The following is a 454,187-nucleotide window of genomic DNA, read 5'->3' on the forward strand; positions in this document are numbered from 1 at the left end:
GATCGGTTGCCGCCCCTGGCGGCAGACCGGCGGCAGGCCACGCCAAGGCGTCTTGCCGGAAAGCCGGATGCAATCTCACCTCTACACGCCGAAAGCGATCGCGGTCTTGGTCGAACTCTTCAACGCGCGCATGCACGCCGCCGGCTCGATGCCGGTGCCGGCGCATTCGGTCGCGCTGTTGATCAGCACGCGGCTTGAGAAACCGAGCACGGTGACCTGGGCCGGACCTGGGGCAGGAGCCGGCGCGGACTGGGCCCACGCCGGCGCCAGGCCGAGCGACATCGCGAGCGCCGAGGTCAGGAGGCGAAGCAATGTCGTCAAGTCGGTCATTCCTCAGCCTCCGAAACGCATGGTTGCCGCAAGCTTCAGCGTGACGCCGGGTTCGTAGAGGACGGCGGTCGTGCTTCCGTTGAGCGGGTTGGCGTATTTGACGTCGAACAGATTGTCGGCGCGGAAGTCGAGCTTGAGATTGTCGGTCGCCTGGTAGCTGGCGAAGGCGTTGACCAGCGTGAAGTCCTTGGCCACCGCATTGCCCTTGGGCTTGCCGTTGTACTGCACTTCGCCGCCGACGGTCAGCTTGTCCTCGAGAAAGCGCAAGCCAAGCTGCGCCGTCACCTGCGAGGAGGGGATGGTGGCCAGATCGGCCCGCTCGCCTTCGTTGGAGATGGTGTGGCCGTTGATGATCGAGGCCGACAGCCCGGCATAACCCCAACCGGCGTCGTAGACGCTTTCCAGCTCGAAGCCGTCGATCTTGGCCTTGGCGAAGTTCTGGTACTGGAAGCAGATCGGAATGCCGGGGCCGAACGGGCAGCCGCTGGTCGGGTCGAAAGGCGAGAGCGTCACGCCGTCGATATAGTCGTCGACATTGTTGTTGAAATAGGCGGCCTTGAGCCGCAGCGCGTCGCCGCCCTCGATGATGTCGTTTTGCTTGTAGTTGACACCGAACTCGACGGTCTTGCCGGTCTCGGGCTTGAGGTTCGGGTTGGGCAGGAACGGGAAGCTGACGCCGGCCGGATGGTTGCCGCTGATCAGCGTCTCCGTCAGCGAGGGCGAGCGATAGCCTTCCGCATAGGTGCCATAGAATTGCAGGCCCGCCAGACCGGCGCTTTCAAAGGGCGAGATACCGACCGTGATGCGCGGCGAAATCCGGTCGCCGGACGTCTCGCGCTCGGAATCCTTCAGGCTGTAATTGTCGTAGCGCAGGCCGGCGATGACCTCGAGCCATTCCCAGGTCAGCTTGTCCTGGACGTAGGCACCGGAGACGTTACGCTTGCCTGACGGCGTGTAGAAGCTGTCTCCGCCGGCCGTGCCGCCGGTCTCGACATCGTCGCCGACCCAATCGCCGCCATAGGTCAGTTCATGCGCGATGCCGGCGGTCTCGAAGCGTGACGTGTTCCAGATGTCGATGCCGGTCGTGCCGACATCGAATGTGGACAGCGAGCCGACCGGCAGCACCACGGGCAATCCCGTGACCGGATCGAAGCGCTTCTGCGGGACAAGCGTCGTCAGGTCGAGATCCGTCTTGTTGTAGGAGGCGTTGATGTGGAGGTCGAGCCAGCTCTTGGCCTCGTCGGTGATGTTGTAGCGGGCCGTGAAGGTGTTCGACTTCAGGTCGACATCGTTGGCCGGCATGCTGCCGCTGGTCTCCGTCCATCCATCGCTGGAACCGACCCAACCGAGCTTCAATTCGCTGTTTTCGGTCGGGCGGATGGTGGTCTTGAGCAGACTGCTCAGCACATCGAAACCGGTGCCGGCAACGGTGTCGCCGCCACCGTTCTTGTAGTCGCCGTAGTCGCGATAGACGATGTTGCCGAGAACATCCCAGTTCTCGTTGATCCGGTAAGCGCCGGTGGCGCTGGTGGTCCAGCCCTTGCCGTTGCTTTCATAGCGCCCGGCCAGCGACCCGGCCCAGGTCTCCCGCGGCTTGAGGAAATCCTCTGCGTCCTTGGTGTCAAAGAAGACGACGCCGCCGATGGCGCCGGAGCCGTAGGTGTTGGCGACCGGGCCGCGGATGACGTCGACCGATTTGATGAGCTCGGGATCGACATAGAAGGTCGACTGTGTGCCGTGGTCGGAACGCTGGAAATCCTGGCGGGCGCCGTCGACGATCACGGCGACGCGGCCGAAATCCTGCAGGCCGCGGATGTTGATGCTGGAGCTGACGCGCCGCGCATCGGCCTGGACGGTGACGCCGGGCACGCCGAGCAGCATCTCGTTCGGCGTTGTCGCCATGCGGCGGTCGAGCTGTTCCTGGTCCACATGGCTGGCGGAAGCCAGCGACTGGATTGCTGTTTCGCCGGTGCGGCTGATGACGAGGATCTTGTCGAGAAGGGTTTCGTCGCCGGAAGCCTTCTCGTCTGTTTTCTTCGTTTGATCGACCCGCTGATTGGCCGCCGGCTCCGCGGCCTGCTGCGCTTGTGCGGCCGGTGCGCCGAGTGCTATCGCCGCCGCTCCGGCCATCAATACGGCGATTGCCATTGCAATCGATCGGAAGCCCGGACCCGCGCTATCGCCCGCCAGGCCCGTCCGTCCCCAAGTCACCAACCCCATGCCCCGACTCCAAATTCAGGCTCGTAGCTGGCTGGCCGGTGGCTCGCTCGCAATTTTGATCACGTCCGGCATCTTAGATGTTGACTCATTTAGTCCGGTAATGCAGTGACTAGTAAACATGACTATTCGAGTCAAGAATTGAATCGAGGCAGCCGGCAGATGGCCGGCAGAGCAAAGGGACCGACCGGATGAACACGCACAATCCCAACGATTTCCGCTATCGCGCCCGCCGTTCGGACGACGCGCAGATGCGCTACGAAAGGCTGCCGATGGCGGTGAGGACGCTGTCCAGCAACATGTTGTTCCAGGGTGAGCACGAGATCGGGATCGAGCATCATGGCGCGCTTTACCGCCTGAAGATCACCCGCCAGGGCAAGCTGATCCTCAACAAGTGATCGGCGCCGGCAGGCGGTAGACGAGTAGAGATCAGGCATCACAGGTGGACGACATGGACCAGCGCGTTAAGCCGTCGCCGGAAGAGATCCGGCGGGCAAGGCAGGACAATCCGAAAATGCGGGAGCGCGATCTCGCCGCTCAATTGGGTGTTTCGGAAGCGGAACTGGTCGCGGCGTATTGCGGCGTCGGCACTGTCCGCGTCGGGCCGCGCGTCAACGACCTGCTGACCGGCCTCGAGGCGGTCGGCGAGGTGATGGCGCTGACCCGCAACGAAAGCGCCGTGCACGAAAAGACCGGCGTCTACGACAAGGTCGTCACCGGCAATCACAACGCCATGGTGCTGGGCGAAAACATCGACCTGCGCATCTTCCCGAAAGTCTGGGCGCATGGCTTTGCCGTCGAGAAACGCGACGGCAGCGACATCCGCCGCAGCCTGCAGTTCTTCGACGCGGCGGGCGAGGCCGTGCACAAGGTGCATCTACGGCCGGCATCGAACCTCTATGCCTACCAAAAACTGGTGGCGAGCCTCGAATCGTCGAACCAGGAGCCGACCGTCGCGATCCTCCCAAGCGCCGCGGAAGGAGAGGGTGAGGCCCAGGCGTCGGCCGCGACGATCGACGATCTGCGCGACCGCTGGAGCCGGCTCACCGACGTGCATCAGTTCTTCGGCATGCTGAAGACGCTGAAGCTCAGCCGCCGCGAGGCGGTGCGCATGGTCGGCCAGGACTATGCCTGGCTGCTCGACCGTGACGCGGTGAGCGCCATGTTCCACCGCGCCGCGGAAGGCGAGATGCCGATCATGTGCTTCGTCGGCAACCGCGGCTGCATCCAGATCCACTCCGGCCCGATCAAGTCGGTTAAGCCGATGGGACCGTGGATCAATGTGCTCGACGAGACTTTCCATCTGCATCTGAGGACCGATCGCGTCCACGAAGTCTGGGCGGTGCGCAAGCCGACCAAGGACGGCCATGTCACCTCGCTCGAGGCTTATGACGCCAATGGCGGGATGATCATCCAGTTCTTCGGCAAGCGCCATGAAGGCGAAAGCGAGCGCGAAGATTGGCGCTCTCTGGCCGAGAACCTGCCCCGCATTCCCAATCCGACCGCAGCATAAGGCGAGACCAATGGGTGTTGTTTTCCGTTGTCGCGCGGCGCTTGCGCCGATGCTCGGTGCCTTGCTCGCTTTCACGGCGCTGCCCGCCGGGGCTAACGATGGTGAGGCCGTCTTCTCCGACACTTCGCGCATTGCCTCGATTGGCGGCTCGATCACCGAGATCGTCTACGCGCTCGGCGAGGAGGGGCATCTCGTCGCCCGCGATACGACGAGCCACTATCCGAAGGAGGCACTGAAGCTTCCCGATGTCGGCTATATGCGTGCGTTGTCGCCGGAGGGTGTGCTGTCGGTCAATCCGACCGGAATCCTGGTGTTGCACGGCAGCGGCCCGAAGGAAGCGGTCGACGTGCTGAAGAAGTCGAGCGTGCCTTTCATCGAGGTGCCCGAACACTACAGCCACGAAGGCATAATCGAAAAGATCCGCATCGTCGGCAAGGCGCTGGGCGTCGACTCCAAGGCCGAGAAGCTGGCAGCCGAGATGGATGCGAAGCTGACGGCGGCGGAAACGCAGACGGCGTCGATCAAGGAGCGCAAGCGTATCCTGTTCGTGTTGTCGGCACAGGGCGGCAAGATCCTTGCCGCGGGCAGCGATACGGCCGGCGACGGCATCGTCAAGCTTGCCGGCGCGGTCAACGCGGTCGAAGGTTTCTCCGGCTACAAGCAGATGTCTGACGAGGCTATCGTCACCGCCAGGCCGGACGTGATCCTGACCATGAAGAATGCCGGGCCGCCGATCTCGGAGGATGAGCTGTTCGCCAACCCGTCGATCGCTTCGACGCCGGCGGGCGCAGCCCGCAAGGTCATCAGCATGGACGGCGGCTATCTGCTTGGCTTTGGGCCGCGCACGGCCGAAGCCATCCACGATCTCGCCGTCGCGCTCTACGGCAACCGGGTCACGGACTGAGCGACGATGGCCGAACAATCTATCGGCGGGGTGGCGGGCAGGGCGATGGCAGCCGATGGCGACCGCTCGGCACGGGCAAGGTCTGTCATCCTGCTTTTGTGCCTGGCGCTCGCGCTTTGCGTGTTCCTGTCGCTGACGTCGGGCGCGTCCGATGCGTCGGCCGTCCGCGTCATCCGCGACTGGTTCACGGGCGCCATGCATGCCGACGCGGCGCTTGCGGCGCGCGACCAGCTGATTGTCTACGACATCCGCATGCCGCGCGTGCTGCTGGGCGTGCTCATCGGCGCCGCGCTCGCCGTCTGCGGCGCGGTGATGCAAGGGCTGTTCCGCAATCCGCTTGCCGATCCCGGCCTGATCGGTGTTTCGGCCGGCTCCAGCCTCGGCGCGGTGGCAATCATCGTGCTCGGCACCACATGGCTTGCGCCTGTCACGCTCGCGCTCGGCACGCTCGCGCTGCCGCTGGCGGCATTCTTCGGCGGTCTGGCGGTGACGTTGCTGCTTTATGCCATCGCCACGCGCCAGGGGCGGACGTCGGTCGCCACGATGCTGCTCGCCGGCATCGCCATCAGCGCTCTTGCCATGGCGCTGACCGGCGTCCTCATCTTCATGGCCGATGACCGGCAATTGCGCGACCTGACCTTCTGGCAGCTCGGCTCGCTTGCCGGGGCAACCTGGCCGAAGATCGGCACCGTCGGACCGGTAATCGTGCTGGCGCTGTCGGCGATGCCGTTCCTGTCGCGTGGCCTCAACGCGCTGGCACTTGGGGAGGCGACCGCGGGCCATCTCGGCATTCCGGTTCAGCGGCTGAAATACACCGCCATCGTCGCGGTGTCGGCGGCGGTCGGTGCTTCGGTCGCGGTCAGCGGCGGGATCGGATTCATCGGCATCGTCGTGCCGCATGTCCTGCGCCTGGCGATCGGCCCGGACAATCGCTACCTGCTGCCGGCGTCGGCGTTGCTCGGTTCATCGCTGCTGCTGCTCGCCGACGCGGTCGCCCGCACCATCGTCGCGCCGGCCGAGCTGCCGATCGGCATCGTCACTGCGGTCGCCGGCGCGCCGTTCTTCCTGTGGATCCTGCTGCGCAAGCGCGGCATCGTCGACCGCAAGACGTGTTGAATGACGAGTTGATCGAGAGGGTGTTCGACTGCCGCCTGAAGGTCGGCGCGCTGCCGGCCAAGAATATGCCGTTCGTGTTACCGCAATCGGCCGCTTAGGCCTGCTGCTGTGGACGGTTCTCGCCTTCGTCATCCACGGGCGGAGCGGGAGCGGAGACCCGAGGATCCATTCCGTTACATCAACCGAAGACTGCAGCGATCCAGAAGAAGCGCTGCCGCTTACGGTCGCCAGCTCTGCATCATTGCGGCGCACGAACGTCACGGCATGGATTCTAGGGTCTGCGCGCGTCGCTGCGCTTCTTGCTCCGCCCTAGAATGACGAAGTCATGGGCGCGCTCACGCCGCCGGAGCGCGCTGCTCCAGGAGGTCGATGCCGAGCAGATGGCGCACGTTCGGACGAGCGGCGACGAGGTCGGCGATCGTGTGGCGGGAAAGCACGGCGAAGAAGGCGTTGAGCGCCTCGCGCAACGCCGAATTCAGGGCGCAGCTGTCGACCAGCGGGCATTCCGCCGCGTCGTTTTCGAAGCACTCGGCCATGGCGAAGCTCTCTTCGGTGACGCGTACGACATCGAACAGGCTGATCTGCTCCGCCGCACGGCCGAGGCGCACGCCGCCATTGCGGCCGCGAACGGTCTCGACCAGGCCGGCCTCGACCAGCGGCTGCAGGATCTTGAACAGGAACAGCTCCGAAACCGAATAGGCGGCGGCGATCTCGGGGATGCGGCTCAGCCTTTCGGTGTTAGCGGCGCAATACATTAGGATGCGCATCGCATAATTGGTCTGGCGCGTGAGCCGCATGGTATCCTCGCGAAAATATTAGCTTGAGCCGAATATGGCCCATAGTTTGGAACAATTCCAGACTGGTCCGCCACATAGCTGAATAATCGTGTCAACTTTTTGTGCATGCCGGCGCGTATGGCGGCCCGATATGGCTCCTGCGCTTCGGGCGAGCGTTTCGCCGGCGCAGGTACTAGATAAGTGCAGGTGCAAACAGGGAACGGCCTTTCCATGTCACAGTCAGCTCCGGCCCTTGCGCCGGTTCGATTCGACGCCGACGCGAAGGCGAAGCTCGCGGCATTGCGGCGGACCAAATTCGTCGCCGCAGCGGCGCTCGCCCTCTGCATCCTCGTCTTCGCGCTCGCCAAGTCCTTCCAGGGCAGCCATTCTTGGCTCGGCTTTGTCGCGGCTTTCGCGGAGGCGGCGACCATTGGCGGTATCGCCGACTGGTATGCCGTGGTGGCGCTGTTCAGGCGGCCGCTCGGGCTGCCGATCCCGCACACCGCGATCATTCCGGAGAACCAGCACCGCATCGCCGACAATCTCGGCCGCTTCATCGAGGCCAATTTCCTGGCGCCGGAGCCGGTGCGCGAAAAGCTTGCCGAGGTCGACTTCGCCGCTCTGGTCGCCGACTGGCTGGCCGATGCCGAACGCGCCGCCGGCCTGTCGCGATTCGTCGCGCGGCTGGTGCCGCAGACGCTGACGGCGGTGGAGCAATCCGGCCTGCGCGACTTCGTCACCAGCCGTATGCTGGAGCAGATCGAAAAGGTGCCGCTGGCGCCTTTAGCCGCCGACCTTTTGTCGGCGCTGACCGACGATCGCCGTCACCAGAAGCTGTTCGACGAATTCACCAGGGTCGTCGGACGTTTCCTCAACGACGAGCAGGCGCTCGCGACCATGCGCGAAAAGATCCGTGAGGAATTGCCGTCGCTGTTCAACCTGTTTCGCGCCGATGCCTATCTCTTGAAGAAGATCGTCGCTTCGGCGGGTTCGTTGCTCGATGAGGTCAGGGCCGATCCCGATCACCCGATGCGCGCCGAATTCGACCGTTTTGCGCTAGGCTTCATCGAGCGGCTCAGGACCTCGAAGCAATATGCAAGGCGCGCCGAGAAGCTGAAGCGCGATTTTCTCGGTCGTCCGGAGGTGAGGGCACTGGCCGGCGATGCGTGGACAAGCCTGCGCCTGTTCATCGAGCAGGACGTCAATGCGCCGAACTCGACGATCCGCGACCACCTCGCCAACATGTTCGTCGAGGTTGGCCGGCATCTGGCCGACGACGCTCAGATCAGGGCCGACATGAACCAGGGTTTTGTCGTGGCGCTGGCCTCGTTCGTCGAGAGCCAGAAGAGCGGGGTGTCGAAATTCATCGCCGATCAGGTCAAGCGCTGGGACCTGGGGCAACTGACGCGGCTGATCGAGACGAACATCGGCAAGGACCTGCAATATATCCGTTTCAACGGCATGGTGATCGGCGGGTTTGCCGGCCTGGCGCTCTATACGGCGGAGCGGATGTTTCTCGTCAATTGACGCCAGCCCAACGCGCACTATTCTCCCCTGGAGCGGGTCACCGTCCCATGGAAACGACGAACCGCTCTATCTCTTTGTTTTACGCAATTCCGGACGGAAACCGTTTTCCTGGAATTGCTCTTGAGGGCGCCGCAAAAGCGGCAAAATGGGAGGCAGAGCATGGCAAAACAACCGGATTCCGACTCGTTCCTCGACATGTTCAGCAGGTTCGGCCGCGACCTCAAGCTGCCGAATGTCGATATCCAGCCGATCCTCGATCACCACCGCAAGAACCTCGAAGCCCTGGAAAGATCGGCGAGGGCAAGTGCTGCAGGGGCATCCTCGGTGCTGGCGAGGCAGCATGAGATGGTGCAGAATGCCATGCACGAGATCACCCGTATGGCGCAGAACTACCAGACGCCCGGCAATCCGCAGGACCTGATGACCAAGCAGGCCGAATTTGCCCGCAGGTCGTTCGAGACAACGCTGAAGAATGCCAGCGAAGTGGCTGACCTTGTGCGGAAATCCAGCACCGAATCGGTCGAAATCCTGCGCGACCGGATCAGGGACGCAATGGCGGAAATCCGGGCCGGTTATGAAAAGAAATAGGTCATTCGGCGATTTCGGATCCACCATCGACTGACATGCGATGCAACCGGTCCAAGCGCGGGCGCGTTCTCGGCTTGCCGTATAAGCATCAACTCTACCGGCGAAAATCGCGGAGCCGCGAATTGACAGAGGCTGCCGCTTCATGGTCGGGAGACGGGCATGAGTGATGGGAAAGCCGGAATGACGGAAACACGGCGGAGGACGCCGCCGACCTTCGAACAGTTGCGCACGATGTCCGGGCAGGAGCTCGGCGTGTCGGACTGGACGACGGTCGACCAGCTGCGCATCGACCAGTTCGCCGAGTGCACGGGCGACCACCAGTGGATCCATGTCGATCCCGAGCGGGCAAAACGGCAGAGCCCGTTCCGCACCACGATCGCGCATGGCTATCTGACTTTGTCGATCATCGGCGCGTTGGCGCTCGAGATGGGCATCGTGCCGGAAAACACGCAGGCGGCCTTCAACTACGGCTTCGACAAGGTGCGCTTCCTGGCGCCGGTGAAAGCCGGCGCGCGCATCAGGCTGCGTACCACGCTGCTTTCCATGGAAGATCGCGGCCCCGGCCAGTATCTGATGAAAGCCGCCAACACCGTCGAGATCGAAGGCGAGCAGAAGCCGGCGCTGACGGCAGAGACGCTGGTGATGATGTATGAGCGCCGCAAACGGGCCTAGGTTCTGCCGGGATTCGGCTCAGGCCGAGCCGAGAGTGGTGGCTTTGCGGCGGGATACCGTCATCGCTTTCTCAAGCACCCTGAAGATGCGCTGATCCCCGCACTGGGCGACGTTGAAGCGCATGAAGCGGCCGGCGCTATGCGACAGGCTGAAGGCATTGCCGGGCGCCAGCACGACATTGTCCGAGAGCGCATGGCGGGCGACATCGGCGGCGTCGATGCCGTCGGGCAGCCGGCACCACAGGAACATGCCGGCGGGCTGGTCGATCCAGGGTGCGATGCCCATCGTTTTCAGCCTGCCGGCGGTCTCGGCCATGGCGCGCGACAGGCGGGTGCGCAGCTGTTCGACATGCTTGCGGTAGCTGCCGTCTTTCAACAGCGTCAGCACAAGCTCCGCAGACAGTCGCCCGCCGCCGAAGGTCGTGGCGATCTTGAGATCGGTCAGGCCTTCCATCCAGTCGCGGGGCGCGGCGATGAAGCCGCAGCGTACCGAGGCCGACAACGTCTTGGAGAAGGAGCCGATCTGGACGACGCGCTGCAGCCCGTCGAAGGCCGCGAGCCTTGGGGCAGGGGCATGTTCGAAGTCGGCGAAGATATCGTCCTCGACGATGGTGAGTTCCGCCTGGTCGGCGAGTTTCAGCAGCCGATGCGCGGTCACCGGCGACAGGATCGCGCCGGTCGGATTGTGAATGCCGGAATTGGTGATGTAGAGGCGAGGCCGATGCTCGGCGAGCGCCTCGGCGAAGAGTTCGATATCCGGCCCCGAAGGCGTGACAGTAACGCCGACCACCTTGGCCTGATGGGCGCGCAGCAGCGCGTGAAAATTGAAATAGCAGGGATCGTCGACCAGAACCGCATCGCCGGGCTCGAGCAGGAAGCGGCACAGAAGGTCGATGGCCTGGGTGCCGCAATCCGTCAGCATGATCTGGTCGGGCGAGGCTTCGACGCCATGCTCGGCCATGCGCCGCGCCAGCAATTGACGAAGCGGCGGCAGGCCAAGCGGCGTGCCATAGTCGGCGAGCGCGACATCGTCGGCGCGAGCAGCGGTTCGCAAGGCGCGGCGCAAGGCGGCCTGCGGCATCCAGGAAGCCGGCAGCCAGCCGCAGCCGGGCTTCAACATCTCCTCGCCGGCCTCGAGCGACTGCCGCGACACCCAGAGCGGGTCGATGGCCCGGTCGAGCCGAGGGCCGATCTCGGCCAGCGACAACGGCGCAAGCTGGCCGGCGGCGTAGAAACCCGAGCCCGGGCGCGAACGGATGGTGCCTTCCGCCGCGAGGCGCTCATAGGCTTCGACCACGGTCGATTTCGAAACCTGCATGGATTTGGCCATGGCTCGTATTGACGGCAGGCGGGCTCCGGGCGTCAGCATGCGCGCCGCGATCCGCTGGCGGATTGCCGCCATGACGGTTTCGACCAGGGTTGCGCCGCTGGCATTTGGGCCCGGTGCGTCCATCTGTACTCTCCCGCGGACCATTACAGTTTTATAGAATTGTACCTCATTGTCTCTGGTAATGCCATGACCTGCCCCGGTACGGAAGCGCAAACGGAGCAGATGATGGAAAAGAGTTTTGACGGCTGGCTCAGCGGCTTCATCGGGGTGCTGATCTTCAGCGGGTCGCTGCCGGCGACGCGGGTGGCGGTGATGGATTTCGACCCGACCTTCCTGACGTCGGCTAGGGCGGCTATCGCCGGCCTTCTGGGGATCGCGATGCTGTTGCTGTTCCGCGAGAAGCGTCCGGAGCGAGGGGATCTGGTTTCGCTCGTCGTCGTTGCGCTGGGTGTCGTTGTCGGCTTCCCGTTGCTGACGGCGCTGGCGCTGAAGCATGTCACCTCGGCGCATTCCATCATTTTCGTCGGATTGTTGCCGCTGGCGACCGCGGTCTTCGGCGTGCTGTGCGGCGGCGATCGTCCCCGTCCGGCCTTCTGGCTGTTCTCCTGCATCGGCAGCGCGCTCGTGGCGGGCTTTGCCCTGTCGCAAGGCGTGACCGCTTCGCCGGTCGGCGACAGCTTGATGCTGGCTGCCATCATCGTCTGCGGACTGGGCTACGCCGAAGGAGCCAAGCTGTCGCGCCGCCTCGGCGGCTGGCAGGTGATCTGCTGGGCGCTGGTGCTGGCGCTGCCGGTCATGCTGGCGCTGACCCTTGCGACGCTGCCGCCATCCTTCGCCGGCGTCGGCTCAGGCGCGTGGATCGGCCTAGCCTATGTCTCGCTGTTCAGCATGCTGATCGGCTTCGTGTTCTGGTATCGCGGCCTCGCGCAAGGCGGCATCGCCGCCGTCGGGCAGTTGCAGCTTCTCCAGCCCTTCTTCGGCCTGGCGCTGGCGGCGAGCCTGCTGCACGAGCAGGTCAGCCCGATGATGGTGGTCGTGACGTTGGGCGTGGTCGCCTGCGTGTTCGGGGCGAAGAAGTTCGCGCGATAGGCCCCTACTGGAATTTCGTGACGACGCCGATGCCGATGCCTTCGAAACCGCCCATCGCCATCAGCGCAGCCGGCGCCTCCTCGAGGCTGATTTTCTTGCCGACCAACAGCTCAGGCTTGAGCTTGCCGGTGCGGATCATGTCCATCATCGCGGAGTAGCGGTAGGCCTGCATGCCGTGGCTGCCGAGGATTTCGAGCTCGAAGGCGATAACCTTGTCCATCGGCACTTGCGGGCGGGCATGCTCGGCCAGCATCAGCCCGACCTGAACGTGGCGGCCGCGCCGGCGCAGGTTGGCGATCGAGTTGAACGAGGTCGTCGGGTGGCCGAGCGCGTCCATCGACATATGCGCGCCGCCATTGGAGATCTGCTTGACCGTCTTGACCACGTTGGGCGTCGTCGAGGCGTTGATCGTCGCCACCGCGCCGATCTTCCTGGCGAATTCCAGCTTTTCGTCGGTGAGGTCGATGGCGATGACGTTGGCGCCCATGGCGCTGGCGATCATCACCGCCGAGAGGCCGACGCCGCCGCAGCCATGCACCGCCACCCACTCGCCGGGCGTCACCCGGCCCTGGTCGACGATGGCGCGGAAGGAGGTGACGAAGCGACAGCCGAGGCTGGCGGCGGTGGCGAATTCCATCTCTTCGGGCAGGCGCACGAGATTGGTGTCGGCATGCTCGATGCCGACATATTCGGCGAACGAGCCCCAGCCGGTGAAACCAGGCTGCGACTGGTGCTCGCAGACCTGATGGTTGCCGGAGGTGCATTCGAAGCAGCGGCCGCAGCCGACGGCGAAGGGGACCGTGACGCGATCGCCGGCCTTCCAGCGGCTGACCTGCTTGCCGGCGGCGACGACGACACCCGCCAACTCATGTCCGGGGACGTGCGGCAAGGTGATGCCGTCGTCATGGCCCATCCAGCCATGCCAGTCGCTGCGGCAAAGACCGGTAGCCTCGACCTTGATGACGACACCGTCGGCCGCCGGTTTCGGATCGGGCACGGTCTGGATCGTTGGTGCCTCACCAAATTTTTCGAAGACGACAGCTTTCATGGGGAGTCCTTCAATATGTTATTCGGCATCGATCTGGTTCTGCGGCGCAGCCTTTTGGAAGGCCGGCAGCGCCATGCAGGCGGCGTTGATGCGCGAGATTACCGGATAGGGCGCCATGTCGACGCCGAAGCGGGCGTTGTTGGTGACCTGGGCGGCGAGGCAGATATCGGCAAGGCCCGGTGCGTCGCCATGGCAAAACGTGCCGGTCTCGGGCGACGAGGCCAGAATCTTTTCAAGTGGCTGGAAGCCTTCGTTCACCCAATGCCGGAACCAGTTGACGACATCCTCGTCGCCGGCCCCGAACAAAGTGCGCAGCGAGATCAGCACGCGCAGATTGTTCACCGGGTGGATGTCGCAGGCGATCATCTGCGCCAGCATCCGGACCCGAGCGCGGCCCAGCGCGTCCCTGGGCAGCAGCGGCGGCTCTGGCTGGATCTCGTCGAGATATTCGATGATCGCGAGTGATTGGGTCAGCAACCTGCCGTCGTCCAGAACCAGCGCCGGCACCAGACCCTGCGGATTGACCGCGAGATAGGCGGGCTCGAGATGCTCTCCGTGGCGCAGATGATGCGGCACATAGGTGTAGTCCAGCTCTTTCATCGCAAGCGCGATCCGCACCCGGTATGAGGTCGAGGAGCGGTAGTAGTTGTGGAGGACGAGATCGCTCATCGCCTCGGCTGCCCGATGGTGACCTCGACGGCGCCGATGCCGTCGACGCCGCCGGTGATTTTGTCGCCGGCCTGGACCGCGCCGACGCCGGCCGGCGTGCCAGTGAAGATCAGGTCGCCGGGCTGTAGCTCGACCGCCTCGCTGCAGATCGAGACGATGTCGGCGATCGGCCAGATCAGCTCGGCAAGGTCGCCGTCCTGTTTCACCGCGCCGTTGACCGCAAGCCAGATGCGGCCTTTTTCCGGATGACCTGCTTTCGCGGCCGGAACCAGCGGACCGCAAGGCGCGGATTGGTCGAACGCTTTCGACCAATCCCAGGGACGCGCCGCCTTCTTGGCCTGATCCTGCAGGTCGCGACGCGTCAGGTCGACGCCGACGCCATAGCCCCAGACATGGGCGAGCGCATCGGCTCGCGGAACACGGAAGCCGGCCTTGCCGATGGCGGCGACCATCTCGATCTCGTGGTGCAGGTTCGAGGTAAGCGGCGGGTAGGGGATATCGGCGCCGCTGTCGACCACCGCGTCGGCGGGCTTGGTAAAGAAGAAGGGCGGGTCGCGCTCGTCATTGCCAAGCTCGCGCGCGTGCGCCGCGTAATTGCGGCCGACGCAGAAGATGCGGCGCACTGCAAACCGTTCCGCCGAACCGGCAATGGCGACCGAGGCAATCGCTGGCGGCGGAAGGACAAATTCTGGCATGGACTTTTCTCTATGTCGGCATGAATCGCCCGCACCTTCGGCCGATTTTGGCGGGTGGGCAAGACCGGACGGCTCCGCGCTCATTTGCCCTGTCGTTTCAATGCCAATGCCTTGTACCATTGGGCGATATACTATTTGCCAATAAGCTGAACATGGTCACGGGACTATCCTCTAGCCACCGAAACCGAACCGATGCCTGAACCTGTGCAATGACCGCCGTCAACGATCGCGCCCGCTTCCTGATCATCGACGATCATCCGCTGTTTCGCGAGGCGCTGCACAGCGCCGTGCAGATGGCCTATCCGGATGTCGATACGGTCGAGGCGCGTTCCATCACCGAGGCGATCGAGCTTCTCGCTGAGGCAAAGCCGTTCGATCTCGCGCTGCTCGATCTGAACATGCCCGACGTGCACGGCTTCGAGGGGCTCTTACAGCTCAGGACCCGCTATCCGCGGCTGCCGGTGGTGATCGTGTCCGGCTACGAGGAACCGAAGATCATTTCCGAGGCGCTGTCCTATGGCGCCGCCGGCTTCATCCCGAAATCGGCGAGGAAGAGCGACCTTGCCGCCGCCATCCGCTCGGTGATGGATGGCGCGGTCTATGTGCCGGAAAACTATGAGGGCCAGCCGCCGGATCCCGACAGCACCGACCGCGCCGACATGGTACAGCGCCTGGCTAAGCTGACGCCACAGCAGCTCAGGGTGCTGCAGATGCTGCGCCAGGGCATGCTCAACAAGCAGATCGCCTACGAGCTGCAAGTGGGCGAGACGACCGTCAAGGCGCATGTCTCGGAGATCCTGCGCAAGCTCAATGTGTATAGTCGCACGCAAGCGGTGATCGAAGTTTCGAAGCTCGACAACGCGGAGCTGTTCAGGGATCAGGCGGGGTTTTGACGCCGCTGTCCTAAGCCAACAGATGCGCCAGCAGCGCGCGCAGTTGCGCCGGTTTCAGCGGCTTGCGCATCAGCTCTATGCCGGCGGAGCGGGCGGCCTTGGCGACGGGTTCGGAGCCGTCGGCGGTGACGATCAGCGCCGGCACCGGCCGGCCGAGATAGTCGCGCACTTCGGCGATCGTCGCGGTGCCGAGGTCGCCGCCGTCGAGATGCTGGTCGGCGATGATGATGTCTGGCACCCAGGCGGTGTCGCCCAAGAGGTCGAGCGCATCGTCGGTCGACGTCGCGGCGCGCACGAGGCACTGCCAGCGCTCGAGCAGCGACGTCATGGCGGAGAGCACGTCGGCGTCGTTCTCGACCAGCAGCACCTTGGTGCCGAACAGGCCGTAGCCGCGCGGACGGTCCATGTCGGCGATGGCCGTCGCCGGTTCCGCTGCCGCCATGCCGACCGGCACGTCGATGTGGAAGATAGTGCCGCGCCCGACCTTGGAGGAGAAGGTCACCGGGTGACCGAGCGCTGCCGCCATGCGGCGCACGATGGCGAGGCCGAGGCCCAGCCCGGCGCCTGCAAGCCCGGCATCGGCGAGCGTCGAGGTGCCGCGATGGAATTCCTCGAACACCGCCTCGCGCTGATCCTCGGGAATGCCGCAGCCGGTGTCGGCGACGTCGATGCGTATGGTGTCGCCGCGATGCCTGGTGCCGACCAGCACGCCGCCGGAGCGGGTGTAGCGCAGCGCGTTGGAGAGGATGTTCTGCAGGATGCGGCGCAGCAGGGTGCGGTCCGAGCGCACGACGACATTGACCGGCCGGAATTTCAGCGACAGGCCCTTCTTTTCCGCTTCCGGAAGGAAGTCCGAACGCAGCGAGGAAAACAGCGCCTCCAGGCTGACGTCGCCGGCTTCGGGCTGCACCACGCCGGCGTCTAGCTTGGAGATGTCGAGCAGCGTGCGCAAAAGGTCTTCCATCGTCTCCAGCGAGCGCTCGACCTGGCGCACCAGCTTCCTGCCTTCATCGCTGATCTGGACCTCGGCCAGCGCCGAGACCGATAGATGCGCGGCATTGAGCGGCTGCAGCACGTCGTGGCTGGCGGCGGCGAGGAACCTGGTTTTGGAGAGGTTCGCCAGCTCGGCGTTTTCCTTGGCCGCGCTGAGGTCGATGTTCGACTGCTCGAGCCGGCGCAGTGTCGCGTGCAGTTCCTCGGTGCGGTTGCGCACCCGGTTCTCGAGCGAAATAGCGGTCTGGAACAGCGAGAAGGCGTTGCCCTGCTGGTCCATCGAGCGTTCCACGCGGCTGACAAGGGCCGCGTTGATCTTCTTCAGCCTTTCGAGGTCGTTGATGTCGCGAAGCGGCATCGCGTTCACTCGGCCGCCTGGCGTTCGCCGAAGGCGATGCCGGTAAAGGTCTGGTTGAGGTGCATCGAGCGGTACTGCTCGCCGTAGGTGCCGAAGCCGATGACCTTGTTGGTCCGATAGAGCTCGGAAATGTCGCGGAAGACCTGGCGGTTGCGCGCATCGAGCCGGCGCAGCACGCAGTCGAAGCCGAGGATCATGTCGATGCCGCCGAGCCTGTGCTCGACATCCTGGAGAGCGGTGCGCGTCGATTCCACCATGTTCTTCGGCTGGGCGATGGAAAGCACCACGCCGTCGTCGATGGCGCAGAAGAAGGACAGCGAGCCGTCAGGGTGCATGCGCTGGATCGAGCGGCAGTAATATTCGCCGCCGACCTTCACGACGACCGGGTGCGAGGCAAAACTCAGCGGGGTCAGCGTCTGCGGCAGGATGCCGACGGAGGCTGCATATTCTTCCGCCGCGTTGGTGGCGTTGAATTCGCGCACGATACGGTGGTCGGGGTCGGAAGCCGTCACCACCAGCTTCTCGTCGGTCGGGATGAAATTGTCGGTCTTGAAGACGTGGAAGGGGATTTCGGTCGCGACCAGCACGATGATGGCGCTGTCTGACGCAACCCTGCCGTTCGCGATCAGACTGGTCGTTTCGAATTTCAGGTCGTCGCCGGCCGAGCCGCCGATCAGCGGAATGTCGTCCAGCCCCCAATGGATGGCCGAGGTCACCGCTTCCTCGGCATAGGACAGGCCGTCGATGAAGCAGAGCGCGAATATGCCCTTGGAGCGATCGTGGCCGATGCGTCCGTGCAGCAGGCGACGCAGCGCCGCGACCTCGCCGGTGATCCTGTCCATGCCTGACGAGGAGAGGTTTTCGACCATGGTGGAGACGGTCGAAAACGATGCCGACGGCAGAAGCAGGGCAAGGATATGCCCTTCCTCCAGCCCCTGCGGCGTGATTTCGCCGGCGGTCGAGCAGCCGGCATAGGCGAGCGATGGCGCGTGCACTTCAAGCGCTTGCGCGAGCGCTGCCGCGTCGACCAGACTTTGGGAGAAGAACAAAAGCGCGAAGCCCGCGTCGACGATTGCCGCTTCGGCTGCGATGGCCCGGGCAAAGGCGTTTGGGTCGGGCTCATCCGTGGTGAGCGCCGAAAGGCCCGATGCATAGCGTGTGCTCGAACTGGCCAGCTGCCTTCTCCGCATTCCTCCGACGCTTTTTTATGCGTGTCTTTTTCTTGTTTTATGCGTGTCTTTTCTTATGGTGTCAGACACGCCTCGCGTCGAGGGCATCTTTGCCCTCAATCCGTGATTTGGCAATGGGCCGGGCGCCATGCTCAACGGCTTGCCGGCCATGACCGAAAGTACAAGGAGCGGAGCGCTGGCAGCGCTGTTTTGCCCGTTGTACGGTGCGCGAACAACGCACTGCCGAAGCATCAGAACAAGCAGGCATCGGCAACGCGATAACCAAGGTTAATACCCAGGGAGGTTGCATGTCGGACGTGTCGTTGACTGTGAATGGGAAACGGGTCAGCGGGAGCGCCGAAGACCGAACGCTGCTGGTGCATTTCCTGCGGGAAAACCTCGGTCTCACCGGAACGCATGTCGGTTGCGATACCTCGCAATGCGGCGCCTGCGTGGTGCATGTCGACGGCCGGGCGGTGAAATCCTGCTCGATGCTGGCCGTCCAGGCTTCGGGCTCGACCATCGTCACCATCGAGGGGCTGGCCAACGGCGCTGAACTGCATCCGGTGCAGGCCGCGTTCAAGGAGCATCACGGTCTGCAATGCGGCTTCTGCACGCCCGGCATGATCATGGCGGCGACCGACATGATCGCGCGTCATCCCGAGGGCCTCGACGAAGCGACGGTGCGCGCCGAGCTCGAAGGCAATATCTGCCGCTGCACGGGCTACCACAACATCGTGAAGGCGATCCTTGCCGCGTCGGAGACGATGGCGAAGGGCGCCAAGGGCAAGGCCAGGCAAGCGGCCTGAGGGCGAGTGAGTAGTCGGTAGTGAGTAGTTCAGCCTGAAAAGGCGGCTCATCTCACTACTCACTACTTTCCTACTCACTATTTTCCGGAGGAATTTCTAATGGGTATCGAAGGCGTCGGCGCCCGCGTGGCGCGCAAGGAAGACAAGAGGTTCATCACCGGCGGCGGTCGTTATGTCGACGACATGGTGGTTCCCGGCATGAAGCATGCCGTGTTCGTGCGCAGCCCGCACGCGCATGCGCAGATCAAGAAGATCGATGTGAAACAGGCGCAAGCGATGCCCGGCGTCATCGGCGTCCTGACCGGCAAGGAACTCAAGGCCGACGGCATCGGCAATTTGATCTGCGGCTGGATGATCCATTCGAAGGACGGCACGCCGATGAAGATGGGCGCCTGGTCGCCGCTCGCGGTCGACAAGGTGCGCTATGTCGGCGACGCCGTCGTCATCGTCGTCGCCGATACCAAGGGCCAGGCGCGCGACGCGGCCGAAGCGGTCGAGATCACCTATAAGGAACTGAAGGCCGTCGCCGACGCCACGAAGGCCATTCAACCCGGCGCGCCGCAGATCCATGCCGAGTCCGACAACAATTTGATCTTCGACTGGGAGATCGGCGACGCCAAGGCGACCGACACGGCGATCAAGTCGGCGGCCCATGTCACGCGCATGAAGATCGTCAACAACCGCCTGGTGCCCAACGCCATGGAGCCGCGCGCCGCGCTCGGCCACTACGACAAGGCCGAGGACCACTATACCTGCTGGACGACGTCGCAGAACCCGCACGTCGCACGGCTGGTGATGAGCGCCTTTTACAATGTCGCGCCGGAGAACAAGCTCAGGGTCATCGCGCCCGATGTCGGCGGCGGCTTCGGCTCCAAGATCTACATCTATCCCGAAGAGATCGTCTGCCTTTGGGCGTCGAAGAAGACCGGCGTTCCGGTCAAATGGGTGGCCGACCGCACCGAGAGCTTCCTCTCGGACGCGCATGGCCGCGACCATGTCTCGACGGTGGAGATGGCCTTCGACAAGGACAACCGGATCACCGGCCTCAAGGTCGACACGATAGCCAATCTCGGCGCCTATATGTCGCTGTTCTCGTCCTGCGTGCCGACCTATCTCTACGCCACGCTCCTGTCGGGCCAGTACAACATCCCGGCAATCCACGCCAATGTGCGCACCGTCTACACCAACACCGCGCCGGTCGATGCTTATCGCGGGGCAGGGCGGCCGGAGGCCACCTATCTTCTGGAGCGCACGGTGGAGACCGCCGCGCGCGAGCTCGGCGTATCGCCGGCGGAACTCAGGCGCCGGAACTTCATCACGTCCTTCCCGCACCAGACACCGGTGATCATGAACTATGACGCGGGCGACTATAACGCATCGCTCGACGCGGCTACGAAGGCCGCCGACTATGCCGGCTTCACCAGGCGCAAGGCGGACGCCGCCAAGCAAGGCAAGCTGCGCGGCATCGGCATGAGCTGCTACATTGAGGCCTGCGGGATCGCGCCGTCGGCGGCGGTCGGTTCGCTCGGCGCCGGCGTCGGCTTGTGGGAATCGGCGGAGGTGCGCGTCAATGCAGTCGGCACCATCGAGGTTCTGACCGGGTCGCACAGTCACGGCCAGGGCCATGAGACCACGTTTGCACAATTGGTCACCCAGCGCTTCGGCGTGCCGATCGACTCGGTCTCGATCGTCCACGGCGACACCGACAAGGTGCAGATGGGCATGGGCACTTACGGCTCGCGTTCCGGCGCCGTCGGCATGTCGGCTGTCGTCAAGGCGCTCGACAAGGTCGAGGTCAAGGCCAAGAAGATCGCCGCGCATCTGCTCGAAGCGGACGAGGGCGACATCGTCATCGAGAATGGCGAGGTCAAGGTTGCCGGCACCGACAAGAGCCTGCCCTGGTTCCAGGTGGCGCTTGCCTCCTATACCGCCCACAACCTGCCGGCCGGCATGGAGCCCGGCCTGAAGGAAACCGCCTTCTACGATCCGTCCAACTTCACCTTCCCGGCCGGCTGCTACATCTGCGAGGTCGAGATCGATCCGGAGACCGGAACGACGGAGATCGTCCAGTTCGTCGCCGCCGACGACTTCGGCAACATCATCAACCCGATGATCGTCGAGGGGCAGGTGCATGGCGGCATCGCCCAAGGCGTCGGCCAGGCGTTGCTCGAAGGCGCATATTATGACGGCAACGGCCAGCTGCTCACCGCAAGTTATATGGACTATACGATGCCGCGCGCGGGCGACCTGCCGTCGTTCAAGGTCTCGACCTCGAACACGCCATGTCCCGGCAATCCGCTCGGCATCAAGGGCTGCGGCGAAGCCGGCGCCATCGGCTCGCCGCCGGCGGTGATCAACGCCATCACCGATGCGCTGGGCGTCGTCGACATCGCCATGCCGGCATCGCCCGCCACGGTGTGGGCAACCATCCGCGCAACGAAGCACTGAAAAGCGAATAGCGAATAGGGAGTAGCGAATAGGGAACAAAAGCGGCGTGGATAGAGGAGGTTCTATTCGCTATTCGCTACTCCCTATTCGCTTTCTCCCGGAGGGAGAAAAACACATGTACTCAGTCAATTACCACCGCGCCGCCTCGGTCACCGAGGCCGCCAAGCTCTTGAAGAATGGCGATGCCAAGCTGCTCTCCGGCGGTATGACGCTGATCCCGGCGATGAAGACGCGGCTGGCGGCGCCTTCGGATCTGGTCGACGTGTCGCGGCTGAAGGAGCTGCAGGGCGTCAAGGTGTCCGGCAAGACGGTCACCATCGGAGCCGCGACGACGCATTACGACGTATCGAGCGACGAGAAGCTGAAGAAGGCCTGCCCGGCGCTTGCGCATATGGCATCCCTGATCGGCGATCCGGCAGTGCGCTACAAGGGCACGATCGGGGGCTCGATCGCCAACAACGATCCGGCGGCCGACTATCCGGCGGCGCTGCTGGCGCTGGGCGCGACGATCGTCACCAACAAGCGAGAGATCGCGGCGGACAAATTCTTCAAGGGCCTGTTCGAGACGGCGCTGAAGGATGGTGAGATCGTCACGGCGGTGAGCTTCACCGCTCCGGCCAAGGCGGCCTACCAGAAGTTCCGCAACCCGGCTTCGCGTTACGCCATCGTCGGCGTGTTCGTGGCCAAGGGCAAGGATGGGGCAAGGGCCGCGGTGACCGGGGCTGGCGAGGACGGCGTCTTCCGCTCCAAGGAAGTCGAGGCGGCGCTGGCAAAGAACTTCGACGTTTCGGCGCTCGACGGCCTCAAAGTGCCGGCAAAGGGCCTGATGAGCGATATCCATGCCTCCGCCGACTATCGCGCCAATCTCATCGTGGTGATGGCAAGGCGCGCGGTGGCCGCGGCCAACGCCTGAATGGCGACGCCGCGAATGAAAGAAGGGGCCGCCTCGGCCCCTTTTTCTTTGCCACAACAAAGGTTTGAGCGGAAACGCCGGTCAAATTGCAGCTTCGCACTTGCACAAAGTTATCCCGCACTGCAAAATAAATCCGGCGGGAATACCAGATGGTCCAGGGCGCGAGCAATGCTTCGCATGCGGACCTCAAGTTGCGAAGGCACGGTATGACCGACATCTCCGCAGCGTCCGTCGTCCTACCGCGGGTCGCAGCCGACAAGGAAGCCAGGGCAAGACTTGCCTATCTCGACGGCTGGCGTGGCCTGTCGATCGCCCTGGTGCTGATCGGCCATTTTTTCCCCGTCCCCGGCATCAATTTCGGTGTTCTCGGCGTCGAGTTTTTCTTTGTGCTCAGCGGCCGGCTGATGGGCGAAATCCTGTTCATCGAGCGCTTTCCGCTGAAGAAATTCTTCAAGCGCCGCTTCTCGCGCATCTATCCCGCGCTGCTTGTGTTCGTGATCGCCGCCATGATCGGCCTTACCGGAACCTACATCGGCTTCAAATGGAAGGCGGCGCTGACGGCGATGACCTTCACCTACAATTACGCCGGCATCCTCATCAACCGGGCCGGCGCGCTCGACCACATCTGGTCGCTCTGCGTCGAGGAGCATTCCTATATCCTCCTCGCGCTGATTAGCGTGGTGGTTACCGGCAGGGCGAATGTCGTGCGGCTGCTTCTGGTGCTGGCGCTGCTGGCAATGGCCAACGGCGCCATTTCGTACGGGGTTCTCGGCATGAGCTACGAGACCAGCTATTGGCGCACCGATGTGCATATCGCATCGATCCTGCTGTCCGCCGCGATCTGCCTGCTCAAGGCAGACGGTCGCCTGCCGGCTTTCCTGAAAAGCCAGCATGTGGCGCTGGGGGCCGCACTTGGCGGCGTGTTGCTGTTCCTCGATCCGGTACCGACCCCGATCCACTATCTTCTCGGCGTGCCGCTGCTGGCGCTGGCCGTCAACACGCTCGACTTCGCGGGCGGCGCCCTGACGGGGCTGCTGTCATCGCGACCGATGGTGATGCTCGGGCTATGGTCCTATTCGCTGTATCTCTGGCAGCAGCCTTTCTACAAATTCGTCGACGAGCGCGGCAGCGCGCCGATCCCGATGCTGGCGGTCGTGTTCGCCTGCGCGCTTGGGAGCTACTACATCGTCGAAAAACCCGCTCGCGGCTGGCTCAACCGCAACTGGTGACTATCAGGCCTTGCTGTTTTTCCGCGCGGCCAGGTAACGGCGAAGGCCGGCTTCGCCGCGCGGTGTCGTCCAGCGATGGTTCCAGGCGAAGGCCGGCCGCAGCAGCGGCGCCAGGAGCTTGAGGATCGGCCTCTCGACCGTCACCTGCCAGATCAGGTCGACATGCGTGCCGGTTCCCGACGGCGACAATTCGGCCCGCCACAACCCGTCGAAATCGCCGAAGGTCTTCACCACCACCAGCCGGCCGGGCTCGAGCTCGGCGGCCTCGATGATGAAGTTCAGCTCATAGGGCAGGGCGCCGCGCGCCCTGGCCCTGGCGCGCGCGCCGACGACGCCCTTGCCCTTTTTGTCGAGCGGCTCGACCTCCTTATAAGCATCGCCCCACCAGAGCGGCAGCAGCTGGGCGTCCGACAGCACGTCCCATACTTCCTGGGGGGTGCCTTCAGGGATGTCCCAGCTCTCGTCGAAGCGGAAGACATTGCTCGCCATGATGCCGCGCCCCCCAGCCAATGGAGCGGCTATATTAGCTGCGGCTTGTTTTTCTGGCCAGCAGCGTTCGAAGCGCGTTCAGGCGGCGATCGGTTTTGCGTAGTAGCGCACCGACTTCTTGCCGCCGTGGATCACCGCATCGCCCACTTCGGCGAAACCGAGTGCCGCGTGGAAGGCATCGGAAGCCGGGTTGGGCGGATCGGCATTGACCTCGCAGGTGACGATGGTGTGGCCGGCGCGCCGGGCATGCTCAAACAGATCCTCATAGAGGCGGCGGGCATGGCCGCGGCCACGCGCCTCGGCTGCGACCACCACGCGGTCGACATAGACGAAGCGCGGATAGCGCTCACGAAACCAGAGGAAGTTCGGGCTGTCGTAGCGGGCGCCTTGGTCGAAGCACATGATGAAGGCTTCAAGCGCGCCGATGCGGCGGGTGTAGAAAGCTTCGCCGAGCAGGAATGAAAGCCGTTCCGGCTCGAGCCAGGACAGCTCTGCCGCATGCTCGTTGTTGAGCACGAGGATGACGGCCTCGTCGGCGGGCGAGACGCGTTCGATCGGCAGCAATTCCTTGGTCATCGTCGTTGCCATCAGGCGCGCGCGGCCGCGATCGTTGCCGCGACCCGGGCTTCGTCGGTTAACGTGTTGCGGTATTCGCGGTCGAGATCGGCGCCGCCCATGCCGACATTCGGGTTGCGGTAGCGCATGGCGCTCGGCACGTCCGCGAGCGCGGCGAAATGCATCTCGCTCAGTCCGGTCCGCTTGCCCACCTCACCGATATTGTCGGGCGCCAGCCCGCCGCAGCCGAGGATGATGATGCGCTCGCCCGCCTGGCGAACAAGCCGTGCGAGAAGCTCGATACCTTCGACCGCCGTATCGCGCTGGCCGCTGGTCAGCACACGGCCGACCTTGCAGCGGACCAGGGCTTCGAGCGCCTCTGTCGGATCGCGGGTCATGTCGAAGGCGCGGTGGCAGGTGACGTTGAGGGGGCCGGCAGCCTCAACCAGCGCGCTCATGCGCGCCTCGTCGATGGCGCCGTCGGCGGTCAGGCAGCCGACGACGACGCCGGCCACGCCAAGCTCGCGAAGCGCTTCGACATCGGCCAGCATCGAGCGGTATTCGGCCTCGCTGTAGAGGAAGTCGCCGCCGCGCGGCCGCACGATGACATGGAAGGGAATGGTTGCGCGTTGAAGCGCGGCGCGCACCGTGCCGAGGCTCGGCGTGATGCCGCCTTCGATCAGGCTGGCGCAGAGCTCGACCCGGTCGGCGCCAGCAGCCTGCGCGGCCAGCAGCCCGTCAATGCCTTCGACGCAGATTTCGATCAGGGGTTTTTGCGCGTCCGCCACCGGTTTCCATCCATGCTTTCGAGGAGATGACCAGCCCTAGCATCGGACGGATCGTCGCGAAAGCCGCAACGATCGGTCCAGCCGTGGAAGTCGCTTGACAATCCATAACTACAAAGTTATGGATGATTCATAACTGAGAAGTTATTGATTGGTGCGGACCCTATCGGCCGCAAGAACCCGAGGAGACGGATGATGGAAGCCAGATTGAAGAACCCGGTTATGCTCATTCCCGGCGCGATGCAGGCGCTGCTTGCGCTCGACAAGTCGACCGAAGCCGGCGATGTGCCCTATGTCACGCGCAAGCTCATTCATCTTCGCGCCAGCCAGATCAATGCCTGCGCCGTCTGCGTCGACATGCACGCGCGTGAGCTGAAGAAGGCAGGCGAAAAGGACGAGCGGATCTTTGCCGTGTCCGCATGGCGCGAAACGCCTTACTTCACCGATGCCGAACGTGCGGCTCTTGCACTCGCCGAGGCCGCCACGCGGCTGGCCGACCGCTCCGACGCCGTACCTGATGACGTCTGGGATGAGGCCGCCCGCCACTATGACGACAAGGCGCTCGCCGCCCTGGTGATCCAGATCGCCCTGATCAACGCCTTCAACCGCCTGAACGCCACCACGCGGCAACCCGTTGGGGCCTGGGGGTGAGGCAACAACAAACGGGCGCCCGCTCGGTAGCGGACGCCTGCCGGCTTACTGCTTGAGGATCGTGTTCTTGGTGCCCTGTTCGACTTGGTCGATCACCAACAGCTTCACCGGGTCGGTGCCGATGTTGGTGGCCTGGTGCCAATGACCGATCATCTCGACGATGAAGTCGCCGGTCTTGTAGGTGTTGCTGGCCCCGGTCTCGACATTGGAGACCTTGAGCGTTCCTTGCTCGACATAGGCATAGCGCGGGAAGGGGTGCTTGTGCACCGGCAAGGTCGCCCCGGGCGCGATCTGATACGACGACACCTGAACCTCGACATTCTTCTGCGGCAGCGTGATCGGCTGGCCGGACGCGGTCGTCGTCTTCGACGCCAGCGGTGTCACCACGACTGGAGTGTTCGAGCTGTCCAGGGCGTTTGCGTTGGTCGTGAAAAATGCCGCCGCCAAAAGCAGCGCCGAAGCCAGCATGTTGCGCATCGAGTCCTCCCTTGCCGCCAGCTTGGCTTGGCAGGCGCTGAGGCGCAAGCTCCGGATGGCGGAATAGCTAATGCTTCGCCGGCGCGGGTTTGGGCGGCCGGAGCAGCAAAGCGAGCGGCACGAGCGCTGCCGTCGCCACCGCGCAATAGAAGAAAACATCGACATAGGCGAGCAGCGACGCCTGGCGGCCGATCTCCTGTCCGATCCAGCCGACGGCCTGCTGCCTGGCTTCGACCAGTGGCGAGCCCTCGGCGACGAAATGGTCCGTCACCTGGCGAAGCGTCTGCTGATAGGCCGCGCTCGACTGCGCGGTGTGGCCGACGAGCACCGACTGATGGAGCTGGGCGTTCTGGGCAATCACCGTGTTGGACAGCGACACGCCGATGCTGCCGCCGATGTTGCGCGCGACATTGATCAGTGACGATGCCTGATCCGTCTTTTGCGGCGGCAGCCCGACATAGGCGGCAGTCGAGATCGGAATGAACAGGAACGGTAGTCCGATCATCAGGAAGACGCGCGCATAGGCGAAGAAACCGAAGCTGGCGTCGGGCGTCAGCGAGGTCATGTGCCAGAGCGCGACCGCGACGACCGACATGCCCATCATGATGAGATAGCGCGGCTGAACGATACCGGCCGCAAAGCCCGAGATCGGCATTAGCATAAGCATGGCGATGCCGCCCGGCATCATCGACAGGCCCGAAAGGGTGGCGGTGTAGTCGAAGGTCGTCTGCTGCAGCTGCGGCAACAACTGCGTGGTGCTGAAAAGCACCGCGCCCACCGCCATCATGACCAGGAAGGACATGCCGAACTGCCGCGTGAAAAGCAGGCGGATGTCGACGATCGGGTCGCGCCGCGTCCACTCCCAAGGGACGAGCAGCAGGAACGACACCGCCGAGACCACCGCGAAAATGGTGATGAAAATCGAGGCGAACCAGTCGTTTCGCTGGCCCTCGTCGAGGAAGACCTCGAGGCAGCCGAGCGCCAGTGCCACCAGGATGAAGCCGATCCAGTCGACCTTCAGTCCCTTGCTCAATCGCTCTCGGCGTTCGCGTTCGAGAATGTCGGGCTCGACCACCAGCCATTGCACGAGCGTCAGCGACAGGATGCCGAACGGCACATTGATGAAGAAGATCCAATGCCAGGAGAAATTGTCCGTCAGCCAGCCGCCGATGGTCGGCCCGACCGTTGGCGCGACGATGACGGCAATGCCGTAGAGCGCAAAGGCCTGGGAGCGCTTCTCCGGCGGAAAAGTGTCGGCGAGGATCGATTGCTCGCTCGGCGCCATGCCGCCGCCACCGAGGCCCTGCAGGATGCGGAAGGCGATCAGCGTCGGGAGGTTGGGGGCCAGTCCGCACAGCAGCGATGCGAGCGTGAAGGTCGCCACGCAGATCATGTAGTAGCGCTTGCGACCAATGACGCTGGTGAGCCAGCCGCTGACCGGGATGATCACGGAATTGGCGACGAGATAGGTGGTGATCACCCACGTGCTCTCGTCCATGCCGGCGGCCAGGCTGCCGGCGATGTTGCGCAGCGCGACATTGGCGATCGAGGTATCCAACACCAGCATGAAGGTCGCGATCGAGACGACGATCGCGATCAGCCAGGGGTTACGGCCGCCGGCCGCGGAACGGCTTTCGCCGCCCTGGGTTACCGCCGCATCGCTCATCGCACCTTGACCGTCGGCACCACCGACATGCCGGGACCGAGATAGACGTTTGGCGGCTGGTCGAAGACGATCTTGACCGGCACGCGCTGCACGACCTTGACGAAATTGCCGGTGGCGTTTTCGGCCGGGAGCAGGCTGAACGCCGTGCCGCTGCCGGCCTGGACGCTGTCGATATGGCCATGGAAGGTCTTTTCCGGATAGGCGTCGATCGCGATGTCTACGGGCTGGCCCGGCCGCATCAGATCGAGTTGCGTCTCCTTGAAATTCGCCTTCACCCAGACATCCTCGGGTACGAACATCATCAGCACCTGGCCCGGCTGCGCATAGGTGCCTTTCGCCGCCGTGATGTTGGTGGCATGGCCGGCGACGGGTGCCGTGATGGTCGTGCGGGTGAGGGTGGTCCTAGCCTGGTCTTCGGTGGCCTCAGCCTGCTGCAGCTTGGCCTCGGCGCTCTTCTCCTGCGCCCGCAGGACTGCAAGTTGGCTCTTTTCGGCCTCTGCATTGGCATTGGCGGTATCGAGTGCCGCCTGGTCCTGACGCAAGGTCGACGCGGCCTGCTGCGCCTGTTGTTGCGTCGCCGTGCCCTTGGCCAGGAGCTCGCGGTTGCGCTGGTCCTCGGACTTGGCGAAGTCGAGCGCGGCCTGCGCCTGCGCCACCTGCTTCCCGGCGGCATCGATCTTGGCGTTCTGCGCCACGGTCTGGGCCTGCACATTGGCAATGTCGGCCCGCGCCGCCGCGACGCCGGCTTCCGCCTGTTTGAGCGAGGCCTGAAAATCGCTGTCGTCGATACGCAGAAGCACGGCGCCGGCTTCGACCGGCTGATTGTCGGTGACGGCAACGTCGGTGATACGCCCGTTGATTTCAGCGCCGATCGTCACCGTGCGCGCGTCGATAAAGGCGTCGTCGGTCCATTCATACTGACGTGCGTTGATCGACCAGATCACCACCGCCGCGATGACCAGCAAGACGAGGGTCGCGACGATCGCGGCTATATACGGATGGCGCCTGACGAGGCCGGGTGCGTTGCCGTCGGACGGGGTGTCATCCGTCTGCTTGACTTCTACGCGCTTGTCATCGCCCCGTGTTTCCGGACCGCTCTGCTGATCGGACCGCGGCAGCGCCCGCGGTTCATCGGCGGGAGCGGTTTCGCGCTCGTTTTTTTCAGGTTTCGCGTCCAAGGCAACGGATCCAGATAACGTCGGCCCCCTCGCAGCAGGCTCAACGGGCGGTTTCCGCAAAGGTTCCTGCCGCCGGGGCGGCAGCTGGGTCTAGCGGTGAGGGCGCGGCCTTGCTGCAGCAGGAGGTGATCCTGGCGCCTTGCCGGCTGTCAGCCCGCCATCCAGCCGCCATCCACCATCAGGTTTATGCCGGTGACGTAGCTCGCCATATCGCTGGCGAGGAACAGCGCTGCGCCGGCGACATCGTTCGGATGCCCGAGCCTCGGCCAAGGCGTGCGGCGGCGCGAATAGTCGAGCGCGTCCGGGTCGTTGGCGACGCCCGGCTTGCCGGTGATGATCTTGCCGGGAGCGATCGCGTTGCAGACGATCAGGTCGTCGGCATGATCGACAGCGATCTGGCGCGTCATCTGCACGATGCCGCCCTTGCTCACCGAATAGGGCAGATCGCCGGGGCAGGCGACCATGCCGTGCTGCGAGGAGATGTTGATGATGCGGCCACGCACGTCAATGACCGGGGCCTGGGTCAGCATCTGCGTGACGGCGCGTTTGTTGCAGTAGAAAAAACCCGTCAGGTTGACGCCGATGACGCGGTGCCATTGTTCCGGCGTGGTCTCGATCAGGTTGGTGCTGGTATAGATCGCGGCGTTGTTGACCATGACGTCGAGTCGCCCGAACTGCGCGACCGTCGCGCCGACCAGCGCGTCGACGGCGTTCCAGTCCGAGATGTCGGTCTTGACGTAGATGCCGGTGCCGCCGGCCGAGCGGATCATGTCGACGGTGTCTTGGCCGCCCTCGATCGGCTGCTCCACCGTGTCGGCGACGACGATGTTGGCGCCCTCGGCCGCGAATTTCAGCGCGATCGCGCGGCCGATGCCGGAGCTCGCTCCGGTGACGATGGCGGTTTTGTCTGCAAGCAAGGCCATGGTCTTCATCTCTCCCGGGTGACGATCTTTCCCTGCGCCGGGCCGACCAGCCTGCCTTGGCGCACGATCTCGCGACCGCGCAGGAAGACATTGGTGAGCCGCGCCTTGACGGTCCAGCCGTCAAAGGGCGTATAGCCGGCCCGCGACACCTGATCGGCATTGGCGATCGTGGTGGATTGGCGCGGGTCGAGTACCAGCAAATCGGCATCGTAACCGGCGGCGATGCAACCCTTGCGCCGGCCGAGGCCGAAGCGCTCGGCCGGATTGCGGGAGCACATGCGCACCAGGTCGGGCAGGGCGATGAGCCCTTCGTCGACCAGTCGCAGCATGGTGGGAAGCAGCGTCTGCAATCCGGGCAGCCCGCCTGGAATGTCGGCGAAAGCCGGGTAGGCTGCTGCCTTCTCGGCCGGCGCATGCGGGGCGTGATCGGTGGCGACGATGTCGATCAGTCCAGCGCCCAGCGCGGCGCGCAGCGCGTCGATATCGTGCGGAGACCGCAGCGGCGGCGAGGCCTTTAGATTGGCGCCTTGCGCCCCGTAATCCTGCGCCGTGAAAAACAGGTTCTGCGGCGTCGTCTCGACGCTGGCGTCGGCCATGCTGCGCAGCCGGCTCCAGGTCTTGACACCCAATTCGGAATTGATCTGCCGGACGTGGATCCTGGCCTGGGCCGAGGCGGCTGCGACAAGGGCGCGAGCGATGCCGCCGGCTTCCGCCAGCGGCGGCCGGCTGTCCAGGAAGGCCGCGATGGTGCCCGTGCGATCGCGCGCCATGCTGCCGGTGAGGATCGATTGATCGCCGGGCGAGATGCCGATCAAGGTGTCGGCGTCCGCGAACGCCTTGAGCGCTTCGGCGACGGCGTCGAGCGTTTCGAACAGAAAGGCTTCCGGCACATCGGCGGTGAACAACTCGAACGAGACGGGTGCCAGGTCGAGCAGGTGAGGGACAAGCGAGAGGTCGCGGCTGACCACGGCCTGCAGGCCGACATCGACATGGAGACGGCCTTCAGCGATCGCCATCTTGTCCGCGAGTTGCTCCGAGGTGGCCGTCCACGGCTCGTCGGTCGGCATGTCGAGCACCGTCGTCACGCCGCCGAGGGCCGCGGCATGCGTTCCGGAGGAAAAATCCTCCTTGTGGGTCAGCCCAGGCTCGCGCAGATGCGCATGCGCATCGACCAGGCCGGGCAGCAGGAAGCTGCCGGATGCGTCGACGACCGTCCTGGCTTCAGCAGATTCGCCCGGAGCGATGAGTGCCGCGACCTTGCCTGCGGCGATGCCGACGTCGGTGCGGCTGAGGCCATCGGCGCTTACCACCGTCGCTCCGCGGATCAGCGTCTCGAACATCAGCTGCGCTGTTCGAAGCGTGCGTGGTTCGCGTGCCAGAAGCGTGCAATGTCCTCGCGACGCATGAAGGCGGCGCCGTCACTCTTCTGAACGTGCTCGATCACCTCGCGCAGGCCCGAAGCCCGGTTGGGCTGGCCCATCCAGCGGGCGTGGATGCCGATCGTCAGCATGCGGCCGCCGGCCTCGTCGGCTTCACCGAGCATATAGTCGATGGCCGAGCGGCAGTCCTCGGCGAAGTCGCGCGGATTGCTGTAGCCGGGCGCCACCAGATAGCGGCTGTCGTTGAGCGTCTTGGAATAGGGAACGACGAGGATCTCCGTGCCCCGGTGGTCGAGGAAATAGGGCAGGTCGTCATTGCAGGGATCGGAGTGGTAGAGGAAGCCGCCTTCGTCGACCAGCAGGTCGCGCGTGTTGACGCTTGGCAGCGAGCGGCAGTTCCAGCCAAGGGGACGCTTGCCGAGCAGCTTCTCGTAAAGCGCGATCGCTTCATGCAGATGGCGCTCTTCCTCGCTGAGCTCCATCGTCGTGTAGTCGATCCAGCGCAGGCCGTGGCCGAGCAGATCGTGCCGACGGTTCTTCATCCATTCCACGAAAGGCGGGTTGCGCTCCAGCGCCACGGCGCAGGCGGAGATGGTGACCGGGATGTCATAGCGGTCGAACAGCCTGGCCAGGCGCCAGACGCCGGCGCGGCTGCCATATTCGAAATGCGTCTCGGTGCCGAGGTCGCGCACCGGCGGGCTCGAGGCAAGGTTGTATTCGCCCCAATTGTCGTTGCGGCCGTCTTCCGCCCAGGAATATTCCGAGCCTTCCTCGTAGTTCAGCACGAGATTGATGGCGAGCTTGACGCCGCCCGGCCAAACGACGAACGGTGGGTGCGGGCCGTAGCCGACAAAGTCGCGCGGCTGCCGCGCTTGCAGCGGATCGATCGGCATCGGTCATCCTCCTTCGACTTGGTTTGGCTCAGCTTTCGTTGGCGGCAATCCAGTCCATGTAGTCGTGGAACGCTTGCCTGCCGGGACGCGGCCGCCAAGTGGTGTCGCGCAGGATGCGGGCGATGTCATAGGCGCCCCACATGCCGCCTTTCAGTCTCACATCCTGGACGATATTGGCGTCATCTCCGGGCGTCACCTCGGCCTTCAGTTCCGGCACGCGTTCTCTTGCCCAGCCGATGATCTCGCCGATGGTCTGGCTGGAACCGGAGCCGATGTTGTAGTGGCGGTAATTGAGGTGCTGAGCATCGATCAGCGCCAGGATCGCGGCGGCAACGTCGGTCGAGGCGACATAATCGCCGACGGGCTCCAGGCTGTTCGGCCGGATCGTCTCGCCGGCCAAAGCCATGTGCGCGACGCGGTTGGGGACATGGCGAAAGTTGCGGCTCTCGGTCGCGCGGTCCATCGGGCCGTAGACGGAAGCAAGCCGCACCGAGACCGCCGACAGGTTAAACAGGTCGGCATAGCGGTTGGTGACCATCTCGGAGGCGAATTTCGAGATGCCGTAGAGCGTCAAAGGCGCGACATAGCCGTCTTCGGGCAGCGGCTCGCCGCTCCAGTCAGGCCCGTTGTGGCGGTAGACGGAACCGGAACTGACATAGACGAAGCGTTTCAGGTCGGGATTCGTGCGCGCCCAGTCCAGCATCCGCACGGTGCCCATGAGATTGACGTCGACGATGCGGGCCGGGTCTTCGGCCTCCGGCTGGCGTTTTGCTTCCGAGGCGCTGCCGCGCGAGATCGGCGTGATCGTCGCGCCATGCACGATTGCCGTGATGCCTTGCTCGTCGAGCGTCGCGGACCAGGCCGCCGGGTCGAGGATGTCGGCGGCGATCACCGTGAGCCGATCGCGCACCGGAGCGAAATGCCTTTCGGCCGCGGCGTCGAGGCCGGACCGGTCGAGGATTACGGCGCGGGCCAGAGGGTCACGGTCGAGCCATGCGCGCGCGACCACGCTCATGACGAAGCCGGTGCCGCCGGTGACGAGCAGGGTCATGGGAACTCCTTTGAAAACACGGGTTCAGCGCGTCGCATAGCCGCCGTCCACGAGCATGTCGGATCCGGTGACGAAGGATGCATCGGAGGAAAGCAGGAAAGCCGCCGCCGCGGCGATCTCGTCGGGCTCGGCGATGCGGTTGAGCAGATGGGCAGGACCGAGGCCGGCATTGGCTGCTTCGAAATCGGCAAACCGGCGCAGCAGCCGTGTCGTTGCCACGGCGCCCGGCGAAAGGCTGTTGACGCGGACCCTTTCGGCCGCGTGATCGACGGCCATTGCCTTGGCGAGGTGGATCAGCCCGGCCTTGGCGGCGCAATAGGCGACGGCCCTGGTGGTGGCGACACGTCCGAATTGCGAGCCGATGAAGACGACCGAGCCGCCGCCGCTGGCCGCGATCAGCGGCACGGCGAACTTGCTCATCAGGAAGGCGCCGGTCAGGCCGACATCGATCTCGTGCCGCCATGCGCTTTCGTCGAGGTTGACGACGGTGGCGCTGGTCGAAGGCGCGGCGGCATTGTGCACCAGCCCGTCGAGCCGGCCGAACTTTTGTTCCGCGAAATCAACGGCCGATCTGGCGGCGTCGATCTTCGTCACGTCGCACTGGCAAGCGGCCGCGGAAGACCCGAGCGCTTCGGCAAGTTTTGTCGCCGGCTCCAGATCGTAATCGGCGCAGACGACCTTCGCGCCCTCTACAATGCAGCGTCGGGCAATCGCCGCGCCAATGCCGCTCGCCGCACCGGCAATCAGGATGACACTGCCTTCAAGGCGATTCATCGCTTTATCCATCATCAGACCCGCTCCTCGATCGCCTGCATGGCAGTCAGCGTGACTGGACGGCGCAGAAGATTGTAGCAGGCGGCTAAAGTCACCAGCACGGCGCCACCTCCCAGAAGCAGGAACATGGCCGGCGCGCCCATATGCTCCATCAAGCCGGCGGAAATGCCGGGCGTCGCGACATTGCCGATCGAATAGAGCAGGAGCAGCGTGCCGGAAGCGCCGACCATGTGCCGGCTGTGCAATTGCGAGGCGCCGAACGCCATCGCCACGGGATAGACGGTCAGCGCCGTGCAGCCATAGACAAAGAACAGCACGAAGAGCAGCGGCACCGAAGAATTGCCGACCCAGGCGATCATGGCGCAGAGCGTGACGGACAGGACGCCTTGGATAAGCAGTATGATGCGCCGTTCAAATCTGTCCGACAACCAGCCGACGGGCGTCTGCGCGAGCATGCCGGCGATGCTTATGGTCGTGACCAGTCCGACCGTCGTTGCCGCCGACAGCCCGATCTGCGTGCCGTAGATCGGCGTCAGGACGAAGATGTTCATGTTGGTGATGCCACCCTGGAAGATGGCAACGACCGTCACCGGCGCCAGCCGGAAGAGCGCCAGCGGGCCAAGCCGTTTGACCGGCCTTGCTGAACTCGTGTGCTCCGGATCGGCGGCCGGCAGCGCCGGCCAGCGGCCGCCGAGGAATTTGGAGATCAACGCCAGAAGCACGGTCACCGCCGCGACCGGAAACAGGTGCGGCGACTGCGGGCCGACCAGGCCGACAAGGAGCTGCCCGAGCAGCACCGCGATCGCCGTCGTCAGCATGTAGAGCGAGAACAGCGCGCCGCGATTGTGCTGCTCGGCATAGAGGTTGATCCAGCTTTCGCAGACCACGAACAGCGACGCCATTGCCATGCCGCCGAGCAGGCGGAAGCAGATCCAACTCGGCAGGAAGTCGGTAAAGACGAAGCCGCAAGCCGCCAGCAGCGCCAGCCCCAGGATCACCACGAAGGTCCGCTCGTGCCCGTACTGGGCGACAGCCGGGCGCGTGACCAGGCACCCGATGAGGAACCCCACGGGATAGGCGGTGAGCACGATCTGTACGACTTGCGGAGAAATGCCGGGCTTGCCGAGATGAAGCGAGACGGCGGTGGTCAGCATGGCGCTGCCGATGCAGGCCAGGCAGATGCCGACCATGATCGGCAGCATGGCGCGGGACCGCTCTGCATTTTGCCAGAACCGCGCCGCGGATTGAGCGATCGACCTCATGGATGCGGCTGCGGTGGCTCCCTGGCGGCACCGTTGACCGACGGCAGCCCGAACGGAAGCTACACTCTGCCGTGACTGCCACAAACGAAGATTGGCGCGGCTATGGCCATAATTTTTTTGGCCATGCCGGCGAAGGAAAGCGGCATCTCGGCGCGCGGCGGGCTTTACAGCCGTTTTGCACCCTCCTTACCATAGGCAAAGGCCAAAAGCCTGGGAACCAGCGGAAGGGAACAGCATGACGATCGAACGCCTCGAAAACGGACCGCGCTTCTGCCGGGTGCTCCGCTACAACGGCACCGTCTATGTGGCCGGCCTGACCGCGGATGACCTTTCCGGCGACACCACCAGCCAGACCAAGCAGATCCTCGCCAAGATCGACGCGCTTCTGGCCAAGGCCGGCAGCGACAAGTCGAAGCTGCTCAGCGCGCAGATTTGGCTTAGGGACATCGCCGATTTCGAGATGATGAACACGGCCTGGGACGCCTGGATCGACAGGAGCGCCATGCCGGTGCGCGCGACGGTGGAAGCGCGCCTTGCCGGCGACCAGTATCGCGTCGAGATCATGGTGACGGCGGCTGTCGGCTGAGCCGGTCGGCGGGGGTACGCCAATGCATGAGCTGGCGATCAAAGGCGGGCGCGTGGCGCTCGACGACGGCTGGGCCGAGTGCGACATCGGCATCGATTATGGCCGCATCGCCGCCATCGGCAAGGGTCTATCCGGCAACAGGATGATCGACGCCAGCGGGCAATGGGTGATGCCGGGCGGTATCGACGCGCATTGCCATCTCGACCAGCCGGTCTGGGGCGGAGCGGGCAATGCCGACGATTTCGAGTCGGGCACAATCTCCGCGGCTTTCGGCGGAACGACCTGCATCGTTCCGTTCGGCATGCCTGGACAGGACATGACGACAGTCGGCGCCATCGACCGCGCGCTGGAGCGTGCGGCGGGACGCGCGGTGATCGATTACGGGCTGCATGCCGTGGTCACCATGGGCACCGGCGCGGATGTCGAAGCCCAGCTCAACCAGCTAGCCGGGCGCGGCATCGCCTCGGTCAAGCTGTTCATGACCTATCAGGGTTTTGCCGTCGACGACGACCTGTTCTTCAGAGTGCTGGATACCGCGAGGGGCCTTGGCTGGATCGTCATGGTCCATGCCGAGAACGACGCCGCGATCCGGCGCACGCGCCAGCGGCTGATCGATCTCGGCCGCACCGATATCCGCTACCATGTGGTCGCGCACAGCGAGACGATGGAGCGCGAGGCCACGCATCGCGCGCTGGCCTTCGCCGAGATGACCGGCGCGCGCATGACCATCGTCCATGTCTCGTCCTGGCAATCGGCGGAGGAAGTGGCGCGGGCGCGGGCGCGTGGTGTCGATGCCGTTGCCGAGACCTGTCCGCAATATCTCTTCGTCGGCGCTGCCGATCTCGACCGCCCTGCGGTCGACGCGGCGCGCTTCGTCTTCTCGCCGCCGCCGCGCTCGCCGCGCAGCCATGAACATCTGTGGCAGGAGCTGATCAATGGCGGCATCGACCTCTGGTCGTCGGACCATTCGCCCTACTATTTCGCCGACAAGATCGGCCGATCCGAGACGCCCGGCTTCACCACGACGCTGAGCGGCATTCCTGGTATCGAGACGCGCCTGCCGCTGCTGTTTTCGGAAGGGCTGCTGACCGGCCGCCTGACGCTCGAACGATATCTCGACCTCACCTCGCGCAATGCTGCCTCGATCTATGGCTTCGCCCACGCCAAGGGCAGCATAAAGGTCGGGCTCGACGCGGATCTGGCGCTGTGGGATCCGACGGCGCGCTGGACACTCGGGCACAAGGCGCTGCATTCGCGTGTCGATTTCACGCCCTATGAGGGCAGGAGCGTCACCGGCAAGCCGACCACCATTCTGGTGCGCGGGGTGCCGGTGGTTGCCGGCGGCAAATTGCAGGCAGCGCCCGGGTTCGGGCGTTTTGTGGCGCGGACCGCCGCCGATCCGGCGCATCTGAGAAAACCAGTCGAGGATTGGACACCATGGCTCGATGCTTGACCATTGCCGTTTGCCAGACCGGCCCGATCCAGCGCAGCGCCACGCGCGCCGAGACGGTCGGGCGGCTGGTGCATCTCTTGGAGAAAGCTGCTGCGGCAGGCGCCGAGATCGCGGTGTTTCCGGAAATGGCGCTCACCACTTTCTTCCCGCGCTGGCGCATCGACGACCAGAGTGAAATAGACGCGTTCTTCGAAGCCTCGATGCCGGGGCCGGAGACGCAGCGGCTTTACGATGCCGCCGCGCGCCTGAAGGTCGGTTTCGCGCTGGGCTATTGCGAGCTGGCGCATGAAGAGGGGCGCACCCGTCACTTCAACACGATGGACTTGGTCGGGCCGGACGGCGCATTCATCGGCCGCTACCGCAAGATGCATGTGCCGGGCTCGAGCGAGCCGGAGGCAGGCACCACAACGCATCTCGAACGCCGCTACTTCGAACCGGGCAATCTCGGCTTTCCGGTCTTCGACTATCGCGGCGTTCGCGTCGGCCTCGCGATCTGCAACGACCGCCGCTGGCCGGAAACCTATCGCATGCTCTGCCTCAACGGCGCCGAGGTGGCGCTGCTCGGCTACAACACGCCGCTGCTGCTCGATGAAGCGCCCGCGCTGGCGCATCTGAGGATGTTCCACAACCATTTGCCGATGCAGGCCGGCGCCTACCAGAACACGCTCTGGATCGGCGCCGCCGCCAAGGCCGGCCTGGAAGACGGGCAGGCGCTGATCGGCGGCTCCTGCATCATCGCGCCGACCGGCGAGATTGCCGCGCAGGCAATGTCGCTCGACGACGAGGTCATCGTGCATCGCGCCGATCTCGATCTGATCGAGGTCTGCCGGAAGGTGAATTTCAACTTCGCGCTCTATCGCCGACCGGATCAGTACAAGCGCATCGCGGAACCGGTCTGAGATCGGCATAGCGATGGGCCTAACCGAAACCAGGACGCCGCCCTCGATCGAACCGCTTTCGCTCAGCGAGATCGTCGAGAACGGTCTTTGCATCGGCTGCGGCCTCTGCCGGTCGATCGCCGGTGCCGGCGACGTCGAGATGGTGATGACGCCGGAAGGGCGCGAGCGGCCGGTGGCGATGCAGGCGCTGGACAAGCCGACATTGGCAAAGATCAACGCCGTCTGCCCGGGAACGCGCATCGCCGGTCCATCGCCGGCACAAATGGATGAAGCCGCGTTGACGAACACGGTATGGGGACGGGTCGAGCGGCTTGTGCTCGGCTCCGCCGCAGATCCCACGGTGCGATTTATCGGTTCCGGCGGCGGGACGCTGACGGCGCTCGGGCAATTCCTGCTGAGCTCCGGTCGGGTCAAGTTCGTGCTCCACGTCGCGGCGTCGCGTTCCATGCCGATGCGCACGGAACGCCAGCTGAGCTTCGACCCCGCCTCGGTGCTCGAAGGCGCCGGCTCGCGCTATGGGCCGGCGGCGACCCTGGTCGATTTCAACGACATTCTCGATCGCGGCGAGCCCTTCGCGCTGATCGCCAAGCCTTGCGACATCACCGCCGTGCGCAATCTGGCGCGGCTCGATCCGCGCGTTGACGAATATATGCGCTATGCGCTCGCCTTCGTCTGCGGCGGCGCCTCGGACCTGACGAAGTCAGAGCAGGTGCTGCAGCGCTTCGGATTGAGCGAGGACGAGTTGGCGCTCTTCCGCTACCGGGGCCACGGCAACCCCGGCCTCAACCGGATCGAAACCGGGGACGGCCGCGCCTTCGAGATCAGCTACCGGCAGCTCTGGGAAGACGAGGACAAATGGATGATCCAGCCGCGCTGCAAGATATGCCCTGATGCGATCGGCCAGGTGGCGGATATCGCTGTCTCCGATGCCTGGCTGAATGGCGGACCGGCCGTCGAGGACGAGGCGCTCAACGGCATCATCGTGCGGACAAAGCGCGGACTGGAGCTTTTCGATGCCGCGGTCGAAGCCGGCGCGCTGGAGATCAAGCGCGAGACCGGCATTGCCGAAATCGGCGAATTGCAGTCGCATCAGGTGCGCAAGCGCCGCGCGGTCTGGGCGCGGCTCAGAGGCATGGAGATTGCCGGCAAGCCGGTGCCTTTCGTCACCGACCTCTCGTTGAGGAATTGCGCCCTACAGAACTCGCTGGCCGAGAATCTGGCCGAAGGGCGGGGCGCACGCGACCGTGCCAGACGTGGACGCCTCGGCGAGCCGCCTGCCGTGCCGCGCAAAGCAATTTTGAAGGATGGCCGTCCATGAGCGAGCAGACCGAAGTCATAATCATCGGTGGTGGCATGGCTGGCGCGGGCGCTGCTTTCGAGCTTTCGCGCGGCAGGAAGGTCGTGCTGCTCGAGCGGGAGAGCCACTGCGGCTATCACACCACGGGCCGCTCGGCCGCGAGCTTTACCGAAAACTACGGCAACGGCGTCATCCGCCGCATCGTGCTGGCAAGCCGGGCGTTTCTCACCGAGCCGCCGACGGGTTTTTGCGACTATCCGCTGCTCAGCGAGCGCGGCATGATCACGGTGGCGCGCGCCGATCAGCTCGACCTCTTGCGTGAGGACCTGGCGGCGGCGCAGGCCCTGGTCCCCTCGATCGTCGCGATGACGCCGGACGAGGCGATCGCGCGCGTGCCGGTGCTGCGCCGGGATTATCTCGCCGGCGCCTATATCGAACCGCATTCGATGGACATCGACGTCAACGGCCTGCACCAGGGTTTTTTGCGCGGCGCGCGGGCGCGCGGCACGCGCATCGTCACCAAGGCCGGGGTGAGAGGCATCGGCCGGCACGGCGGGCAATGGCGGGTCGAGACCGAAGCTGAGACATTCCTCGCGCGGCTGATCGTCAACGCGGCCGGCGCCTGGGGCGACGAGATCGCGATGATGGCCGGCGTCCGTCCTGTCGGCCTCGAGCCGAAGCGCCGCACCGCCTTCAACGTTCCGGCGCCGGCCGGCCTCGATATCGCCGACTGGCCGCTGGTCAATGATGTCGGCGCGGAATTCTATTTCAAGCCGGATGCCGGGCAGTTGTTCGTCTCGCCGGCCGACGCGACGCCGTCGGCGCCGATGGACGCCTATGCCGAAGACATCGATCTCGCGATCGGCGCCGAGCGTCTCGAACGGGCGACCACGATCGAAGTGCAGCGCGTGTCTCGTTCCTGGGCAGGCTTGCGGACCTTCGTCGCCGACGGTTCGCCGGTGGTCGGGCCCGATGATGAGTTTCCGGATTTCGTCTGGCTGGTCGGGCAGGGCGGCTACGGCATCAAGACCTCGCCGGCGCTGTCGCGCGTCTGCGCCAGCCTGATCGCCGGCGGCGGCCTGCCGGACGACGTCGCAAGGCAGGGTGTGTCTCTTGCGGAACTCACGCCGCATCGGCTGCGCGGCGCTGGGTCCCAATCCAGGCAGGTCGCGTCATGAGCCATGGCGTGTTGACGGTCGGCGGCAGGCTGGCCGGGCGTCTGCTGGAAACGCTCAAGCAAGCCACGACCGATGCGCCGGGGATTACACGCGTCGCTTACGGACCGGGGGAGCGCTTCGCCCATGATCTCGTGCGCGCGGAAGCGCAAAAGCTTGGTGCTGTTGCGCGCACCGATGCCGCCGGCAATCTCTATTTGACGCTAAAAGGCCGTGACCCTGACCTGCCGGCGATCGTCGTCGGCTCGCATCTCGACAGCGTGGCGCATGGCGGCAATTTCGACGGTGCGGCCGGCGTCGTGGCCGGCCTGGCGGTGATGGCCGAACTGATCGGGCAGGGGATCCAGTTGCCGCGCGACCTGATCGTGCTGGCGACGCGCGCCGAGGAAGCCGTCTGGTTTCCGCTGTCCTATCCGGGCAGCCAGGCGGCGCTTGGCCTGCTGGAGCCGCGGGCGCTCGAAGCCAGGCGCTCCGACAGCGGCCGCACGCTTGCGGAGCACATGCTGGAGGAAGGCTTCGACCCAGATGCTGTGCGGCGCGGCGTGCCGGGGATTGATGCTAGCCGGATCGCGGCCTTCGTCGAAGTGCATATCGAGCAGGGACCGCGCCTGGTCGCCGCCGGAGCGCCGGTCGGTATCGTCACCGGGATCGCCGGCGGCTTCCGCTATGTCGATGCGAAATGCCTCGGCGCCTATGGTCACTCCGGCGCCGAGCCGCGCTTCGCTCGGCATGACAGCGTGCTTGGCTTTGCCGATCTGATCGCGGGTTTGGAGGCGGAGTGGGACGCGCTCGAACGCGAGGGGCATGAGGCCACCATCACCTTCGGCCGCGTGCAGTCCGACCCCACGCAGCATGGCGGCAGCCGCGTTCTGGGCGAGCTCGGTTTCACGCTCGATGTGCGTAGCGCGGAAGCAGCCGTTCTCGATCGAATCGAAAATCGGCTTCAGACCATTTTCGCTGAGGTCGGCGCCAAACGCGGTGTCACCTTCGAGGCCGGGCCGCGCTTCACCTGGGAGCCGGCAACCATGTCGCCGGCGCTGATCGCAAGGTTCGACCGCGCCGCCACAGAATTGCAGATGAGAGCCCCGCATGTGCCGAGTGGGGCGGGGCACGATGCCGCGACCTTTGCCGGCGCGGGCATCCCGACCGCGATGCTTTTCGTGCGCAACGAGAACGGCAGCCACAATCCGCATGAAGCGATGGAGATCGCCGACCTCGACCAGGCGATCCGGCTGCTTCTGCGTTTCGTCACCGACTTCGACAACTCTCCGGACCAGTCATGAATCTCGCCGCCACCGCCTTGCTCATCATCGATCTGCAGAACGAATACCGCCCCGATGCGGCCTGGCCGGTCATCGGATATGACGCGGTGCTCGCCAACGCCGCCGCGCTGATCCAAGCCGCCCGCGAGGCGGGCGTGCCGGTCATCCATGCGCAGGCCTGGGTGAAGCCGGAAGAGCGTGAAGGCTATGCGCGGCAGGAAGAAATCCTCACCGAGGAATTCCGCTCCGCTGTCGCGGGCAGCGACGGCGCTTCGATCTGCACCGAGGTGGCGGCGCTGCCCGGCGACATCGTCATCCACAAGCATTGGCCGAGCGCCTTTCGCCGCACCGATCTTTCGAAGCGGCTCGCCGCGCTCGGCATCGAGAACTTGATCGTCGCAGGCGTGCTCACCGACAGCTGCGTGACAGAAAGCGTCTTCGACGCGGTCTACCAGGGCTTTCGCGTCTGGCTCGTCAAGGAAGCCTGCGGCAGCATGACGGAGGCGATGCACCGTACCGGCATGCTCGACATGGCGAACCGGCTCTACGGGGGCGGCATCCTGCGCATGCCGGAGGTGCTGAAGGCGGCCGCCGGTCAACCATTCGACGGCTGGCAATGCACGCGGCCGGTGGAGTTCGCCTACACGCTGGAGAGCGTCGATCGGCTCTATGAAGCGCTGTGATCGGCGCCGCAGCCGCAGGCGCCCCTGACAACCATCTTTGACGACGAGGGCTTGAGAACCGCGCCGGGCAGCGCTCCGGTCGCCCTGCCGCCGCGCCAGACCGATACGCCGTTGACGAAGACATGCTCGATGCCGGTGGCGGGCCGGCGCGGCTCATCGAAAGTTGCGGTGTCGATGATCGTCTCCGGATCGAAGATCACGAGGTCGGCGAAGTTGTCTTCGGCCAGCAGCCCGCGCCGCGCGATGCCGAATTCCCGCGCCGGCAGCCCGGTCATGCGGAACACGGCTTCCTCCAGGCTGAACAGGCCGACATCGCGAACGTAGTGTCCGAGCACGCGCGGAAACGTGCCCCACAGGCGCGGATGCGGGTGGATGTCGTGTGGCAGACCGTCCGAGCCGATCATCGTGCGCGGATGCGCGATGATGTTGCGGACGTCGGTCTCGTCGAGCTGGAAGTAGACCGCGCCCGCCGGCAGCAGGCGCTCGCCCGCCTCGCGCTCCGTGCAGTTCCATTCGCGGGCAATGTCGGCGATCTCTCGCCTCGCCATCTCCGGATGCGGATCGGACCAGGTGATGAGGATCTTCAGACCGGTGTCGCAGCGCTCCAGCCGAAGCACCGTCGAGCTTGCGGCATAGGGATAGACATCCATGCCGATGTCCATCGTCTCGCGCGCCCGGTCGATCCTTGCCAGCGAGGGCCGGCTCTTGCCGAAATTGGCGCGGCCGGTGCACTGATGATGCGAGATGAAAAGCTTGCCGCCGGCATGGCCGGCGATCTCGATCGCTTCCTCGATCGCCTCGTCCATGGTCTCGAAATAGTTGCGGGTGTGGGTGACATAGGGGCCGCCGAGCTGGGCAGCGGTCGCAGCCAGCGCCTTGACCTCCTCTGTCGATGAGTTGACGGCCGGCGGATAGTCGAGCCCGGTGCTAAGCCCGAATGCGCCTTCGGCCATGGCCTCTGCCACCGCCTCTTGCATCAACGCTGTTTCCGCTTCATTGGCCGAACGGTCGGTCACCTGCATGCAGCGCTGGCGCAGCGTGGTGTGGCCGACAAGCAGGGCCGCGTTGGTGGCGATGCCGCGTCGTTTCAGTTCGGCGACATAGTCGGCGAAGCGATCGAAGCGAAAATTCTCGCGGCCGCCGACCAGTGTGAAGGGTGGCGGCGGTGTCCTGTCGAGCAGCAGCGGCGCGAGGCTGACCCCACAATTGCCGGCAATCACCGTCGTCACGCCCTGGCTGATCTTCGGGTCCATGCCGCGCGGGGAAAGCAGGGCGCCGTCGTCATGGGTGTGCACGTCGATGAAGCCGGGCGCGACCACCTTGCCCCTGGCGTCGATTTCCTCGACGCCTTGCGCGTCGTCCAGCCGGCCGATCGCCGCGATCCTGTCGCCGGTAACGGCGACGTCGGCCCCGAAGGGTTTCGACCCGTCGCCAGCGATCAGCGTCGCGCCACGGATGACGAGATCATAGGGCATCAAGCAGTTTCCAACTCTTTTGTTGGAGCATGATCTTTTCCGAAAACCGGTTCCCACTTTTTTGCGTTCGCTGACCTTCGGTTCGGGACCATGCTCTAGCCTTCCGGATTGGCGGCGATCTCCTCGCGGCGGCGCGCAACATAGGCGTCGAGCTCCTCGCGGATCGCGGCATCCATGACCGGTTCCTCGTAATCATGGAGCGCCTGCTGCCAGAGTTCGGTCGCCCTTTCCAGCGCGTCCTTGCCGCCGGCTTCCTCCCAGGCGCCATGGTTCTGCCAATTGGACAGCATCGGTTGGTAGAAGGCGGTGGTATAGCGCGACATCGTGTGCTCGGCGCCGAAGAAATGGCCGCCGGCCGGCACCGACTTGATCGCCTCGAAGCCGAGGTCATCCTCCTGGAACGGCAAGGGCCGCAGGAACTCCATCACGTTCTGCAGGATCTCGACGTCGAGGACGAGCTTTTCGTAGGACGCCGTCAGGCCGCCCTCCAGCCAGCCGGCCGCGTGATAGATCAAATTGGCGCCGCCGAGCACGGCGCCCCAGGTCGCCATCTCGGTCTCGTAGGCCGCCTGCAGGTCGACGACATTGGAGGCATTCGCATTGGAGGTGCGATAGGGCAGATTGTAGCGCCGCGCCAATTGCCCGGCGATGATGTTGGCCTTGGCGTTTTCCGGCGTGCCGAAAGCCGGGGCGCCCGACTTCATGTCGACATTGGAGGTGAAGGCACCGTACATCACCGGCGTGCCCGGGTTGACGAGCTGCGTCAGCACCACGCCGAACAACGCTTCGGCGTTTTGCTGGCAAAGGGCTGCGGCAAGCGTCACCGGCGTCATCGCGCCCATCAGCGTGAAGGGCGTGACGGTCACCGGCTGGCCGTGCTCCGCCATCGCGATCAGCCCTTCCGCCATCGCATCGTCGAACAGGCGCGGCGAGTTGATCGAGATGATCGTCGTCACGCCGGGCGAGGCCCGCATCTCCTCGACGCTGATGCCGCGCGCGATCGCCATCATGTTGATGCCGTCCATGGCCCTGGCGCGGCCGATCGCGGTGCAATGGAAGGAGAGGTCACTCAGCATCAGGTTTGCGTGATAGGTGTCGAGATGGCGCTCGTTGGCCGGCAGCTCCATCGGCGCCACCACCTGGTTGCCGATGATGTGGATGGCGTTGAAGTGGTGCGCCAGCCGGATGAAGTTCTGGTAGTCGGGGAGATTGCCCTGGCGGCGGCCATTGATCCGGTCATGCACGTTGGGCGGACCGGCGACCAGTCCGAAGACCAGCGAATTGTCGCCGAGATGGACCTGCTTTTCAGGGTTGCGGCTGGTCAGCGTGAAGGATGATGGAACCGCGCGCAGCGCCTCGGTCACCAGGCTTTCATCGATCCTGATGGTCTTTTCCTCGCGATCGACGATGGCGCCGGCCGCGGCGAAAAGGTCCATCACCTTCTCGCTCATGACGCGGATGCCGAGCTCCGACAGGATGCGCATCGACGTCTTGTGCAGTTGTTCCATGCGGTCGTCATCGAGGAGCTGCATCGGCGGGTAGGGGTTCTTCACACTCTGCCACGGCAGCTGCGCGATGCCGCCGCCGCTGCGTCCGAGCTTCGATCTGCGGCCGCCGCCGCGCCTGTCCTGTGTCATCGGACTACTCCCTCCCGGCCTTCAATAGCCGCGTTCCGGATTGACTATATTTTCCAGCGGCTCGCCTTTGCGGTAGCGCGCCAGATTGTCGGCGAACATGCGCACCGACTTGATGTCCCAGCCGTCATAGACCGCCGCGCAATGCGGCGTGACCACGACATTGTCGTAGCTCCAGAGCGGATGCTCCGCAGGCAGCGGCTCGGTTGCGAAGACGTCGAGCGCCGCGCCCTTGATCCGCCCGTTGTCGAGCGCGCTCAACAATGCGGCTTCCTCGACGACACCCCCGCGCGAGATGTCGATGAGGACGGCCGACGGCTTCATCGCGGCAAAGGCGGCCTCGCCAAGCAGGCCGCGGGTGGTGGGCAGCAAAGGCACGCAGCAGACGATGAAATCGGCGCGGCCAATCAATGCCAGCAGCGCGTCGGGACCATGAACTTCGTCCAGCGACGGCATCGGCTTTGGCCGCGCACGGATGCCAAGCGTACGCATGCCCATCGCCTGCGCGCGGCGCGCGACGGCCTCGCCGGTCTTGCCGAGGCCGACGATGAGGACGGTCTTGCCCTCGATCGGCTCGACGCGGCCGCCGCCCCATTGGCGAGCCTCTTGCCGACGCTCGAAGCCACGCAGGTCGAGCGAGAAGGAGAGCATGGCGCCGAGCGCATATTCGGCCAGCATGCCGGCCGCGACGCCTGCGGAATTGGTCACCGTCACCCGCGTCGGATCCCAACGCCCGAGATGGTCGGTGCCGGAACCGCCGATCGACACCCATCTCACTGTCCGGCTCTCGGTGAGGGCCTGGCGCGGGAAGCGCGGCGTCCCGTCGAAGCGGATGGAGTAGACCACCTCCGTGGCGGTCCGATCGATCAGCGCTGGAAGGCCGGCATAGGTGTCGCAGGGATGAACCTCGAGGTCCGGATGCGTTTCGGCGAGCACGGCAAGCGCGCTGGCCGGCTTGTCAGTGTGCAGGATGACGGTTGGGCGCGCCGACATCGCGACCTCAATTGCGGCCGATATGATCAGCGGCGCTGCCGAGCGCGGCAAGCAGAGCCTGCCCGTTCTCCAGCGTCGCATTCTCATGCGGGGCGCGCAGGTTCAGCCAGCGCCTGTCACTGGTGCGGACCGCAAGCACCGCCTTCATCGCCGGGATCAGGCCGGCGTCCTGAATCACCTTCCTGAACGCCTTGATGGCGGCATCCGCCTCGGTGACATCCTCGCCTTTGCGGGCCGCGTCGTAGAGGCGGCGGATGGCGGCGGCGTTCAGATTGACCGTCGCCGAAATGCAGCCGGCAGCGCCGCTGGCGAGACCCTTGATGAGCTGCGCCTCGGAACTCGGAAAGACCGAAATATCGGGCGCGGCTGCGATGACGGCGGCGGTGTTGTTCCAGTCGCCGGCGCTGTCCTTATAGGCGACGACGGTGTCCGGAAAGGCCTTGCTCAGCCTGGCTGTCAGCGCCGGGCTGACCGGCACGCCCGAATTCTGCGGGATGTGGTAGAGGATCACGCGCATCGAAGGCTTTGCCACTTTCTCGATCAACTCGCTGTAATAGCGTGCCTGCCCGTTGTCGCCGGCGCCGGTGTAGAAGAAGGACGGCAGCACCATGACCGCGGCGCAGCCGAGGCCGACGGCATGCGCCGACAGCTCGATCGTTTCGGGCAGCGCGGTGACGCCGGTACCGGGCATCAGCCGGCTTGGCGCGATGCCGGCCTCGACCAGCCATTCCAGCGCTTGCATGCGCTCACTGAGCGACATCGACAGCGCTTCACCTGTCGTGCCGAAGGGCGAGAGGAAATGCGCGCCCTGGCCGAGTACCCATTTGGCGTGGGATATCCAGAGATCGCGCGCGATGCGGCCGTCGTCTTCGAACGGCGTCAGGATCGGGGCGATGGTTCCTTGCGGGCGGGTCATGAATTTCCTCTATGCATGATGCTGGTCGGTGTGCTTGGCCACCGCCGCCACGGTGCGGGCGAAATGGGCCGAGGCGGTGATGTCGAAGAGTATGTCGAAACCTGTCGGCGAACGGAACGTCACGGCCTCGATATGGCCGACCCGCGTCTGGGCGATGTCGTCGGCGCCGAACTTTTCGGCTCTCAGGTCCAGCGCGCAAAGCATGCTCATCGCTTCGGCGAGGCGAGAACCGGAAAGCCGCATCCATGCCCAGCCTTCCTCGCGCCATGACGAGTGGCCTTTCGGCCCTGCAGCGGCCTGCCAGGCGGCTTTGACTTTGGCGAGCCGCTCGCCCGCGTCCTCGGCGAGAAGCAGGATATCCTCGCTGCCGAGGCGCAGGACCCGCATGCCGCGATGGTCGCCGATGCGGTTGACGGCGGGCAGCGTGACGCCCTGCGCGGCGAGCCAGGCGGCGCTGCCGCCGCCTTTCAGGCCGAAACGCGGGCTGTCCGTGAGATCGCTCAGCGCCAGCGTGCCCGAAATCAGGTTTGTGCCATAGGCGGCGCCGCCGGGCATGAAGGGGTAGATGCGGGTCGCGGTGCCGGCGGAAGTGGCCATCTACATCTCCTGCCGGGCATTGGTCGGGTCGAAGAAGGCGTGGGCGACGACCGGAGCCTCCACCAACTCGCCGTTGCGGCACTTCACCGTCACGCGGCTGCCTTCCGCCTGGTCGTCGACATGGACATAGGCGAGCGCAATGTGATGCCCAAGCGACGGCGAGTATCCGACCGACGTGATCTGGCCGACAGGTGCGCCGCCGCGCAGCAGCAGGCAGCTTTCGCCGGGAATGTTGCGGGCGCCCGCGGGGAATTTTAGGCCGACCAGCTTGCGGGTCTGCCCGAGCCTCGCGCGCATCTCGATGGAGCGCTTGCCGACGAAGAACGGCTTCTTCTTCGAGACCGCCCAGCCGAAGCCCAGTTCATCGGGCGTGGTGATCGCGTCCGTGTCCTGGCCGATCAGGATATGGCCTTTCTCCAGGCGCAACATGCGCGACGCTTCCAGTCCGTAGGGCCGCAGGCCATGCGGTCGGCCCGCCGCCATCACCGCATCCCAGAGGCTGGGGGCCAGGCTCGAAGGGCAATGCAATTCGTAGCTGAGCTCGCCGGTGAAGCCGATGCGCATCACCCGCACAGGGACGCCGGCGACGATGCCTTCGCGGCCACTCAGATAAGGGAAGGCGTCGCGGCTGAAATCGATGTCGCTGTCCAGCGCCTGAAGAACCGTGCGCGCCTTGGGTCCGGTGACGTTCAGGCCGCAGAAGGCGCCGGTGAGGTTGAGCACGTCGACCTTCAGCCGCCACTCGGCATTCCAGAACAGCATGTCGGCATAGACGCGCGCGACGGCGCCGGTCGTCGCCGTCACATAGAACTGGTCCTCGGCCATCCGGTAGGCGACGCCATCGTCGACCACCGAGCCCATCTCGTTGAGCATCAGGCAGTAGCGGACGCGACCCACGGGCTGGTTGGCATGCGCCATCGTGTAGAGGCGGTCGAGGAATTCGCCGGCGTCCGGCCCGCGGATCTCCAGCTTGCCGAGCGTCGAGACGTCGAGCAGGCCGACGCCTTCGCGCACGGCAAGGATTTCCTCGCGGACCGCTTCCTGCGCGCTGCTCGCGTCGCCGTAGTAATAGGGTCGCCACCATGCGCCGATCGGCTTCATCGCGGCGTTCAGCGCGATGTGCTTTGCGTGCAGCGCGGTGCGGCGCTCCAGCACCTCGTGGTGGCCCGCGAGCACGCCGAGGGTCTCCGGCCCAACCGGAGGACGCGCCGTGGTGATGCCGATTTCGCCGACCGTGCGGCCGGTCGCCTCGGCGACGATCCGGGCAGTCGCCAGGGCCGAATGACGTCCCTGGCTCGGGCCCATGCCGACGGTGGTGAAGCGCTTGACCAACTCGATCTCGCGATAGCCTTCCTTGGTCGCATTCAGCAGATCCTTGACCTGCAGGTCCTCGTCGAAGTCGACGAAGTCGCGTCCCTTGGGATCGGCGACGATCGGCTGCACATAGCGCGGCCGAGCGGTCTTCGAACTGGCCGCCGGAGGCTCATCTGCAACCGCATGACCAAGCCGCGATAGCGCGGCTGCCGCCGCGCGCCGGCCGCTGGCGATTGCGTCCTCCAGGTCGTCCGCTCCGGCAACGGCACCTGCGAGATGGACAGAGCCTTCGGGAAGCGTGAGCGTCATCGCTTCCGTGCCGGCATCGTAGGCGACCTTGCCGCCGGCCTGACACGGCAACTGCCATGCCGGCGCCTGGCCGATCGAAACCGTCAGCAGGTCGCAAGCGATCCAGCTTCCGCCGACACGGACGCGGGCGAGATGGCGATTTCCAGCCGTGCCTTCCGCTGCCTCGATGGCTGCGCCTTTCCGAATGGCGACGCCCCTATCTCGCAATTCGGATTCCAACGGGTCGGCCTCACCAGCCGATCTCGGGTCGACAAGCTCGGCTACCGACACGCCTGCATCCAGCAGATCGAGCGCCGTCCGATAGCCATCGTCATTGGCCGCCAGCACCACGGCGCTGTCGCCGGGCCGCACGCCATAGTGGCGGATCAGCCGCTGGGCGGCGCCGCCGAGCATGATCCCCGGCAGATCGTTGTTGCGGAAAACGGCCGGCTGCTCGATGGCGCCGGTCGCAAGGATCACCTCCCGTGCACGGGTGCGATGAAGCCGGTTGCCTTCGATCAACGGCAGCCAGTTGTCTTCGTACCAGCCATTGCAGACGGTCTCGGTCAGCACCCTCACATTGGGGAGCGCCGCAAGCCGCGACGTCAGGCCCGACAGCACCACCGGGTCGTAGCGGCCATAGCTCAGCGCGCCGCCGATCTCCGGGTTTTCGTCGCCCAGCACCACATCGGCGCCGGCCTCGGCGGCGGCAATCGCCGCGCTCAGTCCCGCCGGGCCGGCACCGACGACGAGCAGGTCGCAATGCAAATGCGTCTTGTCGAAATGCCGATGCGGAGCCTTGGTGTCGACCACACCCAGGCCTGCCTTGCGGCGGATGATCGGCTCCCAGAGTTTCAGCCAGCTGTCGCGGCGCGGACCCATGAAGGTGCGATAGTAGAAGCCGACCGGCAGGAAGCGGCCGAACCTGTCCATGATGGCGTCGCGGTCGCGCTCGAGCGAGCCGTTGACGTTCTGCGCGCGGACCCGCAGCCCTTCGCTGATCGGCGTGCGCTCGGCGGCGGCGTTCGGTTCGGACGGCAATTGCACCAGCGCGTTGGAGTCGGCTCCGGTCATCGACAGGATGCCGCGCGGACGGTGATACTTGAACGAGCGTGACAGCACCCACTGGCCGGAAGCGGCGAGCGCGCTGGCGATGCTGTCGCCTTCATAGCCTTCGAAGGCCTTGCCCTCGAAGGTGAAGCGGATAGGGCGGCTCCGATCGATGCGGCTTCCGAAAGGGGCGGGCAGCCGGTTCATGCTCGGTCCCGCAGTTCGGACGTGTCGAAGGTGCGGATGATCTCGTTGCTGACCAGATCGCGCTCAGCCAGGAAGAAATAGTTGCTCGGCACGTGCCGCCACCACTCGACCACGAGACCCCGGCGGTTTTCGGCGCGGAACAGATGGCGCGACCATTCCATGTCGGCGGTTCCGTTCGGATCAGGCCGCGCGCGCACCGGCCCGAAGGACTGGAATTCGTCGATGTTGCGCGGGCCATTCATGGGACAGTTCAAAAGCTTCATCGTCAATGGCTCGCCGCCGTCGCGCCCATTTCATTGAGCAGCCGGAAGGTTTCGAAGCGCTCCAATGCAAATGGTTTCAGGATATCGGGCACGCGGCTATCGGCGATGGTCTGGGCCATGCGCTTTCCCGCGACGGGCGTCGCCTTGAAGCCCCAGGTGCCCCAGCCGCAATCGAGCCACAGATTGGCGAGCGGGCTCGCGCCCATGATCGGGCTGTAGTCCGGCGTCATGTCGGTGATGCCGGCCCATTGCCTGAGCAGGCGCACGCCCTGCAGGAAGGGGAAGAGGTGAACGGCGCCTTCGGCAAGGTGCTCCTTCATGTCGAGCGTCGAGCGCGTCGAATAAAGCTGGTAGGGATCGGAGCCGCCGCCGATGACGACCTCGCCACGCGAGGACTGCACGAGATAGGTGTGCAGCGAGACGGACGACACCAGCGTGTGCAGCCATGGTTTCAAAGGCTGGGTCACCATCGCCTGCAGCGGATAGCAGCGGATGGGAAGCTCGACGCCGGCCATAAGCGCGACGTCGTAATTCATGCCGCCGGTGGCGATCAGCACCTGGCCGCAGGCGACGCGGCCCCTGTTTGTTTTGACCGCCTGGACCCGGTCGCCGACGACTTCGAAGCCCTGCACTTCGGTGCGCTGGTGGATCTCGGCGCCACGCCGCGATGCCTGGGCGGCATAGCCCCAGGCAACGGCATCGTGGCGCGCCGTTCCGCCGTCGGCATGCCAGAGCCCGCCGAGGATTTCGAGCGCGCCGCCATAGTCCATGTTGATGAGCGGGCAGAGTTCCTCGACGCCCTTCTGGTCGACGACTTCGGTGCGCGTGCCCATATGCTTGCCCATCTCGGCGCGCATGTGAAAGCTGCGCATCGTCGCCTCGGTATGCGCAAGCGTGAGCTGGCCGCGCTGCGAGAACATGACGTTGAAGTCGAGCTCTTGCGACAGGCGCTCGAACAGCTCGACGCCTTCCTTGTAGAAGGCGATGCCTTCCGGCGTGATGTAGTTGGAGCGGATGGTGGTGGTGTTGCGCGCCGTGTTGCCGCCAGCTAGGTAGCCTTTCTCCAGCACTGCCACGCTCTTTATGCCGTGATATTTGGCAAGATGGTGCGCGCAGGACAGTCCATGCCCGCCGCCACCGATGATGACGACGTCGTAGGCCGGCTTCAGCTCGGGCGTGGCGGGGATGTCGCCGCTGACCGGATAGTCCCGGCTGAGACCGTATTTCAGAAGCCTGAGGGGCATTGCGCGCTCAGCTCGAAATCTTGGGAGGATCGTAGAGCAGCGCCGCGAGATCGGAAAAGCGGCTGTCGCGGTCGTCGAGCGAGAGCACCGCGTCGCGGATCGCCGCAGCGCGGCCCGGTCCCAGAACCGGTGCCGCGAACTCCATGTATTTGGCCTCGACATCCCGCGCTGTCATCGGCGCTTCCGGTCCGCCGCGCGCATGTACGTCGCCTGACATCAGCACGCGTCCATCGTTGGTCGAGATGACGACGTCGGCCCAGCGGCCGGCCGGGAAGCGGACGCTGTGGCGCTCGGATTCGGTCACCGTGATGCGGGTGAGCAAGTCCGCGACCGCGGCGTCTCCGAGGCCGGCGCCGGAAATATGCTCCAAGCCGATGCGCCCATGAATGACGAAGGTCGCGACGGCGAAGCGCAGGCTGTATTGCGCCTTCGAGGTGGTGTCCGGCATGCCGTCGAACAGCGTGGCCGCATAGTGGAAGCTGTTGACCTGGACATGAGCGATGTCGGAGGGGCCAAGATTGTGCGCCAGGCAAAGTCCGCGCACCGCGTCGATCGCCGCATGCGCCCAGCGGCAGATCGGATAGGGCTTCACATATTGATGCAGCGACTGCCAGAAGACGCCGAGATCCTGCCAGTGCGTCGCGACGTCCGGCGCCTCGACGGTGATCGCCGGCGCGCCGGTGAAGCCGCGTTCGGCAAGCACCGCCGCCGAAAGGCCGACGAGGGCACCGGGGCCGGAACCGTCATGCAGCATCGTCGGCGTGGCGATCTCGCGCATCATCTGGCTGCGCGGGCCGTGATACTCGGCGATGCCGAGCGCCTCGCGCAATTGCGTTTCGTCGAACCGCCGCAGGCGTGCCGCCACCGCGGCGACACCCAAAGCGTTCCAGGCACCGGAAGTGTGGTAATCGCTCACAGTCGCATGCAACGCGATGCCGGCCCGGCCGGCGATTTCGTAGCCGATGACCAGGGACGCCAGTGCCTCCGGTCCGGTAAGGTCGGGCCTCGCCTCCGCGAGCGCGGCAAGCGCCGGCACCACCGCGACGCCGATATGGCCTTTGGTGGGGCTGTAACCGTCGTGGCCGTCGAGGTTGTCGATCTGCGTGGCAACGGCGTAAGCCGCGCCGGCAATGCTGGCACGACGTCCGTCGAACAGCATGCGGGCCGAGTATTGCGGATCGTTCGAACCATAGAGCAGGGGGGCGGCATCGCGGGCGATCCGCCCTGCTTCCATCGGCCCGGCCGCAATGGCGATGCCGAGCGTGTCGAGCAGAAGGTAGCGTGCCTGTTCCAGAACCGGCTGGGGGAAGACGGAAGCGGGACGCCGCAGCACGAAATCGGCAAGGCGCGTGAATGTATCGGAACTGACGACAGGCCCCTCACGCCGGTATGACGGCACAGCCACCTGCTTATCTCCCCTGTCTCTCCACAACATCAATAAATTGGGTTCATCGTGCAGGCACGCGATTAGTTTGGCGGCTTTGGCCAAAAATATTGATGCCATGTCGCCTGTCTGTGATTGAATGGCCGGTTGCCCGTGCGATAGCTATGGCGAATGCTAGAGCGGTTCACCGTTTCACGGAAACGGCGAACTGCCCTATCGATTTGTTTTGACGCAATTCCGGACGGAAGGCCACGGCGGAGGCGCCGAGCCCAACCGCTCACACTTTTCCTGGAATTGCTCTTTAGGAGACCGGGATGAAGCCGCCACCCCCCTTGAACTATATCCGCTCGTTCGAGAGCTCGGCCCGGCATTTGAGCTTCACCACGGCGGCCAAGGAACTGGGCTACACCCAGGCGGCGGTCAGCACGCATGTGCGTGCCCTCGAACACTATATCGGCCGTCAGCTGTTCATACGCTATCCGCGCAGCCTGAAGCTGACTGAGATGGGAGAGGCGTTCCTGCCGACGCTGCGCCAGGCGCTCGACCAGATCGACCAGGCGACCGAAGCGATCGTCGCTTCCTCGCGCAACCGCACCGTGGTCGTTTCCTGCCCGATGAGCCTTGTCGAGAACTGGCTCGCCGGCTGCATGGCCGCCTTCCGCAAGAAGCATCCCGAGATCGAGATCGTGCTGCATGGCACGATCTGGGAGGACATCAGCGAGCAGATCGCCGACATCACCATCTCGACGCGGCGCTTCGACGACCGGCCGCCTTCGGCGATCCCGCTCTGGAACGACGAACTGGTTCTCCTGTGCGCGCCCGGCATGCTCGAAGGCGAGCATGCGCTGAAGACGCCGCAGGACATGCTCAAGGTGGACTGGATCTTCGTGCATGGCCGCCAGGAATACTGGCAGGTGGTGACCGAGGCGCTCGGCGTCGACATGGAGGACCATGACAAGGGCCTGTCGACGAATGCCTCCAACATCGCGCTCGAGCTCGCCGCCATGGGGGCCGGCCTGGTCGCCACGCAGCGCTCCCTGTCACACGCCTATATGGATCGCGGGCTGCTCGTCGAGCCGTTCCCCGTCAGGCCGCCAAGCCCCTGGAATTACTATCTTACCGAGAGCCAGCTTTCGAAGGGAAACATCGCGCGCACGGTCAAGGAATGGATACTTTCCAGGGCCAGGGAAGACGCCGCGCGGCCTTAGAATGATCACCGCCCTCAAAAATTTGACGGGCCAATGGCGTTGTTTTTTTAGGCCATCAATGCCGGTTTTCTGCGGTTTGTGAAGGGCCGAGCCCTTCCGGGATTTTTGCATCGCCCCTAACATGCGCAGCCGCAAGGGGAACGTAACGGGCAAAAAGCCCTGAACCGGAGAACAATGATGACAATGTTCAAGAGCAACGGTGACCGCGTCCCGGCGGTCATCGAAAGCTACGCAGCCGAAGTCAAAAGAGGCGGCATGGACCGCCGCGAATTCCTGGCCATGGCAAGCGTGATGGGCGCTTCCACGGCGCTCGCCTACTCGATGGCAGGGATCGAGCCGGCCAAGGCCGCCGCGATCGTGCCCGGCAAGAAGGGCGGCATCCTGAAGATGCAGATGATCATCAAGGACATGAAGGATCCGCGCGCCTGGGACTGGTCGGAAATCGCCAACGTCATGCGCCAGTGCAACGACTACATGATCCGCTACACCACCGACTTCACCTTCGAGGGCCATCTGGTCGAGAGCTGGGAGGTGAGCGACGACGCCACGGAATACACGCTGCATCTGCGCAAGGGCGTGAAATGGTCGAATGGCGACGACTTCAACGCCGACGACATCGCCTACAACATCGAACGCTGGTGCGATAAGGCGGCCGAGGGCAATTCGATGGCCGGGCGCATGGGCTCGCTGATCGATGCCGCCACCAAGAAGGCCGCCGCCGGCGCCATCACCAAGGTCGACGAACACACGGTGAAGCTGAAATGCCACCAGTCGGACGTCACCATCATCCCCGGCTTTTCCGATTATCCGGCGGTCATAGTCCACCGCGACTTCGACAAGAATGGCGCCGACATGCTCAAGACGCCCGGCACCGGCCCGTATGAGCTGATCTCGTATAAGGTCGGCGAGTCGGCCTCGGTCCGGCGGCGCAAGGACTTCACCTGGTTCGGCGGCGAGCCTTATCTCGACGGCGTCGACTGGACCGACTACGGATCGGACGCGTCCAACCCCGCCATCGGCAGCGCCTTCGAGGCCGGTGAGATCGACTGCAACTACCAGACGGTCGGCGGCACGGTCGATCTCTATGACAGCATGGGCCTGGTCAAGGAACAGGTGGTCACCGCCGGCACGATCGTGCTGCGCACCAACGTGACCAACAAGCCTTACGACGACAAGCGGGTACGCAACGCGATCCAGCTCGCGGTCGACAATGAGACGGTGCTGAAGCTCGGCTATAGCGGGCTTGGACAGGTCGCCGAAAACCACCATGTCTGCCCGATCCATCCGGAATATTACGCGCTGCCGAAAGTCCCGCGCGACCTGGCGAAGGCCAAGGCGCTGATGGCCGAGGCCGGCCAGGCGGATCACGAGTTCGAGTTGATTTCCTACGATGCGGACTATGTGAAGGACCCGGCCGACGTCGTCGCCGCGCAGATGCGCGATGCCGGATTCAAGGTCAAGCGCACCATCATTCCGGGCTCCTCGTTCTGGAACGACTGGACAAAATATCCATGGTCGACCACCGACTGGGGCATGCGCCCGCTCGGTGTCCAGGTGCTGGCGATCGCCTATCGCAGCGGCGAGGCATGGAACGAGTCAGGCTATGCCAATCCGGACTTCGACAAGAAGCTCAACGCGGCGATGGCCATCGCCGACCCCGAGAAGCGCAAGGAAATGATGAAGGAGGTGGAGTTCATCCTGCAGGACTCCGGTATCCTCGTGCAGGCGTTCTGGCGCTCGCTTTATCGTCACCATGCCACCTATGTGAAGAACCTCGGCATGCATCAGACATTCGAACTGCAGCTGGACAAGGTCTGGCTGGACAAGGCCTGAACCGGGCAGATCAAAGCAAAGGTTCAGGGGCGCGTGTTGCGCCCCTGAGTTAGCCGGCGACTGCGATTGATCAGTCAGCTAAATGAAATCCCAAAGCGCTGCCAGGGAGCGCGAACAAGTCGCCGAAACAAGGGAAGAAAGCTCAATATGCGTACTCATGCACAAGCCGTTGTCATTGGCGGTGGTCTGATCGGCTGCTCGATCCTCTATCATCTCGCCAAGTTCGGCTGGACGGATGTCGTGCTGCTGGAACGCAGCGAGCTGACCTCGGGTTCGACATGGCACGCGGCAGCCAACATCCACGGCCTGCATGATTCCACCAATATCAGCCGGCTGCAGCATTACACGATGGCGCTCTACAAGGAGCTGGAAGCCGAGACCGGCCAGGGCTGCGGCATCTTCCAGCCGGGCTCACTCTATCTCGCCCAGACAGAGGCGCGCGAGCATCAGCTGCGGCTGCAGGAAGCCAAGGCGCGGCGCTACAAGATGAATTTCTACGAAGTCGCGCGCGACGAAGCGGAACGGCTGCATCCGCTGGTCGATTTCGACGGCATACGCTGCATCATGTATGAGCCGGAGGGCGGCAATGTCGATCCATCGGGCGTGACGGCGGCTTATGCCGCGGGTGCACGCCAGCGCGGCGCGGAGATCCATCGCTTCACGCCGGTCACCGCGACCGAGGCGCAAGCGGACGGCAGCTGGATCGTGCGCACGCCGAAGGGCGACATCCGAACGCAATGGGTGGTCAATGCCGCCGGCCTGTGGGGAAGGGAGGTCGCCGCCATGGCCGGGCTGCAACTGCCGCTGATCCCGACCGAGCATCAGTATTTCGTCACCGAGACCATCCCGGAAATCGCCTCGATGGGCCGGCGCCTGCCGTCGGTCGCCGATCGCGACGGCGAATATTATCTGCGCCAGGAGGGACTCGGCCTCCTCATCGGCGCTTACGAGCGCAACATGAAATTCTGGGCCGAGGAAGGCACCCCGCTGGACTTCGGCCACGAGCTGTTTCCCGACGACCTCGATCGTATCGAAGAGAACATGATGCGCGCTGTTCAGCGCGTTCCCGCGGCCGCCACCGCAGGCGTCAAGAAGGTGATCAACGGCCCGATGATCTGGTCGCCGGACAGCGCGGTGCTGTTCGGGCCGGTGCCGGAACTCAGCAACTATTTCTGCTGCAACGGCATTATCCCCGGCTTCTCGCAATCGGGCGGCATGGGCAAGCTCGCGGCCGAATGGATGATCGAGGGCGAGCCGACGCTAGACATGTTCGGCTGGGACATGGCGCGCTTCGGCCATTGGGCCGGCAAGGCCTTCACCAAGGCCCGCGTGCAGGACCAGTACAGCCACCGCTTCAAGATCCATTTCCCGAATGAGGAGCGCGCCGCCGGCCGCCCGGTGCGGACCCGGCCCGCCTACGAAATGCAGAAGGAGATGGGCGCCGTCTTCGGCCTCAATTTCGGCTGGGAGCATCCGCTGTGGTTCGCCGCGGAAGGCGAGCCGCGCGAGGAAACGATCGGCTTCACGCGGCAGAACTGGTGGGGGCCGGTCGGCCGCGAAGCCCGCATGCTGCGCGAGCATGCCGGCATCATCGACATCTCCAATTTCGCCAAATACGAGGTGAAGGGCCCGGGCGCGGAAACCTGGCTGAACGCGCTCTTCGCCAATCGCATGCCGACCAAGGTCGGCAATTCCTGCCTGACGCCGCTGATCGGCAAACGCGGTGGCATTGCCGGCGATTTCACCGTGACCAGGCTGGCGGAGGATGAGTTCATGGTGATCGGCTCGGGCATGGCCGAGCGCTTCCACCAGCGTTTCTTCAAATCGGTGCCGTTGCCGCAAGGCACGACCTTCCGGTCGCGCACCGAGGATCTCGGCGGCTTCAACGTCGCCGGGCCGAAATCGCGCGAACTCCTGCAGCGGCTGACCAATGACGATCTGTCGAACGAAGCCTTCCCGTTCATGCGCTCGCGCCAGATCACGGTCGCCGGCGTCGATGTGGTGGCGCTGAGGGTCTCCTTCACCGGTGATCTCGGCTGGGAGCTGCACTGCAAGGCCGGCAACCAGGTCGAGCTCTACAGCGCGCTGCTTAAGGCAGGCAGCGAAGTCGGTGCCGGGCCGGTCGGCTCACGGGCGCTGATGTCGCTGCGCGTCGAAAAGGGGTACGGCAGCTGGAGCCGCGAGTACTCGCCGGAGTACTGGCCGCAAGAGGTTCAGCTCGACCGCCTGATCAAGACGGACAAGGAATTCCTCAACCGCGAGGCCTATCTCGCCGTCGCCGGCAAGCCGGCGCGCGATCAGCTGATCATGCTTTCCGTGTCGGCCAAGGATGCCGACGCCACCGGCGGCGAGCCGATCTTCCTGCCGGACGGCACGCCGATCGGCCAGGTGTCGTCGGGCGCCTATGGCTATTTCGTCGAGCAGTCGCTGGCGATGGGCTATGTCAAGGCAGGAACCGCCAAGGCCGGCGACAAGGTGACCGTCGCCATTCTTGGCAGGCCGCATGAAGCAGTGCTGCTCGCGCATCCGCCCTTCGACCCTGAGGGCAGGCGGCTGCGGTCGTAGCCGAGGCGCGGCGGCTTGGAGATCGGCATTCGAGAGGGATTTCTATTTAACAAAAAGGGGAATCGCATGATCAGACGGCATCTGCTGGGCACCATGTTTGCCCTGGTCCTCACCTCCTCCGCGCAAGCGGCGGACATCAAGGTCGTCAATGACGATGCCTGGTTCGCCGAAGGCCCGATCTGGTATCAGGACAAGCTCTTTTACGTCGAATATGGCCGCGGCACGGTCACCACCTGGGACGGTAAGAAGAACGACATCTTCTGGAAGATGGATGGCTGCGGCCCATCGGCCGTGCTGCCGACGACGACCGGCGAATTTCTCGTCACCTGCTATGACAACAACACGATCGGCCGCATCTCGGCCGACGGCAAGACGCTGCCGGCCTATGACAAGGACACGGACGGCAAGCCGTTCAGCGGACCGAACGATTTTGCGCCCGACAAGGACGGCGGCGTCTATTTCACCGGCTCGGGCAAGGGCGGCCCGCTGATCGATGCTTCGGCCTACTACATCGGCAAGGACGGCAGCGTGAAGAAGGTCGCCGGCGACCTGCACAATGCCAATGGCCTCGTCATGTCGAATGACGGGAAGGTCCTCTATCTGGTCGAGACCGAGGACAACAGGATCATCGAATTCGACGTCCAGCCCGACCACAGCCTGTTGAACCGCCGCGTCTTCCTGCGGCTCGACGATCTCTTCCCGAACCAGCCACATATCTGGCCCGATGGGATCAAGATGGACAAGGCGGGCGAGATGTATATCGGCCAGAGCCCGCGCTCGCTCGATGCGCCGGGCAAGATCATCGTCGTCGACAAGGACGCCAAGCTTTTGCGCACGCTTTCCGTGCCGTCGCCATCGATGCCGAACTTCGCCTTCGGGCCGGACGAGAAGGTGCTTTACGTGATGGCGCTCGATCAGATTGACGCAGCACCTTGGCACGGCAAGGTCTACGAGGTTCCGAACAAGTGAGGTTCGCCCGCGGCCCGGCGGCGGCTCAGCCGCCGAACCGGCCCAGCCAGTGGCGGGCGAGGTCGGAGCGCCGGCAGACCCAGATGTCGGGATGGGCGGTGATCTTGTCGAGGAAGCGTTCCAGGCCGATCATGCGGCCGGGACGCGCCGCCAGCCGGCAATGCAGCGACACGGTCATCATGCGCGGGTTCGTCCGGCCTTCCTTCAGCAGCCAGTCGACGCCGTCGCTGACATAGTCGAAGAACTGGCCGCCGGTCTCCAGGCCGGAGCCGCGCGAGAATCGGCTGTCGTTGTTGTCGAAGCTGTGCGGCACGACCAGATGCCGCTTTGCACCGACATCGACGAAATAGGGCAGGTCGTCATTGTAGTCGTCGCAGTCGAACAGGAAGCCGCCATGCTCGGCCACCAGCCTTCTCGTGTTGAGGCTTGGCCGGCCGGTGTACCAGCCGAGCGGATCGATGCCGGTGATCTTCCGCACCGTATCCACCGTCATGGCGATATGCTGGCGCTCTTCCTCTTCGCTGAGCGGCGCGTAGTCGATCCAGCGCCAGCCGTGGCAGACGATGTCGCTGCCAAGTGCGGCGATCGCCTTGCCCGCTGCCGGATTGAGCTCCAGCGCGCGCCCGACGACGTAAAAGGTGGGGATGACGCCCTTGTCCTGGAACAGCGAGATGAGCCGCCAGACGCCGACGCGCGAACCGTATTCATAGAGCGATTCCATGTTGCGGTTGCGCAAGCCGGGCACGGCCGGCGACACGGCAAGGTCGGACAGGATCGCTTCGGAAACACTGTCGCCTTCGCCGATCGAGTATTCCGCGCCTTCCTCGTAGTTGACGACGATGTTGAGCGCCAGCTTCGCGCCGCCGGGCCACTCGGCCTCTGGGGGCCGCTCGCCATAGCCGATGAAATCGCGGGCAGGCAAATACGGCGTATCTGACGTCACGTCTTGAAATCCCCTCGGGTGAAGCCTTTACCAGGATTGCCGGCCGCGCATGGCGGTCAGGACACGTAGCGTGCGGTCCATGACGTCCTGCTGCCCGACCGTCATGCGCAGGCAGTCGGTGAGGCCGTAACCGGAGAGGCCGCGCACGATGATGTCGGCACCGCGCAGGGCGTGGTCGGCTGCCGCCGCTGCCGCCGCGTCGGCAAAGCGGACCAGCACGAAATTCGTCCGGCTCTCGGCAACTTCGTATCCGGCCGCTTTCAAGCCTTGCGCGAAGCGGTCGCGAATGTCTGCGGTGTGCGTTACGGTCTCGCGCATATAGGCCTGGTCCTCGATGGCCGCGACAGCCATGGCGAGGCTTGCGGTCGAGACCTGGTTGGAATTTTGCATCTTGCGCACTTCGGCGGCGATTGGGGGCGCAAAGAGCCCCCAGCCGATGCGCGCGCCGGCCAGTCCGTAAGCCTTGGACAAGGTGCGCAGGACGACGGTGTCGCCGCGCCCGGCAAGCGCAAAGATTGCTTGCGGATCCTGGTCGTCGAATTCGCCATAGGCCTGATCGATCAGCAGAAGAACGTCCCCTGGAAGCGCTGCGCGCAGGCGCAGCAGTTCGGCGTTATGGATGCGCGTACCGGTCGGGTTGCCCGGATTGCAGACGAAGACGATGCGCGTCGCCGGCGTGACCGCCGTCAGGACGGCGTCGATCGAGACCTCATAGTCGCGCTCCGCGGCCTTGACGTAGGTGGCCCCGACGCGCGCGGCCGCCGAGGCGGCAAAATTATAGGCATAGTCCGTGCCCAGCACTTCCGCGCCGGGACCGGCGAAGGCCGCGATGGTGCAGGCGATCAGTTCCATCGAGCCCGCGCCGCACAGGATAAGGTCACGCTCGACCCCATAGGCCCTGGCGATGGCATCGCGCAGCACTGTCCAGTCCGGGTCGGGATAAAGGTGGCTGCGCGCCACGGCGTCCCGGCCGGCCTCGATGGCGCTTGGGCTAGGCGGGAAAGCGCTCTCATTTTGGGCCAATGTCGGCCGGTCATAGCCACCGAAATTCGCCAGCGCGAAAGCGGACATGGCCTCGATATGGGCGGTGGCTTTCAGGGGCACGGCATGCAGGTCCGGCTATCAACTTTGTCGGCGAGGTTTTGCTAACAAGGAGGCTAAGGCAGGGCGGCCAAGCCGCAAAGCAAAATTCGCCGGCACAATGGCTATGGGAATTTGGCCCATTTGGGTGGGATAGCGGCAGTTCTGCAGCAACTCCTCGCGACGCGGCCGCTCCACACTTTGCCCCCTGGTTCAATGCCTCAGCATATCCCGGTTGAAGGTGATTATAGGTGGCTTCCACCCGCCGCCACCCGGCATGTCCAAGGATGCGTCACGGAAACTCCGCTCGACTTCGGCGGTATAGGTGCCGTCGTTCTCGAAGCGGTCCCAGACAATGAAGCCAATAATGAGCGCGATGACGACCAAGGGCCAACGCATCGGACAGTCCCTCAAATGCCCGATCGATATTATCTGCCTGCGGATCAAGAGATACAAGCGTCTGCTAATATAAGTTAGCTATGCCCGACATCGGCCTCGGGCCGACCGGGACTGAGGCCTGTCCAGCCAACGCGCAAGTCCTAGTTCCAAAACCTCGGCGCGGTTGGTTCATTCATGTCCAGCATTCCCCAATGGCGGTAGGACTGGCGCGCCCTTATGATCGAACAATCGAAAGTCTTGGAAACCAAGTTGACGGACCGGTAGCATCGAGGTTGACGATCTAATCGCGCTGTCGTTCGTCGTGTCAGGCGAAACCTAGCGGTTTCGGACGCCGAATCATCCAGTTCGGCTTCAACGAAGCTTGTTTTCCGCGGGATCGCGTGTCAGCCGATGAGGATTATAGCCTCACCCGCTGGGAAAGGGCTGGACGCCTTGTCCTTAAACCCTACTCACGCACAGCTTTCTCAAGTCCGGTTGCTAGCCCTGCCAAGAGCCTGGAAGACAGTTCACGGGACCGCTCGATGTTCCGGCGGTTCTTCTCGATGAGTTCCTGGGTTTCCTTGACACGGATCAGGCTTTGCCGCTCCCTTTCATCGAGGTGCTTCGCCAGCTTTTTGGTGTCGTCGATCTGCTGCATGACAATGACCGCTTTCAAATCGGGGACGCGTCCGCCTGCGTAGAAACTCGCGAGGACCGGAAACTGTTCCCTTGCCAGAAGGCGACTACGAGCGCGAATGCGAGAGCTACAGCGACTTGTAATATTATTACGCTTGCGAAACGACAGGTCCGGCGGCTTCGGCTTCCGGGCCTTTTCGTTCGCGGGCCTCGATGGTTATGCGACTGCCTCGTCATTCTAATCGATGATGAAACCCATCATTGCCCGATGTAAACTAGGCGCAACCATTTCGGGTGAGGGCGTTTTCCATGAAACTCATCATCTTTGGCATAGCAATCGTATTGGCCGCCACCGGAGCAGCCGTTGCGAAAGAGAAGAAAAAGGTTGCCACCGCTCAGGCTGCGACCTCGTGTTCCGCAGCGCATCTTAAGGCTAGGAACAAGACGACCCCGAAACTGGATTGCAAATCGACGGGCACCGTTGTTGCGCGACCGTCAAATGGGGCCGCAAATTTCCTGGACCATCCGCACTTAGGGTACGACACCAATCCCTGGATCCGAACTGGCTATTGACGGCGGCTTCGGCTCCGGGCCGTTTCATTTGTAGCCGCAGATGTAGCCCAGAACGAAATTTGCCAGGAATTTGGCTGCAGGTCGTTACAAGCTAAGTGCTTGAAAGACTTGGCTCCCCGGGCCGGATTCGAACCAGCGACCAACCGGTTAACAGCCGGTTGCTCTACCACTGAGCTACCGGGGAACGGAGGCTCTAACGTGAGTGGCGCAGCCTATAGCAAACACCTTTCACCTTTGCAAAGAAGCAATTTGCAATTTTTCTCCAGTTTTTAATGCGGCTATTTGTGGCATCGTTTCGGCATGCCCACATATGAACGGCTTCACACCGGCACGGAACAAAGCTGTCGGCTATCGCCTTTTTTGGTATGGCTTCGCCATCAGATGGGATTTGGTTTTGAATGACGGCAGCTGACGATGACAGCGCCCCGGCGCGCAAGATTTCGATCTTCGGCCGCGAATTCGCGATGCCACGCTCGCGCGGCTTGCGAATCGTGATTGGCATGCTGCTCACCCTTGGCGGAATTCTGGGTTTTCTGCCGATACTCGGTTTCTGGATGATTCCGCTCGGGCTCCTGGTGCTGTCCTATGAATTCGCGATGATCCGGCGCCATCGGCGGCGATTCGTCGTCTGGTGGGAACGCCGGCGGCGTCCCGACCGATGAGCCTGCGGCGGCGGCCCGGCGGCTCCGCCAGAGCGTTCCCCGACCCCTCACAACCGATTGAACCACCACTTTGGCCGCCGCATGCGAAAGCGTCGGGAATGACGCGCTGGCGCTTGACGACCTTTGAGCGCCAACATAATGAGGTCGCTCGGAACGCCGGGAGCATGCGAGGCCTCGTGGCGGAGTGGTTACGCAGAGGACTGCAAATCCTTGCACCCCGGTTCGATTCCGGGCGAGGCCTCCAGATGCTTGCGGGCTCCAGCGCTGTCGTGCTGGAGCGGGGGTTCCAGTTGAAGTTGAGCCGCGCGTTTGGCGCGGGGAGCGGATTGTTGGGACATGAACGCTGATTTCTCCGAACGCCGCGTGAAGATGGTCGACGGCCAGGTCCGCACCACCGATGTGACCAGCGCGCCGCTCATCGAAGCGATGCTGAGCATCCCGCGCGAGGCCTTTGTCGGCGCCGGGCAGCAGGATCTTGCCTATATCGACGAGGACATCCGCATCGCGGACGGCGCCAATGGCGGCGGCGCGCGTTATCTGATGGAGCCGTCGCCGCTCGCAAAGCTTTTGCAGCTGGCTGAAATCGACGCCGGTGATTCGGTGCTCGATGTCGGTTGCGGCTCCGGATATTCCGCCGCATTGCTGTCCCGGCTCGCGCGTTCCGTCGTCGCGCTGGAGAGCGATCCCGCGCTGGCGGAGGCCGCCAAATCCACGCTTGCCAGCCTTGGCTGCCAGAACGTCACGGTGGTGACCGGGCCGCTGCCGCAAGGGCACGCCGCCAACGGGCCTTATAACGTCATCTTCATCGGCGGCAGCGCCGAGGAAGTGCCGCCGGCATTGCTCGACCAGCTTGCGGAAGAAGGACGCCTGGTTGTGGTCGAAGGGCAAGGCAACTCTGGGGTAGCCCGGCTGTTTTTCAAGGCAGGAGGGGTTGTAACCGGAAGGCGGGCCTTTAATGCGGCAATTAAGCCACTACCGGGCTTCGAACGTGCCCACGCGTTTGAATTCTGAGCGTTTTTGCCTTGCAGCGAAGGCGCTGTCATGATCGCTTGCGCCTGACAATCGTTGCTGATCGGTTGACCGAAAGTTCGGGAGGCAGTCAGCGGGGGAACGATAAACAACGCGGCGCTGGCCGATCCGTAAGGGTAGGCCGACGTGGCGTGGTTCCCATGCAAAACGAATGAGGGAAATAACGTGCCGTTTGTACGTAAGACCATTTTAGCAGCGACGCTCGTCTCCGCGACCGCGCTGTCGCCGCTAGCCGCATCGGCCGAAACCATCACGGGCGCTCTCGCCAAAGCCTATCAGTACAACTCGCAGCTCAACGCCGCCCGCGCTGGCGTGCGCGTCACCGATGAGGGCGTGGCCATCGCCAAGTCGGGCTGGCGCCCGACCGTCACTGGTTCGAGCAGCATCGACTACACAAGCACACATATTCAGGGCACCACCCAAAACCTGACCACCGGCAGCTTCGGTATTCAGATCAACCAGACGCTGTTCGATGGCTTTCAGACCAAGAACAACGTCGCCGCCGCCGAATCGCAGGTGAAGGCTTCGGTCGAAAGCCTGCGCAACACCGAAGAGAACATCCTGTTCAACGCGGCGAGCGCCTATATGGATGTGATTCGCGACCGCCAGGTCGCCGCGCTGACCGCACAGAACCTGCAGTTCCTGACCGAGCAGGCGCGCGCTGCCCGTTCACGTTTCGAGGTTGGCGAGGGCACCCGCACCGACGTCGCCCAGGCCGATGCCTCACGCGCAACCGCCGTGGCGCAGTTGAGCGCCGCCCGCGCGACGGCGCTGGCGAGCGCTGCGACCTATCATCAGATCGTCGGCGATGAACCCGGCAAGCTCAAGGCGGCCTCGCCGTTGGCCAGGCTGTTGCCGGGGAATCTCGATTCCGCGCTGGCTGTGGCTTCGGCTGAGCATCCGGCGATCCTTTCGACCCAGCATCTCGTCGACGCCGCGGCGTTTTCGGTGAAATCCTCGGAAGGCGCGTTGCTGCCGCAGGTGACTGCCTCGGCAGGCATTTCGGACAACTACAGCCATTCCTCGCCTGCTTCGGCCAGCCGCCCCAACGGCAGCTCGACTTCGGCCAATATCGGCGCCACGCTGACCATTCCGATCTATTCGGGCGGCCGGACCTCGGCGATTGTGCGGCAAGATAAGGAATCGCTCAGCCAGGCTCGCATCCAGGTCGACGTCAGCCGTGATCAGGTGCGCCAGGCCGTGGTCTCGGCCTGGACGCAATATGTCGCCGCACGCGAAAGCGTGGATGCCAACAGGCAGGTTATCGACGCAGCGCAACTGGCGCTCAACGGCGTCATCGAGGAGCGCAATGTCGGCCAGCGCACCACGCTGGACGTGTTGAACGCACAGAACGCCGTCATCACCGCCAAGATCAACCAGGCGAGTTCCGAACGCGACGTGGTCGTGGCGAGCTACGCCATCCTGTCGGCGATGGGACACCTGTCGGTTGATCGGCTGGGCCTTGCGGTCACCAAGTACAGGCCGGAAGAGCATTACAACGCCGTCAAGGACAAGTGGTACGGCCTGCGCACGCCTGACGGGCGCTGATATCCGACACCGCGCTTGCGACAAACGCCGCGTATCCGATGGATGCGCGGCGTTTGCCTTTCTGCCTGGCTCCAGGGCTCCAAGCCGCCTAATCTGTTGAAATCCAAGGAGTCCCCAGATTGGGGATTCTCGGATCGCGATCGGTCGGTTACGCTGTCGGTATTGATTCGAATTCCGGCCCGGGCAGGAACGGAATTCTTGAACAGCTCAAGTTCTTGAACAGGTCAAGTTCTTGAACAGGTCACTAGGGCGGCGGATGTGACGATGGCGACGGCAAGCAGCGCGCAGCGCGAACCTTCCATGGAAGAGATACTGGCTTCCATCCGAAGGATCATCGAAGACAGCGACACCGGGCGCAAGCAGCCGGCCGAAGCCGGTGAGCTGCGCCAGGATCTGGAACCGGCCGCGGTTACCGTGCCCCCAGCTACCGTGCCAAATGTCGAGGTCGACGCCTTTCGTTCCGAATTGCATGCCGACGCCGGCCCCCGCAAGCCGTTGACGCTGGCGGAAGTCCAGGCGCAGCTTGCAGCGACCGATCCGGTGCTTGCGCGCGCCGATGCTCGCCCCGAGCCGGTGAAGGCAGCGCCGGCGACCCTGGCGGAGGTCGGTGACAGGAGCGCCGTCGAGCCGAGCGCGCCGGCGGCCGCGAGCAAGCCGGCCGCGGCAAACACGCCACAGGCCGCCGAAACCATTGTCGCCGATTGGCGGCGCGAAATCGCAGCGGCCGGAGGCGGCACGGTCACCGCCAAACCGGCCGTCCGGGCCCCGGAAGCTGCGCCGTGGGTCGAGATCGAGAAGCCCGAGATCGAGAAGGAAGAGCCGACGGCGGACGCTTCTGCGCATGCCGGCGCTTCCCAGGCATCCGCACCGGAGGCTCAGCCGGCTCGACCAACGATCCTTTCCGAGCATACGGGCAGACAGGTTGCCGCTGCCTTCGGCGAGCTTTCCGACGCTTTTGCCAGCCGTGGCAAGAAGAGCTTCGATGACATGGCCGAGGAGATGCTGCGGCCGATGCTGCAGGATTGGCTCGACAACAACCTGCCGACGCTGGTCGAAAGGCTGGTGCGCGAGGAGATCGAGCGCGTGGCGCGCGGGGCGCAGTAAGCTGCCGCAACACGCAGGCCGACAAGCACCGCCTCGGGGCGGTGCTTTTTTGTTTGAGGCTGCTTAGGGGGAGCGCTGCCGTCCCGCCCGGCCGGCATTGCCGCTGGTCGCGGGCAGGCCTATCTGTGGGAGTGATCGCTGCTCTCGCGGTTGACTCGGCCAAGACCTTCCGATTTACACCGGACGCTTGTTCCCGACAGTTCGGACTTCCTCCATGCTTGAAAAGACCTACGACGCCAAAACCGTCGAGCCGAAGATCGCCAAAATCTGGGAAGAGGCCGATGCCTTCCGGGCCGGCGCCGGCGCGGAGGAGGGGGCGGAAGCCTTCACCATCGTCATCCCGCCGCCGAACGTCACCGGTTCGCTGCATATGGGGCATGCGCTCAACAACACGCTGCAGGACGTTCTCGTGCGCTTCGAGCGCATGCGCGGCAAGAACGTGCTTTGGCAGCCCGGCATGGATCACGCCGGCATCGCCACGCAGATGGTGGTCGAGCGCCAGCTCATGGAAAAGCAGATCCACCGCCGCGACCTCACGCGTGAACAGTTCATCGAAAAAGTCTGGGAGTGGAAGGCCGAATCCGGCGGCGCGATCTTCAACCAGCTGAAGCGGCTCGGCGCTTCGGCCGACTGGTCGCGCGAACGTTTCACCATGGACGAAGGCCTGTCCAAGGCTGTGCTGGAAGTCTTCGTCACGCTCTACAAGGAAGGCCTCATCTACAAGGACAAGCGCCTTGTGAACTGGGACCCGAAGCTGCTCACTGCCATTTCCGACCTCGAGGTCGAGCAGCACGAGGTCAACGGCAATCTCTGGCACTTCCGCTATCCGATCGAAGGCGAGGCGTTCGACCCGCAGAACCCGAAGACCTTCATCACGGTCGCCACGACGCGTCCCGAGACGATGCTCGGCGACACGGCCGTGGCCGTGCATCCGGATGACGAGCGCTTCGCCGATCTGGTCGGCCGCAACGTCGTGCTGCCGATCGTCGGCCGCAAGATACCGATCGTCGCCGACGAGTATTCCGATCCTGAAAAAGGGTCCGGCGCGGTCAAGATCACGCCGGCGCACGACTTCAACGATTTCGAGGTCGGCAAGCGCCACAAGCTGCCGGCGATCAATATCCTGACGGTCGAAGCGGCCATCAAGCTGAAGGACAATGAGGACTTCCTCGCCGGCCTCGAGGCCACGCCGGAGCGCCAGGCCGTCTGGGACGAGCTCGACGGGCTCGACCGTTTCGCCGCGCGCAAGAAGATCGTCGATCTGATGGAAGCGGGCGGGTTCCTCGACAAGGTCGAGCCGCACCGGCACGCCGTGCCGCATGGCGACCGCGGCGGCGTGCCGATCGAGCCGTTCCTGACCGAGCAGTGGTATGCCAATGCGGCGGAGCTGGCCAAGCCGGCGATCGCCTCGGTGCGCGATGGCCGTACCAACTTCGTGCCGAAGAACTGGGAAAAGACCTATTTCGACTGGATGGAGAACATCCAGCCCTGGTGCATTTCGCGCCAGCTCTGGTGGGGCCACCAGATCCCGGCCTGGTACGGGCCGGATGGGCGTGTCTTCGTCGAAAAGACCGAGGAAGAGGCACTCGCTGCGGCAATTGAATACTATCTGGCGCTGGAAGGGCCGTGGAAGGCCTGGGTCGAGGACAAGCTCGAGAATTTTCAGCCGGGCGAGATCCTGACTCGCGACGAGGACGTGCTCGACACCTGGTTCTCCTCGGCGCTGTGGCCGTTCTCGACGCTCGGCTGGCCCGACCATACACCGGAGCTCAAGACCTATTACCAGACCGACGTGCTGGTGACCGGCTTCGACATCATCTTCTTCTGGGTCGCCCGCATGATGATGATGGGCCTGCACTTCATGCGCGAGGAGCCGTTCCACACCGTCTATGTGCACGCGCTGGTGCGCGACAAGAACGGGCAGAAGATGTCGAAGTCGAAAGGCAACGTCATCGATCCGCTCGACCTGATCGACGAATACGGCGCCGACGCCCTGCGCTTCACGCTGACCGTGATGGCGGCGCAGGGACGCGACGTGAAGCTCGATCCGGCGCGCATCGCCGGCTACCGCAATTTCGGCACCAAGCTGTGGAACGCGACGCGCTTTGCCGAGATGAACGAGGTCGCGCGCAACGACGATTTCTGGCTGAACGACGCCAAGCTGCCGGTCAACCGCTGGATCCTGACGGAACTGACGCGGGCGGCGGACGCGGTCACCGAAGGCATCACCAGCTACCGCTTCAACGAGGCGGCGACTGCTGCCTACCGCTTCGTCTGGAACCTGTTCTGCGACTGGTATCTGGAACTGTTGAAGCCGGTGTTCATGGGCACGGACGAGGCCGCCAAGGCCGAGAGCCGGGCCTGCGTCGCCTTCGTGCTCGACGAGATCTACAAGCTCCTACATCCGATGATGCCGTTCATGACCGAGGAGTTGTGGGCGCAGACCGCGGGCGAGGGCAAGGAGCGCTCCTCGTTGCTTTGCCATGCCGCCTGGCCGTCGCCCGACTTCGAGGACGAAGAGGCCGCCGCCGACATCAACTGGCTGGTCGACCTTGTCTCGGGCATCCGCTCGGTGCGCTCTGAAATGAACGTGCCGCCGGCGGCGATCGCGCCGCTGATGGTGATCGGCGCCAACACCCTCACGCAAGAGCGGCTGGAGCGTCACGCCCAGGCGATCAAGCGGCTGGCGCGCGTCGGCGATATCGCGCTCGCCGATGCGCCGCCCAAGGGTTCGGCCCAGATCGTGCTCAACGAGGCGACGGTGAGCCTGCCGCTCGGCAGCCTGATCGACCTCCAGGCCGAGGCCGCGCGGCTGCAGAAGGAACTGGCGAAGGTCACCGAAGAGATCGCCCGCCTGCACAAGAAGCTTTCCAACGAGAAGTTCGTCGCCAACGCGCCGGAAGAAGTGGTCGAGGCCGAGCGCGAGAAACTCGCCGAATATCGCGAGGCGCAGGAGAAGCTTTCGGTGGCTTTGAGCCGGGTCCGCGACGCCGGCTGAGCGGCGAGATTCGCCCTCGCCGGAGAGGCGCTTTCCGGTACGTTAGCTGCCTCGAAAACAGGCGTTCCGCTACGTTAATTTTGACGTAAACGGAAAGTTTGCGCCCCATTGTTGCCATAATGTAACAATTGGGCCTTTCAGCCCTAAAATCGGCTGTTTTTGCCCTGTTTTGGGTGGTTTCTTCAGGTTTTTCCGATCGGTTGGCGCAATTTGGCCGTCAATTGCGGCGCCGAGCACCATGGCAAAATACGAGCTGTCAAGGTGTACGTGTACAGCTCTTGAAATCATTGTTGCGTCGTTAACCCGAATTGGTTCTAGCTTGAGCCACTTGTATTTGGGGAGGGATTTCCATGAACATTTTGCGGCTCAAAGCTCTGGCGGGGGCAGGCTGCTTTTCGATTGCTCTGCTCGGCGCGGTGATGCACCCGGCTCACGCCGGCGGTCTGGAGCGCGGCGGCTACGACATCGATTTGCTTTTCGATCCGGCTCCGTTCGCTACGGAAGCTGAAGCGACCTATGTGATGCCGAACCGTAAGCTCAAGAACGCGGTGGACACCAGTGGTGCCGGTCTGACGGTTAGCAGCACGGCGAATGACAGCGAGGACTACTGGGTCCCGCGCATCGGTGCGAAGGCTCAGATTGTCCAAGGCGTCGACTGCATGGTCGATTATTCGCAGCCTTGGGGTGCGCACACCGCCCCCGGCATTTGGAATGGCTCGTACTCAAACATCGAAACCGACATCAAGAGCAACAACTACGCCGCGACCTGCTCCTACAAGATGGACGCGGGCAAGGGGCAACTTCGGTTCATCGGTGGTGTGTTCTACCAAGAAGTTTATGGCTTCAAGGAAAGTTACGCGAGCCCGCTCTTTGGAACAGTACATGGCCGAGTGGATCTGGACAGCAGCGGGTGGGGTTGGCGGGCTGGCATCGCTTACGAAATCCCGGATATCGCACTACGCGCCAGCCTCGTTTACAACTCTCAGGTAAAGCTGGACAATATCGACGGCACACTGAACGTCGGTGGCAGAGTTACGAACATTTATGCCCCCAGCCAGTCCATGCCGGATTCACTGGAATTGAAACTGCAATCTGGTATCGCGCCAGGTTGGCTTGCTTTCGGTTCGATCAAGTGGGTGAACTGGAGCGTTCTGCAGATTGTTCCGATTTGTACGGATGGCTCGAAGGCGTTCGGCTTCGCTTGTAACAGCGGAGTGACGAACCCGAGCATCCGGCCAACGTCGCTTGACTTGATGTATCGCGACGGCTGGACCGTCTCCGGCGGTATCGGCCACAAGTTTAACGATCAGTGGAGTGCCGCGGGTCAGTTGACGTGGGATCGCGGTACCTCGCATGGCTACGGCTCGCAGACTGACACCTGGACGCTGGGTGGTGGCGTCGCCTACACGCCTCGGCCCAACATCGAACTCCGCCTCGCCGGTGCGATCGGCGTCATGACGAGCGGGCACTCGGGTACGCTGACCGACGAGAACGGTTACACGGCCGGTACCGATGTCAGCTATGACTTCGGCAACGATCTGGTCACTGCGATTTCGGGCGGTCTCAAGATCAAGTTCTAAGTTTCTGCAAATTCGAGAAAAGGCCGGGCACCGCCCGGTCTTTTTTTGTTTTGCAATCAACAGTCTGGTCCGACTGGCCCACCCAATGTTGCAGATTCGCCGCACAACCGGCGCCCGATATGATTGTGACGTTTTGGCAACAGTTTATGAACAACCCCCGCGCTAAAAGGCTTGCCGAGGGAACTGCCCATTTCCCGCCATAAACCCGGAGCACCCGAGATAGGTCTCGGGATGCGTGCCAGGTTGGCCCGGCGATGGGACCGGCCGCGGGGTGTGCGGCAAGGACGAGTATGGACGCCAGGGAAATCTCCAAGGCCAAGCTGCCCAGCCGCTACGTGACCGAAGGTCCGGCGCGCGCGCCGCATCGCTCGTATCTCTATGCCATGGGCCTGTCGGCGGCCGAGATCGCGCAGCCTTTGGTCGGCGTCGCCAGCTGCTGGAACGAAGCGGCCCCCTGCAACATCTCGCTGATGCGCCAGGCGCAAGTGGTCAAGAAAGGCGTTGCGGCCGCCAGCGGCACGCCGCGCGAGTTCTGCACCATCACCGTTACCGACGGCATCGCCATGGGCCACCAGGGCATGAAGTCGTCGCTGGTGTCGCGCGAGGTGATCGCCGATTCGGTCGAGCTCACCATGCGCGGCCATTGCTATGATGCGCTTGTCGGGCTCGCCGGCTGCGACAAGTCGCTGCCCGGCATGATGATGGCGATGGTTCGCCTCAACGTGCCGTCGATCTTCATCTATGGCGGCTCGATCCTGCCCGGCAACTATCGCGGCCGGCAGATCACCGTGCAGGACGTGTTCGAAGCGGTCGGCCAGCATTCGGTCGGCACGATCAGCGATGAAGAGTTGCTGGAGATCGAGCAGGCGGCGTGCCCGTCGGCGGGCTCGTGCGGCGCCCAGTTCACCGCCAACACCATGGCGACCGTCGCCGAGGCGATCGGCCTTGCGCTGCCCTATTCCTGCGGCGCGCCGGCGCCCTACGAGATGCGCGACCGCTTCAATTTCGCCTCCGGCGAAAAGGTGATGGAGCTGATCGCCAAGAACATCCGGCCGCGCGACATCGTCACCCGCAAGGCGCTGGAAAACGCGGCGACGGTGGTGTCCGCCACCGGCGGTTCGACCAATGCGGCATTGCACCTGCCGGCGATCGCGCATGAAGCCGGCATCAAGTTCGACCTGTTCGACGTGGCCGCGATCTTCGAGAAGACACCCTATATCGCCGACCTCAAGCCGGGCGGCAAATATGTCGCCAAGGATATGTTCGAGGCCGGCGGCATTCCGCTCTTGATGAAGACGCTGCTCGACCACGGCTATCTGCATGGCGACTGCATGACGGTCACTGGCCGCACTTTGGCCGAAAATATGGAGCACGTTTCCTGGAATGAGAGCCAGGATGTTGTGCGTCCCGCCGATCGGCCAATCACCAAGACAGGCGGCGTTGTGGGCTTGAAGGGCAACCTTGCCCCCGAAGGCGCGATCGTGAAGGTCGCGGGCATGTCGGAACTGAAATTCTCAGGCCCGGCGCGTTGCTTCGATTCGGAAGAGGAGTGCTTCGAAGCGGTCACGCAGCGCAACTACCAGGAAGGCGAGGTTCTCGTCATCCGCTACGAGGGGCCGCGCGGCGGTCCGGGCATGCGCGAGATGCTGTCGACGACGGCGGCGCTCTATGGCCAGGGCATGGGCGGCAAGGTGGCGTTGATCACCGACGGACGCTTCTCCGGCGCCACGCGCGGCTTCTGCATCGGCCATGTCGGGCCGGAGGCGGCGGTCGGCGGGCCGATCGGGCTGATCAAGGATGGCGACGTGATCTCGATCGATGCCGAGAAAGGCACGATCGAGGTGGCCCTGTCGGACGCCGAGCTGGCGGCCCGGGCAAAGAGTTGGAAGGCGCGCAAGACCGACTATCAGTCCGGCGCGATCTGGAAATATGCGCAGACCGTAGGGTCGGCCCGCGACGGCGCGGTAACCCATCCGGGTGCCGCCAAAGAAACGCACTGCTATGCGGACATCTGAGGTGTTGAGGTCGTCTGTCTTTTCGGCACTGGTCGCTCTTGCGACCTTGGGCGCCGTAGGGCAGGCCATGGCCTTCGACGACAAGGTGTTCGACGACAAGACCGGGGTGAAGCCGCAGTCGAGCCCGTGGGCGGTGTTCCAGTTCGGCTTCTCCGCCTACAAGAGCGGCCACAAGGACCAGGCGGTCGAGGCCTATAAATACGCCGCCGAGAACGGCCAGATCGGCGCCACCTGGAAGCTTGCACGCATGTATGCCGAGGGTGACGGCGTGACGCGCGACGATTATGCCGCCTTCAAGTTCTTCTCGGAAATCGTCGATCAGGATGTCGAGCCCGGCTCGCCGGAAGAAAGCTATGTGTCGGACGCGCTGGTGGCGCTCGGCGACTATCTGCGCAAAGGCATTCCAGGCACCCCGGTCGAGGAAAACGACGTTGCGGCGCAGGAATATTACATGCGCGCCGCCGCCAACTACCGCAATCCGAACGCCCAGTTCGAGATCGGCCAAATGTTCCTCAAGGGCGAGGGCGGCGTGAAGGCCAGTGTCAAGCAGGCCGGCCGCTGGTTGCAACTGGCGGCCGAGAAGGGCCATGCCGGCGCGCAGGCGACGCTCGGCAATCTTCTGTTCCAGAGCGGCAAGGTCGTGCGAGGCCTGGCGATGATGACGGCGGCGCTGCAGCGGGCTCCGGCGGTCGATCAGCCCTGGATCCGCAACATGCAGGAAGAGGCTTTCGCCGCGGCCGGCGAGGCCGATCGCCGGACCGCGATCTCGCTCGCCGACGACATCCTGACCAAGGGCAACAACGGCGACCAGTAAGCGCCGAATAATCTCCCCCTGAGATCAGCAGCGTATCAGTTCTCGGTCGGCTCCGTGGGCGCCGGGCCGGGCGTCGGAGTCGAGATCGATGTCGGGTGCGGTTTGGGCGCTTCTCCCGCACATTCGTCCTTGATCCTGGTCCAGGACGTGTTGTTGAGAACCATGTCGCAGCGGGCGAGGTGGCTCTCGCCGGCCAGCGTCAGGCACGCCGTCTCGCCGACATTGAAAGATTTGCCGTTGGCAAGACAGGTTGGCGCCGCCAACAACGGCGCCGGCACGGCAAGCGCCAAAGCAAGGCCGACCGGCCAGAAAAGAAATCGGATCGCCATTCAACCCCCACAGCAACCCGCATCAAAGACTGGATTTGTGGCGATATCAGGGTCCAGGGAAGCTTGAAATTCTCAGGCCGGCCGCAGCCTTAGATCGATCGCGACCGGCACGTGGTCGGAAGGCTTTTCCCAGGCGCGGACGTGCTTTTCCACCGAGGCCGACGAGAAACGGTTGGCGGCTTCCGGTGAGAGCAAGAGGTGGTCGATGCGGATGCCGTTGTTCTTCTGCCAAGCGCCGGCCTGATAGTCCCAGAAGGTGTAGACGCCGGCCGAGTCGGTCACGGCGCGCACCGCTTCGGTGAAGCCGAGATTCTTCAGCCGGCGAAAGGCTTGCCTTGTCTGCGGCTGGAACAGCGCGTCGCCGAGCCAACTTTCGGGAAACCGGGCATCGGCCGGCTCCGGGATGACATTGTAGTCGCCGGCCAGCACCAGCGCCTCCTCGAGCCGCAGCCGCTCCTGCGCCCAGCGCTCCAGCCGCGCCATCCAGGCCAGCTTGTAGGAAAACTTCCGTTCATCGTCGATCGGGTTGCCGTTGGGCAGATAGAGGGAAGCGACGCGCAAGGCGCCCTGGTCGGTCGAAAAGACGCCTTCGATGAAGCGGGCATGGTCGTCGGCATCGTCGCCCGGCAAGCCGCGGTTGACCTCGTCGAAAGGCAGCTTCGACAGGATGGCGACGCCGTTGAAGCTCTTCTGGCCGTTGGTCTCGACATTATAGCCCAGCGCTTCGATCTCGGCGCGGGGAAACAGTTCGTCGACCGACTTGATTTCCTGCAGGCAGACGATGTCCGGCGCGCTCTCGGTCAGCCAATGGGTGAGGTTGCCGATGCGGGCGCGAACGCCGTTGATGTTCCAGGTAACGATCTTCATGCAGGCCTCAATCTTGTTCCGGCGCAAGGCGCTCGACGAGGCCGATCGTATTGCCTGCACGGACCTTTAGAAAGGCCATCCATTCGCATTCCTGCCATGGTCAAAGCGACAGCCATGGCTATCCGGTTGCACCGGTTCAAGCTTTGCGAAGTTTCAGCCGATCAGATGGAGAAGCTGGTGCCGCAGCCACAGGAAGCGACCGCGTTCGGATTCCTGATCTGGAAGGACTGGCCCATCAGGTCGTCGACGAAGTCGATCACCGAGCCGCCCATATAGACCAGCGACAGGTCGTCGATCAGGATGGTCGCGCCGTCCTTCTCGATGGCGACATCGTCGTCATTGCGGTCGCCGACGAGATCGAATTTGTAGGAAAAGCCGGAGCAGCCACCGCCTTCGACGGAGACGCGCAGAGCCGTCTTGCCCGGTTCGCCGGAGACGATCCTGGCAATCCGCTTTGCCGCGGCGTCGGTCATTTCGACCTTCATGGAAGTCTTTGCATCCGCGCCCATCGGCGTCACCTTGCTTTCGGTTTCCTATGATAGGTATGAAGCGGGCGCGGGCAAGTCAACTGGTGGGTGAATGGGCGAGGATGCTCTTGGCGACATCGGCTTCGGCTATCGGCCGCGCGCTGTCTATGCGAGCGACCCGGCGCGCTCGCGCGGACGCCTGTTCGACGAGCCCGAAAGCCCGACCCGCACGCCGTTCCAGCGCGACCGCGACCGCATCATCCATTCCACCGCCTTTCGCCGGCTGAAGCACAAGACCCAGGTCTTCGTGGCGCATGAGGGCGACCACTACCGCACGCGGCTGACGCATTCGATCGAGGTGGCGCAGATCGCCCGCGCGCTGGCGCGGGCCTTGCGCGGCGACGAGGATCTCGCCGAAGCAATCGCCTTGGTCCACGATTTCGGCCACACGCCGTTTGGCCACACGGGCGAAGATGCGCTCAACGAAAAAATGGCCGCCTGGGGCGGCTTCGATCACAACGCGCAGTCGCTGCGCGTGGTCACAAGGCTCGAACGGCGCTATGCCGAATTCGACGGGCTGAATCTCACCTGGGAAACGCTGGAGGGGCTGGTCAAGCACAACGGCCCGCTGACCGACGCGAGCGGGAAGGGGCTCAAGGGCCCGGTGCCGCAGGCGATCCGCGACTATTCGGAGCTGCATGACCTCGAGCTCGACCGCTTCGCCGGCATCGAGGCGCAATGCGCCGCCATCGCCGACGACATCGCCTACAACACCCATGACATCGACGACGGCCTGCGCGCCGGCTTCCTGACGCTGGACATGCTGAGGGAGGTTGGCCTGCCGGGCTCGATCCTGAACGGCGTGCGCGCAAAATATCCTCAGCTTGACGACGTCCGCACCGGCCACGAGCTGATGCGGCGGCAGATCACCTTGATGGTCGAGGATGTCATCACATCGACCGCGGCCAATATCGAGCGCCTGAAACCCGACAGCGCGGACGCGGTGCGAACAGCGGGCGAAACCTTGGTGACCTTTTCGGCAGGCATGGCTACGGCCGAGAAGGAATTGAAGGCCTTCCTCTACAAGCATCTTTACCGGCATCCGGAAGTGATGCGGGTGCGGGCCGACGCCGAGCGGATCGTGCGCGAGCTGTTCGACGTCTATTTCGCCGATCCACGCGCCATGCCGGATGGCTGGCGCGAGGGGCTCGACAGGGCCGAGGATCGCATCAAGGCGCGCAGCGTCGCCGACTTCCTGGCCGGCATGACCGACACCTATGCGCTCAAGGAACATCGTCGTCTGTTTGACCATACGCCCGATTTGAGCTAGGGCGAGCCTCGATTTTGCCGGCCATTGAGCCGGTCGCCTCTTAAAGCCCAGAGCACTTCCAATGAATATCTTCGCCGATTTCAACGCGCGGACCGTAAAAGCCGTCCAAGCCCTTGATCTGAAAGACAAGGAGGGGGCCGCGCCTGACCTGTCGCGCATCACGGTCGAGCCGCCGCGCGATGCAAGCCATGGCGATCTCGCCACCAACGCTGCGATGGTGTTGGCCAAGCCCACCGGCCAGAACCCGCGCGCGCTTGCCGAAAAACTGGCCGAAGCGATCCGCGCCGATGCCGACGTTGCCTCGACCGATGTCGCCGGGCCGGGCTTTGTCAATCTCAGGCTCAAGGACGCGTTCTGGCACAGGCATCTGGCAGCGCTGCTTGGCGAGGGGCGCAACTATGGCCGCTCGAACATCGGCGGCGGCCGCAAGGCCAATGTCGAATACGTCTCGGCCAATCCGACCGGCCCCATGCATGTCGGCCATTGCCGTGGCGCCGTAGTCGGGGACACTTTAGCCAACCTGATGGCTTTCGCCGGCTACGACGTCACCAAGGAATATGTCATCAACGACGCCGGCTCGCAGATCGACGTGCTCGGCCGCTCGGCGCTGCTGCGCTATCGCGAGGCGCTCGGCGAAGACATTGGCGAGATCCCATCCGGCCTCTATCCGGGCGACTATCTGGTCCCGGTGGGCAAGGCGCTGGCCGAGGAGTTCGGCCTCGGCCTGCTGGAGATGCCGGAAGAGGAAGCGCTGGCGATCGTCAAGGACCGCACGGTCGATGCGATGATGGTGATGATTCGCGAGGATCTGGCGCTGCTCAACGTGCATCACGACGTGTTCTTCTCCGAGCGCACGCTGCATGCCGACAATGCCAAGAAGATCCGGGCGGCGATCGCCGACCTGACGCTGAAGGGCCATATCTACAAGGGCAAGCTGCCGCCGCCGAAAGGCGAGAAGCCAGACGATTGGGAAGACCGCGAGCAGACGCTGTTCCGCTCGACGGCGGTCGGCGACGACATGGACCGGGCGCTGGTCAAGTCGGACGGCTCGTTCACCTATTTCGCCGCCGACGTCGCCTATCTCAAGGACAAGGTCGACCGCGGCTTCATCGATCTGATCTATGTGCTCGGCGCCGACCATGGCGGTTATGTGAAACGGCTCGAAGCGCTCGCCCGCGCGGTTGCCGGCGATACCGTCAAGCTCACCGTGTTGCTTTGCCAACTTGTAAAGCTGTTCCGCGACGGCGAGCCGGTCCGAATGTCGAAGCGGTCCGGCGATTTCGTCACCTTGCGCGACGTGGTGGAGGAGGTCGGCCGCGACCCGATCCGTTTCATGATGCTTTACCGCAAGAACGACGCGCCGCTCGATTTCGACTTCGCCAAGGTGACCGAGCAGTCGAAGGACAATCCGGTGTTCTACGTGCAATACGCGTCGGCGCGCTGCCACTCGGTTTTCCGGCAGGCGAGCGAGCAGCTGGGCGAGGCGAATTTCGATCGCAACCGGCTCACGGCCTCCGTGGCGGCGCTGGCCGACGAAGGCGAAATCGCGCTGATCCGGAAGCTGGCCGAATATCCACGACTGATCGAATCCGCTGCGCTTTCGCTGGAGCCGCACCGGCTGGCATTCTACCTCTACGATCTGGCTTCCGGCTTCCATGCACAATGGAATCGCGGCCACGACAACCCGGACTTACGTTTTGTTAAGGTTAACGACCGAGAATCAACCTATGCCAGACTAGGGCTGGTGCAGGCTGTTTCGGATGTCTTGACCTCCGGCCTGACGCTGATCGGGGCAGACGCGCCCACCGAAATGCGTTAGGTTTAACTAAAAAACCTGTCACCTTTTGCCCACATTGCGCTGGTAAGGGCCAACCCTGCGCGACGTCCATGGCGTCCGACTGTGTGCGAGTTCGGGAACAATAATGGCAGACAGAACCCCGCTGAAAGTAGCCGACCACAACGATATCGCCGCCGACGATCCGTTCGCGGAACTGACCCGGATCATGGGTTTCGACCCGCGCCAGCCGGTCAGGCAGCCGGCTCCCGTGGCCGAGAAAGCCGTGCCGGCTGACCAAGCTCCCGAGGCGGACGATTTCGACATCGACCTCGAGAAGGAGTTGATGGGCGAGTTCGATTCCGTCGAGGAAAGCGAGCCGGTCGCGCAGCAGGCTGTCGTACATCAGATCAGGCGGGAGCCGGCCTTCGAGGCTGCCAGCGTCGCCGCGAATGACGACGAGCTGACCGCGTCCTTCGAGCAGGATTTCGTCTTTGACGATGCGGCGGACCATGCCGACTTCGCCGTGGCTCGCGCACCGGAGCCGCATTTCGCTGCGGCGCCGCAAGTTGCCCCGGAGCCGGACTTCGCGCCAGAGCCGCATTTCGCACCGGAACCGGAAATCGCTCCCGAGCCGGAAGTCGCTTTTGACGACGATTTCGACAAGGCGGTCGCCAGTTCGCTCGATGTCCCGGCGCTCGAGGATGATCTTCCGATCGATCAGGAGATGGCGACTTCGCTGGACCAGGATTTCCAGATCGACCATCACAACCCGGCCGAACATCATGAGCCTGCCGACACCCGTCAGGATGCCGTCGAAGCCGTGCAAGCCGCGAGCGAAGGCGCGTTCGACGCCGATTTCGACAATGCGGTCCAGATGTCGCTCGAAGACGAGCTGTCGTTTGAGAGCCACGAGCAGGAGCAGCATGCGCAATCCGCCGAGCCGGTCGAGGCTTACGCGGCAACGCCGGTGGTTTCCGAAGGTGAGTTTGCCGGTCATTTCGACCAGGCGACGACCGATGTCGAGATGGATCCCGGTCAGGACATGAATCTCGGCCAGGAACAGGGTTTTCAGGAGCCGGAGCTGTCGCTTGACGATGAGCCGGAACCCATGGTCGAGGCGTCGACCGGGATGGCGCATTTTGCCGACGAGCCCGAGCCCGAGCTTGTCGCGTCCGACCCTGCCGCCGCGCTGACCCTCGAGGACGATTTCGAACTGAGCTTCCGCGATGCGCTGAACGAGGAGCCGCAAGCTCCGGCCGTCGAGCCGGCCGCCGTGTTGCAGCCGGCCATGGTCGAGCGGGCTCCCGTCGTCGCCGATGCGGTTCCGCCGGTCACGGCCGCAGAGCCGGCGAAGCCGGCCAGCGAGCGTAGCCTGGAGGACGAGCTCAATGCGCTGCTTGGCGCCATGACCGCGCGGCCGATGCCGGTGATCAAGGAGCCTGTTCCCGCGCCGCGGCTGGTTGCGCAACCTGCGGGCTACGAAAGCGAGAAGGCCGAGGCCGACGATCTCGATTGGGATCTCGATGAGCACCAGCCGGTGCAGAACGACCAGGGCGTTCAGCCGGTCGAGAGCGGCTTGGACGACCTGCTCGCCGGCGAGCTCGACCGCCAGGATTTTGCAACCCCGGCCAAGGCTGAGCCTTCCAGGATCGAGCCGGACGTTGATTTCGACGACGACGCTTTCGGCGCCGCTTTCGCCAAGAGCATAGAGGCCGAGCAAGAGGCCGCTGCCAGGGCGAAGTCTCCGGCAAATTCGCCCGACTGGCTGCATTCAACGTCCGTCGAGCAGACAAAGTCGTGGAGCCGCTCGACCCCGACCGCCGCTCCGCCTGTGCAAGCTTCGTTCGCGGCACAGCCGGCGCCGTCGGCTTCGCTGCAGACGGCCGCGCCTTCAGCATCAGCGCAGATGACGGCGCCTGTCTACCGCAACGAACCGGCACCGGATTATTCCGCCTATGCCGAGCCGACGCAGGCCCCGATGTCTACGACCCAGCCCTCCCAGCATGACGACGTACCGGACGTCGAGACGGTCGATGTCCCGGAGCGCGTGGTCGCGCTCGCCGACGACCTCGACATTCCGGAGCTCAGCTTCGAAGAGGACCAGCCGGCGGCAACCGCATACGACGATCTCGACGCGGAATTCGCCAGCCTGCTCACCGACATGAACGCGACCGAGATCGCATCGGCGCCCGCGCAGAGCCGGGGCTATGATGATGAATCCTACAGTGCCGGCTTCAACGGCTACGACCGTCGCGACCTGCGCGCCGAGGCTCCGGCGGCTCCAGCCGCCCCGGCTTCGTTCGCGGCCGCGAACGATTACGACACCGACGATCTGCCCGGCAGCCGGCCGGTTTCGCAGTCGGACGAGTTCGCCAACGACGAACTCGACTACGATCCCGAGCTCGAAGAGGCGATGGCGATCCCCGGGCTTGCCGAGCGCGAGGCGGCACAGCCGCGCCGGCGCGGTACGATGATCGCGGCGCTCGTCGGCGCCGTGGTGGTTCTCGGCGGCCTTGGCGCGCTGGCCTTCTCCTTCGGCGGCAAGGGCGGCAGCGAGACTCCGGTGATCGTCAAGGCCGACAATTCGCCGATCAAGGTGAAGCCCGAAAATCCGGGCGGCACGGTGGTGCCGAACCAGGACAACAAGGTTTATGACGCGGTGGCCAAGGGTGGCGGCGCCGCCAAGCCCGCCGAGCCGGTGCAGCAGAAGCTGGTGAATACCACCGAGCAGCCCGTGGACCTGGCATCGAAGGAGCCGCCGCCGAGCCGGGTCGTCGACCTTTCACCCAACGATGCCGACGCCTCGGCTGGTGCCAATGCCGCCGACAAACCAGACGCAGCGTTGCCTGGCGTCGCGCAAGCGGCAGCGCCCGAAAGCGCCCAGCCGGCAAGCGCGCAACCGGCAGCGCCGGCGCCGAAGTCGGAAGACCGTATCGCCCAGGTGCTGCAGCAGGATGCGGACAACGGGGCCAGCAACGACGTCGTCGCCGTCGCGCCACGCAAAGTGAAGACCATGATGGTGAAGCCTGACGGCTCGCTGGTGCCGCGCGAGGATCCGGCTCCGGCCGCGCCGAAGGTCGCGGCGGCCGAGCCGAGCGATCCGGCACCGCAGCATGTCGCGCCGGCTTCCGATGGCCAGCAGACGGGAACCGTGGCTGCCGGCACGGACCAGGCCGATGCACCGGCTGTCAAGCCGGTGAAGCCCGCGAAGAAGACTGAAGCCAAGGCGCAGTCAGCCAACACGCCGGCAGCGGTGCCGGTGGCGCCAGCGCGTCCGTCCGACCAGCCGGTCGATATCGTCGGCGAGGTCAAGCCGGACCAGGTCGCTTCCATCGATCCGGCCGTGGCAGCCGGTGGCGGCTCGTGGTCGATGCAGATCGCCTCGCAGCCGACGGTCGAAAGCGCGCAGTCGACCTATCAGGACCTGCAGCGCCGCTATGGCAGCGTTCTTTCCGGCCGCACGGCCAGCATCGTCAAGGCGGAAGTCGCGGGCAAGGGCACGTTCTACCGTGTTCGCGTTCCGGCGAAGTCGCGCAACGATGCGATCGCGCTCTGCACCAGCTACAAGGCGGCCGGCGGCAACTGCTTCGTATCGCGCTGATCGACCTATCTTTGTTAGATGCAATTCCGGACGGAAAGCTACGGCGAAGTCGCCGAGCCCAACCGCTCCACACTTTCCCCGGAACTGCTCCGACTCTCGAAGCCGGCGCCGCCGCAAGGCCGCGCCGGCTTTTCGTTGTGGGCTTTGGCGAGCCGCAGGGCAGGGGTGATTCCCTTTGCCCGGCCAAAGCCTTAAGCTTGTGTGCATGAGCGAATCAAAATCCATGATCCTCGGCTGTGCCGGGAAATCCCTCACCGAGGACGAAATCCGCTTCTATCGCGACGAACGTCCGTGGGGCTTCATCCTGTTTGCGCGCAATATCGGCGAGGCCGAGCAGATCCGTGACCTCGTCGCCTCGATGCGCGACAGTGTCGGTCGCCCGGACGCTCCGGTCTTCATCGACCAGGAAGGCGGCAGGGTGCAGCGCCTGCGTCCGCCGCTGGCGCCGAACTATCCGGCCGGCGGCGCGCTTGGCGCGTTGTGGCGCGACGATCGTGAGGCCGGCCGCCGCGCCGCCTGGCTGCTGGCGCGGCTGCATGCCTTCGATCTCTCCCGCCTGGGCATCACCGCCGACTGCCTGCCGGTGCTCGACGTTCCGGTCGAAGGGGCCAGCGACGTCATCGGCGCGCGCGCCTATGGCAAGGAGCCTAATGCCGTGATCGAGCTTGGCCGGGCTTCGGCCGAGGGGCTGATGTCCGGCGGTGTGCTGCCGGTGATGAAGCATATTCCCGGCCACGGTCGCGCCTTCGCTGACACGCATTTCGCGCTGCCGATCGTCGATACGCCGCTCGAGGAGCTGCGCCGGCATGATTTCGCCCCGTTCAAGGCGCTCAACGAGCTGCCGATGGCGATGACCGCGCATGTCGTCTACAGCGCCATCGACCCCGATAATCCGGCGACGACTTCCGCCAAGGTCGTCAATCAGGTGATCCGCGGCGAGATCGGCTTCGACGGGCTTCTGATGAGCGACGACACCTCGATGAAGGCACTTTCTGGGGATTTCCCGACAAAGGCGGCCTCGATCCTTGCGGCCGGCTGCGATCTCGTCCTTCACTGCAACGGCGTTTTCGAGGAGATGTCCGGGATCGCGTCGCGCACGACGGCGCTCACGGCCAAGTCCTTGCAGCGCGCGGAGCGGGCGCTGACCTATATAAAGAACCGCGACGTCGCCGACGAAATCGCGATACGCGCTGAATTTGCCACCTATTTCGAAGCGGTGGCCTGAACCGAAGGGACGAAAGGCAAGTGGCGGAGACATTGGAAAGCAAGGCCGCGAAGGCCGCACCGATGGACCGTCTGTGGGCCGAGAACGATGATTCACGCCTGACCGGCGACCCGTCGCTGGTCGTCGATGTGGCGGGCTTCGAAGGACCGCTCGACCTTCTGCTGCATCTTGCCCGCAACCAGAAGGTCGATCTGGCGCGCATTTCTATCCTGGCGCTCGCGGAGCAGTATTTGGCCTTCATCGAGAAGGTGCGGGCGCTCAGGCTGGAGCTTGCCGCCGACTATCTGGTGATGGCGGCGTGGCTCGCCTTCCTGAAGTCGAAGCTCCTGATCCCGAAACAGCCGGGCGAGGAGGGCGAAAGCGGCGAGGAACTGGCGGCGGTGCTGCAATTCCGGCTGAAGCGTCTTGAAGCCATGCGCGACGCCTCGGCGCGACTGGTCAACCGCAACCGCCTCGGCCGCGATGTCTTTGCGCGCGGCCTGCCGGAAATGGTCATCATCGAGAAGCGCAACAGCTTTTCGGCCTCGCTCTATGATCTGCTCACCGCCTACGCGCAGCAGCGCCAGAAGCAGGCCATCAACAATGTGACGATCGCCCGGCGCGCCGTGTGGTCGTTGAAGGACGCGCGTGAGGTGCTGGCAAGGCTGATCGGCTCGATCAGCGACTGGACGGCGCTCGACAGTTTTCTGATCGAATATCTGGTGGCGGCGCCGGAAGAGAAGCGCACGGCGATGGCCAGTTCCTTCGCGGCGACGCTTGAAATGGTGCGCGAGGGCAAACTGGAAGTGCGGCAGGATCAGGTGTTCGCGCCGATCTATCTGCGCGGCCGCGCGCAAAGTGTCAGGGCAGTCGAGGTAATATCATGAGCGAACGCGCCAACGCTTCGGTCGTCCCGTTCAAGGTCGAGGACGAACCTGAAGACGATATGGCCGAGCAGGGTTCCATCGAAAACCCCGCCGAGCGGCTGCAGTTGTCGGAAGCCGTGCGCATGGCCGAGGCGATCATTTTCGCCAGCGCCGAGCCGGTGAGCGAAAAGCAGCTTGCCGCGCGCCTGCCGGAGGGCGTGAACATCGCCGCCGCAATGGCGGACCTGCAGGAAATCTATGCCAAGCGCGGCGTCAACCTGGTGCGTGTCGGCGATGCCTGGGCCTTCCGCACCGCCGGCGATCTGGCTTTCCTGATGAGCCGGGACTCCGTCCAGCAAAGAAAGCTCTCGCGCGCGGCGCTCGAAGTGCTGGCGATCATCGCCTATCACCAGCCGGTCACGCGCGCCGAAATCGAAGACATCAGAGGCGTGGAGACGTCCAAAGGTACGCTGGACACGCTCCTGGAAACGGAATGGGTCAGGATGCGCGGCCGCCGCCGTACGCCCGGGCGGCCGGTGACCTATGGCACCACCGACGCCTTCCTCGACCATTTCGCCCTGGAGGAGATCCGCGATCTGCCCGGCATGGAAGAGCTGAAGGGCGCGGGATTGCTGTCGACGCGCATGCCGGCCAATTTCTCGATGCCGGTCCCGCCGGTCGATCCCGATGCGCTGACCGAGGACGAGGACGCGTTGACCGATATCGACCTCGAGGAGCTCGGGCTGCTGACGCCGCGCGTCACGGAAGATTGACCACGAAGCCGGCGCAGGATGGTTGATTAGCAAGGCCTGCGCGGATTCGTAGCAAGGCGCTCACGCCGAAAGTGCGTGACATCGGCTAGCCATTTTTATCAACTTCATTGCGGTTGTGTTTGAATCCCCGAGCGAAAACGCATAGATCATCGCCAGGGAAAACATTCGAGAGAGATTTGCAATGGGTTCATTTTCGATTTGGCACTGGATGATCGTGCTGGTCATCGTGTTGCTGGTCTTCGGCCGCGGCAAGATCCCCGAGCTGATGGGCGACATGGCCAAGGGCATCAAGAGCTTCAAGAAGGGCATGGCTGACGACGACACCGCGGAGGACAAGCGCACCGTCGAACATCGTGCCGACGAGACCGTTTCGTCGGTCAAGGAAAAGGCCAGCAAGAGCTGAGCTCAGTTGTTGCTTTGAGCATGCCGTTGTCCCAAAGCCGCGTCACATTTTTGGGCGGCATGCTCTGGTTGGAATAGATTGCCATGTTCGAAGTCGGTTGGAGCGAACTGCTGGTGATCGCGGTCGTCATGATCGTGGTCGTCGGGCCGAAGGATTTGCCCAATATGCTGCGCACCTTCGGCCGCACGGCGGCGAAACTGCGAGCCATGGCAGGCGACTTCCAGAAGCAGTTCAACGACGCGCTGAAGGAAGCCGAACTCGATGACGTCAAGAATTCGATAGACAGCCTTCGCGGCCTCAATCCGTTGAACGAGGTGCGCAAGCAGCTCAATCCATTCGAGCAGGCGGCGGCCGATGTGCGGTCCGGTGTCGATACGATGATGAAGCCCAAGCCGGCCGCCGATCCGGCTGCGCCGGCAGCATCGACGCCGCAGGCCGCCGAGCCGCTGAAAAATGGCGCGACGGATATGCCCGGCGTCAATGCATCCGAGGCAGCCCCGGCGGCGCCGATCTTCCCGGCCATGACCGACGCGTCCGTCGCCGCAACGGCTTCGGAAACCGCCGCGCCGGCCAAGCCGGCGAAAAAGGTGGCTACCGCCAAGGCAGGGACGACCGGCGCCGCGGCGAAAACGGCAGCGGCGTCGAAGGCTGCCGATAATGCGCCGGCCAAATCCTCGCCGGCTCCGGCCAAAGCCGCCGCGCCCGCCAGGAAGGCCGCGCCCAAGGCTGAGGCAAAGCCCACCCCTGCGAAGAAGCCGGCCGCGAAGAAGACAACCGACAGCAAGAAGACGGCGGGAGCCGCCAAGTGAGCGTTTCGGACAAGGAAAAGGAAGAAATCGAGAAATCGTCCGCGCCGCTGATCGAACATCTCATCGAGCTGCGCCGCCGTCTGATCTGGTCGCTGGGCGGTTTTTTCGTCGCCTTTCTCGTCTGCTTCTTCTTTGCCAAGCGGCTTTTCAACCTTTTGGTCGTACCGTTCAAATGGGCGACGCAATGGGCAGGGCTCGACCCGCACAAGGTCGAGCTGATCTATACCGCGCCGCAGGAGTTCTTCTTCACCCAGGTGAAGCTTGCCATGTTCGGCGGCATGGTGATCGCCTTCCCGCTGATCGCCACGCAGATCTACAAATTCATCGCGCCGGGCCTCTACAAGAACGAGCGCAGCGCCTTCCTGCCGTTCCTGATCGCGTCGCCCATCCTGTTCCTGATGGGCGCCTCGCTGGTCTATTTCTTCTTCACCCCGATGGTGATGTGGTTCTTCCTCGCCATGCAGCAGGCCGGCACCAACGACCAGGTGCAGATCTCCCTGCTGCCGAAAGTGTCGGAATATCTCAGCTTGATCATGACGCTGATCTTCTCCTTCGGCCTGGTGTTCCAGCTGCCGGTGGTGACCAGCCTTTTGACGCGTGTCGGCATATTGTCGTCGCAGGCGCTGGCCGAGAAGCGCAAATGGGCGATTGTCCTTTCCTTCGTGGTTGCCGCGGTGCTGACGCCGCCAGATCCGCTGAGCCAGTGCGGCCTCGCCATCCCGACCATCATTCTCTACGAGGTCGCCATCTGGTCCTCGCGTATGATCGAACGTAGCCAGGCGCGTGATCGTCTGGCACGCGAGCAGCAGGATGCCGGGGCGACAGTGGCTGAAAAGGCGGCCGACACCTCGTCGACGCAAACGCCGAGCTAAGCAAAAGGCCGGAAAAACACGGTCGGCTCAGCCGCCGTCTTGCATCGCCGACAGATGCGGTTTACGCCCTCGATCCTTAAAGCGCGTCGCGCTGAACGGATTCAGGCGACGCGCTTTAAGTCTTTTTTTGATGCATGTCGTTGTCCCAGAACCGCTGCACACTTCTGGGCGACATGCGTTGCTTTGAGGATCGACCATGCTTGATATCAAATGGATTCGCGACAACCCGAAGGCCCTTGTCGAAGCGCTGGTCAAGCGCTCGTGGTCGGCGGGCGACGCGCAGTCCACGGTCGACGATCTGGTCGCCAAGGACGAGGCGCGGCGCGAGCATCTGACAGAGTTGCAAGTCAAGCAGGAGCGCCGCAACGCCGCCTCGAAGGAGATCGGCAATGCCATGCGTTCGGGCGATGCAGCGCTTGCCGAGAAGCTCAAGGGCGAAGTCAGCGAGATCAAGGCGTTCATCCAGAACGGCGAGGCGCGCGAGCGCGAGCTCGACAAGGCGCTGAACGACGCGCTCGCGGTGCTGCCCAACGTGCCGCTGGAGGATGTGCCGGTCGGCAAGGACGAGCATGACAATGTCGTCAAGCGCATCGTCGGCGAGGTGCCGACGCGTGCGAACTGGGTGAAGGAGCATTTCGAGATCGGCGAAGCGCTCGGCATGATGGATTTCGAGCGGGCGGCGAAACTGTCGGGCTCGCGCTTCACCGTGCTGAAAAGCCAGCTGGCGCGCATGGAGCGCGCGCTCGGCCAGTTCATGCTCGACCTGCACACGACCGAGCATGGGTACGAGGAGATCATCCCGCCGTTGATGGTGCGCGACGAGGTGCTGTTCGGCACCAACCAGCTGCCGAAATTCGAGGAAGACCTGTTCTTCACGCCGCATGGCGATGGTCGGCTTGGCCTCATCCCCACGGCGGAAGTGCCGCTCACCAACCTCGTGCGCGAAGAGATCACCGCGCATGAGAAGCTGCCGTTGCGCTACACGGCGCTGACGCCATGCTTCCGCTCGGAAGCGGGCTCGGCCGGCCGCGACACGCGCGGCATGCTGCGCCAGCACCAGTTCTACAAGGTCGAGCTGGTCTCGATCACCGACCAGGAAAGCTCGCTCGCCGAGCATGAGCGCATGACGCAATGCGCCGAGGAGGTGCTGAAGCGGCTCGGCCTGCCGTTCCGCACGGTGACGCTCTGCACCGGCGACATGGGTTTCGGCGCGCGCAAGACCTACGACATCGAGGTCTGGCTGCCCGGCCAGAACGCCTATCGCGAAATCTCGTCCTGCTCGGTCTGCGGCGATTTCCAGGCCAGGCGCATGGATGCCCGCTACAAGGACAAGGACGGCAAGGGCAACCGCTTCGTCCACACGCTCAACGGCTCGGGCACCGCGGTCGGCCGCGCTCTTATAGCTGTCATCGAAAACTACCAGAATGAAGATGGCAGCGTAACCATTCCTGAAGTGCTGCGGCCTTACATGGGTGGTCTCGCCAAAATCGGTCCAAAGTGAATCCATGCGCATTCTCCTGACCAACGATGACGGCATTCACGCCGAGGGGCTGGCGTCGCTCGAACGCATCGCCCGCACGATGTCGGATGATGTCTGGGTGGTCGCGCCGGAGCAGGACCAGTCCGGCTACGCGCATTCGCTGTCGATCTCGGAGCCGCTCAGGCTGCGCAAGATCGGCGAGAAGCATTACGCCGTGCGCGGCACGCCGACCGACTGCGTCATCATGGGCACGAAGAAGATCCTGCCCGGACCGCCGGACCTCATCCTGTCCGGCGTCAATTCCGGCGCCAACATCGCCGACGACGTCACTTATTCCGGTACGGTTGCAGGCGCCATGGAAGGCGCGCTGCTCGGGGTTCGCTCGATCGCGGTGAGCCAGGCCTATTCCTATGTCGGCGAGGATCGCGTCGTTCCTTACGAGACGACCGAGGCGCTGGCGCCGGCGCTGCTCAAGAGACTGGTGGAAACGCCGCTGCCGGATGGCGTGCTGCTCAATGTCAATTTCCCGAACTGCGCGCCCGACGAAGTGGAGGGCACCGTCGTCACCTCGCAAGGCAAGCTGGTGCACAGCCTGTGGGTCGACGAACGGCGTGACGGGCGCGGCCTGCCTTATTACTGGCTGCGCTTCGGCCGCGAGCCGGTCGAAGGCAAGAAGGGTACCGACCTCTACGCGCTGCGCAACCGGCTGGTGTCGGTGACACCGCTGCAACTCGACCTCACCGCCCATGAACTCCGCGACCAACTGACCAAGGCATTGGCATAAGCAAGGTTTTCGCATGAACATCGCCATCGACGACCGCGAAGGGTTTGCCGCTTTTCTGCTGAGGCTGCGGGGCAGGGGCACGGCGCCGAAGGCGCTGGTCGCCGCCTTCGAGGCGACGCCGCGGCGCGGTTTCCTGTCGGCCCAATTCCACGCGATCGCCTGGTCGGACGGCATGCTCCCGATCGAATGCGGCGAGGCGATTGAGGGCGCCGATCTGCAGGCGGCCGTGATCGCCGCACTCCACATCGAGCCGGGCAACCGGGTGCTCGAGATAGGCACCGGTTCGGGCTATACGGCCGCGGTCATGTCGAGGCTTGCGGCGCGCATCATCACCATCGACCGCTACAAGACCCTGACCGAGCAGGCAAAGCAGCGCTTCGAGGCGCTTGCCATCAGCAACGTCATCGTCCGCCAGGCCGACGGTTCCAATGGCTTGCCCAACGAAGGACCATTCGACCGCATCGTCGCCTGGGCCGCCTTCGAAAGCCTGCCGCGCTTCCTGCTCGACCAGCTTTCGAGCGGCGGCGTCGTCATCGCGCCGATCGGACCGGAGGAAGGTGAGCAGGTGCTGGCCAAGCTCACCAAGGTTGGCAGCCGCTTCGAGCGCGAGGACATCGGCATGGTCAGGCTGCAGCCGATCCTGCGCAGCGTTGCCGCGGTGATCTAATGCATGTCGCCCAGAAGTGTGCAGCGGTTCTGGGACAACGACATGCATCAAAACAAAGACCTAAAGCGCGTCGCCTGAATTCGGTTCAGCGCGACGCGCTTTAACGGGCCTGACGGCCCTTCGCCAAAATTTTCCCCAATGTTTTAAGAAAATTTTCGCCGGATTCTAATGGGTTAACCGGCCAGTAACATTAACGCGCTTTAATCATGACCAGTTTGTACCGGGTCTGTGCGGGTTAATGCGATGCAATTCAACGTTTTGAAGGCAAACAGTCGCAATCTGGCGCGAGGCTGCGCCGTCTTGATGATTGCCGGCGCGGCGGCGGGGTGCAGTTCCCAGTCGATGCGCTTCAATGGTGTCGATGACGTCTTCACGTCATCCACCAACAATCAGCGCGCCATCATCAACAAGCAGAATGTCGACCAGCCCTATCCGGGCGACACCGTCGCGCCGGCGCCGGTCGACGGCGCACACACACAGTCGGTGAGCCGCTCTAGCCTCGAGCCGGTCACGGCGCAGCAACTGCCGCCGCCCTCGCAGCCTGCCGCTGCGCCGGCCAGGCCGATGCGCACGGCATCAGCCCCAGCCCTTGCGCCGGCTCCGGCGCTTGCTCCCGCGCCGCATGTCGACAAGACGACCACCGGCACGGTTGCGCCGGCCAAGCCGTTCAAGACCGCCGAGCCCGATGCTGTGCGCAATGCAAGCGCGGCACCGCATGCGACCGAGATCGTGGTCCGGGACGGCGAGACGCTATCGGGCCTGGCGGCGCGCTACAAGGTGCCGGCCGACGCCATCGCCAAGGTCAACGGGATCGATCCGAAGAAGGGCATCAGGTCCGGCCAGAAGATCGTCATTCCCGCCTATGCCTATTCGAGCAAGGCGGAGCCGAAGGTCGCCGAAGGCCAGCCGGTCAATACCCCGAAGCAGCCCACCGGCGCTCCCGAGAAGGTCGCGGTGCTGCCGCAGCAGCCAAAGATCAAGGACGGCAAGTCGGCCGCCCAGGTCGACACCTCGGCAGCGGCCACGGGTTCCAAGAATCCAAAGCCCGCACCGCAGGTCGCCGAGGCCAAGCCGGCCGGCGCCGGAGGCACCTATACTGTCCAGCAGGGCGACTCGCTGTCGTCGATCGCCAGGAAGACCGGCGTCAGCGTCGTGGCGCTGAAGCAGGCCAACGGCATGCAGGCCGGCCTGCTCAAGATCGGCCAGACGCTCAAGGTCCCGGCTGGCGGTGCCGTCGTGGCGGCTGCCAAGCCCGCGGTTGATCCGGTGACGACGGCGACGACGCCGCCGCCGGCGAAGACCACCGAGACGCTCGCCTCCTACACGCCGCCGAAGAAGGACGCCAAGGTCATCCAGCAGGCCGAAGACGACGATGCGGTGGCGCCCGACGCGACCGGCATCGGCAAGATGCGCTGGCCGGTGCGCGGCCGCGTGATCTCCGGCTTCGGCTCCGGCAAGGACGGCGTCGACATCGCGGTGCCGGAAGGAACGCCGATCAAGGCGGCCGAGAACGGCGTCGTCATCTATGCCGGCGACGGCCTCAAGGAGTTCGGCAACACCGTGCTGGTGCGGCACGAGAACGGCCTGGTCACCGTTTACGGCCACGCAAGCTCGATCGAGGTGCAGCGCGGCCAGAAGGTCAAGCGCGGCCAGGAGATCGCGCTGTCCGGCATGACCGGCACCACAGACTCGCCGAAGCTGCACTTCGAAGTGCGCAAGAACTCGGCCCCGGTCGATCCGACCGGCTATCTCGAATAGAACAAGAACCTTTGCGGGCCGCCTGACCTCCAGTCCGGCCCGCCGTCTTCAGCCCGCTCCGAAAGGGGCGGGCTTTTTCAGTGGTTCGCGGCTGGAAGAGCCGTATCGGACAAGACGTCGATACCGATCGGCACAAGTCTCTCAGACCCTTGTCGATCCAGTAAAGAAGCCTTCCAGCTCAGCGAAGCCCATGGCTTCTTGCGAAAACCGGAAGGTTCCTTCCGATCTCATCTCACGGGCGGCGCGGACGAAGCTCCCGAAAGCGAGCCGTGCCAGCGCCGAGCCGACGCTTATCCGCTTGACGCCAGCCTCCGCCAGTTCGGCCAGGCCAAATGTGGCGCCGGGCATGCCCATCACGATATTGACGGGTTTCGTTACGGCACCGCAAACAGTACGGATCAGGCCCAGGTCATGCAGGCCGGGCGCATAGAGCACGTCGGCGCCTGCTCTTTCGAAGGCTTGCAATCTTCGAATGGTGTCGTCCAGGTCGGGACGCCCCCACAAGAAGTTCTCGCAGCGTGCCGTCAACACGAAATCTTGCGACAGCGCGCGCCCCGCCTGTGCTGCCGCCTCGATTCTCTCGACCGCAAGCGTGAAGTCATAGATCGGATCGTCGCGCCTCCCGGTGTGATCTTCAAGCGAACATCCGGCCAGCCCGATGTCGGCGGCGGCCTGAATCGTCTCGGCAGCGCTTTCGGGGCTGTCGCCGAAGCCTTTCTCTAGGTCAGCGGAAACCGGGAGCGGCGTCGCGGCTACAATGGCCCGACAGTGGTCCATCGTATCCTCCTTGGAGACCTGTCCCTCGGCGAGGCCAAGGGAGAACGCCATGCCAGCGCTGGTGGTGGCAAGAGCGCGAAAGCCCATGGCCGCCAGAATTCGCGCAGTGCCGGCGTCCCATGGGTTGGGAATGATGAATGCTCCCGGTTCCTCATGGAGCTTGCGAAACGTTGCGCCCTTGCTTTCCAATTGTTGTTCCTCTCCAGGCACATCAGGCCTTTGGAACAATGACATGGAGGTTGGAACAAATAAAGAACAAATGTACCCGACCGCCGGTTTGGCGATAGACAGGCCGTTTCGGATGATGGTGATCAGTCTTTCAGCGGTTTGCCGAGGCGACCGGCGAGGTCCTGCGTGAATTGCCAGGCGACGCGGCCGGAGCGGCTGCCGCGCGTCGTTGCCCATTCCAGCGCCTCGGCGCGCAACTGCCCGGGGTCGATCGACAGGCCGTGATAGCGGACATAACCGTCGATCATGTCGAGATATTCGTCCTGCGAGCATTTGTGAAAGCCGAGCCATAGGCCGAAACGGTCGGAAAGCGAGACTTTTTCCTCGACCGCCTCCGAAGGGTTGATGGCAGTCGAGCGCTCGTTGTCGATCATGTCGCGCGGCAGCAGGTGGCGCCGGTTGGATGTGGCGTAGAAGATCACGTTGGCGGGCCGGCCTTCGACGCCGCCTTCGAGCGCCGCCTTCAGCGACTTGTAGGAAGTGTCGTCATGGTCGAAGGAGAGGTCGTCGCAAAACAGGATGAAGCGGTAGGGCGCCGCTTTCAAGAGACCCATCAGCTTGGGCAGCGTGTCGATGTCCTCGCGGTGGATCTCGATCAGCTTCAGCGGCCGGTCGAGCTTGTCCGAGGCGTTCACGGTGGCATGCACGGCCTTGACCAGGGATGATTTGCCCATGCCGCGCGCGCCCCACAACAGCACGTTGTTGGCCGCATAACCGGACGCGAAGCGCTCGGTGTTGTCGAGCAGGATGTCGCGCACGCGGTCGACGCCGCGGATCAAGCCGATGTCGACGCGGTTGACCTTGCGCACCGGCTCCAGATAGCCGGGTTCAGCCTGCCAGACGAAGCATTCGGCGACGCCGAGATCGGTCTGCGGAACGGGCGGCGGGGCGAGGCGGGACACCGCCTCGATCAGACGGTCGAGTTTCTTGTTCAGGGCATCGAGACTGTCGGTCATATCAGGTCTTTTTTGTTCGGGCATGTCGGGCGTAGGAGCAGGTTCGATGGCGGCGCTGCAAGAACCAACTTCAAGCTTTTGTTGGAACATGAACTTCCGGCGATCCGCAGCCGCCACTGCTGCGACGCTCTAGCACGCTGCAAACAGCTGGAAAAGCAACGGATTTGCCGGGTGGCGGAGTTGCATTGGCAACTTTACCGACTATATTCCGGCCAAATTTCGCGGGGCCGCCTCTGGCGGTATTTCACCATCCAGGAGTTTCTTGATGTTCGTTACACCGGCATACGCCCAGGGCATCGGCGCCTCGCCAGACATGTTCATCTCGATTTTGCCATTTGTCCTGATTTTCGTGATCATGTATTTTCTGATCATCCGGCCGCAGCGCGCGCAGCTGAAGAAGCGCCAGGAGATGCTCTCGGCGGTGCGCCGCGGCGATACGGTGGTGACCGGCGGTGGCTTCGTCGGCAAGGTGACCAAGGTGATCGACGACAACGAGCTGGAGGTCGACCTTGGCGGCGGAACCAAGGTGACGGCGCTGCGCTCGACGATCTCTGATGTCCGCGTCAAGGGCGAGCCGGTGGCGAACCAGAACGCCAAGAAGTAAGCGAAATCCCGGCGGCGATAGCCGCGCAGGATTCTGACGAACGGCGGCATATGGTCTATCTTTCGCGCCTGAAGGTCATTTTGATCGGGCTTGCCCTGATCGCGATGGTCTTCGGCGCGTCGAATGCTTTTGCTTCGATATCCGGGACGCATATTTTGCTTCGCCTGGATACGGATGAGTTGATCAACCGCCGGCTGGAAGCAACACGCGACCAGATCAGGATGCTGCTGCGTGACGTCCAACCGAGGATCAACTTCGGCGGCCTTGCCGTGTCGGGCCCCACGGTTCAACTGCGCATTGGCGATCCCGCGCAAGTCGAGGCTGCCAAAGCGGCACTCAAGGCAGTGGTCGATCCCATCGCCGGCAAGGAAGGTCCGGTCCAGGAATTTGCGCTGGACGACAGCGAGCCCGGCCTGCTGAAATTCATGATGACAGACGCCGGCGCGAACTATCGCATGTCGGCCGCGCTCGCGCAGTCGATCGAGGTCATCAAAAATCGTCTGCACGAACTCGGCATCGCCGATTCCGCGATCCAATTGATGGACGAGGGCATACTTGTTCAGGCGCCAGGCGCTGCGGATTTGCTCAGCTTGGCGCGAACCCTTGCGCGGCCCGGTCGGCTGAGTTTTCAGCTGGTCGACACGTCGATGCCGGTGAATGATGCAATCAACGGCCGGCCGCCAGCGGGATCGTCGGTGCTTTATAGCATGGACGATCCGCCGGTCCCCTATCTTGTCGAAAACCGGGTCATCGTTTCCGGTGACCATGTGCTGGACGCTAGGGCAGCACTGGCCGGTGAGCCTGTCGTCGCATTCCGGCTCGATTCCAGGGGTACCGAGCGTTTCAAATGGGCGACGACACAGTATGTAGGCAAGCCGTTTGCAATGATTTTGGATGGTCAGGTCATTTCCGCCCCGATCATTCGAGAACCCATCGAGGGCGGCACTGGCCAGATATCGGGAAGCTTTACCGACCTGGAAGCCAAGACGATCGCCTTGCTGATGCGCACCGGCGCGCTGCCGGCGCGATTGACAATCGTCGAGGAAGCACGATAGGGCCGGCCGTGGTCGAAATGACGATGATAGACGACAACCGAGCCGATGGCGGAACGCTGCCGCTTGTACGCCTGAACGGATAAGAACGAATGCTCTATTTCTCGCGCCTCAAGATGATCCTGATCTGGCTCGCCGTGGCCATCACAGTGATCCTCGCCGCGCCCAACCTTTTCCCGGCAAGCATGCTGGCGCAGCTGCCGAGCTGGGTGCCGAAGCGGCAGATGACGCTCGGCCTCGACCTTCAGGGCGGCTCGCACATCCTGCTCCAGATGGATCAGAACGACCTGATCAAGGCGCAATTGGAGACGGCGCGTGATGAAATCCGGACGCTGCTGCGCGAGGCCAAGATTCAATATACAGCACTTGGTGGAACGGGCCGAACCGTGCAGGTTCGCATCACGGATCCGACCCAGATCGATGCAGCCAAGACAGCGTTGAAGCCGCTGACGGCTCCCGTCGCTGCCGGCTTGTTCTCAGGCGGCTCCGTCCAGGAAATGGCACTGAATGATTCCGAAGCTGGCCTGCTTAAATTCACTGTTACCGACGCGGGCATAAAATTTCGCACCTCGTCCGCGCTGGCGCAGTCGATCGAAGTCGTGGAACGTCGCGTCAACGAATTGGGCACCACAGAGCCGATCGTGCAGCGGCAGGGAGATGACCGCGTCCTGGTCCAGGTGCCGGGCCTGCAGGACCCGCAAAGGTTGAAGGAGATCATCGGCCAGACCGCCAAGCTGACCTTCCAGATGGTCGACGAGTCGATGCCGGCGCAGGATGCGCTGAAGAATCGTCCGCCAAGCGGGTCATCTGTTCTCTATTCGCAGGACGATCCGCCGGTTCCCTACCTGATCGAAAACCGCGTTCTCGTTTCAGGCGAAGACCTTGCCAAGGCGTCGGCAACCTATGATTCTCGGAACAACGAGCCGGTCGTTTCATTCACCTTCAACTCGAGAGGAGCGACCCGGTTCGGCCAAGCGACAGCTGCGAATGTCGGTAAGCGGTTCGCTATCATTCTTGACAATCAGGTCATTTCCGCGCCGCAAATTCGCGAACCAATTCTCGGTGGTTCCGGCCAGATTTCCGGCAATTTCACCGCCGAAAGCGCGAACGATCTTGCCGTTCTTCTGCGTGCAGGTGCGCTGCCGGCAAAGCTGACGGTGATCGAAGAGCGCACCGTCGGTCCGGGCCTCGGCCAGGACTCTATCCATGCCGGCAAGGTCGCAGGCATCATCGGCTCTATCCTCGTGGTCGCCTTCATGTTCGTGGCCTATGGCTTCCTTGGCTTCCTCGCCAACATCGCGCTCGCGGTCCATGTGGCGATGATCGTGGCGATCCTGTCGCTGCTGGGCGCCACGCTCACTCTGCCTGGTATCGCCGGTATCGTGCTCACCATCGGCATGGCGGTGGACTCCAACGTTCTGATCTATGAACGCATCCGCGAGGAGCGACGAAACGGCCGCTCGGTGATCCAGGCGATCGACAGCGGCTTCTCCAAGGCTCTGGCGACCATCGTCGACTCCAACGTCACCTCTCTGATCGCCACCGTGGTGCTGTTCTGGCTAGGCACGGGTCCGGTCAAGGGCTTCGCCATCACCTACGCCATCGGCATTTTGACCACGGTCTTCACCGCCTTCACCTTCACCCGCATGCTGGTGTCGATCTGGCTGCGCCGCGCACGCCCGAAGGAATTGCCGCGCGCGCCGGTCACGTTCATTCCGCCGGGTACCAAGATCCCGTTCATGGGCATCCGCCGCTGGACGTTCGCTCTGTCCAGCCTGTTGTCGATCCTGTCGGTCGTCGGTTTCCTGACCATCGACATCAATTACGGTATCGACTTCAAGGGCGGCTCGATGATCGAGGTGCAGTCCAAGCAGGGCGACGCCAATCTCGGCGACATCCGCAACAGGCTGTCCGAGCTCAACATCGGCGAGATCCAGGTGCAGCAGTTCGGCGCGCCGAACGACGTCCTGATCCGCGTCGGCACGCAGGACGCCGGCGAGAATGCCGAGCAGACCGTCATCGACAAGGTGCGGGGCGAACTGCAGGACCAGTATGATTTCCGCCGCGTCGAAGTGGTGGGGCCGACGGTTTCCGGCGAACTGGCTAAGCAGGGCACGATCGCCATGCTGATCGCGCTGGTCGGCATCCTGCTCTATGTCTGGTTCCGTTTTGAATGGCAGTTCGCGGTCGGCGCCATCATCGCCACCGTGCACGATGTGGTGATGACGATCGGCTTCTTCGTCCTGACAGGGCTGGAGTTCAACCAGTCATCGCTGGCGGCGATCCTGACCATCATCGGCTATTCGCTGAACGACACGATCGTGGTCTATGACCGCGTCCGCGAGGATCTGCGAAAATACAAGAAGATGCCGCTGCCGCAGCTCTTGAACAACGCCATCAACGAGACGCTGTCGAGAACCACGCTGACTTCGGTGACGACGATCCTGGCGCTGTTGGCGCTCGTGATGTTCGGCGGCGAGGTGATCCGTTCGTTCACGATGGCGATGCTGTTCGGCGTGGTGTTCGGCACCTATTCGTCGATCTTCATCGCCGCGCCGCTGCTGATCCTGTTCCGGTTGCGGCAACAGGCCGGGACCGCCGAGGAGACGAAACCGGCGAACGGCAAGGCCGTGGCGACCTGACGCCGTTAGATCAGGAGGGCGCTTCGTTGAACCGTCATCCTGATCTATCTTTTGTTGGAGCATGATCTTTTCCGAAAACCGGTTCCCACTTTTCAGGATCATGCTTTAGAGCCGGATGACTTCAGGTCTGTTCGACCTGAAATCGGAACCCGGCTCTAAATCCAAGAGATAGAGCAATATGTCGTCCGAAAGCCGCTCCACACATTTGGGCATCATGCTCTAGACCCATGGCCAAAGGCATCATCATCCGCGAGGCGCATTTCCCCGGCAAGGCGCCGATCGAGGCCTATGGCAATGGCGGCTTTCGCTTTGCCGACATGTCGCATCGCGGGTCGTTGCTCGTCCTGCCGTCGGGCATCCATGGCTGGGAGCCGGCCGATCCGCTGGCGCTGAAGGCCTCGGACTTCGACAGGCTGTTCGCCGAGGCCGGCAAGGTGGAGATCCTGCTGGTCGGCATGGGCAAGGAACTGCGGCCGCTGCCGGCGGCGCTGCGCGCCGCGCTCAAGGAGGCCGGCATCTCGGCCGACCCGATGTCGACGGGAGCGGCGGTACGAACCTACAATGTGCTCCTGGCCGAAGACCGCGCCGTAGCCGCCGCGCTGATCGCCGTCGATTGAATGGCCGGCACGTCCAACATCGTCAAGAATGGCGACATCGTCATGGATGCGGTGCGCGCCGCCGACCATGACCGGTATCTGTCGGCGCTATACGCGCCGGCCGACAGACGCGACGCGCTGCTTGCGCTCTATGCCTTCAACGCCGAAATCGCCGGCGTGCGCGATCGCATCCACGAGCCACTGCCGGGCGAGGTCAGGCTGCAATGGTGGCGCGACGTCATCGCGACCGACGGGGATGCCGAGACAGGTCACCCGACCGCCGACGCCCTGCGCGCAACGATCACCGCCCACCGGTTGCCCAAGGCTGCTTTCGAGAACATGCTCGAGGCGCGGATCTTCGATCTCTATAACGACCCGATGCCGTCGCGCACCGACCTCGAGGGTTATTGCGGCGAAACGGCCGCAGCACTTATCCAGCTTGCGGCGATAGTGCTCGATCCGCTTGCTGCGCCAAGCTTTGCCGAACTGGCGGGACGGGCCGGTTGCGCGCAGGCCATCACCGGCCTGTTGTTGCTCTTGCCACTCCATCGTCGGCGCGGACAGTGTTTCGTGCCCGCCGATATCCTCTCGGCGGCCGGCACAACGCCGGACGAGTTCGTCAAAGGAGAGGGCGGGGCTGCCGCCGAGCGCGCGGTTGCGGCGATGATCGCGCTGGCACGGGAGCATCTCAACGCCTTCGAGAAAGGCGCGCCGGCGCTTCCCGTTGCACTGCGGCCGGCCTTCCTCCCGCTGGCGCTGACCCGCACCTATCTCGGCAGGATGGAGAAAGCGGGCAGGTCGCCGCTCAGCACGATCGCGACGCTCTCCATCCTGTGCCGGCACTGGTTGCTCTTGCGTCATGCGATGCGGGGCTGGACGCCCCTTTGACGTAAACGTCAATCATGCTAGGGGTTCTTTCGCGTGGACTCGCGTCAAAGAAATGCGGGCCGCCGGAGGAGCCGCCTTTCCATGAGCCTGCCAGTCCTGGTCGTTCTTGTCGTGTTCGGCATCGCGTTGTCCGTCGCGGCCGTGCATTTCACTGGCGGCACTACAACCGCGACGCTTGCCACTGCCAATCAGGCGCTCGCACGTTTTGCCGAGGATTTTCCCGATGAAACGCCGGGCGCTGTGCGGCTGACAGCCGACAACCATGCCGCATTTCTCGAACTCGGTCCGCAGCGCTGCGGCATCGTCCACAGCATCGGCGACTGTTTTCTGACGCGCATCGTCGCGCCGCGGGATGTTCTGGCGTTGACGAGGGAAGGCAACGTGGTGTCGCTCAAGCTGAATGATTTCACCTGGAAAGGCGGCAGGTTCGTCTTCGCCGACGAGGCCGGCGCGGTGGCGGTGGCGGCAGCGCTGCAAGGCCACGATCAGATCCGAGAGGCTGCGTGATGAACGAGTATAATTTCCCGCAGGTCACCCAGCTTGCCATTCCGTTCTTCGTCGCGGCGATCCTGATCGAGCTGTGGCTGGTGCGCACCGGCCGCGCCAAGGGATCGTTCGAGACGCGCGACACGCTGGCCAGCCTGATGATGGGAACGGGCAATGTCGTCGCCGGCCTGTTGCTCGGCGTCGTGGCCTATTGGGCGCTGCTGTGGTTGTGGCAATTCCGCTTCTTCAATCTTGGCCTGTCGATATGGGTGTTCGCCGCGGCCTTCCTGCTCGATGACCTGCGCTACTATGTCTATCACCGCATCGCGCACCGGGTGCGCTGGGTGTGGGCCGAGCACGTCAACCACCATTCCAGCCAGCACTACAACCTCTCGACGGCGCTGAGGCAAAGCTGGACGAGCCTGTTCACCTTCATGTTCGTGCTGCAGGCGCCGCTGGTGCTGCTCGGCTTCCATCCGGCGGTGATCGCCTTCGTTTTCGGCTTCAACCTTGTCTGGCAGTTCTGGATCCACACCGAAACGATCGGCAAGATGTGGAGCTGGTTCGAATTCATCTTCAACACGCCCTCGCACCACCGCGTCCACCACGCCACCAATCCGCGCTATCTCGACGCCAACTACGCCGGAACGCTGATCATCTGGGACCGCATGTTCGGCACCTTCGTCGAGGAACTGGAGGAAGACCGGCCGCGCTACGGCATCGTCAAGAACATCGGCACCTTCAATCCGCTGAAGGTGGCGTTCCACGAATGGATCGGCATGTTCAAGGATGCGGTGGCGCCGGGGCTGACGCTCGGCCAGCGGTTGAATTATCTCATCCAGCCGCCGGGCTGGAGCCATGACGGCTCGCGCGACACGTCGCAGACGCTGAAGGCGGCCTATGTGCGGAGGAATCCGGGAGAAGCGGGTAAGCCGGGATTGCCGGGGGCGGGTGCAGAGCCGGCGGAGTAGGCCGCCCTCAGGCTGGGTCGCTCGCATCGTCAGCTGAAGAACCGCTTGCGCCTCTTGTCCGCTGGCCGAAGAGCTCTCGCAACCGGGCGTCGACTTCTTCCACTGGGACGCTTGGCCTCTTGTCCTCGATGGAAGCCTTCACCCGCGCTCGGATCGATGCCATGCGCTCGGCATGCTCCTCCTCTTCGCGCTGGAAGGCACGAAGAGCGGCGCGGATAACCTCGCTCGCCGACCCGAAGGAGCCGTCCTCGACCTTTTCGCGGATCATGCGCGCCATAGCAGGCGTAACGGTGATGGATAATTTTTCGGCGGATTCCATCGAATGGCCTCCATGCATATAACGTAGGATGATATCCTACTTAATATGGTCGTCCAACCCGAACCGAAAAGCTTATTCCGCAGCTTCCGCCTGCGCGGGCAGCCCCAGCCACACCCTGCAATCGGCCAGCGCGCGCGAGGTGATGGCGTGGCGTTTGGCGACGGTCTTGTCCTTGCCGCGCAGGCGCTTGCCTTCGGCCTTCGGCGCTTCCACCGGGGCGAACAGGCCGAAATTGACGTTCATCGGCTGGAAGGAGCGTTTGCCGGGCTCGTCGTCCGAGACGATGTGACCGCCGGTAATGTGGTTGAGCAGCGCGCCGAAGGCGGTTGTGGACGGAGGCAGCGACGGCGCCTGGCCGAGCCGCTCGGCGGCGGCGAAGCGGCCGGCAAGCAGGCCGATGGCAGCACTTTCGACATAACCTTCGCAGCCGGTAATCTGGCCGGCGAAGCGCAGACCCGGCCGCGATTTGAGCTGCAGCGAGGGATCGAGCAGCGTCGGCGAATTGATATAGGTGTTGCGGTGCAGGCCGCCGAGGCGGGCGAAGTCGGCGTTTTCGAGACCCGGAATGGTGCGGAAGATGCGCACCTGTTCGGCATGCTTCAGCTTGGTCTGGAAACCGACCATGTTGTAGAGCGTGCCCAGCGCATTGTCCTGGCGAAGCTGCACCACCGCATAGGCTTTGACCGAAGGATTGTGGGCGTTGGTCAGCCCCATCGGCTTCATCGGCCCGTAGCGCAGCGTCTCGACACCGCGCTCGGCCATCACCTCGATCGGCAGGCAGCCGTCGAAATAGGGCGTGCCTTCCCACTCTTTGAACTCGGTCTTTTGCCCCTCCAGCAGCGCCGTCACGAAGGCGAAGTACTGGTCCTTGTCCATCGGGCAGTTGATGTAGTCCTTGCCGGTGCCGCCGGGACCGACCTTGTCGTAGCGCGACTGGAACCAGCAAATGTTCATGTCGATCGTGTCGAAATGCACGATCGGCGCGATCGCGTCGAAGAAGGCGAGCGCATCGGCGCCTGTGGCTTCCGCGATCGACTGGGCCAGCGAAGGCGCGGTCAGCGGACCGGTGGCGATGATCGCCTGGTCCCAGTCCGCGGGCGGCAGTCCAGGAACTTCCTCGCGCTGGATCGTGATCAGCGGATGCGCCTCGATCTTGGCGGTCACCGCATCGGAAAAGCCGTCGCGGTCGACGGCCAGCGCGCCGCCGGCGGGAACCTGGTTGGCGTCGCCGGCGCTCATGATCAGTGAGCCCGCCAGCCGCATTTCGGCGTGGAGCAGGCCGACGGCATTGGCCGCGGCGTCGTCCGAGCGGAAGGAGTTGGAGCAGACGAGCTCGGCCAGACCATCGGTCTTGTGCGCGTCGGTGCCGCGCACGGGGCGCATTTCATGCAGCACCACGGGGATTCCGGCCTCGGCGATCTGCCATGCGGCCTCGGAGCCGGCGAGGCCGCCGCCGATGACGTGTACGGGATTTTTGTTCATGGGCGCCGGAATAGTCGCTTGGCGGCCCGATTGCAATTGCCGGGCGGCAAAGGGCGGGGCGGGAAGCAGGCGCTCGCTATTTGTTGTTGCGCAATTCCGGACGGAAGGCTCGGCGAGGTCGCCCAGCTCAAACGCTGCACACTTTCCTGGAATTGCTCTGAAAAACAACAACACCCGCCGGGGGAGGAGGTCCGGCGGGTGTCGTTTTGAGGGTCGATCCTCGGGAGGAGGTGAAGATCGACCTTATTCGTCATTGCCGGGGAGGAGGTCGGCTTTGACGAAATTCTTTTCGCCGTTTGAGGACGAAAAATCTTTTCGCCTTTGAGAAGGGGCGAAACCTTCTGGAGAACAACGCCCGCCGGGGGAGGAGGTCCGGCGGGCGCCGTTTCAGTGGTCAACCCTCGGGAGGAGGTGAAGGCTGACCGTATCCGTCAGGGTCGGGGAGGAGGTCGACCCTGGCGAAATTCCTGGTTAGATCGCCTTGCGGGCGACCATCTTGATCTCGTCGCGAACGATGCCGAGATCGTGGAGCTGGCGGTTCGAAAGCCGACCCAGCTCGGTAACGGTGTCGCGGTAAACGCGCCAGTTACGATAGCTGCGGATCAGGTTCATTGTCTTACTCTCTTCAAAATTGGTTCGGACCATTCGCGGTCCGAAGCGGGTTAGACCGCCTTGCGAGCGACGTAGTGGATGTCGCTGCGGCTGATGCCGAGGTCGGTCAGTTCACGGTTCGACAGGCGGCTCAGCTCGGAAACGGTGTCCCGGTAGCGGCGCCAGTTGCGGTAGTTGCGGATCAGGTTCATGGTAGTTCTCGTTTCGTCTTTGGTTCGGATCATTCCGTTTGTGTACGAACAGAAAATAGGTGGGGTCATATCGATTTAAAAGTGCCATTGGCGCATGGCAGCAATGCAAATTGTGCAATGCAGCATTAATGGGCGTTCACGCCTGCGTCACAAAGAAGGCCGAACCGGAAAATGCCGCTGCGTCAATGGTTTGGCGGTTCCGGCTAACGAAATGACCGGGCTCGGGGAAAAGCATGGCGAGCTACGCGAAACGGGTGGGAACGGATATCGCCCGCTGGCGGGACGCAGGACTGATCGATCCCGCCACCGCGGAGGCATTGACGCGCGACGTCGCCGCCAATGAACGCGCGTCGCTGAGTTTCGGTTCGATCCTGGCGATGATGGCAGCGCTTCTGTTCGGCGCCGCGATCCTGATTTTCGTCGCCGCCAACTGGGACATCATCCCGCGCCTCGTGCGCGTGGCAGCGCTTTTTGCGGTCATCCTCGCCGGCTATGTCGGCGGCGCGGTGCTGAAGACGCGCGACCATGCTGCGATCGGCGAGGCGCTGTGGATCGTTGCCGCCGCGGCCTTCGGCGGATCGATCGCGCTCATCGGCCAGATGTACCACCTTTCGGGCGACGAGGCCGCGGCGCTGGTCACCTGGTGCGCCGGCACGGCGCTGGCGGCCGCGGCGCTGCGCTCGAACCCGCTGACGGTGGCGGCGATCGGCATTGCCGACGCCTGGCTGGTCCTCAAGGGGTTCGGCTTCTACTGGCGTGCGGAAACTCCGCGTCTCTTCATCGTCATGGCGATCGTCCTGTTCGCCATTTCGTTCTGGACGCGCAGCCAGGCCGCGCGCCACCTGCTCGTTCTGTCGGTCATTCTCTATCTGGTTCTGCTGGCGACGGATCACGATACGCTGCCAGTGGCTGTGTCGCTGGCAACCGTCTCGGCGCTGCTCTTTGCCGCGTCGGTCTTTGCGGGCGATCCGATCGACAGGCTCCTTCAGCTTGGCGGCCGGCTGCCCTTGCACGCCTTGCTCGGCTTCCTCTCCGGCATGGCAATCATCCAGTTCGATCTGGCGGATGAGAGCACTTACAACAGTGGGTTCGCCATTGCCTCGATCGTAGCACTTGCCGGCATCGTCGCGGCAATCATGCTGGCGGGCCGCGAGAGCAGGGGGCTGCGCTGGCTGGCCTATGCCGGCTTCGCCTTGGAGCTCGCCATCATCTACAGCGTAACATTGCAGTCGATGCTGGATACGGCCGGCTTTTTCCTGGCGGCGGCGGTGCTGCTCGGCGTACTGGCGCTGGTCATCATCCGCATAGAGAAGCGCATGAAGGCGCCTGCCGAGACAGGAGCAGCGGCATGACCGGCAAGAAGCTGATCATCTCGGCGCTGGTGCTGGCGCTTGTCCAGATCGGCTTTCTCAGCTGGATCATTGCCGGCCGCGCCGCGATCCTGCGCAACGGCAAGGAGGTGCTGCTGAAAGTCCAGCCCGTCGATCCGCGCGATCTCCTGCGTGGCGACTATATCTCGCTGAACAACAACATTTCGCGGATCCCGGTGAAGCTGATCGCCAACGTCCCGCAAGGCGCGTTTTCCAGCGACGACAGCTCGATCATGGTGCGATTGAAGAAGGGCGACGACGGCTACTGGCAGCCGACGGCGGCCTGGTTCGGCAAGGCGCCGGTCCCGGCCAGCGCGGACGAGGCGGATATCGCCGGGCATGTCACGGCAGGCTGGGACTTGCGCAGCCCCGACATGACCATCGCGCCGGACTACGGGATCGACCGCTTCTACCTGCCGGAAGGCGAAGGCATGGCGATCCAGGACGACATGCGCGTGCGCCCGTTCGGCATCAAGCTCGCGCTCTCGGCCGCCGGCACGGCGCAGATCAAGGCGCTGATGGACGGCGACAAGACGCTGTTCGAGGAGCCGCTGTACTGAATTACCAGAACCAAAGCGTCTTCATGCTTTTCAGGAAGACGTCGGTTATCGGGTAGCCTGATTTGTCTCCAAGAACGGAATCGATGCCGCATTTGGGGCAGATAGCTGTCGTCCCACGTCCGGCTTCATCTTCATCAACCCATTCTTGGATATCAGAGGGAGGATAGACGGAAAGGCAAAAGAAACATCCGCAGATTAGGCTGCTCTCCACCTCTTGCCTATGGTTGGAGCTGTGTTTGTGGGCTTGCCTGAGTTCCTCAGGGATTTCCATCATCGAAGCGACATCGGCTAAGGGTGGCCTGCCACCCGAAGCTCGAAGAGCGAAGGGTGGTGCGGATGAAGGGACTCGAACCCCCACGCCTTTCGGCACTGGAACCTAAATCCAGGGCGTCTACCAATTCCGCCACATCCGCTTTCCCCGGCAATCCCATGTAGCCATCATTCTGTCAATGTCGGCGTCCACGTCATGCTTATTCGGCTAAAGCGCGTCGCGCTGAACCGGATTCAGGCGACGCGCTTTAAGTCTTTGTTTTGATGCATGTCGTTGTCCCAGAACCGCTGCTCACTTCTGGGCGACATGCATTAGACGCGAAGATAGTTGAAAATTAGCCTAGCCTGTGACAAAAGGCGTGTCGAATGTGACGGAACGTGAATTTCCGCATTTGCAAGATGTGAAAATTTATAGGAAAAACAAAGACTTCTTCGCATTTGGCAAAGCGTAGTTCAGGAGAGTTTGAACCGCATCAGCGGTCAAATCGCCAGGTTCCGTACCAAAAGCCATTTCCGGCAACATCATACCGGCAGGCTGTAAACGGCTAAGACCGTTTGGCAGTCTCATTGTTGAAAACAAAGGTTCTAGGATGCAGGTCACCGAAACGCTCAACTCCGGTCTCAAGCGCGAGATCAAGATCACCGTGCCGGCCGGTGACATGGAAGCCAAGCTGATGGCGCGGCTGACGGATGCCCGCGACAAGGTGCGGATCAACGGCTTCCGCCCGGGCAAGGTGCCGGTGCAGCACCTGCGCAAGATGTACGGCAAGTCGTTCATGGCCGAAGTCGTCAACGAGATCCTCAACGACTCGACCCGTTCGATCATCTCCGGGCGCGGCGAGAAGGCCGCCATGCAGCCCGAAGTGATCATGACCGAGGACGAGAAAGAGGCCGAGAAGATCCTGGCCGGCGGCTCCGACTTCGAATTCAGCCTCAACTACGAGGTCATCCCGGCGATAGAGATCAAGGACTTTTCCGACATCAAGGTGACGCGTCAGGTCTATGACGTGCCGGAATCGGAAGTCGACGATCAGGTCAAGCGCGTTGCCGAATCGGCGCGCAGCTATGAGCCGAAGACCGGCAAGGCCGCCGAGGGCGACCGCGTGACCATCGACTATCTCGGCAAGATCGACGGCGAGGCTTTCGCCGGTGGCGCCGGCACCGACCAGCCGCTGGTGCTCGGCTCCAAGGAGTTCATCCCGGGCTTCGAGGATCAGCTGATCGGCGCGAACGCCGGCGATGAGAGGCAGGTCACGGTTACGTTCCCGGAAAACTACCAGGCGGCGCACCTGGCCGGCAAGGAAGCCACCTTCGACGTCACCGTCAAGGAAGTGGCGAAGCCCGGCGAACTCGAACTCAATGACGAGACGGCCAAGAATCTCGGCCTGGAATCGCTCGAGCGCCTGCGCGAGATCGTACGCGGCCAGATCGAGAACCAGTTCGGCTCGATGACCCGCCAGAAGGTGAAGCGCCAGCTGCTCGACCAGCTCGATTCCGCCTATTCCTTCGAAGCGCCCTCGAAGCTCGTCGAAGCCGAGTTCAATAACATCTGGGCTCAGGTCAACCGCGACCTCGAAGCCGCCGGCCGTACTTTCACCGACGAAGAGACGACGGAAGAAGAGGCGCGCGCCGAATATATGCGCCTTGCCGAGCGTCGCGTGCGCCTCGGCCTGGTTCTGGCCGAGATCGGCGAGAAGGCCGGCGTCACCGTGTCGGACGAGGAGCTGCAGCGCGGCCTGTTCGAGCAGGTGCGCCGCTTCCCGGCCAACCAGCAGCAGGAAGCCTTCGAGTTCTATCGCAGCAACCCGGAAGCCATCAACGCGCTGCGGGCGCCGATGTTCGAAGAGAAGGTCGTCGACTATCTGCTTGGCCAGATCTCGGTCGACGACGTCAAGGTCGGCAAGGACGAGCTGATGGCCGACGACGAGGAGGCCGAAACCGCGACCAAGGCGAAGCCGGCCAAGAAGGCTTCCTCGAAGAAGGCCGAAGCCAAGACGAGTGAAGCAAAGGCAGGCGAAGCCACAGACGAGGCGGAAGAGCCGAAGAAGAAGGCCGCGCCGAAGAAGAAGGCTGCCAAGGAAGCCGAGTAACAGGTTTCAGCACCGCGATTTCGAAAGGCCGCCTCCGGGCGGCCTTTTTCATTACGGCCTATGTCATTGTGGCGGCGCGGCAACACACACAACTTGTCTTGATGGTCTGCCGCTGGCGATACCAACCGTTGAACATTATCTGTCTTCGATGGCGTTCGCGGATGTGTGGAGGCACTTGTGAGGCTGGGGTTCTTGATAAGAGGCGTGGTTATTGCCCCGGCGCTCTTGCTGGCAGCGATCGTCGGGGGCGTCCGCGCCGAGCCGGACTCCGCAGCGTTCTTGCTGGCGGCGGCCGAAGGAGGTGACCGGACTGGGCCGGATCTCGGCAACTGGCGCGTAGACACCGGCGGCGACGGCCAGATCACGGCATCGCTGCATGCCATCAACAAGCTCATCACAGGGGGCGGCGCGCTGGGTTATAGTCCGGTGCTGACACTGGCCTGCCGGCCGGATGGCGATCCGCGCTGGAGCGAGTGGCTGAAGATCAGCGATTCCGTTTCGGCTAGCCGCAAGATCACCATGTCGGTCATCGTCGATGGCGGCAGCAAAACCGATGAAAGCTGGTCGGTGGGACCGCGCGGCAGAACGCTGGTCAGGGATGGAGACGACGGCATCAAGCGTCTGGTTTCAGCGAACCGGCTGACACTGTCATGGCGCTTCGGCCTGTTGTCGGGACGCGGCGAGGCCGATTTCGAGCTTGCAGGTCTCTCCAAAGCGATCGGCCAGATCGCCGCAAGCTGCAAAACCGATCCGCCTTGAGCAGGCTTGGGACCGCAATCCTTCGCAAAAGTTGCCTTTGCTACTCGATGGCTGGATTTTGTGGTATGTAGGTAGCGCAATTCCACCGGGGAGGTACGGATATTTCGTTCTGCCATGAAGAGCGACATGCGGCGCGTGAGCGGCATGCGCCCACAATGGCGATCAGGGAGGAAATACCATGCGCGCAATCGCATTCTTAGCCGTCATGCCTGCTGTCGCTTTCGTCGTCCATCCGTCGCAGGCACAGGATGCCGCAGCAGGCGAGAAGGTCTTCACCAAATGCAAGGTGTGCCACGTTGCCGACAAGGACCAGAACAAGGTTGGTCCGTCGTTGAACGGCGTCATCGGCCGCACTGCGGGCACGCATCCCGATTTCACCTATTCCGCGGCCATGATCGCGGCTGGAAAATCCGGCGTCAAATGGGACGAGCCGACGCTGACGACCTACCTTCACGCCCCCCAGGCGATGGTCAAGGGCACGAAGATGACATTTCCTGGCCTCAAGGACGATAAGGACATAGCCAACGTCATCGCCTACCTGAAACAGTTCTCCAAGTAAGAGAAGCGCTGCCAGGCCCCATTTGGTGGTCGCCCGCTTGTTCCGAAGGCAGACTGTAGGCAATCGCGTTGCTGAATACCGCGCTCGGCGCCATCACGCCGGCAGCGCAAAAAATCCCACCAGCAGCAGAATTGCGATGCCAAGGCCGAGTATGAGAAGCGTTCGCGTGTCCATGACGTTCACCTTCGCATTCTGAGAATACCGAAAAAACAGCTCTGGAGCCAGCATTCTGCTGCGGCTAACCATTGGCCGGCGCCGCGTAGAGGGCGACAAATCGTGCGCAAAGGAGTATGGTAGCCGTCGGTGCAGGTCGCGGTTTGCGTGGCCAGTCATGCGGAACGGCAGCACCATGAAGCTGCGACCTTGCCGGACTTGGTCTGGAGGGATGGTCATGGCAAATTTTCACGTGATTGCAGGGGCCAGCGAAACGCTGGAGCACACGAAAGTCCGAAGAATCGGTGTGTCCGACCTTTTCGACGCGCTTAGGCGCGGCGTGGACGATTTCATGGTCAAACCGTCCCACATCGTGTTTCTGTGCCTGATCTACCCACTTGTCGGGGTGGTGCTTGCGGCGTGGACCTCGGGCGCCAATGCGCTGCCGTTGTTGTTTCCGCTCGTCTCCGGCTTTGCATTGATCGGTCCATTCGCGGCGATCGGGCTCTACGAGATCAGCCGCAGACGGGAAGCCGGACTCGATGCATCCTGGCGCCACGCGTTCGAAGTCAGGAACTCCCCGGCACTGCCGGCCATCGCAGCGGTTGGAATCATGTTGTTTGCGATCTTCATCGCGTGGCTTTTGACCGCCAAGATTTTCTACGAGCAACTCTTTGGCCCCGAGCCACCGGCGTCACTGTCCAGCTTCATCAACGAGATATTTGCTACCGGGCGCGGCTGGACCCTGATCGTGCTGGGTCACGCTATAGGGTTCGTATTCGCCGTGGTCGTGTTGTGCACTACCGTGGTCGCTTTCCCGCTGCTGCTTGATCGCGACGTTGGTGCCTACGAAGCCATTCACACCTCTGTGCGCGTGGTGTTGGCGAACCCCATTGTGATGGTCTTCTGGGGACTTATCGTTGCCGTTGCGCTGATCATAGGCTCGCTGCCGGTGTTCGCGGGACTGGCGGTGGTGCTGCCGATCCTCGGCCATGCCACCTGGCACGTGTATCGCAAGGTGGTGGAATCGCCGACAGCCCCCAAACCGGCGAACTGAGCGAACCTGCCGTGAGAGCACCGGCAAGAATGCCGGTGCTGCTCTCACCGGGCCGGGTGGCTGAACCTCGCCTGACGCGCGCCGGTGGTCAGGTCGCGGAAATCCTTGCCGCTGACATGCACAAGCGTCTTGTGGTCGCCGCCCTCGAAGTAGATATCGGCGGCATCGCGCAGGCTTTCGTCCAGAATGACCGGCACATCATAGGCCGCGCCGATCGGCGGCACGGCGCCGATGTCGCAATCATCGAAGAGCGATACCACCTCCTCCTCGGACGCGAGCCCGAGGCGCCTGTCCATGACGTCCTGCAGCCTGCCGAGCTCGATCCTGTGGGTGCTTGGGACCACGGCCAGCGCGTAACCGAGTTCGTGGTGGACGACCACGGACTTCGCCATGACGCTGCCGGGCACGTGCGCGGCAATGGCGGCCTGCCTGCTGGTGGCGGTTCGATGATGCGCGACGGTGTCGTACGGAATTCCTTTGCCGTCGATAAAGTCTTTCAGTCGGTTTGCTATCGTCATTGTCCGCGTCCTTTGCTTGAGTTCACGACGCCTACGTCAAACCAATAAATCGGCGCCCTGTTCCAAATCGCCGGGCGGGGTTCCCGGCCGAGCGTCAGGGGCCAGGGCCGAAAAACGCGATACGGGTCAGCAGCGTGTAGTCGGCCTCGAAGACCATCATCGTCACGAAAACCAGCACCAGTACCGGCGGCAGGATTATCGCGTACATCATCGCCAGTCGCTCCCAGGCCATGTGCATGAAAACGGCGACGATCAAGCCTGCCTTGAGCACCATGAAGATCAGGATCAGCGACCATCTGAGGTAGCCGTGAAGGCCGAAATAGTCGACCAGATAGGAGCAGGTGCTGAGAATGAACAGCCACGCCCAGACCACCAGATAGAGCTTGATCGGGTGTTCCTGATGAGCCTCGGCGACGACCACTGGCGCCGAGGCTTCATGCGCATGGGTAGGGTGCAATGCCTGCTGCCCGAGACCGTTTGCGGTTGCTTCAACCATGTTTGCCTCTCACCAAAGATAGAAGAAGGCGAAGATGAACACCCAGACCAGGTCGACGAAGTGCCAGTAAAGGCCCATGATCTCGACATTCTCGTAACGGCCCCGGCGGCTGGTGAAGAAGCCGGGCCGCCCTGTGTCGAAGTCGCCTCGCCAGACTTTTCGCGCCACGATGATCAGGAAGATCACGCCAATCGTCACGTGGGTGCCGTGGAAACCTGTGATCATGAAGAAGCACGAGCCGAACTGCGCCGCGCCCCAGGGGTTGCCCCAGGGCCGTACCCCTTCGGTGATGAGTTTGGTCCATTCGAAGGCCTGCATGCCGACGAAGGTCGCGCCGAGCGCGGCGGTCAAAAGCATCAGGATCGCGGTTTTGCGGCGGTCGCGGCGGTAACCGAAATTGACCGCCATGGCCATGGTTCCGCTGCTCGAGATCAGCACGAAGGTCATAATGGCGATCAGGATCAGCGGGATTTCCGAACCGCCGATGCGCAAGGCGAAGACCTCGCTCGGGTTCGGCCACGGCACGCGCGTGGAGATGCGCGCCGTCATGTAGGAAAGCAGGAAGCAGCCGAAGATGAAGGTGTCGCTGAGCAGGAAGATCCACATCATGGCCTTGCCCCAGGACACGTTCTTGAACGCGCGCTGATCCGACGCCCAGTCGGAGGCAATTCCGCGCCAACCCTGGGGGCGATCCACCGGGCTGGAATGCGTCAGTGTCGTTTCAGCCATCGCCGGTCTCCTAGGTCAGCAGCCGTTGGCAAATGTCGATGAACGTCGCCGCCCAGCCGGCCAGAACGGCGAAGATGCCGAGCCAGATGAAAAGCAGGAAATGCCAATACATGGCGCAGAGCTCGACGCTGAGCCGCAGCCGCTCCGGTCGCGCTCCGCTCCAGGCGCCGATGCTTGTCCTGCCAAGGCCTACCAGGCCGCCCAGTATGTGCAGGCCGTGCATTCCGGTGATCAGATAGAAGAAGCTGTTGGCCGGGTTGGAGGCCAGCAGGTAGCCGTCTTCGGTCAGTTCCCTCCACGCCATCAGCTGGCCGGCAAGGAAGGCGAGGGTGGTCAGCCCGGCCGTCGCAAGGCCAAGCCTGACCATGTCCATCTGGCCTCTGCGCGCGGCGACCACGGCACATTGCAGCGCGACGCTGCTCAGCAGCAGCACGCCGGTGTTCAGCCAGAGCAGGCGCGGCAGCGGCAGCGGTCGCCAGTCCGACAGGCCCATGCGCATGAAATAGGCGCTGGTGAACAGCGAGAACAGGCAGCCAACGACGGCGAGGAAGACGCCGAGGCCGATCTTGGCGGTGGGCAGAGCCGACCGGTCGAGGTCGACGAAATCCGCGGTCAGGCCTTGCTCCAGCCACGGCTTGGACGTCAGTCGCTGATGCGAAAGCCACCAGCCGGCAAAGCCGGCGATTACAGCCAAGAAGACCAGGATGACGCTCATGCCGGCTCCCTTGAGGGGGCGAAGGAGCCCGGCACGTTCTGCGGGATGAAGTCTTCCTTGGCCCCAGGCACGCTGTAGTCGTAGGCCCAGCGGTAGACGATCGGCAGTTCCTTGCCGAAATTGCCGTGGGCCGGCGGCGTTTCAGGCGTCTGCCATTCCAGGGTCGTTGCCCGCCACGGATTGCCGCCGGCCTCGCGGCCATGGCGGATGCTCCAGATCAGGTTGAACAGGAACACCATCTGGGCGAAGCCGACGATGAAGGCCATGATGCTGATGAACGAGTTCAGATGGTGCGCCGACTCCGTCATGATGGTCATATCGGTCAATTCGGCGTAACGCCGCGGAATGCCCATCAGGCCGAGATAGTGCATGGGGAAGAAGATCAGATAGGCGCCGACGAAGGTGACCCAGAAATGGAAGCGGCCGAGCGTCTCGTCGAGCATGCGGCCGGTGACCTTCGGGTACCAATGGTAGATCGCGCCGAAGATCACCATGATCGGAGCGACGCCCATGACCATGTGGAAATGGGCGACGACGAACATCGTGTCGGACAGCGGCACGTCGACGACGACATTGCCGAGGAACAGTCCGGTCAGGCCGCCATTGACGAAGGTGACGATGAAGGCCAGCGCGAAGAGCATCGGTATGGTGAGGTGGATGTCGCCGCGCCACAGCGTAAGCACCCAGTTATAGACCTTGATCGCGGTCGGGATGGCGATGATCAAGGTGGTGGTGGCGAAGAAGAAGCCAAAATAGGGATGCATGCCGCTGACATACATGTGGTGCGCCCAGACCACGAAGCTCAGGGCGCCGATGGCTATGATGGCCCAGACCATCATGCGGTAGCCGAATATGTTCTTGCGCGCATGCGTGCTGATCAGGTCGGACACGATGCCGAAGGCCGGCAAGGCCACGATATAGACCTCGGGGTGGCCGAAGAACCAGAACAGATGCTGGAAGAGAATCGGGCTGCCGCCATTGTGCTGCAACTGCTCGCCCATCTCGACGATCGCCGGCATGAAGAAGGAGGTGCCGAGCACGCGGTCGAGCAGCATCATCACGCAAGCGACGAACAGCGCCGGGAAGGCGAGCAACGCCATGACGGTGGCGGTGAAGATGCCCCAGACGGTGAGCGGCAGGCGCATCAAGGTCATGCCGCGCGTGCGCCCCTGCAGCACGGTCACGACATAATTCAGGCCACCCATGGTGAAGCCGATGATGAACAGGATCAGCGAAGAGAGCATCAGGATGATGCCCCAATCCCCGCCGCCCGGCGTTCCGGTCATGATGGCCTGCGGCGGATAGAGCGTCCAGCCGGCGCCGGTCGGCCCGCCCGGCGCAAAAAAGCCCGAGACCAAGACCAGAACGGCCAGCAGATAGATCCAGTAGCTCAGCATGTTGACATAGGGAAAGACCATGTCACGGGCGCCGACCATCAGCGGGATGAGATAGTTGCCGAAACCGCCGAGGAAGAGCGCGGTGAGCAGATAGATCACCATGATCATGCCGTGCATGGTGATGAACTGGTAATAGGCCTCCGGGGTGATGAAGTCGAAGGTGCCGGGGAAACCGAGCTGCAGCCGCATCAGCCAGGACAGCACCAGCGCCACCAGGCCGATCGCCGTGGCCGTCGCCGAATACTGGACCGCTATCACCTTGGCGTCCTGAGAGAAGACATATTTCGTCCACCAGCTGTGCGGATGGTAGAGTTCCATCTCGCCGACTTCGGCGGGCGGGACAGCATCTGCGGGTGTGACGTCAACCATGGGAACGCCTCCGTGCCCTGTTCAGCGGGCCTCGACCGGTTCGAGTTTTGCCGCGACGTCCAAACCGGACGCCATCGTCTTTCCTGACAGTGGATTCGCAGAGCCTGTTTGCTTGGGCGCCGACAATTGCGCGAAAGTCTGCTGCTGGCCGAGCCAGGCCAGATAATCCTGCTCGGTGTCGACCACCACCACGCCATGCATCAGCGGGTGCCCCTGGCCGCACAGCTCGGCGCAGAGAACCTGGAAGGTTCCGGTCCTGGTCGGGGTGAACCAGAAATAGGTGACCGAGCCTGGGATCATGTCCATCTTGGCGCGGAATTCCGGAATGTAGAAATCGTGCAAAACATCGATCGAGCGCAGCAGCACCTTGACCGGCTTACCGATCGGCAAGTGCAGGTCCGCCGCCTCGACAACGACATCGTCCTGGCCATTGGGGTCGCCGGATACAATGCCGAGCGGGTTTTCAGCCGACACGTTACGGGTGTCGGACGTGCCGAGCTTGCCATCCTTGCCGGGCAGGCGGAAGCTCCACTGCCATTGCTGCCCAATAACCTCGATATCGGCCGCCTCGCTTGGAACATTGACGAAGCGGCTCCAGACAAACAGGCCTGGAACCAAAAGGGCCGTGACCCCGACGGCGGTAACGACAGTCAGCCACCATTCGAGGCGCCTGTTCTCCGGCTCATAGGCCGCGCGGTTGCCTTCGCGATGGCGGAAGCGGAACACGCAATAGGCCATGAAAAGGACGACGGCGGAGAATACGACGCCGGTGATCCAGAAGCTGATGATGATGGTGTTGTCGATATAGTCCCAGTTCGACGCAATAGGCGTCCACCACCATGGGCTCAGGAGGTGGAACAACACCGAGCCCACGACGATCAAAACGAGCACAAGCGCAATGGCCATGTCCCGTCCTCCGGTATTTCGCAGGCGCGCGAAGCAGGCCAGGAAAATACCAGCCCGCATCATGCTCGATTTCCGGTTGAAATTCCAGAGCCGACTATCCGAGGGGCAAAATGTTGCTCTTTACGCCCGGTTTTCGGGATGCAAGGCGGCGGCCAGATCGGCAGCAGGCCCTTGGGGCGGTCTCGAGCGGCGAGATGTCGAAATGGTCGCTGGGGACATGCTGCAAGCGGATCACCGGAACACCGGCCGTGCGGCAACGGTCGATCGCCTGCCGCATGGCCGAAATGCGATGCCATGCCTTCGCTACTTTCGGGATCATGCTTCAGCTTGCTCTAGCGGCACCATTTCTCGACGGCAATCGCAATCGCCTTGGTGCAGTCGGTGAGATCGCGCACCGAAACGCGCTCATTGGGCTGATGCGCCTGCGCCGGGTCGCCGGGGCCGAAGTTGACGGTCGGCGTATTGCCGAGGCCGGTGGGCAGGCCGATATCGCTATGCGCGCCGAAGCCGCTGAGCACCGGCGACAAATTTGCGTCTTTCACGGCTTCCTGGAAGATAGTCACGAACGGACTGTCAGATGGGATTTCGGCGCAGTCGGCATCAAGAATCCATTCGACGCGGGCAGGGTGCAGGCGCAGATAAGGGTCCGCCTTGCAGACATTGGCGATATGCTCTTCGATCTCGCGCTTGACGTTGCCGCCCAGCCTGAATTCGTCATGCTCGCTCGGCAGGTACTGCGCGTCGATGATGATCTCGCCGTGGCCGGCCATGGAGGAGGGATGTTCGCCGGCATTGATCTGGGTGACGATGATCTGGTTGGGCAGGTCCATCAGTGGATGGTTTTTTTTCGGGTCGAACATCCAGCGCCGGTTGAGGATATCGATGCCGTCGAGGATTTGTCGGCACAGCTGCACTGCATCGACCGGGCCGCTCGAATACCAAGCGTTCGGCGTCAGCTCGGCATGACCGCCTATGCCGTCGACGATGATCCTGCCCCACAGGATGCCGTGACAGAGCGGCGCGATCCTGTTTGCGGTTGGTTCGGTCATGATGCCGGCATCGGCGCGAAAGCCGCGGTCGACCATGGCGAGCGACCCCATGCCACCGATCTCCTCATCGACGACGGTGGTGAAGACGATGTCCCCTGAAAGGGGGATTTCTAGCTCCCTGAGGATCTCGACCGCCATCAGCATGCAGGCGACGCCGCCCTTCATGTCGACCGTACCGCGCCCGTGCAGGAAGCCGTCCTTCAGCACCGGCTGGAACGGATCGGTTGCCCAGTGTCCGGCGGCACCCGGCGGCACTACGTCGATATGGCCTGTCAGCATGATCGAGCGTCCGCCACCCGTGCCCTTCAGCACGCCGCCAAGGTTCGGCCGGCCTTCAAAGGTCCTGCCCTTGTTGGCGCCGGCGCGTCCCTTGTATTTTTCATAGAGCGCCGGGCCGTCCGGGTCCCACAGGTCGGTGGTGAAGCCGAGCGCCTCAAGGCGCTTTTGCAGATAGAGCTGGCAATCACGCTCACCCGGGCCGGCCTCTTTCGGATTGGATTTCACGATCGAAGGGAAGGCGACGAGATCGCTCAGCGTCTCGACGATGCGATCGGTCGCTGCGTCGACGCGCGCGGCGATGGTCTCTTCCATGGAAGGCATTATGATCTCCAACGTTGGGAAAGCCGGTCGGCAAGAAGGACGAACACCAGAAGGGCGCCGACAATCCCCACTTGCCAAACCGTGTTGATGTTCAATTGCAGCAGCCCGGTCTTGAGCGTGACCAGGAGCAGTACGGCCGCGAACACGCCGCCGACGCCGCCGCGCCCGCCGGTGATGGCGATGCCGCCAAGCATCGCCGCGGTCAGCGATTCCAGCTCGAGGTTCTGGCCGATATTGGGCCTGCCGCTGCCGAGCCAGGCGAGCGAAACCAGGCCGGCCGCGCCTGCGAGCGCGCCGCTCAGTGCATATAGGACGAAGCGCACGCGCTGAACGGGAATGCCGACGAGCCTGGCTGAGCGTTCATTGAAGCCCATCGCGTAGATCCAGCGCCCCCAGGCGGTCGACATCAGCACCAGACCGGCCAGCGCGAAGCAGGGGATGGCAAGGGTGAGGAAGGGCACAGGAATGCCCGCCACGACGCCACGCCCCCATAGGAGCAGCCATCCGGGCACGCCCGACTGGGCCGCGCCGCCGGTGACGGCAAGCGCTACGCCGGAATAGACGAAGAAGGTGCCTAGCGTCGCAATGAAGGGCAGCAGCGCCAGCCCGTTCACCAGCAATCCGTTGAGGGCGCCGAGCATCGCGCCGGCCAGGATGCAGATGACCGGCATCAGGACCGTCGGCAGCCCCAGTTTGAGCGACAGCATGGCGATGATGGCGGAGAGCGAAACCGCGCCGCCGACCGACAGATCTATGCCGGCTCCGCCGGCCAGGATGACCAGCCCCTGTCCGAGACCGACCAGCGCCAGGATGGTCGAGAACTGAAGAACGGTAGTGAGCGTGCCGAGGTTGAAGACGGAAGGCTTGAGTGCCAGCAGGCCGACAATCACGATCAGCCAGAGCGCGCACAGCAAAGCCAGGGTCAGGGCCGGGCCCTGCAGGTTCCGGAGCGTTTTCATGCGTGCGCTCGCTGGAACCGGGTGAGAGGCAGGCGATTGGAGACCGCTTCGAAGCCAAGCACGCCGATGATCAGCACGCCGGTGACGACGGGCTGCCAAAGCGAGGGAACGCCGATCAGGAGCAGGCCATTCTGGAGAATTCTGAGCAGCAGCACGCCAAGCACGGTGCCAAGCAGACTGCACCGGCCGCCCAGTATGCTCGTGCCGCCGAGAATGACCGCGGCGATGGCATCGAGCGCCGACGTGCTGCCGATCGACATTTCCACATTGCGGTAGGTGGCGACATAGAACGTGGCGGCGATGCCGGTCAGGACGCCGCTGATGACAAAGGTCATGAAGCGGACCTTGATCACTGGAATCCCCGAAAGCCGCGCCTTTTCCTCGGAATTGCCGATCGCCAGCAGATGCAACCCATAGGGCGTTCGCCGCAGTGCCAGCCAGACCACCAGGTAGGCAATGGCAATCACCAGGGCAGGGACAGGGATACCAAGCATGGTGGCTGCAAGCAGATCGGTTAGGCTCGAGGGCAGGCCGGACAGCCATTGTCCGCCAAGCAGGGCAAACACGGCGGTGCGGTAGATGCCGAGCAGGCCAAGCGTTCCGACGATGGCCGGAACGCGACCGATGACGACGACGGCTGCCGTCACGCAGCCCAGCAGGGCACCGACCGCTGGGCCGGCGACAAGCGCCAGGAACGGGCTGCCATCGGCGCCAAGTACTCGGCCGATGGCGATGGCCGCGAGGCCCATGACGATGCCAATCGAGACATCGATGCCGCCCATGGCGAGCAGCAACGTCATGCCAAGGCCGATCAGCAGCAACTCGACGCTGTTGCGCAGCACCGTGACCGCATTGCCCGAGGTGGCGTAGTGCGGCGTTGCCACGGAGAAGATGACGGTCGCCAGCAAACAGGCGACAAGCAAGGACCACTCCCGCCCGTTCATGGAGAGAACACCGTTTCCAGACTGCCGCACCGCGTCCACGTTAGGGCTCAGAAGTTGAACTTGTCGACATTGTCCTTGGTGAAGACGGCCGGTGGCCCGAGCAGCAGGATGCCCTTGGTGGCATCATAGGTGGCGGGCTTGTCCAGGCCGGCAATCTTGTTCTCGGCCTCGAAGCTCTTGCCGTCGATGAGCTGCTTGCCGGCCCAGACCGTGAGATAGCCCAGCTGTTCGGGATCCCACAGCACCGTGAAGCCGAAGGCGCCGCTCTTCAGATAGGAGCGGGCGGTGTTCGGGCTGCAGTAGCCGGTGCCGATGACAGAGCCGATCTTGCCGGCCGTTTCGATAGCCTGGGCAACGCCTGGACAGGTCGAGGATGCAACGGCGATGATGGCCTTGATGTCAGGGTTGGCGGCCATGAGGTCGCCCGAGATCTGCGCGGCGCGCTCGGCCGTGCCGCCGGCGAATTGCGGGGCGAGCAGCTTCAGCTTGGGATATTTGGCGGTGGCCTCTTTCTGCATGAAGCCGATCCAGGCGTTGAGGTTGGACGCGGTCGCTTCGCCGGAGACGATGCCGATCGTGGCGTCCTCGCCGACGCGCTTGACCAGTTCGTCGATGATCGTGGTGCCGAGGCCCTCGTCCGTCGCCTGCGCCACATAGACCGCGCGGCCGCTGTCGGGCGCATCGCTGTCGCTGGTGAACAGCTTAATGCCCTTGGCCTTGGCGCTCTCGACCACGGGAGCGATGCTGGAGGCATCGAGCACGCTGACCGAAATCGCTTCGATGCCCTGGTCGATCATGTTCTGGACGATCTGCAACTGGTCGACCGGATTGGTGTCGACCGGGCCGGAATAGACGAAATCGACGCCGAGATCCTTGGCGGCGCGATTGCCACCGGCCTCCATGGCGTTGAAATAGGGAATGCCGATCAACTGCGGGACGAAGGCGACCTTATGCTTGTCCGCCGCATGCGCCGCCGTTGCGACGACGAACGACAGCGCGGAGGCCGCGAGCAGTTTCCTGAGTTGTGAAAGCATTGTGTTTGATCCTCTCTGGAATGACGTGCGTGTCAGTTTGTTTTTTCGAGCGCCCGCACGTCGGGATGGGCGCCTGTTATGAGCGAAACGACTTCCTCGTGATTGGTCTCGGCGGCCAGCCGTTCGGCCACCTTGCGGCCGCGCCGGAACACCACGATCCGATCGGCAACCTCGAAGACTTCGGAAATGTTGTGGCTGATCAGCACGACGGCGCAGCCGCGCTCGGCAAGCCGCCGCGTCAGCGCCAGCACCTTGCGGGTCTCGGCGACGGCAAGGGCGGCCGTAGGCTCGTCCATGATGACCAGCCGGGCGTTGAGATTGAGCGCCCGGCAGATGGCGACGGCCTGGCGCTGGCCGCCCGACAGGCTGCCGACCGGGGCTTCGGGATCGGAGATATGGGCGTCGAGTTCCTGCAGAAGTCCGTCGACATGCTGGCGCATCTCCCTGCGCCTCAGAAAGGGAACGCCAAAAATGGAGCGTTTCAATTCTCGGCCGAGAAAGACGTTTTCGGCGATCGACAGGTTCTCTGAAAGCGCCAGTTCCTGGAAGATTGTCGCAATCCCGGACGCGGCCGCATCTTTTGGCGAGGAGAACGCGACGGCGTTGCCTTCGATGAGAAGTTCGCCGTCGCTCGGCGGATGGGCGCCCGCCAGAATCTTGATGAAAGTCGATTTTCCGGCGCCATTGTCGCCGAGCAGCGCCAGCACTTCGCCGGGCCGGATCTCCAGGTCGACATTGGCAAGCGCCGTCAGCGCGCCGAAGCGCTTGGCGATGTTCCTGGCGACAAGAAAGGGGGCTGTCATGACGGTCTCTCCGGCATTCGTGGATAGGCTAGGCGGCCTTGCTGACCCAGCGCAGCACGTTGGTCCAAAGCCGCGCGTAGCCGGGCCATTCGACGAAGCTGTTCGGCAGCCAGTGCGGGCCGATGTCGGATGTCCAGACCAGGGTGCGCCCCTCGCCATGGCGCCCGGTGACCAGCAGCGGATGGCCGCCCTGGTCCTGCGGCAGCCGCGCCAATATCTCGACATCGTCGCGGTCGCGGGCAATGACCTCGTTGGCGCCGAGCAGGATCGGCCATTCGCCCTCGATACCGGCAAAGAGTGCATGATCCCTGGGGCCGGTGATTTGAGGCCGGAAGCCCTCGGGAATTTCGAGCCGGTCGTCATGGGGAAGGCATGTCACCGGCAGCGCGTCTTCGACCGCCGTGCGGTGCCAGCGGGCCTTGCCGTCGATGCCCTGGAAGCTGAAATAGCCACCGATCATGACTAGGCCGCCGCCGGCCCGCGTCCAGTCGCGCAGCAGCTTGAGCCGGTTGGGCACGGTCTTGCCGTGCAGCCAGACATCGGGATGCAGTAAGAGCGAGTTGGCGCCGATGTCGGAGAGCACGATGGCCTTGTATTGCGACAGGCCCTCCATGGTAAAAGGCAGCTTCTCGACGGCTTCGTGGGCCGGCATGTATTCAAGGTCGAACTCGCTGTCCTTCAGGGCGTTGACCAGGGGCGTGGCGCCGAGATGGAAAGTAACGCTGCCGAACTGATCGAAGCCCTTGTAGTGGGTCGCCGAACTCATCCAGCTCTCGCCGACCAGAAGGACTTTCGTTTTCGCCATGACCGTGTTTCTCCCGATATTGCCTGTTGGTTTGCCTACCGGATGCCTAGGAACCGGTAAGCCATTGATCTAGCTGGCCATCACATCGCTTGCCGCGGCGGTGGCCTTCAGTATCGCGAAATCGGCGATGTAGCCTTGCGCGCCCTCGACCGTCGTCGTCAGGCTGGCGCCGACCGCCGCGTAGCGGGCAGCGGTTTCCAGCGACGCGCCATGCAGCCAGAGGCTGAGGAAGATGCCGGCGAAGCTGTCGCCGGCGCCGGTCGCATCCACGCGGTTGACGGGCAGCGCCGGCACCTCGATCTGCGGACCGCCGGTCGCCGGAAAGACCACCGCGCCGAATTCGCCAAGAGTGAGCACGACCGTTCCACGCGGCTTGATGCGTGACAGCATCAGCCGAACTTCCTCGATCATCGTCGCCATGCGCGTGCGAAATCCGTAGATCTCCCTGATCATCACATCGTTGATGAAGGTCAGGTCGATCTGCTTGACCATCTGCGCGAAGATTTCAGGCGTGCGCGCGGTCCTGGGCAGGCCAGCCGAATGCAGGCTCACCTTCCAGCCGGCCTGGCGAAAGCGCGCGATGGACGCCGTCATCGTCTCATAATGAAAGCCTTCTATGTGAAGACAGGCCGGGCGCTGCTCCGGCTGGATATCCAGATTGGCGGTCAGGTCGACTTCGCCCAACTCGAAAGGCTCGCTGATGATGGTGCGGCTGCCGTTGCGCTCGATAATGACGATCGCCTGCGAGAGCCGGTTGTTGGGCGTGCTGCGAATTGGTAAGGCGTGGACGCCCAGTTTGGAAAGCTCGCCAAGCGCCCAGTCGCTCTCCGCGTCCTGGCCGACCGCCGTCGCCAGCTCGACGTCAAGCGCGTAGGGGACGCCGACGCCGGCAGCGGCAACCGCGAGATTGGCGGCGGGGCCGCCCAGCGCCTTTTCGATATGGCTTGCCGTAATCCGGTCGTCGCGATGCGGCAGCACGTCGACGCGGCACAGGAAGTCGACGCTCACCCGGCCGGCGACGAGAAGCCTAGGCAGATGATCGAGATTTTTCGACCGCTGCGGCGCACGGCCGGGCAGGGAGCGCGCAAACGAGCTCGGCCGGTACATAAGGGTGGCGATCGCCTTCTCAATGCGGTCCCGCGTGCCTTCCTTGAGGCCGGCCGTACCATTGATGAAGTTCGAGACCGTGCCGATGGAGACACCGGCGGTTCGCGCGACATCCGCTATGGTCGGGCGTTTGCGTTGCAAAGGCGTGATCCAATTGAAGCGTTTCAAAACGCTAGCAGTGGATGTGAAAGGCCTCAACGGAATTATCTTCTAAAGAGGCCGCCGCTATCCCTTTGTAGATAGAAGATTGATCCGCGTGAGCGCCATCACGGGGATCATTCGTTGCGCAATTGAACTATTTTCAAATCCAGCCTTTTTGCGCCTTGTCCGACAGGCTGTGCCATTCATCGTCAGACGGGCAGTCCGATCCGCCGGCAGTTGGCAAGCCGTGGCAACGCATCAGATCAAATCAGCAGCAGGCCCTTCATCGAGGCATTGCCCTTGCGGCCGATGATGATGTGATCGTGCACGGCGATGCCGAGAGGCTTGGCCGTATCGATGATCTGCCTGGTCATCTCGATGTCGGCGCGTGACGGCGTCGGGTCGCCGGAAGGGTGGTTGTGAACCAGGATAATGGCGCTGGCGGAGAGTTCGAGCGCGCGCTTCACTACCTCGCGCGGATAGACCGGCGTGTGGTCGACGGTGCCGGTCTGCTGCACCTCGTCGGCGATCAGCGCGTTTTTCTTGTCGAGGAACAGGATGCGGAATTGCTCGCGTGCCTCGAAGGCCATGGCCGAGCGGCAATAGTCGAGCAGTTGCGTCCAGTTGGACAGGACTTCACGGCCGCGCACCTCGCCGCGCGCCATGCGCCGCGCCGTGGCGGCGATGACCTTGAGATCGGTCGCGACGGCCGGCCCGATGCCTTTGACTTCCTCCAGCAGTGCCGCTTCCGCGCCGAGCACCTCGGCCAGCGAGCCGAAGCGGGCAATGAGCGCCTTGGCGATGGGCTTGGTGTCGACCCGCGGGATCAGCCGGAAAAGCAGCAACTCGAGCAGTTCGTAGTCGGGCAGGGCGTCCGGTCCACCGGCGACGAAACGTTCACGCAGGCGGTCGCGATGGCCGTGATAATGCGGTTTTTCATCGATCGCCGCCTTGGCTTTTGTCGCCGGCCGCACGGGCGCCTCGGAAAAGAAGCTCCGCTCGTCGTCGTCGCCTTGTGTCGCCATGTCCCCGCCCGTATCCAGCCTGCAGCCGAGCAATGATCGCTGGTCCCCACGAAATACTAGGACGGCGGGCAGGGGCGGTCGAGGTCTTTTCAACACTGTCGATCAACCAATAGTCGTCAAGCAGCCGGAATTGCTTCCAGAAATGAGCAGCCTCCGACCTCGACGCAACGTTGCGGCAATGGGGGGCGCGCAAGCTCGCGGTGTCCTCGTTGATGATGCCGCTTTCGGAGAACCAAGATGCCCAGGCTCTTTCGTATCCTGCTGTGCGCAGGGCTGCTTCTGGGCTACAGTCCCGCAATGGCTGCCGCGGTGATCGATGCCATACCCGCCGATAGCCGCCCTGATCGGAACCTCCTGATCCAATTCATCCAATACGACGATCCCTGCAGGAACGGTCGTTACAGCGACGGCAAGCCGCATAACTGCCGGGAGCTCCTGCGGATGCTGGATCGCCGGGAGCGGTACCGGGAACGGCACGAGAATTACCCGCGCGAACGCTACGATCCCTGCACCGATGGCAGGGTCAGCGATGGCCGTCCGCGCAGTTGTCGGGAAATAATGCGCTGGTTACGGGACCAAGACGAGGACGAAGACTGGCGGCCAGGCAAATACTGGAAATAGGCTGCAATGCGCGGAACAAATCCGGGCGATTAGAGGCCAAGACTTGGCCCCGGCCTCTTAAAGCGCGTCGCCTGAAACGGATTCAGGCGACGCGCTAAGTCCTTGTTTTTATGCATGTCGTTGTCCCAGAACCGCCTACACTTCTGGGCGACATGCATTAGGCCGGCAGGCCAGGGCGGTCGAGATTTTTCGGCGACAGCGTGAAGATCTCGCAGCCGGCGTCGGTGACGCCGATCGTGTGCTCGTACTGCGCCGACAGCGAGCGGTCGCGGGTGACCGCCGTCCAGCCGTCCGACAATACCTTCACATGCGGCCGGCCGAGATTGATCATCGGCTCGACGGTGAAGATCATGCCCGGCCGCATCTCGACGCCTTCATTGACGGTGCCGTAGTGCAGGATGTTCGGCGCGTCGTGGAAAAGCTGGCCGACGCCGTGGCCGCAGAAGTCGCGCACCACCGAGCAGCGCTCGGCCTCGGCATAGGTCTGAATCGCGGCGCCGATGGCGCCGGTGCGGGCGCCGGGCTTGATCGCGGCGATGCCGCGCATCAGGCACTTATAGGTCACTTCGAGCAGGCGCTCGGCGGCGCGCTTGATCGTGCCCACGGGATACATGCGCGAGGAATCGCCGTGCCAGCCGTCGAGGATATAGGTGACGTCGATGTTGACGATGTCGCCTTCTTTCAGCGGCTTGTTGTCGGGGATGCCATGGCAGACGACATGGTTGATCGAGGTACAGGACGACTTGGTGTAGCCGCGATAATTGAGCGTTGCCGGCAGTGCGCCATGGTCCATGCCGAACTCGAAGACGAAGCGGTCGATCGCTTCCGTCGTCACGCCGGGCTTCACCATCGGCACAAGCTCGTCAAGGCAGCGCGCGGTGAGGTCGCAGGCCTTGCGCATGCCGGCGAAGCCTTCCTCGCCATAGAGGCGAATCTGTCCGGTATTGCGCAGCGGGGCCGTGGAGGCGTCGAGATAGGTAACCATTTTTGTCCGTTTGCCGGCGTAGGCTCCTAAGGAGCCGAGTGCGAAAATCTGCTCCAGATTTGGCACCGGAAGCCGCAAGGTTCAAGGACGAAGTGCGAAGGAGGCGTCCATGGCGGCTTTCCCTTGGCCATTCCATGGGTTAGAGCGGGTCCTGGTATCCGGAGATTGCCGTGACGGCACCTGAACGCGAGAGATCGACGCTGTTGCCGGTCAGGACCGCCTGCGCGGGCCTGATGGCGCTGCTGATGCTCGCGCTGCTGAGCTTCGCCCAGGCTGGAATCTCCGCGTCGGCCGTCTCGCTCTCGGGCGGCTCCAGCATCAGCGCCGCCCGCCATGGCGACACGATTGCGCTGCTCAGAACGACCGGCAAAGCGCAGGCGCTTGAAGTTCGCGCCAGCCGGCCGCTCCCCGTAAAGCTCGTCAGCGGCAATCCAGGCGCCTTCGCGCACGCATCCGATTTTCTCATTATCGGCCAGGCATTGCCGGCCGAGATCGTCGTCGCGCCCGCATCGGGAAGCGCAACAGCCTCGCGCACCAACCAGCCGCGCGCGCCGCCCGCCGCATAAGGCTCAGCCGCAAAAGCGCGGCACTCAAAAACATCAACATTTCCTCGCGTCGCGATCCGGCGACGGCCGCTGGCCGTCCGCCGGTTGCGTGCGCATCAGTTCGGATTCATTCAATGCAACGCATCAAGACGTTCGAGACACTCACCCGAGCGGCTGCCGCGGCCTCCTTTCTGGCAATCCAGGCGGTGATCTGCATCGGCACCGTCTACTGGGCCGTTGCCGCCATCCTTCGAATGGAAGGAACGGCGGCGATCGTGCTCGGTGCTATCTTCGCGCTGCCGTCCGCCTATGTGCTGATGGTGGTTATCCGCATGGCCTATGATGCCGAGACCGACCCGGCCAACCAGTAGCGGCAAGGACATGGAACAGGGCACTGGCAGGGCGATGCGGGTTGCGTCGCCCTGTCACCCAATGGTTATCCTGCGGCCTTAAAGCGCGTCGCGCTGAACCGGATTCAGGCGACGCGCTTTAAGTCTTTGCTTTGATGCATGTCGTTGTCCCAGAACCGCTGCACACTTCTGGGCGACATGCATTGGTCAGGTTTTCAAGCCCGGCGCTTGCCGGACGTCAGCTTGATCAACAACGGTATTTCCATTCGCCAGATCGTTCTCGCCGCCACGTTGCCGGCATCCACCGTGGCCGGCGCGTCAGCCGCCGACGGCACGCTGGTGCTCCCTCCATACCAGCCAGCCGAACACACCCAGCGGGGCGCGGATCTGACGCACCAGTGAAACGATCGTTGACCGCACTGAGGTCACATTCCTGAGTCAGAAGGTCGCCAAAGCAACTTTTCACATGCCAAAGCAACTTTTCACATCGGGCGGCGTTGCCAGGGCTGCGCCAGTTCGGGAGACAGGGAATGGACAGACTGCAATTCGAGGTGCCGGTGCGCATCATGCCCGCGCCCGGCCTGCCGGTCGAGGAAATCTACAGCGTCGAGCAGGCGCTCGATTTCCTGCAGGATTGGCCGAAGCGTCGCCAAGGCAAGGTCTACGAAGCTGCATTCAATGCCTGCTTCGGCGCGACGGTCGATGTCGCCAGCACCGAGGAAGCCTGCCGCGCCTTCGCGGCCTTTTGCCGTGTCAGCGGTTTGCTGGCGAGGGACGCGATGTTTCCCGGCAAGCGTGGCAGCAGGGCAGGGACGTATCGCGAGGCGCGAGCTTAGGCTTCGATTTGCATCTGGTTCAGCCGCCGAACGACACGCCCCGATAGCGCATTCCCACCTGCACACCGCGTATGATCACGCGCGACAGGATTTCCATGTCCAGCGGCATTTGCGGACGCCACACGTCGAGGAGGAGAGCGACGCGTGGCCGATCGGAGTTGTTCATGACTTCGTGCTCGAACGTGTCGTCCCACAGCATGCATTCGCCGTCGGCGATGCGCCTTTCCTCGTGATCGATCATCATGATCGTTGCTGGACGGCCATCCGGCTGTTTGGGGATGACCAGGCCGAGATGAAACCGCATGATGCCGCGAAAAGGTCCGCGGTGTGGCGGGATGTGCTTGCGCGGGGCCAGAAACGAGACAGCCGCCGATTTGACCTCGGGGCACTCCGAAAGCAGCCTGCTGAGGACCGGCATGCGCGCGATGTTTTCCGGGACGGTCATGTCGTAGGCCTTGAGCACGAACATGCGCCAGTCGAGACCGTCATTGGCCGAGATTTCGGCTTGCTCGGGCATGATGTCGTGGAAGCGCGGAACCTTGTTCAGCTTTACCGCGAGAGCTTCATCGCGGATGCCCTGCCAGGCGGCGGTGAACTTCGCCGCATTGGGAAAATGCGTGCCGGTATCAAGAATCGCCGGCGCATCTATGCGCTTTTCATAGATACGGCGGACCAGGCCGGTTCCGAGATCGTAGGCGCTTGACATCTCATTACCTCGACGACGCTGTTATATAGTGGGATATTGCTTGCGGGCATCGCTCACGCGAATTTGTTCGGGCCGTTAACGGCCGATAGACAGCATGACTGGCCCGTCATTGCGTTGTGGCGCGGTCGGGACGACGCAATCGATACCGCCAGGCTGAAATCACTCATGCCGGTGCCGGCCCGCGACCGGGCATCGAAGACGCCTCCAAGCCGTTCTTCCGCGTCGATCACCGAACGCCCCGGCCGCGGCTGGACCTCTTGGGCCTTGGGCGCGCCACACGGCCGGATCGATGACGTGTGGTGGGCGGCCCGGCAACTCCATTTTCGGAAGCTCAACGTGTTTATGCTGGTTCGACGGCTCCGATCTCGTCGCGATCGAGCACTGGGGCTATCGCCGGCCGCAGTGGTGCATGAAGCTGAAGCCAAAGGACTGGCAGCCTTTGCCCGAGGTCTACCGGCTCGAGCGAGAACGCGCACAGCAAGAGGCGCACGACCGGCTCCGCATTGCCGCACAGGCGCGAATGCTTGCCGCTATTGCCCACACAGGGAAGCGCGCCGGACGCTTCGGCTGTGCAGGATGGATGGGGGCGGGTGCAAGAAAAAAGGCCGTCCACGTAAATGCTGGATGTGGGACGGCCTTTTATAACATAGCAGAGTTTAGTATGCCTTCTTGGGGGCGGCCTTCTTCGCGGTGTTCTTCTTGTGCTTCACTGGGCACTTGTGCTTCTTCGTCACCTTGCAGGCCTTCACGACGTGCTTTTTGGCTGGCTTTTTCTTCGTCATAGCATCTGAGGCCGGCGCGGTGGTGGTCATGGTCGCCGCCGGCGCCGCCGGCTTTGTAGCAGCGACGGCAGTGCTGATGCCGGGAATCGGCATCGAGACAGCGAGCGCAAAAGCAAGACCGAGAGCGGAGATGAGGGACTTTTTCATGGCTTTTTCTCCTTATTATGCAGGTCGGTTTTGGGTGTCGCTGCATCGGGATCGATCGGTGTCACGCCAAGCAGCTTCAGAGCGTTTGCGAGCATTCGGATTCCCTGCGCCTGCTTCTTGTTGGCGCAGAACCGGTTTCCCTTTCTTTGCAGTGCTTTCGCCGCGGTGACCTGCGTTGCCGCGGCATGGGTTTCGAGGGCTTCGTCGACTTGGCGGCTGAGATTGGCGCAGCGCTCGGTCCGGGTCAGCGGCGCAACCTTTGCGCTAGAGGCTCCGACTGCGGCTGTGATGAGCGACATGCTGAGCAATGCACTCATCACGCTGATCGAGATCCTTTGCATCGCTTGTCGCAAACCCGAACAATTGCTGCCATAGCGCAGCAGCCGATGAACTGGCCCTCCAGTCAAATGTACGCTTTAACGATTTCTGGAGTTTTTCTGGCGTGTTTCTGGATTGTGTCTGAGGGCTGCCACGATCAGGCCCTCCGCAGCCTCACACCAGCGCCGCAGCAGAGGTTTTTGGAGCTGCTTCCTGACGAAATCGGCGCCCACGAGCTTGCTTATTTGACCTTTTCAATCACCGGACCCGTCGGCTGGTCGGTCTCTGGAGCCAGCGTGCAATCCTGCCCCTTGCACTCCTGTACCGGGTCGTCCTTCGGGGGCAGGCAATTCTGTCCCTGGCAATGAATGGCCGGCTGCTGTTGCGTTGCATCACCGTTCGACTGGGCAGGCTGATCCCCGGCGCGGACTTTTCCTCGTCGGCGGCTTGTAGGCGGTCACCAGCCTAACCGTGTCGGCGTTCACGGTGACGGGGACGCCCAGGTTTACCGTCACCTTGCCCTCGTCGACATGCGTTACATCGCCGATGAGTTCAATCTCCTGGCCAAGCGTGACCTTTATCGTTCGGTCGACGATCGAGTGCGGAAAATCGTAGGACGGGATCGTCACGCTGATCCGATCCTCAGTCACTCGCCCTCGCACCTTCGCCGTGATAGCGACCTCATCGCCGATGTTTATTGCGCCCTTCGCCATTCCATGAGTCTGGCGCGGTCGGCGGGTTCGTCAAGTGACTGCTAATGTTCGATGGCCCGCTGCAGATGTGCCACCTCACCGGCAGCGGGCCAAGGTGGCCGACGCATCTCGTTGGGGAGAATGCCTTCAGGGCGAGCGCCGGGCCTCTGACGGCTTATTCAGGGCCGCCGCATATACAAATCGGCTAATCTACCTCAAACGGCTATGGTGTGATCGCGTAAGCACTTGGCAAGCGATCCGCGATGAGGAATATAATCCTCCCCGGTGCGGCGACCGCTCTCACGAGGATCGCCAATGACGATGAAGTTCCCCTTTCCGAAGGCACGCCCGGGCGCAAACTTGAGGCTGGCTGCGGGTGGCCAGGAGGCTCGGCTTCCGGGCTTTTTTGTTGCGGCTGTTGCGGTCCTATAGGTGGAGGCACGCCCTACACGACGATGTTTCGGCTGTTTCCCCTGTTTCGGTTTCTATGGGGGAGGACACAAGGCCCGGCGGCTTCGGCTTCCCGGTTCTTCTGGCACTATTCGCCGTCAGGTCCGGGTAGGTTGCGGACAAAACGTGGTTGACGTAACGTTAACTAGGCACAATCATTCCGGATTGTGCAGGGTGAGGGCGTTTCAATGAAACTCGTTGTCTTTGGCGTAGCAATGGTATTGGCAGCCACCGGAGCAGCTGTTGCGAAAGAGAAGAAAAAGTTGGCCACCGCTCAGGCTGCAACCTCGTGTTCTGCAACTCATATGAAGGCTAGCAGCAAGCCGACTTCGAAACTGGATTGCAAATCGACAGGCACCGTGGTTGCACGACCGTCAAATGGGCCCGCAAACTTCCTTGATCACTACAATCCCCGCTTAGGGTATGACACCAGTCCGTGGTTTTCGAACTGGCTATAACTGACGGCGGCTTCGGCTGCCGGGCTTTTTCTACGCGGGATATTCCAGCCACCAATATGTGATTTCGCTTTCGCTGGCGTCTTTTTGCCCACCAGGGCATTGCGGTCGTCATAGCCGGAAAGGTCGCAATGTCCCTGCAGTTCGGCTATGTGTGCCTTCGCGGCATCCTCGGTCTCATAGCCCTGTGGCAAAAACCCAGAACTCAATTCAACGTTTTTGAGATCGCTCGTGCTCGTCCGAATCAAAGGCATTCAGCACGGTTCGGGAGCGTATATTCGATGAATATTCGACACATTTGACTGGAAGTCAGCCAAGTCATTGAAAATCTGGTACGCCCAAGGGGAATCGAACCCCTGTTACCGCCGTGAAAGGGCGGTGTCCTAACCGCTAGACGATGGGCGCGCTCAGACGAAGCGGCTTATAATTGCGTTGTTGCCAACCGGCAACCCATCTGCCGCCACATGCGACAACTTTTTTCAAAGGTGGCAAAAGCCGCGCTTCTGCGAGCCAGGCGGGGTTTACGGGCTCACTTGGTCATGCATCCTTCGAGATCAGCCGGACGTCATTCCATGGCGGAGTAAGGAGCGGAGCAAGGAGCGAAGCGACGCGGCGCAGACCATAGAATCCATGCCGTGACGCTGACGTATCGCATCGGTGCAGAATCCGCGCCGCTGCACCCTACGGTCGAGGTAACGGCAGGATCCTCGGGCCTGCGCGTCCGCTTCGCTCCCGCTCCGCCCGTGTATGACGAAGTTCGGAAGGTTTCGGCCAATCGCGAACGTCCCTGACGGTTTGTTGAAACAAACGGCGGCATTGGCGGTGATCGGCCCTCAACCGGTCAACCCGGCTATGCGCACGGGCCAAGCCGAGTATCAGCCGTCTTCACCGCCGCCGCTGCGACGGCGGCAGCGCCAGTTCCAGTCGCGCTCGGGGCCGACGTCGACATGGATGGATTCTGTGTGGCAGTAGGTGCCGACGCCGCCGCGGCCTGGCATCGTGCGGACGTAGTTCGCCAGCTCCCACTTCGAGACGCCGGGCACCTGGATGTCGGCGGCGGCGCAATACATGTGCAGCGAGTTCTTGGCGCCGTTGGCGCGCCGGTTGCGCGAGGGATCGCGATAGCCGGAGGTGACGACCATCTTGCGGCCGAAATGGCCCTCGATCGTCTTCAGCACCCGCACCAGCGACGGCTTGAGGCAGGCGACGTCGACGCTTTCATTCTGCTTCAAAAGGCCATTGGGCGCGAGCCTTGCCATGCCGGCGGCCGAGGCCACCTGGTAGGAACCGCCGCCGCCCTCATCCTCGTTGAGGTCGACGTCGCTCTCGTCGTCGATGCCGGACTTGCGCTTGATCTCGAACAGCGCGGTCTGGCGCACGCCGGGAAGGGCGTCGGCGCCCGTGATGTGATTGGCCGGGTCGTCGAGCGAGGCCAGTTGCACCGGCTTTTCACCTGGTGTCGCCGAAGCCAGCGTCACGATCGGCTTGGCCGGCGGCGGCGTGGTCTTGGCCTGCACGGCGGGCTGGTCGCCGGAACGCGCGTTGTTGATCAGCGGCGCGGGCGCGGCCGAAGCCGGCGTGGTGCTGAACAGCGAGGCGAACAGGCTCTTCTTCGGCGCGGCGATCTGCGGCTGCGCCGGCTCGCCCGCGGTTACATAGACGCCATTGCTCATGGCCTGCGTGATCGCCTGTGCCTTCGACGCCACGGCGGCGGCATCGCCGGCGGCGACCTGCTGGGCGGCGGTTTGCGTCTGTTCGGCTGTCTGCGCCTGCGGAACCAGCGGTTGCGGCGTGTTACCGGCGATCGTGGCCGCGCCCGCGGGCACAGCGACGGCGGGGAAAGCGGCTTGCGGCCGCGTCTCCGGAACATAGGCAACCTTTTCGGGCAAGGGCGTGTCGCCTTCGCTCATCACGGTCGATGCCACATCGGTCGTCGCGGATGCCGACTGAGCCGACGAATCGGCGGCAGTTGCAGTCTTGGCGCTGGATGTCGCGCTCATTTCGCCGGCGGTTGAATTGTAGGCGGGCGACACGACCGACATCGTCGGATCGCCGGTCGATGTGCAGGAGGCCAGAAGCACGGAGAAAAGCGCCGCCGCAATGCTGCGACTTTCCCTTCGTCCAAGACGCCAACCTGCTGATTTCAAAACAAATTCCCCCTCGGTATCCGGTCGGTTCGTTATCGCCGCGCCACTCCAGAACCGCGCCGCGATAATCCTCCTGTTCCCAACCGGAAACGGGACTGTGTCGAATCTGCAAGCCTCGGAATTATTCTGCGTCGGAAGGTGATTTGAGGCCGCCAAACGATTGACGCCACCATTTCGCCCTGTTTTGGCGGCCCGTCAACTCACCAGACATTACAGTCCGTTACACACGCACCTTGACATAGGTGCCCGGCGCATCTCCCAAGGTTTTCATACGCTTGCCGGGTTTGCGGGCAGCTACGTGGATGTTGTCCTGGTTCTCGATCCAGTGCTGCCAGTGCGTCCACCAGGAGCCTGGATGCTCGTGCGCCGCGGCAAGCCACGTCTTGAAGTCGCCCACCGGCTTGCCGCCGGTCCAGTACTGATATTTCTTGGCGGCGGGCGGATTGACGACGCCGGCGATGTGGCCGGAACCCGCCATCACATACTCCACGTCGCCGCCGAAAAACTGCGACCCCAGGAACACCGAAAGCGCCGGCGCGATGTGGTCCTCTTTCGTAGCCAGGTTGTAGACGGGGATGGTGATGTCGGCCAGCGAGACGACGCGCCCGGCAAGTTCCATCACGCCGCGCGAGAGATTGTTCTCGAGATAGCAGTTGCGCAGATAGAAGGAGTGATTGGCTGCCGCCATGCGCGTGGAATCGGAATTCCAGTAGAGCAGGTCGAAGGGCAGGGGCTCCTTGCCGCGCATGTAGTTGTTGACGACATAGGGCCAGATCAGGTCGCCCGAGCGCAGCATGTTGAAGGCCGTGGCCATCTTGGTGCCGTCGAGATAGCCCTTTTCGCTCATCGAGCGCTCTACGGCAGCAACTTGGTCCTCGTCGACGAACACCTTGAGATCGCCGGCATAGGTGAAGTCGACCTGGGTGGTGAAGAAGGTTGCCGATTTGATGCGGTGATCGCCCTCCTGCGCCAACAGCGCGAGCGCAGCGCCGAGCAGCGTGCCGCCCACGCAGTAGCCGATGGCGTTGACTTCTTTTTCGCCTGTCGCCTTCTCCACCATGTCGAGGCCAAATTGCAGGCCTTCGCGGATATAGGCTTCCCAGCCCTTGGCGCCGTGGCGTTCGTCCGGGTTGATCCAGGAGATAACGAAGACCGAATGGCCCTGCTCGATCGCCCAGCGGATGAAGGATTTTTGCGGGTTGAGGTCGAGAATATAGAATTTGTTGATCCATGGCGGGCAGATCAGCAGCGGGCGCTTGAGCACCGTTTCCGTCACCGGATCGTATTGGATGATCTCGGCGACATCGCTGCGGCCGATGACCTTGCCGGGCGTCGTGGCGATGTTCTTGCCGATTTCGAAGGGCGTGTAGTCCGCCTGGCGCAGCTTCAGGTCGCCGCGGCCGGCGGCGATATCCTCGGCCAGCATCTTCATGCCGCGCACCAGGTTCTCGCCATTCGAGGCCATGGTCTCGCGGAACAGCTCCGGATTGGTCAGGATGAAGTTCGACGGCGCAATCGCGTTCGACACCTGCTTGACGTAGAAGCTCGCCTTGTGGCGGGTGTGCTCGTCCAGCCCCTCGGCGTGCTCGACAAGCTCGTTCGCCCAGCGCGAGGTGACGAGGTAGGCCTGCTTAAGGAAGTCGAAGAAGGCATTGCGGCCCCATTCGGGATCCTGGAAACGCTTGTCGCCGCGCTCGGGCTGGACCGCATCGTCGGGAGCGTCGGCGTTGGGCGTGACCTTCTGGATGGCGTTCGCCCAGACCGTCATATAGCCGGCGAAGAGCCGCGTCTGCGCTTCGAGCGCGCGCTGCGGGTCGCCCAGCCAGTACTCCGAGAGCTTGGAGAAGGTCTTGACCATGTCGACGACGGGTTCGGCGACATGATCGCGCACTTCACCTTTCTCACGCGGCTCGGCCCAGGCGGAAGCCGCCTTGCCCGCCTGCTCGACCATTCGAGCCATGTTCAAGGCGAAGCGCTCGGGATCCTTCACCAGATATTGCTCGATGGCCGAAGGTCCGCCATTTTCCGCTTTGTCCGAATCGTCAGGTTTGGACATGGTTCGCGGGGTTCCTCCCGGAGCGTTTTCTTGACATATTACCATGGGACATCTGACCGGGTCCAATTCGCTGTAACCCGGCTGCCAGGAAAACAATATGACGATTAATGTTGGCGGCACTTTTTTTCTCAGGCCGGGTCCGATTTGCCGCATGGCGGTCGCGGCGGCGCTGGTTGGCGTGCTTTTGTCCGCCGGCGGCTGCACGAGCACCAGCCCGAACAACGCCGCGCCGACCGCCTTGACCGAAGGTCCGAAGGACACCGGCTCCTATCCGAACCTCAACGTCCCGCCGCGGGTGGCCGCCAAGCAGCTCACCAAGGAGGAGACCGCCGCGAACCTGGCCCAGCTCAAGGCCGAGCAGCAGGCGCAGATCGCCAAGGGCGGCGGCGCCAAGGCACCGGCGAATTCGGCGGCGCTCAACACTTTAGCCAGGACGCATGGCGGCGACACGCTGAAGCAGATCGAGGGCAAATGCGACCCGACCCTCGACCCTAACTGCAATTAGGTCTATATCGCGCGCCGAAACTCTGATGGTCTGGAACTGAAATGGAAGAATTTCACAAGGTCCGCCGGCTTCCGCCTTACGTGTTCGAGCAGGTCAACCGGCTGAAGGCCAGCGCCCGTTCGCGCGGCGCCGACATCATCGACCTTGGCATGGGCAATCCGGACCTGCCGACGCCCAAGGCCATCGTCGACAAATTGTGCGAGGTGGTGCGCGATCCGCGCACGCATCGCTATTCGTCCTCGCGCGGCATTCCGGGCCTGCGCCGCGCCCAGGCGAACTATTATCAGCGTCGCTTCGGCGTGAAGCTCAACCCCGACACGCAAGTCGTGGCGACGCTGGGTTCGAAAGAAGGCTTCGCCAACATGGCCCAGGCGATCACCGCGCCCGGCGATGTCATCCTGTGCCCCAATCCGACCTATCCGATCCATGCCTTCGGCTTCATCATGTCGGGCGGCGTCATCCGCTCGCTGCAGGTCGAGCCCGACGATGGCTTCATCCCTGCGGTCGAGCGCGGCATCCGCCATTCGATCCCGAAGCCGCTGGCACTGATCCTCAACTATCCGTCGAACCCGACGGCGCTCGTCGCCTCGCTCGACTTCTACAAGGACGTGGTCGCATTCGCGAAGAAGAACGACATCATCATCCTGTCCGATCTTGCCTATTCCGAGATTTATTTCGACGGCAATCCGCCGCCTTCGGTGCTGCAGGTGCCGGGCGCGATGGACGTCTGCGTCGAGTTCACCTCGATGTCGAAGACCTTCTCCATGCCCGGTTGGCGCATGGGCTTCGCGGTCGGCAACGAGCGGCTGATTTCGGCGCTGACGCGCGTCAAGTCCTATCTCGATTACGGCGCCTTCACGCCGATCCAGGTGGCAGCGGCGCATGCGCTGAATGGCGACGGCGCCGACATCGAGGAAGTGCGCGAGGTCTACCACAAGCGGCGCGACGTGATGGTCGATTCCTTCGGCCGTGCAGGCTGGACCATTCCCGCGCCGGCGGCCTCGATGTTCGCCTGGGCGCCGATCCCGGAGCCGTTCCGCCATCTCGGCTCGCTCGAATTCTCCAAGCTGCTCATCGAGCATGCGGATGTCGCGGTGGCGCCGGGTGTCGGCTTCGGCGAGCATGGCGACGACTATGTGCGCGTGGCGCTGGTCGAGAACGAGCACCGGATCCGCCAAGCGGCGCGCAACATCAAGAAGTTCCTCGCGACCACCGCCAAGCAGCCCAACAATGTGGTGCCGCTCGCCGCTCGTCGTTGAGTTTGCCTTATAGCTGTAGGTTTTTGAGGGGCGTCGCCGGACATGGCTGAAGCGTTGCGTGTTGGAATTGCCGGCCTCGGCACGGTTGGCGCCTCAGTGGCGCGCGTGCTGCGCGACAAGGCGGCCGAGCTCACCCGCCAATGCGGCCGCGACATCGTCGTGACGGCCGTTTCGGCCCGCGATCCGAAGCGCGACCGTGGCATCGATCTGAGCGCCGCGAAATGGTTCGACGATCCCGTCGAGCTGGCCGAAAAGGCCGATATCGACGTCTTTGTCGAGCTGATCGGCGGCGACGACGGGCCGGCGCGGCTATCGGTGAAGGCGGCGCTCGAGGCTGGGCGCCATGTCGTCACCGCCAACAAGGCGCTGCTCGCCAAGCATGGCGTGGCGCTGGCCGAGATCGCCGAGAAGAAGGGCGTGCTGCTCAACTACGAGGCGGCGGTGGCCGGCGGCATTCCGGTCATCAAGACAATGCGCGAGGCGATGGCCGGCAATGCGGTGACGCGTGTCTTCGGCATCCTCAACGGCACCTGCAACTACATCCTGACCCGCATGGAAGCCGAAGGCATCTCCTTCGACGCCTGCCTGAAGGACGCGCAGCGGCTCGGCTATGCGGAGGCCGACCCGACCTTCGATATCGAAGGCCACGATACGGCGCACAAGCTGTCGATCCTGACCAGCCTTGCCTTCGGCACCAAGATCGCCGCCAACGACATCTATATGGAAGGCATCTCCAACATCACCCAGGCCGACATCCGCGCGGCTGGTGATCTCGGCTACCGCATCAAGCTGCTCGGCGTCGCGCAGCGCACCGACAGCGGCATCGAGCAGCGTGTGCATCCGACCATGGTGCCGACGGCGTCGGTCATCGCGCAGGTGCACGGCGTGACCAACGCGGTGGCGATCGAGACCGACATTCTGGGCGAGCTTCTGCTATCCGGCCCAGGCGCGGGCGGCAACGCCACCGCGTCGGCAGTGATCGGCGATATTGCCGACATCGCCAAAAGTCGACCTGGCTTCCAGCACGCGCCGGTGTTCGGCTGGCCGGCGAAGGAACTGAAGCCTTACAAGAAGGCGCGGATGCGCAGCCATGCCGGCGGCTACTTTATCCGCTTGACCGTGCATGACCGCACGGGTGTCTTCGCAGCCATCGCCAAGCGCATGGCCGACAACGACATCTCGCTGGAATCGATCGTCCAGCAGGCGGCCGGTCCGGAAACGCAAGCGCAGAAGACGGTCATCCTCGTCACCCACGAGACGACGGAAGCGGCGGTGCGCAAGGCTGTCGAAGGCATCATCAAGGACGGTCATCTGACCGACAAGGCGCAGGTGATCCGCATCGAGCGGGCGGAATAGCTAGGGCCGCAATCTGCCTTCAATCGATTGATTTTGCTGCCATTTCAAAAAGTGACGGGGCAAGTCTTGCCGTTGTCATGGAGCTTTGCCAGAAGAAGCGCGCCTCTGGCGGGAGGCGGGAGCAATTCCAGGAAAAGCGCTTGGCGGCTTCCGTCCGGGATTGCTCGAAGCAACAGTCAACGAGGAATGCGTAATCCATGAACATGGCCCAGAACATCGCCGCCGGTCTTGACCGGATCCTTACCATGGAAGTCGTGCGCGTCACCGAACGGGCCGCCGTCGCCGCCGCCAGGCTGCGCGGCCGCGGCGATGAGAAGGCCGCCGACCAGGTGGCGGTCGATGCGATGCGTCAGGAGCTCAACCGGCTGGCCATCAAAGGCACGGTGGTGATCGGCGAGGGCGAGCGCGACGAGGCGCCGATGCTCTATATCGGCGAAGAGGTCGGCACCGGCAAAGGCCCGGCGGTCGACATCGCGCTCGATCCGCTCGAAGGCACCACGATCTGCGCCAAGAACCTGCCCAATGCGCTTGCCGTCATCGCCATCGCGGAAAAGGGCAGCCTGCTGTTCGCCCCCGACGTCTACATGGACAAGATCGCCATCGGTCCCGGCTATCCGGGAGACCTGATCGACATCGACGCTTCACCGGCCGAGAACCTCGCCAATCTGGCCAAGGCCAAGGGCGTGGCCGTTTCCGACATCACCGCCTGCATCCTCGACCGGCCGCGTCACGCCAGGCTGATCGACGCCGTGCGGGCCACGGGCGCGGCGATCCGGCTGATCGGCGACGGCGATGTCGCCGGCGTCATCCACACCACAGACCCCGACGAGACCGGCATCGACATCTATCTCGGCACGGGCGGCGCGCCGGAAGGCGTGCTGGCCGCGGCGGCGCTGCGCTGCACCGGCGGGCAGATGCAGGGCCGGTTGATCCTCGACACGCCGGAGAAGGTGGCGCGGGCGCAGAAGATGGGCATTTCCGATCCGAAGCGGATCTACCGCGCCCAGGACATGGCGCGTGGCGACGTGCTGTTCGCGGCGACCGGCGTGACCGACGGCAACCTGCTCGACGGGGTGAAGTTCGGCCGCACCTTCATCACCACGCACACCATCGTGCTGCGCTCATCCTCGCGCACGGTGCGCGAGATCAAGGCGCGCCACCAGGATCTGGAAAAGTTCTGATTTCGTCTCGCTTGGATGCTTTTGCGGCAATTCGAGGAAAACCGTTCCACACTTTTCCCCGGATTGCTCGCTTCCCCGGAATTGCTCCGGACGTCGCATATTGATATCTGCGCAATCATGATGTGCAGACGGCGCGTCTTATGACGGGCGAGAAACGGTTCTTCCTCGATGTCAGGCAGTCGGCGACCGGTGTTTCCTGGGAACACCGGCTGACCGAGCGGCAGGACATGGCCGCTTTGGCCATCGCGCAGGGCCATGGCGTGCCCGACATCGTGGCGCGGGTGCTTGCCGGGCGCGGCGTCAGCGTGGAGCAGACCGAGCGCTTCCTCGATCCGACCATTCGTGAGCTTTTGCCAAATCCGGCGTCGCTGACCGATATGGAGAAAGCGGCGGCAAGGCTTGCCGATGCGATCGTCGCCGGCGAAAGAGTGGCGATCTTCGGCGACTACGATGTCGACGGCGCGGCCTCGTCGGCGCTCATCAAGCGCTTTCTGACACATTTTTCGGTGCCGTCCGAAATTTATATCCCGGACCGCATCTTCGAGGGTTACGGACCAAACCCGGAAGCGATGCGGGAGCTGATCTCGCGTGGCGCGAAGCTGATCGTCACCGTCGACTGCGGCACCAACAGCGCCTCCTCGATCGAGGCTGCCAAGCAGGCCGGCGCCGATGTCGTGGTGCTCGACCATCACCAGGTTGGCGGCCCGCTGCCGGCGGCCGACGCAGTAGTCAACCCCAATCGCGAGGACGACCTGTCGGGGCAGGGGCATCTCTGTGCCGCCGGCGTCGTCTTCCTGTGCCTCGTCCAGACGGCGAAGGCGCTGCGCGAAAAGCTGCCGAATGCCGCGCCGCCGGACCTGCTTTCGCTGCTCGATCTCGTGGCGCTGGCGACGGTCTGCGACGTGGTGCCGCTGACCGGCGTCAACCGCGCCTTCGTGGTCAAGGGACTGCAGGTGGTGCGCCAGCAGAAGAATGAGGGGCTGGCGGCGCTGGCGCGGGTTTCGCGTATCGGCGAGCCGATCAACACGTTCCATCTCTCGTTCCTGATCGGACCGCGCATCAATGCCGGCGGCCGCATCGGCGATGCGGCGCTGGGCAGCCGGCTGTTAGCCACCGACGATCCCGTCGAGGCGGCAAGCATCGCCGAGACGCTCGATCGGCTGAACCAGGAACGACAACAGATGGAGCAGGCGATGCTGGCGCAGGCGCGCGCCGAGGCCGATGCGGAACTTGCCGGCGGCAATGGCCCCGCCGTCATCGTCACCGCCAGCAACAACTGGCATCCCGGCATCGTCGGGCTGATCGCTTCGCGGCTCAAGGACTATGCGCGCCGGCCGGCCTTTGCCATCGCCTTCAATTCGACGGGCGTCGGCACGGGCTCGGGGCGTTCGGTGACCGGCTTCGATCTCGGCCGGCTTGTACGCGAGGCGGCGGATGCCGGACTGATCGTAAAGGGCGGCGGCCATGCGATGGCCGCGGGCATCACCGTCGAACGCGCAAAGCTCGGCGAACTGCGCGCTTTCTTCGAGGAGCGCGCCGCGGCCGACGTTTTCCGGCTGCAGAACGAGGAAAGCTTGGCGATCGACGGCGCTTTGGCCGCAGAGGGCGCCACCATCGCGCTGCTCGATGCGCTGGAGAAAGCCGGGCCGTTCGGCGCCGGGCACATCGCGCCGGTGTTCGTGCTGCCGCGCCACCGGCTGACCGACGCGCGCGCGATCGGCACCAACCACATTCGCGTGGACCTGCAGTCGCAAAGCGGCGGCAATATCCAGGCCATAGCATTCCGTGCCGTCGACACGGCGCTCGGCGAATTCCTGTTCAGGAACAGGGGCAGAACCGTGCACATCGCCGGTTCGCTGTCGGGCAATTACTGGAATGGCAACCGCACGGTGCAGTTTCGCATCAGCGATGCGGCGCTGGCGTAACAACGAAATCGGGAAATTCACATGAGAACGGACTGCAGCCGGGTCAGTTCGCTGATCTGCGACTTCGTCGCCTGGTATCCGAGGCTGATCGCCTCGTCGGCGCGGTGGAATTCCGTCAGGCCGATATGGCTGAGCTTCGGCTGCAGCGACATATCCGGCGGGTCGCCGGCGAGCCTGGCCCGCGAAATCCGGTCCTGGATGATGTTGAAGGCCTCAACCATGACGCCGGTGATGCCGAGGCGGGTCTGGTGTGATTGGGGATTGACCTGGCCGGGGCGCGGCGCGTCCTTCTCGACGAGAAGTTCGCCGGCGCTATGCTTGATGACGGCGGCGCGTCCGAACAGGTCGTAGTGCAGGTTGACCGCTACGACGAGCGGCTGCTCATACGCGCGGCAGACCGAGACCGGCACCGGATTGACCAGCGCGCCATCGACCAGGATGCGGCCGTTGCAATTCACCGGCTCGAAAACGCCCGGCAGCGCGTAGGACGCGCGCATTGCCGTGATAAGCGAGCCGCTCGACAGCCAGATCTCATGGCCGGTGCGGATTTCCGAGGTGACGGCGACGAATGGCTTCGACAGGTGCTCGAAGCGGACGCCAGCCAGATGCTCGCGCAGGCGCTGGTCGAGCTTCATGCCGCCGAACAGGCCGCTGCCGCGCAGATTGAAATCCAGCAGACCGAAGAGGCGCCGCTTGGTCAGGCTCCTGGCGAATTCTTCCAGCTCGTCGAGCTTGCCGGCAAGGTAGCAGCCGCCGACGAGCGCGCCGATCGAGGTTCCGGCGATCATCGACACTTCGATACCGGCCTCGTCAAGCGCGCGCAGCACGCCGATATGAGCCCAGCCGCGGGCGCAGCCGCCGCCGAGCGCGAGCGAGATGCCTGCTTTCCCGCCTGGCTTCGGATCGGGCACGCCGCCCGACGATGCGGGGCCGTTGGCCTCCCGAACGTCAGGTCTGCTGCGCAATGACGCCCATTCGAGCATCATAATCTCCCTTGTCCCATATCCTTTCTACCGCAAGGATATTTGAGAATAGTGAATATGGGTGGTTTGTGAATATTGAATGGTTCACACCGGCTTCCGATACGTTCGATCCGCATCGAACAGCGGCCTGCTGCCGTCGCCGGCAAGCGTCGCCTTGCCGTCATTCAGTCCCACCGTCCGATAAAAACAAGAACGCCGTCCAGTGTGGCAAGTTGCGTCGTGGCCCAAAACTTTGACACGCAACCATATCGCGTCCTGGTCACAATCCGTGCGCATCTCGACGACGTGCTGGAAATTGCCGGAGGTCTCGCCCTTCTTCCACAGCGCGTTGCGCGAGCGCGACCAGTAATGGGCAATGCCGGTCTCGAGGGTAAGCGCCAGTGCCTCGGCATTCATATGCGCTACCATCAACAGCATGCCGTCGCCGGCATCGGTGACGACGACGGTGACGAGGCCCGCGGCATCGAAGCGCGGAGAAAGAACGGTGCCTTCCTCCAGCGCTTTCTTGTCTGATGGAGCTTCGGGGAATTGCAGTGCCGACATCGCCGGTCCTTATGTGTTCGGGCCGGCGACGGCCGGCAAATCAGCCGGCGCGCACCATGGTGACGAAGCGGATCTGCTCCTCGGGCGTGTCCTTGAAGACGCCGGTGAAGGTCGAGGTCAGCGTGGTCGAGCCCTGCTTGCGGATACCGCGCATGGCCATGCACATATGCTCGGCTTCGAGCATAACAGCGACGCCGCGCGGGTTGAGCACGTCCTGGATGACGCCGGCGATCTGCGCGGTCATTGCTTCCTGCGTCTGCAGGCGATGCGCGAAGATGTCGACGACGCGCGCGATCTTCGACAGGCCGACGACCTTGCCGTCCGGCAGATAGCCGACATGCGCCTTGCCGATGATCGGCACCATGTGGTGCTCGCAATGCGAATGGAATGTTATATCCCTGACGATGACGAGATCGTCATAGCCGGCGACTTCCTCGAAGGTGCGGCCAAGCTCATCGGCCGGGCACATGTCATAGCCGTTGAACATTTCGCGGAAGGCTTTGGTGACACGCTTCGGCGTATCGATCAGGCCTTCACGGTCCGGATTGTCGCCGGTCCAACGCAAAAGCGTTCGCACGGCGGCTTCGACTTCGGCTTCGCTCGGCCGGTCGGTGACTGGCTTGTCCAGATATTCGGACGGGGGCATGATTTTCTTGATGACGGCATCCATAAAGGCGTCTCCCGTAGTCCCACTCAAAGGTGGAACGAGTTGAACGGACCACGACCTTTTGGGTGAAAATCGCCCATTTCCATCCCGCAAGCGGCGTGAACAAATGAGCAGGGACAACGGCTTCCTGTCGCCTTGTCGATGCCCGACTGCCACCATTATATATGGTTCTAGCAGAGCGAAAGGAAGACGCGAGAGCGGCAAAGCCTGTTCGCTGGGCGGCGACGGATTGGAAAAATATGATCGACGACGTCTACAATGCGAAAATTCTCGGCTTCGCCGGAAACATAGGGCGGATCGGCCGGCTCGACGATGCCGACGCGACGGCCAGGGCGCATTCCAAAATGTGCGGCTCGACCGTCACCGTCGACCTCAAGATGGACGGCGACGTGGTGACCGATTTCGCCCACGACGTGAAGGCCTGTGCGCTCGGCCAGGCCTCGTCGTCGATCATGGCCCAGCATGTGGTCGGCGCCAACGCCGACGAATTGCGCGCCGTGCGCGAAACCATGCTGAAGATGCTCAAGGAGAACGGCGCGCCGCCCGAAGGCCGTTTCGCCGACCTCAAATATCTGGAACCGGTGCGCGACTACAAGGCGCGCCATGCCTCGACCATGCTGACCTTCGACGCGGTGGTCGATGCGATCGGCCAGATCGAGAGGAAGCGCGCCGAACAGGCGGCTTAAACACCTTCCGGCAAGCACCGACTTTCGGCAAATTCATCGCGGATCCAGTCGGCAAAGGCGGCAGCGGGCTCGGATAGCGCGCCGAGGCTTCTGCCGACAAGCCAGTAGGCGCCGCAGACGACATCGGTGTCGAATGGCTTGATCAACGCGCCGGATACCAATTCTTCTCTGACTAGCATCAGGTCGCCCAATGCCACGCCATGGCCGAGCATGGCGGCCTGTTTCGATAGCGAAGTATCGGCCAGGATCGGGCCGCGCTCCGGATGGGCATCGCCGGTGACGCCCGCCGCCTCGAACCAGCGGGTCCAGCCCTGGCGGTTCTCCTCGTGCAGCAAAGTATAGGCGCGTAGGTCGGCGGGCTTGCGCAGCGCTGGGCCGGATGCGAGCAGAGCGGGCGACAGCACTGGTGAAGCGATGACCGGCGCCAGATGTTCGGCCTCGCTGCGCGGCCATGACTTGTGGTGCGCGCTGAAGCGCAAGGCAAGCTCGGCCTGGTCACTGCGGAACTCGATCAGCCGCACATCGACTTCGAGCGAAACGTCGATATCTGGCCGTAACTGGCGAAAGCGGTTGAGCCGTGGCACCAGCCATACTGCGGCAAGCGAAGGTTCGACGCTGACGCGCACTACCGACTGTGCCGATGAGCCCGCAAGTTCCGAAACCACCTTGTCGATGTCGTCGAAGCTTCTGACCAGGCGATCGAGTAGCCGGCGGCCGGCATCGGTCAGTTCAACACGGCGGTGGAGGCGCAAGAACAAGGGCTGACGAAGAAAAGTCTCCAGCTCGCGGATCTGCCGGCTGATCGCGGCCTGCGAAACGTAGAGCTCCTCGGCCGCCCGGCTGAAGCTCAAATGCCGGCCGGCCGTCTCGAAGCTCCTGAGCGCCGTCAGCGGCAGGCGTCCTCGTTTCATGTCGCATAACCTCAAGTTATCCGATCAGGAAATTATACTCGTTTGAGGAGGAAGACCAGCAGCAGTCTAATCGGTGCTCAAAGGAGCACCGCCATGAACCAACTCCTGGCCATTTTGAATGACGTCATGCGGATTGCCACCTTTCAATGGCACGGCGAAGCCTTGCGGGACGGCGGTGGCCACGGACATCGGTATGCTTGCTGCCACCATGTCCCGCCTGCCAACAGCTATCCCACCCGGCGCTCCAGGCCTTGAGGGCATTGCGTTTCAGCGCCGAAGCCCACATCTATCGCGCAGTGAAACAGGCTGCGGAGAAGATGGGCGACCATTCCGGGCATACACATGGCGTCCGTCCGGTGCAGCGCGGGCGCAACTGGCCGGGGCCTTGGCGCAGGACGCCCGGGCGCATCCTGGGCACCTCGCTCGTGCGCCTCTATCAACTGACGCTCTCCGGCTTTGTCGGCAACAGCTGCCGGCATCTGCCGACCTGTTCCGAATATGCGCATGAGGCGATCGCCCGCCATGGCCTGTGGGCTGGCGGCTGGATGGGGCTGTTCCGAATCTTGCGCTGCGGACCGTTCGGAACGCATGGCATCGACCGCGTTCCGGAGACGCTTGCCCGGCGCTATGTCTGGTTCACGCCCTGGCGTTACTGGTGCATCGGCAAACAACACGGCCAGCCCGAAATCTGATCACTCGCGCGGTGACGAACGGTCGAATTTTTACGATCCGGTAGGGTTAACGCGAAGCTGCACGAACACTGCGAATTTGAGACAAAATCGAGACAAGACGCCTCGCTAAGCCGCTGCCTGCAATCCCGTTCAGGAGTGAGTTTCGCTATGCGCCAGATGGACCGCTATCCCTTCATTTTTGCCATCGTCCTTTTCCTTCTGGCCTGGATGCTCGGCTTGCCGGTGCGGGCGCAGTCAGCACCGCTCGACGACATCCACTGCACGCTGATCCAGGAACAGCAAAGCGGCGAAACGCTTTATCAGGACGGCGTTTGCGATCAGCGTGTCAGCCCGGCTTCCACCTTCAAGGTGCCCCTGGCGCTGATCGGCTATGATGCCGGCATCCTGAGCGACCAGCATACGCCGAGCTGGGACTACAAGCCGGAGTTCAAGGCGGCGAAGCGCGACCGGAAGACCGTCGACCCGACGATCTGGGAACGCGATTCCATCGTCTGGTACTCGCGTGAGATCACGCGGCGTCTCGGCGCTGAAAAGTTCGCCTTCTATGTGTCGAAATTCGGCTATGGCAACAAGGATGTCGCGGGCGATGCCAGCAAGGACAATGGGCTCACGCAATCCTGGATAAATTCCTCGCTCGAAATATCGCCGGTCGAGCAGACGGCTTTCCTGCGCCAGCTGCTCGCCGGCAAGATGCCGGTGTCGGCGAAGGCGCATGAGATGACCAAGGCGATCCTTCCGGCCTTCGCGGCCGGCGACTGGACGGTGCACGGCAAGACCGGCAGCACCAGGCTCGGCCAGGACGGCAAGCGCTCGCTCGGCTGGTTCGTCGGCTGGGCCGAGAAGAGCGGCCGCCGCATCGTCTTTGCAAGACTGGTCGTGGATGCCAAGCGTACCGGCGAGCCGAAGGGCCTTGCGACGCGGGCAGCATTTTTGAAGGACCTGCCCGGCCTCATCAAATAGAACGGCTGGCGGCTTTACGGCGGCGGAAACTCCTCATAAAAGACTGCGCGCCGACCGTCGTCCATGTTATTGGCGCCTCCGGCTAACCTCTGCATGCCGCACTCAGCTTGCGATTTGCATTTCACCACCCGCGCTCGTTTGCGGGACTGGATAGGAGAATCCTGATGCCGAATTCCGTTTCCCTGACATTTCCCGATGGTTCTGCCCGCGAGTATGACGCGGCGATGACCGGCGCCGGCCTAGCCGAATCGATCTCCAAGTCGCTGGCCAAGAAGGCTGTCGCCTACAGCCTCGACGGCACCGTACGCGATCTTTCCGATCCGCTCGGCAAGTCCGGCAAGGTCGAGATCATCACCCGCGAGGACCCGCGCGCGCTGGAACTCATCCGCCACGATACGGCGCATGTGCTGGCCGAGGCCGTGCAGGAGCTGTGGCCGGGAACGCAGGTGACCATCGGGCCGGTGATCGAGAACGGTTTCTACTACGACTTCGCGCGCAACGAACCGTTCACGCCGGACGATTTCCCGGTGATCGAAAAGAAGATGCGCGAGATCATCGCCCGCAACAAGCCGTTCACCAAGGAGGTCTGGCCGCGCGAGAAGGCGAAGAAGGTCTTCGCCGACAAGGGCGAGCGCTACAAGCTCGAGCTGATCGACGCCATTCCCGAAGACCAGGACCTCAAGATCTACGCGCAGGGCGACTGGTTCGACCTCTGCCGCGGTCCGCATATGGCTTCGACAGGTCAAATCGGCAATGCCTTCAAGCTGATGAAGGTGGCGGGCGCCTATTGGCGCGGCGATTCCAACAATCCGATGCTGACGCGCATCTACGGCACGGCCTTTGCCGACCAGGCGCAACTCGAGGCCTACCAGACACTGCTGGAGGAAGCCGAGAAGCGCGACCACCGCAAGCTCGGCCGCGAGATGGACCTGTTCCATTTTCAGGAAGAGGGTCCGGGCGTCGTGTTCTGGCACGCCAAGGGCTGGAAGATGGTGCAGAACCTGATCAACTACATGCGCCGCCGGCTCGATGAGCACGGCTATCAGGAAGTCAACGCGCCGCAGGTGCTGGACAAGAGCCTGTGGGAGACGTCGGGACACTGGGGCTGGTATCGCGACGCGATGTTCAAGGTCACGGTCGCCGGCGACGACACCGACGACGACCGCGTCTTCGCGCTGAAGCCGATGAATTGTCCTGGACACGTACAGATCTTCAAGCATGGGTTGAAGTCTTATCGCGAACTGCCAGTAAAACTTGCAGAGTTCGGCAATGTGCATCGCTATGAGCCGTCGGGCGCGCTGCACGGGCTGATGCGCGTGCGGGGCTTCACGCAGGACGACGCGCATATCTTCTGTACCGAGGAGCAGCTCGCTGCCGAATGCCTGCGCATCAACGACCTGATCCTGTCGACCTATGCCGATTTCGGCTTCGACGAGGTCAGCGTGAAGCTGTCGACCCGGCCGGACAAGCGCGTCGGAACCGACGAGGCCTGGGACCATGCCGAGGCGATCATGAGCAATGTGCTGGAGACGATCCGCGCGCGCTCCGGCAATCGCATCAAGACCTCGATCAATCCGGGCGAGGGCGCCTTCTACGGGCCGAAATTCGAATATGTGCTGAAGGACGCCATCGGCCGCGAATGGCAATGCGGCACCACGCAGGTCGACTTCAATCTGCCGGAGCGTTTCGGGGCCTTCTATATCGGCTCGGATTCGGAGAAGAAGCAGCCGGTCATGGTGCATCGCGCGGTGTGCGGCTCGATGGAGCGGTTCCTCGGCATCCTGATCGAGAACTATTCCGGCCATTTCCCGCTGTGGTTCGCGCCGCTGCAGGTGGTGGTGGCGACGATCACCTCGGATGCGGACGAGTACGCCTTGAAAGTGGTCGGGCGGCTGAAGGCCGCGGGGCTGCTCGCCGAAGCCGACCTGCGCAACGAGAAGATCAACTACAAGGTACGCGAGCATTCCCTGGCCAAGGTCCCGGTCATCCTCGTCTGCGGCAAGCGCGAAGCGGAAGAGGAAACCGTCAATGTCCGCCGGTTGGGCTCCCGCGACCAGGAATCGCTGAAGCTCGACGATGCGGTGAAGTCTCTCGCCGACGAGGCGGTCTCGCCCGACCGCAAGCGTCGCGCAGCCTGACTTACCAGCACGCCCTAAAGCGCGTCGCGCTGAAACGGATTCAGGCGACGCGCTTTAGTCCTTGTTTTTATGCATGTTGTTGTCCCAGAACCGAGTACACTTCTGGGCGACATGCAGTAAAATGGCGGTGGGGTGTCCACCGCCATTTTCATACGCCTGTCACGCCAGCCCTGTAACGAGCCGCCATGCTCAAGTTGAAACTTCGGGAAAGACGTTTTCCCGAGCTCTCCTATGCCAACGCGCATCAACCGGTGCTGACGCGCTGGTTCATCCATTCCGTCGAGGGCTTGTCCGGCCGCGACCGCTTCGCCGTGCTTTATGATTTCTGGCGCCGCCAGGTGGTGCCGACCGGCGATCGCGTGTTCAGCCGCATGCTGGAATTGATCGACGTCAAGGTCCGCAACGCCGTTCAATGGCCGCCGGCCGAGCTACCGGATACGCCGCTGGTCATCGTCGCAAACCATCCCTTCGGTATCGGCGACGGCATTGCGGTGCTGTCGCTTGTCGAGCAACTGGGCCGACCGTTCCGGGTCATGATCCACAAGGACCTGCTCCGGATCCGGGAGATGCAACCCTATTCGCTGCCGATCGATTTTTCCGAGACCAAGGAAGCGCTGAAGAACAACATGGCGGTGCGCCACGAAGCTGTACGGCTGTTGAAGGAAGGCGTCACCATCGTCGTCTTCCCGGCCGGCGGCGTCGCCACGGCGCCGAAGGGCTTCGGCCGTGCCATCGACCTGCCGTGGAAGATGTTTCCGGCCAAGCTCATCCAGGACGCCAAGGCCTCGGTTATCCCGATGCATTTTTCCGGCCAGAACGGCCGCTTGTTCCATCTCGTCAGCGGCCCGATGAACATGGCCGAGCGCGATAGCCGCTTGGCCAAGTTCATCGGTAAGGCATCGCTGACGCTGCGCACCTCCTTGCTCATCCGCGAGTTCGCCCGCCTGTCGGGCAAGGCGATCGAGGTGCGTATCGGCGAAGTACTGAGATGGAGCGACCTCGAGCCGCTGCGCGACCGCAAGGCGCTGCTCGACCGCCTCTATCGCTCGGTCTTCGACCTGGCGACGCCGGCCGCGCAGCGCGGCCGTGTGCCGTTTCTGCCAAAGCGGATGCGCAAGGCGGCCTGACAGCGCCAGCTGTCGCAGGGCAAATTCCAGGAAAAGTGTGAAGCGGTTAGGCTCGGCGCTTCGCCGTAGCCTTCCGTCCGGAATTGCGTCAAACAACAGGGCGGTTCGCCGTTCCATGAAATGCCAAACCGAACTAGCTAGTCCGCGCCTTCCTCGGGGTCGATGGCCGACGATTCATTGGCCAGAACCTCGATTTCCTGGTTCTGGCCCGCAACGACCGCAAAGTCCTTCTGGTAGATGCGGTCGCGGTTCTTGGCGATGATGGTGTACTGGCCCTCGGCCAGCACCATCGAGGCGAAGGCGCCGACCGCTTCCTTGATCGGATCGCCGGATTCGTTGAGCAGCGACCAGGACGTGTCGGCAATGGCCTCGCCGCCGGGCTCGCGCACCAGCTTCATCGTCATCTCGGCGGCGCGGTGCTCGACGGTCGCCTCGGTCAGCTTGCCGGCCTCGACGCGGATGTCGGAGCGGATCACGGCGTTGACCGCGCCATAGGTGGAGACGACATGGTAAGTGCCGGCGTTCAGTCGCACCACGGTGTTCGGCGCGACGTCAGGGGCGATCAGCGGGCGGTCGCCATTGGCCGTGGCCTCGCCTTCATAGATCGAGAAGCGTAGTTTCTTCGACGGGATGGGCGCGCCGCCCGATGTCACGGCGTCGAGCTTCAGGCCGCCGGCGTCGAGCACAAGGCTTTCGCGGCGGGCCACCTTGCCGACGGTGATGCGCTTGGTGGCGCCGGCGCGTCCATAGGAGGCATGGACGAGATAGCTGCCGGGGTCGAGCTGGAACACGGCGGTACCGCCATGGGCGGACGCAACCATCGGCAGCTTGCCGTCGCTGGTCGGCTGCGGCTTGAAGACCCGCCAGACGATGCCGCGGGTGATGTCGGCACCCTTGTCGGTCAACTGCGCCGACAGCGTGATCGCGCCGCCATTGCCCAGCGCCAGCGGTCCCTCGGTCTTCGGCGTCGCGTAGCTCGAAATGCCCGGCAGCTTGATGTCGCCGACATCGTTGGCATTCTGGGCCAGCGCGAACGAAACCGGCACCGCGAACAACGCAGCGACGAGTGCGATCACGAAAAGGCGCAGATACCCCTCAAACATGCCTTGCGTTGAAGCCCAAGGCGGTGGCAATTTCAAGGCCCAGGAGTGCGTTGCTTCCGCCAGCGGCTCCTTATCCGGCGCAAAACGCCACCGCCCGAGCCGCCCGACTTCCCGATTGGCGTGCTTCAGCTCAAAATCGAATGCTTTCCAGGAGACTCGCGCCCATGGCGTCGCCGATCATCGACTTCCTGCTCACCCGCAATTCCGCGCCGATCCCGGATCTCAAGGAGCCGGCGCCCGGCGATGCCGAGATCGCGACGATGATCGCGGCGGCCTCGCGCGTTCCCGACCACGGCCGGCTCGAGCCCTGGCGCTTCATCCTTTATCGCGGCGAGGCGCGCATCGAGATCGGCAAGAAGCTGGCAGCGCTTGCCGAGCAGCGCGAAGGACCGCTGCCCGAGGGTCGCCGCAACCAGGAACTGGCGCGCTTCTCGCGCGCACCGCTGGTGATCGGGGTCGTGTCGGTGCCGAAGGAGAACCCGAAGATCCCGCAGTGGGAGATGTTCCTGTCGGGCGGCATGGCGGCCATGAACCTGATGATAGCGGCCAACGCGCTGGGCTACGGCACCAACATGATCAGCAACTGGTATTCCGACGTCGCCGAGGGCAGGGCGATCCTCGGGCTCTCGCCGCAGGAGCGCGTCGTCGGCTTCGTCCATATCGGCTCCTATCAGGGGCCGGCTCCGGAACGGCCGCGGCCCGATCCGGCGAAGCTTTATGCCGATTACACCGGTCCGGCCGGTTAGTCAGAGCCCTGCGCGCTTGGAAGCCGCGGCCGTCGCAGCAGGACTACCGCGACGCGCGGTCATGACGGTGCGCACGAAGCCCGGTTCGCCGATCCGGATGCTGCCGTCGGGAAGGCCGAGGATGCGGTCGAGCGCTATCTCGTAAAGCCGCACCCGTTTCTCCAGGGCCTCGATGGCGACCTCCATATCGGCATCGCTGCCGCCGGCGAGCGCCTTGGCGGTGACGTCATGCGTCGCCAGGCCGAACTGCATGACGATGTCGGCCACACCCTCCGGATCGAAAGTGCGGAAGGCACCATCCTCGACGCCTTGCCTGATGATCTCCACCAGCACGGGTGAGAAGGACTTGCTGGCGGCCAGATTGATGCGGTGGAAAAGCACCAGGTTTTCCGGACGAAACAGCGTCTCGAACAACGCCCATGCTTCCGGCGCGGTGTCGATCTTGGCCTGGCGGGACGTGGCCAGCAGGGCGTTCAGTCGTGCAAGCGGATCGAGGTTCGGATCATTGACGATCTCCTGGACGCCGGCGAGCGCGTGTCTTGCGAAACGCTCCGCCAACGCCTCCAGCAGGGCCTCCTTGGAAGCGAAGTAGTGATAGAAGGCGCCTTTTGAGACGCCGGCCGCCGCGATGACGTCGTTGAGGCTCGCTCTGTCGTAGCCATGCGTCAGGAACAGGGCCTGGGCATGGTCCAGCAGTTCTTCGCGCCTGAGTTCCGGGTGCCTGATGATGCGGGGCATGGCGAAACCTTGTGCATAAGCTGACCGTTCTCGTCCAGAGCGCAAGGCGTATCTTGAGAATCCGACCGGTGGTCGGTATAATAGACCATCGGTCGGATTCGACCAAATTGCGGCTGGGCGAAATGTCATGGAAGGTTGGTCATGATCTCAAGATTGGTTCTCCAGACATTCGTGTGGTTCGGCCTCATGGGGGCGCTGCTTTTCTTGTCGGCCGGAACGCTGCGCTGGTCGGGAGCCTGGGTCTATCTGGTGTTGATGGTCGGACTCAGCCTGACGCTTGGCGTGACGCTCGCGCAGCGCGATCCCGGCCTGATGAATGAGCGGCTCAGCCCGCCAATCCAGAAGGGCCAGGCCGCGGCCGACAAGATCCTGCTTTCCATCCTGCTCATCGGCATTTTTGCCTGGCAGGTCCTGATGGGGCTCGACTTCCGCTTCGGCTGGTCGGCCGTTCCGCTATGGCTGCAAGTGGTTGGCGCGATCATCCTGCTGCTCAGCATCTGGATCTGCTACCTGACGATGATGGAAAACAGCTTCGCGGCGCCCGTCGTGAAGATCCAGGACGAACGTGGCCAGAAGGTCATCACGACCGGGCCGTACGGCTACGTCCGTCATCCGATGTATGCAGGCGCCATTTTCTTCTTTGCCGGCACGGCGCTGCTGCTTGCTTCCTGGTGGGGGTTGGCATCCGTGCTCGTCTTCATCGTCCTGCTTGGCATCCGCACCTTCATCGAGGAAAAGACTTTGCGGACCGGCCTGCAGGGTTATGACGATTACGCCGCGCGCGTCCGCTACAAACTGATCCCGATGGTCTGGTAGCGGGTCAGGCTGAAATCCCTGCCGCCCTGGCGCGGGCCAGTAGCCGCTCGGCCAGCCGCAGATGCGGCCGGTCGTACATCTTGCCGCCGATGCCGACGACGCCCGGGTTTCCCGCCGCCGCGAAGGCGTCGACGATCGCCTGCGATTGCTCGGCCGCTTCGGCGGATGGCGTGAATGCGGCGTTGATGACCGGCACCTGCGCCGGATGGATCGCCATCTTGCCGGTGAAGCCGTCGCGCTCGGCCTCGCGGCATTCCTTCTCGAAACCGGCCATGTCACGGAAGTCGGGAAAGACGGTGTCGATAGCCGCGACTTCGGCTGCGCCGGCCGCCAGAATGGTCATCGTACGCGCCAGGCGAAACACGTCGGTGTAGCGGCCGTTCTCGTCGCGGGCCGCGCGCGCGCCGATCGCCGCCGACAAATCCTCCGCGCCCCAGGTCAGGCCGGCGAGCCGCGCGCTCGTGCCGGCATAGCTTGCCGCCGCCAGGACGCCCGCCGCGGTCTCGGTGATGATCGGCAGGATCTTGATGCCGCCGTCCGGCAGCCCGCTTTCGGCCTCATGCACCCGAAGCTTCGCCGCAAGTTGCTGCACGTCCTGACCACTGTTCGACTTGGGCAGCATGATGCCGTCGGGCTTCACCGGAACAAGGGCCGCGAGGTCGTCGTCGGTGAGGCCGGTGGAAAGGTCGTTGACCCGCACATAGACGGCGGAACCTGTCCGGCGCCTTTGGCTCGAGATGAAGTGCGCCGCGGTCGCGCGTGCCGGACCCTTGTTGGCCGCGGCAACGGAATCCTCGAGATCGACGATGACCACGTCGGCACCGGACCCGAATCCTTTTTCAAGCTTCCGGTCGGAATCGCCGGGCACGAACAGCAGCGAGCGCATCAGGCCGCCTTTTTCAGCATCATCGCCTGCCTGTTGCATTTGGCGACAAGAACGTCATTTTGATTGTAGGCGCGATGTTCGAACTCGACGATGCCACGATCGGGTTTCGACTTGGACTCGCGCACGGAGACGACCGTCGTCTCGACCCGAATGGTGTCGCCGTGAAAGACGGGATGCGGGAAGGTGGTTTCCTTCATGCCGAGATTGGCGACAGTGGTGCCGACGGTGATGTCGTTCACCGAAATGCCGATCATCAGGCCGAGCGTGAACAGCGAATTGACCAGCGGCTTGCCCCACTCGGTCTTCGCGGCGAAGTCGAAATCGATGTGCAAAGGCTGCGGGTTCAGCGTCATCACCGAAAACAGCATGTTGTCGCTTTCGGTGACGGTCTTGCGCAGCGTGTGGCGGAAGACATGGCCGACGACAAACTCTTCCAGGTAAAGCCCGGCCATGGTCGATCTTCTCCAATTCCTCTGCTTGATAGGCGTTGGTTGCGCCTCCATCAAGCCGGTTAAGAAACATGGTGAACCGTTCGTAAACCATTTCCGGCCTACGGTTTCCAGCGGGGCCGGGAACATTCCGGCAAAGGGCGTAGCTGGTCGGCATGGTTGTTTCGCACTTTCTAAAATGGATTGATACGGCAAGGGTTTCCGAGCGCGCCGCCGCCGCGAGCGCGCTGGCGCGTGCCTATATCAATTCCGATCTGCCGTTCGAGGATCGCTGTGCCGCCGAGGCAGCGCTCACGCTGCTTTTGGATGACGCTTCCGCCAAGGTGCGCCTGGCGCTCGCCGAGGCGCTGTCGATGAGCCATCACGCGCCGCCGCAGGTGATCAGCGCTTTGGCCGCCGACCAGCCGGAAGTGGCGGCGCTGGTGCTGGCGCGTTCGCCGCTGCTAACCGATGCCGATCTGGTCGAACGCGTCGCCTGCGGCCAGAAGGCGACGCAGAAGCTGATCGCCAACCGTCCGGTCGTCTCGATGTCGCTGGCGGCGGCAATCGCCGAGATCGGCGAGCCGGAAGCCTGTGCCGTGCTGGTCGGCAACAGCGGCGCGGAGATTGCTTCGTTGAGCTTTCGCCGCATGGCCGAGCGGCATGGCCATCTGCCGCTGGTGCGCGAGGCGCTGATAGCCGATCGGCGGCTGCCCGCCGACTGCCGGCACATGCTGCTGGTCAAGCTCGGCGAAACGCTGAAAGGTTCGCCGCTGGTGCTGGCGATGATGGGTGCCGCGCGCGCCGATCGCGTGATGCGCGACGCCTGCGTGAAGGCCTCGGTGACGCTGATCGAGGGGACGCGCATGGAAGAGCATGCAGCGCTGATCGAGCATCTGAGACTGCGCGGCGACCTTACTGCGAGCTTCATCATCCGCACCATCGCGCATGGCAAGGTCGACTTCTTCGGCTCGATGCTGGTGGCGCTCGCCCAACAGTCCGAGCAGCGGGTGACGGCGCTTCTCGCCGGCGGGCATGACGTTGCGCTGCAGGCGCTGTTCCGCAGCGCCGGACTTGCACCTGCCACACATGCCATCATCCTGCGCGCGCTAAAGATCTGGCGCGAGGTCGCCAATGGCCGGCGTGTCGCCGGCGTGCAGGAGGTGAGCTGGCTGATGTTGAAGGAACTCGGCGGCCAATCCGCCGAGGGCGATCTTGCCGGGCTGGTGAAGTCGATCCATCTCGACGCCTTGCGCGAAAACGCGCGCGGCCATGCATTGGCCATCGCCGCGGCCTAGCCAGTTCGATGTGTCACGATGGCGTTGTACCTTGAAAATCTGGTACTATGTCTGAGTGATGGGCAATCTTTCCAAGATGCGAAGTGTTCCGGTCGAAATTCAACCTTTGATTGATGCGATCAAAGTCCGCTTGAATCCGGAGTCCATCTGGCTGTTTGGTAGCCGAGCGCGCGGAGACGGCCGTCCGGATAGCGACTGGGACATTCTCGTTGCCCTGCCAGATGATGCGGAGCCCGGATTGCTTGATCCGTTGGTAGCCTGGGCAATTAAGAACGAAATCGGTATTCCCGCTACAATCCTTTCCACGAAATCCGGCGAATTGGCAGCGAGCTGGGACTCAAAGAACACGATTGCGTATGACATTGCCCGAAACGGCTATCGGCTAGATGTCTGATCAGTGGACCATAGCCAGTGCCCTTCGGCTAGCGAACGGGTGCATCAGCGATGCATTTGTCCTGGCTGGCTCAGGTTCCCGCAATACTGCCTATCTGAGCGAGCAGGCGCTTGAGCAGGTTATTCGAGCCCTGGCAACATCCGAAGCCATTCACATCGAGCGTCATGACGCGCATCAGTTGGATAAGGTGATAAGGCGATTTCCGGAAGACAATGCGGAGAAACCTGCACTGAAATCTTTCTCGTGGCTGGAAGCCTATGCAACGACCTTTCGGTATCCGTCGCCGTCGGGGCGGATACCTCCGGCTCCGAATAAGCAAAAACTTCAAGAAGCTATCGATGGCATTTCAAAACTGATCCTGCGGGTTGCGAGCCACTTCGAGGTTGACCTCACGGATGATACCAAGCCGGCCATGGTAGTCGCCCCGATGAGAAGCCGCAGAGCCTGGATTAAGCTATCCCCGGCTTCTCGCAAAGAAATCCGGATAATCTTCTATCGCCGCGGCAATGATGCGCAGCGAGGCGGCGATCTGCAGCATTTCGAACCGATCGCTGCGCTCGGCGATGCTGGCCGCATATTGCCGCGCCACGGCGATGGTCGCGGTCTGCGGCTCGCCTGGTCGTCTAAACAGCAATTCGCGCGCCAGGCCGCGCAGGAAATTGCCGACGGATTCGACTGTTTCGTGTGGGACGGCGGAGTTCAGTTGCGCGTGGCGCAACCGCAGCACCTCCAGGCCGACAGTGACGGCGGCGATGCTGCCGCCAAGAATGGGGTCGCCCTTGCGGCCCGCCCGCTGCACCTGCGGCATCAATTGGTTGATCCGGTCATAGGCCAGGCTTTCGAAAGCGGAACGCCGGGGTATTCGTTCATGCAGGCAAAGCCGTGCCAGATCCTCGCGCATCGCCTGCGAGATGCGCTCTACGGTGACCCAGGGATCGGCAGGCAGCACGACGATGAAGACGCCGATGGCAATCAGGATGCCGACCAGGATCGAGGCCGAGCCAGCGAAGAACGGCCCGGGATCGTAGATCATCTGCTGATGCGGGCTGAGGAAGGCGAGGAAGTTGATGGCGAAAGCGGTGGCGACGCCGACATGGCGCGGATTGGCCATGCCGAGCGCCGCGGGCACCATGATCGGCACGACGAAGAGCGTGAACCAACCGAAGCCAGGCAGCGCCGGCAGCGCGACCTGGCCGACGAGGAACGCGAAGGGCAGCGCAATCAGTGTGCCGGTGAAGAAACCCCAGGCGGACCGCACCGGATCGGGGCGCGCCGCGAACAGGCTGGAGACGACGGCGACGAGAATGACGGTGCCGGCTGCTTCCGACCATTTGGTCGTCAACCAGAAGATTGCCACCAGCAAGGTCGCGAGCGCGGCGCGCGCGGCGTTGCGCCACGCGGCTTGATAATCGCGGTGGACGACCAGCGCCGGCTGGCTTCGCTCATTCGATTTCCGGGAGATGGGCGAGCGAAGCGCGTCCAGCCCGCGCAAGACCTGCTTCAGCGCCTCGGCGAAATCGCCGGCAATGGTGAGGCGGGTGATGGTGCCAACCTTGTCTTCGCCGGTATCGTTTGGGCCCGTATCGTTGGGCAGGGCCGGCATCTCCTTGGCCCTGCCCGCGATCGCGTCGAGGCGGGCCACCCAAGGGCCTGTGTCATCGAGCGCGCCAGGTGTCGCCGCCAGTTCGTTGACGAAAGCTTTCAAGTCCCGGCGCATCGGGATGAGCGCTGCATTCTTCGGCGCGCGATGGCTGTGCAGTGTGCGCGCCGCCGAAAGCGCCCACAGAAGCTGACCGATCGTGCGCCTCACCGGGTGGGCGCGGGTGGCGAAGCTCGGCGCTTCCAATCGAGCATAGGTACGCATTTCGGCGAGCGACTGGGCGTCGGTGATCAGCTTGCGCTGGAGCGCGGCAAGGCTTGCCGGATCGCCACCGGAAAAGGCGCCGCCGGCATATTCGGCGAGGTCGAGGATGCTGCGCTTCAGCCTGGAAATGATGGCGTCGGCCGCGAGCTTCGGCAGGATCAGCCGGCTGGTGACGCCGGCGCAGACGATGCCAAGCACGATCTCGGCGCAACGCGCGACGGCAAGATCGACGACGACATGCGGCTCTCCCAGGGCCGGCAGGCTAATGATCATCGCCGTATAGCCGGCAAGCGCGGCGCCATAGGCTTCGGGGTTGCGCAGCAATGACGAGACGAGGGTGCAGACGCCGATCCAGAGCGCCAGCACGGTGACCAGCAGCCAGGGATCGGCGCCGAACAGGGATGTAATGCCGACCGCGGCCAGGCCACCGGCCAGCGTGCCGAGCAGCCGGTAGAAGCCCTTTGCCAGCACCATGCCGGCCACCGGCTGCGCGACGATGAACACCGTCATCATCGCCCATTGCGGATGGTCGAGTTTCAGCGCGTAGGCAACAAGCAGCGCGATCAGCCCCGCCGAAACCGTGCGCAGGGCGAAGATCCAGTCCGACCGGGTCGGCTGCGTCAGCCCGCGGAGCGGTGTCTCGGCAAGTTCTTTCAACCGCGTCCAGGTCACAATCGTCTCCGTACCGGAGCTGTTATGGACCAGCAGGCGATCAGATATCCAGCACGTCCGTCTCGGCGAATTCGGCGCGCTCCTGGATGAAGCGGAAGCGCGCCTCGGGCTTGGTGCCCATCAGCGCGTCGACGGCATCCTTGGTGGCCTGCTCGGCGTCGCTCACATCGACCCTCAGAAGCGTGCGCTTCCTCGGATCCATCGTGGTCTCCTTGAGCTGCGAGGCCATCATTTCGCCCAGGCCCTTGAAGCGGCCGATCTCGACCTTGCCGCGTCCGGTGAACTCGGTGCGCAGCAGTTCGTCCTTGTGAGCATCGTCGCGGGCATAGCCGACCTTGCCGCCTTGCCGGATCGAATAGAGCGGCGGCACCGCCATGAAGAGATGGCCGCCGCGGATCAGGTTAGGCATCTCCTGATAGAAGAAGGTGATCAACAGCGAAGCGATATGCGCGCCATCGACGTCGGCGTCGGTCATGATGATCACGCGGTCGTAGCGCAGGTCCTCGTCGCGATACTTCGAGCGCGTGCCGCAGCCGAGCGCCTGGATCAGGTCGGAGATCTGCTGGTTGGCGGCAAGCTTGTCGTTGCCGGCGCTGGCGACGTTGAGGATCTTGCCGCGCAGCGGCAGCACGGCCTGGCTGGCGCGGTCGCGCGCCTGCTTGGCTGAGCCGCCGGCCGAGTCACCCTCGACGATGAAGATCTCGGCGCCGGCGGCCGCATTCTGCGTGCAGTCGGCGAGCTTGCCCGGAAGGCGCAGCTTGCGCACCGCGCTCTTGCGCGAGACCTCCTTCTCCTGGCGGCGCCGCACGCGCTCGTCGGCGCGCGCGATGACCCATTCCAGCAGCTTCGAGGCTTCCTGCGGATTGTCGGCCAGCCAGTGGTCGAACGGATCGCGCAGGGCGTTTTCGACAATGCGCATCGCCTCGATCGTCGCCAGCCTGTCCTTGGTCTGGCCGACGAATTCAGGCTCGCGGATGAACACCGACAACATGCCGGCGGCCGAGATCATGACGTCCTCGGTGGTGATGACCGAGGCGCGCTTGTTGCCGACGAGATCGGCGTAGGCGCGAAGTCCGCGCGTCAAGACGTTGCGGAAGCCGGCCTCATGCGTGCCGCCTTCGCCAGTAGGAATGGTGTTGCAGTAGGAGTTGAGGAAGCCATCGCCGCCGAACCATGTCACGGCCCATTCCAGCGAACCGTGGCCGCCCTGCTTGTCGCTCTTGCCGGCGAAAATCTCGCGCGTGACCTGGAACTCGTCGCCGAGCGTCGCCTTGAGATAATCCTTCAGGCCGCCGGGAAAGTGGAACTCGGCCTTGGCCGGCGTCTGGTCCTTTTCCTTGATCAGCGACGGATCGCAGGTCCAGCGGATCTCGACGCCGCCGAACAGATAGGCCTTCGAGCGCGTCATACGGTAGAGCCGGGCCGGCTCGAAGGCGGCGCCCTTGCCGAAAATCTGCTCGTCGGGATGGAAGCGGGTCCTGGTACCGCGGCGGTTGTGGACCTCGCCGAGATGCTCAAGACCGCTCACCGGGATGCCGCGCGAAAAACGCTGCCGGTAGAGCTGACGGCCGCGCGCGACTTCGACCTCGAGATGGTCGGACAGCGCGTTGACGACGGAGACGCCGACGCCGTGCAGGCCGCCGGAGGTCTCATAGACCTTGGAATCGAACTTGCCGCCCGAATGCAGCGTCGTCATGATGACTTCGAGCGCCGGCTTCTTGAATTTCGGATGCGGATCGACCGGGATGCCGCGGCCATTGTCGGTGACGGTCAGGAAGCCATCGGCGGAAAGTTCGACGTCGATGAAGGTGGCGTGGCCGGCCACAGCTTCGTCCATCGAATTGTCGATGACCTCGGCGAACAGGTGATGCATCGCCTTGTCGTCGGTGCCGCCGATATACATGCCTGGACGGCGGCGCACCGGCTCAAGCCCTTCCAGCACCTCGATATCGGCGGCGCTGTAGCTTTCACTGCCGTCACGGGCGGCGCTCGAACGCTTCGCGGCCTGCACGAGCGGATCGGCGGGGCGCGACGGCGCGCGCACCGGCTGTGCCGGCTTTTCCATCTTGCCGAAGAGGTCGTTGCTGTCGTCCATGCTGGGCCTAGCGTCCGGTAATGCGAATCAGTCGCCGATACTGCCACGCTTTTGGCGGGCGAACGAGTTCCTGTTCCGTTCAGGGATCAAACTGTCTCTTATTCCAAAACCATTCGATAACCAAGCCGGCCGAAATAGGGCGAATTGGGCGCCCCGGGATTCCTGATTCTTTAACATTAACGCCTAGCGTGAGGCCCAACTAACAAAAGACCACGGGCGTCAGGGGTTTCGTTGTGAGGGGCAGGGCCATAACCATGATCGGCATCGCCGCCGTTTTCGGCGCGATCTCGATCTTTGCCGCGGATTTCTGGGTCAAAAGCCAGGCGAAGGCTGAGACCGAGACCAAGGTGGTCACTGTCGTCGCGCCGCAGCCGAAGGTTGAGTTCAAGACCATCGTGGTGGCGCAAGCGCCGCTGCGCTACGGCATGGAACTCGGACGCGCGCAACTCGCAGAGATCCCGTGGCCGCAGGATTCCCTGCCGCAAGGTGCCTTCCCGACCATCGACAAGCTGCTCGCCGACGGCAGCCGGGTCGTGCTGTCGCCGATCGAGGTCAACGAACCGGTGCTGCTCGCCAAGCTGTCGGGGCCGAACGGCCGCGCCACCCTTTCCAACATGCTGTCGCCGGGAATGCGGGCCGTCACCATCCGCACCGATGAGATCGCCGGCGTTGGCGGTTTCGTCACGCCGGGAGATCGCGTCGACGTCGTTCTGACACGTGACGCGGGAGACATCCAGGAAGTCTCCAAGAATGCTCAAGGGGCTGCCGGCTCGACCGTCACCTCCGAGATCGTCGTCTCCGACGCCAAGGTGCTTTCGGTCGGACAGGGCGCCGACGAGCGAAAGACCGAGCCGCAGATCGCCAATTCCGTGACCATCGAGGTGACCAACGAAGGGGCCCAGAAAGTGGCGCTTGCCCGTACCGTCGGCACCTTGTCGCTGTCCTTGCGTTCGGCTGCCGACGCCAGCGCCAGCAAAAGCGAACTCACGACCATCTCGTCCTTCGGCGGCTCGGTTGCCGCGAACGCGCAGGCAAGCGCAGCCTCGCTCGTCAACGCGGTGACGAAGGATACCGACGAGCCGAAATTCAAGACGGTGATCGTGACGCGCGGCGACAAGGTCGAGGAATACAAGGTTCCTTCGCGGGTACCGCCGCAGGAATTGCAGCAATAGCCGGTGGGGACCGGCGGGACAGGGCAAGATGTTTGGGTTTGATGCATTTCGGATGACCGGAGGATGGCGCCCTCTTGGCGCGATCGCATTGGCGGTGTCGCTGGCAATGCTTGGCTTCGCCACGCAGGCAAGGGCGGACAATGACATCGTCTATGTCTCGGCCAACAAGAACGCCTCTATCAAGGTCGCCAAGGGCAAGCCGAAGACGATCATGACGAGCGCTGCCTTCTACCAAATCGTCATCGGCGACCCGGAGATAGCCAACGTCAACCCGCTGACCGACAAGTCCTTCTATGTGCTGGGCAACAACCTGGGCACCACCGGTATCGCCCTGTTCGACCAGAACAAGCAGCTTGTCGGCACCATCGACATCGAGGTGACGCTGGACACCGATCAGTTGGCCAGCACCATCCGCGCCAGCGTGCCCGACGCCAAGATCAGGGTCGGTTCGGCGAACGGCCGCGTCGTGCTGTCGGGCGAGGCCGATGATGCGGTCGCCGCCGACAAGGCCAGCAAGATCGCGTCGCGCTTTTCCGGCAACGAGGAGGTCATCAACTCGGTCAACATCTCGTCGTCGCAGCAGGTGCAGCTCAACGTCCGCTTCGTCGAGATCAACCGCCAGGCCGGTCAGGATCTCGGCGTCAAATACGCTGCCAATTTCGCCTACGGCCTCGGCGGCCGTGACGTCGTCATCGATCCCGGAACGGTGACCGGGGCGGGCACCGGCGAGATCATCGGCCGGCTGTTGTCCAACGGCATTTCGATCGATATCGCCATCAAGGCGCTGGAAGAACGCGGTCTCGCTCGACGATTGGCCGAGCCGAACCTGATCGCCCGCTCGGGCCAGACGGCAAGCTTCCTTGCCGGTGGCGAGTTCCCGATCCCGGTTTCCGAGGACAACGGCAAGATCAGCGTCACCTACAAGAAGTACGGCGTCGGCCTGGATTTCACGCCGACCGTCCTCAAGGATGGGCTGGTCAGCCTGGATATTGCGCCGGAAGTGTCCTCGATCGACACTTCCGCCTCTATCCAAGTCAGCAGCGGCATTTCCATTCCGGCCTTTATCGTGCGCCGCGCCAGGACATCGGTCGACCTGAAGAACGGCCAGAGCTTCATGATCGCAGGCCTTTTGCAGTCGCAAAACGACATCACGACCTCGCGACTGCCGGGGCTCGGCAAGCTGCCGGTGCTGGGCTCGCTGTTCTCCTCGAAATCCTATCAGCGGCGCGAGACCGACCTGGTGATCATCGTCACGCCTTACCTGGTCAAGCCGGTCGACCCGTCGAAGAAGATGGTCGAGCCGACCGACGGGACGCGGCCGCCGAGCAACGCCGACTATTTCCTCAACAACACCGAGGAAGTGGACGCCTCGGCGCCGAAGCGTCCGGTGGCGCTGGCCGACGGCAGCGCCGCCCGCCCGGTGGCCGCCGCGACGTCCGGCCACTTCCTCGACCTGCCGAAGGACTAAGGCCATGCGCATCGCCCTTTGGACTGCTCTATTCCTGACCGGTTTCGTCAGTGGCTGCACCAGCGACGACTATGTGCGCACCGAAGGGGTGACGCCCGGAGTCGGCAACGCGCAGGCATCCAACACCGTCATGCAGATGGTCGATCCCTGGAAGTACGGTGTCCAGAACACCAGGCTTCTGGTGCCAGCCCAGCGTCCTGGTTCCGAGAGCGCTGCCGTGGGTGCGAAAGCCGGATCCGGGTCGGCGCCGCCGACATCATCATCAACGACATCGAATTGATGGGCTGACGACGATGGCATCTGGCACCAAGACCAAGAAGATCCTGCTCGTTTCCACCGACAGGGTGTTTGTGCAGGATACGCGGACGGCCTTCACCGCTTCCGAAGTCATCGAGCTTCTGACGGTCGAGAAAAGCATCAACGAGCTGCGCGGCGAGATCCTCGAGGCGGATTTCGGCACGGTCATCGTCGACATGGATGCGGCGAAGCTGGAAGAGATCGAGTCGCTACAGCGCGTCATGCGCCGGCTGGAGGGCAGCGTTCCGGTGGTCGTCGTGACCCAGGAATTCAACGCGGCGGCGGTGCGCATCCTGGTGCAGCTCAAGGTCGCCGATTTCCTGGTCAAGCCGATTACGACGGCCGATCTCGTGCGTTCCGCCATCCGTGCGCTGCAAGGGCCGGGGCGCGAAGAAAACACGGAATCGCAGATCTACACGTTCATGCCGGCCGCCGGTGGTGTCGGCACCACCACGCTCGCCCTGCAGACGGCCTTCCAGCTGCATCATTCGGTGACGCGGGGCGCCTCGACCTGCGTGGTCGACCTCAATTTCCAGCAGGGCGCCTGCGCCGAATATCTCGACCTCGAGCCACGCTTCGACATCACCGAAATCGAGAACCAGCCGGAACGCCTCGACCGGCAACTGCTCGACGTGATGCTGTCCAAGCATGCGAGCGGACTGTGCGTGCTTGCAGCGCCGACGCGTCCCTCGGACATGCGCTCGTTCAAGACCGATGTGGTGGTGCGCATGCTGGACCTCGTGGCGGCCTATTTCGACAATGTCGTCATCGACTTGCCGCGCACCTGGTTTCCCTGGACCGAGACGGTCCTGCTGGGTTCCAACAAGCTCTACATCGTCGCCGAGATGACGGTGCCTTGCCTGCGCCATACGCAGCGTCTCATCCAGGCCGTCTACGAGACGGCCGGCAAGGAAGTGAAGCCCAACGTCATCGTCAACCGCTTCGAGCAGAAGATGTTCGACAGCGGCATCAAGCAGGCCGATGTCCAGGACATCCTCGGCGAGCATTTCGTCGGTGGCATCTCCAACAACTACCGGCTGGTGCGCGAGGCCGTCGACCGCGGCGTGCCGCTGCACGCTATCGACCCCAACGCCAATGTCGTCAACGACCTGAAGAAGATCATCCTGCCGGAGGAGGCCGTCCAGACCATGGTCAAGTCGAAGTCGCTGTTCGGCCTGGGCAAGGGCTTGCTGAAAAGGAAGGCAGGATGAGCAGCCGCTTTTCCAATCTGCAGAGCCGCGACGTCCGTCCGCTGCGGGCGCCGGAACCCGTGCCCGTCACGCACAACGCGGTAATCATCCCGACGACGCGCAAGCCAGCGCCGCCGAAGCCTGAAGCAGCGCCCGCAAAAAGCGCCAACAAGGTGCTCGATGCGCGCGTGCGTATCCATCGCATGCTGCTCGAAGAGATCAACCTCGTGGCGCTGGAGCGGCTACCCAAGGATGAGATGCGCCGGCAGGTGCACGAATTCGTCTCGGAAAAGACGCGCGAGGAGCGGATGGCGATCAACATCGCCGAGCTCGACGCGCTGGTCGACGACATCGTCGACGAGATGGTGGGCCTCGGCCCGCTGGAGCCGCTGCTCAAGGACCCCGAGATCAACGATATCCTGATCAACGGTCACCAGAACTGCTTCGTCGAAAAGCGCGGCAAGCTGCAGCAGGTCAACATCCCATTCAAGGATGAGGCGCATCTTCTTCGAATCATTAATAAAATCGTCGCGGCGGTCGGCCGTCGCGTCGATGAATCGCAGCCGATGGTCGACGCGCGCATGCTCGACGGTTCGCGCTTCAACGCGGCGATCCGCCCGGTCGGCGTCGACGGCCCGCTGGTGTCGATCCGCAAATTCTCCAAAAACAAGCTCGGCCTGCACAAGCTGGTCGAATTCGGCGCCATCACCCAGAACATGGCCGAGGTGCTGGCGGCGGCGGTGCATGCCCGCAAGACCACGATCATCTCCGGCGGCACGGGCACCGGCAAGACGACGATGCTCAACGCTTTGTCGGCTTTCATTCCGGAAGACGAGCGCCTGATCACCATCGAGGATGCGGCCGAGCTGCAATTGCAGCAGCCGCATGTCGCGCGCATGGAAACGCGCCCCGCCAACATCGAGGGCCACGGCGAATTGAAGCAGCGCGACCTGGTCAAGAACGCGCTGCGCATGCGTCCCGACCGCGTCATCCTCGGCGAGTGCCGCGGCGAGGAAGCTTTCGACATGCTGCAGGCGATGAACACCGGCCATGAAGGCTCGATGGCAACCATCCACGCGAACACGCCGCGCGACGCCATCTCGCGCCTGGAACAGATGCTCGGCATGACCGGCATGCCGATGACGGTGCAGTCGATCCGCAGCCAGATCTCCAGCGCTATCGACATCATCGTCCAGCTGACGCGCCTTTCCGACGGCAAGCGCAAGGTGACCAGCGTCGCGGAGGTGACCGGCATGGAAGGCGACGTCATCCAGATGCAGGAGATATTCCGCTTCGTGCGCACCGGCATGGAGGCGGACGGAAAGATCCTCGGTCACTTCGAGGCGACCGGCATCCGCCCGCGCTTCCTCGAGGACCTGCGCAACATGGGCATCGAATTCCCGGGTAAGTATTTCGAACCCGGCCGGCCACAGGACTAGGCCGGTGTTGGAGGGTTTCAGCCCAATCTACGTCGTCTACGCGGCAGCGGCGCTCACCGGCATCATGATCGCCGAGGGCTGCTACCTGCTCTATGCCGGGCGCAGCGACAAGCGCGCGGCGATCAACCGCCGCATGAAGCTTGCAGAAAACAAGATCAGCCAGGAGCAGGTGCTGATCCAACTGCGCAAGGAGCGCGGGATCGACGGCGGTGGCTCCATCTTTTCCCTCGACCGCTTCCGCGCTCTGCGCACGCAATCCGGCATGACCACGCCGCTGTCGAGATTCCTGATGATCACATCGGGGATCGCTCTCGCGCTGGCGCTCGTGGCGATCTGGAAGGGCTTGCCGCTCTTGTTCGGCCTGATCCTGCTTATCGTGTTGTTGCCGGTGCTGCCGGTGATGGCGATGCGCTTCATGCGCAAGCGCCGGCACAAGCGTTTCGGGATGCAATTGCCTGAGGCGCTGGAGCTGATCACGCGCGGCCTGAAGGCCGGCCATCCGGTGCCGGTGGCGATTGCCATGGTGTCGCGCGAGATGGCCGATCCGATCGGCACCGAGTTCGGCGTTATCGCCGATGAGGTGACCTATGGCTCCGATCTCGTCTCGGCGCTGAACAACCTGTTCGACCGGGTGGGCCACGAGGACCTGCCGCTGTTCGTCACGGCGGTGTCGATCCAGAACAGTTCGGGCGGCAATCTGCGCGAGATCCTCGACGGCCTGTCCACGACGATCCGCGATCGCGGCAAGCTGCGCCGCAAGGTACGCTCCATTTCGACGGAAGGGCGCATGTCGGCTTACATCCTGACCGCGGTGCCGGTGCTTCTGTTCACCGCCATCATGGTGCTGATGCCGCAGTTTTACCAAGATGTCTGGGGCGTGCCGAAGACCTGGTACATGCTGAGCGGCGCCGTCATCTGGCTGCTGCTCGGCAACGCCATCATGTTCAAGATGTCGAATTTCAGGTTCTGAGATGGAAGACATCATTCGCTTCCTCGCTTCGCTCGCGCCGACCTCGCCGATGCCGGTTGCCGTGCTGCTTCTGGTGCTGGGCGGCGGCGCTGTCGCCTGGCCGCTGGTGCTCGCCAAGGGCGATCGCAGCGAGGTCAAGCGCCGGCTGAAGGTAGAGGCGACGCAGCCGGTCGAGCAGGCCGAGCCCAAGCCCAAGAAGAACACCAGTGCCGTGCGCGAGAAGGCGGTGAAACGGGCGCAGGAATTCTATGCCAAGAGCGACCCGGAAAATGTCGCGCGGCTGCGCATGAAACTCATCCAGGCCGGCTATATGGAGCCGCGCGCCGTCGGCATGTTCTTCCTGATCCGTTTCGCCACCCTGGTCGGCGCGGCGCTTGGCGCGTTCCTGGTCAATCATTGGGCCGCGAGCGCCGAGTCGACCATGACCAGCCGCTGGACCTTCATTATCCTGTCGGGGGCCGGCGGCTATTTCCTGCCGGGTCTGGTGCTGACGCAGAAGATTCGCGAGAAGATGCGCGAATACCGCAACGGTTTTCCCGATTTCATGGATCTGATGATCGTCTGCTCCGATGCCGGCATGAGCATGGAGGCAGGCATCGAGCGCGTTTCCAAGGAGCTTGCCAGAAGCTATCCGTCGCTCAGTCAGAACCTGATCCTGGTGTCGCTGGAATTGCGGGCCGGCCGTAGCCTCGACGACGCGCTGAAGGCGCTCGCCGACCGCCTCAGCCTCGATGAGGTTCGCTCCTTCGCCACGCTGCTGCAGCAATCCAAGGAGCTCGGCACCAGCCTGTCGGGCTCGCTGCGCGTCTTCTCCGATGAAATGCGGCACAAGCGCATGTCGCTGGCCGAGGAGAAGGCGCATGCCTTGCCGGCCAAGATGTCGGTTCCGGTGACGGTCTGCATCCTGCCGGTGGTGCTGATGATCGCCATCATACCGATCATCGTGAAGCTGACGGCACACTGAGGATTCAGGTAAGGCCGGTCTGCAAACGGCGGCTTCCTGCGCTTCCGGCCTTCGCCGGCCGAAGCCCTCATGAGCGTCTCCGCCCGTGAAGGCTGCGGCCGGCGTAGGCCGGTTTTCGGAATCCACCGTTTTCGACTCGGCCCGAACTAAATCTAATGCATGTCGCCCAGAAGTGTGCAGCGATTCTGGGACAACGACATGCATCAAAACAAAGACCTAAAGCGCGTCGCCTGAATCCGGTTCAGCGCGACGCGCTTTAGGCGGCATCTCAGGGCGCTGGTGCTTGGTTAATACACCCTTGGCGGGCAACCAAAATTTAGCTGCATTTCGGCACCGAAGCTTAATCGCTCCCCTGTATGGTCTTTTCCTGAAGAACGACCCGGCAAATCGGGCGATGGGGCAGGGGCATGCGTCAGAGACTTCCCAGGGCAGCGGCGGCGTTGGCGGCCGTCTTGATGATTACCGGCTGTACGACCAACAACAACGTCGACACCACCAAGACCACGGCGATCCAGCCGGTGGCAAAGGACGTCAGCGCCAGCGACCTCGTCGAAGGCAAAGCGCAATTCCGCGAGGCGAATTTCGGCCTTGCCGAACAGCATTTCCGCAAGGCGGTCGAACTCAAATCCGACAATGCCGAAGCCTGGATGGGGCTTGCCGCGTCCTATGACGAGCTTGGCCGTTTCGACTTCGCCGATCGCGCCTATGTCCAATTGCTGAGGGTCGCCGGGCGCAAGCCGCAGATCGTCAACAATATGGGCTATTCGCAGCTCCTGCGCGGCAACAAGAAGAAGGCAAGGATCCTGCTGCTCGAAGCCAAGGCTGCGATGGCCGACCAGACCGTGGTCAATGCCAACCTGGCCCTGCTGAACAAGAGCTGATCAAGTTTCCATTACATAAGCCCTGCAAATGGCTTTCCCTCTGAAAGTCGACGCTTTGTAAACCTTGTATCGAAGTCAAGTCGAGGTAGCAGTCGAAAACGGTTTTCGACGAGCTGAGACGATCTACAATCAGGTGAGCGGCGACTTCCCGAGGGCAGGTGCTTCACCGATGTTGGATTTCAGTTCGCTTCTGCTTGCGGCGGCATTGTCTGGCGCATGCCTAAGCGTCACTCTGTTTGCGATCTGGTTCACCGCGCCGCGGGCGCGTTTCGTCCTGACGGTTGCCTGCGGCATGCTCGTGCTCGTTGTGCATGTCGTCCTGTTCTGGCGTTACACGAAGGACGCCGCCCCCTGGCTCTGTCAGATCGTGCTTGCGCTGCTCAGCCTCGGTTTTCTGGTCATCTGCCTGTCGGCTATGCAGTATCTCGGTTTTCGCGACTACCGCCGTGCCGCCGTACCGACGCTGGCTGCGATGGCCGCCTGCGCGATCGTCACTTATCTCGGTTTCGATGGCATCGGCTTCCAGATCACTTACGCGGCCGTGACGGCGCTGCTTGCGGCGATCGGAACGATGTTCTGGATGAAAGGCGATCATGACCGCCGCATCCTGCTGGTTGTCTCCTTCCTCAGCGGAGCCTGCGGCATATCCTTCGCGCTGTGTGGCCTGGTGCTGCTCGTCCAGGGGCAATGGGTGCTTGGCGCCGCGCCCGACAACTGGGCGGAGCGGTCGAACACCGTCATCGCGGTCGCCTGCATGACCGGCCTCGGCGCGCTGACGCTCTCGCTGCACCATCTGCAGGCGCAGATCGAGCTCAAGGCCGAGACGATGACCGATCCGCTCACCGGCCTGATGAACCGCAGGGCGCTCAACGAGCTCTATGGCGATCGCAGCTTCGGTCCGTTCATGGCGATCGCGATGTTCGACCTCGATCATTTCAAGACGACCAACGACGTCTTCGGCCATCCCGTCGGCGATCAGGTTCTTTGCCGTTTCGCGGCGGTGATCAACAAGTACGGCAGGGCGGGTGTCGACGCCTTCCGGCTGGGCGGCGAGGAATTCGCGCTCGTCATGTCGCGCGTGACGCCGGAAAAGGCGCATGACATGGCGAGCCGGATCGGCGTCGCTTTCGGCACAGAGATCGTTCCGACCCATCGCGGCCCGCTGCGCAGCAGCGTCAGTGGCGGCATGGGATTTGGCGGCGCCGACGGCCGGACCCTGGACGAGGTGCTGGCTGAGGCCGATGCCGCGCTGTACGCCGCCAAGCGCGGCGGCAGGAATCGCGTCGTCGCCCAGGAAAAGAATGGCCAGCCCGATACCGGGCCAGCCTTGCGTACTGCCTGAATCCGCTTCGCTCGGCTACTCCGCGGCGCCGAGATATTCCGACAGCGGCGGGCACGAGCAGACGAGGTTGCGGTCGCCGGCGACATTGTCGATGCGCGACACCGGCGGCCAGTATTTTGCCGAAAGATCCGTATCGCCAGCCGGATAGGCCGCCTCCAGCCGCGAATAGGGATGGGTCCATGTGCCTGCCAGCGCCTCCGCCGCGGTGTGCGGGGCATTGACCAGCGGATTGTCGTTGGACGGCCACTCGCCCTTGGCCACTTTCGCCGCCTCGCCGGCGATGGCGATCATCGCCTCGCAGAAGCGGTCGAGCTCGCGCTTGGGCTCGGACTCGGTCGGCTCGACCATCAGCGTGCCGGCAACCGGAAACGACATGGTCGGCGCATGAAAACCGTAGTCGATCAGGCGCTTGGCGATGTCGTCGACGCTGATGCCGGCGCTTTCCTTGAGCACGCGGGTGTCGAGGATGCACTCATGCGCGATGCGGTCGCTCCTGCCCTTGTAGAGGAGCGGGAAATGCGGCGCGAGCCGCGTCGCCACATAGTTGGCCGAAACGATTGCCGTCTCGGTCGCCTGCTTCAGGCCCGAGCCGCCCATCATGCGGATATACATCCAGGTGATCGGCAGGATGGAGGCGCTGCCGAACGGCGCGGCCGCCACGGCATGCGCCGAGCCCTCGGTGACATGACCGGGCAGGTAAGGTTTCAGATGCGCCCTGACGCCGATCGGGCCGACGCCCGGGCCGCCGCCGCCATGCGGGATGCAGAAGGTCTTGTGCAGATTCATGTGGCAGACATCGGCGCCGATGTCGCCGGGGCGGGCGAGGCCGACCAGGGCATTGAGATTGGCGCCGTCGAAATAGACCTGGCCGCCATGCTCGTGGATCAGCGCGCAGAGATGGCGCGCGCCTTCCTCATAGACGCCATGCGTCGAGGGGTAGGTGAACATCAACGCCGCGAGATCCTTGGAATGCTCGTTGGCCTTGGCGCGTAGATCGTCGATATCGATATTGCCGTCGTCCAGGCAACGCACGACGACGACGCTCATGCCGGCCATCGCAGCGCTCGCCGGATTGGTGCCATGCGCGGAAGACGGGATCAGGCAGACGGTGCGGTGGCCTTCACCGCGCGCGCGGTGATAGGCGCGGATGGCGAGCAGGCCGGCATATTCGCCCTGGCTGCCGGCATTGGGCTGCAGGCTGACGGCGTCGAAACCGGTGATCTCCGACAGCCAGGCCTCCAGGTCGCCGACCATCGCGCGATAGCCCTGCGAATGACCGGCCGGCGCGAAGGGGTGCAGATTGGCGACGCTCGGCCAGCTCACCGGCATCATTTCGGCGGCGGCATTGAGCTTCATCGTGCAGGATCCGAGCGGGATCATGGTGCGGTCGAGCGCGAGGTCCTTGTCGGCCAGACGGCGCAGGAAGCGCATCATCTCGGTCTCGGAGTGGTTCTCGTGGAAGACCGGCTGCGTCAGGAACTCCTTGCCGCGCGGCTTGCCGGGCATCGAACCGCGTTCCGCGCCCGGCTTGGCACCGAAGAGGCCGGCGATCGCCTCGAGATCGGCTTCCGTCGAGGTCTCGTCGAAGGCGATGCCGACATGGTCCGCATCGATGACGCGCAGCAGCCGGCCGGTCTTTTCGGCGGCTTGCGCGATCAAAGCGGCCTTGCCCTTCACCTCGGCCGTCACCGTATCGAAGCGGCTCGCGCCGAGCACGGAAACGCCTGCTGCTTTGAGACCTGAAGCGAGGCGGTCGGCCAGCCCGTGGACATGGCCGGCAATCGCCTGCAGGCCGGCGGGGCCGTGCCAGATCGCATAGGCCGTCGCCATGTTGGCCAGCAGCGCCTGCGCCGTGCAGATGTTGGAGGTGGCCTTGTCGCGGCGGATATGCTGCTCGCGCGTCTGTAGCGCCAGCCTGAAGCCGGGGCGGCCCTTGGTGTCCGTGGACTGGCCGACGAGGCGGCCGGGCATCAGACGGGTCAGCTTGTCGGAGACGGCGCAATAGGCGGCGTGCGGACCGCCGAAGCCCATCGGCACGCCGAAGCGCTGCATCGGGCCGACGGCGATGTCGGCGCCAAGTGCTGCCGGAGCGTCGGTCAGGGTGAGCGCCAGCGGGTCGGCGATGAACACGACCAGCGCGCCGGCGGCGCGGGCCTTTTCGATCGCCGCCTTGTGGTCGCCATAGATGCCGAAGGTGTCCGGCCAGGAGACGAGCAAGGCGGCTGTGTTGTCGTCGATCGTCTCGCCGTCGACCTCGATGCCGAGCGGTTCGGCGCGGGTGCGCACGACATCCAGCGTCTGCGGATGCGGCGTGCCGGCAAGCGCGACCTTGGTGCGCTTGTCGCGGTGATGGCGCAGTGCAATGCCGACAGCTTCGGCGACGGCGGTGGCTTCATCGAGCAGCGAGGCTGAAGCCACCGGCAGGCCGGTCAGCTCGGTGACCAAAGTCTGGAAGTTGAACAGCATTTCCAGCCGGCCCTGGCTGATCTCGGCCTGGTAGGGCGTGTAGGCTGTGTACCAGGCCGGATTCTCGAACAGGTTGCGCTGGATGACCGGCGGCACGAAGACGCCATGATAGCCGGCGCCGATGAAGCTCTTCAGCACCGTGTTCTTCGCCATGATCGCCGACAATTCGGCCAGCGCTTCCGCTTCGCTCGCCCGAGCGGGCAGGTCGAGCGGCTGGTCGAGGCGGATCGACCGCGGCACAGCCTGGCTGATCAGCGTCTCGACGGATGGAACGCCAATGGTGGCGAGCATTGCCCTGACGTCACTGACGCCGGGGCCGATATGGCGGGCGGAGAAGGGAATAGGTGCTGCGGTCATTTCCGAAATCCTGATATCAGCCGATATGGGCTTTGTAGGCGGCCTCATCCATGAGGCTGTCGAGTTGGCTTTCGTTGGCCAGTTTCATCTTCCAGAGCCAGCCGTCGCCGGTCGCCGCCGAATTGACCAGCGAGGGGTCGGCGGACAGTGTGGCGTTGGCCTCGGTGATCTCGCCGTCGACCGGCGCGTAGACGTCCGATGCCGCCTTGACGGATTCGACGACGACGGCGGTGTCGCCCTTGGCGAGCTTGCGGCCGATTTCCGGCAGCTCGACGAAAACGAGATCGCCGAGTTGTTCCTGCGCATAGTCCGTGATGCCGACAGTGGCGACGCCACCCTCGACGCGGAGCCATTCATGATCTTGCGTGAAATAGGTCTTTGCCATCTGGAAAATCATCCTTTGCGGTAGCGATGTGGGGTGAAGGGCAGGGACGTGACGTCGATCGGGATTTTCGTGCCGCGGACGTCGGCGAACAGTTTCGTGCCGGGCTTGGCCAGCGCTGCATTGACGTAGCCCATGGCGACGGGATGCCCGGTCGAAGGGCCGAAGCCGCCGGAGGTGACGTGGCCGGCCGGATTGCCTTCGGCATCGATGAGCGCCGCGCCGGCACGCACCGGCTGGCGCCCGTCGGGCTTCAGGCCAACGCGCTTCTGCGGCGGCCCGCGCTCGAGGATCGAGCGCAGCGCGTCGGCGCCGATGAAATGGCCGACGGCGCGGACTTCCCTGGAGATTGCCCACATCAGTCCGGCGCTTGCCGGATCGATCTCCGGCGTCAGGTCCTGGCCATGCAGGCAGAGCCCGGCCTCGAGGCGCAGGCTGTCGCGGGCGGCAAGGCCGATCCACTGCACGCGCTCGTCTTCCAGGAGCTTGGCGACGAGATCGCGGGCCTCCGCATCCGGCAGGCCGATCTCGAAGCCGTCCTCGCCAGTGTAGCCGGAGCGGCTCATGAACCAGTTCTGGCGCGGTTCGATGCCGTGCATGAAGAGCAGCGAGCCGGTCTCGATGCCCGCGCGGGACAGAGCGGCCCATGCCTCCGGACCCTGGATGGCCAGGAAAACCCGGTCGAGCGGTTCCACGCTGGCGTCGAAATCCGCGGCCAGCGCGTGAAGATGCTTTTCGTCCTCTACGGCGTTGCCGGCGTTGGCCACCACCATGAACCGGTCGTCGCCGAGGCGCGTGACGATCAGGTCGTCGATGATGCCGGCCGCCTCGTTGAGGAAGAAGGTATATTTGGACTGCGAGATTTCCAGCGCGCCGGCGTCAAGCGGGCAGGCGCGGTTCAGCAGTGCCGCGGCGCCCGGACCGCTGACCGCGAACAGCTTCATATGCGAGATGTCGAACAGGCCGGCATGCTCGCGCGCGTGCAGGTGCTCCTTCATCACGCCGGGTGGGTAGGTGAGCGGCATCGACCAGCCGGCGAAGGCACCGAAACGCGCGCCAGCGGCCTGATGCAAATCCTCGAGGGGTAGGTGCCTGATGTCTTCGCCTGTCATGTCTTCTCCAGAGTCGCACGCGATCGACCGCCATTGGCGGCCTATTCGGTGCCCCTCTGTCTGAAGCCTGAGAGACTCGCGCCCCGTAACTCTGTCGGCAGCGCTTACACCTTCGGCGCGGGAAGATTCCCGACTTTCCAGAGTTGTCTTTCCCGTCTACGGTTCTTTTGCCTGAGAGATTTCGGGCGATTTCCCCTTCGGCGACAGCTTGCGCTGCTCTCTCCCGCAAACAGGTAGGACTCAGTCGCCTGAGCCCTCGACGCGCCATCCATAGCCCGTCGGCGACACCTTGTCACCTCCCTGCGACATCTAAAGGTGCGTCGATATTCAGGTGATGCCGGTCTGCAAATGACGGCTTCCTGGGCTTGCGGCCTTCGCCGGCCGAAGCCCTCACAAGGTGTCTCCGTCTATGAAGGCTACGGCCGGCCTAGGCCGGTTCTCGGAAACCAGCCAGTTTGGTCGCTGGGCGCCCGTCTTCGACTCCGACTCGGCCCGACCTTTAATCTCGACACACCTAAAAGCGCGCCGCGCCGGCAAGTCTTCGCTAACCACGCCATTTGCCGGTTTCTCAAGATACTTCTGATATGCCTGTCCAAACGACGCATAAAGTTCCCCGGTGACGGGCGACGGGCAGGGACGGCAAATGGGCGAATTGATCATGAGCGTCGCGGGGCTGACCTCGAAGAACAAGATCACGGCCGAGGACGTGACGATGCTGCGGCGCGACGTTTTCGCGGACGGTGTGGTGAGTCGCGGCGAGGCGGAGGCGCTGTTCGCGCTCGACCAGACGGCGCGCGACAAATGTGGCGAATGGGCACCGTTCTTCGTCGAGGCGGTGACCGACTACATCGTCCGCCAGGAAAAGCCGGAGGGCTATATTTCTGAAGAGAACGCTGCCTGGCTGGTGCGCACGATCTCGCGCGACGGCATGGTCGACAGCCGCACCGAGCTCGAGCTGGTCGTGCATGTGCTGGAGGAAGCGAAATCCTCGCCGGCACAGCTTTCGGCCTATGCGCTGGAGCAGGTCGCGCATGCGGTGCTCGACGGCAAGGGGCCGCTCATGCATGGCGGCAGCCTGGTTCCCGGCCATATCGCCAAGGCCGAGGTCGATCTCTTGCGCCGCATCCTCTATGCCTTTGGCGGCGACGGTAACATCGCCATCAGCAAGGCCGAGGCAGAGGTCCTGTTCAGGATCAACGACCGGACAGCGGCCGCCGACAACGATCCGTCCTGGAACGACCTCTTCGTCAAGGCGATCGCCAACCATGTCATGTGCTCGGCCGGCTACGAGCCGCCGACGCGCGAGGCGGCGCTGCGCCACGAAAATTTCCTCGATGAAGCGGCGCCGACGCTCGGCGGTTTCTTCAACCGCATGGTCTCGGGCGGGTTCGGTGCGATCCTCGAAGCCTATCATTCGCCCGGCGACATCGAGGCCGAATGGGAAGCCAGGAATCGGGCCACCGAGGCGCTCGCCCGTCGCGCCGAGACGATCGACGCCGACGAGGCAAAATGGCTGGCCGAGCACGTCGGTGGCGGCCAGCGGCCGCTGCGCGACAACGAACGTGCGCTGCTGACGCTGATCAAGCACGCTTCGCCGGAAATTCATCCGGCGCTCAAGCCGCTGCTGGATAAGGTTGCTTAGGCGGCTAACGTCCTGCAAAAAATGACATTGGAATGGCCTTCCGGCCATCCAGCGAGTTCGGCCATACGCTCGAAGCCCGCCTTCTCGTAGAGGCCCGGCGCTTGGAAATTGTGCGTTGAAACCCAGATGCGCCGGACACCCCGCGCGGCTGCCTCCGCGACAAAGGCATCGAGCAGCTTTCTGCCGTGGCCAAGGCCTCGATGGGCCCTGTCGACCCACATCAGCTCGAGCTCGGCGATGCCGGCCCACGAGTAGCCGGCAGCAATGCCAATAGCATGATCGGCTGCGTCCCGCAGGGCAAAGACGAGGGAACGGTCGTCGTCACGACCGGTCAGCCCACGGTTGTCTCTGTTGAGACGCTCCTCGATGGCGTCGAGTTCGCCTGCCGCCAGATCGTGCTCGGCCTTCAGGCGAGGGCTCATCAAATCCCGCCATACCAGTCGTAGCCATTGTCTTCCCAATAGCCGCCGCGGCCGCCGCCGACATTGGCAAAGCTGTCGACCAGCTCGATCTTGTAGATATATTTGGGCATCTTGTAGCCGAGCTGGCGCTCGACGCGCACGCGCAGCGGCGCGCCGTTCTCGACCGGCAGCGGCTTGCCGTTGAGGCCATAGGCCAGGATCGTCTGCGGATGGCGGGCGTCGATCAGGTCGATGGTGCCGTAATATTTGATATCGCCGGACAGGCTTTGCTCGATCGTGTCGAGGCAATGGAACATGACGTAGCGGGCCTGCGGCTTCACCACCGCCTGGTCGAGCACCAGCGACAGCGGCGTGCCGGTCCATTTGGCGATGCAGCTCCAGCCTTCGACGCAGTCGTGACGCGTGATCTGGGTGCGGCTCGGCATGTTCTGGAGCTCTTCGCGGGTCAGCGACAGCGGCTTTTCGACAAGGCCTGAAACCTCCAGGCGCCAGTCGGCGAAATTATTGGCGAGCAGACCCTTGTAAGTGTCGTCGTCGGGTGCTGTGACGCCGTTCGGCCGCTGCGGCTGGCGGATGTCGGCCTCGGTGAATTCCGGCGCCAGCGCGTCGCGACCGGCGAGCAGGCGCTGCGCGCGCCAGGTCAGGCCGTTGGCGTTTTCGAGGAAGCTGCGCAAGCCGCCGCCGATGCCGAGGCCGCTGTCGAAGGCATCGCAACCCGACAGCGCGATGCCGGACAGGCCGAGGCTGCTGGCGGTCAAGAATTTGCGGCGACTGATCTGGAATTTTGCCATGTCAGACGCTCCTCTCGGTTGGCTGGTCGTGCTTTGCAGGAGGGTCGGTGCGGTACCAGCCGGTGATGATCGAACGCAGTTCGTTGATCGGGCCGGCGGCGAGGATCATCAATATGTGGATGAGGAAGAAGAGGACGAGCAGGACCATCACCGTGAAGTGGATGGTGCGCGCCGTCTGCCGGCCGCCGAGGATTTCGTTGAGCCAGGGCAGCACGGAATTCATGCTCGGCGACATGGCCAGGCCGGTGACGATCATCAGTGGCAGAAGCACGAAGAGCACGCCGCCATAAGCCATCTTCTGCAGCGTGTTGTATTCGCGCGTATGATGGAACTTCAGCTTCGCATGATCGACGATATCGTGCGGCAGCTTGCGCAGATCGGAGAGGCGAGGGGCGAGGTCACGGCGGATATGGCCGTTGATGAGGCCGGATATCAGCCAAATCAGCAGTGTTGCGCTGAGCACCCAGGCGAAAAAGAAATGCACGACGCGCGCAGTGCCTAGATCGTAATAGGAGGGAATTGTCGCCCAGGCCGGAAAAGCGCGCTGCGTCTCCTGTCCCGGCGGACCCGACCAGCCGAGCACGCCCGTGGTGTCGAAGCGATGGCCGAAGATTGCGGTGAAACCGCGCGGTCCGTTCGCGGTGTTCTCGGCGCCGATCTGGAGGATGGTGTTGTTGAACTCGAAGCCGGACTGCTTGCCGATATAGAGCTGCGGGCGCGCGTTGAAGATCTGCAGGCCGGAAAGCAGCATGAAGAAGAGCGAGAAGGCCCAGATCCAGTGGGTCAGCCGCGTCCAGCGCGATTGCCGATAGATGAGGGTCGTGTCCTTGCCGTCCAGCTTGGGGGCGGACTGGTTGTTGGCAACAGTGTCCATCTTGCCTCCGGCCGCCTCACGCAAGCGGCTTCTCAGATCATTGTCTCCCTCTCAATACGCCGCCACGCAAGGTAATGTTTCATGCGATCACGGATTTATTACGGAGCGCCCAGGCTGACCGCGAGATTGACCGCCGCGGCAACGATCACGGTGTTGAAGAAAAAGGTCAGGATCGAATGGACGAGCACGACAAGGCGCATCTGCGAGGTGGTGATGGCCGTGTCGGCGGTCTGAGCCGTCATGCCGATCACCGTCGCGAAATAAAGGAAATCCCAGCCTTCCGGCCGCTTGCCGCCGGGAAAATCGAGGCCGCCGACCGGCATCCTCCTGAGGGTCTTGTCGTCGATCTCGTCGCCATCCTTCCAATAGACATGCGCGTAGTGCAGCGACGCCATGGCATGGATGGTGAACCAGCCGAGCGGGATCGAGAGCATGGCGAAGGGGAGTTGCAGGGGATGCGCTGCATCCTTTCGGTTGATGAGCAGGAACAGCGAGACGATGGCCGCACCGACGACAAAGAGCGTCACGGCAAAAATCAGCAATACCGGCAGGTCGGTCGCGCGTGCGTTCTTGCTGAGATAGCGGCCGGTAAGGCTCGGCATCAGGGCCAGCACCAGCGCGATATAGCTCACAAAAAATACATTGGCGCCGATGGAGTAGGGGAGCGGCGCGCGCAGCAACAAGGCAGCGAGCAGCGCGACGATGCCGATGGCCGCGGCCAGGGCGAACTGCATGTGCCGATGCATCGGCGTCTTGAGGGATGTATCGTCGCCCATGGCCCGGCCTCCTGAAAGGCGTTCGGATCAGTCCGGTGTGACGGATTTCAAGGCACGCCGCAAGATGCGGTCGAGCTCGCCGAGGAACTGCGACCTGTCCTTCGGCGTGAAGGAGGCATTGAAGCCTCGGCTTTCGCCGCTCTCGCGCAGATGCTGCTTCAAATCGCGCATCGCCATCGCCATGCCGATGGTCTCCGGCGTGAACGGGCGGCCGGTAGGCCCCAGAACATGCGCGCCGAGAGCCACTGTGCGCGCGGCCAGCGGGATATCGGCCGTCACCACGATGTCGTTGGCCCTGGCGTTGTCGACGATCCAGTCGTCCGCGGCATCCGCGCCCTTGGAGACGACGACGTTGCGGATCATCGGATCGCGTGACGGCCGCAGGCCGCCATTGGAGACGTAGGTGACGACGACCCCGTGGCGTTCGGCGACCTTCTCGACCTCGGCCTTGACCGGGCAGGCGTCCGCATCGACGTAGATGATAGGGGCAGGCATCGTCTCTCCAAATGAGCATGGGGCCGGCGTTGGCCGGCCCCATGGCAGAAACATCAGAATTTGTCAGGCCGGAAGCGCGCCGGACCTCTTGGCGGTCCAGGTGGCCATGTAGTCCATCAGGCCGGGGTTGAGGCAGTCATAGGGCTCGAGCCCGATCGACTTCAGCTGAGCGCGAATGCCGTCCATGCGGCTTGGGTCGACCCCGGATTCGATGATCGAGGAGACGAAGGCGGTGAAGCCCGGAGGCGACCAGCCTTCCTCCTCGAAGCGCTCGGGATGGATGAAGGACAGGCCCTTGAACGGATGGTCGCGCTCGACTGGGCCATGCATGTGGACGCCGCAGCCGGTGCAGGCATGGCGCTGGATGAGCGCTGCCGGGTCGACCACTTTCAGCTTGTCGCCGTTCTCCGTGACCGTGACGTCGCCCGTGCCGGCAACGGCCACCACCGAGAAGATGGCGCCTTCCGGCTTCCAGCACTTGGTGCAGCCGCAGGCGTGGTTGTGCGCGATCTGGCCCTTGACCTTCACCTTCACCGGATTGCTGGTGCAGAGACAGACCAGCGTGCCGCCGGAAAAGCTTGCGCTCTCCTTCGGCAGGCCGTTGTCGATCGAGTGATGCAGTTTTTCCGCCATTCCTACTTCCTCCCTGTTTGACCACAGAGGTCGCGGGCGCTCCGGCCTGCGGCCCGGTGGGTTCCTCTACCAATGGTTTTGCTTCAGTAAACCACCACGCTGCGGATCGACTTGCCCTCATGCATGAGGTCGAAGCCCTTGTTGATGTCCTCCAGCTTCAGCGTATGCGTGATCATCGGATCGATCTGGATCTTGCCCTCCATGTACCAGTCGACGATCCTCGGCACGTCGGTGCGGCCGCGCGCGCCGCCGAAGGCGGTGCCCATCCAGGTGCGGCCGGTGACCAGCTGGAAGGGGCGCGTCGAGATCTCCTGGCCGGCGCCGGCAACGCCGATGACGACTGACTTGCCCCAGCCGCGATGCGAGGCCTCCAGCGCCTGGCGCATCACCTTGGTGTTGCCGGTGCAGTCGAACGTGTAGTCGGCGCCGCCGATCTGGTCGGCGCCGCGCTTGGTCAGGTTGACCAGGTAAGGCACGATATCGCCGTCGATCTCCTTCGGATTGACGAAATGCGTCATGCCGAACTTCTCGCCCCAGGCCTTCTTGTCGTTGTTCAGATCGACGCCGATGATCATGTCGGCGCCGGCAAGGCGAAGGCCCTGGATGACGTTGAGGCCGATGCCGCCGAGGCCGAAGACGGCAGCCGTCGCGCCCTGCTCGACCTTGGCCGTATTGATGACAGCACCGATGCCGGTGGTGACGCCGCAGCCGATGTAGCAGATCTTGTCGAAGGGAGCGTCGGGATTGACCTTGGCCAGCGCGATCTCCGGCAGCACGGTGAAGTTGGAGAAGGTCGAGCAGCCCATGTAATGGAACAGCTTGTCCTTGCCGATCGAGAAGCGCGACGAGCCGTCCGGCATCAGGCCTTGGCCTTGCGTGGCGCGGATGGCGGTACACAGATTGGTCTTGCGCGACAGACACGACGGGCACTGCCGGCATTCGGGCGTATAGAGCGGGATGACATGGTCGCCCTTCTTGACCGAGGTCACGCCCTTGCCGACATCGACCACGATGCCGGCGCCTTCGTGGCCGAGGATCGCCGGAAACAGGCCTTCCGGATCGGCGCCCGAGAGCGTGAACTCGTCGGTGTGGCAGATGCCGGTCGCCTTGACCTCGACCAGCACCTCGCCGTCGCGCGGCCCTTCGAGGTCCACCTCCATGATCTCCAGCGGCTTTCCGGCGGTGACAGCAACGGCGGCGCGCGTTTTCATGAGGCTCTTCCTCCCAATCGATCTGTGAGTTTTAGCTAACGGCAAGCTGCACGTGGCGAATGCCAGCCTGCCATCCCATCGGCGTTGTGGGTAGCTTAGCGAGTTCCGCGCTGGCGGCCAACGTCTCTTGCGACGTTTTTCGGCGCGCTTTCTGCAATCGGCACCGGCCACGAAAGCCGACCTGCGGACACTTGAGGCGCGCCGGAATTGTCCATAGAACTGGACCGCTGCGCTGGAGGAACGACATCCGAATGTTCAAGAAGATCCTGATCGCCAATCGCGGCGAGATAGCCTGCCGCGTCATCAAGACGGCGCGCAAGATGGGGATTGCCACCGTCGCGGTCTATTCGGATGCCGATCGCGATGCTGTGCATGCCGAAATGGCCGACGAAGCGGTGCATATCGGTCCGCCGCCGGCGGCACAGAGCTATCTGCTGCCTGAGAAGATCATCGCCGCCTGCAGGGAGACCGGCGCGGAAGCCGTGCATCCGGGCTACGGGTTTCTCTCGGAGCGTGCCTCTTTCTGCGAGGCGCTGGAGAAGGAAGGCATCATCTTCATCGGACCGAAACCCAAGGCCATCAAGGCCATGGGCGACAAGATCGAATCGAAGAAGTTCGCCAGCGAGGCCAAGGTCTCGACCGTACCGGGTTGGCTCGGTGTCATCGAAGACGCCGACCATGCCGAAAAGATCGCCGGCGAGATCGGCTATCCGGTGATGATCAAGGCCTCGGCCGGCGGCGGCGGCAAGGGCATGCGCATCGCCTGGAGCAAGGCGGAGGTGCGCGACGGCTTCGATCGGGCGCGTTCGGAAGCGAAAAGCTCCTTCGGCGACGACCGCGTCTTCATCGAAAAATTCGTCGTCGATCCGCGCCATATCGAAATCCAGGTACTGGCCGACGCGCATGGCACCGCGCTTTATCTCGGCGAGCGCGAATGCTCGATCCAGCGCCGCAACCAGAAAGTGGTCGAGGAGGCGCCGTCGCCATTCCTCGACGCCAAGACCAGGAAGGCGATGGGCGAGCAGGCGGTGGCCCTGGCGAAGGCTGTCGACTACCAGAGCGCCGGCACCGTCGAGTTCATCGTCGACAAAGACAAGAACTTCTATTTCCTTGAAATGAATACGCGATTGCAGGTCGAGCATCCGGTGACCGAGCTCGTCACCGGCATCGACCTCGTCGAGCAGATGATCCGCGTCGCCGCCGGCGAAAAGCTCGGCATCAGGCAAGGCGACGTGAAGCTCAACGGCTGGGCGGTGGAAAGCCGCCTCTATGCCGAGGATCCTTTCCGCAATTTCCTGCCGTCGATCGGCCGGCTGACCCGCTACCGGCCGCCGCAAGAAGGCACGTTCGGCGACATCATCGTGCGCAACGACACCGGCGTCGCCGAAGGGTCCGAGATATCGATGTTCTACGACCCGATGGTGGCAAAGCTCTGCACCTGGGCGCCGACGAGGCTGGAGGCGATCGACGCGATGTCGGAGGCGCTGGACAGCTTTGTCGTCGACGGCATCGAACACAACATCCCGTTCCTGGCGGCGCTGATGCAGCATCCGCGCTGGCGCGAGGGGCGGCTGTCGACGGGCTTCATCGCCGAGGAATATCCGGACGGCTTCGCGCCGGTCGAGCCGGACGGCGAGGAGCGGGCGGTATTCGCCGCAGTCGCCGCGGCGATCGAACTGTTGCGCCGCGACCGGCTGGACCGCCTCGCCGGCAGGCTGGCGCCGCATTCGGGCCATCTCAAGCGCGACTGGGTGGTCAAGATCGGCGCCGACTATCTTCCGGTCGAGATCGTCGACGGCATGATCTCCATCCCGATGGAGGTCGACCTGTCGATCGACGGCGGCAAGCCGTTGACCGTCGCCTCCGACTGGCGGCCGGGCGACGCGATCTGGCAGGGCGCGGTCGGCGCAAACAGGATTTCGGCGCAGGTCCGCCCAATGCTGAACGGCCTGCGCATCGCCTGGAAAGGCATGTCGGTGACCGCGCGCGTGATGCTGCCACGCATCGCGGAGCTGGAAAGGCTGATGCCGGAAAAGCTGCAGCCGGACACCTCGAAAATGCTGCTCTGCCCAATGCCTGGTCTTGTCGTCTCGATCGCCGTCGCGGAAGGGCAGGAAGTCAAGGCCGGCGAGACGCTGGCCGTGGTCGAGGCGATGAAGATGGAAAATGTGCTGCGCGCCGAACGCGACCTCACGATAGCCAAGCTCAACGCAAAGCCTGGCGACAGCCTGGCGGTCGACGCGGTGATCATGGAATTTGCCTGAGCGGCTTTGCTGTGCACCGGTGACCGCTGGACTCGCATCACGCGCTCCCGGACAATACATCTGCACCGATGTTGAGTCCTTTCGAGCGATACGAGCCCCATGGCGGATGAACGACTTCCACGAGACCCGTTGCAGCGCGAAGCAGCCGTGAAGGCCGCGCGGCCTGAAACGCCGGCGCGGACCTTCATCCATCTGCGCGTGCATTCGGCTTATTCGCTGCTGGAAGGCGCCTTGCAGCTTGGCGCGATCGTCGGCCATGCGGTGAAGGACGAGGCGCCGGCGATAGCGGTCACCGACACCAACAATCTGTTCGGCGCGCTCGAATTCGCCCAGAAGGCGGTCAAGGACGGCATCCAGCCGATCATCGGCTGCCAGATCGATCTCGCCTTTTCCGGCGAGGCAGGCGACGGCCAGCGCGACCGCCGCCGCCATGGGCCGGAAATGTCGCCGATCGTGCTGATCGCCGCCAGCGAGGACGGCTACGGCAATCTCGTGCGGCTGATCAGCAAGGTCTATCTGGAGACGCCGCCCGGCGAGCCGGTGCATCTGGCCAGCGCCACGCTGGAAGGCCGGTGCGATGGGCTGATCTGCCTGACGGGAGGGCCGCGCGGTCCTATCGGCGCTGCTCTGAAGGCCGATCGGCGCGACCTCGCCGAACAGCGGCTGCTGTTCCTCAAAGGCCTGTTCGGAGACAGGCTCTATGTCGAATTGGAACGAGTCGCCGGCTATGACCGCATGGTCGAAAAATCGACGATCGACCTGGCCTATACGCATGAGTTGCCGCTGGTCGCCACCAACGAGGCTTTCTTCTCCAAGCGCGATGATTACGAGGCGCATGATGCGCTGATCGCCATCGCCGAGGGCTCGGTGGTTGCGGCCGATAACCGCCGGCGGCTCGCGACGGACAATTTCCTGCGCAGCCAGGCCGACATGGCGCGCCTGTTCTCGGACCTGCCGGAAGCGATCGACAACACGGTCGAGATCGCGATGCGCTGTTCCTACTATCCGAAGAACCGCAGCCCGATTCTGCCGCGCTTCACCGGCGCCGACGCCACTGACAAGGATGCCGCGGAGAAGGCCGAAGCAGCCGAGCTTGCGCGGCAGGCGCGAGAGGGACTGGAGGCGCGGCTTGCCGCGCACGGACCGACGCCGGGCTACACGGTCGAGCAATATCGCGAACGGCTCGAATTCGAGCTCGGCATCATCGAGAAGATGAAGTTCCCTGGCTATTTCCTGATCGTTGCCGACTTCATCAAATGGGCGAAGGCGCAAGGCATTCCGGTCGGGCCGGGGCGTGGTTCGGGCGCCGGCTCGCTGGTCGCCTATTCGACCACCATCACCGACATCGACCCGCTGCGTTTCTCGCTGCTGTTCGAGCGCTTCCTCAACCCGGATCGCGTCTCGATGCCGGACTTCGACATCGACTTCTGCCAGGACCGGCGCGAGGAGGTCATCCGCTACGTCCAGCAGAAATACGGCCGTGACCAGGTCGGGCAGATCATCACCTTCGGTACGCTGCAGGCGCGCGCGGTGCTGCGCGACGTCGGCCGCGTGCTGCAGATGCCTTACGGCCAGGTCGACAAGCTCTCGAAGATGGTGCCGCAGAACCCGGCCAACCCCGTCAAGCTGGCCGATGCCATCGCCAACGAGCCGCGTTTTGCCGAGGAGGCGGAGAAGGAGCCGATCGTCCAGACGCTGCTCGACATGGCGCAGAAGCTCGAAGGCCTCTACCGCCATGCCTCGACGCATGCCGCCGGCATCGTCATTGGCGACCGGCCGCTGTCGGAACTGGTGCCGATGTACCGCGATCCGCGCTCCGACATGCCGGTCACCCAGTTCAACATGAAATATGTCGAGCAGGCGGGACTGGTAAAATTCGACTTCCTCGGCCTGAAGACGCTTACCGTGCTGGAAACGGCGGTGAAGCTCATCCGCCGGCGCGGCGTCGACATCGATCTCGCCACGATACCGCTCGACGATCCCGAAACCTACGCCATGCTGTCGCGCGGCGAGGTGGTCGGCGTGTTCCAGGTTGAAAGTGCCGGCATGCGCAAGGCGCTGATCGGCATGCGGCCGGACTGCATCGAGGACATTATCGCGCTGGTGGCGCTCTACCGTCCCGGCCCGATGGAGAACATCCCGACCTACAACGCCAGAAAGCACGGCGAAGAGGAGATGGCCTCGATCCATCCCAAGATCGACCACCTGGTGAAAGAGACCCAAGGCGTCATCGTCTACCAGGAACAGGTGATGCAGATCGCGCAGGAGCTGTCGGGCTATTCGCTCGGCGAAGCCGACCTGTTGCGCCGCGCCATGGGCAAGAAGATCCGTGCCGAGATGGACAAGCAGCGCGAGCGCTTCGTCACGGGCGCGGTCGAGCGCGGCGTCAGCAAGCCGCAGGCCGATTTCATCTTCGATCTCCTGGCCAAGTTCGCCGACTACGGCTTCAACAAGTCGCACGCGGCTGCCTATGCGGTCGTTTCCTATCAGACCGCCTATCTCAAGGCGCATTATCCGGTCGAGTTCCTGGCGGCGTCGATGACGCTCGACATGAGCAACACCGACAAGCTTGCCGATTTCCGCCAGGATGCGATGCGCCTCGGCATCGAGGTGGTGGCGCCGTCGGTGATGTCGAGCTTCCGTCCGTTCGAGGTCGGCGAAAACAAGATCTTCTATTCGCTGGCGGCGCTCAAAGGCGTCGGCGACGCTGCGGTCGAGCACATCGTCGACAAGCGTGGCGAGAAGCCGTTCAAGAACCTTGCCGATTTCTGCGAGCGGGTCGATCCGAAGATCGTCGGCAAGCGCGTCTTCGAAAGCCTGATCATGGCCGGCGCGCTCGATTGCTTCGGGCACGACCGCGCGCAGATGATGGCCGGCGTCGAACGGATGATGGGCCTTGCCTCGCTGGCGCAGCAGAACGCTATTTCCGGCCAGGCCGACATTTTCGGCGCTTCGCTTGGAAGCCAATCGCAGGCGCTCAACCTGCCGGCGACCGATCCATGGCTTGCCGCGGACCGGCTGCATCGCGAGTTCCAGGTCGTCGGCTTCTACCTCTCGGCGCATCCGCTGGATGAGTACAAGGCAGCACTCCAGAAGATGCGGGTGCAGAACTGGGGTGAATTCTCGGCCGCGGTCAAACGGGGTGCGGCCGCCGGGCGCCTTGCCGGCACCGTCACCACCAAGCAGGAGCGCAAGACCCGCACCGGCAACAAGATGGGCGTGGTGCAGTTTTCCGACACGACCGGCCAGTACGAGGCGGTGCTGTTCTCCGAAGGGCTGGCGCAGTATCGCGACATGCTGGAGCCCGGCCGCTCCGTGGTGATCACGGTTTCGGCGGAAGACCGGCCGGAAGGCATCAATTTGCGCATCCAGACGGTGCAGTCGCTGGAGGACGAAGCCAGCCGCATCCAGAAGGCGCTGCGCATTTTCGTGCGCGATGCAGCACCCCTCGGGACGCTCGCCAACCAGCTCTCGGTCAAGGGCGAAGGGCAGGTGAGCTTCGTGCTGATCAAGGACGCCGGCCAGGGCGAGGTCGAGATCGAGCTGCCCAACCGCTACCGCATCTCGCCGCAGGTCGCATCGGCGATGCGCGCGGTGCCGGGCGTGGTGGAGGTGGAGCTGGTCTAGCCGCCAGTCGTCGCATGTAGCGCGGGGATGAAATTCCCGCCAATACGCTGCATTTACCGCAATACCCCAAGCCCGACGACACGCGACGGGTGTATATTATTATTAGCTAACTTGTTTTAGTGTTGCGCACAGGCGCCGGGGCGCATGCCTGCGTTGCCTGGAAGGCTGACGATTGGGCCAGGGGGGCATCATGGTCGACAGGTTGGATTTTGCGCCGGTCCAGACGGGTCGGGATGGCGGTCGCGCTGATGGTGCGGAGGCTCCGCTCGTGTCGGCTGTTATCCCTTGCCTGAATGAAGAGCGCACGCTCGGCATCTGCATTCGCAAGGCTTTTGATGTTTTTGCGAAGCGAGGCATCAAGGGTGAGGTCGTGGTCGGGGACAACGGGTCGAGCGATCGCTCGGTCGAGATTGCCGAGTCCCTCGGCGCGCGCGTCGTGCACCAACGGGTCAAGGGATACGGCGCGGCGATCAGTGCCGCGGCTGAATCCGCACGAGGCAAGTACCTTGTCATGGCGGACGCGGACGACTCCTACGACTGGAGCAACCTCGGCGACTTCATCGACGCGTTAGAGGGTGGCGCCGAACTGGTCATGGGCGATCGCTTTGCGGGCGGTATCGAGCCTGGCGCCATGCCGCCGCTGCACCGGTATCTCGGAAATCCTGTGCTTTCGACGATTGCCCGCTGGCTTCATCATTCTCCGATACGTGATTTTCATTGCGGCATGCGCGGGTTCACCCGCGATGCGTTCCGCAGGATGGGCGCACGCTCGCCCGGCATGGAATTCGCCTCGGAGATGGTCATCAACGCGCATCGAGCGGGTCTCGTGATCCGCGAAGTGCCGATCAAGCTCTATCCCGACAAGCGCGGCCGTCCGCCTCATCTGCGCTCGTTCCGCGACGGCTGGCGACACCTGCGGCTGATCATAGCCCATGCACCAGACACCATGTACCTTATACCGGGAGCGGGCTTGCTGTTGGCGGGCATCTTCGGCCTTGCGGCCCTCGCTGCCGGACCCGTCCGGATCGGTGGTTGGTATTTCGGAATTCACTTCGTCGCGCTCTCCTCCATGGCGACTTTGATCGGCCTTTTAGCGATTCTGTTCGGTGTGCTGGCCAAGGTGGCGATCGCTATCTATCACCCTGTCCACAGCGACCGGATCGTACCTTGGCTGATGCGCGGCCGCCCGTTGGAATGGCTGGTCTTTTCCGGCGGCGTGCTGGCAGTGGCTGGCTTTGTCGCAGACGCGCTGCTGGCGCTGCACTGGATCTTTGTCGGCGGCCCGATGGAGCAGTCGGTCCACCTGACCTTTGTGACCACCACCGCCTGCGTGGCCGGCATGTCCATGGTGCTGTCCGGCTTCGTGCTCAAGCTGCTGCTTGATAACTTGGGTGACAGGCGTGTGTTCTGACCGTCCGGCTGGCTTCCGAGCGGAAACTCGAGCAGCTCGCAGCGCGGACGAAAAGCCATTTCTATCCGTCGTCATGCCGGTCCACGAGGGGACTGCATGGATCGAAGCGACACTTGACTCGCTGGTTGCCGAGCCAAACGGCAACCTGGAAATCATTATTGTCGACAGCAGCCCGACGAGCACCACAGCTGCCATTGTCGAACGATTTGCCCACCGATTGCCCCTTCGGTTGCTACAGCGAAGGAACCTTGCGCCCTGGCAGGCGAAGACCAATTTAGGCGTCAAATTAGCGGCCGCTGATCACGTCTGCATCCTTCACCAAGACGACCTGTGGTTGCCCGGGCGCGTCGAAGCCGTCCGCCGCTGGCTCGCTGGCTCGCCCGAAGCCGGACTGCATTTGGCTCCGACCGCTATCATTGACCGCTTCGGCCGTCGAATTGGGCGCTGGAACTGCCCTTTGCCGGCTGGCAAGCTGCTCGGGGCGCAATTCCTGCTGGAGCGGCTGCTCGTGCAAAATTTTGTCTCGGTGCCCGCTCCGATATTCCGCCGAACCGCATGGCTGGCGTGCGGGGGCATGGATGAGAAGCTGTGGTACACTCCGGATTGGGACATATGGGTGAAGCTCTCCAGTACCGCTCCGGTCATTTATCACGACGAGATCACGACAGCCTTCCGGGTTCATGGCAGTTCGCTGACCGTAACCGGCTCCCGTGACGTCAACGAGTTCCGGTCGCAAATGCAGATTGTCATGGAGCGCTATCTTCCCCGACTTCCGGCGAGCAGCCGACGCTGGGTCGAACCTGCCGCCCGGGCATCGATCAGCGTCAACGTGCTGCTGGCCGCCGCCTCGGGCGGCGACCTGATGGCCTTGGTCCGCGCCGCGCGTGTTGTGCTTTCGCTCGGACCGATCGGCATGAGGCGCTATTTGCGTGACTCGCGGTTGCGGGAGCGTGTCACGTGCCGGCTTCGCGCGAAACTAACAGGGGCTTTCTGACGCCGATGCCGGGTCCACCTATACCCACGAACGAGCAGTTGGATCAGCAATCCCATGCCGGTGTCAGCAAAAGACCACTTGTGGAACGCGGGTGGCGGTACGCGCTGGTCGGGGCTGTTTGCGCAACTGCGCACAACGCCATTATGATTGCGGCCGATCAGGTGGGGGTGCATTACCTGCTGGGCACCGTGATTTCGTTCTTGGCGGTGACGCCAATTGGATACGCACTGCACAGCCGGTTCACCTTTGCCGAGCCACTTCGCTTTGAGGCATTGGCGCGTTTCGTAGGTGGCGTGGCCATGGCCTATCCAATTTCGGTAGCCATGATGATTGTTCTGTGTTCTGGCCTCGGTTTTAGTGTTGCGATAGCGACTCCGATCGCTACCGTCGCTCTGTTCTTCTGGAACTTTATCGCTGCGCACTGGGCCATACTGCCGCGACTCTATCTGCGGCGGCGGTAACGGTCGTGTATCGCCCTGAACTGGCGATTAGGACGTGCGAAAAAGGTCGCTGCAATGCTCACCATTTCTGATTTTGTAAACGGTGAGCTGGTATTTGCTGGTTATTCCTTGGTGGCAATCACCCTGATTGCGGACGGATTGTGTGTCAGGACTTCCCCCAGGACTTGCAATGGGTGTGCTAAGATGCCCAGTAGCAGCCAGAACAAATTATTAGCTCCTCCGAAAATGTCGGCGAATGATCTACCCATTGTCGGAACGGTCACCCTATGTACGGACTCAATTTTGAGGCCGTTGCCCTGCATCAATCTGACTAGTGAGTTACGAGTAAAATGGTGTCTGTGGTACGGCAGATACCACGCATCCCAAAATTTTCCGAACGCCCTAGCCCACACACAATCGATGTTCGGAACCTCGATCACGATCTTGCCCCCATGGCGCGCATACCCGGATATGGTCGCGAGCAATCCGGCAGCATCGTCATCATGTTCCAAGACGTGCAATGCAATAACGATGTCAAAGCCTTCCCTGCAGGAGTCGAGTTCCGCAGGACCTAGATATGGCCTTTTAGCCAGCTCAACCGGAGGTTCGACGTGCATGTCGGCACCAATGACTGTCGAAGCATCGCCAGCCATTTCACCAAGGATTCTTGTGAATTGTCCGCTTCCGCAACCGAAATCAAGAATCCTTCCCTCCGCGCCGCCAACTTGCCGCAAGAGTTTTCTGGCCTGTGAGCGGAAGGCAATATCCTTGATCGCGTGTGAGAGGCCTTTCGCGTCCGGCTGAAAATCCTGGCTCTCTCGGTTTTGGTAAAGAAAGGCCACATCAGGCAACGGCGGCATGGAGACACCGTGACCACAACGCATGCAGCGCACAACCTCGACGTGCTCGAACTTGCCGCTACGATCCAGGAACTGGCCCAGCGACACATACTGGCACGCTTCCGAATCATCACCAAAGCAGATCATTCGGAACACCCCTTAGCCGTGCATCGCAATCCGATCAGCACAAGACAATATCAACATTCCATTCGGATGCTGGCAACAGCTAACGCCATTGCCTCAAGCTGCCTTGTGAGCGTGCGCATTCCGTGCGCACAATACACCTTCTTCAACGATTCAGGCTCTTTGTGGCTGCAAAGAATTTGGCACCGTAAGTTCGATGACAACAGAAGCGGTGGAAACGAGTAACGATGACGATTTATCCCGAACAGCAACTGCATTTATAGGTATCGCCGTCGCGATAAAGATCGTCATTCTATTCGTCTTTGCGTATGAATGCCGCTTTGTCATGGACGAATTCGTCCAGCTCGGATGGGCAAAATATTTCTCCAACGGCCTCTTCGATACGATCTGGCATCCCAAGGCGGTTGGCTATGCGATCTTCTACGAGATCGCCCACCTGATCGGCTGGGACGCCACATCGATCCTGCTTGTCGGTCGCATGCAAACCGCCCTGTTGGCGTGTGCTACCGTGGCCATGGTCTACGCCTGCGCTCGCGCGCTTGGGGAAGATCGGATCCGTGCCTTGATCATCGTCCTCCTCCTCTTGTGTTTCTCGAATTTCATGGAGCGTATCTTTCGCACCATCGCCGAACCGCTGGCGGTGTTCTTCGCCGTGGCGGCGCTGCTGGTCGTCTTGCGGGCGCGTAAATTGAGGGGATGGCAGATTGTCGCCGCTGGCGGCCTGAGCGGCATGGCATTCCTCGCGACGCAGAAATCAATTTACTTCAACCTGGCGCTAGGCCTTAGTCTGGTCGCCGACGCAGCTTTGATGAGACGCTACGCAGCAGGTGTGGCCCGCGGCGTGTGGCTCGTGCTGGGATGGACTGTTCCCATAATAGTCTACTGCTTCATCTTTGGCGGAGCTGACCCTATTCCGATCGCCAGGAACCTCGTATTCGGCCCGATCGAGATCGCGACGCGCGGGGGTGGTGACTATGGGGGTCTGAGGCAATTCGTGTTTCAGACGCTCGCGCGGAACTATGTTCTCTATGTCTTCTGTTTCGCCGGCATAGTTCTGTCCCTAACACAGATCATGAAGTTCGACGAACGGAGGCGAATTGCGCTGGTCTTCTCCGTCGTCATCACGGTGCTGGTCTTCGCGCACGACCAGCCGTGGCCTTATGTGTTCATCATGGCGTTGCCGTTCATGTCACTATGGTCATTGACAATGCTCGACGGCATCGCAGCCCGCGTGCGTTACCAGCGCCTTGCTTGGATAGCGCTGGTCACGGCCATGGCCATAAGCTTCGTTGCCAATCTACTCTACCTTCGCATCGACAATGCGGCCCAACTTGAACTTGTGGCGCGTGCGGAGTCACTGCTCGCGCCGGATGAACGCTATTTCGATGGCATAGGAATGCTGCCCAATCGGATGGAGCCGACGACCTTGTGGCTCGACAAACACTATGTGCTCGCGACCTTGCGGGAAAGCGGACACTCCGAGGCGTATAGTGTCCTGAGCAAGTCTCGGCCGAAGCTGATCCTATGGTCTTACCGGATGGACTATATCTATCCCGTAGTCGCGCCGCTGGTTTTGAACAGCTACGTCAGAGTGGCACCTAACCTTTGGATCGCTGGTTACCGCCTTGCTCCCGGTGAGCGGAAGGTTTTCGATGTTCCCATTGCTGGAAGCTATGCGCTCTACAGCGCAGACGGAACGCCGTTGCGGGGTCAGGTCGAAGTCGACGGCAAAGTACTTGACCCGCCATTTCAATTTTCGACCGGACCGAAGACGGTGACATTGCGCAACAGCTCAGGCGAAGCGTTGCTGCTGCCGACGGGTTCGTACGCTGGCCATTTCAAATCCGGCAGCGACAATTCTCTATTTGCCGACGTCTACGATTGAACCGAGTGCTGCTCGATCGACGGGGCGTTGACGGCAGTTGTGTCGGCGTCAGCCAAGCCCGGTCGGATCGTAAGCGACCGAACCAGGCTACCGACTTACTTGCCTAGGACGCGGCCATCTCGGCAGGCTGCGGCGTCTTCTTCTGCAAATTGAGCAGGTTGCCGGCCAGGATCAGGGCAGCGCCGCCGGCGGTGAAGACGTCGATCTGCTCATGATAGAGCAGCCAGCCGACCAGAGCCGACAGCGGCACGCGCAGGAAATCCATCGGCGAGATGATGGTGGCATCGGCGTGAACCAGCGCGCGCGCCAGGCAGAAATGCGACGACATGCCGGTGAAGGCGATCAGGAATATCCACGGCCAAAGCCCGGGCGAGGGGTTGTGCCAATAATACAGCGCCGGGATGAGGCCCACCGCCGACTGGATGACAAGCATCCAGAAGATGATGCGCACCACGCTCTCGGTCTTGGTCATCGACTTCACCAGCACCATCGAGATGCCGAAGCAGACCGCTGCGCCCAGGACGACGAGGTGGCCCGGATCCATCGAGCCCGCGCTGGGCCGCACGATGACGACCACGCCGATCAGGCCAAGCACGATCGCCGCCAGCTTCGACCGCGACAGTCTTTCCCCCAAAAAGCCGACCGCCAGGATCGCGGTCCAGATCGGCGTCGTGAACTCGATCGAGATCAGCACGGCCAGCGGAATAAGCGTCAGTGCGTAGAGCCAGGCAGCCTGGCCGGTATAGTGGATGACATTGCGGGCGATATGGGCGAAAGGGCGCTGCGTGAGCATTGCGGCAAAACCGCCGTTCATCATCACCAGCGGCAAAAGGATGAAGAAGCCGATCACCGAGCGCAGCTCCAGAACCTGGAAGACGTTGAGCTCGGCGGTCGTCTCGCGGCCAGCAATCGACATCCCCAGAAACGAGGTGATTGACAGCGCCATCCAGAGCGCGGCTTTTGGGATCGAGGGAGCAGGTGCCATTTGGGGCTCTATGTCGCAAGACCGGACTTTGGCCGCAACCATTAGCGGCGTCATTCCACTGGGCCAGTGAACAGGGTGTCAAAAAACCGTCATCGCGACGGCGGAACCTGGCGCCTGGGCACCCGTTAAGTCCACGCTTAGGCCTTCCTCCGGAAGGAACCGGCTGGCGGGGTTCCCGTTTCCGCGAAACGGGGAACCACTCCAGCTCTTTGTTTTGACGCAATTCGGGACGGAAGGGTACGGCGAAGTCGCTGAGACCAACCGTTTTACGCTTTTCCTGGGATTGCCTGAGTGATCGCGAGAGGGAACGTCTTGATGAAATCGACCGCTGCCTTGCTGGCCGCCGCCTGTCTTTTCTGCCCGACGGGCGCGCATGCCGACGAGGCGGCTTTCCTGCGCTCGCTGCACGGAAAATTTTCCGGCAAGGGAACGGTCAGGATCAGAACGAACACGCCGGTGATGAACATCAACTGCACTTTCACTTCGAACGCGACGGCGGACTCGTTGTCGCTCGATGGCACCTGCCGTGCATTGTTGATCATGTCGCGGGAAATCCGTGCCGACCTGAAGGTCAGCGGGGCGAGTTACACCGGCACCTATATCGGCTCGCGCAGCGGACCCGCCGGGCTCAGTGGAAGCCGCAAGGGCGATGCGATCAACCTCGACATCCGCTGGGCGAAAATCGTCAATGGCGACCGCGACGCGGAGCTGACCGTTGAAAAGACCGGGCCGGACGATATGCGGATGACGGTGACCGACATGGATCCGGCGACCGGCAAGATGGTGGTGACGAGCCGGATCGATCTGAAGCGGACCTGACCCTTCAATCTTCCAGCGGCTCTGGCGGATTGGCGGTGCGGCCCTTGCCGAATGTGTAGCCGGTCTCGACGGCTTTCCTGCCAAACTTGTCGCGCAACGTGTCCATCGCGCCTTCGGCCAGCGCGCGCTTGCGCGACTGCACGTCGACAAGATCGGGCGGATCGGCTTTTTCGTCGTCGGAGAGGTCGCTGACGCCGATGCCGAGCAGGCGGAATTTCGTGCCGTCGGCTTCGCGGCGCAACAGGTCGAGCCCGGTCTGAAAAATACGGTCGGCCAGGCGTGTCGGGTCGCCAAGTTGGCGGTTGCGGGTGCGGGTCTTGAAATCCTGCGTCTTGAGCTTGAGCACCACGGTGCGCCCGGCAATGCCGGATTTCTTCAGCCGCGCCGAGACCTTTTCCGACAGGCCGCGCAGCACCGGCACCAGCTCCGCCAGGGTGGCGATGTCTGTGTCGAAGGTGGTTTCTGCCGAGACGCTCTTGGCATCGCCGTCGGGATCGACCGGGCGGTCGTCCTCGCCACGCGACAGCCGGTAGAGCCGGTCCCCCATCACGCCATAGCGACGCATCAGATCCCCGCGCTCCATGCGCTGCAACTGCGCGATCATGCGGATGCCGTCGCGCTCCAGCGTCGCGGCCAAGGCCTTGCCGACACCCCAGATCATTGTCACCGGCTGCGCGGCGAGAAAGCTTGGCGCCTCCGCTTCGCCGATCACCGAAAAGCCGCGCGGCTTGCGGAAATCCGAGGCAATCTTTGCCAGGAACTTGCAGTATGAGAGGCCGGCTGAAACGGTGATGCCGAGCTCCTTTTCCACCGTCTGCGAAAAGCGTGCCAGCACCAGCGCCGGCGGCATGCCGTGCAGCCTCTGGGTGCCGGCGAGGTCGAGAAAGGCTTCATCGATCGACAGCGGCTCGACCTGCGGCGTCAGCGCCAGCATCAACGCGCGCACCTGGCGGCCGACGCCGACATATTTTTCCATGTTGGGTGGAATCACCACCGCTTCCGGGCACAGTTCGAGCGCCTTGAACATCGGCATGGCCGAGCGAACGCCCTGGATACGGGCGATATAACAAGCGGTGGAGACGACGCCGCGTCGGCCGCCGCCGATGATCACCGGCTTGTCCTTCAGCGCCGGATTGTCGCGCTTTTCGATCGCCGCGTAGAAAGCGTCGCAATCGATATGGGCGATCCGCAGGCGGTAGAGCTCGGCGTGACGGACAAGGCGCGGGCTGCCGCAGCGGTCACAGCGACGCGTCTCTGAGCGCTGGAAAGCCAGGCAGTCACGGCAAAAACCGTGTTCGGGATTGTTGACAGGAGCCGCCATCGCTGCGAACATAAAGAGAACAGATGCAATGGTACGACAGCGCAAGGCTGGCAACAAGCTTGGCCTGGGGAGAACGCATGAGCACGACCATAGCACCGCTGACTCCTGAGCGCTGGGCCGATTTCGAGGACCTGTTTGGCAAGCAGGGCGCCTGTTACGGCTGCTGGTGCACGCATTTCCGCCTGGCGCCGGCGGAGCGCCGCGCCAGCGACAAGGAGCGCAACAAGGATCTGATCAAGGCGCGAATCGAGGCGGGCCCGCCGCCGGGGCTTTTGGCGCTCGAGGACGGCAAGGCCGTCGGCTGGATGCAGATCGGCCCGCGCGCCGACGTGCCGGAGTGGAACAATCAGGGCAGGGGTTCGGCACCGGTCGATCCGGCCGATGCCAGCGACCCGGATGTGTGGGCGATCTCCTGCTTCTTCATCCGCGTCAAGGCGAGGGGCCGGGGCATCACGCACCGCCTTGTCGAGGGCGGCATCGCCTTCGCCCGCGAGAACGGCGCAAGGTTGCTGGAAGCCTGCCCGATCGACCTGTCGCGCGATTCGCGCTCGATCGGGCTTTTTGTCGGCTCATCGCGGGTGTTCGAGAAGGCTGGCTTCGAAAGGCTTGTCGAGCGCAAGCCCGGCCGGCCGCTGATGCGGCTGGTGCTTTAGCCGGGCGCGCTTTTAGCCTACAGTCGGCGTCTTGCGGCTGTAACGCTTCTTGCCTACCAGAAGCACAGATATTTCGTCTTCCGAGATCACGGAGAACCGACGTGAAGCGTATTTTGCCACTTGCCTTTGCCCTAGCGCTCAGCGCGCCTGCTTTCGCCCAGACCGTCGACAATCAAGGCGCCAAGCAGCTTTCCGACAATCTGGCGCGCTATTTCGGCAAGCAGGCGTTCGACACGGGCGTGCTCAAGGTTTCGGTCGAGGGCGATGCCTATAAGATCGCGCTCGACATCAAAGCGCTCGTCAATGCGCTGCCTGAGCAGAAGCTCCTGAAATTCGATATGGCGCCATACGCCTTGATGGTGAAGCCGCGCAGCGACGGGTCATGGGATGTCTCGTCGAATTTTTCGCAAGGCGCGTCCTTCGAATTCGATGGGCCGGAAGGCCGTCAGAGCATGGAGTTCACGATCAAGGACGGCAAGCTGACGAGCGTCTACGATCCGGCTCTTGCGGCCTTCACCAGCGGAACCAGTTCGGTGACCGGGATGACCATGACGTCCCGCGAAGCCAAGCAGCAGGCCGATGTCTCGACCGGCGCCGGCACCGCCACCGTTGTCGCGACCAAATCCGCCAATGGCGGCGTCGACTTCACGGCCACGCAAAAAGTCTCGGACTTCGTCGAAAGGATCAAGGTCGATGATCCCGACAGTGGAATGAATTTCCCGCTCACCTTGAAAACGCCGGAGCTTTCCGTGGACGCAAACGGCAAAGGCGTGCGGACGAAGCCGCTGCTCGACCTGCTTGCCTTTGCCGTGGCCAATGAGGACGAAGCCAGGCTCAAGGCGAACCAGGCGGAGCTCAAATCGCTGATGCTGGCCGCACTGCCCGTCTGGGAAAGGGTCGACGGCAATTACCGTTTCAAGGATTTCGAGGTGGATAGCCCTGTCGGCAAGTTCGGGGCCGCGCAATTCAGCACCGCATTCGGCATGGACGGCGTTTCCCAGAACGGCAAGGTCGATTACACGATCAAGGCCACCGGGCTGACAATCCCGCATCAGACCCTGCCCGAATGGACCGTGCCGTTGCTGCCCACCGAGATCGACCTGAATTTCGGCGGCGCCAATATCGACCTCGATACGATGGCGAAAAAGGCGATCGAAGCCTTTGATCTCAATAAGAATCCACCGCTGTCGGATGAATTCGGCAAGGCCTTGGTCGCCGATTTCAAGGCCAAGAATCCGAAGGTCGTGATCGCGCACAGCACGGTGAAGAACGCCGACATCGAGGTGGCGATGGAAGGCGAGATGACGTTTCCCGGCGAGAAACCCGATGCGACCGTGACCGTCGACGTCGCCGGCTATGACAAGATCGTCGATGCCCTGAAGGAAGGGGCCAAGAGCGACGAGCAAATGGCGCAGGCCTTCCCGTTTGCGCTGGCCGTCAAAGGTTTTGGCAAGACGCTGCCGGACGGCCGGTTGGAGTGGGTGATCAACACCAAGGCCGACGGGTCCGTCGCGGTCAACGGCGCCATGCTGAAGGGGCCGGATGCCGCCCAGGACGACAGCGCGGGCCAGGATGACAACGCAGGCGATGACGGCGCGAACGGAACGGATGGTTCCACCGGAGGCGACGATTCGGACGGCGGCGACAATGGCGGGGCAGGCGCCAAGCTGCAGCCCTGAGCGCTTGAGCTAGAGCCCGAGAGCGCGCGCGATCTTGGGCGCCGCCTCGCGCCAGTCCTCGACCGAGATGATGTCTTCGGGCGTCGGCGGGAGGAAGGCGCGCAATGAATTGTCGGCCATCAGATGGAAGAGGTTGGCGTCCGAAACCGAATTGCGCGCCGAGACCAGGTTGGAGGGCTGATCGTCGACAAAGGCGAGGGGCCGGCCCTTGGCGCCGCGCAGTTTTGCGATTGCCGGCCCCTTGGCCATCTCCGTCGTCAGCAGCGGGTAATTGAGCCCCAGCGCATCGAGATGCGCGCGGCGCGCGGCGCGATGCTTGTGCGGCATGGCGGTCAGCATGACGATCTCGGCGCTTTGGCCGAGCATCGCCAGCGCGTCCGCGGCGCCGTCGGTGATGCTCTGCCAATCGGCCTGAGTGTCGAAGAAATCGCCGAGAAGCGCCGTCACTTCCGGCTGCTCGATCAGCCGGCCGGTTGCCGTCTCGGCGATGTTGCCGGTAAGGCGGAAGGACGCGAGCGTCAGGCCGAAACCGCGCGACTTCAGGTAGTGCGGGAAGGGCCGGATGAATTCGAGCACGACATCGTCGACGTCGAGCACCAGCAGCGGCCGGTCATCGGCGGCAAGCTCCTCGATCTGCCGCGCTGTCTCGGGATCGTCGCTCATGTCGAGCGCTCGTGATCATCGTTGCCGAGCGGAAGCGCGCGCAGTGCCTTGCCGACGGCGGCCGGCGGCGTGCCGGTTTCCTCGGCAAAGCGCAGAAGCGTCGGCTCGTGGGCGAGGATGAATTGCAGAACGCCGGCAAGGAAGCCGGGCTCCGCGGCGGCCTTGCGGATCGACTGCGCGTCGATGCCGGTGATCGCCAGAAAGCGCGGCAGAAGTTCCGGGTCGGCGGCGACGAAGCCCAATGCCTTGACGGCAATGGTTTCCGCTTCCTCGCGCATTGACGCTGCGTTCGCCATCATTACCTTTGGAATGGTGGATTTTTTTGAGTCTCTCTCCGCAGTAACGGCAAGCGTCGCTTGCGGCAAGCCTCCGCTCTCTCCCGTACAACGTCCGAAGGTGGAATTGATGCAGCTTTCCAACCTCCGGTTTCCGTTTCGTCAATCATATTGGGCTAGAGTGGAAAAGGGTTGGGTGCGGTCCGAAGGGGACGCATTGCGACGGCCTTCGGCTTCGAGGGCGGTCGGGACGGGAAATTGATGGCTAAGAAGGTGATGATCGTCGAGGACAATGAGCTCAATATGAAGCTCTTTCGGGACCTCATCGAAGCCAGCGGTTACGACACGGTTCGCACGCGCAATGGGCTGGAGGCGCTGGATCTGGCGCGCCAGCACAGGCCGGACCTCATCCTGATGGACATCCAGCTGCCCGAAGTGTCCGGTCTGGAAGTGACGAAATGGCTGAAGGAAGACGACGAATTGCATTCGATCCCCGTCATCGCCGTCACCGCCTTCGCCATGAAGGGCGATGAGGAGCGCATCCGCCAGGGTGGGTGCGAGGCCTATATCTCCAAGCCGATTTCGGTGCCGCGCTTCATCGAGACGATCAAATCCTATCTGGGCGATGCCTGATGCCTGATACCAGCAGAACCGGAGCCTTTTGAGATGACCGCGAGGATCCTCGTCGTCGACGATATCCCCGCCAATGTGCGGCTGCTGGAGGTTCGGCTGCTTGCCGAGTATTTCGAGGTGCTGACGGCCAATAGCGGTCCGGATGCGATCGAAACCTGCGAGAACGGCAAGGTCGACGTCGTGCTGCTCGATGTGATGATGCCCGACATGGACGGGTTCGAGGTCTGCAAGCGCCTGAAGAGCGATCCGGCGACCTCGCATATCCCCGTCGTCATGATCACCGCGCTCGACCAGGTCTCGGACCGGGTGCGCGGCCTCGAGGCCGGCGCGGACGATTTCCTGACCAAGCCGGTCAACGACCTGCAACTGATGACGCGGGTGAAGAGCCTTGTCAGGCTGAAGTCGCTGACCGACGAGCTAAGGCTGCGCGCCTCGACCACGCGCAATATCGGCATCGAGGAACTTCTGAGCCGCGATTTCGCGACCGAGGATACCAAGCCGAGAGTGCTTCTCATCGATGAACGCAGGTCTTCCGTCGAACGTATCCAGAAGATGCTGCGCAACACTGCCGAACTCGATGTCGCGACCGACCCGAACGCAGGGTTCTTCCAGGCGGCAGAGACGCCATACGAATGCGCGCTGATCTCGACCGCCTTCGCCGACTTCGATGCGCTGAGACTGTGCTCGCAGCTTCGTTCGCTCGACCGCACGCGCTTCCTGCCGATCATGCTGCTCGCCGACGAGGGCGAGGAGGGCCGGATCCTGCGCGGCCTGGAACTCGGCATCAACGACTACCTGATCCGGCCGATCGACCAGCACGAGCTGACGGCGCGCCTGCGCACGCAGGTGCGGCGCAAGCGCTACAACGACCAATTGCGCGCCAGCGTCGCCCAGACGATCGAGATGGCGGTGATCGACGGGCTGACCGGGCTGCACAACCGGCGCTACCTCGACAGCCATCTGCAGACGCTGTTCGATCGCGCCGTGGCGCGGCGGCGGCCGCTGTCGGTGATGATCACCGATCTCGATCGCTTCAAGGCGATCAACGACACCCATGGCCATGACGGCGGCGACGATGTGCTGCGCGAGTTCGCCAGGCGGCTGCGCAAGAATGTGCGCGGCATCGATCTCGCCTGCCGCTTTGGCGGCGAGGAGTTCGTCGTGGTGATGCCCGACACCGACGGCGCCGTCGCCGAGAAGGTTGCCGAGCGCATCCGCGCCGAGATCGCGCAAGCGCCGTTTGCCGTCGGAAACGACGGCAGGACGATCGAGGTCACGGTCAGCGTTGGCGTGTCCTCGCTTCTGAAGGGAACCGACAGCGTCGCCGCGCTGATGAAGCGCGCCGACCTTGCGCTCTATGAGGCCAAAAGCGGCGGCCGCAACCGGGTGGTCGCCAAGGCAGCCTAAAGCGCGTCGCGATCTTTCAGGTCCGCTCCCTACGCTTAGATTTTGATCTTGCGCACGTCCTTGTCCCCAAACCGGTTCCCACTTTTGGGAGACATGCTTTGGTAAAAGCCGCTAATTCGCAGTCGTCCCAACAGGGTTACGAATTTACCTTAATCCAAGCGATTCGCGAGCGGTGGTTAAGAAATGGTTGATTTTTATAAGGTCTTGCGCAAATCTGCGACGCATAGACAGAAGGCGAGGCCGGCACGAGGGTAGACTAGCCGGCCCGATCCGAAAATACCCCATGATGCTCAGGTCCGCCGCATCTCCTGGGTCCGTGGGGTCGGCCGGCCGGCGCTGGCACATAGTGGCCTCCTCGTACCGCTGCCAAACGCCGACCGGCCCCCTTTTCGAAAAACCGACATCGGAACCGTGCGCTGAACAGCGGCGCGGTTCCTTGTCGTCCGGTCTTTCCTGAAACAAAAACGCCGCCCAGAGGGCGGCGTTTTGATTTCTCAGGACAGCCAGATTACTTGATCTTGGTTTCCTTGAACTCGACGTGCTTCTTGGCGACCGGATCGTACTTGCGGAACGAGAGCTTGTCCGTCTTGGTACGGCTGTTCTTGCTCGTGACGTAGAAGAACCCGGTGTCGGCGGTCGACAGAAGCTTGATCTTGATGTTTGCGGCTTTGGCCATGATTTTCGTCCGTTAATGTTCGTGGAGTTTTGGCCGCTGGAGCACGGGAAAAACACCCGGACGCGGGAAACTTGGCGCGACACATAAAGAACGCGCCCGGAAAGTCAAGCCCGGGCGCCTTCCTTGCCCCATTTCGGCATGGCCGATTTCACCGCTTCAGGCGTTCTCCCCGATCAGCCGGCCCGTCTTTTTCCAGTCGCCCGTCGTGTTCCACCAGCGGTTCGGATTGGCGCGGTCGTCCAGGCCCTTGGATCGGCTGGCGAGCAGCGGCTGTATACGGATGACGGGCTCCTGGTAGGAATGGGCCTGGAATATCGCCTCGACGACCCGGGCGGCGAGGGCCTGGTCGTCGGCGATCTCGAACGACACTTCGACTGTGCCCGGCCGCCGCCGCAAGTCGTTTTCGGCGCCGGCGGCGGCACCTTCGAGCGGCCGGTAGCGCTCGATGCCTTGCGCCGACTGATAGGCGTTGGAGTCATATTTGCCCATGCGCAGCGGCGTGATCGCCACCACTGCCTCCATGATGCGCTCGACATCGGCGGCCGGCGCCTGGAATGTCACGAGCAGAAGCAATTCCATCCTGAGGGAGCTGGTTTCAAAGCCGCTGTCGATCATCGCAATTCTCCTACCTGCGTTGAGGCAGGGTATAGCAGGGGTGCTGCTGACACGGTGATGTCAGGATGCCCGACGCTTCGGCGACATTCGCCTAAAGCGCGTCGCGCTGAAACGGATTCAGGCGACGCGCTTTTAGGTCCTTGTTTTTATGCATGTCGTTGTCCCAGAACCGCGTACACTTCTGGGCGACATGCATTAGAGAATCCTGCGCACCAGCCTGACCAGGACCAGAACCATGTAGGCGGCGAAGAAGATCGCCAGCGCCCAGCCGAAGCCTGAGGGGCCGAAGGCATCCATGCCGATGCCGATCGCCTGTGGACCCAGCACCATGCCGACGCCGTAGCAAAGCACGAAGGCGGCATTGGCGGACGCCAGTTCATGGCCGGATAGCTGGGAGCCGAGATGGGCAAGCCCGATCGTGTACATGGCGGCGACGACGCCGCCCCAGACGAACAGGAGGGCCGCCATCAGATGCCAGTTCTGCGCGAAGTACGGCATGAAGACGGTGCCGACGAGGCCGACGGTGGCGCAGGCCAGAAGCAGATGGCGCCGGTCCGAGATACGGTCGCTGATCATGCCGATCGGGATCTGCAGAAGCACATTGCCGAGTCCGATCATCGTCAGCAGCAGTGCTGCGTCGGCCTCCGAATAGCCGATGCGGCTGCCATAGACGGGAAACAGCGAGAAACCGCCGGTCTCGACGGCGCCGAAAACAAGCACGGCAAAGGTGGCTGTCGGCACCAGCCAGATGTAGCGCAGGAAGTGGCTGGTCTCGCTGTCGGCGACGATGGTCGGGCTCTCATTGCGGGCCGCCAGCACCGGGATAGCGGCAAGCGTCACCAGCGCTATGGTGACGCCGAATGGCCGGAAGCCCGTGCTGCCGAGATGGGCGAACAGCCACGGTCCGGCAGCGAAGCCGAGCGACAGCACGGTGGCGTAGATGCCAAGCACAAGGCCGCGCCGGTTCGGCGGGGCCGAGGTGCTGATCCAGAATTCCGACAGGATGAACAGCACCGTCAGCGAGATATGCAGGGCGACGCGGAGCGGAAACCACATCCAGAAGTCCGGTGCGAAATGGAAGCCGACGAAGGCGAGCGCGCCGGTGGCAATCATTATCAGCATGGTCCGGGCGACGCCGAGCCGCATGGCAAGCGGGGTGGCGAGCGGCGCGCCGGCAATCGAGGCGAGGCCGGCGACAGCCGTGTTGAGGCCGATCATCGAAGCGGAATGGCCGCGGCTTTCCAGAATGACGCTGAGCAGCGGCATGCCGAGGCCGATGGCGATGCCGACGACGCTGATCGAGGAGATCGCCGCGATCATCGGCAGCCAGTGTACGCGTTCGTCGCCCTGTTCGTGGGTATCGACCGTCATGGGATCAAAATGCTCTGCTTCTAAAGGACTTCGCGGACAAAGCGGTTGCGGACAAGCCGGAAGAACGGCACGGCGCCCCCCGGCCGCAGCAAGGGATCGTCGGCAAGCCGCGTTTCCAGTTCTTCCAGGATCATGCCGGTAATGTCGGGGATGTCGGCCTTACGGGCATCGGCAAGCCGCAGCCAGACGAGTTCTTCCAGTTCGTTGGTCGGACCGCCGTCGGGCAATTCCACGGCAACATCGTGGCGCCAGGCGCTGAAGAAGCGCGTGTCGAAACGGCGCACGCGATTGGGCGGGGTGATGGCGCGGGCGATCAAGCGGAGCGCGTCCAGCGACGGGATCACGTCATGTTCGACGAAGCCCTGCCAGTCGCGCTTTACGGTCGAGAAAGCGCCTTTGCGGCCGATCAGCAGCCCGGCTTCCTCGTAGGTCTCGCGAATCGCCGACAGGGCAATTGCCCGCGCGCGCGCCGCGCTCGCGCGGCCGGGACCCGCGACCAGCTTTTTCTCTTCTTCGCCGCGCAGAGGGGCGGCGACGGGAATGCGGCTGTCAGCCGGATCCGTGCGGCCGCCGGGAAAGACGAATTTTCCGGGCATGAAGGCGTGACCGGCATGGCGCCGGCCCATCAGCACCAGAACATCCTTGTCCCTGCGATCGAGCAGAATGAGGGTCGCGGCATCACGCGGACGCAATGCCCGGCCGCTGCGCACGGCCAAGCCTTTATCGAGCTTGTCGACATCCGCCTTGGTCATTCGTTCCATGCGCTCGACCTAGCGGAAACTTCCCGGATGCGAAAGTGGCTTGCGCATCGCGGCCTTTGCACCAGGGCCGACAGCGGTAGAACCTGGCTTATCAATTGCTCTCGAATTCGTCCTTCTCGTCGCCGAAGCCATGCATATAAAGCGCCCATTGCAGGCCGATGACAGCGCCCTTGACCGGCTGCAACAGCACAAGCGCAAGAATGATGGTCAACGGCACCCAGATCAGCGCATGCTGCAAGGTCGAGAGCGTGGTGGTGGCCTGCACCGCCATGAACGAGCCAACCACGATGTGGCCGACGATGACGATAACCAGATAGGCAGGCAGGTCATCCGCGCGATGGTGGTGGAGCTCCTCGCCGCAGACCTCGCATTTGTCCACGGGCTTTACGAAAGCGCCGAACAGCTTCCCCTTGCCGCAGTGGGGGCAACGGCCGAGCATGCCGCGCTTCATCGCCGTCCACAGCGGGCGGGCGACGCGGCCAGAGTGATGCTCGCCACCGAAAACCTGTTCTTCCACCTGCAAATCGCCTGGCATCAACTTCTCCTGCCGCGCGGTCCGGAGCGCGATTGCGACGCGCGGGCGCGGCCCTTGGCCTTGTGGAACGACCGCCTCGATCCGGGCAGGGGCTTCGGGTCGGTCAGCATCTCGAAACGCATCGCGCCGGCCATTGGCGCGACCTCGACCAAGCGAACTTCGACGCGATCGGCGAGCTGATAGCCCTTGCCGGTGCGTTCTCCGAAGAGCGATCGGGCGGTTTCGTCGTAAATATAGTAATCTCCACCCAAACTTGACACCGGAATAAAGCCGTCCGCGCCGTACTGCGGCAATTGGACAAAGAGGCCGGCCTTGGTGACCCCGGAGATGCGCGCGTCGAACGTATCGTTGACGCGCTCGGCGAGATAGGCGGCGACCAGCCGGTCGACCGTATCGCGCTCGGCGGCCATGGCACGGCGCTCCGTCGCCGAGATCAGCGCGGCGACCTCTTCCAGCCTGTCCGCCTCCTGCTGCGTCAGGCCGCCGGGCCCCAGACCAAGTGCTGCGATCAGCCCACGGTGCACGATCAGATCGGCATAGCGGCGGATCGGCGAGGTGAAATGCGCGTAGCGCCTGAGGTTGAGGCCGAAATGGCCGATGTTCTTCGGGGAGTACTCGGCCTGGCTCTGTGAGCGCAGCACCACTTCGTTGACCAGCGCCTCGTTGTCAGCGCCGCGCACCCGCTCCAGAATGCCGTTGAACTGGCTGGGCCGCATCTGCGCGCCGCGTGCCAATGACAGGCTGAGCGTTTGCAGGAAGTCTCGCAGCGATTCCTGCTTGGCGAGCGACGGCGCATCATGGATGCGGTAGACGAGGGGCTCTTTCTTGCCCTCCAATGTTTCGGCGGCCGCGACATTGGCCTGGATCATGAACTCCTCGATGAGCTTATGCGCATCGAGTCGCTCCGGCACGATGACGCGGTCGACCGTGCCGTCGGGCTTCAGCAGGATCTTGCGCTCCGGCAGGTCGAGCTCCAGCGGCTGGCGGGTATCGCGGCCGCGCTTGAGCAGCGCATAGGCATCCCATAGCGGCTTCAAGACGCTGTCGAGGATCGGCCGCGTCTTATCGTCAGGAATTCCATCGATCGCGGCCTGCGCCTGCGGGTAGGCGAGCTTTGCCGCCGACTTCATCATGACGCGGTGGAAGGAATGCCTGAGCTTGCGGCCTTCCGACGAGAAGGTCATGCGCACGGCGATGGCCGGCCTGTCCTCGCCCTCGCGCAGCGAACAGAGATCGTTGGAGATGCGTTCGGGAAGCATGGGGACGACCCGGTCCGGGAAATAGACCGAATTGCCGCGCTTCAAGGCTTCTCGGTCGAGCGGCGTGCCATAGCGGACATAAGCGGCGACATCGGCGATCGCCACGGTGACGACGACGCCTCCGGGATTGCTCTCGCCCGTATCGGGTGTGGCGAAGACGGCGTCGTCATGGTCCTTCGCATCGGCCGGATCGATGGTCACCAGCGGCAGATCGCGCCAGTCCTCGCGGTGGTCAAGCGTCGCCGGCTTCACCGCTTCGGCCTCGGCAATCACGTCCGCCGGAAAGACATGGGGAATATCGTGGGCGTGGATGGCGATCATCGAGACCGCCTTCTCGCTGCTCAGCGAGCCAAGCACCGCCAGCACCTTGGCGCGCGGCAGGCCGAAGCGCGAGGCGCGTGCCGGCTCGACCTCCACGAGGTCGCCATTCCTGGCGCCGTTCTGGAATTCCTTGTCGACGATCAGTTCCGGCTGGCGGCGTTCGACGGGCTCGATGCGGAACGTACCATCCTTCAGCACGCGGAAGACGCCGAGCACCGCGTCGCTGCGTTTTTCGAAGATTTTCATCACCCGGCCGGTATAGGCAGGGCCTGACGGATCGTCGGTCGGGAAGGTCTTGGCGAGCACGCGGTCGCCGATGCCGGGCGCTGGGCCGCCGGCGGCGCGCGAGATGCGGATGGCGATGACGGGCGGCGAGCCGGCGCCGGTGTATTCGTTCGGATGCGCCAGAAGCGCGCCGTCATCGTAGCGGCCGAAAATGTCGAGCACCGCAACGTGTGGCACGGCGCCCGAGCGAGTGAGACGCTTCCGCTCCTTGTTAAGCAGGCCTTCGTCCTGAAGGTCGCGCAACAGGTCCTTCAACCAGATGCGGTCCTCGCCGCGCAACGCGAAGGCCTTGGCAATCTCGCGCTTGCCCGAGCGGTCGGGATTTTCGGCGATGTAGCGCAGGATCTCGTCACGCGAGGGCCGGTAATCGTCCTTGACTACCTTGGCCCTCGTGTCGGCGTTGCGCGGATCGCCATGGCTTCTTCCGGAGATCCTGCGCGCCACGTCCTGCTATCCTTTTTTCGCTGCCCTGCGGAAGGGTTTTTTGCCGCTCCCGCCCTTGGCTTCCTTCTCGGCGATCAGGGCGAGCGCTTCTTCCATCGTCACCGATTGCGGATCCTTGCCCTTGGGCAGGGTCGCGTTGACCTTGCCGTAGTTGACATAGGGACCGTATTTGCCGTCACGCACAACGATCTTGCCGCCGCCGTCGGGATGGTCGCCCAACTCCTTCAGCGCCGCCGGCGTGGCGCCATTGCGGCCGCCCTTGCCCTTCTGCTGCTTCTCGGCAATCACCGAGACGGCGCGGTTCAAGCCGATCGAGAACACGTCCTCGATGCTTTCCAGATTGGCATAGGTGCCGTCATGCAGCACGAACGGGCCGTAGCGTCCGAGGCCGGCCGAGATCATCTTGCCGGTTTCGGGATGCTTGCCGACGTCACGCGGCAGCGCCAGCAGCGCCAGCGCCTTCTCGTGGTCGATCGACTCGGGCGTCCAGCCCTTGGGCAGGCTCGAGCGCTTGGCCTCCTTGCCTTCGCCGCGCTGGATGTAGGGGCCGAAGCGGCCGCTACGCAGCGTGATTTCCTCGGCGGTGTAGGGATCTTTGCCGAGCAGCTTGACGCCGTCCTCGCCATTGCCGTTTTCGCCATTGGGATTGGCGGCGTCGCCGAGCTGGCGGGTATAGGAGCACTCCGGATAGTTCGAGCAACCGACAAAGGCGCCGAACTTGCCGAGTTTCAGCGAGAGATTTCCTGAGCCGCATTTCGGGCAGATGCGCGGATTGGAGCCGTCTTCGCGTTCCGGGAAAACAAGCGGCGCGAGTTCTTCGTTGAGCGCGTCGAGCACGTCGGTGACGCGCAATTCCTTGATGTCGTCGACAGCGCCGGAGAAATCCTTCCAGAAGTCGCGCAGAACGTCCTTCCAGGCGAGCTTGCCGTCGGAAATCTCGTCGAGCTTTTCCTCGAGCGAGGCGGTGAAGTCGTATTCGACATAGCGCTCGAAGAAGCTTTCGAGGAAGGCCGAGAGCAGCCGGCCCTTGGCCTGCGGCACCAGCCGGCGCCGGTCGATGGTGACGTAATCGCGGTCTTCGAGCGTCTTCAGGATTGCCGTATAGGTCGACGGCCGGCCGATGCCGAGCTCTTCCAGCTTCTTGATCAGCGACGCCTCGGAGTAGCGCGGCGGCGGCTCGGTGGTGTGCTGGGTCGCGTTGATCGCCTGGCGGGCAAGCTGCTCACCAGCGCGGATCTCGGGCAGGCGGCGGCTCTCCTCGTCTTCCGCGTCCTCGTCCTTCTGGTCGGTATAGGCGGCGATGAAGCCGTCGAATCGGATGACCGAGCCGATCGCGCGCAACTCGGCGGTGCGGGCGCCGTTGACCGCCTCGATCTCGACCGTGGTGCGCTCGATCTCGGCCGGCTGCATCTGGCTGGCGATGGCGCGCTTCCAGATCAGCTCGTAGAGCCGCGCCTGGTCTGCGTCGAGATACTGTCTGACCGATTGAGGCGTGCGCTTGAAATCGGTCGGGCGTATCGCCTCATGCGCCTCCTGGGCGTTCTTGGCCTTGGCGGTATAATAGCGCGGCTTTTCAGGCAGGTATCTTGCACCGAACTCGCTGACGATGGCGCTGCGGGCAGCCTCGATCGCCTCAGGCGCCATCTGCACGCCGTCGGTTCGCATATAGGTGATGAGGCCGGCGGTCTCGCCGCCGACATCCATGCCTTCATAGAGTTTTTGCGCCACCTGCATGGTGCGGGTGGCCGAGAAGCCAAGCCCGGACGAGGCGGCCTGCTGCAGCGTCGAGGTGGTGAAGGGCGGGCCGGGATTGCGCTTGGTCGGCTTGGCCTCGACCGACAAGGCCTTGAAGGTCGCGCCTTCCAGCATCGCCTTGATGTCGTCGGCCTGCGCCTTGTTGCCGATATCGAGCTTCTGCAGCTTCTTGCCGGCGAAGGCGGTCAGTCGCGCCTCGAAACTGTCATTGCGCGGCGTGTTGAGGATGGCGGCGATCTGCCAGTATTCCTCGCGGACGAAGCGTTCGATCTCGGATTCGCGGTCGCAGACCAAGCGCAGCGCCACGGACTGCACGCGGCCGGCCGAGCGGGCGCCCGGCAGCTTGCGCCACAGCACCGGCGACAGCGTGAAGCCGACCAGGTAATCGAGCGCCCGGCGGGCGAGGTAGGCGTCGACCAGCGGCGCATCGATCTGGCGCGGATTGGCCATCGCATCCAGCACCGAGGCCTTGGTGATGGCGTTGAACACGACGCGGCTGACCGGCTTGTCCTTCAGCGCGCGCTTCTGCTTCAGGACTTCCAGCACATGCCAGGAAATCGCCTCGCCCTCGCGATCCGGGTCGGTGGCGAGGATCAGCCCGTCGGCATCCTTGACCGCCTTGGCAATGTCGGCGAGGCGCTTGCCCGACGCGGTGTCGACCGACCAGGACATGGCGAAGTCCTCGTCCGGGCGGACCGAGCCGTCCTTGGCCGGCAGATCGCGGACATGGCCGAACGAGGCAAGGACCTTATAGTTCTTGCCGAGATATTTGTTGATTGTCTTCGCCTTGGCCGGCGATTCGACGACGACGACGTCCATGAGGTCTCTTATCAATCAGGAGGTGGCGGAAGAACTCCGCGACGCACGACGAAATCCCACTCTTTTCGTCGCTCACATGGCCGCGCTTTTGCAATCGGTCAAGGGCAAGCGGCCAATTTGCGAAGCGCCAATCGTCGATACACTCTCTAGAGTGTATGGCAAAGATCACATTTTTGGCGATGGAGGCGTTCGCGCCACGTATGAGGTCAGGACGATCTGTACCGGCCCGTCGAGCCGCGGTCGGTGCCGAGGCGCGAGGCGCGCCCGGAAAAGATCGCCGGCTGCCGAAATTGAACCAACTCGGCAGCCAGGCAGTTTCCGCATGCCAGCGGTGGGAGGAAACTCAATCAGCCTTGACGACGTGCCAGGCGCCGGCGACGCCTTCGCCGGTCATGTCCCCGGCCTTCTTGTCCTTGACGAAAGTATAGACCGGCTTGCCGTCATAGGCCCACATCTTGGAGCCGTCGGTGCGGTCGACGATCGTCCATTCGTCGTCGGCCTTCGCGCCGGCCTCGGCCTTCAGCGGCGGCCAGTTGGCGGCGCATTTGTCGTAGCAGGTGGATTTGCCCTTCTCATCCTTGTCGAAGGTGTAGAGCGTCATGCCCTTGGTATCGGTGTAGATCTTGGTGCCGCCCACTTCGGCTTCCTTCCAGGCTTCGGCGGCCTGGGACGCGGCGGTGCCGAGCAAAAACGCGGCAAACCCGAGTGCAATCGCTTTCATGACAATCTCCCTGAGAATAAGCGCGCGGCAATCGCGCGCTTATCCCGACAACGTATTGGGATGGCCGTTTCTTCCTTGGGCCAAGCGGCGACGTGCCACGCAATGGTGATTGGCAGGAAGGCTTTCGCATCGCTATATCGGCGCCAGCACAATCGGGGCTGAAGAAATGGCATTGGACATCGGCTATGTCAGCGCGGTCGGGGCAGGGGCGATCTCGTTCCTGTCGCCTTGCGTGCTGCCGCTGGTGCCGCCCTATCTCTGCTACATGGCCGGCGTTTCGGTCGACGATTTCCGCGGCAATCAAAGCGTGACGGCAAAGGAAGGCGCGCGCGGCGCGCTGCTCTATGCCTCTTTGGCCTTCGTGCTGGGCTTTTCCACCGTCTTCGTCGCGCTCGGCGCCGGCGCCTCGACCATCGGACGCCTGCTGCGCGTCTGGCAGGAACCGCTGGCGATGGCGGCGGGCGTGCTGATCATCATCATGGGCCTGAACTTCCTCGGCATCCTGCGCATTCCGCTCCTGTCGCGCGAGGCGCGCTTCCAGTCGCAAGGCAAGCCCGCCAGCATGATCGCGGCCTATGTGATGGGGCTGGCCTTCGCCTTTGGCTGGACGCCCTGCATCGGCCCGGTTCTGGGGCCGATCCTGACTTTAGCCGGCGGGCGCGAGACGGTGGGCGAGGGCGCGCTGCTGCTCGCCGCCTATTCGCTCGGCCTCGGCATTCCATTCCTGGTCGCGGCGCTGTTTTCCGGCGCCTTCATGCGCTTCCTCGGCAAATTCCGCGTCCATCTCGGCCGCGTCGAAAAGGCGATCGGGGCATTGCTGGTCGTTGCCGGCGTGTTTTTCCTGACCGGCGGCGTGCAGAGCGCGTCTTACTGGCTGCTGGAGAATTTCCCGGTGCTGGGGCGGCTGGGCTGAAGCCTCAATCCGAACGACGCTTGAGGGCCTGCGTTACCTGTCTGCAAACAGCCCCACCATCTCACCGGAATTTAACCGCATTGGTGCAGCATGAGCGGCACTGCTAACATGCGTTGATTCAAACCTTTTTCATACGGTTGCCCATCCATGAGCCAGAGATCCTGCCTGTCCGTCATCCTCGCCGCCGGCGAAGGCACTCGCATGAAAAGCGCGATGCCCAAGGTGCTGCACGCCATCGCGGGCCTGCCGATGGTGGCGCATGTGGTGAAAGCTGCCGAGGCGGCCGGCGCAACTGGCCTGGCGCTGGTGATCGGCCACGGCACTGAGGAGATGCGCAAGGCGGCACAGAAATTCGCGCCGAAGGCGGAGACCTTCGTGCAGGAAAAACGGCTCGGCACCGCGCATGCAGTGCTTACCGCGCGTGAGGCGATTTCAAAGGGTTACGACGATATTCTCGTCATGTTCGGCGACACGCCGCTAATCGATGCCGGCGCGCTGGCAGCCGCGCGGCAAAAGCTGGCGGAGGGTGCCTCAGTCGCGGTGATCGGCTTTCGCCCGCCAAGCCCGAACGGCTATGGCCGTTTGATCGAAAAGGCTGGCCATCTCGTCGCCATCCGCGAGGAAAAAGACTGCTCCGAGGAAGAGAAGAAGATCGGCTTCTGCAATGCAGGCATGATGGCGGTGGCGGGGAAGCACGCGCTTCGGCTGCTCGACAAGGTCGGCAACAAGAACGCCAAGGGCGAGTTTTATCTTACCGATATCGTCGAGATCGCCGGCGCGGAAGGCCTCGACGTGGTGGCGACGGAGGCGAGTTTCGAGAATGCGCTAGGCATCAACAATCGGGCCGAGCTTGCCGAAGCGGAAGCGATCTGGCAGGCGCGCCGGCGGCGCGAGGCGATGCTTGCGGGCGTGACGCTGATCGCGCCGGAAACGGTCTATTTCTCGCATGACACCGAAATCGGCGCCGACACGATCGTCGAGCCGAATGTCTGGTTCGGGCCGGGCGTCAAGATCGCCTCAGGCGCCAAGATCCACGCCTTCAGCCATATCGAGGGCGCGACGATCGCCTCGAATTGCGATGTCGGGCCGTTCGCGCGCCTGCGGCCGGGCGCCGATCTGAAGCAAAAGGCCAAGGTCGGCAATTTCTGCGAGGTCAAGCAGGCGACGATCGAGGAAGGCGCCAAGGTCAACCACCTGACCTATATCGGCGACGCGCGCGTTGGTGCCGCGGCCAATATCGGCGCCGGGACCATCACCTGTAACTATGACGGCTACTCGAAATTCTTCACCGACATCGGCGAGGGTGCCTTTGTCGGTTCTAATTCGTCGCTGGTGGCGCCGGTCACGATCGGCAAGGGCGGCTATATCGCTTCTGGCAGCGTGATCACCGAAAGCGTGCCCGACGATGCGCTGGCCTTCGGCCGTGCCCGCCAGAAGACAATTCCGGGCAAGGGCAAGGAATTGCGCGAGCGCTTTGCATCGGCCGCCGCGGCGAGGAAGAAAGCCGCGGAATAGGCCTCAGTGCTTCCCTACGGAAAGGCAACCGCAACTCGATATGAACGAGTGGAAACCAGGACCCTGAAAACCGGAGCAGTTCGGGTAACCGGATTGCAAGCGCGGTCTGGCATCGTGCATTGGAAAAAAACCGTTCCGCTGACACGGAACGAAACGCAAAGTGACTTTCGCGGCAGACCGGCAATCCCTAGATAACGCCGGGTTTTCCGCTGGGAATCGGGGGCTAGCGCATGTGTGGTATCGTTGGAATTGTCGGCCGGCAGCAGGTCGCGCCGCTCATTGTCGATGCGCTGAAGCGGCTTGAATATCGCGGCTACGACTCGGCCGGCGTCGCCACCATCGAGAAGGGCGAGCTCGGCCGTCGCCGTGCCGAAGGCAAGCTCATCAACCTCGAGCGCCGGCTGAAGGACGAGCCGCTCGACGGCACGATCGGCATCGGCCACACGCGCTGGGCGACGCATGGCGTGCCCAACGAGACCAACGCGCATCCGCATTTTTCCAACGGCGTTGCCATCGTCCACAACGGCATCATCGAGAATTTCGCCGAGCTGCGCGACGAACTCACCCGCGACGGCTACAGCTTCGCCTCGCAGACCGACACCGAGGTCGTCGCGCACCTTGTGGCGCGCGAGCTGGCCAAGGGGTTGAAGCCCGTGGAAGCCGCGCATGCGGCGCTGAAGCGGCTTTCGGGAGCGTTTGCGCTGGCGATCATGTTCGAGGGCGACGAGGATCTGATCGTCGGCGCCCGCAACGGCCCGCCCTTGGCCGTCGGCCATGGCGAGGGCGAGATGTATCTCGGCTCCGACGCGATCGCGCTGGCGCCCTTCACCAACTCGATCACCTATCTGGAGGACGGCGACTGGGCGGTGGTGCGCCGCGAAAGCGTGACCATCTACGACATCGACGGCAACAAGGTCAGCCGCAAGCGCCAGCAGTCGCTGTCGACCAGCTTCATGGTCGACAAGGGCAACCGCCGGCATTTCATGGAAAAGGAAATCCATGAGCAGCCCGAGGTGATCTCGCACACGCTGGCGCATTACGTCGATTTCGTATCGGGCGTTTCGAAGCCGCTCGACCTGCCTTTCGACTTCGCCAGGATCGGCCGGCTGGCGCTCTCGGCCTGCGGCACCGCCTATCTCGCCGGGCTGATCTCGAAATACTGGTTCGAGCGCTATGCGCGGCTGCCGGTCGACATCGATGTCGCCTCCGAGTTTCGCTATCGCGAGATGCCGCTGTCGGCCAATGACGCGGCCTTCTTCATCTCGCAGTCGGGCGAGACCGCCGACACGCTGGCCTCGCTGCGCTATTGCCGCAAGGCCGGCATGAAGATCGGCGCGGTCGTCAATGTGCGAGAATCGACCATGGCGCGCGAGTCCGACGTGGTGCTGCCGACGCTTGCCGGGCCGGAGATCGGTGTCGCCTCGACCAAGGCTTTCACCTGCCAGCTCTCCGTCTTGGCTGCTCTTGCAGTCCGCGCGGGCGTGGCGCGCGGGACGATCTCGCGCGATGAGGAGAAGCGGCTGGTGCGCGAGCTTTCTGAGGCGCCGCGCTTTGCCACCCAGGTGCTGAAGCTCGACGAGCAGATCGAACGCGTCTCGCGCGAGCTCTCGCGCTACAAGGATGTGCTCTATCTCGGCCGCGACACCAATTTCCCTTTGGCCATGGAAGGCGCGCTGAAGCTGAAGGAGATCTCCTACATCCACGCCGAGGGCTATGCGGCCGGCGAGCTCAAGCATGGGCCGATCGCGCTGATCGACGAGAACATGCCGGTGATCGTCATCGCGCCGCATGACCGCATCTTCGAAAAAACCGTCTCGAACATGCAGGAAGTGGCGGCGCGCGGCGGCAAGATCATCCTGATCACCGACGCCAGGGGCGCGGCGCAGGCAAGTATCAAGACGATGGAGACGATCATCCTGCCCGAGGTGCCGGAGATCATCTCGCCCATCATCTACGCGCTGCCGATCCAGATGCTGGCCTATTTCACCGCGGTGTTCATGGGCACCGACGTCGACCAGCCGCGCAATCTGGCGAAATCGGTGACGGTGGAATAGTACCGTCATTACCGGCAGGTTGTGGATGGCGTGATGGGTTGCTCGGTTGGCTTACAGCGCTTCGAAGTGGCACGGCCAACAGCCCACTTTCGTCATCCACGGGCGGAGCAGGAGCGAAGCTCCTGCGCAGACCCGAGGATCCATTCCGTGACGTTTGAGCGGATCAAGCAGTGTAGAATCGGGCGCTACCACCCGATGCCGCGGAAAAGCTCGAACCACTCCAGATTCGTCTTCTCGATCAGTTCGATCTTCCATTGGCGCGGCCAGCGTTTCAGCGACTTCTCGCGCTGGATGGCATCGCGGATGTCGAAATACTCTTCGTACCAAACCAGGCGTTGCGCGCCGTAGCGCCCGGTAAAACGCGAGCCTTCGCCGGACCTGTGCTCTGGCATCCGACGGCCGAGATCGTTTGTGACACCAGTATAAATGGTGCCGCGCTTCTTGCTTGCTGTCATATAAACATAGCCCGTCATGCATGAAGCATAAGGGATGGATGATCGGACGACCATTCTGATGGGTTGCATTCTTCGGCCGACGTCACGGAATGGATCCTCGGGTCTGCGCAGGAGCTTCGCTCCTGCTCCGCCCGTGGATGACGAAGGGAAGCATGTTTCGGCTAATCGCGAACGGAAGCAGCCCCGTTTGTAACATCGAGAGCCGCGATCTTGCAGTTCGCTTTGTATCATTGCATGATACATTTCGTGGGGAAGGGCACTTGCCCTAACTCTTTGAGGATACGAAGTTATGCTCAAGTTTGCACGCCCCATGCACCCCGGAGAATTCCTGCGCGAGGAGTATCTGGTGCCGCTCGGCATGAGTGCCGGTGTGCTTGCGAAGAAGCTTAATCTTCCGCGCACTCGGATCGAGCGCATCGTCAAGGAGGAGGTCGGACTTACTCCAGATACGGCGCTTCGCCTCGCCAGGTTCTTCAACACCACGCCCGGGTTCTGGATGAACTTCCAGAAGGCTTACGAGTTGGAGACCGAAGCGAGCAAAATAGCGTCGGAACTCGAGAAGATCGTGCCGCTGGATACAGCGGCATGACGATCGCTCTTTAAAAACTTCGCAGTTCCAAACCGGCTCGCGGTTCACTAATCTCGGCGCCGCAACCCTGCGCCGCGGTGAACACATGTCCGACGCCCCGAAGACCTCTGGCATGACCCGGCTGAGAAATTATTTTTTGACGGGCTTCATCGTCTGCGCGCCGCTGGCTATCACCGCCTATATCGCCTGGTCGCTCATCGGCTGGGTCGATTCCTGGGTGAAGCCTTACATCCCCGCCCGCTACAATCCCGACAGCTACCTGCCCTTCCCGGTTCCCGGCTTCGGGCTGATCGTGGCGCTTATCCTGATCACGCTGATCGGTTTCCTGACCGCCAACATCGTCGGCCGCGCCATCGTCAATTTCGGCGAACGGCTGCTTGGCCGCATGCCGCTGGTGCGCGGCATCTACGGCTCGCTGAAGCAGATTTTCGAAACGGTGCTGTCGAACAAGGGCGACATGTTCCGGCAGGTCGGGCTGGTCGAATATCCGCGCAAGGGTGTGTGGTCGCTGGTCTTCGTCGCCAGCGAGAAGGAAACCGAGATCAACCAGAAGCTCGACCAGGAAGGCGATCCGCTGATCGCGGTGTTCATGCCTTGCACGCCGAATCCGACCACCGGCTTCCTGATGTATGTGCATAAATCCGAGATCGTGCCGCTCGACATGTCGATCGAGGACGGCGCCAAGCTGATCGTTTCGGCCGGCATGGTGGCGCCCGAGGTCAAGGCCAAGCTGGTGACGCTGAACGGCGAAACCATCGAAGGAGCGCTTGCCAATCCGCCAATCGGCGCCGGGCCTCAGCCGGCGCGCAGCAAGCGCACCGCCTCGTCGCGGCCGAACAGGTAAAGCAACAGCCTAAGCGCCTCGCCGCGTTCGGATTGCAGATCCGGATCGCGCGACAGAATCAGCCGCGCATCGTCACGCGCGGCTTCGAGCAGGTCGGCATGGAATTCGATCCGCGCGACCTGGAAACCGGGCGTGCCGGACTGCCTTGTGCCCAGCAACTCGCCTTCGCCGCGCAGTTTCAGGTCTTCCTCGGCGATGCGGAAGCCGTCCTCGGTCTCTCGCATCACCGAAAGCCGGCGTTTTGCGGTCTCGCCGAGCGGATCCTTGTAGAGCAGCACGCAGGATGACGACTTGTCGCCGCGACCGACGCGGCCGCGCAACTGGTGCAGTTGAGCAAGGCCGAAGCGCTCGGCATGCTCGATGACCATGATTGTCGCATCCGGAACGTCGACGCCGACCTCGATGACGGTGGTGGCGATCAGGATGCGCGTTTCGCCCTGCTTGAAGGCACGCATCGCCTCGTCTTTCTCCGCGCCCTTCATGCGCCCATGCACCAGGCCGATCCTGTCGCCGAACAGCGGTTTGAGCGAGGCGAAGCGGTCCTCCGCAGACATCAGCTTGATCTCTTCGGATTCCTCGACCAGCGGGCAGATCCAGTAGATCTTCTGGCCTTCGGCAACTGCATCGCGCATGCGCCCGACCAGTTCGTCCAGCCGTTCCATCGGGAGGGTGACGGTGCGGATCGGCTGCCGGCCGGCCGGTTTCTCGGTCAGTTTGGAGACATCCATGTCGCCGAAGGCGGTCAGCACCAGCGTGCGCGGGATCGGCGTCGCCGTCATCACCAGCATGTCCGGCGCATCGCCCTTGGCGGTGATAGCGAGGCGCTGGTGGACGCCGAAGCGGTGCTGCTCGTCGACGACGGCCAGCACGAGATCGTGGAATGTCACCGTTTCCTGGAACAGCGCATGCGTGCCGACGACGATGTCGATCACGCCGCTGGCGAGACCTTCCAGCGTCTCGGCGCGCTCGCGACCCTTCTCGCGACCGGTCAGGATGGCGAGACGCAGGCCGATTTTCTCCGCCAGCGGCGCGATGGTCGCCAGATGCTGGCGCGCCAGGATTTCGGTCGGCGCCATGAGCGCCGCCTGGCCGCCGGCCTCGACCGCGCGCGCCATGGCAAGCAGCGCCACCACCGTCTTGCCGGAGCCGACATCACCCTGCAGCAGGCGCAGCATGCGTTCGGGATCGGCAAGGTCTGCATTGATTTCACCGAGCGCGAATTCCTGGCTGGGAGTGAGCTTGTAGGGCAGGGCGGCGCGCAGCTTTTCGACGATGCTGCCGTCACCGACCAGCGGCCGGCCCGAAAGGCGGCGAATTCTGGCCCGCACCAGCGCCAGCGATACCTGGCCGGCCAGCAATTCGTCATAGGCAAGGCGCCGCCACGCCGAGCCCTCGACGGCAACGTCGATCGGGTCCTTCGGATAGTGGATGCGGGCCAGCGCGTCACCGAAGGATGGAAAAGTGTGGCGGCGCATGAAGGCGTCGTCCTGCCACTCGGGCAGTTCCGGCAGGCGGCCCAGCGCTTGTCCGATGGCGCGGCGCAGCACCTTGGCCGACAGGCCGGCGGTGAGCGGATAAACCGGCTCGACCAGCGGCAGGCCCTCGGCCTCGTCGATCGGTGCGATGTGGTCGGGATGGACCATGGTCGGGCGGCCGTTGAACCATTCCATGCGACCCGAGATCACCACATGCTCACCTTCGGGAAGCATCTTCTGCAGATAGGCGGCGTGGGCATGGAAGAAGGTCAGCGCGACCTCGCCGGTGTCGTCATGGGCGTAAACCCGGTATGGCACCGACCTGTTGCCGCGCGGCGGCGGCTGATGGCGGTCGACCCGCACCTCGAGGGTGACGATCTGGCCTTCGGCCGACCGCGCGATGCCGGGCCGGTTCCGGCGGTCGATCACGGTGTTGGGCAGCACGAACAGAAGGTCGGCCGCGCGCGCGGCGCGATCGCCAAGGTCGGCCGGCACCACGCGCTCGATCAGCAAGCCAACTTTCGGGCCGACGCCGGCGAGCGAGGTTATCGGAACGAACAGAGGATCGAGGATGGTGGGACGCATGGTGTCAGCTTATGTCGCGGCGACGGCAGCGCAAGGCTGACACCGGTCTCTATCCACGCTATATGCGCCGCTTTGAACAGGGATGCGGCGCCATGACCGGAACACAGCGATCAAGCGAGGGGCTGGACGCCCGCCGCCGCAAGCTCCTGTTCCGCTCGTGGCACCGTGGCATGCGCGAGATGGACCTGATCCTTGGTTCCTTCGCCGACGCGGAGATAGGCGTCTTGACCGGCGATGAAATCGACCAATATGAGAGACTTCTCGAAATCCCCGACACTGATTTTTTCTCGATGGTCACGGGCGAGCGCCCGGTTCCGCCCGATGTCGATTGCGCGGTGCTGCGGAAGATCCTGGCCTCGCGCCGAACCATGACATTTTGAAGCAAGCGTATCCATGAGCCTCATTCCTTCCATCGGCCTGCCCAAGGGCCGCGCCGGCCAGTTCATCGTCGACGGAGTCGCCGACGGCTACGAAGCCTTCGCGCTGGTGCAGACGGCGCAGGAGATCGCGCCCGACAAGCCGGTCCTGTTCGTCGCGCGCGACGGCCAGCGTCTGCCGGCGATCATCGAAGCGCTGGCCTTTGCAGCGCCCGGCCTGCCGGTGCTGGAACTGCCGGCATGGGACTGCCTGCCTTATGACCGCGTTTCGCCTGGCGCCGATGCCGCGGCGCGGCGGCTCGACGCGCTTTCCGCCATGATCGCGCTGGCCAGGAAGCCGCATCGCGCCGTGGTCCTCACCACCGCCAATGCGCTGTTGCAGCGCATTCCCCCGGCCGTGCTGATCGAGGCGCAGACTTTTCACGCCAGGCCTGGCAACCAGATCGATATGAACGCGCTGATCGCGCGGCTGGAGATTTCCGGCTTCGAGCGCGTGCCGACGGTGCGCGGCCTCGGCGAGTTCGCGGTGCGCGGCGGCATCCTCGATCTGTTCGCGCCGGGATGGAGCGAGGCGCTCAGGCTCGACTTTTTCGGCGACACGCTGGAATCGATCCGCGTCTTCGACGTCGCCACGCAGCGCACCACCGGGCAGCGCAAATCGATGTCGCTGCAGGCGATGAGCGAGGTGGCGCTGACGCCGGAGACGATCAGCCGCTTCCGCCGCTCCTACATCGAGGCTTTCGGCGCGCCGTCGCGCGACGACGCGCTCTATGCGGCGGTCAGCGAAGGCCGGCGCTTCGCCGGCATGGAGCACTGGCTGCCGTTCTTCTATGAACGGCTTGAGACTGTGTTCGACTATCTGCCGGACGCACCTGTCGTCTTCGACCATCTGGCGCATGAGGCGCTGGCCGAGCGCCACACGCTGATCCTCGACCACTACGAGGCGCGGCGGAAGCAGGCCGACAGCGCGCTGAAGGACGCGGTGCCCTACAAGCCGGTGGCGCCGGACCTGCTTTATCTGTCGCCGGACAATCTCAAATCCTCGCTCGGACCGCGCGAAGATATCGACTTCACCGTCTTCGATGCGCCCGATGTCGGCGGCAAAAAAGTCTTCCATGCCGGCTCGCGACACGGCCGCAGCTTCGCCGAGGAGCGCGCCGACCCCAACATCAACGTCTTCGATGCGGTCGTGAAATACATTGCCGACGAGCGCGCCGCGCGTCGCCGCGTCATCGTCGCCGGCTGGACGGAAGGCTCGCTCGACCGCCTCGGCCAGATTCTGGCCGAACATCATCTTGGCAACCTGAAGCCCGTTGCGACGCTCGCTGAGGTCGAAAAGCTCGAGCCGGGGCAGGCGGGTCTCGCCGTGCTGCCGCTCGAATCCGGTTTCGAGACCGACGACATGGTGGTCGTCGCCGAGCAGGATATCCTTGGCGACCGGCTTATCCGGCGTTCGAAGCGCAAGAAGAAGGCCTCCGATTTCATCGCCGAAGCCTCGTCGCTGTCGTCGGGCGACATCGTCGTCCATACCGACCATGGCATCGGGCGCTTCATCGGCCTGCGCACCATCGAGGCCGTGGGCGCGCCGCATGACTGTCTCGAAATCCACTATGCCGGCGACGACCGGCTGTTCCTGCCGGTCGAAAACATCGAGCTCCTGTCGCGTTACGGCTCGGATTCCGCCGAGGCGCCGCTCGACAAGCTGGGCGGCGGCGCCTGGCAGGCACGCAAGGCGCGGCTGAAGCGGCGCCTGCTCGACATGGCCGGGCAGCTGATCCGCATCGCCGCCGAGCGGCAGATGCGCGCGGCGCCCGCGATGATCCCGGCCGAAGGGCTCTACGGCGAGTTCGCCGCGCGCTTCCCCTATGAGGAGACCGACGACCAGCAGACGGCGATCGATTCCGTCATGGACGATCTCGGCGCCGGCAAGCCGATGGACCGGCTGGTCTGCGGCGATGTCGGCTTCGGCAAGACGGAAGTGGCTCTGCGCGCCGCCTTCATCGCGGCCATGGAAGGGTTCCAGGTCGCGGTCGTCGTGCCGACGACCTTGCTGTCGCGTCAGCATTTCAAGACCTTCTCGCAGCGCTTCTCAGGCCTGCCGATCCGCATCGCGCAGGCTTCGCGCCTGGTCGGTTCCAAGGAACTGGCAGAGACCAAGAAGGGGATTGCGGAGGGCACGGTCGATATCGTCGTCGGCACGCATGCGCTGCTCGGCAGCTCGATCTCGTTCAAGAGCCTCGGTCTGCTGATCATCGACGAGGAGCAGCATTTCGGGGTCAAGCACAAGGAGCGCCTGAAGGACCTCAAGTCCGACGTGCATGTGCTGACGCTGTCGGCGACGCCGATCCCGCGCACGCTGCAACTGGCGCTGACCGGCGTGCGCGAGCTGTCGCTGATCGCAACGCCGCCGGTCGACCGCATGGCGGTGCGCACCTTCATCTCGCCCTTCGATCCGCTGGTCATCCGTGAGACGCTGCTGCGCGAACGCTATCGCGGCGGCCATTCCTTCTATGTCGTGCCGCGTATCAGCGACCTGGCCGAAATCCTTGATTTCCTTCGCGAATCCGTGCCTGAGCTGAAGGTGGCGGTGGCGCATGGCCAGATGCCTCCGGGCGAGCTCGACGACATTATGAACGCCTTCTACGACGGTCAGTACGACGTGCTTCTGTCGACGACCATCGTCGAATCCGGTCTCGACATCCCGACCGCCAACACGCTGATCATCCATCGCGCCGACATGTTCGGGCTGGCGCAGCTCTATCAGTTGCGCGGCCGTGTCGGCCGTTCGAAAGTGCGTGCCTATGCGCTGTTCACGCTGCCGGCGAACCGCAAGCTCACCGACACGGCCGAGCGGCGGCTCAAGGTGCTGCAGTCGCTCGACACGCTGGGCGCTGGCTTCCAGCTCGCCAGCCATGACCTGGACATCCGCGGCGCCGGCAATCTTCTGGGCGAAGAGCAATCGGGCCACATCAAGGAGGTGGGCTTCGAGCTTTATCAGCAGATGCTGGAGGAGGCGGTGGCCGAGGTGAAGGATACGGGCGAGGCGCAGGATGGCGGCTGGTCGCCGCAGATCGCGGTCGGCACCGCGGTGATGATCCCGGAAAGCTATGTGCCCGACCTGCAGCTCAGGATGGCGCTCTACCGCCGCCTTGGCGACCTCCAGAGCACCGAGGAGATCGACGGCTTCGGCGCCGAGCTGATCGACCGTTTTGGGCCGCTGCCGGAAGAGGTGACGCATCTCCTCAAGATCGTCTTCATCAAGGCGCTCTGCCGCAAGGCCAATGTGGAGAAGCTCGATGCCGGCCCCAAAGGCGTCGTCGTCCATTTCCGCAAGCGCGAGTTCCCCGATCCGGTCGGGCTGGTCAAGTTCATCGGCGAGCAGGGCTCGTTGGCCAAGATCAGGGCCGATCATAGCGTCGTCTTCATCCGCGACTGGCCGAATGCGGAGAAGCGGTTGGCCGGCTCGGCCGTGGTGATGACGCAACTGGCCCGGCTGGTCGACAAGGCCGCGTAAGGCCGGCCTGACCTGAATCTCGACATACCTTGGCACCAGGACCATTCGCCACCACTGAAAAACCCGGCTAGAATAGGTAATCGGCTTCGTGTAAGGAGCCGCGACCTCGTATCGAGGCAGGAATGGCGGACGAGGACGTTCGCCGGTTTGTTTGACGCAATTCCGATGGAAATTTCACACTTTTCCTGGAGTTGCTCCGAAAGGGCGTTTGGGTGCAGCGATGACGAAATGGTCGCCGAATTCGTGGAGAGAAAAGCCGATCAAGCAGGTCCCGGCCTATCCGGATCCTGCGGCGCTCAAGGCCACGGAAGCCCAACTTGCCACCTTCCCGCCGCTGGTTTTTGCCGGCGAGGCGCGCAAGCTGAAGAAGCAGCTGGCGGCGGTCGCCGCCGGCGAAGCCTTCCTGCTCCAGGGAGGCGACTGCGCCGAAAGCTTTGCCGAACATGGCGCCGACAACATCCGCGATTTCTTCCGCGTCTTCCTGCAGATGTCGGTGGTGCTTACCTTCGCCGGCGCGCAGCCAGTGGTGAAGGTCGGCCGCGTCGCCGGCCAGTTCGCCAAGCCGCGCTCGTCCGACAACGAGACGAAAGCCGGCGTGACGCTGCCGAGCTACCGTGGCGACATCATCAACGGCATCGAGTTCGACGCCAAGTCGCGCATACCCGATCCTGCGCGGCAGGAAATGGCCTACCGCCAATCTGCCGCGACGCTCAACCTTCTGCGCGCCTTCGCGCAGGGCGGCTATGCCAGCCTGGAGAATGTGCACCGCTGGATGCTGGGCTTCGTCGCCGACAGCCCGCAGGGCGAGAAGTACGGTGCGCTCGCCAACCGCATCACCGAGACGATGGATTTCATGCGCGCGGTGGGCATCACGTCGGAAACCAATTTCGCGCTGCGCGAGACGGATTTCTACACCAGCCACGAGGCGCTGCTGCTGGGCTATGAAGAGGCGCTGACGCGCGTCGATTCGACCTCGGGCGACTGGTACGCGACCTCGGGCCACATGATCTGGATCGGAGACCGCACCCGCCAGCCCGACCATGCGCATATCGAATACTGCCGCGGCATCAAGAATCCGCTCGGCCTGAAATGCGGGCCGTCGCTGACGCCGGACGGCCTCATGGAACTGATCGACCTGCTCAATCCCGAGAACGAGCCGGGTCGGCTGACGCTGATCGCGCGTTTCGGCTCCGACAAGGTCGCCGAGCACCTGCCGAAGCTGGTGCGGGCGGTGAAGAAGGAAGGGCGCAATGTGGTGTGGTCGTCCGACCCGATGCATGGCAACACGATCGAGGCGGCCGGCTACAAGACGCGGCCCTTCGATCGCATCCTCAAGGAAGTGCAGACCTTCTTCGAGGTGCATCGTGCCGAAGGCACGCATCCGGGCGGCATCCATGTCGAGATGACCGGCAAGAACGTCACCGAATGCACGGGCGGCGCCCGTGCGATCACGGCGGAAGACCTGCAGGACCGCTATCACACCCATTGTGATCCGCGCCTCAACGCCGATCAGGCGATCGAGCTCGCCTTCCTGGTCTCGGACCTGCTCAAGAAGAGCCATCCGATCCAGCACAAGCAGGCTGCCAACGCCTGAGCAAGGCTGGACTCCTGATCATCGAAGGCGCCCGGCACGAAGCCGGCGGCTTGTCAAAAATTGGGCGGATGGATTTCGACGGCCGGCTATCCGGGTCGGTGGTTCATTCCGGATCCGGCGGTCCCGGCGGGTCGCCTGGGAAACTGGTTCTGCCGGGCGGAATGACGGCAAAGTTGATCTCCAGCGGCGGTGCCTTGAGCGACCAGTCGAACGACACCGTCTTGACCGGCAGGCCGGCAGTCCAGGCCTGCTGTTGTGGCGAGAGCTTCCAGCCTTTCGGCCATACCAGAAGCATGCCTTGATCCCGCAGCCGCTGGTCCGTGATCCAGGGAGCTAAGCGCCTGTCGAGGGTCGTGAAGATCGAAGGCTGGTCAGGGGCTTCCAGCCCGGCAAGCCTGGCAGCGATGTCGTCGCCCCCGACAATGCCCAGTGGCCCCGGGACTGTCTCATGCCAGATCGCTTCGGCCGCGAGCGAAATCGATCGCGCCGGCCAGCACATCGGTTGCAGGCGCCCGCGGATGTTGCAACTGCTCCAGCGGGTCGCCGCATAGGCGCTCGACACGCCGACCACGCATAGCAGCGCCAGCACAGTCAATCGGCGCAATTCTTTTTGTCCCAGTCGGTGGCCCAGGAGCGCGATCGCTAGGGCGCCGACGAGATTGTACATCGTCGCGCCCCAGGATTCGCCGGCGCCCGTAAACAGCGAAGCGATCATCACCAGGAGCGCTGGCCCCAGGCCCATCCATGCCAGATAGATAACCGCGCGCCGCTCGGGAGGCGCGCAGGTCTGCAAGGGGTCTTGCGTGGGCCTGGCTTGCCGGCGCAGCAGGCCGGAAAGAGCCAGAACGACGGGAACGGCGGCAAGCCCGGCAAGCTGAACCCCGATGTAATAAAGCCGAGCGCGGTTGGCGAGTACCCATGCGTTGCGGTGGGCGGCGTAGGTCAGCGGGAGGAAATCAAGGCGGAAAAGCTCAACCGCCAGCGGTGTCGCGATGCCGAGAAAAGCCGCAAGGCCAAGCCATGGCCATGGGGTGGCAAGCCGGCTCCGAGCACGGGTGTCGCATAAGAGCCAGATGCCGCCGAACGCCAGCAGCAAAGCCGTTGAGAACTTGGCATAGAGTCCCACGCCGGAGACGAGGCCGAGGGCGAGCCACCAGCCCGGCCGTCCGTCGCGCGCCGCGCGCCACAGCAGCCACGAGATGCCGGCCCAGAAAGGCATCTGCGCGTAGTCGTGGTTGAATTGCGGGGTCGGCCAGCCAAAGAAATAGATCGAGGGCATCAGCAACACGGCGGCGAGCGCGCGGGTCGATCCCATGATGTCGCGCGCGAGAAGATAGACCAGGACAAAGGTCGTCGAGATCATGAGTTGCGACAGCATATATTGCGGCCAGCGGAACGAGCCGGTCAGGAGATGGCTGATCTCGAGCAGCCAGCAGGGGAGCTGTGGGTGCTTGTAGGTCATCAGCACCCATTCGCGGCCCCACATGAAACCCTCGACGACGTCGTTTGGCGGGCCAACGTTGACGAGCGCCGGCATGATCGTCCAGCAAGCGATCTGGGTCAGGCATAAAAGCGCCAGCAATCGCCATGGGTGCCGCGTCAGGCCGTTCCAGATCGAAGACGGGTTGTCTTCCGCGGTGGCTGCCGCCGGCCAAAGATGAACGGATTCGCTGGTTCTCGACATGCCGGCCTAAAATCACACCGCTGGATTTCTGAACAGTCCGATAGCAAAAGCTTACGAAAATGTATGCTCCCCCAACATTGTAAAACCAAGATTGCGGTGGAACCCGTCGCCGGCGCTTCGGGCTCACTGGCCGCGCTCCCAGCGCATTCCGGCCAACCTCGGATCGGTAAAGGCGGTGCGTGAGAATTCGAGCCGCTTGTCCGGAAATTCGCAGATCGCCTGGATGCCGAACGAGCCGATACGGATGCGCCAGGTCTGCGGCTCCAGCGGCCTTGCCTTGGCAAAGCCCTTGCACGTCAACAGCGCGATGTTGGCGCCCTTTGGATCGCGCACCGAGCGATAGCGGATCGCCTGCAACTCGGCCTCGCGCGCCACATCGGCGATCGCCTGGCAGGCGGTGTAGTCGGTGGCGTGGTTCCAGGCCTTCTCGTCGCGATCGAGCGGCGGCCGTGTCAGGTCGACCACGCTGTCGCATTTGATCGCCGCGGCAAAGGCGGTGTATTCCGCCGCGTCGTTCGGCCATTGCGTCGCCGGCGATTCCGCGAAGAACAGCAGGCGGTAGAAGGCCATCTCCGCCACCGCCGTCAGCACCGTCTCGGCGGCATAGTAGACGCCTTTCGTCTTGCCCGCGCGGCGGAAGCGCGAGCCGTAGGGATAGACAGAGCCGTAGCGAAAGGGCGTCGCCAGCAGATAGTGGAGGTGGCGGCATTCCAGCGGGATATGCGGCTTGGTGTCCTCGATGAGGTCCTCCAGCAGCTGCTGCTCGTCGAGCGTGTCGACGAGCTTGAGGGTCGAAACGCGATGTTGCGCCTCGACCATGCGCCAGTACTTGCCTTCGAGCCTGACGGCCTCAGACGAGAGCGCGCCGGGAGTCCAGGTAGGCAATGACATCGACAAGTCCGGCAATCGTCAGAATTTTCTCGATCGGCGTGCCGTCGAGCGTGGTGTTGGGATTCTTCAGCCACGCCCGGGCGACGGTCTCGTCGCCGCCGACGATGGCGTCGAGCGAGCGGAACAGGCGCACGAACAGCACCGCCAGCTCGAACGGCTTGGTGCCGCGTTCAAGCAGGAATTCCTGCCGGCGCATGCGCGAGACCGTTGCTTCCGAGACGCCGATGACCAAAGCGAGCGTCCTGGCGGTGATGTCGAGCAGGTCGGCCGCGCGCAGCGTGGCCTTGGTGATGACGGCATTTTCGGCCGCCGCCGCAGCCGCGACTGGACGTTGCATGAGCGCACCCTTTCGTTTCTGTGGAAAATATAGTCCACAAAAATTCGTCTGGAAAGGGCCATGGTCGAAATTCGACGGTTGTCAGTCTTTCTTGTAAAGCAGCCAGCCCTTGGCGGGACGGCCAGCCATCGTCGAATGCCTGGTGGCCCGGTTGCGGCCGCCGACCTTGGATCGATAAAGCGCCCGGTCCGCCTTGGTGTAGAGATCTTCGGGGCCTTCCGCTTCCGAGGCCATGCAGATGCCCAGCGATATGGTAACGGTGCCGTAGTTCATGCCGGTCTGGCTGCTGGTGAACGGGGTCTGCTCGATCAGCGCACGGATGCGCTCGGCGATTTCGTATGTGGCTTCCTCGCTGGCGCCTTCAACGATAAGCGCGAATTCCTCGCCTCCGGTGCGGGCAACGAAAATGTCGGAACGCACGCTTGACTGGAAGATCTCGGCGATAATCTGCAGGATCCTGTCGCCGACCGGGTGACCGTAGCGATCGTTTATGTCCTTGAAATGATCGATATCGGCAAGGATCAAGGCGTTGAACAGGATGCCGCGATTGCTGTTGTAGATCCGGGTGATCTCCTTGTCGAAGGCGCGGCGGTTCCACAGCTGCGTAAGCGGGTCCGTATCGGCAAGCCGCTTATACTCCTCGAGCTTCGACTTGACGCTTTCAAGCTCGGCTGTCTTTTCGCTGAGCGTGCTGGCGATCTGGCGGCCATGGTCGATCGTCGAACTGGTGGCGGCCGACATTGCGCCGGCGATCTTCTGCAGAAGCTCCTGCGAAAGCAGGCTGCGATTGCTAAGGCCGCTGGAGGTCTCGTCGAGAATACGGCCGTATTTCTCGATATGCGTGTGCTCACTGCGCAACAGCGTGGCGATGTCCTCGAGCTCCTTGGCGATCATCTCGCGGGCGTGCTCGACGATGGCGGGGCCGTGATGCTGCGGGAAGAAAGCGCGCCCGATGCGATCGAGGTCCTCCTGGGTCGGGCGGTTACTCAACGAGACGACGGCAAGGCTGAGCTCGTGATTGCTGCCGCTGAGCGCCTCGTAGAAGATCTCGTAGTTGCGCGGCAGGCCAAGCACGCCGAGCTGGCGCATCGTCGCCACGACGGTGCTGGCGATGTCGGTATTCCGGTCTGTTGGAACGGCTGCCGGCTGCATATTGTGTTCACTGCCCCTTCAGTGCGACCGGAGACTTGCCATCGCCGGGAATCGCTCACGCGGGGATTGAATCGGAATTGCGAATGCGACGACGCGTCCCCAACACGACCTTCGCTTGCAGGAATCATAGATGCAGTTGCGCTAAAGTTTCCTTAATGACGTGCATTTCCTCATAGCGGATACTACCACAGGCTGCAACGCGGTGCGGACGCGACTTTTGCAGACGCCCCTTCGATGTCGCATTTGCCTGTCAGGCGCCCTCATTCGCAAAACGCGGCTTTTGCAAGACGTGCTGTTCTGGAAACCCCACCAGGATGCTTACGTTTCGGTTCTGGCCGGGTCGTTTGACGAACCGACCGGACTTCAAGGTCAATCTCACATCTTCGTTGGCGACAAGGGCGATTACTATTCGATCGAGGACGGGCTGCCGCAGTTCGAAAAATCGACACCGCCGATAAAGCTCGCGGACGGATGAATTTTGGAGCGGCCGCCTTATTCCCTTGATCCCGCCATTGCGATATCCCCTGCCGGTGACTCGCAAAGGGGCAGAGGCATGCAGCGGCTGATCGATGCTTTCGTCAATTCAGTTCGGGCCTTCCGCAAGTTGGCCGCTCACGAAAAGGCATTCCAGCAGGAACTGCTTTTGCTCGCGCTTGCCCTGCCGGCTGGCTGGTTCATCTCGGTCTCCTGGCGTGGCTACGCCCTTCTGATCGGCGCGGTGCTGCTCCTGATCATGGTCGAAGTGCTCAACACCGGCATCGAGGCAGCCTGCGACGCGATCTCGCGCGAATTCCACATCGAAATCCAGCTCGCAAAGGACTGCGGCTCGCTGGCGGTGTTGATTTCGATCGTGATCGCCGGGGGTGTCTGGGCCATCGCCGTCATCGAGCGTCTTGCCGGCGCGCCGATCTGATCCTCGCGGGATCAGGATCCCGCTCGATCTTCCTTGGCGCGTTCGCGTCGGGCAAGGTGATGGCCGACCAGCCAGGCAACGATTGCGACGCCGACGCCGACGCCGAGGGCAATGAGCAGGCGCTCATGCCGCTCAAACGCCTGGCCCACCATGTGCTCCGCGCCCACGCCGAAGACATAGCCGATGCCGCTGAACAGGGCCGCCCAGACCGCGGAAGAGATAGCGTTCAGGATGACGAAGCGCGGCACGGGCACGGTCGACAGGCCGGCGGCGATACCGCCGACCAGCCGCATGCCGTAGATGTAGCGGTTGGTCAGCACGAAAATGTTGGGATGGGTGTTGAGCAGGTGATAGGCGCGGCTGAAACCGGGCCGCATGCGCAGCCTTTTCACGTAAGGATGATCGGCGAAGCTGCGGCCGAGGGTGAAGAAGAACGTGTCGCCGGCGAAGGCGCCGAGGAGGGCGGCGAGGAAAGCCTGCCACAACACGAAAACATGTTGATGAGCGAAGAAGCCGCCAAGGATCGCGGCGCTTTCGCCTTCGGCGACGCAGCCCAGGAAGACCGCGATCAGGCCGTATTGCTCGATGAGCTGGTGGATGGTCCCGCTCATTCTATTGCGGGCCGCGCCGATAGTTTTTCGTCGATGCGCCTGATCTGCTCGGCCATGCGCAGGATCTCGTCACGCATGCCGATGATCTCGCTGTGGCGCAACTCGTCGAGCTTTTCATGCAGGGCCATGATCTCGATCTCGGCCTTCAGATTGACCTCGTAGTCATGGGCCGCGTCGATGCGGTCGCGCTCGGTCTGGCGGTTCTGCGACATCATAATCACCGGCGCCTGCAGGGCGGCGACCATCGAGAGCACCAAGTTGAGGAATATGAAGGGGTAGGGGTCGAACGCCTCGCGCGTCAGCAGCCAGGCATTGCCGGCGGTCCAAAGGACGAGAAAGGCCAGAAATGCGAGGATGAAGGACCAAGAGCCGCCGATCCGGGCAATGGTGTCTGCGACGCGGTCGCCATAGGTCGAGTGAAAAGCGACGGCCTTGTTGGTGTCCCTGGTGATGGTCGTGCGCTCGAGCGTCGACTGCAGCACTCGGCTCTCGAGTGGGCTCAGACCATCCGATTTTCGCCTCAACCAGCGGTTCGCCAAATCCTCGACCGTCTTGTTCATCGCCTTCTCCATCGCCTGGGTCCGGATAGAGGTAGAGGCTGCCGGGGCGAAGGTGAAGTGATAGATTGCGGCGAAAAGGCGAGGACAGCGATGCTCGATTTCCAGAAAATCCATGCAAGGGCGGCAAAGCGCAAGGGTGGGGAGGCCGTGCTGGCGCCGCTGCTTGGCCCTGCGCCCGACAATATGGCGGTGGCGAAAATCCCCGACGACCGCATTCTCTCCACCATGGCCGAGCGCATTTTCGCCGCCGGCTTCGTGTGGCGGGTCATCGAACAGAAATGGCCGGGTTTCGAGGAAGCGTTCCTCGGCTTCGAGCCGAAGCGGCTTTTGTTCCAGCCGGACGATTTCTGGCACGAACTGGCGTCCGACAGCCGCATCGTGCGCAACCCGCAGAAGATCAAGTCGGTGCGCGACAATGCCGCTTTCGTCGATCGCGTCTCGAAGGAGCATGGCAGCTTCGGCAAATTCATTGCCGGGTGGCCCGCGAACGATCAGGTCGGCCTGACCGCCTATCTGGCCAAGCATGGCAGCCGGCTGGGCGGCAATACCGGACAGTATTTCCTGCGCTGGCTGGAATGGGACACGTTCGTCGTCTCCACCGACATGGCGGCAGCCTTGCGCGACGCCGGCCTCGACATCGCCGAGAACCCGACCTCGAAACGGGATCTCGACAAGATCCAGGCGCAGATCAACCAGTGGTCGGCTCAGACCGGGCTGCCGCGACGCCACATTTCGCGCATCCTGGCGATGTCGATCGGCGAGAACCGGTCGGTGGAGGCGTTGCGAGAATATATGGGCGACTAGTTCCCCAGCACAGGGATTTTAACCGCTCGGCTCTTTGTTTGCGTTGGCAGGTGGCGTGCGTTGGAGATTGGCCGAAACGTCCATCGCGATCGTCATTCTAGGGCGGAGCAGGAGCGAAGCTCCGTCGCGAAGACCCTAAAATCCATGCCGTTACCTTTGCCAAGGAGCGCAACGGTGCAAAATTCTGCACCGTGGCGGTGCTTCCAAGTCACGGCATGGATTCTATGGTCTGCGCGCGTCGCTTCGCTCCTTGCTCCGCCATAGAATGACGACGTTGGGAGGCTTCAACCAAATCCCCCGGCGGTTGCGCTGATTCACGGAAATGAACGGAAAAATCTTGCACCAAGACAAACGGCAACCTTTCAAAATCCCCGTGTCGGGGAACTAGGCCTGAGCGGTAAGATCCCACAATCGAAATCGATCGATTGGGACAGGATACGATCCGTCCCTCGACCGGGATACGATCCGACGATCGATCAGGATACGATCCGTCGATCGATCCCTGATACGATCTTCGATCGATCCCAATACGATCTTCGATCGATCCTGATTGGTATAAGCAATCGCCATTGCCCGGCGATTTCAGCCACGCTAAATCCGTTCCATGACCAAGACCGCTCCCGATATCCTGCGCATCGCCGTCGCCCAGCTCAACCCGACTGTCGGCGACGTCGCCGGCAACCTGGCAAAAGCGCGCGAGGCGAGGGCGGACGCGGCGCGCCAGGGCGCCGATCTGGTGCTCTATACCGAGCTCTTCCTCGCCGGTTATCCGCCGGAAGACCTGGTGCTGAAGCCTTCCTTCCTGAAGGCTTGCGAGAAAGCGGCCGAGGATTTCGCCAAGGACACGGCCGATGGCGGGCCTGGCGTCATTATCGGCACCCCGCTGAAGCGCCGGACCGGCACGCATAACTCCATCGTCTTCGCCGACGGCGGCAAGATCATCGCAGAACGCTACAAGCTCGATCTGCCGAACTATGGCGAGTTCGACGAGAAGCGCGTCTTCCAGGCTGGGCCGGAACTGCAGGGTCCGGTCAATTTCCGCGGCGTGCGCATCGGCGTTCCGATCTGCGAGGACATCTGGGGCGAGGTCGCCGTGTGCGAGACCCTGGCCGAAAGCGGGGCCGAGATTCTTTTGGTGCCGAACGGCTCGCCCTACTACCGCGCCAAGATCGACGTTCGCCATCAGGTCGTCATCAAGCAGGTCATCGAAACCGGCCTGCCGATGATCTATGCCAACCAGCTCGGCGGCCAGGACGAGCTGATCTTCGACGGCGCCTCGTTTGCAATAGGTTCTGACAAGACGCTTGCCTTCCAGATGAGCCAGTTCGAGGACGCGGTCGACGTCACCACCTGGAAAAGAAAGGGAGAGACCTGGGTCTGCTCCGAAGGCCCGATGTCGAAGATCCCGGAGCCGGAAGAGGCGGACTATCGCGCCTGCATGCTGGGCCTGCGCGACTACGTCAACAAGAACGGTTTCAAGAACGTGGTGCTTGGCCTTTCCGGCGGCATCGACTCGGCGATCTGCGCGGCCCTGGCCGTCGATGCGCTCGGCGAGGAGCGGCTGCGCACCGTGATGATGCCTTACCGCTACACGTCGAAGGACTCGCTGAAGGATGCCGAGGACTGCGCCCGCGCTCTTGGCTGTCGCTACGACATCGTGCCGATCTCCGAGCCGGTCGAAGGCTTCAAGCATGCGCTGACGCAGCTGTTCGAGGGCACCCAGGAGGGCATCACCGAGGAAAACCTGCAAAGCCGCGCGCGCGGCACCATCCTGATGGCGATCTCGAACAAGTTCGGCTCGATGGTGGTCACCACCGGCAACAAGAGCGAGATGTCGGTCGGCTACGCCACGCTTTACGGCGACATGAATGGCGGTTTCAATCCGATCAAGGATCTCTACAAGATGCAGGTCTATGGGCTGTCGCGCTGGCGCAACAGCCACGTGCCGCCAGGTGCGCTCGGGCCGTCCGGCGAGGTGATCCCGAAGAACATCATCGACAAGGCGCCGTCGGCGGAGCTGCGCGAAAACCAGACCGACCAGGATTCGCTGCCGCCCTATCCGGTGCTGGACGATATCCTCGAATGCCTGGTCGAGAACGAGATGAGCGTCGACGACATCGTCGCGCGCGGCCACGACCGGGCGACGGTGACGCGCGTCGAGCACCTGCTCTACATCGCCGAATACAAGCGCCGCCAGGCGGCGCCCGGCGTGAAGATCACGCGGAAGAATTTCGGCCGCGACCGCCGCTATCCGATCACCAACCGGTTCCGGGACCGCGGGTAGTCCTCGACCGTCCGCCTTTACGAGAAGTTCGGGTTCAAGGCGTCGACCGACGGACGCTACATGCGGCTGGACCGCAAGCTTGACGACTGATGCAACGCGGCGTTGTTGCAAATTCGTCTCAGTGCTTGGACCAGATATGATTTTGGCGATGGGCTGACTTGGCGATGGGCTGACGCCTCCCTATAAGGGCCTCTCCGCGATTCCCTTCCGGGAGGACCGTATGGCAGGATTTGACATCGTTATGCGAGGCCGCGAAGCCTAAGTCTGCTCAGGCTTTCCGAAGATTGATCGGAAAGCCGGACGCAGGAGAGGCATTTGCCGCTGCCGGTCGCCACCTTCGGGCGAGCGGCCTGCCATACTGAACCTTCCGCTTTCACAGACGCCGCAAGGCGCAGACGCGGTTTTTCCAATTTGACTTTACCGGGACCGGGCTCGTTTGCGCCCGGATGACATTATGGCTCGTTTCAAGATCGATCTGCGCGCCAGCGCCTTTCGCAGTGTGCTTGGCTTTACGTTCAGTCACTGGCGCCGCCAGCCATGGCGGCTTTCGCTCATCATGGGCGCCTTCCTGCTCTCGACGCTCGCCGATGTGCTGACACCCTTTTACTCCGGCCGCCTGGTCGATGCGGTCGCGAGCGGCGCCGGAACCGACGCGGTCGCCTGGAATGCGGCGATGACGGCGCTCTGGATCCTGATGGCGTTGGCGCTGGCCGGCGTCGTGCTGCGCAATGTCGCCTTCCTGTGGATTGTCGAGCTGACGCTGAAGATGATGTCGGACATCGCCGCCGATGCTTTCCATCGGGTGCAGCGCTTCTCAACGGACTGGCACGCCAACAGCTTTGCCGGATCGACGGTGCGCAAGATAACGCGTGGCATGTGGGCGTTGGATCTGCTCAACGACACTATCCTGATCGCGCTGCTGCCGTCGGTCGTCATGCTTGTCGGTTCAACGCTGCTGCTCGGCTGGTTCTGGCCGCTGATGGGAGCTGTCGTTGCCGCCGGCTCGGTGCTGTTCATCACAGTCACCGCGATGCTGTCGCTCGGCTACGTCGCGCCCGCCGCACGGCTTGCCAACAGCTGGGACACGCGGCTCGGCGGCTCGTTGGCCGACGCGGTGAGCTGCAATGCCGTCGTCAAGGGCTTCGGCGCGGAGGCCCGCGAGGAAGCGCGGCTGGCGCGCGTCGTCGCCAAATGGCGTCTGCGCACCGGCCGCACCTGGATGCGCGGCACCGCCAACGGCACCACGCAAGGGGCGCTGTTGCTGCTGATGCGGGCGGCGGTGATCGGTCTTGCCCTCATGCTGTGGGCCTGGGGCCAGGCGAGCGCCGGCGACGTCGCCTTCGTGCTGACCTCGTTTTTCGTGCTGCAGGGTTATCTGCGTGACATCGGCACGCATATCCGCAACCTGCAGCGCTCGATCAACGACATGGAGGAACTGGTCGACTTCCAGTCCGAGCCGCTCGGCATCGAAGACCGGCCCGGCGCTCAGCCGATCCGGATCACCGATGGGCATATCAGCTTCGACAAGGTGACGTTCCACTACGGCAATCACCGGCTGCCGCTGTACCGCGATTTCTCGGTCGACATCGCCGCGGGCGAGCGCATCGGACTGGTCGGGCATTCAGGCTCGGGCAAGACCACCTTCGTCAAGCTGATCCAGCGGCTCTACGACGTGAATGCGGGGCGCATCCTGATCGACCGGCAGGACATCTCGCAGGTCGAGCAGGCGTCGCTGCGCGGCCAGATCGCCATTGTCCAGCAGGAGCCGATCCTGTTCCACCGCTCACTTGCCGAGAACATCGCCTATGCCAGGCCGGGAGCGAGCCAGGCCGAGATCGAGCACGCCGCCAGGCTAGCCAGCGCGCATGATTTCATCGTCAACCTGCCCAAGGGCTATGGAACCCTGGTCGGCGAACGCGGCGTGAAGCTCTCGGGCGGCGAGCGTCAGCGCGTGGCGATCGCGCGCGCCTTCCTGGCCGATGCGCGCATCCTGATCCTGGATGAGGCGACATCGAGCCTCGATTCGGAATCGGAAGTGCTGATCCAGAAGGCGATGGAGCGGCTGATGGTGGGGCGCACGACCCTTGTCATCGCACACCGGCTCTCGACGGTGCGGGCGCTCGACCGGCTGCTGGTCTTTGACCGCGGCCGCATCGTCGAGGAAGGTTCGCATGACGAGTTGATCCGGCTCAACGGCGGTATCTACCGGCGGCTGTTCGAACGCCAGGCGCTCGAATTGACCAAGGGACTTGTCGGCTGAGGAAAGGACGGCACCCGGCTTTGGCCGGGCGCCGCCAGCCGTAGTGCAACTTGGGCTCAGTTCGGGCTAACGAAGCACGCAATCGCGGGGCCGGGTCGGACCTGTTGCGGGCGCGTCGGCGGGGCGTGACGCCTGTGGTCCTCGCTACTCAAAGTATGATGGTCGAGCAAATCCGCCTGTAAAGTCTGCGGTTGCAACCGCGCACTCGCCATGCGGCTAGAGTCACGCAGCGCTATATTCAAATTCATATATATTGAGTTTTCTGGACATTTTATTTTAAATCGGCGCAGATACATTTCTTGAAGAGATTGTTGTTGCGTATTTACAGAAAAGCAAATCGGATATGGTAATCGCGGGCCTGCTGAAGTTTGTCTTACGGGCGTGCCGATCGGAAGGATCTTATTTGGGAACCATAGGATTTCGACGACCGGCAGAGGACCTTGCATAGGCATTCACGATGGATCTTGTTTCCGCAAATGCCGGTCTGGAAAAGGTGGCCGCGCCGTCGGCGCTGGAATCTCAACACGGCTCGGTACGGCCGCTCGCCACCGAAGATCTCGAACGTGTCGCCGCACTCTTCCTGACGAAGTTTCGCCATCGCCGCCTGCGCGATCGCGCGATCGCGCGGACGGCGGACTATATGAGAGAGCTTTACCTTGACGGCGGCGAGAGCAAGGCTCTTGTCCAGATCAACCCGCAGGGTGGTTTGGGTGGGTTCATGGGCGTTCTGAAAGCCCGTTATGAGCTTAACGGAACGGCATTGAACGCGGCCATCATCGGCCCCTTCATGACCGACTCCAACACCGATCACGGTTGGGCCGGGCCGCAATTGCTGCGTGCCCTGCATCAAAGCGAATTCGATCTATACCTGACCGATTCAGCCAACCGGACATCCTTGGCCTTCGCGCGTCCGATGAAGTATCAGCTCTTGCCGGTGCATTGTCTGGAATGGACCTGTGTTTTCCGACCGGGCGCCATGGCCGCCGCGGTGCTGCGCCGCAAATGGCCCAGGCTGCCTCGCATGGCGCTCGACCCTTGCGCGCGATCATTCGACGCTCTTGCGGGAAGGAGGTTCGAGCCCCCGGTCCAACCTTCATCGTCGCGACGAATCCATCATGAGCCGATCGATGCCGCGCAATTTGCGGAGCGGCTGCCCATCCTCATGTCCGATTACTCGCTTCGGCCGAGTTGGAAAAATGGCGAACTGCCACGGCTGCTTGCACTGGCGGCCGAGAAGCGGGCCGACGGACCGCTTCATTTCGGCGGGACTTATGACGAAGCGGGCAATATGCTCGGCTGCCATGCCTTTTACGGTCAGGCCGGCGGCATCGCGAACCTGTTGCAAATCCAGGCGTCCGGATCGCACTGGGGCGCGACACTGGATGGCCTTGTCGCGGCGGCGCGGGAGATGGGCTGCGTGGGCATCACCGGGCAGACGCAGAAAAGGTTCATGCCCCAGCTCTTCGGCTACCAGCGTGTGTTCTTCCGCTACGCCGGGGGCACAATGGTCCGCTCGCGCAACGCCGAGGTCGCGGAAGCGGTCCGCTCCGGCGACATCTTCATCGGCGGGTTGATGGGCGATCGCTGGACCCGGCTCAGTTCCGACGATTTCGGCCGGGCCTGACGATCGCCGAGCCGATCTATCTTTTGACAGGATGCAATTCCGGACGGAGGGCTACGGCGAAGTGCCTAATCCAACCGTTTAACATTTCCTGGAATTGCTTTGAATCAGGTGAACTTATGCGGCGCGCCGCAAAAGCCGGCAATGATCTGGCAAAGGTCCGGCTCATTGATCATTTGGACCGCTTCGATGGCGCCAACCCATTTGCGCGTTCTTGCGCGCTTCTCTTTCCAGCGATCCGCAACGCGGTCGACATGCAGCGGAAAGACCAGTACCTCGCAAGGCACTTCCTCGCCTGTGGCGAGGACTTTGGCATAGAAATAGCGGCCGGCTTCAAGATGCGAGACGGTGCCGCGCAAGCCGGCTTCCTCGCCCGCCTCGCGAGCGGCCGCCTCGCAAAGCGGTTCCCTGGCCTCCGGCCAACCCTTGGGCAGAACCCAGCGCCCGGTATCGCGGCTGGTGATCAGCATGATCTCGACGCCGTTCTTGCCTTCACGCCAAGGCAAGGCGGCAACTTGCAGGCGGCACGGTGCCGTGCCGAAAAGTCTTCTGACTCTTTCGGTCATAGCGCTATGCGTTGTAGGCCTCGTCAACATTGAAGAAAGCTGCCCCAGCCTCCAGAATCATTTGCCACCTTACGAATCTTACGGCGAATTTTGAGCTTTAAAAGTAAAAAACTTCACTCCGTCGGAAAATCCCCCCAGAAAAAGTCGACTACGCAAGTAGTTGCGTTCATCGGCACGATTACGCGACGCGCCTTTGAGGCAGATTCTCCGGAAAATAGGGCGGCCGCCTAAAGCGCGTCGCGCTGAACCCGATTCAGGCGACGCGCTTAAGTCTTTGTTTTGATGTCGTTGTCCCCACACTTCTGGGCGACATGCATTAGCCCGCGTGATCGTCCGCGATCGGCTTCTGGTAAGTGAAGCCCATGTCCCAGGGAAAGTAGATCCAGGTGTCCTGGCTTACTTCGGTGACGAATGTATCGACCAGCGGCCGGCCCTTCGGCTTGGCGTAGACGGTCGCGAAATGCGCCTTCGGCATCATGGCGCGCACGATGCCGGCCGTCTTGCCAGTATCGGTCAGGTCGTCGATGATGAGCACGCCGGCCCCGTCATCGGCGAGCAGCGGCGGAGAAATCTCCTTCAGAACCTGCAGCTGACCCTGGCTGGTATAGTCATGATAGGAAGCGACGCACACCGTCTCGATGACCCGGATGCCGAGCTCGCGCGCGATGATGGCCGCGGGCACCAGGCCGCCGCGGGTGATGCAGACGATGGCTTTCCATTGTCCCTTATTGGCGCCGGAAAGGCGCCAGGAAAGCGCGCGGGCGTCGCGGTGGAACTGGTCCCAGGAGACGGGAAAGGCTTTTTCGGGAAGGGACATGGTTCGTGCACTCCGCAAGCGCGCGCCGCGGCGCGCAAAATCGGTGGAATGCAGGCGGAATTAGCCGGAAAGCGCCAGGCTTGGCAAGGGCTGGGACCGGCGATCGTTGTGAACTTAGGCAAGTCGCGCTCAAAGGAATTCAGGCGACGCCCTTTGGGCTTGATTTGCATATGCGTTGCCCTGAAACCGGTCCCCTTTCAGAAGACGGCTCAACGCGACAGGAAAGCCGCCACGTTCGTCGTGCGCAGCACCGTGCGGGTGACGCCGCCGAACAGAAGCTGGCGCAGCCAGGAATGGCTGTAGGCGCCGAGCACCAGAAGATCGGCGCCGGACTCCGTTATCCGGGCCTGGATGATATCGTCGACCGAGGACCCGTCCGACTTCTGCACGCAGACGCTGACATTGGCGCCATGGCGCGACAAGGCCGCGGCGATCTCGGCGCCGGCTGCTTCCGGAGAGTCATCGAGCGTCTCCGGCGGGTCGATGACGAGAATGTCCGTCTTGTCGGCCTCGGCGATGAAGGGTAGCGCATCGAAAGCGGCGCGAGCCGCCTCCTTGCTGCCGTTCCAGGCAAGCAGCACACGTCTGAAAGTTGTAACCAGCGGCCCGGCATGAGGCACGACCAGCACCGGCCGTCCGGCATCGTAAACCAGCGTGTCGACATCCGCGCTCGGATCGCCACCGGCGTCGCGTTGCGCGGCGATGATCAGATCGGCGGCGCGCACGCTTGATATGCCGGTCAGCGCGCTGTCGCCGGAGAAGCTTTCCAGGCTTCGCCATTCGAAGGACAGGCCGGATTCCTCGATCCGCTTGAGAAAATACGCCCGCAGCTTTTCGGCGCGCTCCCTGTTCATCTCGGCAGAGACCTGCAGGAATTCGGTATCCGGGAAGCCGGTGGCCGATGTGTAGGGGACGGGAAGCGCCTCGGCATGGATGCCGACGAGGTGGCTCTCGAACCTGTCGGCAAGCGGGAGGGCGCAATCGAGAACACGCTCGGCATCCTGTTCGTTCTGCAAAATGGCGACGATTGTCTTGAAGCGCATGACGTTCCCCTCAAATCTGCCGGCGCAAATACGCCTCCGGCCCTCAAACGGCCGGCTCGAAAGTGGCCTGCCAGAAACGTCGGTAAAGCCTATCTGGTTCCGGAGGTCAGCCTGCGTTGGCGAAGCCCGCCACCATCGCCTCGACGTCCTTGCGCGCGGACTCAAGGGCTTCCTCGCTGCGGGCGCGGACGACGAGCTCGGTCCAGAACTTGCCGTCGCCATATTTGGGATAGGAGCCGATGATGGTGTCGGGATGCGCCTTCTGGATGTCGGCCAGCGGCCCGCCGATCAGGCCCTCGCCGAAGGGGCAGTGCACGGTGGCCGACAGCATCCTGGTGCCGGCCTTGAGCGTCGGCACGACATTGTCGAGCATGGCCTGGAAGATCGCCGGCACGCCGGCCATGACATGGACGTTGCCGATGCGGAAGCCCGGTGCGACCGAGACGGGGTTGTCGATAAGGTCGGCGCCGCGCGGCATGCGCGCCATGCGCTTGCGCGCTTCGGTGAATTCGATGCCGCGCCCGGCATAGCTTGCTTCGAGCAGCGCGTAGGCCTTGGCGTCGTATTCGCAGGGCACGCCGAAAGCCTTGGCGACGGAGTCGGCGGTGATGTCGTCATGCGTGGGGCCAATGCCGCCTGTCGTAAAGACGTAGGTATAGCGCGCGCGCACAGCATTCACCGCCGCTACGATCTCGTCCTCCTCGTCGGGGACGATGCGCACCTCCTTCAGGTCGATGCCGATCGCAGTCATGATGTCGGCGAGGTGGCCGATGTTCCTGTCCTTGGTGCGGCCGGAGAGGATTTCGTCGCCGATGACAAGCATGGCGGCGGTGACGATTTCAGGCATGGCGGGCTCCGGCGGAAAAGGTTGCCTGAGATAACGCGGCCTGAGGCCGGCCGCAATGCGAAAGCCGGGTGCGCGCTTGTGGCGGCGGTCGTTGCCGATATGGTGCGGTCGGTCGGAAGCGGATGAAAAATGCTGATATCTATTGTCTCGTGGCTGCTCGCCGGCTTGCTTGTCGCGGCGGTCCTTGTCCTGCTCACCCTGATGCTCGCGACCTGGCGGATCGCGGCAAAGGCCGAAAGGCTGGTGCCGGCTTGCGGAAAGTTCGTCGAGATCGACGGCAACCGCATCCACTATGTGGAAGAAGGCGATGGCAGGCCGATCGTCTTTCTGCATGGGCTAGGCGCCCAGCTCCATCATTTTCGCCAAACGCTGTTCGGACGCTTCGGTGCCGGCTATCGGCTGATCGCGCTTGACCGGCCGGGCTCGGGCTATTCGGTTCGGGCAAGCGGCGCGACCGGCCGGCTGCCCGAACAGGCGGAAATCGTGCGGCGCTTCATCGAGGAACTGCGCCTGGAGCGGCCGCTCATCGTCGGCCATTCGCTCGGCGGCGCCATCGCGCTTGCATTGGCTACAAAGTATCCGACAGCGATTTCCGGCATCGCGCTGCTCTCACCGCTGACGCATTTGGAAGTGAGGGCACGTCTGCGGTTTGACCTGCTTTATGTTCCATCGCGGCCGCTACGCCGCGTTCTGGCCTATACGGTGGCGATACCGGCAAGCCTTCGTTACGCGCAGCCGACAATGAAGTTCATTTTCGCTCCGCAGGCCGTCTCCGAAGGGTACATGACCGGCGGCGGCGGATGGCTCGGGTTGCGACCGTCTCACTACTTCGCCACGTCCACCGATGTCGTGGCCGTGGAACAGGACCTTGGCCAGATCGAAAAGCGTTACCGCGAAATAGCAATGCCGGCAGGCATTCTGTTCGGCACGGGCGACCGGGTGATCGGCGAGACCGTCCATGGCCAACCGATGCTGGACAAGATCAACGGCCTCGACTTTGAGCGGGTCGAAGGTCTGGGCCACATGCCGCAATTTGTGGAGCCCGAACGGGTCGTCGCTTTTATCCGGCGTATCGCCACGCGCGCTTTCGCCGACGTGAATTGATTTCGGCCGGCGTTCGCGCCGGGCCTCGCGGCTCTTCACGCTGCGTCACACAAAAGTGTCGGACATGCGGAAAGTAGCGCCGCATAGCCACCGGCGGCCGGCATGAAACCTCAGGGGCTTTGCCGGTCGCGGGGGCGGTTCCAATTCTTAAATTAAAGCGCGTCGTTGTCCCAGAACCGCTGCACATTTCTGGGCGACAAGCATTAGTCGGAGACTTCGGTCTGCGGTCGGTCGCGGCCATCGGCGAGCTCATCATGCCACTTTCCTTCGGCGTCCTCATACTGGATACCGTCGGTGGTGCCGGCAACCTGCTGCTCGGACGAGGCGATCTCGGCTGCGCGCAGCGCCTCCTGGTGGGTGTGGAAAGTCTCGGAAAACGTCGAGCCGACCTTGTAGGCCCAGCCGCCATCATGCTCGACGATCTTATAAGTCAGCTTCGCCATGAAATCCTCCGGTTAAGAAGCCTGCTAGTAAGTTTCACCGTTTCACGGAAACGGCGAAATGCACTATCTCTTTGTTTCTACGCAATTCCGGACGGAAAACCGATGACACTTTTCCTGGAATTGCTCAGTGCAGCTTTCCGTCAGGCAGCTTGTCTTCGGGAACCAGCACTTCCGATTCCCTGGCCGCCTCGATAAGGGCGCGACGTGCGTCCGCTGTCGAACGATAACCTTCCAGCGCTTTGAGGCAAGTGTCCAGAGCATCGCGATGGCGCTCGCCGCGATTGAGCGGCCAAACGGTCATCAGGCACTCGGCGGCCTCGCGGGTGCTGCTTATCTGGCGATATTTGCCGACATGGCCGAGCTCGACCACCACCGGCTTCTCAAAAGGTTTGCTGTCTATCATGGCCGCCAACGTAAAGCGGCCAAATTGGTTGCAGTTGTGGCGAGGATCCTGCGCCCAAACGTCTCAGGACCCCCGCTGATTTTTCCGGCTCAGCTGGCGGCCTTCATCCAATGCCGCATCGTCGTCACCGAACGCGCCAGCTGCGGCGCCGGATGGATTTCCTCGCCGAAAGTCGCCGCCGCGCGCCAGCCCCAGCGCGGGTCGGCGAGGAATGCGCGCGCCAGCGCCACCATGTCGGCACGGCCATCGGCGACGATCGCCTCGGCCTGGCCTGGGTCGTCGATCAGTCCCACGGCGCGCGTGGGAATGTCGGCGCCCTTGCGAACGGCCTCCGCCAGATGCACCTGGTAGCCGGGGCCGGGCGGCACCTGCTGCAGGGGCGAATTGCCGCCGCTGGAGCAGCACAGATAGGCAACGCCCTCGGCCTTCAGCGCCTTGGCCACCTCGATCGCGTCCTCGACATCGAAACCGCCGTCGACCCATTCCTTCACCGAAAGGCGCGCGCCCAGCATCACGGACGGGGCGGCCTTCCTCACCGCCTTTGCGATCTCGAGCGCGAAACGCATGCGGTTTTCCAGCGACCCGCCCCAGCGATCGGTGCGCTGGTTGGAGAGCGGCGAAAGGAACTGGAAGATCAGATAGCCATGCGCGGCGTGCAGCTCGGCAAAGTCGAAGCCGGCGCGTTCGGCGCGCACGGCCGACTGCGCAAAACGCGCAATGAGCTCAAGGATTTCGTCCTCCTCCAACGCATGCGGAACATTCCAGCCCGTGTCATAGGCGATGGCCGAGGCCGAAACCGTCTGCCAGGGATCTTCGCCAGGCTGCAGCGGGCCGCCGCCTTCCCATGGTTTCCTGTTGGAGGCCTTGCGGCCGGCATGGGCAAGCTGGACGCCGAACTTCGTGCCGAGCGCGGCGACGCGCCTGGCGGCGTCGAGCGTGCGCTTGGCGGCCGCCTCGTTATCGTCCGAATAAAGACCGAGGCAGCCATGCGAGATGCGTCCGCGCCGCTCGACATCGGTCATCTCGACGGTAACCATGCCGGCGCCGGACATTGCCAGGTTCATCCAGTGATAGAGGTGCCAGTCGCTGGCTGAACCGTCCTCGGCCGAATACTGGCACATGGGGGCTACCGCGATGCGGTTGGGGAAGGTGAGGCCGCCGAGGGTGATCGGCTGGAAAAGCGATGACGTCATGAACGGGCTCCTGGAGGGATACCGCTATCTAGGCAGTCGAGGCGCTCCGCGCCAGACACGAGCCGGTGAAACTGCCGCTGGACCAGTCGGTTTCCAGGATTGCGCAGGTGGCCTTTCGCCGATGGTGCGGTTCCGCGTTTCGAAGGACGCGGAACCGCACCATTTTTTGTTTTGACGCAATTCCGGACGGAAAACCGTTTCACACTTTTCCTGAAATTGCTCTATCCCTTTGCGGCCAATACGGAGGTCGTTATGGAAGATCGCGTTCGCATCCGTTCGGAGGAGGTCCTTTCGGACGACTGGGCGGTGCTGAAGAAGACGGTGCTCGACTATCGCCGCCGCGACGGGCGGTGGGAGACGCAGACCCGCCAGACCTACGATCGCGGCGACGGCGCGGTGATCCTGCCGTTCGATCCGCGGCGCTCGACCGTGCTCCTGGTGCGGCAGTTCCGCTTCCCGGCTTATGTCGTGGGCCATCGCGAGCCGCTGATCGAGGCCTGCGCCGGGCTGCTCGACGAAAACGACCCCGAAACCGCCATCCGCAAGGAAGCGGAAGAGGAATTGGGCTACCGTTTGAAGGACGTCGAGAGGCTGTTCGCGCCATTCATGAGCCCGGGCAGCGTGACGGAGCGGCTTTGGTTCTTCACCGCGCGCTATTCGCCGGCCGACCGCATTTCCGCCGGCGGCGGCGCGCCGGAGGAGGGCGAGGACATCGAGGTTCTGGAAATATCATTGGACGAGGCGCTGGCCGCCATCGCCGACGGTCGCATCGTCGATGCCAAGACGATCATCCTGATCCAGCACCTGAAGCTCAATCCGATCGGAGCCTGAGCCTGTCTTCGATCGCGATGGTCCTCCTCCGCCGAGGCTTCGGAGGACACCCCTTCGTCCAACGGGCCCCGGTTGGCCTGCCACAGCCGAAGCTCGAAGAGCAAAGGGTGGTGCGGACGACGGGAATCGAACCCGTACGATCAAGGATCGAGGGATTTTAAGTCCCTTGCGTCTACCAATTCCGCCACGTCCGCGCGCCGCGATTGAGGCATGCCCCAGACGACGGCCAATTGCAACCGTCGGTACGGCGCGATCATCGGTGCTGAAGCATGGTGCGCCGGAACCGTGAAATGAACCTGGAGACACGCTGCACTGTCGTCACGATCGTTGCCCGCGCGCCTCGCACAGAGAGGACTTTGAAGGTCGACTCTCGGGACAGAAGACAGCCGATGACCCTTCGGCCGGCTAATTCCAGGAGACCCTGACAAGGCCCTGGAAGTTCTCTACCTGGTCGACTGTTTTCATCAGCGCAATTCTATATGCGCTCTTGTTGGCCAAGCCGTCCCAGACAAAAAATGCAACACCCGCGGCAACGATCAGAAGGATCGGTCGCATCGGAACCTCCCTCAAAATTCCCCGTATTCGCCATGCTATTATGATCCTGTCACGCCTCGAATACAAGCAATCGCTAATGTATGTGCCAGCCTGAGCGCGAGCAGCGTCGTCGAGATCGTTATCGCGATGACGATTAGTTGCATTGCGCGTCAGCCGGCGCGTGCGCGGCCGAGGTTTCCGCTTTGAATTCATCCGCCAGCCGACCCGCTGGCGGCTGACCAGATCCATTGTCGTGCGTGCCGATCTAATATTAGTGATGTTTAAAATGCTAGGTTCTACGAACCGATCTCTTTAGCGTCTGTCTGTCAGCATCGGGCCGGGTTTGATGGTGGAACCATGCGTGGGCCAGGCTGGATCAGGGGGCTGCGGGAGGCGGAGGCGCGGCAGTTGCGCAGCGAGATCGATCGGCTCGAGCGGGGTCTGATCGAGGCCGCCAACTCGAAGGCCAAATGGAACCTGCACGAGGTCGCGCACACGCTGCGCTGGCAGAAGGCGCGGCTTCGGCGGCTGGAGGAGTGCCTCACCGCGATGCCGGCCGGGAAGACAGTTTCGGGCCGATCCTGACCGGCCTGTTGCAAACCTTTCGGCCAGGCGTATCCGTCATGTCCGGCCCCCAGCGGGGGGCAGGGCAGTTGGAAAAATGGCGCGATCGCGGAATTTCGGTCTGCTACGGCAATGCTAGGTTTGCCACACGGTGGGTCGATCCGCCGAGGCCGGCGTCTATCAGGCCCCCTACCCATTCCCCCGCCCCCTGCGGGCGCCGGCCACCTGATTTCCAAGAGATAAGGGATAAGCTTCCGTCGCCGCGACGAGGGCAAGCCTCAGAATTTGTAGCTGAAATTTACGCCTAGCGTCTGCAGCTTCACGTCCTGGTCGCGTTCGGGGAAGGTGTCTTGAGCATCGAAATGCTCCTTGCCGAAATCATAGTAGCGGTATTGCGCGCCGACGACGACATTGTTGCTCAACGCATAGTCGACGCCGGCGCCGAGCGTCCAGCCGGTGCTGGTGCGGGTTCGGGCGAAGGCCGTACCTGACGCCTGCGAGGTTTCGATGCCGGCGAAAGCGATGCCGCCAATGCCATAAAGCAGCACGCGATCCATGGCATAGCCGGCCTTGGCGTTGATCGATCCGAACCACTTGACGTCGGTGCCGAATGTGTTCGCCGGGGCCGCTTCGGCGGTGCCGTCGATCGAGGCGTAGTTGAGATCGGCCTCGGCGCCGAGCACAGCCTGATCGAACTGCCAGAGCCCCGCGACATGGCCGCCGACGAAACCGCCGTCGATGTCGGGCTTGACCGAACCGCCGTCGACGGTGATGTCGGACCGGCCCCAGCCATAGCCAGCCTGCATGCCGGCATAATAGCCGGTCCAGTCGAAGCCAGGCGCGGTCATCGGCAGATCGGCAGCCACGTCCGCTGCCCAGGCAGACCCGGATAGCGTGGCGAGAAAGCCGGCACTGGCGAGCGTCAGTCGACGCATCGAGCACTCCGAAATGGCGGTTCCGAAAGACTCCTTGACGCAACCTAGCGTTATTCGCCGAGAAACGGAATTGTATTCCTGCAACAGTGGTTTACGTCGGTGGGTTGCGCGCACGATCTTCCAGGTCGCGCCGTTTCTCCTCGGGTGAGGCCAGCCGGCCGAAGGCGTATTCGGCAAGCATCGAGCCGGCGATGAATAGGGCGATCGGCGCAGCCCAGGCCCAGAACGAATGCAAGGTGAAGAAGGCTATTCCGGCGCAACATGCCGACAGCACGAAAATTGCAAACCGGATCGTTCGTGCCATCTCTTCCGCACCTGAATGGCGTCCAGGTTTCAGTCTAGGCGATTTCGCCCCGTCGCAGGAGAGATATCTGTCGGAACCGGTTCTGTCTTAAAACAAATCGGAGTTGCCAACTGGTCAAAACCACGCCCGCTTGGCACAGTCGGGCAAACAGGAGTTTCTCATGGCGAGCCGCACCAATCCGACGAAACCCAAGCCCTGGACGGAGGTGGCGACGCATCTGGTCGATGTCGCGATGGGCCGAAAGCCGGCGGACCTCGTCATCCGCAATGGGCGCTGGGTGAATGTCCATTCGGGCGAGATCATTCCCGGCACCGATATCGCGATCGCGGCCGGCCGTTTCGCCTATTGCGGGCCGAATGCCAGCCATGCCATCGGGCAGGGGACGAAGGTCGTCGACGCCGGCGGGCGCTATCTGGTGCCCGGCCTTTGCGACGCGCACATGCATGTCGAGAGCGGCATGGTGACCGTGACGGAGTTCTGCCGCGCCGTGATCCCGCATGGCACCACCTCGATGTTCATCGACCCGCACGAGATCGCCAATGTGCTCGGCCTGCCGGGCGTGCGACTGATGCACGACGAGGCGGTCGCGATGCCGATCAACGTGCATGTGCAGATGCCGTCCTGCGTGCCGTCGGCGCCGGGACTGGAGCATGCCGGCGCCGAATTGACGGTCGCCGATGTTGCCGAGGCGATGACCTGGGAAAACATCATCGGGCTCGGCGAGGTGATGAATTTCCCCGGCGTCGCCGCCAACAATCCGGTGATGTCGGGCGAGATCGCCGAGACGGTCAAGGCCGGCAAGACGGTCGGCGGGCACTATGCATCGCCCGATCTTGGCCTGCCGTTCCATGGCTATGTCGCGGGCGGGGCGGAAGACGACCACGAAGGCACGCGCGCCGAGGACGCGATAGCGCGCGTGCGCCAGGGCATGAAGGCGATGCTGAGGCTGGGGTCTGCCTGGTATGATGTCGCGGCACAGATCAAGGCGGTGACGGAAGGCGGCATCGACCCGCGCAATTTCATCCTGTGCACCGATGACAGCCATTCCGGCACGCTGGTGCATGAAGGTCATATGGACCGGGTGGTGCGGCACGCCATCAGCCAGGGCCTGAAGCCGGTGACGGCGATCCAGATGGCGACGCTCAACACCGCGCAGCATTTCAGGCTGGAGCGCGAGATCGGCTCCATCGCGCCCGGACGGCTGGCCGATCTGCTGATCGTTTCTAATCTCGCCCAGATGGCCATAGACGAGGTCTATGGCCGCGGTGTCAGGCTGGCGAAGGCCGGCAAGCTCGAGATCGACATTGCGGCCTATGACTATCCGCAATCCGCGAAGAACACCGTCAAGCTCGGCAAGAAGCTCGCGGCCGGGGATTTCGACATTTCGGCGCCGCAGGGCGCCAACGAGGTGCGTGCGCGGGTGATCGGCGTGATCGAGAACCAGGCGCCGACGCGGGCGCTGGAGGCCGACCTATCGGTCGAGGACGGGCTGGTCGCCATGGATCGCCGCAACGACATCTGCCAGATCGCCCTGGTCGAGCGGCATCGCGGCACGGGCGGCGTCACCAACGCATTCGTCTCCGGCTTCGGCTATGTGGAAGACTGCGCGATGGCGTCGAGCGTGGCGCATGACGCGCACCACATCATCGTCGTCGGCACCAACAAGGAAGACATGGCTTTGGCCGTCAACCGGCTGGGCGAGGTCGGCGGCGGCGTCGTGCTCTTTTCCAAGGGCAAGGAACTGGCGCTGGTCGAGATGCCGATCGCCGGCTTGATGTCGGACGAACGCGCCGAGATCGTCGCCGCCAAGGCCGAGCAACTGACCGAGGCGATGCGCAAGGTGGGCTGCTCGCTCAACAACGCCTATATGCAGCACTCGCTGCTGGCGCTGGTGGTCATTCCGGAGCTCAGAATCTCGGACGTCGGCCTGGTCGACGTGACAACGTTCCAGAAGGTCGATCTTTTTATCTGAGCGCCGGCTATCCGCCGGTGGCGATGGTCAGCACTCTGAACGGCGTGGTGATGACGACCTCGGCGACCGAGCCGACCGCCTTGCCGAGGCCCTGGCCGATATTGTTGAGCTGCGTCGGGTCGGACTCGTCCGAAGCAAGGCCGGCCGGTGTGCGCAGCCGGTTGCCGAGCAATTGCACCAGCATCGGGTTGTCCGCGAATTTGGCGTGGTTCAGGCCGCCGTCGCCGCCCTTGGCCTTGGTCAGGTCGACAACCGTGACGCCATAATTGGCAAGGTCGGCCGCGTTTCCGTAGTCGCCGACGCGCGGCTTGTCCCCGGAAATGAAGCTCGACAGTTTCAGCGCCCGGTCGTCACCCGAAAGCAGGATGGCGAACGGCTTGTCCGGCTTGCCGTAGCGGATCATCTGCTTCTTGAAGACATCGACGTCGATGTCGGGCGAGGCGAGGATGACATAACCGAGCTTGCCGTTGAGATCGCGGTCGCCGGTGATGGCGAGTTGGCGCAGCGCCTCCATCGTCAGCCAGGTGCCCATCGAATGGGCGATGATGTCGATGCTCTTGACGCGTGTCTTGGCAAGCATCCTCAGCGTCGCCTCGAGGTCGTCGCGCGCGGCGGTCGAGCTGTCCTTGTCGTAGATATAGCCGGTCGCCTTGGCGCTCGATGCCCATGAAAACAGCACCGGCGTGCCCGGATATCTGGTGTCGTGAGCGATCTGCGTCAGCCGGTAGATGCCGTCGTCAAAACCGTTGTTGAAGCCGTGCACGAATACCAAAGCGCGGTCGCCGCGCATGGAAATGTCGGCACCGACCGCCTTGGCGAATTGCTGCGCATCGCCATAGCGGACGACATCGGTGGCCGTGAAGTGCTTGGCCGGGTTAGAGTCGGCCGAGCCCTTGGCGCGCTCGATCGCGCCGACCTGGTGGATCTTCGGCACGGTGACGTCGACGCGGGCATAGAGGGTGGTCAGCGAGCGGTCGCCGTCGAACACCTGGCGCGGATACTTGGTCGCCTGCTGGCGAGTCGTGGCGACGAAGATCTCGTGGCTGGCAGCGATGTCGGAGGCCGGCGCCGCAACCGCCTTGCGGTTGAGCAGATCGTGCGTAGGACCGGCACAGCCGGCGAGGGCGAGCGCGAAGGCAAGGCCGACAACGATCTTCACATGCACAGTCACCCGGGGTCCCCCAAGGGCGGCAAACCTCTCTATTACTCCGATAAAGCCAGAGGGCTGCCGGGTCCAGTTCAAAGTCCATGCGATGCGGAAACCCGCACCGATAGGGTTACTGCGCGGCCAGTTGGCGGATGCGGTCGGTCACATCGCGGTCGCTGGCGAAGCCGTCGTCCTCGCGGAGCCGCTGTCCGATCATCTGCACCATCACCGGGTTGTCTGCGAATTTGGTGTGGTTGAAGCTGTCGCTGCCCTTGACCTTGGAAAGGTCGACCACCGTGACGCCATAAGACGCGAGGTCGGCGGCATCCCGATAATCGCCGACGCGCGGCCGTGAGCCGGCGATCAGGCCGGAGAGCCGCAACGCCCGGTCGTCGTCCGACAGGAGCAGGATGAATGGCTTGTCCGGCTTGCCGTAGCGGCGCATCTGGCTCTTGAAGACGTCGACATCGATGTCGGGCGAGGCGAGCACCACGTCGCCGAGCTTGCCGCTCAGGTCGCGGTCGCCGGTGATGGCGAGCTGGCGCAGCGTCTCCATCGTCACCCAGGTTCCCATCGAATGGGCGACGATGTCGATGCGCCGCGCGCCGGTCTGCGCCAGCATCCTCAGCGTCACTTCCAGCTGATCGCGGGCGGCGGCGGCACTTTCCTTGTCATAGACATAGTCGGTGGTCTTGGCGCCGGAAGCCCAGGAGAACAGAACCGGAGTGCCCGGATAGCCGGAATCGTGGACGATCTGGGTCAGGCGGTAGACGGCATCGTCGAAGCCGGTGTTGTAGCCATGGACGAAGACCATGACGCGGCCACCACGGGCGTCGATGTCGGCGTTGAGGGCGCTGGCGAATTTCGGCTGCGTGTCGTAGCCGACTACTTCGGAGGCCATGAAATACTTTGTCGGGTCGTTCGACTTGCCGCGCGAGCGCCGCTCGATCTGGCCGGTCTGGTGAACCGGCGGCACGGTGACGTTGACGCGGGCGTAGTTGAGCGTCGCCGAGCGTTCGCCGTCGAAGACCTTGTTCGGGTCGTCGGAAGGCTTGCGCGTGGTGGCGATGAAGATCGAATGGTTGCCGGCGATCTCGGTCGCCTGCGTCGGCACGACGACGCTGCCCAGGATTTCCTGAGCCTGGTGGCCCGCGCACCCCGCCGTCAGCAGGGCAAGGGCAATGATCAGAATTGTCTTCAACCGCACGTCGACACTTCCACTGGCATTTCCACTCTGGCCATGATTGGCCATCCACCTCCGCGGAAATCTCCCCCGACAGGGGAAGTGAGGCGGAAGTAAGTCGTGTACAGCGGAAATGCGTTCAGCGCCGGGCGACGGCCATCGCACTGTTGCGCGAAAGCCAAAACGGCGGCAGGAAGATTTGCCGGCACGGGCCAGGGCCATTCTTGCGTGCCGGCGAGGTCAAAAATGAGGGACTTGTGGTGAACAGCTTTTCCGCCCGCGTTGCCGTGGCTGCCGAAGCGATCCGCGGAATCTTTCCCGAAACGCCCCTGCAGGAAAACGACTATCTGTCGAAGAAGACCGGCGCCCGCATCCTTTTGAAGCGCGAGGACCTGACGCCGGTGCGCTCCTACAAGATCAGGGGCGCCTTCAATTTTTTCCGCAAGGCGCTGGCCGCCGGCAACAACGCCGAGCTTTTCGTCTGCGCCTCGGCCGGCAATCACGCGCAGGGTTTTGCCTTCGTCTGCCGCCATTTCGGCAAAAAGGGCGTCGTGTTCATGCCGGTGACGACACCGCAACAGAAGATCGACAAGACGCGGCTGTTCGGCGGCGATTTCGTCGAGATCAGGCTGGTCGGCGACTTCTTCGACGATTGCTACCGCGCCGCCTTCGAATTCACCGAAAGCGCCGGCGCGCATATGGTGCCGCCCTTCGACCACAAGGACATCATCGAGGGCCAGGCAACGGTTGCCTATGAGATCGCGGCCCAGATGCCGGGCGGGCGGACACCCGATATCGTCATGCTCCCAGTGGGTGGCGGCGGCCTCGCTGCCGGGGTGACGCATTATTTCGCCGACCAGCATCGCGATCCGCGCTTCGTGTTCTGCGAGCCGGCGGGCGCGCCGAGCCTCGCCGAGAGCCTTGCCGGCGGCAAGCGCGTCAAGCTCTCCAAGGTCGACAATTTCGTCGACGGCGCGGCGGTGGCCGAGATCGGCCGGGAGCCGCTGCGCCATCTCAAGGACTTCACCGCCGATGCGGTCCGGCTGGTTCCGGAGAATCGGCTCTGCGCCACCATGATCGAGATGCTCAATGTCGAGGGCGTCGTGCTGGAGCCGGCCGGCGCATTGGCGATCGACGCGCTCAAGGATTTTTCGCGCAAGGAGATCAGGGGCAAGACCATCGTCGCTGTCGTCTCCGGCGGCAATTTCGATTTCGAGCGGCTGCCGGACGTGAAGGAAAGGGCGCTGCGCTTCGAGGGGCTGAAAAAGTATTTCATCATCCGCTTCCCGCAGCGGCCGGGCGCGCTGCGCGATTTCCTCGAGATGCTCGGTCCTGACGACGACATCGCGCGCTTCGAGTATCTGAAAAAGTCGGCGCGCAATTTCGGCTCGGTGCTGATCGGCATCGAGACCAAGGACCGGCGCAATTTCGACCTGCTGAAGGCCAATTTCGACGCCGAGGGCGTGCAATATCAGGACATTACCGACAACGAGACGCTGGCGGGGTTCATTATATGAGCGCTAAGGGCATGATCTTCGTCGCGCTGTTTTCCGGGATCAATGTCGGCGGCAACCGCATCGTCAAAATGGCGGAGCTCAAAGCCCTCTTCGAGAGCCTCGGCTTCACCGATGTCGCGACCTATGTGCAAAGCGGCAATGTCGTGTTCCGGGCGAACAAGGGCGACGCGGTGACGCTGGCCAAGCAACTGGAAACGGCCTTCGAAAAGAAATGGGGTTTCAATTCGCGCATCGTGGTGCGCGATGCCGGCTGGTTCGAGCGGCTGGTTGGGCAAAATCCCTATCCCGAGATCGCCGGCGAACCGACCAAACTGCACGCCTATGTGCTGGAGCGCGAGCCGACCGCCGAGGAGACGAAGCGGCTCGCCGACAAATGCACCGGCCCCGAGAGCTTCGAGATCAAGGGCGACGTGCTTTACCTGCACGCACCGGAAGGGCTCGGCAAGTCGGTATTCGCCAATCTCATCCCGCGTACGCTGAAGGTGCCGGGCACGGCGCGCAACTGGCGCAGCGTGCTGGCGTTGCTCGAAATGACCGGCAAGGCCGGCGGCTGACTGATCATTGTAGGAAATTCCGGACGGAAGGCTGCGGCGAAGCCGCCGAGCCTAACCGCCAGGCACTTTCCTGGAATTGCTTCGGGACTTAAGCGGCCTTTTGCCAGTCGAAGCTCAATTCCTCGCGGAAGGCAAAGCGCTTGATATGGTCGGCGACCACCGTCTCCAGTCGCTCCAGCGAAGCTTCATCGTCGGCGGCCAAAGCGATATGCAGCGCCGTGTCGTCGGCTTCCATCACGGTGCGGCCGATGGAGAGCTGGATGGCGCCGTGCTGCGGGTCGAACTCGACCGGGAACTTGTGCGACCAATGCTTGCAGAGCTGCTGCAGATAGCGGCTGGCATGTTCGGTGGCGACATCTGCGCGGCTGGTCAGCATGAAATTCTCCTGGCGGATGAAGAAAACGCCAGTCTGGATGAGGCCGGCGCCAATTGCTGATAGATAGGTAAGGCCTGCCGAAACGCCAGCGGCCGCCGCGCGGGATCGCCGGCCCTACCAAACACCCGTGTTGGGCATCGAGGCCCACGGCTCGGCCTTGGCCTGGGCCGGGCCTTTCTGCAGAAGCTCGATCGAGATGCCGTCGGGCGAGCGGATGAAGGCCATGTTGCCGTCGCGCGGCGGACGATTGATGGTCACGCCACTGTCCATCAGCTTCCGGCAGGTGGCGTAGATGTCGTCGACCTCATAGGCGAGGTGCCCGAAATTGCGGCCGCCCTGATAGTCTTCCGGGTCCCAATTGTAGGTCAGCTCGACCAGCGGCGCTTTCTCATTGATGCCGCTCTGCTCGTCTTCCGGCGCGGCGAGGAAGATCAGCGTGTAGCGGCCCTGCTCGTTTTCATAACGGCGCACTTCCTTCAGACCGAGCTTGTTGCAGTAGAAATCGAGCGACTGGTCGACATCGGCGACGCGGATCATTGTGTGCAGATAGCGCATGGCGGCTTCCTCGGGGTGTTGGGGTTGCGGCACCATAGGGGCCACCCGGCGAAAGGGCAATCGTCCGACAATAGGGGCTGCGCGATCGATTTGGGGCCTTGCCGTTTCGGCTTCCGGAAGCGCCGGCAAACAACATTTCAGCCTTTCCAGTGCTGAACGGTGAAAAAAGGCACGTCAGCCCTTGCACACCCCGGAAGCCGCAGTGTTAATCTCTTGGCAAGAATCAGTTGCGGTTCAGTTGAAAAAAGGGGGCATTCTTATGGGGGAAAAGGCCTCTTTCACGAGGCGGGACGGAAGCCTTGACGACGCCTTGCAGCGGGACAGTGGCGGCGATCCCGCCGAGCTTGCCGAAATCGCCGGCGCTATCAAATGGTTCGACGTGGCCAAGGGCTACGGCTTCATTCTTCCGGACGACGGCGTCTCGGGCGACATCCTCCTCCATGTGACTTGTCTTCGAAGGGATGGCTTCCAGACGGCGCTCGAAGGCGCGCGGGTCGTCTGCCTGGTCAAGCAGGGCGAGCGCGGGCTGCAGGCTTTCCGGGTTCTTTCCATGGATGCCTCGACGGCTGTCCACCCGGCAGAACAGGAACAGCGCACCCACGTAACCGTGACTCCGGAGAGCGGCCTCGAGCGGGCTCTGGTCAAGTGGTTCAACCGCACCAAGGGTTTTGGCTTCCTGACGCGGGGCGAGGGGACGGAAGATATCTTCGTCCACATGGAGACGCTGCGGCGCTACGGCATAACCGAGCTTAGGCCGGGCCAGGTCGTGCTCGTACGCTTCGGACGCGGCGACAAAGGCCTTATGGCCGCCGAAATCCACCCCGATATGGGCACCTTGTCGGTCTCGCACTAAGGGCCGCTCGACGCAGCCGAGCTGTCCCTTTGCCGCGGCGCGACCCTATTGTCCGAAAACCGGTTCCACTTGTCCGGATCATGGTCTAGAGCATGATGCGACATCATGCTCCGTCTCTAGGACGTGGGTCTGGACGAGGTACCTGATGGCTCATCGCAATTGGCTGACCGCAGGCGCGCTCTGCGCCGCGATCGTTTTCGCTGCCTATTTCACCGGCCTGAAACCAGGCCTGGCGGATGCGATGCTGCTGCCCATCGATCGGACACCGCTTGTGGTGTCGACCGGCTCGGGCGAGCGTTCTTTCTCCATCGAGATCGCCGATACCTCCGCCGAACGCGAGGCGGGACTGATGTTTCGCCGGACGATGGCCGACGATCACGGCATGTTGTTCGTCTTCGAAAGATCCGACGAGGTGGATTTCTGGATGAAGAACACGCCAATGGCGCTCGACCTCGTCTTCGTCGGTGAGGACGGCCGGATCAAGGCCATCAAGCGTGGCGAGCCGGAATCCGAAGCCATCATCTCACCAGGACAGCCCGTGCGCTTCGTGCTTGAACTGAAGGCAGGCACGGCCGCCAGGGACGGCATCAAGGAAGGCGATCTTTTGCGCCATCCGGCCATCGGCGCGGGCGCCGGTTCCAACTGAAGAGCACTTTCTGCCGATGCAATTCTTTTCGCATGACGGTTTCGATCTCGCCTATCTCGATCGCCAGCCGGCCTCGGGGCAGGGCGACCCCGTGCTGATGATCCATGGCTTTGCCTCCAGCCACTACGTCAACTGGGTCTCGCCGGGCTGGTTCAAGACGCTGAACGACGCCGGCTACCGGGCGATTGCCTTCGACCAGCGCGGCCATGGCTCGTCATCGAAGAGTTATGACGAGGCCGATTACACGCCGGAAAAGATGGCTTCCGACGCCGCCGCTCTGCTCGATCGTCTCGGCATCGAGCGTGCGCATGTCATGGGTTATTCGATGGGCGCGCGTGTCTCGGCTTTCCTGGCGCTCTCGGATCCGGAGAAGGTCGCGACGCTGGTGTTCGGCGGGCTCGGCATCGGCATGGTCGACGGCGTCGGCGACTGGGATCCGATCGCGGCGGCCCTGTTGGCGGAGGATCCCTCTCAAACCACGCATCCGCGCGGCCGTTCCTTTCGCGCCTTCGCCGACCAGACGCGCAGCGACAGGCGCGCGCTCGCGGCCTGCATTGCAACCTCGCGCGAGCTGCTCGGCGAGGACGACATGGCGCGCATCGCCCAGCCGACGCTGATCGCCGTCGGCACGAAGGACGATATCGGCGGCTCGCCGGACGAGCTTGCGGCCCTGATGCCCAATGCCAGGGCTTTCCACATCGAGGGCCGCGACCACATGCTCGCCGTCGGCGACAAGAGCTTCAAGCAGCGCGTGCTCGAGTTCTACGCCGAAAACCCGCTCTGAGCGCGCGACGCTCCCCGGCTGACAATGGTCGATCTTCTCGTCACCTATATGGAGATGCTCGCGCCACCGCAGGGCGCGCCGCGCGCGTCGCCTTTGCCCGACGCGATCGTGGCGCGCGAAAGGCTTGGTCTGTCCAGCTATCTCGATCTCTACCAAGCGGTGGGCGGACCGGTGCAATGGGATCAGCGTCTGCGCATGGCGGAAGTGGAACTCGAAACGGTGCTTGCCGCCGCCTCGACGCATATTCATGTGCTGCGCGTCGATGGCGAGGCCGCAGGCTTCTGCGAGTTCAACAATGTCGGAGAGGCGGCCATCGAGCTCGTTCATTTCGGACTGGTTCCGGCTTTCCAAGGGAAGCGCTTGGGGCCGTTCCTGCTCGACCGGGCATTGCGCGCGGCGTGGTCGCATCGGCCGGAAAGGCTTTGGCTTCACACCGACACCCATGACCATCCGGCGGCGCAATCGGTTTACGGACGCGCGGGATTTGGCGTCTACGCCCAGAGGACCGAAACCTTTCCGGATTAGGCGGAACTAAAGCGCGTCGCGATGAACCGGATTCAGGCGACGCGCTTTAAAGTCTTTGTTTTGATGCATGTGTTGTCCCAGAACCGCTGCGCACTTCTGGGCGACATGCATTAGCCGCGCACCCTCCTGTCGGCGAGCGATCTCGCCATGACGCACAGCAGCTCGAACATCATCGTCGCGCCAGCCAGCGCCGTCATGCCGCCAAGGTCAAAAGGAGGCGCGACCTCGACGACATCGGCGCCGGCGAAATTCAATCCGTCGAGCAGCCTGACCATTTCCTGCGCCTCGCGTGTCGTGAAGCCGCCGAGCTCCGGCGTGCCGGTGCCGGGCGCCATGGACGGATCGATGCAGTCGATGTCGAACGTCACATAGGTGGGACTGTCGCCGACCAGATCGCGCGCTTCCTGCATGACGGAAGCGGCGCCGCGTTTGACGAACTCCTCCATATAGATGATGCGCACGCCCTGGGCGGTCGCCCAGTCGTGTTCGCCTGGCTCATAGATCGAGCCTCTGATCCCGATCTGGACAATCCGCTTCGGGTCGAGCAGCCCTTCCTCGATCGCGCGGCGGAAAGGCGTTCCGTGCGTATAGGGATTGTCGCCGAAATAGCGGTCGTTGGTGTCGGAATGCGCGTCGAAATGAACCATGCCGACCGGCCCGCTGCGGGCCACGGCGCGCAGCACTGGCAGCGTCGTCAGATGGTCGCCGCCAGCGGCCAGAGGCAGCGCTCCGTCGGCAACGATCGCGGCAATGCCGTCCTCGATGCGCTTCAACCCATCGAGCAGGTTGATGGGATTGACCGAGAGGTCGCCTACGTCGGCGACATTGGCGATGCTGAACGGTTCGGTTCCCGAGACGTGGTGGACGCGGCGCATCAGGCTCGACTGGTTCCTGATTTCGCGCGGGCCGTGCCGGGCGCCGGCCCGGTTGGTCGTACCGCCATCCCAAGGAATCCCGACAAGGGCGATGTCGAGCCCCTTCGCGGTCGGCACGGCCGGGAGCCGCATGAAGGTGGAAAGCCCGGCAAATCGCGGCACCTGCGCGGCGTCGACGGGTTGGAAGAAGCTGTTTTGCATGACGACGGCCATCTCGGAGCGGTTTTCGATCGATAGTGATCGCAGGATCAGGAGCTCAGGCATAGGGGCAAGGCCCAACGGGCGGTGGGCCCATCAAACCTGGCCTTGCAATGCTTGCAGCGATCGGTCCAGGTTTTTCCTGGCGGGCGCCTCGAAGCGATCGCGGAACGATTGCGTATAGAAAATATGCGGACGGGCGAGGAAGCTTTTCAGCACCGCCGCGCGGCCGGCGCGCCAGATCGGCTCCTCCACCCAGCCATATTCCAGCCGGACCGCGCTCTCATAAGCGTCGAACACCGCAGGTTCGGCGCCGAGGATCGCCAGATCCATGTCGAGCAAAAGGGCCGCATCGTTGAGCGCGCTCTCGCCGCGGAGAGGCGGCAGTTGGTGCGTAGCAGTGGCGTTGATCATTGCCGCGATGCGGGCGAGGCGATGAGGATTGGCGCGGCCGGCGAGCCTTTTCTTGGCCAACGCCGCGCTCTTTGCCTCATTGTCCTTGGCGCGGCTGTCATAGACGGCGTCGTGGAACCAGATCGCCGCCTCGACGGCGCCCGGGTCATCGAGCAGGGCTCGGTATTCTTCAGCCAGCGCCAGCATGGCCTCGATGTGGGCCATGCCGTGATAGTGGCGATCCTTGGCCTGATAGAGTGCGGAAAGCTCGTTTTTCAGCACGTCGTCGATCAGCGTTTCGTTTTCCATGGCGAGTTTTCCCGGGGCTGGCGGCAAGACAGCGCAAGTCGCGGTCAACTTCAACAGCATAATCGTCGACGATTGACCAAAATGCGCGGCGGCGAGAAGCTGCCGATCAGGCACTGAAGCAAAGGGGCTTGGCATGAGCGCGAACGCACCAAAACCGGGCACGATCGACATGAAGCTGGAGGCCGTCGTCATTCCTGTTGCCGACGTCGATCGAGCCAAGAGCTTCTATGTCGGCTTGGGTTGGAGGCTCGACGCCGACTTCGTGGTCGGCGACGCGTTTCGGGTGGTGCAGTTCACCCCGCCGGGTTCGCCATGTTCGATCCATTTCGGCACGGGCCTCACATCCGCCGCGCCCGGTTCGGCAAAAGTGCTTTATCTGATCGTGACCGACATTGAAGCGGCACGCGCGGAACTGGTGGCGCGCGGCGTCGAGGCAAGCGAAGTGTTTCATCGAAACGGCCCCGGCCAGCCAGCGATCACGGGCCGGCATCCGGAGGGGCGCAGCTATTCCTCCTTCGTCACCTTCAGCGATCCAGACGGCAATGGCTGGCTGTTGCAGGAGATCACCCAGCGTCTGCCTGGCCGTGTCGATGCCAAGGACACGATTTTCACCTCGGTGACCGGCCTTGCCGCCGCGCTGCGGCGAGCGGCCGCCGCGCATGGCGAGCATGAGAAGCGCACCGGCGGGCAGTATGACACGAACTGGCCCGACTGGTATGCCGCTTACATGGTGGCGGAGCAGGCCGGAACGACGCTGCCGGAGTAGGCTCTGACGCCAAATTGCCGCGCTGAGAATGCGAAAATGGGCGATTTCGAACCCGATCCGCGATCAAGGGTTCGTTTTCCATCGTGGCTTGAATTTGCGTGAACCACGTCCATTTGACAAAGCACTAAGGAAAATTGAGTTCAACCGTGCTATGATCTGGCCTATATGTGCCGCCGGAGAATGAGCAAGGCCGGAGAGCGTCGATGAACAGCGTTACGATTGCCCGCCCCAGCATGGTGCAGCCGGTCGATCCGATCTGGCGATCGATCCGCGATGAGGCGATGGAAGCGGTCAACCGCGATCCGCTGCTCGCGGCCTTCCTCTATTCGACCGTCCTCAACCAGGAGAGCCTGGAGGAAACTGTTATTCACCGCCTGGCCGAGCGCCTTGATCACCAGGACATCGGCTCCGACCTCATCCGCCAGACCTTCAAGGCCATGCTGGCCGACGATCCGGACTGGAGCACCACGGTGCGCGTCGACATCCAGGCCTATTACGACCGCGACCCGGCCTGCGACCGCTTCATCATGCCGGTGCTCTATTTCAAGGGTTTTCACGCCATCCAGACGCACCGTCTGGCGCACTGGCTGTGGAACCAGGGCCGCCGGGACTTCGCGCTCTATTTGCAGAGCCGCTCCTCGTCGGTATTCCAGACCGACATCAACCCGGCCGCGCGCATCGGCAAGGGTATCTTCATCGATCACGCCACCGGGCTGGTCGTCGGTGAGACGGCGGTCATCGAGGATGACGTATCGATCCTGCACGGCGTGACGCTTGGCGGCACCGGCAAGGCCAATGGCGACCGTCATCCGAAGATCCGCCGCGGCGTGCTGATCGGCGCCGGCGCCAAGATCCTCGGCAATATCGAGGTCGGCCACTGCTCGAAGATCGCCGCCGGTTCGGTCGTGCTGTCGCCTGTGCCGCACAACAAGACGGTTGCCGGCGTGCCCGCGCGGGTCGTGGGCGAGACCGGCTGCGACCAGCCCTCGCGGCAGATGGACCAGCTCCTGCCGTCGCAGAGCATGGACCACGTGGTCAGCTTCGACATCTGACTTTGCCGTCGCGGCGCCTGGCGAATTCCGGCCGCCCGGTTCGGTCCGCTTTGTCCTATGCAATTGTGCCGGCTCGCCTTTACATGGCCATTGTTAGCGTGTCAGAAGCGCGTTCCAACGAACATGGCCGACATTTCGGAGAAGACTTTTGAAGCCTGACGAAATCAGAAAGCTGGACGCTTATTTCAAACGCGTCTTCCAGAATCCCAAGCTGCAGGTCAAGGCGCGTCCGCGCAAGGAAGACTCGGCCGAGGTCTATGTCGGCGACGAGTTCCTCGGCATCGTCTTCAAGGACGAGGACGACGGCGACTATAATTTCTCGATGGCCATTCTCGACATCGATCTGGCCTAAGCCAGCAATGATCGGTCAGGGCGCGCGAGATCGGCGCCCGGCCGGCTGCAACCCGCAGGCGAAATACCGCCTAAGGCTTGTTTTGACGCAATTCCGGACGGAAAACCGCGACGCACCTTTCCTGGAATTGCTCTAATCCCGGCAGTGCCGCGGGATATGCACCCGCCGCCAGCTGGTCGAACCTTCCCGCACCACCACGCGACTCGCCACCGTCCCATATGAGGGCGGGATTTCCCGCACGCGTACCTGTTCCGGCCGCACCAGCACTTCGTGGGCGACGCCTTCGTATTCCGCCGGCAGAACCACGCGCCGGACGCGCTCCGGTTGGACCACGACCGTTTCGGCGACGCGCGCGTAGCGGGCCTTGTGCCATATTTTGCACAGCACCTTGCGGCCATGGATGACGCGCCATTCCCAGGCATAGCCGCCGTCGTCGACCTTGACCGTGTGGTAGACCGTGCGTGTCACCGCAGGCACAGTCTCATAGGTGACGCGCGGCGGCGCAATCTGCTCCACGCCCTGGTAGGTGCCGTAAATCGGCGCGTCGTAATCGACCACCTGTCCGCCAGGGCTCACCATCACATCCTCATAGACGGTGTCGTATAGCGCTGGCCTGCGGATCGGCTCATAGCATTCGAGCGCGCGGCCGCCGGCGGCGGTTTCAGAGATGGTGGCAAGCATCGCGACTGCCGCGAACGATGCGGAGCTTTTGCGGATCATGACATTCCCCCGTTTAAAAAGGACGCCTTCACAACGCAGGACTGTAGCGGAAGGTCCGGGGGCGGACAGCGATTTCAAGGCTTTTCGTTAAGCGGCGCGGTTAAGGAATTGCTACCTTGCGGATGGCTTCGGCCGGCCGACCGGGAGCGAGCCCGTCTCGTGGGGGCAAGCGGCCCCGTGCTTCGCAGGCCGCAGCGCTTGATTCGACTTAACCAGGTGGCTAGGAGAGGCGGCCTTGCGCTAGGGTGAGCCGGCATCCTATTTAGGTCCTAACCGATCCAGAACGATTCCGCGATTGCTGATATACAGGGCGCTGGAATCCATCTCCAACAAGGGTAGTCCATGAAGAACCCCGTTGAAACCTACATGAACCTCGTTCCGATGGTGGTCGAGCAGACCAATCGCGGCGAGCGTGCCTATGACATCTTCTCGCGTCTCTTGAAGGAACGCATCATCTTCATCACCGGCCCGGTCGAGGACGGTATGGCGACGCTGGTTTGTGCACAGCTTTTGTTCCTCGAGGCGGAGAATCCCAAGAAGGAAATCAACCTCTATATCAATTCGCCGGGCGGCGTCGTCACCTCTGGCATGGCGATCTACGACACCATGCAGTTCATCAAGCCGGCCGTGTCGACGCTCTGCATCGGTCAGGCCGCCTCGATGGGTTCGCTGCTTTTGACCGCCGGCCACAAGGACATGCGCTTTGCCACGCCGAACGCCCGGATCATGGTCCACCAGCCGTCTGGCGGCTTCCAGGGCCAGGCTTCGGACATCGAACGTCATGCGCAGGACATCATCAAGCTGAAGCGCCGCCTGAACGAGGTCTATGTCAAGCACACCGGCAAGAGCTATGACGAGATCGAGAGGACGCTCGACCGCGACCATTTCATGACCGCGGACGAGGCCAAGGATTTTGGCCTGATCGACAAGGTCATCTCAAGCCGCGAGCCCGCCGAGGCAGCCACCGCCTGAGCCTGGCGGTCGACAGTCAGATGCAGCATAACGCGCTTTTGGCGCCTCTTGCGGCATTTCGGCCACATTTGGCTGTTCCCTCAGGCGTTGGGATTGCCTACGTTAAGGCTATGTTGATTTTCGACGGCTTAGCTTTGCATGGGGTTGCTGCGAATCATTGCCGCGTTTTCTGAATTGTGTTTCGTACGGAATGCGCTGTGTGAGCCGGGACACTGGCGGTGGCGGATTCCCGCGATAGATTGGTGAGACGTCACTCAAGCCAGACCACCGGCGGGCGTTGGTGAAAGGACAGAAAAATGAGCAAGGTCAGCAACGGCGGCGGTGATTCAAAGAACACGCTTTACTGCTCGTTTTGCGGCAAGAGCCAGCACGAGGTCCGCAAGCTGATCGCCGGGCCGACGGTCTTCATCTGCGACGAATGCGTCGAGCTCTGCATGGACATCATCCGCGAGGAGAACAAGACCTCGATGGTGAAGTCGCGCGAGGGCGTGCCGACACCGCAGGAAATCCTCAAGGTCCTCGACGATTACGTCATCGGCCAGCCCTACGCCAAGCGCGTGCTGTCGGTGGCGGTCCACAACCACTACAAGCGCCTCGCGCATGCCGGCAAGAACAACGACGTCGAGCTGGCCAAGTCGAACATTCTGCTGATCGGCCCGACCGGCTGCGGCAAGACGCTGCTGGCGCAGACGCTTGCCCGCATCATCGACGTGCCGTTCACCATGGCCGACGCGACGACGCTGACCGAGGCCGGCTACGTCGGCGAGGACGTGGAGAACATCATCCTGAAGCTGCTGCAGTCGGCCGATTACAATGTCGAGCGCGCCCAGCGCGGCATCGTCTATATCGACGAAATCGACAAGATCTCGCGCAAGTCGGACAACCCGTCGATCACCCGCGACGTGTCGGGCGAGGGCGTGCAGCAGGCGCTGCTCAAGATCATGGAAGGCACGGTCGCCTCGGTGCCGCCGCAGGGCGGGCGCAAGCATCCGCAGCAGGAATTCCTGCAGGTCGACACCGCCAACATCCTGTTCATCTGCGGCGGCGCCTTCGCGGGGCTCGACAAGATCATCTCGGATCGCGGCCGCAAGACCTCGATCGGCTTCGGCGCCACCGTGGCTTCGCCCGAGGATCGGCGCACCGGCGACCTGTTCCGCCAGGTCGAGCCGGAGGATCTGTTGAAATTCGGCCTGATCCCGGAATTCGTCGGCCGTCTGCCGGTTCTGGCGACGCTGGAAGACCTCGACGAGCCGGCGCTGATCCAGATCCTGACAGAGCCGAAGAACGCGCTGGTCAAGCAGTATCAGCGGCTGTTCGAGATGGAGAATGTCGACCTGACCTTCCACGAGAACGCGCTGTCGGCGATCGCCAAGCGCGCCATCGAGCGCAAGACCGGCGCGCGCGGCCTGCGCTCCATCATGGAAGCGATCCTGCTCGACACCATGTTCGAGCTTCCGGCGCTGGAAGGCGTGCGCGAAGTGGTGATTTCGGAAGAAGTGGTGACCGGCAGCGCCCGGCCGCTCTACATCTATTCCGAGCAGAAGGAAAAGAAGGGCAATGTCAGCGCCTGAAATGGCATCTGGACCCACAATTTTCATGGAACGGCGCCCGCGTGGCGCCGTTTTGCTGTGAGAGGCGTGGGGCTGTGCAATGGAAGGGATCGAGCAACCGTGTTAACCCTTGATCTTTGCCCCGGCTGCATCCACCTAACACCAGAAGGCCGAGGCGCCGAATTCTGTGCTGTAAAACTCCCGTCACAAACGGTGGTAGGCGGAACGACCCTCGGTCGTTAATATGAGATTCGCGGTTGGCTAAAATAAGCGGCCGCGACATGAAAGGTTGGACAATGGCCAAGATATCCAAGGCTTCCGGCGACGGCGTTTTCGCAGTCCTCCCACTGCGCGATATCGTCGTGTTCCCGCATATGATCGTTCCGCTCTTCGTGGGCCGTGAAAAGTCGATCAAGGCGCTGGAAGAGGTTATGGGTCAGGAAAAGCAGATCCTGCTTGCTACCCAGATGAATGCAGCCGACGACGATCCTGAGCCCGATGCGATTTTCGACATCGGCACGCTCGCCAATGTGCTGCAGCTTTTGAAGCTTCCCGACGGCACCGTAAAGGTGCTGGTCGAGGGCGCCTCGCGCGCCAAGATCGTCTCGTTCACCGACCGCGCCGATTTCCACGAGGCCCGCGCCACCGCGCTGGCCGAGCCGGAAGAGGAAGAGGTCGAGATCGAGGCGCTGGCCCGCTCGGTCGTCACCGACTTCGAGAATTACGTCAAGCTGAACAAGAAGATCTCGCCCGAAGTGGTGGGTGCCGCCAGCCAGATCGACGACTATTCCAAGCTCGCCGACACGGTTGCCTCGCATCTCGCCATCAAGATCCCCGAGAAGCAGGAGATGCTCGCCACGCTTTCCGTCAAGGAGCGTCTGGAGAAGGCGATGGGCTTCATGGAAGCCGAAATCTCGGTGCTCCAGGTGGAGAAGCGTATCCGCTCGCGTGTCAAGCGCCAGATGGAGAAGACGCAGCGCGAGTACTACCTCAACGAGCAGATGAAGGCGATCCAGAAGGAGCTCGGCGAGGGCGAGGACGGCCGCGACGAGGCCGCCGAGATCGAGGCGCGCATCAAGAAGACCAAGCTTTCCAAGGAGGCCCGCGAGAAGGCGGAAGCCGAACTGAAGAAGCTGCGTTCGATGTCGCCGATGTCGGCTGAATCGACGGTCGTGCGCAACTATCTCGACTGGCTGCTGTCGATCCCGTGGGGCAAGAACTCCAAGGTCAAGCAGGATCTCGCCTTCGCTCAGAACGTGCTCGACACCGATCATTTCGGCCTCGACAAGGTCAAGGAGCGCATCGTCGAGTACCTGGCCGTGCAGAGCCGGCAGAAGAAGCTCAAGGGGCCGATCCTGTGCCTCGTTGGACCGCCCGGCGTCGGCAAGACCTCGCTCGGCAAGTCGATCGCCAAGGCGACCGGCCGCGAGTTCATCCGCATGGCGCTCGGCGGCGTGCGCGACGAGGCCGAGATCCGCGGCCACAGGCGGACCTATATCGGCTCGATGCCCGGCAAGGTCATCCAGTCGATGAAGAAGGCCAAGAAGTCCAACCCGCTCTTCCTGCTCGACGAGATCGACAAGATGGGCCAGGACTTCCGCGGCGATCCGTCGTCGGCCCTGCTGGAAGTGCTTGATCCGGAACAGAACTCGACGTTCATGGACCATTACCTCGAGGTCGAATACGACCTGTCGAGCGTGATGTTCGTGACGACGGCGAACACGCTGAACATCCCCGCGCCCTTGATGGACCGCATGGAGATCATCCGTATCGCCGGCTACACCGAGGACGAGAAGATCGAGATCGCCAAGCGTCACCTGATGCCCAAGGTGATCCGCGATCACGCCTTGCAGCCGAACGAGTTCTCGGTCGGCGAGGACGCGATCCGCGGCATCATCCAGACCTACACCAGGGAAGCCGGCGTGCGCAGCCTTGAGCGCGAGCTTATGAAGCTCGGCCGCAAGGCGGTGACCGAGATCCTGCGGACGAAGAAGAAGACGGTGAAGATCACCGCGGACAACCTCGCCGATTATCTCGGTGTGCCGCGCTTCCGCTTCGGCCAGGTCGAGGCCGACGATCAGGTCGGCGTGGTCACTGGTCTTGCCTGGACGGAAGTCGGCGGCGAGCTGCTGACGGTCGAAGGCGTCATGATGCCCGGCAAGGGCCGCATGACGGTGACCGGCAATCTGCGCGACGTGATGAAGGAATCGATCTCGGCGGCGGCGTCCTATGTCCGCTCAAGAGCGATCGATTTCGGCATCGAGCCGCCGCTGTTCGACAAGCGCGACATCCACGTGCACTTGCCGGAAGGCGCGACCCCCAAGGACGGCCCGTCTGCAGGTGCTGCCATGGCCACGGCCATCGTGTCGGTGCTGACGGGTATCCCGGTCAGGGCCGATGTGGCGATGACCGGCGAGATAACGCTGCGCGGCCGCATCTTGCCGATCGGCGGCCTGAAGGAGAAGCTGCTCGCGGCTCTGCGCGGCGGCATCAAGAAGGTCCTGATCCCGGAAGAGAACGTCAAGGATCTGGCGGAGATTCCGGACAATGTGAAGAACGGCATGGAGATTGTCCCCGTCTCGCGGGTCGGCGAGGTGCTCGCGCACGCGCTCACCAGGATGCCGGAGCCGATCGAGTGGGTCGAGCCGGTTAATGCGCCGGCTCCGGTCGACAGCGGCGACGATGCCGGAAAGTCACTTGCACATTAGCTTTTGCTAACATTGCAGCGCACAAAGAGAGAGCCGGGTCTTCAGCCCGGCTTTTTCATGTGAAAAAGCGACGAAAAAATGGAAAAAAGCCCGGAATTCCGCGGTTTTCGGCTTGGGTTCCGGAACGCTTCTTTCTAAAGTCCGTTTCCTGCCGGATGAGTCGTAAGTTCCGGTTTTCTCATGGAAGGGAATTTTTATGAACAAGAACGAACTGGTGTCCGCCGTCGCCGACTCCGCAAGCATTTCGAAGGCTGATGCGCAGTCCGCCGTCGATGCGGTGTTCTCTGTGATCACTGGCGAACTGAAGAAGGGCGGCGATGTCCGGCTTGTCGGCTTCGGAAATTTCACCGTGTCAAAACGCGCTGCTTCGACCGGCCGCAACCCGCAGACCGGCGCGGAAGTGAAGATTCCGGCGCGCACCGTGCCGAAGTTCTCGGCCGGCAAGGGCCTCAAGGATGCGGTCAACTAAGACCTTTTTCTTTAAGAGCAGAAAAGCCGGGCTTGCCCGGCTTTTCTTTTTGCAGCTTCAGGCTGTCGGCGCGTCGGCGCGCATCAGGCCTTCCTGTTTCAAATCCGCCCACAGCGCCGCCGGTATCTTGGTATCGAGAAGCGCCCGGTTGCTTTCGACTTCGGCCGGCCGCTGGCCGCCGGGGATCACCGACATCACCGAAGGATGCTGCAGCGGGAATTGCAGCGCCGCCTCGATCAGGCGCACATTGTGACGCTTGCAGACGGCCTCGATACGCGCCACGCGATCTAGGATATCCTTCGGCGCCTCGCTGTAATTGTAGAAGGCGCCGGGCTTCGGTCCGGTCGCAAGCACGCCGGAATTGTACGGGCCGCCCAGCACGATGCCGATGCCGCGCTCCTGGCAAAGCGGCAGGAAGCTCTCAAGCGCCTCCTGCTCGAGCAGCGTGTAGCGTCCGGCGAGCAGGAACAGGTCGAAATCGCCGCGCTCGGCCAGTGTCTGGGCGACCTGCCACTCGTTGATGCCGCCGCCGAAGGCCTTGATCACGCCCTGGTCGCGCAGCGAAAGCAGCCCGTAATAACCGGACGACATGAACTCCTCGATGCGGGCATCCGAGGCTGCCTTGCTGCCATGGGTGAAGATGTCGACGTCGTGGACGAAGAGGATGTCGATGCGATCGACGCCGAGGCGCTCCAGCGAGGCCTCGAAGGAGCGCATGACGCCGTCATAGCTGTAGTCGTAGACTTCCCGGCGCGACGGCGTCTCGAAGAACTTGCCGATGCCGGTGCGCTGATCCGGCGGGGCAACGCGCATGATGCGGCCGACCTTGCTCGACAGCACGTAGTCGTCGCGCTTCCTGCCGCGCAGGAAAGGGTTGAGGCGGGTTTCCGACAGGCCGAGGCCGTAGAGCGGCGCCGTATCGTAGTAGCGGCAGCCCGTCGCCCATGCAGCTTCCAGGGTGGCATTGGCATCCTCGTTGGAGACGGCGCGGTAGAGATTGCCGAGCGGCGCAGTGCCGAAACCGAGCTCGGTGAAGGTGATGCCGCCATTGCCGATGCGGTCGAAATGCCGTGTCTTCATGTCTGACGATGTCCCGGAGTGATTTGTCTGACATGACACTATCACGCTCGTGGCCCAGCAAAAGTGCCGAGGCTCGTTGGACAGCGATTTTCGCGGTGGTAGCATGAGCAAAAACAGGCCTTTCGCGGGCGGTGAACCGCCAATCCACAGAGCCTAGCGATGCCTCGGCAGACAGGGCGAGCCGTCATGACCAAAGCCGGATCCGGGATGTTCGCGACCGCGCTGGACGAGCTTGGCGCGGTGCTGGCGCGCATGGATGAAACACGGATCGACGCCGCCTGCGAAATGCTAGCCGGCGCCGGCAAGATCGCCGTCTATGGCTGCGGCCGCGAGGTGCTGCAGGTCAAGGGCTTTGCCATGCGGCTCTACCATCTCGGCCTGCCGGTCTCCGTCGTCGGCGACATGACCACGCCGCCGCTCGGGCAGGGTGATGTCTTCCTGGTGAGTTCAGGGCCAGGCGAAACCACCACGGTGCTGACCTTGATGCGGGTTGCCCACGAGGCCGGCGCCAAAGTGCTGCTTTTGACGGCGGAGGCCGGCGGAAGCGCCGCGAAGCGCGCCGACTTCACCCTACTCATTCCGGCGCAGACCATGGCCCGCGACCAGGGCGCGGCAAGAACCTCGGTGCTGCCGATGGGCTCGCTGTTCGAAGGCGCGCTGTTCCTTTTGTTCGAAATCATGGTGCTGAAGCTTAAACGCCTGACCAATGCCACGCCGGAGGCGATGCGCGCCAGGCACACCAACATGGAGTAGGGGATGCGTTACGAGCTCATGCTGCCGCACCAGATCCGCAAGGCGATCGAAGAGAACTGGCCGGTCGTGTTGCCGCTCGGCGTGCTCGAATACCATGGCGAGCACATGGCGGTCGGCATGGACACGCTGGCCGTCATCAAGACAGTGGAGCTGATCGAAAAGGAAAAGGACCTCGTCATCCTGCCGCCCTTCTACTACGGCGCGGCGAGCTATGCGGTGGCGGCGCCGGAAGGCAGCGGCTCGGTGCAGGTCGGCGGCAAGGTGCTTTCGCCTTTTGCTGAGGAACTGTTCCACGGCCTGCTGCGCATCGGCTTCCGCAACATCCACGCCATCATCCACCATCAGACCGAGAATTTCGCGGCAGGCATGCCGACCGATCTCGCCTTCAAGGCCGCCGGCCGGCAGGCGATCTTTCGCTTCCTCGAAAATGAGCGCGGGGAGGGCTGGTGGGGTTCCGACAAGATGGTCGACTATTATGCCGGCCATGCCCAGGGCGAGAATGTCTTCAACTGGGTGCAGGTGCATCCGCTGATGCCGGCCACGATGAACGGCAAGTACCCGTTCGACCATGCCGGCAAAGGTGAAACCTCGCTTATGCTGGCGCTGTGCCCCGAGGCGGTGGACGAGAAGCATTTCGCCGACAACACCGGCTGGTACACGAAAGACGCGGCGGAGGCCTCGGCAGGCCTCGGCAAGATCGGCGTCGCCATGATCCTCGACCATCTCCGGGCGATATTGGTGCGATAGCGCGGCTCTTCCTTCTCCCCTTGTGGGAGAAGGTGGATCGGCGCGCAGCGCCGAGACGGATGAGGGGTGTTCCAGCGGAGTGAGACGCTGGTGTTCCCTGGAACACCGCTCATCCGTCGCCTTCGGCGACACCTTCTCCCGCAAGGGGAGAAGGAGAGGCCCATCCTATTTCACGGAGCCGGCCGTCATTCCCATGATCAGATAGCGCTCGAGCGCGATGCCGATGATCGCCAGCGGCGCGATGGCGGCCGTGGCAAGGGCGGCCATCGACCACCAGTTGATGCCTTGCGAGCCGGTCTGGCTCGCCACCATGACGGGAATCGTCTTGGCGTCCGTCGATGTCAGAAGCGCGGCGAAGAAATACTCGTTCCAGCACAGCACCATCGCCAGGATGAAGGCGGCGACCATGCCGGGCAGCGCGATCGGCATGACGATGCGGAAGAAGGCGCCCCAGATCGAGAGTCCGTCGACAAGGGCTGCCTCCTCAAGCTCGACCGGGATCGAATTGAACTGGTCTCGCATGATCCAGATGACGATCGGCAGCACCATCAGCGTGTAGAGGAGCACGAGCCCGATGCGCGTATCGAGGAGTGCCACTTCGCGGTAGAGCACCAGGAAGGGCAGCGCAAGCACGACCGGTGGCAGGATCAGCTGCGACAGGAAGAAGAAGGAGATGTCCTCGTTCTTGAACCAGGCGAACTTGTAGCGATAGCGGGTGAGGCCGTAGGCGGCGAGGCTGCCGATGATGATGGCGAGGCCCGATGCCCCCACGGAGGTGATGACCGAATTCATGAAGCGTTTCAGGAATTCGTCGCGCACGGTCGATGTCTGGTTGATCGAATCCGGCGACAGGCCGAGCGAGCGCCAACCCTTCCAGTCGGGCGTAAAGTCGACGAAGGGAATGAGATGGCCTTGCGTGACGTCGACCGCCGATTTGAACGAGGTGGTGATCGTCCAGTAGATCGGGAACAGGCAGACGAAGGCCCAGAAGACCAGCGCGCCATAGATGAAGGCGCGGCTGGCGATGAAGGCCGCCGGCGAACGGATCTCGGAAACGGTGTAGTCGGTGGTCTGGACGCTCATGATGGCCGCTCAGTTGACGTTGCGCACGAAGCGACTGGCGAATTTCAAGAGCCAGGTCACGAACACGACGATGATGACCAGATAGGCCATTGCCAGCATGGTGCCGTAGCCGACGTTCGAGCGGTCACGGTATTCGCGATAGATGAAGCTCGACACGGAATCGGTGGCGCCGCCGGGACCGCCGGAGGTCAGGGTGATGATGATGTCGGCAAGCTTCAGCTTGAAGATGATGCGCAGTATCACCGCCGTCACCGATACCGGCAGCATCAGCGGAAAGGTAACCTGCCAGAATGTCTGCCATGCGGTCGCGCCGTCGACGCGGGCGGCTTCCAGCACCTCGCGCGACATCGCCTGCAGACCGGCAAGCAGCATGATCATCATGAACGGGATGAAGGTCCAGGCGTCGAGCATCATGATCGAGATGCGGGCGGTGATCGGATCGGAGAAGAAGGCGGGATTGTCCCAGCCGAGATGGCGCGCCAGCGTCGCCGCCGGCCCGAACCGGTACTCCATCAGCGATTTGCCGACCATCCATGACACGGCGACCGGTGACAGCATCAGCGGCAGCAGGAAGACGACGCGGAAGAATTTTCGAGCCCGGATCTGCGCGTTGAGCAGCAGCGCCAGGCTGAAGGCGATTATATATTCGACCAGCACCGCAAGCACATAGAGCACCATGTTGACAAGCGCGTTGCGGTAATAGGGGTCGCTCAGCATCTGCCAGAAATTGTCGAGGCCGTTGAACCTGCGTCCGGTGAAGGAACTGAGATTCCAGTCGGTGAGCGCGATGTAGAAGCCGAACAGCGTCGGGAAGATCACCATGGCGATGGTGAAGAGCAGCGCCGGCAGCAGGAACAGCGCGCGCTGCCCGTCCTCGCCGCGCGTCAGAACCTGCCATGCGCCGAGCGCTGCGCCCCATAGGACATAGGCGTAGATCACCGGACGCCAGGTGTCGAAACCGACGGCGGACATCTCGGTCTTGTAGAGGATCTGGACGACGATGATCGCCAGAAGGCCAAGTGTTGCGATGGCCAGCAGGCCCCAGCCGAGGCGCTTTCGGCCGGCCGGGATCAGGTCGGCAGGATTTGCCGACCACGCATTCGCGGTCGAAGTCTGCTCAGCCACGCTCTTGCCCCTTGCGTCAACCTAAACATGCGGCCCGGCGACGAGGTCGCCGGGCCGCGACTTTTCGATGTGACAGCCTACATGCCGAGCGAGGCTTTGTAGAGCTTGACTTGCTTATCGCGGCCGATCTGGTCGGTCAGCTTTTCCCAGGCGGCGGCGATGGCGTCCGCACCTTCCTGTGCCTTCATCTTGCCGGCGAAGGTGTTGGCCAGAATGTCCTCGGCGGCCGAGTAGTACTGGAAGATGCCGGGGATGCGCGGCTCGATCGCCGCGTTCGGATGGTTGTAGGAGTCGCCCTCCGACTTCAGATAGGAGGTGATGAACGCCTCGTCGTAGCCGGCCGCAACCCATTCCGGAATGTTGAAATGGGAGTTGCGATAGGGCTGGAAGCCCGACGGATACATCGCCGTCCAGATCGACAGGTCCTTGCCGCCGAGATGGGCGGCGGCGGACCATGCGGCCTTCTTCTTCTTTTCGTCCTTATCGACGCGGGCCATGACGTAGACGCCCCAGCCGAGATAGGCGCAGTTCGGCGCGTAGTTCGGCCCGCTGGCGAGCTTTTCCCACTTGCCGGTCTTGGAATTGTAGACGTCGTCGGAACCCGGCAGGATCGAGAAGCCGGTGACGTCGCCGATGACCGAGGAGTCATTGGTCTTGACGTTCGAGCCGACGTCACCCCACCAGGGGATCATCGAGCCGGTTCCGGCCAGGAACTGCTGGAAGGCAGTCGTGTTCGGATCGGCGTTGATCTGGTCGGCGGGCTCGGACGGCAGGGCGTCGATCACGTCCTGGATGGCGCGCACCCAGGCCGGATTGTTGACGCGCGGCTTCATCGTATCGGCATCGAACAGCCAGGCCTTGTCGTCGGGATGCTTGGCGTAGGCGCTGGCGCGGCTGCCGAGGAAGTAGAAGCCGAAACCGCCCCAGGGCTTGGGCGCGTCGAGGTAGCCATAGACGTCCTGGCCCTTGAATTTCTTGCCCTTGAGGAACTTGGTGACAGCCTGCACCTCCTGCCAGGTCTTCGGTACCCCCCATTCGCTGGTTGCGCCGCTGTCCTTCCATTGCTTGGCGAGGTCGGCATCGGCGAACACGTCGGTGCGGTAGTTGAAGTTGTGCGCGTCGCCGTCGATGGTCACGCGGTACTGCTTGCCGTCCCAGGTGCCGACCGGCGGCTTCAGGTAGTTGACCAGATCGTCGAAGTCGATCTGCTTCTTGACCCAGTCGGGCATTTCCGAGGTCAGGCCCTTGCCGCAGACATCGCCTTCGAAGGGCGCGCCCATCTCGATGATGTCGAAGTCGACGGTGCCGGTGGCGATCGACTGCTGCAGGCGGGCGTTATAGTCGGCCTGGGCGAGGTCGATCCAGCTGATCTTAGCGCCGGTATAAGCTTCCCATGGCTTCAGGAAGCCGCGGAACAGCACGTTGTGCAGGTTCTGGTTGTTGAGGCCCATGAAGGTGAGCTCGACGCCGGCGAACTCGCCTTCCTTGACATTGGCCTTGGTCGCTTCGAGGCAGAGCTCGCCGACCTTCTGGAAATCGGCATCGGTCGGCTGGCCTTTGCCGACCCCGGGGATCTGCAGGATTTTCTGGCGCAAATCATCGCCGGCGGCGGCCGGCCCCGTGAACGCGCCGAGCCCGGCGCCGGACGCGGCGGCGATTGCGGCCATGCTGGCCGCGCCCTTCAACAGATCGCGGCGGCTCGCGCCGGCGCGCATCAGTTTCTCATACAGGTCGACTCTCATCTACAGGTTCCTCCCAGAACAACAGCGATTGAATTGAAGTGCCAATCTCTCGGACGTCGAAACGCCAGCGGTTCTCCTCGATCTTACGGGGACGTGGGACCCCACCCGGCGTCGCCGGAGCTCCGATTTCCCGGCAAAATACCGGCTCTCGGATTGGCACTCGCCACTATTCGCGTAATCGATTACCTTGTCAACAAGGTTGGCTTTTTAACTATAAGATACCGACTTGCCGTTGCCGTTCGCAATGGCTAGCTTCACCGCAAACGATAAAGGGGAGACGATGGCTCAAGTCGCGATCAGCAGTGTGGCCAAGGCGTTCGGAACCGTCAAGGTCCTGCATGAAGTCAGCGTCGACATTGCCGACGGACAGTTCGTCGTGCTGGTCGGCCCGTCGGGGTGCGGCAAGTCCACACTTCTGAGGATGGTGGCCGGACTGGAGACCGTTTCCGGCGGCACGATCTCGATCGGCGACCGCGTCGTCAACAATCTGCCGCCGGCGAAGCGCGACATCGCCATGGTGTTCCAGAATTATGCGCTCTATCCGCACAAGACGGTGGAGCAGAACATGGCTTTCGCGCTGAAGCTGCGCGGCACCGATCCGGCCGTGGTCGCCGAGCGGGTCAAGCGCGCCGCCGACATCCTCGACCTCGCTCCCTATCTCAAGCGCTATCCGCGCCAGCTTTCGGGCGGCCAGCGTCAGCGCGTCGCCATGGGCCGCGCCATCGTGCGCAATCCGCAGGTTTTCCTGTTCGACGAGCCGCTTTCCAACCTCGACGCCAAGCTGCGCGTGCAGATGCGCACCGAGATCAAGGAATTGCACCAGCGGCTGAAGACCACGACCATCTACGTCACCCACGATCAGATCGAGGCCATGACCATGGCCGACAAGATCGTCGTGATGCGCGACGGCCGTATCGAGCAGGTCGGCGCGCCGCTGGAACTGTTCGACCGGCCGGCGAACCTTTTCGTCGCCGGTTTCATCGGCTCGCCTTCGATGAACCTGCTCAAGGGCACTGTAAAGAAGGCTGACAAACTGGTGGTCGAGATCGCCGGCACGGCGTTTCCGATGCCGTCAGGGACCGCCGCCGAGGACGGCCAGGCCGTTGTCTATGGTGTGCGGCCGGAACATCTGGAGATCCATCCGGACGGTGTCGAATCCAAGGTCTCGGTGGTCGAGCCGACAGGCTCCGAGACCCTGGCCTTCGTGCGCTTCGGCGAGGGCGAGATGGTGGCGCTGTTTCGCGAGCGCCACGACTTCAAGCCGGGCGACACGCTGAAGCTCAGGCCTCGTCTCGACCAGGTCCACCTCTTCGACGCCGGGACCGGCAAGCGTCTCTGACCGCAAACAAGTTTTCATAGAGGAATCCATGCTCAAAGGGATCAATCCGCTGCTCAATGCCGATGTGCTCCAGGCGCTGCGGGCGATGGGCCATGGCGACGACCTGATCATCGCCGACACCAATTTCCCGTCCGACTCCGTGGCGAGACAGACGGTGCTCGGCAAGCTTTTACGCATCGACGCGACGGCGGCGGACGTGGTGAAGGCGGTGCTGTCGCTCTATCCGCTGGACACTTTCGTCGACGATGCGGCGGCGCGCATGGAGATCGTCGGCAAGCCGAACGAAATCCCGCCGGTGCAGAAGGAGGTTCAGAAGGAGGTCGACGCTGCCGAGGGCAAGCCCTGGCCGATGATCTCGATCGAGCGCTACGCCTTCTACGAGCGCTCCAAGAAGGCATATTGCGTGATCCAGACCGGCGAGCGCCGCTTCTATGGCTGCTTTGCTTTCCGCAAGGGCGTCGTGCCGCCGGATGCGGAGTGAGACGATGGCCATCGGCAAGCCCGTCGTCATGAAACCTGTCGTCATCCTGGGTGTCTTCGTCGCCGACACCGCCTATCGCGCCGATCGCCAGCCCCGCATGGGCGAGACGATCCTCGGCAATTCCTTCAAGCTCGGCCCGGGCGGCAAAGGCTCGAACCAGGCGGTCGCGGCCGGCAAGCTCGGCGCCGACATCACCTTCCTGACCCGTCTCGGCGTCGATGCCTTCGCCGACATGGCCAAACAAACCTGGAAGGATGCTGGCGTGAAGAGCGCCATCATCGATACGCCCGACAGCTATACGGGCGCTGCCTATATCTTCGTCGAGGAGGGGACCGGTAACAACGCCATCATCGTCAGCCCGGGCGCCGCGATGCTGATCTCGCCCGAAGACATTGAGGCGCATGCCGGCTTGATCCGGTCCGCCGGCGTGTTCGTCACCCAGCTCGAGCAGCCGATTGACGCGGCCCTGAAAGCCTTGGAGATCGCGCGCGGGGCAGGGGTGACGACCATCCTGAATCCGGCGCCGGCGGCCAGCCTGCCCGACCGCATCTACACGCTGTGCGACTATGTCACGCCCAACGAGACCGAAGCCGATGGGCTGACCGGCATCAAGGTGTCGTCGATCGACGACGCCCGCCGCGCCGCCGACAGCCTGCTGGCCAAGGGCGTTGGCGCCGTCATCGTGACGCTCGGTGAAAAGGGAGCGCTGCTGCATACGAAGGATCTCTCCGACCATGTCGGCGCGATCAATGCCGGCCCGGTGGTCGAGACCACAGGGGCGGGCGATGCGTTCAATGGCGGTCTCGCCGCGGCTCTCGCAAAAGGCGTCGAGCCATTGGAGGCCGTGCGCTTTGCCTGCGCGGTCGCCGGCATTTCGGTGACCCGCCCGGGCACCGCGCCGTCGATGCCGACATTACAGGAGGTCGAGGCGCTGCTCGCCACGGCGTGAAACTCCCGCCTAGCTGTCTTTCGCGCGCCTTCGTTAGCGCCTCCTTATTCCGGAACGCAACTGAGACGCGCGCGTTCATCGTCCTGTCGGCGACGCCGATTTGGAACGGTAGGATGAAAAAGCACTACGAAAAGCCCACGCTCGTGAAGCGCCAGAAGCTCACCGAGCGGACAGCCCAGATTGTCGCTTCCGGCGTCATACTGGGGGAGTGATTTCCAAGATCGGGCTCGGGATGGCGCTAAAGTATCCTGCTGGTCAGCTCCAGCATCGTCGTTGCGCCTTGCTCGCTGCCGGGCATATGCACGACGCGCAGAACCCGAAGGTCCCTGCTCGATCCTTCGACCGGTATCGACACGCTTTCGCCTACCCGCGGCAATTCCTGGAAGGCGAGCTCGTCGACATCCCTGGCGTCATCAATCGAAATGCGGCATCTCACAGCCATCTTGGTCTCCCGTCTTTTTTCGCCCATGGGCTGAACGGGACAAGGTTGGAATGGTTCCGAGATAGGGCGCCCAAGCGGCAAAGTGCGAGCAAGTCCGTTTTTATGGGGCCGCGCGTCGCTTCCCGCAATGCAGCAGAATCCGCGTTAGAGCGCCCTGCACAAGCCGGATTTTCGGCTGATCCGTGAAGGAAAAATGGCGCGAGTGACGGGGCTCGAACCCGCGACCTCCGGCGTGACAGGCCGGCACTCTAACCGACTGAGCTACACCCGCGCACTGACGAGCACGTGTCAGGCGTGTTCGTCGTTGGGGCGGTGGATAAGGGGTTCGCCTGCGGGTGTCAAGCGCGGCATTGAAGCATTACAGCAATCAGGAGAAGGTTTTTTGACAGCGGCGCCGAGGCTGGGGAAATCCGCACCGCGACGGGCGCGCCGTCTGTTCATTTGGCCTTGCGAATGCTGCCCTAACTGCTTAAAGGTCCGCGCTCAAGCGGGCGATTAGCTCAGTTGGTAGAGCGCTTCGTTTACACCGAAGATGTCGGCGGTTCGAGCCCGTCATCGCCCACCAGTAACCTTTGAATTTCTTATACATTTTCACTGATCACCCTGTTTTACGAAGTGGTCTGTCGGTTCACCGAACCGCAATGGGTCTAAATTTCCAGCGAAGCAGTCAATTTTCGCAGGTATTTCGGGCTGTAGCGGGCATAGACCCGGTACGTCATTGCGGTGTTCGAGTGACCCAGGAACTGGGCGACAGCCTCCATGGAGTGGCCATCTTCGACGAGCCAGACGGCAGCCGAATGCCTCAGCATGTTGGGCGAGGCATCGGGCCTTCGGAGCTTGGCTCAGCGCGACGAACTAAGTGCCGTCAGGGCGCCGGGTTTGCCGCTAGCTCGCAGCCTGCTTCATCTTGAGTAGTTGCTGCGCAGCGGCCGCGTTGTCGCCACCACCCGCCACATGCACGGTGGGAACGGCAAGCTTGATGCCGTACTCGTCGAATGCCTTCTTGATCATCATGAACGCTCGCCGCTTGATGCCGAACTGAGTTCCCGGCTTGGTCATCAGCTTCATCCTGAGCTCGATCCCGGAGTCGCCAAAGCTGTCGACACCTTGCATTTTCAGCGGCTCGATCGTATCGGCGGCGAACTCAGGATCCGCGGCCAGCTCCTGACCGATCTTCTTGATGAGCCTGCGAGCGAGGTCCACATCGGAATCGTAGGTGATGCTCAGAGCCATCTTGTCCATCACCCAGTCACGGCTCATGTTCTGGATGGCGCCGAGCTCGCCGAACGGCACGGTGAAAATTGGGCCGCGGTGATGCCGCAGCCTGACTGACCGTAGGCTGAACGATTCGACGGTGCCCTTATAGCTGCCGCTCTGGATATACTCGCCGACACGAAAGGCATCGTCGAGCATATAGAAAACGCCGCTCAGCACGTCCTTGACGAGTGTCTGCGAACCGAAGCCGATGGCGACGCCGAAAATGCCCGCGCCGGCGATCAAAGGTGCAATCTGCACGCCCAGTCCGGAAAGGATTGTCAGCACAGCGACGACCCCGATGAAGACAGCGAGCACGTTGCGGAATATCGGCAGCAGCGTACGCAGCCGGCCGCTGCGGGCAAGGTCGTCCGCGCTTGACCCTTCCTTTGGCGCGAGCTCCATCCGATAAGCGATCAACGCCTTCGCCAGCTGCCACAGCAGATCCGCAACCAGGAGGACGATGATGCTATTGAGCAGGCCCGAAATCACGATCGCGCCTGTTTCACTGCCGGCAAGGGCTGCAGCCCTGATGCGCCAGATATAGGCGAGCCAAGCGACCGCAGCGCCAATCACCGCTGCCCTGGCGCCCCTGACGATCAGCACGTTCAGCATGACGCCGAGGGCACCGCTGCGCTGCGCTCTGCCGGCGAAGGCCTGTGCGACGTTGCCAACCCCACGCACCGCCGCCGGCAACAGCAACACATAGAGGCCGAGCCACAGCACGCCGAGCAGTCCTGCCACCCAGGCCAGCCAAAGCGCGATCAGATAGAACGTCAGCAGCGATTGCCTGACAGCGGAAGCCGCGCTGCCCGGCTGCCGCCAGACGATTTCAATGGCGATGGCCAACATGCCCAGGCCACAAAGCAGGGCAACCACGCGCGCCACGTCGATGGAGAAACCGATGCTCGGCATGAGGCTGACCACGGCCCAGCCAAACAGCAGAAAGCCGGCGATGAGGCTCACGCGCCGAAGCCAGAAACGCTGCGCGGTCTCGGCTGCGACAGGGGTTGCCGTCGGCGTCTCATCCGACGTCCTGCTTTCCGCGCCGGCAAGTCCAAACAGCAACCTGGCAGTTGCGCGGACGACCCGCACGGCGATGAAGGCGAGCAGCAAGGTCAGCACGATGCGGCGAAGCAAAGGCGGCCATTCGAACGCGAGGAACGAGCCGATGCCGGCCAGAGCAAATGTCAGCAAGGCAGCAACCTCGGACAGGACCGCCTGTCCGGGGTCAATTACTCCGTCAGAACCGCCAGGCGCCAAAGCCCGGCGGACCAGCCACTCGGCGCCGAAGCCGACAACCGTCAGGACTGCCAGGATCAGGATCACCAGGCCGGGCCTGCCTGAATTCACGTCACCCGAGACGATGCCGCCGGCGTTAGCTGCCTCCTGCGGGATGCGAGGAATGGCATCGGTGAGCGCGACGAGACGTGCGCGAACGGCCAGCTCCCAGTTTGAGATCGCGTCGGCAAGCGATGCGGCGGACGGTTCCTCGGCGGCTGCCGGTATCCTTCCTTCAAGCCATACCTTGACCTCGGGGTCGGACAGCAGGTCGAGGAATTGCCGTGCCTTTTCGGGCGGCACGCCGACGGGAGGCTGCTGGGCCTGGGCCCAGCAGGTTCCAACCAGCACCCAAAAGAAAATTGGAATGACGGCCGACAGCAAAATACCAATTCGAGTGGGCAGTGCATTGCTCATCGAGCGCTCCGGCAATTTTCGATCGACAGTGCGACCAGACTGTCCCGCAATCGAACGAACCACGCCGGATCGAACGCGGAACCCTGCTACTTAACCACCTCGAACTCGCCCGGCCGCCAGGTCTTGTCGAACCAGGGTTCAAGCGGGCCATAAAGCCGAAGAAGCGTGTACCACCCCTTGCCGGGAACGGTCTGGATCCAGTTCGCTTCCTTTCCCTCCGGCGCGGTCGGGCCGAAGTAGAGGTCGACCGAACCGTCGGAATTCTCGATAAGCTTGTCGCGCTTGTTGTTTTTGCTCGGGAAGGTCTGGCCCGTCTGAAGCTGCGAGCGCGTCTGCGGATCGTAGATCACCACGGACCAGAAGTCCTTGGCCGGCGGGTTGGCAGGAATGCGGAGCTTGTAGGTCTTCGCACCGTCCAGATAGTCACCGTTCACGTCGGTTGCGGCATAGGCGTACTGGGAGCCGGCACCGACCATTTTCTGCACCATGGCAGGCGTGTTGACCGTCGCCTGGTAGAAGTAGAGGGTCCTGGCGTCGAGATTGCGGCCGCCCTTGCTTTCGTCCCGGAGCCATTGATAGCTTCCGCCCACGAAGGCCACGTTCCAGGCGCTGTTCGGATAGATTTGGACGCCGTCCAAGCGCGGGCGGAACACCAGCGCGCGGGCGGTTGCGTTGCCGACAGCGACCGCTTCGACTAGCAGCTTCTTCATCCGTTCGTCCGGTTTGAAGGGCTTGCCCTTCTGAATGCCGACAGAGGCAAACAGGCCCAACATTTCGGGGTCGAGCATCGAGCTCGGCTCACGATCAATGACCGTGTGGAGCTCTTCATAGAACTCGTAGTCGTTGGCGTGGATGGTGTTCCACGGCTTCTGCGATCCGCTGATGAATTCCATCTTCGGCGGGTTGTCGCGTTTGCTGAGCGGATAGACCTTCAGGCCCTTCTTGAACGATGCCACCGCGGCGTCGGTCTTTCCGTCGACCAGGAAACCGCGCAGGATCAGCCAGTTCACGTAGCTGGTCGACTTTGAGACAAAATACTTCTGACCGTTGACCTTGGCCTCCATGCCGCCGACAGGCGGATTGAGATCACCCTTGTAGTCGGGCGGGAGGATCAGGTACTTGCCACCCTTTCCTCGATCGGGACCCGGGCCGCCCATGTCGGTCACGAAGCGGAAATAGGCATCATTGACCGTACCGGGGCCGGAGCCGGCGGGAATCTCGACGACGGTTGGCCCGTCCTTCGCAAGATCGAGGAACACGCTGCAATATACGGTATCGGTGTTGCCAGTCAGGAACAGCGGCGCCGAGTCCAGCAACTGGTCAAGAATGAGCGCCTTGTTGGGGGTGTCGGCGCCCAGTTCCAGGTGACCGAGACGAAGCCCCTCGATGGAGGTCGCAGGAATGCCATTGAGGAATGTCTCGACGCCGCGCATAACGTCGAGATTGTCATAGAGTTTGCCGACCGTTGCGTCGTCCGGCATCCCGTCGAAGAAATTCAGCGTTCCGATCGACGTCTCGACCTTGTCGGGCGTCATGATCTTCTCGGGAATCTTGTGATTGTAGCCCGGGGTTTTTCCCTCCTGAGCTGACGCGATACTAATCGCAAGAAAACTTGCGCCGACTAAAGCAAAGTACTTCGCACCATTCCGGATCATCGTTGTATTTTTCCTCTAAAGACGTTGAACAATTCCTCGTAGACCCACGTAGCGAGAAGATGCACACCGCTAGGAGCGTCTGATTCAAGCGACATAGAAACTTATTAGCTGTCAGCACATAGATTGCGGCGCCTTCATGCTTATCAGGCAGACCCGATTTTTCGATATCGCTGCGATGCAGCGCTTCCACTATGCCGGTCGAAAATCGATGGAATAGATCAGCCTGACTTTTGTTCGGCCAGGCACTTGCGACCCGCTGCCATTGCCTTGAAGGTGCCCTTCAGATCGACGACAAAGGTACCCTGGGTTTGCGGAAACACGGTCATCTTGTATTTCTTCGCCACGTCGCGCTTGAAAGCCGGGTCATCCGTCAAAATGTAACCTCCCGAATACCCGCCTTTGAGTTGGCCGGTGCTTGTGGTCACCACGCCGCGGTAAAGATGGCCGTCGATATCGACGAAGATGTCCTTGACTCCGTTCTTGATGCCTATGTCCAGCTTCGTGAACACGCCAAGGTACCCGACCGACTGGTTTGCTGCCACGCCCATCTGCACCGAACCTGGGCCAAACGCACTCACGATCAAGCAATCTCCGCGTGTTTTATTTGCGTAGACAGTCCAACCCTCGACGTCATCCCCGTATTTGACAAGCTTATCGCTAGCCTTGGGGAGGGGATTTTCTTGCGCGTAGACTGCCGTCGCAGATGAAAATGCCACTGATGTTGCCACGATAAGTGCCGTAAAATTTCGCATGATGGTTATCCCTCAGATGTAAGAGTTGTTTTAGATCATGGCCTTGAAAAGACCGCGGGGAGCGACGGTGCCGCCACCGAATGCCACCGCTGCCCAGAAGGCTTACTTTCGCTTGATGCGCCGCAGTCGCAGCTTCCCCTCCCAACAGTCAGACAATGTAGTTCATCCAACTTTTCATCCGCAGCAGGATACGCCGAACGACCGCGACCGACGCCGTGTGGGTGCTGTACACGGCGACCTGGGCTGTCGATCCGGCAGGCAGCTGGTAACTCGAAACATCGTCCGTTATTTGGATGCCGACGAGCGCGAGGCCCTGTGTCTGTCCGCGATCCTCAGGATTGAGAAGAGTGGGGCTTGCTTGCAGTTGACCTTGCGAAACTGCATCCGCAACCCCGCTGACCTTGCCTTGAAATACCTTCCCGGGAATTGCATCGAACGCGATCTCAGCTTCCGAGCCCACGGTCAGACGTTGAACGACAGCCTGCGGGAAGGCTGCGGCAAAAACCCTGTCGCCCTCGTGAATAAAGATCAACGCCGGTGCTGTTCCTGCCATCATGCCGGGGCGGAGGAAGAGCTGGGTTACGTAGCCGGCGGTTGGTGCTCTCACCACGGTTTGATCGAGGTCGTATTCGGCGTCGCGTAAGTCAGCCGTCAATCTGGCGACCGTCGTATTTACGCCGCCGATCTCCGACAAATAGGCCAATCGAGCGCGTTCCAGCGCCGCCTGACTCTCGGCCAGCGACTGGTTGGCTGCCTCGAGATTATGAGACGCCGTATCGACAGTGGCCTGCGCAATCACCTTTTTTTCGAGAAGTTGTGTTTGGCGATCGAAGGCCTGCTGGGCCAGTTGGACCTGCGCCTCGGCTTTCGCAACACTGGCGGCAGCCTGGTCCTGCGCCGACTTCAGCTGCTTGACCCCTTGTTCCGCTTCCGCGACAGCAGCTTCCTTTTGTGCAACGACGAATTTGTAGGGCTCCGGATCGATCTTGAACAGGACGTCACCCTTCTTAAGGGCGATGTTTGGCTCAACTGGAACCTCGACCACACGGCCTTTCACTTCGGGAACGATGGGCGTGGTGAAGAAATAGAGGCGAGCTTCCGACGTAAACGGGTGATTGTAGTTGATGATTGCAAGTAGCCCGCCGACGACGACCACACCTCCCAGGCATGCTGTGGTCGCGGTCCATTTGTTGACCGGCAGACGCATGAATTTGAAGACGACAACGCAGATCGCCGCATAGCCAAGCAGGAGTAGTGCACCCATGGCGTCTACTCCGCGACCTGCTCAAGCGCTGAATGCCGTCTGTCGAGCTGGGAGGTTTCGGCAGAATTTCCAGAAGCCGCGGCCGGTGAAAGTCCCCAGCCGCGATCTGGGTGGTAGAGGAACGCCCAGATCCATAGGAAAGGCCACAGCGCCCCCAAGGTAAAGAGGCTGACCCAGGTTGCAGCACCGATCGCGTCCTGATGTGGGTGGTTGCGGGCCTTGGCGATCTCGTAGGGGATTGCCCAAACAGCGACCGCCCCGTAGGCAACCAGCAAAAGCACGATGATCAAGGTAATGAGCGCGACGCTGTCGAGCATTGTTGTTTCCATCCGAGGCCGAGGCGCCCGTCTTGAGTCCGCTTCCCGAAGTCGCCCGGCTACGTGCTTTTCGAGCAATGCTGCCGGCGGGACCACAGTTGTGCATTGACGGGAGCAATGCATCACCCCACCTACGCTGGGGCATTGTCCTCTTGTTCGGAAGGTAACTAACTGTAGTCTACCCGCTAAAAACGCGGTCTGGCCCGCTGCCGGTTCGTGGACACCGATAAGGCGTTTGACGGAACTGGAGAAATGCAGAGCCTGTCCTGCCGCGATAATGAGCTTCTTTCCGTCACTCAAGATCAAGCGAACAGCGCAAGGTCTACAGGACGAGGGATGACGCAAGGGGCGCGTTCGATTACCTCGAGCGCTTCAATAATCCTCAGCGATAGCACTCGCTACGAGACTATCTCAACCCGTCGAGTTCAAGGAGCGAGCTATGCTAAAGCGCGTCGCGCTGAAACGGATTCAGGCGACGCGCTTTAATTCGTTGTGTTTATGCATGTCGTTGTCCCAGAACCGGGTACACTTCTGGGGCGACATGCATTAGCTTGACTGCGCGACCGAAAACCGGCAGCAGCCAGTCAATCAGGGATCACAAGACCTGCTTTTCTAAGCGAGCCGAGAAAGGTCTCGACATCTTGCGGGCGAGCCAAACGCATTGACACCTGCCCCCGCAGGTTTTTCACCAATTCCGGTTGATTTTGTTGAAGCCATTCGCTCTCGCGGTGGGCTTCCGCGACGTTCCCTGCCTCCCGGTATATCGCGGCGCCAATCAAATGATAGATCGGATTCATCGGGGAAGGAGTTTTCTTTAGCCATGTTGCTGCTTGCGCATAGTCGCCGTCGAAATAAGAGCAAAGGGCCAAGTCCGCCTCGTAGTTGGCTGAGGCTCCGGGATTTAACTGACGCGACGCCGCTATCATCGGGCAACCTTCCTTCCATTTTCCCGAAACTGCCAGGCGCTCGCCATATTCGCTCAAGAACTCGGTGTCGTTGGGGTTGAGCTTCAAGCTCTCCTCGCCTAGCTGCAACGCGGCATCAATCTGCCCGTCGAAATAGAGAGCCAGCATTTTTGCCTGGCGCGCCGGCATGTTTAGGGGATCGAGCGCCGCGGCTCGTCTGGTGGCGTCGAGAGCACGCTCGAGCATTGATGCCGGGGACGTCCCATCGGGCGAAAATCCAAACCGATAGTCGTCCATGTAGGCCAATGACAGAAGACCCCATGCCGTGGCGTAATTGGGGAAGCGATCTGCAGCTTTCTCAAGGCATGTACGCACGGCGGGACGGCGCTCCGGATCCATTTCCAACCGATATGCATAGAAAGAAAGTGTACAACTATAGGCTACCCAATCATCGGGAGCGTTGCTCACGTTGAGATCCTCATCCGCCTGGAAGATCACGCCGTAAACCTGAGCCAAATTTTGCGATACGCTGCGCGCAATCTCCTTTTGGGCGTCCCGAAATGCCGAGACTTTCAACGGGCCGTCGTAGCTATTTGCCCAAATTACCGAACCGCTGCCGCGATTGATGAGCCGGACCCGAAGCTGAAAGGCCTCGTCCGACAGCGTGATACTTCCAGCGATGACAAATCGTGGGGGCGTCAATGAGTCATCGTCCGGCTTCGGGGCTGACTCCATGACCAGCAAGTCTCTGAACTTGGAAAGTTGCTCGACAATTTCCTCCTTCAATCCACTTGCAACCACGCCTGCGGCCTGAGTGCCGCCCGGATTGTCAAATGCCTGCACAAGCACACGGGGCTTTTCTGGCTCGCCGTGTTGGGCGGGTCCCCACCACCAGACCGATACAGATGCCACTATCGCCAATAGGACCATCAGCACGGCTGTTAGCAGTCGCGGTCGGGTCCTCCACAAAGGCGGGTGCTCAGTGACTGGCTGCGCGACAAGTGGGGCTGGGAGCGGCGCTAACTGGGTTTCCGCCCGGCGTGCGAAGGCAGGAACATATCCGCCCTTGGGAATCGTTATGAGTATAGGATCCCTTTGTCCCGAGGTCAGGTAATAGCGTTCCAGCGCCCGACGAAGGTGGCCGGCCTCAATGCGGACGATCGGGTCCGTCTGAGGGTCGAACGATTGGCCGCGGCCGAACACTTCGACTGCGATAGTATAAGCCTTAATGCGATCGCCCCGCCCGGATAACGCTTCTTCGACCACGTAGCTAAGGAAACGGTGCTCACGGCCGGTGGCATCAAAATCCGCGCTGCCGAGGATCAGGGCAAGCTGGGCGCGACAACTCTCAGCAGGGAGAGCAGGCTCCGCTGTGAAGAATGATTCAGGCTTATTCACTGACCCCTCGCTGCGACCGATGATTACATGGTCTCCCACGTAATTTACATTCCGCTACTGGCTTTGGGCAATATACGATTCGCTCAGGTCGCGAATTGGCGAATTAAAAGCGTTAATTTCGGTCAGATCCCAGTCAGATCAACAAATTATGGCCAAACAAGACGGACCGTCCGACAGACAAAGAGCTATCCTAGCGGCAGTACGCCGCTTTCCCCAGTTTGAGTTGGCGATCCACCGCCTGATTGTCCGGAGTGAGAGCTTTCTGGAGATATGCGAGGAGCTTGCGGACGCGGAGCTGGCGCTTTCAAGCGTCGACAAGATCGCACCGGCTTTGGTCGAGACTAGACGAACCGAATGGCAGGAACTTGTGGACCGGTTGGTTGGAGAAGTCGGGGCAGCGGTGCAGGATTCAGAGGCTACCCGAAACTTGGGTTCAATCCTCGGCCGCCATGGTGAGCGTCACGATGGTTAGAACTGGTCGGTGGAATGGGATGACGCTGTCGCAATGCGGTGGTGTCTACTATCAGCCCTACGGCGGTCGCTACGTCGTGGTCTATGTCGACTAATGCATGTCGCCCAGCGGTTCTGGGACAACGATATGCATCAAAACAAAGACTTAAAGCGCATCGCCTGAATCCGGTTCAGCGCGACGGGCTTTAAGCCTTCCAATGAAACCGGGACTGCGAGCCCAACTCAGAACCGAGCAAAGATCATGAAGAATTTCTGTCGGACGGTGACTGGCGGCTATGCTGCTCTTTGTGTCCTTTGCCTTGCTAACAACGCGGGAGCGGCCGATCTGGTCTCCCCGGTGACGCCGGACCTGAAGCCTGTGGTGACCGAACAGGGATGGACGTTCAGCGTCGCGCCGTATTTCTGGGTGGCTGGGCTCTCGGGCGACGTGGGGCAGTTCGGTTTGCCCACCGTCGAGGTTGATTCAGATTTTGGCGACATCCTGAAAAATCTGGATTTCGCGGCCATGGCCGTCATCGAGGCACGCTACGACCGCTACAGCATTTTCGGCGACCTGCAATATGTCAAGATTTCCGCTGGCAATGGCACGCCCAGAGGCATCTTGGCAGACAGCGTCGATCTTACGTCCCAAACTTTTTCAGGTCTGGGCGGAGTTGGTTATTCAGTTCTCCAGAGTGACGCTGGACGTCTCGATGTGGTCGGCGCCATGAGGATCTGGTCCGTGGATACGGACCTTGACTTCCATGGTGGGGTCCTTGACGGCCGCTCCGCCAGCGACGGCAAGACCTGGGTAGACGGGCTGGTTGGTGTTCGTGCGAACTATTCGCTCACACCCGAAGTTTATGTCACGGGTTGGGGAATGGTGGGAGCAGGTGCCGCCAATGTCGATTGGGACGTCGCAGCCGCGCTGGGCTATCGGTTCAACGATCGGTTTTCGGCGGTCGTCGGCTACCGCGCCTTGGGCGTCAACTACGACAATGACGGGTTTGTCTTCGATGTCGTGCAACAGGGCCCGATCATGGGTCTGATCATGCGTTTCTAGGAAGGCGCCCAAATCGCGGAAATTGCGCCGGACCTTCGCAAGGTCCTGGCGCGGGATCCAGATCAGGAAGAGGGCGGGTGGCCGGCGCGACTAATGCATGTCGCCCAGAAGTGCGCAGCGGTTCTGGGACGACGACATGCATCAAAAACAAAGACTTAAAGCGCGTCGCCTGAGTCCGGTTCAGCGCGACGCGCTTTAGTCGCGTTCTCACTTTCCCAGTCGCGGCGCCGATAACGATCCTGACGGCCAAGTAGAACTTGCTGCAGGTAGAGAATGCGCCTGAACTCGTGCGCAATGCGCCAGGAGGTCGAGCGACGACTTGGCCGCGCGGAAGACGCGGAGTTTTTCCTGAACTCGTTGCGCAGAACTGGCCTGGACGTCCGAAGCTGACGATCGACAGCTGGCACCCAGCCGCACCTTTACAGTTAATTACGTCCCCACCCGCGCCCTTTGTGTGCAAACCATCCCATGCGTCCACTGCTGTTGGCCGCGATGCAAGGTACACTGATTGGGAGGAAGGCATGGGCTATCCGCTTACTCGGCTGACTGGTTCGACGAGGGGGCCACGCCACTATCGAGGGCTGTATTTCGCTCTTTCGATAGCGACAGCACTGAGCGCGCCGGCGGGTGCCCAGACGATCACCGACATTGGCACCATGGAGCCTTCGGCCGTTGCGCCGGGCAAGGCGCCCGGCTATTCGCCCTACGCCGGACGCAACTTTCCCAGCCGCGTGTTCTGGGGCGACACGCATCTCCACACCAGCGCTTCAATGGACGCCGGCGCCTTCGGCAACCGCCTGGGCTTCGAGGAGGCCTATCGCTTCGCGCGCGGCGAGGAGCTGACGGCGTCAGGCGGCGAACGGGTGAAGCTGGCCCGGCCACTCGACTTCCTGGTCATCTCGGATCATTCCGACAATATGGGGTTCTTTCCGGCCCTCTTCTCCGGAAAACCGGAACTGCTCGCCGACGAGACGGGACGCCGCTGGTACAACATGGTGCAAGCGGGCGGCGAAGAAGGCGTCAAGGCAGCTCTCGAGATCATCGACGACTTCTCCCGCGGCAAGTTCCCGCCTGCGCTGCAGTTCCTGCCGGGCTCCGAGGGCTTCCGTTCGACCTGGGAGCAGATCATCGCGGCTGCGGAGAAGTACAACGAGCCTGGACATTTCAGCGCCTTCATAGGCTACGAGTGGACCTCGCAGGTGCCGCCCGGCAACAATTTGCACCGTGTGGTGATCTATCGCGACGGCGGCGATAAGGCGATCCAGACCCTCCCCTTCACTACCTATCCGCCGCTTGGCAGCACAACTCCCGAGGACTTGTGGAAGCATCTCCAGGCTTATGAGGACAAGACTGGCGGGCACGTGCTGGCGATCGCACACAATGGCAATCTCTCGAACGGCTGGATGTTTCCAACGGAGACAAACCCCGCGACGGGCGAACCGTTGACGGCTGACTACGCCAAGACGCGCTCCCTCTGGGAGCCGCTTTACGAGGTCACTCAGATCAAGGGCGACGGCGAGGCACATCCCTATCTCTCGCCGAACGACGAACTGGCGGGATACGAGCTGTGGGACAAGGGGAACCTCAACCTCAGCGAAGTGAAAAAGCCGGAGATGCTGCAGAGCGAATATGCGCGCACAGCGTTGCAGACTGGCCTGCAGCTCGAGGCGAAGCTCGGAGTGAACCCCTATAAATTCGGCATGATCGGCTCGACCGACAGCCACACCTCGCTCGCCACCGCCGAGGAGGAGAACTTCTTCGGCAAGCACAGCGGCGCGGAGCCGAGTCCGCATCGGGCGAGCCACGAATTCATGCGCAACGGCGACGTTTTCCTCATGGGCTGGCAGATGGTCGCGTCGGGTTATGCCGGGGTGTGGGCCACGGAGAATACGCGCGAGGCAATCTGGGATGCCATGAAGCGCAAGGAAGTGTACGCGACCACCGGCCCACGCATCATCGTTCGCTTCTTCGGCGGCTGGGAGTTTACTGACGCCGACGCTATGTCGCGCAGCCCGGCCTTTGCCGGCTACGGCAAGGGCGTGCCGATGGGCGGTGATCTCCACGCCGCACCCGCCGGCAAGTCGCCGACCTTCCTCGTGGCGGCATTGAAGGATCCGCTCAGCGGCAATCTGGACCGCATCCAGATCGTCAAGGGCTGGGTCGACGCGAGCGGCGCGCGGCAGGAAAAAGTCTATGACGTCGTGTGGTCCGACAACCGCGTGCCGGGCGCCGACGGCAAGCTGCCGCCCGTGGGCAACACGGTCGACGTGGCAACTGCCACCTGGACCAACACTATCGGCGCTTCCGAACTGGTCAAGGTCTGGAAGGATCCCGACTTCGATCCGGCTTTGCGTGCAGTCTACTATGCCCGCGTCATCGAGATCCCCACGCCGCGCTGGACGGCCTATGACGCGGTGCGTTTCCGGATCCAGATGCCCGCGGGTACGCCGATGTTCGGGCAGGAACGCGCCTACACCTCACCGATTTGGTACACGCCGGGTTGACGGAGCCGAGATGAAACTCCTGCGCGAGCCGCTCCTGCACTTCCTCGTCATCGGCGCTGCCATCTTCGGTGCGTTCTACCTCATAGGCGCCGACAAAGAGGCGGCTTCGGGTAAGATCGTCGTCAGCGCCGGCCAAATCGCCAGCATGCGGGCGATCTTCAGCCGCACTTGGCAACGAGAACCGACTGTTGCGGAAACCGACGCATTGGTAAAGGACTACATACGCGATGAGGTCCTTTACCGCGAGGCTATCGCAATGGGGCTCGACAAGGACGATGCCATCATCCGACGCCGCATGCGCCAGAAGATGGAATTCGTCGCCGATCTGACCGCTCAAGCCGAACCGACCGACGCCGAGCTGAAGTCCTTCGTGACGGAGCACGCGGACTGGTTCCGAGCCGAACCGCGTTTTTCCTTCAGTCAGGTCTTCTTCCGGTCAGACTCCGGAGGCGGGCCGGGCACAGCGGGGTTGGAACGCCTGCTCCAGTCGCTGAATGCCGGGACGACCGACGCCTCGCAATCCGGTGATCCTTTCATGGCGGGTTTCGACTTCAAGGACGTCGCGGCGTCAGACGTAGCGCGAACGTTCGGCGAGAGCTTCGCGAGCCGGATCGCCGGGGCTGGTTCGGGCAAATGGGAGGGTCCCGTGATCTCGGCCTATGGCATGCACCTGGTTCGCGTAAGCGAGCGCATCGAAGCGCACGATCCGCCGTTCGAGGACGTCCGCGAAGCGGCGCGACGTGAATGGCTCCATGCCCGCAAGATCGCGGCCAACGACGCTTTCTACGAGAAGCTCAGGACGCGCTATACCATCAAAGTCGAGGCCGCACCGGTGCAACCCGGGACAGCCAAGGTCGCCGAGGTAGCACAGTGACGCGCCTGCGCGCGGCCGTTTGGCTCCTCCTGGCTATCGGCGTCAGTCAGGCGCAGGCGCACGACATGCGTCCCGCTTATCTGGCGATCACAGAGACAGGGCAGGACGTCTATTCGATACTCTGGAAGGCCCCAGCCATGGGCGAGATGCGGCTCGCCATCTATCCACGGCTGCCGCAGGACGCGGTCGAGATCGTGGCACCCGAAGGCGTATTCCTGGACGACGCCTATGTCGAGCGGTGGACGGTACGCGACGCCGGCGGTTTCGCCGGCCAGACCATTGCGATCGACGGTGTTCCCGCCGCCCGAACAGATGTCCTTGTACGCATCGAGAGACTGAGCGGCGAGACAAGCACGACGCGGCTCACTGCCGACAGTCCGTCGTTCGAGGTTCCGGCAGCGACTGGTCTCGCGCAGGTGGCCGCGAGCTACTTCGGGCTGGGCGTGGAGCACATCCTCGGCGGCATCGACCATCTGCTCTTCATCCTGGCGCTGATCCTGCTTGTGCGCGGCTGGAGGCGGATCGCCCTCACCGTCACAGCCTTCACTGTCGCGCACAGCATCACTCTCGCAGCAGCGACACTCGGGTTCGTCCACGTGCCCGGCGCCCCGGTCGAGGCAGCGATTGCGCTTAGCATCGCCCTTGTGGCGGTCGAAATCGTGAACTCGGCGAGCGGTCGGCAAAACCTCACCGTCCGGCTCCCGTGGCTGGTCGCTTTTGCCTTCGGCCTGCTGCACGGCCTCGGCTTCGCCGGAGCGCTGAGTAAAGTCGGCCTGCCCAGCCATGCCATTCCGCTTGCGCTGTTGTTTTTCAACGTCGGCGTAGAACTCGGGCAGCTCCTGTTCATCGGGACCGTTTTGGGATTGCTCGCGATCCTGAGTCGGCTTTGGATGGTGTTCGTGATCCCCAAAGCACCCTGGTCTCGGGCGTGGCCGCAGCTTGGCGCCGCGTACTGCATCGGCGGTGTCGCCTCATTCTGGCTGATCGAGCGCGTCAGCGCATTCTGGGCGTGAAAACGTCCACGAGACAGCGTCGATCTTACGTCCCAAACTTTTTCAGGTCCGGGCGGAGTTGGTTATTCAGTTCTCCAGAGTGACGCTGGACGTCTCGATGTGGTCGGCGCCACGAGGGTCTTCGAACTATTCGCCCACACCTGGGAGCAGGTGCCGCCAATGTCGATTGGGACGTCGCAGCCGCGCTGGGCTATCGGTTCAACGATCGGTTTTCGGCGGTCGCAGGCTACCGCGCCTTGGGCGTCAACTACGACAATGACGGGTTTGTCTTCGATGTCGTACAACAGGGCCCGATCATGGGTCTGATCATGCGTTTCTAGGAAGGCGATTTGTTGCTGATCCTAAAGCCCGCCTGCCGAAATCAATTTCCGGCCAGGAGCTGCGGGGTTCTGCCCGTAGGATACAGTTAGTTACCTTCCTTACAGGACGGTCGAAACGTAAGCGGTGTTCCCGGGCTACGTTTCGGGAGTGATCGCGATCCAAGAGGCACGCCGCGACATCGAAGCGCGCGAGGACTTGTTTCCGATAACAGGCAAAGCTCGGCGCGGGGAGGCATGGTCGCCTTCTCGGGGATGACATCGGGGTGCACGAAACAATGAAGCTGGTAAATCGCTGCGGGGGACTGGTGGGATTGAACATGCGAGCAAGGCGAAGCCTGGCAATATCCTTTGCTTGTGCGTTCAGTCTCGTCGGCCTCTCGTCTTGCGCAAGCAGGCCTGAGACCGGGGCCCTACTGTCGAATACCTCCGTAGCTCAAGGTGCAAGTTCGCATACCATCCTCGTTGCCACCACTCGATCGCGTGATGCTCGACCTGGAACTTACTTCGATGGTGAACGGTCATCCGCCCTGAACTTTGCGTCGATCACCGTCAGCGTGCCGCCGAACCATAAGGCTGGCAATGTCGAATGGCCTTCTTCGAAGCCGGGAAATGCTCAAACGGATTTTGTCACGCGAGATGGCGAACTCCTGCCGAACGATAAGCAGTTCCTGGCTGAGTTGAACCAACGTTTGAAGGCTCAGCCCAAAGGCCAACGCAAGGTCCTGCTCTTTGTGCATGGTTACAACACGCTGTTTGCCGAAGGGCTCTATCGCTTCGCGCAAGTCGTTCATGATTCCCATGCGCCCAGCGTTCCCGTCTTCTTCAGTTGGGCCTCGCACGGCAAGACGCTGGACTACGTGTATGACAACAACAGCGCGACCATCGCTCGCGACGGATTGGAGCGGACGATGCGCCTTTTGCTGGCCAGCGATGCCGATGAAATCAACGTCCTCGCGCATTCGATGGGCAACTGGGTGACCGTCGAGGCATTTCGGCAAATCAAGATATCGGGAAACGTCACTTCCGCCGGCAAGCTTGGTACGGTGATACTCGCCGCTCCCGATATCGACGAGGACGTATTCAAATCGGAAATGCAGCGAATTGGGAAACCAAAAAAGCCGTTTTTGATCATTGTCTCGCGCGACGACAAAGCATTGGGCCTGTCGAGGTTTATCGCTGGCGGCAAAGATCGGATTGGGGCGAGCAGCAACACGGCAGACCTCGCAAATCTCGGCGCCATCGTGGTCGATTTGTCGAATGTGAAAGCCACGGATGCGACCAATCACGGCAAGTTCGCCCAAATCGCAGAAATGGCGCCGGATCTTCGCAAGGTCCTGGCGCAGGGGATTCCAGATCAGGAAGAGGGCGGGCTGGCCGGCGCGACTACCCGCGTCCTCACTTTACCAATCGCGGCGCCGATAACGATCCTGACGGCCAAGTAGAACTTGCCGCAGGTGTTTGAATTAGAGAGGATGAACGATGACAAGACTTAGCTTGAGATTGGCCGGTGGTGCGGCTGCGATCGCCGTCGCCACGATTTTTGGCGCACTGATCGACACAGTTGTACCGGTCCCCTCTTTCGTCGGTGAGGCGCAGGCGCGAGTTGGCCATCCGCTCACGCCCGGCAGCGTCGCTGGCGTGGCGAGGCGCACCACCCGCCGAGCAATCGTCCGGACGAGTATCTACGTGAACAGCCTCCCGGCTGCGTGCGTGAAAACCACCGTCTACGGCCCCGTGCTGTGGCACTGTGGCGGCAGGTATTATCAGGCCCATAGCGGGCGCTACGTAGTCGTCAACATACAGTGACTTCGGGTGGCTTCTGGCAATAGTGCTCCGGAAGGGGCGCGATGCGCCTGTGTCGGCGGTTCGAGCCCGTCATCGCCCACCATCCTGCCGGAAAAGCTGGAAACAGAACGTGGCAGCGGCCCTTACCAGGGCCGCCACCTCGTCGAGCGCCGGCTGCTACTGCCTGATGTAGCAATTCTTGTGCGCGCCCGGAGCAGGGTCATCGCCAAAGGTGTCGTTGCTGCAGTCGACGCCGTTTCTGAAGACGTCCTGCGCATACCGGCCGCGTGCGCCGTATCGGACCACCGCACGGCCGCGGAAATCGCAGAACTCACCCTCCCGGGCGCAGGCGACCCATTCGCCGCGGTCGGGGCGAGAGCCGTATTCGTCGTCGCCGTAATTGTTATCGCCGTAGTTGTTGTCACCGCCATAGTCGCCGCGACCGCGCGCCACGAAATAGCAAGCCTTTTCACGGCCGGGGGCTGGGTCGCCAAAAACGCGATTGGAGCAAGACACGGCTCGGCGGTCGAAAAACCGGGAGGTCGTTCGGCCGCGCGCGCCGTAGACCACTTCCCCAGGGTAGGGCAAGCGGCATATGCCGCCTTCGCGCGCGCATCGCCGCAGCTGCTGCGCCGACGCGGTGGCGGGGAAAAGGGCGGTGGCGGCGGCAGCCAGGCCAATGAAGCAAATGGCTGCAAACACCATTCGGATCAAGGCAGTTGGGGTTTTTGACACGAATTGTCCTCCATGCGATTCAAGCGGGGCATCCTACCGCAGCCCGGTTGAATAGGCGATGAATGAGCCGGCCGTTGCAAGAGCGGCCGTCGTCGAAACCGCGGCGAATCACGACGGCGTCAGGCGGAAATCCTGGCCTTCCGGCAGGAGCTGGCCGCCATCGACGACGATCGTCGTGCCGGTGATATAGCTGGCGTCGTCCGAGGCCAGGAACAGGAAGGCATTGGCGACGTCGCGCGGCGTGCCGAGGCGTCCGAGCGGCACGGCGTCCTCCATGCTCTTGATGAAGGCGGCATCGCGGTGCAGCTTCATGCCCTCGGTCAGTATGTTGCCGGGCTCGACGCCGTTGACGGTGATGCCATAGCCGGAAAATTCGAGCGCCGCGGCGCGGATGAAGCCGTTGATGCCGGCCTTGCTGGCGGAATAGTGACCGTGACCGGGGCTGCTCACCTGAGGCCCGGTAATCGAGGAGGTGAAGAGCATACGGCCGCTCCGCTGCGCCTTCATCGGTGGAAGCGCAGCGCGGGCGGTGTTGAAGCTGCCGCGCAGATTGACCGCCATGACGCGATCCCAGTCGTCGGGGCTGGTGTCCTCGATGAGCTGCCAGGGATAGATGCCGGCGTTCTGGACGATGATGTCGAGGCGGCCATGGCGCTCCAGCGCCAATGCCACGACGGCTTCCGCATCGGCCATCTTCGAGATGTCGGTGTGGATGAAGGCGGCGCCCAGTTCGTCGGCGCTCGCTTTGCCCGCCTCGGCTTCGCTGTCGGCCAGCACCAGCTTGGCGCCTTCCTCGGCGAAACGCACAGCCATGCCCTTGCCGATGCCGCGCGCTGCACCGATGATCGCCGCCACCTTGCCTTCGATACGTCCGGTCATGCGAGCCGTCCTGTCATGCCAGTCTTTGGCGAATGGTTTGCTTGAAAGCGTCGAGCAGCACCGCCGCCAGCACCAGCAGGCCGTGGATGACCTGGGTGAAGTTGGCCGGCAGGCCCATGAGGTTGATGGCGGTGTTGATGGCCGAGAGAAGCAGCACGCCGGCATAGACGCCGGGCAAGGTGCCGACGCCGCCCTTCAGGCTGACGCCGCCGATGACGACGGCGGCGAAGGCATTGAACAAGAGACCGACACCCAGATTGGCGGTTGCGCCGGAGGTGCGGATGGCGAGCAGCCAGCCAGCAAGCCCAGCGATGGCGCCCGCAAGCACGAAGGCAATGATCAGGTTGCGGTTGACGCGGATGCCGGCACGGAAGGTCGCGGTCTCGTTGCCGCCGATCATGACGAGATGCCGGCCGAACGGCGTCTTGGCGAGAATCAGCGAGAAGACCACGAAACAGCTGACCGCGATCCAGGCGGTGAGTGGCAGGCCGGCGAGCCGCTGGACGCCGAACCAGCGGATGGCCGGCGCCAGGTCCTGTGCCGAGCGTCCGCCCGAGATGACCAGGACCAGGCCGCGCACCCAGATGTAGGATGCCAGCGTGATGATGAAGGCGCTCATCTTGAGCCTGACGATGAGGAAGCCGTTGATCACGCCGATGATGCCGCCGACGGCAAGCCCGATGGCGAGCGACACCGGCACCATCAGCCAATCCGGGTGCAACTGCACGCCCAGGCCGATGCCGGACGAGCAAAACATGATGCCGACCGCCATGGCGCTGAGCGCGGCGACCGATTCAACCGAAAGGTCCATGTGGCCGGCGATGATGACCAGCGCGAGGCCGATAGACATCACGCCGAGCACACTGGAAGCCTCGATGATGTTGGCGAAAATGCCGAGCTGGGCGAAATTGGGAATGAAGATCGAAAACACCGCCAGCACGAAGACCAGCATGAACCAGACGAGATTGTCGAGCACGAGCTCGAGGATGTGGCGGGTGCGCGGACTCATGGGCTGATCCGGTTGGCGTCGAGATTGAACGTATGATTGCCGCCAGGCTCCGGGCCTGGCGGCCCGGAGCGATCGGCGAAGTCCTATTCGACGGACTTCACGGTATCCGTCGGCGGCTTCTGGTTGCCCCAGAAGGCAGGGTTGTCGACGTTCGCCTTGGTGATCGCGGCGCCGGGGATCTTGATGTTCGGGCCCCAGGTCTCCGAGGTCACCACCGATTTCAGGCCGAGCACGTCATAGTCGCCGGGCTTGATCTCCTGTTTGTTGGCGACCTTGTCCATGAACATGGCGACCGCGGCGGCCTGCGCATAAAGCGGCTGCTCGACCTCGACGTTCAGCCAGCCCTTGCGGATCAGGTCGAGGCCGACGGGCGCGCCGTTCGAGCTCATCAGCATCACGTCGCCCGGCTTCTTGCCGGCGGCCTCCAGCGACGCGACGGCCGCGACCGAAAGATGGGCGGCGTGGCTGAAGATCAGGTCGATGTCGGGATTGGCCAGCATCTGGTCGGCGACGATCGTGCCGGCGTTGCTCGCCTCCCACTGCATGGCAGGCAGCGAGATGATCTTGACGTCCGGGAACGCCTTCATCTTCTCCTCGAAACCCTTCTGGATGTCGAGCGTGTACGGGTCGCCGGGGTCGCCGAGCACCTGCAGGATCTTGCCCTTCACCGACCCGTTCTTGGCCTTCAGCAGAGCTTCGGCCTGGTCGGCCGCGATGTGGCCGATCTCGACCGTGCCGGCGACCGACGTGAAATCGGAAGGTGTGGCGGTGATCTGGCGGTCGAATTCGACCACGGGGATGCCGGCCGCGCGTGCCGCCTCGACCGACGGCTTCAAGGCGTTGAAGTCGACCGCGGCGAGGATGATCGCCTTCGGTTTCAGCGCAATCACGTCATTCATCTGCGATTGCTGAGCGTCGGTCTTGTTGTCCGCGTTCAGCGTCTTCATCTCGTAGCCGACCTGCTTCAGGAACAGCTCCAGCGCGCTCACCGATCCGGTCTGGAATTCGTCGAGCAATGTCGGCACCAGGTAATAGACGGTACCCTTGGATTGGGCGAATGCCGGCGTGAGCGTGGCAACGACCAGAGCCAGGATACCGAAGACAGAAAGTAGCAGTCGCTTCATGTCGTTCGCTCCTCTTCTCGCCGGACCCCTCATTGTTTCTCAGCCGCCGGTCCGGCACCGGCGAGCGTCTCCCCGGTGATCATGTTGATCACCGCATCAGGACTTGTCTTGTTGCGCGCAACATCGCCCGCCACGACGCCATGGCGGATCACCACGATCCGGTCGGCGACCTGGAAGGCTTGCTGCATGATGTGGGTGATGATGACAACGCCGATGCCCTGGCTCGCCACCTGGCGTATCATGTCGAGCCCGCGACGGGTCTGTTCGACGCCGAGCGCGGCGAAGGGCTCGTCGAGCAACACCAGCTTGCCGCCCCAATGGACGAAGCGGTTGAGCTCGATCGCCTGCCGCTGGCCGCCGGAGAGATGCTCGACCTTGGTGCGCAGCGAAGGAATGCGCGTGCCGGCATTGGCGAGCGCTTTTGCGACCACCGCCTCCATGGCTCTTTCGTCGAGAACGGGAACGCCCAGAACCTTGCGGGTGATCTCGCGGCCCATGAAGAAGTTCGCCACCACGTCGACGTTGGTGCAAAGCGAGAGGTCCTGATAGACGGTCTCGATGCCGGCGGCCTTGGCTTCGGCCGGAGATTTGGCGAGGAATTCCTTGCCTTCGAACAGCATGCGACCCGAGGTCGGCTCAAGCCCGCCGGCGATGATCTTGACCAGCGTCGACTTGCCGGCGCCATTGTCGCCGAGCAGCGCCACGACCTCGCCGCGTCCGATCGAGAAGCTGATGCCGCGCAGCGCCTGGATGGCGCCGTAGTTCTTGGTGACATTGTCGAGGACCAGCAATGGTTCGCTCATGCCGCGATCTCTCCGCCGTTCAGAAGGCCGCCGTCGCGCTGCCGCTTGGCGGTGAAGATCTGGCCGAAGCGCGGTGAAAGCACACCCGAAACCGCAAGCGCCGCCGCCCCGCGCAGCACCGCATGCTGGCCGCCTCGCGCCACCAGGAGGCGCGGTGTCGCGCGATCCTTCCGGGCCGAGACCGAGTTGAGGAGCGGCTCCGCCGATGCCGCCAATCGTTCGAGCAGGGCAGGCGAGGCCAGTCCGCCGAGAACGATCGTTTCAGGATCGAAGAGGTTCTCGATGATTGTGATCGCGTTGCGGAAGACAGGCGCGACCTCGGCCACCCAGTCGGCATCGTCGCCGCTCCAGCGGCTTCGCGCGTCCAGCGAAATGTAGCGTTCCAGGCAGCCTCGATTGCCGCAGGGGCATGGCTCACCGCCCGGAACGACCGGGATATGGCCTATTTCGCCGGCATTGCCCCAGGCGCCGCGCAGCACGCTGCCGTCATGCAGCATGGCGCCGCCGAGTCCGACGCCGAAATAGAGATAGTAATATTCGGAGTGCTTTGCGCCGGCGCCATAGAGGCGTTCGCCCATGGCGGCAGCCGCCATGTCGTTCTCAAAGAAAGCCGGTAGGCCTGTGGCGGCCGTCAGCCGCTCGCGCAAGGGGACGTCCTGCCAGCCGGCCATGGTGGTCGGGCCGATGAAGCTCATGGGTTCGACGCCGAACGGCCCCGGAAGCGCCATGCCGATGCCGATGACGCGGCCGGCCGAGCGGCGCCCGGTCATTTCGGCGACCATGGCGCTGATTGCATCGAAAGCGTCGTCGGGAGCGGCGTTGGGCGCCTCTCGATGCGTGCTCTCGATCACGTCGCCGCTGAGGTTGATCAGCGCCGCGTCGATGCCAAGCGGGGTGAGGTGGATGCCGACGGCATAGCCGCCTTCAGGATTGATGCGCAATGTCGTCGGCGGCAGGCCGCGCCCCTTCGGTTCTTCGCGAACCGACAGGATGTAACCCTGCTCCTCAAGCTCCCGCACGATGGTCGACACGGTCTGGACGGTGAGGCCGACGCTCTCGGCGATCTCGCCACGGGCGATGGGGCCGAAGCGACGGATGGACTCGAGCACGATGCGCCGGTTGTACGGCCGCCCGAACTCCTGATTGGTCCCCCGCAATGCCATGCCTTGCGCTCCCACCTGAAGGTAAGATTTGCAGAGAAGATTTATTCAGTCAAATGGAATTCAAAAATATTTTTGGATGCGCTGCAGGTACGGCCCGAGTACCGTTTCGCGGCGGGCGGGTCCGGAGTAATTCAAAGCCGAGAGTGGCAAGCTAATAGCGGATCACCCGCCGCTCGATCAGCACGACGATGCAGAACAGCGCGATCGACAGCGACGACGAAAGAACGATCGCCGCATAGAGGCGGTCGGACTGATAGTTGAAGGTCGCCTGGATGATCAGCGCGCCGAGCCCTTTGTCCGAACCGATCCATTCGCCGACGATGGCGCCGATGACGGCGGTGGCCGAGGCAATCCTGAGCGAGGAGAACAGCATTGGCAGCGCGCGCGGCAGGCGCAGGCTCCAGAAAATCTCCGAGCGCGTCGCCGACAGCACCCGGAACAGCTCGTGCTCGTTGTCGCTGGCCGAATCGAGGCCGCGGATCATGTTCACCAGCGTCGGGAAGAAGCAGATCACCGCGGCAATCACGATCTTCGGCGTCATGCCGAGGCCGAAGATCAGGATGATGATCGGCGAAAGCGCCAGGATGGGAATGGTGTTGAAGAACAGCACGATCGGGAAATAGGCGGCCTGCAGGATGCGGCTGTGCACGAAGAGCACGGCCAGCAGCACGGCGGCCAGGTTGCCGATGATAAAGCCCGCCAGCGCCTCGATCAGCGTCGGCCTGAGATTATTGATGAGCAGGGCAAAGTTCTTCTGGAAGACGCCGAAAATCGCCGTCGGCGTCGGAACGATATAGGCCGGCACGCCAAGCAGCGGCAGAAGGTATTGCCAGGCAAGCAGGATCGAAGCCGCGCCCAGAACCGGCAGCGCGATCGTCATTTGCGGAGAGAGCGGTGCCTGTCTCACGATGCGCGCTCCAGCGCCGTCCGCAGATCGGCCATGGCGGTGACGATCGCCGGATCCTCGCGCTTGCAGCGATTGCCTTCCTGCTTGAAGGGCCGCATATCGAGGTCCTTGACCACGCGTCCCGGGTTGGCGGCCAGCACGATGACGCGCTCGCCGAGATAGGCGGCTTCGGCGATCGAATGGGTGACGAAGAGAATCGTCGTGCCCGTGCGCCGCCAGAGCGCCAGGAGCTCATCGTTCAACCGGTCGCGCGTGATCTCGTCCAGCGCGCCGAAGGGTTCGTCCATCAGAAGCAGTTTTGGTTCGCCGAGCAGGGCGCGCGCGATCGCCACCCGCTGGCGCTGGCCTCCGGAGAGCTGATGCGGCAAGCGCTCGCCGAGGCCACCGAGGCCCATGAGTTCCAGCAGTTCGGTGCTGCGGTCCTCGATCTTGCGCGTCAGGCTGCGCTGGCCGACGCCAAGTGGCAGGCGCACATTGTCGCGCACCGTGCGCCAGGGAAGCAGGGTCGAATCCTGGAAGACGAAGCCGACATCGCGGCGCGAACGCACCGCGTGCGGCGTCTCGCCCAGCACGCTGATTGAGCCGCCAAGCGGGTCGAGCAGGTCGGCCACCACCCTGAGCAAGGTCGACTTGCCGCAGCCGGACGGTCCCAGGATCGACAGGAAGGAGCCGGCCGCGACGATGAGGTCGAGGCCGGCGAGCACTTTGACGGCCGCATGCCGGCCGCCATAGCCAACATTCAACTGCTGAGCTTCGATCGCGTTCGCCATTAGATCAGCATGACGTTTGGTTGAATCGTCATGCTGATCTAACTCTCTGTTGGAGCATGATCTTTTCTGAAAACCGGTTCCCACTTTTCAGGATCATGCTCTAGGCCGCCGGCGCATCGAGCTTGGGCCGGTCGGCGGCCGAAAGCTCCAGGATCTTGGTGGTGTAGACATCCTTGGCGGCCGGGCGCCCGTTCGGATACTGGCCGACCTTGTCGAGCAGCGCCAATTGCTCCTCGATCGAGGCGGGATCGAACGTGCCCCAGCCATCCTTGGCGGTCGCGCCGTCGAAGGAGAGTTTCAGCACCAGGTTCACGGTCTTTTCCTCCCAGCCGAGATCCATTTCGGGGTAGGCGGCGACCATCTTCTTGACCGCTTCCTGGGGGTTGGCATGCACCCAACCCCAGCCTTTGCCGACGGCGCCGATGAACTTCGCCAGCGTCTCCGAGTCCTTTTCGATCGCTGCGTCGGTGGCGAAATAGACGTCGGCGTAGGAGCTAAGCCCAAGGTCTCGCACCAGAAGGTCGATGCGGTCGTCGCCGACGACACTCAAGGCCTGGGTGTTGGTGATCCAGCCGCCAATGGCGTCGACCTCGCCGCGCACCAGCGGCCCCTTGTCGAAGCCGACATTGACGATGGTGACCTCGGACGGATCGATGCCGTTCTTGGCCAGAATCTCGTCGATCTCGAAGCGTGCCGTCGGCTGGATGCCGATCTTCTTGCCCTTGAGGTCGGCGACGCCGCTGATCGGTTTGCTCGGCTTGGACGTCAGCGCATAGGGGCCGGTGCGGAAGCCGCAGGCGATCATCTTGATCGGCACGCCGCTGGCGCGCGCCGAATAAAGCTGTGGCGTCTCCGAGAACTGGCCGAGCTGCGCCGAGCCGGAAATCACCGGTGGCACGGTCGAGGCGTTCGGGCCGCCGGGGCTGAACTCGACATCGAGCCCTGCATCCTTGAAATAGCCGTTGGCGACAGCCGCGATATCGCCGATCTGGCCGTTGGACATCAGCCAGTCATATTGGATGACGACCTTGCCGGCGGCCTTTGCGCCCGGCGTCAGCACCAGCTGCATGCCGGCAGACACAGCGGCCACGGCTGCCATGCCGCCTTTCACGAAAGCGCGCCGATTCAATTCGAAGTCCCTGTTCCCACTCATTTTTCGCTCCTGTTGCAGACTTTCTCGTCTCTTCTTCAGGCGCCGCTCCTTTCGGCGCAGCGTCGTCTACGGCTGTTCGTCGTGGTAGTCGCCAGGGCCGCCGTCGAGCCAGGCGTAAAGCTCCCAAAGTGTGTCGTCCGGGTCGGTGAAATAGGCGCAGCGCGCATTCCAGACGTAATCCTCGGGCGGGCCGTAGAAGGGCACGCCCTTGGCGTTCAGTTCGCCATGCAGCCGGTCGATGTCGGCCGGCGTGTCGAGCTGCACGGCGACGCAAACCTTGTGCGCGTGGCGCGGCGACTTCAAGTTGGAGACGCCGGTGTGCCGGTTGATGTGGTCGAGCTCCCAGGCGGCGAGCGTCACGCCCTGACCATGGAAGTCGGCAAAGCCTTCGGCGCGGCGACGCAGGCGGAAACCGAGCTTGTCGACATAGAAGTCGACCGTCCTCTCGATGTTTTCGACCAGCAGGCAGACGTCGGAGATGCGGGTGATGCTTGCCGGCATGGCTATTTCGCCCCGCCGGTTTTCGAAAGTGGCAGCTTGACGCCGACGCGGTTGGCGGCGCCGACGATATGCGCCCGCATTGCCGCTTCCGCCGCTTCCGGATCGCCCGCCACCAGCGCGTCATAGATGCGCACATGCTCGCCGACATTGACCTCGACGAGATCGTGCAGCGGGTTGGTCAGGCGGGCGTACTGGATCGACTGGCGGATCTGCTCGCAGACGAAGGAAATGAAGGTGTGGATGTAGCTGTTGCCGGTGGCGCGCGCGATCTCGCGGTGAAAGAGCAGGTCGGCGTCGATACTGCCTTCCTCCCAGCGCTCCTCGCCGCCCATGCGGTCGAGCGCCGCCTTGATCGAATCGAGATGTTCTTTCCCACGCCGCGTCGCGGCGAGCGCCGCCGCCTCGGCCTCGAGGATGCAGCGCAGCTCGAACAGTCGCTCCATATTCCGCGTGTCCTTGAGCGCCTCGCGGTCGATGCGGATCGCGGCCCGCTGTTCCGGTGCCAGCACGAAGGCGCCGATGCCTTGTCGCGCCTCGATCATGCCATCGGCCCTCAGCTGGGCGATCGCTTCGCGCACCACATTGCGGCTGACGCCGAATTTTTCGGAAAGTTCCTGCTCGGTCGGCAGGCGGGCGCCGGTATTCAGCTCACCGGATTCGATCTCGCGGCTGAGGAAGGCGGCGACCCGGTGAGGCAGTGTCTCGACGGTGCCGATGGCAGCCAGTCTTTGCTTCATGGAAAAGTCTCCGTCGAGGGTAGCAGGCAGCCGGGATTCATCAGCCCCTTGGGATCGAGCGCCATTTTCAGCGCCGTGACCATGCGGCGATGCGTCGGCGAGAGCCCGGCCCAGAATTCCTTTCGGCGGCTGCGGCCGATACCGTGCTCGGCGCTGATCGAGCCGCCGAGGTTGACGGCGATGTCATAGAGTCCAGCCGTGACTTCCGCGCCTCTCGCTCGAACTCCGCTCGCGCCCAGATCCAGCGGCGGCAGCACGTTGAAATGGATGTTGCCGTCGCCGGCATGGCCATAGGCGAGGGGAATCCAGCCGGGATGCTCATTCGCGACGAAGCGGCGGGCTTGCTCGATCAGCGCAGGGATATCGGAAATCTTCACCGACAGATCGGTGCGTACATGATAGCCGCGCTTGGCCTGGCCTTCGACCAGTCCCTCGCGGATGGCCCAGAAACTCCTTGCCTGCGCGCTGCTCGTGGCGAGAACCGCGTCGGTCACCAGGCCATTTTCAATGGCATCGGCAAGGAAGCCGGCCAACAGGCCGTTGAGATCGATGCTCGGCCCGGAGGACAATTCGATCAGCACCTGGACGGGCGCCGATACCGGCGCCGTCATTCCAGGGTCGATCAGCCGGGCAAGCTCAATGCATTCCGAGCCGATGATCTCAAAGGCGGAGATCAGGTCTGAACAATCACGGCGCGCCCGGTTGAAGAGCGCGACGGCCGCCTCGAACGAAGTCAAGCCGAAATAGGCGGTCTCTGCCCGGGCGGGCTTCGGAAACAGCTTGACCTCGACACCGGTGATGATGCCGAGCGTGCCTTCCGAGCCGATGAAAAGCTGCTTCAGGTCATAGCCGCTGTTGTTCTTGCGCAGGCCGGAGAAGCCGTTCCACAGCTCGCCATCCGCAAGCACGACTTCCAACCCGAGGATCAGGTCGCGCGCCATGCCATAGCGCAGCACGTTGACGCCGCCGGCATTGCTCGCCGCATTGCCGCCGATCTGGCAACTGCCTTGCGCGCCGAGCGCCAAAGGGAATAGGCATTCCTGCGCCTCGCAAGCGTCCCTGATCGTTTGCAGCACGCAGCCGGCATCGGCTCGCAATGTGAAGTTCTCGGCATCGATTTGCCGGATGGAGTTCAGCCGTTCCAGGCTGACGACGACCAGCCCGCCTTTGCTGTCGATCGCGCCCGAGACCAGTCCGGTGTTGCCGCCCTGCGGAATGACGCCGAGCCTCAGCTCGCTGCACAGCCGCATCAGCGCCTGGACCTCGCCAACCGAGCCGGGCCGCAGCACGGCAAGAGCATCGCCTCGGTAGTCGCCCGCCCAGTCGCCCAGATATTTCGCCATTCCAGCCGGCTCGACGGCGATGCCGTTTTGTCCGACGGCACCTTCCATGGCGTTGAGGATTTCCAGTGAGAGGCGATGAACGGTCATGAAGGTTCATGTCTAGATATCGGGTGATACATATCATCCTACAACTTATGCCGAGTCAATAGCTTCCGTCGTTTGTGGCACATCACCGACCCCTTGGATTGGGACGCAGCGAGTTGACCTTGCCGCCGACCAAGCAGGCCAGCATAGGCCCTGCCTATGCGCTGCCCTGGCCGATTGCCGGCCCTCAAAATCATCGCAATGGTGGCGGCAAGGGGAGGCGGAGGCTCGTCCCCGACCAGATCGATCCGGTGAGGAGAAAAGATGATTGAACTGCCTTTTGCCCGCGAAGAGTACCAGCAGCGGCTCGGAAAAATCCGCGCCGAGATGGCCAAGCGCGGTATCGAACTCCTGATCGTCAACGACGTCGCCAACCAGCATTACATCACTGGCTATGACGGCTGGTCGTTCTACACGCCTCAGGTGGTGCTCGTCCCGATCGAGGAGGTCGAGCCGGTCTGGATCGGCCGCGCCATGGATGCGGCCGGCGGCTTGCTGACGGCCTGGATGAAGCCGGAAAATGTGGTCGGCTTCCCCGAGGACCATGTTCAGCGCGCCGATCGGCATCCCATGGACTGGATCGCGGCCTGGATCGTCGCGAAGGGCTGGGGCAACCGCCATATCGGCATCGAGCTCGAGGCTTACTACTTCTCGCCGAAGGCACATGCACGGCTCGTCGCCGGGTTGCCCAATGCAAGATGGCACGACGCCGATCTCGTTGTGAACTGGATCCGCGCGGTCAAATCGGCTCCCGAAATCGCCTATCTCCGCAAAGCGTCGACGCTGGCGCAAGCGGCAGTCGCACGGGCGTTCGAAGTCATCGCGCCGGGTGTGCGTGAATGCGATGCGATCGCCGCCATCCAGGCGGCGCAGATCGCCGGCAGCCCGGACTTTGCCGGTGACATCACGGCGCTGCCGCCGACGATCCTCGGCGGCGAAAATGCTTCCGCGCCGCACATCATGTGGAGCGACAGGCGGTTCGGGAAGGACGAAACGATCGCGCTGGAATTGGCCGGCGTCTGCCGCCGCTATGCCGCCGGGCTCGCCAGGACCCTGCAGCTCGGCAAGACGCCGACCCGTGTCGCGGGCACGGCAAAGGCGGTGATCGAAGGCATGGATGCCGTGCTCGATACTGTCCGACCCGGCACATCAGCCGAAGCGGTCGAAGCCGCCTGGCGCCGGGTCATCGCGCGCCACGGCCTGAAAAAGGAATCGCGCATCGGCTATTCCATCGGCGTTGCCTATCCGCCCGATTGGGGTGAGCACACGATCAGCCTGAGGCCCGGCGACAAGACGGTGCTTCAACCCGGCAATGTCCTTCATTCCATTCTGGGCATGTGGATGGATGGCTGGGGCATCGAGATCAGCGAGACCATTCTGGTGACCGACGCCGGCAACGAGACGCTGACGAAGTTCCCGCGGGATATCCATGTCAAATCCTGACCGGTCTTCTTCGGCAAGCGATACCGCGCCCGACATCGATGCCGGAATTCTCGATCGGATGATCGAGATCAGGCGCCATCTGCATCGCCACCCGGAGCTTTCAAACCGCGAGGCGGGCACGCAGCGTTATTTGCGGGAAATGCTCGCCAGGGAGGGCATCGCCGACATTCGCGACGTTGCCGGATACGGGCTTGCCGTCGATATTGTCGGCACCGGCAGGCCGTCGAACCGCAAGCTCGCCATTCGCGCCGACATCGACGCCTTGCCGATCGAAGAGGAATCCGGCGTCAATTATGCGTCGGAAAATCCGGGCGTGATGCATGCCTGCGGCCATGACGCGCATGCCGCGATGGGTTTTGCGGTGGCCGCGCATCTGCATCGCTCGCGCGACAGTTTCGGCGGAACCGTCCGCCTCATCTTTCAGCCGGCCGAAGAGGACGAACCGTCGGGCGGCAGGCGGGTGGTGGAGGAGGGGCTTCTCGACGACGTCGATGCCGCGATCTGCGTCCATGTCGATCCGTATACGCCGTCCGGCAGGGTCGCCGTCGGTTCCGGTCCCTACACGTTGGCTTGCGACACGTTCGATGTGCTGGTCACCGGCTCGGCGGCGCATGCGGCAAAACCCTATGAAGGCGTCGATGCGCTGGCCGTGGCCTGCTCCATGGTGGGCGAACTGCAGAAGATCGTTTCGCGCGAGACCGATCCCTACGACCCGCTGGTCATTTCGGTGACAGCCATCAACGGCGGCAATGCCTATAACGTCACCGCCGGCAGGATCGCGTTCAAAGGCACCATCCGCAGCGGCAGCGACACGACCCGGGAGCGCGCCTGGCGCCGGCTTCGCGAGGTGCTGGAGGGAATAGCGGCAAGCCACGGCGCGAGCGTGCAGGTCGACATCCACCGCGGCGAACCTGGCGTTGTCAACGATGCCGAGATGGCGGCGCTGATCATTGCCGGCGCCAAGGCCGGCATCGGCTCGGACAATGCCCTAAACATGCCTGGATGGAGCATTGCCGACGACTTCGGCTATTACAGCGAGAAACGCCCCTCAGTCTATTTCAGGCTCGGCATTCGCAATGAAGAGGTCGGGTCGGTCTATCCGCTGCACCACGCCAGGTTTCGCGTCGACGAGGCTGCTTTGAAAAACGGCGCGCTCACTTTGATTTCGGCGGCAACGATCTTCCTGGCGGGGCAGGAGAACCCCGGCGCATCGTGAGGTCGCAAACGCCGGTCTCGGATCGGCAACTGGTTAAAGGTACTGCGCGACCTTCTTGCCAACGGTCAGGAAGCGAAGCGGGTCGACCGCCTGGCCATCGTGGCGCACTTCGTAGTGAAGGTGCGGACCGGTCGACCGGCCGCTGCTGCCGGTCTTGCCGATGACGTCACCGGCGGCAAGCTTCTGGCCGACGCTCACATCGATCTCGCTCAAATGCCCATAGCGTGTGGCAAAGCCGTTGCCATGGTCGACCTCGACCATGCGGCCGTAGCCGCCGGCCCAGCCGGCCCTGGTGACGATTCCGGCGGCCGTGACCTTGGCCGGCATGCCGATCGGCGCCCTGAAATCCATGCCTGTGTGCAGGGCGGCGCTGCCCAGGATCGGATCGGTGCGCACACCGAACGGGCTGGTCACCGTACGGCCAGGGGCGGGGTTGGCGAGCGGCAGCTTGCGCGCCTCCTTCTTGACCCCGTCAAGCGCGTCAAGCGCTTCGTCCAACTCCTTGACCTTGCTGTCGAAAACCATCGAGGGATCAAGCGGAACCAGCGGGCCGCCGACATCGCTCTTGTTGAGTTCGCTGTCGACCGGAAGGCCGGCCGCTTCCAAAGCCTGAGCGATGGCATCGGCATTCTTGTAGGCGCTGTCGGCAAGCGTGGCGATGCGCGAGAGCTGCTGGTTCTCAATGGCCTTCAGCGACGCGTTGATCGAGACGAACAGCTTGTCGGCGCGATCGGCGGCCGTTTCGCCGTCGAGCGGATCGGACCTCGTGGACCAGAGTGAGAAGGGCCTTGTGTCACCGGCACTCAGGCTGGCGACGGAATAGGTCGGCGCTTGCGAAAGGCTGCCGGTGATATCGGCATGCTCGTCAGGCTTCGGCATCGCCGCGTTTGTCGCGGGCGCGTCGCCGACCTCGTTCTCGGCGCGCTCGAGGATCGGGCCGAGCCGTCCGTGGCGCTCGCTGAGCTGGGTCTGCCTCGCCAGCAATTCGCTGACCTTGGTTTCCATCAGTTGCTGGTCGAGAAGCTGGCGGCTGGTGATGCGGTCGACTTGAGCACGAAGGGCAGAGATGCGGTCCTCGTAAGCCTGCTGCATCCGCGCCTGGCGTGCGGTGGTGGCGCCGATCAGGTCATCGCGCAGCACCAGATAGGAAGTGGCGAGCAGGTAGCCGATAGCAATCGCCGCCAGGGCCGAGCCGATGAAGGCGGCGAGCCAGGGGCGGATCGTGAAGTGTCTGATCTCGTTGCCTCGGGCGATGATGACCGTGTGCGGTTCCTTGCGCCTGCCGAAGACTGCGGACTGACCGGTTGCGTTCACGGGACCAAGCTTTCGTTTACGACACCACGACAGCTTGATTACACATTGTTAGGGTTAACAAAGGCTTGCCGTGTCGACTGCGCGGCGCCGAATGCACGCAGCACGGGCAAGAGGGTTGCGCGAAAATCTCCAGGACGCGGACGCCATGCCGCGAAATCGTTGGCGATGAACACCAATGTTCTGCCAGGAGCAGCCTGTAGCTCACAGAGCAAGGCTCGGGTTTCTTAACTGTCTTCGATTGCGTTTGGTTGACGCTTTTCGAGTAAAGGCGTGTTGGTGTTTGGGATTCACCGTGGCGGTAGGAATGCTGGACGATCTGGTTGGCAAGATCCTCGACAAGATTTCGGGCACCAGTCTGCTGGCGACCGGGCTTTTGCTGCTGACTGCCTTTGTCAGCGCGCTCGTGGCCTATTGGCGCACGGTCGAGGAGAAGAGCTGGAAGGAGTTTTTCGAGTTCGTCATCCCGCATGAGGTCATCACCCATCCCTCCGCGAAGGCCGACCTGCTGTTCTGGGTCACGAAGAAGGCCCTGATGCCTTTCCTGATGCTGCCCGCCGGAATCGCCTTCGTCACGGCGGTGGGGTACGGGACCAACTGGCTGTTTTCGACACTGTTCCACTTCCAGCCGCCTCTGATCGAGGGGCCGGCAGGGCCGGTGACGGTTCTGATCTTCACCGTCAGCATGCTCCTCGCCTACGACATTTCCTATTATCTCTATCACGTCGCCCAGCATCGCTATCCGCTGCTTTGGGAACTGCACAAGGTGCATCACTCGGCCGAGGTGATGGTCGGGATCACCAAGGACCGGGTCCATCCGCTCGACGAGTTGATGAACCGAGCTTGGGACGGCATCATCGTGGGGCTCTGCTTCGGCATCTGGTCGCTGATTTCGCTGAACCTTGTCGAACTGACCGTTTTTGGCGTCAACGTCTATGTCATGCGTAACATCCTGATGATGGATTTCGTCAGGCACACGCATTTCAAGATCTCGTTCGGCCCGCTCAACAATTTGATCCTGTGTCCTCACTGGCATCAGTTGCATCACAGCGTCGATCCGCGCCACTACGACAAGAACTTCGGGCTGCTCTTCTCGTTCTGGGACCGGCTCTTCGGAACATTGTGTGTGCCGAGGCCCGACGAGGACTTCAAGTTCGGCCTGGTCGACCGCGATGTGCGCGACTATCAGTCGCTCGCAGGCCTTTACGTCATGCCGCTGAAGCGGATGTGGGGGCATATCGCCAGGCGCATCCGGCCCGGAAAGCCACGGTCACGCACCTCGCGATCCTCGGAAGGGACACGGCCATGAACGCTCCCGTTGTGCTCGCAATCCCGCGGACACGCACCTTCGAAGTCGTGACATCGGCGGTGCGCCTGGCCGAGATCGCACCGGCCTGGAGCGCGCTCTGGCAGCGGGCTGGCGGGCTTGTCTTCCAGCACCCGGACTGGATCGCGGCCTGGTGGCGCACCTCCCCGCAGCAGGAGCGGCGCGCGCTCAGGATTGGGCTTGCCTGGAACGGCGACCGGCTCGATGGCGTGATAGCGCTCGCGACCTTCAGGCGTTCCGGCATCCGCGTACTCGAATGGGCGGCGAAGGATCACAGTGACTATGGCGACGCGCTGGTTGCACCTGACAGCGACCCGCGGGCGATCTCCCGCCTCTGGCAGTATGTTTTTGACCAGGGTGGCTTCGACCTGATCTATCTCAACCGTCTGCTACCGGATGCGGGTGTTCATGCCCTGCTGGAACCGGCTCATGGCAAGGCGCTTCGGCCCAACCACCGCACTGAAATCAGCTATCGTGTCACTGGCTCCTGGCAGCGTGGAGCGGAATGGTTCGAGACGTTGTCCAAGAAGGGCCGGCAGAACTATCGTCGTGGCCGCAAGTTCATGGAAGAAAGCGGTGCATTGCGTTTCCGGCTGCTGGATGCGGAGGACCCGCGCGAGCCGGTGCTCGAGCGGGTCGCGACGTTGAAGCGCCTCTGGCTCGCTCGCCATGGTCGTGCCTCGGATCTGTTCGATAAGGGCTCGCCGGTTCTCGCCGCGCTTACTTCGGTGCTGGCCGACCTCGGGCTGTTGCGCATCTTCGTGCTGGAGCTTGACGACACGATCGTCGCCGTCTCGATCAATTTCGAGCAGCACGGCACGATGATGGCTTTCGTCACCACCTATGATCCCGAATACGAGCGCGCCTCGCCGGGTATGGTACTGATGATCGACTATATCCAATGGTCGTTCGACCGTGGCCTTGCCACAATTGATTTTCTCTGCGGCGGCGAGGATTTCAAGCGGCGCTTCGCCACGCAATCAGTCACGCTGTCGTCCATGATGGGCGCGCGCGACTTGCGTGGCCATCTTGCGGCGCTGGCCGATCAAGTGAGCCATGTCTCGAAATCCTGGAGGACGCGACGGCAGCCGAAGGCCGAGGCACCTGACGAGTAACGACCATAATTGTCGATTGCTTTGGTGGGCTTTGGCGACGCTCAGAGCGCGCGAACGGCTTCCAGCACGGCCTCGGCATGGCCCTTGACGCGGACCTTGCGCCAAATCCTGGCGATCCGTCCGTCGCGTCCGATCAGGAAGGTGGCGCGCTCGACACCCATATATTTGCGCCCGTACAGCGTCTTCTCGACCCACAAATGATAGGCCTCAACCACCTTGCGCTCCTCGTCGGCGACGAGATCGACGGTGAGATCGTACTTCGCCTTGAATTTGTCGTGTTTCTTCACGCTATCGGGCGAGAGCCCGATCACCACGGCGCCGGCCTTCTCGAATTCCGGTTTCAACTGCGAGAAGCCGATCGCCTCGTTGGTGCAGCTTGTGGTGTCGTCCTGCGGATAGAAGTAAAGTACAACCGGCTTGCCCGGGAACGCGGCAAGGCTGAGCGAGCCACCGCCGTCACGCGGAAGATCGAATTGGGGTGCTGCGTCGCCCACCTCGAGATCAGCCATATCGATGCCCTTGTTTGCGGTTACGCGCGGGAAATCATCGATATAACGTGAAGCGGGGATTCGTCCACGACGAGTTCGTCACAACGGAATATTGCTTGGATCAGGAAGAACCGCAGCACGAGAAGATCAGGTTCAGGCGTGACGAGATCACCGACCTGGCAAAGCTGCCGTCCGCGTGCGGCGTGCCGCCGCTCGGCCGGGCAGCGGTGCGCCGCCGCTTCCGCTTCCTCGGTCGCGTGTTTGCCGGGCTTTGCGCGCTGGTACTTCTGGCGGCGGCGGGTGTCTATGTCCTCGGCGCCTCGGGCATCGGCACGGAACGGCTCCGGGCCGAGGCAGAGACAGCCATCGAGAAGCTGGCCGGCGTCGATGTCAACGTCACTGTCGGCGCGGCGCGGCTGACGCTCGACGGATCGAGCTTCGTCGCTCTGCAGGTGAGCGATGTCAGCCTCAAGACGGCCGACGGCAAGCCGATGGCCGATATCGGGCATGTGCGTTTCGGCATGCGCCTGCTGCCGCTGCTTTCGGGTGATGTCCGGCTGACCAGCGCCAGATTTTCCGACGCCCACATCATGGTCGCCGCGATGCCCTCCGGCGGCGGCGACTGGACGGTGGGGCTGCGCAACGAGGACGGCCTTGTCGACCCGGAGAAAGTGTCGGCGACGGTGTTTTCGAGCGTCAACGACGCGCTGGACGCCGTGCGTGAGGACTCGATGCGCCAGATCGATTTGCGCAATGTCGAGTTCGAACTGCCGGACACCGGGCTGGTCAAGCGTGTGACCGTCACCTCGGCAACCGTCGCGCAGACCGGCACAGGACGCTTGCAGTTCTCCTACGATGCCGATGTCGACGGCCGGCACGCGACTTTAACCGCCTCGGCGACCCGCGACGCGACGGCAAGGCGGATCGCGTCACTGGACGCCAACCTCGAGATCGCCGGCGCCGGCAGCTCCGGCGAGGGCAATTCGACCGAGGCTGCCCCGGCGGCCGAGGGTGCCAAACTGGGCTCGATCGCATTGAAGCTTTCGGCTTCGGAAGCGTCCGGCGACAATCCATCACGCCTGGCGGTCTCGCTGTCGCTCGCCGGTTCAGTGCTCGACCTGAACGAACGCGGCCTGTTGCCGGCTGATGTCGATGCCGATGCCTCGCTGGTGGCAGGCTCGAACAAGATCTCGGTCGACCGGTTGCTGATCAAGAGCGGCCGTTCCAGCTTCGATTTTGCCGGATCGATCGGCCCGAGGCCGACAGCCGCGGGGGAGGAGCCCGCCTACCGCTACGATCTCACCAGCGACGGCTCGACGCTGGCGCCTTCGGAATCACCGGAACCGGCGCTTGCGTTCCTGGCCCGTATCGCCGGCGTCTACCAGCCGAAGAGCCGCAAGCTCGTCGCCGAGCAGATCGGCGTCCGCTCCGGCGGATCGGGCGAAGTGCTGGGCGCGGCCACGGTCGCCTTTATCGACAACGGCCCTCCGGGCGTATCGCTGTCGCTCAACGTTCACGACATGCCGGTCTCGCATGTGAAGCAATTGTGGCCATGGTTCTCGGCCCGCAATGCGCGGCTTTGGGTGCTGGGCAATCTGTTCGGCGGCACGGTGACCGACGCCAACCTGCAGTTCCAGGTCGTGCCGGGGCGCCTGGGCAACGGCGTGCCGCTTACCGGCGACGAAGTGTTCGGCCGTTTCCAGATCGAGGGATCGCGCTTCGATACCGCCGGGCGCATCCCGCCGGTCCGCGACGCCGTCGGCGTCGTTGCGTTCCACGGCAACGATGTCGACATCGCGCTTTCCTCGGGCAGCGTCTATATGCCGAGCGGCCGCACCGTGGCGGCAAGCGGCGGTACGCTGACGATCAAGAACGCGAACCGACCGATTGTGATCGGCGGGCTCGACATCGACGTCGCGGGTGAAGCGCCGGCGATCGCCGAGCTTGCCTCCTACGAGCCGATCAATGCCATGCGCCATGTCGGACTGGCACCCGAAGACCTGTCTGGCACCGTCAGTGGCCACGTCAGGGCGGACATTCCGCTGACAAGGGGCATGGACACCTCGACGCTCGATTGGCTGGTTTCGCTCGATTATCAGGACCTGTCGCTGGCGAAGCCTTTCGAGGACCAGACGGTCACCGACGCCACTGGCTCGATCACCGTCGGGCCGAAGCAGGCGGTGATTTCCGCCGACGCCAAGCTCAACGGCATTCCGGCCGAGCTCGATCTGGTCGAACCGCTCGCCGACGACGGGCCCGCGCGCAGCCGCAAGGTTGCGCTGGTTCTCGACGACAAGACACGTAATGCCAGCATGCCCGGCCTGTCGGACCTGCTTTCGGGAACCATCAAGGTGGCGATCGACAAGAGCGGCGAGGGCGCCCAGCAGGTCTCGGCGGACCTGACCAATGCCAGGCTCGACATTCCTTGGGCGGGCTGGAGCAAGGGCGCCGGCATTCCCGCCAAGGTCACCTTCGACATGGCGAAGTCCGGCGGCACCACCACATTGACGAATTTTGATCTCGGCGGAAAAAGCTTTTCGATCGACGGCAGCGTGACGCTGGTCAACGGCGCATTGTCCGCGGCCCGCTTCAGCAAAGTTGCGTTGAACCGAGGCGACGACGTTGCCGTTTCGGTCAAGCGCGCCGGCAAGAGCTATGCTGTCGACGTCAGCGGCGCGTCGCTCGATGCCCGCTCGCTGATCAAGCAGTTCACCTCGGATGTCGACACCGCCACCAAGGGCGCCGGCAGCGACGCGATCTCGGTGAGCGCGGATGTGGCATCGCTGACCGGTTTCCATGACGAGGTGCTCTCCAATCTCAAGCTCGAATACAGCGCCGCCGGATCGCGCGTGAACGGGCTCAACGTCACCGCCGCGGCAAACTCGGGCGCCGCGATTGCGATCAACAACACCACCAGCGAAGGCGGCCGCGTGCTCAGCGTGAAGTCGGCCGATGCAGGGGCGATCCTGCGTTTCCTCAACGTCTACGAGCATATGGAAGGCGGTGCGATCACGCTGTCGCTTTCCGGCGCCGCCGACGGGCCGATGAAGGGACAGGTGGATGCCAGCAATTTCTATGTGGTGAACGAGCCCAGGCTGGCATCGATCGTCTCGACAACGCCGGCCGGCGACACACGCAGCCTGAACGAGGCTGTCAAAGGCAAGATCGATACGTCCAAGGTGAAGTTCGAGCGCGGCTTCGCCGAGATCGACAAGGGCTCCGGCTACCTGAAGCTGGCGAACGGGCTGCTGCGTGGCCCGCGCATCGGCACGACCTTCCAGGGCACGCTTTACGATCCGAACAACAACATGGACATGACCGGCACCTTCATGCCGGTCTACGGGCTGAACCGCATCTTCGGCGAATTGCCGCTGTTCGGTCCGCTGCTCGGCAACGGCCGCGACCGCGGCCTGATCGGCGTCACCTACCGGTTGCGAGGCAACGCCAACAAGCCGACGCTCAACATCAATCCGTTGTCCGTCGTGGCGCCTGGAATATTCCGCTCGATCTTCGAGTACAGGTAACCGCGATCTTTCCCGAGAAGCGGCTTCCGGTTTTCGGGAAAGATTGCGGCCGATCAGCTCGGCCGCACCAGCACATGCTTCTTCTTGCCAAGCGAGAGCTTCACGACGCCTTCCGGGCCGAGGTCCTGGAGCGTGACAATGCGCCGGTCGTCGGTCAGGGGCTGGTCGTTGATGCGCACGGCGCCGCCCTGGATATGCCGGCGTGCTTCACCGTTCGAGCCAGCCAGCCCGGCGCTCACGAACAGCGCCAGGATGCCGATGCCGGCCTCGAGGTCGGACCTGGCTACGTCGACGCTGGGCAGCGTGTCGGCGAGCGCGCCTTCCTCGAAGGTCTTGCGCGCCGTCTCGCTTGCCGTCCCGGCCACTTCGCGGCCGTGCAGCATGGCGGTGATCTCGGTGGCGAGGATCTTCTTCGCCTCATTGATCTCCGAGCCGCCGAGCTTTGCGAGCCGCGCGACTTCGTCCAAGGGCAGGGTCGTGTACAGCTTCAGGAAACGGCCGACATCGGCGTCCTCGGTGTTGCGCCAATATTGCCAGAACTCGTAAGGCGACAGCATGTCGCCATCGAGCCACACCGCGCCCGAGGCGGATTTGCCCATCTTGGCGCCCGACGAGGTGGTGAGCAGCGGCGTGGTCATGGCGAAGAGCTGCACGCCCTCCATGCGATGGCCGAGGTCGATGCCGTTGACGATGTTGCCCCACTGGTCCGAGCCGCCCATCTGCAGCCGGCAGCCGACGCGCTTGTAGAGCTCGACGAAGTCGTAGGCCTGCAGGATCATGTAGTTGAATTCGAGGAAGGACAGCGACTGCTCGCGGTCGAGCCTGAGCTTCACGGAATCGAAGGCGAGCATGCGGTTGACGGAGAAATGCCGGCCGACATCGCGCAGGAAATTGACGTAGTTGATCCCCATCAGCCAGTCGGCGTTGTTGACCATGACCGCGTCGCCCGGGCCGCTGCCGAACTTCAGGTAGGGCGCGAAATTGCGGCGAATGCCGACGAGATTGTCCTCGATGTCCTGCGGGGTCAGCAGCTTGCGCGCCTCGTCCTTGAAGGAAGGGTCGCCGATCATCGAGGTGCCGCCACCCATCAGCGCGATCGGCCGGTGGCCGGTCTGCTGCAGCCAGTGCAGCATCATGATCTGGATCAGCGATCCGGCATGCAGGCTCTTGGCGGTGGCGTCGAAACCGATATAGGCGCTTACCGTTTCCGTGGCGAAAAGCTGGTCGAGGGCGGATTCATCCGAAATCTGATGGATGAAGCCGCGCTCGCTCATGATGCGCAGGAAATCGGATTTGAAGGCGGACATTTTTTCTTCCTGGAGATCGCCGGCCCTCGAGCCAAGCGTGACGTGAAGGCGCGCGTTTAGCATCAGCGGGCGATCAGCAAAAGTGGTTTCCGGTTTTGCGTTCGATCGCCCGCCACTCAAATTACGCGATCAGCAAAAGTGGAATCCGGTTTTGCGTCCGATCGCGCTTCTCTGGCAAACCGGCGATCAGCAAAAGTGGTTTCCGGTTTTGCGCCCGATAGCGCGAGATACCGCGCGTCCTTGCTTCACCCTTTTTGCTGGCGTAATGAAGCGCCGCGCAAAGACAGGCGCGCCGCGACGGGGCCATCCCGCAGTTTCAGATCGGACAAGCTCCCGCGATGAACAGGAACTACCTCTTCCTCTTTCTGTTCAGCATCGTCATGACCGTGAGCGGGCTGGCCAGCCTGCCGCCGGTGGACCGCGATGAATCCCGTTTCGTCCAGGCGACCAAGCAGATGGTTGAGACAGGCGACTATGTCGATATCCGCCTGCAGGACGTCACGCGCTACAAGAAGCCGATCGGCATCTACTGGCTGCAGTCGGCGGCCGTGGCGCTGAGCGGCGAGGGGGCCGGGGCGCCGATCTGGGTCTATCGTCTGGTCTCCATGCTGGGCATTGCCCTCGCCGTCGTCGGCGTCGGCTGGACAGGCACGAAACTCTTCGGCGCCAATGCCGGGCTGGCCGCCGGCCTGATGATGGCGGCGATCTTCGCCACCGCCTTCGAGGGGCGCGACGCCAAGACCGACGCCATCCTTCTGGGGTGCTGCGTGGCGGCGCAAGGCGCGCTGGCGCAGGTCTATATGGCGGCAAAACGCAACGAACCGGTTCCCGGGCGTCTGCCCTGGATCTTCTGGATCGCGCAAGGGTTGGGCATCCTCATCAAGGGGCCCGTTGCACCGCTGCTGTCGCTGCTGACGGCCGGAACACTCTTTGCCTTCGACCGCGACTGGCGCTGGCTGCTCAAGATGAGGCTGGTGCGCGGCGTCGGCGTCGTGCTCGCGATCGTGCTGCCGTGGCTCTTCCTCATCACCTGGAAGAGCGGCGGCGCCTTTTTCCAGGAAGCGGTCGGCAAGGATATGCTGAACAAGGTGGCGCAAGGCGAGGAATCGCACGGCCTGCCGCCCGGCTTCTACATGCTGACCTATTCGCTGTTCATGTGGCCATTCGGGCTGATCGCGGTCGGCGCCGGATTGCAGGCCATCAACCGTTTTTGGGACGATCCGCGCCTGCGCTTCTGCCTCGCCTGGTACATCCCGTTCTGGCTGGTTTTCGAAGCGATCCCGACCAAGCTGCCGCACTATGTCATGCCGGCCTATCCGGGCATGGCGCTGCTGATCGGCTGGCTGCTGACCTTGCCGGCTGACCAGGCCAACGCGCCGCTCAGACGATGGCAGACATGGCTGTGGTGGGCGACCGCCTTCGGCCTTGGCGTGGTGGCGATCGGCCTTGCCGTGGTCTGCGTCGGCGCGCCGCTTTATCTCAACAAGACCTTCTCCTGGTGGAGCATACCGGCGGCGATTGCCGCTTTGGTCACCTTCTACCTTGCCTTCCCGCGGCAATTGCAGGTCCCGCTGGGGCGTATCGCCGCGATCGCGGTCGGCGCGGGCATCACCTTCAGCCTGCTGTTCGGCGTCATTGCGCCGTCCCTGAAACCGATCTGGCTCAGCCCCGCGGTCAAGACCGCCGTCGACGCCAACCGCCTTTGTGACACCACGGTGCTTGCCTCGGCGAAATTCCAGGAGCCGAGCCTCGTCTTCCTGGTCGGGACCAAAACCGTGCTCACCGACGTCGATGGCGTGGCGCGGCATCTGCTGGCCGATCCGTCCTGCGCGCTTGGCCTCGCGCCGATCAAGGACGAGCAGAAGCTTACCGGCGTGTTGGCTACCCAGGGCAAGTCGGCGAAGCGACTGACCGAGATCGACGGCATCAACTATTCGTCAGGAGACAAGCTTTCGCTCGGCCTGTACCGGGTGGCGCCGTGATGAATAGCGTCGGGCATCGAATGCCCCTATAGACTTTGCGCTGAAGCCATGACCGCCGCGCCCCTTGCCCTTTACCGCCGCTCCCTCGGCAATTTCCGCGACACGATGACGATCGTGAGGCGACGCTTTGCCGTGCGGCCGGCGCGCTATCCGCGAATTTTATGGAGCGTCTGGCTGCTGGCCTGGATGCTGCTCACGGTAGCGGCCTTCCTGCGCCTCGACGCCGGCGCGGGCGAGATGCGCGGCGAATGGTCGCCCGGCTTCGTGCGCTTCACCGATTTCTTCACGCAATTCGGCCTGGGCGGCTGGTATCTCATTCCGGCGGCGCTCTGCCTCGTCGCCGCCAATCTGACAGATTGGCGCGGCCTGTCCCGGCAAGGCCGGATGATCGTCTACAACTGGACGTGCTTCGCCTTCCTGGTGCTCTGCGCGGTCGGCCTGTCCGGCCTGGCAGTCAACCTGCTGAAATACGGCATCGGCCGGGCCCGGCCGCTCTATTTCGACAGTTTCGGCGTCTTGTCACTCCATCCTTTCGCCATGGATGCGCGCTTTGCCGGTTTTCCATCCGGCCATGCCACGACGATGGGCGCGGTGTTCGGAATCCTGCTGCTGCTGCTCCCGCGGCGCTGGACCATCGCGCTGGTGGTCACGGCCTGCATCGCTTCTACACGCGTCTTCGTCGGCGCGCATTATCCGAGCGACACGGTTGCAGGCTTCGGCCTTGGGCTGGCGTTCGCGGTTGTCTCGGGCCTGGTGTTCGCCCGGCTCGGTTTCATCTTCGGCCAAGCAGCGTCGAAACTGCCGGTGCGCAAGCGGACATTCCGGCTAAAACCGTCCAACGCGCCAAGAGGCAGAATTCCGATGGGCGGCGAAATCGGCGCAGACCGATCCCAGACCCCATTGAAGAGCCCGGATTGAGCAGCCTTTGCGCTTAGAGCGGTTCAGTGTTTCACGGAATCGCCGAACCGCTCCAAGCCATTGTTTTTGCGCAATTGCGGACGGAAGGCTACGGCGCCGAGCCCAAACGCTACGCGCTTTTCCTGGGATTGCTCTAGCGCAGGCGCTTCGGCCTCGGATCGGCGAGCTCGCCGGCCAGCCGGCGGTCGAGATAGTCGGCGCATTCCCGGATGAGCAGCTCGGAATCGTTGGCGAAGAAATGGTTGGCGCCGGGGATCGTCTTCTGGGTGATGGTGATGCCCTTCTGCGTGTGCAGCTTGTCGACCAATCCTTGCACGTCCTTGGGCGGCGCCACCTTGTCGGCATCGCCATGGATGATCAAGCCGGACGACGGGCAGGGCGCCAGGAAGGAGAAGTCATAGGTGTTGGGCTGTGGCGCGACCGAGATGAAGCCCTCGATCTCCGGCCGGCGCATCAGGAGCTGCATGCCGATCCACGAGCCGAACGAATAGCCGGCGACCCAGCAGCTCTTGGAATCCGGGTGCAGCGACTGCACCCAGTCGAGCGCCGCGGCCGCGTCCGACAATTCGCCTGTGCCGTGGTCGAACTCTCCCTGGCTGCGGCCGATGCCGCGGAAATTGAATCGAAGCGTGGTGAAATCCCGCTTCTGGAACATGTAGAAGAGGTCGTAGACGATCTTGTTGTTCATCGTGCCGCCGAATTGCGGATGCGGGTGCAGCACGATGGCGATCGGCGCGCTCTTTTCCTTCGAGGGCTGATAACGTCCCTCCAGGCGACCAGCCGGACCGGCGAAAATGACCTCAGGCATAAAATACTCCACGTGGCATACGAAGGCGCAAGCCGGAACTTCCTTGGCCTCTGCGGCCTTGACGCCGGGCAAGCGTCTTCCTAGAAGCTAGTTTAGAATTGTTCAAAACTGGGTGGCCGAAACCCGATGGTCCGGCCGCCTGCGCCGCAAGCCGGGTAAATAGGACGGCTTGCCTTGCAATTTCAAGGAAATAACGCGCTATCCTCGCGGGATAGTTGGCGAAAGGACGAACTGAGCGAAAATGGCCGCAACCCGCGCCTATCTCGACTACAACGCCAGCGCGCCGCTCATTGCGGAAGCGCGGGCGGCGATGGTCGCTGCGCTCGATGCCGCCAACCCGTCATCGGTCCACACGGAAGGGCGCGCCTCGCGCCGGTTGGTCGAGGATGCACGCCGCGACGTGGCGCGGCTGGTCAATGCCAGGCCTGAGCATGTCGTCTTCACCTCCGGTGCCACCGAAGCCGCCTCGACGCTGCTCGGGCCCGACTGGCAGATGGGGCGCGGCGCCATCCGTATGAGCCACCTCTATGTCTCGGCGGCCGACCATCCCTGCATCCTGAATGGCGGGCGGTTTGCGGCGGCGCAGGTGACGAAGGTCGGCGTCGACCGGAACGGCATTGCCGATCTCGACGCGCTTTCCGCCGCGCTTGCCGCGCATGACAAGGCCGCTGGCCTGCAGCTGGTGGCGATCCACGCCGCCAACAACGAGACCGGCGTCGTCCAGCCGGTCGGGCGCATCGCCGCAATCGTCAAGGCCGCCGGCGGGGTGCTGGTCGTCGACGCCGTGCAGGCTGCCGGGCGGATTTCGCTCGACATGTCAGCTCCTTATGCCGATTATCTGATCCTGTCCTCGCACAAGATCGGCGGGCCGAAGGGTGTCGGCGCGATCATCGCCGCGTCCGACCTGATGATGCCGCGGCCGCTGATCAATGGCGGCGGCCAGGAGAAGGGCCACCGCGCCGGCACGGAAAACGTCGCCGGGATCGCCGGTTTCGGCGCCGCTGCGCGTGCCACGCTGACCGGTCTCGCCGAGATCGACGCCATGGCGCGCCGGCGTGACGAGATCGAGGCCATCGTCACCGAACTGGCGCCGGACGCGGAAATCTTCGGAAATGGCGCTCTAAGGCTTGCCAACACGACATTCTTCGCTATTCCCGGCATCAAGGCCGAAACGGCGCAGATCGCTTTCGATCTTGCCGGCGTCGCGCTGTCGGCGGGTTCGGCCTGCTCGTCGGGAAAAGTCGGGCCAAGCCATGTGCTCAAGGCGATGGGCCGTGGCGATAGCCTGGGTGCTTTGCGGGTTTCGATCGGCCGCGCGACCGGCGCCGAGGATATCGAGGCTTTCCGTGCGGCGCTGGCCGGCATCGTCGCCCGCCGCGGGGGCAAGGAAGAGGCCGCCTGACGGCGGCAAAGATGAATTCAGGCCTAGCGGCCTGGTAGAGCCGTGCGTTTTGTCCTGGCCGGGTGAATTTCCGGCGGACACGCACTATATGCAACTTACTCCGCCGCGAGCCGCTCCCGGTTCGGGTGGTGCCATAGTTTGAAAACTGTCGGGCCTTGACCCCGGCGTGGATGGAGAACGCTTATGCCTGCTGTGCAGGAGACGATCGATCGAGTTCGAAAGATCGACGTCGACCAGTATAAATACGGATTCCAGACAGAGATCGAGATGGACAAGGCCCCCAAGGGCCTGAGCGAGGACATCATTCGCTTCATCTCGGCCAAGAAGGATGAGCCGGACTGGATGCTGGAATGGCGTCTGGGGGCCTATCGCCGCTGGCTGACCTTGGAAGAGCCGACCTGGGCGCGCGTCCATTATCCGAAGATCAATTTCCAGGACATCCACTACTACGCCGCGCCGAAGAGCACGCCCGGTCCGAAGTCGCTGAGCGAAGTCGACCCCGAACTGCTCAAGGTCTATGAGAAGCTCGGCATCCCGCTCAAGGAGCAGGAGATCCTCGCCGGCGTGCAGAAGACCGAAGCTTCGGACGAGGAAGAGATCGGCGACAACGTCTACAAGTCCGGCCGCGTCGCGGTCGACGCCGTGTTCGATTCCGTCTCGGTGGTCACCACCTTCAAGAAGGAACTTGCGCAGGCGGGCGTCATCTTCTGCTCGATCTCGGAAGCGATCCGCGAGCATCCGGAGCTGGTCAAGAAGTATCTGGGTTCGGTCGTGCCGACCTCGGACAATTTCTACGCCACGCTCAACTCGGCCGTGTTCACCGACGGCTCGTTCGTCTTCGTGCCGAAGGGCGTGCGCTGCCCGATGGAGCTGTCGACCTATTTCCGCATCAACGAGAAGAACACCGGCCAGTTCGAGCGCACGCTGATCATCGCCGAAGAGGGGGCCTATGTCTCCTATCTCGAAGGCTGCACGGCGCCGCAGCGCGACGAGAACCAGTTGCATGCGGCGGTGGTCGAGCTGATCGCGCTCGACGATGCCGAGATCAAATATTCGACGGTGCAGAACTGGTATCCCGGCGACGCGCAGGGCAAGGGCGGCATCTACAATTTCGTCACCAAGCGCGGCGACTGCCGCGGCGACCGCTCGAAGATCTCGTGGACGCAGGTCGAGACCGGTTCGGCGATCACCTGGAAATATCCGAGCTGCATCCTGCGCGGCGACGATTCCTCGGGCGAGTTCTATTCGATCGCGGTGTCGAACGGCTACCAGCAGGTCGACAGCGGCACCAAGATGATCCATCTCGGCAAGAACACGTCGAGCCGCATCATCTCCAAGGGCATCGCCGCCGGCTTCTCGCAGAACACCTATCGCGGCCAGGTCTCGGCGCACCGCAAGGCGGCCAACGCGCGCAACTTCACCAATTGCGACTCTCTGCTGATCGGCGACCAGTGCGGCGCGCACACCGTGCCCTACATGGAAGCCAAGAACGCGACGGCGAAGTTCGAGCACGAGGCGACGACGTCGAAGATTTCCGAGGACCAGAAGTTCTACGTCATGCAGCGCGGCATTCCGGAAGAAGAGGCGATCGCGCTGATCGTCAACGGGTTCGTCAAGGACGTCATCCAGCAACTGCCGATGGAGTTCGCCGTCGAAGCGCAGAAGCTGATCGGCATCAGCCTTGAAGGGAGCGTGGGGTGAGTGACGAGGCTCTGATCGAGGCTTTTGGACCTGCCTTCCAAGAAGGACGAAGCGCTTCGCTTTCGCAAGCAGTGAGTTTCGAATCCGCACGTCATGAGCTGTTGGGTCGCAACGAAAGGATGGCCGTACTGCTCGAGGCTGCGGTTGCCGGCCACTCTTTCCGAGTAATCCGCAAGGATTATCCTATCGGCCTTGAGATAGCTCATGGGGATGAAATAGCACTATCTGCCAATCCGGGTGATGAGGAAGGTTATGTTGTCTTCTTGAACGACCTACCGCTGGCTCGCCAGGCCCTCTCCTCCGATGGGTTTATACACGGCTCACTAGCTGAAATTGTTCCGACGGTAGCGCGGTATCTAGGCGTGCTGTCTACGGGCGCTCGGATCAATCCTAACTATCATGCCAAGGGTGTGGAGGGGGGACTGATGTCCAGGGTCACCTCCCAGCGATGATGACGCCTACAAAGTGCAAGTTTGCCGTGAGGTCGACGGCCGCGCCTTGAGAAAATTGTATGAAAGAAACAAAGATGCTTGAGATCAAGAACCTCCACGCCCGCATCGTCGATGACGGCACCGAAATCATCCGCGGCCTGAACCTGACGGTGAAAGCCGGCGAGGTCGCCGCCATCATGGGGCCGAACGGCTCGGGGAAATCGACGCTGTCCTATATCCTTGCCGGCCGCGAGGACTATGAGGTCACCGAAGGCGACATCCTCTATAACGGCCAGTCGATCCTCGAGATGGATCCGGCCGAGCGCGCCACCGCCGGCATTTTCCTGGCTTTCCAGTATCCGATGGAGATACCGGGCGTGGCGACCATGGAATTCCTGAAGGTGGCGATGAACGAGCAGCGCAAGGCGCGCGGCGAGGAGCCGCTGAAGGTGCCGGAGTTCCTGAAGCGCGTGAAGGAAGCCGCCGCCTCGCTCAGCATGGACATGGCGATGCTGAAGCGGCCGCTCAATGTCGGCTTTTCCGGCGGCGAGAAGAAGCGCGCCGAGATCCTGCAGATGAAGCTGCTCGAGCCGAAGCTCTGCGTGCTCGACGAAACCGATTCCGGCCTCGACATCGACGCGCTGAAGATCGTCTCGGACGGCGTCAACGCGCTGCGCTCGCCCGACCGCGCCATCGTCGTCATCACCCACTACCAGCGCCTGCTCGAGCACATCGTGCCCGACTCGGTGCACGTGCTCTACAAGGGCCAGGTCATCAAGTCTGGCGACAAGTCGCTGGCGCTCGATCTCGAGGCCAACGGCTATGCCGGTGTGATTGGCGAAGCCGCGTGAGATGGGAGCAGTCGAGGCGAAAGTCATGAACATGCACGCACAGCCCCAGCGGACATTGGCCGAGACGGCGCTGATCGATGCGTTCGGCGAGCGGCTGTCGCTGCTGCCCGGCGATGGCGCGGTGATGGTCAAGCGCGACGACGCGATCGAAGCGATCAAGCACGGCCTGCCGACGCGCCGCGTCGAATCCTGGCATTATACCGACCTGCGACGGTTGCTGACCAAGGTGCCGGCTTTCGAAGCCGGCGCCGTCGCCAAGGCGCTTGCCCCGGTTCTTGAAGGCTCGGCGGTTCTGTCGGTGCTGAACGGCGTCTCCAACGCCAAGCTGCCGGAGATCGAAGACGTCACAGTGCAGCGCCTGTCGGAGAAGTTGACCGATGGCAGCGTCGCACCAGGGCTTGATCCTTACGGCGACGACGACGCGATCGGCGCGCTGAACACTGCTTTTGTCGCCGACGGCTATTTCGTCGATATCGCCGACGGCGCCGAGCTGGAAAAGCCGATCGAATTGCAGAACCTGCAGGCCGGCGGCCAGTCGCATGTGCGGCTGCTGGCGCGTGTGGGAGCCGGCGCCAAGGCGATCATCCTCGAGCGCCAGACGGGCGAAGGCGACGAGGCGCTCGTCTCTTCGGTCAGCCAGCTCGTGGTAGGCGACGGCGCCGAGGTGACCTGGCTGATCGTGCAGGAGCAGCCGGAGACAGTCACGCATCTCGCCCAGTTCAAGGCCCATATCGGCAAGGATGCCAAGCTGACGCTGTTCGTGATGAATGCCGGCGGCAAGCTCGTTCGCCAGGAGGTCGTCGTCAGGACGACGGGCGAGGGGGCCGATTTCAAATTGCGCGGCATCAATCTTCTGGCCGGCGACACGCATACCGACACCACCATGGTGCTCGACCATACCGTGCCGCACACGACCTCGACGGAAGTGATCCGCAATGTGGTGACCGGCAAGGCGCGCGGCGTCTTCCAGGGGCGCATCAACGTCCATCAATACGCGCAGAAGACCAACGCCAAGATGGCCTGCAACACGCTGCTCCTGTCGGATGACGGCGAGTTCTCGACCAAGCCGGAGCTGGAAATCTTCGCAGACGACGTCGTCTGCGGCCATGGCGCGACGGTCACCGAGATCGACCACAACCATCTGTTCTACCTGATGGCGCGCGGCATCGACGAGAAGACGGCGCGGGGTCTTCTGGTGAAGGCTTTCGTGGCCGAAGTGATCGAGGAACTGGACGACGAGGCGCTGGTCGAAGCGCTGGAAGCGCGGCTCGACGGCTGGTTTTCGACGCACGGGTAGGGCCTTGCCTTCTCCCCTTGTGGGAGAAGGTGGATCGGCGCGAAGCGCCGAGACGGATGAGGGGTGTTGGAAGGATCGCGGCCTTGGCCGGCAAGGACTTGGAAATGGACCAGAAGATCGAAACCACCCCCTATGATGTCGAGGCGATCCGCCGCGACTTTCCGATCCTGTCGCGCCAGGTCTATGGCAAGCCGCTGGTCTATCTCGACAATGGCGCCTCGGCGCAGAAGCCGCAGGTGGTGCTCGACACGATCCAGCACGCCTATTCCCAGGAATACGCCAACGTCCATCGTGGCCTGCATTTCCTGTCGAACGCCGCGACCGATGCCTATGAGAATGCGCGCAAGTCGGTGCAGCGGTTTCTCAACGCACCAAGCACCGACAATATCGTCTTCACCTCCAACACCACGTCGGCAATCAACACGGTCGCCTATGGCTGGGGCATGCCACGGATCGGCGAGGGCGACGAGATCGTGCTCTCGATCATGGAGCACCACTCCAACATCGTGCCTTGGCATTTCATCCGCGAGCGCCAGGGCGCCAAGCTCGTCTGGGTGCCGGTCGACGATCTCGGCGCCTTCCATATCGAGGAGTTCGAGAAGCGCCTGACCGACCGCACCAAGCTCGTTGCCATCACGCAGATGTCGAATGCTCTGGGCACGGTGACGCCGATCAAGGAGATCGTGCGCATCGCGCATTCGCGTGGAATTCCCGTATTGGTCGACGGCAGCCAGAGCGCCGTGCACATGCCGATCGACGTGCAGGATCTGGACTGCGATTTCTTCGTCTTCACCGGCCACAAGGTCTACGGCCCGTCGGGCATCGGCGTGCTCTACGGCAAGAAGGATAGGCTGGAAGAGATGCAGCCCTTCATGGGCGGCGGCGAGATGATCGAGGAGGTGACGGAGGACATCGTCACCTATAACGAGCCGCCGCACCGCTTCGAAGCCGGCACGCCGCCGATCGTGCAGGCGATCGGCCTGGGCGCGGCGCTCGACTACATGGAGAAAGTCGGCCGCGAGCGCATCGCAGCACACGAGGCGGACCTCAAGACTTACGCGCATGAGCGGCTGCGCGCGATCAACTCGCTGCGCATCTTCGGCGACGCGCCCGGCAAGGGCGCCATCATCTCGTTCGAATTGCAAGGTATCCATGCCCATGACGTGTCGATGGTGATCGACCGGCAAGGTGTGGCAGTGCGGGCCGGCACGCATTGCGCCCAGCCGCTGTTGAAACGCTTCGGCGTTACCTCCACATGCAGGGCATCGTTCGGCATGTACAATACAAGGGCCGAAGTCGACGCTTTGGCCGAGGCGCTGGAAAAGGCGCGAAAGTTCTTCGGGTGATGATTATGGACGATGTGAGCGCGACCGCAGACACTGCTCCAGAAACGGCAGGCCCGGAAACGGCTGGCAACGGCATCGTGTCGGCCTCGGCAATCCCCGCCGATGAGCTGGCGCGGCTGACCGACGACATCGTCTCGGCGCTGAAGACCGTCTACGACCCGGAAATCCCAGCCGACATCTACGAGCTCGGCTTGGTCTACAAGATCGATATCGAGGACGACCGCTCGGTCAAGATCGACATGACGCTGACCGCGCCGGGCTGTCCGGTGGCCGGCGAGATGCCGGGCTGGGTCGAGAACGCTGTCGGCGCCGTCGAGGGCGTTTCCGGTGTCGAGGTCAGCATGACCTTCGATCCGCCGTGGACACCCGACCGCATGTCGGAAGAGGCGCAGGTCGCGGTGGGGTGGTATTAGGATCGGCTTGAAAAGATTGGCTGACTTGCACCGTAGGTGAAACTTCACCATCTTAAGGGCAGACTCATTCCGCGGGCCTTGAACCCGCGCGAACGTGGAGAATGATATGGGACGCTTCGCCGTCATCACGATGACCGACAAGGCCGCCGACCGGGTGCGCGAGATCGTGGCTGCGCGCGACAGCGCGCATGGCATCCGCCTCGGCATCAAGAAGGGCGGCTGCGCCGGCATGGAATACACGGTCGACCTGGTGACGGAACCGAACCCCAAGGACGACCATATCGAGCGCGACGGCGCGCATGTCTATGTCGCGCCGGAAGCCGCGCTCTTCCTGTTCGGCACCGAGATGGATTTCGAGCAGACGAAGCTGCGCACCGGCTTCACCTTCAAGAACCCGAACCAGAGCTCGGCCTGCGGCTGCGGCGAATCGGTCGAGCTGAAGCCGGCCGACCTCAAGGCGCTTGCCGAGGCGCGCGCTTCGGCCTGACCCTTTCCTTCGCCCCGTTTTCGGGGAGAAGGTGGCCCGAAGGGCCGGATGAGGGGTAAGTGCGAAGTTTTGAGAGGCTGGCGCCGCCCCTCATCTGCCTGCCGGCATTTTCTCCCCGTAGAACGGGGAGAAGACAATCACTCCACCCACATCCCTGTACGCTTGTGCCAGTCGGCGATCGATTCCTCGGGATAGATTTCGAACACCTTGTCTTGTCTGCCGATGACCGGCTCGACCCAGCTCGCCTTGTATTTCAGCATCAGATGCACCTTGTCCGGCGGCTTCGGCAGGTCGCTGTCGATGGCTGAAGCGAAGGGATGCACGAGGTCCGGCCAGGTCGGGTCGTAGAGCCAGAGTGCCGAGCCGCATTTCCTGCAGAAATTGCGCTCGCCGGTCGAGACCTCGCAATGCGGATGCTCGTCGTCCTCGATCTCGGCCCGATAGACGCCGAGATTGCGTTTGCCCAGGATCTTCATCGTCTCGTAGTCAGCGCCGAGATTGATCGCAAACCCGCCGCCGCCCTGCTGCTTGCGGCAGATCGAGCAGTAGCAGAGCATGAACGGCACCGGCGTGTGGCTTTCCACATCGAAGCGGACGGCGCCGCAGCGGCAGGAGCCTTTGAGCAGGACAGGCATGGCGGGAACTCCGTTTCCACGTCTCAACCTGTCAGCATGCTTTTGGTTGCGGCGATGACAAGGCCCATGCCGGATGAGATGATCGCGGCATGGATAATGCGCGCCTCGAAGAACTGTTCGAAAGCCTGGGGCCGATCGGCATTCGCAAACTGTTCGGCGGCAAGGGCATCTATTGCGACGGCGTCATCGTCGCGGTCGTCGTGCGCGGCGAACTGATGCTGAAAGCGGATGAGGCGAGCATCCCCGACTTCGAAGCTGCCGGCTGCAGCCAGTGGACCTATACCGGCACGCGGCATGGCAAGGATGTGGCGATGCCCTATTGGAGTGTGCCCGACGAGGCCTTCGATGATCCCGATGAGATGGCGACGTGGGCGCGGCGGGCTTATGAGGCTGGGCGAAGGGCGGGGAAGTAATTTGACCTGCTGTTTAACGCTACGAAGGGTACGTCGAGGCCGCCCCCTCATCCGGCCGCTTCGCGGCCACCTTCTCCCCGTCGGGGAGAAGAGGCTGGCGCCGGCGCCGGCAAGCTCCTCTCCCCTCGGGGAGAGGTCGGATTGCCCCGAATTGCTCTTCGCAACTCGGCCTTGGCAATCCGGGTGAGGGGGCTTTCGCAGCGTGCCCTACAGCGCCTTGGCGATCTCCGCCGCCAGCCGCGCGTTGTTTTCGACCAGCGCGATATTGGTCTTCAAGCTGCGGCCGCCGGTGAGCTCCAGGATTTTCGACAGCAGGAAGGGCGTTACCGCCTTGCCGGTGACATTCTGCGCCCCGGCCGCTTTCTGCGCGGCCTGGATATAGCCGTCCATTTCGACAGCCGGGATCTCGTCATTCGCCGGCACCGGATTGGCGATCAGGATGCCGCCACCGAGACCCAGCGCCTGCCGCGTCCGGTAGAAATGCGCGATGTCCTCCGCCGCATGCAGCGTCAGCGGCACGCGGAAGGGCGATTGCCGCGACCAGAAGGCGGGCATTGTCTCGCAGCCATGGCCGATGACCGGCACGCCGCGCGTCTCCAGCACTTCCAGCGTCTTTTCGATGTCGAGGATCGCCTTGGCGCCAGCCGAGACGACGATGACCGGCGTGCGCGCCAGCTCGTCGAGATCGGCCGAGATGTCGAAGCTCTTCTCGGCGCCCTTGTGGACGCCGCCGATGCCGCCGGTGGCGAAGACCTTGATGCCGGCCATATGCGCGGCGATCATGGTCGCCGCAACGGTGGTGCCGCCGGTGCGCGCCTGCGCGACCGCAAAGCCGATATCGGCGCGCGACAGCTTCATGGCGTCGCCGGTCATGGCAAGCGATTCGCGCTCGCCGTCGGAGAGCCCGATCTTGATGCGGCCGTCGACCACGGCGATCGTCGCCGGAACCGCGCCGCCGTCGATGATGATCTGCTCGACCTTGGCCGCCATCGCGCCATTTTCGGGATAGGGCATGCCGTGGGTGATGATGGTGCTCTCCAGCGCCACCACCGGCCGGCCGGCGGCAAGCGCCTCCGCTACAGGCTGGTGGATGTCGATGAAGGGGCGGGCGGTCTCGGGTGACATGGCTGTCTCCGGTCAGGAGGAAGTGGATGCTTGGTGGCCCTATGCCACCTCCCGCGCCTCCGGCACAAGGGCAAGCGCCTGCGTGAAGTTGGCGCTCGTGAAGGACGGCACGGCCTCGGCGCTCTCGATGGCGAGCATCGCCGCGGCAAGGCCCTCACGCAGTGCGGTACGCAGCGGCAGTCCACGCAGCAAGGCGGCGACCGTTGCGCCGGTCAAGGCATCGCCGGCGCCGGTCACGTCGGCGACCTTGCGCGGCGCGGGCGGGTCGATCTGGAAGATGCCGGTGTCATCGAAGCCCAGCACCGGAGCACTGCCGGCCGTCACGACGCCGGCGTTCAGGCCGGCCTGCCTGAGTTGGCGGACAAGGGTTTGCCCGGAAGGCTCGACGCCGACCAGCGCGGCAGCTTCGCGGCGGTTCATGAAAAGCAGCGACAGATCGGCGAGCAGCGGCGCCAGGCGAACGACCTTGGCCGGCGAGACCGCGATGGCGAACACCGGCCGGTCGCCGGCAAGCGCCAGCAGCCGTTCCAGCGCCGCCGTCGGCAGGTTGGCGTCGCACAGGACGGCGTCGGCGGCGGCGATCGCCTCGCGCACCTTGGCGCGGCGGATCTGCTTGGGGAAAGCAAGATCATAGAGCGCCATGTCGGCCAGCCCGACGATCAATTCGCCGTCGCCGTCGATCAGCGCCGTATAGCTGGGCGTCGTGCGGTCGAGGAACACGACCGAGAGGTCCGTTATTCCGGCGCCGTCGATCGCCGAGGCGACCGTGTCGGCGGCCGCGTCGCCGCCGCGCACCGAAATCAGCGAGGCCGACACGCCGCGCTTCACCACGCTGCGCAGCGCATTGAAAACGACGCCGCCGACATCCTCGCGCATGATGCCAGGATTGGAGGCGGCGGGCACATACGTGCCCGAGACCTGGCCGCGCCGGTCGATATGCGCGCCGCCCAGCGCCAGGATTGTCGGGGATGTCGGCATGTGGTGACCTTGGTTGATCGTGCGGCTGCGCACACTAGGTTTCCTCTGGTCGCCTCGCAATCGGGTCGCGATTCGGACGGTCGGACGGCGAAGTCTCTTTTGAACCAGTGCTTCTGGTGGATACTAGTCCTGGTGAGACAAAAATAGAACAGACCGAGATATTGATTGTTTTTCAGGTATTTATTGCCCCTTGCCAAATGAGAACAAAAAAGGTACAAAACAGGCAGGGATCACGGATTGTCCGGCCTTCATTGACGACCAAGGGGTGATGTATCATGGCTCAGAATTCTTTGCGGCTTGTAGAGGATAAGGCAGTGGACAAATCAAAGGCTCTGGATGCGGCGCTGTCGCAGATCGAGCGCGCTTTCGGCAAGGGCTCGATCATGCGGCTCGGCGCCAATGAGCAGGTGGTCGAGATCGAAACCGTGCCGACGGGATCGCTCGGCCTCGACATCGCGCTCGGCGTCGGCGGCCTGCCGCGCGGCCGCATCATCGAAATCTACGGGCCGGAAAGCTCGGGCAAGACGACGCTGGCGCTGCACACGGTTGCGGAAGCGCAGAAAAAGGGCGGCATCTGCGCCTTCGTCGATGCCGAGCATGCACTCGATCCGGTCTATGCCCGCAAGCTTGGGGTCGATCTCGAGAACCTTTTGATCTCGCAGCCCGACACCGGCGAGCAGGCACTGGAGATCTGCGACACGCTGGTGCGCTCCGGTGCCATCGACGTGCTGGTGGTCGATTCGGTGGCAGCACTTACGCCGCGCGCCGAAATCGAAGGCGAGATGGGCGATTCGCTGCCTGGCCTGCAGGCTCGCCTGATGAGCCAGGCGCTGCGCAAGCTGACCGCCTCGATCTCGCGCTCCAACACCATGGTCATCTTCATCAACCAGATCCGCATGAAGATCGGCGTCATGTTCGGTTCGCCCGAAACCACCACTGGCGGCAACGCGCTGAAATTCTATGCCTCGGTGCGCCTTGACATCCGCCGCATCGGCTCGGTCAAGGACCGCGACGAGGTCGTCGGCAACCAGACCCGCGTCAAGGTGGTGAAGAACAAGCTCGCCCCGCCCTTCAAGGTGGTTGAATTCGACATCATGTATGGCGAGGGCGTGTCGAAGACCGGCGAGCTGATCGATCTCGGCGTCAAGGCCGGTGTCATCGAGAAGTCGGGCGCCTGGTTCTCCTATAACTCGCAGCGCCTCGGCCAGGGCCGCGAGAACGCCAAGCTGTTCTTGCGCGACAATCCCGACATGGCGCGAGAAGTCGAGTTGGCGCTGCGTCAGAACGCCGGGCTGATCGCCGAGAAATTCCTCGAGAACGGCGGCTCCGAAGGTGGCGATGACGGTTTTGAGGACGAAGCCGGCGCTGTGTAGGGCCGGTTGGTTCCAGGAGGGTTGCGCCATGGTTCCTGTCCGGAATCGAGCCAAGGCAATTAGTCGGCTTGGCCGGAGTTCGGCCATAATCCTGGTTTATCGTCTTATGCTTATGTAATTGAGTTCTTGAGTATTGCGTACCAAAACCGCCGGCCTCCGTGCCGGCGGTTTTGCGTTTTGGGGGCGGCGCTGAGCTGCCGCTCGTCGGCTGATCGGCCCAAAGCGCGTCACGCTGCAATGAATCCAGGTGATGCGCTTTGCGTCTTTTGTTTATGCATGTCGTTTTCCCAAAACCGCTTGCGCACTTTTGGGCGAGATGCCTGTTTCCGTGTTTCTGGACAGGGCCAAGAGCTACGGCTAAAAGGCCCATCTATCTTCTGAAACACGAAAGCCCATCAGCCGCCGGCAGCGCCGGCGGTTCTCGCGAAAAGGCAGTACGCAATGAGTGGCGTGAACGACATCCGGTCGACATTCCTCGACTACTTCCGCAAGGAGGGTCACGAGATCGTCGCCTCCAGCCCGCTGGTGCCGCGCAACGATCCGACGCTGATGTTCACCAATGCCGGCATGGTGCAGTTCAAGAACGTCTTCACCGGTCTGGAGAAGCGTCCCTATTCGCGGGCCTCGACCGCGCAGAAGAGCGTGCGCGCCGGCGGCAAGCACAACGACCTCGACAATGTCGGCTACACCGCGCGGCATCTCACCTTCTTCGAGATGCTCGGCAATTTCTCGTTCGGCGACTATTTCAAGGAGCGCGCGATCGAGCTTGCGTGGAACCTGATCACCAAGGGTTTCGGCCTCAAGAAGGACAAGCTGCTCGTCACCGTCTATCACACCGACGACGAGGCGGCGGCTTATTGGAAGAAGATCGCCGGCTTCTCCGACGACCGCATCATCCGCATCCCGACCTCGGACAATTTCTGGGCGATGGGCGATACCGGCCCGTGCGGCCCGTGCTCGGAAATCTTCATCGACCGCGGCGAGCATATCTGGGGCGGCCCGCCCGGCAGCCCGGAGGAAGACGGCGACCGGTTCCTCGAATTCTGGAACCTGGTGTTTATGCAGTATGAGCAGGTGACGAAAGAGGAGCGCATCGACCTGCCGCGCCCCTCGATCGACACCGGCCTGGGCCTGGAGCGCATGGCCTCGATCCTGCAAGGCGTCGAAAGCGTCTTCGAAACCGACCTGTTCAGGCATCTGATCGACGCGGCGTCCTCCGCGCTCGGCCAGGGTCCGAGCCAGGAGAACGTCGCATCATACCGCGTCATCGCCGATCATCTGCGCTCGTCCTCCTTCCTGGTGGCCGACGGCGTGCTGCCCTCCAACGAGGGCCGCGGCTATGTGCTGCGCCGTATAATGCGCCGTGCCATGCGCCACGCGCAGCTGCTTGGCGCCAAGGAGCCTTTGATGTGGCAGCTGGTGCCGGCGCTGGTGCGCGAGATGGGCCAGGCCTATCCCGAGCTCGTGCGCGGCGAGGCGCTGATCACCGAGACGCTGAAGCTCGAGGAAACGCGCTTCCGCAAGACGCTGGTGCGCGGCCTCGGCCTGCTTTCGGACGCCACGGAGACGCTGCATGCCGGCGACATGCTGGACGGCGAGACGGCGTTCAAGCTCTACGACACCTATGGCTTCCCGCTCGATCTGACGCAGGATGCGCTGCGCCAGCGCAGCATCTCGGTCGATATCGCCGGCTTCACCGATGCGATGGAACGGCAGAAGGCCGAGGCGCGCGCGCATTGGACGGGCTCGGGCGACGCCGCGACCGAGACGGTGTGGTTCTCGGTGCGCGAAAAGACTGGAGCGACCGAATTCCTCGGCTACGAGACCGAGCAGGCGGAAGGCATCGTCCAGGCACTGGTCAAGGACGGCAAGACCATCGACAGCGCCGGCCAGGGCGATGCCGTCGCCGTGGTCGTCAACCAGACGCCGTTCTATGGCGAATCCGGCGGCCAGATGGGCGATACCGGCGTGATCTCCGGCGACGGATTCTCGATCGAGGTTTCCGATACGCAGAAAAAGGCGGACGGATTGTTCGTGCATCTCGGCAAGGTGGCGAATGGCACGGTCAAGACCGGTGCCGCCGTCGAGCTCAAGGTCGATCATGCCCGCCGCTCCAGGCTGCGCGCCAACCATTCCGCGACACATCTTATCCACGAGGCGCTGCGCGAGGTGCTGGGCACCCATGTCGCGCAGAAGGGATCGCTGGTCGCGCCCGAACGCTTGCGCTTCGACATCTCGCACAACAAGCCGATCTCGTCGGAGGACCTGGAAGAGGTCGAGCGCATGGCCAACGAGATCGTCGTGCAGAACAGCCCGGTGACGACGCGGCTGATGTCGGTCGACGATGCCATCGCCGAGGGTGCGATGGCGCTGTTCGGCGAAAAATATGGCGACGAGGTGCGCGTCGTGTCGATGGGCACCGGCCTGCACGGTGCCAAGGCCAACCGGTCCTATTCGGTAGAGCTGTGCGGCGGCACGCATGTGAGGTCGACCGGCGACATCGGCCTGGTGCGCATCCTCTCGGACAGCGCGGTGGCGGCGGGTGTGCGCCGCATCGAGGCGCTGACGGGCGAGGCGGCGCGCAAGCATCTCGACGAGCAGGACAGGCGGCTGAAGGCCGCGGCGGCGACCCTGAAAATTGCGCCGGCCGATGTGCCGGCTCGTGTCGAAGCACTGCTCGAGGAGCGCAAGAAGCTCGAAAAGGACCTTACGGAAGCGCGCAAGAAACTGGCGCTGGGTGGCGGCTCGGCCGTTGCCGATGCCCCGGCCGCCAACGAGACCGTTGCAGGCGTCGGTTTCCTCGGCAAGGCGGTCACCGGCGTGGCGCCTAAGGACCTGAAGCCGCTGGCGGATGCCGGCAAGAAGACGCTCGGCTCCGGCGTGGTCATCTTTGTCGGCGCTGGCGAGGACAACAAGGCAAGCGTGGTTGTCGGCGTCACCGACGATCTGACCGGCCGCTTCAGCGCCGTCGATCTCGTGCGCGTCGCGTCCGCCGCGCTTGGCGGGCAGGGCGGCGGCGGTCGGCCCGACATGGCGCAGGCCGGCGGCCCCGACGCCTCCAAGGCCAACGACGCCATCGCGGCGGTGAAGGCAGCGCTGGAGGCGGCGTAAGCCGGGCAGCTTAGCGTAGGCCGGTTGCTAATTCTGCGAGGTTAGCGCTGCCCCTCATCTGGCTGCCGCCATCTTCTCCCCGTTGAACGGGGAGAAGGGGCTGTTATCGCGGCTTTCGCCAATGGTCAGCGGTGCAGGAAAGGCGCCGGCGTTGCAACCGCTTCTTTCTCCCCGTTAACGGGGAGAAATGCCCGGCAGGGCAATGAGGGGCGGCGCCGGCGTTGAGGAAATCCACTCGGCCTAAGCGACCTTTTCAGTCCGCGCAAAGCTTGCACGATCAGCGACGCGCGCATACCAATCCCGGACCTCCGCGAACCGCGCCAACAGATCGCGCCCTTGTGTGACCTTGACGAAATAGGCGATGATCGGCGCGGCGTGCAGGTCCGCCAGCGTCAGCTGGTCGCCAAGCAGCCATGGGCCTTGTGCCTTCACCGATCTCAGCACCTTCAGTACCGTCTCCGCCTGAGCAAGGCCGCTGGCAATCAACGCCCAATCCGGTTGCGCCTTCTCAAGCCGCTCGACGGCAACGTCCCAGACCATCGCGCGATAGCCATAGGCGTCGAGCATGCCGATGATCTGGCCCATCCTGGCGCGTCCGCGCGCGTCGGCCGGCTGCAGAGCCGGACCGGCGAAAGCCTCGTCGACGTAGCGTGCGATGGCGCCGGCCTCGAACAGACCAAACCCGTCATGCTCGAAGGCCGGGATGCGGCCGAACGGGTGAAGCTCCAAATACCAGCCCGGAATGCCCTCGGCGGCAAAGATGTCGAGCGGGACGAGCTCGTAGTCGGTACCCTTTTCTTCCAGCGCCAACCGCGCGATGCGCACATAGACGCTGTAGTCGGCACCGTAGAGGATCGGCTTGGTCATCGATTACCCTTCCGCTCTCATTGCTCGCGCCCAAAAAAGAAGGCTCCTTTCGGAGCCTTCGACGTTACCGGGATTTTGGTTTCACCCCATCGCCTTCTGGAGATTCTCGTCGATCTTGTCGAGGAAGCCGGTCGTGGACAGCCAGGGCTGGTCGGGGCCGATCAGCAGCGACAGGTCCTTGGTCATGAACCCGCTCTCGACGGTCTGGATGCAGACCTTTTCCAGCGTCTCGGCGAAGCGCTTCAGCTCGGCATTGTCGTCGAGCTTGGCGCGGTGGGCGAGGCCGCGCGTCCAGGCGAAGATCGAGGCGATCGAATTGGTCGAGGTTTCCTCGCCCTTCTGATGCTGGCGGTAGTGGCGGGTGACGGTGCCGTGCGCGGCTTCGGCCTCCACCGTCTTGCCGTCCGGCGTCATCAGCACCGAGGTCATCAGGCCGAGCGAGCCAAAACCTTGCGCCACCGTATCGGACTGCACGTCGCCGTCATAGTTCTTGCAGGCCCAGACATAGCCGCCCGACCATTTCAGGCTGGAAGCGACCATGTCGTCGATCAGGCGGTGCTCGTACCAGAGTTTCCTCGCCTTGAACTCGGCCTCGAACTCCTTCTCGTAGACCTCCTGGAAGATGTCCTTGAAGCGCCCGTCATAGGCCTTGAGGATGGTGTTCTTGGTCGACAGGTAGACCGGGTAGTTGCGCAGCAGGCCGTAATTCAGCGAGGCGCGGGCGAATTCGCGGATCGATTCGTCGAGATTGTACATGGCCATGGCGACACCGGCGCCGGGCGCGTCATAGACGTCGTGCTCGATCACCTGGCCGTCCTCGCCGACGAACTTGATCGTCAGCTTGCCCTTGCCGGGGAAGCGGAAGTCGGTGGCGCGATACTGGTCGCCGAAGGCATGACGGCCGACGATGATCGGCTTGGTCCAGCCCGGCACCAGGCGCGGCACGTTCTTCATGATGATCGGTTCGCGGAAGATGGTGCCGCCGAGGATGTTGCGGATGGTGCCGTTCGGCGACTTCCACATCTTCTTCAGCTTGAATTCCTCGACGCGCTGCTCGTCGGGGGTGATCGTCGCGCATTTCACGCCGACGCCCCATTTCTTGATGGCGTTGGCCGAGTCGATGGTCACCTGGTCGTTGGTGGCATCGCGGTGCTCGATGCCGAGGTCGTAATATTCAAGCTTCAGGTCGAGATAGGGGTGGATCAGCTTGTCCTTGATGAACTGCCAGATGATGCGGGTCATCTCGTCGCCGTCGAGCTCGACGACCGGGTTTGCCACCTTGATCTTCGCCATGGAAAGAATGCCTCGTTGCTGGGGGATCTGGACGGCCTTGCCCGCATGGTTTCGGCCGGGGGATGCGGAGCGTATATCAAAGGCTTTTTCAGCGCGCAAACCGCGATCCGTGCCTTGGCGGACGGCGCCGCTGTTGTGAATGCTTCATTTTCCGGGCCGGATGTGGCAGGGGACGCTGAAACGCCGCAAACACCGGTTATCCATAACCATGCCAGCCGTCGAAGATACAACCAAAACCGTCTCCGCCGGACCGGCGATCATCCTTGTCGAGCCGCAGCTCGGCGAGAACATCGGCATGGTCGCGCGGGCGATGGCAAATTTCGGTCTATCCGAACTCAGGCTCGTGAACCCGCGCGACGGCTGGCCGAGCGAGAAGGCGCGCGCGGCCGCCAGCCGCGCCGACCACGTCATCGACGCCACCAAGGTCTTCGACGATCTGGCCTCGGCCGTCGCCGATCTCAACTTCGTCTTTGCAACAACCGCGCGCGAGCGCGACGGCTTCAAGCCGGTGCGCGGGCCGGTCGAAGCGGGCAGGGCGCTCAGGGCGCGCGTCGAGGCGGGCGAGCGCGCCGGTATCCTGTTCGGCCGCGAACGCTTCGGCCTCTATAATGACGAGGTCGGGCTCGCCGACGAGATCGTCACCTTCCCGGTCGATCCCGGTTTTTCCTCGCTCAACATCGCCCAGGCCGTACTGCTCATGTCCTACGAGTGGATGAAGTCCGGCCTCACTGACGAGACCCAGACCAACTTCTCCGGGCCGGAGCTGGTGCCGGCGACCAAGGAGCAACTGCACAGCCTGTTCGCCTATCTGGAAAACGCGCTGGAAATGCGCGGCTACTTCCGCCCGGAGGAAAAGAAACCGAAAATGGTCGACAATCTGCGCGCCGTGCTGACGAGGGCGGGATTCGCCGAGCCCGAGCTCAAGGTGCTGCGCGGCATCATCTCGTCGCTCGACCGGTTTTCGCCGGCCATGCCGCGGGGCGATGGCTCGCCAGGGGACGATCCGAGACGGTTGCCGGCCGCCGCACGCAGTCGCGCCAAAGATGACGAAAGTTAAAATTGGTAAGCTGTGAACGTTTGAAGTAACCGAATTTTATTCGGTTGTGCCTCATCCTTGCTGCAATAGTGGGGGTGGCACATGTTTACGTCCAATATTGGTCGACTGCGCTTTTTTCTTTACTCTGTCGGCCTCACCCTGGCCGAAACCGTGGTGATCGTTATCTGCATTGTCGGGACGATCGGCTTCGAGGGACTGCTCAATTCGGCGCCTGGTCCGTCGCGTCAGGGCATGGCCGGCGCGGCCCTCATCGCTTCCCTCATCTTTGTCGCGCTTCGCGGCAACATTGCCTCGCGCCGCGCCCGCGACGCCAATGGGCGCCGCTGGATCCTTTGGGCCTACATCGCCCTTTCCACCGTCTACGCCCTTCTGCAGGCGGGCGTGCTGCTGGTCGTCAAATTCGGCGATCCCGAGAGCATTCCCGGCGGGCTGAACCTGCTTGGACTTTCGATATTCGGCCTCTGGTGCACGATCCTGTGGGCAAAACCTGTCGCGGGCAGCAACATCGATGAATTGACGGATGTTTTCGAGTTCGACGGTCCGCTGCCGGCGCCGGCCCACGTCGGACGCACCACTGTGCCAGCGACCTCACGTACCGCCGCTCCTGCGGCTCGCGTAGCGCCCGCGCCGCAGCCCTTCGGCAGGCCGCGCCCGGCCGGCTTCGGCAAGCGCGGCATATGAGTGAGCCTTAGAGCCGGATGATTTCAGGTCTGTTCGACCTGAAATCTGATTCCGGCTCTAAATCCAGGAGATAGAGCATGATGTCGTCCGAAACCCGCTTCACACTTTTCGGCATCATGCTCCAGCGACTGCGCAAAAGCTGCTCGCATCGCCTCTTCAAGACCACGATCATTCGCGATAGAAGCGCCGTCGGTCCAATCACGGACCTGACGCTTGTCATGGCCGGATGAAAATGAGCGATCGATCAAGCCAACGCCCGATCCTGATGTTCGATTCCGGCGTTGGCGGGCTGACCGTGCTGCGCGAGGCACGTGTGCTGATGCCCGATCGCCGCTTCGTCTATGTCGCCGACGACGCGGCGTTTCCTTACGGCGCATGGGAAGAACCGGCGCTCAAGGAACACATTCTTGCGCTGTTCGCCAAATTGCTCGACCGGCTGCAGCCGGCGATTTCGGTCATCGCCTGCAACACCGCCTCGACCCTGGTGATCGACGCGCTGCGCGAAAAATTCCCCGGCCATCCGTTTGTCGGCACCGTGCCGGCGATCAAGCCGGCGGCCGAGCGCACGCGATCCGGCCTCGTCTCCGTGCTGGCCACGCCCGGCACGGTGAAGCGCCAGTATACGCGCGATCTGATCAGCAAATGGGCGCAGAAATGCCATGTGCGCCTGGTCGGCAGCGACCGGCTGGCGGGCCTCGCCGAGATCTATATGCGCCAGGGTTTCGTCGATGAAGAAGCCGTGCGCGCCGAAATCGCGCCCTGCTTCCTCGAGCGCGACGGCAACCGCACCGACATCGTCGTGCTTGCCTGCACGCATTATCCGTTTCTCGCCAACCGCATGCGCAAGACGGCGCCCTGGCCGGTCGACTGGATCGATCCGGCCGAAGCGATCGCGCGGCGCGCCATGTCGCTGCTCGAGCCTGTCGGAGAGACATCGGGCGAGAGCGAGCCCGATCTTGCCGTCTTCACCTCGGGCAAGGTGGATTTCGCCACGCGGCGGCTGATCCAGGGTTTTGGACTGACCGCGCGCTAGTTAGGCGGCAGATTCGAAGACGATGCTGCGTTGATCAGGATCTGCCGAGACCAGCCTTAGGCTCAGGCCGTCGCCCTGCCTGAGCCCGGAAGCCTTGACGTTGGCGACGACAGGCATGTCGGCAAGCTGAACCCGCACGCCGTGATCGAAAAAGTCGGTGACGACGGCCTTGAACGTCTCACCCTCATGTCCCTTGAGCATCACCGCCTCGGCAAGGTCGATGGCCGCGTGGTTGATCTGCGACGCGCGGGCATCCGCGCGTCCCATCACCTTGGGCAATTTGGCGAACGCGTCGTTGACGGCCTGTGGCACGGGCTGGCCGTTGGCGATGGCCAGCGTGCAGCGCACGACGTAGCGGTCGGCGAGCCGCCTGAGCGGCGCGGTGGCGTGGGCATAGGTCGCGGCCATCGCCTCATGCCAGGGGACAACGCCCTCCACATAAGGCTGGTAGGACGCGCCATTGCCTGCACGGCGGATTTCCAGCATCAGCGCCGCCTGTTTCGGATCGGCCGGATCGAGCGTGCGCTGATAGTCGCGTAGGCCGGTGGAGGCCGGCCAGGACAGGCCGAGCGCCTGTGCCGCGTTGCGCAGTCTTTGCACCTTGGAGGCCTCCGGCCCGGACATAACCCGGAACAGCCCGGTCTTGTGCGCCAGCATGGCGTCGGCAATCGCCATATTGGCCGCCAGCGAAAGTGCTGCATTGTCCTGCTCGGATTGCAGCAGCGGCCTGAACGAAAGCCGGAATGTGCCGTCAGCGAGCTTTTCAACCTCCTGCTCGGGCGGGTCGACGCGCGAAGCGCCGCGACGCTCTTCATTTGTCGCCATGCGCCGCGCCAGTTCCGCGAAGCCGGCCGGAACGTCGGAGACCTGCACGCTGTCATAGGCGAGCTTCGCGCGGCTTTTAATGATTGCCCGCTCCACGCCGTCCAATTTCACCGCACCGTCCTCGGCGACCCGAACCGTGAAGACGACCGCCGGACGCGGTCCATCGGGCAACAAGCTTGCTGCGCCCTCGGCAAGCACCGGCGGGTAGAGCCCGGCCTTGCCGTCCGGCAGGTAAAGCGTTTCGCCCCGGTTCCAGGCTTCGAGATCGACCGCGTCGCCGTCCTCGACGAACCAGGCCACGTCGGCAATGGCATAATGCAAGAGAAGATCGCCGCCGCTCGCCTCGATCGAGAACGCCTGGTCAAGATCGGTCGAGCTCGCCGGATCGAGCGTGACGAAGGGCACCGCAGTCCGGTCGGCATGCTGGTCGGGCACCCGCTTTGCCGCTGTCTCCGCCGCGGCCATTACGTCAGTTGGAAATCCATCCGGCACGTGGAATTCGGTGCGGATTTTCGCGAGGCCGGTGGAGAGTGCTTGTGAGGGATCGGTCAGCGATTTCATGCCGCCGTCCTACACTGGCGTCCCGGACACGGGAAGGCTGCCAACGAAAATCGCCAAGGCCGCAGGCTTGCGAGGGACTGAGCCGCTGACGCTGGAACTGCCGCCGAAGCGCGGCGTTTCTCTTGACAGCAAAGGAGAAACCACCATGCCCGCCACATCGCAAGCCCAGCAAAAAGCCGCCGGCGCGGCACTTTCCGCCAAACGCGGCGAGACCAAGAAGAGCAAACTCAAAGGCGCTTCGCGCGAAATGTATGACTCGATGAGCGAGAAGCAGCTTGAGGAGTTTGCCGAGACCAAGCGCAAGGATCTGCCCAGCAAGAAGTCATAGATCGCAAGATCGAACGAAAAAAGCCCGCGGTGCTGGCCGCGGGCTCTATCTCGATTGGCTCAAGCGGCCGTTTGTCAGCGCCACCAGCAGTGCCGTGTCTTGTAGCGCACGACGTGACGGTGGCCATGCCGCCATACGACCCTTTTCTTCACCACGACGCGGCACACCTGCTTGTGCCCGTGCCAATGCCTGGCCATTGCCGGCTCCGGCGTCATGACCGCCATGGACCCCGCCAACACGGCGGCTCCCGTCAAGGTAAGGAAGAACTTCTTCATGGGAACTCGGACTCCTCTGCTCCAGTCCCTTGATCAAGTATCGGGCGGGCTTGCGGCCAAGGTGGCCGCATCCGCCGTGATGCCGCCGGCGTGCAACTTTCCGCCACATCCAGCACCGCATGCAACGCAGGAATGGTATAGGGTTGCCCTTGGCGCCACCAGCCACAAGCTTGACAGCGGTTAAATCTGTGTTTAACAGGCCCACCAACACCGGGTGGCGACGCCCGGTGGTTTCTTTTGACGTGTCCCGTGGGTTTTCCGTCGCTTTGCGTGGAAAGCCCTGTCAGGTCTCGAAAACGGAGGCCAGAGGAGGGCGCGTTTCCTTCGCCCGGAGCCATGGGGTTTCGGGTATAATGTTTTGAAAGGGAATGCGATGAGCAAGCGCGAATCCGCGAAATACAAGATCGACCGCCGTCTTGGCGAAAACATCTGGGGCCGCCCGAAGTCCCCGGTCAACAAGCGTGAATACGGCCCCGGCCAGCACGGCCAGCGCCGCAAGGGCAAGCTTTCCGACTTCGGCCTGCAGCTGCGCGCCAAGCAGAAGCTGAAGGGTCACTATGGCGACGTTTCGGAAAAGCAGTTCCGCAAGGTCTATGAGGAGGCCGACCGCCGCAAGGGCGACACCTCCGAGAACCTGATCGGCCTGCTCGAGTCGCGTCTCGACGCGGTCGTCTATCGCGCCAAGTTCGTGCCGACCATTTTCGCCGCCCGCCAGTTCGTCAACCACGGCCATGTCAACGTCAACGGCAAGCGCGTCAACATCGGCTCGTATCGCTGCAAGCCGGGCGACATGATCGAGGTGCGCGAGAAGTCGAAGCAGCTCGTGATCGTGCTGGAATCGGTCGGTCTCGCCGAGCGCGACGTGCCGGACTACATCGAAGCCGACCACAACAAGATGACCGCGACTTTCGCTCGCGTTCCCGGCCTGTCGGACGTTCCGTTCGCCGTGCAGATGGAACCGAACCTGGTCGTCGAATTCTACTCGCGCTGATCGATATCAATCAGCTGCAACATCCAGGGCCGCCTCTCGGGGCGGCCTTTTCTTTGTTGGCCAAGTCCGTTAAGCCGAGCGCTGACAATGTGGAGCCGGCGCCATGAATATGCTGCCAGACCTCAAAACCCTTGAGCCGATCGACGATGATGCCGAAGGCGGCTTCCATCCGCTGTTCCGCCACGTGCCGTCCTCGGTCGAGTTCAACAAGCTGCGCAAGCGGCTGCTCAGATTGACGCGCCAGGCGATCGAGGATTTCGCCATGGTGAGGCCCGGCGAACGCTGGCTGGTGGCGCTTTCCGGCGGCAAGGATTCCTACGGCCTGCTCGCGCTGCTGCTCGATCTCAAATGGCGCGGCCTGCTGCCGGTCGAACTGCTCGCCTGCAACCTCGACCAGGGCCAGCCGAATTTCCCGAAACACATCCTGCCCGACTATCTTAACGCCAACGGCATCGCGCACCGCATCGAATATCAGGACACCTATTCGGTGGTGACCGACAAATTACCCGAGGGCAGCACCTATTGCTCGCTCTGCTCGCGGCTGCGGCGCGGCCATCTTTACCGCATCGCGCGGGAGGAGGGGTGTTCCGCGCTGGTGCTTGGCCACCACCGCGAGGATATCCTCGAGACCTTCTTCATGAACCTGTTCCACGGCGGCCGTCTCGCCGCCATGCCGCCCAAGCTTCTCAACGACGAGGGCGACGTCATGGTGCTGCGGCCGCTTGCCTATAACGCCGAGGCGGATCTGGAAAAATTCGCCAACGCGATGAAATTCCCGATCATCCCCTGCGACCTCTGCGGCAGCCAGGAAGGGCTGCAGCGCAACGCCATGAAGGCGATGCTCGACGACATCGAGAAGCGCATGCCGGGCCGCAAGGACACGATGATCCGCGCCATGACCAATGTCCGGCCCTCGCATCTGTTGGACAGAAAGCTGTTCGACTTCGCCGGGCTCGACGCAAACCCAGGACAAGACATTTCCGATGAGATTTGACGATCAGGCGATCGACTGGCTGGCCGAGCTTCTCGCCGAAGCGGCCAGGGCCGAAATCATGCCGCGCTTCCGCCGGCTGGGCGAGGGCGACGTCCGCCAGAAGACGTCCGCCGCCGACCTCGTCACCGAGGCGGATGTCAACGCCGAGCGCCTGATCACCGCCCGACTGCGCGAGCGCTATCCCGATGCCATGGTGGTCGGCGAGGAAGCTTGTTCCGACAATCCGGCGCTGCTTGCAGGCCTGGGCGATGCCGCGCTTGCCTTCGTCATCGATCCGGTCGACGGCACCTTCAACTTCGCCTCCGGCGTGCCGCTGTTCGGCGTCATGGCTGCCGTCGTCGTCAACGGCGAGACCGTCGCCGGCATCATCCACGATCCGGTCGGCAAGGACTGGCTGATTGGCGCCAAAGGCGCCGGCAGCCATATCCGCCATGCGCATGGCGCGCTGGAGAAGGTCGGCGTTGCCGCACCGGTGCCTATGTCGCAGATGACCGGCTCCGTTTCCTGGCAGTTTCTCAATGAGCCTGAGCGCTCGCGGCTCCCCCGCAACCAGACCAAGACGCTGTCGCAATTTGCCTATCGTTGCGCGGCGCATGAATACCGGCTGCTGGCCGGCGGCCACGCGCATTTCGTCCTCTACAACAAGCTGATGCCCTGGGATCATCTGGCCGGCGCGCTGATCCATCACGAAGCAGGCGGGCATGCGGCGCGCATCGACGGCAGCGCCTATTTGCCGTCGCATGTCGATGGCGGCCTGCTCGTGGCACCGGACAAGCATAGCTGGGACGAGTTGCGCCGCGAGCTCTGGGCGGACTGATCCGAGCTGTCGCCTCAGACCGGCGGGTTGTGTGGCTGGAACAGCCGTCCGCCCTCGGCGACCAGGATCATCAGCAAAGCAGCGACCGAGACGCTGCAGAAGCCGGCGGCAAGCGGCGTCACCGTGCCGTTGTAGGCCTGGCCGATCAGCGTGCCGAGGATGCCACCGAGAAAGGTCTGCATGAAGCCGAGGATGGACGACGCGGTGCCCGCGAGCGCGCCGAGCGGTTCCATGGCAAGGGCATTGAAATTCGCGCCGAGGCAGCCGAACGGCACCATCGCGCCGGCAAAGAAGGCGATGAACAGCCAGAGCGGCATCTGCATCTCCAGCGAGACGACGAGCCATATCAGGCTGATGGCGAGGAACAGCAGCAGCGCGCTTTGCGACAGGCGGCGCATGCCGACCCGCCCGACAAGCCTAGCGTTGAGGAAGTTCGAGAAGGCGAGCACGCCGGCGACGCCGGCGAAGATCAGCGGGAACAGTTCGCCGACATGGAAGACCTCGAGATAGATCTGCTGGGCCGAATTGATGAAGCCGAACATGGCCCCGAAGATGAAGGTGCTGGCGAACGCATAGCAGACCGCGACGCGGTTGGTGAGCACGATGCGGAAGCCGCCGACGATCGCGTTGACGGTCAATGGCCGGCGGTATTCCGGATGCAGCGTTTCCGGCAGGCGCAGCAGCGACCATGCCGAGACGATCAGCGCGCCGATGGCCATGGTGACGAAGATCCAGTGCCATGTGGCGAACAGCATGATGAACTGGCCGATGCCGGGCGCGACGACCGGGATCGCCATGAACACCATGAAGATCAGCGACATCACCTCGGCCATGCGCCGGCCATCGAACGTATCGCGCACGATCGAGACGGCGATGACGCGCGTCGCGGCGGCGCCGATGCCCTGCACGACACGGCAGGCGAGCAGGATGGCAAAGGTGGGTGCGACAGCGGCGGCGGCAACCGCCGCGACATAGATGATCAGACCGGCGACCAGCGGCGCGCGGCGGCCGAAACGATCCGAGATCGGCCCGAAGAAAAGCTGTCCGGTGCCGAAGCCGAGAATGTAGGCAGTGATGACGTATTGGCGGTGGTTTTCGTTTTCGACGCCGAGCGAGGCGCCGATCTGCTGCAGCGCCGGCAGCATGATGTCGATGGCCAGCGAATTGAGTGCCATGAGCGCTGCGCAAAGCGCGATGAATTCCCAGCGCGGAATAGGCAAGCTGCTTGCCCGTTGCGACGCTTCTACCTGCTTGTCCACGGCAAAGTCCGATCTTTCAAACGAACAAGCGCCGGCTGGCCGGCGCTGGTTCGTCTCATTCCCGAAATTCGGGTCTATAAATTGCCGAGGTGGGGGCAGCCCCGGGCTATGCTTGCCGGTCGGAGGGCTGGCCTCCGCGCCGGCGAGCAAAGATTGAATCAGGCGGCGCCTTTGACGCTGACGCCCTTTTCGACCAGGAAGTCCTGCAACTCGCCGGCCTGGAACATTTCGCGCACGATGTCGCAACCGCCGACGAATTCGCCCTTCACATAGAGCTGCGGGATGGTCGGCCAGTTGGAATAGTCCTTGATGCCCTGGCGCAGTTCGGCCGAGTCGAGCACGTTGACGCCTTTGTAGTCGGCCCCGATGTAATCGAGGATCTGCACCACCTGGCCCGAGAACCCGCATTGCGGGAAGCCGGGCGTGCCCTTCATGAAGAGCACGACGTCGTTGCTCTTCACTTCATTGTCGATGTAGTCGTTGATGCCGGTCATGGACTATCCTTTCACGCCTGTGGGAGTCAGGCTCGAAGCATGTCCCTCAAATAAACCCATAGGTTGGCTGAAACAAGACGTTAGCCGCGCCGGCCTTGGAATGGCGCAAGGAATGGGCCGAGTTGGGCCAAGCCCGGGGGCGGCAGGCCTCAGTCCGGGACGCTGGTCTGAAGCGCCAGCGCATGCAGCACGCCGCCCATATTGCCCTTCAGCGCGTCATAGACCATCTGGTGCTGCTGCACACGGCTCTTGCCCCGAAAGCTTTCCGCCACCACTTCGGCCGCATAATGGTCGCCGTCGCCGGCCAGATCGCGGATCGTCACCCTGGCGTCCGGAATGCCTTCCTTGATCAGTTTTTCGATGTCGTGGGCATCCATTGCCATGGCAAAATCCTGTTTTAAGCGGGCATATATCCTGTTTTAAGCGGGCATATATGGTGTGACTCGGATGAGCCTAAAGCCTTTCCAGCCGGGATTGAAGCCTAAGGCTTATCCTGCTCGGAGCGAACCACGCCGTCTTCGGTGATGTCATCGCGCGTTGAATAGGCGCGGCCGAGGCTGAAGACCAGCACGTAGAGCGGGATGTTGATCAACAGGCTGACGATGGGAAGGTAGCTCGTCATCTGCCATGCGGTTGAGAAGAAGGCCTGACCGTAGCCGTCGCAGGTCAAGGACGAGCCATAATCCCAAACTGCCCCGATCACCGTGGCGACGGCAAAGAGCTTGATGCAAGTCGCAATGTGCGTTGCCCGCGCCGGCTCCGGAGAAAGCCTGTTCCACAGCACCAGGCAGACGATCGGAACCACGTAGATCAGCGTCTGCACGATGAGCATCGGTAGCGTGCCGTTGGCCGCCGCCAGGAACTCGGCGCGGGTTTCCAGCCGCGGACAGACCTCGCTCGAGGTCGTCGACAGCAGGAACAAGACGAACGGTCCGAGAAACCAGAAGAAGAACAGCGACGGCCAGAAGACGACTGCAACCAGCGCCTTGGCGGTTAAAGCATGTCGCATAAAAAAGGATTTATGCGGCATGCTTTAGGTCTTCTATTTTAAGCATGTCTTATTCCCGAAACCGCTGCTCACTTTCGGGAGACATGCTTCTGGCCTCGTCAACTGGCCTGATCCATGAAGCGCGGGAACCAGCCTTCATGGGTGGCGGTCAACTCGCCGACCGGGATTGGCCGTGCCTCGCCGAGCTTCAATTCACGCCCGCCGGTGGTGCCGATCCAGGGCGCGAAGATGCCGAGCATGCCCTGCTCTTCGCGGATCCTGTCCCATTCGTCGCTTTGCGGGTCGATCGACAGCGTCAGCAGATAACGGCCCTGATCCTCGCCGAACCAGACCGGGATAGGCTCGGTGCCGGTGAGGCCGGGAATGGTGGCGCCGATGCCTGACGCCATCGCCATTTCGGCGAGCGCCACGGCTAGGCCGCCGTCGGAGACGTCGTGGGCTGATGTCACGATGCCGGAAGCGATCAACGAGCGCACATGGTCGCCGACCCGCTTCTCATGGTCGAGGTCGACCGGCGGCGGCGGACCGTCGGCGCGGCCATGGATGTCGCGCATATAGACGGACTGGCCGAGATGGCTGCCCCAGCTCGCCGGCGCGCCGACCAGCACGATCATCTGGCCCTCGGCGGCAAAGCCGATGCGCGCCATTTTCGACCAGTCGGCGATGAGGCCGACGCCGCCGATGGTCGGCGTGGGCAGGATGCCGCGGCCATTGGTTTCGTTGTAGAGCGAGACATTGCCGGAGACGATCGGGAAGCCGAGCGCGCGGCAGGCATCGCCGATGCCCTTAATGGCGCCGACGAACTGGCCCATGATCTCGGGCCGTTCCGGATTGCCGAAATTGAGGTTGTCGGTGGCGGCGAGCGGCAAGGCGCCGGTGGCGGTCAGGTTGCGCCAGCATTCGGCCACCGCCTGCTTGCCGCCTTCGTAAGGGTCGGCCTCGCAGTAGCGCGGCGTGACGTCGGAGGAGAAGGCCAGCGCCTTTGTCGGGTGACCCTCGACGCGCACCACGCCGGCGTCGCCGCCGGGAAGCTGCAGCGAATTGCCCTGGATCAGCGTGTCGTACTGCTCCCACACCCAGCGGCGCGAGGAGAGGTCCGGTCCGCCGAGCAGTTTGAGCAGCGCGTCGGCGACATCGGCCTTCGGTGCATCGTTTGCGGCGAGCGGCGCGGGTTTCTTCGCCTCGACCCAGGGGCGGTCATATTCCGGCGCCTGGTCGCCCAGTTCCTTGATCGGCAGATTGGCGACCTCGTCGCCCTGATGGATGATGCGGAAGCGCAGGTCGTCGGTGGTCTTGCCGACGACGGCGAAGTCGAGCCCCCATTTGCGGAAGATCGCCTCGGCTTCCTCTTCCTTCTCGGGGCGCAGCACCATCAGCATGCGCTCCTGGCTTTCCGACAGCATCATCTCATAGGCGCTCATGCGCTCCTCGCGCACCGGCACCTTGTCGAGATCGAGCTCGATGCCGAGGTCGCCCTTGGCGCCCATCTCGACCGCCGAGCAGGTGAGGCCGGCCGCACCCATGTCCTGAATGGCGATGACGGCGCCCGACGCCATCAGCTCGAGGCAGGCTTCCAGCAGGCATTTTTCGGTGAAAGGGTCGCCAACCTGCACGGTCGGCCGCTTTTCCTCGATCTTGTCGTCGAACTCGGCCGAAGCCATGGTGGCGCCGCCGACGCCGTCGCGTCCGGTCTTGGCGCCGAGATAGACGACCGGCAGGCCGACGCCCTTGGCCTGCGACAGGAAGATGGCATTGGTCTTGGCGAGGCCCGCCGCGAAGGCGTTGACCAGGATGTTGCCGTTATAGCGCGCGTCGAAATTCACCTCGCCGCCGACGGTCGGAACGCCGAAGGAATTGCCGTAGCCACCGACGCCCGAAACCACGCCGGCAACCAGATGGCGGGTCTTGGGATGGTCAGGCGCCCCGAAGCGCAGCGCGTTCATCGCCGCAACCGGCCGTGCACCCATGGTGAAGACGTCGCGCAGGATGCCGCCGACGCCGGTCGCCGCGCCCTGATACGGCTCGATATAGGAAGGGTGGTTGTGGCTCTCCATCTTGAAGACCACGCAGTCGCCATCGCCGATGTCGACCACACCGGCATTCTCGCCGGGACCCTGGATCACCTGCGGGCCGCTCGTCGGCAGCGTGCGCAGCCATTTCTTGGAAGATTTATAGGAGCAGTGCTCGTTCCACATCGCCGAGAAAATGCCGAGCTCGGTGAAGCTTGGCTCGCGGCCGACCAGATCGAGGATGCGCTGGTATTCGTCGGGCTTCAGCCCATGCGCGGCGACGAGCTCAGGGGTGATCGGCACGGAATTGGAAATGGTCATGAGCAGCGATTTTTGTCCGTGGGAGAGGGGGATTTCTGAGTCTCCTCTTATCGCAAGCTTTCGCGCGATACACCCCATCGCATGACGAAAAACGCCGGAAAGCTGCCTCTATAGCCAACGCTTGCCGGCTTGATCGGGCTTGCCGGCTTGAGGAACCGGGCTCAGGAAAAACTGTCGTAGCCGGCACGGCCTTCGTCGAGCAGGCGGCGGATGACGGCGACGCCGCCTGCGACGTCCTTGCTTTGCCGGGGTTGCGATACGCCGAAGCGGACGCCGTGAAAGACCTGCTCGGAACGGCCGGCCTTGAACTCGTCCTCATCGTCGATGAGCACGCCTTGCGCCAGGCAGGCGTTCTTGAAGGTGCCGGACAGCCAAGGGTCCGGCAAGGTCAGCCAGATGAAGGGCACGTTGTCCCTTGTCTTGATGTCGAACCCCGCCAGCACGTCGCGCACGATGGCGAGACGTGTCTCGATCTCGGCAATGCAGCGCTTGCGGATTTCGCCTGCCTGGCCCGACATCACCAGCCTTGTGCCGACCTCGGCCAGCAGGAAGGGCAGGCCGCCGGTCATCATCTTGTGGGCGACGCGGATGCGATGGCGATAGGTGGGCGGGCAGGAGAGCCAGCCGCCGCGCACGCCGGCCGCGACAGACTTAGACAGGCCACCGGCGACGATCGTGCGCTCCGGCGCATATTCGGCCAGCAGCGGTGTCGGGTCGTCGGTGAGTTCGCCATAAAGATCGTCCTCGATCAGCACGACATTGTACTCGCGTGCGATCCGCGCTATCGCCTGTCGCCGCTCCGCCGAGAGCGTCACCAGCGTCGGGTTCTTCGCCGTCGGCATCAGGAACATCACTTTCGGATGTTTCTGCGCGCAGACACGTTCGAAATCGTCCGGGTCGATGCCATCCTCGTCCGTCAAGACCAGTGCGATGCGACGCCCGATCAGCCCGGCGCTGCGCGCGATCTGCGAATAGGTCAGGTGCTCGAAGACCACGTAGTCGCCAGGCATGGTCAGCGCCGCGATCGCCGCCATGACCGCGGCATGGGTGCCCAGCGTCGGCACGATTGAATCAGGCGAGGGGCGGAAGGCGTTGCGCGCCAGCCAGCGGCTGCCTGCCTCGTACCAGCGCTCGGGAAAATCACGCGTGTAGCTTGAAATGTCGTGCGGATGTTCGTGCGCCGTGCGTGCCAGCATGTCGGCAATCACGGCGCCCTGGCCGACATCGGGCGCGGCGGTGCTGTCGAAACGCAGCTTGCCGCTCGGCGCGTCGATGAGGCGCGTGCCTTGCAAGCCTGGTTCGACTTCGGGCTTCGGGGTCTCGGCGCGCTGGCCGAGCACATAGGTGCCGCGCCCGACCTCGCCGCTCACCAGGCCGCGTTCGCGCAGCAGTTGATAGGCCCTGCCGATGGTGCCGACGGTCGTGCCGATATCATAGGCGAGGTCGCGCTGCGGCGGCAGTTTCGCACCGGCATCGATGACGCCCTTGTCGATATCTGACTCAATGCTGTCAGCAAGGCGCTGATAGAGTGGACCGGAGCCGGAAGAGAGATCAGGGAGCCAATTTGTCATGGTGACAATTTTCTATATTGCACCACGTGGTGAGTCAATCCATATCGAACCCGCGATTGGAAAGGTGCAATCGAGACAAGGCACAATGACAATGGATACAATTGAGACAATTCGCTACGCCGGCCCGGCGTCTCGCGCGCAGACCGATGCTCCGAGCCGCCGCGGCTTCATCGGTCGCATGGTGCTCGTGCTCCGCTCCATCGCGAAGCAGGTCCACCGCATGCTGGAGCGCCGGCGCGGGCGTCTTGCACTCTTGGAGATGACGGACGATCAGCTCAAGGATATCGGCATTTCGCGTTGCGATGCGTATCGCGAAGGCGTCAGAGCATTCTGGGAGTGACGATCTATCCTCGAGTGACGATCTATCCTCGAGTGACGATCTATCGTCGAATGACGATCTATCCTCGCCGCGATGCAATCCGGGTTGCGGGCTTTCCCCGCAGCCGGCCGATGCCGTGATCGACAAGCACGACGAGCACACTCAATCCGACGAACAACGCGGTGATAGCCAGTGCCGAGACGGCGACGCTGGCCGCGCCGTTCTTGGCGACGTCAAGGAACGGGTAGGGTACTTCGCCGACGAATGGCGCGCGTATCAGCGCATAGGCGAGGTAGGCGATCGGATAGATCATCCACCAGGAGATGTCGCGCCAGCGCGTGCTGCCGTCGGCGCCTGTGGTGAGCCACCACACGACGAAGATAAAGGGCGTGATGTAGTGGAGCAGGATGTCGCAAAGCAGGAACAGGCCCTGCGGTTGCCACAGGCCTGCCAGCACGGTCGTATAGACGATGAAGACCAGCGTCATGGCGACCGCGACGCCTGCGCGCATGCGCTGCCCAGCGAAGGCCGGGAACCACGCATAGCCGGCCGGTGAGACCAGCGCGGCATGCACCATCACCGCCGCGATGTTGGTCAGGATGGTGAAGAAGCTGAAATAGAAGACGATCGAGCCGAGCAAGCTGCGTCCCGCCGCCATCGATGCCGGTATGGTGATGGCGAATTGCAGGACGAGGCCGATAAGCCCGATAACCAGTCCCGCCATCTGCAGGAACCGGCTCATGGCAGATTCACGCTGCAGCCGCGCAGGACGGATTGCCGGCCTGCCAGCGAGCGATGTCGGAGCCTATGCGCGCGCCGAGCGGCTCGTTCATCAGCGGACCAAAGACGTCGACGCGGCTGGAATTGCCTTGCGCCTGCACGACCAGCAGCGGCTTGCCGCCATAATGCTTGGCGGGCACCAGCAAGAAGCGCGGCGTGCCGCTGTAGGAATTGAGCTCATTTGCCATCTGGTAGGCCTTGAAGGCGGGATCCTTGCTGGCGATCCAGCATTTGTGCGCCGAGATGGCGACCTGCTCCATGGCAAGCAGCGAGGCGCTTTTGCCTGACGGCACCGGCGCGGTCTTGGGGCTGGACTGGCACGAAGCCAAAGCAAGCCCGGCGGCGGCCACGAGAGCAAGGCGAGCAATCGTCGGTCTCATGGTCAGTCCGCCCCCGCGTTCCGATAGGGATGTCAAAGGATCAGGCCGCGACGCCGAGCGCGCTTTCAAACAGCGCCCGTCCGTCATTGCCGCCATGCGCCGCCTCGATCAGGTTCTCCGGATGCGGCATCAGGCCCAGCACATTGCCCTTGTCGTTGACGATGCCGGCGATGTCGTTGATCGAGCCGTTGGGATTGGTGCCGTCCGCGTAGCGGAACACCACCTGGCCTTCGCCTTCGAGCCGGGCAAGCGTCTCGGCATCGGCGAAATAATTGCCGTCATGATGCGCCACGGGCGAGCGGATGACCTGCCCGGGCTGGTAGCCGCGCGTGAACATGGTGTTGGCGTTGGCGATCTGTAGCTTCACCTGGCGGCAGACGAATTTCAGCGACGAATTGCGCATCAGCGCGCCGGGCAGCAGCCCGGCCTCGACCAGGATCTGGAAGCCGTTGCAGACGCCGATGACGGTGACGCCCTTGGCGGCCTTTTCGGCGACCGCCCGCATCACCGGCATGCGTGCCGCGATCGCGCCGCAGCGCAGATAGTCGCCGAAGGAGAAGCCGCCGGGGATGGCGATCAGGTCGACATCAGGGATTTCCGTGTCGGTCTGCCAGACGGTCGCCGGCGCCTGACCGGAAATCTTGGTCAGCGCCGCGATCATGTCGCGGTCGCGGTTGAGGCCAGGCAGGAGGACGACGGCTGATTTCATTTTGGTTCGAAAGGCCTCTGATTTTCGGCAAGTTCCCGCAAGTCGAGACGGCGGTCTATGCGTTCGAGTCGCTCGTCCTGACGGGCCAGAATTCCATAGATGTTGTGAATGTCGCTCTGCGTGGCCACCATGTGGCCTCGCATGACATTCAATTCGCGCTTCGTTTCGGACACATCTTGGCGAAGCTCACCAATTTCGTGGTGCACACGCTTCAATAGTTCGAACATCAATTCGTTCGTGGCTTCCGGCATAGTGCCTCCGGCACAACCTCAGGTTATGGCCACACTATAGTTCTCAATCACCGTGTTCGCCAGAAGCTTGTCGCACATGGCCTTGAGATCGGCCTCGGCCTTGGCCTTGTCGGCACCGGTCAGCTCGATGTCGAACACCTTGCCCTGGCGCACCTGGCCGACGCCGTCGAAGCCGAGGCCGGAGAGCGCGTGCTCGATCGCCTTGCCCTGCGGGTCGAGAACGCCGTTCTTGAGGGTCACGGTGATACGCGCTTTCATCGATGCTCCTAGGCGGACGGTCTTTTGGGAAAGGGGCCTGCCATTGCCCGGCAGGCCCATCAGTATTTAATGCTTCAGGCCCTTGGGCGATTCGGTTGAGGCGACGAGCACCGGGCCGGTCGGCCGCGGCGGCTCGTTCTCGTTGATGATGCCGAGACGGCGGGCAACTTCCTGATAGGCCTCGACCAGGCCGCCCATGTCACGGCGGAAGCGGTCCTTGTCGAGCTTGTCCTGGGTCGCGACGTCCCACAGCCGGCAGGAATCCGGCGAAATCTCGTCGGCGACGACGATACGCATCATATCGCCCTCGAACAGGCGGCCGCATTCGATCTTGAAGTCGACGAGCTGGATGCCGACGCCGAGGAACAGGCCGGAAAGGAAGTCGTTGACGCGGATGGCCAACGCCATGATGTCGTCAATTTCCTGCGGGCTTGCCCAGCCGAAGGCGGTGATGTGCTCTTCCGACACCATCGGGTCGTCGAGCGCGTCGGCCTTGTAATAGAATTCGATGATCGAGCGCGGCAGCACCGTGCCTTCCTCGATGCCGAGGCGCTTGGACAGCGAGCCGGCGGCGACATTGCGCACGACGACCTCTAGCGGGATGATCTCGACTTCCTTGATCAGCTGCTCACGCATGTTGAGCCGGCGGATGAAGTGGGTCGGGATGCCCATGCGGTTCAGATGGTTGAAGATGTGCTCCGAAATGCGGTTGTTGAGCACGCCCTTGCCATCGACCACTTCATGTTTCTTCTTGTTGAAGGCTGTGGCATCGTCCTTGAAGAACTGGATCAGCGTCCCGGGCTCAGGCCCCTCATAGAGGATCTTGGCCTTGCCTTCGTAAATGCGGCGGCGATTTTTCATCTGATTTTTTCTCTGGATCTGCGGGCAGGCGGCAAGTGACCACTTCCTGTCCGTCTGCCTAAATTAGTATGGCGACGGTAGCGTTCAATGCCGGTGTTATCGCAATCGCCTTGTTTGCTCAATCGCCAAATCCCGCGAATCAACCGCTTTCGGGACTGAAATGCCGCAGCGCAGCATGCGACGAAGCATATTGACCGGCTCGCGGCCTTTTGATTTGTGCTTGCCCATCACATATTCACAGCGAACGCGAATCGGATTGATCGGAGGGACGTCATGAGCAGCATGAAAGACCGTGAAGAGGGCTTTGAGCGCAAATTCGTCTTCGACGAGGAACTTCGCTTCAAGGCCGCGGCACGGCGAAACAAGGCGCTTGGCCTCTGGGCGGCCGAGAAACTGGGCAAATCCGGCGCCGATGCGGAAGCCTACGCCAAGGAAGTGGTGGTCGCCGATATAGAGGAAGCGGGCGATCACGACGTCTTCCGCAAGATCCGCAAGGATTTCGATGCCGCCGGCGTCAACCAGTCCGACCATCAGATCCGCCGCACCATGGACGAGTTGATGGCGGAGGCCATCGAGCAGATCAAGAATGCCTGAGGCTGGATGAGCATGATATCGTCCGAAAACCGCGTCACACTTTTCGGCATCATGCTCTATCTCTTTGTTTTTACGCAATTCCGGACGGAAAACCGTTTCACACTTTTCCTGGAATTGCTCTGACTGGACCAATCGACCGCCCAGCATAACCGGGCGGTTTTTCTTTGCCTTCCCGTGGTTTCCGGCTGAAACTGCGGATTGTTAACAAGGAAAGTTCCGATGTCGCTCAAGTCCCGCCTGGCCGCCGACGAAACGCTGTTCACCGCCTGGTCGGGCGTGCCGGACGCGCTGACGGTCGAAATCATCGCCAAGCAGGGTTTTGACGCCGTCACCCTCGACATGCAGCATGGCGGCCACCACGAGGACAGCGTGCTGCGCGGCCTCGTGCCTGTGCTGGCCGCCAACAAGCCGGCGCTGGTGCGCATCCCGGTCGGACGCTTCGACATGGCGAGCCGCGCGCTTGATTTCGGCGCCGAGGCGGTGATCGCGCCGATGGTGAACTCCGTGGCCGATGCCCGGCAGTTCGCCGCCGCGATGAAATATCCGCCGCTGGGCGAGCGCTCCTGGGGGCCGACCTACGCCTTTCCGCGCCACGGCAAGGGCGACCATGCCGAATGGCTGCGCGATTCGAACCAGCGCACGATGGCCTTCGCGATGGTCGAGACGCGGGCGGCATTCGAGGTGCTGGACGGCATTTTGGACACGCCCGGCATCGACGGCATCTTCGTCGGTCCTTCCGATTTTTCGATCGCCTGGTCGAACGGCACCACCATCAATTCGACGCTGGAAAGCATGATGGAGACGGTCGCTTCGATCGCCGAGCGGACGCGCAAGGCCGGAAAGCATGCGGCGATCTACGTCATCGAGCCGGCGATTGCCGGCCGCGTCGTGTCGATGGGCTACCGGCTGCTCGCCATGGGCTCGGACCACACGCTGATCTCGCTCGGCGCAAAAACCCTTTTGAAAAGCATGCGGGATTCGATCGGCGGCTGAGGGAGCCTTACGGCTGCTTCAACTCCGTCAGGAACTTGGCGAAAGTCATCGAACCCTCCGGCCATGGGCCGAAGCCGGCATCCTGGTTGAGATGGCCGGCCTCGCCGGCGTCGATGAAGAGCGATCCCCAGGCGGCGGCGATGTCCTCGGCGATCTCGAAGGCGCAGAACGGATCGTTGCGGCTGGCAATCACGATCGACGGAAAGGGCAGGGGATCGCGCGAATAAGGGCCGAAGGTCATCAGATGCCTCGGCCTGATTTCCGGATTGGAGACATCCGGCGGCGCCACGAAGAAGGCGCCGGCGACCGGCTTCTTGAATTGCGGGATAGCCTGCACCGCCGCCGCCACGCCGAGCGAGTGCGCGACGAGCACCACCGGCCGTTCGGCTTCATTGACGGCATTCGCCACGCTCGCCGTCCAGTCCTCGCGCACCGGCTTCGTCCATTCCGCCTGCTCGACCCGGCGGGCCGTCGACAGTTTCGACTGCCAGCGGGTCTGCCAGTGCTCGGGGCCGGAATTGGTGTAGCCCGGAACGATCAAAATATCTGTGTCTTTGACTTTCATGGCGCCGATGTAGCGAGCGGCCTTGTCGCCTGCAACCCTGTCGCAAATATCGGCGCCATCACAATTGTGAACAACTTGTTCGATTCTTGCTGTCTTGTGTGAACGATCGCAATCGACGATTTGAGGGGAAGAATGGCTGGCGGCCTGAAAAACCCATCTTGGGAACGAGCGCCGCCCGAACGGAGAGCTTGATGAGCGAATTGCCTTTTGCCGCGACCACCCCGGTCAGCGTGTCGCGCGTGGGGTTGAAGGCGCGCGACGCCGAGAGCCTGGCTGCCTATTACCGCGCCGTCGTCGGCCTGCGGGAACTGAGCCGCGCCGATGGCGCGATCACGCTCGGCGCAGCCAACCGGCCATTGCTGGTGCTCGAAGCGGATTCTTCGGCCAAGCCGGATGATCCGCGCAGCGCCGGTCTTTTCCACACCGCTTTCCTTTTGCCGTCGCGCGCCGATCTCGGCCGCTGGATCAGCCACGCTGCCGCCAATCAAATCCGCATCGAGGGCGCGTCGGACCATCTGGTCAGCGAGGCGCTCTATCTGACCGACCCGGAGGGCAATGGCATCGAGATCTATGCCGACCGCAGCCCTCAGGACTGGAAATGGAACGGCGACCGTATCGCCATGGCGACCGAGCGGCTGAACCTTCAGGCGGTGGTCGGCAGCGTGCCGGCGGGCGATGCCGGCTGGCAGGGTGCGCCGGAAAACACCATTGTCGGCCATGTGCATCTGCGCGTCGGTCGGCCGGAAGACGCGGAAGCCTGGTGGCATGACGAGTTCGGCTTCGACACCGTCGCCAAATATGGCGGCCAGGCGGTGTTCCTGTCGTCCGGCCATTACCATCACCATATCGGCGCCAATGCCTGGCAGAGCGCCGGCGCGGGAAAGCGCGATCCGTCTCGCTCAGGCCTCGCCTGGGTCGAAATGCGCTCGAACAATGTGAAGGCGGAGACTGCGCGGGAAGACCCATGGGGTACTGTGATCAGGACTGTGCCCGGTAAGGCTTGATCCGGCGTTGGTGACAGCGTCTTTCTCCCCGTCACTATACGGGGAGAAATGCCCGGCAGGGCAATGAGGGGCAGCGCCGCGTCTTGATAGTCTTTTCGTCCGCGGAGCTTATGGGTGCGGTGATCGCCGAAGTCAGCGCCGCCCCTCATCCGCCCTTCGGGCACCTTCTCCCCGTGAACGGGGAGAAGGAAAGGTCAAGCTTCTCCGAACACCCGCTTGAAGATCGTGTCGACATGCTTGGTGTGGTAGCCGAGGTCGAATTTCTCGCGGATCTCTGCTTCGGGGAGGGCGGCCGTGACGTCCTTGTCGGCAAGCAGTTCCTCAAGGAAATCGGCGCCGTGTTCCCACACTTTCATGGCGTTGCGCTGCACCAGCCGGTAGGCGTCCTCGCGTGACAGGCCGGCCTGGGTCAGCGCCAGCAGCACGCGCTGGGAATGCACCAGCCCACGGAACTTGTTGAGGTTCTTCTCCATGTTCTCGGGGTAGACGAGCAGCTTGTCGACGACGCCGGTAAGGCGTGCCAATGCGAAATCCAGCGTCACAGTCGCATCCGGCCCGATCATGCGCTCGACCGATGAATGCGAAATGTCGCGTTCATGCCAGAGCGCCACATCTTCCATCGCCGGCATGGCGTAGGCGCGCACCATACGGGCAAGGCCGGTGAGGTTTTCGGTCAGCACCGGGTTGCGCTTGTGCGGCATCGCCGACGAGCCCTTCTGGCCCGGCGAGAAATATTCTTCCGCTTCCAGCACTTCGGTGCGCTGCAGATGGCGGATCTCGATGGCGAGGCGCTCGACCGACGAGGCGATGACGCCCAGCGTGGCAAAGAACATGGCGTGCCGGTCGCGCGGGATCACCTGGGTGGACACCGGCTCCGGCTTCAGCCCAAGTTTTGCCGCCACATGCTCTTCGACATAAGGCTCGATGTTGGCGAAGGTGCCGACGGCGCCGGAAATGGCGCAGGTTGCGATGTCTTCGCGCGCATGCACCAGCCGCTCGCGGCAGCGCGAGAATTCGGCATAGGCCTGCGCCAGCTTGACGCCGAAGGTGGTCGGCTCGGCGTGGATGCCATGGCTGCGGCCGATGGTGACCGTGTCCTTGTGGTCGAAGGCGCGGCGCTTCAGCGCCGCAAGCAGGGCATCGATGTCGGCAAGCAGGATATCGCTGGCGCGCGTCAGCTGCACGGCAAGGCAGGTGTCGAGCACATCCGACGAGGTCATGCCCTGGTGGATGAAGCGTGCATCCGGTCCGACGAATTCGGCAAGATGGGTCAGGAAAGCGATGACGTCATGCTTGGTGACGCGTTCGATCTCGTCGATCTTTGCGACGTCGAATTTGGCCGCGCCGCCTTTTTCCCAGATCGTCCTTGCCGCTTCTTTCGGGATGACGCCCAGTTCCGCCAGCGCATCGCAGGCATGCGCCTCGATCTCGAACCAAATGCGGAAGCGGGTTTCGGGCGACCAGATGGTGACCATTTCCGGCCGGGAATAGCGAGGGATCATCCGTTTTTCAATCCTGCCTAGATAAGCGTTGGCCGCGTCCTAACAGAGGCAGGCCCGATGCTCAACGCCGCTGCCGCGCAAACCAGATGCTTGCCGCGACAAGTGCCGCAAAACCCGGCGGAAAATAGAGCCGCACGCCAAGCACGACGAACTGGTAGAGCGCGGTCAGCATGGTGAAGGCGAATTCGAATGCCCAGGTCGGCCCCAGGCGGCCAGCAGAAGATTTGCCAGCGCGCTGGCTCCCATGGCCATGCCCCGGCTGCAGCGGCGTCATCGGCGGCAAGCCATATCGCGCGCCACGTGTCCGGGCGTCATCGGTTTGACATCTGTCTCATGGACATCATGCCTATCACGCCATGGTGAACGTGTGCCGAGCAATGCATCCAATCCGGCGTTCATTTGTTATTGTCGGCCGTCTCGCATCCGAAAGGGCAAATCGCCATCCACCGGAGGACCAGCATGAGCACCGACATCGGCAAGATACGCGGACATATGGAAGTGATCGGCGCCGACGGCGTCCATATCGGCACCGTCGACAAGGTCGAGGGTGACCGGATCAAGCTGACCAAGGCCGACAGCGGCATGGGCGCGCACAAGGGACATCACCATTACATTTCGCTCGCGCTGGTCGCGGAGATCGACGGGCAGAAGGTCTGGCTGTCGGCGAATTCGGATGTCGCCGTCACCTTCGAGGAAGAGAAATCCGATCCAACCTGATCTTTGTTTTTACGCAATTCCGGACGAAGGCTAAGGCGAAGTCGCCGAGCCTAAGCGCTGCACACCTTTTTCTGGAATTGCGTCGGTCAGCGCGACGACCAGACCGGAAACAGATCGCCGTCTGCAGGCGTCGCGGCATGGACGCCGCGGCTGATGGCGCGCGCCATGGTCGCGCCGGCTGTCGCGAACAGATCGATCGCGGCATCGGCGCTGAGCTCGATGCCGCTCCTGCCTGTCGCCAGCGCAAAGACGAGATCGCCGTCCGCCGGCGTATGCGTCGGCCAGATGGCGCGGGCGAATCCGTCATGCGCCGAAATCGCCAATCGCTTGGCCGCGGCCTTGGTCAGAACGGCGTCCGTGGCGATGACGGCGATGGTGGTGCTGGAGCCCTCCTCCTGTCCTCCGACGCGCCTGTCGCGATATTTCAAAAGTATCTTCCTGGCGTCTTCGGGCAGCGGAGCGGGATAGCCCAGGCCGCCGAACTCGTCGCCGATCTCGAAGGGTGCGGCCCAGAAATGGCGGCTGCGGCCGACCGTGACCGAGCCGGTCGGGTTGACGGCGGCGAGCGCGCCGACAGTGACGCCGCTGTCAAGAACGGTCGAGGCGGAGCCCAGCCCGCCTTTCAGCCCGGAGGTCAGCGCGCCGGCGCCGGCACCCGCCGTGCCGATGTCAAAATCCACCGCTGCCGCCTGCACGGCCTCGTAGCCGAGTTCGCGATAGGGCGGATAACGGCCCCAGTCCTTGTCGCCGCCATTGCGCAGGTCGAACAGGATCGCGGCCGGCACGATCGGCACGCGGAAGCCACCCACCTCGACGCCGATGTTTTTCTCGCGCAGCGCCGCTTGCACGCCGGAGGCGGCGTCAAGGCCGAAGGCGGAGCCGCCTGACAGAACGACGGCATGGATCGTGGCGATCGAATTCTGCGGCTCGAGCAGGTCGGTCTCGCGCGTGCCCGGCGCGCCGCCCAGCACCTGGACGCCGGCAACGGCAGGCTCATCGCACAGCACCACCGTGACGCCGGATTTCAGCATGGCATCGGCCGCGTTGCCGACGCTCAAGCCCGCAACGTCAGTGATCAGGTTGCGCGGACCGGTGCGGAACATCAGTTGCTCTCCAGCGGCACGAAATGCGTGCCGTCGAAGCGGTAGACGCGGAACGGGTTCTGGCTGAGATCACCCTTGTCGTCGAAGCGGATGGCGCCAATCGCGGTCGTGAAATCATGGCCGGTCAGTGCTTCGCCGAGCGGCTGGCCGGAGCTTTCCGCGCCGGCCAGCGCGGCCTTGGCGACCTCGACCGCGGCATAGGCCGGAAGGGCATAGCCATCCGGCGCGATGTTCTTTGCGCCGAAGGCCTGCACAATTCTGGGGTCGGCGATCTCCGACCATTCGGGCGGCGCGATCATCAGCGTGCCGACGGCGTAGGGCACATCGCCTGGCGGCACGCGCAGGTTTTCGCCGCCGGCAAAGGTGATGCCGGCGTCGAGCTGGGCGGCATCGCGACCCATGATCGCGACGTCGTCGCCGTCGCCGCCGGCGAACACTTTTGTCGCGCCGGCCTTTTTCAGCCGGCCGATCAATCCGATCTGGTTGTCGAGCTGAGGTCGGAACGTGTCGACGAAGACCGGCTTCAGCGCCGCCTGCTCGGCCGCGGCGCGGAAAGTCTCGGCTATCTCTCGGCCATAGATGGTGCCGTCGTCGACGATGGCGAACAGGTCGTCGCGCCAGAGCTGCGTAAGGTTTGCGGCAACTGCATTGCGCTCATCGTCGCCGCGCGGGCCGAGCCGGTAGACCAGCCAGCCGGTCTTGGTGCGCCGGTCGGTCAGGCTTTCGGTGCGCACGCCGACCGTGATGACCGGAATGTTGGCGTCCTTCAGGACCGGCAGTGCGGCCTCGATCGCCTCGGTGCAGAGAAAGCCCACCACGACATTAACCTTGGCGTCGACGAATTCCTTTGCCGCCGCGGCGCCGCCATCGGCGGTGCAGGCATCGTCAACGGCTTTGATCGCGATGCCGTTTGCCTCGGCCGCCAGCCCTGCGCCTGCCTCGACCTCTTTGCCCAGGATCGCCGATGGACCGGAAAGCGGGGCCGCAACGCCGACCAGCGTCTCGGCGTCGGCGCTCGCGGCCAGCGACAGCCAGAGCAGCACGGCTGATGTCGTCGTGAGAAGACGCATTCGGGCTAAGAGATCCTCCATGCCGGGAATACAGTCCCGACACTATTCCAAAAAAGACCTAAAGGCTGGCTAAGCGCCACGCAACACGCGAATTTGCGGATTGCAGTCAAGCACTTCGCCCGTGCTAGGTAACTTGTGGCGTGCAATATGCCGCCATATATAACGAACTGGTTTCGACAGGTGGATTATCGGGTGCTTAAGATCAATGACATCGGGCCGCAGCACTATCGCGATGCGATGGCGCATTTCGCCGGCCATGTGCATGTGGTGACGACGGACGGTCCGTGCGGCAAGCGAGGCGCCACGGTGATCGCCGCCTGTTCGGTTTCGGACACGCCGCCGACGGTCCTGGTCTGCCTCAACCGCGAGAACCCCAAGAACGAAGCCTTCATCAAAAACGGCAAGTTCGCGCTGAACACCCTGGCCTCGGACCAGGAAGTCGTCTCGGTGGGCTTTTCCGGCATCACCGGCCTGCCGGCGGACGAGCGTTTCGCGCTTGCGGAGTGGGATGTGATCTCCACCGGGGCGCCGACGTTGAAAGGCGCGCTGGCCGTGTTCGACTGCGAGATTATCGACAGCAAGGATTTGGCCACCCATCGTGTGCTTTTTGGCAAGGTGACAGGGCTGCGCATCGGCGATAATTTGCGGCCGCTGATCTACCACAACCGCGGCTACCATTTTCTTTGAAACGTTCATTTTCTTTGAAAAGGGCGGGCGGGATCCACGGAGACAAGATGACCGCGCCGCGCCCCGCGCCGAAATCGATCGACGAAACGCTCGATCTCTTGACCGGCGCGGACTATGTCGCGGACCGTTCGCTGGCGACCGTGCTGTTTCTTTCGCTGCGCATGAAGCGGCCTTTGTTCCTGGAAGGCGAGGCGGGCGTCGGCAAGACCGAGATCGCCAAGGTACTGGCCGACGCGCTCGGCCGCCGGCTGATCCGCTTGCAATGCTATGAGGGGCTCGACGTCTCCTCGGCCGTCTATGAGTGGAATTATGCCGCCCAGATGATCGAGATCCGCATGGAAGAGGCGGCTGGCAAGGTCGTGCGCTCCGATATGGAGCGTAACGTCTTTTCCGAAAAATACCTGATCCGCCGCCCGGTGCTCGACGCGCTGACCGGCAAGGCGGGCGCCGCGCCGGTCTTCCTGATCGACGAGCTTGACCGCACGGACGAAGCGTTCGAGGCGTTCCTGCTCGAGATATTGTCGGACTTCCAGGTCACGGTTCCGGAGCTTGGCACGATCAAGGCGGAAGAGCCGCCGATCGTCATCATCACCACCAACCGCACGCGCGAGATCCATGACGCGCTGAAGCGGCGCTGCCTTTATCACTGGGTCGATTATCCGAATGCGGAGCGCGAGCTGGAGATCGTTCGGCGCAAGGTGCCGCAGGCGAACCGCCGGTTGTCGGCGGAGGTCGTGTCCTTCATCCAGAAGCTGCGCCAGATCGAGTTGTTCAAGGCGCCCGGCGTCGCCGAAACCATCGATTGGGCCGGCGCGCTGACCGAGCTCGACAAGGTGGCGCTCGATCCGGAAACCGTGTCCGATACGATCGGCGTGCTTTTGAAATACCAGGACGACATTGCCCGCATCGGTGAGGGCGAGGGCCGGCGCATCCTCAATGAGGTGAAGGCCGAGCTTTCGGCGGCGGAGTAGGCGTGATGCCTGTACCGCGCCCGGAGCCCAGGGAAGCGACAGCGGATGGGCGCATCGCTGACAACATCGTCTATTTCGCGCGGGCGCTGCGCAAGGCCGGCATGCGCGTCGGCCCGGCCTCGGTGAAGGATGCCATCGAGGCGGTGCTTGCCGCAGGCATCGGCTCGCGCGACGATTTCTACTGGACGCTGCATGCGGTGCTGGTCTCGCGGCACGAGGATCACCCGGTCTTCGACGAGGCTTTCCGCCTGTTCTGGAAATCGCGTGAGCTGATCGAGAAGCTGCTGGCGATGTTTTCGCCGGTCGCGCCGGACGATCGCGAAAAGCAGAAGCCGCGCGCGGCCGAGAACCGCGTCAGCCAGGCGATGTTCGAAGGCCATCAGAAAAGCCAGCCGGTTCGGGAAGTGCCGGAGATCGAGGTCGATGCGCGCCTCACCTTTTCCGGCAACGAAGTGCTGCGCGGCAAGGATTTCGCCCAGATGGACGCCGGCGAAATGGCCGAGGCCAAAAAGGCGATCGCGGCCTTGCGCCTACCCTTCGACCTGATCCGCACGCGGCGCTTCAAGGTCGACACACAGGGCCGCCGTATCGATCCGCGCGCCATGATGCGCTCGGCGGCGCGCACCGGCGGCCAGCTTATCCTGCCGAAATTCCGTTCTCCGCGCGAAGTGTATCCGCCGCTGGTCGTGCTGGCCGACATTTCGGGCTCGATGAGCCAGTATACTCGCATCTTCCTGCACTTCCTGCATGCCCTGACGGAGAAACGTCGCCGCGTGCATGCCTTCGTCTTCGGCACGCGCTTGACCAACCTGACCCGGCAGATGCGCCATCGCGATCCGGACGAGGCGCTGGCCGAATGCTCGGCGGCGGTGAAGGACTGGTCGGGCGGTACCCGTATCGGCGACACGCTCGCCGAGTTCAACCGGTTGTGGTCGCGGCGCGTGCTGGGGCAGGGCGCCGTGGTGCTCCTCATCACCGACGGGCTGGAGCGCGACGACGTCACCGGCCTGTCGGAGGAGATGGAGCGGCTGCATAAATCCTGCCGGCGGCTGATCTGGCTCAATCCGCTTTTGCGCTTCGACGGGTTCGAGGCGCGGGCCCGCGGTGTGAAGGCGATGCTGCCGCATGTCGACGAGTTCCGGGCAGTGCACAATCTCGACGCGCTGGCCGATCTTTGCGCTTCTCTCGACCAGCGGCCGGCGGTTGCGGTCGATCCGCGCCGCTGGCTGCAAACTGGCGGGAGGCGCGCGGCGTAGCCATATGTCCGGGGGAAAACATTCGTTTCCCAAAGGGAAGCCTCAAGTTTCCTCGGGGAAAACTAAAGTTTCCCTTGAAAAACAGACTTTGTGAGAAGCGACGATGGAAGAGAGTATTTATCTCGATGAAGCCCGCGATCCCCTGATCATCGCGGAAGGCTGGATGAAGGACGGCAAGGATGTCGCCATCGCGACCGTGGTCGAGACATGGGGTTCGGCGCCGCGTCCGGTCGGCAGCCATCTGGTCATCGACGCCGAGGGGAATTTCCATGGCTCGGTTTCCGGAGGCTGCGTCGAGGGCGCCGTGGTGACGGAGGCGATGGACGTCATCGGCTCGGGCAAGGCCAGGATGCTGGAGTTCGGCGTCGCCGACGAGACCGCCTGGCAGGTGGGGCTGTCCTGCGGCGGCCGCATCAAGGTCTATGTCGAGCGGCTGGGCTGACCGTCGTGGATCCGTATGTTCTAAAGACACTGAACGAAGAACGCCGCGCCCGCCGCGCCGCGGTGCTGGTCACTGACCTCGGCGACGGCCGCGACCGTATCGTGCGCGAGGGCGACCATGTTGCGGGCGATCTCGGGGCGGCAATCGCCAGCGCGTTCCGCACCGGCAATTCGAGGTCGGTGGAGGCGGAAGGGCGGAGCTTCTTTCTCAATGCGCATCTGCCGCGTCCGCGCCTCGTGGTAATCGGCGCCGTGCATATCAGCCAGGCGCTGGCGCCGATGGCCAGGATCGCCGGCTATCCCGTCGAGATCATCGATCCGCGCACCGCCTTCGCCACCCCGGAACGCTTTCCCGACGTCGCGCTGCATGCCGAATGGCCGGAGGATGTGCTGAAGCGCGCGCCGCTCGACAGCTACACCGCGCTTGCGGCCGTCACCCACGATCCCAAGATCGACGATTTCGCGCTGAAGGCGGCGCTCGACGCCCGATGCTTCTATGTCGGGGCGCTCGGCAGCCGCAAGACCCACGCCAAGCGTGTCGAACGCCTGCTGGCGCTCGGCGCCGGCGCCGACCAGATCGCCCGCATCCATGCGCCGATCGGTCTCGATATCGGCGCTGCCAGTCCGGCTGAGATCGCAGTCGCCGTCCTTGCGCAGACCATCCATGCTTTCCGCTCGCGCGGTCTCGAAGCAAAGGGCGCCGTGGCGTGAAATTCGGGCCGGTTCCGATCGATGAGGCGGAAGGGGCGGTGCTGGCGCATGCAACCGCCGCCGCTGGTGAAAAACGCTTCCGCAAGGCGCACCGGCTGAGCGGCGACGATGTCGCGGCGCTCAAGGCGGCAGGTGTCGGCGAAGTCGTCGCGGCGGTTCTTGCCGTGGACGATCTCGGCGAGGATGCCGCTGCCGCCAAGATCGCCGCCGCGATGAGCCACCGCAACATCGAGGTCAAGCCGGCCGCGACCGGGCGGGTCAACCTGCACGCAGGGGCAGCAGGCGTTTTTACCGTCGACGCCGGGATGATCGACGCCATCAATGCCGTCGATCCGGCCATCACCATCGCGACGCTGGCGCAGCACGCGCCGGTCGAGAAGGGCCAGATGGTGGCGACGGTGAAGATCATCCCCTTTGCCGTCGCCGCAAGACTGGTCGATGCGGTGGTGAAGGTCTGCGCCGGCCGCGAGATATTTGCCGTCAACGCCTATCGCCCCATCAATGTCGGCGTCATCCAGACGGTGCTTCCCGGCGTCAAGCCGAGCGTGCTCGACAAGACCCTGCGCGTCACCGAGGCGCGACTGGCCCGCTCCGGCGGCCGGCTGACGGCCGAACGGCGCACGCCGCATGAGGTGGCGCCGGTCGCGGCGGCCGCAACCGCGCTGGCGCGCGACAATGACATGGTGGTGATCTTCGGCGCGTCGGCAATGAGCGATTTCGCCGATGTCGTGCCGGCCGCGATCGAACGGGCGGGTGGTACAGTCATCCGCGCGGGCATGCCGGTCGATCCCGGCAATCTGCTCGTGCTGGGAACGCTCGACGGCAAGCGCGTCGTCGGCGCGCCTGGATGTGCCCGCAGCCCGAAGGAGAATGGCTTCGACTGGGTGCTGGATCGCCTGATTGCCGGGCTCGAGGTGACCGCGGGCGATATTGCCGGCATGGGCGTCGGCGGGCTTTTGATGGAAATCCCGACTAGGCCGCAACCGCGCGAGCCGGCGGTGCAGCCGGCAAGGTCGGCGCTGAAAGTCGATATCGTGCTTCTGGCCGCCGGCCGTTCGAGCCGCATGGGCGGGCCGAACAAGCTCTTGGCGCTGTTCGATGGCGAGCCGCTCGTGCGCCGCACCGCCGGGCGTGCGCTGGGCTCGAAGGCCGCCGGCACCGTCGTCGTCACCGGCCATCAGCGTGAACGCGTGCGCGCCGCGCTTGCCGGTCTTAGCGTGACAGTAGCGGACAATCCCGATTTCGCCGACGGCCTTGCCTCGTCGTTGAAGGCTGGCATCGCGAAGGTCGCACCCGATGCGGCCGGCGCCATGATCGTGCTCGGCGATATGCCCGGCGTTTCGTCGACGGACCTCGATAGCCTGATCGACGCGTTCCGCCGCTCCGGCGGTCACGCCGTGGTGCGCGCCTCGCATCAGGGCAAGCGCGGCAATCCGGTGCTCCTGCCGCGATCGCTCTTCGCGGCCGTCGCGCAACTCGAGGGCGATACCGGCGCGCGCCACCTGGTCGAAGCCGAGGGGCTTGACGTCATCGATGTCGAGATCGGGCAGGCCGCCTCGATCGATGTCGACACACGAGAGGCGCTGGAAGGGGCAGGCGGCGTTCTGCAGGATTGACAAAGCGGATCCGAATTTCGCATGCCTCGACTTATGGCTCTCCAATTGACGTCTCGTCGGCGCTTACCCCCCTCTGGCCTGCCGGCCATCTCCCCCCGCTTGAGGGGGAGATGGCCGGCAGGCCAGAGGGGGGCGTGCCGCGCTGTCCTTACAGGAATCCTTTTCTTGTTCTCTTCGGCCGTTAATGCCGACACGTCGTCCCTGAAATCGTTCAAGGACGACCTCTTCGCTTATCCGGCGACGCTGTCGACCGGCGACAACGGCGCCTACACCGTCCTCGACTATCGCGAGACGCGCGACATCAACCAGCGCGACGAGGTGCCGGAAAAGCGCGTGCATGCGCAATATACGGATCCCGGCGTGCGCAAGGTGCAGCAGGATCTGATGCTGAAGTCCGACGCCGGCGATATCCGCCATGTCGCGGTCGGCAGGACGGAAGGCGCTTCCATCATCGTGCTCTACCTGCACGGGCAGGGCGGCAGCCGCAAGCAGGGCGTCGACGACTTCACCTTCGGCGGCAATTTCAACCGCATCAAGAACCTGATGGCCGCAAATAACGGCCTCTATCTTTCCCCGGATTTCCCCGATTTCGGCGACAAGGGCGCGGCGCAGGTTGCGGCGCTCATCGATCATTATGCCGAGACGTCGCCAGGCGCGAAGATCTTCGTGGCCTGCGGCTCGATGGGCGGGATGATCTGCTGGAAGCTTGCCGCGCGCAAGGATACGGGCAGCCGCATCAACGGCCTGCTGCTGCTCGGCTCGCTATGGGACGACAGCTTTTTGACCAGTCCCGCCTTCAATCGCCGCGTGCCGGTATTCTTCGGTCAGGGCAGCCATGATGTGGTTTTCCCGGTGGAGAAGCAGGAAGCTTTCTTCCGCTCGATCCTCGCCAGGAAGTCATATCCGACCCGATTTGTCCGCTTCGAGACCGGCACGCATGGCACGCCGATCCGCATGGTCGACTGGCGCGGCGCGCTGAACTGGATGCTGACGAAGGCGCCGTGACCTTCCAGAATTACGGGGCGCTGTTGTAGTCGATGACCGTCTGCGGATTTTGCTCGCCGTCATAGGATGCATCGACGTCATACTGGACGAGCGAGAAGTCGCCATTGCGAAACAGATAGGTTCCCGATGAGGAGGCATCCCCCACACCACGCCACTTGTCGGATGTGGTGATGGTTTTGGTGTTGTCGTCATAGTCGGAGTTGGTCGCCCAGCCGCTCGTCTTGAAACCAATGATGTGGATCGACTCGACCTTGCCTTCGCTGTTGTTGTTCTCGTAGCGGATGTCGAGCTCCGGCTCGGTGAACTGCAACTGTGTGACGCCGTTGACGTCGTCAGAGATGTAGTAGACTGCGGTCTCGTTGTAGGCGGCCATCGAACAGAAGAAGCGGAACAGCCGCGTCTCGCGCTCCGGGTCGTTGGGTTGGGCGCCCTTGTCCTTGTAGTGGATGGAATGAGCTGCCGGTTCGCCGATCGGCTTGCCGTCCGGATCCTGTTTGTCGCACTGCTCGCCATAGGTGGCGAGGAAGGCTTTCTTGGCCTGTTCCAGCGCCTCGTCCTTCTTCGGCGGTGGCGGGCCGTCGCCGCAGCTTGCCGGTAAGGCGCTGTCGAAATCCTCGGTCGACGGCTTCAGAGTGCCCTTGTCGATGAAGATCGGCTGGAAGGTCGGCTCCTGGATCTGCGCGTTGACCTGGCGCACCGTGTAGCAGCCGGCGAAAACCTTGGCCTCGCCCTTCTTGTCGGTGGCCTGGATGGCGACAGGGACGCTGTAATAGATGCTGCCGGCGGCACCTTCGTCCAATACGGCGCCGGTCTTGACGTCGACGGTGTCGGTGCCGTCGTAGCCCTTGACGAAGGCGTTGAAGTCTTTTGCCGGCTTTGTATCGCCGAAATAGCCCCACGCGCGGGCGAATTCGTGGCGATTGATGGCGCTGTAAAGCGAGCGGATGACCGCATCGGCGCTGGACCTGTCGTCGATGTAAGGCGCGTCAGCCGCGAATGCAGACTGTGTCAGGCCGGCCAAGGAAAAGAAGACAGTGGCTGCGAAAGTGGCTCTTTTCATCGAATCCTCCGCTCGGTAACGAAAATACTACCACGGCGATTGCGGCGGCGCGGTGACGCCATGGGCAGGGCGGCTTGAAGAATCGTGGCGGGAGGCGCTAGCTCAAGGCTCGCGGCGCTGGGGCCGCCTGGGAGATACCCGTGACCATTTCCATGTACGATATTTCGGTGGGCGTCTTTTCCGCCAGGCTGAAGGCGCTGGCCAGCGTCCTGACGGCGGCGGAGCAGAATGCCGGCGAGCGCAAGATCGATCCGCAGGTGTTTCTGACGGCGCGGTTGGCGCCGGACATGTTTGCGCTGACAAGGCAGGTCCAGATCGCCACCGACCATGCCAAGGGCGCGCCGTCGCGGCTCGCCGGCCGCGAGGTGCCGAAATATGAGGACAATGAAACGAGCTTTGCCGAGCTACAGGCCCGAATCGCCAAGACGCTCGATCATCTGGCATCGTTTGCGGCGGCCGATCTGGAGGGATCGGCGGACAGGACAGTCGAAGTGAGGCTCGGTGGACGCGAAGCCACGCTGCCCGGCCTGCAATACCTGCTGCACTTGGCGATGCCGAATTTCTATTTCCACATCACAACTGCCTACGACATCCTGCGCCATAACGGCGTGCCGCTCGGCAAGCAGACGTTTCTGGGCAATCGTTGACGGTGCAGTGATTTAAGGGTTTCCCGGCAGCGCCGGGAAACCTCTTGTCGGCCGAACTTTATATCGATGCATGTCCTTGTCCCGAAACCGCGGCACACTTTCGGGTGACATGCATGCAGCCTCAGCGGATCGACATTTCGCGCGCGATGCGCGGAAAATCCGCCGGCTTGATGCCGATATCGGCGCGGTCGCCATTGCTCATCGCGTTCAAAAGCGCGAGCGCCGCGCGGTAACGCTGGTGTTCCTGCGGCCTTGGCCGAGCGAACATTTCAGTTAAGAACCCCATGACTCAGTTGCCCCGTTGGTCCTCCCGACAACAGAATATAGGTGATTTGTTAAAATTGTGCAGTGCAGCAATTGCATGGCTGCCATGCCGCACGAATTTTTTTCCGCCACGATCGATTTTCCGTGAAACTTTTCGGCAGGCTCAACCGTAGGCACCGGTGCCGGCACATGGCTGGCTTTTTCCTCGCCACTCCTGGCGACCTTGCCGGACTGCACGAAGACGCGGTCCGGCTTTTTATTTGATGCTTCCGGTCGGCAAGAAGCCTGCAATTGTTAATATCGCCAGAAGTCATTTTTAACGAGGGCGTCCTATGTTCGGCAGCATCAACGCATGCCGTGACGACAGGGAGGCTGAGATCGGCACCGGGAACAAGCTCGATTTCGCTTCGTTGCTCGACGACCTGATCGTCGCCTCGGAGAAAGGCGAGGACGAGGGCGCCCGGCCATCCATTCCGTTCGACTATCTGTCCGTGGCCGATGAACTGCATTCCGGCCGCATCAAGGTCGCGGGGGAGAGCGTCGCCGCCGAATATCGCGAGCAAGGCACCGATCTAGCGGCCGAGTTCGCAGCACTTCTCGACCAGGCAAAACTGGCGCTTGCCGGCGAAGAGCGACGGCCGGAGGAAAGGCTGCCGCCGATCGATCCCGAAGCGATCGCCGGCGAGCTCGGTCTCGACCGTCCGGCCAAGAATGCCGATTTCGGCCGCATCCGCCGCAATTTCGCTTTCGCCAATCATCCGGATCGGGTCGCGCCGCATCTGCGTCAGCGGGCCATGATCCGCATGCAGGTGGCCAACATGCTGATCGACGAGGCAAAGCGGCGAGCCTTGGCCGGAGCGCGCCGCTAGCGGCGAAATTCACGCAAAAGTCGAAGACAGCGGGCTTGGAGAACCTCCAGCCTATGCTTTATGCTTGATTTTCCTCCCCGCGCAGCCCGCGCAAAAACCTCCCGCCGGAGACATTCCATGCACAAACGCCGCCTCGGTCGGACCGATCTGCTTGTTTCGCAAATCTGCCTGGGGTCGATGACCTGGGGCCAGCAGAACACCGAGGCCGAAGGCCATGCGCAGATGGATCTGGCATTTTCGCGCGGCGTCAATTTCATCGACACGGCCGAGCTTTACCCGATCCCGCCCAAGGCGGAGACGCAAGGGTGGACCGAGAAGATCATTGGCAGCTGGATGAAGGCCAACGCCAACCGCGACAAGGTCATCCTTGCCTCGAAAGTGGTTGGCCGCACGGCCAACACATGGTTCCGCGGCGATCGTCCGTCGAAGCTGGTGCGCGCCGACATTTTCGATGCTGTCGAGAAATCGCTGGCCAAGCTCGGCACCGACTATATCGACCTCTATCAGATCCACTGGCCGGACCGGGACATTCCGTGGGGCTCGAACCCGACACGCGTGGGAGCGGTGGCGCGCCGGGCCGACGCCGCGGGCGCGCCCGAGGGTGAGACGCCGATTGGCGAAACGCTCGCCGTCTTCGAGGAACTGGTGAAAGCGGGCAAAATCCGCCATCTCGGGCTCTCGAACGAAAGCTCCTGGGGCGTCATGCGGTTTCTATTCGAGGCCGAGAAGGGCGCCGGTCCGCGCGTCGCCTCGCTGCAGAACGCCTACAACCTCGTCAACCGCACCTTCGAGGTGAATCTTGCCGAGGTCTGCGAGCGCGAGGAGATCGCGTTTCTTCCCTATTCGCCGCTGGCGCAGGGCTATCTCACCGGCAAATACAATCATGGCGCGCGGCCGCAGGGTTCGCGCTCGCAGCTCTTCAACCGCGGCCAGCGCTACGAGACGCCGAATGCGGCGGAGGTGCTGCTGGAATACACCGAGCTGGCGCGCTCCTTCGACATGGAGCCGGCGCTCTTCGCCAATGCCTATGTGGCGAGCCGGCCCTTTGTGACCGCGAACATCGTCGGCGCGACCAGCGTCGCGCAGCTCGATATGGCGCTGTCCTCGGCCGACATCACCTGGACGGAAGAGATGCAGAAAGCGGTCGACGCCGTCCACCAGCGGGTCGGCAACCCGTGTCCCTGATCGGGGATCGTTGAGGAAGACGAATCGTTGAGAAAAGACAGGGGGATGGAGGCAATGGCAGATTTTCCGATCGAGGCCGTGCGCGGCAGATTTCCGGCACTCTCGCTGACCGACAAAGGCCGCCGGCGCATCTATCTCGACAATCCCGCCGGCACGCAGGTGCCGCAGGCGGTGGCGGACGCGGTATCGCGCTGCCTGCTCAACACCAACGCCAATCTGGGCGGCTTCTTTGAGACGACGGTTGCGGCGCAGCACGTGGTCGACGGTGCACATGCCGCGATGGCCGATTTCCTGAACGCTCCAAGCGTCGAGGAGATCGTCATCGGCGCCAACATGACGACACTGACCTACCACATGTCGCGCACGCTCGGCCGGACGATGAAGGCCGGCGACGAGATCATCGTCACGCGCATGGACCATGAGGGCAATGTTTCGCCCTGGCTGCAGCTCGCCGAGGATCTCGGCCTCGTCGTGCGCTTCCTGCCGTTCGACGAGCAGAGCTGGCAGGTGGAGGAGGCGGCCCTCAAGGCGCTGCTTTCGGAAAAGACGCGGCTGGTCGCACTGAACTACGCCTCGAACCTCACCGGCTCGATCAACCGGGTGCAGGTGCTGACGGCGATCGCCAGGCAGGCCGGAGCGCTGGTCTATGTCGATGCCGTGCAATTCGCGCCGCACGGGCTGATCGACGTTAAGGCGCTCGGCTGCGATTTCCTGGTCTGCTCGGCCTATAAATTCTTCGGGCCGCATATTGGCATATTGTGGGGGCGCCGCGACGTCATCGATGGTCTCAAGCCCTACAAATGCCGCTGCTCGTCGAACGGCCTGCCGGAGCGTTTCGAACTTGGCACGCCGCAGATCGAGCTGATGGCTGGGCTGACGGCGGCGATCGACTATTTTGCCGATCTCGGCGCTGCCGCTGGCGAGGCCGGGTCGCGGCGGCGGCGGATCGCCAGGGCGTTCGAGGTGTCGATCGCCTACGAGAGCGCGCTGGCCCGGCAACTGATCGAAGGCCTGTCCGATATCGAAGGCCTGATCATCCGCGGCATCACTGATCCGGAGCGCCTCGTCGACCGGGTGCCGACGGTTTCCTTCACCGTCGAGGGCATGGCGCCGGAAACGATCGTGCGGCAGATGAACGCCGAAAACATCTTCCTGTGGTCAGGCCACAATTATGCGTGGGAGATCGTCCACCAACTCGGCATACCGGCCGAGCAAGGCGTCGTGCGCGTCGGCATTGCCCATTACAACACGGCGGCCGAGATCAGGGAGACCCTGGAAAGCGTGCACCGCGTGATCGCGATGCTGAGGCAGGAACGTTCCTAAGCTGTCTTCCCGCCGCCGAAACCGGTCAGGAAAGCGGTGAGGTTGTCGCCGAGCGCATCGCAAAGATAGCCGCCTTCCTGGACGATGACCGTCGGCAGGCCGAGCCCGGCAATCGCCTCGCCGATGCGCGAGAAGCCCGGTGTCGTCACCGACAGGCCACCGAAGGGATCGCCCTCGAAAGCGTCGAGGCCGAGCGCCACGACCAGCGCTTCCGGCGCGAAGGCGCGGATGCGCTGGCAGGCCGTCGCCAGCGCTTCGAGAAACGCTGCGTCGCCGGATTTGCGCGGCAGCGGCAGGTTGAGATTGTAGCCGAGGCCGGGGCCTTCGCCGCGCTCGTCGGCATGGCCCCAGAAGAACGGATAGAAACGCACCGGATCGGCGTGCAGCGAGACGGTGAGCACGTCGGACCGGGCATAGAAGATGCCTTGCGTGCCGTTGCCGTGGTGCAGGTCGACGTCGAGGATGGCGACGCGCGCGGTGTTCTTGCGCAACGCCTGCGCCGCTACCGCCGAATTGTTGATGAAGCAGAAGCCGCCGGCGACATCGGCGAAGGCATGGTGGCCCGGTGGGCGGCAGAGCGCATAGGCCGATGGCGCGCCGGCCACTACCGCCTCAGCGGCTTCCACCGCGCTCCAGGCGCTCCACAGCGCGCTGTTCCAGGTCTCGGCCGAGATCGGGCAGGCAGTGTCGGCCATGTGGTAGCCGGCCTGGCCGACCGCCGACGCGGGATAGGAGCCGTTGCGGGCGATCGGGTGGATGTTCGGGATGACTTCCGCCGAGGCGCCTTCGATGCGCTGCCAGCGTTCGAAGATGTGCTCGAGGAAGTCCAGATATTCAGGCGTATGTACCGCCGCGATCGGGCCAAGGCCGTGATTTCTCGGCCGTTCGACTGTCAAATCGGCTGATCTTGCGCCGGCTAACAATCTTTCGATGCGCTCCGGCTTTTCCGGGTTGGGCTGCGGCGCGCCGCTGGAGAGGAAGGCCCTCGGATCATGGCGTTTCTGCTCCTCGGCATAGAAGGCTTTCATGGTCATTCCTCCGGCGTCTCGGCAAAGGCGAAGAAGGCGTCGCCGACGATCTTTTGCACCTGCTCGGAGCTCGACCAGGCGATGCCCAGTCTCTCATAGAAGGCTCTGGCCGTTTCATTGTCGGTATCGACGGACAGCCTCAGATAGACGCCACCCGCCGCGCGGCACTCCTGGGCCACGCGTCGAAGCAGTTTTTCGCCGATCCGGCGGCCGCGGAAGCGATCCTCGACATAAAGATCCTGCACATAGACGCCTGGACGGCCCATCCAGGTGGAGAAGATCGGGAAATGCAGGCAAAGCCCGGCGAATTCGCCGTCGACCTCGGCGATCAGTGTCGAGAAGGCGGGGTTTGTACCGAAGCCGTAGCGACGGAGGTCATCGGGCGTCGAGGTGATTTCCTGATGCGCGCCGATGTGGGTGCCGAGGCGCAGCAGGGCTGCGTGGATGGTCTCGACGTCGTCGATGCGGCCGGGGCGAAGGGTGACGGTTTGGGAGGTTGCGGCCTTGTTCATTGGGAGCATGGCGCCCAGGCACCCCCCTCTGTCCTACCGGACATCTCCCCCGCAAGGGGGGAGATCAGCAGTTCTGCCGACGGCGCTGTTCCTGCAATGTCGGCGATTGGCGAAAGCGGAGGCGATATCCAATCTCCCCCCTTGCGGGGGAGATGGCCGGCAGGCCAGAGGGGGGTGGGCCGGAGCGCAAGCATCTCAGATTGGCTTTACCTTAAACGCCACCAACCCTCATCCTTCCACCGGCAGATCGAGTTCCTGCGCCAGCGCCTCCAGCGAGTCGCCGATGATGGAAATCATCTCGCCAATCTGTTCGCGCGTGATGATCATCGGTGGCGCCACCATGAAATTGTCGCCGTCGACGCCGCCCTTGACCTTGCGGCCATAGATGATCAGGCCGCGCGCATAAGCGTGATCGAGCAGGCGCTGCGTCGCCTTGCGGGCCGGGTCGATGGGCTTCAGGGTTTCGGGATCGGCGACCATTTCGCTGCCGGTGAGCAAGCCCTTGCCGCGCACGTCGGCGATGAAGGGGAAGCGTTTTTGCAACGCCTTCAACTCTGCGATCAGCACGTCGCCCATGGCGGCGGCGTTGGCGATGAGGTCGAGCCGGTCCATTTCACCAAGGACGGCAAGGCCGGCGGCGCAGGCCAGCGGATTGCCGGCATAGGTGTGGCCATGCTGGAAGCCGCCTGACGCAAGCAGCGGTTCGACCAGGCGCATCGGCGCGGCAAGGGCGCCGAGCGGCGCGTAGCCCGAACCGAGGCCCTTCGACAGCGCGATGATGTCAGGCCTGCAGTTCCAGTGGTCGCCGCCGAGGAATTTGCCCGTCCTGCCGGCGCCGCTCATCACCTCGTCGTGGATCAGAAGGATGCCGTAGCGGTCGCAGATCTCGCGGATGCGCGGATAGTAGCTGTCGGGCGCGACAAGGGCCGCCGTCGCCGCACCCCCGATCGGCTCCATGATGAAGGCGAGCACGCTTTCCTGCCCTTCGGCGAGAATCTTCTCCTCCAGCATGTCGGCGTAGCGGATGCCGCGCTGTTCCATCGAAAGGTTGTCGCGGTCGCGCCATGCCGTCGGTGCCGGGACCGTCGGCATCACCCGCATCATCGGTGTGAAGGTCTCGGCCAGCGCATCGTCGCCGGTGACGGATAGCGAGCCCAGCGTGCCGCCATGGTAGGAGGGGAAGCGCGTGATCACCTTCCAGCGCTTGGGCTGGCCGGTGGCAACCGCCCATTGCCGGGCAAGCTTGATACAGGATTCCGTCGCTTCCGAACCACCGGAAACGAAGAAGATGCGGTCCATGCCCTCGGGAAGTTTTCCGGCCAGCTGGCGCGCCAACTCTTCGGCGGGTTCGTTCTCGAAATGCAGCCGGTAGGCAAAAGTGGTCTTGTCCATCTGCCGCTTCATGGCGTCGAGCACGTTGCGGTTGGAATGGCCGATATTGGCGACCATCGGCCCACTCGAGCCGTCGATGAAGCGGCGGCCGTCCTTGGTCCAGAAATAGATGCCTTCGGCGCGGTCGACGAGGGGCCGGCGCAGGCTGGAGAGATAGAACAAATGCGACGGCGGCCGAGCTTCGATTTCGGGCGAGGGCTTGGCTTGGGACTTCGGCATGTCAGGACTTTCCAAGATAGCGGTCGAGAACATTTTTCGTCACGCGTTCGACCATCGCGTCCTGCCTTAGCAGGCCGGCGACCCATTCGCAGCTTCCGGCATGGAAGACTTCGCCCTTGCCGCGCGGAAAATTGACGATCATGCCGTTGCCGCGCTTGACCTTGTCGAGATTGGCGTCGCTCGCCTCGCCGAACAAAGTCTCGGCGGTGAAGCGGCCATCCTCGTCGGTGAGGAACTGGTCCTCCATCGGGATATCGGCGCTCTCCTCGACCTGGCTCGCCATGCCGACGGCCAGCACCTGCAAGCCGTCCGGCGCGCCGCTGGTCGCGGTCGGGTAGGGCAGGCCGCCACGGATCTCGAAATCAAGGCCGTCGACCTCATAGCCATAGACATGGCTGTCGGCGCCGAGCAGGTCGCCATAATAGATGCCGGTGCCGGCGAAGACCCAGTGCTCGGGCCGATAGACCGGAAAGCCGCGCACGCCGCGCGGCGCGCAGCCGCCCCAGCCGGCATAGACGCCCCTGGTCGCGTTGAGGCCGAAGGTTGCGCTGCCCGGACGGCCGATCTCCGGCGCTTCCCAGGAATTGGTGGCGCGGGTGACGTCGCCGCCTCGATAGGCGGGGTCCTCGGCGCGGGCGCGGTATTTGTAGCAGACCTGGCGGCGGCCTTCGTCCTCGAGCCTGGTCTGCCACATGAAATTGCCGGCGAAGCGCGCCGCATGGCCGCCGCCGGTCACATAGGCGTCGACCGCGTCGCGCATCTCCCATGTCCAGTATTCGTCATGACCGACGAAGACGACGCAGTCGTAGCCGTCGAGGATTTCCGGCGAGAAATGCAGTTCGTGCTGGCTGGCGAGATCGACTGCATAGCCGTCGCGCTCGGCGAAGCGGAAGAAATGACTGTCATAGCTTGCCCAGCCGGAAGAGGCGTATTTTTTCGAATGTCCGGTGGCGAAAGCCCATTCCATATGCGGATAGCGCGGCACGGTTTTCTGGGGCACGGCGACCTCCAGCGGCACGCGCGGCGCATCCTTGGGGAGCACAACGAAGCCGCGGCACCAGGGGCGCTGCGTCGACACCATGGTCGCATACTGGTCGCGGTTCGGGCCGGTGATGCCCTGATAATGGTTGGAACCGCCCCAGGTGTTGTAGGCGAGCCAGGTGCCGGTCGCGGCGACCTGCAGCAGCCGGCCGGGCTTGCGGCCGGGATGGGGCGAGACGATGAAGAGGTGATGGCTGTGGATCAGCTTGCCGTCTCGGCCATCGGCCAAGAGCGTGACGCGATAGGCGCCGGATGGCCAGTCGTCGCCAATGCTGAATTCGAAAGAGGCTTCCCAACCGCAGCCTTCGACCGAGCATTGGTCGGGTGTGTCCTGCCAGCGCGCCGACAGGCCGCCTTTCTCGAGGACTTTGGTTTCAACCGCTCCGTCGCGGGTGACGACGATGCTGAATTGCGGCGCCGTCGAGCTCACATAGAGCGTCACCGTCTCACCCTGACGATAGGAAAACCGGTCGCTGTAGCACCAGATCTCGCCGCTCGAACCGTCCATGCCCGGCCATTCGTAGTAGTGGCCACGCACCGCCTCGCGGCGCTGTTCGGGCGTCAGCCCGAAATCGGGGAATTTGGTGGGCAGTTGCGTCAAGGAACACCTGAGGTCACGAGGCCGTCATTGAGACCATCGACCGGCCGAGCGTCAAATGGAAAGCATCGGACCAGCAGGCAGTTGCGCTTGGCGATATCCGGCAAACCGATTATCTCATCGTGGGGCGACGCTTCAACGCCGGGAGCCGACATGCTGCGAGTACAAAAGGTCAAGGTCGACGACATCTACGTGCCGACGGCGCGGCGCAAGACGCTGCATCCCGAAACCGTGCGCCATCTCGCCGAGGACATTCTCGAGAATGGCATGAAGACGCCGATCCAGGTGCGCCACGACGGCAAGCGCCACATCCTGGTCGAAGGGCTGCACCGGCTCGAAGCCGCCAAATGGCTGGGTGAGACCGAGATCGACGCCTATCTCGTTCAGGCCAAGCGCCACTGATCTCTTCGCCCGGGCCGCGGCATCACCGCAATCGATCGCATCCCATCAATGTTTTTTGATTGACCCGGTCAGGCCGGCCGCTACCGTGCCGGCATTTCCTCGAAACAGGTGTCGGCGATGACCAAATATGAGGGCGGGTGCCTGTGCGGCGCGGTGCGTTACAGGGCCGAGGCCGAGCCGATCAACGAACGCGTCTGCCATTGCCGGATCTGCCAGAGAGCAATCGGCGCGGCCTTCAACGCCCGCCTGCTCTTCCGCATCGACGACGTGACCATCGAAGGGCCGGTGGCGACAATCAATTCCACGCCGGACCTCAAGCGCGGCTTCTGCCCGGTCTGCGGCACGACGATGTTCTCGCGGCGTGACTCCAGGGGCATTCTCGGCGTCACGTCGGGCTCGCTCGACGACCCATCGCTGTTCAAGCCCGACGTGCATTTCTGGACCGCCTCGAAGCAGCCCTGGGTGATGTTTGACGATGGCCTGCCGCAATATGAGAGCGCGCCGCCGGCGTAGCGTTTTACCTTGGTGGCCGAGCGAAGCTCGGTCGGATGAGGGGTGTTCCAGAAGACACCGACGTCTCATTCCGCTGGAGCACCCCTCATCCGTCTCGGTGCTACGCGCCGATCCACCTTCTCTCACAAGGGGAGAAGGAAAAACTGCACAAAAAATTCATCTTCGATTCACGAGATAGCCGGCAAAGCGTCATTGGCGGGCCATCTTTGGCTGCCTATCTAAGCGCCATGCGGGCAGGCACCGAGGAGGCGCGGATGAGCGAGAGCATCAACACCCTGGACGAGCTTTTGAACGACCCGATGATCCAGCTTGTGATGGCGCGCGACCGCGTGCGACCGGCCGAGCTTCGCCTGCTTCTGGAAAAGGCTCGCGACAGGGCTGGCGACGATTCTCGCATCGACCAGGCTTCGGTGCCGCCCGCGCATGTGGTGGCAAGAAGCTGCCTGAAGCAGTGGCTGTACCGCTGAGGCAGCTCCAGGGAAAATTGGTCAGCTCGAATGCGCGGGCAGGTAACTGTAGTGATCGCGTAAATAGGCGAGCTTGAAGCCGAGCCGGTCGTAATTGCGATACGCCGGCCCGTCGCGATCGGGGAGCGGCGCCTCGATATCGGTGACAAACAGTTTCGCGCCGGCGGCGATGCCGTCGCGAACCAGTCTTTCCCCAAGCATGGCATCAAGATCGAAGCTCGGCGCCATGATGCCTGGCACCGGCGCGTCGATGCCGCTCCAGGCGGCGCCGTCAGCGCCGATAAAGAGCGAGCGCACCGCGGCGACCGCGCCCCTGCGTTTCAGCATGTAATGACGCCAACCCTTGCGGCCGACAAGCGCCATGAGCCAGGGCGAGGTGGGAAGCCTGTATTTGGCATCGAGAAAGGAAGCCCACTCCGAAGCTGTCCTGGGCGTGACCTCCTCGACCACCAGATCGTCGACCGGGATCAGCGGGTCACCCTGGAAAAGCGGTTCGTCCGGCAGCGGCGTCGCGTCGCGATAGATGCGCTCCCAGCCGCCCTGGTGCTGCAGGCCGCGGGCTTCCAGCCAGCATCTCAGCCGCGACGGCTCGGTGTGTGGATTGGTATAGAACCACGGCCGCCTGATGCCCGCGTCGCGATAATGCGCGAGCAGCGCGTCGAGCTGAGCCTCCGAGGCCGGGCTGTCGACGCCGATATTCTTCACGCAGTTGAAATGGATGAACGGGATCGTCGTGCAGGTGGTCCAGACAAGGTCGCCCTCGCTCGCGATCGACAGCCCTTGCCGCGCCGCGAAGTCCGCGGGCGCCGCCTCGTAAAGATCGAGCCAGGCGGCGACTTCGGCGCGCTCGATGGCGCGGCTGACATCACGCGCGACCTCCTCGATCGCGATTTCCGCAACATGCGTTTCCGGCGGCATGACTGGCTGCAGTTCCGAGAGGGCGGCGGTCGACATGGAGATGCTCCTCCGAATTACCTTACAGTGTAAGATTAGCGGATGATAATATGGAGATGACCGTTGTCAAGCAGGATTAGTGGCACCTTACAAATCCGTGAGTTGGAATCACGCTATCGTGAGGCTAAGCCTGTCCTCGAAGGCTTTTCGAATGACGATTCACTTTTGCCTCCGACCACCGGGGCGCTGGGAAAAGGGTTGAGATGACCGACGTCTGCACTCAAGGACTGGATACCGGCTTTGTCGGCCTGGGTTATGCCAAGGTGGCATTTCTGGGCATCGTGCAAGGCATCACCGAATTGCTGCCGATCTCGTCGACGGCTCATATGCGCATCGTGCCGGCCGTGCTCGGCTGGCAGGACCCGGGTTCGGCCTTCTCCGCCGCCATGCAGCTGGCGGCGCTGGCGGCGGTGATCAGCTATTTCTGGAGCGATGTCAGGGACGTGGTGTTCGGATCGCTTTCGGCGATCTCGCGCCGCGATTTCGGCGACCGCTATTTGCGTCTCGCGATCAGCATCGTGCTTGCCACCGTCCCGATCGTCATTGCCGGCCTGGCGCTTTCCGGCGTGCTCAACGCCTGCAATTCGCCATTGCGCGGCCTGACTGTCATCGGCTTGGCCTGTATCGCCATGGCGATCCTTTTGGCCCTCGCCGAAATCTTCGCCAGCCACAAGCTGTTGCTGCGGCAGGCGTCGATCCTCGACGCGCTGCTGGTCGGCGTCGCCCAGGTCGGCGCGCTTATACCCGGCGTCTCGCGCTCGGGCTCGACGCTGACGGCGGCGATGGGGCTGGGCTTCGCCCGGCCCGAGGCAGCGCGCCTGTCATTCCTGCTTGGCTTGCCCGCCATTGCGCTGGCCGGCCTCAAGGAGCTTTGGGAACTGCACAAGGTGCATCTCGACGCGCATGGCTGGTCGATCCTGGCCGTCGGCCTTATCGTTGCATCGATCTCGGCTTTCTTCGCGATATGGGGGCTGATGCGTGTGCTCGAGCGCTTCTCCGCCTGGCCGTTCGTGATCTATCGCGGGTTGCTTGGCGTGGTGCTGCTGATCGGCGTCGCCACCGGCTGGCTCACCTAGAGGTCTCGGCCCTATCCGCTATATCGACGCTGACCCTCGGGTGCGCTGATGGATCTTGTGACACTGCTGCAATCTGTGCCCTTGCTGGCCACGCTGGTGAAGTCGGCGGTGCCTGCCGCCGTTGGCGCCGGTATGGGCCTTGGCCAATGGCTGGCCGCGCTGCCGCCTTGCCGCAACCAGGTTTTCGAGAGCGCGACCTATCTGGTCTGCGAGACCGATCCGAAGCACTTTTCCATAGAGTTGTTCTGGAAGAACAAGGATGGCGACCTCTACCGATCGCTGCACAATCTGCGCGGCGCGCAGCAAGCGATGGGACGCACCATGCTCTTCGGCATCAATGCCGGCATGTACCATCCGGACCTCGCGCCGGTCGGCCTCTATGTCGAGCGCGGCGAACAGATCACGCCGGCGAAGAGCGGATCTGGCACCGGCAATTTCTCCATGCAGCCCAACGGCATCTTTTATCTCAGCGCCGGCAAGGCCGGGGTTCGCGCGACCAAGGATTACCTGAAGCGTCCGCCGCGCGTGGATTACGCCACCCAGTCCGGGCCGATGCTGGTCATCGACGGCAAGCTGCATCCGAAATTTCGTTACGACGGCACCTCGCGAAAGATCCGCGATGGCGTGGGCGTGCGCGCCGACGGCGTCGCGGTCTTCGCGATCTCGGACGACGTCGTCACCTTCCATGAATTCGCGCGGCTGTTCCGCGACCAGCTCGGCTGCCCGAACGCGCTCTTCCTCGACGGCTCCATTTCGAGCCTCTATGCGCCTGGCATCGGCCGCAACGACGATTTCTGGAATCTTGGGCCGATGATCGGCGTGTTCAGGCGCTAGCCGAGAGGCGTCTTTCGGCGTGGCAGCGAATCATCCGGTCGCGCCAAAAGTAAATTTTGATTCAAACTTTGTTGGTAATTTCTCATTAGGAATGGGGTTTCCGGCGGCGCTGTTCCTGCCTTCGGTCTGTTTTTGTTTTGCGTACAGGTCAAGATGCGGATTTTTGGCGTCGTCAGTTTCGTGCTCGCATCGCTTAGCCTTGCCGGCTGCTCGTCCACGTCGGGCGTCGATGCCTTGCAAATGCCGTCCAACGAGACGACGAGCTCGGTCGTGCGGCCGAGCGCGCCGGTGTCGAAGGGCGTGAGAACCGCCGTGACGGAAAAAACCGTCGACACCGCGTCGATGTCGGGCGCTTCGCGCTTCAAGCCGCCGGCGCCGCTGCTTGACGAGAGTAACGCGAGCTCCGACGACGATAACTCGCGCCCATTTGGCCTTGCCGAGGAGGAGACGGTGAACTTCCCGGCGCAGGGTCTCCCGGACAGCACCGAGCCGCCGGTGCAGGAGGCAGCGCTCGTCTCGCCGCCGAAGCGGCTGTCGCGCGCGGCACCCGCGATGCTCGCCGGTCCGGTCACCCGCTACGCGTTCCGTGACGCCAAGCCGATCAATTTCGGCCGCGCCTCGCCCCGCCATCTTGCCGTGCACGGCGTCGACGTCTCGCGCTGGCAGGGCGACATCAACTGGGGGAAGCTGCGCGCCCAGGGCGCCAACTTCGCCTACATCAAGGCGACCGACGGCGGCGACCATCTCGATCCGATGTTCATGAAGAACTGGCGCAACGCCGATGCCGCCGGGCTGAAGCGCGGCGCCTATCATTTCTTCTACTGGTGCCGCACCGCCGGCGAGCAGGCCGACTGGTTCATCCGCAACGTGCCGAAGATGGACGGTGCGCTGCCGCCGGTCATCGACGTCGAGTGGAACGGAGAGTCCTCCTGCAAGCGGCGGCCTTCGCGCGAAAAGGTGCTGGAGAAGATGCAGGTGTTCATGGACAAGCTGGAGCGTCACTACGGCCAGCGCCCCGTCATCTACACCAGCCCCGACTTCTACCGCGACAATCTGCGCGGCGCCTTCCTCGATTATCCGTTCTGGCTGCGCGCCGTGGCCGCACATCCGTCAAAGGTCTATCCGGGCCGCAAGTGGCTGTTCTGGCAATATTCCGGCTCTGGCCTGTCGCATGGCGTAAGCGGCCGCATCGACCTCAATGTCTTCCACGGCGACGAGCGGCAATGGCGCGCCTGGCTCGGCGGCGGGCAGATGGTGGCCGACGCGGACTGAGCGCATTTTCCCTTCTCCCCTTGTGGGGTGAGAAGTGGTCCGCGCAGCGGACGAAAAGCCAATTGCTTGGCTTTTCGAGCTTCGAACGCCCTGAGCCTGCGAAGGGCCGGATGAGGGTGTTCCAGGGAACGCCGTCCCTTTGAAGTATTGGGCCGCAGCGCGCCTTCGTCATCCACGGGCGAAGCAAGGAGCGAAGCGACGCGCGCAGACCCGAGGATCCATGCCGTGACCTGCTTCGTAGGGCGCAACGGTGCAGAATTCTGAACTGCTGCAACGCCTTGATGTCACGGCATGGATTCCAGGGTCTGCGCGCGTCGCTTCGCTCCTTGCTTCGCCCTGGAATGACGAAGTAGGGCGTTGCCTACTAAGCCTCATTGATCATCGCCTCGATGTTGTAGCCGTCGGGATCGAGCACGAAGCAGGCGTAGTAATGCTCCGCATAATCCGGACGTGGGCCGGGCGCGCCATTGTCGGTGGCGCCTGCCTCGAGCGCCGCGCGATAGAACGCATCGACCTCGGCCTTGCTCTTTACCCGGAAGGCGACATGCAGATGGGTGAGCGGCGGCTTCTCGCCGGTGCTCTGGATCTCGAACAGGCAGCCATTGCCGACATCGAAAGCCCAGAACACGGCTTCCTTGCCGAAGGACACGCTGTAGCCCAAAGGCGCAAACGCTTTTCGTAGAAGAGCTTGCTCTTGTCGAGGTCACTCACTTCGATGGTGATGTGGTCGATCATGACTATTGCGAAAACCTTTGTAGCTGGTCCTCTGCGGGGCCATCTATATCCCCCGAGTCTCCCTTCTCATTGCAAAGAGAAGGGAGGGTAGCCCGTCCTTAGACCTCGGTCTATTTGTCTTTCCGCTGCTTTCGGCTTCTCGCCTCGTCCGCAATCAGTCGGGCCCTTATGGACTGCCACCTGTCAGCAATCTCAAGGCACGAAGCTGCCAATAGTTTTCGACGTTGGCTGTAGTTACGAGGTCCGGTGAAGATTTTCTGGGCAAAAACGTCAATGACAAAACACAAATCTGGGCGAGGTTCACCGGCACCAGCGAACGACTCCTCGGCATACCAATGTAGGAGTGCACCGTGGAGCGCTGAGGTTTCTGTGGTTAGCGGCAGCGTTTTGCAGATGTAGGGTTTAACCAGACCGAATGCTGATGACTTTTTCCCTATCTGCGGCAACTTAAGGGAGTTCGTCGGTCGAACACCAACAGCGACGCCACCAAGAGAGAAACGCGGCTGGCTATCAGGAATTCCGACTATCTTTGCGGCGACAGGCAGTGTTGCTAAGGTCATGGTACGGCAAAGCTCTATTGCATCATGCGCTGTGAGCAGCCTTTGCTCATCATGCGACGTTGTAGGCTCACGAGACAACAGGGCTTTGTCGAGCTGTGTTAGTCGGGTGTCGTCTTGTCCGTGAGACTCAATAAAATGCATCATTGCGCGCTCGATTTCGTTGTAGCGTGTGTCCAGAAGAAAGTTTTTTGGTTTTATTATATCTTCGATAATCGCAGTTCTTCGAGTGGATCGCGCGAAACAATATTCAATTAACTTGTTAGCGCTTATTTGTGGCTCGATTTTCATATAAGAGAGATCCTTCTCAAGGGTCGTTAAGTTACGGAAAGCGACGGTGCCTTCTCGACTCTGAGAGAAGAATCTCCATATAATAACCTTGTCACAGGAGATGGGATTCTAGATCTCGTCGCCCCGCGTGGGCTCCGGCTTTTCGCGGTAATCCAAAGCCGATCCGATGAGGGTCGGCTTTGGTGTTTTTGAGCGCACTCGCGCCATTTAAAATCTTTAAGGCTGTTTCCCTTTTTGTTCCCTTTGCCATTTCGGCCCGATCCTACGACCGGGCCGATCATGTTACGTTTTACGGCTTAGATTTCTCAGCTGCACCCGCTCGTCGAGCCACACGTGTCGCACTTCTCGCAGGTGCCGTTCCGCACCATGGTGAAGTTGTGGCACTCGGAGCATTCGTTGCCGGTGTAGCCTTGCAGCAGCGACTGCTGGCGCCTGGTCGCGGCGAGCTTCTTCGCCTCGGCGGCCTCGTTGGCGGCGGCGTCGGTGAAGAGCGCCTCGGCGCCGCCGGCGGCTTCGGCTTCCTGTTCCACCATATCCTCGGCCAGTTCCCTGGCGCGCTCCTCATAGTCGCGCTTGTAGGCAAGCGCCTCGTCGCTTGCCGGCTTCAGCGCCAGCACGTTGGAGCCGGCGAAGGCGGTCGGGGCCGCGCGGGCAGGGGTCGTGGTCGGGGCTGGGCCGCCGAAGCCCTTGGGCTCGCTGCCGACGCCCGACACCAGCTTCACCGGCGATGCGCCGCGATAGAGGCCCTTGGAGAAGGGTGTCGCCTTGCCTTCGGTGATGCCGCGGCCAAGTGCGGTCTTGTCGAAGTCCGACTGGTCGACATGGGCGAGGTCGTGGCGGCCGAGATAGGAGACCGCCAGCTCGCGGAACACGTAGTCGAGGATCGACGTCGCGTTCTTGATCGCGTCATTGCCCTGCACCATGCCGGCCGGCTCGAACTTGGTGAAGGTGAAGGCCTCGACATATTCGTCGAGCGGCACGCCATATTGCAGGCCGAGCGAGATGGCGATGGCGAAATTGTTCATCATGGCGCGGAAGGCGGCGCCTTCCTTGTGCATGTCGATGAAGATCTCGCCGAGGCGACCATCATCGAACTCGCCGGTGCGCAGATACACCTTGTGGCCGCCGACGACGGCTTTCTGGGTGTAGCCCTTGCGGCGATTCGGCAGTTTTTCGCGATCGCGGTAGAGCCGCTCGATGACGCGCTCGACGATCTTTTCGGTCACCTGCACCGCACGCTGCGCGGCGGGCGCCGCGATCAGCTGCTCGACCGCCTCGTCCTCGTCCTCCTCGCCATCGGCGAGCAGCGAAGCATTGAGCGGCTGCGACAGCTTCGAGCCGTCGCGATAGAGCGCATTGGCCTTCAGCGCCAGCTTCCAGGACAGCATGTAGGCGTTCTTGGCGTCCTCGACCGTCGCCTCGTTCGGCATGTTGATGGTCTTGGAGATGGCGCCCGAGATGAAGGGCTGGGCCGCGGCCATCATCAGGATGTGGCTGTTGATCGAGAGTGAGCGCTTGCCGATCTTGCCGCACGGGCTGGCGCAGTCGAACACCGGCAGGTGTTCGGCCTTGAGGAAGGGCGCGCCTTCGAGCGTCATGGCACCGCAGACATGGATGTTGGCGGCGTCGATGTCCTTCTTGGAGAAGCCGAGCGCCGGCAGCATCTCGAAAGAGATGTCGCCGAGCTGCTCGTCGGTGAAGCCGAGCGTCTCCTTCACCCAGTCGGCGCCCAGCGTCCACTGGTTGAACACGAACTTGATGTCGAAGGCCGACTTCAGCGCCGCATTGAGCGCCGCGATCTTCTCGTCGGTGAAGCCCTTGGCCTTCAGCGAGCCGGGGTTGACGCCGGGCGCCTGGTTGAGGTTGCCGTGGCCGACCGCGTAAGCCTCGATCTCGGCGATCTGGCTTTCGGAGTAACCCAGCGTGCGCAGCGCTTCCGGCACGGCGCGGTTGATGATCTTGAAGTAACCGCCGCCGGCGAGCTTCTTGAACTTCACCAGCGCGAAGTCGGGCTCGATGCCGGTGGTGTCGCAATCCATGACCAGGCCGATCGTGCCGGTCGGCGCGATGACGGTCGCCTGCGCGTTGCGGTAGCCATGCTCCTCGCCGAGCTCGATGGCGCGGTCCCAGGCGGCCTTGGCGTGGGTGGCCAAATCCTGCTGCTTGAGGTCTGACGCAACGAGAGGCACCGGGTTGACGGCGAGTTTTTCGTAGCCGTCCTTGTCGCCATAGGCGGCGCGGCGGTGGTTGCGCATGACGCGCAGCATGTTCTGCGCGTTGCGGTCGTAGTCGGGGAAGGCGCCGAGCTCGGAGGCCATCTCGGCCGAAGTGGCGTAGGCCATCCCGGTCATGATCGCGGTGAGCGCGGCGCAGATGGCGCGGCCCTCGTCGGAGTCATAGGGAATGCCAGAGGTCATCAGCAGGCCGCCGATATTGGCGTAGCCGAGGCCGAGCGTGCGGTAGTCGTAGGAGAGCTTGGCGATCTCCTTCGACGGGAACTGCGCCATCATCACCGAGATTTCGAGCACGACGGTCCACAGGCGAACGGTGTGCTCGTAAGCCGCGATGTCGATCGTGCCGTCTTCGTTGCGGTAGGGCAGAAGATTGATCGAGGCGAGGTTGCAGGCCGTGTCATCGAGGAACATGTATTCCGAGCACGGGTTGGAGGCCCGGATCGCACCGGCGGAGGCGCAGGTGTGCCAGTCGTTCATCGTCGTGTTGAAGTGCAGGCCCGGATCGGCGGACGCCCAGGCGGCGTAGCCGATCTTTTCCCACAGATCGCGCGCCTTCAGCGTCTTCAGCACCTTGCCGTCCTTGCGGGCGGTGAGCTGCCAGTCGCCATCGGCTTCGACCGCGCGCAGGAAATTGTCCTTCAGCGACACCGAGTTGTTGGAGTTCTGGCCGGAGACGGTGAGATAGGCGTCCGAATCCCAGTCGGTGTCGTAGGTCTTGAACGACATCGAGGTGTAGCCCTGGCGGGCGAACTGGATGACGCGGTAGATGTAGTTCTCCGGCACTGCGTCTTTCTTGGCAGCCTTGATCTCGCGCTTCAGCGCGGTGTTCAGCGCCGGGTCGAAGCAGTCGTCATCATGGCCTTCGCAATTGACGCAGGCCTTCATGATGGCCTCGAGGTGCTTCTTGACGATCTTGGAGCCGGTCACCAGCGAGGCGACCTTCTGCTCTTCATTGACCTTCCAGTCGATGAAGTCCTCGATATCCGGGTGGTCGGCGTCGACGATGACCATTTTTGCCGCGCGGCGCGTCGTGCCGCCCGACTTGATGGCGCCGGCAGCGCGGTCGCCGATCTTGAGGAAGCTCATCAGGCCGGACGAGCGGCCGCCGCCGGACAGCTTCTCGCCTTCGCCGCGCAGCATCGAGAAGTTCGAGCCGGTGCCGGAGCCATATTTGAACAGGCGCGCCTCACGCACCCACAGATCCATGATGCCGCCCTCGTTGACGAGGTCGTCCTGCACGCCCTGGATGAAGCAGGCATGCGGCTGCGGGTGCTCGTAGGACGACTTCGACTTGGTAAGCTTGCCGGTGAAGGGGTCGACGTAGAAATGGCCCTGGCTCGGACCGTCGATGCCATAGGCCCAGTGCAGGCCGGTGTTGAACCATTGCGGCGAGTTCGGCGCGACGCGCTGGGTGGCCAGCATATAGGCGAGCTCGTCGCGGAAGGCGCGCGCGTCGTCCTCGGACTTGAAGTAACCGCCCTTGTATCCCCAATAGGTCCAGGTGCCGGCAAGTCGGTCAAAGACCTGGCGGGCGTCGGTTTCGGAACCGTAGCGCTCGGCCTCGGGCAGCTTGGCGAGCTCGGCCTCGTCGGCGACGGAGCGCCACAGGAAGGAGGGGACGTCGTTCTCCTCGACCTTCTTCAGGCGCGCCGGCACGCCGGCCTTGCGGAAATATTTCTGCGCCAGGATGTCGGCCGCGACCTGGCTGAACTGCGCCGGCACATCGATGTTGTCCAAGCGGAACACCACTGAGCCGTCGGGGTTCTTGATCTCCGACAGGGCCTTGCGGAATTCGATCTCCGCATAGGCAGACTGTTCTGGCTTGGTGAAGCGACGCTCGATGCGCATTGGTCCGGTCCCTTTTGTCTATATATAGCGCCTTTACCCTGGGATTTCTGCCCCGCTGAGCGAAAAGCGCAGTCCGCCGTTTGCCGGCATCGCAGGCGACGCCGACACTCTCCTCGTCGCGGGCGCAGCCATGCAGACAAGCAAACGCCTTTCCAGGCGCTTACCCAGGTTGCAGGCCGACCCGCGGGTCCCTCGAAACTGAAACTTTTGTCGATTCCCTCCGTAGAGGGAGGTTCACACTATCTAGCGTCGAGCCTGCCTGCAAACACTAAATATAGTGTTAACAGATCATTTTTTCCAGGCCGACAATTCTCCCTTTCGCCCACCCAAGCCCTAACGATCCCAACGCTTCCGCCGGCCTCGTGAACAGGCGGAAATCCGGGCAAAACGCACAAAATCCGGGAAAAAGACCGGCCCTAAAACTCTCCGGTCGCGCCCGCAACAGGAGCGCATGGCCTATAAAAAGCGACTCGTTCCGACCCGTCAAGGATTCGTTTGCGTAGCTTTTGTGACCCCAACATCTTGTGTGTCACATATGTGGATAACGGGGACATGCGAAGCCCGGCTCTGCAGGCACTTGACGCGGTTTGTCAGCCTGCCGCGAAGCCAAGGCAGTCGGCGGCTTTTCATTTTAGCTGGCTTGCACTATCTGTTGCGTTCGCGCGGGGGCGCGCCTTGTCAACACCAAAAGCATCCGCTACGCCCCGCTCATGACAGTTACCGTACGTTTTGCCCCATCGCCGACCGGCCGCATCCATATCGGCAATGCGCGCACCGCGCTGTTCAACTGGCTTTTCGCCATGAACAACAAGGGCCGGTTCATCCAGCGCTTCGACGACACCGACGTTGCCCGCTCGAGGCAGGAATTCGCCGATTCCATTCTTTACGACCTGCATTGGCTTGGCATCTTCCCGGATGTCACCGAGTACCAGTCGCGCCGCTTCGAGATCTACGACGCGGCGGTCGAGCGGCTGAAGGCGGCGCGGGTGCTCTATGCCTGCTATGAAACGCCCGAAGAGCTCGATCTGCGCCGCAAGGTGCGCCGCACGCGCGGCCTGCCGCCGGTCTATGGTCGCGAAGCGCTGACGCTGACGCCGGAGCAGGTGGCCGAATACCAGTCGGACGGACGCAAGCCGCACTGGCGTTTCCTGCTGCCCAACTTCACCAGCGATCCGCTGCAGCCGGAGCGCACCGAGGTGCAATGGGACGACCTGGTGCGCGGCGAGGAGACGGTCGATCTCGCCTCGCTGTCGGATCCTGTGCTGGTGCGCGAGGACGGCACCTATCTCTATACGCTGCCTTCGGTGGTCGACGACATCGAGATGGGCGTCAGCCATGTCATCCGCGGTGACGACCATGTCACCAATACCGGCGTGCAAATCTCTATCTTCAAGGCGCTCGGCGCCGAGCCGCCGGTGTTCGGCCACCACAATCTGCTCACCACGGTCTCGGGCGAGGGGTTGTCGAAGCGCACCGGCGCGCTGTCGATCGAAAGCCTGCGCGGGGACGGCATCGAGCCGATGGCTGTCGCCTCGCTGGCCGTGCTTGTCGGTACGTCGGAAAATGTCACCGCCGCGCACGACCTCGCTGAGCTTGCCGGCCATTTCGACCCGGCGGCAACCTCCAAATCCGCCTCCAAGTTCGATCCGGACGAGCTCTTCGTGCTCAACCGCACGCTGATGCATCACATGTCGTTCGAGGAAGCACGCGACCGGCTGATCGTGCTCGGTATTTCCGGCGACAAGGCCGAGCCGTTCTGGCTTGCCGTGCGCGGCAATCTCGACCGTCTGTCGGACGCGCTCGCCTGGTGGCGAATCCTGAACGATGGTCCACAGGAGCCGGCCGAGTTTTCCGGCGAGGACCGCGATTTCCTCCATCAGGCATTCGAGCTGCTGCCGGAGGAACCGTGGAACGGCACGATGTGGAAGGACTGGACCGGCAAGATCAGGGAAGCCACCGGACGCAAGGGCAAGCCGCTTTTCATGCCGCTGCGGCTAGCGCTTACTGGGCGGACTTCGGGGCCGGAGCTTTCAGATCTATTGCCGCTGATGGGTCGGGAAGGAACGCTGGCCCGACGACCCTGACCTTGCGCTGATCCGGCGGCAGCGCCGAGACCGGCGACACCGGCACCTTGGTGGTCAGCCGCTTGATCGCCTCCTTGTCGAGCCCGCCTTGGGCATTGGCGAGTGTTTCCGGATCGGCGCCAGGATCGGGCTTGGTCGCCGGCACCGGAATGAAGGGCGCTGCCTCGTTCTCCGGCTGCGACTGTTCGGGATTGGGCGGGTTGCCGCCGATGATCGTGAAGTTGCCGGCCTGCGCGTTGCAGCCGCAGGTGGGCGGGCGCGAGAAATTGGGCTGCTTGTAGAGATACGCGGTCGGCAGCTCGCTGTAGGGGTGGCCGGTCACCGAGGAGGTCATGTTGCCGGCGTCGTCATCCATGCCGCGCGTATAGAAGACCTGCATCTCGGTGCCGGGGCAGCTCGATTCGCAGTTCTTCTGGTCGCGCTCGAAGTCGCCGACGGAGGCGGCGTTGGACATCGGGAAGAAGTAGCCGTCGCAGGTGCGCACGCACATCGTGCGGAACTCGCCGCCCAACCTGGGCAGGTCCATGCCGTCCGGCTGGTTGATGACGCGCCGGAAGTTGCGTGCGCTCGGATCATCGAGCGGCACGTCCGCCGAGTCCGGCATATCGGGGGCGTCGGGCGTTTCGAGCTGCTGATCCTGGCGGCCGAAAAGCTGCTCGAAAAGATTGCCGCCGCCATCGTCGCGCGCGGCCTCCTGAAGCGGGGCGCGGCGCGGCGCGATCTCATCGTCGCGGCAGTCATTGGCATCGAGCGCCGCCAGGATGCGGCTGCGGTCGCGCCGCGTGCCGCCGGCGGCCAGGCGCTCGCGCTTGGCCTGAAGGGTGTCGAGATTGGCGTTCATGCGCTGGATCGAGGCATTGATTGCCGCGCATTGGCTGACATTGCGCGAAAACAGCGTGAAGCCACAGCTGGCATCGCTCGCCCGGCTGCGGGCCTTGGCAAGCTGCTCGCGCTGGCGAGCGATGGCGTCGTCATATTTGCGGACGAGGCCGGGGCCTCCACCACCACCGCGTGCGGCGGCGAGTTCGGCTTCGAGCTGCCGGCAGATGCGCGAGGCCGCCTGGGATTCGGTCAACGCGCCAGCCGACGCCGCCAACGCTGCAAGCAGCGCCGTGAGATGCGTCAGCTTCAACCCTTTCATCCGCCTGGAATCCCCGACTGCCCGTGGCCGGAAGGCTACCGCGTTCGTGGTTAACTGTTCCCTAGTAAAGGCCACACCGATGCCAGCAAAAGCATGGCGATTCCAACAAACGCAACGTTCCAAACGAGTGAGCGAACCAAGGGAACGCCGAATGCATAGAGCGGAAGATAGACCAGCCTGGCCGAAAAATAGAGCCCGGCTCCCCACTTGCTGAGCGCGGTCTCGTGGCCAGCCGCGTGGACAAGAAAAACCGCCGCCACGAACACCGGAAATGTCTCGACGAAGTTTCGCAGTGCCCTTTCCAGGCGCCCCGCCATCCCTGTGAGCGGAGGGACCTCCGCGTCTCGGGCGCTGGCCGTCCAGCGGTAACCTCGCTGCAAGCTCGCCGAATGCGAAGCGAGAACTATGTGAATGAAACAAAGCACGCAACTTGCGGCGAGCATGGCTAGTTCGAAGCTCATTCAACCTCGTACCTGCCCATTCGATCGACGCCACCAACTTGCAATGAAGCACCATCGGTGTTTTCGGCCAGAGTCGTCCTCAGCCCAGATCGACCAGCGCCTGCGCCTTGTGCGCCGCCTCGACGACGGCAAGCGCGGTCATGTTGACGACGCCGCGCGAGGTCACCGACGGCGTCAATATGTGCGCCGGCTTGTCGGTGCCGAGCAGGATCGGCCCGACATGCAGCGCATCCATCATGGTGCGCAGCGCCGTCAGCGTGATGTTGGCCGAATCGAGATTCGGGAAGACCAGCAGATTGGCTTCGCCCTTCAGCCTGGAATGGGGATAGACGCGCTGGCGCAGATGCTCCGACAGCGCGGTGTCGGCATGCATCTCGCCGTCGCACTGCAATTGAGGCGCGATGCGGCCGAGGATTTCGGCCGCGCGGCGCATTTTCAGCGCGCTCGGAGAATCGCGCGAGCCGAAATCCGAATGCGACAACAGTGCCGCCTTCGGCTCGATGCCGAAGCGCTGGATCTCTTCCGCCGCCAGCACCGTCATTTCGGCAATCTCCTCCGCCGTCGGGTCGACCGAGACGTGCGTGTCGGTGAGGAAGATGATGCCGCGCTGCGAGATCAGCATCGACAGCGTCGACAGGTCCCGGTCCTGGATGCCCGCGCGGGGGCCGATGATCAGCGTCACGTTGCGCAGATGCCGCTCGAAGCGGCCTTCGAGGCCGCAGACCATGGCGTCCGCGTCGCCGCGCTTCAGCGCAAGCGCCGCGATCACCGTGTTGTCGGTGCGCACCATGGTGCGGGCGGCTTCCGTCGTGATGCCGCGCCGGCCGGCAAGTTCGATCAGGAGGTCGACATAGTGGCGGTAGCGCGGATCGTCTTCCGGATTGATCAATGCGAAATCGACGCCCGGCCGGATGCGCAGCCCGTAACGCTTCAGCCTGACTTCGATGACATGCGGGCGGCCGATCAGGGTCGGTTCGGCGATGCCTTCCTCCAGCACCACCTGCGCGGCGCGCAGCACGCGCTCGTCTTCGCCGTCGGCATAGATGACGCGCTTGGCATTGGAAGCCTTGGCGGAGGAGAACACCGGCTTCATCACAAGGCCGGAGCGGAAGACGAAGCGGTTGAGCTTGTCGATATAGGCGGCAAAGTCGGCAATCGGTCGCGTCGCGACGCCGGTGTCGCAAGCAGCCTTCGCCACCGCCGGCGCGATGCGCAGGATGAGGCGCGGATCGAAGGGCGAAGGGATCAGGAAATCGGGACCGAACATCGGCGTCTCGCCGGAATAGGCGCGCGCCGCGACATCCGACGGTTCTTCGCGGGCAAGGGCGGCGATCGCCCGCACCGCGGCCATCTTCATCTTCTCGTTGATGGCGCTGGCGCCGCAATCGAGCGCGCCGCGGAAGATGTAAGGAAAGCACAGCACGTTGTTGACTTGATTGGGAAAATCCGAGCGTCCGGTGCAGATCATGGCGTCCGGGCGCGCCGCCCTTGCCACTTCCGGCATGATCTCGGGATTGGGATTGGCCAAAGCCAGGATCAGCGGGTTCGGCGCCATGTGCTGCAGGAGCTCCGGCTTCAGCACGCCGGCGGCGGAAAGGCCGAGGAAGACGTCGGCGCCGGGAATGACGTCGGCCAGCGTGCGCGCCTCCGTATCCTTCACATAGGGGTCTTTCCAGCGATCCATCTCCTCGACGCGGCCCTTGTGGGCGACGCCGAAACGGTCGGTGACCCAGATGTTCTCGACCCTGGCGCCCAGCGAGACCAAAAGGTTGAGACAGGCAAGTGCCGCGGCACCCGCGCCGGAGGTGACGATCTTGATGTCGGAAATCGCCTTGCCGGCCAGTTCCAGTCCGTTGAGCACCGCTGCGGCGACGATGATGGCCGTGCCGTGCTGGTCGTCATGGAAAACCGGAATGCCCATGCGGGCCTTCAGCCGCTCCTCGACCTCGAAACATTCCGGCGCCTTGATGTCCTCCAGGTTGATGCCGCCGAAGGTCGGCTCCAATGCGGCAACGGTTTCGACCATCCGCTCGATTTCGGGCGCGTCGATCTCGATGTCGAAGACGTCGATGCCGGCGAATTTCTTGAACAGCACCGCCTTGCCTTCCATCACCGGCTTGGAGGCGAGCGGTCCGATATTGCCGAGCCCAAGCACGGCGGAGCCGTTGGAGACGACGCCGACCAGATTGGCGCGCGCGGTGTAATCGGCGGCGGTTGCCGGATCGTCACGGATCTCGAGGCAGGGCGCCGCAACGCCCGGCGAATAGGCAAGCGCCAGATCGCGCTGATTGCCGAGCGGCTTCGTCGCCTGGATTTCGAGCTTTCCCGGTGTCGGGTGCTTGTGGAAGAAGAGGGCGGCCTCGTCGAGGTCCGACCGGGCCGTTTTCTTGCTCTCGCCGTCCATTGCGGCCCTCCCTGCGATACTGCTTTGGAGCCTTTTAGCATGCGTCGGAGCGTTTTCGCGACGGCAAATAGCGGGCTCTGGCCCTCACAATGCCGGAGCGAAAATAACCAATCGATTCCAGCCTGTTGGCCCGTGAGCCTCAAGCCTTTTGGATTGGCGGCGGTCAGAACGCGCTGACGTAGAGACCGCCGTCGACCGGGATGTTCTGGCCCGTTAGGTAGCCGGCATGGACCGAACAGAGGAAGGCGCAGATCTGGCCGAATTCCTCCGGCGTGCCGAGACGCTTTGCCGGCACGTCGGCGCTGATGCGGGCCTTGCGCGCGGCGGCCGCGGCCGGGTCTTCCTGGGTGCCGGCCTCATGCGGGCCGCGCAGCCGGTCGGTGTCGAGCTTGCCGGGTAGCAGGCTGTTGATGGTGACGTTGCGGTCCATCACGGTACGCGCCACCCCGGCGAGGAACGAGGTCAAGCCGGCGCGCGCGCCGGATGACAGGTCGAGCCCGGGGATCGGCACATAGACCGACAGCGAGGTGATGTTGACGACGCGGCCAAAGCCGCGCTTGGCCATGCCGTCGATCACCGCCTGGATCAGCTCGATCGGCGTGACCATGTTCTGCGTCACGCCCTCGAGGATCTTTGCTCGGTCGAGCTCGCGGAAATCGCGGAGCGGCGGCCCGCCATTGTTGTTGACGAGGATGTCCGGATCGGGGCAGGCGGCAAGGATCGCCTTCTGCACGTCGGGCTTCGACACGTCGCCGACGATTTCGGTCACCTTGACCCCGAACCGGTCACGGATTTCCTTGGCGGTCTTGGCCACGAGTTCGGCGTTACGTCCGTTGACGACGAGATCGACGCCGGCTTCGGCCAGCGCCATCGCACAGCCGCGCCCCAGTCCCTTGCTCGAAGCGCAGACGATCGCCTTCTTGCCGCGAATGCCGAGATCCATGGTGATTTCTCCTGGTAAATTGCGGGCACAAGCTAACGCTTGAGCTGGACCAACCGCAACCGTCATACGGTTGTTGCATGAATCGGGGCATAGGCACGCGAAAGCAAAGGGTAAATTCGTGATGTCAGACCCAGAGCCCCGCACTTTCCGCGCATTGTTCATTTCCGACGTGCATCTCGGCTCGAAAGCGGCCAAGGCCGATTTCCTGATCGACTTCCTGCGCTATCATGATGCCGAAATCATCTATCTGGTCGGCGATATCGTCGACGGCTGGCGGCTGCGGCGCAGCTGGCACTGGCCGCAGAGCCACAATGACGTCGTGCAGAAGCTGCTGCGCAAGGCGCGCAAGGGCGCGAATATTACCTATATCGCCGGCAATCACGACGAATTCGCCCGCCAGTTCCAGGGCGTGCATTTCGGCGGCATCGTCGTTGCCGACCGAGCGATCCATGAAACCGCCGACGGCCGGCGCCTGCTGGTCATCCATGGCGATCAGTTCGACACCGTGGTGCACAACCAGCGCTGGCTCGCCTATCTCGGCGACTATGCCTATGACACGGCGATGCTGGTCAACCGGGTGGTGACGAAGCTGCGCCATCTGCTTGGCCTGCCCTACTGGTCGTTCTCGTCCTGGGCCAAGGTCAAGGTGAAGAAGGCGGTGAACTTCATCGGCTCGTTCCAGACCGTGCTCTCCGAGGAAGCGCGGCGTTCGCATGTCGACGGCGTAATCTGCGGCCACATCCATCATGCCGCCATCGAGAACTATGGCGAGGTGCAGTACATCAACACCGGCGACTGGGTGGAAAGCTGCACCGCGGTGGTCGAGCATTTCGACGGCCGCATGGAAATCCTGACCTGGGCACATGTGCTGCCCGAATCCTCGGCCGACGAGGATGAGCTGGTGCCGGTCGACATCATAGACCTCAAGGGCAGGGCGGCGCAGGCGGCCTGAACGCGCCTGCCCGTCAGAGACTGGCCAACCCAGTTCGACCTCCCTGGCCCGAAATTTTCACCGAAATCCTGGGATCAAGGCAAGATGTCCCAAGCTCGGCCGCTGTCTTCAACAGCTTTGCCGCCGATCGATTAGTCCAGACGGTTCCGCCGCGCTTTGCCGCATGTTAGGGATCGAGACGCGTTGCAGCCGTCGAATGCAGCGTAATTGGATCGATTCATGTCGCTGCCGCCTTTGTCGCCCGAGCAACTCGTCAAGCCTAGCCATTTCGAATTGCGCATGAGCCTGATCTTCGCGACCTTGTTCGTGTCGCTAGGCACGCATCTGCCTTACTTTCCGCTCTGGCTGCAGGCGAAAGGTTTTCATGCCGAGCAGATCGCCATCATCTTGGCGGCGCCAATGTTCCTGCGCGTGGTGACGACACCGATGCTGACCGCGCTTGCCGACCGCGCGAAGGACCGCGCCAATGTCTACATCGCGCTGGTCGCTGGCTCGATGATCATCTCGGCCGGCTATTTCCTGCCGGCCACCTACGCAATCGTGCTTGCCGTGTCGCTGCTGCTCACCATCGTCTGGACGCCGCACTCGCCGATGGCCGATTCGCTGGCGCTGTCGGGCGTACGCCGCTTCGGCTCGAACTATACCGCGATGCGCAAATGGGGCTCGATCTCGTATCTGTGCGCCAATGTCGCGGGCGGATTCATCCTGGCGGCGACGGGTCCGCAGGCTGTTCCGGTGATCATTTTCGTGGCGCTTGGCGCGGCCCTTGTCGCGGGGCTGTGGGCGCCGCGCATGGGACGGCCGCGCAAGGCCTCGCCGCTTTCGGCCACCGAGATCCAGCACAAGGCACCCAGCCTGTTCAATGCCTATTTCCTCTATTTCACGCTCGGTGTCGGCATCATCACCGCCAGCCACGCTTTCCTCTACGGATTCGTGTCGATCTACTGGAAGTCGATCGGCATCGGCGATTCCGTCGTCGGCCTGCTGTGGGCCTGGGGCGTGGTGTCCGAAGTCTGCATGTTCCTGTTCTTCAACCGTATTTTCGCTTCCGTCTCGGTGGTCAGGGTGATGGTGATCGCCGGCATCGGCTCTATCGTGCGCTGGATCGCCTTTCCGCTGGTCTGGCCGCTCGGGCTTGGCGTCGCCGGCTTTTTCCTTGTCCAGTCGCTGCACTCGGTTTCGGTCGCCATGGTGTTGATCGGCCTGCAGAAGATGATCGGCGAGACGGTTTCCGAAGAGCGCACGGGTGCCGCGCAAGGCATTGCCTATTTCTTCAACGGCTTCTTCATGGCTGCCGTCACGCTTGCTTCCGGTCCGCTCTATGAGCGTTTGGGCGTCGACGGTTTCTGGGCGATGATCCCGATCGCTATCATCGGCATGGCGTTGATCGGGCTCGCTTCACGCTCAGCCCCAAAGCTCTCTGTCAGGGGGTGAAACCAGCGATCCCTGGTAGACAAGGCCGGGCTCGCGATCGCGCGCAAGCAGCAGCGGTCCATCGAGGTCGACGAAGTCGGCGCCCTGGGCAAGCAGCACCGCCGGGGCCATGGCGAGCGAGGTGCCGACCATGCAGCCCACCATGATGCCGAAGCCCAGGTCGCGCGCGCGGTCGCGCAATTTCAACGCCTCGGTCAGGCCGCCGGATTTGTCGAGCTTGATGTTGACGGCGTCGTAGAGACCGACCAGCGCATCGAGGTCCTTCGCCGCGTGCACGCTTTCGTCGGCGCAAATCGGCACCGGATGCACGATCCGGCGCAGGATGTCGTCCTTGCCTGCCGGCAGCGGCTGTTCGACGAGCGTGATGCCGTGCTGCGCGGCAAAGGCAAGGTTCGCCTCGACATTTTCGTCGGTCCAGCCCTCATTGGCATCGAGGATGATGCGGCTTTCAGGGGCGGCTTCCGTCACGGCGCGAATTCTCGCCATGTCGTTGTCGCCGCCGATCTTGACCTTGAGCAAGGGCCGCGCGGCATTGGCGCGCGCCTGCGCCGCCATGGCCTCCGGCTCACCCAGGGAGAGCGTGTAGGCCGTTTCCAGCCCCCGCAACGGAACCGCAAGTATCGCGTCGGCGACCGGGATTCCTGTCATCTTTGCTTCCAGGTCCCACAGCGCGCAATCTATGGCATTGCGTGCCGCCCCTGCCGGCATGGCATCAAGCAGCGCGATCCTGCTTATGCCGCCGGCGATCTGGTCACGCATCGCCTCGATAGCGGCGTATACGCCGTCCATCGTCTCGCCATAGCGCTTGTAAGGCACACACTCGCCGCGCCCGGAACGTCCCGCTTCAGCGATCGTTACGGTGATGACTTCGGCCTCGGTTTTGGATCCGCGTGAGATGGTGAAGGTGCCGGCGATCGGGAATCGCTCCATTTCGACCGAAATGACACGCGCCATAATTTTCTTCTCCGGCTGTGCGACACCAGTCTGCCGGCAAATCGACACGCCAGTCCCGTCACGCTAAACAGGACGCCATGTTGACCATCCGCAAACGCGACGCAAGCGGCGAGGCCGCCAAGGACGCCGAGCACCGGCCACGCGTTGCCGTGGGCGAGGAGGGCGGCGTGCTGGGCTGCGCGTTTTCGGGCGTGTGGACGACGCGCACCGTGGCATCGGTCGATGCCGACATGCGCAAGATCGAGCAGAGAAGCGGCGCGAAACAGCTGATGCTCGACCTTTCCCACATCGAAAAGATGGACACTGCCGGCGCCTGGCTGATCGACCGGCTGGCCAGCTCCTTCGAGAAGAAAGGCGTCGAGGTTCATTTGCAGGGGCAGAGCGAGATCGCCTCGATCCTGCTCGAAGCGGTCGGCGATGCAGTCCGTCGCGAGCCCGAATCGGGCCCGCCCGGGCCGCCCAACATCATCATGCGCGCGCTGGAGCTGGTGGGCCGGCGGGTCTTTGAAATGCGCGACGATTTCGTCGCTTCGATGAACATTCTCGGCGCCACGATCCGCGGCGCGCAGATGAAGCTCGGCCGCGGTCACGCGGTCAACCCGGCCGCGATCTTCAACCAGATCGACCGCATGGGAGTCGGCGCGATACCGGTGGTGGTGCTGATGTCGGCCATTGTCGGCGCCATCGTCGCCCAGCAGGGCGCCTATCAGCTTAGCTATTTCGGTGCCAACATCTTCGTCGTCGACCTCGTCGGCGTGCTGATCCTGCGCGAGCTCGGCGTGCTGATGACGGCCATCATGCTCGCCGGGCGCTCCGGCAGCGCGATCACGGCCGAGATAGGCTCGATGAAAATGCGCGAGGAGGTCGACGCGCTGAAGGTGATCGGCCTCAACCCGATCGGCGTGCTGGTCTTTCCGCGGCTCGTCGCGCTGGTGATCGGGCTGCCTTGCCTCACCATCATCGCCAATTTTGCCGCACTCGGCGGCGGCATCGTCGCCGCCTGGCTCTATTCCGACATTCCGCCGGCTGCGTTCATCGACAGGCTGCGCGTCGCCATCGATCTCAGCACCATTTTTGCCGGCCTGATCAAGGCGCCGTTCATGGCCTTGATCATCGGTATCATAGCGTCGGTCGAGGGCATGAAGGTCGGCGGCAGCGCCGAATCGCTCGGCCTGCACGTCACCGCGTCGGTGGTGAAGTCGATCTTCGTCGTCATCATCCTCGACGGGCTTTTCGCCATGTTCTACGCAGCGATCGGGTTCTGAGATGGCGAACGGCAACGGCGCGACGGCTACGCAGGACACGGACGACGACGAGATCGTGCTTTCGGTTCGCGACGTCACCGTCGCCATCGACGACAAGCTGATCCTCGACAAGCTTTCGCTCGACATCAAGCGCGGGGAAATCCTTGGCTTCGTCGGCGCCTCGGGTGCCGGCAAATCGGTGCTGTTGCGCACCATACTGGGGCTGATGCCGAAGCAATCGGGGACAATCAGCCTGTTCGGCGTCGATGTCGACAAGGCAAGCGACGCCGACCGCCTGCGCATCGATATGCGGCTTGGCGTCCTTTTCCAGCACGGCGCGCTGTTTTCGGCTTTGACGGTGCTGGAGAACGTGCAGGTGCCGATGCGCGAATATCTCGACCTGCCCAAGGCGCTGATGGACGAACTCGCCATGCTCAAGATCGAGCTGGTCGGGTTGCCGCCCGACGCCGCGCTGAAATTTCCTTCCGAGCTTTCCGGCGGCATGATCAAGCGCGCGGCGCTGGCGCGCGCCTTGGCGCTCGATCCCGACATCGTCTTTCTCGATGAGCCAACGTCCGGGCTCGATCCGATCAGTGCCGCCGAGTTCGACGAACTTGTCGTCAAGTTGCGCGATACGATGGACCTGACCGTTTACATGGTCACGCACGATCTCGACACGCTGTTCACCGCTTGCGACCACGTGGCGGTGCTCGGCAAGAAGAAGGTGCTGGTCGAAGGTACGATCGACGACATGCTGAAGAGCGATGAGCCGTGGGTGAAATCCTATTTCCGCGGAAAACGCGCCCGGCAACTTGATCTTGCGGCGCGCGCATAGCCATAAGTGGGGCGATGGAAACAAGAGCCAACTACGTAATTGTCGGCATCTTCACGCTGGGCGCGATCCTGGCGGCCTTCGCCTTCGTCTATTGGACGGCCGCCATCGGCGACAGGGGCGAAACGGCGATGCTGCGCGTGCGCATTCCAGGCTCGGCTTCCGGCCTCAGTCGCGGCAGCCTGGTGCTGTTCAACGGCGTTAGGGTGGGTGACGTGAAAAACGTCTATATCGACGGCGACGATCCGACCGTTGCCATCGCCGACACTGAAATCGCGCGCTGGACGCCGATCACCAAATCGACGCAGGCCGACATCGGACTTACCGGCCTCAGCGGCCAGGCCAATATCGAGCTCAAGGGCGCCGACCCGAAGGAAACCAGGCTTCTCGACGAGGCCGAGAAGGAAGGCAAGGTCGCCGAGATCGTCGCCAATCCGTCCGCGGTCACCAACCTTCTGCAGACGGCGCAGAACATTTTTACCCGCGCTGACAAGGTGCTTGGCGAGCTCGAAGGCTTCACCAAGGACGTTCGCGGTCCGCTGACGCAGACGGTCAAGAATGTAGAGACCTTCTCGGACGCGCTCGCCAAGAATTCCGACGGTATCGACAAGTTCCTGTCGGCGGTGAGCTCGCTTTCGGATCAGCTGAAGAATGTATCGGGCAGGCTCGACAGCACGCTGAAGGCCGCCGAAGGCCTGCTCAATTCCGTCGACAAGGACCAGATCAAGAGCATCGTGGCCAATGTCGACACGGTGACGTCGAACTTGAAAGAGACCAGCAAGCAGTTCGATACCGTCATCAACAACGTCAACACGGCGGTCGGCTCGATCAACGATTTCGCCAAGCAGACGCAAGGGACATTGGCCAAGGTCAACGGCGTGCTCGACGGCATCGATCCGGCCGACGTCAAGGCCGCTTTGGCCAACATCCAGAAAGCCAGCGCCAGCGCCGACAAGGCGGCCGCGGACATCGCCAAGGTCACCGACAAGATCGCGAACCGCTCCGACGACATCAATGATACAATCAAGAATGCCCGCCAGCTCGCGCAGCGCCTGAACGATGCCTCGGTGCGCGTCGACGGCATCCTTGCCAAGGTCGATAAGCTTCTCGGATCCGGCGAGGCCAACGGCGTGATGGCCGACGCCAGGGCGACGCTGAAATCCTTCAAGCAGGTGGCCGACACGCTGAATGCACGGCTCGGCACCATCACCGATAATCTGGCGCGCTTCTCCGGCCAAGGCCTGCAGAACGTCGAGGCGCTGGTGCAGGACAGCCGCCGCTCGATCAACCGCATCGAGGAAGCCGTGACCGACCTCAGCCGCAATCCGCAGCGCATTCTGTCCGGCGGCGAAGGCGAGGTCCGACAGTTCGATGGAAGGGCGCGGCGTTGACTTCGGCCACCGCGACCGCCAGAAAAATGAACTACGAGGTCGGATCGATCTTAGAGCGGTTCACCGTTTCACGGAAACGGCGAACCTCTCCATCTCTTTGTTTTTTCGCAATTCCGGACGGAAAACCGCTACACACTTTTCCTGGAATTGCTCTAGGGTCCGGGGACAACGGGGATCGCGCGTGACGTCGGGTAGGGTGCGAGGGGTGAGGTCGACGGTTGCGGCGCTGCTTGTGGTGACGCTTGGCGGCTGCGCGGTCTTGGCCGGCAAGCCGGCGCCGCTCGACACGTTCGAATTGTCCGCGCCGTCGGTCGACGTGAGTGCACACAGCCGCCGCCAGATCCTGATCGCCCAGCCCTCGGCGCTGAAGGCGCTGGACAGCCAGAACATCGTCATCAGGCGCTCGGACCAGTCGATCCAGTTCCTGAAGGGCGCGCAATGGGCGGACCGGCTGCCGCTGATCGTGCAGGCGAGACTGGCCGAGACGTTCCAGCGCTCCGGCAGCTTTGCCGGCGTCGGCAAGCCAGGAGAGGGGCTGGCGATCGACTACCAGGTTATCGTCGAGGTGCGCTCCTTCGAGGTGCGCGTCAATGGCGGCGAGCATGCCGATGTCGACCTGTTCGTGCGCATCCTGAACGACCGAAACGGCGAGGTGCGCGCCTCGAAGAACTTCACCGCGAACGCACCGGTCTCCGGCAGCGGCAATGCGGGTTATGTCGGCGCGCTGGACAGCGCCTTCGGCCAAGCGGCCGAGGACATCGTCCGCTGGACGGACCAGACGATCTGAGCGAGGTGCAGGGACGTCGCGCTTTTTTTGTTCGGAGTCATGATGGCCGTAAGTTTTGTTCAAAGGACATTTTCGGTCGATGGTGATGGCGAGGTTACCTGTCGTTTCTTTTCGCCCGAACCCGAGGACGGCGGAGATTTCCTATGTCGGTACGAAATGAAGTGGCCCGAGGGCTCGCGCTTCCGAAGAGCGCGTGGGGTCGATGCGGTGCAGGCGCTATTGCTTGCGATGCAAATGGCCCACGCTGACCTTTTGTCTGAACGCGAAAGAAACGGACGGCAGGTGTTATGGCTCGATCAACGGAGTCTTGGATTGCCTATAGCCAATTCAATTCGCGACTTGGATCCCGACGGGGGCTTCTGAACCCCGGGACGCACGAAAAAGGCGGGCTTTCGGCCCGCCTTTGATTTCCTCGATCGCCTGGCTCAGTGCAACCGGCCGCTGGCGTGAGCCAGCATGGTGTAGACCTTGCCGGTGTCGGACGTCAGATAGGTCTGCGCCATGATGTTGTCGCGGTCGTTGCGCGAGACATCCTTGAGCAGCTTCTCGAAATCCTCGCAGTAGCGGTCGACCGCGGCGCGGAATTCCGCCTCGGCCTGATACTTGCGACGGATATCGTCGAAGGTCTGCTGGCCTTTCAGCGTGTAGAGGCGACGCGTGAACACATCGCGCTCGCCGCGGCGATAGCGGTTCCAGAGCTCGATCGAGGCGTCATGGTCGATGGCGCGCGCGATGTCGACGGAGAGCGAGTTGAGCGACTCCATGACATGCAGCGGCGAGCGCTGGTCAGGTGTCGCGCGCGGTGCTTCCACCGGTGCCGCCGGCCGCAGCTCTTCCTCACGCGAGGCGTTGGTCAGGAGGTCGCGCACCCAGCCGCCCTGCGGGGGCTTGCCGTTCGGGTCGCGGCGCGGCGCCTCGGCGGGACGTTCCAGATCGAGCGTGCCGCGCAGCGTGGTCTCGGCAAGCGGTGCCTGCGGAGCGCGAGCCGTTGGTTGCGGCTGTGGCTGTGGCTGCGGGGCCGGCGGACGGCGCAGCGGCGGTTCGGCGGCGCGGGCCGGCGCCTGCGGAGCAGGGCGCAGACCACGCGGCTCGCCTTGTTCGCTTGAGCCGCTGCGGCCGGATTTCGCAACGATATCCGACAGTTCCTTGAGCGCATTGATCTGCTCGGAGACGGCGCGGCGAATGGCCGACGTCGATTCCTTGGCCTCTTCGGGCATCTCAATGACGCCCTTCTTCAGCTCGGCGCGGGTCAGGTCGAGCTCGCTCTTGATCGAGCCCGCGGTCCGGCGCATCTCCTCGGTCGCGTCGGCGAAGCGGCGCGTGGCCGAATCGACGACCTCGGCGATTGCGGTGCGGATCTTTTCCGCCGATTCCATCGTCCGGCCCTCCGCGGTCTGCATCGTCTGGCCGACGAGGTTCTCGAAGGAGCGCATCACCTTCTCGAGGTCTTCCGACTTCTTGACCAGGCCGACGGCGAGGTCTTCCAGCGAGGACTGGCGCTCCAGCGTATGCTCGAGATTGCTCTGCGCGGAGCTGAGCAGATTCGAGGCGCTGGAAAGCAGCCGGCTGTGCTCGTCGAACTTGGTCGCGATCGAGGCCACCTCGCGCAGCGTCGCCGAGGACAGTTCGGTGAGCCGCGTCGTGTTGGAATCGACCAGGCGCGCGGAGCTGGCAAAGGTCTGGGCGGCCTTCTCAGTGGTCGTGGCGAAGCTCTGCGTGCTGCCGGAGAGCCGCTCCTCGACCTGGCCGAGGTTGACGGCGGCCTGCTCGATGAGCTGGCCGAGCTGCGCGCTGGAGGTCGTCATGCGGCCGATGAGATCGGCCACGCTGTCGGCAAGCGAGGAACGCGCGCCTTCGACGGCGGAAAGCGTCTCGGCGGTACGGCCGGCAAGCGCATTGACGAGGGCCGCGTTTTCGCTGCGCAGCTTTTCGGTTGCCCGCTCGGTAACCTCTTCCATGCTGCGTTGCAGCTCCGAGCCGCCCTGGGCAAAGCGCTCGACCAGCGGCTTGGCCGTCTCGTCGAGGATCTTCGCCATTTCGGCCGAACGCGCGGCCAGCATGGTGTTGAGCTCGCGGGTGTTCGAACCGATGGTCCGCGCCGCCTCGTTGGTGCTCTGGCCGATATGCTGGCCGACCGCCGTGAAGGTCTCGGCGATGACATTGGCACGCGAGATGAGCTGGGTCTCGGCGCTGGAGACCTGCTCGTTGAGCTTCTGGCCCATGGTTTCGGCGGTGGAGGCGAGACGGTTTTCCACGCTCGCGACCTGATCCTCGACGCGGGCGGCGGCGGCGGCGGCGCTCGCGGCAAGCCGCTCGTCGGCGCCGGCCAGTGCCTGCTCGATCTCGCGGGCATGCACGGCGAGCTCCTGGCCGGTCTGGCGGGCGCGGTCGGCGACGCGCTGCTCGGTGGCGGCGAAGGCTCCGACAATGGCGTCGGTATGTTCGCCGATGGTCGAACTGCTACTGGCGATGCGCGACACCAGTCTGCTGTCGGCATCGTCGAAGATGCGGGCAATTTCGGATGCCCGCGACGACAGCGCTTCCGAACCCTCGGCAATGCGCGAGATCAGATGCTGGTCAGCGGCATCAAAGATGCGGCCGAGATCCGAGGCGCGGGCGGCCAGCGCTTCGGCCGATTCGCCGATGCGCACCGAGAGCCGCTCGTCCGCGCCCTCGAAATTGCGCAGGATGTCGCCGGCACGCGCGGCAAGCGACTGGGCCGTTTCGACGGCGCGGGCAACAAGCTTCTGGTCGGCTGCGTCGAAGGTGTTGGCGATCTCGCCGGCGCGCGTGGCCAGCTTGTCGGCGGTTTCCTCGGCGCGGGCCATCAGCGAGTTCGACGCATCGTCGGCACGCGCCATCAGCATGTTGGACGTATCCTGAGCGCGCTCGTGCAGGCGGCGGTCCGCCGCCTCGAAGGCCTGCGCGATATCCTCGGCTCTGGAAAGCAGCGCCGCGGACGTTTGCTCGGCGCGTTCGGCAATCTTGCGATCGGCATCGCTGAAAGCAGCGCCGGCCTGCTCATGCAGGGTGCTGGTGACTTCCATGACCTTGTCGCGCAGCGCGCCTGCCACGAAGACCGCGGTCTTCTCCAGCACGCCGCGCACATTGTCGACACCGGTCGACAGCGCGCGCTCCATGGTGCCGGCGCGCTCCTCGATGACGCCGGTCTGGCGGCTGAAGGCCTGCTCGATCTTCTCGACGTCGGCGGCGATCGCCGCCGAGATGTCGCTGCTCCTGGCGGCGATCTGGTCGATATGCCCGGAAACCGAACGATCGACGTCCTTGCGCGCATCGGCGAGCTTGACGAGATCGTCCTCCAGGGCCCTGGCAAGCATGTTGCGGCCTTCGGACAGCTTGCCGACATGGCCGGCGATGATGTCGTCGATCTCCGAGCGGCTTTCAGTCAGCTTCTGAAGGTCCGCTTCGAGGGCGCGCTTGAGGATGTCGCGGCCTTCGGCGAGCTTCTCGACCTGGCCCGAGACAAGGCCGTCGATGCCGGAACGGCTTTCGGCGAGCTTGGCAAGGTCGGCCTCAAGCGCGCGCGTCAGCACATCGCGGCCTTCAGCAAGCTTTTCGACCTGGCCCGCGACAAGGCCGTCGATGCCCGAACGGCTTTCGGCGAGCTTGGCAAGGTCGGCTTCAAGAGCGCGCGTGAGGATGTCGCGGCCTTCCGCGAGCTTCTCGACTTGGCCGGCGACAAGGCTGTCGATCGAGGCACGGCTCTCGGCGAGCTTGGCAAGGTCTGCTTCAAGCGCGCGCTTGAGGATGTCGCGGCCTTCCGCCAGCTTCTCGACCTGACCGGACACCAGGCCGTCGATGCCGGCGCGGCTTTCGGCGAGCTTGGCGAGATCGTCCTCGAGCGCCTTGGACAGCGTCAAACGGTTCTGCGACAGCTGGTCGGCGTGGGTCTGCATGAGGCCGCTGGCATTGGCCATATCGGCATCAAGCGCACGCGAAAGCTCGGCGCGGTGGCCGGTGATCTTCTGCGAATGATCACCGATCGCGCCCTGGATCGTGTTGAGGTCTGCTTCCAGCGCGCGCTTGAGGATGTCGCGGCCCTCGGCGAGCTTCTCGACCTGGCCGGCGACCAGCCCGTCGATGCTGGAGCGGCTCTCCGCCAGCTTGGCCAGATCGTCTTCCAGCGACTTCGACAGCACCGAACGGTCCTGGACGAGCCTGTTCTGATGGTCGGCAATCGCGCCGCTTACATTCTGGAGGTCATCCTGCAGGGCTCTCGACAAGGCCGAGCGATCCTGCGCGAGCCTGTTCTGATGGTCGGCGACGACGCCGCTGACCGTCTGCAGGTCGGCGTCGAGGGCTTTCGAAAGCTCTGAGCGATCCTCCAGCACCTTGTTGGAGTGTCCCGCAATGGCACCCTTGATGGTGTTGAGGTCGGCTTCAAGCGCGCGCTTGAGGATGTCGCGGCCTTCCGCCAGTTTCTCGACCTGACCGGCAACCAGACCGTCGATCGAGGCGCGGCTTTCGGCGAGCTTGGCGAGGTCGGCTTCCAGCGTCTGCGACAGCAGGCCGCGGTCGTCGGCGAGCTTGCCGGCGTGGCTGTCGATCAGGCCGCGGATGCCGCTCAAATCGCTCTCAAGCGCGCGGCTGAGTTCGCCGCGGTCCTCGGCGAGTTTGGCCGAGTGCGTCTCGATCAGGTTCCTGATGCCGATGATGTCGGTTTCGAGCGCCTTGGCGAGCACGGCGCGACCTTCGGCGATCTTCTCGACCTGACCGGCGACGAGGCCGTCGACCGAGGCGCGGCTGTCCTGCAGCTTGCCGAGATCAGCTTCCAGGGCGCGCGCCAGAATGTTGCGGCCCTCGGCCAGCTTTCCGACGTGACCGGCGACCATTTCGTCAATCATTGTACGAGCTTGGACGAGCCTGCCGGAGTCTTCGTTCAAGGCCTGGGACAGGCGGTTGCGGCCTTCTTCGAGCTGCTCCAGATGGCTGCCCAGCGAAGCATCTATGGCGGCGCGCGACTCGTTGACCTTGCGCAGATCTTCTTCCAGCGCGCGCGAGATCAGGCCGCGGCCTTCCGCCAGCTTCTGCACCTGGTTGGTGACGGCGGCATCGATTGCCACGCGGCCTTCGGCGAATTTCGCCAGGTCCGCCTGCATGGCGGTGGCCATACGTTCGCTGCTTTCCGAGAGCTTGCGGCTATGGTTCTCGACGGCTTCCTCGATGCCGACGCGGGCATCGGCCAGCCGCTGGATGTCGGAATCGAAGGAGCGCGACACCACATGCCGAGCCGCTTCCATGCGACCGGCGAAGTCGGTGGCCCGGGCCTCGAGCATGGAGGAGGTCGACGAGATGATGTCCGCCATATCGGCGCCGATCTGCGTCTTGCCCTGGTCGATCATCGACGAAAGCGTGTCCTTGCTCTCCGCGAAGGCGTGAGCGATTTCCTTCGCGCGCTCCACCATCGTCTCGTTGATTTGACGCGCGCGCGCTTCAAGAGCGGCGTTGAGCTTTTGCGTGCCGGTGTCGAGCGCCTCGGCGCGGGTCTGGAATTCGCTGATCAGCGCCTGGCCGCGTTCGGCCAGCGTGCGCTCGATGCCGTTGAGGCTCGCCTCGAATTCGGAGTTCAGCGTGCGGGCAGCGCCGCCGAGCAGCGAGACCATGCCATTTGTGCGGTCGTCGAGCAGGTCGGTCAGCGAGCGGGTGAGGCCGTCGGTGGTGTCAGTCAGCTTGGCAATACGGGTGTCGAGCAGGCTGGCGAAAGCCTCGCCGGAGGTCGAAAGCCGATCGGTGATGCTGTCCAGGCGCGATTCGACGGAATCGAAGATCGACGTCGAGCTTTCATTGATGCGATCGATCAGCGTGTCGCCGGAATTGTTGATCGTCATCGACAGCTTGGTCGACGCGTTTAGGATGGAGTCGCGGATGATGTCGCTGGCCGATCCGATCTCGTCGCGCAGCGTCTCGTGAGCGCTGGCAATGGAGGCGCGCACACGCTCGGCATGCGTGACGACCGCCTCGCGCTCGCTGCCGAGACCGTCGACCAGCGAACGGATGCGGGCCTCGTTTTCGGAATAGGAGCGTTCGATCTGGCTGACTTCGCCGTGGACGAGCGTTTCGAGCTCGACCGCGCGGGCCAAGGTGCGCTCGATGCCTTCGCCCATGGCCGCCACCTCGCGGCGAACGGCCTGGCCGATCATCATGACACGATCCTGGGCGAGGTTTTCGGGCTCCGCCAGGCGAAAGGCGACCTCGGTCATCGATTGCGCGGCGATGCGCATTTCCTGCGCGCGCCGGATCATGGCAGCGAACGCCCAGAACAGGATGACCGGAACGATCGCGGCAACCGCCAGACCGATCAGTTCGGGACGGGCGAAGAACTGGTCGAAGGTGCGGATCTTCCAGATGCCCGGGCCGAACAACAGGTTGGCCAGGCCGCCGGCGCCGGCGATCCAGGCCAGCGAGATAAAGGCGATCACCCAATAGACGGTGCTCGACGCACGGCGGTTGAGGCTGTGCAGCAGCGTTTTGTAATCTTTCTGGCGGTCGTCATTGGCGGGCGTGAAGCCGGCGGGGGGCGTAAAGCCGGCCGGTTGCTGCGCATTGCGCGATTCTACAGGGCGCAATTCGGCCGGCTTGGCCGCGGGCGCTTTGGGGAACTGAGGGGTGTTTGCCGGCTCGGTCCTCTGGCTGCGGCCTTCGCGCGCCAGCTCGTCGGCTGCCGCCGAGATCTGCGCTTCCAGATCCTCCATCGACGCCGCCATGTCGAGGCCGCCGTCGTCGCCGTTAAGGTCAAGGTCGAGCGCCTTTTCCAGTTCCGCCGCCACGTCGCTGTCGAGAGACTTCGTCGTCGTAGGTTTCTTAGCCATGCCTTCGCTACCCTGTACTAGCTGCCGCGGGACTTATGATTTTGGCCTGATTCTGGCCCGATTCTGGCTTGTCTATCCCGCGCAGGAGGCTGAAAAATGGACCTTCGTATCGTAATGACACACAGGGGTAAAGAAAACATGCATTCCGGGCGATACGTAAAACTTTAAATATAAGGTTAACGCAAGCGTGATCCGGCCGCCTCTGTGACAACATTTTTCCCCTGCAACCGTTAACCCGTTGGCGACCGGAATCGCCTATTTTCCTGGGCTCGTCTGCCCGCTTGGTTGGAGTTGCAGTGCGTATGCGTGGCGAAAGTGGTATTGCGTTTTCCATGCCGGGGGGTGACGCCTCCGGAACGGCTGGATCCCGACCGGTGGATCTCGGCCATCTGGCACGTCAGACAATGGGTGACCGCGACCTTGAACGGGAGGTGCTGGCCCTGTTCGTGAACCAGTCGCTATCCGTTCGCGACCAGATCGCGGATGCCGACGCCAGGCAAAGAGTGCTCCTGGCACATGGCTTGAAGGGCTCGGCGCGCGGCATCGGCGCCTTTGCGGTCGCCGAATGCGCTGCGGTCATCGAAAAGCAACCGGAAGACATCCGGGCGCTCAAGAGGCTCAGCTCGCTGATCGAGGAAGTGCGCGATTTCATCGCCGGCATCAGCCGTTAGAGCCGGGTGATTTCAGTTCGAATCGACCTGAAATCTGAATCCGTCTCTAGGTCAAAGAGATGGAGCATGATGCCGTCCGAAAACCGCTTCACACTTTTCGGCATCATGCTCCAGCGCCGCCCTTTTTGAAAAACGTCATTTCGTGGCGCTTTCGCGCCGCAGTTGACTTGTCCGGCGGAGTGATTATCTCGGCTGCGACTCCTCAGGTGACTTAATGACCAAGCTGACTTACATCGCCCACGACGGGACCCGATTTGACGTGGAAGCCGAAAACGGCTCGACGGTCATGGAAAACGCGATCCGCAACGCGGTACCCGGTATCGAAGCCGAATGCGGTGGTGCCTGTGCGTGCGCGACCTGCCACGTCTATGTCGACGAGGCATGGACGGCCGAGGTCGGCGAGCCGGAGGCGATGGAAGAGGACATGCTGGACTTCGCCTATGACGTCCGGCCGAATTCGCGCCTCTCTTGCCAGATCAAGGTGCGCGACGCGCTGGACGGCCTTGTCGTGAGCGTGCCTGAACGCCAGGGCTAAAGGCCGCCTTCCCAATTTCTTTGTTCGTGGCTGCTTGGCAGCAGCCGATAGCTCATGCAGTGTCGCACCATTCCCAATGGGGCGCAGCGCATGACCGAGACCATCAAGACGGACGTTCTCATCGTCGGGGCAGGGCCGGTCGGCCTGTTTGCGGTGTTCGAGCTCGGCCTGCTCGACATGAAGTGCCATCTCATCGACATTCTCGACCGCCCCGGCGGCCAGTGCGCCGAGCTCTACCCGGAAAAGCCGATCTACGACATCCCCGGCTGGCCCATGATCTCTGCGCAAGGCCTCGTCGACAAGCTGATGGAGCAGATCCATCCGTTCAAGCCGGAGTTCACCTTCAACCGCATGGTATCGAGCCTTGAAAGGTTGGAGGACGGCAACTTCCGGGTCACCACCGACGAAGGCGAGGCGTTCGAGGCCAAGGTGGTCGTGATCGCGGCCGGCGGCGGCTCGTTCCAGCCGAAGCGCCCGCCCATTCCGGGCGTCGAGGCCTATGAAGGCAAGAGCGTGTTTTATTCCGTCCGGCGCATGGAAGAATTCCGCGGCCACGATCTCGTCATCGTCGGCGGCGGCGACTCGGCGCTCGACTGGACGCTCAACCTGCAGCCGATCGCCAAAAGCGTGACGCTGGTCCATCGCCGCCCGGAATTCCGGGCCGCGCCCGACAGCGTCAACAAGATGTATGCCATGCAGGAGATGAAGGAGCTGAAATTCCTGGTCGGTCAGGTCAGCGGCCTTGCCGGCACCGACGGCCAGCTGTCATCGGCGACCATCAAGGGCGGCCCGGAAGGTGACGTCGAGGTGCCATGCACCCGCATGCTGCCCTTCTTCGGCCTCACCATGAAGCTCGGGCCGATCGCCGAATGGGGGCTCAACCTGCATGAGAACCTGATCCCGGTGGACACCGAGAAGTTTCAGACGTCGGTCCCGGGCATCTTTGCCGTCGGCGACATCAACTGGTATCCCGGCAAGCTCAAGCTGATCCTGTCGGGTTTTCACGAGGTGGCGCTGATGTCCCAGGCGGCCAAGCGCATCGTCAGCCCCGGCGAGCGCATCGTCTTCCAGTACACGACTTCATCGACCAGCCTGCAGAAGAAGCTCGGCGTCCACGATTGACGATCATTCGGCAAGCACCGGCGCAATGTGCTCGTCCCGGCCGCGCAGGGCCTTTTCCGGCATCAGGAAGAGCGCGATAAGCGCCAGAACGAGCGTTACGCCGGCGGTGACGAAGATCATCACGAACGGCAGCGCAGATGCCAGTTGGATATGCGTCTGCGAGCCTTCGGCGGAGAGCGGCAAACCGTAGCCGAGCGCGACCGCGCCGAGCATGGCGACGCCCAGTGCGCCGCCAAGCGTACGCAGGAAGGTCAGTACGCCCGTCGCGACGCCAAGATGGGCGCGGTCGACGGCGTTCTGCACCGAGACGGTGGCAACCGGGAATATCGTTCCGCTGCCCAGGCCGATCAGAGTGGTCAGGATTTCGACCTCGAGCAGCGAAGCTTGTCCAGCAATGGCACTGAGCAGGCCAATGCTCACGATGGCCAGGCTGACGCCGACCATGGCGATGCGTTTGTAGTGAACGAAACGCGGGATCATGCGGGCGCTAAAGGTGGCGCCGGCGACCGTGCCGAGCAGGAGACCGAGCATGGCGGTGCCGGATTCGCTGACCGAAAGGCCGACGATCGACTGCAGGTAGACCGGCAGGTAAACCGAAGCGCCGATGTTTGCTGCCTGCAGCAGGAACATCGACAGCGTGCCGGCGAGCACGATCGGGTTGCTCAACACTTCGAGGGATATCAAAGGCTCGGCCGCCTCGAGCAGCCTTAGCGCGAAGAAGGCCCAGAACACAGCCGAGCAGGCCAGCAGGCCGAGGATTTCGCGCGACAGCCACGGATAGGCGCTGCCGCCCCAGTTGAGGGCGAGCAGCAGCAGCGACGTGGCGATAACCAGCAGCACGGCGCCCAGCCCGTCGATGCTATGGTTCTTGGCCGCGATCGGCAGCTTCTTCAGCGGGTTGTTGATGATGGCCATCGCCAGGAAGCCGATCGGCAGGTTGATCCAGAAGATCAGCGACCAGTGCAGGTGCTCGGCAAACACGCCGCCGAGCAGCGGGCCGGCGATGCTGGCGACCGCCCAGGTGCCGGAGATCCAGGCCGCGTAGCGGGCACGCTCGCGCGGCGGCACGAGGTCGCCTATGACGGTCTGGGCCAGCGCGAACAGACCGCCGCCACCGGCGCCCTGGATGGCGCGGCCGATGACCAGCAGCAGCATGCTGGGAGCGAGCGCGCTGACCAGCGACCCGAGCAGAAAGACGAGGATGGCGGCGTAGATGACGGGACGGCGGCCATAGACATCGGAAATCTTGCCGTAGAGCGGCGCCATCGCCGTCGCGGTCAAAAGATAGCCGGTGACGATCCACGGCAGATACTCGGCATGGCCGAGCGCGCGTGCGATCGTCGGCAGGGCGGGGGCGACGATGGTCTGATCAAGAGCCGCCAGCAGCATCGACAACAGCACGCCGCCGATGATGGCATTCTTCTCGCTCTCGCTGATCGTCGGCGCGGCTTTCGGCGCCATCGCCTGTTTCTCGACGGTCTGGTCCATGCGTCATTCTTTCAAGCGCTGATGCTTGGGCGGCAAAACGGCTCTGGCCAGTCGCGCCTGTCATCGAACCCGCTCTATGTGTTCGATATAGGCCGATTTCGACCGCGGTTCGAAAGTTTTCCTGGTCTGGCACCATGCTTGGGCGAAATTGGCCTCGGATGCGGCTCGCCTCAGGTCAAGGCGGCGGCAGCCGGCCGGCTTCAACGCGCTCCATCCGGTAGCGCATCAGCCGGAGGATGCGGCTTTCGAAATTGACGCCCTCGACGCGGTCGAAGCGCACTTGGTCCTGATCGTGCCTGGTGAGCTCGGCTGCCTGGATTGCCGTGGCCCTGGCCTTTGCCTGCTCGCACGTCTTTTGCGGAGGGACCGCCTTCAGCGCATCCTCGAGCAGGCGCGCATGGTTCTTGGCGATCTCGACGTGGCGCTCCTCATGCCGCTTGATATCCGCCGATAGCGTGTCCCAGAAAAATCGGACGTCGGGATCGGATTTGCGCGGGCGCCGCCATTCGGGGAGGATCACCTTGACCTTCAAGGTGACGGCCGCGTCGGCGATCCGGCAAGAACCGGCGCTCTGCGCGTAGCTGATGCGGGTGGTAAAGGCCATCTGCGTGGCGCCCGGATGCCGCGACCCGGTGCTCTTCACCTCGGGGCCGTTTTTCGACAGCTGGTTTTGGATATCGTCGAGCGTGCGGCCGCCGACGCTGAAATAGCTGTAGGTCTTCACCAGGCTAGCCGCACCCGCCGGCATGGCGGTCAGGACGAGCGTCAGGGCGCAGAGCAGGGATCGGTTCATGATATTGCCTCTTCACGCACCTTGCTTTAGGGCCGTCGCCAGCGCAACGGAATTGATTTCCAGCGGATCACGCATGGTTGATGGACAATGACGACAAGGCGATGGCAGTTGGCGCATGGGCGCTATCTCGACCTCGGGCCGAAGGCGGTCGTCGTCGGCATCCTCAACGTGACGCCCGACAGTTTTTCTGACGGAGGTTTGTTCATCGCGCCCGAAAAGGCCCTGGAACAGGCGCGCCGCATGGTGGAAGAGGGCGCCGCGATCATCGATGTCGGCGGGGAATCGACGCGGCCGGGATTTGCACCGATCACGGCCGAGGAAGAGCAGGGCCGCGTGCTGCCGGTCATCGCGGCGCTCGCCGCTTCCGGTGAGGCGCTGATCTCGGTCGACACCTACCGTGAGGACACGGCGCGGCGGGCGGTCGACGCCGGCGCCCATATCGTCAACGACGTCTGGGGGCTGCAACGTGAGCCAGGCATCGCTCGCGTCGCGGCCGAGACAGGCGCCGGGCTCGTCATCATGCATACCGGGCGCGAAAGGCAGAAATTGCCTGACGTGATCGAGGATCAATTCCTTTTCCTGCGCAAATCCCTGCAGATCGCGCGCGCCGGCAATGTCGCCGACAGCCAGATCGTGCTCGATGCCGGCTTCGGCTTCGCCAAGGAAACGGCGGCGGAAAACCTCGACCTGATGGCGCGGTTTTCCGAGCTTCAGGCGCTCGGCTATCCGTTGATGGCGGGGACTTCGCGCAAGCGCTTCATCGGCTCCGCCACCGGGCGCGAGCCTGGCGAACGGGCAGCCGGTACGGCGGCCACCAGCGTCATCCTGCGCTTGAAAGGAGCCGACCTGTTTCGCGTCCACGATGTCGCAATCAACGTGGACGCGCTGGCGGTGACCGATGCTATGCTGGCGCGCGAAACCGAGCTTCCTCCCGGACACTGATCATGTACGTCATCCGCATGAAGAACTGCGCCTTCTTCGCCCGCCACGGCGTGCTGGACGAGGAGGAGACGCTTGGCCAGCGTTTCTATGTCGATGCCGAGCTGACCGTCGAGCCCAGCCGCCCGCTGACGGAGGATTCCATCGAGGATACCGTCAATTATGGCGTTGCCTTCGCGGTCATCGAGAAGATCGTGACGGGACATCGCCGCTTCCTGATCGAGGCACTGGCGCTGGAGGTTGCGAAGGCGCTCACGGCACGGTTCTCGCAGATCAGGAAGGCCGAGATCACCGTGCGCAAACCGAACGCGCCGGTGCCTGGCGTGCTCGATTATGTCGAGGTGACCGTTGTCTGGCCAGAATAGCGCCGTCTATCTCAGTCTCGGCGGCAACCTCGGCGACCCGGCGAAGTCCATGGGCGCGGCGTTGCGCATATTGGATGGCGACGACAAAACGCGCGTCACCGCCGTCTCGTCGCTCTACCGCACGCCGCCCTGGGGCAAGCTCGACCAACCCGATTTCCTCAATGCCGCCGCCGCGATCGAGACGGCGCTTTCGCCACGCGCGCTGCTCGACCTTTGCCTCGACGTCGAGAGGCGATTGAAACGCGTGCGCGAGGAACGCTGGGGGCCGCGCCTGATCGACATAGACATTCTGGTGTTCGGCGACCGGGTGATCCACGAGACCGGGCTCGAAGTGCCGCATCCGCGCATGCTGGAGCGCGCCTTCGTGCTGGCGCCGCTGGCCGAGATCGCGCCCGGGCTTTCGGTCGGCGGCCGGAGCGTGTCGGAACGACTTGGCGCCGTCGATATTTCGGGTATCGAGCGACTGCCGTCCGGCCGGGAATGGTGGCTTAGCTGATTCAGAGCGTTTCACCGTTCCACGGAACGGCGAAGCGCTCTATCTCTTTGCACTTTCTGAAATTGATTAGATCAGCCGGAAAAGCCGCCGCCGTCCAGGAATGCCTGTTCCTCGGCGGTCGTCGCGCGGCCGAGCATCCGGTTGCGATGCGGAAAGCGTCCGAAGCGCCGGATGATCTCCAGGTGCTCCTCGGCGTATTTCAGGTATTCGGGCGCCTTGGCGGTTGTGAGCTCCACCGAGCGTTCCTGATCGGCGAGCAATTCGGAATGCTCGAAGGGCAAATAGAGAAAGACGCGAACGACCTCGTCCAGTTCCAGATCCTGGCCGGCGGCGATTGCCTTGTCGGCGAAGTATCTGGCCAGGGGATCGGTCGCGCACATATGGCCGGTGCTGCGGAAACAATTGCGCGGGAACTGATCGAGCAGGATCATCAGCGCCAGCGATCCTTCGGCGTGTTCATTCCAGTCATCGCATTCGCGCCGCGCGGCAGCGTAATGCAGCTCCAGAAAGCGGCTGCGGAAATCCGCGTCGAAGGCGTCGTTCTTCTCGAACCATGCGTCCTCGCCGGCATCGCGCCAGAATTTGGTGACGGAAAGCGCTCGCGGATCGAGCTCTGCCATGCTTTGCCTCTCAGTTCTTGGTCTCTGCCTTGTTCAGTACGACGGCGGTTTCCTCGTTCAGCGCGCGGCCGGCGCGGCGCGGCTGCGTCAGCGGCGTCGGGATAGGCGTGCCGATATTGCCCTTCAGGAAACGCTGGCCTGCGCGCACGCCCTCGGCCAATTGCGTCTCGAAGCGCGCTTCGTCGCGGCGGCGGACATCCTCCATGACCTCGGCGACTTCTTCCGGATCGACGCCAAGGGCCTCCAGCGCGGATCCGCCGAAGACCAGCGCCGATTCGAAGGTCTCGCGCAGCTGATAGTCGACACCGGCGCGCACAAGCTGCAGCGCCGTGCCGCGGTCGAAGGCGCGCGCCAGGATGGTGACCAGAGGGAATTCGGCCTTGATCAGCTGCGCGATGCGCACGGCGGCGTCCGGCTTGTCGACGCAGATCAGCACCGCGCGGGCCCGCCCGGCGCCTGCCGCATGCAGGATGTCCAGCCGGGTGCCGTCGCCGTAGTAGACCTTGAAGCCGAAATCGGCCGCCGCCTGGATCATCTCCACCTCGTTGTCGATGATCGAGACGTCGAGCCCGCGCAGCAAAAGCGGCTGGCTGGCGATCTGGCCGAAGCGGCCGAAGCCGATGATCAGCACGCTGCCGGTGAGGCCGTCGGCGATGTCGACGCCGTCGAGGGACTGCTCGTCGCGCGGGGTCAGGTAACGCAGCGCCACGATCGCCAAGGGCGTCAGCACCATGGAGATGATGACGATGGCGGTCAGCGTCGCGTTGGCCTGGCCGTCGATGATGCCGACCGCGGCGGCGGACGAATAAAGCACGAAGGCGAACTCGCCGCCCTGCGCCATGAAGACAGCGCGTTCGAGCGCCTCGCGGTGGCCGCTCTTCAGAATGCGCGCGACGACATAGATGCCGACCGCCTTCATGACCATGTAGGCGACGACATAGATGGCGACGAGCCGCCAGTTATGGGCAACGACGCCAAGGTCGAGCGACATGCCGACGGCGAGGAAGAACAGGCCGAGCAGGATGCCGCGGAATGGCTCGATATCGGCTTCGAGCTGGTGGCGGAAGGTCGATTCCGACAAAAGCACGCCGGCAAGGAAGGCACCCATTGCCATCGACAGGCCGGAGAGCTGCATGGCCAAGGCCGATCCCAGCACCACCAGCAGCGCCGCCGCGGTCATGACTTCGCGGGCACGGGCGTCGGCCAGGATGCGGAAAAGCGGATTGAGCAGGTAACGACCGGCCACGACCAGCCCGACGATCGCGGCGATGCCGATGCCGATTTCGGTCAGGCGCTCCGAAAGGCTAGTCTCGGCGCCGCCGGGCGCCAGGAATGCAATCAGCGCCAGGAGCGGCACGATCATCAGGTCTTCGAGCAGCAGGATGGAGACGATGCGCTGGCCCTTTGGTGTGGCGATCTCGCCGCGTTCTTCGAGCAGCTGCATGACGATCGCAGTCGAGGTCAGCACGAACCCGGCGCCGGCGACGAAGGACTGCGCGATGGGGAAGCCTCCGGCCAGTCCGACCAGGGTCAAAAGCACCGCGCAGACACCGACCTGCATCGCGCCCAGGCCGAAAATCTCGCGACGCAGACCCCAGAGCCGCGACGGCTGCATTTCCAGCCCGATGATGAACAGGAACATGACGACGCCGAGCTCGGCGACGTGGAGGATCGATTCCGATTCGGAAAAGATGCGCAGGCCGAACGGGCCGATGACCACGCCGGCGGCGAGGTAGCCGAGGATCGAGCCCAGCCCCATGCGCTTGAAGATCGGCACGGCAACGACGCCCGCGGCGAGCAGCGCCACCACCTGCACCAGATCGCTGCTCGACGCTTCAGCTGCCATGCCTGTCATCACCCCGTTGCTCGAAGCACTCCTTGCATGCACCGGGAGCGGGAGGCAAGGGCGGGAGGACTGACTGGAAGAGCAGGCGGCACGCTGCCGGATGCGAAGCAGTGGCTCAAGCGGCAAGCGCCTGTTGCAGCTGCGTTACACAAGTTTACGCGGCCCGGTTGTTGCGTGCCGCCACAATCAACGGTTATGGCACGTTCGGCTTCGGCCATTGGAGGCAGCGGCGATGGGCGGCTGCCTTTTTGAGGAGATGACTGACATGAAGAAGTTTTTGCTCGTTGCCGTCGGTGTTGCGGCGCTGGCCGGTTCGGCTTGCTCCAAGGGACCGGAATGCACGCAGGAGATGGCCGCCAAGAAGGCGCAGGATATGGCTGCCGCGCTCCAGGCAGCGATCACCAAGGATCCGAGCAAGGCGGCCGATCTGACCGCCAAGGTGCAGGCCGTGACGACGAAGTATCAGGGCGCGACGACGCTCGACGAAGCCTGCAAGGCCTATGACGAGCTGACCGCCACCATCAAGGGTTGAGCTCAACCAGTTGGGAAATGCAAAGGCGGTGGCCAGGCGGCCGCCGCCTTTTGTTTGCCGATGTGATTTCAGTTCTTGGCGATGGCGCCGACTTCGACCGAGTCGACCCGCTTCAGGCTCATGCCGATCACCGGCACCAGCTGTTTGTCGACACGCACGGCCACCGTCACGGTCATTGAATTGTCGTCAGGCACGCGAGCCTGCATGACGCCGTTCAACTGCTTGCGGTTGATGGTGAAGACGACCTTCTGGGCGTCGACGACATTGCCGCCGACAATATCCATCCCGTTGCCGGTCGAGCCGCCCATGAAGCTGCCCCTGTAGCCGTCGCGGCCCTTGCGCTCGACGGTCGCGGACATCTTCTGCGTGAACACGCCGACCCGGCAGTTGCCGTCAAGCGTCATGCCGATGTTGCTGTCTGGGGTCGATCCGTTGAAATCGCAGGTGAATTTGGTGCCCTTGTACTTGCCGGCGATGATCTCGCCAGGGCCAACCCATCTGCCTTCGACCGAATGGAAGAACTGCTTGTCCGGCTCCGCGCCAAAGGCCTTTTCGACCAGGCCGAGCGGCGCGGCAATCGCGACCGTCGCAGGCAGCACGCAGGACAAGATTACGCTTCTCATGGACGACACCCGGCACGACAGAGTCTGATGTTGGGACCTGACTGACCATGGAGAAGATTGGTTAATGCTTCGTCACTGGAGCAGATGCCGAAAAGTGTGAAGCGGTTTTCGGACGACATCATGCTCCATCTCTTGGACTTAGAGACGGGGTCAGATTTCAGGTCGAACAGACCTGAAATCATCCGGCTCTGGCGGCGGTTTTGGCGTTTACCCTATTCTTCCGCCTGAGCGTTCTTTCGCGCCGCGAACGACGTCAGCGCCGAGAGGAAATCGCCAAGGCCGGGGCGCTTCACGGCGATGAACGGCAACGGACGGGCGGTTTCCATCGCCGCGATGCCGATGCGCGCCGTCATCATGCCGTTGACCACGCCTTCGCCGAGTTTCGCGGAGAGTTTCGCGGCAAGGCCGTGGCCGACGATCTGCTGCACGAAACTGTCGCCCACGGCGATCGAGCCGGTCACCGCCAGATGCGCAAGCACGCCGCGCGCCAGCCGGAAGAAGCCGAGCGTGCCTGGACGACCGCCGTAAAGCTCGGAGAGCCGCCGGATCAACCGTCCGGCCTCGAACACGACATAGGCGATGTCGACCAGCGCGCGGGGGCTGACAGCCGTTATCAGGGACACGCGCTTCGCGGCCTCGAGGATCATGATTTTGGCGCGCGTATCGAGAGGCGACAGGATCTCGGTCTCGGCGAGCCGCACCAGATTGGCGCCGTCGATGATCTCGCCGCGCAGTCCGGCAAGCGAACGGCGGCCAGCGGCGGTCTCGGGTTTTGCGGCGACGAAGGCCGAGAGTTCGTCGACCAAAGCGCGCGCTGCCTTGGGATCGTCGCGCGCCACCGCATCCAGGGCCCGCTTCTGCATCTTTTCGACTTCGGCAAGGCGGGCAATGGCGAGGAATTCGCGAATGAGGATGACAAGCAGCGAGAGCAGCGCGATCGCCGCCATGCCGGCCGCCAGCCAGCCAAGCCACTCGGCGCGCGCAAACAGGTCGCGGATCAGCTGGTCCGCCCACAGGCCGACCGCCAGCGAGACGAGCACGCTGAGAGCGCCCAGGAACAGCCGGGCGAGCAGCGAACGTTTTCTCGGCGCCGTTGCCGGCGGCGGAACCGCGGCCTCGATATCCGGCTCGTCGAAGATGTCGACTTCCGAGGGGATCACGACCGCCACATCGGCCCTTGCGGCATGCGGCCGGCGCACCGGCTGCTCCTCGGCGGCGCGGCTTTGCGATCCGTGCGGCCTTGGCTCTGGCTCGGGCTCGATGCGGAAAGCCGCCGGTTTGCGGGGCGCGGTCATGCCAGATGATCTCCGATCAGGAACTGCAACGCGCGGTCGAGCCGGATATGCGGCAAGGACAGCGTGACGCCTTCGGCGGTGCGTTCGAGCTTCGGCGGGCGGAAGCGCACGAAGCGGATCGCCGGTTCGTTGCTATCTGGCGGCGATCCGCAAACGTCGAATACCGCATCGACCTTTTCCGGCAAATCGCCCGGGAATATGGCGGTTTCGGTCTTTCCGTCGAATGTCTCGCCGTTGATCTTCTCGCCCTTCAGCGGGGTACCGATGATCACCGGCAGCGTCTCGCGGCCTTGCTTGACCGTGCCCTCGCGCGTCGAGCGAACCGCGGCCATGGCGACGACGTCGACGGCGGCGCCGCTGAAATTCGCGCGCGCAACCGCACGGTCGGTCAAGCGGCGTACTATCGCCTGCAGCCGGTCATGGCTTTCATGGTGCAAATGGTCCGCCTTGGTCGCGGCGACCAGAATACGGTCGATGCGGCGCGAGAAGAAGTCGCTCAGGATATTGCCCCGTCCGGGCCGGAAGCACGACAGGATCTCGGTGACGGCACGCTCCAGATCGGCCATGGCGGCCGGGCCGGCATTGAGCGCCTGCATGGCGTCGATCAGCACGATCTGCCGATCGAGGCGGGCGATATGTTCGCGAAAGAACGGTTTTACGACATGCGTCTTATAGGCCTCGTAGCGGCGCTCCATCATCGCCTGCAGCGATCCGGGGCGCGGCCGGCCCGGCGACAGCCTCATCAACGGTGCGAAGGTCAGCGCCGGCGAGCCTTCGAGGTCGCCCGGCATCAGGAACCGGCCGGGAGGCAGCGTCGACAGCGCCCGCTCGTCGAGCTTGCAGGCCCCGAGATAGGCAGCAAAGCTTTCGGCCAATCGCCGCGCCGTCATCTCGTCGGCGTCGGCGTCCGGATCGACGGCGGTGGCCAGCTCGCACCAGCCCCGCGACAGATCGGAGCGGACGGGCAGGGCGGCCAGTTCAACCGCCTCACGCGAAAAATCGGCGAAGGATTTGCCGAGCAGCGGCAGGTCGAGCAGCCATTCGCCGGGATAGTCGACGATATCGACAGATAGTTTTCCGGCTGAAAACAACCGGCTCCAGCCGGAAGCCGACTCATATTCGATGGTGAGCCTGAGCTCGGAGATCGCGCGCGTGGAGTCCGGCCAGACGCGGTCGTTCACCAAAGCCGCGACATGGTCCTCATACTGAAAGCGCGGAACGGCGTCGTCCGGCTGTTCCTCGAGGAAGGCGCGGGCGATGCGGCCGGATTTCTGTGCCTCAAACAGCGGCAGGCGGCCGCCATGGATGAGATTATGGACGAGGGCGGAGATGAACACCGTCTTGCCGGCGCGGGAAAGGCCGGTGACGCCAAGGCGCAATGACGGAGAGAAGAGCCCGGCGGCGCGGCCCGACAATGTGTCGAGCGCAATCCTTGCCTCGTCGGTAAAGCTGGTCAGCGATGATGCCAAATCAGGCCTCTGGTTGCGCGTCAGCGCCCGATATAGGCCTTGGGCCGCGCGTTTGAAATGGCCTCAGAGGTCGGCGGGCGTGAGAAAGGCTTCGAGGTAGCCATTGCCCTGCGCCGCATCGGCAAGGTTGCCTGGAAAGCGCACGACGGCGAGGCCGGAGGTTGGAAAGCCGTAGTTCATCATGCCGCGCGCCGCCTCCTCGCCATCGCCCGACACCGCCATGGCCAGATCCTCGGTCATGGGGTTGTGGCCGATCACCAGAAGCTGGTCGGCACCGCCATTCCTGCGGATAATGTCGAGATAGCCGGCAGCATCCTCGCTGTAGAGCGTGTCGAAGAACAGGACCCGGCCGGTGTCGGTGCGTCCCGCCAGGCCTTCCAGCGTCTGCCGGGCACGCTTGGCGTTGGAGCAGAGGGTGACGTCCGGCACGTAGTTGCGGGCCCGCATGGCCTCTCCGATGGCTTCGGCATCGGCCATGCCCGATTCGTCGAGCGGGCGGTCGAAATCGCGAACGCCGGGCATCGCCCAGCCGGCTTTGGCATGCCGCAACAGATAAAGTCTGCTCAACCGGTCCCCCATGGTGCTGCCTTTCCGGCAAAGCGCGATTAGTCCACCAGAACCATGTCGCGCACAATGGCCGGCGCCAGCAACTGCAACGAATCATGTGCGAATTCGTTTTTGTGCCGTTGAAACAACGTCGTCGCCCTGGCCGCCGATACGAGACTAACAATTGCGTGAGACTGTCACCGATAGCGCTTGTGCAGCCTCTTGTCCCCGAATATATAGGCGCCAAATTTGGGGTTGTTGGGTGAGTCGAATGAACGACATCGTTACCGCCGATTACGTACCCTCCGAAGACGAGCCGTTCATGAACGAACGGCAAAAATCGTACTTCCGCCAAAAGCTTATCACCTGGAAGAGCGACATTCTCCGCGAAGCGCGCGAAACCCTCGAAATCCTGCAGCAGGAAAACGCCAACCACCCCGACCTAGCCGATCGCGCCTCCTCCGAAACCGACCGCGCCATTGAATTGCGCGCCCGTGATCGCCAACGCAAGCTCATCTCGAAAATCGACTCCGCGCTCCAGCGCATCGACGAAGGCACCTACGGCTATTGCGAGGAGACCGGCGAGCCGATCGCGTTGAAGCGGCTTGACGCGCGCCCGATCGCGACGCTGTCGATCGAGGCGCAGGAACGCCACGAGCGCCGCGAGAAGGTCTATCGCGACGACTGACGCGAACTGGATAAGCAATCAAAAATGGCCGGATTTCCGGCCATTTTTTGTTTTTCAGTGCCAATTAAGGACGGAGAGCCTAAAGCGCGTCGCGCTGAAACGGATTCAGGCGACGCGCTTTAAGTCCTTATTTTTATGCATGTCGTTATCCCAGAACCGCGTACACTTCTGGGCGACATGCATTAGTCCGTGGAGGCCAGTCAGCGCTTGTGGCTGCCCAGTTCGCCGAGAAGCTTGGTCATCTCGTCATCGAGCGAAGGCTTGGCTGCCGGTTTGGCGGTTGCCGGCTGGGAATGCGTTTCCTCGAGAGAGGTCTCGAGTTCGTGCATCAGCGTGTCGTCGATGGAATCGTTTGAGGGCGGCGGTGCGTATCTGGTGCTGCCATTCGTCGTCCCGTAGCTCGGCAGCGGCATGACCTTTGCCGTCGGCTGGCTCGGCGCCACCGGCTTGGGCGCGGGCGCCGGCGCGCGCGTGGCGGCAGCTGGCTGGGCGGCAGGCGGCGGTGGCTGCCTGGCGGGCGCGGGTGCCGGTCCCGGTTGTGGCGCGCGCGGACGTGCCGCGGCGGCTGCCTGCTGCTGGCCGCTGTCGCCGGTCAGCGCCGGCCGGCGCGGCGCGGCCAGCCTGATATCGCGCTCGACCACGACGTCGGTCGGTCCGCCGATCAGGATCAGGTGCTCGATGTCGTCGCGACGCACCAGCACCAGCCGGCGATGGCTGTCGACCGCGGTGGCGTCCATGACCGCAAGGCGCGTCTTGCGGTTCCTGCCGCCGGCCACGAAGGTGCCGAAGGTCAGGTTGCGCACAACCTTGATGACGAGCAGGACGACGACAAGCAAAATGAGCGCCGCGAACGTCCACAGGATTGCAGCGACATAACCCGGACCCGCCACGCTATCCAGCCACTGCAGCATCGGTGCACCCAATCGCTTTTTTGAGGTGAGGCGACACTAGACCGCGGTGGCGGCCCGCCGCAAGTTCACATCACCCATCGTGAACAGTTTGAAACATGAATCGTTGATTTTATCGGACATTTGCCGCCGGGGCCTTTTCCGCTACAGGAGAATGTGATTCAACCGACCGTCCGCGCCCGTCGGACACCGGAATCACGAACAGGGGGAACATGGCCAAGGAAGCGCGCGGCGATTTCTATCCGGTACCGATCGTCGACCAGAACACGCGTCCGGGCGCCGTTACCAGGCTCATCGTCTTCATCGTCGTGCTGACCGGCGCCGCGATCGTCTTCGGACTTTTTCGCGAGCGCCTCGGCGATCCTTTCCTGCTCGGCATGCTCGGCGTGCTCGCCATGATCGGCGTCGGCTTCCTGTTCGCGACCGCGATCGGCTTCGTGCAGATCGCGCCGCGTTCGACCGGCGACGAATTGTCGAAAGCCTTTGTCGATTCGATGTCGCAGGGCTTGCTGGTCACCGACACCAAGGGCCGCGTCGTCTATGCCAACCGCGCCTATGCCGACATGACGGGAGCTGCCTCGGCCGCCGATCTCAAGACGGTCGAAGGGCTGCTGTCGGATGTTCCCGAGGCCTCGATGACGATCTACCGGCTGGCGTCGGGGCTGCGCGACGGCCAGGCCGGCGACGGCGAATTCCGGCTGGCGCAGTCGATCAAGCCGGGCGCCGAACCCGGCGCGCGCTGGTATCGCGCCCGTGCCCGCGCCTTCAGCATGCCCGGGCAAAGGCTGCCGATGCTTGCCTGGCAGCTCGCCGACATCTCGCAGGAACGGGCGGAGCAGGAGCGTTTCTTCCTCGACCTGCAGAAAGCCATCGACCATCTCGACCATGCGCCGGCCGGTTTCTTCTCGGCCGATCAGGAAGGCCGCGTCACCTATATCAACGCCACGCTCGCCGAGTGGCTCGGCATCGACCTTGCCTCCTTCACGCCGGGCGCCATCACGCTGCCGGAAATCATCGCCGGCGACGGCATGGCGCTGGTCCGTTCGGTCAAGGCCGACCCGGGCACCACCCGCAACGCCGTCATCGACCTCGACCTCACCACCATGAGCGGCCAGGCGCTGCCGGTGCGCTTCATGCACCGGGTTTCGGCAAGCCGCGAAGGCGTGAACGGCCCGACCCGCACGATCGTGCTCAACCGCACCCAGGGCGAGGACGCTTCCGCGGAACTGCGGGCCTCCGAGGTTCGCTTCACCCGCTTCTTCAACTCGACGCCGATGGCGATTGCCGGCGTCGATGCGAACGGGCGTATCCTGCGCACCAACGCGCCGTTCCTGCAGCTGTTTTCGTCGGTGGTCGACCGCGACGCGGTCGACCGGCGCGTGCGCTTCGAAACGATCGTCCACGAGCGCGACCGGCCGGCCTTCGGCGCAGCCTTCGAGAAGGCCAGGCAGCGGCAGGCCAATATCGCGCCGATCGACTCCGTGCTGCCCGGCAATGAAGAGCGCCATATCCGCTTCTACGTCAACGCCGTCGCCGACAGCGCCGGTAGTGAAGGCGCCGAGGAATCGGCGATCGTCTACGCGGTCGAGACCACCGAGCAGAAGGCGCTCGAGGGGCAGATGGCGCAGAGCCAGAAAATGCAGGCGGTCGGCCAGCTCGCCGGCGGTATCGCGCATGACTTCAACAACGTGCTCACCGCCATCATCATGGCGTCCGACCTTCTCTTGACCAACCACCGGCCGTCGGACCCGTCCTTCCCGGACATCATGAACATCAAGCAGAACGCCAACCGGGCGGCCTCGCTCGTGCGGCAATTGCTGGCCTTCTCGCGCAAGCAGACGCTGCGGCCGGAAGTGCTCAACCTGACCGATGTTCTGGCCGACCTCAGGATGCTGCTTGCCCGCCTGGTCGGCAACGACATCAAGCTGAAGATCGACCACGGCCGCGATCTCTGGCCGGTCAAGGTCGATATCGGCCAGTTCGAGCAGGTGGTGGTCAATCTTGCCGTCAATGCGCGCGACGCCATGCCTGGCGGCGGCGATCTCACAGTGCGCACCCGCAACGTCACCGCCGACGAGTGCAAGTCCTTCGCGTATCGCGAGCTGACGCCGGCCGACTATGTGCTCGTCGACGTCGAGGACACCGGCAGCGGCATCGCGCCCGACGTCTTGAAGAAGATCTTCGAGCCGTTCTTCACGACCAAGGAAGTGGGTAAGGGCACCGGCCTCGGCCTGTCGATGGTCTACGGCATCATCAAGCAGACCGGCGGTTTCATCTTCTGCGATTCCGAAGTCGGCAAGGGCACGGTGTTCCGTATCTTCCTGCCGCGCCACATCGCCGAGGCGAAGAAGCAGGCGGAGCCCGGCGAGGCGGCGGCGACCGCGGCGACTGTTCCGGCAAAGACCGCCGACACCGCCAAAGACCTTTCCGGCTCGGCCACGGTGCTTCTGGTCGAGGACGAAGACGCCGTGCGCATGGGCGGCGTCAGGGCGCTGATCTCGCGCGGCTATACCGTCCACGAGGCGTCGTCCGGCGTCGAGGCGCTGGAAGTGTTCGAGGCGCTCGGCGGCAAGGTCGATATCGTCGTGTCCGACGTGGTGATGCCGGAGATGGACGGGCCGACATTGCTCGGCGAGCTGCGCAAACGCCAGCCGGACATCAAGTTCGTGTTCGTTTCGGGCTATGCCGAGGACGCTTTTGCGAAGAACCTGCCGGCCGACGCGCATTTCGGCTTCCTGCCGAAACCATTCTCGCTCAAGCAGTTGGCGACGATCGTCAAGGACGTGCTGGAATCCTAATGCATGTCGCCCGGAAGTGTGCAGCGGTTCTGGGACAACGACATGCATCAAACAAAGACTTAAAGCGCGTCGCTTGAATCCGGTTCAGCGCGACGCGCTTTAGCGCGGTTTCACCGTTTCGCGGAAACGGTGAAACCGCTTACACTTGTTCCTGGAATTGCTTGTAAAACAGCTACCGCTTGCACATTGGCGCGACCCTGCCATGATGATCATCGGATGGGTCTGTCATGGGGTGGTAGCGCGTGACGCCGCATATCGAGGCGGACAGGGGAGACTATGCCGAAACGGTGCTGCTGCCGGGCGATCCCGAGCGCGCCCGGTGGATGGCGGAAACCTTTCTCGAGGCGTCGCGCTGCGTCAACCGCCGAAGGGGCGCCTTGGGCTTCACCGGCTGGTTTCGCGGCAAGCCCGTCAGTATCCAGGCGACAGGCATCGGCGTTTCGTCGTTCCTGATCTATGCCCACGAACTGCTCGACTATCATGGCGTGAAGACGCTGATCCGCACCGGCACATGCGGCGCGCTGACCGAGGATGTGGCGCTGCGCAGCGTCGTTATTTCCAGTTCCGTGCGCGCCGAAGGGGCAATCAGCGGACAGGTGTTCGGGCTTTACCAGCCGGCGGGGCCGGACAAGGCGCTCCATGCGCTGGCGCTGCAATGCGCGGCCGATCTCGGCATCGCCTGCAGCGCGGGACTAACGGTCTGCAGCGACGTGTTCCATCATCCCGACGGCCGCACGCGGTTCGATGAGCCGAGGGCGCTCGGAGCGCTGGCGGTCGATATGGAGACCAGCGCCCTCTACCGCATCTCGGCGCATTTCGGCGCGCGCGCCTTGTCGTTGCTGACCGTCGTCGACCATGTCGTCACCGACGAGCAGACCGACTATTGCGAACGCCAGACGCTTTTCACCGACATGACCCGGCTCGCGCTCGAAGTCGCGGCCGAAAGCTAGATCTGCTGCGTCAATTCCTTGCGCACGGCAGCGACGTCGTCGTCCCGTTGTGCCTGTGTTTGGGATCGACGCAACAACCCGGCGGCGCGCGGATCGTTCCGCCGCCTGGTCTGTCCAGAAGCGCGGTTAGGCGGCTTCCCGCTTCAATGCGGCCTGCTCCTCGGCGTTGGGGCGATGGCCCCGCAGATAGAGCGCGCAGGTCGTGCGCAGCATGGAAGCGAAGTTCGGGATCTGGCCGTTGATCTCGATCGCCTCGTCATAGAGTTTCGAGATGAATTTCGGTGTCGTCAGACCCTGGCTGTCGGCGATCTCGTCAAGGAGACCCCAGAATGTCGCCTCGAGCTGAATGCTGGTCGAATGGCCGTCGATGCGGATCGACCGGTTGATCTGCCGATAGCCTTCCGGGTCCTGCCCGGCAAAGACTCTGCACATCGCTACCTCCCGTTCTTGTTTATCTTGGGCGCCGATTAAGTCGGCTGGCGCCTTTTTGAACACTGCCTGCACTCGGCATCTTCGATCCGATGGCCGGCTGCGGCAATCGGACTTTCGTCCTTAAAGCATGCCTCGCTGAAACTGCTTCAGGCGACTGGCTTCGAGCTCTTGTTTCGACATGTGTCGTTCGCTCAAGCCGCTTCGCACTTTGGGCGACACGCAATCAAGAACTAGCGCGAAACTACCCATTTTCCAACGGCATGCGTGGTAATCGGCTGCCACCACCTTTTTTCGCCGGCGCGCATAATCGATTCCGTAAGCATCAAAAGCCGCGGAGTCCGATTTGGCGAAGGCGATCCATTCCATGATCCGGGTTCTCGACGAGGCACGGTCCGTCGATTTCTACAACAAGGCCTTCGGCCTCGACGTGGCGCAGCGGCTCGATTTCGAGACCTTCACGCTCATCTATCTCAGCAACGCCGACTCGCCGTTCGAGGTGGAGCTGACCGTGAACAAGGGGCGCACCGAGCCTTATGCGCTGGGCGACGGCTACGGCCATCTCGCTGTCTCGGTCGCCGATCTCGACAGCGAGCACGACCGGATCGGCGCGCTCGGTTTCAATCCGAAGAAGATCGTCGAGTTCAACCGCGACGGGCAACTGCTTGCCCGCTTCTTCTTCATCGAGGATCCCGACGGCTACAAGATCGAGGTCCTGCAGCGCGCAGGGCGCTTCCAGTAGGGGACATTCCGCCGCGCGGACCGGCGCGGCGCCAGCAACGGCACTCTTCGGGGTGCGAACAGCAAGCAGGGAGGAAATCATGGTTACAGTCTACGAGAAGAAACCGGGCTACGAGAAGAAGCCCGGCCTTTCGCGGCGCGAGCTTCTCAAGCGCGGCGGCGCGGGCGCGCTGCTCATCATCTCAGGCAGCGCCGTCATCAGCCCGGAGCATGCCTGGGGTCTGGAAACCTCGGCGCTGAAGCCCGAGACGATGGCGACGCTTATCCAGGTGGCGCGCGACATTTATCCGCACGACCAGGTGCCGGACAAATATTACGCCATCGCCGTCAAGGGCCATGACGAGACAGCCGCAAAGGACCCGGCCCACAAGGAACTGATCGAGAAGGGTATTGCCGAACTCGACAAGAAGGCCGGCAAGGGCGGCTATCGCGGGCTTGGCTGGGAAGAGGAGCGGGTCGCGCTGCTCACCGGCATCGAGAAGACGCCGTTCTTCCAGGCGGTGCGCGGCGGCCTCGTCGTCAGCCTCTACAACCAGAAGGAGGTGTGGCCGATCTTCGGTTACGAAGGCGAGTCCTACTCCAAGGGCGGCTACATCGCGCGCGGCTTTAATGACATCGAGTGGCTGTAGGCCGCTCTGTCCCGAACCGCTTTTCGATAGATTTCATGGGAGGAAACCATGGCAGCATCATTTGATCTCAAGAACGACGGCGTGGTCGTCATCATCGGCTCCGGCGCCGGCGGCGGCACGCTCGGCAATGAACTGGCGCAGAAAGGCATCGACGTCGTCATCCTCGAAGCGGGCGCCCGCCACGAATATGAGGACTTCATCAACGACGAGTGGGATTCCTTTGCTCAACTCGCCTGGAAGGACAAGCGCACCACCTCGGGCGACTGGCGTGTGGCCAAGGATTTCCCGAACCTGCCGGCCTGGATCGTCAAGTCGGTCGGCGGCTCGACGACGCACTGGGCTGGCGCCTCGCTGCGCTTCCAGGAGCATGAGTTCAAGGCGGCCACCACCTACGGCAAGGTCAAGGGCGCGAACCTGCTCGACTGGCCGGTGACACTCGCCGAGATGGAGCCCTATTACGCCAAGGCCGAAGCCAAGATGGGCGTCACGGGCACCAACGACTGGCCGCGGCTGCCGGGCAACAACAACTTCAAGGTGCTCAAGGCCGGCGCCGACAAGCTGGGCTACAAGGAGTGCCACACCGGCAACATGGCCATCAATTCGGTGCAGCGCGACGACCGCAATTCCTGCCAGCAGACCGGCTTCTGCTTCCAGGGTTGCAAATGGGGCGCCAAATGGTCGACGCTCTACACCGAGATCCCGAAGGGCGAAGCGACCGGCCATCTGGAGGTGCGGCCGAATTCGATGGTGATCAAGATCAATCATGATGCTTCGGGCAAGGTGACCGGCGTCGTCTATGCCGACAAGGACGGCAAGCTGCAGGAGCAGAAGGCCCGCATCGTCGCGGTAGCCGGCAATTCGATCGAGAGTCCGCGCCTGCTGCTCAATTCGGAGTCGTCCAGATTCCCGCATGGGCTTGCCAACTCGTCCGGCCAGGTGGGCAAGAACTACATGCGACACACCACCGGCTCGGTCTACGCCATCTTCGACAAGCCGGTGCACATGTATCGCGGCACCACGATGGCCGGCATCATCCGCGACGAGGCGCGCCATGATCCCTCACGCGGCTTCGTCGGCGGCTATGAGATGGAGACGCTGTCGCTCGGCCTGCCGTTCATGGCGGCCTTCCTCAACCCCGGCGGCTGGGGCCGTTCCTTCACCACGGCGCTCGACCATTATGACCATATGGCGGGTCTGTGGATCGTCGGCGAGGACATGCCGCGCGAGGAGAACCGCATCACGCTGCACAAGGACGAAAAGGACGAGCACGGCATGCCGATCGCCGATGTCCATTTCGACGACCATGCCAACGACACGGCCATGCGCGACCATGCCTACAGCCGAGGCCAGGCGCTCTACGCCGCGGTCGGCGCGACACGGACCTTCCCGACGCCGCCTTACCCCTCGACCCACAATCTCGGCACCAACCGGATGAGCGAGAAGCCGCAGGACGGCGTCGTCAACAAGCATGGCCAGTCACACGACATCAAGAACCTGTTCGTCTCCGACGGCAGCCAGTTCACCAGCGGCGGCGCGGAGAACCCGACGCTGACCATCGTGACGCTGGCGATCCGCCAGGCCGACTACATCGCCGCCCAAATGTCGGCGAAAACCATTTGACCTCCCGACTGCCTGCTGGCGCGGGACCCGAGAGGGTTCCGCGCCTTTTTTGTCGGTTGCGCTCGCCTCAGGCGCCGACCGGTTGGCCGTCCTTGCGGCGGATGGCGACGACCGATGGGCGCGGAGGCTGGCCGTCCTTGAAATCGGGCCAAAGCGACTGCGCCTTGTCGAGTGTCTCGGCATCCTCCGACGGATGCTGGACCGAGAGGAACAGCGTCGTGCCGTCAGGCGTAAAGCAGGGGCCGGTCGCCTCGGCACCGTGCGGGCAGGTGAAGAGCAGTTTTGGCAGGCCACGCGCCGCGCCTTCGGTGTCGACGCCATAGACGCCGTCCGGCAGGTCGAAATCATTGGCGCCGTCGGTCGCTACCCACAGACGACCGGCAGGATCGAAGGTGATGTTGTCGGGGCAGACGAACCAGCCATTGTCGGACGTGTCCGGGTGGAAGGTGGCGCCGATCTTGGCATCCTTGGGATTGCCGCAGAGCACGAACAGGTCCCAGGCATATTTGTCGGCGGTGTGGTCGGCGTCAACGCCGCGGCCGCCTGGCGGGATCAGCTCGACGATGTGGCCCCAGAGGTTTTCCGGCCGCGTGTTGGCCGGATTGACTTTGGATTCGTCGCGCTTCTTGTTCTTGGTCATGACGGCATAGACGCGGCCGGTGACCGGGTTGGTCTCGATATCTTCGGGCCGGTCCATCGGCGTGGCGCCGACCGCGTCGGCGGCAAGGCGGGTCTTCAACAACACCTCGGCCTGGTCGGCGAAGCCGTTGTCGGCGGTAAGCTTGCCCTGGCCGTGGACCAGCGGCAACCAACTCATCGAGCCGTCGGCATCGAAACGCGCCACCGAGAGCACGCCGTCGTCCAGCAGGTCCTTGGCCGAAGCGGGGTTGGCCGGGTCGTAAGGCTTGGCCGAGACGAAACGGTACATGTATTCGAAATAGTCGTCGTCGCCCATATAGACGACGATGCGGCCGTCCTTGTTGCGCATAACGGTCGAGGCTTCGTGCGACATGCGGCCGAGTGCGCTGCGCTTCACCGGCTTCGACTGCGGATCATAGGGGTCGATCTCGACGACCCAGTCGAAGCGGTTCGGTTCGTTCGGCTCCTTGTCGATGTTGAAGCGGTCGTGGAAGCGGCCGCGGCCGTAGATGTCGGAGCCGTCGAAGCCGTAGCGGTCGAGAACATCGGCGGTCGGCGCTTTCTTCGGGTCGCCGCCGAACAGGTCGGACACGCCTTCCTCGCAGGTCAGCACCGTGCCCCAGGGCGTGACGCCGCCGCTGCAATTGTAGCTGGTGCCTAAGATCTTGCGGCCGCTGGCGTCGGCCGAGGTCTGCATCAGCGCATGGCCGGCGACTGGGCCGGAGACAACCATCTCGGTGTTGGCGGTGATGCGGCGGTTGAGCGGGCTGTCCTCGACGGTCTGCCACTTGCCGTCCTTCAGCATCACCTCGACGATCGAATGGCCCATGGCGGCGAGGCCGAGATCGACCTGTTCCCTGGTCATCGTCTTGCCGGCGTCGTCCTCGGTCATGCCGGGGAACATCATGTTCGGCGAGATGTATTCGTTGTTGACGCAGAGCAGGCCGTGGTCGGAGTTCACCGAATCCTTGGGCAGAGGCATGAAGGCGATGTAGTCGCAATTGTAGCCGAAGCGCTTTTCTTGCTCTTCCGCCGCGACCTTGTTGCCGTCGAATTCGGCCAGGCCGGCCGCGAGCGGATCGCCCCAACGGGCGACGATGGTGGTTTCATAACCCTCGGCGGCGGCATGGGTCTTGTCGTAGACCCGCTTCAGCTCGGGAAAACCGAGGGTGGATTGAGCGGCCGCGGCATGTGTTTCGCCGGCAAACAAGGAGCCGACAAAGCTGCCGCCGGCAATCAACGCGCCGGAAGCGAGGCCGCTCTTGAGGAGTTCGCGGCGTGAGACGCGCGCGGCAATGACGTCGCGGATAACAGGGGAGGATGAAGACGGGGAGTTGGCCATCGTGTCTGCCTCTCGGTGGATGTTGACGACACGCGCTGCCTAAGGCGCTTCGACAACATCCCGATGACATGGAGCGCGCTATTGTTTCGGGCGGCGGCCCAGCGGCTGAGCGATGGGCCGATCGACGGCTATCTTCTGGTGCAGGTCGAGGCCGTGAAGGCGCCGTCCTGCTGCTTCATGATGATGTCGAAGGAAGGGCCGCTTGGATCATCCAACGTCGCCTGGGTCATCGAAATAGAATTGCCGCCGCTGGTGTAGCCGCCCAGCGGACCAAGCCAGCTGATCTCGCCGTTCGGGTTCATCTGGTAGTCGTAGGCCTGCGGCGCGGCGCCGAAGGTCACCGGACCGCTATAAAGGCTGCCCTTGATGGTGATGTCGCCCAGATTGAGGAACAGGCCGAGCAGGTAGACCTCGCAGTGATAGGTGCCGTCGGGCAGCTTGCCGTCGGCGAAATCGGCTCGCGCGCCGCCGGCGGCGGACAGGAGAAGCAGGAGACCCAGGATAATGCGTGAGGCCATGATATCTCTCGTTTGCGCGGCGACCTTGCCCCATTTCGCTGTACGCCCGCAACCCGGTGCAGATCAGGCATTGTCCGAAGCTGGTGAAAACATAGGCATTTTTACCGTATGGGCAAAATCTAGGCAGTGTTGCGTAAACTTTTCTCAACTTTTGCGCATTGCAGCAATCCGAACTGTTTGACGGCTACAGGATAAGTATCTGTAAATCCTGCGCTATCCAACGAGTCGCTGCCGCTCCTCCTCGTTTGGCACGTCACTTGCACAGTTATATTGCGATGCAAAACACCAGCTTGGGAGTGTGCAATATGAGGGGTAATTTCTCGACAATAACAAAAATGTTTTCGGCCGGCGTGATCGCTGCCGGGCTGTCGATGTCGGCTCCCGCCAAGGCGGCTGACGACACGATCAAGGTCGGCATCCTCCATTCGCTGTCGGGGACCATGGCGATTTCGGAGACGACACTGAAAGACGTCATGCTGATGCTGATCGAAGAGCAGAACGCCAAGGGCGGCCTGCTCGGCAAGAAGCTCGAGGCGGTGGTCGTCGACCCGGCGTCCAATTGGCCGCTTTTCGCTGAAAAGGCGCGTGAGCTGATCTCGAAGGACAAGGTGGCGGCGGTGTTCGGCTGCTGGACTTCGGTGTCGCGCAAATCGGTGCTGCCGGTTTTCAGCGAGCTCGACAACATCCTGTTCTATCCCGTCCAGTATGAGGGCGAGGAGAGCGAGCGCAACGTGTTCTACACGGGTGCGGCGCCGAACCAGCAGGCCATCCCGGCCGTCGACTATCTGATGAGTGCTGACGGCGGCTCGGTGAAGCGCTGGGTGCTCGAAGGCACCGACTACGTCTATCCGCGCACCACCAACAAGATCCTCGAAGCATATCTGAAGGCGAAGGGGGTGCCGGCCGAGGACATCATGGTCAACTACACGCCGTTCGGCTTCTCCGACTGGCAGACCGAGGTCTCGGCGATCAAGAAGTTCGGCTCCGCCGGCAAGAAGACCGCGGTCGTCTCGACCGTCAACGGCGACGCCAACGTGCCGTTCTACAAGGAACTCGGCAACCAGGGCATCAAGGCCGAGGACATTCCGGTCATGGCCTTCTCGGTCGGCGAGGAAGAACTGGCGGGCCTCGACACCGCGCCTCTGGTCGGCCACCTCGCCGCCTGGAACTACTTCGAAAGCATCGACACGCCGGCGAACAAGAAGTTCATCGACGACTGGCACAAGTTCATCAAGAACGACAAGCGCACCACCAACGACCCGATGGAGGCCCATTTCATCGGCTTCAACATGTGGGTGAAGGCGGTCGAGAAAGCCGGCACCACCGACCCGGACAAGGTCATCGATGCCATGGTCGGCGTTTCGGTGCCGAACCTGACCGGCGGCTATTCGACGATGATGCCCAACCACCACATCACCAAGCCGGTGCTGATCGGCGAAATCCAGGCGGATGGCCAGTTCGAGACCGTCTCGCAAACGCCCGGCCTCGTGATGGGCGATGAATGGTCCGACTACCTGCCGGATTCCAAGGACCTGATCTCCGATTGGCGCGCTCCGCTCAGCTGCGGCAACTTCAACGTCGCAACCGGCAAGTGCGGCGGCAAGGGCACCAACTGATCCGGTCCGGACCTCGGTCCGTGACCTCCCAGGTCTGTCGGATCGCGGAGTGGCCCCACGATTCGAGACCGCTGCCCGGGCGGGTTTAAATCCGCCCGGGCAAGACCCCTGAACCCAAGAAAGCTTGCTTGAAGACGACAATGCTGCTGCTGCGCGCAATTGGTCTGATGCTTTTGTTGACGATGGCAAACCTGTTGCCGTCGGAGGCCGCAGAAGCCGACCTTCGCGCGACGGTTGCCAAGTTTGCGACTGCAGCCAATTTCTCGGCTACCGAAGCCGTCGTGCGCGAGTTGGCCGCGAGCGGCGATCCGATGGCCGAACGTCCGCTTGCGGCGCTCGCCGACGGCAATCTCTACATTCGCAAGAGCGACACCCAGGTTTTCGTCGGCAAGGATGCCGGCGATCGCATCGAGCTCCTTGATCCGTTGAGCGGCGGGAAGGCTGCCGATGCGGACAAAGCCGATCTGACCAAGATCAAGGTCAACAACGGCCTGCGCCGTGTCATCCGCGATGCGCTGGGCACGCTGACCTTGCGCGCCAAGGACGCGAGCGTGCGCCTTGCCGCGGCGATGACGATGTTCAAGACGCCCGACGCGGGGAATATCGAGCCGCTCGACGCCGCGATCGGCGCCGAGACCGAGCCGGCCGTCAAGGCGATGTTTGAACAGGCGCGCGCTGCGTCCATCCTGGTTTCTGACAAGCCGGAGGCTGACAAGCTCGCGGCGATCTCGGTCATCGCGGCCCGCGGCGACCGGGATGCGCTGTCACTGCTGACATCCGTCGAGGCAAATGCGCAGGGTGCGGTCAAGGACGCGGCAAGCGCCGCGATCGGCAAAATCAATTCCACGCTTGCCTTGTGGGATGCCGGCCAGAACATCTGGTACGGCATTTCGCTGGGATCGGTGCTGCTGCTGGCCGCGATCGGCCTTGCCATCACCTTCGGCGTCATGGGCGTCATCAACATGGCGCATGGCGAGATGGTGATGCTCGGCGCCTACACCACCTTCGTCGTCCAGCAGGTGATCCGCACCTCGTTTCCGAGCCTGTTCGACTGGTCGCTGGTGATCGCGCTGCCGCTCGCCTTCCTCGTCGCGGGGCTGGTCGGGCTCGCGATCGAGCGCGGCATCATCCGCTTCCTCTATGGACGGCCGCTGGAGACCCTCCTGGCCACCTGGGGCGTCTCGCTGGTCCTGCAGCAGGCTGTGCGCAGCATCTTCGGGCCGACCAACCAGGAGGTGGGCAACCCGTCCTGGATGTCCGGCTCGTTCGACGTCGGCCAGTTGGCGGTTACCTGGAACCGGTTGTGGATACTGGTGTTCGCACTCCTCGTGTTCGCGGTGCTGCTCTACGTCATGAAGCGCACGCCCTGGGGGCTGCAGATGCGCGCCGTCACCGCCAACCGCCGCATGGCCGCCTCGATGGGCATCAAGACGCCATGGGTCGACGCGCTGACCTTCGCGTTGGGCTCCGGCATTGCCGGGATTGCCGGTGTTGCGCTCAGCCAGATCGACAACGTGTCGCCCAATCTCGGCCGCGGCTACATCATCGACAGTTTCATGGTCGTGGTCTTCGGCGGCGTCGGCAACCTCTGGGGCACGCTGGTCGGCGCCTTCTCGCTCGGTATCGTCAACAAGTTCCTCGAGCCTTATGCGGGCGCGGTGCTCGGCAAGATCGTCGTGCTGGTGCTGATCATCCTGTTCATCCAGAAGCGCCCGCGCGGCCTTTTCGCGCTGAAGGGCAGGGCGGTGGAGGCATGATCGCACAGCGCTTCTTCGGCGCCGATCGGCGCATTGCCATCACCATCCTCGTCCTGCTGGCGGCGGCCATCATCGTGCCGCTGCTCAACCTCGCGGTCTCGCCGCAGAGCGCCGTCTACATCCCGCCCTATATCGTGGCGTTGGTCGGCAAGTATCTCTGCTATGCGCTGCTGGCGCTCGCGCTCGACCTGGTCTGGGGTTATTGCGGCATCCTTTCGCTCGGCCATGGCGCCTTCTTCGCGCTCGGCGGCTATGCGATGGGCATGTATCTGATGCGCCAGATCGGTTCGCGCGGCGTCTACGGCAATCCCATCCTGCCGGACTTCATGGTGTTCCTGAACTACAAGGAACTGCCCTGGTTCTGGCACGGCTTCGACCACTTCTGGTTCGCGGCGCTGATGGCGCTGGCCGTGCCCGGCCTGCTCGCCTTCGTGTTTGGCTGGTTCGCCTTCCGCAGCCGCGTCACCGGTGTCTACCTGTCGATCATCACCCAGGCGATGACCTATGCGCTGCTGCTCGCCTTTTTCCGCAACGACATGGGGTTTGGCGGTAACAACGGCCTGACCGATTTCAAGGATATTCTGGGCTTCAACGTGCAGGCCGATGCGACGCGCTCGGCGCTGTTTTCGGCAAGCGCGGTGATGTTGGCTCTGGCCGTCTACCTCACCGCGGCGATCGTCCGCTCCAAATACGGCAAGCTCTTGATGGCTGTCCGCGACGCCGAGAGCCGCACCCGCTTCCTCGGTTGGCGGGCCGAGAACGTCAAACTCTTCGCCTTCACCGTCTCGGCGATCATGGCCGGCATCGCCGGCGCGCTCTACGTGCCGCAAGTCGGCATCATCAATCCCGGCGAGTTCGAGCCATCGAATTCGATCGAGGTGGTGATCTGGACCGCCGTCGGCGGGCGCGGCACCATCGTCGGCCCGATCCTCGGCGCGCTTCTCGTCAATGCCGGCAAATCCTGGTTCACCGGCGTGCTCCCGGAATTCTGGCTGTTCGCGCTGGGTGGGCTGTTCGTCGCCGTCACGCTGTTGCTGCCCAAGGGCATCGTCGGCATGTGGGACAACTGGCGTGGCAAGGCGAAGGCGCTGCGCGCGGCCTCGCTTGCCGCCGAAGCCGGCGCCGACCCCGAGGTGCGGCAGCCGAAGATCGTGCGCTCGGCGGCAAGGACGCCGGGCGCCTGGTCGGCCGCCGGCCCCGAGCCGCAGCCGGCGGAGTGAGCGACCATGGGCAAGTCGAACACCATCCTCTATCTCGACGGCGTGTCGGTTTCCTTCGACGGCTTTCGCGCCATCAACAACCTGTCGCTGGTGCTCGACAAAGGCGAGATGCGCGCCATCATCGGACCCAACGGCGCCGGCAAGACGACGATGATGGACATCGTCACCGGCAAGACGCGGCCGGACGAGGGCGAAGTGTTCTTCGACGGCCAGGTGGACCTCACCCGCCACGACGAGGCCGAGATCGCCATGATGGGCATCGGCCGCAAGTTCCAGAAGCCGACCGTGTTCGAGAGCCACAGCGTCGAGGACAATCTCATGCTGGCGCTGAAAGGGCCGCGCTCGATTTGGCCCGCCCTGTTTCACCGCCGCTCCGCCGCCGAGACGCGGCGCATCGATGATATCCTCGGCATCATCCGTCTCGGCGACAAGCGCGACGAGCTTGCCGCAAATCTCAGCCATGGCCAGAAGCAGTGGCTGGAGATCGGCATGCTGCTCGCCCAGGACCCGAAGCTTTTGCTCGTCGACGAGCCGGTCGCCGGCATGACCGATGCCGAGACCGAGGAGACCGCGCGACTGCTCAAGGACATCGCCCGCGACCATTCGGTGGTCGTCGTCGAGCACGACATGCATTTCGTGCGCGAGCTTGGCGTCAAGGTCACCTGCCTGCACGAGGGCTCGGTGCTGTCGGAAGGCACGCTCGATTTCGTTTCGGCCGACGAGCGGGTCGTCGAAGTCTATCTGGGGCGGTGAGCATGGTCTGGCGGGTTCCGTTTTACCGTTTCGATTTCGCTTTTTTGAAGCGCTGGAGAAGGGGCTGACCATGCTCGAAGTCTCCAATGCCACGCTTCACTACGGCGCCGCCCAGGCATTGCGCGGCGTCTCGCTGAAGGCAGGTGCTGGCAAGATCACCTGCGTGCTCGGCCGCAACGGCGTCGGCAAGACCAGTTTGATGAGATCGATCGTCGGCCATCACCGGCTGACGAGCGGAAGCGTTGCCTTCGAGGGGAAGGCGCTCGACCGGAGCGCGGCGTATGATCGCGCCCGGTCGGGCATCGCATTCGTGCCGCAGGGCAGGGAGGTCTTCCCGCTGCTGACGGTGCGCGAAAACCTGGAATCCGGCTTTGCGCCGCTGCGGCGCGCCGACCGCAACATTCCAGCCCATGTCTTCGAGCTGTTTCCGGTGTTGAAGCAGATGCTGTCGCGACGCGGCGGCGACTTGTCCGGCGGCCAGCAGCAGCAGCTCGCCATAGGCCGGGCGCTGGTGATGCGGCCGAAGCTCCTGGTGCTCGACGAGCCGACCGAAGGCATCCAGCCCTCGATCATCAAGGATATCGGCCGCGCCATCCGCTATCTGCGCGACCAGGCGGGGATCGCCGTGCTTCTGGTCGAGCAATATCTCGACTTCTGCCGCGAGCTTGCCGACGAGGTCAACATCATGGACCGCGGCCGGATCGTGCATACCGGTCCGGCGGAGGATCTCGATCGGGCGGATGTGAGGAAGTTCCTGACGGTTTAACCCAGGCTAGTCTAGGGGGCGTTCTCCTGCTGGCGAATCGCAAACGTTGGAGATTGGCTAAAACATCTCGGGCGTCGTCATCCTATGGCGGAGCAAGGAGCGAAGCGACGCGGCGCAGACCATAGGATCCATGCCGTTACGTCTGCCGAATGGCGTAGCGACGCAGAATAGATATCTTGGCGCATCGCCTCCGACCATTCCAAATTCTGCGCCGTTAGTGACGATTTGAAGTCACGGCATGGATCCTTGGGTCTTCGCGCCGCTACGCGTCGCTACGCCCAAGGATGACGAAGTCACGTGGCTCGAGCCGTTTACTCTATTCTACGACACACGGCTCTGGCGCGCCCAATACCGCGTGCTAGTCTTTTCTTGGCCTTGGTGAGTCGGCCGCTTTCCGTACCAGTCGCGAAATGAGGGGAAGACGCGGACTCCGCCGCAAGTTCCACGCAAGCCAGTCTTCCTAGCTTCCCCGCAGTGATTGTCGGTCAACGCGTCCAAAAGAAGCTTGCCAGGGGACGGCGATGGAACGTTTTGTCGAGGACTATCAGAAGCGGCGCCTCACGGAGCCCGTCGATATCATGACCGCGATCAACATCCTGATGTCGCAAGGCTATGACGAGGATGATCTGCTGGGCGAAATCACCAAGGTTTTCTACGTCGATCTCGACGCCTTCAATGACGTGATCTCGCACCATTGAGAATTCGCATGCGGCCGTTGCGTTACGATGGCGGTGGAGACACCATAATTCCGTAGCGTCAGCGGACCGCTATCGACAACAGCAGTATGATGCCGACCCCCATCATCACTAGACCCGGCCAATTCTGCGACAGGCTGAGGAAACCGAGTCCGCGCCGCCGCGGCTCCAGTGTCGGGCCCGGTGTTGCCAGCTTCGGCGCCGGACGATCCGGCGCTGTAGGTGCTGGATCACTCAGTCGTCCGCGCCTCAGAGTGGCGCCTGCCATGTACACGACGCCTGCGACGGTAAGCAACGCACCGAGGATGACGGTCATCTTTCCTCGCTCCTTTCCAACGCTGCGGGATTTGGCAAGCGTTTCGCGAGGTGGCTGCCTTGCCGTTCCGATCTTCGGCAGCCGGCGCGACTTGGCAGCGGCCTCCCGCGGTCGGCGGCTGAGACAGAACGGTCAAGATGGCCGGCAGGTTCCGACAAGCCAACGGCCGAATAGCGTCGCGTGACGCGCCGAGCAGAGCTTTGGCGTTTGAACAAGGGCCGCTGTGGAGGTCCGCAGCTCTAATGCATGTCGCGCTGAACCGGATTCATGCGACGCGCTTTAAGTCTTTGTTTTGATGCATGTCGTTGTCCCAGAACCGCTGCACACTTCTGGGCGACATGCATCAGGCTGCCACCCGCTTCATCAGCGCCATGGCGCCGAACGGCGCGCGCACCTTGCCCTCGGTGATGAAGTAGGCAAACACGTCGCGCGGCTTGACCGGCGCGTCGGTCTTGGGATTGGCGCGCGGCAGGTCGGCGGGTTGCTTGCCTTGCGCCCAGGTCTTCACCCGTCCCGCCCATTCGTCGAGGCCCTTCGGCGTGTAGCAGTCGGGATTGTCGTCGCTGCCGGTCTGCAGCCGCGCATAGACGAAGTCGCCGGTGACATCGGCGATCGCCGGATATTTTGCATGGTCGGCATAGACGATAGCGGCGTTGTACTTGCGCGCCAAAGCGGGGAATTCCGGCACGATGAAGCTGTCGTGACGCACCTCCAGCGCGTGGCGCAAGGGCACGCCGTCCTGCTTTTCGGGCAGAAGCTTGAGAAAAGCTTCGAAATCGTCGGCATCGAATTTCTTGGTCGGCGCGAACTGCCAAAGAATCGGGCCGAGCTTCTCGCCGAGCGCGGCAACGCCTGAGCCGAGGAAGCGCATCATGGATTCGCCGGCCTCGCCGAGCACGCGGCGGTTGGTGACGAAGCGGTTGCCCTTGAGCGAGAAGACGAAGCCATCCGGCGCGTCGTTGGCCCACTTCACGAAGGTCGGTTCCTTGAAGCTGGAATAGTAGGTGCCGTTGACCTCGATGCTCGGCACCTGGCGGCTGGCGTAGTGCAACTGCTTGGCCTTGGCGAGCTTGTCCGGATAGAAGGAGGTATCCCAAGGCTCAAAAGTCCAACCGCCCATGCCGGAGCGGATTTTTCCTTGGCTCATCGTCTTCCTCCTCCGCGTTTCAAATGCGATCAGGCCGCTTTGCCGACCGGCTTCACCATATCGACCAATATCCACCCTGGCCGGTATGGGTTGGCACGGCGACCCGTTTCCCGATAGCCGTAAGCCGAATAGAGCTCGATGTTCCGCTCCATAAGCGAATTGGTGTAGAGCCGCACCTCCGGCACGCCCCATGACCTCGCCAGTTCGTTGGCGAAATCGAGCAGCGCGATGCCGAGCTTCCTGCCCTGGAAAGCCGGCGCGACGGCGACGCTGAAGATCATGGCGTGGTCGGGGTGCCGTTCGAGAACGATCAGCCCGGCGAGTTCCGCGCCTTCTTCCAGCAGCCAGACCTCGCCCTGCTCTATGCGCGGTGCATAGTCCTCGGTGACCGGGATCGGCGGTGCGCCCAACAGGGCAGTGTAAGAGGCATAGGCTTCTGTCGTTAACGAGACTACTGCCTGGAGATCATTGGCAAGCGCTCTTCTTCTAAGGCTCATTCAAACGCTCTCTAGACACTCACGATCTGCGTGCTCACTCGGCCGCTTCGCGCTTGCCTCCGGGGCGCCGCTCCAGAAGCTCCTTCAGGAACTGGCCGGTATAGCTGCGCTTCTCGCGCACGATCGCTTCCGGCGTGCCGGAGGCGACCAGCTGGCCGCCGCCATCGCCGCCCTCGGGGCCGAGGTCGAGCACCCAGTCGGCGGTTTTTATCACCTCGAGATTGTGCTCGATGACCACCACCGTGTTGCCCTGGTCGACCAGCTCATGCAGCACTTCCAGGAGTTTGGCGACGTCGTGGAAATGCAGGCCGGTGGTAGGCTCGTCGAGGATGTAGAGCGTCTTGCCGGTCGCCTTGCGCGACAGTTCCTTGGCAAGCTTGATGCGCTGCGCCTCGCCGCCCGACAGCGTCGTCGCCTGCTGGCCGATATGAATGTAGCCGAGGCCGACCTGCTTCAGCGTCTCCAGCTTGTCGCGCACGCCGGGCACAGCGGCGAAGAAGTCGACGCCTTCCTCGACCGTCATGTCCAGCACGTCGGCGATCGACTTGCCCTTGAACAGCACGTCGAGCGTCTCGCGGTTGTAGCGCTTGCCGTGGCAGACGTCGCAGGTGACGTAGACGTCGGGCAGGAAGTGCATCTCGATCTTGATGACGCCGTCGCCCTGGCACGCCTCGCAGCGGCCACCCTTGACGTTGAAGGAGAACCGGCCCGGCTGGTAGCCCCGCGCCTTGGCTTCGGGAAGGCCCGCGAACCAGTCGCGGATCGGCGTGAAGGCTCCGGTATAGGTGGCCGGGTTGCTGCGCGGGGTTCGTCCAATCGGCGACTGGTCGATGTCGATGACCTTGTCGAGGAATTCCAGTCCCTCGATGCGGTCATGCTCGGCCGGATGCTCGCGCGAGCCCATGATGCGGCGCGAGGCCGCCTTGAACAGCGTCTCGATCAGAAAGGTCGACTTGCCGCCGCCGGACACGCCGGTGACCGCGGTGAAGGTGCCGAGCGGGATCTCCGCCGTCACGTTCTTCAGATTGTTGCCGCGCGCGCCGACGACCTTGATGCGCCGGTTCTTCTTCGCTTCGCGACGCACTGCGGGCGTGGCCACTTCGAGCTCGCCCGACAGATATTTGCCGGTGATCGAGGCGGGCGTCGCCATGATCTGCTGTGGCGTTCCCTGCGCGATGACGTGGCCGCCATGGATGCCAGCGGCGGGGCCGATGTCGACGACATAGTCAGCGTGCAGGATGGCGTCCTCGTCATGCTCGACGACGATCACCGTGTTGCCGATGTCGCGCAGATGCTTCAGCGTATCGAGCAGGCGCGCATTGTCGCGCTGGTGCAGGCCGATCGACGGTTCGTCGAGCACATAGAGCACGCCGGTCAAGCCCGAGCCTATCTGCGAGGCGAGCCGGATGCGCTGGCTCTCGCCGCCTGACAGCGTGCCGGAATTGCGCGACAGCGTCAGATAGTCGAGGCCGACATCGTTCAGGAAGCGCAGCCGCTCGCGGATTTCCTTGAGCACGCGGACCGCGATCTCGTTCTGCTTGTCGTTGAGCTGGGCGGGCAGGTCGGTGAACCACTGGTCGGCCTTGCGGATCGACAGCTCGGTGACCTCGCCGATATGTTTTCCGGCGATCTTCACCGCCAGCGCCTCCGGCTTCAGCCGGTAGCCGTTGCAGGCGGGGCAGGGGGTGGCCGACATGAAGCGCTCGATCTCCTCGCGCATCCAGGCCGATTCCGTTTCCTTCCAGCGCCGGTCGAGATTGGGGATGACGCCCTCAAACGTCTTGGTGGTCTTGTAGGAGCGCAGGCCGTCATCATACTGGAACGTGATCTCGCGCTCGCCAGTGCCATGCAGCACGGCTTTCTGCGCCTCGGCGCCCAGGTCCTTGAACTTGTCGCCGAGCTTGAAGCCATAGGCCTTGCCGAGCGCTTCCAGCGTCTGCGCATAATAGGGAGAGGTCGACTTCGCCCACGGGCTGATGGCACCATCGCGCAGCGAGACGTTCTCGTCCGGCACGACGAGGTTGGGATCGATGGCGCGCTGGCTGCCAAGGCCGTCGCAGGTCGGGCAGGCGCCGAACGGGTTGTTGAAGGAGAACAGCCTGGGTTCGATCTCGGGAATGGTGAAGCCGGACACCGGGCAGGCGAATTTCTCCGAGAACAGGATGCGCTCATGCGTCTCGTTCTTCGACTTGTTGACGGAATCCTCGCCGGTCAGGCTGGAGTCGAGCGGCCGGTCGGCGAACTCCGCTACGGCAAGGCCTTCGGCGAGCTTCAGCGCGGTCTCCATCGAGTCCGCGAGCCGGGTCGCCAGATCGCCGCGCACGACGATGCGGTCGACGACCACGTCGATGTCGTGCTTGTATTTCTTGTCCAGCGCCGGCACGTCGGCGATCTCATAGAAGACACCGTCGACCTTGACGCGCTGAAAACCCTTCTTCTGCAGCTCCAGCAATTCCTTGCGGTATTCGCCCTTGCGGCCGCGAACGATCGGCGCGAGCAGATAGAGACGCGTGCCTTCCTCCAGCGCCAGCACGCGGTCGACCATCTGGCTGACCGTCTGGCTCTCGATCGGCAGGCCGGTGGCCGGCGAATAAGGAATGCCGACACGCGCGAACAGCAGGCGCATGTAGTCGTAGATTTCGGTGACCGTGCCGACCGTCGAGCGCGGGTTCTTCGAGGTGGTCTTCTGCTCGATGGAGATAGCGGGCGACAGACCGTCGATCTGGTCGACGTCCGGCTTCTGCATCATCTCGAGAAACTGGCGGGCATAGGCCGAGAGGCTTTCGACATAGCGGCGCTGGCCCTCGGCATAGATGGTGTCGAAGGCGAGCGACGACTTGCCGGATCCCGACAGGCCGGTCATCACGATCAGGCTGTCGCGCGGCAAGTCGAGATCGACGTTCTTGAGATTGTGTTCGCGCGCCCCGCGAATGGAAAGGTATTTATGGTCGGCCATCGCCGGTCGCCGCCTCAGATCTGGAATTTGCTGGATTGGGCGGGTTTGTCCCGGCCATCCCCTATGTAGGTATTTTCATTGCCACGTCGAGAGACGCCACAATTCCCGACAAAAGCGTTTAACCGTCTTTCGCGCGAGCGGGCAAGCGGAAAGAACAAAGACCGAACACGCTCCTGACAAAGCGTTGTGGAAACAATCGCTATGGGCATTGTGAAACAATCGCCATAAGCGTTGTGAAACAGATGCCATCGATGCCCGCCTCTTTGATCCACAGAAGCGCTGGACTTACCTGCACGTAACCTGCAGCGATCACATTTTTCGGTAACCGGCTATTCAACGGTTGACGTCGCGGACCCAGAGGGGCAGTCTCAAAGGCGTCAACGAAGCCGGCCGTCTTTCGATGGCCTCGCCGCCCAACTGGCGGTCTGCGAGACGCCGCAGGCGATAGCGATTTGCGCTTCGAACGACATTGTCGCAACGGACCCAGGAGCGGAGCATGACGCCACCGGACAGTCCCTTGAGGCTCCACACCGAGATGGAGCCGCGGCGGGCATAAGTGCCAGGGCAGACTTGAAACGCCAGCCCGACAAACCGTGACTCGCCGATTTCCAACAATCAGAGACCGTAGTCGGATCGTCGGCTGAATGCCGCGTTGCATCCGAAACAGAACGCCGGCAGTCCACTCCCGGCTAAAATTGGATTTGAGATCCATGAAAGCCCCGTCCACCTGCGGAAGCAGTGGCGGGGCTTACATTTTTTGCGATCCTGCCTTCTTCCCAAAACGTGGGAATTGGTGAGAAGCCTCCGAAGGTCGTCATCCTTGGGCGTAGCGAC

At 63.3% G+C, this 454,187-nt stretch carries 422 protein-coding genes, 7 tRNA genes, 7 pseudogenes and 1 riboswitch; of the genes and pseudogenes, 223 read left to right on the forward strand and 213 right to left on the reverse strand.

All coding sequences use genetic code 11. From position 1 onward, the window contains the following. Positions 1–81: 81 nt before the first annotated feature. Complete coding sequence (locus RFM98_RS01110; RefSeq protein WP_320307108.1) at positions 82–330, reverse strand: hypothetical protein; 249 nt, start codon at positions 328–330, stop codon at positions 82–84. Positions 331–333: 3 nt separating this feature from the next. Then, the gene (locus tag RFM98_RS01115; RefSeq protein ID WP_430682234.1) at positions 334–2,550 is read right to left on the reverse strand and encodes a TonB-dependent hemoglobin/transferrin/lactoferrin family receptor; all 2,217 of its coding nucleotides are present in this window, start codon (positions 2,548–2,550) and stop codon (positions 334–336) included. Positions 2,551–2,738: 188 nt separating this feature from the next. Here RFM98_RS01115 and hemP point away from each other — a divergent pair, with 188 nt between their 5' ends. From hemP to RFM98_RS01140, 5 genes and pseudogenes are all read left to right on the forward strand, one after another. Further along, complete coding sequence (gene hemP / locus RFM98_RS01120) at positions 2,739–2,945, forward strand: hemin uptake protein HemP (RefSeq protein ID WP_320213659.1); 207 nt, start codon at positions 2,739–2,741, stop codon at positions 2,943–2,945. Between the two features lie 53 nt (positions 2,946–2,998). Further along, entirely contained in the window at positions 2,999–4,060 is a 1,062-nt protein-coding gene (locus tag RFM98_RS01125) for a hemin-degrading factor (RefSeq protein WP_320307110.1), read from the forward strand. A 10-nt stretch (positions 4,061–4,070) separates the two neighbouring features. Next, complete coding sequence (locus tag RFM98_RS01130; protein ID WP_320307111.1) at positions 4,071–4,964, forward strand: heme/hemin ABC transporter substrate-binding protein; 894 nt, start codon at positions 4,071–4,073, stop codon at positions 4,962–4,964. A 6-nt stretch (positions 4,965–4,970) separates the two neighbouring features. After that, positions 4,971–6,080 (forward strand): FecCD family ABC transporter permease, encoded by a 1,110-nt coding sequence (locus RFM98_RS01135; RefSeq protein ID WP_320307112.1) that lies wholly within the window; start codon positions 4,971–4,973, stop codon positions 6,078–6,080. Then, positions 6,065–6,178 (forward strand): annotated as a pseudogene (locus tag RFM98_RS01140) (heme ABC transporter ATP-binding protein); the annotation flags it as partial. The gene RFM98_RS01135 and the pseudogene RFM98_RS01140, both read left to right, overlap by 16 nt. 237 nt (positions 6,179–6,415) lie before the next feature. Here RFM98_RS01140 and rirA read toward each other — a convergent pair. Then, a complete protein-coding gene (gene rirA / locus RFM98_RS01145; protein WP_320307113.1) occupies positions 6,416–6,877 on the reverse strand; it encodes an iron-responsive transcriptional regulator RirA in 462 nt (153 codons plus the stop codon). A gap of 210 nt (positions 6,878–7,087) precedes the next feature. Between rirA and RFM98_RS01150 the strand changes: the two genes are divergently transcribed. The 3 genes from RFM98_RS01150 to RFM98_RS01160 all read left to right on the forward strand — a co-directional run bounded on the left by RFM98_RS01150 (position 7,088) and on the right by RFM98_RS01160 (position 9,643). Further along, complete coding sequence (locus tag RFM98_RS01150) at positions 7,088–8,383, forward strand: DUF445 domain-containing protein (protein WP_320307114.1); 1,296 nt, start codon at positions 7,088–7,090, stop codon at positions 8,381–8,383. Positions 8,384–8,542: 159 nt separating this feature from the next. Then, positions 8,543–8,971: a phasin family protein gene (locus tag RFM98_RS01155; protein ID WP_320307115.1), complete on the forward strand. Its 429-nt coding sequence runs from the start codon at positions 8,543–8,545 to the stop codon at positions 8,969–8,971. A 180-nt stretch (positions 8,972–9,151) separates the two neighbouring features. Then, positions 9,152–9,643 (forward strand): MaoC family dehydratase, encoded by a 492-nt coding sequence (locus RFM98_RS01160; protein WP_320307534.1) that lies wholly within the window; start codon positions 9,152–9,154, stop codon positions 9,641–9,643. Between the two features lie 18 nt (positions 9,644–9,661). On the opposite strand, the gene RFM98_RS01165 is transcribed toward RFM98_RS01160, so the two are convergent. Continuing rightward, on the reverse strand, positions 9,662–11,095 hold the full coding sequence (locus RFM98_RS01165; RefSeq protein ID WP_320307116.1) for an aminotransferase-like domain-containing protein: 1,434 nt from the start codon (positions 11,093–11,095) through the stop codon (positions 9,662–9,664). A gap of 102 nt (positions 11,096–11,197) precedes the next feature. On the opposite strand from RFM98_RS01165, the gene RFM98_RS01170 reads away from it, so the two are divergent. Then, a complete protein-coding gene (locus RFM98_RS01170; RefSeq protein WP_320307117.1) occupies positions 11,198–12,061 on the forward strand; it encodes a DMT family transporter in 864 nt (287 codons plus the stop codon). Between the two features lie 4 nt (positions 12,062–12,065). Here the strand turns inward: RFM98_RS01170 and RFM98_RS01175 are convergent, their stop codons facing one another. From RFM98_RS01175 to RFM98_RS01185, 3 genes are read right to left on the reverse strand one after another with little or no spacing between them, the layout of a single operon-like run. Continuing rightward, complete coding sequence (locus tag RFM98_RS01175; protein WP_320307118.1) at positions 12,066–13,109, reverse strand: zinc-dependent alcohol dehydrogenase family protein; 1,044 nt, start codon at positions 13,107–13,109, stop codon at positions 12,066–12,068. A gap of 18 nt (positions 13,110–13,127) precedes the next feature. Further along, complete coding sequence (gene maiA, locus RFM98_RS01180; RefSeq protein ID WP_320307119.1) at positions 13,128–13,778, reverse strand: maleylacetoacetate isomerase; 651 nt, start codon at positions 13,776–13,778, stop codon at positions 13,128–13,130. Beyond that, positions 13,775–14,473 (reverse strand): fumarylacetoacetate hydrolase family protein, encoded by a 699-nt coding sequence (locus RFM98_RS01185; protein ID WP_320307120.1) that lies wholly within the window; start codon positions 14,471–14,473, stop codon positions 13,775–13,777. The genes maiA and RFM98_RS01185 overlap by 4 nt, the downstream gene beginning before the upstream one ends. 209 nt (positions 14,474–14,682) lie before the next feature. Between RFM98_RS01185 and RFM98_RS01190 the strand changes: the two genes are divergently transcribed. After that, complete coding sequence (locus RFM98_RS01190) at positions 14,683–15,366, forward strand: response regulator (RefSeq protein WP_320307121.1); 684 nt, start codon at positions 14,683–14,685, stop codon at positions 15,364–15,366. A gap of 10 nt (positions 15,367–15,376) precedes the next feature. On the opposite strand, the gene RFM98_RS01195 is transcribed toward RFM98_RS01190, so the two are convergent. After that, a complete protein-coding gene (locus RFM98_RS01195; RefSeq protein ID WP_320307535.1) occupies positions 15,377–16,717 on the reverse strand; it encodes a hybrid sensor histidine kinase/response regulator in 1,341 nt (446 codons plus the stop codon). Positions 16,718–16,722: 5 nt separating this feature from the next. After that, positions 16,723–17,907 (reverse strand): FIST N-terminal domain-containing protein, encoded by a 1,185-nt coding sequence (locus tag RFM98_RS01200; protein ID WP_320307122.1) that lies wholly within the window; start codon positions 17,905–17,907, stop codon positions 16,723–16,725. A gap of 287 nt (positions 17,908–18,194) precedes the next feature. Here RFM98_RS01200 and RFM98_RS01205 point away from each other — a divergent pair, with 287 nt between their 5' ends. The 4 genes from RFM98_RS01205 (at position 18,195) to RFM98_RS01220 (ending at position 23,285) form a co-directional block, all read left to right on the forward strand. Beyond that, the gene (locus RFM98_RS01205) at positions 18,195–18,695 is read left to right on the forward strand and encodes a (2Fe-2S)-binding protein (RefSeq protein ID WP_320307123.1); all 501 of its coding nucleotides are present in this window, start codon (positions 18,195–18,197) and stop codon (positions 18,693–18,695) included. A gap of 99 nt (positions 18,696–18,794) precedes the next feature. Further along, on the forward strand, positions 18,795–21,143 hold the full coding sequence (locus tag RFM98_RS01210) for a xanthine dehydrogenase family protein molybdopterin-binding subunit (protein WP_320307124.1): 2,349 nt from the start codon (positions 18,795–18,797) through the stop codon (positions 21,141–21,143). A gap of 115 nt (positions 21,144–21,258) precedes the next feature. Further along, positions 21,259–22,056, forward strand: coding sequence for an FAD binding domain-containing protein (locus tag RFM98_RS01215; RefSeq protein ID WP_320307125.1), 798 nt, complete (start codon positions 21,259–21,261; stop codon positions 22,054–22,056). Between the two features lie 206 nt (positions 22,057–22,262). Continuing rightward, positions 22,263–23,285 (forward strand): acyltransferase family protein, encoded by a 1,023-nt coding sequence (locus RFM98_RS01220; RefSeq protein WP_320307126.1) that lies wholly within the window; start codon positions 22,263–22,265, stop codon positions 23,283–23,285. 3 nt (positions 23,286–23,288) lie between these two features. On the opposite strand, the gene RFM98_RS01225 is transcribed toward RFM98_RS01220, so the two are convergent. From RFM98_RS01225 to RFM98_RS01235, 3 genes are all read right to left on the reverse strand, one after another. After that, on the reverse strand, positions 23,289–23,774 hold the full coding sequence (locus tag RFM98_RS01225; protein WP_320307127.1) for an SRPBCC family protein: 486 nt from the start codon (positions 23,772–23,774) through the stop codon (positions 23,289–23,291). A gap of 78 nt (positions 23,775–23,852) precedes the next feature. Beyond that, on the reverse strand, positions 23,853–24,362 hold the full coding sequence (locus tag RFM98_RS01230; protein WP_430682235.1) for a GNAT family N-acetyltransferase: 510 nt from the start codon (positions 24,360–24,362) through the stop codon (positions 23,853–23,855). Then, positions 24,362–25,117: a copper homeostasis protein CutC gene (locus RFM98_RS01235; protein WP_320307128.1), complete on the reverse strand. Its 756-nt coding sequence runs from the start codon at positions 25,115–25,117 to the stop codon at positions 24,362–24,364. The genes RFM98_RS01230 and RFM98_RS01235 overlap by 1 nt, the downstream gene beginning before the upstream one ends. A gap of 192 nt (positions 25,118–25,309) precedes the next feature. Here RFM98_RS01235 and RFM98_RS01240 point away from each other — a divergent pair, with 192 nt between their 5' ends. Further along, positions 25,310–25,765, forward strand: coding sequence for a carboxymuconolactone decarboxylase family protein (locus RFM98_RS01240; RefSeq protein ID WP_320213633.1), 456 nt, complete (start codon positions 25,310–25,312; stop codon positions 25,763–25,765). A gap of 45 nt (positions 25,766–25,810) precedes the next feature. Here RFM98_RS01240 and RFM98_RS01245 read toward each other — a convergent pair whose 3' ends face one another. The 9 genes from RFM98_RS01245 to RFM98_RS01285 all read right to left on the reverse strand — a co-directional run bounded on the left by RFM98_RS01245 (position 25,811) and on the right by RFM98_RS01285 (position 35,368). Beyond that, positions 25,811–26,242 (reverse strand): cupin domain-containing protein, encoded by a 432-nt coding sequence (locus tag RFM98_RS01245; protein WP_320307129.1) that lies wholly within the window; start codon positions 26,240–26,242, stop codon positions 25,811–25,813. Between the two features lie 67 nt (positions 26,243–26,309). Then, entirely contained in the window at positions 26,310–27,908 is a 1,599-nt protein-coding gene (locus tag RFM98_RS01250; protein ID WP_320307130.1) for a DHA2 family efflux MFS transporter permease subunit, read from the reverse strand. Beyond that, positions 27,905–29,086 (reverse strand): HlyD family secretion protein, encoded by a 1,182-nt coding sequence (locus RFM98_RS01255; protein ID WP_320307131.1) that lies wholly within the window; start codon positions 29,084–29,086, stop codon positions 27,905–27,907. The genes RFM98_RS01250 and RFM98_RS01255 overlap by 4 nt, the downstream gene beginning before the upstream one ends. Before the next feature lie 149 nt (positions 29,087–29,235). Then, complete coding sequence (locus RFM98_RS01260) at positions 29,236–30,009, reverse strand: SDR family NAD(P)-dependent oxidoreductase (protein ID WP_320307132.1); 774 nt, start codon at positions 30,007–30,009, stop codon at positions 29,236–29,238. Positions 30,010–30,014: 5 nt separating this feature from the next. Beyond that, positions 30,015–31,349, reverse strand: a complete 1,335-nt coding sequence (locus RFM98_RS01265; RefSeq protein ID WP_320307133.1) for a dihydroorotase — start codon at positions 31,347–31,349, stop codon at positions 30,015–30,017. After that, positions 31,349–32,281, reverse strand: a complete 933-nt coding sequence (locus tag RFM98_RS01270) for an allantoinase PuuE (protein WP_320307134.1) — start codon at positions 32,279–32,281, stop codon at positions 31,349–31,351. Before RFM98_RS01270 ends, RFM98_RS01265 begins: the two co-directional genes overlap by 1 nt. Positions 32,282–32,309: 28 nt before the next feature. Further along, positions 32,310–33,332: an NAD-dependent epimerase/dehydratase family protein gene (locus RFM98_RS01275; RefSeq protein ID WP_320307135.1), complete on the reverse strand. Its 1,023-nt coding sequence runs from the start codon at positions 33,330–33,332 to the stop codon at positions 32,310–32,312. 24 nt (positions 33,333–33,356) lie between these two features. Next, positions 33,357–34,106, reverse strand: coding sequence for an SDR family NAD(P)-dependent oxidoreductase (locus RFM98_RS01280; RefSeq protein WP_320307136.1), 750 nt, complete (start codon positions 34,104–34,106; stop codon positions 33,357–33,359). 14 nt (positions 34,107–34,120) lie between these two features. Continuing rightward, entirely contained in the window at positions 34,121–35,368 is a 1,248-nt protein-coding gene (locus RFM98_RS01285; RefSeq protein ID WP_320307137.1) for an MFS transporter, read from the reverse strand. A 235-nt stretch (positions 35,369–35,603) separates the two neighbouring features. Between RFM98_RS01285 and RFM98_RS01290 the strand changes: the two genes are divergently transcribed. The 7 genes from RFM98_RS01290 to RFM98_RS01320 are packed head-to-tail and all read left to right on the forward strand — an operon-like array spanning position 35,604 to position 42,723. Next, positions 35,604–35,954, forward strand: coding sequence for a RidA family protein (locus RFM98_RS01290; RefSeq protein WP_112099073.1), 351 nt, complete (start codon positions 35,604–35,606; stop codon positions 35,952–35,954). Between the two features lie 22 nt (positions 35,955–35,976). Continuing rightward, positions 35,977–37,407, forward strand: coding sequence for a dihydropyrimidinase (gene hydA / locus RFM98_RS01295; RefSeq protein WP_320307138.1), 1,431 nt, complete (start codon positions 35,977–35,979; stop codon positions 37,405–37,407). Further along, positions 37,392–38,306 carry a nitrilase-related carbon-nitrogen hydrolase gene (locus RFM98_RS01300; RefSeq protein WP_320307139.1) on the forward strand — a complete coding sequence of 305 codons (915 nt, stop codon included), beginning with the start codon at positions 37,392–37,394 and terminating at the stop codon, positions 38,304–38,306. The genes hydA and RFM98_RS01300 overlap by 16 nt, the downstream gene beginning before the upstream one ends. Positions 38,307–38,319: 13 nt before the next feature. Next, positions 38,320–39,624: a Coenzyme F420 hydrogenase/dehydrogenase, beta subunit C-terminal domain gene (locus RFM98_RS01305; RefSeq protein WP_320307140.1), complete on the forward strand. Its 1,305-nt coding sequence runs from the start codon at positions 38,320–38,322 to the stop codon at positions 39,622–39,624. Then, a complete protein-coding gene (locus RFM98_RS01310) occupies positions 39,621–40,781 on the forward strand; it encodes an NAD(P)/FAD-dependent oxidoreductase (protein WP_320307141.1) in 1,161 nt (386 codons plus the stop codon). The genes RFM98_RS01305 and RFM98_RS01310 overlap by 4 nt, the downstream gene beginning before the upstream one ends. Next, a complete protein-coding gene (locus RFM98_RS01315) occupies positions 40,778–42,061 on the forward strand; it encodes a Zn-dependent hydrolase (RefSeq protein WP_320307142.1) in 1,284 nt (427 codons plus the stop codon). The genes RFM98_RS01310 and RFM98_RS01315 overlap by 4 nt, the downstream gene beginning before the upstream one ends. Beyond that, positions 42,058–42,723 (forward strand): cysteine hydrolase family protein, encoded by a 666-nt coding sequence (locus tag RFM98_RS01320; protein ID WP_320307143.1) that lies wholly within the window; start codon positions 42,058–42,060, stop codon positions 42,721–42,723. The genes RFM98_RS01315 and RFM98_RS01320 overlap by 4 nt, the downstream gene beginning before the upstream one ends. Here the strand turns inward: RFM98_RS01320 and RFM98_RS01325 are convergent. The 9 genes from RFM98_RS01325 to RFM98_RS01365 form a co-directional block, all read right to left on the reverse strand. Beyond that, on the reverse strand, positions 42,708–44,198 hold the full coding sequence (locus RFM98_RS01325) for an N-acyl-D-amino-acid deacylase family protein (protein ID WP_320307144.1): 1,491 nt from the start codon (positions 44,196–44,198) through the stop codon (positions 42,708–42,710). The two genes, RFM98_RS01320 and RFM98_RS01325, sit on opposite strands and share 16 nt — an antisense overlap. Positions 44,199–44,293: 95 nt before the next feature. Further along, entirely contained in the window at positions 44,294–45,835 is a 1,542-nt protein-coding gene (locus tag RFM98_RS01330) for a trimethylamine methyltransferase family protein (RefSeq protein ID WP_320307145.1), read from the reverse strand. 21 nt (positions 45,836–45,856) lie between these two features. After that, positions 45,857–46,825: a D-2-hydroxyacid dehydrogenase gene (locus RFM98_RS01335; protein ID WP_320307146.1), complete on the reverse strand. Its 969-nt coding sequence runs from the start codon at positions 46,823–46,825 to the stop codon at positions 45,857–45,859. Between the two features lie 7 nt (positions 46,826–46,832). Beyond that, on the reverse strand, positions 46,833–47,741 hold the full coding sequence (locus RFM98_RS01340) for a dihydrodipicolinate synthase family protein (RefSeq protein ID WP_320307147.1): 909 nt from the start codon (positions 47,739–47,741) through the stop codon (positions 46,833–46,835). Positions 47,742–47,750: 9 nt separating this feature from the next. Beyond that, positions 47,751–48,338 (reverse strand): hypothetical protein, encoded by a 588-nt coding sequence (locus RFM98_RS01345; protein ID WP_320307148.1) that lies wholly within the window; start codon positions 48,336–48,338, stop codon positions 47,751–47,753. After that, the gene (locus RFM98_RS01350) at positions 48,339–51,197 is read right to left on the reverse strand and encodes a 2Fe-2S iron-sulfur cluster-binding protein (protein WP_320307149.1); all 2,859 of its coding nucleotides are present in this window, start codon (positions 51,195–51,197) and stop codon (positions 48,339–48,341) included. Then, on the reverse strand, positions 51,194–51,460 hold the full coding sequence (locus RFM98_RS01355; RefSeq protein WP_320307150.1) for a sarcosine oxidase subunit delta: 267 nt from the start codon (positions 51,458–51,460) through the stop codon (positions 51,194–51,196). The genes RFM98_RS01350 and RFM98_RS01355 overlap by 4 nt, the downstream gene beginning before the upstream one ends. A 2-nt stretch (positions 51,461–51,462) precedes the next feature. Then, positions 51,463–52,704, reverse strand: a complete 1,242-nt coding sequence (locus RFM98_RS01360) for an FAD-dependent oxidoreductase (protein ID WP_320307151.1) — start codon at positions 52,702–52,704, stop codon at positions 51,463–51,465. 7 nt (positions 52,705–52,711) lie between these two features. Continuing rightward, the gene (locus RFM98_RS01365) at positions 52,712–54,109 is read right to left on the reverse strand and encodes an MmgE/PrpD family protein (protein ID WP_320307152.1); all 1,398 of its coding nucleotides are present in this window, start codon (positions 54,107–54,109) and stop codon (positions 52,712–52,714) included. A 293-nt stretch (positions 54,110–54,402) separates the two neighbouring features. Here RFM98_RS01365 and RFM98_RS01370 point away from each other — a divergent pair, with 293 nt between their 5' ends. The 4 genes from RFM98_RS01370 to RFM98_RS01385 all read left to right on the forward strand — a co-directional run bounded on the left by RFM98_RS01370 (position 54,403) and on the right by RFM98_RS01385 (position 60,663). Next, positions 54,403–55,296 (forward strand): LysR substrate-binding domain-containing protein, encoded by an 894-nt coding sequence (locus RFM98_RS01370; protein ID WP_320307153.1) that lies wholly within the window; start codon positions 54,403–54,405, stop codon positions 55,294–55,296. A gap of 177 nt (positions 55,297–55,473) precedes the next feature. Then, entirely contained in the window at positions 55,474–57,129 is a 1,656-nt protein-coding gene (locus RFM98_RS01375) for an ABC transporter substrate-binding protein (protein ID WP_320307154.1), read from the forward strand. A gap of 147 nt (positions 57,130–57,276) precedes the next feature. Next, positions 57,277–59,694: a GcvT family protein gene (locus RFM98_RS01380; RefSeq protein ID WP_320307155.1), complete on the forward strand. Its 2,418-nt coding sequence runs from the start codon at positions 57,277–57,279 to the stop codon at positions 59,692–59,694. Positions 59,695–59,760: 66 nt separating this feature from the next. Then, positions 59,761–60,663 carry an SMP-30/gluconolactonase/LRE family protein gene (locus RFM98_RS01385; RefSeq protein WP_320307156.1) on the forward strand — a complete coding sequence of 301 codons (903 nt, stop codon included), beginning with the start codon at positions 59,761–59,763 and terminating at the stop codon, positions 60,661–60,663. 25 nt (positions 60,664–60,688) lie between these two features. Here the strand turns inward: RFM98_RS01385 and RFM98_RS01390 are convergent, their stop codons facing one another. From RFM98_RS01390 to RFM98_RS01405, 4 genes are all read right to left on the reverse strand, one after another. Continuing rightward, a complete protein-coding gene (locus tag RFM98_RS01390) occupies positions 60,689–61,606 on the reverse strand; it encodes an allantoinase PuuE (protein WP_320307157.1) in 918 nt (305 codons plus the stop codon). 27 nt (positions 61,607–61,633) lie between these two features. Further along, positions 61,634–62,710, reverse strand: coding sequence for a pyridoxal phosphate-dependent aminotransferase (locus RFM98_RS01395; protein ID WP_320307158.1), 1,077 nt, complete (start codon positions 62,708–62,710; stop codon positions 61,634–61,636). Positions 62,711–62,899: 189 nt separating this feature from the next. Further along, positions 62,900–63,085, reverse strand: coding sequence for a hypothetical protein (locus tag RFM98_RS01400; protein ID WP_320307159.1), 186 nt, complete (start codon positions 63,083–63,085; stop codon positions 62,900–62,902). 445 nt (positions 63,086–63,530) lie between these two features. Then, entirely contained in the window at positions 63,531–63,722 is a 192-nt protein-coding gene (locus tag RFM98_RS01405; RefSeq protein WP_320307160.1) for a hypothetical protein, read from the reverse strand. 287 nt (positions 63,723–64,009) lie between these two features. Here RFM98_RS01405 and RFM98_RS01410 point away from each other — a divergent pair, with 287 nt between their 5' ends. Continuing rightward, positions 64,010–64,273: a hypothetical protein gene (locus RFM98_RS01410; RefSeq protein ID WP_320307161.1), complete on the forward strand. Its 264-nt coding sequence runs from the start codon at positions 64,010–64,012 to the stop codon at positions 64,271–64,273. 109 nt (positions 64,274–64,382) lie between these two features. Here the strand turns inward: RFM98_RS01410 and RFM98_RS01415 are convergent. Next, a tRNA-Asn gene (locus RFM98_RS01415) sits at positions 64,383–64,457 on the reverse strand. 214 nt (positions 64,458–64,671) lie between these two features. On the opposite strand from RFM98_RS01415, the gene RFM98_RS01420 reads away from it, so the two are divergent. From RFM98_RS01420 to RFM98_RS01460, 9 genes are all read left to right on the forward strand, one after another. Next, the gene (locus tag RFM98_RS01420) at positions 64,672–64,935 is read left to right on the forward strand and encodes a hypothetical protein (RefSeq protein WP_320307162.1); all 264 of its coding nucleotides are present in this window, start codon (positions 64,672–64,674) and stop codon (positions 64,933–64,935) included. A 170-nt stretch (positions 64,936–65,105) separates the two neighbouring features. Further along, positions 65,106–65,179, forward strand: a tRNA-Cys gene (locus RFM98_RS01425). Positions 65,180–65,271: 92 nt separating this feature from the next. Then, on the forward strand, positions 65,272–65,946 hold the full coding sequence (locus RFM98_RS01430; protein WP_320307163.1) for a protein-L-isoaspartate O-methyltransferase family protein: 675 nt from the start codon (positions 65,272–65,274) through the stop codon (positions 65,944–65,946). Positions 65,947–66,129: 183 nt separating this feature from the next. Next, a complete protein-coding gene (locus tag RFM98_RS01435) occupies positions 66,130–67,512 on the forward strand; it encodes a TolC family outer membrane protein (RefSeq protein WP_320307164.1) in 1,383 nt (460 codons plus the stop codon). A gap of 264 nt (positions 67,513–67,776) precedes the next feature. Further along, positions 67,777–68,616: a PopZ family protein gene (locus tag RFM98_RS01440; RefSeq protein WP_320307165.1), complete on the forward strand. Its 840-nt coding sequence runs from the start codon at positions 67,777–67,779 to the stop codon at positions 68,614–68,616. 214 nt (positions 68,617–68,830) lie between these two features. After that, positions 68,831–71,614 (forward strand): valine--tRNA ligase, encoded by a 2,784-nt coding sequence (locus tag RFM98_RS01445; RefSeq protein ID WP_320307166.1) that lies wholly within the window; start codon positions 68,831–68,833, stop codon positions 71,612–71,614. Positions 71,615–71,964: 350 nt separating this feature from the next. Continuing rightward, the gene (locus tag RFM98_RS01450; RefSeq protein ID WP_320307167.1) at positions 71,965–73,194 is read left to right on the forward strand and encodes an outer membrane protein transport protein; all 1,230 of its coding nucleotides are present in this window, start codon (positions 71,965–71,967) and stop codon (positions 73,192–73,194) included. Between the two features lie 290 nt (positions 73,195–73,484). Beyond that, positions 73,485–75,209 carry a dihydroxy-acid dehydratase gene (gene ilvD, locus RFM98_RS01455; RefSeq protein WP_320307168.1) on the forward strand — a complete coding sequence of 575 codons (1,725 nt, stop codon included), beginning with the start codon at positions 73,485–73,487 and terminating at the stop codon, positions 75,207–75,209. After that, positions 75,196–76,023 (forward strand): tetratricopeptide repeat protein, encoded by an 828-nt coding sequence (locus RFM98_RS01460; protein WP_320307169.1) that lies wholly within the window; start codon positions 75,196–75,198, stop codon positions 76,021–76,023. Before ilvD ends, RFM98_RS01460 begins: the two co-directional genes overlap by 14 nt. Positions 76,024–76,058: 35 nt before the next feature. Here the strand turns inward: RFM98_RS01460 and RFM98_RS01465 are convergent, their stop codons facing one another. The 3 genes from RFM98_RS01465 to erpA form a co-directional block, all read right to left on the reverse strand. Beyond that, positions 76,059–76,352 (reverse strand): hypothetical protein, encoded by a 294-nt coding sequence (locus RFM98_RS01465; RefSeq protein ID WP_320307170.1) that lies wholly within the window; start codon positions 76,350–76,352, stop codon positions 76,059–76,061. 72 nt (positions 76,353–76,424) lie between these two features. Further along, positions 76,425–77,219: an exodeoxyribonuclease III gene (gene xth / locus RFM98_RS01470; protein ID WP_320307171.1), complete on the reverse strand. Its 795-nt coding sequence runs from the start codon at positions 77,217–77,219 to the stop codon at positions 76,425–76,427. A 161-nt stretch (positions 77,220–77,380) separates the two neighbouring features. Then, complete coding sequence (erpA, locus tag RFM98_RS01475) at positions 77,381–77,728, reverse strand: iron-sulfur cluster insertion protein ErpA (RefSeq protein WP_320307172.1); 348 nt, start codon at positions 77,726–77,728, stop codon at positions 77,381–77,383. A gap of 70 nt (positions 77,729–77,798) precedes the next feature. On the opposite strand from erpA, the gene RFM98_RS01480 reads away from it, so the two are divergent. The 13 genes from RFM98_RS01480 (at position 77,799) to RFM98_RS01540 (ending at position 94,010) form a co-directional block, all read left to right on the forward strand. Then, positions 77,799–79,016: a deoxyguanosinetriphosphate triphosphohydrolase gene (locus RFM98_RS01480; RefSeq protein WP_320307173.1), complete on the forward strand. Its 1,218-nt coding sequence runs from the start codon at positions 77,799–77,801 to the stop codon at positions 79,014–79,016. 61 nt (positions 79,017–79,077) lie between these two features. Further along, a complete protein-coding gene (gene argS / locus RFM98_RS01485) occupies positions 79,078–80,835 on the forward strand; it encodes an arginine--tRNA ligase (protein WP_320307174.1) in 1,758 nt (585 codons plus the stop codon). A 103-nt stretch (positions 80,836–80,938) separates the two neighbouring features. Continuing rightward, positions 80,939–84,394: an SPOR domain-containing protein gene (locus RFM98_RS01490; RefSeq protein ID WP_320307175.1), complete on the forward strand. Its 3,456-nt coding sequence runs from the start codon at positions 80,939–80,941 to the stop codon at positions 84,392–84,394. A 205-nt stretch (positions 84,395–84,599) separates the two neighbouring features. Further along, a complete protein-coding gene (gene nagZ / locus RFM98_RS01495; RefSeq protein ID WP_320307176.1) occupies positions 84,600–85,619 on the forward strand; it encodes a beta-N-acetylhexosaminidase in 1,020 nt (339 codons plus the stop codon). Positions 85,620–85,681: 62 nt separating this feature from the next. Further along, entirely contained in the window at positions 85,682–86,485 is an 804-nt protein-coding gene (locus RFM98_RS01500; protein ID WP_320307537.1) for a segregation and condensation protein A, read from the forward strand. Further along, on the forward strand, positions 86,482–87,237 hold the full coding sequence (gene scpB, locus RFM98_RS01505; protein ID WP_320307177.1) for an SMC-Scp complex subunit ScpB: 756 nt from the start codon (positions 86,482–86,484) through the stop codon (positions 87,235–87,237). The genes RFM98_RS01500 and scpB overlap by 4 nt, the downstream gene beginning before the upstream one ends. A 181-nt stretch (positions 87,238–87,418) precedes the next feature. Further along, positions 87,419–87,640 carry a twin-arginine translocase TatA/TatE family subunit gene (locus RFM98_RS01510; RefSeq protein WP_320307178.1) on the forward strand — a complete coding sequence of 74 codons (222 nt, stop codon included), beginning with the start codon at positions 87,419–87,421 and terminating at the stop codon, positions 87,638–87,640. Positions 87,641–87,723: 83 nt separating this feature from the next. Then, on the forward strand, positions 87,724–88,449 hold the full coding sequence (tatB, locus tag RFM98_RS01515; protein WP_320307179.1) for a Sec-independent protein translocase protein TatB: 726 nt from the start codon (positions 87,724–87,726) through the stop codon (positions 88,447–88,449). After that, complete coding sequence (gene tatC / locus RFM98_RS01520; protein WP_320307180.1) at positions 88,446–89,321, forward strand: twin-arginine translocase subunit TatC; 876 nt, start codon at positions 88,446–88,448, stop codon at positions 89,319–89,321. Before tatB ends, tatC begins: the two co-directional genes overlap by 4 nt. Positions 89,322–89,517: 196 nt before the next feature. Then, positions 89,518–90,822: a serine--tRNA ligase gene (serS, locus tag RFM98_RS01525; protein ID WP_320307181.1), complete on the forward strand. Its 1,305-nt coding sequence runs from the start codon at positions 89,518–89,520 to the stop codon at positions 90,820–90,822. 4 nt (positions 90,823–90,826) lie between these two features. Then, complete coding sequence (gene surE / locus RFM98_RS01530) at positions 90,827–91,585, forward strand: 5'/3'-nucleotidase SurE (protein ID WP_320307182.1); 759 nt, start codon at positions 90,827–90,829, stop codon at positions 91,583–91,585. A 13-nt stretch (positions 91,586–91,598) separates the two neighbouring features. After that, entirely contained in the window at positions 91,599–92,252 is a 654-nt protein-coding gene (locus tag RFM98_RS01535; RefSeq protein ID WP_320307183.1) for a protein-L-isoaspartate(D-aspartate) O-methyltransferase, read from the forward strand. 243 nt (positions 92,253–92,495) lie between these two features. Beyond that, entirely contained in the window at positions 92,496–94,010 is a 1,515-nt protein-coding gene (locus RFM98_RS01540; protein WP_320307184.1) for a peptidoglycan DD-metalloendopeptidase family protein, read from the forward strand. Between the two features lie 141 nt (positions 94,011–94,151). Here the strand turns inward: RFM98_RS01540 and RFM98_RS01545 are convergent, their stop codons facing one another. Together RFM98_RS01545 and RFM98_RS01550 are read right to left on the reverse strand one after the other, a co-directional pair. Continuing rightward, positions 94,152–95,021, reverse strand: a complete 870-nt coding sequence (locus RFM98_RS01545) for an isocitrate lyase/PEP mutase family protein (RefSeq protein ID WP_430682248.1) — start codon at positions 95,019–95,021, stop codon at positions 94,152–94,154. Between the two features lie 77 nt (positions 95,022–95,098). Next, complete coding sequence (locus tag RFM98_RS01550) at positions 95,099–95,971, reverse strand: ATP-binding protein (protein ID WP_320307186.1); 873 nt, start codon at positions 95,969–95,971, stop codon at positions 95,099–95,101. Between the two features lie 265 nt (positions 95,972–96,236). On the opposite strand from RFM98_RS01550, the gene yajC reads away from it, so the two are divergent. The 7 genes from yajC to RFM98_RS01585 all read left to right on the forward strand — a co-directional run bounded on the left by yajC (position 96,237) and on the right by RFM98_RS01585 (position 103,210). After that, positions 96,237–96,575 carry a preprotein translocase subunit YajC gene (yajC, locus tag RFM98_RS01555; protein ID WP_320307187.1) on the forward strand — a complete coding sequence of 113 codons (339 nt, stop codon included), beginning with the start codon at positions 96,237–96,239 and terminating at the stop codon, positions 96,573–96,575. 50 nt (positions 96,576–96,625) lie between these two features. Then, a complete protein-coding gene (locus tag RFM98_RS01560; protein ID WP_320307188.1) occupies positions 96,626–97,630 on the forward strand; it encodes a SecDF P1 head subdomain-containing protein in 1,005 nt (334 codons plus the stop codon). Positions 97,631–97,719: 89 nt separating this feature from the next. Beyond that, positions 97,720–100,269: a protein translocase subunit SecDF gene (gene secDF / locus RFM98_RS01565; RefSeq protein WP_320307189.1), complete on the forward strand. Its 2,550-nt coding sequence runs from the start codon at positions 97,720–97,722 to the stop codon at positions 100,267–100,269. A 227-nt stretch (positions 100,270–100,496) separates the two neighbouring features. Then, positions 100,497–100,886 carry an Mth938-like domain-containing protein gene (locus tag RFM98_RS01570; RefSeq protein ID WP_320214666.1) on the forward strand — a complete coding sequence of 130 codons (390 nt, stop codon included), beginning with the start codon at positions 100,497–100,499 and terminating at the stop codon, positions 100,884–100,886. Beyond that, complete coding sequence (locus RFM98_RS01575) at positions 100,887–101,753, forward strand: phytoene/squalene synthase family protein (RefSeq protein ID WP_320307190.1); 867 nt, start codon at positions 100,887–100,889, stop codon at positions 101,751–101,753. A gap of 81 nt (positions 101,754–101,834) precedes the next feature. Then, the gene (locus tag RFM98_RS01580; protein WP_320307191.1) at positions 101,835–102,260 is read left to right on the forward strand and encodes a hypothetical protein; all 426 of its coding nucleotides are present in this window, start codon (positions 101,835–101,837) and stop codon (positions 102,258–102,260) included. Next, entirely contained in the window at positions 102,260–103,210 is a 951-nt protein-coding gene (locus RFM98_RS01585) for a sterol desaturase family protein (protein ID WP_320307192.1), read from the forward strand. The genes RFM98_RS01580 and RFM98_RS01585 overlap by 1 nt, the downstream gene beginning before the upstream one ends. 7 nt (positions 103,211–103,217) lie before the next feature. Here the strand turns inward: RFM98_RS01585 and RFM98_RS01590 are convergent, their stop codons facing one another. The 4 genes from RFM98_RS01590 to RFM98_RS01605 all read right to left on the reverse strand — a co-directional run bounded on the left by RFM98_RS01590 (position 103,218) and on the right by RFM98_RS01605 (position 105,814). After that, positions 103,218–103,529, reverse strand: a complete 312-nt coding sequence (locus RFM98_RS01590) for a type II toxin-antitoxin system ParD family antitoxin (protein WP_320307193.1) — start codon at positions 103,527–103,529, stop codon at positions 103,218–103,220. Between the two features lie 72 nt (positions 103,530–103,601). Further along, positions 103,602–105,011 (reverse strand): methylenetetrahydrofolate--tRNA-(uracil(54)-C(5))-methyltransferase (FADH(2)-oxidizing) TrmFO, encoded by a 1,410-nt coding sequence (trmFO, locus tag RFM98_RS01595; protein WP_320307194.1) that lies wholly within the window; start codon positions 105,009–105,011, stop codon positions 103,602–103,604. Positions 105,012–105,482: 471 nt separating this feature from the next. Continuing rightward, a complete protein-coding gene (locus RFM98_RS01600) occupies positions 105,483–105,623 on the reverse strand; it encodes a DUF1127 domain-containing protein (RefSeq protein WP_084508100.1) in 141 nt (46 codons plus the stop codon). A 50-nt stretch (positions 105,624–105,673) separates the two neighbouring features. Then, positions 105,674–105,814, reverse strand: a complete 141-nt coding sequence (locus tag RFM98_RS01605) for a DUF1127 domain-containing protein (RefSeq protein ID WP_006335194.1) — start codon at positions 105,812–105,814, stop codon at positions 105,674–105,676. Between the two features lie 233 nt (positions 105,815–106,047). Here RFM98_RS01605 and RFM98_RS01610 point away from each other — a divergent pair, with 233 nt between their 5' ends. Continuing rightward, positions 106,048–107,166: a DUF2157 domain-containing protein gene (locus RFM98_RS01610; RefSeq protein ID WP_320307195.1), complete on the forward strand. Its 1,119-nt coding sequence runs from the start codon at positions 106,048–106,050 to the stop codon at positions 107,164–107,166. Continuing rightward, the gene (locus RFM98_RS01615) at positions 107,163–107,744 is read left to right on the forward strand and encodes a GDYXXLXY domain-containing protein (protein WP_320307196.1); all 582 of its coding nucleotides are present in this window, start codon (positions 107,163–107,165) and stop codon (positions 107,742–107,744) included. The genes RFM98_RS01610 and RFM98_RS01615 overlap by 4 nt, the downstream gene beginning before the upstream one ends. A 328-nt stretch (positions 107,745–108,072) precedes the next feature. Here RFM98_RS01615 and RFM98_RS01620 read toward each other — a convergent pair. Further along, positions 108,073–108,157: transfer RNA gene (locus RFM98_RS01620), tRNA-Leu, on the reverse strand. Between the two features lie 447 nt (positions 108,158–108,604). Between RFM98_RS01620 and tig the strand changes: the two genes are divergently transcribed. The 3 genes from tig (at position 108,605) to RFM98_RS01635 (ending at position 111,422) form a co-directional block, all read left to right on the forward strand. Further along, positions 108,605–110,104: a trigger factor gene (gene tig / locus RFM98_RS01625; RefSeq protein ID WP_320307197.1), complete on the forward strand. Its 1,500-nt coding sequence runs from the start codon at positions 108,605–108,607 to the stop codon at positions 110,102–110,104. Between the two features lie 204 nt (positions 110,105–110,308). Next, entirely contained in the window at positions 110,309–110,863 is a 555-nt protein-coding gene (locus RFM98_RS01630) for a hypothetical protein (RefSeq protein WP_320307198.1), read from the forward strand. Between the two features lie 178 nt (positions 110,864–111,041). After that, positions 111,042–111,422 (forward strand): c-type cytochrome, encoded by a 381-nt coding sequence (locus RFM98_RS01635; RefSeq protein WP_320307199.1) that lies wholly within the window; start codon positions 111,042–111,044, stop codon positions 111,420–111,422. Between the two features lie 93 nt (positions 111,423–111,515). Here the strand turns inward: RFM98_RS01635 and RFM98_RS01640 are convergent, their stop codons facing one another. Further along, a complete protein-coding gene (locus tag RFM98_RS01640) occupies positions 111,516–111,815 on the reverse strand; it encodes a hypothetical protein (RefSeq protein WP_320307200.1) in 300 nt (99 codons plus the stop codon). Between RFM98_RS01640 and RFM98_RS01645 the strand changes: the two genes are divergently transcribed. Next, the gene (locus RFM98_RS01645) at positions 111,814–112,632 is read left to right on the forward strand and encodes a DUF2189 domain-containing protein (RefSeq protein WP_320307201.1); all 819 of its coding nucleotides are present in this window, start codon (positions 111,814–111,816) and stop codon (positions 112,630–112,632) included. The genes RFM98_RS01640 and RFM98_RS01645 overlap by 2 nt on opposite strands. 44 nt (positions 112,633–112,676) lie before the next feature. Here the strand turns inward: RFM98_RS01645 and RFM98_RS01650 are convergent, their stop codons facing one another. The 14 genes from RFM98_RS01650 to radC form a co-directional block, all read right to left on the reverse strand. Next, positions 112,677–113,150: an aminoacyl-tRNA deacylase gene (locus tag RFM98_RS01650; RefSeq protein ID WP_320307202.1), complete on the reverse strand. Its 474-nt coding sequence runs from the start codon at positions 113,148–113,150 to the stop codon at positions 112,677–112,679. Between the two features lie 94 nt (positions 113,151–113,244). After that, the gene (locus RFM98_RS01655; protein WP_320307203.1) at positions 113,245–113,646 is read right to left on the reverse strand and encodes a cytochrome C oxidase subunit IV family protein; all 402 of its coding nucleotides are present in this window, start codon (positions 113,644–113,646) and stop codon (positions 113,245–113,247) included. A gap of 9 nt (positions 113,647–113,655) precedes the next feature. Next, positions 113,656–114,375: a heme-copper oxidase subunit III family protein gene (locus RFM98_RS01660; protein WP_320307204.1), complete on the reverse strand. Its 720-nt coding sequence runs from the start codon at positions 114,373–114,375 to the stop codon at positions 113,656–113,658. A gap of 10 nt (positions 114,376–114,385) precedes the next feature. Next, the gene (locus RFM98_RS01665) at positions 114,386–115,090 is read right to left on the reverse strand and encodes a cytochrome c oxidase subunit 3 (RefSeq protein WP_320307205.1); all 705 of its coding nucleotides are present in this window, start codon (positions 115,088–115,090) and stop codon (positions 114,386–114,388) included. Next, positions 115,087–116,856 carry a cytochrome c oxidase subunit I gene (gene ctaD, locus RFM98_RS01670; protein WP_320307206.1) on the reverse strand — a complete coding sequence of 590 codons (1,770 nt, stop codon included), beginning with the start codon at positions 116,854–116,856 and terminating at the stop codon, positions 115,087–115,089. Before ctaD ends, RFM98_RS01665 begins: the two co-directional genes overlap by 4 nt. A gap of 21 nt (positions 116,857–116,877) precedes the next feature. Further along, positions 116,878–117,762, reverse strand: coding sequence for a cytochrome c oxidase subunit II (locus RFM98_RS01675; protein WP_320307207.1), 885 nt, complete (start codon positions 117,760–117,762; stop codon positions 116,878–116,880). Positions 117,763–118,094: 332 nt separating this feature from the next. After that, complete coding sequence (locus RFM98_RS01680; RefSeq protein WP_320307208.1) at positions 118,095–119,411, reverse strand: M20 family metallopeptidase; 1,317 nt, start codon at positions 119,409–119,411, stop codon at positions 118,095–118,097. Beyond that, positions 119,411–120,370, reverse strand: coding sequence for an ABC transporter permease (locus RFM98_RS01685; protein ID WP_320307209.1), 960 nt, complete (start codon positions 120,368–120,370; stop codon positions 119,411–119,413). The genes RFM98_RS01680 and RFM98_RS01685 overlap by 1 nt, the downstream gene beginning before the upstream one ends. Beyond that, positions 120,367–121,293, reverse strand: coding sequence for an ABC transporter permease (locus RFM98_RS01690; RefSeq protein WP_320307210.1), 927 nt, complete (start codon positions 121,291–121,293; stop codon positions 120,367–120,369). The genes RFM98_RS01685 and RFM98_RS01690 overlap by 4 nt, the downstream gene beginning before the upstream one ends. A gap of 68 nt (positions 121,294–121,361) precedes the next feature. Further along, positions 121,362–122,348 carry an autoinducer 2 ABC transporter substrate-binding protein gene (locus RFM98_RS01695; RefSeq protein WP_320307211.1) on the reverse strand — a complete coding sequence of 329 codons (987 nt, stop codon included), beginning with the start codon at positions 122,346–122,348 and terminating at the stop codon, positions 121,362–121,364. Between the two features lie 32 nt (positions 122,349–122,380). Further along, positions 122,381–123,151: an ATP-binding cassette domain-containing protein gene (locus RFM98_RS01700; RefSeq protein ID WP_320307212.1), complete on the reverse strand. Its 771-nt coding sequence runs from the start codon at positions 123,149–123,151 to the stop codon at positions 122,381–122,383. Between the two features lie 28 nt (positions 123,152–123,179). Next, complete coding sequence (locus RFM98_RS01705) at positions 123,180–123,956, reverse strand: glutamine amidotransferase (protein WP_320307213.1); 777 nt, start codon at positions 123,954–123,956, stop codon at positions 123,180–123,182. Between the two features lie 69 nt (positions 123,957–124,025). Beyond that, positions 124,026–125,204 carry a carbohydrate kinase family protein gene (locus tag RFM98_RS01710; RefSeq protein ID WP_320307214.1) on the reverse strand — a complete coding sequence of 393 codons (1,179 nt, stop codon included), beginning with the start codon at positions 125,202–125,204 and terminating at the stop codon, positions 124,026–124,028. A gap of 263 nt (positions 125,205–125,467) precedes the next feature. After that, positions 125,468–126,229: a RadC family protein gene (gene radC / locus RFM98_RS01715; protein WP_320307215.1), complete on the reverse strand. Its 762-nt coding sequence runs from the start codon at positions 126,227–126,229 to the stop codon at positions 125,468–125,470. Positions 126,230–126,466: 237 nt separating this feature from the next. Between radC and RFM98_RS01720 the strand changes: the two genes are divergently transcribed. Further along, positions 126,467–126,850: a hypothetical protein gene (locus RFM98_RS01720; protein WP_320307216.1), complete on the forward strand. Its 384-nt coding sequence runs from the start codon at positions 126,467–126,469 to the stop codon at positions 126,848–126,850. 157 nt (positions 126,851–127,007) lie between these two features. Here the strand turns inward: RFM98_RS01720 and map are convergent, their stop codons facing one another. Further along, the gene (map, locus tag RFM98_RS01725; protein WP_320307217.1) at positions 127,008–127,835 is read right to left on the reverse strand and encodes a type I methionyl aminopeptidase; all 828 of its coding nucleotides are present in this window, start codon (positions 127,833–127,835) and stop codon (positions 127,008–127,010) included. Positions 127,836–128,005: 170 nt separating this feature from the next. Between map and RFM98_RS01730 the strand changes: the two genes are divergently transcribed. The 4 genes from RFM98_RS01730 to RFM98_RS01745 all read left to right on the forward strand — a co-directional run bounded on the left by RFM98_RS01730 (position 128,006) and on the right by RFM98_RS01745 (position 129,566). Further along, complete coding sequence (locus RFM98_RS01730; protein ID WP_320307218.1) at positions 128,006–128,401, forward strand: hypothetical protein; 396 nt, start codon at positions 128,006–128,008, stop codon at positions 128,399–128,401. A gap of 113 nt (positions 128,402–128,514) precedes the next feature. Continuing rightward, positions 128,515–128,751: a hypothetical protein gene (locus tag RFM98_RS01735; RefSeq protein WP_320307219.1), complete on the forward strand. Its 237-nt coding sequence runs from the start codon at positions 128,515–128,517 to the stop codon at positions 128,749–128,751. Between the two features lie 222 nt (positions 128,752–128,973). Further along, positions 128,974–129,132: a hypothetical protein gene (locus tag RFM98_RS01740; RefSeq protein ID WP_320307220.1), complete on the forward strand. Its 159-nt coding sequence runs from the start codon at positions 128,974–128,976 to the stop codon at positions 129,130–129,132. Positions 129,133–129,260: 128 nt separating this feature from the next. Beyond that, the gene (locus RFM98_RS01745; RefSeq protein ID WP_320307221.1) at positions 129,261–129,566 is read left to right on the forward strand and encodes a DUF982 domain-containing protein; all 306 of its coding nucleotides are present in this window, start codon (positions 129,261–129,263) and stop codon (positions 129,564–129,566) included. A 19-nt stretch (positions 129,567–129,585) separates the two neighbouring features. Here RFM98_RS01745 and RFM98_RS01750 read toward each other — a convergent pair whose 3' ends face one another. The 8 genes from RFM98_RS01750 to phaC form a co-directional block, all read right to left on the reverse strand. After that, complete coding sequence (locus tag RFM98_RS01750; RefSeq protein WP_320307222.1) at positions 129,586–130,272, reverse strand: aspartyl/asparaginyl beta-hydroxylase domain-containing protein; 687 nt, start codon at positions 130,270–130,272, stop codon at positions 129,586–129,588. A gap of 656 nt (positions 130,273–130,928) precedes the next feature. Then, positions 130,929–131,201, reverse strand: a complete 273-nt coding sequence (locus RFM98_RS01755) for a hypothetical protein (protein ID WP_320307223.1) — start codon at positions 131,199–131,201, stop codon at positions 130,929–130,931. Beyond that, positions 131,198–131,542 carry a hypothetical protein gene (locus RFM98_RS01760; RefSeq protein ID WP_320307224.1) on the reverse strand — a complete coding sequence of 115 codons (345 nt, stop codon included), beginning with the start codon at positions 131,540–131,542 and terminating at the stop codon, positions 131,198–131,200. The genes RFM98_RS01755 and RFM98_RS01760 overlap by 4 nt, the downstream gene beginning before the upstream one ends. Positions 131,543–131,911: 369 nt before the next feature. After that, on the reverse strand, positions 131,912–132,169 hold the full coding sequence (locus RFM98_RS01765) for a hypothetical protein (RefSeq protein ID WP_320307225.1): 258 nt from the start codon (positions 132,167–132,169) through the stop codon (positions 131,912–131,914). 895 nt (positions 132,170–133,064) lie between these two features. Next, positions 133,065–133,370, reverse strand: a complete 306-nt coding sequence (locus tag RFM98_RS01770) for a hypothetical protein (protein ID WP_320307226.1) — start codon at positions 133,368–133,370, stop codon at positions 133,065–133,067. Positions 133,371–133,446: 76 nt separating this feature from the next. Further along, a tRNA-Glu gene (locus RFM98_RS01775) sits at positions 133,447–133,521 on the reverse strand. 470 nt (positions 133,522–133,991) lie between these two features. Further along, a complete protein-coding gene (locus RFM98_RS01780; protein ID WP_320307538.1) occupies positions 133,992–135,158 on the reverse strand; it encodes a D-Ala-D-Ala carboxypeptidase family metallohydrolase in 1,167 nt (388 codons plus the stop codon). Between the two features lie 325 nt (positions 135,159–135,483). Then, on the reverse strand, positions 135,484–137,319 hold the full coding sequence (gene phaC / locus RFM98_RS01785; RefSeq protein WP_320307227.1) for a class I poly(R)-hydroxyalkanoic acid synthase: 1,836 nt from the start codon (positions 137,317–137,319) through the stop codon (positions 135,484–135,486). A 97-nt stretch (positions 137,320–137,416) separates the two neighbouring features. On the opposite strand from phaC, the gene RFM98_RS01790 reads away from it, so the two are divergent. The 5 genes from RFM98_RS01790 (at position 137,417) to recJ (ending at position 143,545) form a co-directional block, all read left to right on the forward strand. After that, entirely contained in the window at positions 137,417–137,824 is a 408-nt protein-coding gene (locus RFM98_RS01790; protein WP_320307228.1) for a hypothetical protein, read from the forward strand. A 41-nt stretch (positions 137,825–137,865) separates the two neighbouring features. Then, complete coding sequence (locus tag RFM98_RS01795) at positions 137,866–139,083, forward strand: LL-diaminopimelate aminotransferase (RefSeq protein WP_320307229.1); 1,218 nt, start codon at positions 137,866–137,868, stop codon at positions 139,081–139,083. A gap of 42 nt (positions 139,084–139,125) precedes the next feature. Continuing rightward, the gene (locus RFM98_RS01800; protein WP_320307230.1) at positions 139,126–140,439 is read left to right on the forward strand and encodes a homoserine dehydrogenase; all 1,314 of its coding nucleotides are present in this window, start codon (positions 139,126–139,128) and stop codon (positions 140,437–140,439) included. Between the two features lie 197 nt (positions 140,440–140,636). Continuing rightward, on the forward strand, positions 140,637–141,620 hold the full coding sequence (gene glpX / locus RFM98_RS01805) for a class II fructose-bisphosphatase (RefSeq protein ID WP_320307231.1): 984 nt from the start codon (positions 140,637–140,639) through the stop codon (positions 141,618–141,620). Between the two features lie 140 nt (positions 141,621–141,760). Beyond that, entirely contained in the window at positions 141,761–143,545 is a 1,785-nt protein-coding gene (gene recJ / locus RFM98_RS01810) for a single-stranded-DNA-specific exonuclease RecJ (protein ID WP_320307232.1), read from the forward strand. Positions 143,546–143,562: 17 nt separating this feature from the next. On the opposite strand, the gene RFM98_RS01815 is transcribed toward recJ, so the two are convergent. The 3 genes from RFM98_RS01815 to folE form a co-directional block, all read right to left on the reverse strand. Further along, positions 143,563–144,528: a patatin family protein gene (locus RFM98_RS01815; RefSeq protein ID WP_320307233.1), complete on the reverse strand. Its 966-nt coding sequence runs from the start codon at positions 144,526–144,528 to the stop codon at positions 143,563–143,565. 84 nt (positions 144,529–144,612) lie between these two features. Next, the gene (hisI, locus tag RFM98_RS01820) at positions 144,613–145,071 is read right to left on the reverse strand and encodes a phosphoribosyl-AMP cyclohydrolase (RefSeq protein WP_320307234.1); all 459 of its coding nucleotides are present in this window, start codon (positions 145,069–145,071) and stop codon (positions 144,613–144,615) included. 40 nt (positions 145,072–145,111) lie between these two features. Beyond that, positions 145,112–145,741 carry a GTP cyclohydrolase I FolE gene (gene folE, locus RFM98_RS01825; RefSeq protein WP_320307235.1) on the reverse strand — a complete coding sequence of 210 codons (630 nt, stop codon included), beginning with the start codon at positions 145,739–145,741 and terminating at the stop codon, positions 145,112–145,114. A 236-nt stretch (positions 145,742–145,977) separates the two neighbouring features. Between folE and RFM98_RS01830 the strand changes: the two genes are divergently transcribed. Next, complete coding sequence (locus tag RFM98_RS01830) at positions 145,978–146,424, forward strand: iron-sulfur cluster assembly scaffold protein (protein ID WP_320307236.1); 447 nt, start codon at positions 145,978–145,980, stop codon at positions 146,422–146,424. Here the strand turns inward: RFM98_RS01830 and RFM98_RS01835 are convergent. Further along, positions 146,421–147,335: a LysR substrate-binding domain-containing protein gene (locus tag RFM98_RS01835; protein WP_320307237.1), complete on the reverse strand. Its 915-nt coding sequence runs from the start codon at positions 147,333–147,335 to the stop codon at positions 146,421–146,423. The two genes, RFM98_RS01830 and RFM98_RS01835, sit on opposite strands and share 4 nt — an antisense overlap. Positions 147,336–147,652: 317 nt before the next feature. Between RFM98_RS01835 and yidD the strand changes: the two genes are divergently transcribed. The 4 genes from yidD (at position 147,653) to RFM98_RS01855 (ending at position 152,252) form a co-directional block, all read left to right on the forward strand. Then, complete coding sequence (gene yidD / locus RFM98_RS01840) at positions 147,653–148,027, forward strand: membrane protein insertion efficiency factor YidD (RefSeq protein ID WP_320307539.1); 375 nt, start codon at positions 147,653–147,655, stop codon at positions 148,025–148,027. 147 nt (positions 148,028–148,174) lie between these two features. Further along, positions 148,175–148,987, forward strand: a complete 813-nt coding sequence (gene blaOXA / locus RFM98_RS01845) for a class D beta-lactamase (RefSeq protein ID WP_320307238.1) — start codon at positions 148,175–148,177, stop codon at positions 148,985–148,987. A gap of 164 nt (positions 148,988–149,151) precedes the next feature. Beyond that, positions 149,152–151,125 carry a threonine--tRNA ligase gene (gene thrS, locus RFM98_RS01850; protein ID WP_320307239.1) on the forward strand — a complete coding sequence of 658 codons (1,974 nt, stop codon included), beginning with the start codon at positions 149,152–149,154 and terminating at the stop codon, positions 151,123–151,125. Between the two features lie 185 nt (positions 151,126–151,310). Then, positions 151,311–152,252 carry a lysophospholipid acyltransferase family protein gene (locus tag RFM98_RS01855; RefSeq protein ID WP_320307240.1) on the forward strand — a complete coding sequence of 314 codons (942 nt, stop codon included), beginning with the start codon at positions 151,311–151,313 and terminating at the stop codon, positions 152,250–152,252. A 137-nt stretch (positions 152,253–152,389) separates the two neighbouring features. Here the strand turns inward: RFM98_RS01855 and RFM98_RS01860 are convergent, their stop codons facing one another. Further along, positions 152,390–153,355 (reverse strand): RgsD C-terminal domain-containing protein, encoded by a 966-nt coding sequence (locus RFM98_RS01860; protein WP_320307241.1) that lies wholly within the window; start codon positions 153,353–153,355, stop codon positions 152,390–152,392. Positions 153,356–153,519: 164 nt separating this feature from the next. Here RFM98_RS01860 and RFM98_RS01865 point away from each other — a divergent pair, with 164 nt between their 5' ends. Beyond that, on the forward strand, positions 153,520–154,101 hold the full coding sequence (locus RFM98_RS01865; RefSeq protein ID WP_320307242.1) for a nitroreductase family protein: 582 nt from the start codon (positions 153,520–153,522) through the stop codon (positions 154,099–154,101). Here RFM98_RS01865 and RFM98_RS01870 read toward each other — a convergent pair whose 3' ends face one another. Then, positions 154,102–154,839 carry a TetR/AcrR family transcriptional regulator gene (locus RFM98_RS01870; RefSeq protein ID WP_320307243.1) on the reverse strand — a complete coding sequence of 246 codons (738 nt, stop codon included), beginning with the start codon at positions 154,837–154,839 and terminating at the stop codon, positions 154,102–154,104. A gap of 141 nt (positions 154,840–154,980) precedes the next feature. On the opposite strand from RFM98_RS01870, the gene RFM98_RS01875 reads away from it, so the two are divergent. Beyond that, entirely contained in the window at positions 154,981–155,655 is a 675-nt protein-coding gene (locus RFM98_RS01875; RefSeq protein WP_320307244.1) for a methyltransferase family protein, read from the forward strand. Positions 155,656–155,659: 4 nt separating this feature from the next. Here the strand turns inward: RFM98_RS01875 and RFM98_RS01880 are convergent, their stop codons facing one another. Both RFM98_RS01880 and RFM98_RS01885 read right to left on the reverse strand, forming a co-directional pair. Beyond that, entirely contained in the window at positions 155,660–156,541 is an 882-nt protein-coding gene (locus tag RFM98_RS01880; RefSeq protein WP_320307245.1) for an HpcH/HpaI aldolase/citrate lyase family protein, read from the reverse strand. Continuing rightward, a complete protein-coding gene (locus tag RFM98_RS01885) occupies positions 156,541–156,993 on the reverse strand; it encodes a MaoC family dehydratase (RefSeq protein ID WP_320307246.1) in 453 nt (150 codons plus the stop codon). Before RFM98_RS01885 ends, RFM98_RS01880 begins: the two co-directional genes overlap by 1 nt. A gap of 152 nt (positions 156,994–157,145) precedes the next feature. On the opposite strand from RFM98_RS01885, the gene RFM98_RS01890 reads away from it, so the two are divergent. Beyond that, the gene (locus RFM98_RS01890) at positions 157,146–158,267 is read left to right on the forward strand and encodes a DUF2336 domain-containing protein (RefSeq protein ID WP_320214616.1); all 1,122 of its coding nucleotides are present in this window, start codon (positions 157,146–157,148) and stop codon (positions 158,265–158,267) included. 58 nt (positions 158,268–158,325) lie between these two features. Beyond that, positions 158,326–158,661: a nucleotidyltransferase domain-containing protein gene (locus tag RFM98_RS01895; RefSeq protein ID WP_320307247.1), complete on the forward strand. Its 336-nt coding sequence runs from the start codon at positions 158,326–158,328 to the stop codon at positions 158,659–158,661. 454 nt (positions 158,662–159,115) lie between these two features. On the opposite strand, the gene RFM98_RS01900 is transcribed toward RFM98_RS01895, so the two are convergent. Together RFM98_RS01900 and parE are read right to left on the reverse strand one after the other, a co-directional pair. After that, a complete protein-coding gene (locus RFM98_RS01900; RefSeq protein ID WP_320307248.1) occupies positions 159,116–161,197 on the reverse strand; it encodes an FUSC family protein in 2,082 nt (693 codons plus the stop codon). Between the two features lie 40 nt (positions 161,198–161,237). Then, complete coding sequence (parE, locus tag RFM98_RS01905) at positions 161,238–163,292, reverse strand: DNA topoisomerase IV subunit B (RefSeq protein WP_320307249.1); 2,055 nt, start codon at positions 163,290–163,292, stop codon at positions 161,238–161,240. Positions 163,293–163,546: 254 nt separating this feature from the next. Here parE and cpaB point away from each other — a divergent pair, with 254 nt between their 5' ends. From cpaB to RFM98_RS01950, 9 genes are all read left to right on the forward strand, one after another. Then, positions 163,547–164,464 carry a Flp pilus assembly protein CpaB gene (gene cpaB / locus RFM98_RS01910; protein WP_320307250.1) on the forward strand — a complete coding sequence of 306 codons (918 nt, stop codon included), beginning with the start codon at positions 163,547–163,549 and terminating at the stop codon, positions 164,462–164,464. 52 nt (positions 164,465–164,516) lie between these two features. After that, positions 164,517–165,932 (forward strand): type II and III secretion system protein family protein, encoded by a 1,416-nt coding sequence (locus tag RFM98_RS01915; protein ID WP_430682236.1) that lies wholly within the window; start codon positions 164,517–164,519, stop codon positions 165,930–165,932. A 4-nt stretch (positions 165,933–165,936) separates the two neighbouring features. After that, positions 165,937–166,212 carry a hypothetical protein gene (locus RFM98_RS01920; protein ID WP_320307252.1) on the forward strand — a complete coding sequence of 92 codons (276 nt, stop codon included), beginning with the start codon at positions 165,937–165,939 and terminating at the stop codon, positions 166,210–166,212. A 13-nt stretch (positions 166,213–166,225) separates the two neighbouring features. Then, the gene (locus RFM98_RS01925; protein ID WP_320307253.1) at positions 166,226–167,440 is read left to right on the forward strand and encodes a CpaE/TadZ family protein; all 1,215 of its coding nucleotides are present in this window, start codon (positions 166,226–166,228) and stop codon (positions 167,438–167,440) included. Further along, positions 167,437–168,858, forward strand: coding sequence for a TadA family conjugal transfer-associated ATPase (locus RFM98_RS01930; RefSeq protein ID WP_320307254.1), 1,422 nt, complete (start codon positions 167,437–167,439; stop codon positions 168,856–168,858). The genes RFM98_RS01925 and RFM98_RS01930 overlap by 4 nt, the downstream gene beginning before the upstream one ends. Before the next feature lie 4 nt (positions 168,859–168,862). Further along, the gene (locus RFM98_RS01935) at positions 168,863–169,828 is read left to right on the forward strand and encodes a type II secretion system F family protein (RefSeq protein ID WP_320307255.1); all 966 of its coding nucleotides are present in this window, start codon (positions 168,863–168,865) and stop codon (positions 169,826–169,828) included. A gap of 1 nt (position 169,829) precedes the next feature. Continuing rightward, positions 169,830–170,792: a type II secretion system F family protein gene (locus RFM98_RS01940; RefSeq protein ID WP_320307256.1), complete on the forward strand. Its 963-nt coding sequence runs from the start codon at positions 169,830–169,832 to the stop codon at positions 170,790–170,792. A gap of 407 nt (positions 170,793–171,199) precedes the next feature. Beyond that, on the forward strand, positions 171,200–171,673 hold the full coding sequence (locus tag RFM98_RS01945) for a hypothetical protein (protein ID WP_320307257.1): 474 nt from the start codon (positions 171,200–171,202) through the stop codon (positions 171,671–171,673). 169 nt (positions 171,674–171,842) lie between these two features. Next, positions 171,843–173,015, forward strand: a complete 1,173-nt coding sequence (locus RFM98_RS01950; RefSeq protein WP_320307258.1) for a GGDEF domain-containing protein — start codon at positions 171,843–171,845, stop codon at positions 173,013–173,015. 15 nt (positions 173,016–173,030) lie between these two features. On the opposite strand, the gene gcvP is transcribed toward RFM98_RS01950, so the two are convergent. The 3 genes from gcvP to gcvT are packed head-to-tail and all read right to left on the reverse strand — an operon-like array spanning position 173,031 to position 177,332. After that, positions 173,031–175,838 (reverse strand): aminomethyl-transferring glycine dehydrogenase, encoded by a 2,808-nt coding sequence (gcvP, locus tag RFM98_RS01955; RefSeq protein WP_320307259.1) that lies wholly within the window; start codon positions 175,836–175,838, stop codon positions 173,031–173,033. Positions 175,839–175,854: 16 nt separating this feature from the next. Next, entirely contained in the window at positions 175,855–176,223 is a 369-nt protein-coding gene (gene gcvH, locus RFM98_RS01960) for a glycine cleavage system protein GcvH (protein ID WP_320214603.1), read from the reverse strand. Positions 176,224–176,231: 8 nt separating this feature from the next. Beyond that, positions 176,232–177,332, reverse strand: coding sequence for a glycine cleavage system aminomethyltransferase GcvT (gene gcvT / locus RFM98_RS01965; protein ID WP_320307260.1), 1,101 nt, complete (start codon positions 177,330–177,332; stop codon positions 176,232–176,234). A gap of 149 nt (positions 177,333–177,481) precedes the next feature. Then, positions 177,482–177,568, reverse strand: a riboswitch (glycine riboswitch). Positions 177,569–177,975: 407 nt separating this feature from the next. Here gcvT and RFM98_RS01970 point away from each other — a divergent pair. Next, complete coding sequence (locus tag RFM98_RS01970) at positions 177,976–178,974, forward strand: hypothetical protein (RefSeq protein WP_320307261.1); 999 nt, start codon at positions 177,976–177,978, stop codon at positions 178,972–178,974. Here RFM98_RS01970 and RFM98_RS01975 read toward each other — a convergent pair. The 7 genes from RFM98_RS01975 to RFM98_RS02005 form a co-directional block, all read right to left on the reverse strand. Continuing rightward, complete coding sequence (locus RFM98_RS01975) at positions 178,971–179,396, reverse strand: GNAT family N-acetyltransferase (protein ID WP_320307262.1); 426 nt, start codon at positions 179,394–179,396, stop codon at positions 178,971–178,973. The genes RFM98_RS01970 and RFM98_RS01975 overlap by 4 nt on opposite strands. Beyond that, complete coding sequence (locus RFM98_RS01980) at positions 179,396–180,187, reverse strand: molybdopterin-binding protein (protein WP_320214599.1); 792 nt, start codon at positions 180,185–180,187, stop codon at positions 179,396–179,398. Before RFM98_RS01980 ends, RFM98_RS01975 begins: the two co-directional genes overlap by 1 nt. A 1-nt stretch (position 180,188) precedes the next feature. Then, a complete protein-coding gene (locus tag RFM98_RS01985; RefSeq protein WP_320307263.1) occupies positions 180,189–181,061 on the reverse strand; it encodes a cytochrome b/b6 domain-containing protein in 873 nt (290 codons plus the stop codon). 98 nt (positions 181,062–181,159) lie between these two features. Then, positions 181,160–181,837, reverse strand: coding sequence for a DUF1345 domain-containing protein (locus RFM98_RS01990; protein ID WP_320307264.1), 678 nt, complete (start codon positions 181,835–181,837; stop codon positions 181,160–181,162). Positions 181,838–181,864: 27 nt separating this feature from the next. After that, entirely contained in the window at positions 181,865–182,332 is a 468-nt protein-coding gene (locus RFM98_RS01995) for a YaiI/YqxD family protein (protein ID WP_320307265.1), read from the reverse strand. A 63-nt stretch (positions 182,333–182,395) separates the two neighbouring features. Then, positions 182,396–182,965, reverse strand: a complete 570-nt coding sequence (gfa, locus tag RFM98_RS02000) for an S-(hydroxymethyl)glutathione synthase (protein WP_320307266.1) — start codon at positions 182,963–182,965, stop codon at positions 182,396–182,398. Between the two features lie 83 nt (positions 182,966–183,048). Then, a complete protein-coding gene (locus tag RFM98_RS02005; protein WP_320307267.1) occupies positions 183,049–184,176 on the reverse strand; it encodes an S-(hydroxymethyl)glutathione dehydrogenase/class III alcohol dehydrogenase in 1,128 nt (375 codons plus the stop codon). 251 nt (positions 184,177–184,427) lie between these two features. Here RFM98_RS02005 and RFM98_RS02010 point away from each other — a divergent pair, with 251 nt between their 5' ends. The 5 genes from RFM98_RS02010 (at position 184,428) to RFM98_RS02030 (ending at position 192,933) form a co-directional block, all read left to right on the forward strand. Next, the gene (locus RFM98_RS02010; RefSeq protein WP_320307268.1) at positions 184,428–186,440 is read left to right on the forward strand and encodes an acetyl-CoA carboxylase biotin carboxylase subunit; all 2,013 of its coding nucleotides are present in this window, start codon (positions 184,428–184,430) and stop codon (positions 186,438–186,440) included. A 99-nt stretch (positions 186,441–186,539) separates the two neighbouring features. After that, positions 186,540–190,067, forward strand: a complete 3,528-nt coding sequence (dnaE, locus tag RFM98_RS02015) for a DNA polymerase III subunit alpha (RefSeq protein ID WP_320307269.1) — start codon at positions 186,540–186,542, stop codon at positions 190,065–190,067. Between the two features lie 190 nt (positions 190,068–190,257). Next, the gene (locus RFM98_RS02020) at positions 190,258–191,478 is read left to right on the forward strand and encodes a glycosyltransferase family 2 protein (RefSeq protein ID WP_320307270.1); all 1,221 of its coding nucleotides are present in this window, start codon (positions 190,258–190,260) and stop codon (positions 191,476–191,478) included. Beyond that, a complete protein-coding gene (locus tag RFM98_RS02025) occupies positions 191,468–192,472 on the forward strand; it encodes a glycosyltransferase (protein ID WP_320307271.1) in 1,005 nt (334 codons plus the stop codon). Before RFM98_RS02020 ends, RFM98_RS02025 begins: the two co-directional genes overlap by 11 nt. A gap of 38 nt (positions 192,473–192,510) precedes the next feature. Beyond that, a complete protein-coding gene (locus tag RFM98_RS02030) occupies positions 192,511–192,933 on the forward strand; it encodes a GtrA family protein (protein ID WP_320307272.1) in 423 nt (140 codons plus the stop codon). A gap of 101 nt (positions 192,934–193,034) precedes the next feature. On the opposite strand, the gene RFM98_RS02035 is transcribed toward RFM98_RS02030, so the two are convergent. Then, on the reverse strand, positions 193,035–193,898 hold the full coding sequence (locus RFM98_RS02035) for a class I SAM-dependent methyltransferase (RefSeq protein ID WP_320307273.1): 864 nt from the start codon (positions 193,896–193,898) through the stop codon (positions 193,035–193,037). A 193-nt stretch (positions 193,899–194,091) separates the two neighbouring features. Here RFM98_RS02035 and RFM98_RS02040 point away from each other — a divergent pair, with 193 nt between their 5' ends. Next, entirely contained in the window at positions 194,092–195,780 is a 1,689-nt protein-coding gene (locus tag RFM98_RS02040; RefSeq protein WP_320307274.1) for a DUF7055 domain-containing protein, read from the forward strand. A 103-nt stretch (positions 195,781–195,883) separates the two neighbouring features. Here the strand turns inward: RFM98_RS02040 and RFM98_RS02045 are convergent, their stop codons facing one another. Continuing rightward, positions 195,884–196,765 carry a DMT family transporter gene (locus RFM98_RS02045; RefSeq protein WP_320307275.1) on the reverse strand — a complete coding sequence of 294 codons (882 nt, stop codon included), beginning with the start codon at positions 196,763–196,765 and terminating at the stop codon, positions 195,884–195,886. 333 nt (positions 196,766–197,098) lie between these two features. Between RFM98_RS02045 and RFM98_RS02050 the strand changes: the two genes are divergently transcribed. Further along, positions 197,099–197,584, forward strand: coding sequence for a hypothetical protein (locus RFM98_RS02050; RefSeq protein WP_430682237.1), 486 nt, complete (start codon positions 197,099–197,101; stop codon positions 197,582–197,584). A gap of 4 nt (positions 197,585–197,588) precedes the next feature. On the opposite strand, the gene RFM98_RS02055 is transcribed toward RFM98_RS02050, so the two are convergent. Then, positions 197,589–198,917 carry a DNA polymerase IV gene (locus RFM98_RS02055; protein ID WP_320307277.1) on the reverse strand — a complete coding sequence of 443 codons (1,329 nt, stop codon included), beginning with the start codon at positions 198,915–198,917 and terminating at the stop codon, positions 197,589–197,591. 65 nt (positions 198,918–198,982) lie between these two features. On the opposite strand from RFM98_RS02055, the gene RFM98_RS02060 reads away from it, so the two are divergent. Beyond that, positions 198,983–199,558, forward strand: coding sequence for a GNAT family N-acetyltransferase (locus RFM98_RS02060; protein ID WP_320307278.1), 576 nt, complete (start codon positions 198,983–198,985; stop codon positions 199,556–199,558). 101 nt (positions 199,559–199,659) lie between these two features. Beyond that, the gene (locus RFM98_RS02065; protein WP_320307279.1) at positions 199,660–201,237 is read left to right on the forward strand and encodes a YdgA family protein; all 1,578 of its coding nucleotides are present in this window, start codon (positions 199,660–199,662) and stop codon (positions 201,235–201,237) included. Positions 201,238–201,246: 9 nt separating this feature from the next. Here RFM98_RS02065 and RFM98_RS02070 read toward each other — a convergent pair whose 3' ends face one another. Together RFM98_RS02070 and RFM98_RS02075 are read right to left on the reverse strand one after the other, a co-directional pair. Further along, positions 201,247–201,900, reverse strand: a complete 654-nt coding sequence (locus RFM98_RS02070) for a hypothetical protein (RefSeq protein ID WP_320307280.1) — start codon at positions 201,898–201,900, stop codon at positions 201,247–201,249. Next, positions 201,897–202,196, reverse strand: coding sequence for a DUF3572 domain-containing protein (locus tag RFM98_RS02075; RefSeq protein ID WP_127227217.1), 300 nt, complete (start codon positions 202,194–202,196; stop codon positions 201,897–201,899). Before RFM98_RS02075 ends, RFM98_RS02070 begins: the two co-directional genes overlap by 4 nt. Before the next feature lie 240 nt (positions 202,197–202,436). On the opposite strand from RFM98_RS02075, the gene RFM98_RS02080 reads away from it, so the two are divergent. Both RFM98_RS02080 and RFM98_RS02085 read left to right on the forward strand, forming a co-directional pair. Further along, positions 202,437–202,808 (forward strand): response regulator, encoded by a 372-nt coding sequence (locus RFM98_RS02080; protein ID WP_040995610.1) that lies wholly within the window; start codon positions 202,437–202,439, stop codon positions 202,806–202,808. Positions 202,809–202,841: 33 nt separating this feature from the next. After that, positions 202,842–204,215, forward strand: coding sequence for a PleD family two-component system response regulator (locus RFM98_RS02085; RefSeq protein WP_320307281.1), 1,374 nt, complete (start codon positions 202,842–202,844; stop codon positions 204,213–204,215). A gap of 508 nt (positions 204,216–204,723) precedes the next feature. On the opposite strand, the gene rpmG is transcribed toward RFM98_RS02085, so the two are convergent. The 8 genes from rpmG to RFM98_RS02125 all read right to left on the reverse strand — a co-directional run bounded on the left by rpmG (position 204,724) and on the right by RFM98_RS02125 (position 213,777). After that, positions 204,724–204,891, reverse strand: a complete 168-nt coding sequence (rpmG, locus tag RFM98_RS02090; protein WP_006201775.1) for a 50S ribosomal protein L33 — start codon at positions 204,889–204,891, stop codon at positions 204,724–204,726. A 156-nt stretch (positions 204,892–205,047) separates the two neighbouring features. Continuing rightward, positions 205,048–205,506, reverse strand: coding sequence for a YqfO family protein (locus RFM98_RS02095; protein WP_320307282.1), 459 nt, complete (start codon positions 205,504–205,506; stop codon positions 205,048–205,050). A gap of 195 nt (positions 205,507–205,701) precedes the next feature. Then, the gene (locus tag RFM98_RS02100; RefSeq protein ID WP_320307283.1) at positions 205,702–206,877 is read right to left on the reverse strand and encodes an MFS transporter; all 1,176 of its coding nucleotides are present in this window, start codon (positions 206,875–206,877) and stop codon (positions 205,702–205,704) included. Between the two features lie 20 nt (positions 206,878–206,897). After that, positions 206,898–207,638, reverse strand: a complete 741-nt coding sequence (locus RFM98_RS02105) for an NUDIX hydrolase (protein WP_320307284.1) — start codon at positions 207,636–207,638, stop codon at positions 206,898–206,900. A 91-nt stretch (positions 207,639–207,729) separates the two neighbouring features. Further along, complete coding sequence (locus tag RFM98_RS02110; RefSeq protein WP_320216445.1) at positions 207,730–208,173, reverse strand: DUF983 domain-containing protein; 444 nt, start codon at positions 208,171–208,173, stop codon at positions 207,730–207,732. Next, entirely contained in the window at positions 208,173–210,482 is a 2,310-nt protein-coding gene (rnr, locus tag RFM98_RS02115; protein WP_320307285.1) for a ribonuclease R, read from the reverse strand. Before rnr ends, RFM98_RS02110 begins: the two co-directional genes overlap by 1 nt. A gap of 6 nt (positions 210,483–210,488) precedes the next feature. Beyond that, a complete protein-coding gene (gene topA / locus RFM98_RS02120) occupies positions 210,489–213,056 on the reverse strand; it encodes a type I DNA topoisomerase (RefSeq protein ID WP_320307286.1) in 2,568 nt (855 codons plus the stop codon). A gap of 343 nt (positions 213,057–213,399) precedes the next feature. Further along, entirely contained in the window at positions 213,400–213,777 is a 378-nt protein-coding gene (locus RFM98_RS02125; RefSeq protein ID WP_320307287.1) for a COG4315 family predicted lipoprotein, read from the reverse strand. Positions 213,778–213,943: 166 nt separating this feature from the next. Between RFM98_RS02125 and RFM98_RS02130 the strand changes: the two genes are divergently transcribed. The 3 genes from RFM98_RS02130 (at position 213,944) to glmS (ending at position 218,259) form a co-directional block, all read left to right on the forward strand. Then, a complete protein-coding gene (locus RFM98_RS02130) occupies positions 213,944–214,690 on the forward strand; it encodes a cytochrome c biogenesis CcdA family protein (RefSeq protein WP_320307288.1) in 747 nt (248 codons plus the stop codon). Between the two features lie 147 nt (positions 214,691–214,837). Continuing rightward, on the forward strand, positions 214,838–216,205 hold the full coding sequence (gene glmU, locus RFM98_RS02135; RefSeq protein WP_320307289.1) for a bifunctional UDP-N-acetylglucosamine diphosphorylase/glucosamine-1-phosphate N-acetyltransferase GlmU: 1,368 nt from the start codon (positions 214,838–214,840) through the stop codon (positions 216,203–216,205). Positions 216,206–216,435: 230 nt separating this feature from the next. Next, complete coding sequence (gene glmS, locus RFM98_RS02140) at positions 216,436–218,259, forward strand: glutamine--fructose-6-phosphate transaminase (isomerizing) (protein WP_320307290.1); 1,824 nt, start codon at positions 216,436–216,438, stop codon at positions 218,257–218,259. 185 nt (positions 218,260–218,444) lie between these two features. Here the strand turns inward: glmS and RFM98_RS02145 are convergent, their stop codons facing one another. Then, on the reverse strand, positions 218,445–218,732 hold the full coding sequence (locus RFM98_RS02145; protein WP_320307291.1) for a GIY-YIG nuclease family protein: 288 nt from the start codon (positions 218,730–218,732) through the stop codon (positions 218,445–218,447). Positions 218,733–219,003: 271 nt separating this feature from the next. On the opposite strand from RFM98_RS02145, the gene RFM98_RS02150 reads away from it, so the two are divergent. Together RFM98_RS02150 and RFM98_RS02155 are read left to right on the forward strand one after the other, a co-directional pair. Then, on the forward strand, positions 219,004–219,303 hold the full coding sequence (locus tag RFM98_RS02150; RefSeq protein WP_320216453.1) for a HigA family addiction module antitoxin: 300 nt from the start codon (positions 219,004–219,006) through the stop codon (positions 219,301–219,303). Positions 219,304–219,388: 85 nt separating this feature from the next. Continuing rightward, positions 219,389–220,147 (forward strand): DUF502 domain-containing protein, encoded by a 759-nt coding sequence (locus RFM98_RS02155; protein WP_320307292.1) that lies wholly within the window; start codon positions 219,389–219,391, stop codon positions 220,145–220,147. Here the strand turns inward: RFM98_RS02155 and recG are convergent. Further along, positions 220,099–222,207, reverse strand: coding sequence for an ATP-dependent DNA helicase RecG (gene recG, locus RFM98_RS02160; protein WP_320307293.1), 2,109 nt, complete (start codon positions 222,205–222,207; stop codon positions 220,099–220,101). The two genes, RFM98_RS02155 and recG, sit on opposite strands and share 49 nt — an antisense overlap. A gap of 92 nt (positions 222,208–222,299) precedes the next feature. Here recG and RFM98_RS02165 point away from each other — a divergent pair, with 92 nt between their 5' ends. The 3 genes from RFM98_RS02165 to RFM98_RS02175 all read left to right on the forward strand — a co-directional run bounded on the left by RFM98_RS02165 (position 222,300) and on the right by RFM98_RS02175 (position 227,692). After that, positions 222,300–222,587 (forward strand): succinate dehydrogenase assembly factor 2, encoded by a 288-nt coding sequence (locus RFM98_RS02165; RefSeq protein ID WP_320216456.1) that lies wholly within the window; start codon positions 222,300–222,302, stop codon positions 222,585–222,587. A 13-nt stretch (positions 222,588–222,600) separates the two neighbouring features. Beyond that, a complete protein-coding gene (gene mfd / locus RFM98_RS02170; RefSeq protein ID WP_320307294.1) occupies positions 222,601–226,098 on the forward strand; it encodes a transcription-repair coupling factor in 3,498 nt (1,165 codons plus the stop codon). 220 nt (positions 226,099–226,318) lie between these two features. Further along, positions 226,319–227,692, forward strand: a complete 1,374-nt coding sequence (locus RFM98_RS02175) for a class II 3-deoxy-7-phosphoheptulonate synthase (RefSeq protein ID WP_320307295.1) — start codon at positions 226,319–226,321, stop codon at positions 227,690–227,692. 103 nt (positions 227,693–227,795) lie between these two features. Here RFM98_RS02175 and RFM98_RS02180 read toward each other — a convergent pair whose 3' ends face one another. The 4 genes from RFM98_RS02180 to RFM98_RS02195 all read right to left on the reverse strand — a co-directional run bounded on the left by RFM98_RS02180 (position 227,796) and on the right by RFM98_RS02195 (position 231,756). Next, entirely contained in the window at positions 227,796–229,376 is a 1,581-nt protein-coding gene (locus tag RFM98_RS02180; protein ID WP_320307296.1) for a glycosyltransferase family 39 protein, read from the reverse strand. A 123-nt stretch (positions 229,377–229,499) separates the two neighbouring features. Next, a complete protein-coding gene (locus tag RFM98_RS02185; protein WP_320307297.1) occupies positions 229,500–230,267 on the reverse strand; it encodes an RES family NAD+ phosphorylase in 768 nt (255 codons plus the stop codon). Further along, positions 230,227–230,604 (reverse strand): antitoxin Xre/MbcA/ParS toxin-binding domain-containing protein, encoded by a 378-nt coding sequence (locus RFM98_RS02190; RefSeq protein ID WP_320216461.1) that lies wholly within the window; start codon positions 230,602–230,604, stop codon positions 230,227–230,229. Before RFM98_RS02190 ends, RFM98_RS02185 begins: the two co-directional genes overlap by 41 nt. A gap of 81 nt (positions 230,605–230,685) precedes the next feature. After that, positions 230,686–231,756: a GGDEF domain-containing protein gene (locus RFM98_RS02195; protein WP_320307298.1), complete on the reverse strand. Its 1,071-nt coding sequence runs from the start codon at positions 231,754–231,756 to the stop codon at positions 230,686–230,688. Between the two features lie 217 nt (positions 231,757–231,973). Between RFM98_RS02195 and RFM98_RS02200 the strand changes: the two genes are divergently transcribed. Next, positions 231,974–232,231: a GFA family protein gene (locus RFM98_RS02200; protein ID WP_320307299.1), complete on the forward strand. Its 258-nt coding sequence runs from the start codon at positions 231,974–231,976 to the stop codon at positions 232,229–232,231. A 78-nt stretch (positions 232,232–232,309) separates the two neighbouring features. Beyond that, a complete protein-coding gene (locus tag RFM98_RS02205) occupies positions 232,310–232,669 on the forward strand; it encodes a diacylglycerol kinase (RefSeq protein ID WP_320307300.1) in 360 nt (119 codons plus the stop codon). An 11-nt stretch (positions 232,670–232,680) separates the two neighbouring features. Here the strand turns inward: RFM98_RS02205 and RFM98_RS02210 are convergent, their stop codons facing one another. Both RFM98_RS02210 and RFM98_RS02215 read right to left on the reverse strand, forming a co-directional pair. Beyond that, positions 232,681–233,280 (reverse strand): DedA family protein, encoded by a 600-nt coding sequence (locus tag RFM98_RS02210; protein WP_320307301.1) that lies wholly within the window; start codon positions 233,278–233,280, stop codon positions 232,681–232,683. Continuing rightward, a complete protein-coding gene (locus RFM98_RS02215; protein ID WP_320307302.1) occupies positions 233,277–233,840 on the reverse strand; it encodes a DUF1003 domain-containing protein in 564 nt (187 codons plus the stop codon). The genes RFM98_RS02210 and RFM98_RS02215 overlap by 4 nt, the downstream gene beginning before the upstream one ends. A gap of 90 nt (positions 233,841–233,930) precedes the next feature. Here RFM98_RS02215 and RFM98_RS02220 point away from each other — a divergent pair, with 90 nt between their 5' ends. From RFM98_RS02220 to RFM98_RS02235, 4 genes are all read left to right on the forward strand, one after another. After that, complete coding sequence (locus RFM98_RS02220) at positions 233,931–234,644, forward strand: DNA-3-methyladenine glycosylase I (RefSeq protein ID WP_320307303.1); 714 nt, start codon at positions 233,931–233,933, stop codon at positions 234,642–234,644. A gap of 604 nt (positions 234,645–235,248) precedes the next feature. Then, entirely contained in the window at positions 235,249–236,928 is a 1,680-nt protein-coding gene (locus tag RFM98_RS02225) for an NAD+ synthase (RefSeq protein WP_320307304.1), read from the forward strand. A 454-nt stretch (positions 236,929–237,382) separates the two neighbouring features. Further along, positions 237,383–239,188, forward strand: coding sequence for an ABC transporter ATP-binding protein (locus RFM98_RS02230; RefSeq protein WP_320307305.1), 1,806 nt, complete (start codon positions 237,383–237,385; stop codon positions 239,186–239,188). Between the two features lie 457 nt (positions 239,189–239,645). Beyond that, the gene (locus tag RFM98_RS02235) at positions 239,646–240,812 is read left to right on the forward strand and encodes a hypothetical protein (RefSeq protein ID WP_320307306.1); all 1,167 of its coding nucleotides are present in this window, start codon (positions 239,646–239,648) and stop codon (positions 240,810–240,812) included. 104 nt (positions 240,813–240,916) lie between these two features. On the opposite strand, the gene RFM98_RS02240 is transcribed toward RFM98_RS02235, so the two are convergent. From RFM98_RS02240 to RFM98_RS02255, 4 genes are all read right to left on the reverse strand, one after another. Then, entirely contained in the window at positions 240,917–241,405 is a 489-nt protein-coding gene (locus RFM98_RS02240; protein WP_320307307.1) for an NUDIX hydrolase, read from the reverse strand. 286 nt (positions 241,406–241,691) lie between these two features. Beyond that, positions 241,692–242,192 (reverse strand): xanthine phosphoribosyltransferase, encoded by a 501-nt coding sequence (gene gpt, locus RFM98_RS02245; protein WP_095765134.1) that lies wholly within the window; start codon positions 242,190–242,192, stop codon positions 241,692–241,694. A gap of 209 nt (positions 242,193–242,401) precedes the next feature. Next, the gene (locus RFM98_RS02250) at positions 242,402–243,235 is read right to left on the reverse strand and encodes a universal stress protein (protein WP_320307308.1); all 834 of its coding nucleotides are present in this window, start codon (positions 243,233–243,235) and stop codon (positions 242,402–242,404) included. Between the two features lie 106 nt (positions 243,236–243,341). Beyond that, entirely contained in the window at positions 243,342–244,082 is a 741-nt protein-coding gene (locus RFM98_RS02255; protein WP_320307309.1) for a competence/damage-inducible protein A, read from the reverse strand. Positions 244,083–244,211: 129 nt separating this feature from the next. On the opposite strand from RFM98_RS02255, the gene RFM98_RS02260 reads away from it, so the two are divergent. Beyond that, positions 244,212–245,186, forward strand: coding sequence for an alpha/beta fold hydrolase (locus tag RFM98_RS02260; RefSeq protein WP_320307310.1), 975 nt, complete (start codon positions 244,212–244,214; stop codon positions 245,184–245,186). A gap of 203 nt (positions 245,187–245,389) precedes the next feature. Here RFM98_RS02260 and RFM98_RS02265 read toward each other — a convergent pair whose 3' ends face one another. The 3 genes from RFM98_RS02265 to RFM98_RS02275 all read right to left on the reverse strand — a co-directional run bounded on the left by RFM98_RS02265 (position 245,390) and on the right by RFM98_RS02275 (position 247,225). Then, positions 245,390–245,629 carry a DUF2188 domain-containing protein gene (locus tag RFM98_RS02265; RefSeq protein ID WP_320216473.1) on the reverse strand — a complete coding sequence of 80 codons (240 nt, stop codon included), beginning with the start codon at positions 245,627–245,629 and terminating at the stop codon, positions 245,390–245,392. A gap of 124 nt (positions 245,630–245,753) precedes the next feature. After that, on the reverse strand, positions 245,754–246,032 hold the full coding sequence (locus tag RFM98_RS02270) for a DUF982 domain-containing protein (protein ID WP_320307311.1): 279 nt from the start codon (positions 246,030–246,032) through the stop codon (positions 245,754–245,756). A gap of 89 nt (positions 246,033–246,121) precedes the next feature. Next, the gene (locus RFM98_RS02275; protein WP_320307312.1) at positions 246,122–247,225 is read right to left on the reverse strand and encodes an NADH:flavin oxidoreductase/NADH oxidase; all 1,104 of its coding nucleotides are present in this window, start codon (positions 247,223–247,225) and stop codon (positions 246,122–246,124) included. 252 nt (positions 247,226–247,477) lie between these two features. On the opposite strand from RFM98_RS02275, the gene RFM98_RS02280 reads away from it, so the two are divergent. Then, entirely contained in the window at positions 247,478–248,056 is a 579-nt protein-coding gene (locus RFM98_RS02280) for an NUDIX domain-containing protein (protein WP_320307313.1), read from the forward strand. 108 nt (positions 248,057–248,164) lie between these two features. On the opposite strand, the gene RFM98_RS02285 is transcribed toward RFM98_RS02280, so the two are convergent. Beyond that, positions 248,165–248,250, reverse strand: a tRNA-Leu gene (locus tag RFM98_RS02285). A gap of 697 nt (positions 248,251–248,947) precedes the next feature. Between RFM98_RS02285 and RFM98_RS02290 the strand changes: the two genes are divergently transcribed. Beyond that, a complete protein-coding gene (locus RFM98_RS02290; RefSeq protein WP_320307314.1) occupies positions 248,948–249,175 on the forward strand; it encodes a hypothetical protein in 228 nt (75 codons plus the stop codon). A gap of 257 nt (positions 249,176–249,432) precedes the next feature. On the opposite strand, the gene RFM98_RS02295 is transcribed toward RFM98_RS02290, so the two are convergent. Both RFM98_RS02295 and RFM98_RS02300 read right to left on the reverse strand, forming a co-directional pair. Then, positions 249,433–250,089, reverse strand: coding sequence for an outer membrane protein (locus RFM98_RS02295; RefSeq protein ID WP_320307315.1), 657 nt, complete (start codon positions 250,087–250,089; stop codon positions 249,433–249,435). A 91-nt stretch (positions 250,090–250,180) separates the two neighbouring features. Further along, positions 250,181–250,393 carry a hypothetical protein gene (locus RFM98_RS02300; protein WP_320307316.1) on the reverse strand — a complete coding sequence of 71 codons (213 nt, stop codon included), beginning with the start codon at positions 250,391–250,393 and terminating at the stop codon, positions 250,181–250,183. A 160-nt stretch (positions 250,394–250,553) separates the two neighbouring features. Between RFM98_RS02300 and ade the strand changes: the two genes are divergently transcribed. Continuing rightward, on the forward strand, positions 250,554–252,365 hold the full coding sequence (gene ade, locus RFM98_RS02305) for an adenine deaminase (protein ID WP_320307317.1): 1,812 nt from the start codon (positions 250,554–250,556) through the stop codon (positions 252,363–252,365). Between the two features lie 7 nt (positions 252,366–252,372). Here the strand turns inward: ade and RFM98_RS02310 are convergent, their stop codons facing one another. Further along, positions 252,373–253,536 carry an alpha/beta hydrolase gene (locus tag RFM98_RS02310; protein ID WP_320307318.1) on the reverse strand — a complete coding sequence of 388 codons (1,164 nt, stop codon included), beginning with the start codon at positions 253,534–253,536 and terminating at the stop codon, positions 252,373–252,375. Between the two features lie 106 nt (positions 253,537–253,642). Continuing rightward, positions 253,643–254,764, reverse strand: coding sequence for an alpha/beta hydrolase (locus RFM98_RS02315; protein ID WP_320307319.1), 1,122 nt, complete (start codon positions 254,762–254,764; stop codon positions 253,643–253,645). Positions 254,765–254,955: 191 nt separating this feature from the next. Here RFM98_RS02315 and ilvA point away from each other — a divergent pair, with 191 nt between their 5' ends. Continuing rightward, entirely contained in the window at positions 254,956–256,212 is a 1,257-nt protein-coding gene (gene ilvA, locus RFM98_RS02320) for a threonine ammonia-lyase IlvA (RefSeq protein WP_320307320.1), read from the forward strand. Next, positions 256,209–256,766, forward strand: a complete 558-nt coding sequence (locus tag RFM98_RS02325; RefSeq protein WP_320307321.1) for a DUF1697 domain-containing protein — start codon at positions 256,209–256,211, stop codon at positions 256,764–256,766. The genes ilvA and RFM98_RS02325 overlap by 4 nt, the downstream gene beginning before the upstream one ends. An 88-nt stretch (positions 256,767–256,854) precedes the next feature. On the opposite strand, the gene RFM98_RS02330 is transcribed toward RFM98_RS02325, so the two are convergent. Both RFM98_RS02330 and gloA read right to left on the reverse strand, forming a co-directional pair. Then, on the reverse strand, positions 256,855–257,142 hold the full coding sequence (locus tag RFM98_RS02330) for a DUF2218 domain-containing protein (protein ID WP_320215925.1): 288 nt from the start codon (positions 257,140–257,142) through the stop codon (positions 256,855–256,857). 114 nt (positions 257,143–257,256) lie between these two features. Then, positions 257,257–257,697: a lactoylglutathione lyase gene (gene gloA, locus RFM98_RS02335; RefSeq protein WP_320307322.1), complete on the reverse strand. Its 441-nt coding sequence runs from the start codon at positions 257,695–257,697 to the stop codon at positions 257,257–257,259. 259 nt (positions 257,698–257,956) lie between these two features. On the opposite strand from gloA, the gene RFM98_RS02340 reads away from it, so the two are divergent. From RFM98_RS02340 to RFM98_RS02355, 4 genes are all read left to right on the forward strand, one after another. Next, the gene (locus RFM98_RS02340; protein ID WP_320307323.1) at positions 257,957–258,550 is read left to right on the forward strand and encodes a cold-shock protein; all 594 of its coding nucleotides are present in this window, start codon (positions 257,957–257,959) and stop codon (positions 258,548–258,550) included. 145 nt (positions 258,551–258,695) lie between these two features. After that, the gene (locus RFM98_RS02345) at positions 258,696–259,196 is read left to right on the forward strand and encodes a DUF192 domain-containing protein (RefSeq protein ID WP_320307324.1); all 501 of its coding nucleotides are present in this window, start codon (positions 258,696–258,698) and stop codon (positions 259,194–259,196) included. 16 nt (positions 259,197–259,212) lie between these two features. Continuing rightward, positions 259,213–259,980, forward strand: a complete 768-nt coding sequence (locus RFM98_RS02350) for an alpha/beta fold hydrolase (protein WP_320307325.1) — start codon at positions 259,213–259,215, stop codon at positions 259,978–259,980. Between the two features lie 24 nt (positions 259,981–260,004). Then, the gene (locus RFM98_RS02355; protein ID WP_320307326.1) at positions 260,005–260,505 is read left to right on the forward strand and encodes a GNAT family N-acetyltransferase; all 501 of its coding nucleotides are present in this window, start codon (positions 260,005–260,007) and stop codon (positions 260,503–260,505) included. A 110-nt stretch (positions 260,506–260,615) separates the two neighbouring features. On the opposite strand, the gene speB is transcribed toward RFM98_RS02355, so the two are convergent. Continuing rightward, the gene (gene speB / locus RFM98_RS02360) at positions 260,616–261,581 is read right to left on the reverse strand and encodes an agmatinase (protein WP_320307540.1); all 966 of its coding nucleotides are present in this window, start codon (positions 261,579–261,581) and stop codon (positions 260,616–260,618) included. Between the two features lie 93 nt (positions 261,582–261,674). Then, positions 261,675–262,280, reverse strand: a complete 606-nt coding sequence (locus RFM98_RS02365; protein ID WP_320307327.1) for an HD domain-containing protein — start codon at positions 262,278–262,280, stop codon at positions 261,675–261,677. A gap of 133 nt (positions 262,281–262,413) precedes the next feature. Here RFM98_RS02365 and RFM98_RS02370 point away from each other — a divergent pair, with 133 nt between their 5' ends. The 3 genes from RFM98_RS02370 (at position 262,414) to RFM98_RS02380 (ending at position 264,450) form a co-directional block, all read left to right on the forward strand. After that, on the forward strand, positions 262,414–263,046 hold the full coding sequence (locus RFM98_RS02370) for a VOC family protein (RefSeq protein WP_320307328.1): 633 nt from the start codon (positions 262,414–262,416) through the stop codon (positions 263,044–263,046). Positions 263,047–263,249: 203 nt separating this feature from the next. Continuing rightward, positions 263,250–264,098 carry a serine O-acetyltransferase gene (cysE, locus tag RFM98_RS02375; RefSeq protein WP_320307329.1) on the forward strand — a complete coding sequence of 283 codons (849 nt, stop codon included), beginning with the start codon at positions 263,250–263,252 and terminating at the stop codon, positions 264,096–264,098. Positions 264,099–264,246: 148 nt separating this feature from the next. Beyond that, a complete protein-coding gene (locus tag RFM98_RS02380) occupies positions 264,247–264,450 on the forward strand; it encodes a DUF3126 family protein (protein ID WP_027166457.1) in 204 nt (67 codons plus the stop codon). 132 nt (positions 264,451–264,582) lie between these two features. Here the strand turns inward: RFM98_RS02380 and RFM98_RS02385 are convergent, their stop codons facing one another. After that, positions 264,583–265,170, reverse strand: a complete 588-nt coding sequence (locus RFM98_RS02385; protein WP_320307330.1) for a hypothetical protein — start codon at positions 265,168–265,170, stop codon at positions 264,583–264,585. A gap of 342 nt (positions 265,171–265,512) precedes the next feature. Here RFM98_RS02385 and clpP point away from each other — a divergent pair, with 342 nt between their 5' ends. The 4 genes from clpP (at position 265,513) to hupB (ending at position 270,869) form a co-directional block, all read left to right on the forward strand. Continuing rightward, positions 265,513–266,142: an ATP-dependent Clp endopeptidase proteolytic subunit ClpP gene (gene clpP / locus RFM98_RS02390; protein WP_320307331.1), complete on the forward strand. Its 630-nt coding sequence runs from the start codon at positions 265,513–265,515 to the stop codon at positions 266,140–266,142. A gap of 296 nt (positions 266,143–266,438) precedes the next feature. Further along, positions 266,439–267,713, forward strand: coding sequence for an ATP-dependent Clp protease ATP-binding subunit ClpX (gene clpX, locus RFM98_RS02395; protein WP_320215944.1), 1,275 nt, complete (start codon positions 266,439–266,441; stop codon positions 267,711–267,713). Between the two features lie 275 nt (positions 267,714–267,988). Then, positions 267,989–270,400, forward strand: a complete 2,412-nt coding sequence (lon, locus tag RFM98_RS02400; RefSeq protein ID WP_320307332.1) for an endopeptidase La — start codon at positions 267,989–267,991, stop codon at positions 270,398–270,400. A gap of 196 nt (positions 270,401–270,596) precedes the next feature. After that, entirely contained in the window at positions 270,597–270,869 is a 273-nt protein-coding gene (gene hupB / locus RFM98_RS02405; protein ID WP_027166452.1) for a DNA-binding protein HupB, read from the forward strand. Positions 270,870–270,926: 57 nt separating this feature from the next. Here hupB and RFM98_RS02410 read toward each other — a convergent pair whose 3' ends face one another. Beyond that, entirely contained in the window at positions 270,927–271,949 is a 1,023-nt protein-coding gene (locus RFM98_RS02410; protein ID WP_320307333.1) for an aldo/keto reductase, read from the reverse strand. 186 nt (positions 271,950–272,135) lie between these two features. On the opposite strand from RFM98_RS02410, the gene RFM98_RS02415 reads away from it, so the two are divergent. Together RFM98_RS02415 and RFM98_RS02420 are read left to right on the forward strand one after the other, a co-directional pair. Beyond that, complete coding sequence (locus RFM98_RS02415) at positions 272,136–272,702, forward strand: SIS domain-containing protein (RefSeq protein WP_320307334.1); 567 nt, start codon at positions 272,136–272,138, stop codon at positions 272,700–272,702. A gap of 3 nt (positions 272,703–272,705) precedes the next feature. After that, positions 272,706–273,449 (forward strand): creatininase family protein, encoded by a 744-nt coding sequence (locus RFM98_RS02420; protein WP_320307335.1) that lies wholly within the window; start codon positions 272,706–272,708, stop codon positions 273,447–273,449. Positions 273,450–273,614: 165 nt separating this feature from the next. Here RFM98_RS02420 and RFM98_RS02425 read toward each other — a convergent pair whose 3' ends face one another. From RFM98_RS02425 to RFM98_RS02435, 3 genes are all read right to left on the reverse strand, one after another. After that, positions 273,615–274,532, reverse strand: coding sequence for a carbohydrate ABC transporter permease (locus RFM98_RS02425; RefSeq protein ID WP_320307336.1), 918 nt, complete (start codon positions 274,530–274,532; stop codon positions 273,615–273,617). A 9-nt stretch (positions 274,533–274,541) separates the two neighbouring features. Further along, positions 274,542–275,657 (reverse strand): carbohydrate ABC transporter permease, encoded by a 1,116-nt coding sequence (locus RFM98_RS02430; RefSeq protein ID WP_320307337.1) that lies wholly within the window; start codon positions 275,655–275,657, stop codon positions 274,542–274,544. Positions 275,658–275,734: 77 nt separating this feature from the next. Continuing rightward, positions 275,735–277,399, reverse strand: coding sequence for an ABC transporter substrate-binding protein (locus RFM98_RS02435; RefSeq protein ID WP_320307338.1), 1,665 nt, complete (start codon positions 277,397–277,399; stop codon positions 275,735–275,737). A gap of 280 nt (positions 277,400–277,679) precedes the next feature. On the opposite strand from RFM98_RS02435, the gene RFM98_RS02440 reads away from it, so the two are divergent. From RFM98_RS02440 to RFM98_RS31310, 4 genes are all read left to right on the forward strand, one after another. Then, the gene (locus RFM98_RS02440) at positions 277,680–278,738 is read left to right on the forward strand and encodes an ABC transporter ATP-binding protein (protein ID WP_320307339.1); all 1,059 of its coding nucleotides are present in this window, start codon (positions 277,680–277,682) and stop codon (positions 278,736–278,738) included. A 28-nt stretch (positions 278,739–278,766) separates the two neighbouring features. Further along, positions 278,767–279,219, forward strand: coding sequence for an RbsD/FucU family protein (locus RFM98_RS02445; RefSeq protein ID WP_320307340.1), 453 nt, complete (start codon positions 278,767–278,769; stop codon positions 279,217–279,219). A gap of 4 nt (positions 279,220–279,223) precedes the next feature. After that, positions 279,224–280,168 (forward strand): ribokinase, encoded by a 945-nt coding sequence (gene rbsK / locus RFM98_RS02450; RefSeq protein WP_320307341.1) that lies wholly within the window; start codon positions 279,224–279,226, stop codon positions 280,166–280,168. Positions 280,169–280,281: 113 nt separating this feature from the next. Continuing rightward, positions 280,282–280,380, forward strand: coding sequence for a putative RiPP precursor (locus tag RFM98_RS31310; RefSeq protein ID WP_430682238.1), 99 nt, complete (start codon positions 280,282–280,284; stop codon positions 280,378–280,380). 26 nt (positions 280,381–280,406) lie between these two features. Here RFM98_RS31310 and RFM98_RS02455 read toward each other — a convergent pair whose 3' ends face one another. Together RFM98_RS02455 and RFM98_RS02460 are read right to left on the reverse strand one after the other, a co-directional pair. Continuing rightward, positions 280,407–280,610, reverse strand: coding sequence for a hypothetical protein (locus RFM98_RS02455; protein ID WP_320215971.1), 204 nt, complete (start codon positions 280,608–280,610; stop codon positions 280,407–280,409). Positions 280,611–280,804: 194 nt separating this feature from the next. Further along, positions 280,805–280,881: transfer RNA gene (locus RFM98_RS02460), tRNA-Asp, on the reverse strand. Positions 280,882–281,099: 218 nt separating this feature from the next. On the opposite strand from RFM98_RS02460, the gene RFM98_RS02465 reads away from it, so the two are divergent. Next, a tRNA-Val gene (locus RFM98_RS02465) sits at positions 281,100–281,175 on the forward strand. An 82-nt stretch (positions 281,176–281,257) separates the two neighbouring features. Here RFM98_RS02465 and RFM98_RS31315 read toward each other — a convergent pair. From RFM98_RS31315 to RFM98_RS02490, 6 genes and pseudogenes are all read right to left on the reverse strand, one after another. Beyond that, positions 281,258–281,425, reverse strand: a pseudogene (locus RFM98_RS31315) (tyrosine-type recombinase/integrase); the annotation flags it as partial. 70 nt (positions 281,426–281,495) lie between these two features. Further along, positions 281,496–283,562 (reverse strand): mechanosensitive ion channel family protein, encoded by a 2,067-nt coding sequence (locus RFM98_RS02470; RefSeq protein ID WP_320307342.1) that lies wholly within the window; start codon positions 283,560–283,562, stop codon positions 281,496–281,498. A gap of 86 nt (positions 283,563–283,648) precedes the next feature. Continuing rightward, the gene (locus RFM98_RS02475) at positions 283,649–285,217 is read right to left on the reverse strand and encodes a DUF1254 domain-containing protein (protein ID WP_320307343.1); all 1,569 of its coding nucleotides are present in this window, start codon (positions 285,215–285,217) and stop codon (positions 283,649–283,651) included. A gap of 218 nt (positions 285,218–285,435) precedes the next feature. Beyond that, positions 285,436–285,969, reverse strand: coding sequence for a hypothetical protein (locus RFM98_RS02480; RefSeq protein ID WP_320307344.1), 534 nt, complete (start codon positions 285,967–285,969; stop codon positions 285,436–285,438). A gap of 148 nt (positions 285,970–286,117) precedes the next feature. Further along, on the reverse strand, positions 286,118–287,233 hold the full coding sequence (locus RFM98_RS02485; RefSeq protein ID WP_320307345.1) for an HlyD family secretion protein: 1,116 nt from the start codon (positions 287,231–287,233) through the stop codon (positions 286,118–286,120). Between the two features lie 5 nt (positions 287,234–287,238). Then, on the reverse strand, positions 287,239–287,550 hold the full coding sequence (locus tag RFM98_RS02490) for a DUF3302 domain-containing protein (protein WP_320307346.1): 312 nt from the start codon (positions 287,548–287,550) through the stop codon (positions 287,239–287,241). Positions 287,551–287,818: 268 nt separating this feature from the next. On the opposite strand from RFM98_RS02490, the pseudogene RFM98_RS02495 reads away from it, so the two are divergent. Next, positions 287,819–287,942: pseudogene (locus RFM98_RS02495) on the forward strand (IS3 family transposase); the annotation flags it as partial. Positions 287,943–288,134: 192 nt separating this feature from the next. Here RFM98_RS02495 and RFM98_RS02500 read toward each other — a convergent pair. Next, positions 288,135–289,853, reverse strand: a complete 1,719-nt coding sequence (locus tag RFM98_RS02500; RefSeq protein ID WP_320307347.1) for a hypothetical protein — start codon at positions 289,851–289,853, stop codon at positions 288,135–288,137. Positions 289,854–290,565: 712 nt separating this feature from the next. Between RFM98_RS02500 and RFM98_RS02505 the strand changes: the two genes are divergently transcribed. From RFM98_RS02505 to RFM98_RS02530, 6 genes and pseudogenes are all read left to right on the forward strand, one after another. Then, the gene (locus RFM98_RS02505; protein ID WP_320307348.1) at positions 290,566–291,366 is read left to right on the forward strand and encodes a hypothetical protein; all 801 of its coding nucleotides are present in this window, start codon (positions 290,566–290,568) and stop codon (positions 291,364–291,366) included. A gap of 521 nt (positions 291,367–291,887) precedes the next feature. After that, positions 291,888–293,870, forward strand: a complete 1,983-nt coding sequence (locus tag RFM98_RS02510) for a DUF3604 domain-containing protein (RefSeq protein ID WP_430682239.1) — start codon at positions 291,888–291,890, stop codon at positions 293,868–293,870. 10 nt (positions 293,871–293,880) lie between these two features. After that, positions 293,881–294,744 (forward strand): peptidylprolyl isomerase, encoded by an 864-nt coding sequence (locus RFM98_RS02515; protein WP_320307349.1) that lies wholly within the window; start codon positions 293,881–293,883, stop codon positions 294,742–294,744. Positions 294,745–294,749: 5 nt separating this feature from the next. Then, positions 294,750–295,757: a HupE/UreJ family protein gene (locus RFM98_RS02520; RefSeq protein WP_430682249.1), complete on the forward strand. Its 1,008-nt coding sequence runs from the start codon at positions 294,750–294,752 to the stop codon at positions 295,755–295,757. 12 nt (positions 295,758–295,769) lie between these two features. Then, positions 295,770–296,077 (forward strand): annotated as a pseudogene (locus RFM98_RS02525) (hypothetical protein); the annotation flags it as partial. Positions 296,078–296,352: 275 nt separating this feature from the next. Continuing rightward, entirely contained in the window at positions 296,353–297,519 is a 1,167-nt protein-coding gene (locus tag RFM98_RS02530) for an alpha/beta hydrolase (protein WP_320307351.1), read from the forward strand. Positions 297,520–298,039: 520 nt separating this feature from the next. Here the strand turns inward: RFM98_RS02530 and RFM98_RS02540 are convergent. The 12 genes from RFM98_RS02540 to RFM98_RS02595 form a co-directional block, all read right to left on the reverse strand. Beyond that, complete coding sequence (locus RFM98_RS02540; protein ID WP_320307353.1) at positions 298,040–298,597, reverse strand: hypothetical protein; 558 nt, start codon at positions 298,595–298,597, stop codon at positions 298,040–298,042. 108 nt (positions 298,598–298,705) lie between these two features. After that, entirely contained in the window at positions 298,706–299,476 is a 771-nt protein-coding gene (locus tag RFM98_RS02545) for an SDR family oxidoreductase (RefSeq protein WP_320307354.1), read from the reverse strand. A 13-nt stretch (positions 299,477–299,489) separates the two neighbouring features. Next, complete coding sequence (locus RFM98_RS02550) at positions 299,490–300,485, reverse strand: ABC transporter permease (RefSeq protein ID WP_320307355.1); 996 nt, start codon at positions 300,483–300,485, stop codon at positions 299,490–299,492. Positions 300,486–300,568: 83 nt separating this feature from the next. Continuing rightward, entirely contained in the window at positions 300,569–301,609 is a 1,041-nt protein-coding gene (locus RFM98_RS02555; protein WP_320307356.1) for a sugar ABC transporter substrate-binding protein, read from the reverse strand. Between the two features lie 29 nt (positions 301,610–301,638). After that, complete coding sequence (locus RFM98_RS02560) at positions 301,639–302,412, reverse strand: ATP-binding cassette domain-containing protein (RefSeq protein WP_320307357.1); 774 nt, start codon at positions 302,410–302,412, stop codon at positions 301,639–301,641. Further along, positions 302,409–303,575: an ROK family transcriptional regulator gene (locus tag RFM98_RS02565; protein ID WP_320307358.1), complete on the reverse strand. Its 1,167-nt coding sequence runs from the start codon at positions 303,573–303,575 to the stop codon at positions 302,409–302,411. Before RFM98_RS02565 ends, RFM98_RS02560 begins: the two co-directional genes overlap by 4 nt. 151 nt (positions 303,576–303,726) lie before the next feature. Then, the gene (locus RFM98_RS02570; RefSeq protein ID WP_320307359.1) at positions 303,727–304,482 is read right to left on the reverse strand and encodes an ABC transporter permease; all 756 of its coding nucleotides are present in this window, start codon (positions 304,480–304,482) and stop codon (positions 303,727–303,729) included. After that, the gene (locus tag RFM98_RS02575; RefSeq protein ID WP_320307360.1) at positions 304,479–305,252 is read right to left on the reverse strand and encodes an ABC transporter ATP-binding protein; all 774 of its coding nucleotides are present in this window, start codon (positions 305,250–305,252) and stop codon (positions 304,479–304,481) included. Before RFM98_RS02575 ends, RFM98_RS02570 begins: the two co-directional genes overlap by 4 nt. 100 nt (positions 305,253–305,352) lie before the next feature. After that, on the reverse strand, positions 305,353–306,405 hold the full coding sequence (locus RFM98_RS02580) for an ABC transporter substrate-binding protein (protein ID WP_320307361.1): 1,053 nt from the start codon (positions 306,403–306,405) through the stop codon (positions 305,353–305,355). A gap of 66 nt (positions 306,406–306,471) precedes the next feature. Continuing rightward, positions 306,472–306,906, reverse strand: a complete 435-nt coding sequence (locus tag RFM98_RS02585; protein WP_320307362.1) for a VOC family protein — start codon at positions 306,904–306,906, stop codon at positions 306,472–306,474. Between the two features lie 2 nt (positions 306,907–306,908). Next, a complete protein-coding gene (locus RFM98_RS02590) occupies positions 306,909–307,643 on the reverse strand; it encodes a FadR/GntR family transcriptional regulator (protein ID WP_320307363.1) in 735 nt (244 codons plus the stop codon). Continuing rightward, positions 307,640–309,073 (reverse strand): FAD-binding oxidoreductase, encoded by a 1,434-nt coding sequence (locus tag RFM98_RS02595; RefSeq protein ID WP_320307364.1) that lies wholly within the window; start codon positions 309,071–309,073, stop codon positions 307,640–307,642. The genes RFM98_RS02590 and RFM98_RS02595 overlap by 4 nt, the downstream gene beginning before the upstream one ends. Positions 309,074–309,334: 261 nt before the next feature. Between RFM98_RS02595 and RFM98_RS02600 the strand changes: the two genes are divergently transcribed. Then, positions 309,335–310,513, forward strand: coding sequence for a M24 family metallopeptidase (locus tag RFM98_RS02600; RefSeq protein WP_320307365.1), 1,179 nt, complete (start codon positions 309,335–309,337; stop codon positions 310,511–310,513). Further along, positions 310,500–311,729 carry a M20 metallopeptidase family protein gene (locus RFM98_RS02605; protein ID WP_320307366.1) on the forward strand — a complete coding sequence of 410 codons (1,230 nt, stop codon included), beginning with the start codon at positions 310,500–310,502 and terminating at the stop codon, positions 311,727–311,729. Before RFM98_RS02600 ends, RFM98_RS02605 begins: the two co-directional genes overlap by 14 nt. 33 nt (positions 311,730–311,762) lie before the next feature. Here the strand turns inward: RFM98_RS02605 and RFM98_RS02610 are convergent, their stop codons facing one another. Continuing rightward, positions 311,763–313,043, reverse strand: coding sequence for a M23 family metallopeptidase (locus RFM98_RS02610; RefSeq protein ID WP_320307367.1), 1,281 nt, complete (start codon positions 313,041–313,043; stop codon positions 311,763–311,765). Positions 313,044–313,347: 304 nt separating this feature from the next. Here RFM98_RS02610 and RFM98_RS02615 point away from each other — a divergent pair, with 304 nt between their 5' ends. Beyond that, positions 313,348–314,349 (forward strand): sterol desaturase family protein, encoded by a 1,002-nt coding sequence (locus tag RFM98_RS02615; protein ID WP_320307368.1) that lies wholly within the window; start codon positions 313,348–313,350, stop codon positions 314,347–314,349. Continuing rightward, a complete protein-coding gene (locus tag RFM98_RS02620; protein ID WP_320307369.1) occupies positions 314,346–315,482 on the forward strand; it encodes a GNAT family N-acetyltransferase in 1,137 nt (378 codons plus the stop codon). Before RFM98_RS02615 ends, RFM98_RS02620 begins: the two co-directional genes overlap by 4 nt. A gap of 41 nt (positions 315,483–315,523) precedes the next feature. On the opposite strand, the gene RFM98_RS02625 is transcribed toward RFM98_RS02620, so the two are convergent. Next, the gene (locus tag RFM98_RS02625) at positions 315,524–315,991 is read right to left on the reverse strand and encodes a peroxiredoxin (protein ID WP_320307370.1); all 468 of its coding nucleotides are present in this window, start codon (positions 315,989–315,991) and stop codon (positions 315,524–315,526) included. Positions 315,992–316,086: 95 nt separating this feature from the next. On the opposite strand from RFM98_RS02625, the gene RFM98_RS02630 reads away from it, so the two are divergent. Continuing rightward, entirely contained in the window at positions 316,087–319,494 is a 3,408-nt protein-coding gene (locus tag RFM98_RS02630) for a YhdP family protein (protein WP_320307371.1), read from the forward strand. Between the two features lie 53 nt (positions 319,495–319,547). Here RFM98_RS02630 and tyrS read toward each other — a convergent pair whose 3' ends face one another. After that, complete coding sequence (gene tyrS / locus RFM98_RS02635; RefSeq protein WP_320307372.1) at positions 319,548–320,801, reverse strand: tyrosine--tRNA ligase; 1,254 nt, start codon at positions 320,799–320,801, stop codon at positions 319,548–319,550. A gap of 338 nt (positions 320,802–321,139) precedes the next feature. On the opposite strand from tyrS, the gene RFM98_RS02640 reads away from it, so the two are divergent. Together RFM98_RS02640 and RFM98_RS02645 are read left to right on the forward strand one after the other, a co-directional pair. Further along, the gene (locus RFM98_RS02640) at positions 321,140–322,783 is read left to right on the forward strand and encodes an ArnT family glycosyltransferase (RefSeq protein WP_320307373.1); all 1,644 of its coding nucleotides are present in this window, start codon (positions 321,140–321,142) and stop codon (positions 322,781–322,783) included. A gap of 48 nt (positions 322,784–322,831) precedes the next feature. Beyond that, positions 322,832–323,701 carry a phosphatase PAP2 family protein gene (locus RFM98_RS02645; RefSeq protein WP_320307374.1) on the forward strand — a complete coding sequence of 290 codons (870 nt, stop codon included), beginning with the start codon at positions 322,832–322,834 and terminating at the stop codon, positions 323,699–323,701. Between the two features lie 133 nt (positions 323,702–323,834). Here the strand turns inward: RFM98_RS02645 and RFM98_RS02650 are convergent, their stop codons facing one another. After that, on the reverse strand, positions 323,835–324,509 hold the full coding sequence (locus tag RFM98_RS02650) for an alpha/beta hydrolase (protein ID WP_320307375.1): 675 nt from the start codon (positions 324,507–324,509) through the stop codon (positions 323,835–323,837). Positions 324,510–324,750: 241 nt separating this feature from the next. Here RFM98_RS02650 and RFM98_RS02655 point away from each other — a divergent pair, with 241 nt between their 5' ends. The 8 genes from RFM98_RS02655 (at position 324,751) to sufA (ending at position 332,437) form a co-directional block, all read left to right on the forward strand. Continuing rightward, positions 324,751–325,911, forward strand: coding sequence for a cysteine desulfurase family protein (locus RFM98_RS02655; RefSeq protein WP_320307376.1), 1,161 nt, complete (start codon positions 324,751–324,753; stop codon positions 325,909–325,911). Positions 325,912–326,094: 183 nt separating this feature from the next. Next, the gene (gene sufB / locus RFM98_RS02660; RefSeq protein WP_320307377.1) at positions 326,095–327,612 is read left to right on the forward strand and encodes a Fe-S cluster assembly protein SufB; all 1,518 of its coding nucleotides are present in this window, start codon (positions 326,095–326,097) and stop codon (positions 327,610–327,612) included. Further along, complete coding sequence (locus RFM98_RS02665; protein WP_320307378.1) at positions 327,609–328,064, forward strand: hypothetical protein; 456 nt, start codon at positions 327,609–327,611, stop codon at positions 328,062–328,064. Before sufB ends, RFM98_RS02665 begins: the two co-directional genes overlap by 4 nt. A gap of 74 nt (positions 328,065–328,138) precedes the next feature. Then, positions 328,139–328,894, forward strand: a complete 756-nt coding sequence (sufC, locus tag RFM98_RS02670; RefSeq protein WP_320307542.1) for a Fe-S cluster assembly ATPase SufC — start codon at positions 328,139–328,141, stop codon at positions 328,892–328,894. A 25-nt stretch (positions 328,895–328,919) separates the two neighbouring features. After that, positions 328,920–330,191: a Fe-S cluster assembly protein SufD gene (gene sufD, locus RFM98_RS02675; RefSeq protein ID WP_320307379.1), complete on the forward strand. Its 1,272-nt coding sequence runs from the start codon at positions 328,920–328,922 to the stop codon at positions 330,189–330,191. A gap of 104 nt (positions 330,192–330,295) precedes the next feature. Continuing rightward, positions 330,296–331,537 carry a cysteine desulfurase gene (locus RFM98_RS02680; RefSeq protein ID WP_320307380.1) on the forward strand — a complete coding sequence of 414 codons (1,242 nt, stop codon included), beginning with the start codon at positions 330,296–330,298 and terminating at the stop codon, positions 331,535–331,537. Positions 331,538–331,542: 5 nt separating this feature from the next. Continuing rightward, entirely contained in the window at positions 331,543–331,950 is a 408-nt protein-coding gene (locus tag RFM98_RS02685) for an SUF system Fe-S cluster assembly protein (RefSeq protein WP_320307381.1), read from the forward strand. A 106-nt stretch (positions 331,951–332,056) separates the two neighbouring features. Then, positions 332,057–332,437, forward strand: a complete 381-nt coding sequence (sufA, locus tag RFM98_RS02690) for a Fe-S cluster assembly scaffold SufA (protein WP_320307382.1) — start codon at positions 332,057–332,059, stop codon at positions 332,435–332,437. A gap of 137 nt (positions 332,438–332,574) precedes the next feature. Here the strand turns inward: sufA and RFM98_RS02695 are convergent, their stop codons facing one another. Next, on the reverse strand, positions 332,575–333,072 hold the full coding sequence (locus RFM98_RS02695) for a GFA family protein (protein ID WP_320307383.1): 498 nt from the start codon (positions 333,070–333,072) through the stop codon (positions 332,575–332,577). Positions 333,073–333,161: 89 nt separating this feature from the next. Here RFM98_RS02695 and RFM98_RS02700 point away from each other — a divergent pair, with 89 nt between their 5' ends. Further along, complete coding sequence (locus RFM98_RS02700; protein ID WP_320307384.1) at positions 333,162–333,485, forward strand: TfoX/Sxy family protein; 324 nt, start codon at positions 333,162–333,164, stop codon at positions 333,483–333,485. A 207-nt stretch (positions 333,486–333,692) separates the two neighbouring features. Here RFM98_RS02700 and RFM98_RS02705 read toward each other — a convergent pair whose 3' ends face one another. Further along, positions 333,693–334,610 (reverse strand): pseudouridine-5'-phosphate glycosidase, encoded by a 918-nt coding sequence (locus tag RFM98_RS02705; RefSeq protein WP_320307385.1) that lies wholly within the window; start codon positions 334,608–334,610, stop codon positions 333,693–333,695. 39 nt (positions 334,611–334,649) lie between these two features. Next, complete coding sequence (locus RFM98_RS02710) at positions 334,650–335,588, reverse strand: carbohydrate kinase family protein (RefSeq protein WP_320307386.1); 939 nt, start codon at positions 335,586–335,588, stop codon at positions 334,650–334,652. Positions 335,589–335,863: 275 nt separating this feature from the next. Here RFM98_RS02710 and recA point away from each other — a divergent pair, with 275 nt between their 5' ends. Further along, positions 335,864–336,961, forward strand: coding sequence for a recombinase RecA (gene recA, locus RFM98_RS02715; RefSeq protein WP_320213585.1), 1,098 nt, complete (start codon positions 335,864–335,866; stop codon positions 336,959–336,961). Positions 336,962–337,402: 441 nt separating this feature from the next. Then, a complete protein-coding gene (gene alaS, locus RFM98_RS02720; protein ID WP_320307387.1) occupies positions 337,403–340,072 on the forward strand; it encodes an alanine--tRNA ligase in 2,670 nt (889 codons plus the stop codon). A 240-nt stretch (positions 340,073–340,312) separates the two neighbouring features. On the opposite strand, the gene RFM98_RS02725 is transcribed toward alaS, so the two are convergent. Beyond that, complete coding sequence (locus RFM98_RS02725) at positions 340,313–340,939, reverse strand: glutathione S-transferase family protein (protein ID WP_320307388.1); 627 nt, start codon at positions 340,937–340,939, stop codon at positions 340,313–340,315. An 81-nt stretch (positions 340,940–341,020) separates the two neighbouring features. Then, the gene (locus tag RFM98_RS02730; RefSeq protein ID WP_320307389.1) at positions 341,021–342,232 is read right to left on the reverse strand and encodes an NADP-dependent isocitrate dehydrogenase; all 1,212 of its coding nucleotides are present in this window, start codon (positions 342,230–342,232) and stop codon (positions 341,021–341,023) included. Positions 342,233–342,440: 208 nt separating this feature from the next. Here RFM98_RS02730 and RFM98_RS02735 point away from each other — a divergent pair, with 208 nt between their 5' ends. The 4 genes from RFM98_RS02735 to murI all read left to right on the forward strand — a co-directional run bounded on the left by RFM98_RS02735 (position 342,441) and on the right by murI (position 345,003). Then, on the forward strand, positions 342,441–343,289 hold the full coding sequence (locus RFM98_RS02735) for an RNA methyltransferase (RefSeq protein ID WP_320307390.1): 849 nt from the start codon (positions 342,441–342,443) through the stop codon (positions 343,287–343,289). 81 nt (positions 343,290–343,370) lie between these two features. Then, positions 343,371–343,970, forward strand: a complete 600-nt coding sequence (locus RFM98_RS02740; protein WP_320307391.1) for a hypothetical protein — start codon at positions 343,371–343,373, stop codon at positions 343,968–343,970. A 77-nt stretch (positions 343,971–344,047) separates the two neighbouring features. After that, positions 344,048–344,200: a hypothetical protein gene (locus RFM98_RS02745; protein ID WP_320307392.1), complete on the forward strand. Its 153-nt coding sequence runs from the start codon at positions 344,048–344,050 to the stop codon at positions 344,198–344,200. A 2-nt stretch (positions 344,201–344,202) separates the two neighbouring features. Next, positions 344,203–345,003, forward strand: a complete 801-nt coding sequence (gene murI / locus RFM98_RS02750; RefSeq protein ID WP_320307393.1) for a glutamate racemase — start codon at positions 344,203–344,205, stop codon at positions 345,001–345,003. Here the strand turns inward: murI and RFM98_RS02755 are convergent, their stop codons facing one another. Continuing rightward, the gene (locus RFM98_RS02755; protein WP_320307394.1) at positions 345,004–346,389 is read right to left on the reverse strand and encodes an RNB domain-containing ribonuclease; all 1,386 of its coding nucleotides are present in this window, start codon (positions 346,387–346,389) and stop codon (positions 345,004–345,006) included. Between the two features lie 145 nt (positions 346,390–346,534). On the opposite strand from RFM98_RS02755, the gene RFM98_RS02760 reads away from it, so the two are divergent. Next, positions 346,535–346,717: a DUF3008 family protein gene (locus tag RFM98_RS02760; RefSeq protein ID WP_320213593.1), complete on the forward strand. Its 183-nt coding sequence runs from the start codon at positions 346,535–346,537 to the stop codon at positions 346,715–346,717. Positions 346,718–346,791: 74 nt separating this feature from the next. On the opposite strand, the gene RFM98_RS02765 is transcribed toward RFM98_RS02760, so the two are convergent. Next, positions 346,792–346,992 carry a hypothetical protein gene (locus tag RFM98_RS02765; protein WP_320307395.1) on the reverse strand — a complete coding sequence of 67 codons (201 nt, stop codon included), beginning with the start codon at positions 346,990–346,992 and terminating at the stop codon, positions 346,792–346,794. Between the two features lie 373 nt (positions 346,993–347,365). On the opposite strand from RFM98_RS02765, the gene rpsD reads away from it, so the two are divergent. From rpsD to RFM98_RS02780, 3 genes are all read left to right on the forward strand, one after another. Then, the gene (gene rpsD, locus RFM98_RS02770) at positions 347,366–347,983 is read left to right on the forward strand and encodes a 30S ribosomal protein S4 (protein WP_320307396.1); all 618 of its coding nucleotides are present in this window, start codon (positions 347,366–347,368) and stop codon (positions 347,981–347,983) included. 109 nt (positions 347,984–348,092) lie between these two features. Beyond that, positions 348,093–348,977 (forward strand): tRNA 2-thiocytidine(32) synthetase TtcA, encoded by an 885-nt coding sequence (ttcA, locus tag RFM98_RS02775; protein ID WP_320307543.1) that lies wholly within the window; start codon positions 348,093–348,095, stop codon positions 348,975–348,977. Continuing rightward, positions 348,967–349,794 carry an inositol monophosphatase family protein gene (locus RFM98_RS02780; protein ID WP_320307397.1) on the forward strand — a complete coding sequence of 276 codons (828 nt, stop codon included), beginning with the start codon at positions 348,967–348,969 and terminating at the stop codon, positions 349,792–349,794. The genes ttcA and RFM98_RS02780 overlap by 11 nt, the downstream gene beginning before the upstream one ends. Positions 349,795–349,808: 14 nt before the next feature. Here the strand turns inward: RFM98_RS02780 and RFM98_RS02785 are convergent, their stop codons facing one another. The 6 genes from RFM98_RS02785 to RFM98_RS02810 form a co-directional block, all read right to left on the reverse strand. Beyond that, positions 349,809–350,969: a multidrug effflux MFS transporter gene (locus tag RFM98_RS02785; protein WP_430682240.1), complete on the reverse strand. Its 1,161-nt coding sequence runs from the start codon at positions 350,967–350,969 to the stop codon at positions 349,809–349,811. A 242-nt stretch (positions 350,970–351,211) separates the two neighbouring features. Continuing rightward, complete coding sequence (gene grxD / locus RFM98_RS02790; protein WP_059185116.1) at positions 351,212–351,547, reverse strand: Grx4 family monothiol glutaredoxin; 336 nt, start codon at positions 351,545–351,547, stop codon at positions 351,212–351,214. 149 nt (positions 351,548–351,696) lie between these two features. Further along, positions 351,697–351,930, reverse strand: coding sequence for a BolA/IbaG family iron-sulfur metabolism protein (locus RFM98_RS02795; protein ID WP_320213573.1), 234 nt, complete (start codon positions 351,928–351,930; stop codon positions 351,697–351,699). Between the two features lie 98 nt (positions 351,931–352,028). After that, a complete protein-coding gene (locus tag RFM98_RS02800; RefSeq protein ID WP_320307399.1) occupies positions 352,029–352,556 on the reverse strand; it encodes a hypothetical protein in 528 nt (175 codons plus the stop codon). 98 nt (positions 352,557–352,654) lie between these two features. Further along, positions 352,655–354,886, reverse strand: a complete 2,232-nt coding sequence (gene purL, locus RFM98_RS02805) for a phosphoribosylformylglycinamidine synthase subunit PurL (RefSeq protein ID WP_320307400.1) — start codon at positions 354,884–354,886, stop codon at positions 352,655–352,657. Positions 354,887–355,047: 161 nt separating this feature from the next. After that, positions 355,048–356,457: an aminotransferase-like domain-containing protein gene (locus RFM98_RS02810; RefSeq protein ID WP_320307401.1), complete on the reverse strand. Its 1,410-nt coding sequence runs from the start codon at positions 356,455–356,457 to the stop codon at positions 355,048–355,050. Here RFM98_RS02810 and RFM98_RS02815 point away from each other — a divergent pair. Continuing rightward, positions 356,456–356,797 (forward strand): DUF1127 domain-containing protein, encoded by a 342-nt coding sequence (locus RFM98_RS02815; RefSeq protein ID WP_430682241.1) that lies wholly within the window; start codon positions 356,456–356,458, stop codon positions 356,795–356,797. The two genes, RFM98_RS02810 and RFM98_RS02815, sit on opposite strands and share 2 nt — an antisense overlap. A gap of 58 nt (positions 356,798–356,855) precedes the next feature. Here RFM98_RS02815 and RFM98_RS02820 read toward each other — a convergent pair whose 3' ends face one another. The 6 genes from RFM98_RS02820 to purC all read right to left on the reverse strand — a co-directional run bounded on the left by RFM98_RS02820 (position 356,856) and on the right by purC (position 360,015). Continuing rightward, on the reverse strand, positions 356,856–357,518 hold the full coding sequence (locus RFM98_RS02820) for a Pr6Pr family membrane protein (RefSeq protein ID WP_320307402.1): 663 nt from the start codon (positions 357,516–357,518) through the stop codon (positions 356,856–356,858). Positions 357,519–357,525: 7 nt separating this feature from the next. Beyond that, positions 357,526–357,936, reverse strand: coding sequence for a hypothetical protein (locus tag RFM98_RS02825; protein WP_320307403.1), 411 nt, complete (start codon positions 357,934–357,936; stop codon positions 357,526–357,528). Between the two features lie 40 nt (positions 357,937–357,976). After that, entirely contained in the window at positions 357,977–358,645 is a 669-nt protein-coding gene (gene purQ, locus RFM98_RS02830; protein ID WP_320307404.1) for a phosphoribosylformylglycinamidine synthase subunit PurQ, read from the reverse strand. Next, entirely contained in the window at positions 358,642–358,896 is a 255-nt protein-coding gene (locus RFM98_RS02835; RefSeq protein ID WP_320213567.1) for a hypothetical protein, read from the reverse strand. Before RFM98_RS02835 ends, purQ begins: the two co-directional genes overlap by 4 nt. A gap of 18 nt (positions 358,897–358,914) precedes the next feature. Beyond that, on the reverse strand, positions 358,915–359,154 hold the full coding sequence (gene purS / locus RFM98_RS02840) for a phosphoribosylformylglycinamidine synthase subunit PurS (RefSeq protein ID WP_320235638.1): 240 nt from the start codon (positions 359,152–359,154) through the stop codon (positions 358,915–358,917). A gap of 66 nt (positions 359,155–359,220) precedes the next feature. Continuing rightward, entirely contained in the window at positions 359,221–360,015 is a 795-nt protein-coding gene (gene purC, locus RFM98_RS02845) for a phosphoribosylaminoimidazolesuccinocarboxamide synthase (RefSeq protein WP_320213565.1), read from the reverse strand. A 273-nt stretch (positions 360,016–360,288) separates the two neighbouring features. Here purC and RFM98_RS02850 point away from each other — a divergent pair, with 273 nt between their 5' ends. Further along, entirely contained in the window at positions 360,289–360,609 is a 321-nt protein-coding gene (locus RFM98_RS02850) for a DUF1476 domain-containing protein (protein ID WP_320213564.1), read from the forward strand. Between the two features lie 219 nt (positions 360,610–360,828). After that, a complete protein-coding gene (locus RFM98_RS02855) occupies positions 360,829–361,602 on the forward strand; it encodes an HpcH/HpaI aldolase family protein (protein ID WP_320307405.1) in 774 nt (257 codons plus the stop codon). Positions 361,603–361,609: 7 nt separating this feature from the next. On the opposite strand, the gene RFM98_RS02860 is transcribed toward RFM98_RS02855, so the two are convergent. Next, a complete protein-coding gene (locus tag RFM98_RS02860) occupies positions 361,610–362,167 on the reverse strand; it encodes an RBBP9/YdeN family alpha/beta hydrolase (protein ID WP_320213562.1) in 558 nt (185 codons plus the stop codon). 191 nt (positions 362,168–362,358) lie between these two features. Here RFM98_RS02860 and RFM98_RS02865 point away from each other — a divergent pair, with 191 nt between their 5' ends. After that, on the forward strand, positions 362,359–363,171 hold the full coding sequence (locus RFM98_RS02865; protein WP_320307406.1) for a VOC family protein: 813 nt from the start codon (positions 362,359–362,361) through the stop codon (positions 363,169–363,171). A 194-nt stretch (positions 363,172–363,365) separates the two neighbouring features. Here RFM98_RS02865 and purB read toward each other — a convergent pair whose 3' ends face one another. Then, positions 363,366–364,673, reverse strand: coding sequence for an adenylosuccinate lyase (gene purB, locus RFM98_RS02870; protein ID WP_320307407.1), 1,308 nt, complete (start codon positions 364,671–364,673; stop codon positions 363,366–363,368). Positions 364,674–364,734: 61 nt separating this feature from the next. Further along, a complete protein-coding gene (locus tag RFM98_RS02875) occupies positions 364,735–364,947 on the reverse strand; it encodes a hypothetical protein (RefSeq protein WP_320307549.1) in 213 nt (70 codons plus the stop codon). A gap of 185 nt (positions 364,948–365,132) precedes the next feature. Between RFM98_RS02875 and RFM98_RS02880 the strand changes: the two genes are divergently transcribed. Next, positions 365,133–365,390, forward strand: coding sequence for a DUF2171 domain-containing protein (locus RFM98_RS02880; RefSeq protein WP_320307408.1), 258 nt, complete (start codon positions 365,133–365,135; stop codon positions 365,388–365,390). 86 nt (positions 365,391–365,476) lie between these two features. Here RFM98_RS02880 and RFM98_RS02885 read toward each other — a convergent pair whose 3' ends face one another. Then, a complete protein-coding gene (locus tag RFM98_RS02885) occupies positions 365,477–366,493 on the reverse strand; it encodes a P1 family peptidase (RefSeq protein ID WP_320307409.1) in 1,017 nt (338 codons plus the stop codon). Continuing rightward, positions 366,493–367,563 carry a branched-chain amino acid ABC transporter substrate-binding protein gene (locus RFM98_RS02890; RefSeq protein ID WP_320307410.1) on the reverse strand — a complete coding sequence of 357 codons (1,071 nt, stop codon included), beginning with the start codon at positions 367,561–367,563 and terminating at the stop codon, positions 366,493–366,495. Before RFM98_RS02890 ends, RFM98_RS02885 begins: the two co-directional genes overlap by 1 nt. Before the next feature lie 192 nt (positions 367,564–367,755). On the opposite strand from RFM98_RS02890, the gene RFM98_RS02895 reads away from it, so the two are divergent. The 7 genes from RFM98_RS02895 (at position 367,756) to RFM98_RS02925 (ending at position 374,250) form a co-directional block, all read left to right on the forward strand. Further along, positions 367,756–368,250 (forward strand): flavin reductase, encoded by a 495-nt coding sequence (locus tag RFM98_RS02895; protein WP_320307411.1) that lies wholly within the window; start codon positions 367,756–367,758, stop codon positions 368,248–368,250. A gap of 47 nt (positions 368,251–368,297) precedes the next feature. Beyond that, the gene (locus RFM98_RS02900; RefSeq protein WP_040981224.1) at positions 368,298–369,221 is read left to right on the forward strand and encodes an AAA family ATPase; all 924 of its coding nucleotides are present in this window, start codon (positions 368,298–368,300) and stop codon (positions 369,219–369,221) included. Between the two features lie 5 nt (positions 369,222–369,226). Further along, positions 369,227–370,477 (forward strand): vWA domain-containing protein, encoded by a 1,251-nt coding sequence (locus RFM98_RS02905; RefSeq protein ID WP_320307412.1) that lies wholly within the window; start codon positions 369,227–369,229, stop codon positions 370,475–370,477. Between the two features lie 103 nt (positions 370,478–370,580). Next, positions 370,581–370,919: an XdhC family protein gene (locus RFM98_RS02910; RefSeq protein ID WP_320307413.1), complete on the forward strand. Its 339-nt coding sequence runs from the start codon at positions 370,581–370,583 to the stop codon at positions 370,917–370,919. Between the two features lie 5 nt (positions 370,920–370,924). Beyond that, complete coding sequence (locus tag RFM98_RS02915) at positions 370,925–371,629, forward strand: XdhC family protein (RefSeq protein ID WP_320213553.1); 705 nt, start codon at positions 370,925–370,927, stop codon at positions 371,627–371,629. Beyond that, on the forward strand, positions 371,626–373,245 hold the full coding sequence (locus tag RFM98_RS02920; RefSeq protein WP_320307414.1) for an NTP transferase domain-containing protein: 1,620 nt from the start codon (positions 371,626–371,628) through the stop codon (positions 373,243–373,245). The genes RFM98_RS02915 and RFM98_RS02920 overlap by 4 nt, the downstream gene beginning before the upstream one ends. 156 nt (positions 373,246–373,401) lie before the next feature. Further along, entirely contained in the window at positions 373,402–374,250 is an 849-nt protein-coding gene (locus RFM98_RS02925; protein ID WP_320307545.1) for an alpha/beta hydrolase, read from the forward strand. A 10-nt stretch (positions 374,251–374,260) separates the two neighbouring features. Here the strand turns inward: RFM98_RS02925 and RFM98_RS02930 are convergent, their stop codons facing one another. Further along, positions 374,261–375,310, reverse strand: coding sequence for a DUF1176 domain-containing protein (locus tag RFM98_RS02930; protein ID WP_320307415.1), 1,050 nt, complete (start codon positions 375,308–375,310; stop codon positions 374,261–374,263). Positions 375,311–375,450: 140 nt separating this feature from the next. On the opposite strand from RFM98_RS02930, the gene RFM98_RS02935 reads away from it, so the two are divergent. Continuing rightward, positions 375,451–375,957 (forward strand): DUF1993 domain-containing protein, encoded by a 507-nt coding sequence (locus tag RFM98_RS02935; RefSeq protein WP_320307416.1) that lies wholly within the window; start codon positions 375,451–375,453, stop codon positions 375,955–375,957. Positions 375,958–376,078: 121 nt separating this feature from the next. Here the strand turns inward: RFM98_RS02935 and RFM98_RS02940 are convergent, their stop codons facing one another. Beyond that, complete coding sequence (locus tag RFM98_RS02940; RefSeq protein ID WP_320307550.1) at positions 376,079–376,225, reverse strand: hypothetical protein; 147 nt, start codon at positions 376,223–376,225, stop codon at positions 376,079–376,081. 328 nt (positions 376,226–376,553) lie between these two features. On the opposite strand from RFM98_RS02940, the gene RFM98_RS02945 reads away from it, so the two are divergent. From RFM98_RS02945 to RFM98_RS02955, 3 genes are all read left to right on the forward strand, one after another. After that, positions 376,554–377,090, forward strand: coding sequence for a hypothetical protein (locus tag RFM98_RS02945; protein ID WP_430682242.1), 537 nt, complete (start codon positions 376,554–376,556; stop codon positions 377,088–377,090). A gap of 117 nt (positions 377,091–377,207) precedes the next feature. After that, positions 377,208–378,275 carry an aldo/keto reductase gene (locus tag RFM98_RS02950; protein ID WP_320307417.1) on the forward strand — a complete coding sequence of 356 codons (1,068 nt, stop codon included), beginning with the start codon at positions 377,208–377,210 and terminating at the stop codon, positions 378,273–378,275. Positions 378,276–378,329: 54 nt separating this feature from the next. Beyond that, the gene (locus tag RFM98_RS02955) at positions 378,330–379,598 is read left to right on the forward strand and encodes a cysteine desulfurase-like protein (RefSeq protein WP_320307418.1); all 1,269 of its coding nucleotides are present in this window, start codon (positions 378,330–378,332) and stop codon (positions 379,596–379,598) included. Here RFM98_RS02955 and RFM98_RS02960 read toward each other — a convergent pair. The 4 genes from RFM98_RS02960 to RFM98_RS02975 all read right to left on the reverse strand — a co-directional run bounded on the left by RFM98_RS02960 (position 379,595) and on the right by RFM98_RS02975 (position 384,391). Then, complete coding sequence (locus RFM98_RS02960; protein WP_320307419.1) at positions 379,595–380,626, reverse strand: histone deacetylase family protein; 1,032 nt, start codon at positions 380,624–380,626, stop codon at positions 379,595–379,597. The two genes, RFM98_RS02955 and RFM98_RS02960, sit on opposite strands and share 4 nt — an antisense overlap. 2 nt (positions 380,627–380,628) lie before the next feature. Then, positions 380,629–381,138 carry a GNAT family N-acetyltransferase gene (locus RFM98_RS02965; RefSeq protein WP_430682243.1) on the reverse strand — a complete coding sequence of 170 codons (510 nt, stop codon included), beginning with the start codon at positions 381,136–381,138 and terminating at the stop codon, positions 380,629–380,631. 228 nt (positions 381,139–381,366) lie between these two features. Next, positions 381,367–382,749 carry an aminotransferase family protein gene (locus tag RFM98_RS02970; protein ID WP_320307421.1) on the reverse strand — a complete coding sequence of 461 codons (1,383 nt, stop codon included), beginning with the start codon at positions 382,747–382,749 and terminating at the stop codon, positions 381,367–381,369. A gap of 1 nt (position 382,750) precedes the next feature. Beyond that, a complete protein-coding gene (locus tag RFM98_RS02975; RefSeq protein WP_320307422.1) occupies positions 382,751–384,391 on the reverse strand; it encodes a N,N-dimethylformamidase beta subunit family domain-containing protein in 1,641 nt (546 codons plus the stop codon). 150 nt (positions 384,392–384,541) lie between these two features. Here RFM98_RS02975 and RFM98_RS02980 point away from each other — a divergent pair, with 150 nt between their 5' ends. The 3 genes from RFM98_RS02980 (at position 384,542) to RFM98_RS02990 (ending at position 385,770) form a co-directional block, all read left to right on the forward strand. Continuing rightward, positions 384,542–384,790 (forward strand): ParB N-terminal domain-containing protein, encoded by a 249-nt coding sequence (locus tag RFM98_RS02980; RefSeq protein WP_095490758.1) that lies wholly within the window; start codon positions 384,542–384,544, stop codon positions 384,788–384,790. A gap of 117 nt (positions 384,791–384,907) precedes the next feature. Continuing rightward, a complete protein-coding gene (locus RFM98_RS02985; RefSeq protein WP_320307423.1) occupies positions 384,908–385,303 on the forward strand; it encodes a GFA family protein in 396 nt (131 codons plus the stop codon). Between the two features lie 35 nt (positions 385,304–385,338). After that, complete coding sequence (locus RFM98_RS02990; RefSeq protein ID WP_320307424.1) at positions 385,339–385,770, forward strand: hypothetical protein; 432 nt, start codon at positions 385,339–385,341, stop codon at positions 385,768–385,770. A gap of 21 nt (positions 385,771–385,791) precedes the next feature. On the opposite strand, the gene RFM98_RS02995 is transcribed toward RFM98_RS02990, so the two are convergent. Beyond that, entirely contained in the window at positions 385,792–386,724 is a 933-nt protein-coding gene (locus RFM98_RS02995; protein WP_320307425.1) for a hypothetical protein, read from the reverse strand. A 203-nt stretch (positions 386,725–386,927) separates the two neighbouring features. On the opposite strand from RFM98_RS02995, the gene RFM98_RS03000 reads away from it, so the two are divergent. The 4 genes and pseudogenes from RFM98_RS03000 to RFM98_RS03010 all read left to right on the forward strand — a co-directional run. Continuing rightward, positions 386,928–387,800: an undecaprenyl-diphosphate phosphatase gene (locus RFM98_RS03000; RefSeq protein WP_320307426.1), complete on the forward strand. Its 873-nt coding sequence runs from the start codon at positions 386,928–386,930 to the stop codon at positions 387,798–387,800. Between the two features lie 48 nt (positions 387,801–387,848). After that, entirely contained in the window at positions 387,849–388,634 is a 786-nt protein-coding gene (locus tag RFM98_RS03005; RefSeq protein WP_320307427.1) for a phosphodiester glycosidase family protein, read from the forward strand. A 153-nt stretch (positions 388,635–388,787) separates the two neighbouring features. Continuing rightward, positions 388,788–388,926: pseudogene (locus RFM98_RS31320) on the forward strand (glycoside hydrolase family 25 protein); the annotation flags it as partial. A 122-nt stretch (positions 388,927–389,048) separates the two neighbouring features. Then, positions 389,049–389,906, forward strand: a pseudogene (locus tag RFM98_RS03010) (glycoside hydrolase family 25 protein); the annotation flags it as partial. 364 nt (positions 389,907–390,270) lie between these two features. On the opposite strand, the pseudogene RFM98_RS03015 reads toward RFM98_RS03010, so the two are convergent. The 3 genes and pseudogenes from RFM98_RS03015 to RFM98_RS03025 form a co-directional block, all read right to left on the reverse strand. Further along, positions 390,271–390,641 (reverse strand): annotated as a pseudogene (locus RFM98_RS03015) (VOC family protein). 110 nt (positions 390,642–390,751) lie between these two features. Next, a complete protein-coding gene (locus tag RFM98_RS03020; RefSeq protein ID WP_320307429.1) occupies positions 390,752–391,489 on the reverse strand; it encodes a hypothetical protein in 738 nt (245 codons plus the stop codon). Positions 391,490–391,794: 305 nt separating this feature from the next. Next, positions 391,795–395,571: a vitamin B12-dependent ribonucleotide reductase gene (locus tag RFM98_RS03025; RefSeq protein ID WP_320307430.1), complete on the reverse strand. Its 3,777-nt coding sequence runs from the start codon at positions 395,569–395,571 to the stop codon at positions 391,795–391,797. Between the two features lie 710 nt (positions 395,572–396,281). On the opposite strand from RFM98_RS03025, the gene RFM98_RS03030 reads away from it, so the two are divergent. Continuing rightward, positions 396,282–397,655 carry a glutamate--tRNA ligase gene (locus RFM98_RS03030; RefSeq protein ID WP_320307431.1) on the forward strand — a complete coding sequence of 458 codons (1,374 nt, stop codon included), beginning with the start codon at positions 396,282–396,284 and terminating at the stop codon, positions 397,653–397,655. Here RFM98_RS03030 and RFM98_RS03035 read toward each other — a convergent pair. The 4 genes from RFM98_RS03035 to RFM98_RS03050 all read right to left on the reverse strand — a co-directional run bounded on the left by RFM98_RS03035 (position 397,573) and on the right by RFM98_RS03050 (position 402,604). Beyond that, entirely contained in the window at positions 397,573–398,796 is a 1,224-nt protein-coding gene (locus RFM98_RS03035; RefSeq protein WP_320307432.1) for a DUF2865 domain-containing protein, read from the reverse strand. The two genes, RFM98_RS03030 and RFM98_RS03035, sit on opposite strands and share 83 nt — an antisense overlap. Positions 398,797–398,846: 50 nt before the next feature. Beyond that, positions 398,847–399,257: an MAPEG family protein gene (locus RFM98_RS03040; RefSeq protein WP_320213528.1), complete on the reverse strand. Its 411-nt coding sequence runs from the start codon at positions 399,255–399,257 to the stop codon at positions 398,847–398,849. Positions 399,258–399,336: 79 nt separating this feature from the next. Further along, the gene (locus RFM98_RS03045) at positions 399,337–401,661 is read right to left on the reverse strand and encodes an NADP-dependent malic enzyme (RefSeq protein WP_320307433.1); all 2,325 of its coding nucleotides are present in this window, start codon (positions 401,659–401,661) and stop codon (positions 399,337–399,339) included. 163 nt (positions 401,662–401,824) lie between these two features. Beyond that, the gene (locus RFM98_RS03050; protein ID WP_320307434.1) at positions 401,825–402,604 is read right to left on the reverse strand and encodes an SDR family oxidoreductase; all 780 of its coding nucleotides are present in this window, start codon (positions 402,602–402,604) and stop codon (positions 401,825–401,827) included. Positions 402,605–402,725: 121 nt separating this feature from the next. Between RFM98_RS03050 and RFM98_RS03055 the strand changes: the two genes are divergently transcribed. Both RFM98_RS03055 and RFM98_RS03060 read left to right on the forward strand, forming a co-directional pair. Then, positions 402,726–403,556 carry a UDP-2,3-diacylglucosamine diphosphatase gene (locus RFM98_RS03055; RefSeq protein ID WP_320307435.1) on the forward strand — a complete coding sequence of 277 codons (831 nt, stop codon included), beginning with the start codon at positions 402,726–402,728 and terminating at the stop codon, positions 403,554–403,556. Positions 403,557–403,775: 219 nt separating this feature from the next. Beyond that, positions 403,776–404,990: an MFS transporter gene (locus RFM98_RS03060; protein ID WP_320307436.1), complete on the forward strand. Its 1,215-nt coding sequence runs from the start codon at positions 403,776–403,778 to the stop codon at positions 404,988–404,990. Here the strand turns inward: RFM98_RS03060 and dgcA are convergent. After that, positions 404,961–405,944, reverse strand: coding sequence for an N-acetyl-D-Glu racemase DgcA (gene dgcA / locus RFM98_RS03065; protein ID WP_320307437.1), 984 nt, complete (start codon positions 405,942–405,944; stop codon positions 404,961–404,963). The two genes, RFM98_RS03060 and dgcA, sit on opposite strands and share 30 nt — an antisense overlap. A gap of 77 nt (positions 405,945–406,021) precedes the next feature. Between dgcA and RFM98_RS03070 the strand changes: the two genes are divergently transcribed. The 5 genes from RFM98_RS03070 to RFM98_RS31325 all read left to right on the forward strand — a co-directional run bounded on the left by RFM98_RS03070 (position 406,022) and on the right by RFM98_RS31325 (position 410,561). Then, a complete protein-coding gene (locus RFM98_RS03070; RefSeq protein WP_320307438.1) occupies positions 406,022–407,209 on the forward strand; it encodes an ABC transporter permease in 1,188 nt (395 codons plus the stop codon). Between the two features lies 1 nt (position 407,210). Next, positions 407,211–408,023, forward strand: coding sequence for an ABC transporter ATP-binding protein (locus tag RFM98_RS03075; RefSeq protein WP_320307439.1), 813 nt, complete (start codon positions 407,211–407,213; stop codon positions 408,021–408,023). A gap of 14 nt (positions 408,024–408,037) precedes the next feature. Continuing rightward, the gene (locus RFM98_RS03080) at positions 408,038–409,411 is read left to right on the forward strand and encodes an MlaD family protein (RefSeq protein ID WP_320213520.1); all 1,374 of its coding nucleotides are present in this window, start codon (positions 408,038–408,040) and stop codon (positions 409,409–409,411) included. Between the two features lie 205 nt (positions 409,412–409,616). Next, positions 409,617–410,198 (forward strand): ABC-type transport auxiliary lipoprotein family protein, encoded by a 582-nt coding sequence (locus RFM98_RS03085; protein WP_430682244.1) that lies wholly within the window; start codon positions 409,617–409,619, stop codon positions 410,196–410,198. A 42-nt stretch (positions 410,199–410,240) separates the two neighbouring features. Then, entirely contained in the window at positions 410,241–410,561 is a 321-nt protein-coding gene (locus tag RFM98_RS31325; protein ID WP_430682245.1) for a DUF6968 family protein, read from the forward strand. 62 nt (positions 410,562–410,623) lie between these two features. Here RFM98_RS31325 and RFM98_RS03090 read toward each other — a convergent pair whose 3' ends face one another. Continuing rightward, a complete protein-coding gene (locus RFM98_RS03090) occupies positions 410,624–417,028 on the reverse strand; it encodes a kinesin (protein WP_320307441.1) in 6,405 nt (2,134 codons plus the stop codon). Between the two features lie 302 nt (positions 417,029–417,330). On the opposite strand from RFM98_RS03090, the gene RFM98_RS03095 reads away from it, so the two are divergent. The 3 genes from RFM98_RS03095 to RFM98_RS03105 all read left to right on the forward strand — a co-directional run bounded on the left by RFM98_RS03095 (position 417,331) and on the right by RFM98_RS03105 (position 419,356). Continuing rightward, on the forward strand, positions 417,331–417,699 hold the full coding sequence (locus tag RFM98_RS03095; RefSeq protein WP_320307442.1) for an Hpt domain-containing protein: 369 nt from the start codon (positions 417,331–417,333) through the stop codon (positions 417,697–417,699). Positions 417,700–417,913: 214 nt separating this feature from the next. Next, positions 417,914–418,234 (forward strand): 2Fe-2S iron-sulfur cluster-binding protein, encoded by a 321-nt coding sequence (locus RFM98_RS03100; RefSeq protein ID WP_320213516.1) that lies wholly within the window; start codon positions 417,914–417,916, stop codon positions 418,232–418,234. 90 nt (positions 418,235–418,324) lie between these two features. Further along, the gene (locus RFM98_RS03105; RefSeq protein WP_320307443.1) at positions 418,325–419,356 is read left to right on the forward strand and encodes an NAD(P)/FAD-dependent oxidoreductase; all 1,032 of its coding nucleotides are present in this window, start codon (positions 418,325–418,327) and stop codon (positions 419,354–419,356) included. Positions 419,357–419,359: 3 nt separating this feature from the next. Here RFM98_RS03105 and RFM98_RS03110 read toward each other — a convergent pair whose 3' ends face one another. Together RFM98_RS03110 and RFM98_RS03115 are read right to left on the reverse strand one after the other, a co-directional pair. After that, a complete protein-coding gene (locus tag RFM98_RS03110) occupies positions 419,360–420,844 on the reverse strand; it encodes an MDR family MFS transporter (RefSeq protein ID WP_320307444.1) in 1,485 nt (494 codons plus the stop codon). A 175-nt stretch (positions 420,845–421,019) separates the two neighbouring features. Then, a complete protein-coding gene (locus RFM98_RS03115) occupies positions 421,020–421,637 on the reverse strand; it encodes a DUF922 domain-containing Zn-dependent protease (protein ID WP_320307445.1) in 618 nt (205 codons plus the stop codon). 87 nt (positions 421,638–421,724) lie between these two features. Here RFM98_RS03115 and folP point away from each other — a divergent pair, with 87 nt between their 5' ends. The 3 genes from folP to folK are packed head-to-tail and all read left to right on the forward strand — an operon-like array spanning position 421,725 to position 423,437. Then, positions 421,725–422,579, forward strand: a complete 855-nt coding sequence (gene folP, locus RFM98_RS03120; RefSeq protein ID WP_320307446.1) for a dihydropteroate synthase — start codon at positions 421,725–421,727, stop codon at positions 422,577–422,579. 2 nt (positions 422,580–422,581) lie between these two features. Then, positions 422,582–422,941, forward strand: coding sequence for a dihydroneopterin aldolase (gene folB / locus RFM98_RS03125; RefSeq protein ID WP_140642958.1), 360 nt, complete (start codon positions 422,582–422,584; stop codon positions 422,939–422,941). Continuing rightward, on the forward strand, positions 422,925–423,437 hold the full coding sequence (folK, locus tag RFM98_RS03130; protein ID WP_320307447.1) for a 2-amino-4-hydroxy-6-hydroxymethyldihydropteridine diphosphokinase: 513 nt from the start codon (positions 422,925–422,927) through the stop codon (positions 423,435–423,437). The genes folB and folK overlap by 17 nt, the downstream gene beginning before the upstream one ends. A gap of 71 nt (positions 423,438–423,508) precedes the next feature. Here the strand turns inward: folK and RFM98_RS03135 are convergent, their stop codons facing one another. Together RFM98_RS03135 and RFM98_RS03140 are read right to left on the reverse strand one after the other, a co-directional pair. Beyond that, positions 423,509–424,057, reverse strand: a complete 549-nt coding sequence (locus tag RFM98_RS03135) for a DUF924 family protein (RefSeq protein WP_320307448.1) — start codon at positions 424,055–424,057, stop codon at positions 423,509–423,511. A gap of 10 nt (positions 424,058–424,067) precedes the next feature. Beyond that, positions 424,068–425,903 carry a monovalent cation:proton antiporter-2 (CPA2) family protein gene (locus tag RFM98_RS03140; protein ID WP_320307449.1) on the reverse strand — a complete coding sequence of 612 codons (1,836 nt, stop codon included), beginning with the start codon at positions 425,901–425,903 and terminating at the stop codon, positions 424,068–424,070. A 265-nt stretch (positions 425,904–426,168) separates the two neighbouring features. On the opposite strand from RFM98_RS03140, the gene RFM98_RS03145 reads away from it, so the two are divergent. Beyond that, positions 426,169–426,435: a hypothetical protein gene (locus RFM98_RS03145; RefSeq protein WP_127226168.1), complete on the forward strand. Its 267-nt coding sequence runs from the start codon at positions 426,169–426,171 to the stop codon at positions 426,433–426,435. A gap of 68 nt (positions 426,436–426,503) precedes the next feature. Here the strand turns inward: RFM98_RS03145 and RFM98_RS03150 are convergent, their stop codons facing one another. From RFM98_RS03150 to RFM98_RS03165, 4 genes are all read right to left on the reverse strand, one after another. Then, positions 426,504–427,058, reverse strand: coding sequence for a hypothetical protein (locus RFM98_RS03150; RefSeq protein WP_320307450.1), 555 nt, complete (start codon positions 427,056–427,058; stop codon positions 426,504–426,506). 212 nt (positions 427,059–427,270) lie between these two features. After that, positions 427,271–428,353, reverse strand: a complete 1,083-nt coding sequence (locus RFM98_RS03155; RefSeq protein WP_320307451.1) for a YcjF family protein — start codon at positions 428,351–428,353, stop codon at positions 427,271–427,273. Beyond that, a complete protein-coding gene (locus RFM98_RS03160) occupies positions 428,350–429,822 on the reverse strand; it encodes a YcjX family GTP-binding protein (protein ID WP_320307452.1) in 1,473 nt (490 codons plus the stop codon). The genes RFM98_RS03155 and RFM98_RS03160 overlap by 4 nt, the downstream gene beginning before the upstream one ends. 63 nt (positions 429,823–429,885) lie before the next feature. Continuing rightward, positions 429,886–430,389 carry a SixA phosphatase family protein gene (locus RFM98_RS03165; protein WP_320307453.1) on the reverse strand — a complete coding sequence of 168 codons (504 nt, stop codon included), beginning with the start codon at positions 430,387–430,389 and terminating at the stop codon, positions 429,886–429,888. Positions 430,390–430,639: 250 nt separating this feature from the next. On the opposite strand from RFM98_RS03165, the gene dksA reads away from it, so the two are divergent. Continuing rightward, complete coding sequence (gene dksA, locus RFM98_RS03170) at positions 430,640–431,056, forward strand: RNA polymerase-binding protein DksA (protein ID WP_027166326.1); 417 nt, start codon at positions 430,640–430,642, stop codon at positions 431,054–431,056. 200 nt (positions 431,057–431,256) lie between these two features. Here dksA and RFM98_RS03175 read toward each other — a convergent pair whose 3' ends face one another. Next, positions 431,257–431,967 (reverse strand): flagellar biosynthetic protein FliO, encoded by a 711-nt coding sequence (locus tag RFM98_RS03175; RefSeq protein WP_320307454.1) that lies wholly within the window; start codon positions 431,965–431,967, stop codon positions 431,257–431,259. Positions 431,968–432,176: 209 nt separating this feature from the next. On the opposite strand from RFM98_RS03175, the gene cckA reads away from it, so the two are divergent. After that, a complete protein-coding gene (gene cckA / locus RFM98_RS03180) occupies positions 432,177–434,762 on the forward strand; it encodes a cell cycle histidine kinase CckA (protein WP_320307455.1) in 2,586 nt (861 codons plus the stop codon). A gap of 242 nt (positions 434,763–435,004) precedes the next feature. Then, entirely contained in the window at positions 435,005–435,712 is a 708-nt protein-coding gene (locus RFM98_RS03185; protein ID WP_320307456.1) for a purine-nucleoside phosphorylase, read from the forward strand. A gap of 126 nt (positions 435,713–435,838) precedes the next feature. Here the strand turns inward: RFM98_RS03185 and RFM98_RS03190 are convergent, their stop codons facing one another. Together RFM98_RS03190 and RFM98_RS03195 are read right to left on the reverse strand one after the other, a co-directional pair. Then, complete coding sequence (locus RFM98_RS03190) at positions 435,839–436,144, reverse strand: ribbon-helix-helix domain-containing protein (RefSeq protein ID WP_127253710.1); 306 nt, start codon at positions 436,142–436,144, stop codon at positions 435,839–435,841. Positions 436,145–436,264: 120 nt separating this feature from the next. Continuing rightward, on the reverse strand, positions 436,265–436,510 hold the full coding sequence (locus tag RFM98_RS03195; protein ID WP_320307551.1) for a hypothetical protein: 246 nt from the start codon (positions 436,508–436,510) through the stop codon (positions 436,265–436,267). On the opposite strand from RFM98_RS03195, the gene RFM98_RS03200 reads away from it, so the two are divergent. From RFM98_RS03200 to RFM98_RS03210, 3 genes are all read left to right on the forward strand, one after another. Further along, a complete protein-coding gene (locus RFM98_RS03200) occupies positions 436,488–436,883 on the forward strand; it encodes a VOC family protein (RefSeq protein ID WP_320307457.1) in 396 nt (131 codons plus the stop codon). The genes RFM98_RS03195 and RFM98_RS03200 overlap by 23 nt on opposite strands. Before the next feature lie 79 nt (positions 436,884–436,962). Next, positions 436,963–437,511, forward strand: a complete 549-nt coding sequence (locus RFM98_RS03205) for a gluconate 2-dehydrogenase subunit 3 family protein (protein WP_320213499.1) — start codon at positions 436,963–436,965, stop codon at positions 437,509–437,511. A 48-nt stretch (positions 437,512–437,559) separates the two neighbouring features. Continuing rightward, entirely contained in the window at positions 437,560–439,131 is a 1,572-nt protein-coding gene (locus RFM98_RS03210; protein WP_320307458.1) for a GMC family oxidoreductase, read from the forward strand. A 67-nt stretch (positions 439,132–439,198) separates the two neighbouring features. On the opposite strand, the gene RFM98_RS03215 is transcribed toward RFM98_RS03210, so the two are convergent. Next, complete coding sequence (locus RFM98_RS03215) at positions 439,199–441,112, reverse strand: PhoX family protein (RefSeq protein WP_320307459.1); 1,914 nt, start codon at positions 441,110–441,112, stop codon at positions 439,199–439,201. Positions 441,113–441,240: 128 nt separating this feature from the next. Further along, the gene (locus RFM98_RS03220; RefSeq protein ID WP_320307460.1) at positions 441,241–441,630 is read right to left on the reverse strand and encodes a hypothetical protein; all 390 of its coding nucleotides are present in this window, start codon (positions 441,628–441,630) and stop codon (positions 441,241–441,243) included. Between the two features lie 305 nt (positions 441,631–441,935). Here RFM98_RS03220 and urtA point away from each other — a divergent pair, with 305 nt between their 5' ends. The 6 genes from urtA (at position 441,936) to RFM98_RS03250 (ending at position 448,440) form a co-directional block, all read left to right on the forward strand. Then, positions 441,936–443,246 carry an urea ABC transporter substrate-binding protein gene (gene urtA, locus RFM98_RS03225; protein WP_320307461.1) on the forward strand — a complete coding sequence of 437 codons (1,311 nt, stop codon included), beginning with the start codon at positions 441,936–441,938 and terminating at the stop codon, positions 443,244–443,246. Between the two features lie 140 nt (positions 443,247–443,386). Next, positions 443,387–445,003 (forward strand): urea ABC transporter permease subunit UrtB, encoded by a 1,617-nt coding sequence (gene urtB / locus RFM98_RS03230; protein ID WP_320307462.1) that lies wholly within the window; start codon positions 443,387–443,389, stop codon positions 445,001–445,003. Continuing rightward, positions 445,000–446,223, forward strand: a complete 1,224-nt coding sequence (gene urtC / locus RFM98_RS03235) for an urea ABC transporter permease subunit UrtC (RefSeq protein WP_320307463.1) — start codon at positions 445,000–445,002, stop codon at positions 446,221–446,223. The genes urtB and urtC overlap by 4 nt, the downstream gene beginning before the upstream one ends. 6 nt (positions 446,224–446,229) lie before the next feature. Beyond that, positions 446,230–446,976 carry an urea ABC transporter ATP-binding protein UrtD gene (urtD, locus tag RFM98_RS03240; RefSeq protein ID WP_320307464.1) on the forward strand — a complete coding sequence of 249 codons (747 nt, stop codon included), beginning with the start codon at positions 446,230–446,232 and terminating at the stop codon, positions 446,974–446,976. Between the two features lie 70 nt (positions 446,977–447,046). Further along, complete coding sequence (urtE, locus tag RFM98_RS03245; RefSeq protein ID WP_320307465.1) at positions 447,047–447,742, forward strand: urea ABC transporter ATP-binding subunit UrtE; 696 nt, start codon at positions 447,047–447,049, stop codon at positions 447,740–447,742. Between the two features lie 521 nt (positions 447,743–448,263). Further along, positions 448,264–448,440, forward strand: a complete 177-nt coding sequence (locus RFM98_RS03250) for a hypothetical protein (protein WP_320307466.1) — start codon at positions 448,264–448,266, stop codon at positions 448,438–448,440. 58 nt (positions 448,441–448,498) lie between these two features. Here RFM98_RS03250 and RFM98_RS03255 read toward each other — a convergent pair whose 3' ends face one another. The 4 genes from RFM98_RS03255 to uvrA all read right to left on the reverse strand — a co-directional run bounded on the left by RFM98_RS03255 (position 448,499) and on the right by uvrA (position 453,353). Then, positions 448,499–448,753 carry a hypothetical protein gene (locus RFM98_RS03255; RefSeq protein WP_320307467.1) on the reverse strand — a complete coding sequence of 85 codons (255 nt, stop codon included), beginning with the start codon at positions 448,751–448,753 and terminating at the stop codon, positions 448,499–448,501. A 343-nt stretch (positions 448,754–449,096) separates the two neighbouring features. Next, the gene (locus RFM98_RS03260) at positions 449,097–449,900 is read right to left on the reverse strand and encodes a DUF72 domain-containing protein (protein ID WP_320307468.1); all 804 of its coding nucleotides are present in this window, start codon (positions 449,898–449,900) and stop codon (positions 449,097–449,099) included. Between the two features lie 29 nt (positions 449,901–449,929). Further along, positions 449,930–450,397: a GNAT family N-acetyltransferase gene (locus RFM98_RS03265; protein WP_320307469.1), complete on the reverse strand. Its 468-nt coding sequence runs from the start codon at positions 450,395–450,397 to the stop codon at positions 449,930–449,932. Positions 450,398–450,431: 34 nt separating this feature from the next. Continuing rightward, positions 450,432–453,353 (reverse strand): excinuclease ABC subunit UvrA, encoded by a 2,922-nt coding sequence (uvrA, locus tag RFM98_RS03270; RefSeq protein WP_320307470.1) that lies wholly within the window; start codon positions 453,351–453,353, stop codon positions 450,432–450,434. Positions 453,354–454,187 lie beyond the last annotated feature (834 nt).

The organism is Mesorhizobium australafricanum (assembly GCF_033977265.1).
GTDB classification, from domain to species: Bacteria; Pseudomonadota; Alphaproteobacteria; order Rhizobiales; family Rhizobiaceae; genus Mesorhizobium; species Mesorhizobium australafricanum.

Bases quoted from the DNA above. Each gene is read 5' to 3' on its own strand.
- RFM98_RS01920 (WP_320307252.1), top strand. From the start codon at position 165,937: ATGCGCATCGCCCTTTGGACTGCTCTATTCCTGACCGGTTTCGTCAGT.
- RFM98_RS01190 (WP_320307121.1), top strand. From the start codon at position 14,683: ATGACCGCCGTCAACGATCGCGCCCGCTTCCTGATCATCGACGATCAT.
- RFM98_RS02215 (WP_320307302.1), bottom strand. From the start codon at position 233,840: ATGAACAAGACGGTCGAGGATTTGGCGAACCGCTGGTTGAGGCGAAAA.
- RFM98_RS01945 (WP_320307257.1), top strand. From the start codon at position 171,200: ATGCGTCAGAGACTTCCCAGGGCAGCGGCGGCGTTGGCGGCCGTCTTG.
- RFM98_RS02045 (WP_320307275.1), bottom strand. From the start codon at position 196,765: ATGGCACCTGCTCCCTCGATCCCAAAAGCCGCGCTCTGGATGGCGCTG.
- RFM98_RS03035 (WP_320307432.1), bottom strand. From the start codon at position 398,796: ATGAAAGGGTTGAAGCTGACGCATCTCACGGCGCTGCTTGCAGCGTTG.
- RFM98_RS01655 (WP_320307203.1), bottom strand. From the start codon at position 113,646: ATGGTTGAAGCAACCGCAAACGGTCTCGGGCAGCAGGCATTGCACCCT.
- RFM98_RS01325 (WP_320307144.1), bottom strand. From the start codon at position 44,198: ATGCCCTATGATCTCGTCATCCGTGGCGCGACGCTGATCGCTGGCGAC.
- RFM98_RS01345 (WP_320307148.1), bottom strand. From the start codon at position 48,338: ATGGCCACTTCCGCCGGCACCGCGACCCGCATCTACCCCTTCATGCCC.
- RFM98_RS02730 (WP_320307389.1), bottom strand. From the start codon at position 342,232: ATGGCGAAGATCAAGGTGGCAAACCCGGTCGTCGAGCTCGACGGCGAC.
- RFM98_RS02010 (WP_320307268.1), top strand. From the start codon at position 184,428: ATGTTCAAGAAGATCCTGATCGCCAATCGCGGCGAGATAGCCTGCCGC.
- RFM98_RS01835 (WP_320307237.1), bottom strand. From the start codon at position 147,335: ATGAAACGAGGACGCCTGCCGCTGACGGCGCTCAGGAGCTTCGAGACG.
- RFM98_RS02700 (WP_320307384.1), top strand. From the start codon at position 333,162: ATGGATAATGCGCGCCTCGAAGAACTGTTCGAAAGCCTGGGGCCGATC.
- gcvP (WP_320307259.1), bottom strand. From the start codon at position 175,838: ATGACCGCAGCACCTATTCCCTTCTCCGCCCGCCATATCGGCCCCGGC.
- RFM98_RS01170 (WP_320307117.1), top strand. From the start codon at position 11,198: ATGGAAAAGAGTTTTGACGGCTGGCTCAGCGGCTTCATCGGGGTGCTG.
- RFM98_RS01970 (WP_320307261.1), top strand. From the start codon at position 177,976: ATGGGCGAATTGATCATGAGCGTCGCGGGGCTGACCTCGAAGAACAAG.
- RFM98_RS01360 (WP_320307151.1), bottom strand. From the start codon at position 52,704: ATGCCCCTCAGGCTTCTGAAATACGGTCTCAGCCGGGACTATCCGGTC.
- purB (WP_320307407.1), bottom strand. From the start codon at position 364,673: ATGATCCCTCGCTATTCCCGGCCGGAAATGGTCACCATCTGGTCGCCC.
- cysE (WP_320307329.1), top strand. From the start codon at position 263,250: ATGAACAGCGTTACGATTGCCCGCCCCAGCATGGTGCAGCCGGTCGAT.
- RFM98_RS03150 (WP_320307450.1), bottom strand. From the start codon at position 427,058: ATGAGAAGCGTAATCTTGTCCTGCGTGCTGCCTGCGACGGTCGCGATT.
- yajC (WP_320307187.1), top strand. From the start codon at position 96,237: ATGTTCGTTACACCGGCATACGCCCAGGGCATCGGCGCCTCGCCAGAC.
- RFM98_RS01930 (WP_320307254.1), top strand. From the start codon at position 167,437: ATGAGCAGCCGCTTTTCCAATCTGCAGAGCCGCGACGTCCGTCCGCTG.
- ade (WP_320307317.1), top strand. From the start codon at position 250,554: ATGGCGAGCCGCACCAATCCGACGAAACCCAAGCCCTGGACGGAGGTG.
- RFM98_RS01460 (WP_320307169.1), top strand. From the start codon at position 75,196: ATGCGGACATCTGAGGTGTTGAGGTCGTCTGTCTTTTCGGCACTGGTC.
- RFM98_RS01830 (WP_320307236.1), top strand. From the start codon at position 145,978: ATGATCGACGACGTCTACAATGCGAAAATTCTCGGCTTCGCCGGAAAC.
- RFM98_RS01800 (WP_320307230.1), top strand. From the start codon at position 139,126: ATGGCTGAAGCGTTGCGTGTTGGAATTGCCGGCCTCGGCACGGTTGGC.
- RFM98_RS03260 (WP_320307468.1), bottom strand. From the start codon at position 449,900: ATGAGCCAAGGAAAAATCCGCTCCGGCATGGGCGGTTGGACTTTTGAG.
- RFM98_RS02905 (WP_320307412.1), top strand. From the start codon at position 369,227: ATGCCTGTACCGCGCCCGGAGCCCAGGGAAGCGACAGCGGATGGGCGC.
- RFM98_RS01430 (WP_320307163.1), top strand. From the start codon at position 65,272: ATGAACGCTGATTTCTCCGAACGCCGCGTGAAGATGGTCGACGGCCAG.
- RFM98_RS02475 (WP_320307343.1), bottom strand. From the start codon at position 285,217: ATGATCCGGAATGGTGCGAAGTACTTTGCTTTAGTCGGCGCAAGTTTT.
- RFM98_RS02640 (WP_320307373.1), top strand. From the start codon at position 321,140: ATGAACAGGAACTACCTCTTCCTCTTTCTGTTCAGCATCGTCATGACC.
- RFM98_RS02155 (WP_320307292.1), top strand. From the start codon at position 219,389: ATGTCCGACGCCCCGAAGACCTCTGGCATGACCCGGCTGAGAAATTAT.
- RFM98_RS02205 (WP_320307300.1), top strand. From the start codon at position 232,310: ATGCAGCGGCTGATCGATGCTTTCGTCAATTCAGTTCGGGCCTTCCGC.
- RFM98_RS02250 (WP_320307308.1), bottom strand. From the start codon at position 243,235: ATGCGCTTCAAGACAATCGTCGCCATTTTGCAGAACGAACAGGATGCC.
- alaS (WP_320307387.1), top strand. From the start codon at position 337,403: ATGAGTGGCGTGAACGACATCCGGTCGACATTCCTCGACTACTTCCGC.
- RFM98_RS02855 (WP_320307405.1), top strand. From the start codon at position 360,829: ATGTCGCTCAAGTCCCGCCTGGCCGCCGACGAAACGCTGTTCACCGCC.
- hupB (WP_027166452.1), top strand. From the start codon at position 270,597: ATGAACAAGAACGAACTGGTGTCCGCCGTCGCCGACTCCGCAAGCATT.
- RFM98_RS02950 (WP_320307417.1), top strand. From the start codon at position 377,208: ATGCACAAACGCCGCCTCGGTCGGACCGATCTGCTTGTTTCGCAAATC.
- RFM98_RS01160 (WP_320307534.1), top strand. From the start codon at position 9,152: ATGACGGAAACACGGCGGAGGACGCCGCCGACCTTCGAACAGTTGCGC.
- RFM98_RS02600 (WP_320307365.1), top strand. From the start codon at position 309,335: ATGATTGAACTGCCTTTTGCCCGCGAAGAGTACCAGCAGCGGCTCGGA.
- RFM98_RS01855 (WP_320307240.1), top strand. From the start codon at position 151,311: ATGCTCAAGTTGAAACTTCGGGAAAGACGTTTTCCCGAGCTCTCCTAT.
- RFM98_RS02330 (WP_320215925.1), bottom strand. From the start codon at position 257,142: ATGCTGACCAGCCGCGCAGATGTCGCCACCGAACATGCCAGCCGCTAT.
- RFM98_RS02295 (WP_320307315.1), bottom strand. From the start codon at position 250,089: ATGCGTCGACTGACGCTCGCCAGTGCCGGCTTTCTCGCCACGCTATCC.
- urtC (WP_320307463.1), top strand. From the start codon at position 445,000: ATGATCGCACAGCGCTTCTTCGGCGCCGATCGGCGCATTGCCATCACC.
- sufC (WP_320307542.1), top strand. From the start codon at position 328,139: ATGCTTGAGATCAAGAACCTCCACGCCCGCATCGTCGATGACGGCACC.
- RFM98_RS03205 (WP_320213499.1), top strand. From the start codon at position 436,963: ATGGTTACAGTCTACGAGAAGAAACCGGGCTACGAGAAGAAGCCCGGC.
- RFM98_RS01750 (WP_320307222.1), bottom strand. From the start codon at position 130,272: ATGTCAAGCGCCTACGATCTCGGAACCGGCCTGGTCCGCCGTATCTAT.
- RFM98_RS01980 (WP_320214599.1), bottom strand. From the start codon at position 180,187: ATGGCAAAATTCCAGATCAGTCGCCGCAAATTCTTGACCGCCAGCAGC.
- dgcA (WP_320307437.1), bottom strand. From the start codon at position 405,944: ATGGCGCGTGTCATTTCGGTCGAAATGGAGCGATTCCCGATCGCCGGC.
- RFM98_RS02005 (WP_320307267.1), bottom strand. From the start codon at position 184,176: ATGAAAACGCGCGCCGCCGTTGCTGTCACCGCCGGAAAGCCGCTGGAG.
- recA (WP_320213585.1), top strand. From the start codon at position 335,864: ATGGCTCAGAATTCTTTGCGGCTTGTAGAGGATAAGGCAGTGGACAAA.
- RFM98_RS03060 (WP_320307436.1), top strand. From the start codon at position 403,776: ATGTCGCTGCCGCCTTTGTCGCCCGAGCAACTCGTCAAGCCTAGCCAT.
- RFM98_RS02985 (WP_320307423.1), top strand. From the start codon at position 384,908: ATGACCAAATATGAGGGCGGGTGCCTGTGCGGCGCGGTGCGTTACAGG.
- RFM98_RS01645 (WP_320307201.1), top strand. From the start codon at position 111,814: ATGGCAAATTTTCACGTGATTGCAGGGGCCAGCGAAACGCTGGAGCAC.
- sufA (WP_320307382.1), top strand. From the start codon at position 332,057: ATGGGACGCTTCGCCGTCATCACGATGACCGACAAGGCCGCCGACCGG.
- RFM98_RS02825 (WP_320307403.1), bottom strand. From the start codon at position 357,936: ATGAGACCGACGATTGCTCGCCTTGCTCTCGTGGCCGCCGCCGGGCTT.
- RFM98_RS01590 (WP_320307193.1), bottom strand. From the start codon at position 103,529: ATGGAATCCGCCGAAAAATTATCCATCACCGTTACGCCTGCTATGGCG.
- RFM98_RS03045 (WP_320307433.1), bottom strand. From the start codon at position 401,661: ATGGACGGCGAGAGCAAGAAAACGGCCCGGTCGGACCTCGACGAGGCC.
- RFM98_RS02960 (WP_320307419.1), bottom strand. From the start codon at position 380,626: ATGAAAGCCTTCTATGCCGAGGAGCAGAAACGCCATGATCCGAGGGCC.
- ilvD (WP_320307168.1), top strand. From the start codon at position 73,485: ATGGACGCCAGGGAAATCTCCAAGGCCAAGCTGCCCAGCCGCTACGTG.
- RFM98_RS01205 (WP_320307123.1), top strand. From the start codon at position 18,195: ATGTCGGACGTGTCGTTGACTGTGAATGGGAAACGGGTCAGCGGGAGC.
- RFM98_RS01465 (WP_320307170.1), bottom strand. From the start codon at position 76,352: ATGGCGATCCGATTTCTTTTCTGGCCGGTCGGCCTTGCTTTGGCGCTT.
- RFM98_RS02365 (WP_320307327.1), bottom strand. From the start codon at position 262,280: ATGGAAAACGAAACGCTGATCGACGACGTGCTGAAAAACGAGCTTTCC.
- serS (WP_320307181.1), top strand. From the start codon at position 89,518: ATGCTTGATATCAAATGGATTCGCGACAACCCGAAGGCCCTTGTCGAA.
- RFM98_RS03215 (WP_320307459.1), bottom strand. From the start codon at position 441,112: ATGGCCAACTCCCCGTCTTCATCCTCCCCTGTTATCCGCGACGTCATT.
- RFM98_RS02780 (WP_320307397.1), top strand. From the start codon at position 348,967: ATGAGATTTGACGATCAGGCGATCGACTGGCTGGCCGAGCTTCTCGCC.
- RFM98_RS03110 (WP_320307444.1), bottom strand. From the start codon at position 420,844: ATGGACCAGACCGTCGAGAAACAGGCGATGGCGCCGAAAGCCGCGCCG.
- RFM98_RS01705 (WP_320307213.1), bottom strand. From the start codon at position 123,956: ATGGCGAAAACGAAAGTCCTTCTGGTCGGCGAGAGCTGGATGAGTTCG.
- RFM98_RS01225 (WP_320307127.1), bottom strand. From the start codon at position 23,774: ATGGCGAGCAATGTCTTCCGCTTCGACGAGAGCTGGGACATCCCTGAA.
- recG (WP_320307293.1), bottom strand. From the start codon at position 222,207: ATGCGTCCCACCATCCTCGATCCTCTGTTCGTTCCGATAACCTCGCTC.
- mfd (WP_320307294.1), top strand. From the start codon at position 222,601: ATGAGCCTCATTCCTTCCATCGGCCTGCCCAAGGGCCGCGCCGGCCAG.
- RFM98_RS01975 (WP_320307262.1), bottom strand. From the start codon at position 179,396: ATGAGCCCTCGCCTGAAGGCCGAGCACGATCTGGCGGCAGGCGAACTC.
- RFM98_RS01685 (WP_320307209.1), bottom strand. From the start codon at position 120,370: ATGAAAACGCTCCGGAACCTGCAGGGCCCGGCCCTGACCCTGGCTTTG.
- ttcA (WP_320307543.1), top strand. From the start codon at position 348,093: ATGCTGCCAGACCTCAAAACCCTTGAGCCGATCGACGATGATGCCGAA.
- RFM98_RS02265 (WP_320216473.1), bottom strand. From the start codon at position 245,629: ATGGCGAAGCTGACTTATAAGATCGTCGAGCATGATGGCGGCTGGGCC.
- RFM98_RS01280 (WP_320307136.1), bottom strand. From the start codon at position 34,106: ATGAATCGCCTTGAAGGCAGTGTCATCCTGATTGCCGGTGCGGCGAGC.
- RFM98_RS02625 (WP_320307370.1), bottom strand. From the start codon at position 315,991: ATGGCTGATCTCGAGGTGGGCGACGCAGCACCCCAATTCGATCTTCCG.
- folP (WP_320307446.1), top strand. From the start codon at position 421,725: ATGACGACAAGGCGATGGCAGTTGGCGCATGGGCGCTATCTCGACCTC.
- RFM98_RS03220 (WP_320307460.1), bottom strand. From the start codon at position 441,630: ATGGCCTCACGCATTATCCTGGGTCTCCTGCTTCTCCTGTCCGCCGCC.
- RFM98_RS01875 (WP_320307244.1), top strand. From the start codon at position 154,981: ATGATCTCAAGATTGGTTCTCCAGACATTCGTGTGGTTCGGCCTCATG.
- RFM98_RS02755 (WP_320307394.1), bottom strand. From the start codon at position 346,389: ATGAAATCGCTGACCGATCCCTCACAAGCACTCTCCACCGGCCTCGCG.
- RFM98_RS02530 (WP_320307351.1), top strand. From the start codon at position 296,353: ATGAAGCTGGTAAATCGCTGCGGGGGACTGGTGGGATTGAACATGCGA.
- RFM98_RS02800 (WP_320307399.1), bottom strand. From the start codon at position 352,556: ATGCGACATGCTTTAACCGCCAAGGCGCTGGTTGCAGTCGTCTTCTGG.
- xth (WP_320307171.1), bottom strand. From the start codon at position 77,219: ATGAAGATCGTTACCTGGAACATCAACGGCGTTCGCGCCCGCATCGGC.
- RFM98_RS02130 (WP_320307288.1), top strand. From the start codon at position 213,944: ATGGCATTGGACATCGGCTATGTCAGCGCGGTCGGGGCAGGGGCGATC.
- RFM98_RS03080 (WP_320213520.1), top strand. From the start codon at position 408,038: ATGGAAACAAGAGCCAACTACGTAATTGTCGGCATCTTCACGCTGGGC.
- RFM98_RS01585 (WP_320307192.1), top strand. From the start codon at position 102,260: ATGAACGAGTATAATTTCCCGCAGGTCACCCAGCTTGCCATTCCGTTC.
- RFM98_RS01995 (WP_320307265.1), bottom strand. From the start codon at position 182,332: ATGCCTGCCCCTATCATCTACGTCGATGCGGACGCCTGCCCGGTCAAG.
- RFM98_RS01720 (WP_320307216.1), top strand. From the start codon at position 126,467: ATGCCCAGGCTCTTTCGTATCCTGCTGTGCGCAGGGCTGCTTCTGGGC.
- RFM98_RS01600 (WP_084508100.1), bottom strand. From the start codon at position 105,623: ATGAACCTGATCCGCAGCTATCGTAACTGGCGCGTTTACCGCGACACC.
- RFM98_RS02270 (WP_320307311.1), bottom strand. From the start codon at position 246,032: ATGATAGACAGCAAACCTTTTGAGAAGCCGGTGGTGGTCGAGCTCGGC.
- RFM98_RS01335 (WP_320307146.1), bottom strand. From the start codon at position 46,825: ATGTCGGCGCGCCCAACCGTCATCCTGCACACTGACAAGCCGGCCAGC.
- RFM98_RS01320 (WP_320307143.1), top strand. From the start codon at position 42,058: ATGAATCTCGCCGCCACCGCCTTGCTCATCATCGATCTGCAGAACGAA.
- RFM98_RS01265 (WP_320307133.1), bottom strand. From the start codon at position 31,349: ATGTTCGAGACGCTGATCCGCGGAGCGACGGTGGTAAGCGCCGATGGC.
- RFM98_RS01230 (WP_430682235.1), bottom strand. From the start codon at position 24,362: ATGGCAACGACGATGACCAAGGAATTGCTGCCGATCGAACGCGTCTCG.
- RFM98_RS02125 (WP_320307287.1), bottom strand. From the start codon at position 213,777: ATGAAAGCGATTGCACTCGGGTTTGCCGCGTTTTTGCTCGGCACCGCC.
- RFM98_RS01635 (WP_320307199.1), top strand. From the start codon at position 111,042: ATGCGCGCAATCGCATTCTTAGCCGTCATGCCTGCTGTCGCTTTCGTC.
- RFM98_RS03020 (WP_320307429.1), bottom strand. From the start codon at position 391,489: ATGAAAATCGAGCCACAAATAAGCGCTAACAAGTTAATTGAATATTGT.
- purC (WP_320213565.1), bottom strand. From the start codon at position 360,015: ATGAAAAATCGCCGCCGCATTTACGAAGGCAAGGCCAAGATCCTCTAT.
- erpA (WP_320307172.1), bottom strand. From the start codon at position 77,728: ATGGGCGCGGATGCAAAGACTTCCATGAAGGTCGAAATGACCGACGCC.
- RFM98_RS03155 (WP_320307451.1), bottom strand. From the start codon at position 428,353: ATGACCGCGCCCCGCAAACCGGCGGCTTTCCGCATCGAGCCCGAGCCA.
- RFM98_RS02280 (WP_320307313.1), top strand. From the start codon at position 247,478: ATGGAAGATCGCGTTCGCATCCGTTCGGAGGAGGTCCTTTCGGACGAC.
- nagZ (WP_320307176.1), top strand. From the start codon at position 84,600: ATGAGCGAATCAAAATCCATGATCCTCGGCTGTGCCGGGAAATCCCTC.
- RFM98_RS01660 (WP_320307204.1), bottom strand. From the start codon at position 114,375: ATGGCTGAAACGACACTGACGCATTCCAGCCCGGTGGATCGCCCCCAG.
- RFM98_RS01580 (WP_320307191.1), top strand. From the start codon at position 101,835: ATGAGCCTGCCAGTCCTGGTCGTTCTTGTCGTGTTCGGCATCGCGTTG.
- RFM98_RS01570 (WP_320214666.1), top strand. From the start codon at position 100,497: ATGGCCAAAGGCATCATCATCCGCGAGGCGCATTTCCCCGGCAAGGCG.
- urtE (WP_320307465.1), top strand. From the start codon at position 447,047: ATGCTCGAAGTCTCCAATGCCACGCTTCACTACGGCGCCGCCCAGGCA.
- RFM98_RS02085 (WP_320307281.1), top strand. From the start codon at position 202,842: ATGACCGCGAGGATCCTCGTCGTCGACGATATCCCCGCCAATGTGCGG.
- RFM98_RS01985 (WP_320307263.1), bottom strand. From the start codon at position 181,061: ATGGACACTGTTGCCAACAACCAGTCCGCCCCCAAGCTGGACGGCAAG.
- RFM98_RS03050 (WP_320307434.1), bottom strand. From the start codon at position 402,604: ATGGATCTCGGCATTCGCGGCAAGAAGGCGATCGTCTGCGCTTCGAGC.
- RFM98_RS01780 (WP_320307538.1), bottom strand. From the start codon at position 135,158: ATGTCGGTCGTGTCGCCCGCCTACAATTCAACCGCCGGCGAAATGAGC.
- RFM98_RS01250 (WP_320307130.1), bottom strand. From the start codon at position 27,908: ATGAGCGATGCGGCGGTAACCCAGGGCGGCGAAAGCCGTTCCGCGGCC.
- RFM98_RS02965 (WP_430682243.1), bottom strand. From the start codon at position 381,138: ATGAACAAGGCCGCAACCTCCCAAACCGTCACCCTTCGCCCCGGCCGC.
- RFM98_RS01490 (WP_320307175.1), top strand. From the start codon at position 80,939: ATGGCAGACAGAACCCCGCTGAAAGTAGCCGACCACAACGATATCGCC.
- RFM98_RS01245 (WP_320307129.1), bottom strand. From the start codon at position 26,242: ATGCGCAACATGCTGGCTTCGGCGCTGCTTTTGGCGGCGGCATTTTTC.
- RFM98_RS01405 (WP_320307160.1), bottom strand. From the start codon at position 63,722: ATGCAGCAGATCGACGACACCAAAAAGCTGGCGAAGCACCTCGATGAA.
- RFM98_RS01110 (WP_320307108.1), bottom strand. From the start codon at position 330: ATGACCGACTTGACGACATTGCTTCGCCTCCTGACCTCGGCGCTCGCG.
- RFM98_RS02105 (WP_320307284.1), bottom strand. From the start codon at position 207,638: ATGGAACGAATGACCAAGGCGGATGTCGACAAGCTCGATAAAGGCTTG.
- RFM98_RS03195 (WP_320307551.1), bottom strand. From the start codon at position 436,510: ATGGAATGGATCGCCTTCGCCAAATCGGACTCCGCGGCTTTTGATGCT.
- RFM98_RS03040 (WP_320213528.1), bottom strand. From the start codon at position 399,257: ATGAGCTTCGAACTAGCCATGCTCGCCGCAAGTTGCGTGCTTTGTTTC.
- clpP (WP_320307331.1), top strand. From the start codon at position 265,513: ATGAAGAACCCCGTTGAAACCTACATGAACCTCGTTCCGATGGTGGTC.
- RFM98_RS02810 (WP_320307401.1), bottom strand. From the start codon at position 356,457: ATGACAAATTGGCTCCCTGATCTCTCTTCCGGCTCCGGTCCACTCTAT.
- RFM98_RS02515 (WP_320307349.1), top strand. From the start codon at position 293,881: ATGAAACTCCTGCGCGAGCCGCTCCTGCACTTCCTCGTCATCGGCGCT.
- RFM98_RS02815 (WP_430682241.1), top strand. From the start codon at position 356,456: ATGGTGACAATTTTCTATATTGCACCACGTGGTGAGTCAATCCATATC.
- RFM98_RS01560 (WP_320307188.1), top strand. From the start codon at position 96,626: ATGGTCTATCTTTCGCGCCTGAAGGTCATTTTGATCGGGCTTGCCCTG.
- purS (WP_320235638.1), bottom strand. From the start codon at position 359,154: ATGAAAGCGCGTATCACCGTGACCCTCAAGAACGGCGTTCTCGACCCG.
- RFM98_RS01200 (WP_320307122.1), bottom strand. From the start codon at position 17,907: ATGCGGAGAAGGCAGCTGGCCAGTTCGAGCACACGCTATGCATCGGGC.
- RFM98_RS02325 (WP_320307321.1), top strand. From the start codon at position 256,209: ATGAGCGCTAAGGGCATGATCTTCGTCGCGCTGTTTTCCGGGATCAAT.
- RFM98_RS02300 (WP_320307316.1), bottom strand. From the start codon at position 250,393: ATGGCACGAACGATCCGGTTTGCAATTTTCGTGCTGTCGGCATGTTGC.
- RFM98_RS02070 (WP_320307280.1), bottom strand. From the start codon at position 201,900: ATGAGCGACGATCCCGAGACAGCGCGGCAGATCGAGGAGCTTGCCGCC.
- RFM98_RS02060 (WP_320307278.1), top strand. From the start codon at position 198,983: ATGAGCACGACCATAGCACCGCTGACTCCTGAGCGCTGGGCCGATTTC.
- RFM98_RS01135 (WP_320307112.1), top strand. From the start codon at position 4,971: ATGGCCGAACAATCTATCGGCGGGGTGGCGGGCAGGGCGATGGCAGCC.
- RFM98_RS01650 (WP_320307202.1), bottom strand. From the start codon at position 113,150: ATGACGATAGCAAACCGACTGAAAGACTTTATCGACGGCAAAGGAATT.
- glmU (WP_320307289.1), top strand. From the start codon at position 214,838: ATGAGCCAGAGATCCTGCCTGTCCGTCATCCTCGCCGCCGGCGAAGGC.
- RFM98_RS02455 (WP_320215971.1), bottom strand. From the start codon at position 280,610: ATGGCTGTGAGATGCCGCATTTCGATTGATGACGCCAGGGATGTCGAC.
- RFM98_RS01500 (WP_320307537.1), top strand. From the start codon at position 85,682: ATGGACCGTCTGTGGGCCGAGAACGATGATTCACGCCTGACCGGCGAC.
- RFM98_RS02240 (WP_320307307.1), bottom strand. From the start codon at position 241,405: ATGTTGACGAGGCCTACAACGCATAGCGCTATGACCGAAAGAGTCAGA.
- RFM98_RS01615 (WP_320307196.1), top strand. From the start codon at position 107,163: ATGACCGGCAAGAAGCTGATCATCTCGGCGCTGGTGCTGGCGCTTGTC.
- sufD (WP_320307379.1), top strand. From the start codon at position 328,920: ATGAACATGCACGCACAGCCCCAGCGGACATTGGCCGAGACGGCGCTG.
- RFM98_RS02370 (WP_320307328.1), top strand. From the start codon at position 262,414: ATGAGCGCGAACGCACCAAAACCGGGCACGATCGACATGAAGCTGGAG.
- tyrS (WP_320307372.1), bottom strand. From the start codon at position 320,801: ATGTCCGCCTTCAAATCCGATTTCCTGCGCATCATGAGCGAGCGCGGC.
- RFM98_RS02795 (WP_320213573.1), bottom strand. From the start codon at position 351,930: ATGGCAATGGATGCCCACGACATCGAAAAACTGATCAAGGAAGGCATT.
- RFM98_RS02345 (WP_320307324.1), top strand. From the start codon at position 258,696: ATGGCTCATCGCAATTGGCTGACCGCAGGCGCGCTCTGCGCCGCGATC.
- gfa (WP_320307266.1), bottom strand. From the start codon at position 182,965: ATGGCGGAAAAACTGCATCACTCGATCGACAACGGCCTGCCGAAGGAG.
- uvrA (WP_320307470.1), bottom strand. From the start codon at position 453,353: ATGGCCGACCATAAATACCTTTCCATTCGCGGGGCGCGCGAACACAAT.
- urtD (WP_320307464.1), top strand. From the start codon at position 446,230: ATGGGCAAGTCGAACACCATCCTCTATCTCGACGGCGTGTCGGTTTCC.
- RFM98_RS01330 (WP_320307145.1), bottom strand. From the start codon at position 45,835: ATGACACAGGACAGGCGCGGCGGCGGCCGCAGATCGAAGCTCGGACGC.
- RFM98_RS03135 (WP_320307448.1), bottom strand. From the start codon at position 424,057: ATGGCAGAGCTCGATCCGCGAGCGCTTTCCGTCACCAAATTCTGGCGC.
- RFM98_RS02705 (WP_320307385.1), bottom strand. From the start codon at position 334,610: ATGTCACCCGAGACCGCCCGCCCCTTCATCGACATCCACCAGCCTGTA.
- RFM98_RS01210 (WP_320307124.1), top strand. From the start codon at position 18,795: ATGGGTATCGAAGGCGTCGGCGCCCGCGTGGCGCGCAAGGAAGACAAG.
- RFM98_RS01150 (WP_320307114.1), top strand. From the start codon at position 7,088: ATGTCACAGTCAGCTCCGGCCCTTGCGCCGGTTCGATTCGACGCCGAC.
- RFM98_RS02735 (WP_320307390.1), top strand. From the start codon at position 342,441: ATGCCAGCCGTCGAAGATACAACCAAAACCGTCTCCGCCGGACCGGCG.
- cpaB (WP_320307250.1), top strand. From the start codon at position 163,547: ATGATCGGCATCGCCGCCGTTTTCGGCGCGATCTCGATCTTTGCCGCG.
- RFM98_RS02505 (WP_320307348.1), top strand. From the start codon at position 290,566: ATGAAGAATTTCTGTCGGACGGTGACTGGCGGCTATGCTGCTCTTTGT.
- RFM98_RS03005 (WP_320307427.1), top strand. From the start codon at position 387,849: ATGGATCTTGTGACACTGCTGCAATCTGTGCCCTTGCTGGCCACGCTG.
- RFM98_RS02175 (WP_320307295.1), top strand. From the start codon at position 226,319: ATGACGAAATGGTCGCCGAATTCGTGGAGAGAAAAGCCGATCAAGCAG.
- RFM98_RS01950 (WP_320307258.1), top strand. From the start codon at position 171,843: ATGTTGGATTTCAGTTCGCTTCTGCTTGCGGCGGCATTGTCTGGCGCA.
- RFM98_RS02970 (WP_320307421.1), bottom strand. From the start codon at position 382,749: ATGCCGAAGTCCCAAGCCAAGCCCTCGCCCGAAATCGAAGCTCGGCCG.
- folB (WP_140642958.1), top strand. From the start codon at position 422,582: ATGTACGTCATCCGCATGAAGAACTGCGCCTTCTTCGCCCGCCACGGC.
- RFM98_RS02545 (WP_320307354.1), bottom strand. From the start codon at position 299,476: ATGACCGGACGTATCGAAGGCAAGGTGGCGGCGATCATCGGTGCAGCG.
- RFM98_RS03090 (WP_320307441.1), bottom strand. From the start codon at position 417,028: ATGGCTAAGAAACCTACGACGACGAAGTCTCTCGACAGCGACGTGGCG.
- RFM98_RS02080 (WP_040995610.1), top strand. From the start codon at position 202,437: ATGGCTAAGAAGGTGATGATCGTCGAGGACAATGAGCTCAATATGAAG.
- RFM98_RS03145 (WP_127226168.1), top strand. From the start codon at position 426,169: ATGAAGAAGTTTTTGCTCGTTGCCGTCGGTGTTGCGGCGCTGGCCGGT.
- RFM98_RS02110 (WP_320216445.1), bottom strand. From the start codon at position 208,173: ATGCCAGGCGATTTGCAGGTGGAAGAACAGGTTTTCGGTGGCGAGCAT.
- RFM98_RS01865 (WP_320307242.1), top strand. From the start codon at position 153,520: ATGGCGTCGCCGATCATCGACTTCCTGCTCACCCGCAATTCCGCGCCG.
- argS (WP_320307174.1), top strand. From the start codon at position 79,078: ATGAATATCTTCGCCGATTTCAACGCGCGGACCGTAAAAGCCGTCCAA.
- RFM98_RS02745 (WP_320307392.1), top strand. From the start codon at position 344,048: ATGATGTCGTCCGAAACCCGCTTCACACTTTTCGGCATCATGCTCCAG.
- RFM98_RS01535 (WP_320307183.1), top strand. From the start codon at position 91,599: ATGAACATCGCCATCGACGACCGCGAAGGGTTTGCCGCTTTTCTGCTG.
- RFM98_RS02590 (WP_320307363.1), bottom strand. From the start codon at position 307,643: ATGAAGCAAAGACTGGCTGCCATCGGCACCGTCGAGACACTGCCTCAC.
- RFM98_RS31310 (WP_430682238.1), top strand. From the start codon at position 280,282: ATGAAAAAGCACTACGAAAAGCCCACGCTCGTGAAGCGCCAGAAGCTC.
- RFM98_RS02565 (WP_320307358.1), bottom strand. From the start codon at position 303,575: ATGGCATTGCGGGGGACCAATCAGGAGTTCGGGCGGCCGTACAACCGG.
- RFM98_RS02725 (WP_320307388.1), bottom strand. From the start codon at position 340,939: ATGACCAAGCCGATCCTCTACGGTGCCGACTACAGCGTCTATGTGCGC.
- RFM98_RS01695 (WP_320307211.1), bottom strand. From the start codon at position 122,348: ATGCTTTCACAACTCAGGAAACTGCTCGCGGCCTCCGCGCTGTCGTTC.
- RFM98_RS02740 (WP_320307391.1), top strand. From the start codon at position 343,371: ATGTTTACGTCCAATATTGGTCGACTGCGCTTTTTTCTTTACTCTGTC.
- RFM98_RS02900 (WP_040981224.1), top strand. From the start codon at position 368,298: ATGACCGCGCCGCGCCCCGCGCCGAAATCGATCGACGAAACGCTCGAT.
- RFM98_RS02355 (WP_320307326.1), top strand. From the start codon at position 260,005: ATGGTCGATCTTCTCGTCACCTATATGGAGATGCTCGCGCCACCGCAG.
- RFM98_RS01310 (WP_320307141.1), top strand. From the start codon at position 39,621: ATGAGCGAGCAGACCGAAGTCATAATCATCGGTGGTGGCATGGCTGGC.
- RFM98_RS02955 (WP_320307418.1), top strand. From the start codon at position 378,330: ATGGCAGATTTTCCGATCGAGGCCGTGCGCGGCAGATTTCCGGCACTC.
- RFM98_RS01545 (WP_430682248.1), bottom strand. From the start codon at position 95,021: ATGTCATTGTTCCAAAGGCCTGATGTGCCTGGAGAGGAACAACAATTG.
- phaC (WP_320307227.1), bottom strand. From the start codon at position 137,319: ATGTCCAAACCTGACGATTCGGACAAAGCGGAAAATGGCGGACCTTCG.
- RFM98_RS01550 (WP_320307186.1), bottom strand. From the start codon at position 95,971: ATGACCGACAGTCTCGATGCCCTGAACAAGAAACTCGACCGTCTGATC.
- RFM98_RS01915 (WP_430682236.1), top strand. From the start codon at position 164,517: ATGACCGGAGGATGGCGCCCTCTTGGCGCGATCGCATTGGCGGTGTCG.
- RFM98_RS02165 (WP_320216456.1), top strand. From the start codon at position 222,300: ATGACCGGAACACAGCGATCAAGCGAGGGGCTGGACGCCCGCCGCCGC.
- RFM98_RS02510 (WP_430682239.1), top strand. From the start codon at position 291,888: ATGGGCTATCCGCTTACTCGGCTGACTGGTTCGACGAGGGGGCCACGC.
- RFM98_RS02195 (WP_320307298.1), bottom strand. From the start codon at position 231,756: ATGCAGCCGGCAGCCGTTCCAACAGACCGGAATACCGACATCGCCAGC.
- RFM98_RS02100 (WP_320307283.1), bottom strand. From the start codon at position 206,877: ATGACGGTCGATACCCACGAACAGGGCGACGAACGCGTACACTGGCTG.
- grxD (WP_059185116.1), bottom strand. From the start codon at position 351,547: ATGACCGGCATCAACGACTACATCGACAATGAAGTGAAGAGCAACGAC.
- RFM98_RS02785 (WP_430682240.1), bottom strand. From the start codon at position 350,969: ATGGCACTCAATTCGCTGGCCATCGACATCATGCTGCCGGCGCTGCAG.
- RFM98_RS02420 (WP_320307335.1), top strand. From the start codon at position 272,706: ATGCGTTACGAGCTCATGCTGCCGCACCAGATCCGCAAGGCGATCGAA.
- RFM98_RS02410 (WP_320307333.1), bottom strand. From the start codon at position 271,949: ATGAAGACACGGCATTTCGACCGCATCGGCAATGGCGGCATCACCTTC.
- RFM98_RS01680 (WP_320307208.1), bottom strand. From the start codon at position 119,411: ATGCCTTCCATGGAAGAGACCATCGCCGCGCGCGTCGACGCAGCGACC.
- RFM98_RS02880 (WP_320307408.1), top strand. From the start codon at position 365,133: ATGAGCACCGACATCGGCAAGATACGCGGACATATGGAAGTGATCGGC.
- RFM98_RS01165 (WP_320307116.1), bottom strand. From the start codon at position 11,095: ATGGACGCACCGGGCCCAAATGCCAGCGGCGCAACCCTGGTCGAAACC.
- RFM98_RS01895 (WP_320307247.1), top strand. From the start codon at position 158,326: ATGGGCAATCTTTCCAAGATGCGAAGTGTTCCGGTCGAAATTCAACCT.
- RFM98_RS02595 (WP_320307364.1), bottom strand. From the start codon at position 309,073: ATGACCGTTCATCGCCTCTCACTGGAAATCCTCAACGCCATGGAAGGT.
- RFM98_RS01370 (WP_320307153.1), top strand. From the start codon at position 54,403: ATGAAGCCGCCACCCCCCTTGAACTATATCCGCTCGTTCGAGAGCTCG.
- RFM98_RS01440 (WP_320307165.1), top strand. From the start codon at position 67,777: ATGGCGACGGCAAGCAGCGCGCAGCGCGAACCTTCCATGGAAGAGATA.
- RFM98_RS01240 (WP_320213633.1), top strand. From the start codon at position 25,310: ATGGAAGCCAGATTGAAGAACCCGGTTATGCTCATTCCCGGCGCGATG.
- RFM98_RS02680 (WP_320307380.1), top strand. From the start codon at position 330,296: ATGGACCAGAAGATCGAAACCACCCCCTATGATGTCGAGGCGATCCGC.
- RFM98_RS02710 (WP_320307386.1), bottom strand. From the start codon at position 335,588: ATGCCGACATCCCCGACAATCCTGGCGCTGGGCGGCGCGCATATCGAC.
- RFM98_RS01880 (WP_320307245.1), bottom strand. From the start codon at position 156,541: ATGCGCTCGCTGCTGTTCGTGCCCGGCGATTCCGACCGGAAGCTTGAA.
- RFM98_RS01305 (WP_320307140.1), top strand. From the start codon at position 38,320: ATGGGCCTAACCGAAACCAGGACGCCGCCCTCGATCGAACCGCTTTCG.
- RFM98_RS01480 (WP_320307173.1), top strand. From the start codon at position 77,799: ATGGGCGAGGATGCTCTTGGCGACATCGGCTTCGGCTATCGGCCGCGC.
- RFM98_RS02290 (WP_320307314.1), top strand. From the start codon at position 248,948: ATGCGTGGGCCAGGCTGGATCAGGGGGCTGCGGGAGGCGGAGGCGCGG.
- radC (WP_320307215.1), bottom strand. From the start codon at position 126,229: ATGGCGACACAAGGCGACGACGACGAGCGGAGCTTCTTTTCCGAGGCG.
- RFM98_RS01350 (WP_320307149.1), bottom strand. From the start codon at position 51,197: ATGAACCGGCTGCCCGCCCCTTTCGGAAGCCGCATCGATCGGAGCCGC.
- ctaD (WP_320307206.1), bottom strand. From the start codon at position 116,856: ATGGTTGACGTCACACCCGCAGATGCTGTCCCGCCCGCCGAAGTCGGC.
- gloA (WP_320307322.1), bottom strand. From the start codon at position 257,697: ATGCGCTATCTGCACACAATGATCCGCGTCGCCGATGTCGACCAGTCG.
- RFM98_RS01315 (WP_320307142.1), top strand. From the start codon at position 40,778: ATGAGCCATGGCGTGTTGACGGTCGGCGGCAGGCTGGCCGGGCGTCTG.
- hemP (WP_320213659.1), top strand. From the start codon at position 2,739: ATGAACACGCACAATCCCAACGATTTCCGCTATCGCGCCCGCCGTTCG.
- RFM98_RS01640 (WP_320307200.1), bottom strand. From the start codon at position 111,815: ATGACCATCCCTCCAGACCAAGTCCGGCAAGGTCGCAGCTTCATGGTG.
- RFM98_RS01940 (WP_320307256.1), top strand. From the start codon at position 169,830: ATGGAAGACATCATTCGCTTCCTCGCTTCGCTCGCGCCGACCTCGCCG.
- RFM98_RS01185 (WP_320307120.1), bottom strand. From the start codon at position 14,473: ATGCCAGAATTTGTCCTTCCGCCGCCAGCGATTGCCTCGGTCGCCATT.
- lon (WP_320307332.1), top strand. From the start codon at position 267,989: ATGGCCAAGATATCCAAGGCTTCCGGCGACGGCGTTTTCGCAGTCCTC.
- RFM98_RS02765 (WP_320307395.1), bottom strand. From the start codon at position 346,992: ATGAAGAAGTTCTTCCTTACCTTGACGGGAGCCGCCGTGTTGGCGGGG.
- RFM98_RS02255 (WP_320307309.1), bottom strand. From the start codon at position 244,082: ATGCCTGAAATCGTCACCGCCGCCATGCTTGTCATCGGCGACGAAATC.
- RFM98_RS01605 (WP_006335194.1), bottom strand. From the start codon at position 105,814: ATGAACCTGATCCGCAACTACCGCAACTGGCGCCGCTACCGGGACACC.
- RFM98_RS02095 (WP_320307282.1), bottom strand. From the start codon at position 205,506: ATGATCGACAGCGGCTTTGAAACCAGCTCCCTCAGGATGGAATTGCTT.
- RFM98_RS02350 (WP_320307325.1), top strand. From the start codon at position 259,213: ATGCAATTCTTTTCGCATGACGGTTTCGATCTCGCCTATCTCGATCGC.
- RFM98_RS02210 (WP_320307301.1), bottom strand. From the start codon at position 233,280: ATGAGCGGGACCATCCACCAGCTCATCGAGCAATACGGCCTGATCGCG.
- RFM98_RS02605 (WP_320307366.1), top strand. From the start codon at position 310,500: ATGTCAAATCCTGACCGGTCTTCTTCGGCAAGCGATACCGCGCCCGAC.
- rpsD (WP_320307396.1), top strand. From the start codon at position 347,366: ATGAGCAAGCGCGAATCCGCGAAATACAAGATCGACCGCCGTCTTGGC.
- RFM98_RS02275 (WP_320307312.1), bottom strand. From the start codon at position 247,225: ATGACGTCATCGCTTTTCCAGCCGATCACCCTCGGCGGCCTCACCTTC.
- RFM98_RS01340 (WP_320307147.1), bottom strand. From the start codon at position 47,741: ATGACCCGCCCGCAAGGAACCATCGCCCCGATCCTGACGCCGTTCGAA.
- RFM98_RS01860 (WP_320307241.1), bottom strand. From the start codon at position 153,355: ATGTTTGAGGGGTATCTGCGCCTTTTCGTGATCGCACTCGTCGCTGCG.
- recJ (WP_320307232.1), top strand. From the start codon at position 141,761: ATGACGGGCGAGAAACGGTTCTTCCTCGATGTCAGGCAGTCGGCGACC.
- RFM98_RS02875 (WP_320307549.1), bottom strand. From the start codon at position 364,947: ATGACGCCGCTGCAGCCGGGGCATGGCCATGGGAGCCAGCGCGCTGGC.
- RFM98_RS02930 (WP_320307415.1), bottom strand. From the start codon at position 375,310: ATGAAAAGAGCCACTTTCGCAGCCACTGTCTTCTTTTCCTTGGCCGGC.
- glpX (WP_320307231.1), top strand. From the start codon at position 140,637: ATGAACATGGCCCAGAACATCGCCGCCGGTCTTGACCGGATCCTTACC.
- RFM98_RS02220 (WP_320307303.1), top strand. From the start codon at position 233,931: ATGCTCGATTTCCAGAAAATCCATGCAAGGGCGGCAAAGCGCAAGGGT.
- dnaE (WP_320307269.1), top strand. From the start codon at position 186,540: ATGGCGGATGAACGACTTCCACGAGACCCGTTGCAGCGCGAAGCAGCC.
- RFM98_RS01215 (WP_320307125.1), top strand. From the start codon at position 21,259: ATGTACTCAGTCAATTACCACCGCGCCGCCTCGGTCACCGAGGCCGCC.
- scpB (WP_320307177.1), top strand. From the start codon at position 86,482: ATGAGCGAACGCGCCAACGCTTCGGTCGTCCCGTTCAAGGTCGAGGAC.
- RFM98_RS02235 (WP_320307306.1), top strand. From the start codon at position 239,646: ATGGATCTTGTTTCCGCAAATGCCGGTCTGGAAAAGGTGGCCGCGCCG.
- RFM98_RS01755 (WP_320307223.1), bottom strand. From the start codon at position 131,201: ATGAAAAAGTCCCTCATCTCCGCTCTCGGTCTTGCTTTTGCGCTCGCT.
- RFM98_RS01890 (WP_320214616.1), top strand. From the start codon at position 157,146: ATGGTTGTTTCGCACTTTCTAAAATGGATTGATACGGCAAGGGTTTCC.
- tatB (WP_320307179.1), top strand. From the start codon at position 87,724: ATGTTCGAAGTCGGTTGGAGCGAACTGCTGGTGATCGCGGTCGTCATG.
- RFM98_RS01300 (WP_320307139.1), top strand. From the start codon at position 37,392: ATGGCTCGATGCTTGACCATTGCCGTTTGCCAGACCGGCCCGATCCAG.
- RFM98_RS01770 (WP_320307226.1), bottom strand. From the start codon at position 133,370: ATGCCTTTGATTCGGACGAGCACGAGCGATCTCAAAAACGTTGAATTG.
- RFM98_RS02145 (WP_320307291.1), bottom strand. From the start codon at position 218,732: ATGACGGGCTATGTTTATATGACAGCAAGCAAGAAGCGCGGCACCATT.
- gcvT (WP_320307260.1), bottom strand. From the start codon at position 177,332: ATGACAGGCGAAGACATCAGGCACCTACCCCTCGAGGATTTGCATCAG.
- RFM98_RS01285 (WP_320307137.1), bottom strand. From the start codon at position 35,368: ATGAGGTCGATCGCTCAATCCGCGGCGCGGTTCTGGCAAAATGCAGAG.
- RFM98_RS02890 (WP_320307410.1), bottom strand. From the start codon at position 367,563: ATGCGTCTTCTCACGACGACATCAGCCGTGCTGCTCTGGCTGTCGCTG.
- gcvH (WP_320214603.1), bottom strand. From the start codon at position 176,223: ATGGCAAAGACCTATTTCACGCAAGATCATGAATGGCTCCGCGTCGAG.
- RFM98_RS01760 (WP_320307224.1), bottom strand. From the start codon at position 131,542: ATGCAAAGGATCTCGATCAGCGTGATGAGTGCATTGCTCAGCATGTCG.
- RFM98_RS02315 (WP_320307319.1), bottom strand. From the start codon at position 254,764: ATGGCCAATCATGGCCAGAGTGGAAATGCCAGTGGAAGTGTCGACGTG.
- RFM98_RS03030 (WP_320307431.1), top strand. From the start codon at position 396,282: ATGACAGTTACCGTACGTTTTGCCCCATCGCCGACCGGCCGCATCCAT.
- RFM98_RS02650 (WP_320307375.1), bottom strand. From the start codon at position 324,509: ATGCCTGAGGTCATTTTCGCCGGTCCGGCTGGTCGCCTGGAGGGACGT.
- RFM98_RS03115 (WP_320307445.1), bottom strand. From the start codon at position 421,637: ATGAACCGATCCCTGCTCTGCGCCCTGACGCTCGTCCTGACCGCCATG.
- RFM98_RS01745 (WP_320307221.1), top strand. From the start codon at position 129,261: ATGGACAGACTGCAATTCGAGGTGCCGGTGCGCATCATGCCCGCGCCC.
- RFM98_RS02385 (WP_320307330.1), bottom strand. From the start codon at position 265,170: ATGATCCGCAAAAGCTCCGCATCGTTCGCGGCAGTCGCGATGCTTGCC.
- maiA (WP_320307119.1), bottom strand. From the start codon at position 13,778: ATGAGCGATCTCGTCCTCCACAACTACTACCGCTCCTCGACCTCATAC.
- RFM98_RS02585 (WP_320307362.1), bottom strand. From the start codon at position 306,906: ATGCCGGCAAGCATCACCCGCATCTCCGACGTCTGCCTGCTGGTCGAA.
- RFM98_RS02910 (WP_320307413.1), top strand. From the start codon at position 370,581: ATGGAAGAGAGTATTTATCTCGATGAAGCCCGCGATCCCCTGATCATC.
- RFM98_RS02150 (WP_320216453.1), top strand. From the start codon at position 219,004: ATGCTCAAGTTTGCACGCCCCATGCACCCCGGAGAATTCCTGCGCGAG.
- RFM98_RS01355 (WP_320307150.1), bottom strand. From the start codon at position 51,460: ATGAAGCTTTTGAACTGTCCCATGAATGGCCCGCGCAACATCGACGAA.
- RFM98_RS01540 (WP_320307184.1), top strand. From the start codon at position 92,496: ATGCAATTCAACGTTTTGAAGGCAAACAGTCGCAATCTGGCGCGAGGC.
- RFM98_RS02835 (WP_320213567.1), bottom strand. From the start codon at position 358,896: ATGCCGGAAGCCACGAACGAATTGATGTTCGAACTATTGAAGCGTGTG.
- RFM98_RS01575 (WP_320307190.1), top strand. From the start codon at position 100,887: ATGGCCGGCACGTCCAACATCGTCAAGAATGGCGACATCGTCATGGAT.
- clpX (WP_320215944.1), top strand. From the start codon at position 266,439: ATGAGCAAGGTCAGCAACGGCGGCGGTGATTCAAAGAACACGCTTTAC.
- purL (WP_320307400.1), bottom strand. From the start codon at position 354,886: ATGACCATTTCCAATTCCGTGCCGATCACCCCTGAGCTCGTCGCCGCG.
- RFM98_RS02225 (WP_320307304.1), top strand. From the start codon at position 235,249: ATGACCAAGACCGCTCCCGATATCCTGCGCATCGCCGTCGCCCAGCTC.
- RFM98_RS02550 (WP_320307355.1), bottom strand. From the start codon at position 300,485: ATGAGTCCGCGCACCCGCCACATCCTCGAGCTCGTGCTCGACAATCTC.
- RFM98_RS01220 (WP_320307126.1), top strand. From the start codon at position 22,263: ATGACCGACATCTCCGCAGCGTCCGTCGTCCTACCGCGGGTCGCAGCC.
- RFM98_RS03210 (WP_320307458.1), top strand. From the start codon at position 437,560: ATGGCAGCATCATTTGATCTCAAGAACGACGGCGTGGTCGTCATCATC.
- RFM98_RS02575 (WP_320307360.1), bottom strand. From the start codon at position 305,252: ATGGCGAACGCGATCGAAGCTCAGCAGTTGAATGTTGGCTATGGCGGC.
- RFM98_RS03255 (WP_320307467.1), bottom strand. From the start codon at position 448,753: ATGACCGTCATCCTCGGTGCGTTGCTTACCGTCGCAGGCGTCGTGTAC.
- RFM98_RS03055 (WP_320307435.1), top strand. From the start codon at position 402,726: ATGTCAGACCCAGAGCCCCGCACTTTCCGCGCATTGTTCATTTCCGAC.
- RFM98_RS03175 (WP_320307454.1), bottom strand. From the start codon at position 431,967: ATGCTGCAGTGGCTGGATAGCGTGGCGGGTCCGGGTTATGTCGCTGCA.
- RFM98_RS02425 (WP_320307336.1), bottom strand. From the start codon at position 274,532: ATGAGCGTCCAGACCACCGACTACACCGTTTCCGAGATCCGTTCGCCG.
- RFM98_RS02580 (WP_320307361.1), bottom strand. From the start codon at position 306,405: ATGAGTGGGAACAGGGACTTCGAATTGAATCGGCGCGCTTTCGTGAAA.
- RFM98_RS02620 (WP_320307369.1), top strand. From the start codon at position 314,346: ATGAACGCTCCCGTTGTGCTCGCAATCCCGCGGACACGCACCTTCGAA.
- RFM98_RS02190 (WP_320216461.1), bottom strand. From the start codon at position 230,604: ATGCAACGTCCAGTCGCGGCTGCGGCGGCGGCCGAAAATGCCGTCATC.
- RFM98_RS02695 (WP_320307383.1), bottom strand. From the start codon at position 333,072: ATGCCTGTCCTGCTCAAAGGCTCCTGCCGCTGCGGCGCCGTCCGCTTC.
- RFM98_RS03000 (WP_320307426.1), top strand. From the start codon at position 386,928: ATGACCGACGTCTGCACTCAAGGACTGGATACCGGCTTTGTCGGCCTG.
- RFM98_RS01420 (WP_320307162.1), top strand. From the start codon at position 64,672: ATGACGGCAGCTGACGATGACAGCGCCCCGGCGCGCAAGATTTCGATC.
- RFM98_RS02075 (WP_127227217.1), bottom strand. From the start codon at position 202,196: ATGGCGAACGCAGCGTCAATGCGCGAGGAAGCGGAAACCATTGCCGTC.
- cckA (WP_320307455.1), top strand. From the start codon at position 432,177: ATGGCCAAGGAAGCGCGCGGCGATTTCTATCCGGTACCGATCGTCGAC.
- RFM98_RS01870 (WP_320307243.1), bottom strand. From the start codon at position 154,839: ATGCCCCGCATCATCAGGCACCCGGAACTCAGGCGCGAAGAACTGCTG.
- RFM98_RS01115 (WP_430682234.1), bottom strand. From the start codon at position 2,550: ATGGGGTTGGTGACTTGGGGACGGACGGGCCTGGCGGGCGATAGCGCG.
- trmFO (WP_320307194.1), bottom strand. From the start codon at position 105,011: ATGAACAAAAATCCCGTACACGTCATCGGCGGCGGCCTCGCCGGCTCC.
- RFM98_RS01700 (WP_320307212.1), bottom strand. From the start codon at position 123,151: ATGACAGCCCCCTTTCTTGTCGCCAGGAACATCGCCAAGCGCTTCGGC.
- RFM98_RS03025 (WP_320307430.1), bottom strand. From the start codon at position 395,571: ATGCGCATCGAGCGTCGCTTCACCAAGCCAGAACAGTCTGCCTATGCG.
- RFM98_RS02185 (WP_320307297.1), bottom strand. From the start codon at position 230,267: ATGTCATTGCCTACCTGGACTCCCGGCGCGCTCTCGTCTGAGGCCGTC.
- RFM98_RS02980 (WP_095490758.1), top strand. From the start codon at position 384,542: ATGCTGCGAGTACAAAAGGTCAAGGTCGACGACATCTACGTGCCGACG.
- RFM98_RS01795 (WP_320307229.1), top strand. From the start codon at position 137,866: ATGGAAGAATTTCACAAGGTCCGCCGGCTTCCGCCTTACGTGTTCGAG.
- glmS (WP_320307290.1), top strand. From the start codon at position 216,436: ATGTGTGGTATCGTTGGAATTGTCGGCCGGCAGCAGGTCGCGCCGCTC.
- RFM98_RS02645 (WP_320307374.1), top strand. From the start codon at position 322,832: ATGACCGCCGCGCCCCTTGCCCTTTACCGCCGCTCCCTCGGCAATTTC.
- RFM98_RS01990 (WP_320307264.1), bottom strand. From the start codon at position 181,837: ATGGGCGACGATACATCCCTCAAGACGCCGATGCATCGGCACATGCAG.
- RFM98_RS02885 (WP_320307409.1), bottom strand. From the start codon at position 366,493: ATGTTCCGCACCGGTCCGCGCAACCTGATCACTGACGTTGCGGGCTTG.
- RFM98_RS03105 (WP_320307443.1), top strand. From the start codon at position 418,325: ATGACCGAGACCATCAAGACGGACGTTCTCATCGTCGGGGCAGGGCCG.
- RFM98_RS01155 (WP_320307115.1), top strand. From the start codon at position 8,543: ATGGCAAAACAACCGGATTCCGACTCGTTCCTCGACATGTTCAGCAGG.
- RFM98_RS01130 (WP_320307111.1), top strand. From the start codon at position 4,071: ATGGGTGTTGTTTTCCGTTGTCGCGCGGCGCTTGCGCCGATGCTCGGT.
- RFM98_RS01195 (WP_320307535.1), bottom strand. From the start codon at position 16,717: ATGCCGCTTCGCGACATCAACGACCTCGAAAGGCTGAAGAAGATCAAC.
- rpmG (WP_006201775.1), bottom strand. From the start codon at position 204,891: ATGGCCAAAGCCGCAAACATCAAGATCAAGCTTCTGTCGACCGCCGAC.
- RFM98_RS01510 (WP_320307178.1), top strand. From the start codon at position 87,419: ATGGGTTCATTTTCGATTTGGCACTGGATGATCGTGCTGGTCATCGTG.
- blaOXA (WP_320307238.1), top strand. From the start codon at position 148,175: ATGCGCCAGATGGACCGCTATCCCTTCATTTTTGCCATCGTCCTTTTC.
- map (WP_320307217.1), bottom strand. From the start codon at position 127,835: ATGGTTACCTATCTCGACGCCTCCACGGCCCCGCTGCGCAATACCGGA.
- RFM98_RS02615 (WP_320307368.1), top strand. From the start codon at position 313,348: ATGCTGGACGATCTGGTTGGCAAGATCCTCGACAAGATTTCGGGCACC.
- RFM98_RS01375 (WP_320307154.1), top strand. From the start codon at position 55,474: ATGACAATGTTCAAGAGCAACGGTGACCGCGTCCCGGCGGTCATCGAA.
- RFM98_RS02180 (WP_320307296.1), bottom strand. From the start codon at position 229,376: ATGTCGAGAACCAGCGAATCCGTTCATCTTTGGCCGGCGGCAGCCACC.
- thrS (WP_320307239.1), top strand. From the start codon at position 149,152: ATGCCGAATTCCGTTTCCCTGACATTTCCCGATGGTTCTGCCCGCGAG.
- RFM98_RS02655 (WP_320307376.1), top strand. From the start codon at position 324,751: ATGGCCGCAACCCGCGCCTATCTCGACTACAACGCCAGCGCGCCGCTC.
- RFM98_RS01125 (WP_320307110.1), top strand. From the start codon at position 2,999: ATGGACCAGCGCGTTAAGCCGTCGCCGGAAGAGATCCGGCGGGCAAGG.
- RFM98_RS02340 (WP_320307323.1), top strand. From the start codon at position 257,957: ATGGGGGAAAAGGCCTCTTTCACGAGGCGGGACGGAAGCCTTGACGAC.
- RFM98_RS01380 (WP_320307155.1), top strand. From the start codon at position 57,277: ATGCGTACTCATGCACAAGCCGTTGTCATTGGCGGTGGTCTGATCGGC.
- RFM98_RS01270 (WP_320307134.1), bottom strand. From the start codon at position 32,281: ATGCCGATCGATCCGCTGCAAGCGCGGCAGCCGCGCGACTTTGTCGGC.
- RFM98_RS31325 (WP_430682245.1), top strand. From the start codon at position 410,241: ATGGCCGTAAGTTTTGTTCAAAGGACATTTTCGGTCGATGGTGATGGC.
- gpt (WP_095765134.1), bottom strand. From the start codon at position 242,192: ATGTCCCTTCCCGAAAAAGCCTTTCCCGTCTCCTGGGACCAGTTCCAC.
- yidD (WP_320307539.1), top strand. From the start codon at position 147,653: ATGGGCGACCATTCCGGGCATACACATGGCGTCCGTCCGGTGCAGCGC.
- secDF (WP_320307189.1), top strand. From the start codon at position 97,720: ATGCTCTATTTCTCGCGCCTCAAGATGATCCTGATCTGGCTCGCCGTG.
- RFM98_RS01410 (WP_320307161.1), top strand. From the start codon at position 64,010: ATGAAACTCATCATCTTTGGCATAGCAATCGTATTGGCCGCCACCGGA.
- RFM98_RS02230 (WP_320307305.1), top strand. From the start codon at position 237,383: ATGGCTCGTTTCAAGATCGATCTGCGCGCCAGCGCCTTTCGCAGTGTG.
- RFM98_RS02560 (WP_320307357.1), bottom strand. From the start codon at position 302,412: ATGAGCGAACCATTGCTGGTCCTCGACAATGTCACCAAGAACTACGGC.
- RFM98_RS02445 (WP_320307340.1), top strand. From the start codon at position 278,767: ATGCTCAAAGGGATCAATCCGCTGCTCAATGCCGATGTGCTCCAGGCG.
- RFM98_RS02435 (WP_320307338.1), bottom strand. From the start codon at position 277,399: ATGAGAGTCGACCTGTATGAGAAACTGATGCGCGCCGGCGCGAGCCGC.
- RFM98_RS01385 (WP_320307156.1), top strand. From the start codon at position 59,761: ATGATCAGACGGCATCTGCTGGGCACCATGTTTGCCCTGGTCCTCACC.
- RFM98_RS02940 (WP_320307550.1), bottom strand. From the start codon at position 376,225: ATGTTCGCTCGGCCAAGGCCGCAGGAACACCAGCGTTACCGCGCGGCG.
- RFM98_RS03095 (WP_320307442.1), top strand. From the start codon at position 417,331: ATGCGTGGCGAAAGTGGTATTGCGTTTTCCATGCCGGGGGGTGACGCC.
- RFM98_RS02555 (WP_320307356.1), bottom strand. From the start codon at position 301,609: ATGAAGCGACTGCTACTTTCTGTCTTCGGTATCCTGGCTCTGGTCGTT.
- RFM98_RS02440 (WP_320307339.1), top strand. From the start codon at position 277,680: ATGGCTCAAGTCGCGATCAGCAGTGTGGCCAAGGCGTTCGGAACCGTC.
- RFM98_RS01275 (WP_320307135.1), bottom strand. From the start codon at position 33,332: ATGACCCTGCTCGTCACCGGCGGCACCGGCTTCGTCATGAGCGTGGTC.
- urtB (WP_320307462.1), top strand. From the start codon at position 443,387: ATGCTGCTGCTGCGCGCAATTGGTCTGATGCTTTTGTTGACGATGGCA.
- dksA (WP_027166326.1), top strand. From the start codon at position 430,640: ATGAACGACATCGTTACCGCCGATTACGTACCCTCCGAAGACGAGCCG.
- RFM98_RS02995 (WP_320307425.1), bottom strand. From the start codon at position 386,724: ATGTCGACCGCCGCCCTCTCGGAACTGCAGCCAGTCATGCCGCCGGAA.
- RFM98_RS01675 (WP_320307207.1), bottom strand. From the start codon at position 117,762: ATGGCCATTGCGCTTGTGCTCGTTTTGATCGTCGTGGGCTCGGTGTTG.
- RFM98_RS02760 (WP_320213593.1), top strand. From the start codon at position 346,535: ATGCCCGCCACATCGCAAGCCCAGCAAAAAGCCGCCGGCGCGGCACTT.
- rbsK (WP_320307341.1), top strand. From the start codon at position 279,224: ATGGCCATCGGCAAGCCCGTCGTCATGAAACCTGTCGTCATCCTGGGT.
- RFM98_RS02990 (WP_320307424.1), top strand. From the start codon at position 385,339: ATGAGGGGTGTTCCAGAAGACACCGACGTCTCATTCCGCTGGAGCACC.
- RFM98_RS01735 (WP_320307219.1), top strand. From the start codon at position 128,515: ATGCAACGCATCAAGACGTTCGAGACACTCACCCGAGCGGCTGCCGCG.
- RFM98_RS02055 (WP_320307277.1), bottom strand. From the start codon at position 198,917: ATGTTCGCAGCGATGGCGGCTCCTGTCAACAATCCCGAACACGGTTTT.
- RFM98_RS01815 (WP_320307233.1), bottom strand. From the start codon at position 144,528: ATGCTCGAATGGGCGTCATTGCGCAGCAGACCTGACGTTCGGGAGGCC.
- RFM98_RS01175 (WP_320307118.1), bottom strand. From the start codon at position 13,109: ATGAAAGCTGTCGTCTTCGAAAAATTTGGTGAGGCACCAACGATCCAG.
- purQ (WP_320307404.1), bottom strand. From the start codon at position 358,645: ATGAAATCAGCCGTCGTCCTCCTGCCTGGCCTCAACCGCGACCGCGAC.
- RFM98_RS03070 (WP_320307438.1), top strand. From the start codon at position 406,022: ATGTTGACCATCCGCAAACGCGACGCAAGCGGCGAGGCCGCCAAGGAC.
- RFM98_RS03075 (WP_320307439.1), top strand. From the start codon at position 407,211: ATGGCGAACGGCAACGGCGCGACGGCTACGCAGGACACGGACGACGAC.
- folE (WP_320307235.1), bottom strand. From the start codon at position 145,741: ATGGATGCCGTCATCAAGAAAATCATGCCCCCGTCCGAATATCTGGAC.
- RFM98_RS01450 (WP_320307167.1), top strand. From the start codon at position 71,965: ATGAACATTTTGCGGCTCAAAGCTCTGGCGGGGGCAGGCTGCTTTTCG.
- RFM98_RS01790 (WP_320307228.1), top strand. From the start codon at position 137,417: ATGACGATTAATGTTGGCGGCACTTTTTTTCTCAGGCCGGGTCCGATT.
- sufB (WP_320307377.1), top strand. From the start codon at position 326,095: ATGCCTGCTGTGCAGGAGACGATCGATCGAGTTCGAAAGATCGACGTC.
- urtA (WP_320307461.1), top strand. From the start codon at position 441,936: ATGAGGGGTAATTTCTCGACAATAACAAAAATGTTTTCGGCCGGCGTG.
- speB (WP_320307540.1), bottom strand. From the start codon at position 261,581: ATGCAAAACAGCTTCTTCCAACCCGTCGACGCCGCGCAGGTGCCGCGA.
- surE (WP_320307182.1), top strand. From the start codon at position 90,827: ATGCGCATTCTCCTGACCAACGATGACGGCATTCACGCCGAGGGGCTG.
- RFM98_RS01290 (WP_112099073.1), top strand. From the start codon at position 35,604: ATGACGATCGAACGCCTCGAAAACGGACCGCGCTTCTGCCGGGTGCTC.
- RFM98_RS02820 (WP_320307402.1), bottom strand. From the start codon at position 357,518: ATGAGCCGGTTCCTGCAGATGGCGGGACTGGTTATCGGGCTTATCGGC.
- RFM98_RS02860 (WP_320213562.1), bottom strand. From the start codon at position 362,167: ATGAAAGTCAAAGACACAGATATTTTGATCGTTCCGGGCTACACCAAT.
- RFM98_RS03140 (WP_320307449.1), bottom strand. From the start codon at position 425,903: ATGGCAGCTGAAGCGTCGAGCAGCGATCTGGTGCAGGTGGTGGCGCTG.
- RFM98_RS02035 (WP_320307273.1), bottom strand. From the start codon at position 193,898: ATGATCTGCTTTGGTGATGATTCGGAAGCGTGCCAGTATGTGTCGCTG.
- RFM98_RS02260 (WP_320307310.1), top strand. From the start codon at position 244,212: ATGCTGATATCTATTGTCTCGTGGCTGCTCGCCGGCTTGCTTGTCGCG.
- RFM98_RS03250 (WP_320307466.1), top strand. From the start codon at position 448,264: ATGGAACGTTTTGTCGAGGACTATCAGAAGCGGCGCCTCACGGAGCCC.
- RFM98_RS01260 (WP_320307132.1), bottom strand. From the start codon at position 30,009: ATGGCCTTGCTTGCAGACAAAACCGCCATCGTCACCGGAGCGAGCTCC.
- RFM98_RS03100 (WP_320213516.1), top strand. From the start codon at position 417,914: ATGACCAAGCTGACTTACATCGCCCACGACGGGACCCGATTTGACGTG.
- RFM98_RS01400 (WP_320307159.1), bottom strand. From the start codon at position 63,085: ATGCGTTGGCCCTTGGTCGTCATCGCGCTCATTATTGGCTTCATTGTC.
- RFM98_RS02415 (WP_320307334.1), top strand. From the start codon at position 272,136: ATGACCAAAGCCGGATCCGGGATGTTCGCGACCGCGCTGGACGAGCTT.
- RFM98_RS02850 (WP_320213564.1), top strand. From the start codon at position 360,289: ATGAGCAGCATGAAAGACCGTGAAGAGGGCTTTGAGCGCAAATTCGTC.
- parE (WP_320307249.1), bottom strand. From the start codon at position 163,292: ATGGACGACAGCAACGACCTCTTCGGCAAGATGGAAAAGCCGGCACAG.
- RFM98_RS01925 (WP_320307253.1), top strand. From the start codon at position 166,226: ATGGCATCTGGCACCAAGACCAAGAAGATCCTGCTCGTTTCCACCGAC.
- RFM98_RS01665 (WP_320307205.1), bottom strand. From the start codon at position 115,090: ATGAGCGTCATCCTGGTCTTCTTGGCTGTAATCGCCGGCTTTGCCGGC.
- rirA (WP_320307113.1), bottom strand. From the start codon at position 6,877: ATGCGGCTCACGCGCCAGACCAATTATGCGATGCGCATCCTAATGTAT.
- murI (WP_320307393.1), top strand. From the start codon at position 344,203: ATGAGCGATCGATCAAGCCAACGCCCGATCCTGATGTTCGATTCCGGC.
- RFM98_RS02685 (WP_320307381.1), top strand. From the start codon at position 331,543: ATGGACGATGTGAGCGCGACCGCAGACACTGCTCCAGAAACGGCAGGC.
- hisI (WP_320307234.1), bottom strand. From the start codon at position 145,071: ATGTCGGCACTGCAATTCCCCGAAGCTCCATCAGACAAGAAAGCGCTG.
- RFM98_RS02485 (WP_320307345.1), bottom strand. From the start codon at position 287,233: ATGGGTGCACTACTCCTGCTTGGCTATGCGGCGATCTGCGTTGTCGTC.
- RFM98_RS02490 (WP_320307346.1), bottom strand. From the start codon at position 287,550: ATGCTCGACAGCGTCGCGCTCATTACCTTGATCATCGTGCTTTTGCTG.
- tig (WP_320307197.1), top strand. From the start codon at position 108,605: ATGCAGGTCACCGAAACGCTCAACTCCGGTCTCAAGCGCGAGATCAAG.
- RFM98_RS01445 (WP_320307166.1), top strand. From the start codon at position 68,831: ATGCTTGAAAAGACCTACGACGCCAAAACCGTCGAGCCGAAGATCGCC.
- RFM98_RS02945 (WP_430682242.1), top strand. From the start codon at position 376,554: ATGTTCGGCAGCATCAACGCATGCCGTGACGACAGGGAGGCTGAGATC.
- topA (WP_320307286.1), bottom strand. From the start codon at position 213,056: ATGGACGTCGTCGTCGTCGAATCGCCGGCCAAGGCGAAGACAATCAAC.
- RFM98_RS01610 (WP_320307195.1), top strand. From the start codon at position 106,048: ATGGCGAGCTACGCGAAACGGGTGGGAACGGATATCGCCCGCTGGCGG.
- RFM98_RS01885 (WP_320307246.1), bottom strand. From the start codon at position 156,993: ATGGCCGGGCTTTACCTGGAAGAGTTTGTCGTCGGCCATGTCTTCCGC.
- RFM98_RS03190 (WP_127253710.1), bottom strand. From the start codon at position 436,144: ATGTGCAGAGTCTTTGCCGGGCAGGACCCGGAAGGCTATCGGCAGATC.
- RFM98_RS03265 (WP_320307469.1), bottom strand. From the start codon at position 450,397: ATGAGCCTTAGAAGAAGAGCGCTTGCCAATGATCTCCAGGCAGTAGTC.
- RFM98_RS02470 (WP_320307342.1), bottom strand. From the start codon at position 283,562: ATGAGCAATGCACTGCCCACTCGAATTGGTATTTTGCTGTCGGCCGTC.
- RFM98_RS02480 (WP_320307344.1), bottom strand. From the start codon at position 285,969: ATGCGAAATTTTACGGCACTTATCGTGGCAACATCAGTGGCATTTTCA.
- RFM98_RS02040 (WP_320307274.1), top strand. From the start codon at position 194,092: ATGACAACAGAAGCGGTGGAAACGAGTAACGATGACGATTTATCCCGA.
- RFM98_RS02020 (WP_320307270.1), top strand. From the start codon at position 190,258: ATGGTCGACAGGTTGGATTTTGCGCCGGTCCAGACGGGTCGGGATGGC.
- hydA (WP_320307138.1), top strand. From the start codon at position 35,977: ATGCATGAGCTGGCGATCAAAGGCGGGCGCGTGGCGCTCGACGACGGC.
- RFM98_RS02865 (WP_320307406.1), top strand. From the start codon at position 362,359: ATGAGCGAATTGCCTTTTGCCGCGACCACCCCGGTCAGCGTGTCGCGC.